Here is a 450,342-nt window from a genome sequence, read left to right on the forward strand (position 1 = left end):
GCCGATGGTCGCGACGGTGCCGTTGACCTCGACTTCGCCGGCCTGGATGCGTTGCTCGAGCATCCGGCGCGAGCCGAGTCCGGCGTTGGCGAGGACCTTGTGCAGGCGCTCCTCGAGTTGTTGCGTGGTGTCGGCGGCGTCGTTGCCGCCGCGCTTCAGGGTAAGCAGGGATCGCTGTGGCGCATTCATGCGCGTGACTCCTCGGTGTCTTTCTCGGCGTCGCCGTTGTCGGCGTCGCTTAAGGGGTTCTCTGCCTCGTCGGCAGTGGGGGAAGCCGCGGCGACGTCGTCGTCGCCGTCAGGCAGGTGGTTCGCGGTCTCGGCCGCATCGCCTTCGGCGGGCGCGGTCTCGGCGGCGGTGTCTTCGACCGTCGAGGCTTCAGCCACGACATCGTCGGTGTTCGGGGTGTCCTGGTCCGGCATCGCGGCACGGGCCGGCGCCGGTACCGCATCGGCGTCGAAGCGCATCTGCGGGTTGAGCTCCTCGAGGTCGCGGATTTCCGACAACGGAGGCAGGGCGTCGAGCGACTTCAGGTTGAAATAGTCGAGGAAGGCGCGGGTGGTGCCGAACAAGGCCGGCTTGCCCGGTACGTCGCGGTGGCCCACGACGCGGATCCACTCGCGTTCTTCCAGGGTCTTGATGATGTTGGACGAGACGACCACGCCGCGGATCTGTTCGATTTCAGGGCGCGTGATCGGCTGGCGGTAGGCGATAAGGGCCAGGGTCTCCAGCAGCGCGCGCGAGTAGCGGCTCGGCTTTTCCGCCCAGAGACGGGACACCCACCCATGCACCTCGCGCCGCACCTGGTAGCGCCAGCCGGAGGCGACCTCCACCAGCTCCACGCCGCGGCCCTCGCAATCGGCGCCGAGCGCGGCCAGGGCTTGCGTGAGTTCCTCGGTGCCGATCTCTTCGTCCTCGCCGAAGATCGCCTTCAACTGGGCGATGGTCATCGGCTGGGTCGACGCCAGCAGCGCCGCTTCCACGATGGATTTCAGTTGTTCGGGTTGCATAGGTCCTTGCGGATCGGTTTGGTGGCCCCTGGCGGGACCGTCAGGCGAGCGCTTCTTCCGGCTCGGCTTCCGTGTGTACCTTCGTCTTCAGGTAGATCGGCCCGAGGGCTTCTTCCTGCACGATTTCGATGAGCATTTCCTTGGCCAGCTCGAGCATGGCAAGGAAGGTGACCACCACGCCGAGGCGGCCCTCGTTCACGTCGAACAGCGTTTCGAAGCGGTGGAACCCGCCGCCCTCGCTGAGCGTGCCGAGCAGGTCGCCCATGCGCTGGCGCACGCTGAGCGGTTCGCGCTGGATCGCATGGTGCGTGAACAGGTCGGCGCGGTTGAGCACGTCCTTGAGCGCGAGCAGGAGCTCCCTGAGGTCCAGCGGAGGCGGCACGCGAACCACGTTGTGCTCGCCCACGAAGGCGTGGACCACGGTGGTATCGCGTTCCAGGCGCGGCAGCTCGTCGATATCCGCCGCGGCCTTCTTGAAGCGTTCGTACTCTTGCAGGCGACGGACGAGTTCGGCGCGGGGATCGTCCTCCACCCCTTCCTCGACCGGCGGCCGCGGCAGCAACAGCCTGGACTTGATCTCCGCCAGGATCGCGGCCATCAGCAGGTATTCCGCCGCGAGCTCCAGGCGCATCACCTCGCGCATCATCTCGATGTAGTCCATGTACTGCCGGGTGATCTCGGCGACGGGGATATCGAGGATGTCGAGGTTTTGCCGGCGGATCAGGTACAGCAGCAGGTCCAACGGCCCTTCGAACGATTCGAGGATGACTTCGAGCGCGTCTGGCGGGATGTACAGGTCCTGCGGCATGTGCAGCACAGGCTGCCCACGCACCAGCGCGAGGGGCATTTCCTGCTGCTGCGGGATGCCCGCAAAGGCATCCTGGGTTTTTTCGACCACCTGGACTGCGGTTGTCTCGTTAGTCATCGGCACACGTCAGAAGGGTCGCGAGTGCGACCGGTAGCGCAACAATCGATGCCGTCCGGCGGCCGTACCGCCACCTCGCCCGGCATGCCACGCGTCGTCGCCGACGAGCGATAGGCATAGCCGCTGGACACCCCAGGAGGGTCACCGTCTGTGAAGGAACGTCGGGAGCAGAGCGCGGCCGGTCCCAGGAACGGACCGGTGAAGGCGCGACGCCCGAATAAGTTCACCCGATTGGCATACAGGGTATCGCCTGTGCCGGGGCAAGTCCAGCGGTGGCCCCGCCGGCGCCCGGGGCCTTGCGGCACAATAGGCGGATGCAGCCCACCCAGCGCGCCATCATCCACGTCGACATGGACGCATTCTATGCGTCCGTGGAGGAGCTGGACGAGCCGTCGTTGGTGGGCAAGCCGGTCATCGTCGCCGGCCTGGGCCGTCGCGGAGTCGTCTCCACGGCGAATTACGAGGCACGGAAATACGGGGTTCGCTCCGCCATGGCCACGTCAGAGGCGCGCCGACGCTGCCCGGACGGGGTGTATATCGTCCCGCGCCATGCGCGCTACCAGGAAATCTCCAGCATCGTCTTCGGCGTCTTCGCCGAGTTCACGCCCATGATCGAGGGGCTCTCCCTGGACGAGGCCTTCCTCGACGTGACCGCCAGCTTGCGATTGTTCTCATCCATCGAGGCGATCGGCCGCCGGGTAAAGGACGAAATTCGGGCGCGCACCGGGCTGAACGCTTCCGTCGGCATGGCCCATAACAAGCTCCTGGCCAAGCTGGCCAGCGAACTGTCCAAGCCCGACGGGTTCCTGCGTATCGCCCCCGAGGAGGTCCGCGGCTACCTGGACCCCCTCCCGATCGGTCGCATGTGGACCGTGGGCAAGGTGGCCGAGGAAGCGTTGCACAAGGTGGGCATCCGTACGATCGGCGATCTCATGCGGGCCGACGCATGGCGCCTGAACAAGGCCGTGGGCGAGCGCCACGCGGCGCAGCTGCGTGAGCTGTGCCGGGGCGAGGACCGGCGGCCCGTGGTCACGGACGCCCCCGAGGTGTCCATCGGCGCGGAGTGGACGTTCGAATACGACCTGGAGGAACTGGCGATCGCGGAGGCCTGGATGCTTCGCCAGTGCGAGAAGGTCGGGGCCCGAGCGAGGGCGCGAGGGCTGAATGCCCGCACGGTCTCGGTAAAACTGCGCGAGCCGCCCTTCCTTACCCATAGCCGGCAAGCCCAGTTGCCCGTTCCCGGCAACGCGACCCCGGACATCTACGCGGTGGCACGGCGCTTGCTTCAGGTCTGGTGGAGCCAGCACCCCCGGCCGAGACTGCGTTTGCTCGGGGTGACCCTGTCGGGCTTCGATGCGAGGCATGGCGACGAACAACAGGACATGTTCGCCGTGCAGGTATCGGACAAGCAATCCGACGGCGTACAGGATCTCATCAACGGGCGCTTCGGCGCCGGGGCCTTGGTTCGGGCAGGTGTGCTGAAGACGCGCGGAAACGAGTGAACGCAGGTATGTAAGCGTCATCCAGGCTGCGCTAATGTGTCCGTTTGTGACACGGAACGTAAGTGGACGAGGTGCGTCATGCCGATTACGACAGGCAAGGACGAGGTGTCGGGATGGGTGGAGAAGCTGATGTCGAACGATAGGGACGATCCAAACCAGCGCTACCGCCACGCGCGGATGCGCGTGCAGACCGCGGTCCTCATGAGCCGCGGCGGCGAAGCGCACCCAACCGACCTGGTCGACATCTCGGCCACGGGCGCGCTGCTGCGCCGTCCGCTGGGTTGGCGGGGCGAGCCCGGGCAGACATGGATCCTCGACATGATCTTCGGCCACGACCTGCACATCCACCTCGAGGCTTCGGTGGCGCGCGTGTCCGCGCGGCAGATCGGCATGGAATACACCCTCATTCCCGAGGACAAGCAGGCCTCACTGTGGGAACTGCTCGGCGGCTACGCCGATACGCTGGAGGCCTGGCAGGACGAGTGAGCCTGGTGTCGGCAAGGCCTTGCTCCCACCAGGCGACGCCGCGTCAGCTCTTGTGCTTCTTCCGCTCCTCGTCCCGCAACTCGCGGCGGAGGATCTTGCCTACGTTGGTCTTCGGCAGGCTGTCGCGGAATTCGATCTGCTTGGGGCGCTTATAGCCGGTGAGGTTTTCCCGGCAGTACTCCTTCAGCGCTTCGACCGTCAGCGACGGATCCTTGCGGACCACGAACAGCTTCACGACCTCGCCCGAATGCTCGTCGTCGATACCCACGGCGGCGACTTCGGACACCCCGGGGTGGTGCATGACGATGTCCTCGATCTCGTTCGGGTACACGTTGAAGCCCGAGACCAGGATCATGTCTTTCTTTCTGTCGACGATGAAGGCCTGGCCGGTCTCGTCCATGCGGGCGATGTCGCCGGTGCGCAGCCAGCCGTCGGCGTCCAGCACCTTGGACGTCTCTTCCGGCTGGCTCCAGTACCCCTTCATGACCTGCGGACCGCGAATGCAGAGCTCACCCACTTCGCCGATCGGCAGCACCTGGCCGTCCTCGCCGCGGATCTGCGCGTCGGTGGCGGGAATGGGGAAGCCGATGGAGCCGGTGTAGTCGGTGATATCGACACGGTTGGCGAATGCGACCGGTGACGTCTCGGTAAGACCGTAGCCCTCGATGATCGGGTGACCGGTGACCTTCTTCCAGCGCTCGGCCACGCTCCGTTGCAGGGCCATGCCCCCGGCCATCGTCAGGTGCAACTGGGAGAAGTCGACCTGGTCGAACCCGGGCGTGTTCAACAAGCCGTTGAAGAGCGTGTTGACGCCGGTGATCGCGGTGAACTTCGTCTTCTGCAGTTCCTTGACGAAGCCGCGCATGTCGCGTGGGTTGGTGATCAGGTGGTTCAACCCGCCCAGGCTCGCGAAGATGAGGCAGTTCACCGTCAGCGAAAAGATGTGGTACAGCGGCAACGCCGTGATGATGGTTTCTTCGCCCGGCGTGGCGTGGCCCGCGACCCACGGGCGGGTCTGCAGCATGTTGGCGATCATGTTGCGGTGGGTGAGCATGGCTCCCTTGGCCACGCCCGTGGTGCCGCCGGTGTACTGCAGGAAGGCGATGTCTTCGTGGCCGATCTCGACCGACGGCACCGGATGCGCCTTGCCTCGCTCGAGTGCGGTACGGAAGCGCACGGCCTGGGGCAGGCGGAAGGAGGGCACTTCCTTACGGATGTGCTTCACCACGAAGTTGATGATGTTGCCCTTCGGGAAGCCGACCATGTCGCCGACGGCGGTCGTGATGACGTGCTGGACCTTCGTACCGTCCAGCGCCTGCTGGGCGGTGGCCGCAAAATTGTCCAGGACCAGGAGCGCCTTTGCGCCCGAATCTTCCAGTTGGTGATGCAGTTCGCGCGTGGTGTACAGCGGATTCGTGTTCACTACGGTCAGGCCGAGGCGCAGCGCGCCGAACAGCGCGATGGGATACTGCAGCAGGTTCGGCAGCATGATCGCGAGGCGGTCGCCTTTCTTCAGGCCGAGTTCGCCGGAAAGGTAACCGGCGAAGGCCTGGGATAGTTCGTCGATCTGCCCGTAGGTGAGGACTTTGCCGAAATTCGCGAACGCCGGGCGATTGCGAAATTTCTGAAAGGATTCTTCGAGGACGGCCGCTATGGAGCGGAATGCGTTGACGTCGATGTCGGCGGGGATGCCGGCCGGGTAGTGGTCAAGCCACGGACGCTCGATGCTCATGAATCGGACGGACTCCAGGAAGTGACGCTCGCACGGTTATCGTGCGGTCGCGAGGCATTGGAGCATACGCGCGCGTACAGCGGCAAGCCGCGTTGCAGCGGCATCCAGGCAAGAGGAACAGCAATGTCGGCACGACGAATGATGTGGGTTTGCCTGCTGCTGGCGAGCGTCGCCGGGTGCCATCGCGCTCCGGACGAAGAACAGGTGCGCACGGCCATCGCGGCGTCCGCGGAAGCGGCCGAGGCGGGCAAGGCGGGAGACACCGTGGCGGCGCTGACGGAGGACTTCGACGGAAACGCCGGGGCGCTGGATCGTCGCGCGCTGGCCAACCTCGTGCGCGTGTACGCGCTACGCGGGCAGAAGGTGCACGTGCTGATGGGGCCGACCGAGGTGACGTCGCGAGGCGACCGGATGGTCGCCACCTTCACGGTCACCCTCACGGCAGGCGTGGGTGTGCTGCCCGATAACGCGGGGGCCTATCTGGTGGAGACGGGTTGGCGAAGAGAGGGCGGCGAATGGCGCTGCTTCACCGCGAGCTGGAAACGCGCGTTGTAGGACGAAAAAAAACGCCCCGGTTTCCCGGGGCGTTCCTCTGAGCCTTATCAGGCCGCCTTCGCCAGCTGGCGAAGGACGTACTGCAGGATGCCGCCGTGGCGGAAGAACTCGCGCTCCTTCGGGGTCAGCAGCAGCACCTTGACGGTGAACTCCTTGACCGAACCGTCCGGACGCGTGGCCTTGACCGTGGCGCGCTTCGACTCGCCGCCTTCCAGGCCGGTGATGTCGAACACCTCGTCGCCCTTCAGGCCGAGCGTCTGCGCGTTCTCGCCATCCATGAACTGGCAGGGCAGCACGCCCATGCCGACCAGGTTGGAGCGGTGGATGCGCTCGAAGCTCTCCGCGATCACGGCCTTCACGCCCAGCAGCAGCGTGCCCTTGGCTGCCCAGTCACGCGACGAGCCGGTGCCGTATTCCTTGCCGGCGAGGACCACCAGCGGCGTACCGTCGGCCTTGTACTTCATGGCCGCATCGTAGATGGCCATCTGTTCGCCGGTCGGGATGTACTTCGTGTAGCCGCCCTCCACGCCGTCCAGCATCAGGTTCTTGATGCGGATGTTGGCGAAGGTGCCGCGCACCATCACGTCATCGTTGCCGCGACGCGAACCGTAGGAGTTGAAGTCCTTCGGCTCCACGCCCTTCGAGATCAGGAAGCGGCCCGCCGGGCTGTCCTTCTTGATCGAACCGGCCGGGGAGATGTGGTCGGTCGTGATCGAGTCGCCGAAGATGCCCATGGCGCGCGCGCCGTGGATGTCCTCGATGGTGCCGGCCTCGGCCGTCATGCCTTCGAAGTACGGCGGGTTCTTGATGTAGGTCGAGTCGTCCCACGCATAGGTCTTGCCGTCCGGCGAAGCGATCGCGTTCCAGCGGCTGTCGCCCTTGAACACGTCGGCGTAGCTGTCCTTGAACATCTGCGGGCTGATCGCGCCGGCGATGGCGTCGGAAACTTCCTGGTTGCTCGGCCAGATGTCCTTGAGGTACACCGGCTTGCCGTCGCTGCCCGTGGCGATCGGATCCTTCGTCAGGTCGATGTTGAGCGTGCCGGCCAGCGCGTAGGCGACCACCAGCGGCGGCGAGGCCAGGTAGTTCATCTTCACTTCCGGATGCACGCGGCCTTCGAAGTTGCGGTTGCCGGACAGCACGGAGGCCACGGCGAGGTCGCCTTCGGCGATGCCCTTGCTGATCTCGGCCGGCAGCGGACCGGAGTTGCCGATGCAGGTGGTGCAACCGTAGCCGACCACGTAGAAGTTCACCTTCTCGAGCTCCTCGAGCAGGCCGGTCTTCTTCAGGTACTCCGTGACGACGAGCGAGCCCGGCCCGAGCGAGGGCTTGACCCACGGCTTCGAGGTAAGGCCACGCGCGGCGGCCTTCTTCGCCACCAGGCCGGCGGCGAGCATCACGGCCGGGTTGGAGGTGTTGGTGCACGAGGTGATCGCGGCGATCACGACCGAGCCGTCGTTGAGGCGGAACGACTTGCCGTCCTTCTCCACCAGCACGCCGTCCTCGTCGACATGGTTGCCTTCGTTGCCGACCGCGGTGCCGCCACCTTCATTGTTGAAGCGCGACACGTCGCCGTTCTTCGGCTTGCGGTTGGCAGTCAGCGGGCCGACGGCGTCGAGGAAGCTCTCCCGGACGCCTTCGAGCAGCACGCGGTCCTGCGGACGCTTCGGGCCGGCGAGCGACGGCTTGACGTCGGCCAGGTCGAGCTCGAGCACGGTGGTGAATTCCGGCTCCGGCGTGTTGGCGTCGTGCCACAGGCCCTGGGCCTTCGCATACGTTTCCACGAGGGCGATCTGCCCCTCGTCGCGACCGGACAGGCGCATGTAGTTCAGTGCTTCCTGGTCGATCGGGAAGATGCCGCAGGTGGCGCCGTATTCCGGGGCCATGTTGGCGATCGTCGCGCGGTCGGCCAGCGGCAGGTTCTGCAGGCCGTTGCCGAAGAACTCGACGAACTTGCCGACGACGCCGAGCTTGCGCAGCATCTGGGTGACGGTGAGCACCAGGTCGGTCGCGGTGACGCCTTCGGACAGCTTGCCGGTGAGGCGGAAGCCGACGACCTGCGGAATGAGCATCGACGACGGCTGGCCGAGCATCGCGGCCTCGGCCTCGATACCGCCCACGCCCCAGCCCAGCACGCCGATGCCGTTGATCATCGTGGTGTGCGAGTCGGTACCGAAAACGGTATCCGGGTAGGCGAAGGACTCGCCGTCCACCTCGTTGGTGAAGACGACACGAGCGAGGTTTTCCAGGTTCACCTGGTGGACGATACCGGTGCGCGGGGGCACCACCTTGAAGTTGTTGAAGGCCTTCTGGCCCCAGCGCAGGAACGAGTAGCGCTCCTGGTTACGCTCGAACTCGATGGCGACGTTCTGCTCCAGCGAGCTTTCCGAGCCGAACACGTCAACCTGCACCGAGTGGTCGATGACCAGTTCGGCGGGCGCCAGCGGGTTGATCTTGTTCGGGTCGCCACCGAGCTTGGCCACGGCGTCGCGCATGGCGGCGAGATCCACCACGCAGGGCACGCCGGTGAAGTCCTGCAGGACCACGCGGGCGGGCATGAACGAGATCTCGGTGTCCGGCTCGGCCTTGGCGTCCCACTTGGCGACGGCCTCGATTTCCTTGGCGGTGACGTTCACGCCGTCTTCCTGGCGGAGCAGGTTCTCCAGCAGGATCTTCATCGAGTAGGGAAGGCGCTTGATGTCGAACGTGTCGCCGAACTTCGCCAGGCTTGCGATGGTGTGGCGCTTGCCGTTGACTTCGATACTGTCTCGGACCGAGAACGAGTCTTTCATGCTGTACTCCTGGCGTGGTTCTTGAGCTGGGGAGGCCGGGCGACCCTTGCGGGCTGCCAAAGGCGTCGATTATCGCGCAGTCTGCCGTTCCAGTGCGACCGCCACGCGGCCGGCTATGGCTAGAATGGCGGGTCGCGGGCGTACGCCACGCGAAATTCTTGGCGCGAAAAGGATGAGGGCGGGGCACCGTGGGCGCAAACGCATTTGATGGCACGCAGCGTTCGATGATTTCGATGGCGCTGTCGTCCGTGTCCCTGCGCGACCTCGCCCTCGTCCAGGCAGTCGCCCGCGAGGGCAGCTTCAACAGCGCCGCCCGGGCCATGTACATCAGCCCGTCCGGGCTGTCGCACCAGGTGCAGAAGGTCGAACAGGCCCTCGGTGTGCCGCTTTTCGAGCGGGGCGGCCGGCGCGTCGTGCCCACGGCCAGCGGCCAGCGCCTCCTCGGCTACATCGACGAGGTCCTGGCCTCGGCCGAGCACCTCGAGGTGGCCGCGCGAGCGGGCGACGTGGCCTTCGGCGGCGAGCTGCGGCTGGGCGTGCCATCGACCCTCGGCCCGTACCTGCTGCCGCACTTCATCGAACCGTTTCCGCAGCGCTTCCCCGGTGCACGGCTGACCATCTCCGAGGGGAAACCTCGCGGCCTCCTGCGCCGCTTGCAGGAAGGAGAGCTCGACGCCGTGCTGGCGCCGCCGACCGCGACGGTCACGGGCCTGGACGCGACCGCGCTGTTTTTCGAACCCTACGAGCTGATGTTGCATGCTGCGCACCCGCTGGCGGGGCGGGCGTCCGTGGCCCTGGGTGAACTGGACGCGGCCGAGGCGACGCTGATGGCGGAGAGCCATGGGAACGGGGTGTCCGAACTGGGCATGACGGGGTCGGCCAGACCGGAGCGCATCCAGGACCTCAGCATCGAGAGCCTCGCCACGCTGGTGGCGTTGCGCGGCGGCTACACGCTGGTGCCGATCCTCGCCCACGAGCGCCTGGGCTCGATACCCAACGTGGTGCTGGCAACGGTGGCGGATGCGCGGCCCGGGCGGCACATCTCCCTTTACTGGCGCAGCGCCACGCCGTGGATCGACGACCTCACCGGATTCGGCGAGTTATTGCGTGCCCTGGCGGAGAAAATCCCCGGGCTGGACGCGGCGCGCGTTTAACCGCGTCGTACCTGGAAGCCCGCCATCAGCCGCCGTCGTCGAGTGTCGATCCGGTGAGCAGGCCGCGCGCGAGCATCGCGCATTGCTTGCGGTAGATCAGCAAGTGCCACTGGCGGCCGCCCAGCTGGTGCCAGAGCACCGCCGAACGCACCGACGCCAGCAGCGCGGCACGCACCTTGTCCACGTTGCCTTTCTGTTGAAGGTACGTCGGCGTGCCCGTGACCATGACGCGCGGCTTCAGCGTCGAAAGTGTCGACGCATAAAGCTCCGCCATGCGCGCGGCGACATTCGGATGCGTGAGGCCGAAATGTTCCACCTGCCGTTGCGCGGACACGATGCCTTCGCGCAAGCGGTCGAGCAGCGCACGGTTGCGCGACAGCGAGCGCTCCAGGCGAAGCACGGTGATCGCCATGCGCATCACGGCGACGTCGCGGGTCTCGTCCTCGAACTGCGCCACCAGCGTACGCAAGCCGCGGCGTACGCCGGAGACGCCGCCGTAGACGGATGCCACGGAGTCGGCATCGATGCGGAACACGCTGGCGAGGCTGGTCTCGAACGCCACCTCGTCGCAACGACCATCGGTGGCCAGCTGCTGGGCAAGGGCGGCACCCTGGAATACACCGGCCAGGGCGAGGACGCGTTCTTCGTTCATGCGGGGAACTCGAAGGAATAGATGCTTGGTGGGAGCCGACCCTGTCGGCGATGGGGAGTCGCGAGTCTCACATGTTCGCTTCGCGGGAATCGCGGACAGCGTCCGCTCCCACCAAGCGCGGCGTCGTTGACGCGCTTCACGAAAGCCCGCCATAAGGCGCATCGGTCGCCGCGATCACCGCGCCCCCCAGGCAAGCCTCGCCGTCGTACAGCACGACCGACTGGCCAGGGGTCACCGCGCGCTGCGGCTCGTCGAAGGAGACATGCAGCCGATCGCCACGAACCTCGACCGTGCAGCCCTGATCGGCCTGCCGGTAACGTGTCTTGGCGGTACAGCGGAAGGCGAGGGCGGGCGGCTCGCCCGCCACCCAGGTCAGGTCCGTCGCTTCAAGCCGGGTCGACTGCAACCATCGATTCTCGCCGCCCTGGGCCACGACCAACGTGTTCGTGCCGACGTCCTTGCCCACGACGTACCACGGCTCGCCCGCCGCGTCCGCGCGGCCGCCGATGCCGAGGCCGTTGCGCTGGCCCAACGTGTAATACATCACGCCCTGGTGCTCACCGATGCGGCGGCCGTCCGGATCGACCATTGCGCCCGGCTTCGCCGGCAGGTATTGGGCGAGGAACGAGCGGAAGTCGCGTTCGCCGATGAAGCAGATGCCCGTGGAGTCCTTCTTCGCGTGCGTGGGCAGCGCCGCCTCACGGGCCATGTCGCGCACGCGCGGCTTCTCGATTTCCCCCACGGGGAAGAGCGTGGCAGCCAGTTGCTCCTGGCCCAGCGCATGCAGGAAATAGCTCTGGTCCTTCGCCGCGTCGACCGCGCGCAGGAGGCGGTAGCGGCCATCGCGGAAGTCGACCCGCGCGTAGTGACCCGTCGCGATCTTTTCCGCGCCGAGCGCCCGGGCGTGTTCCAGGAAGGTCTTGAACTTGATCTCGCGATTGCAGAGCACGTCGGGGTTCGGCGTGCGGCCGGCGGCGTATTCGGCAAGGAAGTAGGCGAAGACGCCGTCCCAATACTCGCCCGCAAAATTTCGCGAATGGAAGGGGATGTCGAGGCGGCCGCAGACGGCCACGGCGTCCTTGCGGTCGTCGTCGGTCGTGCAGGGGCCGGAGCGGTCGTCTTCCTCCCAGTTCTGCATGAACATGCCCTCGACGTCGTGGCCCGCCTGCTGGAGCAGGAGGGCGGCGACCGAGGAGTCGACGCCGCCGGAGACACCGAGGATCACCTTCACGCGCTGGCGCCCGGAAGCAGGCTGGATACCGTGTCCAGCGGCAGCCGGCGCCCGTCCAGCCACGCGTCGATGGCGTGCAGGACCAGCGGCGTGCGCAGGCGCGTGCCGAGGGCCTCGATCTCGTCGCGGCGCAGCCATAGGGCGCGGTGAATGCCCTCGTCGAGGGCGCGCGAGGCGTCGTGTGACAGCACGTGGCCGGAAAAGGCGAATCGGAGCACCTGTTCGCCGTGCTCCGAACTCATCCATTGCCAGACGCCCAGGAAGGCGTCGAGGGCCACGTGGTGTCCCGTTTCCTCGAGGGTCTCGCGGACCGCGGCGGCCTGCAGCGTCTCGCCCGGGTCGAGATGTCCTGCGGGTTGGTTGTAGGCAAGCCTGCCCTGGGCTTCTTCCTCGACGATCAGGAAGCGGTCGCCACGCGCGATGACACAGGCCACCGTCACCCGGGGGCACCACACGCTTTCGCTGGAGAGGGGTGTCTGTGGCATCGGCTTAAGGAAATAGCGCTCTGGAAAAAGGCCTATTGTGCCATCACTTGTGGTTGCGACCCGAAAGCGCGCCGGAATCCGGTGTATAAACGAACCGCGTATCGAAGGCTCCGAATTAATGTCCCAAGAACACGAACACGATCAGGAAAGTGACCGCGGGCACGGCCTCGCCATAGAGACCGCCCGGCCGGAAACGGCAAGGCCACCCCTGTTCCAGGTCGTCCTGCTGAACGACGACTTCACGCCGATGGATTTCGTGATCGAGGTGCTGCGTAGTTTCTTCGGCATGGATCAGGAAAGGGCGGTGCAGGTCATGCTCCATGTCCACACACGAGGAAAGGGCGTCTGCGGCGTATTCACCCGGGAGGTGGCAGAAACCAAGGTGACTCAGGTCAACGAGTACTCACGGTCTCATCAGCACCCGCTGTTGTGCACTATGGAAAAGATGTAGCCGATCCCCCATCTGGAGTTCATGCGGCATTGACACGGGGCTGGTCCCCGCCGCCCACAGCTATCGGAGACGGTCCGTATGTTCAGCAAGGATCTAGAAGTCACCATCGGGCACTGCTACAAGCAGGCCCGTGAGCAGCGCCACGAATTCATGACCGTGGAGCACCTGTTGCTCGCCCTCACGGAGAACACCTCCGCCCTTGCGGCCCTGCGGGCTTGCGGGGTGGACCTGCCGCGCCTGGCGGCCGACCTGCAGCGGATCGTCGCGGAGACGGTGCCGGTGCTCCCGGCCGGCGACGAGCGCGACACCCAGCCCACCCTGGGCTTCCAGCGCGTGCTCCAGCGCGCTGTGTACCACGTGCAGTCGTCGGGCCGGAAGGAAGTCACCGGCGCCAACGTCCTCGTGGCCATTTTCGGCGAGAAGGACTCCCACGCGGTGTATTTCCTGCACCAGCAGGAGATCACTCGTCTCGACGTCGTCAACTACATCTCGCACGGTATCGCCAAGATCGGCGACGAGTCCGCCGCCGCGGCCCCGAATGCCGAGCGTGATGGCGAGGAAGGCGGGGAAGGCAAGGGCAATCCGCTCAGCGAATACGCCTCGAACCTGAACGATCTCGCCATCCAGGGCAAGATCGATCCCCTGATCGGTCGCCAGGACGAGGTGGAGCGCACCATCCAGGTGCTCTGCCGCCGCCGCAAGAACAATCCCCTGTACGTGGGCGAGGCGGGCGTGGGCAAGACCGCGCTGGCCGAGGGCCTTGCCAAGCGCATCGTCGAAGGCCAGGTGCCGGAGGTGCTCGAAGACTGCACGATCTGGTCGCTCGATCTGGGCGCGCTGGTTGCCGGCACCAAGTACCGCGGCGACTTCGAGAAGCGCCTGAAGGCGGTCATCGCCCAGCTCAAGAAGCAGCCGAACGCCATCCTGTTCATCGACGAGATCCACACCATCATCGGTGCCGGTTCGGCGTCGGGCGGCACCATGGACGCGTCGAACCTGATCAAGCCCATGCTGGCCTCGGGCGAGCTGCGCTGCATCGGTTCCACCACGTTCCAGGAGTTCCGGGGCGTGTTCGAGAAGGATCGCGCGCTGGCCCGCCGCTTCCAGAAGATCGACGTGGTCGAGCCCACCGTGGCCGATTCGATCGAGATCCTGCGCGGCCTGAAGAGCCGGTTCGAGGAGCACCACTCGGTGGAATACACCGGCGAGGCGCTGCGTGCCGCCGTGGACCTCTCGGTCAAGCACATCCCCGACCGCCTGCTGCCGGACAAGGCCATCGACGTGATCGACGAGGCCGGTGCCCGCCAGCGCCTGCTGCCGGAAGACGAACGTACCGGCAAGGTGGACGTCCCCGAGATCGAGTACATCGTCGCGAAGATGGCCCGCATCCCCGCCAAGCAGGTGTCGGCGTCGGATCGCGATGTCCTGCGCAACCTCGAGCGCAACCTGAAGATGGTGGTGTTCGGTCAGGACGCGGCGATCGAGGCCCTGGCCTCGTCGATCAAGATGGCGCGCTCCGGCCTGGGCGATCCGTCCAAGCCGATCGGCAGCTTCCTGCTGGCCGGCCCGACCGGTGTCGGCAAGACGGAAGTCACCCGCCAGCTCGCCATGCAGCTGGGCATCGAGATGGTTCGCTTCGACATGTCCGAGTACATGGAAGCGCACTCGGTCTCGCGCCTGGTCGGCGCGCCTCCGGGCTACGTCGGCTTCGACCAGGGTGGCCTGCTCACTGAGCAGATCACCAAGCATCCGCACTGCGTGCTGCTGCTGGACGAAATCGAGAAGGCCCATCCGGACGTGTACAACATCCTGCTCCAGGTCATGGACCGGGGCGTGCTGACGGACACGAACGGTCGCGAGGCGAACTTCAAGAACGTGATCATCGTGATGACCACGAATGCCGGTGCACAGCTGGCGTCGCGTCGCGGGATCGGCTTCGTGAAGCAGAACCACTCGCTGGATGCGATGGAGACCATTCGCCGCATGTTCACGCCGGAGTTCCGCAACCGCCTCGACGCGGTCATCCAGTTCAACGCGCTGGACTTCGACCACATCCTGCGCGTGGTCGACAAGTTCCTGATCGAGCTGGAAACGCAGCTGTCGGAGAAGAAGGTGAGCGTGGACGTCTCGCCGGAGGCCCGTCGCTGGTTGGCGGAGCACGGCTTCGACCCGCAGATGGGCGCCCGTCCGATGGCCCGCGTGATCCAGGACAAGGTGAAGCGCGCGCTGGCCGACGAACTGCTGTTCGGCAAGCTGGCCGAGGGCGGCAAGGTGACCCTTTCGGTCGCGGACGACGAGCTGCACGTGGAAACCGAGTCGGCGGAGCCGGCGACCGCGGAGGCGTAATCCTCTCGACGGAAGCAAAAAAAGCCGCGGCGTGAGCCGCGGCTTTTTCTATGTCGCCGAAGCGGCGCGGGGCGCCTTACTTCATGCGGTAGGTGATGCGTCCCTTGGTCAGGTCGTAAGGGGTCATTTCGACCTTCACCTTATCGCCCGTGAGGATGCGGATGTAATGCTTGCGCATACGGCCGGAGATATGGGCGGTAATGACGTGCCCGTTCTCGAGCTGCACGCGGAACATGGTGTTGGGCAGGGTCTCAAGGACCGTACCTTCCATTTCGATGACGTCGTCTTTTGCCATGTGTCCCGGGTCGGCATGAACGGCCGGAATGGCCGCATAAGTCCCTTAGTATGCCATAGAGGCTCGGCCCAGGCCACCAAGCAGGGGCGGCACGGGCCCAGGATCAGCCGAACTGCTCGTCCAGCTTCTTCCGGATCTCTTCCTCGATCGTGCCGCGCAGGGGCGAGAGGAGCATGCCGAGCTCCGCGGTGACGTGCACGTCGTTGGCCGAGACGGCGATCGCGCCCTTCACGCCGGAGCGGGCGAAGGTCAGCGTGTCACCCTGCCAAGTGCCTTCCGTCCCGAATTTCTCGCGCATGCGGGCGGCCACCTTGTCGACGACGACGCGGGCGTTCTCCACCGTCGTGCCGTGGGGGCGGCGGATGTCGATCTTCGCCATGGATGCAGTCCTCTCAGCCGGAAAGGGGCGGAGTCTATCAGGGCACCCATGGCGTGAACGTGGACACCTTTGCGTTCAAACAGATACCGCACTCTGCTAAAGTCGCGTCGTCAACGCCCCGGTTCCTCCATGCGCATCGAATTCGTCAGCTCGGCTCGCGGTGATTTCCATTGGTCACGGCCCATGCTCACGATCGGCCGCGCCGAGGACAACGACCTCGTCGTGTCCGAAACCCAGGTAGCCGCCCGCCATGTCGCGATCCACCGCGACCGGCGCGGGCTGGTCCTCGAGGTCGTGCCCGGGTCCGGACGTGTCTACGTCAACGCCCGTCCGGTGCGCGAGCGCGCCCTGTTGCGACCGGGTGACAGCCTGTCGTTGGGCGATTGCCGCATGCTCGTCCGGGACGATGCCGACCTGGACGCACGCGACGCCCTGAGCCCCACCGAATCGCGCTGCACGGTTGCCCTGCGGCCGGTGGCGGGGCCCTTGTCGGGGCGGGTTGTCGCCGTGGGCGACCGCCTGGAACTGGGCTCCACCCATGGTGCGCTGCCGCTCGAGCTTCCCGGTAACGATGCCGCCTTGCTGACCCTCGCATGGGATGACGTCGATCTCGTGCTCGACGCCTCGCGCGTGCCGCCGCGGCACGCCGTGCGCGTCAACGGCGTGAAGGTGGTCCGGGCCACGTTGCAGCCGGGGGACCAGATCGGCATCGCCGCGCACCGCTTCGTCCTCGAGGGGCCAGGTTGGGCGGCCGAGCCGGTGTTGCCTGTCGCCGAGCCCGAGCCGGAACCGGTGGCGCGCGAGGTCGATGCACCGCGCGGCGATGTCTGGTGGCTCATCCTCACCGCCGCGCTGCTCGCGCTCGGTATCGCGGCGGTGCTGTTCGTCCAGTTCTGACGACACGTCTGCGGAACCGCCTGCGAACAGCCATGGACAAAGCCCACTTGCCGCCGCCAGGCTGCGGGCATAATGCATCGTCCTTTCGTGGAGCGAGAACGAAGTGAGCAGAGCGTGGAATTTCAGCGCCGGTCCGGCGGCGCTTCCCGAAGCAGTCCTGAAGCGTGCGCAAGCGGACATGCTCGACTGGCATGGTGCCGGCGCCTCGGTCATGGAGCTCTCTCACCGGGGGAAGCGTTTCATGGAACTGGCCGCGGCCACGGAGCAGCGACTGCGCAAGCTGCTCGCGATTCCCGCGAATTACAGGGTGTTGTTCCTGCAAGGCGGCGCGACCCAGCACTTCGCGCAGATCCCGATGAACCTCGCGCCGGAGGGTGGGGCGGCCGACTATATCGTCACCGGCGTCTTCAGCAGGAAGGCGGCGAGCGAGGCGGCATTCCATGTCGATGCGCGTGTCGCGGCGAGCTCCGAAGCCGCCGACTTCCTCGCGCTGCCGCCGCGCGACACGTGGCAATTGAACCCGCACGCGTCTTACGTCCACTACACGCCGAACGAAACCATACGCGGGCTGGAATTCCATGAGATTCCGGACGTGGGCGACGTACCGCTCGTGGCGGACATGTCCTCCAATATCCTCGGGGCACCGCTGGACGTGTCGCGCTTCGGCCTGATCTATGCGGGCGCGCAGAAGAACATCGGTCCGTCGGGCCTCGTCCTCATGATCATTCGCGACGACCTGCTGGCGCGTCCCCCGCGCCCCATCGCGAAGATCCTCCGCTATGCGGAGCAGGCGGCCAACAATTCGATGCTCAATACACCGAACACCTGGGGCTGGTACCTCGCCGGCCTCACCTTCGAGTGGATCGAGCAACAGGGCGGGCTGGCGGCGATGGGTGAGCGCAATGCCCGCAAATCCGCCATAGTGTACGACACGATCGACGGCTCGAACGGTTTCTATCGAAACGATGTCGAGCGCGCCGCGCGTTCGCGCATGAATGCGTCGTTCGTCTTGCACGATAACGCTTTGGATAGCGCCTTCCTCGCCGAATCCGAGGCTGCCGGCTTCATCGGGCTCAAGGGGCACAAGGCCGTGGGAGGCATGCGTGCTTCGCTGTACAACGCCGTGTCGCAAGACGCGGTGGAAGCGCTGGTGCAATTCATGCGGGACTTTGCGGCGCGGCACGGTTAAAGTCGGAAGTCGCCGCGCTGCAGCATGCGCGCGCGGCCCAACCGTTTCACCTGCAACCACTTAGCCGCCTGGACGTCCATGAGCAAGACCCCCGCCGATAAACAAGCCACGCTTGCCGAGGCGCGAACGCGCATCGACAGCATCGACCAGCAACTGCAATCGCTCATCAGCGAGCGCGCCCGTTGGGCACAGCAGGTCGGCCGGGCCAAGGGCCCGTTGAAGGCGGCGGTGGAATATTACCGACCCGAACGCGAGGCCCAGGTACTTCGTGGCGTCATCGACCGCAACGACGGTCCGCTGCCGAATGGGGAGCTGGTACGCCTGTTCCGCGAGATCATGTCGTCCTGCCTGTCGCAACAGCAGCCGCTGAAGATCGGCTTCCTCGGCCCGGAGGGCACTTTCAGCGAGCAGGCCGTGCGCAAGCATTTCGGTCATGCCGCCTATGGCCTGCCGCTGGGAAGCATCGAGGAAGTGTTCCAGGAGGTCGCCGCCGGCAACGCCGACTTCGGCGTCGTGCCGGTCGAGAACTCGGGGCAGGGCATGATCCAGATGACGCTGGACATGTTCCTCGTGTCCAAGGCCACCATCTGCGGCGAGGTGGAGCTGCGCGTCCACCAGAACCTGCTGTCGCTGAGCGGTGAGCTGAAGGACGTGAAACGCGTCTATTCGCATCCGCAGTCGCTGCAGCAATGCCAGGGCTGGCTGCGCGTCAATCTGCCGCACGCGGAACGCGTGCCGGTGTCGAGCAACGCCGAGGCGGCGCGCACCGCGCGTCTCTCGCCGGAATCCGCCGCGATCGCAGGCGAGACAGCGGGCCGCGTGTACGGCCTGAAGACCGTCGCGGGCCCCATCGAGGATCGCTCCGACAACACGACACGCTTCCTCGTGATCGGCCGTTCGATCTTTCCGCCGTCGGGAAACGATCGCACCTCGTTGCTCGTTTCGGTGCGCGACAAGCCCGGCGCGCTGTACGACGTGCTCAGCCCCCTCGCGAAGCACGACATCAGCATGAACCGTATCGAGTCTCGCCCGGCACATACGGGGAAGTGGCAGTACGCGTTCTTCATCGACGTGTCCGGCCATGTGGACGATCCGGCCCTCCAGGCCGCGCTCGATGAAATGAAACCCGCCGCCGCCGATGTACGCGTGCTCGGCTCATACCCAGTCGCCTTGCCATGACCCTTCCTTTCGATGCAGCCGCGCTCGCCAATCGCGCGACGTCGGCCCTTCGCGCCTACGATCCCGGACACGACCTTCCCGCACTGCGCCTGCGTTTCGGCGCCGTTATCTCCGAATTGGGCTCGAACGAGAACCCGCTCGGCCCAAGTCCCTTCGCGATGCGCGCCGCGACGCGTGCGCTCGATGAGATCTGGCGTTATCCGGACCCGCTCGGCAAGTCGCTGAAACGCCGGCTGTCGGACGAGCAGGGCGTTCCCGTCGCCGGCATCACGCTCGGCAATGGGTCACACGAACTGCTGATGCTCCTGGCGCAGTGCTTCGCGGATGCGGAGCATCCCGTGGTGCATTCACAGTTCGGGTTTGCCGTGTTTCCCATCGCGGCCGCCGCGGCGGGCGCGCCCTCGGTAGCGGTGCCGGCGCTCCCGGCCGACCATCCCGAGGCACCTTACGGTCATGACCTGGACGCGATCGCCAATGCGGTCACGGCGCAGACGCGACTCGTCTATCTGGCCAATCCGAACAATCCGACCGGCACATGGTTCGGCGACGCGGCGCTCGGAGCCTTCCTCGACAAGGTACCGGCGCACACGCTGGTGGTCGTGGACGAGGCATACCACGAGTACGTCCAGGCCGAGGGCCTGAGCACGGCGGCGCACCTGCTCGACCGCTTCCCCAACCTGATCGTCACGCGCACCTTCTCCAAGGCGTACGCCTTGGCGGGTTTGCGTATCGGATACATGTTGAGCCATCCCTCGGTGGCTGCGGTCTGCGAGCGCCTGCGCGAATCGTTCAACGTCAACGGCGTGGCGCTGGCGGCGGCGGAAGCCGCCCTGGACGACCACGAGCATCGCGCCCGCGTGCGCGAGACGAACCATCGCGATCGTGCGTGGCTCACGGAGGAGCTGACCGCGCGCGGGTTTCGCGTCTTGCCGTCGCAGACCAATTTCCTGCTCATCGACCTCGGCCGTGACGCGACGTCGTTCGAGACGCACCTGTTCGAACGCGGCGTCATCGTTCGTCCCATGGGCGGCTACCGGCTGCCGCATACGCTGCGGGTGAGCATCGGCAGCCGCGATGAACTGCAGCGCTTGCTGGAGAACCTGCCATGAGCGGTGTGACCTGGCTCAGCCATCGCGCGACAGGTCCGCTGGGCGGCGAGATCGTCGTTCCCGGCGACAAGTCCGTGTCGCACCGCGCCCTGATGTTCGGTGCCATCGCCGAGGGCGTGACGCACATTCGTGGATTCCTCGAAGGCGAGGACACGCGGGCCACGGCGGCGATCCTCGGCAAGCTCGGCGTGCGTTTCGAAACGCCTTCGCCGGGTGAGCGGGTGGTCCATGGCGTCGGCCTGCATGGCCTGCGCGGCAGCACGGAAGCGCTCGACTGCGGCAACGCCGGTACGGGCATGCGTCTGCTGGCTGGATTGTTGGCCGGGCAGGCGTTCGATGCCACGCTGGTCGGCGACGAGTCGCTTTCGCGCCGCCCCATGCGCCGGGTGACCGATCCGTTGGCGGCCATGGGTGCCTCGATCGATACGGACGACGGCAAGCTGCCACTTCGTATCCATGGCGGCGCCCGATTGCGCGGCATGACGTACCGTCCGCCTGTCGCCAGCGCGCAGATCAAGTCGGCGCTGCTGCTGGCGGGCCTCTACGCGGACGGTGCCACCGAAGTGATCGAGCCGCATCCGACCCGCGACTACACCGAGAGCATGCTGAAGGCCTTTGGCTGGCCCATCGAGTTCTCGCCCGGCCGCGCGCGGCTGGAGGGCGGGCATACCCTGCGCGCGGTCGACGTTGACGTGCCTGCGGACTTTTCCTCGGCTGCCTTCTTCATCGTCGCGGCTTGCGTCGTACCGGGTTCGGCAGTGCGCCTCGTGGGCGTGGGCCTGAATCCGAGGCGCACCGGGTTGCTCGCGGCGCTACGCCTGATGGGCGCCGACATCACCGTGGAGCGCGAGCGCACCAGCGGAGGCGAAACGATCGGCGATCTCGTCGTTCGCCACGCGCCGTTGCATGGCGTCGAGCTGCCGCTGGACGTCGTGCCCGACATGATCGACGAGTTTCCGGCGCTCTTCGTGGCCACGGCCGTGGCCGAGGGCACGACGACGATCCGGGGCGCGGCGGAGCTTCGCGTGAAGGAATCCGACCGTATCGCCAGCATGGCGCATGGCTTGCAGGCCTGCGGCGTCTCGATCGAGGAGCTTTCCGACGGAGCGATCATCCACGGCGGCGGTATCGCCGGCGGCAGCATCGACAGCCACGGCGACCATCGCATCGCGATGAGCTTCGCCATCGCGGGCCTGGTGGCCTCGGGCCCGATCACGATAGGCGACTGCGCCAACGTGGCGACCTCGTTCCCTGGCTTCATGGAACTGGCGAACGGAGCGGGCTTCCAGCTCGAATCGCAGAACTGACGTCCCCGTGGGAATCGGGCCGGCCGCTTCCCACATTACACGCCGATCCGGAAGAGGCTACGCTTCCCGTCCCTACTGGCCGGATGCCCCCCATGGCTGCAAAGATCCCCCCGTTCGTCGTCGTGGTGCCCGCGCGCTTCGGCTCCACGCGGCTACCGGGCAAGCCGCTGCTGAAGATCGGCGGCGAATCGATGATCCGTCGGGTGGCGGGCAGGGCGGGGCAGGCGGGGGCGGCGCAGGTCGTCGTCGCCACGGACGACGAGCGGGTCGCCCATGAACTGCGTGGCTGTGGCGACATCCTGGTCTGCATGACGCGGGCGGACCACGCCTCGGGCAGCGACCGCATTGCCGAGACGGCCGGCTACTTCGGCTGGCCGGACGATACCGTGGTCGTGAACCTCCAGGGCGACGAGCCCTTCGCCCCGGCCGCCGGCATTCGCGCCGTGGTAGCGCCCCTGGCAGGGGACGACGCTCCCATGGCGACGCTGGCCACCCCGATCGAGCATGCCGACGAGCTTTTCGATCCGAACGTCGTCAAGGTCGTCGTTGGCGCCCACGGGCGCGCGCTCTATTTCACCCGCGCCCCCGCGCCCTGGGCACGGGATGCCTTCGCCCGGGATCGCAGCGCCCTCCCGCCGGACGTGCCTTTCCTCCGCCACATCGGTATCTACGCGTATCGCGCGGGCTTCCTGCGCCGTCTGGCGGCCCTGCCGCGAACGCCGCTGGAACAGGCCGAGTCGCTGGAGCAACTGCGGGCGCTGGAGCACGGCCACGCGATCGCCGTGCGCGCCACGCCCGAGCCGTTCCCGCCCGGGATCGATACGGCGGACGACCTGGCCCGGGCCGAGCGCTGGTTGGCCGCACAGGGCGCGGCGCGGCCGTAGGGTTTCGCCTGCAGACGGCCGAGGACCCCGCCGTCATGCCACGCAGGACTGCGCCGGGGGCGCGATCCAGGGCCGCCACGTAATCTAACCCCGTCGCCACACTCACCCCTAGTAGGACGGCGACGCTCCCAAGGAAGGTCCTCGCCGGCATGGCCTCATCCCCATGCCGGCGTTTTCGCGTCCGTGATCCGCCAACGCGGTAAAATGACGGCATGGAGCACACCGAGTCGCATCCGTTCGACGGCAAGGCCTTCGTCCGCCATCTCACCACCTCCCCCGGCGTCTACCGCTACTTCGATGCGGAAGACGAGCTTCTCTATGTCGGCAAGGCGGCCAACCTCAAGAAGCGGGTGGGCAACTACTTCCTGAAGCCGCCCATGGATCCGCGCATCGCTTCCATGGTGTCGCAGATCGCCCGCGCCGAGGTCACGCTCACGCGCACGGCAGGCGAGGCGCTGCTGCTCGAATCCCAGCTGATCAAATCGCTCAAGCCGCGATACAACATCGTGCTGCGCGACGACAAGAGCTATCCCTATATCTACCTCTCCGGTGGCGAGGACTACCCGCGGTTGGCCTTCCATCGTGGCGCCAAGACGGGGCCGGGGCGGTATTTCGGTCCGTATCCGAGCACCTTCGCGGTGCGCGAGAGCCTCGGCCTCATGCAGAAGCTGTTCAAGGTGCGCCAGTGCGAGGACAGCTACTTCAAGAACCGGTCGCGTCCCTGCCTCCAGCACCAGATCGGACGCTGCAGCGCACCCTGTGTGCGCCTGATCGAGGTGGACGACTACAAGAGCGACGTGCGCCACGCCGAGATGTTCCTCGAAGGGCGAAGCAGCGCGGTGATCGATGAACTGGCCTCGTCCATGGAGAAGGCCTCGCGGGACCTGAACTTCGAGCGGGCGGCGAACCTGCGCGACCAGGTGGCCGCGTTGCGGAAGCTCCAGGCCCAGCACTTCGTGCAGGGCGCCAGTGCCGACATGGACGTGATCGCCTGCTGCATGGAAGGCGGCATGGCCTGCGTGAGCGTGATGTTCTTCCGCAACGGCGTAAGCCTCGGGTCGCGCGACTTCTTCCCACGCCTGCCGACGGACGCCTCGATCTCGGACGTGCTGTCGCAGTTCATCGCCCAGTACTACCTGGAGCGCCAGGTGCCGCGCGAGCTGGTGCTGAGCGATCCGGTGGAAGACATGGACGTGCTGGCGTCGGTGCTGTCCGACCACGCCGGCCACGTCGTGTCGCTCAAGCCCAGCGTCCGCGGCGAGCGCGCGCGCTTCCTGGAGATGGCCCAGCGCAACGCCAGCGCCGCGCTCACCTCGCGTCTCGCGAGCCGACACACCTTGCTGGCGCGATTCGACGACTTGCAGAAGGTGCTCGAACTCGAGGGCACGCCACGGCGCATCGAGTGCTTCGACATCAGTCACACGCGTGGCGAGCTCACCGTTGCCTCGTGCGTGGTCTTCGGGCCGGAAGGTCCCGAAAAGTCGCACTACCGCCGCTTCAATATCGCCGGCATCACGCCGGGTGACGACTACGCGGCCATGCACCAGGCACTGACCCGGCGCTTCAAGAAGGTGGTCGAGGGCGGCGTCAAGCCGGACATCCTGCTCATTGACGGTGGCACGGGACAGGTGGCCCAGGCCGTGGACGTGCTGCGCGAACTCGGGGTGGAGGGTATCCGCGTCGTCGGCGTGGCCAAGGGCCCGGGCCGCCGCGCGGGCGAAGAAACCCTGGTGCTTGCCGACAGCGGCAAGACCCTGCATCCGGGCACCTCCTCGCCGGCCCTGCACCTCGTGGCGGCGGTGCGTGACGAAGCGCACCGTTTCGCGATCAGCGGCCACCGCCGCCGTCGCGAGGCGGCACGGGAGCGGAGTACGCTCGAGGACGTGGCAGGCGTTGGCGCGCGGCGCCGCGCGGCCCTGCTGAAGGCGTTCGGTGGCCTCGCGGGTGTCGAAGCCGCGGGTGTCGAAGAACTGATGAGTGTGAAGGGTATTGATCGCGGCCTCGCGGAACGCATCTATGCCATGCTCCATCCCTGATCGAACGGACGCACGCCCTACGGGCGCTGCTTCCCGCACCGGCTGACTTATGCGAATCAACCTACCCACGTGGCTGACCCTGTTCCGAGTGCTCCTGCTGCCGGTCATGGTCATCGTCTTCTACCTGCCGTTCCGCGGCGCGAACCTCACGGCGGCCCTGGTCTTCGTACTGGCCGCGGTGACCGACTGGCTCGACGGCTACCTGGCCCGCAGGCTGCAACTCACCTCGGCCTTCGGCGCCTTCCTCGACCCGGTAGCCGACAAGCTCATGATCGCCGTGACGCTGTTCCTCCTGGTGCAATCGCACCGAGGCGGCTGGCAGGGGATCCTGATGGCCGTGACGGCCTCGATCATCGTGGGTCGAGAGATCAGCGTGTCGGCGCTACGCGAGTGGATGGCCCAGATCGGAGCGCGCTCGAAAGTAAAGGTGGCCTTCCTCGGCAAGCTCAAGACCGCCATGCAGATGGTCGCCCTGGTGGTGCTGTTGCTACAGCACGACGCCGAGACGCTGCGCCTGTACCACATCGGCGAGGCCCTGCTGGTCGTCGCGGGCGTGTTGACCATCTGGTCTGGCCTCGATTACCTGCGGGCCGCCTGGCCCAGCCTGCGCGGGGATCCAGTCGAACTGAAAGAAAGTGAAAAAAAACCGGTGCAGGGTGGTTGACACATTTCCCATCTGATCTAAAATAGCCGGACAACGACGCGGGAATAGCTCAGTTGGTAGAGCACGACCTTGCCAAGGTCGGGGTCGCGAGTTCGAGTCTCGTTTCCCGCTCCAAGTAATTCCACAAAGCCTCGGTCCGCCGAGGTTTTGTTTTTTAAGCGCTTCGCGGATACTCTTCGCGCTGCGCAAGCGATGGCCGGGTGGCAGAGTGGTCATGCAGCGGACTGCAAATCCGCGTACGCCGGTTCGATTCCGACCTCGGCCTCCATCGCATTCCAAGGCGCATCCGCCCCAGGGCGGTTGCGCCTTTTTTCTTTCCGCCCGGATGGCGAAACCGGTAGACGCAAGGGACTTAAAATCCCTCATCCGAAAGGGTATGTGGGTTCGAGTCCCACTCCGGGCACCATTCCATTCAACGGGTTACGCGAGCAATTCGCGCGGCGCCATCCCTACCCGTAAAAATCGCCGTAAAATTCAGTGCTTTTCGGACGTTCCCACGACCGGAACTTCGAGGTCGTAAACGTCCATCATCTGTCGTGACTTGTGGCCGCTGGCCTGTTGTTTCACGTCGCGCGTGCCCTTCGTATCCGTGATGCCTTTGCGCTTGAGGTCGTGCGGTCCGAACCTCTGTTCTTCTGTGATAGCGCCTTCTGCAATCGCGAGCTTCATGAGTCGCTGGAACGCGCTGTCGAAGCTGCTCTTTGCGAGCGGTCCGCCCGTCTGATTCACGAAGATGATCCGATCCTTGGCGTGCATCGGAATGGGGATGCGCTTCGCCACCCAAATGGTGTCGCGACGTAGTTTGATGGCATCCCATGCCTTGCGCAGCCGCGGCGTCCAGGCAACGATGTTGTCGAGCGAACCCTTCACGCGGTTGGTCATCAGCCCTTCGGGAAGCTCGGCGTCTTCCATCAGCGTGATCACCTCGATGCCGCGTAAGCGGCATAGGTACATGATCTCGACCGATGGCCATAGGTAGGGCGCTAGCGCGCCCTTGCGGTGGGCTGTGATCTTTCCTCGCTCCAGTGCGAAGTCTGCGAGTTTCCGAAGTGCGTCATCAGTGGGTAGCCGCCGGCGCTTTCGCTCGGTTGCCTGCTCAAGTCCGGCGCATGGGTTCGTCTCGCAGAAGCCGCGGTTCTTCGCCCAGCGGAACATGCGGCGAAGGTAGCGGAGCAGGGAGTTTGCCTTCGTCGGCGTGCCCTGACTCGCGATCTTGTCGATGATCTTCTGCATCAGGGGCGCGGTCAGCCCGCGCACGGCTAGCGTGCCGAGAGGGCCTGCCGCGGTAGGGAACTTGCTGGCCACCTTGCGGTACTTCTTGTATCCAGCTTGTGTAGCTGGTGCGAGACCCTTGAATTTTTCGCTCGCTTCGAACTGCTCCATCACGAAGTCGAGGGACCGCCTGTCGATGCCGGCCAGTTGCTCCATCACCCGGTGCAGGTCCGACATCAGCGCCGAGGCGTCGGCCACCTTACGGCGTGATGCCTTGGCACCGGCCAGAATGGTGTACCAGACGCGATCGCGCTTGTCCCAGTAGCAGCCCTTCGGCAGCTTGGCCTGGTCGATGTGGTCGGGGATGGAGGCGTCCGGCCTCCGTGGGCGTCCTCGGGGCATTTACACGATGTCCGGTGAATAGGCGTGGTCGTTCGAGGCCGAGGATACCCCCAATGCCTTGTTGATCGCCTCGATGGTCGTCCACGGGCCGTCAGCCCCGTCGCTGACCTGTATACCCCGGGCGCTGGCCCACCGCTTCACCGCCGCTGGCTGCTGGAGCCCGGAGAGTCTGCGAAGTTCGGCCGCGTCGATGATGTGCGGGTTCGCGCTCACGCATCACCTCCCACCCGCTCGATCAGGGCGCGCGAGCCAAGCTCCGCAGCAACTCCAGCAGGCTTACTTGCCATTGTGCCCCGCTCGTGCTGGCGCATTGCAGCGTTCCGCAGTGACCACAACCACGGGCGTGCCATAGGGCCCCATGGTTCCGACCTGCTCAGTTTTGTGGCCGCGCACGCAGGCCGCGGAGGACTATGTCAGCGTCGACACCTTGAGGTCGGGCCTGGGCTCGAACCTGCCGCACGCGGCGAGGCCAAAGAAGCCCATACCCACCAGTAGGACCATGAACCAGCCGCTCCGCTCGAACCAGTGCTGCAGTCTGGTCAGGCGGAAAAGTCGAGAGAGGGATCGGCTGGCCCGGTGCGTCGCCACGCGAATTCGATGCTCGGCACGCACTTCCCGGTCATCGGCATGCTTGATGGAGGCGTAGCGCATGGCCGCGCGCCGACGGAGGGTATGGGCGCTCATGCCTCGTTCCTGGCCACGCGCTCGTCGAACCATTGGAAGATGACGGTCACCTCGTCGGCGCCGTAGTTGCCGGTGACCTTGCTGTGGCACCGCCGCTCCCACTCCTGTCCATCGTGCTTGATGACCGTAGTGGTCTTGCACGGCGTCCATGGCCCCACCTGTTCCGGCCTCGGAAGAGTGTCGAACTCCGCTTTGGTAGCGAAACCCGCGTAGACGATCCGACCGGAGTCCAGGGGCGAGCCGCACCAGGAGTTGCGCCGCGCTTCGGTGCTCGTGCTGGCGCTCATGCCGCACCCGCCTTCGCGCGCAGTTGCGCGTTCTCGCCGGCCAGGAAGGCGCAACGTTCACGGAGTCGATCGATTTCACGATCTTCCACCGCCTGCATTTCGTTCAATGTCACGTGCATCCGGCGGTAGATCGCTTCGACCGAACAGATCTCTTCGATATTCCGGAGTGTCTGCAGGATGTTCCGGTCGGCCTGGACCGAGGGACGGCCGGCAATGACCGAGGCGCGGAACGACGCCTCACTGCAGCGCGTCCAAAGGTCCACAAATAGCTCGCGTAGCGCCTTCGATGACGGTGCATCTGCGTGACCGATGTCATCGATGGCCTTCAGGCATCCCTGCTGGACGGGCGCAATCGTTGCGAGCGCGTTCATGTCGCACGCTCCTTAATCTCCCACTTTGCGTTCGACTTTAGCTCGCGAAGCTCGATGGCGTATTCCCCGATTGAGCTGAGGAAGTACGTAAAGTCGGCAATTTCCGACATGTTGGCCCAGTTCGACTGGATGGCCGACCAGATCATCTTATTGCCAGCGGCGATGCCTCGCTCGATGGAATACATCAAGTTTTCGGCACCGTTCGCTATCGCCCCAAGCGTGTCGGTGTCTGCCTTAGCGAGTACCGGCTCCGACCAGCATGTCAACGCTACGCTTCCCCACCACGGAGCGTGCTCTTTCTTCCCAAAGAGAGTGGCTAAGACGTCGCGAACGGCTGCATCGGTGTTGTCGGGCGTCGCGCTGGATACTGCTTGGAAGCGATTTCGGATCGCAGCTTCGGCAAGCGCGGGATCGTCTCGCTCGATCGATGCCGCATAAGCGATCGGATAGCTGGCGCCATCACGAAACCAGAGGAGGTCGTCCCGAAGCTCCTCGCAAGGGATTCCCGAGGCTTTTTCCACCTCCGCGCAGAGATGAGGCGGGAGAATTTCGTTCCCTTGCAGAAGGGCGAGAACGAACTCCTCGGCCATGCTGGTCCTGCGCACCATGGCGGCAAACGCCGCCGACCGTTTCAACGGCTTTTACGAACGAATCGTCGCCGATCCAGTCGGATCGGTCGGCCGAGCCCGCCTGCGCGATAGCTGCCTGTCCCATCGTATGTCCTCCCGGACGTGGTCGATGGGCAGAATTTAGCTGACAGCTAAACTCCCTGTCAATAGCTGGCAGCTAATTTTCTTTAGCCGGAGGCTGGTGGACTGAGAGGCATGGGCCTCGCCTGCGCGTTGGCTTGGAACCGAGCAGCACGAGGACGCCGGGGAGTACGGCGATCCCGTGGTGCTGGCTATGGTGGGGCAGGTGCCGGAGCTGGCCTGACCTCGCGCGTAACGGCATTTGACGAAGCTGTCAATTATTTATGCATATCCGTATCATGGCGTGGTACGAGGCTGGCGCGACCCGAGGGTCCCCACTAGGTCTCGACGTAGACGACGCCAGCCCCTGCCCCGAGGGGGCTATGTGTGGGCGCAAGGGGAGTTGCAGCGCATGAGTGCGCGACTTTAGGAGGTCCATTCTCATGGCCACCGCTATGGACGTTGCGAAATACGTCATCCGCACCTTTCAGGCGCGGGAAGATTTGATCACTAATTTGAAGCTGCAAAAGCTTCTTTACTACGTCCAGGGTTGGCACCTTGGGCTTTACGGTGCTCGCGCCTTCGATGGCCAATTCAAGGCCTGGGTTCATGGCCCCGTCAATCTCGACGTGTACCACGCATTCAAGCACAACCGCTGGAATCCAATTCTTGATGAGATGCCCGATGTCAAGCTGTCGGCAGAGTTGGAGAAACACGTGGACGACGTACTCGAAGTGTACGGCGGCGATACCGCGTGGTCGCTGGAACAGAGGACACACAGGGAACGTCCATGGCTTGAGGCGCGTGGGACGCTTCAGCCGGATGAGGAATGCCAGACGGTGATTAGCGATCGGACGATGCAGGCGTTTTTTGAAGAACAAGGACGTGACGCTGATGGCGAAGATTCAAAAGGGAAGTGAAGGCGTTGTCCAAGGCTCGATTCACAAGCAGAAGAGTCTGCCTGACGACCTAATCAGATTTTCCTTTCGGTACTTTTCTGTGAGCGCAAAGTTCGGTTACCCCGCAACTGCCGCTGACGCGCAGAACTATCTACCTCAGCTGATGAACCGCCTTAAGGCCGTTAGTGACATGACGGTTGGCGAATTCCGGTCGAACAAAGACAAGTCGCTACGTGCGCATACGCATGATTGGGCACGGACGTCTGAGCCAGACGGCTACACACACTTAAATAAGCAGCTACGGAGTTGCGAACCGTGGCAGTTTTGCCTCTCGGTCAATCAGCATGGTCGAGTTCATGGCCTTTTGATCGACTCTGTATTTTACGCCATATGGGTCGACCCATCGCATGCCCTGTACCCATAAGTATCCCCGCCTAGGCGGGGTTTTTTTGTGCTTAGTCTCTGGTTCCTAGCCTCTTCTCGATCCGCTTTAGTGACTCGCGCGTGCTGCCGTACCACGGGGAGTCGTAACCTCGCTTGATCAGCTCTTCTAGCTGGGTCATGCGCTCCATGGTCCATGCGTGCTGAGCCTCCAGCGCGCTTGCTTTCGCCGATATCTCGATCAGCTTGTAGATCGCATACGCGCCTGCCATATATGGCAGCAGGTTAACCTTCTGATTCCAGGACTCAGGAACGAAGGCATTAAACAGCGCGAAGGCTCCCCAAATAAGCCCTGCTCCCAGCGCTAGGAGTACAAGCTCATAGGCGGTCATGAGGATGAGGATGCCAGCGCCAGCGGCCGCTATCCAGGCTATAAGCCGCCCATCTTTCCCTGCGTCGAAAAGCCAGAAAAAGAGAACGATTCCAGCAATGGCTGAAAAGATCGCTATGGGATAGCGGAGCTTCCACGGCCACGAGCTAACGTGTCCAATTTGGCCTGCGGCATCTATCGGCACGCCATTCCTACCAAGCCACCCCTTGAATCGATTCATGCTGCCCCCGTCTATCCGTGAATTCTTTTATGACTGTCGCCCGCTCGGCGGCAAGATCCCGCCAACATGGTGGATGGCTTCAATGTCGTCCTCAGCGATCACCAGGCGCTCGCCGGTCGAGATCGCATTGAGCACGTACTCGCCATCCCGGTGCCACAGGAACTCCTTCACGGTGCTCCTGCCGTCCACCAGTTTGACCATGACGAACTCGCCCATCTGCGGGCTCTTGTTAGGCTCGATGACCACGTACCAGCCCGACCGGATGGCCGGATGCATGGAGCCTCCGCGGACCTGTAGGACGTAGGCGTCCTTGTCCGTGGTCGGAAACTCGAAGTAGCCGTCCCCCTGGCCCTTCGGATATTCAAGATCGGTCCAGTACCCATCCATCCCCAAGCTCGCCGTACCCACCACGGGCACCCTCCGCAAAGACGAGCGAGGAACGTAACGGGCAGTCTCGTCAAATTCTAAGACTCGCTCGTCGGCTGGGATGTCGTGCCTGGAATCCATCCAGCCATGGGGCTTCTGCACGGCTTGCTCGATCTTGCGAGCCACGTCACCGCCCATGTTCTTGCCTCCCTTCAGCTGGCTCAGAAACGAGGGGTTCATCCCGCCAAGCCGTTGTGCCTGATCCACGGCCCGCCGCGTGCCCGCCCGCTCCAATTTCAGGAGCAGGGCCATGAGGTTGCTGTGTCTGATCTGGAATACGTCCATGGGGTCTATCTTAGCTCCCGGCTAAGTGATTGTGATTAGCTCGGGGCTTGACGGGAGATTTAGCGCGTGGCTAAATCAAGCTATGACCACGCCCCTCGACCGCGTCATCGAAATCCTCGGCAGCCAAGAAGAACTGGCCGCTCGCCTTGGCATCAAGTCGCCGTCTATCACCGGCTGGCGTAACCGAAAACGCATTCCTTCTGAGCGATGCATCGCCCTGGAAGAGGTCACCGGCGGGCAGGTGACGCGCTACGAGATGCGGCCGGATGTCTTCGGTGCTGGCGCTCCGCACGCGCCTGCGGAGCAGGGAACTGAAGAATCGCCGCGCAGTGTCCTGCGGGTGGAAGAAAGCTCCTTCGATCGACGCGATGTCCGAAACGTCGGCGAGCGCGGAGCAGTGAGATGACGTTCGATTCCATGACCTTCCCCTGTTTCGATGGCGCCAAGGTATCGGGACGCTCACTCGAAAACACGTTCGCCCGGAGCGCTCAATGAACGTAATCGATGCCGCCAAACGCCTCGTGCTGGCGTTCCCAGGCAGCTATGCCGGCATGGCCGCGGCGATGGGAACAAGCCCCAACGTCCTTCGGAACCGTGTGTCTCGCACGAACGACACGCACCACCTCGGCGTGATGGACCTGATCGAAATCACCGAGCAGGCTGAATCCGCCAACGTGCCCGATCCGCATGTCGCGATCCGCGCCATGGCTGCGCACTTCGGATTCCAGCTCGTTCGCGACGGCCACGGTGCTGGCGCGAGCGACCTTTCCCTGGCCGAACAGCTACTGCAGGCCCAACGCACGAGCAGCGAGTTGATCGCCGCAGTGATTCAGGCGCTTCAAGACGGCGTCATCGACGCTGATGAGCTGGCGCACATTGTAGCCAAGCGGCGCGCGGCAGGGCAGGCCAACGCCGAGGTTGAGGCCACCGTCCGCAACTTCACCACCCCTGTCGGAGCTGCCGCATGAGTCGATTCAGTGGAATCCGATTCCACCCGCCGTGCTGGCGCCGCGCCATCAAGCGCGCCGCGATGTGGGCGTTCTGCCACGGGCTGGCACCTGCACGCGTGATCACCTTTGCGTTCTACCACATCGACCTGCGCGAGGCGTAGCGCCGCGTCCGAAACATCGGGTGCGGCGGTTGGGGTAACCGTCGGCGTCGCACCTCACAGCCAGCTACCGATGGGATGAGTCTGAAACAGCTGGGTGCCCCGTAGCACGCATAGGGCACGACTCGAACATAGATGCGCGCCGGACAGTCTGCCTGCTGCGAAGGGCACCTTCCGAAGCTCCCTCGGCAACGGCCGTAGGGATGCTTTCGGAACCCCCAAAAGCAAAGCCCAGCGGCAGGACAGAGCGAATAAGTGACTTACCTACAGGGTATAGGGCGCGCGTGAGCAAGAACTCGAAAAGGCCGTTTCGGCGGGCGTTGAAGAAATTCCGCGCAGGCATGCGCGAGCTGAGTGCCGAGCGCGCCGCGAAGGCTACGCCGCGTGAATCAGAGTCGCCGCCGGCGACAGCGCGCTTTCTCACCGTCCCGTTCGACGAGCGCTTCAAGGTCAAGCGGGTCGGCGCCCGCTGGGATGCGCTCAGCAAACGCTGGTGGTTCGACCCGAGCCGCCAAAGCGAAACCGAATTTCTCCCCTGGCTTTGCCCTGTCGATGGTGACGGGCGCTCTGCCACCCGCGAATGGCACCGCGCGAAGCGCAACCGATCGAAGAACCGATAATCACGATGAACCGACAGACCCTTCCCCTCGAAAAAATTCAGATCGGAGGCGGTACGCAGTCGCGGGCCGCGCTCAATGAAGACGTGGTCGCCGAATACGCAGAGACCATCAAGGCGGCCACCGACCTGCCGCCGGTGACGGTGTTCCAGGACGGCAAGAAGTTTTGGTTGGCCGACGGCTTCCACCGCTTTCACGCGCACCGCAGGGCGGGCGCGATCCAGATTGAGGCGGACGTTCGGGTGGGCACGAAGCGCGACGCCATCCTGCACTCTGTGGGCGCGAACGCCGCGCATGGGCTTCGCCGGTCGAACGCTGACAAGCGCTGCGCGGTCCGCACGTTGCTCGCCGACAAGGAGTGGGGCCAGTGGAGCGACCGCCAGATCGCGGACGCCTGCGGCGTATCCCACCCGTTCGTGGCCGCGCTTCGGAATCCCCAGCGAGCCGAGCAGCAGCAGGCACACAGGGACGCTTCGAGCGCGCGAAAGGTGGAATCCGATTCCACTCTGGCAACTGCCGCGGCGCCCGCCCAGCCTGCATCCACGCCGCCCGTACTGGAGTCTTCGCCCGCAGCCGTGACGCAGGCAGGTGAGGCCGAACAGGTGCCCGAGCTCGACGGGGTCATCGCCTACGTGCCAGCGGATATCGCCCCCGACCTCGTTCAAGTGGAGGGGCAGGACGAAGCGCTGGTCACCGACGACGCCGAGCTTCTCCACGAACTTCAGGAGGAGAACGCGCGCCTGGTCGAGCTGCTCCGTGTCGCCGAGGCGAACGACCTCGCCGCGGAAGCGATCAAGTGGAAGCGCATCGCCGAAAACGCCGAACGGCAACAGGCCCAGGCGATGGATTCGGCGGCCGCCAGCCAGAAGCGCGAGCGGTGGACGAAGAACCAGCTGATGCGGTGCGGCGCGGCAGTCGGCGAGGAAGACCCGGCGAAGATCGCACGCGCCGTGGAATTGGCGGTCAAGCAGGCGAGGGCTGCCGCGTGAAGGTAGACCTGCGCCCTTATCAGGCCGCCGCCTTCGATAAGGCGCGGGAGGCCATCCGTCAGGGTGCGAAGCGCATCCTGGTCGTCGCGCCCACCGGCAGCGGCAAGACCGTCTTGGGCTCCGCGCTCATGGAGATGGTGCGCGAGAAGCACAATCGGGCCAGCTTCGTCGTGGACCGGCTCAGCCTCATCGAGCAGACGAGCGATACGTTCGACAGGTACGGCCTTGACCACGGCGTCATCCAGGGCGGACACCCGCGCTGGGCGCCGGCATACCCGCTCCAGCTGTGCAGCATCCAGACGCTCTCCCGCCGCGGTCGATGGCCTGAGACGAACGTCGATATCTTCGATGAGGCGCATGTCCTCCACACGGCCCACAAGAAGCGCCTGGACGCAGGGGAATCGATCGTCGTCGGCCTGACCGCGACCCCGTTCACACGTGGCCTTGGCAAGTGGTTCGACGCGGTGATTAACGTCATCACGACGCGAGAGCTCATCGCCGCTGGCTGACTGGCGCCCTACCGCATGTTCAGCTGCGCGGCGCCGGACATGTCCTGCGTCACCGTGAAGAAGACCGGCGAGTGGGACGAGGCAGAGACAAGCAAGAAAGCCCTGGAGGTAGTGGGTGACGTCGTCGCGGAGTACTTGAAGCACGGCGAGGGTAGGAAGTTCATCTGCTCGGCGGTCGACACGAAGCACGTGGACGCACTCGCCAAGCAATTCCGCGAGGCGGGCATCAACGTCGCCACCTACACCTTCAAGGACCGCGAGGAGGACCGCGCCGACACCACGCGTGAATTCCGCAAGCCGAACAGCGAACTGCGTGGCCTCATCACGGTGACCGCCGCCTCGCGTGGGTTCGACGTTCCGGACGTGTCGTGCGTGATCATGGCGCGCCCCCTGCGCAAGTCACTGGCCGAGCACATCCAGTTGCTGGGCCGCGGCCTGCGCATCGCGGAGGGCAAGACGGACTGCATCGTGCTGGACCACAGCGGGAACTGCGCGCGGTTTTTCCAGGACTGCGAGGCCTTCTTCGACGAGGGAATCCACGAACTCGACACCGGGAAGAAGGCCGCGCGCAAGGCGCCCAAGAAGAAGATGGCGGACGCAGTTAAATGCCCGCAATGCCGTGCGCTGCATTTCCCTGCCGCTGAATGCCCGCACTGCGGCCATGCCTACCCTCGCCGGCAAGCCGTGAAGCATGTGCCCGGAACGCTGAAGGAGATGATCGCTGGCGGCCACAAGAAGGAACTCACCAACACGCTCTGGCCGATGGTCTGCGGGTACGCCCTGAAGCGCCGCGGCGAACGCGAGATCGCGAGAAAGATGGCGTTGGCAATCTACAAGGACATCACTGGCGCATGGCCCACGCAGGACTTCTCGCGTACGCAGCCGGCGGAACCGAGCCGGGAGGTGATGAACCGTATCCAGGCCGCGCAGATCAGGCATAAGCATCGGAGGAAGGCCGCTTGAGCACGGTCACACCCGAAAACATCTCGCCCCTGGCGCTTCTGATGGTCATTGGCTCGCTGGGCTCAAGGATCAGCGCTGTCGACGGGAAGCTATTCGTGACGCGTCGGCGCGAGCTACCGCCGGCAGTTATCGAGGCGATCGCCCGCCACAAGGCTGAACTGATCAGCATGGCCGAGGTGCGCGCATGAAGGCTCGCGACCTGGCGCAAGGCAAATGGCCGGCGATCCTGGCCTCCCTCGGCGTTGACGGGAAGGTGCTCGATGGGAAGCACCACCCGTGCCCGAATGGAGGGGAGGGCACGGACCGGTTCCGGTTCGCTGACCGGAACGGCAGTGGGAACTTCTTCTGCACCTGCAGCGAAGGCGACAAAGGTGGGCTGGCGCTTCTGATGTGCTGCAAGGGCTGGAGCTACGCGGAGGCATGCAGGGAAGTCGAGCGCGTTGCGGGCCACGCGCAGCCGGCACCCGCAAAGGAGCGCCAAGATCCCCGCGGCCGGCTCAACCGGATCCGCGAAAAGGCCAGAGCCGCGGGTCCGGCAGTGCGGGAGTATCTCGCCGCCCGGGGCCTCGAATGCCCGCCGACGTTGAAGCAGGTCCGGGAGAAGTACTACCAGGACAGGGGGGACTGTCGAGGCGAGTTCGACGTGATGGTGGCGCTCGTGGTCGGTCCTGACGGGAAGCCGGAAACCTATCACCGGACCTTCCTTGACGGAGCACGGAAGGCGGCGGTCCCCTCGCCGCGGAAGGTTCTCACCCCTGTGCGCACGATCAACGGTGGCGCCGTGCGCCTTTACCGCGCCGGGCCCCATCTCGGCGTCGCCGAAGGCATCGAAACGGCGATCGCGGCGCACATGATAAGTGGCCTGCCTGTGTGGAGTGTTCTCAACGCGAACGGGCTGGAGACTTTCGTCCCGCCGACGGGCACGGAGCGCGTCACGATCTTCGCCGACAACGACAGCAGCTACGTTGGGCAGGCGGCGGCCTACGAGTGCGCGCGGCGCCTGGCCGCACCACCGTTCCGTCTCCAGTGCGACGTGCGCATCCCCGACCATCCTGACACCGACTGGAACGACGAGTTGCTCGGCCGGGAACGTGCGGCATGAAGCGCGGAAAACCTCTCACGCGCCGCACGTGCCTCGTCGCACGCGCTGGCCTTGCCCGAGGCAGGTGGTTCAGGAGCGGCCGCAGCACCGGCAAGCCGACCAAGGCGCAGGCCGAGCGCATCGACCGGCTGAAGCACGGCGAATGCATCTGCTGCTGGATCAACCGCCAGCAGGGCAGGGCGACAGCCTACTTCGGCGGCTGTGATGCGCACCACGTGCTGAGGGGCGGCCGCCGCATCGGCCACGACGCCACGCTGGCCGCCTGTGCTTGGCATCACAGGGGTGTGAAGCCGTACGAAGCCATGACCGACGCCCAGGCGACGGAGATTTTCGGCCCCAGCCTCGCGCACGGCTCGAAGCCTTTCCACGCGATGTACGGCTCCGACCAAGAGCTCCTCGAACTGCAAGAGACCCTTCTCACCATGGAGACGCCATGAACGCGCGCCACATCCTGGAGCCCATCGGCACATTGGCGATCGGTGCCATGAACGCAAGCCACATCGCGCAGCTTGCGCGCCTCGTCGTTACCCGTGAGGGCCGCACGCTCGTGTCGATGGACCTCGATAGGCAGGTGTATGCGACGCCTGCGGAACACCTGTTCAGCAAGGCAATGCTGCGCCAGTACTCCGACCGTTGCGTCGGCACCTACGCGCCTGATTCGACGGCAGGAGACATCGCCGAGGACTTGGTCCAGCAATGGAAAACCGACTGTGGGGCGGCCGCGTGAGCATCGGCTCCTTCATCTGCCTGAGCCTGGTCGTGCTCCAACTCGCGGCGCAGATCCGGGCCGTGTTCTACGAAGGTCGACGTCGCACGAAGCCTCCGGACGCCCCTGTGGACCCCCGACGCGCGTATCTCGACCGACGGTCCGAGATCGAGCGCGATGCCCGCCGCCGCCTCTAACGCCATGTGCCAGGAATCACCATGCTGACCTTCGAACCTACTGAAATCCTCGCCCGCCGAATGGCGCGGCTCAACGCGGCGAACGTGCGATTCGACATCGGCGCCGGCGGCGGCGTACCAGCATTGACCGCGCAGGACATCGCCGCAGCGCTCGGCATGGTTCCGGCGGGCCTCGGGCTCGAACTGTTGCTGGCGGTGAACTGGCCAGATGCCGCCAAGCGCAATCGAAAGCGCCTGCTTGAACTCCTCACGGTTGTCCAACTGCGAGAGCACAACGATCGCGAGCAGGGCATGTTTCGCGCTCTCTGCCAGGTCGCAACGGCTGAGCCCCGCGACAAGCAGCGCGCCACGGCGGCCTACAGCGCGGCCCACATGGCGCGATGGCCGCAAATCGTCGTGAAGAACGAGCCGCTCACGTTCGCGGGACCCTACGAGGCGATCAGGCTGGCCGTGATCGAGGAACTGGTTCACCCGAGGCAGTGCCCCGAGTGTCGCGGCCGCGAGTTACGCGACCGCGTCGGCCAGCCGAAGACGTGCGATAGGTGCCTTGGCAGCGGCGTGGTTCAGTACGGTTCTACCTGGCGCGCGAAGAGGCTCGGCAAGACTCGTGCGACTTTCATCCAGAGCTGGAAGCCTGCCTACGACTGGCTCATGGATGTATGCCGTGCGCATCTCGCCGAGGCGGAGTCGGAACTTTTCCGGAGACTTCGTTGATGGACGTCTATACCTCGAAGTGATCGCCCGTCAGTAAGCCGATGAAGCCGTTCGTCAGCGATTCGCCGTTATCGGCTTTACGGGCTGCCTCCGCTTTTATGGCAGGCCAGTGCTTCTCGGCATAGTCGTAATATCTCTTGCGATGCGTATCGCCGTCGTCGCCTTTGTGGTCAGCATCGCATGCCAAGTTCCATTCGTACGATTCGTTGACCAACTGCATTGCGGCCGCCTCTTCAAACGAAAGAAGCGAGGGAGCGTAAAGGTACAGGGTGAGAAGGCGCTTGAATTCATCTCGGCCAGCTAGGTCATCGAGCAACTCGCCGAGGAACATGTACTTGTCGTTTGGCGGCAGGCGCTGCGTATTCAGCCCGACTTTAATAGCCCATTCGACGGCCTGGCTGAGCGATCGCCCTTGCACCTTTGCGAGCATCTCAAGGCCGAGCTTAAGCCGAGGGGTCAACCGGATGCTGAACTGCTCAAGCTGCTCGCTCGTCGACTTCTTCGGCCGACCTGGTGGCTTTTTGATTGTGGTCATCGTTACCTCCCGAGAGCGCAGTTTACAAAAACTATTGACACCGCGTATTCCAGTCCATACAGTTCCGATAGGTTTCGCAGTGTGAAAAAACTGGAGAGCGCAATGGATGGTGTCACCCGAGTGGCATACACGGTGGTGGAGGCAGCCGAGGCCCTTGGAATATCCCGGACCCGCGCCTTCGCAGCAGTGAAGGCCGGAACCTTGAAGAGCTACAAGGACGGTCGGCGACGCATGGTTCCGGTCGCCGCAGTGTCGGAATACGTGCGGCATAAGGAGGGCAATGCTTCAGATGCCACCTATAAGCGAAAGCCCCAGCGTTTGCGGCGCCGGGGCTTTCAATGGAAATCACCCTTGTCAGGAAATTTCATGAAGAATCATATGGCTGGCGCTGTCAATGCGCAAGAGCACCTTGTCCGGGCCTACGACCCTGACATCGACCGCTACGTCATGCTCGCCGAGTCGGAGGCGGCGGAGGTCAAGGCCATCACCGGCGTGAAGACGACCGCCAACGGCTGGCTCATGACGCCGGCGCTGGTGCGTCAGCTTGGCTTCGGCCGCTCACCGTTCCGGGACTACCCAGAGCCCGAAGACCCGCGTGTGGTGCACCTCGTCGAAATGGTTCCGCCGGGCACGCTGGTCGGCCAGGTCGCGACGGTGCACTGGCAGGCGACCATTCTGCGCGCGGACGGGGTAAGGCAAAGCATCGTGATCACCGATCTTGCCGACGCCCGCGACGAGCTCTTCTCGCTGTTGCCGGAAGACGAGCGCCTGGACATCGCCGCGCCGTTCCTTGGGCGGAGGGCCGTGGCATGAGCGCTCTCATCCCGTTCCAGTTCGGCGTCGCGCCTATTCGCGTGGTCGAGATCGACGGCGAGCCATGGTTCGTCGGCAGAGACGTAGCTACTGCGCTGGGCTACGCAGATACCACGAACGCAATCAAGCAGCACTGCCGTGGGGTGGCGAAACACCACCCCATCCTCGATAGCCTCGGCCGGACACAGGAGGCGAGGGTGCTGAACGAGGCGAACGTCCTGCGCCTGATCGTCAACAGCAATCTGCCAGCCGCTGAGAAGTTCGAGGCCTGGGTGTTCGAGGAGGTGCTGCCGACCATCCGCCGCACGGGAACCTATTCTGTGGGTCAGGCTCGCTTGGCGCCGGTGGCCGACGATTTCCGCGCCCTGCACGACATCGCCCAGGTTGCTGGCCTCACCGGCTCCGCAGCAGTGATTGCAGCGGCGAACGCAACGGCGCGGCGCACGGGTGAGAACCCGCTCGCGCTCATCGGGATGACGAGCATCGCTTCTACTATCCAGGAGCGGCTGCTGACCGCAACGGACATCGCGAGCGAGATTGGCCTTGCCAGCGCCCAGCGTGCGAATGCTCTTCTGGAGCAGATAGGCCTGCATACTTCGGAGCGATCGGGACGAGGCAAGAAGTCGTGGCATCCCACGGCTGCCGGCCAGCCATTCGGCCGATGGGAAGACACTGGCAAGCGCCACAACGACGGCACGCCGGTGCATCAGTGGAAGTGGATTGAAAGCGTCCTTGACGAGATTCTCCGCAGGCAGCCCCGCGCTGCGTAATTGTATGATTCCCGGCCATACAGTTCGATCTCTACAATGCTCCTGCCTCTTCGGCCGCCCTGAGCAAATACGCGGTCGAAACCACATAAGAAGCCGCCGCCGAAACGCGGGGGCTTCGTCGTTATAGCGTCCGAAGTGGAATCCGATTCCATGTGACGCACCGTTTGTGCCCGACCTCCCGCGGGCGCAACGGTCGCCGCGCCGCTACCCCTCGGCGCGGCGACCACCTTCTTCGGAGAAACGATGGAACCGCAGACGCTGAGCAAGGTGGCAGGTATCTCGCTGCCGCGCGCCAGGGTGTGGGCTGAGCCGCTCTCCACGGCTATGCACTTGTACGACATCGAATTCGACTGGCGCATGGCGATGTTCATCGCCCAGGTCGGGCACGAGTCGCTCAGCTTCTCGCGCACGCGCGAGATCTGGGGCCCGACGCCGGCCCAGGCCCGCTACGAAGGCCGCGCTGACCTGGAAACACCCAGCGTGGTGATGGCGAGCGCTTCCGGGGTCGCGGGCTGATCATGATCACCGGCCGCGCGAACTACGCCGCCACGTCGAAGGAGTTCGGCGTCGATTTCGTGCATAGCCCCGCCCTGCTCGAGCGCGAGGACTACGCGGCCCTCACTGCTGGCTGGTGGTGGAAGGCCCACGGGTGCAACGAGATCGCCGACGAGCGCGATTTCGTGGCGCTAACGCGCCGTATCAACGGCGGCCTGACCGGCCTGGAGGACCGCACCCTTCGCTGGGAGCGGGCCAAGTTCGAGCTAGGTGTCAAGTGATCGTACCGGAAGACGAAGTTGCCATGGCACACGAGCGCGTTGAAGCCACTGAGGCGTATGCCACCGAGGTTGCGCTCCAGCACATCAGCGCATACGCCCCATTCCTTGGCGCCATGGAATCGGTCGAAGACCGCGGCATTACCTCGTTCGAGCGTATCGCCTCGACGCGTGCCGTGAGCAAGGCCGAAATGACCAACCTGTTAGGGCATGACATCCGCCGTTTCGTTCGCTCGCTGCGCCCGCGCACGGCGATCTATCCGCAACTCGGCTCGGTTCGCCTAGCCGTGCTGGCGCACGTTGCCATGGTCATCGGGACGCCGGCGCTGATGCAGTGCCGGGAATTGTGGGATGCCATCAGTCTGTCTCGCTGGGATGACGCCCAGGATGTTTTGCTTATGACCAGGTGGCCGGAGCGCGCGACCGCAAATGACGAGCGCCGCCGCATGCTCGAGTTGGCGAGGATGATGCGCACGGGTCTCGTGCCGATCGCCTGGACGCACTGATGGTAACCGGCACCGGCCGCACCCGGATACGCGAAGCCAAGACCCTTCAGGGTGGCGTCGCGCTCATCCTTCTCCTGATGTTGTTCATTTGCATCTGGGCGTTGATCTACGTGCCTATCCCGCCGGCGAACAAAGACACGTTCAACCTCATCATCGGTGGACTGCTCAACGCCATCGGCATGCTGACCGCCTACTTCTTCGGGACGAACCAGAGCACCGACTTCCGGCTCACCCGCCCGAAGTCGAGCGAGGGCGGTGGATCATGAGCACCTGGGTGAAGGCGGCGATCGCGCTGGTGCTGTTCGGTGCCGGTTTCGGCGCTGGCACCTACGTCCGCAGCCAGTCGGCGCGCGCTGACGTGAACGAGGTGAAGCTCGACCGAGCCGCGGACCAGACGGGCCTTGCCCTGGCGTCGGCCCAGGCCGAAGCCGCACAACGCGCCCACGAACAGAATCAGGCTGCTGGTATTCATTCCGCAGCCGAGAGCTACCAGAAGGGCAAGGCCGATGCCGAGAGCGCCAGCAAGAGGACTGTGGATGATCTCGTTGCTGGCAATCGCCGGCTGCGCGACCAGTGGGCAACCTGCCAAGTCACCACCGCTGCTGCAGTGTCGGCTTCCGCCGGTGGACAGCGCCCTGATGGAGGAGACCGACTACGTGCAGATGGTGTCGGACGAATTCTTCGAGCCGTCGGCCAGTGCCAAGCCCAGCGTGACGCGCTCCAGCAAGCCCTGATCAACGAACGTGCCGCGACTGAAGACCATCGGTAGCCGAGTGGCGATGGCGCCCAGCAGGCAGCCTGCACCTCAGCGCACGGCAGATCGGCGCATGACGGGCAGGGCGCTGCAGGAACGTCGCCTGCGTATATGGTCCCAGGACCCACGCTGCGCTGACTGCGGTCGCCTGGTCGCGATGCACGAGTTCGAGCTCGACCACAAGGTGGCCCTGCTCAATGGCGGGGCAGACGTGGACGAGAACTGCCAGGTGCTGTGCAGCGGGCCGGATGGGTGCCACCACCGAAAGACGCAGGTCGACCTCAGTCGATCGGCATGAACGCGAATGAGTCGCATCGAGGCAGCCCGACGACCGGGCGAGGCTGAACGCGAATGATTCTTGTCGCCGAGCGTGGGGGCGGGTCGAAAGTCTGGGCCGATTCGGCCCGGAAACCGACTGTCCACTCACGCACGGAAAATTTCCCCTGTTTGATTAATTGCAGCAGGGGTCGGAAATCAAACAACCCGCGCCGCGCAAGGCTTCGAGCCCGATCCGGCGCACCGAGGTGATGCATGCCGCGAGGTGGCTCCCGCCCGGGTGCTGGCCGACCGAAGGGCAGCACGAAGCCGGGTAAGAAAGCGTCCGCACCGAAGGCGGACACGAAGAAGACGAAGAGCGCAAGGACGACCGGTCGAAAGGTCGCCGCGATACCGCCGGGACCGCGCCCGGACGATCCGGTGTTCGACGGCGAAGTCCTTCCGGCCAAACTCTCACCCCTGGACTACATGCTCGACGTGATGAACAACCGAAACGCGGAGGCTGACCGTCGCGATCGCATGGCCGTCGCCGCCGCTCCGTATGTCCATGGAAAGATGGGCGAGAAAGGGAAGAAGGACGCGAAGCGAGACGCCGCGGCGAACGCGGGTGGATCGTTTGCCTCGACGCCCCCGCCGCCACGCACCTCGCGGGTGAACTGAGCGTATGGAGTGGAGCACCGCGTGCGTCGACTGGGCGGACCGGTTGCGCGCAGGCAAGTCGATCATTCCGCCGCCGATCTTCCCGGCGGAAGCAGAGCGCGGCCTCGCGGTGTTCCGGCAGCTTCGGCTGGTGGACGTACCCGGATCGCCGACGATCGAAGAGTCTTGCGCCCCGTGGGTGTTCGACCTTGCGGCATCGATTTTCGGCGCTTACGACGTCGAAACGGGGCGCCGGCTGATCACGGAATGGTTCGTCTGCGTCCCGAAGAAGAATTCGAAGTCCAGCATCGCGGCGGCCATCATGATGGCGTCGCTGGTGCTGAACTGGCGGCACTCCGCCGAATTTACGATTCTCGCGCCGACCATCGAGATCGCTGGCAACAGCTTCTCGCCGGCGCGCGACATGGTGCAGTACGACGAGCGCCTGGAAGACCTGATGCACGTGCAGACGCACGTGAAGACCATCACGCACCGCGGTAATGGTGCCACCCTCAAGGTGGTGGCGGCGGACAACAACACCGTCGGCGGAAAGAAGTCCGTCGGCACGCTTGTGGACGAGATATGGCTGCTGGGTAAGCAGCACAACGCGGAGAACATGCTTCGAGAGGCGACGGGCGGCCTGGCTTCCCGTCCCGAAGGCTTCATCATCTACCTGACCACGCAAGCGGACGACCCGCCTGCCGGTGTGTTCAGGCAGAAGCTGCAGTACGCGCGCGACGTGCGCGACGGGAAAGTCGTGGATCCACGCTTCGTGCCGATCATCTACGAGTTCCCGCCGGACATGATCAAGCGCGGAGAGCACCGGAAGCCCGAGAACTTCCACATGGTGAACCCCAACATGGGGTATTCCGTGGACAAGGAGTTCCTCGAGCGCGAGTTTCGCAAGGCCGAAAACGACGGCGAAGAGTCGATGCGCGGCTTTCTCGCCAAGCACCTCAACGTCGAGATCGGCTTGGCGCTCCGTTCGGATCGCTGGGCGGGCGCTGACTTCTGGGAGCGGCGTTCGGCACCGGTCGGCTTGGCTGACTTGCTTCGCGATTGCGAGGTGATCGACGTCGGCATCGACGGCGGTGGCCTGGACGACCTTCTGGGCCTGTCGGCCATCGGACGTCACCGCGACACGAAGCAGTGGATGGTGTGGACGCGGGCGTGGGCCCATCCGTCTGTGCTGGAGCGGCGTAAGGAGGTGGCTCCAGCGCTTCGCGACTTCGAGAAGCAGGGCCACCTTGTCCTGGTTGACCAGATCGGCGACGACGTCGACCAAGTCGCTGGCTTCGTGGCTCAGATCGAAGAGGCGGGCCTCCTCGACATGGTCGGGGTCGACCCCGCCGGACTCGGCGGCATCCTCGACGCGCTGGAATATGCCGGCGTTCCGAAGGAGAAAGTCGTCGGCGTCAGCCAAGGCTGGAAGCTGGGCGGCGCGATCAAGACCGTTGAGCGGAAGCTCGCGGAGGGAACGATCACCCACGGCGGTCAGCCGATGATGAACTGGTGCGTCGGCAACGCGCGCATCGTCGTCACCAGCAACGCGATCAACATCACGAAGCAGGCCAGCGGCTCGGCGAAGATCGACCCGCTGATGGCTCTGTTCAATGCGGCGTCCCTGATGTCGCTCAATCCCGAAGGCCGCGGCGACATTGACGGCTTCGTAAGCAACCCGATCATGGTGGGCGTCTGATGGCCGAAAAGAAGCCCGGTCTGGTCAAATCGGCCCTGATCAACTGGCTCGGGATCCCGATTCAGCTGACGTCGACAGAGTTCTGGCAGGAGTGGTTCGGCAGCTCGAAGAGCGGAAAGAGCGTGTCTGCGCAGAGCGCTATGCAGCTTTCGACAGTCTGGGCATGCGTGCGCCTCGTATCTGAAACGGTGCCTTCGTTGCCGTTGAAGCTCTACCGTCGCCTGCCCGACGGATCGCGAGAGCTGGCGCGGAATCACGAGCTGTTCCGCATCCTGTGTCAGTCCCCGAACAAGGAAATGACGCCGTTTCGCTTCATGCTGATGTTGGTCGCGTCCCTGTGCCTTCGCCACAACGCATTCGTGGAGAAGGTTCGGGTGGGCCGCAAGATTGTTTCGCTGGTCCCGCTCTTGCCCCAGTGTGTGACCGTCAAACGCCTCGATAGCGGTGCCCTCGAGTACACGTTCAGTGAGCCGGGCAAGCAGCCGAGGAAGATCGCCGAAGACGACATGATGCACATCCGGGGCTTCGGCCTCGATGGTGTGTGTGGTTCGGATCCGCTGAAGTATGGGCGTGACGTTTTGGGATCGGCGATGGCCGCCGATGAGGCGGCGGGTGCGGTCTTCGCGAACGGCATGCAGACCTCGGGCGTGCTCACCCACGAGGCCGGAACGCTAAAGCCGGGCCAGCGTGAAGAGCTGCGCAAGAGCCTGAACACCTTCGCTGGCAGCAAGAACGCCGGCAAGCTGATGGTGCTCGAGGCAGGCCTCAAGTATCAGGGCATCAGCATGGACCCCGAGGCCGCGCAGATGCTGGAGACGCGGCGGTTCAACGTTGAGGAAATCTGCCGCTGGTTCAAGGTGCCGCCGTACATGGTCGGGCACACGGACAAGCAGAGCTCGTGGGCATCGAGCGTCGAAGGCATGAACCTTCTGTTTCTCGTCCACTCCCTGGCCCCGATGCTGGAAAACATCGAACAGGAGATCCAGCGCTGCCTGCTCGGTGCCGCGAACGACGAGTACTACGCCGAATTCAGCGTGGAAGGCCTCCTGCGGGCCGACAGCGCTGGTCGAGCCCAGTTTTATATTCATGCCCTCCAGAACGGCTGGATGAGCCGCAACGACGTGCGCCGACTGGAGAACCTACCGCCCGTTCCTGGTGGCGACGTGCTGACGGTGCAGTCGAACCTTATTCCTCTAGACCAGCTGGGCAAGGTGCCGGCCGACGGCGCCCGCGCCCGCGCTGCGCTGATGTCCTGGCTTGGCCAGGACGACAACCACGAAAAGGCCGCTAAGGCCGCATAGCCGAGGACCATTGGATGAAGCAGAACCGACTTCCGGGCATTCCGGAGGCCCGCGCACGCTCGGGCATCCAGTGCGACTTGTCGCCCCTCGCGCTGGAGCGATGGAACCCGTCCATCCGCGCCGCCGCTGACGACGAGGAAAGCTCGATCTCGATCCTCGACGTGATCGGTGCGGATTACTGGGGCGACGGCGTCACATCCAACCGCATAGCCGCCGCTCTGCGTTCGATCGGCGCCAACAATCCCGTGACGGTGAACATCAACTCGCCCGGCGGGGACATGTTCGAAGGTATCGCCATCTACAACATGCTCCGTGCCCACAAAGGCGAGGTGACGGTGAAGATCCTCGGCATGGCAGCGTCGGCGGCCTCGATCATCGCCATGGCAGGCGACACCATTCAGATCGGTCGCCCATCGTTCTTCATGATCCACAACGCGTGGATCGTCGCCATAGGCAACCGAAACGACCTCCGTGAAGCCGCCGACTACCTCGAGCCATTCGATGCGGCCATGGCCGACGTGTACGTGGCCCGTACCGGGCAGGACACGAAGGCCGTGCAGACGATGATGGACAAGGAAACGTGGATCGGCGGCAGCGATGCCGTGGCGAAGGGTTTCGCGGACAGTCTCCTCGACGCCGAGGACGTGGCGGAATCGTCCTCGACCGCTTCCGCTACGCGCGCCGCAGCGCATCGTCTCGACCTCGCGCTGGCGAAGACCGGCATGCCGCGTAGCGAACGCCGGAAGCTCCTCAACGAAATCAAGTCTGGCATGCCTGGCGCTGCTGGACCGGGCACGCGTGACGCTGCCGACTCACCGGCCGATGAGGCCAACACCCACGCCGGTCTCGGTGTCGCCCTCGCGCGACTCCGCCTGGCAGCCGCCATTTAATCGGAGATACGAACATGGCAGATGGTAGCAACGAGATCGTTCAGCTCCTGAACGACGTGACCAAGAAGCTCAACGCCTCCAGCGAGGAATTCAGCCGCAAGGCCGAGGACGCGATCAAGGAGGCCAAGAACGCTGGCAGCCTGTCGGCGGCGACGAAGGACGTCGTCGACAAGATCGCGAGCGAGTTCAATGGCCTCCGCGAAACGCAGGAAAAGCTTCGTGCGGAACTGGGCGAAGTCGAGCAGACCATCGCGCGCATCCCCGAACAGGCCAGTGGCGCCGCGAAGCCGAAGAGCTGGGGCCAGCAGCTGGTCGAGAGCGAGCAGGGCCTCAAGGACGTGCAGGCTCGCATCAACTCGAAGGAAAACTTCCGGGCCAGCTTCCCGGTGAACGCGGCGCTCCTGAGCTCGGGCGTCGCCGAGGGCGTGGTGGAGCCGCAGCGCCTGCCCGGCATCGACGCGATGCCGAAGCAGCGTCTCTTCATTCGCGACCTGATCGCGCCGGGCCGCACGACCTCGCCGGCGATCTTCTGGGTCCAGATGACCGGCTTCACGAACAACGCCGCCGTGCAGGTCGAGGGGGCGAAGAAGGCCGAGTCGTCGATCCAGTTCGCGACGAAGATCACCCCCGTCGCCACGATCGCCCACCTGTTCAAGGCGTCGAAGCAGATCATGGACGACTTCCAGCAGCTGCAGAGCACGGTCGATGTGGAAATGCGTTTCGGCCTGAAGTACGCCGAAGAAGGTGAGATCCTGTTCGGTGATGGCACGGGCGCCCACCTGCACGGTATCGTGCCGCAGGCCTCGGCCTTCGATCCGGCGTTCGAGCTGGACAACCACACGGCGATCGACGACCTCCGCCTGGCGATGCTCCAGGCGCAGCTGGCCCGCATCCCGGCGACCGGCCACGTCCTGCACTTCATCGACTGGGCGCGCATCGAGCTTCAGAAGGACTCGCTGGGCCGCTACATCATCGGCAATCCCCAGAGCTCGACCACGCCGCGCCTGTGGAACCTGCCGGTCGTCGAAACCGAGATCGCCTCGTTCCAGGGCAAGTTCCTCACGGGCTCGTTCGCCTACGGCGCGCAGCTGTTCGACCGCGAAGACGCCAACGTCGTGATCTCGACCGAGAACAACGACGACTTCGAGAAGAACATGATCACCATCCGCTGCGAAGAGCGCGTGGCGCTGGCCGTCAAGCGCCCCGAGGCGTTCATCTACGGCTCGCTCACCGCCGCCGTGGCGGGCGGTGGTGGCTGATCTCTCACCCTGAGGGAGGGGCCACCCGGCCCCTCCAACGGAGAAGCGCATGAACGACAAAGTGAAGGTGAAGACCCTGCGTCCTGTTCTGTTCGAGGGCAGGCCGCAGACGGAGTTCGAGACAACCGAGCTGCACCGGCGTGAGCTGCAGACGCGCAGACTTCTCGACGGCTCGCACGTGGCTGCGAAGGCTTCCAAGCCCGTCGCGAGCACGTCCGGTGCCGAGTTCATCGACCGGAAGGCTGCGGAGGTGATTGCCGCGATCGAGGGTGCCGATCAGACGCTGCTGGCCGACGCACTCGAGGCCGAGCAGGCAAAGGGCGAAAAGGCCCGCTCTACGGTCGTCGAAGCCCTTCAGGCAGCAATCTATGGCTGATACACCGCTGGTCACCATGGACCAGGCGAGGGCGCACATTCGCGCCGACGCCGATGAGGACATCAGCGTCTACGTTGGCGCTGCCGTCATCGACGCGCTCGAGTTCCTCAACCGCGGCGTCTTCGCAACCCCGGAGGACTTGGCGGCCGCGGTGCTGGCGGGTACGGCGGGCGATGATCCTATGGTCGTGAACGACGCCATTCGTGCCGCGATCCTGCTGCGAGTCGGCCAGCTGTTTAAGGACCGCGAGTCCGGCGCGCTTCCACTCGGATCGCGCACGCTGTTGCAGCCTTATCGCGTAGGCCTAGGGGTCTAAGCGTGGCGATCCCTGCCGGCGAAATGAGGCACCGCCTCCGGATTGACGTGTTGGTCCAGGCGACCGATCCCGAATACGGCGGTCCGGTCGGCGGACCCCAGTGGACGCCGACAGCGACGGTCTGGGCCCGCCGAAAGAACACTCTGCGTGCGACGGCCGAAGCCGTTGCGAGCGGCATGACCGTCGCGCCCGTGCAGGTCCAGTGGGACATGCGACCACGCGCACTCGATGCGTCGATGCGTCTGGTAGGCGTCGGCGGCGATCACGACGGCGTCATCTACGACATCAAGAACGTCGGCATCAGCAACGACCGTAGCGAAATGGCGGTGATCTGCACGTCTGGGGCCAGCAGTGGCTGACCTCGAACTGGAGATCGCGGGGCTGGCGGACCTTGAGCGCCGGCTCACCGATCTCGGCGGTGCCGGCGCGCGCCGCTCGCTGTCGAAGGGCCTGCGTGCGGGCACCAACGTCGTCTTGGCCGAAGCCCGCCGCCGCGTGCGGAAGAAAACCGGTGCTACGGCCAAGGCCACGAAGACGAAGAGCGGCGGCCAGCAGGGGCAGGACATCACCTACTCAGTGACGACGAACTACGTGGGCCGATTCCTCGAGCTGGGCACCTCGAAGATGCCAGCATACCCGTTCCTGCGCCCGGCAACAGAGGCGAAGGCACGGGAGGCAGTCGAGATCATGCGGCAGATCACGCTAGCCGCAATCGAGGCGGAGGCCGCGAAGCGATGAGCGTCGAAACTGCTCTCCACGGCGCATTGAAGGACCTCGCGCCGACGTTCCCAACGATTACGCCACAAGGTGTAACGACCCTGCCGCGCATCACCTATCAGCGCGTTTCGGGCAGCGATGAGCCGACCTATGACGGTGACGGCCTGGGTGCAACGCGTGTGCGCGTGCAGGTCGACGTCTGGGCGCTCGACTACCCGACGGCGCGGCGCCTTGCCGACCAGGCGCGCGCAGCGCTGTACGCCGGGCTGACAGTCGGGCAGATCACGGACAACCCGTCCGACTACGAGTCGGACACGAAATTGCACCGGGCTTCGTTCGACGTCGAAGCCTGGGAATAACCACCGCGACCGCGGGACCACGCCGGCCATGCCGGTACTTCGAAGCCGCCATTTCGGCGGCTTCCTTTTTTGGAGACCACCATGGCAGTCAACAAGGCCAAGAGCACCCAGTTCCGCAAGGTCGAGGTGAGCGAGACGGGCGGCACGAGCGGCCCGTGGACGAAGATCGGCCAGACCAGTGACGTGCCGCTGTCGACGGGCTCGGCGCAGTTCCTCGACGCCACGAACTACGACAGCAACACGAAGGAGTACATCGCCGGTCTCGACGACGTGGGCGACCTCAACATCCCGTTCCAGCGCGTGGTCGACGATGAAGGCCAGAACATGGCGCGCGACGCCTCGTTCGAGCGCCCGCGCCCGACGCTTTTCTTCCGCATGACGACGGGGCAGGGCGAGGTGATGACCTTCGAGAGCGAGGTCGGCGGCTGGCAGGTCGGCGGGGCGGCGAACACCGTCGAGACCGGCCAGTTCACGGTCCGCCCGCGCAACATCGTCTGGACCGCGCCGGAGACGCCGTGATGGGAAGCTGCTCACGAAGGACCAGATCCTCGCCAACGACCGGAAGAAGTTCGAAGACGTCGAGGTGAAGGAGTGGGGCGGCTCGGTCCGCTTGCAGGAGCTGTCGGCGAGCGACCGCGACCAGTGGGAAGCCGAGCAGATCATCGTGCTTGCCGATGGCGCCGGCGCGAAGTTCAACCCGAAGCATGCGCGCGCCCGCCTGGTCGTGCGCTCGCTGGTCGACGAGACCGGCCGCCGCCTCTTCAAGGATGACGAGGTTGCCGCGCTCGGCAGCCTCGCGGCCTCGACGATGCAGAAGCTCTTCAACAAGGCGCGCAAGCTCAACGCCATCAGCGCCGACGACATGAAGGAGCTGGAGGGAAACTCCGACGCCGCCCCGAGCGCCGGCGGCTCTTCGACCTCTGCGAGCGCTTCGGCGTAGCTCACCCGTCGATCCTGCTCCGGCAGCTCACTTCGAGCGAGCTGTCGGAGCTGATCGCGTACAGCGAGCTTCACCCCATTTCACCCGGCCTCGAAAAGATGCTGGCCCGCATTGTCCACATGTCGGCGATCGCCGGCAGCGTGAAGGTGGACGACGAGCCTATCCCTTTCGCCGGCTGCCTCATCCGTAAGTACCCCGACGAGATCTGACCTTGGCGACCATCGCGCAAATCCGGGCCGATCTCGTCGGTTCGAGTGCCAGCTTCCGCGCCGAAATGGTCGCGGGCCAGCGGCAGGCCAATCAGTCGCTGGCCGCCATCCGTGGCGACGTGATAGCCACGGCTGACAGCCTGGTCACGCTCAACAAGGCCGCCGCGGGCTTCATCGGCTTCGAAGCGGTCAAGGCGGGCGTGTCGAACCTGCTGGACGCCCAGAAGGCGGCCCAGCAGATCCACTACTCGCTGCTCAGCGCGACGGGCTCGGGAACCGCCGCCGATGCCGCCTACAAGGCTGTCGCCGCCACCGCCGAGCAGCTGGGCCTTGATCTTCAGTCTTCGGCGCTCGGCTTCTCATCGATGTCGGCCGCCGCGAGCGCGAACGGCGTGACCATGCGCGAGCAAACGGCGCTGTTCGACGCGCTCGCGCGCTCTTCGACCGTGCTGCACCTGTCGTCCGAGCAGACCGGCCGCGCGATCACGGCGCTGAGCCAGATCTTCGGCAAGGGGAAGATTCAGGCTGAAGAGCTTCGGCAGCAACTCGGCGATGCCGTTCCCGGGGTCGTGCCGCGGTTCCAGGCGGCCGTCATGGAAATGGTCAAGGGCACGGATCTCGCCGGGAAGTCGTTCGACCAGCTGCTCCAGTCGGGCGACATCACCGTCCAGCGATTTCTGCCCGCGCTGGTGCAGGCGCTGAACGACACGGGTCGCGGTGCCGAACAGGCTGCGGGCGGCCTCAATGCCTCGATCAACCGGCTGTCGACCGAGTGGTTCAAGCTCAAGACCGACCTGTCTGGTGGGCTTTTTAGCGACGCCGCAATCGGCAGCATCGACCTGGTCGCGCACAACCTCGAAAACCTTGCGAACATCGCCGGAATCACCGGCGGCATCGTGCTTTCGCGCCTTGCCGGCGGTGGTCTCAGCCAGGCGGCGGGTGGCGCATCGAGCCTCATCGACCAGCAGCGTGCCGCGCGCGCAGCCGCCGTTGCCGCCGTGGAACTCGCGCAGGCGAACAGCACGGCCGCGGCTGCCGAGATCCGCCAGAACGAGGCGGCCCTTGCCGGCGTGACGACGGCGAAGCAGCAGGCCGTCGCGCAGCGTGAGGCGGCTCAGGCAGCGTTTCAGAAGGCCGTGGCCGAGAACGAGGCGGCGCAGGCCACGCTGAACCACCAGCGCACCGCGGCGACCCTTTCGGCAAACATCCGCGCCGAGCGCGACGCGCTCGCGCAGGCCACGGTCGCGCAGACCAACCTGACGCGCGCGCAGGCCCAGTACAACGCCACGTCGGCGGGCGCGGCTGCCCTTACCGAGCAGAAGATCGCGCTGGAGGGCGCGCTATTCCGCGCGCGTGGCGCGGCAACGGTGGCCACGGAGGCGCAGGTCGCCGCCGAGCGTCAGCTTGCGGCCACGGGTGCACTCGGCATCGCGCAGCGCGGTGGCGCGGCACTCGGTAACTTCGCGCTCGGGCTGGTCGGTGGGCCGTGGGGTGCTGCGGTGGCCGCCATCGGCGCCGTGGGCTACGCCATCTACGACACGCAGAAGCGCTCGGAGGATTATCGCAAGGAAACTGACGAGCTCGCCAAGTCGATCCAGCAGGTTCGCGAAGAGGCCGAGCTGGCCGCCAAGGCCTTCGTCGCCGTCGATGGTTCGATGACCTTCAAGCAGGGCATCGAGCTGTACAAGCAGGAATCCGCTGCCATCGCCGATCAGCGGTCGGCACTCGCCGAGCTGCAGGCGCAGGCGGAAGCGATCCGCGCGCGCATCGCCAGCCGTAGCGGCGGCACGGCCGGCGGCGCCTTCGCGAACCTCTTCGACCAGCGCGAGCTGGACGGCGTCAACGACCGCATCCAGAAGCTGCAGTCCCAGCTAGGTCCGGCATCCGCCGCGGTCGACGCGCTCGGCAACAAGATGTCGGGCGTGCTGGCGCCGTCCATCGGTGACGTCAAGAACGCTCTCGCCGAGCTGGCTAACGGCAAATCGCTGCTGGATGTCGTGTTCGACCTCTCGTCGGGCGCCGATAAGGGCATCGCATCCGCCGACGCCGCGTTGGCGAGCCTGCGCGCGGGCCTGCAGACGTTCCAGACCGGGGCGAAGGAGCTGACGGACAAGGCCGCCACGGACGGGATGAACAACGCCCAGAAGGCCGCGTACCAGTACCAGCAGCGCCTGAAGGACGTGGCGAAGCTACCCGCGGGCCAGCAGGCCGGCGCACGTTCCACACTCGACCAGGACTATGCGCCGTACCTGGAGGCTGCGAAGCGGCTCGACGCGGCTGATGCGGCGAAGAAGGCCGCGACCGAGGCAACGAACCAGGCGCGGCAGTGGAAGCAGCAAGCCGACTCGCTCAACCAGTCGCTGCTGCAGACCCACAACGAGCTGCAGGCCCAGCTCGGCGTTACGCGTCAGCTCACGCCCGCCGAGAAGACCCTTCAGGACATCCTCGGCGGCACGAACGACGCCTACAACCATGCCAGTGCCGCGCTGAAGGCGCGCATGCTCGCCCAGGCGCAGGCGAACGCCGAAGACGCTAAGTCGATCGAACTGGAGAAGCAGAAGGCCGCGGCGCTTGCGCGCAGCACCGCGCTTCAGGATCAGCTCGCCGCGCGTATCCAGCGGCAGAACGAGGCGAATGCCATCGCCACGGCCAGCGTCGGCCATGGCCGCGAGCTCACCCAGCAGCTGCAGGACGAGCTGCGCATCCGTCAGGAGTACGACCGGCAGCGGCAGCAGTACGACAAGGAGGCCGGGCGGCTGGCCCCCGGCACGGCCGGTTCGGTCGGCTCCGATGCGTACAACAGCGACATCGCGCGCATGCAGGCGAGCCAGCTGCAGGAGCTGGCGATCTACCGCGCGGGGGTGCAGCAGCGGCTTGAGGCCGAGGGCGACTGGCGCAACGGCGCGATCGCGGCGCTGGAGGACTATGCGTCCTCGGCGAACGACATTGCGGGCCAGACACAGCAGGCGTTCTCGAACGCCTTCAGCGGGCTGGAGGATGCGCTGACCACATTCGTCCAGACCGGTAAGCTCAGTTTCACAGACCTCGCGAACTCGATCATTGCCGACCTGGCGCGCATGCAGGCGAAGGCCGCGACCAACACGTTGCTGCAGTATGCGTCGCAGGCCATCGGTGCCTATTTCGGTGGCTCCGGCGGCTCGGTCCAGTCCCTCGGCGGCGACACGTCGTACCTCGGCAACACCTACAACACCGGGCAGTACAGCGGCGGCTTCAGCTTTGGCGGCGGCCGCGCAGCTGGCGGCCCGACCTCGGGCGGCACGCTCTACGAAGTCGCAGAGCGCGGCCCAGAGCTCTATCACTCCGGTGGGCGAACCTACCTTCTGTCGGGTCAGGACGGCCATGTCACGCCCGCAGGAAGCGGCAGCGCGGGCGGCGCCGGGGTCGCTGCCGGTGGCGGCCTCGTGGTGAACGTCATCAACAATCAAGGCGACAAGGTGCAGGCGACAGCGCGCGAAAGTAAGGGGCCGGGAGGGGGCCGCCAGCTCGACATCCTGATCGACTCGATTGAGCAGAAGATCGCCGGCAACGTGGCTCGGGGGCAGGGACCGATGTCCGCCGCTCTCGGCAGTCGCTACGGCCTGAATAAGGGGCAGAACCTTGGCTGATCCGATCTATCCGGCCTCCCTGCCAGCCGCGCGCGTCGGCGATGGGTACGGCTACCAGCCTATCGACCCATTCGCCCGAACGAAGATGGACAGCGGCTCGGCACGTCAACGGCGCCGCTTCGTCAGTGTGCCAACTAACGTCACGGCACGCATTCGGCTGTCCACGGCGCAGCTTGCTACGTGGGAGTCGTTCTTCTGGAACGATCTCAACGCCGGCGTCTCGTGGTTCATGATGCCGCTCAACAACGGGCAGGGTAAAAACGCGGTGCGCGTGCGCATCACGGAAGCGCCGTCGACGGCTGGCACGGAGTCGCCCGACGTCTGGGACGTTTCGCTGAAGCTGGAAACGATGAGCTTCCGGAGCCTGACCTGATGGCGAACTATTCGCAGGCGCTGAAGGAGGCCTACGCATCGGCGCCGGTGGAACAGGTGATCCTCGACACGCTTGAGATCTACCACCCAGCCTTCATCGACGATGAGGGCCATCCTGCGCCGGCCCGCGTCGTGCGGGCCTACGAGGACCTCTTCGCGGTGCTCGAAGTGACGGCGCCGATGAATCCTGGGCAGCAGGTCAGGTTTCAGGCCATGGCTTTCGACTTCGTGCTACCCGGGTTCGAAGAGGGCAAGACGCCCGAGTTGAAGATCACGCTGGACAACGTCGGGAGGGAGCTGGTGGGCTACCTCGAGGCCGCGGCAAGCGACCCCACCCAGGTCACGGTGATCTATAGGCCCTACCTGATATCGGACCTGACGGGCCCGCAGATGGATCCGCCGATCACCATGCTCGTGACGGGCGTGAGTCTCGACGTGTTCCAGGTGCAGATCAGCGCCTCGCTGGATGATGTGAACAACTGGGCGTTCCCCCACAGGCTCTACCAGCCGGCGGACTTCCCGGGCCTCGTGCGATGACGCCGGACCAGGTCACGGCATTGATCGGCAAGCGGTACGAGCTAGGCGGCGACGGCCCGGATACCTACGACTGCCGCGGTTTTCTCCTGCACTGTCAGCGACAGTACTTCGGCAAGCCTCTTCCCGACCTGCCGATGGGCCACGCGATGCGCGATCTCTTCGGTGCCCAGCTGGCCTCGGGGATGTGGGAGCAGGTGTCCACCCCTCGCCACGGCGACGCCGCACTTCTCCGAGGCGGTGATCACCCGCACGTGGGCATTTATCTCGAACTGGACGAACCGGGGGTGCTTCACGCGCTGGACGGGGTCGGAGTCATCTGGTCGCCGAACCAGACCCTGCGTCTGATGGGTTTCTCGCGGACGACCTACGTTCGCTTTCACGAGCGCCAAGACGCGGCATAGCCCGCGATCGCCCACGCATTTCACGCGCCCCCTTGCGGGGCATTTTTTTGCTTGAAGGACGTCCATGCAAGCCACCGTCGTTGAGATCACCGACTGGGCACGCCCGCACGTTGGCCGCAAGGTGCACACGGTGGACGGCCGTCGTCGGATCGAGACGCAACTGCGCCGGCAGGGCCTGATTGTCGGCCGCGGGCGGCACATGCGGCGAGTGAAGCCCTTCGTCGTCACCACCAACGGCCGTGACTTCCTCCTGGCAAAGGACTGGAAGCGCTGCCTTGCCGATGGCGAGGTGCTTCTCGTCATCGCTGCGCCGCCGACGGGAGGTGGCGGCGGCTCGAAGATCCTGGCCATCATCGCCATCATCGCCCTCTCGGTCTTCACGGCGGGCATCGCCGCCGGCCTCCTTGCGACCACGGGAGGCCTTTTCGCGGCCGGATCGGTCAGTGCGGCCGTGCTCGCTGGCGCAGTGAGCATCGCCGGTACCGCGCTGATTAACGCACTGACGCCACAGCCCAAGCCGCCGGCCGGGCAGAACCGAGGAACGACCAGCCCGAACTATGCCATCGGCGCCCAAGGCAACACGGCGCGCCTCATGGAATCCATGCCGGTGCTGTATGGGCGCTTCCGGATCTACCCGGACTATGCCGCGCAGCCGTACACCGACTATCGCAGCAACGACCAATACCTGTACCAGCTGTTCGTCATCACGCAGGGGAAGATGCAGATCGAGTCGATCCGCATCGATGAGACCGACGTCGCCCAGTACAGCGATGTGCAGTACGAGGTCATCCAGCCGGGCGGCCAAGTCACGCTCTTTCCGGACAACATCGTCACGTCGGAGGCTGTGGCGGGCATCCAGCTCGAGAAGCCCAGTGACGGCGGCGACTGGTCGGGCCCCTTCGTTACCAATCCGCCCGAGACGACCGCGACCCGCATCGGCATTGACGTCGGCTGGCCAGGCGGGCTCTATCGGTACAACGACAGTGGCAAGAAGCGCACGACGAACAGTCCGTGGACCGCACAGGCCCAGCGCATCGACGACCAGGGAAATGCGATCGGCGATTGGTTCACGCTGATCACCGAGAACAAGAGTTCGGACAGCGAAAAGCCCATCTACACGTCGTACACCTTCGACGTGGCGGCAGGGCGGTACCAGGTCCGCCTGCGGCGGGACCAACCCGCCGACCTTGATGGCCAGATCGTCGACACAATGTCGTGGCAGGCCTTGAAGGCCTATCTGCCTGGGCATTTCGCCTACGGCGACTGCACGATGATCGCCATGGTCATCAAGGCCGGCCCGCAGGTTAACGGGCAAACGTCGCGAAAGATCAACGTCATCGGCACGCGCATCTTGCCCGTATGGAACGGCAATGCGTGGGTGGAGCAGCCGACTCGGAGCCCCGCTTGGGCCATCGCGGACGCGTTCCGCAACCAGACCTATGGGCGTGGCTGGCCGGACAACCGGATCAACCTGGCGGGGCTGCTTGCCCACGCACAGACCTGGGCTGCCCGCGGGGACACGTACGATGGCGTGTTCGACACGAAGATGGCGCTGTGGGATGCGGTCAGCCAGATTGCTCGCGCCGGGCGCGCCGTGCCGATGTATTTCGCCGGCGTGGTGGAGATCATTCGCGACGCGCCGCGAAGCGTGCCGACCCTGATGCTGACGCCGGACAGCATCGTGCAGGGAAGCCTGAAGATCGATTACAGCTTCCCGACGTACGACAGCCCCGACCACGTCATCGTCGAGTACACCAACCCGAACACCTGGCAGCCGCAGACTGTCCCCTGCGCCTTGACTGGGTCGCCGATGTTGCGGCCGAAGAATGTCCAGCTGCCGGGCGTGATCTCTCGCGACCAAGCCTTCCGTGAAGGCATGTATATGGCCGCCAGCAACCGCGACCAGCGCAAATTCGTCACGGTCACGGTCGAGATGGAGGGGTACATCCCGCGGTACGGCGATCGCATCGATATCGCCCACGACATGCCGCAGTGGGGCATTTCTGGCCGGATCGTCGCGTACAACCCAGCCAACGGCGTATTGACGACCAGCGAGCCGCTTGCGTGGTTCAACGGCCAGAGCCATTTCGTTGCGCTCCGTGCGCTCGACGGTAGCTCGCAAGGGCCGTACAAGGTGGTCCAGGGTACGGACCTGTACCACATGGTGCTGACTGGTCTCACGCAGGCCCAGAAGGATGCGCTGTGGATCTCGGACGGCAGCCAAGCCGAGCCGACGGCGTTCGCCTTCGGACCGGGTAGCCAGCAGTTTCAAAGCTGCCTCCTGCTTCGGGCCACGCCACAGGGCGACGACCATGTCGAGCTCTACATGGTCAATTACGCCCCGGGCGTGTATCTGGCCGAGGTGGACGCGTCGGTGCCGCCACCGGGCTCGCCCTCGCTGCTCACGCCGGCCAGCGGCGCCCCGGACGTCGGAGACATCGGGCTCAACCAGAACGAGGGGTCACAGACGGTCCATCTGTGGGTCGTTCCTGTGCCAGGCGCGGTCGCCTACGAGTTCGAGATCAGTTACGACGGCGGCGTGACGTGGGTTCCGGTGGGCGTGAGCGTCTACAACTACATTGACGCGGTCATCCCGGCTGGTTCCTGGATCGTTCGCGCCCGCGCGATCAGTGCGAGCGGTATCCCTGGTGGTTGGACGCAGACACCGGTGACGGTGGACGGAAAGCCGTGGCCGCTCGGCGCGCTTCAGTCGATGACCACGTTTGAACTGGTCATGGCTATTCGGCTGGTCTGGGCGCTGCCGACCGGTTTCGACGTCCTCGACGCAGCGGCCACGGAGATTCGCATCGGGACATCGAATAACTTCGCGCTCTCGTCGTTTCTTTGCCAAGTCAGCTATCCCACGGCCACCTTTACGTACAACACCAACACTGCCGGCGAGCAATATTTCTTCTGGGCACGTCTGGTGAGCAAATCGAATGCCGAGCCTGGCCCATGGATCGGACCTGTCGTAGGCACGACCAGCACCGACGCCACCGCGATCCTGGCCGTGCTGACCGGGAAGATCGAGGCAAGCCAGCTCGCGCAGGAGCTTCGCTCGAAAATTGACTCCATCGACGACCTGCAGTCGTTCATCCAGCCACCCACGCCGTGGGAGGCGGATGAGGCATACGCCGAAGCTGCCTTCGTCAGCCACGATGACCGCCTGTGGCTGGCGCTCGAGGCTGTTCCTGTCGGTGGCGCTGAGCCGGGATCGGACCCCGAAGTGTGGCGAGATGTCGGCGCGGTGGAGCAAACGTCCGCCGGGCTTGCTCTGCAGATGTCCAACGTGAACCTCACGGTGGAGGAACTGGATGGACAGGTCCAGGCCACGGCTGAGAAGACGGAGTCCGTCTACGCGCAGCTGAACCCGAAGAAGATTGGCGCCGAGACCGAGGGCACGATCGGCGGAGACAACGACCTGCCGCCAACCGCTGGGTTCTTTGCCCAGACGCTGGCGCAGGTAAGCGACAACCACGCGCTCGGCAAGCGGGTTGAAACCGTCCAAGCCTCGATTGGCGCAGTCAGCGCGGCCGTTACGACCGAGATTCAGGCGCGCGTGGACGGCGATCTAGCCCTCGCGTCTCAGGTAACCACTGTGCAGGCGGTAGCCGATGAAGCGAATGCTGCGGCTCAGATAGCCATCGAGGCGGCTGCGGACGTGGACGGCAAGGTTTCCTCGGCCATCGTCGCGAAGGTTGGGGTAACGACCGACGGTAAGTACTACCAGGCCGGGTGGGCACTCGGCATCGACAACAGCGGCGGAACAGTGCAGTCGGCCTACTACGTCACGGTCGATACCTTCGCCATCCTTCCCACTACCGCAGGTGGCACTGCCATCGCGCCTTTCATCGTGCAGGGCGGGCAGGTATTCCTCAACCAGGCATTCATCGGCACCGGCTGGATCACGAACGCGATGATCGGAAACCAGATCGCATCGACGGCGACCGTATCCAGCGGGCAGCCTGTGTGGGAGATCAATAAGAATGGCACGCGATATGTGCGCGGCGAAGCCTTCACGTTGGCAGAGGACACAAACAGTTGGCGAATGATCGCGAATGCAAACGGCGTCGTGGTTGTTGAGCTAGGGAACCTGACCTGATGGCTGTCGGCCTACGCATCCGCGATCCAGCGACCGGCGCGGTCCTTATCACGCTTGATACGCATCTAACCAAGGTGCTTGGCACCTTCAGCACTGGAATGGTGGATGGTTCGATCATCGACGGGAATCTTGCAAATGGAACTCCGTTCTTTGCCGCAGGTCCGTCGGGTGACGCGTCGAGCGGATCTATTCCTCCTACCATCGTCGCCACGTCGAGCGGCATAAGTTGGTCCTGGCCAACCAATCCGGCAGTCGGCTTTAGACGTGCCGTCGACGTCACTTACGGGTTCTGGACCTGATGACCATCGGATTTCGCGCACGCAACTCCGGTGGTGCGATCCAAATCGATCAGACCTACCGAAACCTCGCGCTACGTTCAAAAGGCGCGGTCGCGGCTAATACACCGTGGCTGACGACTTGGCGCACGGCTAGCATCACGGTCGCAGCCAATTCTCCGGTGCTCGCCTGGCGCTGCAACAACCCGTGCGCCATGGTTTCTGCGGCACGGTCCGGGTCGTCGATCACCTACACTTTCATGGTGGCGGCGACATCGGGAACGATCGAATGGTGGTTGTTCGACGAGCCGATTTACGGCGGCGTCACTGGGTCGATCGGCCTTCGCATTCGAAATCCTGCGAGCGGGGTGGTCGTTTTCGACTCACGGCAAAAGTACATGCGCATCGTCGGTAGCCTCAACGGTTCACTTGCGAATGACTTTCCATCCGGCGCATTCCAGTATCCCGGCTCGCCTGCGATTGTGTCTGGTAATTCCGCCTACGTGTACACCTCTCAGGTCATCGGCGCGCCCGGCGGTCCACCCCCCTACCCATGGCTCGACTTCGTCACCTATCCGATGGCGACCGTCTTCGGACAGCAGGTGACATGGGGAAGCCAGTTGAGCCCAGCAACGGATCATCCGGCAAGCCAGACGTTCAATAACCCTTCTCGGCAGGATGCCTACAACTACCTCGTCATCGACGTGGCAAATTTCTGAGGGAACCATGGCACTGAACATCCAGCGTCTCAATTTCGACCCCGTAACGGGAGATAACGCGAGCGAAGCGTTCATGAAGCTCGACCTCGATATCGCGGAAATTGCGGAGGCGATCGACGGCGACGGCACCCCAGGCACCGGGATCGGCACTCGGCTGTCTGCCGTTGAGACCATCGTCGATGGCCTGGGCGACGCAGCCACCAAGAACGTGGGAACAGCGGCTGGCACTGTGGCAGCCGGAAATGATTCCCGGCTGCGTGATGTCGGAACGACCGCCGGCACGGTAGCTGCTGGTGATGACTCGCGCTCCGGAGATTTGGATACCAAAGTCACGGCGGCACAGGGCACGGCCAATGCGGCACAGACAGCCGCTGGAACCGCAAATACAGCGCTCACAGCCACCGGGTGGTCCACCGCGGTCACTCCTTCTATCGCAAGTCTGGACGGAGTAAATAGGTCTGCGATTTATCACTTTATTGACACGACACCTGGAACGCATCCGACCAATCAAGCCTATGGCACGCTGCTGACACTCTCGTACAGCGCATCGGATTTCACCCAGCTGGCCACGAGCGTCACGAGCAACGAGATTGCATTCCGCTTCTACCGCGGTGCCGGCGGTGGCTGGAATGCATGGAATCGGGTGTGGCACACGGGAAACACTACCGTGGATGCCAATCTCTTCATCAAGAAGGCGAATTAACATGCACGTGCAAGGCTCGATAGCGTTCAATTTCCTGCCGGACGGCACGATCGTGGAAGAGGGTGACCATTCTCCCGCGGTAAGCGACGGGATCAACATTCCATTCGGGGCCCTTGGTGTGCACGTGTCTCACGCCGGCACCGGCGACTATCGGATCGATGGCCCTGGGTTGAGCTGGCCCGCAGGGTGGAAGATCACCATCTTCAAGGACGAGAACGACGAAAACACGGTCAGGGTCTCATTGTCGGTGGAAGCGGGCGCCCTGCGCATCCAGTGCGTTGACCCTGGTTCGCACGAGGCGACGGACATCGTCTACATGATGACGGTCCGCGTTGGCATCCATGCCGATATCGACTACGTTCCTCCGACGCCGCCGCCGATGCCCGAAGGAGTTGCCCCGCCTATTGGCGAACCCGCCGAGTTTGCTCCCGTCGCCATAGCCTGACGTGCCCGTCACGCCGTGACGGTATGCTGCGGCAATGTGCGGCCGCTACGCCACCTTCGGACCCGTCTCTGTCTCCCGCCAGGCGCGGGAGGTGCGCTTCGGGCACTCCGCCGTCCGTGCTTAGTGACCTAGCGCGTCTGAACGGGCGCCCTGGCGCGCGCCACCTGAACGACATCGTTCACTCGACCAACGAGGGCCCGCACTGTTTCGCAAAGCAGTTTCGTATCTTCGATACGACCGAGGAACTCAATCCTTTCGCTGCTGAAATGCACGTCCGTCAAGCGGAAGGTTCCTTTAAACGCATCTACATAGCGTAGGAAAGCCCGCTCCCACTGGTCGTCAGGGACACAACTCAAAAGTGCGGCGACGCGGTCGTCATAGTCGTGTCGTGTTGCTCGCTCGGTGCTCGGGACGTCGAAGCCAACGACAGAGGGGTAATTATTACCGGTATGCATGGTTTTGAAGATAGGCTAGCCGGGGACGCATTGGCGGGGACGCAACGTCAATGAATTGTGAAGATGAGTGGGCGGCGGGGCGCTCCGAGTTCGGCAGTCGCCGGCGGTGCCTCAGCGCTCGGCGCTCGTCGACGTGCCGACTGATCCCACCGACCTCGCCTTAGCGCAAGGGACACGTGGCCGTCACAGCACCGCGCTCAGGGTTATCGTGGTAGGGGCGGAGATCGCAAGACGGCGAGTTCACATTCTTAGAGCCAGGAGGTCAGCATGCCCCAGTCATGTATAGAGCGAAGTGCGACCCGGCGTGCGGAGGCGGCGCGAGCCCGCACTGAGGCCCGGCTTTCGATGACGGCGCTGCTGGCGGAGGTCGCCTCTCTGAGGAGCGCCGTAGCTGCAGCGCGTCTAGAAGCGGATATGGCTGTTGAGAGTTCATTCCGGACGATTACGGAGGCGCGGAAAATGAGAACACCTAGCTGCCTATCCGCCATTCAGGTGCGTGAATCCATCGTTATGTGACCTTTTGGCCACCCTACGCTTTCCACTATATCTTTCGGACAGTCGATAACCAATGGGCGAGGCTCGAAATGGCGACCGAGCGGGTGGAAGGGAGCGTGTACAGTTGGCGGCGCTTTCTCGACCGTATCCAAGAGTCGGTGGCGTCGACGCAGAGGGTGGTGGAACGCCAGCGTCGCCAGGTGATCGAGGCCCACGAGGCCTTGCGGCGGATTCCACCGCCGACGGCGGTGATGGGTCCGACACGTAGGCGCGTGCCTATTTGGACGCTGGGCTAGCGCGGTCGAGTCCGACATTTATGGCATTGGCCACGTTTAGGATGGCCCTACCGTAACCCGATCTGGGCATACCGCCCACGGGCCCCAACAGTTGCACTGCCCGTTTCGCAGCGGAAAAGACCTTGGCCAATCCGGCTGCCTTTGCCTTGTCCGCGACCAAGCTCGCCCGGAACCTCGCTTCGTCGAAGTCCTCAGCGAGAGCTGCACGGGTCATCGCCTGGCAGTCCAGCACGATCTCTGCAACCCTCAGGGCGCTCTCTTCGCGCAGGTCCATGGGCTGAGTCTAGCGATGGAGGGCCCTTGCGATACAAACTTCCGGCAATACCGTCGCGCTGCCCACATTTCTGAGAATTGGTGGCGCCACCGGCCGCTCGGCGTGCATGTCAGCGAAATGCGTCGGAAGGGGAATCCATGCCGCATTTTCGGTGCCTCCCGTCTCGTCATCTATGACTCTCGGCATGATTAACACCTTTGTCTCGGAGAAAACCCCGGGGTCTTCGAAAGTCCTTGGCAGGCCATTTCGCTTCAGGTTAGGGTCCGCTTCTGGAGACTAGGAAACAGACCATGTCCAAGCGACAGATCATTACTTACAGCACGCAGGCAGGCGACCGCGGTCCGTCCCACGCCTATTATCTGGCGACTACCCACGACGTGGTGGGGTTCTATTGCTTCGACGAGCCGAGCGAAGAGGGCGGTACGCCGTACGTGGTGATCGACCGGCTTGACAGGGGACGTTTGCTTGGTGCCGGGAACAAGGAGACGGCGAAGCTTTGGGCGTCGAGGCTAGGCTTGTCGAATTACATTTACGTTCGAGTCTGACTCGGATCGCGCTATCCCTGGCCATGTAGCGGATAGACCACATCGCGCTCCGGGATTTCCGGCTAGCCAGGAATTTACCAGTACGGACCGTCGCCTTTACATCTGCGCGCTTAATTATACCCGGATAATATAGAGCGATTTGCGTCTCGGCCGTTAGCATCAACTCATTTTGTGTCTCACTTTCTACGATTTATGAGACACAAGTGGATTTGGTGTGCATGGACGAGTCTCAACGTCTGCCGCTTAGAATGCGTTTTTCCCCTCGGCCAAGTTGAGCAATCTCCCGCAGCCGAGGACGGCGGGCCGGCGGCCACTAGCAGCCCGCATCTCAACTAGGAACCCCTCGTCTCTCAGCACGCGTAAGATTCTGCTGGCTGTAGGTTTAGGGATGTCGGACCCCGCTATGAAGTCGGGACTCCTGAAAATTGGACGAGCAAAAATCCAGTCCAGCGCGCGAACAGCGTGTTGAGATCTAGTCGTATCGGTAATCCATTGTTTGCATTCGCGATAAAGTTCTAGGATGGAAAGGGCTTTATCTGATAGAAGTCGGGAGTCAACACCGAGGCAATGGGAAGGGCGGCAGTCGCGGCATTGCCACGAAGTGCGGCGACTGCATTCGAAAGGGCAGGGTGTGCTGCGCCAGCTTGGTCGTCGAGGCCAGCGTCGCCGTTCGGCTCATCGACGATATATATGGAGTTGACTGTGCTTCGCTCTGGCTCACCAGGTATGAGCAGGCCACGGTCCAACATCTTTTGCACGAATGCATTCCAATGCGCTGCAGCCGCGGGGTCGAAGTGATATGCGCTCTCTCCCAGTGCGTGCTGGAATACGAAAGGCCACGCGGGAACCATAGCGTGCACGTGAAATTGGTGAGCACGTTCCAGCTCACCTAGTATGTAGTTTTCAGAAGCGGCGATGTCGTCGCTCGTTCCAGACCAAAATTGAATTGAGTACAAGTTCGCGTGGTCCTGAAACTCATGCAAGTCTGGTTTGTTCGGGATGGACGCATAGTCGCCGCCGAAGTAGCCAAAATACTTTTCTGTCGGATCCGCATGAGATGTAAGCGGCAGCGACAGAAGTGCAAGAAGTGAGAGGCGCTTGAATGACATTGGCCGGATTCCGTTAATTGCGAACGACTATGATGTTCACGTCTTCGCTGTTCACCCAGCGGGTACAGGCGCCAGTGCCATATACATCGACTGACACATTGGACGCCTTCGCCATCAATAGGGCCGCATATTGCCGTTTTGATGTCTCCGAGTTTTCGTTCGGAAGGACCCAAAGGGCATTTGACGTGGCACACGCAGCTCGACCGGAAACAGTGCCGTCTGTTTCGAAGTACACAAGTCCATCGCTATGGCGAACGTAGATCGCTTGAATGTGACCATTCACTACGCCTGCATGGGATGGAAGCGCTACGAGGGCAGCGGCCACGAATGCGGCCATTGCTACGAGCTTCATATGGCCCCCTGGTGCCCTACCGTGGAATTAACGGTAGGGGGAGCATGCGATTGCGGAATGCGGAGTGTATGTAGGTGCGGACTGATATAGCGGTAGGAAAAGGACTACACGCCATCTTGAAACTTCGTACAGTGTCATGTTTTGCGCGGGGATCGCGAAAGCGGCGGCGCTAAAATGGGCAGTTATCCGCAAGCCACCATTCTCAGGCAGTAACGCGATCTGGAACCACTTGGGCGGGGGTGGGCTGTACAGCCACCCCCGCCGTTCACATTATTGGGAGGCGACGAGATTCGCCGTGCAAATACCACTTGCGTCCATGTCGTACGTGACGGTGACTGGCGCTCGGCGAGCTTGGGCCGAGAGAAGCACGGCCATCATCGCCTTAGCGTTCGGCTGGCTGAGATCAGGCAGGTAGACCAGGCTGTACTTGCAGGGCTGAGAGAATCCCTCAGCGACCTGGACGTAGCCAGTGTTGGTGGCGCCCAGGTTCACGATGGTCCGGTTCGTGTCGGACGCAGCGAAGGCTTGGGTCGAGCAGGCCGCAAGGGCGACGATGGCGATAGCGGAAATTTTCATATCGAGTTCCTTGAAAAGGTGGATCAGTCGTTGAGGAGAAGGTCGATCGCGGCGCTCACATCTATGGGGATCGCCGTGATCGTCACGTTTGGCGAACTGGACGAGTGTGAGTTGGTGTCGCCGGTAAATCGGGCTCCAAAAACGTGCTGTCCTGGCGTATTGCTCAGGGTCACGGGGTATCCGAATTCAGTGTGATCGCTGTAATACCGATCTGCTACGCAGACACCGCCGACTACGACCACACAAGGATCCACCTTCGTCACATTGGAGTTATGTCCGTCGATCTGAACGTGAGCGATTACGTTTCCATCTACGTAGAGGTCCACCGTGCCGCCAGAAACCGTTCCTCGGCCAAGGAAGACGATATGGCTTCCCGTCAGCGTTACGTGCATCGTAACCTGGCTACCGACTCTGGGCGTCCCATCGACAGTCAACGTCGTCCCTGTGGTGCTTTCGGCCAATGCAGCGGTGGGTAGCGAGAGAATACCCATCACCGCCGCCGCAATTAGTTGTTTTCTCATTGTCCTTCCTCAGGAATGAGTGGAGGATTACTGCACGTCGATACCAAAGGTACGGACAATGCATTGAGCGCCGGATACGTCGTAGTCGACGGTGATCTTCGCCGACATCGCTTTCGCCGAGAGAACGGTCGCATAGAACTGTTTGATGCGATCGGTTGATTCATTGGTATCCGTTGTGAGGAGACCGTTTGCGCACGGAGAGCCCGTGAAGTACGCCACGATTCCAGACGGATAGTTTTGAACCTTCCACGCGTTAGCGGACGTACTCAAGGTTTGCACGGCGTTCGCTGTCCCGCATATGGTCATGCCTGCGGCGAGGCAGGCGACTCCGATCATGCGCATTTGATTCCCCTTCGTTGCTCGGCCATGGATGTGGCGAGGAAATCATGTCGCTCAGACGTAGGGGCGTATGTAGGCGTTCACCGAATGACGGTGTAAGGGAAGGACTACGGCAAAAGCAGTGATGGCTGGAGCGCGCTTCGGTGCCCTTGAGGAGGGCTACCCCGATTTCGCCAAAAAAGCTGAGCGATGACCCCAGGCTAAGCGCTTTGATCGAATAGCCGAGACGAATCAGTTCCTCTGCCTCACGTAAGACAGAAGCGTCCAAGCCGCAGCGGCTGACGCCAGCACCGCGCTCCCAAGCAGGCTACGGGCTTGCCATCGATCGAACACGATCGTTCCCAGGGTGGCGCCGAAGACGAAGCTGACAATGACGACGATGCATATGGCAACACGTCGATAATCCACTACACCAGACCGGGCTCGTTGCCCGAGGGCGATGCCGAGATCGGTGAACATCCCGGTAAGGTGCGACGTCCGCAGGACGGCCCCGGAAACGACGGATGTCGTGCCATTTTGCACGCCCATCGCGGCGGCGCAGATCATGATGCCGAGCCACGGGGTTGTATCGAGCGTCGGACTCGCCAGCACCAGTAGCCCCGAGACGAGGAGAAGCAACAGCGTTGCGGAGAGCGACGGCATCCACCGCGGCCCTCGTGCCACCCATGCGCTCACGGCACACCCGCCAGTGAATAAGGCGACCACGCCGGCGGCATGTGCCAGCAGGGCGACGTTGGTGGAGCCGAGGCCGATACCGGCTTCGGTGGATATCCCCGTGAGATGGGTCACACCCCCATGGCTCAGGGATAACAGGGCAGCAGCGTTGACGCTGCCGGCGACGGCGGGCAGCAGGATCGCCCACCACCAGATCCATCGCGGGAAGGGTGGAATCATCGTGTAATAGGTGACGAGGTATGGTTCGAGCAGGATAAACCAGCGCCTGGCGGGGAAGGCGCTTTTTCCAAGCCTGGCCCGTACTGCCGGGGAAATAATCCCGTTTCCAAGGCCGACATCCACGGAGACTGCCATGAACCGTCGCGAGTTCTCGACCAGCTTCCTTCTCGGGCTGTCCGCCGTCGCCATTTCGGCAAACGCGGTGGCTCAAGCGAGCCGCGGCAGTGCGGGGGCGGCCAGCAAACTTCCCACGGTGAAGGCGCGCAACATCGTGCTGGTCCACGGCCTGTTCGCTGACGGGTCCTCCTGGTCCGAGGTCATCCCCAGACTCCAGGCCAAAGGGCTGAATGTCACTTCCGTCCAGAACCCACTGACGACCCTTCCCGAAGCAGTCGACGCCTGCCGCCGGGTGCTGGACCGCCAGGATGGTCCAACGGTGCTGGTCGGCCACTCCTTCTCCGGAATGATCGTCACCGAAGCCGGCGTGCATCCCAACGTTTCGGCGCTGGTCTATGTCGCCGCGAGAGCGCCGGATGCTGGAGAGGATTACACCGCTCTTGCGAAGAAGTACCCAACGCCGCCAGCATCGAAAGGGGTCGTCTTCGATGGCGACGAGGGACGGCTCACGGAGGAGGCTTTCGTTCGTGACTTCGCCGGCGACTTGCCGCGGGAACGGGCACTGGCTCTCTATGCCGTGCAGGAGCCTTTCAAGAAAGCGCTGCTCACCGGCAAGACGACGAACGCGGCATGGCGGCAGAAGCCGAGCTTCTATGCGGTGTCGACCGAGGACAGGACGATCGATCCCGATCTGGAACGCTTCATGGCCAAGCGCATGAACGCGCAGACCATCGAGCTGCGGTCAAGCCACGTTTCGCTGATTTCCCATCCCGTGGAAATCACTGACTTGATCCTACGGGCTGCCGGCTGACGGCAGGACGAAGACTATCTCTCAGAATATCCCCGGCACGAGTGCCGCCGTCCTGCGTTTATAGGCGCCGTAGGCGTCGCCGAACGTCTCGCCGAGCATGCGTTCTTCCATGCGCAGCTTCCGCCAGAACGACGCGAAGACGATCAGCACCGCGAAGATGCCGCGCACATCGCCCACTTGGAGCGCCGTGCCGGTGAATGCCAAGAGCAGGCCGGTATAGATGGGGTGGCGGACGTAGCGGTAGGGCCCTGTGTCGATCAACTCGTGGTCCTTTTTGATCTGCACGACACTGCTCCAGTTGCGTCCGAGCAGGTAGCGTGACCAGCAGGCGAGGGCGACGCCGGCCATCACGATCAGCAGGGCTGCGGCCAGGACCGGGACCGTGTGAGGCACGATCCCTTCGCGCAGCCAGTTACGTCCATACCACTCACCGGGGCCCAGCAAGACGAACGCCAGGCCAAGGGGCAGCCAATACAGGAGGACACGCGTCAGCCATGGCTCGCCGCGTGTCGCTGCCTTATTGCCGTGGGCGCTCCACAGCCACCATGCGAGCAGGACATACCAGGACACACTGATACCAAGCTTCAGCAGGTCGTCCGTCTTCATCATTCCCCCTATTCGACGGCAACCGTTCCCCGTCAGCGCTCGGGAATATTGCAGTTCGGATGGCTTTTGCCTAGTGGCCCTGACTCCGCGGCCTCGGGCCCGCGGGTCGTTGCCGATCTTCGTCGAGTGAGTTAGCGTTCGGCCTGCTTGCTCGCCGTCAAATTCCACGAAATCGGCAGTCCGTCACCTGCGAGGCACCTCATGCGTCTACTTCTCATCCCGGCAACCGTGGTAGCCATTTCGGGCTGTGTCTCCGCCGGCGGTAGCTACCCCGATGATCGTCCGACCATCGGTGTGCAGCCGCCCAAGCCCCTGTGCTCATCCGGCCCTAACGGAAAGACTGCCGCATGTGCGACGGCCGTGGTGGAGAACGCGATCATCCACGGTTCGAAGTGATATCGATCAGTCGCGCCTGACCAACCACGCATTCGGCAAATGCAGCCCCTCGCAGCCTCGCTGGCAAACGAGGGCGCTGCGCCGACCGGCGAACTCGAGCCGCGTGCCGTCCGCCAGTTGGAGAGTCAACTCTGCATCTTTGGAAGTCGCCGCCGCGCCGGCCAGTCCGTTCTTCACCACGGTGACTTGCACCGTGAAATTGTCCGGACCCCAGGACCAGCTCGCCTCGCCTTCGTCGCCATCGATGCGGATCTCCGCGGCGTCGCCTTTCTCCCCGCTGACGAGGTGCCAGGTCTCCTGGGAGCAGGCGGAGGTCATGGTCATCAGTCCTGCCAATGCCGCTACTGCAACGTTCCTCATCCGCCCGCTCCGCCGTGGTATAGCCACGTTATCGGCGGGAGCGGGCGTCCCTTGAGGCTCAGTAACCGGCGACCGTGCCGTCCTTGCGCATCTCCGTGGCACCCCAGTAAACCTGCTGCTTCGCGTCGAACATGATCGCCTCGTAGCCGCCGAAGTTCCCGCTGCCCGGCACGACCTTGTAGCCTCGGTTCGACAGCGCCGCTTTCACCGCCGGGTCGAAGCCCGATTCCATCTCCACCGTGCCGATGCCGGTCGATGCTTCGCCCGTGGGTTCGGCATTGCCGTAGTGCCGCCAGCGTGCGGCGTCGCCCGCATCCTGGACGTTCATGCCGAAGTCGATGATGTTGGAGAGCACCTGCACATGGCCTTGCGGCTGCATGTCGCCGCCCATGAGCCCGAAGGACATGAACGGCTTGCCGTCCTTCATCACGAAGCCGGGGATGATCGTGTGGAAAGGGCGCTTGCCCGCGGCATACACATTCGCGTCGCCGTCGTGCAGCGAGAAGAGTTCGCCCCTGTCCTGGAACATGAAGCCGAGGCCGTCGGCGACGAGCCCGGAGCCCATGCCGCGATAGTTCGACTGGATGATGGAAACCATCATGCCGTCCTTGTCCGCGGTCGTGAAATACGTCGTGTCGCCGTCAAACAGCTTCGGGTCGCCCGGGTCGACGTCCGCGGTCGCGCGGTCGGGTCGGATGGACGCGGCACGCTTCGCCCCGTAAGCCTCCGAGATCAACGCGGTCATGGGTGCCTTCGCGAAGCGGGGATCGGCGTAGTACCGGGCCAGGTCTTCGTACGCCATGCGCTTGGCTTCCAGCATCACGGTCAGTGCGTCGGCACTTCCCTGGCCCATCGTCCGGATGTCGAAATGCTTCAGGATCTGCAGCATCTCGAGCACGGCGAAGCCCTGTCCATTGGGCGGCAGCTCGTAGATGTCGTAGCCGCGGTAGTTGACCGATCGCGGCGTCACCCATTCGCCATGGTAATCGGCGAAGTCCGAGTAGCGAAGGTCACCGCCAACGCGCTTGAAATAGGCGTCGATCGTGCGGGCGATGGTTCCCTTGTAGAACGCGTCGCGGCCTCCTTCGGCAAGGAGGGACAACGTATGCGCGAGGTCGGGGTTGCGGAAGACCTCGCCTTCGCTGGGCGTATGTCCGTCGATGAGGTAGGTCGCCCGCGCATTGGCGAGATCGCCGACGAGCTTTTCCCGTTTTTCGAAGGAGGCGAAGTTACCTTTCCAGTAGGCCGCCACGAGTTGCGTCACCGGGAAGCCGTCCTTCGCATAGGCAATGGCCGGTGCCAGATCGTCCGCCATGGAAAGTTTGCCGAACCGGTCATGCAAGGCGAACCAGGTATCCACCGTCCCGGGCACGGTGACGGAGAGGGATCCGACCGGCGGAATGTGGTCCTTGTATGGCAGGCCCGCTTTGGCGTAAGTGGCCTTCACTTCCTCGCGCATTCGCTTGAGGTCGCGGGACTTCGCGGAGGGGCCCGAACCGTTGTAGCCATAGAGCTTGCCCGTCTTCGGATCCCAGACGATCGCGAAGCAATCGCCTCCGATGCCGTTGAGCACGGGCTCCATCAGTCCGAGCGCGGCGTTGGCCGCGATCGCGGCATCCACCGCGCTTCCTCCCTTCTTGAGGATGTCGACGGCTATCTGTGACGCGAGCGGCTGCTCGGTGGCGGCCATGCCATGTTGTGCAAGCACGGGCGAGCGGGAGGCCCACGTGTTCCCCGAGTATCGATCGCCGCGTCCGACACCTTCGGCTGCCAACGTGACGGGGGAGAGCAGGGCGAGCAGCGTGGCCAGCAGTAGCGGCCGCGGGTGCAGGCATGGCCATCGGGCGGTGCGCTTCGTCGGAACGTTCATGCATCCTCCTCGTCGATGTGCAGCCAAGCGTAGGGCATTGTCGGATTGACGCCCAGGGACGCGGCTGTGTAGCGTTGCCGCGCGAGATCGCGCATCGCATGACCTAGGGAGCGACAACATCGTGAAGCCTGTGACCACGCGTAACCTGCATGGCCAAGTGGTCCGGGAGCTGGGTCAGCTCATCGTCAGCGGCCAACTGGCGCCGGGCGAGGGCCTGCCGCGCGAGGAAGTACTCGCTGAGCGGATGAAGGTGAGCCGCACGGCCTTGCGCGAGGCCATGAAGGTGCTCGTGGCAAAAGGCCTCATCGAGTCGCGTCAGCGCACGGGGGCGCGCGTGCGCGAAGCCATGCACTGGAACCAACTCGATGCCGACGTCCTCGCCTGGCGTTGCGCACTGATGCCGACGGACAGCTTCGTCGAGAAACTCGTGGAAATGCGCGAGCTTATCGAGCCGGCGGCGGCCGCGGCGGCGGCCAAGCGGCGTACTCCCGAACAGCTGGACGACCTCAGGAAGGCGTACGACGCCATGGCCGCGTCGGAGGACCTGGACGCCTGGGCCGAGGCCGACCTCGCGTTCCACGAGACCCTCCTGCGTGCCACCAACAACGAACTCATGGTGTCGCTGTTCTCGGTGATCGAGACCGCGCTGGGAACGTTCTTCCTGCTCTCCGCGCGCAACGCGGCGAACTTCAAACTGGCGCTTCCGCACCACGAAAAGGTCTACGAGGCGGTGCGCAAGCGCCAGCCCGAAGTCGCGCGGCAGGCCATGTTGCGCATGGTGGACGTGTCCCGCAAGAACATCCAGGGACGAGGTCGCTCCGCCAAACCCGCCTGACGCGGCGCTCCCGTGCCGTTTCCGCGCATGCTGCGCCGCAGCTTGCAGTGGGATAATAATAAAATACTACAATTCGACCCATGGACGGTCGGGCGGCATGGTATGGCCCGGGCGTCGCGGGGACATGGTTCGGGATAGACGAAGCCACAAAAAACGCGAGGGCGAGCGATCGCTCCCGACGGCGAGTTGCGGCCCCTCGTCTGGCCCCGGTCGACATGCAGGCGGTCCATCCACATGAGGGGAGTCGGAATGCAGCGGAAGGTATTGGCGTTGTCGGTGCGCAACGCGTTGGCGGGCATGATCGGTATCGGTCTTATCGGAGCCTCGCTCCAGACCTACGCGCAGGATGCGGCCCCGGGAGCGGCGACCACGCCGGCAGCCCCGGCGCAGGACACCACGGACGCGACCCCGGCGAACGCCAAGAAGGGGGACAAGAAGACCGTGACCGACCTCAACGGCGTGCAGGTGACGGGCCAGCTCCAGTCCCTGTTCCTCGCGCAGGCGACCAAGCGCGACTCGATCAGCGTGGTGGACTCCGTATCGGCCGAAGAGGCCGGCAAGTTTCCGGACCAGAACGTGGCGGACGCGCTGCAACGCGTACCCGGCGTGTCGGTGAACCGCGGTGGCGGCGAATCGAACCAGATCACGGTGCGAGGGTTCGGTCCCAACTTCGTCAACGTCCTGGTGAACGGCCGCACGATGGCGACCGCCGCGACCGACCGCGCCTTCGACTTCGACGTGCTGCCGTCGGAGATCATCCAGCAGGCGGTCGTGCAGAAGACCGCCACGCCGGACACGGAAGAGGGCGGTATCGGCGGCACGGTGAATGTGATCACCGCACGCCCCTTCGACTTTAACGGCTGGCACGCGGCGGGCAGCGCCGCGGCGGTCAACGATCACACCGGTGGCGGGTTCGGCGGCAAGACCACGCCGAAGGTCTCGGGCATGATCGGCAACACCAACCGCGACCACACCTTCGGCTGGCTCGCTTCGGTGGTGTATTACAAGCGCGACCACGTCCAGCAGACGATGGATACCGGCGGCTGGCTCAGCGGCCAGGACTTCTCCCGGATCAACCCTGCCTATACCGATATTTCGCTGCCGCAGACCCTGCAGGGTCAGTCGACGCAGGAAACGCGTACCCGCCGCTCCTTCAACGGCGCGATCGACTGGAAACCGGCCGACGACTTCACGGTGAAGGTCGACGGTCTGTTCTCGGAATACCAGGTCGACTCCGATGTGCGCGGCTTCGGTCTTTACACCAACACCGGCATCATCAATTCGCTCACGCCGGATGCCAATGGTACCGCGCAGCATTTCGGCGTCGATGCGTCGGGCGGCATGGCGAACGATTACATCGTGAGCTCGGTGCCGCGCGATGCCTTCAATACCCAGGTCGGCGCGAACTTCAACTGGCAGATCGACCCGTCCATGCAGGTGGATTTCGACAGCGCGGTGTCGCGTGCCTGGAACAAGAAGTCCGCGGACAGCAACTTCACCGTGCTGGGCACGCGAAACATCGGTGCGACGCCCGAATGGCAGAACGGCGGCAGCAATCATCTACCGAGCTGGAGCGGCTTCCTGCCGACCGATGACATCGACTCGCTGCACGCCCACGTGCCCAACCAGGGCACGCAGAGCGCAAACGTCACGGACGCCATCTTCGAGAACAAGCTGCACTTCTCGAAGAGCTTCGTCGACGGCACGCTGTCTCGCCTCGATTTCGGCGTGTCCAGCACGCAGCGCAAGAAGACCAAGGTCACCTATAAAACACCCGACGACGTGGCATGCGCCGTCTACTGCGGCTATGCGGTGAACGTTCCCGCGGACGCCGTCGATGCACATGTCTTCAACGGTGGCAGCCTCGTGGACGGTGTGTCGTCGACGTTCCCGCGCCAGTGGGTCACCTACGACGTCAACAAACTCTTCCAGTACCTGGCCTCGCCCGCGGCGTACAACCAGCTGGCCAACCCGCAAGCGTTCCAGGCCGCGCTCGCCGCCAACGGCGGCAGCTTCGCCGCACGCATCGACCCGAGCTCCTACGCGCAGATCAAGGAGCACACGACCTCGGCGTACGGTTCGGCCACGCTTGAACAGGACGCCGCGATGCCGTGGACCCTGAACCTCGGCATGCGCTATACGAAGACCGACACGACGTCCCGCGCCTTCTCGATCCCGATCCTGGGCATCGCAGTGAATCCCGCCGACCCGACGAACGCGATCCCCACCTATGGTTCGCTGACGCCGATCTCGCAGAAGGGCGACTACCATTACTGGTTGCCTTCCGCGAACTTCAAGCTCAACCTTCGTGACGACCTGGTGTTCCGCGCGGCGGCGTCGAAGACGCTGACGCGTCCCGACCTGGGCGACCTGGCCTTGAACGTCAGGTACAACTTCCGTCCGCAAGACCAGACCATCGACCAGGGCAATGCAAGCCTGCTTCCCTACGTGTCGAAAAACTACGACGCCGGCCTGGAGTGGTACTTCAACGATACGAGCTACACGGCCATCGACGTGTTCTACAAGAAGGTCAGCAACTTCACGACGAAGATCACGTCGAACACGACACTGCTGGGGTTCCCGTTCCAGCTGACGGAGCCGGTGAACCTCAACGACGCCACCATCAAGGGCGCGGAACTGACCTTCAACTACCAGTTCACGAAGCTGCCGGCCCCGTTCGACGGACTGGGCGTGGCGACGAACTACACGTATGTCACCAGCGATACGTCGATCAGCACCGACCGCCTCGCCAGCGCCGGCAGGTTCGCGGTCCCGGGTATCGGCAACTCGTCGAACTTCAGTCTTTATTACCAGAAGGGCCCGGTGGAACTGCGCGCCGCATACAACTGGCGACAGAGCTACCTGACGCTGCTTGCCGGCAACCAGGGGCAGCCCACTTCCGTGAAGTCGTATGGCCAGGTCGACCTGAGCGCGAGCTATAACCTCAACAAGCACGCGTCGATCTTCCTCTACGCCACGAACCTGACGAACGAGAACATCTACCAGTACCAGGTCTACAACGATCGCCTGAACTATGCCGAGGCCAACGGCCGCACGTTCTTCGTCGGCGTGCGCGGATCGTTCTGACGGCATGACCCAACCCGTTCCACTCTCGTTGCGCAACGAGTACCTGTGCTTACGCGTGCTGCCGTCGATGGGCGGCGGTATCGCGGGGTTCGACTGGATGGGACGGGGTGCGGGCGTGCCGCTGATGAGGCCCTGGCGCGAGGGTGACGCCCAAGATCCGAACCGCCTCGCGTGTTACCCCCTGCTGCCGTGGAGCAACCGGATTGCCCACGGCGGCTTTTTTTATCGCGGACGCCGCATCGACCTGGCGCGCAACCGCGATGACGATGCCTGGCCCATCCATGGCCACGGGTGGCAGCGCGAGTGGACAGTGGCCCATCATGAAGAACGGGCCCTCGTACTGACGCTGGAGCAGTCCGCGCACGACGCGTATGGTTACCACGCGCTCTTGGGTTATCGTCTCGACGGCGACGCACTGCGCGTGCGTCTTCGCGTCACGAACACCGGGGAGTTCGCGTTGCCATTCGGTCTGGGCCTACATCCATTCTTCCCGCTACATGGCGGGGCAAGATTGCGCGCACCCGCAAGCGCGGTGTGGCACAACGATGGCCATGGCCCTCTCCCTGTGCGATGTGGCGCGGTGCCGGACGAATGGAATTTCAGCAAGGAACGCACGTTGCCCGCAGGCGGTCTCAACCATGCCTTCGAGGGATGGGCGGGTGACGCGGCGATCGAATGGCCCAACCAATCCCTCCGCCTCACCATCGCATCCGATGCGGACAATTACGTGCTTTATGTGCCGGCTGGCGAATCTTTCTTTTGTTTCGAGCCGGTGGACCACCCGATCAATGCCGTCCACCTCCCGGGCGGCCCACTCGCGAATGGCATGACTGACCTTGCGCCCGGTGCAAGCCTGGAACGATGCTTCGCCTTCCGGGTGGAGGCCATCGATGGCTGACTATGGCGTAGCGATGAAGAGGAAGAAACGCGCAGTGAACCGACCGTCCCGCACGACCCAGATCCTCGCCGCCGTCATGGCCTGCCTCCTTGCCGCGACGGCGGTAGCCGCGGCGCCCGCCGCCAGGCCGAAGGACGTGTCGCCGAGCTACGACGCGGCCCATCGCATCTTTCGGCTCGACGCCGGCAAGGTCACCTATGCGATCGGCGTGGACGCCGATGGCGCGCTCCAGACACTGTACTGGGGCGCACGCCTGTCGGCCGACGATCCGCTCGGTCCCGCGCGCCCGGCGCCGGGGCGATCCTCGTTCGATCCGGTCGGCGGCCTCAGCCCGCAGGAATATGCCGGGTGGGGCGGCACGATGACCGCCACGCCCGCGCTGAAGGTACGCCTGGACGACGGCAACCGCGACCTCGTGTTGCGCTACGACAGTTACCGCATCGAGAAGAACGCACTGTCGATTCGCTTGCGCGACGTGCAGGCCGGCGTCACCGTCGACCTGCGCTACACCGCGGACGCGGCGACCGGCATCGTCGGACGCTCGGCGCATATCGAGAACGCAGGGAAACAGCCGCTGACCATCGACAGCGCCGCGGCCGCCACGTGGAACTTGCCGCGCGGCGACTATTCGCTCCGCTACCTGACCGGCACCTGGGCGGGAGAATGGCACCTGCAGACGCGGGCGGTAACGCCGGGTGCTACCGTGCTCGAAAGTCGGCGCGGCAGCACGGGCGACGAGAACAATCCGTGGTTCGCCATCGGTCGCGGTGACGCTTGGAACGAGGAACACGGCGACGTCTGGTTCGGTGCGCTGGCATGGAGCGGCTCCTGGCGCATCCAGGTAGACGAGGACATCCTCGGGCAAGTTCGCGTCACGGGCGGCTATAACCCGTTCGATTTCGCTTATCGCCTCACGCCGGGGCAGGGGCTCGACACACCGGTGTTCTATGCGGGCTACACGAATGACGGTGTCGGTGCGGCGTCGCGCCTGTTTCATCGCTTCCAGCGCGAACGCATCTTGCCCGGTGGCGATGACGCCGCGTTGCGCCCGGTGCTTTACAACTCGTGGGAGGCCACCGAGTTCAAGGTGGATGAGGCGGGGCAGGAGCGCCTTGCGGAGAAGGCCGCCGCTCTCGGTGTGGAACGTTTCGTCGTCGACGATGGCTGGTTCGGCGCGCGCGACAACGACCACGCCGGCCTGGGCGATTGGGTCGTCAACCGTCGCAAGTTCCCGAACGGGCTGAAGCCCTTGATCGACAAGGTGCACGGGTTGGGCATGAGCTTCGGCTTATGGGTGGAGCCGGAGATGGTGAATCCGGACAGCGATCTTTACCGCGCGCATCCCGATTGGGTCCTGAACTTCCCGGGGCGCCAGCGCAGCGAAGGTCGTAACCAGCTGGTGCTGAACCTGGCTCGCGAGGACGTCAAGGCGCACGTGCTCGAGGTGCTCGACGAATTGCTGCGCGACAACGACATCCAGTTCCTGAAGTGGGACTACAACCGCAACTGGTCGGAACCGGGCTGGCCGCAACTGCCGCCGGACGAGCAGCAGAAGGTGTATGTCGCCTACGTAAACAATCTTTACGACATCCTGCGTGAGCTCCGTGCGCGCCATCCGAACGTGGAGATCGAGTCCTGCTCCGGCGGAGGCGCCCGCGTCGACCTCGGCATCATGGCGCTCACCGACGAAGTGTGGCCGTCCGACAATACCGATCCGTCGGACCGGCTCTCGATCCAGGACGGCTTCAGCTACGCCTATGCGCCGGCGACGATGATGGCGTGGGTCACAGGCTCGCCAAACTGGGTGAATGCGCGCAGCAGTTCCCTCGATTTCCGCTTCCTCTCCGCCATGCAGGGCGGCCTGGGCATCGGCGCGAACCTCCTCGAGTGGACGCCGGAGGAAGATGCAACGGCGCGTGCCTATGTCGCCGAGTACAAAAAGATCCGTCGCACCGTGCAGCGGGGGGCCTTGTATCGGCTGCTTTCGCCACAGGACCGCGCGCCGTGGTCCGCTACAGAAACGGTGGCAACCGATGGGCGCCAGGCCGTGCTGTTCGCATTCCAGCGGCAGGGCGAAGAGGCCCGGCCGTTCCCGACCCTGCGCCTGCGTGGCTTGGATCCGGCGGCGCGCTATCGCGTTCGCTCGTTCCACGGGCAAGTGTCTGCAGGAACTCCCGAGACCGCAAGCGGTGCGTACTGGATGCAGCGCGGAGTCGATGTCGTGATGAAAGGTGATTTGCAGGCGGCGGGGCTGGTTTTCGATCGCGAAGGAAAGTGATGATCGTGCAGGCGGCTTAGCTGTCGGCTTCACGCCGCCCCAATGCGCGGACAGCGACGCTGTCCACCTCGTCGGGGCGATCTGCTGGGAGTACGGTCATGGCTACGGTTGCATCGGGTTCGCACACCAGCACCATTGGTGCGCTCGCAGCGGGCAAGTTGCTCGCCAAGGCCACGGGAGGACGCTGGGGGCCGGCTATCCTCATACTCGCCGGTATCATCCTTATGCGGAAACGCGCCGCCGCGAGGGCGGCGCGCCGGGTACGTGCCGATGTCACCGACGCGGACCGCCTGGACGCGCCGAGGCTGTAATCACTTCTTCTGGTGGTTGTCCTCGCCCGTGTCGTCCACCGGATCGCCGGAGGCGTCGGTCGGCGGTTGTTCTGTAGGGCCGCGCCGGTCTTTCGGCGGCACATCCTGGCCCGGCTGCTGGGGAGGGCGATTTTTCTCATTGGCCATCGGGCGTTCTCCGTCTCTTGGGGAGTCCACCTTGGCGTGCCGTGGCTGACGACGACGTGCGTAGTTCGTGAGTGTTGTGTCGTGTCAGTGAGGCGAACTCTTACGCGTGGGTGCGATGGGCGAATGCAGTGGCAGACCCACACGGACAGGCGTCTCGGCGTCGCTGGCCTGCTCTGTCAATAGCGGCGTCACGACGGCCATCCATCCCTCGGCAAAAGAACGCACGTCGCTCGGGCACGTTTCCGGCTTGTAGTCCGACATGGCGCGGGAAAGCGCCGCTATAAGGGCATCGGGCTCGGGATGCGTGGAAATAGCCGCTTCCAGGGCCGATTCCAGCGCGGCAAGCTTTCCTAGCAGATAGGTATGGTCATCCATGAACGGGGTGTCCTTGCGTAGTCCTTGGGTCGACGGCGCCCATGGCGGCCGTGGTTCCGGGGTGACGTGATTCGCTGTGCGCTGCGCGAGTTGTCGGGCGTCTGGCCCTGGCGAAACCCTACGCATAGCTGCGGCAAACGATGACACGATCATCAGGTCGTGTCACGTCACGTGGCACGGGGATACCGCTACATAAAGCGGCCGCAGGTCACGATCATACCCTCACGCTGGTTGTCTCGCCTGCACATCTGGCATTGTATGCATTCGCAGGCGGCGCCCGGTCAGAACCGCGCGCCTAGAACAGTCGGCCCAGGGAGGGCACAAGATGATTAACGTTGTATTGGTCGACGACCATGAACTGGTCAGGACCGGTTTTCGGATGATCCTGCAACAGCAGGCCGATCTCCGCATCCGGGGGGAGGCGAGTTCGGCCGAGGAGGGTCTGCGCCTCATTCGGTCGCATTCACCGGATATCGCGCTGGTGGACGTCCACATGCCGGGCATGAGCGGCGTGGAGCTGACGGAGCGCATCATCCGCGCGAAGTTGCGCACCAACGTCGTCATTCTCACGGTAGTGGACGACGCGCGGTTTCCCAAGCGCCTGCTGGACGCGGGCGCACTCGGCTATCTCACCAAGGGCTGCTCGTCCGACGAACTGCTGAGCGCCGTGCGCCAGGTCGCTTCCGGACGCCGTTACCTGGCGCCCACGGTGGCGCAGCAGCTTGCCTTGGCGACGCTCGACGGCTCCGGCTCGCCGTTCGATACGCTCTCCACCCGCGAGATGGAAGTCTCGATGATGCTCGTCCGCGGCATGCCGCTCACATCGATCGGCGAGCGGTTGAACCTGAGCCCGAAGACCGTATCGACCTACAAGCAGCGCCTGATGGAGAAGTTGCACGTCGACCATGTCGTGGGCTTGGCGCACCTGATGACCGTGCATGGATTACTCGATACGCATAATCATCAGGTCGGAAGTTGAAGTCCTTCTGATGCAAACAAAAAAACGCCAGGCTAAGCCCGGCGTTTTTTTTGCAGCGCTACGGGTGCATCACTGCTCGCCGTGCGGTTCCTGCCTCGGACGGGTGAGCAGGTCACCCTGGGCCGGCGGCGTCCAGCCAGGCTTCGGCGCCGGCGCCGGGTGCGAGACCGGGGACACGTTGGAAGCCTCCGGCGACTTCGGTGTGGCCGGAGCGGTGTCCTCCGCCGACGCAGGGTTTGCCGCGTCTGCCTCGTCTGCCGCGGTCGTATCCGGTGCGGCGTCCGAGGCGTGCACCGGGGTCGGAACGGGAGCCGGAACGTGGGCCGCAACCGGGGCCGGAGCCGGAGCTGCCACCGCCACCGGGGCTGCCACCGGCGCGACCGAACGCTCTTCTGCCGGGGCCGATTCGTCACCCAGGGCCGTCGGCGCGGAAGCTTCCTGCGAAGCGACCGTCTCACGCGCCATCGAACCGGCCGCGGGCGTCTCCGCTACGTCAGGTACGAAGCCACGAGCGGGAGCATCGAGGCCCACGCCGGCCGCGGACGGTGCCGCGGGCACGATGTTTTCGATCGCGGGTGGCTCGATCGTCGCCGCCGCGGCGGGGACCGGTGCCGAGCCCGAAACCGGCGCCGTCCTGAGTGGCGCATCCGATTCGGTCTGGCGACGCTCGGTGGTGCGCGTCTGTGCCGAATCCGCCGGCGTGGCAGCGTCAGCCGCGTGTGCGACAGGTGCCGGCGCCGGCCCGCTGCCCGGGATGGGCGGCAGCTTGGGAAGGGTGGGGAGCGTCAGTGCGGAGGGAACGGCTTCGTCGTCGGCGGGTTCCGCGGGCTGCGTCGCCATGCTGGCTGGCGCCTCCACGGCAAAGGCGTTCTCGGCCGCTGCCGCGGTCGCGAGCACCGGCGGAACGCTCGGGCTGGGACGCCCGGTCGCGACCTGTGCTTCGTCTTCGCCATCCTCGTCGTCGAGGTCGTCGCCACCGTTGGCGCCGTCGACGGCACCGGCCTGCGTGCCATCGTCCTGACGACGACGGCGACGGCCACCGCGGCGACCGCGGCGACGACGCTGGCCACCTTCGGTGTCCTTGCCGGCTTCGTTTGTCGGCGACGCACCGCCCTCCACGGCGATGGTGGCCTCGATGTCGGTGTCAGGGGCATCGGCCGCGACCTGGACCGGCTTTTCGTCGGCCTTGGTCATCGGAGGCGCGGCCTTCTCGGCCTGCGCGCGGGGAGCAGGCGCTTGCACGGCCGGCTGGGCGGCGTTCGCCGCGACAGCGGTCGCTACCTTCTCGACCTTCTCGACCTTCTCGCCCTGAGGCTGCCGTTCGCCGCGCGGCTGGCGACGGTTCTCGCCTTGCGCGGCCTGGTCCTGACGACCCTGGCGTCCCTGCTGTTGGGTGTCCTTCTGACGGCCCTGCTGCTTGTCTTCGCCCTGGCGCGACGGCTGCTGCTGCTCGCCACGACCCTGCTTGTTGCCCTTGGCCTGCTGCTGGCCACGGGCCTGCGGAGCGTTTTCCTTGCGCTGGCCCTGCTGGCCACGCTGCTCGTTGCCCTTGCCGCGGCCCTCGTTGCCGCGACGCTCGTCGCGACGGCCGGTGCGTTCGCTACGGCCACCCTGGCGGGCATCGTCGCGACGGGTGGGTGCGGCCGGCTGGGCCGCCGGTGCGGCAGGCGCGCCGCCGCCGAACAGCCTGCCGAACAGCCGGGAGAAGAAACCGCCGCTCGCCGCGACCGGCGCGGCCGGGCGTGCGACCGGGGCCGGTGCGGCGACCACGTCAGTCTCGTCTTCGCGCACGGGCGCCGGGGTGGACGGGACGACGCCGGTGACCAGCGGCTGTTCTCCGCTGCCGAGCGCCTGGCCCATTTTCGGGAGCGCGGTGGCGACCGTGGGCGTGGTGCGTTCGTAGCTCGGCTTGCTGTGCTCGCCCATGTCCGCCTCGCGGATACGGGTGATCTCGAGGTGCGGGGTTTCCAGCTTTTCGTCAGCTACCACGACCACGTGCACGCTATGGCGCAGCTCGATCTCGACGATGCTGGCGCGCTTCTCGTTGAGCATGAAATTGGCGACTGTCGGCGGCGCCTGCACCAGGACCTGCCCGGTGTTTTCCTTCATGGCGTGCTCTTCGATCAGGCGCAGGGTCGACAGTGCCAGCGATTCGACGCTGCGGATGTGGCCATGGCCTTCGCAACGCGGGCAGACGATCTGGGTGGCCTCACCGAGGCTGGGACGCAGGCGCTGGCGCGACATCTCGAGCAGGCCGAAGCGCGAGATCCGGCCGATCTGGACGCGTGCGCGGTCGGCCTTGAGGGCCTCCTTCAGGCGCTCTTCCACCTCGCGCTGGTGGCGCGGGCTGTCCATGTCGATGAAGTCGATCACGATGAGGCCGCCGGCGTCGCGGATGCGCAGCTGGCGGGCAATCTCCGTGGCGGCCTCGAGGTTGGTGTTGAACGCCGTTTCCTCGATGTCGCTGCCCTTGGTGGCCTTCGACGAGTTGATGTCGATGGCGGTGAGGGCTTCGGTCTGGTCGATGACGATCGAACCGCCGGAGGGCAGGCGCACGTTGCGCTCGAAGATGCTCTCGATCTGGGTTTCGATCTGGTAGCGCGAGAACAGCGGCGTCGGATCCTGGTACAGCTTCAGCTTGCGCAGGTTGTTGGGCATCACCTGCTGGACGAAGTCGCGGGCGTCGTTGAACAGCGATTCCTCATCGATGAGGATCTCGCCGATATCGTTGCGCAGGTAGTCGCGCAGCGCGCGGATGAACAGCTTGGACTCCTGGTAGATCAGGAACGGCGCCTTCTGCGAATTCGCGGCGGCCGAGATCGATTTCCACAGCTGCAGGAGGTAGTCCAGGTCCCACTGGAGCTCCTCGGCGTCGCGGCCCATGCCGGCGGTGCGCACGATGAGACCCATCTCGTCGGGCACCGAGAGGTGCTCCATGGCTTCCTTCAGCGCCTGCCGGTCTTCGCCCTCGATGCGACGGGAAACGCCGCCGGCGCGGGGGTTGTTCGGCATCAGCACCATGTATCGGCCGGCGAGGCTGATGAAGGTGGTGAGGGCGGCACCCTTGTTGCCACGCTCCTCCTTCTCGACCTGGACGATGATTTCCTGGCCTTCCTTCAGGAGCTCGCGGATGTTGGACTTACTTTCCGCGTTCGGATTGAAGTAGTCGCGGGAGACTTCCTTCAGCGGAAGGAAGCCGTGGCGCTCGGCGCCGTAGTCGACGAAGCAGGCTTCGAGGGAGGGTTCGACCCGAGTGATGCGGCCCTTGTAAATATTGGCCTTTTTCTGTTCCCGGGACGGGATTTCGATGTCTAGATCGTAAAGGTTCTGGCCATCGACGATGGCCACACGCAACTCTTCGCGCTGAGTCGCGTTAATCAACATACGCTTCATTGTAGGTTCCTCGGCCTTGCCGCGCGGCCGCGCGCCGCGGTGGCGCCATGTGGCGGCCTGGCCGGGGATCGCGCCGCAGCGGTGAGGCTTCAAGCGGCATGGGATCCGGGACCGATACCTGGACCCGGCGTGATTCGTGAATAAGCGCCTTGCAACCGGTCCGCATCCCTACGGATTAGCCGGACAACCGCAACCCGAACCGCTACGATGTAGGGCGTCCACACCTTCCAGCCCCTCGGGCGGAACGACGCGACACTCGCCTTACGCGGCGGCACTGGCACCCCGCGAGAGATGAGTCTTCAGCGGAGCCTGGCGCTGGCCGAGTATCCTATCAATTTCGAGTTTTATCAATGCAGACGGCAACTTCCCTCGACGGCGGCCAAGGTGTGCGCCAGGTCGAAATCGGTCCCGAGAGGGACGGTCAGCGCGTGGACAACGCCCTGATCACCCTGCTCAAGGGGGTGCCGCGCAGCCTGGTCTACCGCCTGCTGAGAACGGGGCAGGTGCGCATCAACGGCAAGCGCGCCAAGCCCGAAACCCGCCTGGCGCTGGGCGACATGCTGCGCATCCCGCCGGTGCGCGTGGCCGAGCGGGAGGAGGGCGTGGCGCCGACGGGCATGGTGCGAGCCGTGGCCGATTCCGTCATTTTCGAGGACAAGCACTTCCTGGTCATCGACAAGCCGGTGGGCATCGCCGCCCACGGTGGCAGCGGCGTGAGCCACGGAGCCATCGAGCTGCTCCGGGCGGCACGGCCCAACGAGCACCTCGAACTGGTCCACCGGCTCGACCGCGACACGAGCGGGGTGCTGGTCCTCGCCCGTTCGCGCCCGGGCCTCACCGGGCTCCAGGCGCTCATTCGCGACAACGAGGTGACCAAGCAATACCTCTGCCTGATGACCGGGACGCCGCGGAAGGCCAAGTTCGACGTCAACGCCCCCTTGCTCAAATCGGTGCTCCACGGTGGGGAGCGCATGGTGCGGGTGGACGACGCGGGCAAGCCCTCCCTCACGTTCTTCCAGGAACTGGAGCAATATCCGGCCTCGCGTCTCATGCAGGCCACGCTGGGGACGGGTCGCACGCACCAGATCCGCGTGCACGCCCAGTACATCGGCCATCCCTTGGCCGGCGACCCGAAGTACGGCGACGAGGAGGCGAACAAACGCTTCCGCGCCAAGGGCTTGAAGCGCATGTTCCTGCATGCGTCGAGGATGAGTTTCGACCTCGGCGGCAAGACCTACGACTTCTCCGTCCCGCTACCGGACGACCTGAAGGCGTTCCTCGACAACCTCCGCGGCTGACGCGGGGAACGCCTCAGCCGAGGAATCGCGCGCTGACTTCCAGTGACCTCAACAGGCCGCCGGCGAGGCCGGCCTGGAGCAGCACCGCGCTCGCGGCGTGCGCCAGTGCCACGGGGAGCAGGGCGCGTCGGTGGAAATACCACCCCGCCCAGCCCAGTTCGGCGACGAAGCACAGTTGCATCAGCAGGCCGTTCGGCGTGTGCAGCAGGGCGAAGGCGAGCGCCGTGAGCAACACGGCCCATGGCCGCGGCAGGGCTCGCGCGAGTAAGGCGCCCACGATGGCGAGCAGCAACCACTGCTGGAAAAGTGCCCAGCCGAGATAGAGCAAGACGCGGCTGATGGGCGGCCACGTGGGCGCATGTCCGGCCGTCAGCACGAGGGCCAGCGCGACAGGGATCGCCAGCATCGGCCAGGCGGCGTCACGCCATGCCCCCAGCCAGTGCCAGCGGGGCACGATCCGTCGGGCGCCGAGCAGGAGGGCGTAAGCGACGCCCGCCCCGAGCAGGGCTACTCCCTCGGGAGAGGGGTGAGTCGAGAGGCCGAGGCCAGCGATGAACCACAGCGGGCCGATGAGGACGAGTGCGGCATCGGCGAGGTCGCCCTTGCGTACGGGCGATCGGGCGGCCGACGGGTCTCGCCCTTGTCGCAACACCTGCCAGGCGCGCGCCCCGAGGAGCAGCAGGTAGCCGACCAACGGAAGCCACGGGGCCCACGCCGGCCCCGCATGGGGGACAGGAGCGTGGCCGAAGGTCACCAGCGGATCGCGTTCCCGTTGCGTGTCGCGCCATGCCAGCAGGGTCTCGGCCGAAAGGCCCGTCGGGAGGTCGAGCGCCCGCGGCGCGACGGCGCCAGCGGCCGGGACGAGCGCCGCCTGATCGAGCGTGAAGGTAGAACCGGCAGGGAGGATCACCCGCAGACGCAACATCGCCGCCCGCGTCGGACGCGCGGCCGGGCGCCCTGCGGCATCGGTCCAGGCCAGGCCCGCCAGGTGAATGGGCTGGCCCAACGCGTCGGGCGAAAGCGTCCCGAGGGTCGCCTGAACGAGCGGGCCCTCCAGCGTTTCACGTAGTGAAAGTGCGTAAATGCCCGACGTGGAGGCCTCGCCATGCCAGGTCAGCACATCGAGACGCGTCAGATCGGCCGGACGCGACAAGGGCAGGCCGATTTCCATTCCGCTCCCGTCGACGGCGCGAAGCGTCAGTCCCGCCTTGCCGGGTGTGAGTGCGCCACCGCCAAAGGCGCGCCCGGCCACCACGTCCCCCGGTTCGCGGAAACGCCACGACCACGGCGAGCCCCCTGCGGCGAAGGCCGCTCGTTCCACCGCACCCTGGGCCAGGATGGCGCCGCGGACCACCGCCGCCGCCACATAGGGCAAGGCGCAAAAGAGCGCGATGCCCAGGAGGACGATCCCGAGCAGCGTCCAGCGGGAGCTCCCCTGGTGCACGTCAACGGTCCAGCAGGGCCTCCACGCGTGCCGCGCAGATGAAGTCGTTCAGGGAGAGGCCGCCGACGTCGTGCGTCGACCACAGCACCTGGCAATGGCCATAGCCGGCTTCGAGGTCGGGATGGTGGTCTTCCTGGTTGGCCATGAAGCCCACGGCGTTGATGAAGCCGAGCGTGTGGTGGAAATCCGGGAAACGGAAATCCTTCACGATCGCCTTGCCGTCCGTGCTGAGCGTCCAGCCCGGCAGGCCGGCGAGGTGGCCGTCGATGGCGGCACGGTCGAGCGCGTGCTCCGCGCCCTTGCGCGGCTGGCAATGCTGGGTGGCGAGCGGGGAGAGGGTCATGGGGCGCGTCCATCCGGGAAAGCGCGAAGGGTGGCGCGTGGCCGGTTGAATTGTCAAAAGGCGGCGTCCACCTCGAAAGCGTACTAAAATGGTGCTGTTTCCGGCGTCCCCGGCCGGACCTTTCTTCGGAGCCGTCATGATCGATATTTCGGAACGCGCGCAGGCGCATTTCCTGCGCCTGCTGGCGCAGCAAGGCGAAGACGGCCTCGGCATCCGCCTGCGCGTCGTCGCCGCGGGCACGCCGTCCGCCCAGTGCGAACTCGAGTTCTGCGCCGCGTCGGACCTGCAGGGCGACGAATGGACGGTCGAGTGCGAGGGCTTCAACCTCTACGTCGACGCGGAAAGCATGCGTTGGCTCGATCCCGCCAACATCGATTACGAGACCACGCCCACCGGCAGCCAGCTCAACATTCGCGCGCCCAGGATCAAGGGTGAGGCGCCGGGCGAAGGTGCCGGCCTCGTCGAACGCGTGCAGTTCGTCCTCGAATCCGAGATCGCGCCCCAGATCGCCTCGCACGGCGGCCGCATTTCGCTGGTCGAAGTCACCGCCGACGGCGTCGTCGTACTGCGTTTCGGCGGCGGCTGCCATGGTTGCGGCATGGTCGATGTCACCTTGAAGAACGGCGTCGAGAAGACGCTGCGCGAGCGTATCCCGGAGATCACCGAAGTGCGCGACGCCACGGACCACGAGACGGGAGAGAAGCCGTACTTCGCGCGTGCCGGCTGATCCCTTCGCAAAAAAAGCCCGCTTCGAGCGGGCTTTCGTAACGGCCGAACGCGCAAAGGCGCTTAGTCGCCCTGGATGTGGTTCTCCAGCCCCTGCAGCTTCGTCGGCATCGTGGCGAAGTAGGCCGAGATGTCGTCGATGTCCTGATCGGACAGCGTCGCGGCAAAACCCTTCATGATCGGATTGCTCCGGCGGCCGTCCTTGTACTCGTGCAGGGCCTGCGCGAGGTAATCGGCGTACTGGCCGGCAAGGCGCGGGTACTGCGGATCGACGGAGTTGCCGTCGTTGCCGTGGCAGGCCACGCAGGTGGCGATCTTCGTCTTGCCGCTCGCCGGATCACCGGCGGCGAAAGTGGAGGTGGCGGTCAGCGCGAGGAGCGCGCCGATGGCAATCAGGGAAAACCCACGGGTCATCGTTCGTCCTCGGCGACTTACTTGGCGATGCTGGAAAGATAGGCGGCGATATCCGAGATGTCCTTGTCGGACAGGCTCTCCGCCTGGGCCGTCATCGTCGGATGCTTGCGTTCGCCGCTCTTGTAGGACTTCAGCGCGTTGACGATGTACAGCTCGTTCTGCCCCGCGATGTGCGGTACGTGGTAGTCGGGATACACGTTGGAGTAGCCCGGCACGCCATGGCAGCCGTTGCAGGTGTAGACGAGTTCCCGCCCCCTCGATTTGTCCCCTTCGGCATGCGCGGCGGACGCGGCGCACAGGGCTACAGCAATCAGACCAACCAGTTGCAGACGCTTCATTAAGAGTTCCCTGGGTGCCGGGCGGGGCCGGGGTTGAACAGCCCCGGAAGTATAGAGGCCTGTTGCGATGAGGGACAACTCGGCGTTGATCCGAGCGTGCCAGGGGGACTCAGAAAAGGCTGCGGATGATGTGGATGCCCGCGATGTATTCGCCCGCGATGGTGCCGATGCTCACCAGGAAGAAATTGAGCAGGGTGCGTGCCACGCGGTTCTTCCACCAGCCGGTCCAGTGGGTGATGTCGTCGCGCAGCCGCTCGAAATCGAGCACGCGCGGCTTGCGCACCCAGGCTTCAGCCATGGCGCTGATGGCGCCGGAAGGGATGCCGGGACGAAAGGGCTTCAACGGTGCGGCGACGAACGCGGCCACGATCGACAGGGGGTGGGCGCCGGCGATGAGGGCGCCCAACGCCGACAGTCCGCCCGTGAGGAGGATCCAGTTCTTGAGAGCATCGGCGCCGAGGCTCGGGTTGCGATAGAACGCGAAGCCGATGGCCGCGAAGATCGCCAGCACCACGCCCACCGCAAGAAATTTCGGCCATTTGGGTGCGGGCGGCGTCACCGCGAGATCGTCGGCGACAGCGCGGGGATCGCCGTGCTGCTCCGCGAGTTGCGCGCTCATGCCCTTAAGGTGCCCGGCACCGATGACCACGAGCACCTTGCGACTCGGGGCCGCGGCGTCCATCGACGCGCCGTTCTCGCGCAGCTTCGCCGCCATGAACGTGTCACGCTCGGCGATCAGCGCGTGGTAGAGCGGGGCGGAGCCCGCCGCGAACTCGCTGAAGGCGCTCTCGAGCAGGTCGGACTGCTTCAGCTTCTCGATGTCTTCCTCGGCGATGTCCTCGCGCTCGAAAACGCTACCGAGCATGCCCGCCATCAGCCCGAAGCGCTGGAAGAAGCCCACGCTGCGCCACGCGCGCTTGAGCGTCGTGCCCACTTCGCGATCCACCAGCCAAACCGGAATCCCGCGGGCATCCGCGCCGTCCATCGCCGCCTTCATCTCCGCGCCGGGCTCAATCCCGTACTGCGCGGCGAGGCGTTTCTGGAACGAGCCGAGCACGAGGCTCGCCGCGACCATGCCTGCCTTGCCCTGGCGGATGACCTGGAAGAGGTCCATCTGCTTGAACGCCTCGGGATCGCGGATGCCCTGGGCCCGGCTGGGACACAGCTCCACCGCGACCGCGTCGAAATGTTCGCTTCCCAGCAAGGCGTCCACCGCCTGCACGCTCGCGCGTGACACATGCGCGGTGCCGAGGATGACGTACTCGACGCCGTCGCGCGTCATGCGCTCGATGGGCTGGCCTTCCAGGGCGGCGGGTGGCGCGACGTTCTCGGCGGGAATCATGCGATGGTTAATCCTTGGGGTCAGTCGCGAAAGCGCTTGGTCAGGTCGCCGTACGCGTCGATGCGACGATCGCGCAGGAACGGCCAGATGCGCCTCACGTGTTCGCTGCGTTCCATGTCCACCTCGCAGACCAGCAGTTCACGGCCTTCGGTCCCCGCCTGGGCAAGGAACTCGCCCTGCGGGCCGGCGACGAAACTCGACCCCCAGAACTGGATGCCGCTGCCGACGCTCGATGGATCCGCTTCGTAGCCCGTGCGATTGCAGGCGAGCAATGGCAGCCCGTTGGCAACGGCGTGGCCGCGCTGCACGGTGATCCATGCCTCGCGCTGGCGTGCCTTTTCCTCGTCGGAGTCGTTCGGATCCCAGCCGATCGCGGTGGGATAGAACAGCAGGTCGGCCCCGGCCAGCGCCATGAGCCGCGCGGCTTCCGGATACCACTGGTCCCAGCACACGAGCACGCCGAGCTTGCCGACGGAGGTGGGGATCGGGTCGAAGCCGAGGTCGCCGGGGGTGAAGTAAAACTTCTCGTAGAAGGCCGGGTCGTCGGGAATGTGCATCTTGCGATACTTGCCCGCGATCTCGCGCGAGCGATCGAAGACGACCGCCGTGTTGTGGTACAGGCCGGTGGCGCGCTTTTCGAAGATCGACGCGACGATGACGAGCTTCAGCTCCTCGGCCAGCTTGCCGATGCGCTCGGTGCCCGGCCCGGGGATGGTTTCGGCGAGGTCGAAGACGTCGACGCTCTCACGCTGGCAGAAGTACGGGCCGTTGTGCAGTTCCTGCAGCAGCACGAGTTCGACACCGGCCTTGGCGGCTTCGCGCAGGCCGGTCTCGATGGCGTCGAGGTTGGCGTCGCGGCTGCCGCGGTCGGTTTCCTGGAGGAGGGCGACCTTGAGGGTCTTGCGGGTCATGGAGGGTTTCCTCGATGTCAGGCGGCGATCGCCGCCGGCAGTTGCATCGTGATGCAATGCAGGCTGCCGTTCTGCCAGATCAGTGGACGGCACGGTACCTGGACGACGTCACGGCCCGGGTGGGCCATGCCGATGATTCGCGCCGCCTCCGCGTCGACCGGGTCGCCATAGGCCGGCACCAGCACGGCACCGTTGACGATCAGGTAGTTCGCGTAGGACGCCGCGAGGCGCCGACCTTCATCGAGGATCGGCTGCGCCCAGGGCAACGGATGCAGCGCATACGGCAGGCCTTCCGTCGAACGCAGTTCGGCGAGTTCCGATGCCATCCGGCCGAGTTCCTCGAAATGCGGGTCGCTCTCGTCGTCGCAGGCCTGGTACACGATGCCGCCGTCCTCGGAGAAGCGCGCCAGCGTATCGATATGGGCGTCGGTGTCGTCGCCTTCAAGATAGCCGTGCTCCAGCCACAGCACGCGCTTCGCGTGCAGCGTGGTGGCCAGGGTATCGGTCATTGTCTCGCGCGAGAGGTCGGGGTGGCGCTGGCTCAGGCATTTCCACGTGGTGAGGATGGTGCCCCGGCCGTCGCTCTCGATGCCGCCACCCTCGAGCGCCCAGTCGATGCGACGGTGCGGCAGCCCGGACAGCACGCCGCGCCCGAGCAGGCCCGCGATCAGTGCGTCGTCCTGCTCCGCGCCGAACTTGCCGCCCCAACCGGTGAAGCGGTAGTCGTTGAGCAACACCCCGTCCGGGCCGATCAGGGTGATCGGGCCCGAGTCGCGCAGCCAGGTGTCGTCGTAGGGCAGTTCGATGAAATGCACGCGCGACATATCGGCGCCTGCCTGCTCGATCGCCAGCCGCGCATGCTCGCGCAGCGCCGCGTCGGCAACGACGATGTGCAGGGGTTCGAAGCGGGTCACGGCGGCGGCGAGCGCCACGTACGTGGTCTCGACCTCGGCCAGCCGGTCGGCCCAGTCGGTATCCGCGTGCGGCCAGGCGATCAGCACGCCGGCCTGCGGCTCCCATTCGGCGGGCAGGCGGTAGGAAGAACGGTCGGTCATGGCAGGCGAGGGCGGCAAAGGGGAAGCCGACTATTGTAAGGCTTCCCGGCTACCCCTGCCCGGACAGGCGGCTGGGAAGGCGATCGACCCCTTACCGGGGATTCGCGGGGTTGGTGTTATTCCCCGCCGGCGTGTTCAGCACCGTGTGGATCACGTGGCTGCGCTCGAAATAGACGATGTAGCCGGGGTACATCCAGCGGTTGATGACCGGCTGCTTGCGGCTGCCGCCGCCGCGGGAGTCCAGCTTGGACGTGGGCGTGCCGAAGCGCCGCTCGACCTCGGCCATGCTCATGCCTTTCTTCGGCAGGTTCATGGACTGCTCCTGCCGCACCCGCTGCATCAGCAGGGTGTCGCCGGCGTGGGCGGACGGGGCCACGGAGGCCGACACGATGGCCACGGCGATCGCGGTCAAAAAAGGCTTGATGGTGTTCATGATGGCTCCGTCGCGCTCCCCATGCGGCGCAGGACGCCGTTGTAACAGATCGCCCCCGGGCACGCCATGGGCGGCGCGTGGAGGATCGCGCGCCTGTGTGCTGCGTCGCGTTTCGCGTACGGCGCCGGCCCGTGCGGCTATCATGCGCAGTCGTCTTCCGTCCGCGTGCCAGCCATGATCTCGTTCCGCAATCTCGCCCTGCGCCGGGGCAGCCGTACCCTCCTGTCGCGGATGGACCTCACCATCCAGACCGGCTGGAGCCTTGGCGTCATCGGTCGCAACGGTTGCGGCAAGTCCACGCTGTTCGCCGCCCTGAAGGGTGAGTTGGAACCGGAAGTGGGCGACCTGGACATGCCTTCCAAGATCCGCCAGGCCTCCGTGGCGCAGGAAACCCCCGCGTTGCCCGATCCGGCGATCGAATACGTCCTCGGCGGCGATGCCGAGGTCGCCGCCGCCCTGAAAGTCGAGGCGGACGCGCTGGCGGCCGGCGACCTCGAGGCGGTCGCCGCCGCGCACCTGCGCATCGAGGAAGTGAACGGTTACGACGCCCGCGCCCGCGCGGGTCGCCTGATGCACGGCCTGGGTTTCGCTCCGGAGACGCACGAGCAGCCCGTGGCGTCGTTCTCCGGCGGCTGGCGCGTGCGCCTGAACCTGGCCCGCGCGCTGATGGCGCCGTCGGACCTCCTGCTGCTCGATGAGCCCACCAACCATCTCGACCTCGACGCGGTGCTCTGGTTGGAAGAGTGGCTGCGCCGCTACCAGGGCACGCTGCTCATCATCTCGCACGATCGCGAATTCCTTGATGGCGTGATCTCGCACACGCTGCATCTGCACGATGGCACGGCGAAGCTCTACACGGGCAACTACACGGCCTTCGAGCGTCAGCGCTCCGAACACCTGCGCCAGCAGCAGATCGCGCACGAGCGCGAGCAAACCGAGCGCGCCCACCTGCAATCATTCATCGACCGCTTCAAGGCGAAGGCCAGCAAGGCCAAGCAGGCGCAGTCGCGCATGAAGCGCCTGGAAAAGATGGCGGGCACGGAAGCGGTGCGTGCGGAACGTTCCTTCAGCTTCTCGTTCCCGGCGCCGGATCGGCTGCCCACGTCGATGTTGCAGCTCGATCACATCGATGCGGGCTACGGCGAGCACGTTGTGCTGCGCGACGTCGCCTTCGGTCTCGAGTCCGGCGACCGCATCGGCTTGCTCGGGCCGAACGGCGCGGGTAAATCGACCATGGTGAAGTCGCTGGTCGGCGAACTGCTGCCGCTGCGCGGCGAGCGCGGCATCCATAAGGACACCCGCATCGGCTATTTCGCGCAGCACACCGTCGAGAGCCTGCGTGAAGGCGCCAGCCCCTTCGACCACTTGCAGGAGAAGGCACCGAATGTCGGCGCTCAGGTGCTGCGCGATTACCTCGGTACCTGGAACTTCCCCGCCGACCGCGCCTTCGAGCCGGTCGATGCATTCTCGGGCGGTGAGCGCGCGAGACTCGCGCTGGCGCTGATCGCGTGGGACAAGCCCAACCTCCTGCTGCTCGACGAGCCGACCAACCACCTCGATCTCGACATGCGCGAGGCACTCGCCGATGCGCTGGCCGCCTTCGACGGCGCGCTGGTCCTCGTCTCCCACGACCGCCACCTGCTCGGCATGGTCTGCGACGAATTCTGGCGCGTGGCCGACGGCAAGGTGGAGCCGTTCGACGGCGATCTCGACGACTATGCGAAATGGCTGCGCAGCCGCGCCACCACGCGCAAGACGGCGGCCGTCGCCTCCGCGCCGGCCGCCGCGCCGGTGCAAGAGTCGGCGAAGGAGCGGCGCAAGCAGAGCGCCGAAGAGCGCGAAAAGGAAAAGCCGCTGCGCGCGCGGGTGAAGAAGATCGAGACCCTCATCGAGTCCATGGACAAGGAACTCGTGGCGATCGAAGTCAAGCTCGCCGATCCCGTGGTGTACGAGGGATCGACGTCCGAGCTGATGAAGCTCGGCCAGCGCCAGGCCGAACTGCGCGGCGAAAAGGAAAACCTCGAGCTGGAATGGCTCGGCATCCTCGAGCAGATCGAGGCCTGAGCGTGGCTCCCATCCTCCACGTCCTGTTGCCGGCACGCGAGAAGCTGTCCGCCGCGGCTTCCTTCACCGAATGGCTGGCGCGAGGCACGACGTTGTCCGCCGCCATGCCGGGTTACCTCGTTGCGCTCGCCGAGCACTTCCGCTGGCCGCACGGGCCTTTGCCCGCCGCGGCGTTGATTCGCCAGTCCGTGGCCGGCGATGCCGGCGACGCGCTCTGGCTGTCCGCCGATCCGTCCTGGGTCCAGCCGGAACTCAACGGCGCGCGCCTGCTCGCGTGTGGCAACCTGGGCCTGAGCCTCGAGGATGCCAAGCGTCTCGTGGCCGCGCTTGCCGAGACGTTCGAGGCCGAAGGCATGGAACTGCGTGTCGGCGACGCGCAACACTGGCAGTTGCGCCTGCCGCCATACATCGAGATCCCCACGTTTCCCGAGCCCGAGGAAGCCCTCGGCGCCGATCTCTTCGAGCAGCTGCCGAAGGGGGGCGATGGCCGGCGGTGGCGCGCGCTGATCAACGAAGCGCAAGTCGTGCTGCACAACCACCCCGTGAATCGCGCACGCGTGACACAGGGATTGCCACCGGTGAACAGTGTCTGGTTGTGGGGCCCCGGCGCGTTGCCCGAATGGGTCGAGAGCGGTTTGACGCGCGTGTACAGCGACGATCTGCTCGCTTGGGCGTTGGCCCATCGCGCCGGCGTGGACATCGAGCCTCGCGCCACGATCGTAAGAAGGTCCACAGGTAGCGACGTTCCCCTCGCGTCCGACCCGGTCGGCCTGCTCGATCTGCAGGACGTGCAACCGGCCGACTTCGGACGCGACTGGTGGCCGGCGATCGAGGCGCGCTTGCTGGCGGGCAGCGAGATCCGCCTTGCCTTCGCCGACGGCATCCGGATGGTGCTACGCAAGCGCCATCGCCTGCGCTTCTGGCGGAAAGCGTGACCCTTAAAGCGTGGCGCCAGCGGGTGGTGCCGGTCGCGCCAAGCGGTTGGCCACCGCACGTGCACCCTGTGATCCAGCGTGTGTATGCCGCGCGAGGTGTCTGTACGCCGGAGGGTGCCGAACATCGCCTCGCCCGCATGTTGTCGCCGACCCTGCTCGGCGGCATGGACCGCGCCGTGGCGTTGCTCCTGCAGGCGATCGATGAAGACCGTCGCATCGTCATCGCGGGCGATTACGATTGCGACGGTGCCACGGGCACGGCCGTCGCGGAGCGTGGCCTGCGCCTGCTGGGTGCACGGCGGGTGAGCCACGTCGTACCCAATCGTTTCGTCCATGGCTACGGCCTCAGCGAGGCCCTGGTCGCCTCGCTCGATCCGGCACCCGACCTCATCGTGACCGTCGATAACGGCGTGGCGAGCGTCGCCGGCGTCGCTGCGGCGAAGGCGCGCGGCATCGCGGTGCTGATCACCGATCACCACTTGCCGGGCGATGTGCTGCCCGACGCCGATGCGATCGTGAATCCCAATCTCGCGGATGACGGTTTCCCGAGCAAGGCTCTGGCGGGCGTCGGCGTGATGTTCTACCTGCTGCTCGGCCTGCGCGCGACGATGCGCGAAGCCGGACGCTTTCCGGACGGCGAACCGGACCTGGCGTCGTTGCTCGACCTCGTGGCCCTTGGTACCGTCGCCGACCTCGTTCCGTTGGACTTCAATAACCGCGTGCTCGTCGACGCCGGCCTGAAGCGCATGCGCGCTGGCAAGGCCTGCGCGGGAGTGACGGCGCTCGTCGAAGCCAGCGGTCGCTCGCTGTCCACGGTCGGCGCCACCGACCTCGCCTTCGCCATCGGCCCGCGCCTCAACGCGGCAGGGCGCCTCGAGGACATGACACTCGGCGTGGCCTGCCTGCTAACCGACGATCCCGGCATCGCGCGCCGCTACGCCGAGCAGCTCTCCGCGATCAACCAAGAGCGCCGCGAGATGCAGGCGGGCATGGTGGAAGAGGCCGAGACGATGGTCGCGCGCGCGGCGCACATCGACGCCATCGGCGTGACGTTGTTCGATCCCGGTTGGCACGCCGGCATCGTCGGCCTGGTCGCGTCGAAGCTGAAGGAAAAGCTCCACCGTCCGGTGTTGGCCTTCGCTCCCGCGGGTGACGATAGCGACGAGCTGCGTGGCTCGGCGAGATCGATTCCCGGCTTCCACATTCGCGACGCCCTTGCCGCGATCGATGCCAGGCACCCGGGCCTCATCCTGCGTTTTGGCGGCCATGCCATGGCTGCCGGACTCAGTCTTCGTGCCGCTGACTTCGATCGCTTCGCCGCCCTGTTCGATGCGACGGCGCGCGCGCATCTCGACGATGAGCGTCTGCAGGCACTCGTCCAGACCGACGGCGAACTCGATTATCGCGACCACACGCTCGACCTCGCACGGCAGCTCCGTCACGCGGGGCCGTGGGGCCAGGGATTCCCGCCGCCGATGTTCGAGGCGCGCTTCGAGTGCGCGTCGTGGAAGCCGATGGGGAGTCGCCACCTGCGCCTGCAATTGCGCCATACGCAAGGCGGCGCGCCGCTCGATGCGGTGATGTTCAACTGCTATGACGGCACGCCGCCGCCATCACGGATGCGCGTCGCGTATGAGCTTTCAGTCAATGACTGGCAGGGCAGGGAGAGCCTGCGTCTCCTGCTCACCCACATGGAAGCGGTCATCTGAACGCCGGTGGCGCCATGCGTTCCAACGCCCTGAAGGCGGTGGCGATCGCACTGCTTTCCGCGCTCTTCTTCACACTGACTTACGTCTTGAATCGTGCGGTGGTGAGTGGCGGCGGTCGCTGGGAGTGGGCGGTGATCCTGCGCTACCTCATCACCTTGCCGCTGCTTGCCGTCGTGCTGCCGTTCCAGGGCGGCCTGGGCGCACTGCCAAGGGAGATGCGCGCGCATCCTCGCCAATGGTTCGTCTGGAGCAGCGTCGGCTTCGTGCTGTTCGGGGTGCCGCTCACCTGGGCTGCCAGCAGCGGACCGTCGTGGCTCGTGGCTGGCAGCTTCCAGATGACGGTACTCGCGGGGCCGCTGATGGCGCCCTTCATTTACCGCGACGCCCGGGCGCGCTGGCACGGCGGTGCCCTTGCCATCGGTGCGTTGATCGTCGTCGGCGTCATGCTCCTGCAATTCGGTCATGCGCACGGTGCGCTGGATACCGGCGCGTGGCTTGCCGTGGGTGCGGTTGTGATCGCTGCTTTTGCCTACCCTCTCGGCAACCGAAAGATCCTCCTGCACCTGGAGCGTAGCGGCACGCGACTGGGTGCCGTGCAGCGGGTCTTCGGCATGACGCTGGCAAGCTGGCCGCTGTGGTGGGTACTGGCCATCGCCGCCTGTATTACGGTCGGCGCCCCGACGCTTCGCGAAGCCATGCTGGCCGGCGGCGTGGCCTTGTCGTCGGGCGTCGTTGCGACGGTGCTTTTCTTCCACGCGACCGAGCGGGTGGGGCGCCAACCGACTGCGCTGGCGGCGGTCGAGGCGATGCAGGCCGCCGAACTCTTGTTCGCCACGGCGATCGGTGCCGCCTTCCTCCACGAGGCGCTCCCCGGCGCGCTCGCCGGTGTGGGCGCCATCGCCATCATCGTGGGCATCGCGCTCTTCGCATGGGTCAGCAGCCGGGAGACACTGTCGGACGTAGAGACCGGCGGAAACGATCCGGACTGAGCCTTCCCGGCACAGATGGCGGCACTGCCTGCGCGTTCGCCTACGTCTTCTGGCCGATGGTTTCCACCAGCGAGCGGCCTAGAATTGCTCGTGTCCGCATGAAGCGGAATCCCCGAAGGGGACGACGTCAGGGAGACGACGATGGGAAGGATGTCCCGCCTTGTCAGGCAGCTTGCGCTCGCTGCGCTGCTTGCGCTATCGGTCGCCTGCACCGCGCACCTCGGTGGCGTGGGTGGCGGCAAGACACAAGACGCGCCGCTCGCCGACGACCTGGAGGGTGCCGAGGTCGCCAGGCACCTGAACAAGCGCTATGCGGAAAGCGTATCCAATTGCAGCGGCGGCCCGAGAATGCCCGCCTTCCTGTGTTCCGGGATCATCCTTCGGGCCGCGAAATACTCCCCGAATTACCATGCCTGGGTACCTAACCCGAACGATCCGAATGGCGACGGTGTGTCATTCTCTTTCCTGCGCCATGACGCGAAATTCAAGGCCTTGGCGTACGGCTACCAGCAGGGCTTCATCGCTTATCCTGTGGCCTATACGCCGCCGTCGCTGATTCATCTGCAGGTCCTTTGCGGGTTTCCTCTAGATGCCGCGACCGACATCAGGAGCGATTCGGGCTGCGGTCCGAGCGACAGGTATCCGAACCAGAGCGGGCCTTGCCAGGCGCAAGCCATATTCACGGCTCCGCAATGGATAACCCACTACCGCACTGCCGTCGAGGAGCCGCATCGCTTCCAATGCGGATTCACACTCGCAGCCGGCACGGCCAATTCCGCAGCGATCTTCATGGAGATGCTGGAGTCGATGCATGAGCTCGGCGAGGAGTCCTTCAACGTGCAGAACGAGCTCATCATCCGCAGCTGGGCGGCCACGCCGAACCATGTTCCCATCGAAGCCTTCTTCTACGTGGGAGGGACGCAGGGACTGGGTGCCGCGCAGAACATTCAGCGGGACTTCTCCCAGACCGTCGACGCGTGGCGCCCTGTCATCCGGATGAACCTTCCGGCGACCTCGACCGGATCCGTCACCTTCGAGTACGTGCCGGGGGAGCAGGCGGTGCGTTGACCAGTGGCTGCTTGACACCACCGTGACGCCGGCCAGGTAGGCTGTGAAGAACCCTCGGAGCCGTCGCCATGAAAACCGTCCTTCTCGCCCTGCTCATGGGTCTTCCGGTGCCGCCGCAGGCGACGCTGCCGGAAGGCGTCCAGCGCGCCGACGCTCCCGAGCGAGAACCGATGAGGCGCTTCTCCTGGCGTGACGAGGCGGCCGGCTACACCTTCGTCGCCCCGCCGCGCTGGGCGGGGAAGGTCAGGGCGGAACCGCTGACGTCCAAGGAGCTCGCCAAGTCCGGCGCGACCAGCGGTGTGCGTTTCATGGACGGTTCCAAAAGCTTGCTCACCCTGTTGTCGTCGGACGAGACGCGGCTGCAGGCGCTGACCGGTGCCGGCGCCTCCGAGTTGTCGCGCCACGGCGACCATGTCGTCGCGGTGAAGACCGCGGTCGATGGCGGCGAACTCGCGCTGACCAATGAAGAGCTGGCGTCCGCGGTGCAGTGGGACGGCGGCGTCACGGGAACGCAGGCCCGCTGACGGTCGGGCGGACCGCCGCTCCTTACCGCCGGGCCCATACGCCCGTTATCCTTGGTGGATGCCCCGCCAGCCCACTCGTCCGCCGGTATCGCGCCTGCGCCGCCCGACCACGCCCGTCCACGGTCTTGCGCGCGTGCTGTCCAAGCGAGGCATCTGTTCGCGTAGCCAGGGCGAAAGGCTGGTGCGCGAGGGGCGGGTGAGAGTGGATGGCCTCGTGGTCCGCGATCCCGAATCCCCGATCGCCGGGCACGAGCGGATCGATGTCGATGGCGAAGCCACGCAGGCCGCGGCGTCCGTTTACATCGTCATGAACAAACCGCGCGGCATCGTCGTCTCGGCCGCGGACGAGCGAGGCCGCGACACGGTGTATTCGTTGCTCGATGGCAGCGGGCTGCCATGGCTTGGTCCCGTGGGGCGACTCGACAAGGCCAGCGAGGGCCTCTTGCTGCTGAGCAACGATACGGTCTGGGCGGCCGGCATCACCGATCCGGTGACGCATGTGCCGAAGACGTACCACGTGCAGGTCGTCGGCACCCCGGGCGAAGCGATCCTCGCCGCCATGCGGGAAGGCGTGGTCGATGCGGGAGAGACGTTGCGCGCCAGCGCCGCCTCGCTGCTGCGGCAAGGCGAGCGCAACGCGTGGCTCGAGGTGACGCTGGACGAAGGGCGCAACCGGCACATCCGCCGCCTGCTCGCGGCCCTCGGCTTCGACGTGCAGCGTCTGGTGCGCGTCGCCATCGGCGACCTGGCCCTCGGCGAGTTGCCGAAGGGCCAGTGGAGGCACCTGGGCGCCGACGAGGTGTCGGCGCTGCGTCGACGCTAGGCTTTCAGCACGCCCAGCGTCTTGCCCACCTTCGTGAATGCCGCAATGGCCCGATCCAGGTGCTCGCGCGTATGCGCCGCGCTCATCTGCGTGCGGATGCGTGCCTTGCCTTGCGGTACCACGGGGAAGAAGAAGCCCGTGACGTAGATGCCTTCCTCCAGCAACGCGGAGGCCATGGCCTGCGCCTGCTTGGCGTCGTAGATCATGACCGGCACGATCGGGTGCTGACCCGGGCGGATATCGAAGCCGGCGTCCGTCATCTTCTCCCGGAAGTACCGGGTGTTTTCCTTCACCTTCTCACGCAACTCGCCAGCCGCGGCGAGCATGTCGAACACCTTGATCCCTGCCGCCACCACGTGGGGCGGCAACGAGTTCGAGAACAGGTACGGCCGCGAACGCTGGCGCAGCATCTCGATGACCTCGCGGCGTCCGGTGGTGAAGCCGCCCAACGCGCCGCCAAGTGCCTTGCCCAGCGTACCGGTGAAGATGTCGATCTTGTCCATGACACCGTGGAGTTCGGCGGAGCCGCGCCCCGTGTCGCCGAGGAAGCCGGTGCAATGGCATTCGTCGATGTGCACCAGGGCGCCGTACTTGCGGGCCAGCGCGGTGATCTGGTCGAGCGGCGCGACGAAGCCGTCCATCGAGAACGCGCCGTCGGTGGTGATCAGCTTCGTACGCGCGCCGGCGGCGTCGGCGGCTTGCAGCTGCGCCTCGAGATCGGCCATGTCGCAATTGGCATAACGGAAGCGCTTGGCCTTGCACAGGCGGATGCCGTCGATGATGGACGCATGGTTCAACGCGTCCGAGATCACCGCGTCCTCTTCGCCCAGCAACGGTTCGAAGAGCCCGCCGTTGGCGTCGAAGCAGGCGGCGTAGAGGATGGTGTCCTCGGTACCGAAGAAGTCCGCGATCTTCTGTTCCAGCGCCTTGTGCAGGTCTTGCGTGCCGCAGATGAAGCGCACGCTGGCCATGCCGAAACCATGCGTGTCCAGGGCGTCTTTCGCGGCCTGGATCACATCCGGGTGATCGGCAAGGCCGAGGTAGTTGTTCGCACAGAAGTTGAGGACCTTGCGGCCTCCTTCCAGTTCGATCTCGGCCGACTGCGGCGAGACGATGACCCGTTCGTTCTTGAACAGGCCCTGCTCGCGGATGGATTCGAGTTCGCTGGCGAAACGGTTCTGGCCGGGGTAGGACATGGTCGGGGGTTCCGGGCATAGGAGAACTCCGATTGTGAGGCCTTTGCCCGGATGAGAAAACCTCGATGCCAGTCTCAGTGCAGCCCGAAATCGACTCGTGTCGTCTTTCCGCCGTCGTCGATGCCCTTGGCGTCCGCCTTCGGCGCCACTACAAACACCCGCTTATCGTCCACTTTCCCCTGGAACCATTGCCGCACGGCGTTGGCGCGGCGCTCCGCGAGATGGCGCAGGGCATCCGCGTCGACCGGCATGTTGGTTTCCATGAGGGCCCGCATCTCGTCCGGGGGCAGCGACTTGGACAAGCCGATCATGTTCTTCGGCTTGGGAAAGGAAGCGTGGCGATAGGCCCGTTCAAGATACTTCTCACGCTCCTTGTCGGTCGGCGGGGTGTCGTCGTCGTCACCGGCGTTCACTTCTTCCTGGTGGATGAGATCGTCCACCATCACGGTTCGCAGCCCGGTTTCGTCCTTGGCCGGGTCGACGCGGCCGACGATATCGAGGCTGATGGAGGGCTTCTCGGCCAGGACCTTGGCGATGTCCGCCAACTTGGCCTGTCCCGTGCCGTCCAGCACCGCGGACCCCGGCGCGAATTCGACGTAGCCGAGGTCCGCGCGCCCGCCACCACCGCCGATGGACGCAAGCAGGCGGAAGGGTGACGTCACCGCCTTCACAATCAGGTTGCCGATGGCGCGCCAGACCAGCCCACCGACGCTGAACTGCGGATCGTCCAGCGAACCGGACACCGGGATACGCACGTCGATGCGGCCTTCGCTGTCCTTCAGCAGGGCCACGGCGAGTTTCACCGGCAGGTGGCTTACGCCCGGGCCTTCGATGCGGTCGCCGAAGGTGAGCTGGTCGATGAAGATGTGGTTGTCGGCGGTCAGCTTGCGCTGGTCGAGGAGATAGTGGACATCGACGTTGAGCCTGCCTTTCGTGATCGGGTAACCGGCGTACTTGCCGGAATAGGGCGACAGGTTCGCGAGCTGGATGCCCTCGGCTTTCGCCGTGACGTCGAGGAAGGCGACGGGCGTCAGTGGGTTGATCGTTCCGCGGATGTCGACGGGGGCGTTGTCGTCGAGCTGGCCCTCGAGCGTGAGCTCCGCCGGCGGGGCGCCGCCCGTCGTGCCGAAGGCACCGATCTTGCCCGTCAACTGCGTGACGTCCGCCGTGTAATTGGGCTTGATGAAGTTGTCGGTGTAATTGAGGTGTCCCTTGGTCAGTGTCACCTGGCCGATGCGGATGTCCGCCGCGGGACCCTCGGCCACTGGCGGCGTGGTCGCCGTGTCGGCGGCAGAGGCAGAGGCAGGGGTAGGCGTGGCCGCTGGCGCTGCACGCGCCTCGGTCACGGACACCGCGCCCGGTGCTTCCGGGTTGGCGACGACGTCCTGCAGGTTCAGGCGGCCATTCGCGTTTACGATGACGCGCGCATAGAAATCGTCCATGGCGATGCCGCCGATGGCGACGTGGGGCGCATCTTCGCCGAGGCGGATGGCCATGTCCGTGGCGCTCAACGCGTTCCAGCGCAGGAAGTCGGCGTCGGTCACCTTGTCCAATACGCGCACGCGCCCGAACGTCGCCTGGCTCCGGTAGGCGAGTCGCGCCGGGGCGTTGCCGCGATCGATATAGCGCACGCGCCCGTCGAGGCTCAGCAGTCCGCTGGCGATTCGCACATTCAGCGGTACCGTCACCAGCGACTGCAATGGCGCCACGTTGAGCTGCCGGGCCTTCACCACCAGCTGCGCGTCGAGGGGCTGGGGTTTCACCTTTCCGGTGACCGCGAACGTTCCTTTCCCGAGCGAGCCCTTCAGGTCGACGGCGACGGGTTGCTTCATGTCGCTGGACAACCCGTCCACGGCGAACGCCCCGGCCTTCAACTCGATGGCGTTGCGACGTCCCTGCGCCTTCGCGTCACGAAGCGTGACCGCGCCGTCGCCCAGGCCGACGTGCGCGATGCTCCAGCGCCATCCTGGCGACGTCGAGGAGGATGTCGCCGGACCCGGCGTCGTCTTCAGCATGCCGGCGATGTCGAGGCTGCCGTCCGTGAGTCGCCGCAGGTCCAGCGCGAGTCCGTCGAGGGTCAGGCTGTCGAGACGTGCCTCGCTGGTCGCGAGGTCGACCAGGGCGATCGATGCCTTCATCGACTTCCACGTGACCGGGGCGGCACGCTCGTGTCGCGGAACGAGGCGGAAGGCGTCCACGTTCGCCTTCGTCCTGGCGATCCGCACCACCGCCGCCTCGTGCCAGTCGAGCGACAGTTCGCCGTCTGCACCGAGCGTCCCGCCCGCGATGTCCGCATCGAGCGGGAGTGGGGCGAGCGCCACGAGCGTGGCGAGCGATACGTTCGCGAGCGAGAGGTGGCCGGTGTAGCGGCTGGCCGCCAGGTCGAGCGTGCCTTTCGTGGCGACATGGCCACCGGCCATGCTCGCCGCGAGATCGAGTGTCGCTGCCGGCGCGGCAACCGTGCTCACGCCACGCATGGTTCCTCGCACGCCGTCGAGCAGCAGATGCGCGGGCGATGGCGCGGCAAGGTCTGCGTAGTCGATGGTCGCATCCCGCAGGACCAACGCATCGATGCGCACGTCCGTCGGCTTCGCGTCCGCCGGCGCGGGGTCCGATGGGCCGGAACTCAGCGCGTCGAAGTTGCTGCGGCCGCCCGGTAACCGCGCGTAGCGCAAGCCGAAGCGGTCCAGCGCCACGGTGCCGAGGCGATAGCGCGAGGTCAGTGGCTCGATAGCGGTCAAGGCCGCATCGCCGTGGGCCAGCGCGAGGAGAGGACTACCGTTCTTTTCGGTGACCTTGAGGTCGTCGACGATGAGCCGGCCGCTCAGGACGACGCGTGGCTGCGCGTCCGTCATCGTGAAACGAAGGTCGAGCAAGCCAGACAATTTGCCGCTCGGGACCGATACCGGTAGCGGCGTCGGCACGAAACCGAGGTAGCGGGGCAGGTCGAGGTGGTCGAGGTGGAAGCTGACGAGTGATTCGCGGCTGTTGGCGAAGGGTTTGGTCTGTCCCTCGACGCGCAACGGGCTTCCGTCCACGTTCATCGCCAACAGCGGCCGCACGTAGATATCGGTCGCGCTGGGCAGGCTCGCGACGAAAGGAATGCCGAGTTCGATGTGATCCAGGCGATGCGTCGCGTCGAGCACGCGATCGTCGAAGTCCACCTGTCCGCCGTGGATGGCGATGTTAGAGATGGCGAACCTCGCCGGGCCCTCGTCGGGCTCCGACGGCACGGAGGCGAATCGATCGACGATATCGGAAACGTTGAACCGTTGCGGTGCCGTGCGTTGCAGGCGGACCTTCGGGCCCTCGACGTCGAGCGCGTCCAGGATCGGCGCGGCACGGAAAAGCGATGCCCAGGAGGCGTTCGCGGTGATCCGGTCGACATCCAGGAATGGTGTCTTGCCGTCTGCCTCGCCCACGTGCAAGTGCTCGACGACGAGGTTCAGCGTGAAGGGATTGAGCGACAGGCTGCCGATCGTCACCGGGCGACCCAACGCCGCACTGGCGCGGGATTCCGCCTGCGCGCGAATCAAGGGCGGCGCGGCGAGGAACCCGAGCAGGCCGAAAACGACCAGTGCAATCGCGACACCGGCGACGATGCGCCGCGCGCGTCGCGATCGGTAGGCGACGAGGGCGCGCTCGCGGCCCTTGTCCAGGTAAAGCTTCCCCTTGGTCCTGCGTGTTTCCATACCGCCACTCCTCGCTCGACCCTGGTTCCCCCGGCGGAGTGTACTCGCCGGGGAACCGGTCGGAAGGGCGGATCAGGCAATACGGATCAGGTCCAGGAGCAGACGACCTTGCCGCACTGGCCGGCGTCCATGAGGTCGAAGCCCCGTTGGAAGTCGTCGATGGCGATCTGGTGCGTCAACACCTTCTGCAACGGGAAGCCCGTGAGGACCATCTGGGTCATCTTGTACCAGGTCTCGTACATCCGCCGACCGTAGATGCCTTGCAGCGTCAGGCCCTTGAAGATCACCTTGTCCCAGTCGATGCCGGCGCCGCGCGGCATGATGCCGAGCATGGCGATCTTGCCACCGTGGTACATGCACTCGATCATGTCGCCGAAGGCACGCGGATTGCCGCTCATCTCGAGGCCGACATCGAAGCCCTCGATGTGCAGGTCCTTCACCACATCCTTCAACGACTGGTTGGCGACGTTCACCACGCGGGTCGCGCCCATGTCGGCGGCCAACTTGAGACGGTAGTCGTTCACGTCGGTGACCACGACGTTGCGCGCACCCACGTGCTTCGCGATGCCAGCCGCGATGATGCCGATGGGGCCCGCGCCGGTGATGAGCACGTCCTCGCCGATGAGTTCGAACTCCAGCGCGCAGTGCGCGGCGTTGCCATAAGGATCGAAGAAGGCAGCCAGCTCCGACGGGATCTGGTCGGGGATCGGCCACAGGTTCGAGGCCGGCATCGTCATGTATTCGGCGAAGGCGCCGTTGCGATTCACGCCGATGCCGATCGTGTTCGGGCACAGGTGCTGGCGACCGGCGCGGCAGTTACGACAATGGCCGCAGACGATGTGACCCTCGGCGGACACGCGGTCGCCGATCTTGTAGCCGGTGACGCCCGGGCCGATCTCCGCGATGCGGCCGACGAATTCGTGGCCGATGGTGAGGCCGGGCTGGATGGTGCGCTGGGACCACTCGTCCCACTTGTAGATATGCAGGTCCGTGCCGCAGATGGCGGTTTTCTCGACCTTGATCAGGACTTCGTTCGGGCCGACCTGCGGGACCGGCACTTCTTCCATCCAGATGCCTTGCTCTGGCTTGCGCTTGACCAGCGCCTTCATCGTCTGCTGCATGGGATTTAGGGATTCCGGGGCGGGGAAGGTCCGCGGCGCGGACCGAAACCGTGATTATAAGTGGGCGCGCTTCCCACGGCCATTGCCAGCCATGGCGGGGCCCTCTATGGTCGGAACGGTCATTTCTTGCGACCGTTTTACCGACCACAGGGGCCGAACAACGATGCGAATCCGCTCAATGATGCTGGGAGCCGCCATGGCGCTGGCGCTGGACGCCAAAGCCGACGAGGGCATGTGGCTGCCTTCGCAGCTGCCGGGGCTTGCGAAGAATCTCAAGGAGGCCGGTTTCCGCGGCGACCCGAAGGACCTCGCCGACCTGACCCGGGCGCCATTGAACGCCGTGGTCCGGATCGGCGGCGGTACAGGGTCGTTCGTCTCGGCCGATGGCCTGGTCATCACGAACCACCACGTGGCTTTCGGCGTCATCCAGTACAACTCCCGGCCGGACCGCGACCTGATCGCCAACGGCTACGTCGCCCCCGACCGGGCGGGCGAATTGCCGGCCAACCCCGATTACCGCCTGCGCGTGACCGTCGGCTTCGACAAGGTCACCGACCGTGTGCTGGCCGGGGCCAGGGGTAAGACCGGGAGGGCGTACTACGACGCGGTCGACGCTGCCAGCAAGGCGCTGGTCGCCGAGTGCGAACAAGGCGAGGGCTTCAAATGCAGCGTCGCCAACATGTTCTACGGGCGCGACTTCTATCTGGTGAAGCAACTCGAGCTGCGCGACCTGCGTCTCGTCTACGCGCCGCCCCGTGCCATCGGCAATTACGGCGACGAGATCGACAACTTCGTCTGGCCGCGTCACGCGGGCGATTTCACCATCCTCCGCGCATACGTCGGTCCGGACGGCAAGCCGGCCGACTATTCGCCGGAGAACAAGCCCTACCGCCCGCCGTCACACCTGAAACTGGCGACCGGGGGCGTGGCCCAGGGCGATTTCGTCATGCTGGCCGGGTATCCAGGCATCACCTACCGTCACCGGACGGCGGCCGAGTTCGCGGACCAGGTGGAATGGCGCCTCCCGACCTCGGTGGACGTGCTCAAGGCTTTGCAGGACGTGATCGAGGCAAAGGGCAAGGACGACAAGGAAGCCGGCATCCGTTATGCCTCTCAACTGCAGTCGCTGAAGAACGGCATCAAGCGCTTCAGCGGCGAGTTGGAAGGCCTGCGGCGGAGCGACGCCGTCGCCGTTCGGCGCGACGACGAGGCGGCGATGCTCGCCTGGCTCGCCACGCAACCGGACGGAAAGACGCTCACGCCGGACATCGATCGTGCGATGGCGCTCATCGCCGAAGGCAAGGGCGTGCGCGAGCGCGACCTGCTCGTCGGCCTGCTGTCGTCGCAGACCCAGCTCATGAAGGGCGCGCTCGCGGTGGATCGGCTGTCCGTGGAACGGCCCAAGGCCGACGCGCAACGCGAGACGGGATACCAGAAGCGCGACGAGGAACTGATCCGCAGCCAGCTGAAGCAGATCCAGCGCCGCTACGACCCGGCGGTCGAGAAGGCCCTGGTCACCTCGATGATGCTGCGTTACCAGAAGCTTCCGGATGCCGCGCGCCTCCCGGAGGTCGACGCGGTGTTCGGCCGCACGCCAGCCGACCTGGCGAAGGCGCTCGATCGGATGTACGCCGGCACGAGCTTCGGCAGCGAGGCCGAGCGCACGCGCCTGTTCGATGCGCCACCCGCCGCGGTCGCGGCCAGCAAGGACCCCTTGCTGGTGGCCGCACGCACCCTGCGTCCGGCACTGCTCCGCATCGAGGACGAGCGCAAGTCACGGGAGGGCGACCTGCTTCGGCTGCGTCCCGCCTACATGCAGGCATTGATCGCCTATCGCGAAAAGCAGGGCAAGGCGGTCTATCCCGATGCGAATTCGACACTGCGCGTGAGCTACGGCAAGGTCACGCCGCTCGTGGCGCGCGACGCCGTCACCTATGCACCCGTGACGACCGTTGCCGGCATCGTCGAGAAGAACACGGGCAAGGAGCCCTTCGACGCACCGAAACCGTTGCTCGACGCGATCCACAAGGGAGATTTCGCCGGCTATGCCGATCCCGTCACCGGCGCCATGCCCGTCGACTTCCTGAGCAACCTCGATACGACCGGCGGCAACTCCGGATCGCCGGTGCTCAACGCGAAGGGCGAACTCGTCGGCTTGAACTTCGATAGCAACTGGGAAGCGGTGAGTGCCAGCTGGATGTACGACCCGCGCTACAAGCGGGCGATCCACGTGGACATGCGCTACATCCGCTGGTTGATCGACAAGGTGTACCCGTCACCGGCCCTGCTCCGCGAACTGGGCGTGCCCAACGACTGATTATCCACAGGGAATGTGGATACGCACTGCATAAGCTTGTGGACAACTCGGATCCACCGTTATGTGGCAGGTGCTTGCGTTGCGCTGGTCAAAAATCCGCCAGCGCGTTCGCGATATCCACAGCCTGTGTGGATACCCGCTGCATAAGCATGTGGACAACTCGGCTTCGACCTTGCGCGACATGGACTTGCGTTGCGCTGGTCAATACGTGGCCACTGACTCGCGCCACGTGCGCTAACCTTGCGGTCGCCCGACGACACGCGCCCGCATGACCATCGACGACCGCCCCCTCGCCATCTTCCTGATGGGTCCCACCGCCTCGGGGAAGACGGCGCTCGCCTGTGCGTTGGCCGATCGGTTTCCCGTGGGCCTGGTCAGTGTCGACTCGGCGCTCGTTTATCGACAGCTCGACATCGGTTCGGCCAAACCGGATGCCGCCACGCTCGCGCGTTATCCGCATGCGCTGGTCGATATCCGCGATCCCTCCCAGCCGTATTCCGCGGCCGAGTTCCGCGAGGATGCCGTGGCGGCGATGGATCGAATCACGGCCGAAGGCAAGGTGCCGTTGTTGGTGGGCGGCACGGGCCTGTACTTCCACGCGCTGCAGCGCGGGTTGTCCGATCTTCCCGAGGCGGATCCCGCGTTGCGCGAACGCCTCTTCGCCGAGGCGTCGGTCATCGGCTGGGATGCCATGCACGCGCGGATGGCCGCGCTCGACCCGGCAGCCGGCAAGCGCATCCGGCCGGCGGACGCCCAGAGGATCCAGCGCGCGCTCGAAGTGATGGAACTGACGGGGCGTCCGCTCAGCGAACTCCAGCAGGGCGGGAGCGCCGTCCGTTTTCCCTGGCGGGTGCTGAAGCTCGCGTTGGTCCCGGAGGACCGTCGCGCGCTCCACGAACGGATCGCCCAGCGCTTCGACGCCATGCTTGCCGCGGGCTTCCTGGACGAGGTGCGCGCCCTGCGTGCCCGGGGTGACCTCCATGCCGACCTGCCCGCCATTCGCGCGGTCGGGTATCGCCAGGCCTGGGAATATCTCGAAAGTGAAGGCGGCGATGCCACGGAATTCCGCAACCGTGGTATCTATGCCACTCGTCAGCTCGCGAAGCGTCAGGTCACCTGGCTCCGTAGCGAGTTCGACGCCCGCACGTTCGACCCGGACCGGGGGGATCCGTTGCCCGAGGCGGAACGTGCGGTGGAGCAGTTCGTCGGAATGCCGAGGCCATCACGGTCGCGGCTTCCAGCGGGCATTTAAAAGCAGTTAAGATTCAGGGCACTTGGGCCGGGGCGTCTTCAGGCGTTTTTTACCCGGACCCGTACGAGTAGCGTAGGGGAGAAGAAGAATGTCCAAAGGGCAATCGTTGCAGGATCCATTTCTGAACGCACTGCGCCGCGAGCGCGTACCGGTCGCCATCTACCTGGTGAACGGGATCAAGTTACAAGGCACCATCGAGTCGTTCGACCAGTTCGTGGTGCTGCTGCGCAACCAGGTGAGCCAGATGGTTTACAAGCACGCCATCTCCACGGTCGTTCCCAGCCGGAACGTCCGGGTCGGCGGTCACGAGAACCACGGGGATGCCGCTTCCGGCGACGGCGAGGGTTGAGGGGCCCTCGGCGGAATCCCGTATAGGGACGATCGGTGCGCGTGTGCCCCAGGGCTGCGCGCATCCTTACTCCACATGAGGTCATTCCCCTAAGTGTTCGATAGACAAAAGAAAGGCGACCGCGCCGTGCTGGTCCTGCCGCATTCCCGCGGCGATGGCGATGCGACGCGTCGCGGCGAGGAATTCGCCGAACTCGTGTCCTCGGCCGGTGCCGAGATCCTTGCCAGCATCCCGGCACGCGTCGTCGTGCCAAACCCCCGGTATTACATCGGCACCGGCAAGGCCGACGAAGTGGCGGAGGCCGTTAGTGCCCTCGACGCCGATCTGGTCCTGGTCGACCACGTGCTCAGTCCGGTGCAGGAGCGCAACCTCGAGAAGCACCTGAAGGCGCGCGTCGTCGATCGCGCGGGCCTGATCCTGGACATCTTCGCGCAGCGTGCCCGTTCCCACGAGGGCAAGCTCGAGGTGGAGCTGGCCCAGCTCAAACACCTGGCCACTCGCCTCGTCCGCGGCTGGACCCACCTGGACGCCCAGCGCGGCGGTGCCATCGGCAACCGTGGCCCGGGCGAAACCCAGCTGGAAACCGACCGCCGCCTGCTCGCCGAGCGCGTGAAGATGCTGACCAAGCGCCTCGAAAAGGTCGGCGTGCAGCGGGACCAGCAGCGCCGCGCGCGCTTGCGCAATACCGTGCCGCGCGTGGCCCTCGTGGGCTATACGAACGCCGGCAAGTCCACGCTCTTCAACGCCCTCACCACCGGCGGCGTCTATGCCGCCGACCAGCTGTTCGCCACGCTCGATCCCACGGTGCGCAAGATCGACGGGCTCGCCTGTGGTCCAACGGTGGTGGCCGATACGGTGGGCTTCATCCGCGAACTCCCGCACGACCTCGTCGCGGCGTTCCGGGCGACCCTGGCCGAAGCGCGCGACGCGGACCTCCTGATCCACGTCAGCGATGCCGCGGACGAGGAACGCGAACTGCTCGGTCGGGTGGTGAACTCGGTACTCGAGGAGATCGGCGCGGGCGACGTGCCCCAGCTCTCCGTGATGAACAAGATCGACCTCGTGGAAGCCGCGCCCCGCGTCGATCGCGGAGACGACGGCAAGCCGCGGCAGGTGTGGCTCTCCGCCGCCACGGGCGAAGGACTGGATGGCCTGCGCGAGGCGCTGGGAGAGCTGCTCGGCGGCGACCGCGTCCGCGCTGGGCTTGAGCTTCCTCTCAGTGCGGGTCGGCTGCACGCCCGGCTGAAGGCGGCGGGCGCGATCGCGGGCGAAGCCGTCGACGAGCACGGCTGGCACCTCGACATCGACGCGCCGCGCTCGGTCCTGGCGCCATTGCTGGGCGACGATGCGCACGGCGGCGCGCTCCGCGAACTGATCGATCCGCCGCAAGCCGAGTTCTGAGCGAGCACTCTCGCGCAGCCATCTGGTAGAATTCGGGGTGTTTGCGTGCCTTCCCGGCGCGGCGACGGGTGCTCGCGCGCCCGGCGTCCATGCCCGCCGTCACGCTTCCATCCCGAGGCTTTGAAGCCACCCACCCTCCGGTCCCCGAAGGAGACTGCCGCCCATGGCTTGGAACGAACCCGGCAACGGCCAGAAGGACCCCTGGAATCGCAACCGGCCCGGGGGGCGCAAACCCGACCTCGACGGCGCGATCAAAAGCCTCAAGGCCCGCCTTGGCCGCTTCGGCGCGGGCAGCGGCGGCATCCTCGCCGTCGTGCTCGTCTTCATCGTGGCGTGGCTTCTGGTGTCGAGCTACACGGTGATCGACGCCCGGCAGGTGGGCGTGGTGCTGCGCTTCGGCCAGTTCTCGCGCATCCTCCCGCCTGGCTTCCACCTCAAGGCGCCCAGCCCCGTCGAGACGGTGACCAAGGTCGAGACGACCCAGGTACGCTCGGTGTCGGACAACGTGTCCATGCTCACCCGCGACGAGAACATCATCGCGATCGACTTCAACGTGCAGTACCAGGTGTCCGACGCCCGGAAGTTCCTGTATTCGAACGCCGACCGTGAAGAAGACACCATCCATAACGCGGCCGAGGCCGCCGTGCGTTCGGTGGTCGGCGCCAACATCATGGACAACATCCTGACCACGCCGGGCACCGACACGCCCGCGCCGGCCCAGGCCCCGGCCACCGGTGTCGCGCCCGCCGCGAAGGAAACCCTCCAGCAGCAGACCCGGGACATCCTCCAGGCCACGCTCGACAAGTACGACGCCGGCATCCTCGTCACGGGCGTCAGCTTCCAGAACGTCTCGCCGCCGAAGGAAGTGAAGGACGCCTTCGACGACGTCAACGCCGCCCGCGAAGACAAGCAGAGCGAGGAGAACAAGGCCCGCGCCTACGAGAGCCAGGTCGTCCCGGTCGCACGTGGCGAAGCCGCGCGCATCGCCGCCGAGGCGGATGCCGAGCGCGTCGAGCGCGTCGCCCGCGCCAATGGCGACGTCGAGCGCTTCAACCTGCTGCTCAAGGAATACCGTGCCGCTCCGGAGGTGACCCGCCGTCGCCTGTGGCTTGAGACGGTCGAGGACGTGATGGCAGGCAATCCCAAGGTGATCGACGGCAGCAACGGCAAGAACATCATCCAGTTGCCGGTGGAAGCGAACAACGCCGCCGTGCGCAACGTGCCGGGCGTCGGCACGGTCATCCAGTCCGCGACGACGGACGCCAATCCGAACCCGCCGCAGGGGAACGTCCAGTGAAGTTCGTTACCGGCATCATCGTCGTCGTCCTCGTCCTCCTCGGGTTCAACAGCATGTTCGTGGTCAAGGAGGGCGAGAACGCGCTGCTCCTCCAGTTCGGCCGCATCGTGCGAGCCGATTACCAGCCCGGCCTGCACTTCAAGATCCCCGTCGTGCAGCAGGTCATGCGCTTCGACAACCGCATCCTCGGCCTCGACGCGGAGCCCGAGCGTTACTTCACGCTGGAAAAGAAGAGCGTCAACGTCGACTTCTACGTGAAGTGGCGCATTGCGGACAACGCTGCCTTTTACCGCGCCACCTCGGGCGAGCAGGTGCAGGCGATCCAGCGCCTCACGCCGATCGTTAAGGACGCCCTGCGCTATGAATTCAACGCGCGTCCCCTCGAGGACCTGATCGCCGGCGGCCGCAAGGACATCACCGAGCGCGTGCGCTTGCAGACGGATGCCGTGGCCCGCAAGAACCTCGGCATCGCGGTGGTCGACGTACGGATCAAGCGCATCGACCTGCCCGACGAAGTCAGCGGCTCGGTGTACAAGCGCATGCGCGCCGAACGCCTGCAGCTCGCGAACGAACTGCGCTACACCGGCCAGGAGAGCGCCGAGACCATCCGCGCCGACGCCGATCGCCAGAAGCTCGTGCTGCTGGCCGACGCCAATCGCGAGGCCACCAAGGTCAAGGGCGACGGCGACGCGCAGGCGGCCGCCATCTACGCGCAGGCCTACAGCCAGGACCCGGAGTTCTTCGCGTTCTATCGCAGCCTCTCGGCATACCGGAAGGCCTTTGCGGATGGCAAGGGCACCTTCGTGCTGAAGCCCGATTCCGAATTCCTGCGCTACCTCAACGACGGCCCCGGCCGCCAGCGCTAACCACCGAATCCTTATCGCCCGCCAGGGCAACGAAACGAAGAGAACCGTCAAATGGGCAAGTCAGTCGTCATTCTCGGCGCGCAATGGGGCGACGAGGGCAAGGGCAAGATCGTCGACCTCCTCACCGAACGCGTGGGCGCCGTCGCGCGCTTCCAGGGTGGCCACAACGCCGGCCATACACTGGTGATCAAGGGCAAGAAGACCGTCCTTCACCTCATTCCCTCGGGCATCCTGCGCGACGACGCGCTGTGCCTGATCGGCAACGGCGTCGTGCTGTCGCCGGCCGCGCTCATGAGTGAAATCGCGGAACTGGAAGAGCAGGGCGTGGACGTGCGTCCTCGCCTCAAGATCTCGCCCGCCACGCCGCTGATCATGCCGTACCACATCGCCGTCGATAAGGCGCGCGAGGCCGCCTCCGGCGCCAAGGCCATCGGCACGACCGGCCGCGGCATCGGCCCGGCTTACGAGGACAAGGTGGCTCGCCGTTCGATTCGGGTGGCCGACCTCATGTACCCGCACGAGCTGCCGGAGAAGGTGAAGGCCGCCGTCGACTACTACAACTTCGTGCTCACGCAGTGGCTGAAGGCCGATCCGGTCGACTACCAGACCGTGCTCGACGAGGCGCTGACCTGGGGCGAATACCTGCGGCCGATGGTCGACGACGTCGCCACCATCCTGCACGACGTCCGCCGCGACGGCGGCAACATCCTCTACGAAGGCGCGCAGGGCGCGCTCCTCGACATCGACCACGGCACCTATCCGTACGTCACCTCGTCCAATACCACCGTCGGCGGCGCGCTGGCCGGTACCGGCGTGGGCGCGCGCGATATCGACTACGTGCTGGGCATCTGCAAGGCCTACGCGACCCGCGTCGGCAGCGGCCCGTTCCCCACCGAACTCAACGACGAGATGGGCGAACTGCTGCGCAAGAAGGGCAACGAATTCGGTGCCAGCACCGGTCGCCCGCGTCGCTGCGGCTGGATCGACCTGGTGGCGCTGAAGCGCGCGGTCCAGATCAACGGCATCGACGGCCTCGCGATCACCAAGCTCGACGTGCTCGACGGGCTGGAAAGCATCAAGGTCTGCATCGCCTACGAATACCGCGGCAAGCGTCGCGAGCTCGCACCGCTGGACGCGGACGGCTGGGACGAGTGCAAGCCGGTCTACCTCGAGTTCCCCGGTTGGGAAGAATCCACTGCGGGCATCCGCGACTGGAACAAGCTGCCGCCAGCGGCACGCGCCTACCTGCGCGCCGTCGAGGAACTCTCCGGCTGCAAGCTGGCACTCGTGGCCACCGGCGCCGATCGTGACGACACGATCGTCCTCGACGATCCGTTCGGTAGCGACGGCAACTGCTGATCGCATGACGCGAACGCTGGGCGAGTGGCTGTCGTACCAGGAGCGCACGCACCCGCGCGAGATCGAACTCGGTCTCGCGCGGGTACGCACGGTCTGGGAAGCGATGGGCGCGCCACGCCCGGCGCCGATCGTGATCACGGTCGGCGGTACCAATGGCAAGGGCTCCACGGTCGCCTTGCTTGAAGGCATGCTACGAGCCGCTGGCTATCGCACCGGCTGTTACACCTCGCCGCACCTGCTCCGCTATAACGAGAGGATCAGGATCGACGGCGTCGACGCGAGCGACGACGCGCTCGTCGCGTCGTTCGAGCGCATCGAGGCCGCGCGCGGCGCGATTCCCCAGACCTACTTCGAATTCGGCACCCTGGCGGCGTTGGACCTCATGGCGCGGGCGTCCCTGGACGTCGCGATCCTCGAGGTCGGCCTCGGCGGGCGCTTGGACGCGGTGAACATCGTCGACGCGGACGTCGCCGTCGTGACCACGGTCGACCTCGACCACCAGGATTGGCTCGGCAACGATCGCGACAGCATCGGGCGCGAGAAGGCCGGCATCGCACGGGCAGGGCGGCCCGCCATCATCGGCGAACCCGACCCGCCGCGGGGCTTGCTGGATGCGTTGCGCGCCATTGGCGCGACCATCATCCGAGCCGACGAAACCTACACCGCCGATGTGCCGAATGGCGCGGGCGCGTGGCGATGGGAACACCAGGACGGAACATCGTTCGCGCTTCCCCTTCCCGCACTCGATGCCCCGGTGCAGATCGCCAACGCCGCGACGGCGATCGCCGCCATCCATGCGCTCGGCTCGCGCGTCGACGTGTCCCCGGAAGCGATCCGTCATGCCCTGGCCGCCGTTCGCGTCGCCGGCCGCCTGCAGTGCATCGCCGACCATCCGCGCACCCTGGTCGACGTAGGTCACAACCCGCAGGCGGCGCGCGCCCTGGCGGCCTGGCTGGACGCGCAACCGGCGAGCGGCCGCGTCTTTGCGGTCTACGGCGCCCTGGCGGATAAAGACATCGCGGGCGTCGTCACGGCCATCGGCGCCCGGATCGACCGGTGGTTCCTGGCGGGCCTGGACCGCGACACGCCGCGCGGCCTGGCGGCGGGAGCGCTGGCGGCGACGGTGGCCGCCGCGCTGCCCGATGCAGCGAGCGCCGCGTACGCGACCGTGGCGGACGCCTGGGCGGCAGCCCGCGCCTGCGCAGGTGAAGACGACACGGTGCTCCTGTTCGGCTCGTTCTTCGTGGCGGCCGCGGCGCTGACCGGCTAGCTGCGGCAGGTTTCCCCTGTAGGAGCCGCTCCCACACCCATTGCCGGTTATAATCGCGTCGATTCGCATTGCACCGGTCGTATGGAGCCTTCCTTGAAAACACGCCTGCTGGGTGCCGCTGTCCTGATCGCTCTGTTGGTCCTGTTCGTGCCGATGTTCTTCTCCAGCACGCCGCCCAAGACAGACACGGACCAGACCGTGAGCCTGGCCATCCCGCCGGCGCCCGACCGCGAGCTGCAGTCGCGCACCCTCGACGTCGCACCGGCCGGCACGCCCGTCGCGCCCGGGGCCAACGCACCCGCGACGCAGCCGGCGACCCCCGCTTCGACCCCCGCCACGCCGGCCGCCACGGTGACGCCGGGCAATGGCAACCAGCTGGCCTCCGTGAACATCGCCTCGCGCAAGCCTGCCGACGCGCTGCCGGAAGATTTCGCCAACGCCCCGACCCCGGCCCCGGCCAAGCCCACCGCGGCGACACCTCCGAAGCCGGCCGCACCGGCGCCGGCGCCGGTCGCGCCCCCTGCCGCGCAGGCTTTGCCAGCGGGCACGGCCGCCCGCGGCAGCTACAGCATCAATCTCAGCGCCTACGCCGATCGCGCCAAGGCCGATGCCCTGGTCCAGAAGGTGAAGGCCTTGGGCTACCCCGTGAGTACCGCCGCCACGACCCAGGCCGGCAAGTCGTTGACCCGTGTTACCGCCGGGCCGTTCGAGACCCGCGCAGCCGCCGAGGCGGCCCGCCTGAAGATCGTCGCCGCGGCCCCAGGGGCCCCCGCGACGCTCTCGACCCGTGCCGAGACGCAGACGGCGGATGCGCCCGCGCCCGCGCGCCCGGCAGCTGCCAAGGCACCCGCGGCGGCGACGCCCGTCGTGCCGGCCGCCGCTCCGCGGGCTGGCGGCTTCGCGGTCCAGGTCGCCGCGGTCAGCAGCGAGGCCGACGCCACCCGCCTGCGCGACAAGCTGCGCGGCGCCGGCATCCCGGGTTACGTCGACAGCATCGCTTCCAGCAGCGGCGCGAAGCTCTGGCGCGTCCGCGCCGGGCCGCAGACGCAGCGCGACGACGCCGTGCGCCTCAAGGACCAGATCAAGGCGAAAGTGGGCCTCGACGGTGTCGTCGTGTCGGCCCCCTGACGGGTCCGACCAGCCAACTGTCGCCAAGCCGCGGAGTACCGAGTGAACTGGGCCGATTACGTCATCCTCGCCGTGCTGTTCATCTCGGTCTTGATCGGCCTGGCGCGCGGCCTCATCTCCGAAGTGCTTTCACTGGTGATCTGGGTGGCGGCTTTTTGGGTGGCCTGGCTGTTCGGGCCGGCGGTCGCGCGGTATTTCGAAGGCAGCGTCACGTTGCCGACGGCGCGGATCGCGATCGGTTACGGGCTCTGCTTCATCACGGTGCTGCTGGTGGGCGCCGTGTTCCGGTTCCTGATTTCGCGTCTGGTCTCGGGAACGGGCTTGGGCGGCGTGGATCGCCTCCTCGGGATGCTCTTCGGTCTCGCGCGCGGCGTGCTCATCGTCAGTGGTGTCGTGTTCCTGTTGAGCTTCACGCCGTTACCGAACGAGCCGATGTGGCGAGAGTCGGCGATGCTGCCGCAGTTCGCCGCGCCGGCGGCCTGGCTGGGCCAGCAGGTCCCGGCGAACGTGCGCGAGTACATGCATCCGCCCGCGGCGCTGAAGGACATGAAGCTGCCTGATGTGAAACTCCCGAGCCGGGAAGAATTGATGAAACTGCGCGACCTCACGACGCCCGCGCGGCCCTCGCAAGAACAGAACGCTCACCCTGCCGCCGCGACCACGGCGGCCTCTTCGTAGAAGGCAAGACCATGTGCGGAATCATCGGCATCGTCGGTACCACGGAAGTGGCATCGGCCCTGTATGACGGCCTGACCGTCCTGCAACATCGCGGGCAGGATGCCGCCGGCATCGCCACCGTGGATGGCGCCCGCCTGCGCCTGCACAAGGGCAACGGCCTGGTTCGCGACGTCTTCAACTCGGCGGGCGTGAGCAAGCTGCGCGGTCGCATCGGCATCGGCCATTGCCGCTACCCCACCGCGGGTTCGGAGGGCACCGAGGAGGCGCAGCCGTTCTACGTCAACTCGCCCTATGGCATCGCCTTCGCGCACAACGGCAACCTCGTGAATACCGAGACGCTGCGCAAGGAAATGTTCGAGGACGATCGTCGCCACATCGACACCGATTCCGATTCCGAAGTACTGCTCAACGTGCTTGCGCACGAGTTGCAGGTGGAAGATCGCGGCAACCTCACGCACGAGCACGTGTTCAAGGCGGTGTCGCGCGTGCACGCGCGGGCGCGCGGCGGCTATGCGTGCATCGCCCTGGTACTGGGCTATGGCCTCATCGCCTTCCGCGATCCGAACGGCATCCGTCCGCTGGTACTCGGCGAGCGGATCTCCGCCGAAGGTCGCGAGTACGCGGTCGCTTCCGAGTCCGTGGCGCTCGACGTCCTGGGCTTCAAGCGCGTGCGTGACGTCGCGCCGGGCGAGGCGGTGATCATTACCGAGGGTGGCGAACTGCTCGCGCAGCATTGCGCCGAGGGCGCGGTCCACGCGCCCTGCATTTTCGAATACGTCTACCTCGCGCGTCCCGACTCGATGATCGAGGACGTCTCGGTCTACAAGGCGCGGCTGCGCATGGGCGAGAAGCTCGCCGAGAAGATCCTGCGCGAGCGCGGCCCGGATCACGGCATCGACGCGGTCATTCCGATTCCCGATACCTCGCGCACCGCGGCAAGCTCGCTGGCGCAGGCGCTGGGCGTGCCGATGCGCGAAGGCCTGGTGAAGAATCGCTACATCGGCCGCACCTTCATCATGCCGGGGCAGGGTGAGCGCGTGAAATCGGTACGCCGCAAACTCAACGCGATCGACCTCGAGTTCCGCAAGAAGAACGTACTGCTGGTGGACGACTCCATCGTCCGCGGCACGACATCGCGGCAGATCATCCAGATGGCCCGCGACGCAGGCGCGAAGAACGTCTATTTCGCCTCGGCCGCGCCGCCGGTGCGCTATCCGAACATCTACGGCATCGACATGCCCGCGGCCTCGGAACTGATCGCCGCGGGACGTACGGTGGAGGAAGTGGAGAAGGCGCTCGGGGCCGACTGGTTGATCTACCAGGACCTCGAGGACCTGATCTGGGCTGTCGCCGATGGCAACGAGGAGCTGCGCCGGTTCGACACCTCGTGCTTCTCCGGCGAGTACGTCACCGGCGTCGACGCGCGCTTCCTCGAACAGCAGGAGTCCCTGCGGTCCGACGCGGCGAAGAACGAACGCCGCAGCGCGTGAAACTGCCTCCCTGATCCATGAGCGATCTGCACGCCGCCGCACGACGCTGCCTCGATGCAAGCGATCCCGTTGAGAAGGTGCGGCTGAGCTTCGAAACTTTCTCGGCGCTGCAAACCGGGAGCGTCGCAGCGGACCCTGCCTCGCCGCCACCGTTGCCGATCGGCCTGCCGGGGCGCCCCGAGAGGCCGCGCCTCGTACCGGCGCGTGAACTCGCACAGCGTGGCCTCGGCACGGAAGCCGGACGCGCCGCCCTCGTGCACGCCATCGCGCATATCGAATTCAATGCCATCGACCTTGCGTGGGATGCGGTCTATCGCTTTCGCGGCAAGCCGGCGGATTTCTATCGCGATTGGGCCGCCTGCGCGAACGACGAGGCGCGTCACTTCACCATGCTCTCCGCACGCCTGGCCGAACTCGGTGCCGCCTATGGCGACTTCGACGCGCATAACGGTTTATGGGAAATGGCGGAGAAGACAGCACATAGCGATACGGCGCGCATGGCGCTCGTGCCGCGCGTGCTCGAGGCACGCGGCCTGGACGTCACGCCGGGGATGATGGAGCGCCTGCGCCGGCAGGGCGACGAGAGGACGGTGGCCATCCTCGAGGTCATCCTGCGCGAAGAAGTAGCGCACGTGGCGGCCGGGACGCGCTGGTTCCACTGGTGCTGCGACCGTGACGGCATCGAGCCGGAAGCGACGTTCGCGCAACTCCTAACGGATTATATGAATGGCTCGCTGCGCGGACCGTTCAACCTCGATGCACGCCGCGCTGCCGGCTTCTCCGAATCCGAATTGGCGTGGCTGGGCACGCTCAGCGGACCGCGTCGTTGACATAAGGCACCGGTACCCAGACGAAGTGGGCGCCATCGCGGCGTACTCGTCCCATGCCGGGAAAATGTATGTGTGGCATTGCGACGAGATAGCCGTGTTCGGCGGCGTCGGAGAAGGCTTTGACTCGTTGTGTGCCCGCGCGCTTCTGGTCTTCGTCGTATTTGATGGTCTGGGAGGGGTCGTCAAACTGCACTTCCTCGACATGCACCGTGTCGCCCCAGAACTCCATTTTTTTTGCCCGCGTCTTCAAGTACAAAGTACGATTGACCGGGCGTATGCCCGTACCCAGGGAGCGTGCGAATGCCGGGGAATAGCTGCTCCCCGCTTTCGAATGTTTTTACCTTGCCGGTTGCCAGATAGGGACCCAAGGTTTGATCGACGCCCTTGAAGAAGGTCCTGGTGGGCTCCTCCGCTTTATCCGCGGCGGCTTTGTCCATCCAAAAGGCGAGTTCCTTCTTGCTGACATGGATTACCGCATTAGCGAAGACCTTCTGTCCGCCAACCGCAAGACCGCCGGTATGGTCAGGATGAATGTGCGTGACCAGGATATCGGTGACTTGATCGGGTTCCATGCCCGCGGCCCTCAAACTCGACGTGAGCTTGTTCAATGTAGGGCCGAAGAGTTCTCCGGCTCCCGCATCGACAAGAATGACCTTCTTGTCCAAGAGAATCAGGAATGCGTTAACGGAGACGTCGAGTGGCAATTTGACGCCCTTTCTGGTCATCACCCGCGCGGCTTCCGTGGGATTCGACAGCTCCTTGGTCAAGTCGAGCGTGACGGTTCCGTCGGAAAGGGCGATCACGTCGACTTTTCCAAGCTTGAACCGGAAGTAGCCGGCCTGTTCTCGATCGAGCTTCGCCTGAGGCACACCCGCGCATGCGGTATGCGGCACGATAGGCGCGGTGCCGAGCAGAAGCAGGCAGACCGCATTGCGCAGCTGTCGTGAAGGACGCATTGTTCTAAGCATTGAGATTTCCAGTGATCCAGTAATTGCCCGAGTACCCGGCTGTTGGTCAGAGTTTCGATCCGCCATCCACGGCGAGCACCTGACCGGTGATCCACCGCGCCGCCGGTGACGCGGCGAACGCAATCGCATCCGCGATGTCCGCGGCTTCGGCGATGGTTTTCAGCGCTTGCATGCGCAACGCCGCATCGCGCCCTTCCTCGGTCTTCGTGAAGTTCGACATATCGGTATCGACAACGCCCGGCGCCACGGCATTCACGCGGATCCCGCGCTCGCCAAGGAAGCGGCGAGGTGCCGAACAAGCGTCTCGACGGCGCCCTTCGATGCCGCATAGGCTGAGATCCTCGGCAACGCCGTACGCGCGGCAAGCGACGAGACGAAAACGATCGAGCTGCCTTCTCCGAGAACGTCCAGCAGCTGCTGGACGAGGAAGTAGGGAGCGCGGACATTCACGGCGAACAAGTGGTCGAAATCGGCGACGGTGAAGTCTTCCAGCGGGGTCGCATTGGTGACACCCGCATTCGCGACGAGAATGTCCAGACGACCACCGACGATCGCCCTGGCGCGGTCGGCGAGGATCAGCGGACCATCTGCGATCCCAAGGTCGGCGCCGATCGCCACTGCGCGACCACCGCCGGCGACGATTTCCGCGACAAGGGTTGCCGCCTCTGCGGAAGAATGCCCGTAATGGACGAGCACCTCCGCACCCATGCTGGCAAGGGCCAACGCGGTGGCCCGGCCGATACCGCGGGATGCGCCCGTGACGAGCGCCGTCTTCCCGGCAAGACTATTCATCGACCCTACCTCGAGAGAACTGAGCTCATCGGCTCAACTGGGTCATAGGATGAGGGCCGCTACCGCAGCGCACCAAGACTTTGTAGGATGGGTGTCATGCCTCGGAGGCATGACTACGGCACTCCACCTCGCATGGAACTCAGACATCTCCGCTACTTCATCGCCGTCGTCGAGGCAGGTAGCTTCACGCTAGCCGCGGGCCGGCTGCACACTTCGCAGCCTTCGCTCAGCCGGCAGATCCGCGACCTCGAAGAAGAGGTCGGAGAGTCATTGCTGCTCCGCAACCCCCGAGGCGTGCAAACCACGGCCGCGGGGCAGGCGTTCCTCGCACATGCCCGTACGGCGGTGGTCCAGGTCGAGGCGGCTCGTGAAGCGGCTCGGCGGGCCGCCCACCCCAGCAAGCCAGTCCTCGCCATGGGTTTTCTCACGGGTCAGGAACTGCGCTGGCTCCCGCGGATCACCCGCCTGCTGGCGGATCGACTGTCGGCGATCGAGTTATCCCTCTCCAGCAATCATTCGCCACTGCTCGCCGAGGAACTGCGTCGCGGCCGGCTGGACGTCGCCTTCATGCGCGCCGAGAGCGACATGCCCGAGCTGGCCTATCGTTCGATCGCGAGGGAGCCCCTGATCGTCGTGATGCCGAGCGATCATCCGCTCGCCGCCGACTCCGCCGTCGAGCCCTCGAGTCTGGCCGCACACACCTTCATCAACGTGTCGGGCACGGCTCCCGCGGTGCGCCGCGTGATCGATGCTTATCTCGAAGCGAACGGCCTCCATGTCGCACCGGCGCACGATGTCGACAACCTGGCCATGGCGATGTCGCTGATCTCATCCACGCGAGGGATATCGCTATTGCCCGAGTACGCGACGGACTTCCTTCCGCGATCGGTCACCAGCCGCCCGCTCCGTGGCGACCCGCCCATGATCGACTTTGTCGCGGCATGGGACCCGTCCAACAGGTCGACGACACTGAAGTCGCTCCTGGAGCGACTCGACGATCTCTCGGCGCCCGGCGCATAGACTCTGCTCCGGTTCGCGCCAGTGTCACCCCGCGGGCAAGGCGAGTCCGCGCAGGTCCGCCTGTCCGCCGTCGATTACCAGCACTGACCCGTGGTCGTACCAGTCCCCCAGCACGATACGTTGCGCCGCCACGCCATCTAGCGTGAAGTCGTGGACGGCTGGCCGATGCGTATGCCCGTGCACCAGGCGGCGCACGCCGGCCTGCCGCATGGCGTCTTCGACCGCACCCTGATTGACGTCCATGATCGTCTCGTCGATGCGCCCGGTGCGCGACTTGCTGTCACTGCGCGCCTTCGCGGCGAACGCGCGGCGGGCTTCGAGGGGCATGGAAAGGATCTGCGTCTTCCACGCCTCGGTACGGACCTGTGCGCGAACCGCCTGGTATTCGACATCGTCGGTGCAGAGCACGTCACCGTGCATCAGCAGGGTAGGCACGCCTTCGATGGCGTGCACGGTGCCGTCGTCGAGCAGCGTCATGCCCGCGCGCTCGGCGAAAGCGGGCCCGAGCAGGAAATCGCGGTTGCCGACCATGAAGTACACCGACACCCCCGCATCGCGCAGGCCGCGCGTCGCGACAGCGATGCGCTCCGGCAGTTCGGCATCGTCGTCGTCGCCGATCCAGGCTTCGACGAGGTCGCCCAGGATGTAGAACGCCGTCGCGGAACGCGCTTCATCGGAGGCGAGGAAGCGTTCGAACAAGGTTGTGATATCGGGCCGCGCATCGTCCAGATGTAGGTCGGCGATGAACAGCGTGCTCATGCCGGCGTCGAGGCCGTGGCGGGCTTCTTCTCGGTTTTCTTCGGCGTCGCGGTCTTGGCAGCCGGTTTCGCGGGACCTGCCGGGGCAGCCGTCTTCGCCGGCGCTTTCGTCGCGCCCGCCGGAGTCGAGGTCGTCGTCGCGGGAGCGGGCGTGGCCCGTTCCTCGCCGACGACGTTGGCCGATTCGATGATCACCAAGGGATTCGGCACATCGCCGACGAACGGGCCTTGGGCGCGGGTAGGCAGTTTCGCGATCTTGTCGATCGTGTCCATCCCGGAGGCGACCTTGCCGAAGACCGCAAAGCCCCAGGTCAGGCTGCTCTGGTTGCCGACGTAATCGAGGCGCCGGTTGTCGACCAGGTTGACGAAGAACTGCGACGTGCCCGAGTTCGGGTCGGTGCCTCGGGCCACGGCCACCGTGCCCCGCAGGTTCGACAGGCCGTTGTCGGCTTCGCTTGGAATGGCCGCGCGCGTGCGCCGCTGGGTGAGGTCGCGGCTGTAAAGCCCACCCTGGACCATGTAGCCGTCCACCACGCGATGGAAAACGGTGCCGTCGTAGAAGCCGTCGCGGACGTACTGCAAGAAGTTGGCGACGCTCTTGGGCGCCTTCTCCGGATACAGCTCGAGGGTGAATTCGCCCTGGCTCGTATGTATCACGACGCGCGGATGTTCCACGGCCGCAGGGGACGGGGTCGCCGGCTTGGCCGCCTGCGCGAGCGTGACGGCAGGCAGGAGGAAGAGGGCGCTGGCGAGTACGGCTCTGAACATGGGCAACCGGTGGTGACGGTGGAACATTCCCGCGATGATACGCCCCTTTGCCGGGCGACTCCCGCTCATTCGGTGACGATCTCGAGCTCCAGGCCCAGCTCGGCCAGGGGCTCGCGCTCCTGCTCAAGGTCGGCTTCGGTCAGCGGATGCTGGTCGAGCCAGTCGGCGGGCAGGGACAGGCGCAGGCGCTGGCGGGTCGCCACCACGCGGATGCGCGGCAGGGCTTCGGCACGGCGCGCACGGCGGAACAGGACGCCCAGGCGCAGGATGGCCGTGATGTAGCGGGCGAGAATGCGGTAGCGCACCGGCAGTGCGGAGATCACCGATTTCTCCGGCTTGCGACGATGCAGCTCCACGATAGCCGCAAGCAATTGCTGCTCCTGCCGGGAGAAGCCGGCGAGGTCGGCGTTGCGCAGGATGTAGCCGCCGTGTCGCTGGTGCTGGCTATGCGCGATGGCCAGGCCGAGCTCGTGCACGCGCGCCGCCCAGGACAGCCACTCGCGCGCATCGTCGTCGAGTTTCCATGGTTTGGCGAGCTGGTCGAAGAGGCCGAGGGCGGTGGTTTCCACACGGCGTGCCTGCGCGCGGTCGACGCCGTAGCGAGCCGCCAGCGAGTCGATGCTCGCCATGCGCGGGTCGGTACCGGCCGAGCGGCCGATCAGGTCCCAGAGCAGGCCTTCGCGCATGGCGCTTTCCGACACGCGCAGCCGCTCGATTCCCAGTGCTTCGAAGGCGGCTTCGAAGATGGCGACACCGCCGGCGAAGACCGAGGCGCGGTCCTCGGCGAGGCCGGGCAACTTCAGCACGTCCGACGAGCCCTGCTCGATCAGTGCTTCTCGCACAGCGACAAGCGACTCGGGCGTGATCCCGTCGTCGGAGAGTTTCATAGCCCTCACGACGGCACCGATCGCTTTCGCCGTGCCGGAGGATCCGAAGGCATCGGCCCAGCCGGCCTCGCGGTAGTCCTCGGAAAACTGCTGGAGCAACACGCCGATCTCGCGGCGCGCGCGCAGCCAGCGCTTGCGGGTGATCTTCCCGCCGGGGAAGAAGCGCATGGTGCTGGCAATGCACCCCACCTGCACGCTTTCGGTGAGGATCGGCGCCGTGCCGCGGCCGATGATGAACTCGGTGCTGCCACCGCCGATGTCGATCACCAGCCGGTGGTCGCGCGAGGCGGGGAGGTCGTGCGCGGCACCGAGGAAGATGAGGCGGCCTTCTTCGCGCCCGGAGACGATTTCCACCGGATGCCCGAGCGCGGCCTCCGCGGCGGAAAGGAAGGCGTGCGGCGCGGCCAGCCGGCGTACCGTATTGGTGGCGACGGCTCGCACGTGCAGGGCGGGAATGCCGGCGATGCGCTGGCCGAAGCGGGCGAGGCTTGCCAAGGCCGCCGCCCGGTGCCCCGCATCCAGCGTGCCGTCGGGACGCAGGCCGACGGCCATGCGCACGGAATCGCGCAGGCGATCGATGACGCGGGGTTCGCCGTGCTCGTAGCGGGCCACGACCATATGGAAGCTGTTGGAGCCGAGATCCACGGCCGCGAGCAATTCGCCTTCGTTGATCTGCGATTTAGCTGTCGGTGCCATCGGGGAATTCTGTCACGGCTGGTTCTCGACGGCGAGGCTTCGGTAGGGCCGAGAGCAAGAACAACACGATGCAAAGGAAACCGAACACCCAATAATCGGCAGGCGCCGGTCCCCACCAATGCCGGTGCCAGGGCACGTCGACGGGATTGAAGCGCGCGAGCCCGAAGGCCGGATTGAGCAGGAACCAAAGCCCGTCCTCGGCCACCCAGAACAGCATCACGCAGGCGATCGCACGTACCTGCGCACGCCAACTCCAGAATCCGCGGAACACCATCGGGAAATGGAAGAACAGCGCGATGAACGGAAAGACCCACGCGTGGTAGCCGGTCATGGGCCTGCCGCCCCAGAGGAGGTCCAGGAGCCAATGGTTCTCGATGCGCCACGTAGGCAGGCTCGTGGCCCAACCGTGCGGGCCTTCGATTTCGATTTCCACGTGGGCGAAGAAGAAGGCGAGGAGCAGGGTGAAGAGCGCTGTCGCCACGGCGGCGGCGACGCGGCGGCGCGGGGAGTGGCTCATGCGCCGTCCAGTTGCTTCAGCACGGTGTCGATGACCTCGCGTGCCGCGTGCGGGCGGCCGATGGCGCGCGCGGCGTCCGCCATGGACGAGAGGCGCGCGGGTTGCGCCTGTAGCTCGGCGATCCGCCAGGCGAGCGACACGGCGTCGATCGCCTTCCAGGCGGCGCCCTGTTCCATCAGGTAATCGGCATTGCGCTCTTCCTGGCCGGGGATGGGCGTATTGACGATCATGGGCAGACCCATCGCCAGGCATTCGGACGTGGTGAGGCCGCCCGGTTTCGTGATGGCGAGGTCGCAGCAGGCCATCAGGCGGTCCACATGCGGGGTGTAGCCCTGCGGGAACAGACGGCCCGGATAGCGTGAGGCGGCGAGCGCGCGCAGGCGCTCGAGCATCGCCGCGTTACGGCCGGCGAGGACCACGAGCTGGAACGTGTCGCCGGCCGACAACAGCGCGTCGGCCAATTCGTCCAGCGCGCCGACGCCGGCGCCGCCGCCCATGACGAGATAAGCGGGGCGCTCGGGGTCGAGGCCAAGCTCCGCCGCCAAGGCGCGCCGGTCATGCGGACCGGCGAAAGCCGGCATCACCGGGATGCCCGTGGTGTGCACTCGCTCGGGGGGCAACCCGACCGCGCGCATGCGCTGCGCGATTTCCGGGCTCGCCGCGAAGTAGCCCGCCATTTCCGGGATCACCCACATGCGGTGCAGGTCGAAGTCGGTGACTTGCAACCACACGGGTACCTGCACGCGCCCCTTGCGAATCTGCCGCGCGAGCAATTCCGCCGGAAGGAAATGGGTGCAGACGATGGCATCGGGGGCGAACTGCGTGATGGCGGCTCGCAGCCGGCGGGTATGCAGGCGCTCGATCGTACGGCGCATGCGTTCGGTGAGCGCGTCGGGGCGCGTGTCGTCGGTGATGCGATAAAGCATGCCCCACAGTTGCGGGTGTCGGGTGATGAGGCGCAGGTAGAAATCGGCATAGATGCGCCGGAAGCTCGCCGGCACGTAATCCATCACGTCCAGGTGGCGGGCCGCCACCGAGTGTCCATCCTCCGCCAACGCGACCACCGCCGCTTCCAGCGCCTGCGCGGCCCGCACGTGCCCCGCGCCGGCGGACACGGAAAGGAAGAGGATGCGTCGCGTCACCCGCTGTAGGCCGCAAGCAGGGCCTGCTGCGCCGAATGCGGCGCCTCGCCCCTGGCTGGGTGGCTGCGTGTGTAGCGGCCGTCGCTGCCGAGGATCCAGGCCTGCGTGTTGTCGCGCAGGTAGTTGTCCAGAGTCTCGTCGTAGACGCGGCGGGCGAGTTCCGGTTGCAGGATGGGAACACCCACTTCGATGCGGCGCATGAGGTTGCGCTCCATCCAGTCCGCGCTGGCGCAGTACAACTCGGGAGCGCCGTCGTTAGCGAACCAGTAGACACGACTGTGCTCGAGGAAGCGCCCGACGATGGAGCGCACGCGGATGTTGTCCGACACCCCCGGGATTCCCGGTCGCAGGGTGCAGGCCCCGCGGATGATGAGGTCGATCTGCACGCCCGCGATCGACGCACGATAGAGCGCCTCCACGACGTGCGCCTCGTTCAGCGCGTTGAGCTTGGCGACGATCCGGCCGGGGCGACCGTTGCGCGCATGTTCCGTCTCGCGCTCGATCTTGCCCATCACGCTGGTGTACAGGGTGAACGGCGAATGCAGCAGGCGCTTCAGCTGGATCATCGGGCCGAGGCCCGACAGCTGCTGGAAAACCTTGTGGATGTCCTCTCCGATTTCCGGATCGGCCGTCATCAGGCCGATGTCGGTATAGCCGCGACTATTGCCCTGGTGGTAGTTGCCCGTGGACAGGTGGACGTAGCGCCGCAGCCCGCCGCCTTCACGGCGCACGATCAGCAACATCTTGGCATGTGTCTTGTAGCCCACCACGCCATAGACCACCTGCACGCCCGCTTCCTGCAGGCGGTTGGCCAGGCCGATGTTGGCCTCCTCGTCGAAGCGTGCGCGCAGTTCGATCACCACGGTGACGTCCTTGCCGTTGCGCGCGGCTTCCACGAGGAGGTCGACCAGCGGGGAGTCCTTGCCGGCGCGATACAGCGTCTGCTTGATCGCAAGGACGCCCGGGTCGTCCGTCGCACGGCGCAGCAGCTCGACCACGGAGGCGAAGGATTCGTACGGGTGGTGGAGCAGGACGTCGCGCGTGCCGAGCACGTCGAATTCGTTCGCGCCCTTCTCGAAAGCGGGCGAGAGCCGCGGGGTGAAGCGTGGGAATTTCAGTTCGGGACGGTCGATCTGGTCATAGATCATCCCGGCGCGAATGATGTTCACCGGCCCATCGCAACGATAGACGTCCGTCTCGTCGAGCTCGAAGTTGGCAACGAGCATCTCGGTGATCGCGCGCGGACAGTCGGTGCCAATCTCGAGGCGTACGGGCCGCGCGTAGCCGCGACCCGCGAGTTCCTCGCTGAGCGCACGGGCGAGGTTCTCCACCTCGGCTTCCTCGACCACCAGCTCGCTGTTCCGCGTGACCCGGAACTGGTACGCGGCGCAAACCTGGAAACCAGGAAATATCTCGTCGGCGAAGGCTTGCAGAACTTCGGCCAGGAACACGAAGTCCTCGGCACCATCGGAGACTTCGGCCGGCAAGCGGATGATCCGGGGCAGGGACCGCGGCGCGCGTACCAGGGCCATGTGTCCTTCGCGTCCGAAGGCGTCACGGCCTTTCAGGACCACCGCGAGGTTGAGCGTCTTGTTGAGGATGCGCGGGAAAGGATGCGCCGGATCGAGGCCTAGCGGCGACAGCACGGGCATGATCTCGTTCTGGAAGTAGCCCTGCAGCCATCGGCGTTGCTTGTCGCTCCAGCGGTCGCGGGTGAGGAAGCGGATGCCCTCGGCCTCGAGCGCGGGGAGCAATTGCTCGCGCCAGGTGGCGAAGGCTTCGGCGACCAGTTCCAGCGTGCGCTCGCGGATACGCGCCAGGATCTCGCTGGAGGACAGGCCATCGGCGCCCGGCACCGCCGCGCCGAGGGCGTGCTTGTGCTTGAGCACCGCCACGCGCACCTCGAAGTATTCGTCGAGGTTGTTGCTCACGATCGTGAGGTAGCGCAGCCGCTCCAGCACGGGCACGTCGGGATCGCGCGCCTGTGCCAGGACGCGGAAGTTGAACTCCAGCGCCGACAATTCGCGGTTGATGTACAGCTCGGGGTTACCGAGGTCCACGGTCTTTCTCATGTGTTCCACTGTTCCGCTCACGACGCCCGATGGTGGCTCATCGGAGAGCATGCCGGAAAGCGGCGACGCAGCAACCCATCAGGCCGTCCTCACTGGTGCAGGCCGGCGGCATCCTGCAGACGGGCGCTGTCGAGCAGGCGCTCGCTGCCGAAAACACAGGCGAAGGTGGATCCCTTGCCCGGCTCGCTTTCGATCGACAGCCGGGCGTGGTGCAGGTTGAGTACGTGCTTCACGATCGACAGCCCGAGTCCCGTGCCACCCGAATCGCGTGAGCGGCTGGAGGAAACGCGATAGAAGCGCTCGGTGAGTCGGGCGATGTGCGTGGCGGGGATGCCGAAGCCGGAGTCCTGCACCGAGAAACGCGCCCCGCCGTCGATTTCCGCCCAGCGGATCGCGATGCGCCCACCCGTGGGCGTGTAGCGCACGGCATTGCTCACCAGGTTGGAAAACGCGCTGTGCAGGTCCTTCGGCGAGCCGAGCAGATCGAACGACGTGGCGATATCCAGCGACACCGTATGCCGACCCTGGCTCAGCGCCTCGGCTTCCTTGCGCAGGCTGGCGAGCAGCGGGGCCATCTGCACGTGCTCGTCGGCTACATGGTCCTGTGTCTCGAGGCGCGACAGCGTCAGCAGGTCTTCCACGATCTGGCCCATGCGCTTCGACTGCGCGCGCATCTCGTCCAGGACGGGCGCGAGCTCCGGAACATCTTCAGGGTCGAGCAACTCGAGGTAACCGTGGATCACGGTCAGCGGCGTACGCAGTTCATGCGAAACGTTGGCCACGAAATCGCGGCGGATCTGCTCCAGCCGGGTAAGGTGGCTGGTGTCGCGCGCCAACAGGAGGCGTTGCCGGCTGCCGAAGGGCAGCAGGGTGGCCGTCACATGGCGATTCGGATGCCCGGGAGCGGTGACGTCGTTGAGGGGTTCGCGCCCTCCGTCGGCGAGCCAGTCGGCCAGTTCGGAATTACGCAGCAGTTCGCCGACGGAGCGGCCGCGGTCACGCGGGCCCCTCAGTCCCAGCAGGTCTTCCGCCGCGGGGTTGAACCAGCGCACGTGCAGGCCGTGGTCGAGGAGGACCACGGCGTCGGGCAGGGTTCCGGCCGCGCTGCGCAGGTCGCGCAGGCGGGAGGCGATACGGCGGGTGCGGGTCATCAGACGGTCATGCTCGGGATGGCGCGTGGCGGGCGATTGCAACATTGGCCGCGCCGTGTGACGGAACAAAGACAGCAGGACGACGGTTTCCGCCACGGCGACGATGGCGATGCCGGCCAGTGGGGAGCCCGCGAGCATACCGAGTGCACCGCCTGCGACGAGCAGGACGGCGCACGCCGCGGGAAGGCGCCAGGTGGTGATGAAACGGTCGGACATGTGCTCGGCCGAAGACGGTCTGGTGTGACCCACCATAGCGCGGCCCGCGAAGGAAAACCTAGGTATTCGACGAGAACCGGTAACCCGCGCCGCGCACGGTCTGGACCATGTCGTCCAGCTTCCACGGCTCCAGCGTCTTGCGCAGGCGGCGGATGTGCACGTCCACCGTGCGTTCCTCCACATACACGCTGCCGCCCCACACGTGGTCGAGCAACTGGGCACGCGAGTACACCCGTTCCGGGTGCGTCATGAAGAAGAAGAGCAGCCGGTACTCGGTGGGACCGATCGGCACCGCGTCGTCGCCGGCGAACACGCGATGCGCGGGGCCGTCGATGCGCAGCCCGCCCAGTTCCACCACTCCGGAGCCATCGTCGCCCTGGCTGCGGCGGAGGACGGCCTTGATCCGCGCGATGAGTTCGCGGGTGGAGAAGGGCTTGATGACATAGTCGTCGACCCCCGCCTCCAGGCCGTTGACGCGGTCCATCTCCTCGCCGCGTGCGGTGAGCATGATGATGGGGATCTCCCGCGAGAGCTCTTCCCGGCGCAGGCGCCGGGCGAGCTCCAGGCCGCTGGTGCCAGGCAGCATCCAGTCGAGCAGGATCAGGTCCGGGACCCGCTCCGAGATGGCCATCTGGGCGGCGCGGGCATCGGCGGCGTGTGCCGCGTCCATGCCCGCCTTGCGAAGCGCGAACGCGACCATGTCGCGAATCGAAGTTTCGTCTTCCACGATAAGGATGCGCTTATGCACGCTGTGACCGCTTGTTGGCTATGACGGTCATATTGCAGCCGTGCTGTGTTACACGGCAATGACAATCGTCACAATTGCCGGAAACGCGGAGCGGCGAGGCGCCTCTACTGGCTCCTGCCGTCGGGATTGTCGTCCGTGGCCACCCGTCGTTTACGCAGTTCCAGGAGGAGCGGCGTCAGGTCGCTGATCCGGGCCTGGATACGGGAGCGCTGGTAATAATCGAGGTCGTCCCGCTTCAGCAGGCGGCGCAGCTGTTCCATGGCATCGAAGGGGCGGCCGGAGAGATAGGCGCTGTCGGCATAGGCTTCGGCGGCACGAACGGTGTCGCCCGAGCGCTCGCTGGCGCGGGCGAAGGTACGGAAGATCTCCGGGTCGTCGCTGTCGTCGAGCATCGGCCGGAGCATGGTCGTGGCCGTCCGGGCATCGTCGGTACGACCGCTGTTCGCCAAGGCCCGGGCGAAGCCCAATGCCACCGCGCGGTTCCGCGGGGAGTTGTCGTGCAAGGCCTTGTAGATCGCCATGGCGTCGCCATGCCGGCCGGCATCCTCATACGCGTCCGCCATGGCCAGGCGGATCACCACGCTGCCCGGCTGGCTGGCCAGGAGCGGCTGGAGCTGGTCCACGGCCTGGGCGCCCTGGTTCGTGCGGATCAGGGCCAGCGCATAGCCGTAACGGTTGGCCGCGGTATCGAAGTCCCGTCGCTTGAGGTTAGTGGCGTAGTAGCTCGTGAGCCGCCGGGCATCGCCCGAAAGCACACGGACGCGCTCGCGCATGAGCGCGTACGTGTCGCCGACGCTGTCTTTCGGTGCCTTCGTCGCATTCCCGACGAGGGTCGTGGGGTCCTTCACGAAAAGGACTGGGGCCGTGCTCTTCTCCCAGGATGCCTTGTCGATGGTGGGCAGGCGGGGCTTGTTCGCCTGGCGCTCCTCGAGCACGCGGGCCCGCGCCTTCGCGTCGCTGATGCGCGCCAGGGTCACGGGATGGGTCTGAAGGAGCGCGGGGAGGGCCTCCTCGCCTTCACCGACGCGCAGGGTGTCTTGCATGCGGCCGAAGAAGCCTGCCATGGCGTTCGGGTCGTAGCCGGCGTTGGCGAGGGTCTGGATACCTACCCGGTCAGCCTCGACCTCGTCCTTGCGCGTGAAATTGATCTGGCGCTGGAGCAGCAGTCCCTGTCCGCCCATGAGCACCGCCGGCGCGGCGTCGCCGGCACCGCCGCCCGCGCCCGCGGCGATGGCGCCCAGCAGCACGAGCGCCATCAGCGGCGCGTTCTTCTTGGAGTCCTCGAACGCGCGGAACAGGTGGTTCTGGGTGATGTGGCCGATTTCGTGGGCGATGACGCCCGCCAGCTCGCTTTCGCTGCTGGTGATGTCGATCAGGCCGGCGTTCACGCCGATGTAGCCACCGGGGGCGGCGAAGGCGTTGATCTGCTCGTCCTTCACGATGAAGAAGGAGAAATGGTCCTTCGGCCGGTCGCTGGCGGCGACGAGGCGGTAGCCCAGGTCGTTGATGTACTGGTCGAGCAGCGCGTCGTCGACGGTCATGTCGAGCGCGTGCATCTGGCGCAGCATCATCGCGCCGTACTGGTCGGCTTCCCGTGGGCTGATCAGGGCGCTGGCGGAACTGCCCAGGTCGGGCAGGCGGACGGCGTCCTGGGCGCCCGCGACGAAGGTCGCGAGGGTGGCGGCGGCGATGACGGCGAGGCGGGGAAAGGACGGGCGCATAAGTCGAACGACGATACCATCACGAACACGACGAGTATCTTGTGGGAAGCGCGCTGGCGCGCGAAAGGCCTTGCCGCGAGCACCCTTCGCGCGCCAGCGCGCTTCCCACATCCTTGGTCTTGGACCGCGGAGCGCGGCGCGGGTTCTCGCGTCTTGCAAATTCAGCTCCCGATCCTCATCTTGCGCCCATTCCGGTTCGGAGAAGCCCTCCATGTCCACCCCTGACATCACCATCTATTCCACGGCGGTCTGCCCCTACTGCGTCGCGGCCAAGAACCTGTTGAAGGCCAAGGGCCTGTCCTGGAACGAGGTGCGCATCGACATCGACCACGCCCAGCGCGACGTCATGCTCGAGAAGAGTGGCGGGCGCCGTACCGTGCCGCAGATCTTCATCAACGGCACGCACGTCGGGGGTTTCGACGACCTTGCCGCCGCCGACCGTAGCGGCCGCCTGGCCGAGATCCTCGAGGCGGCGCACTGATGGCCGACGATCGCGTGGAGGAGTTCACCGCGTTCCGCAAGCGCATGAACGAACGGATCCTGGCCGAAGACAACCAGGTGGTGCGCCGGTTCTTCGCCCTGGACACCCAGACGTACAGGGAGGGCGCCCTGGACGTGAAGACCAAGGAGATGCTCGGCCTGGTCGCCTCGATGGTCCTTCGCTGTGACGACTGCATCAGCTACCACGTCGCCCAGTGCAAGGAAGCGGGCGTGAATCGCGACGAGTTTTTCGAGGTGTTCAGCGTGGGCCTCGTCGTCGGCGGATCGATCGTGATCCCCCATCTGCGCCGTGCCGTCGACTTCCTGGACTCCCTGGAGGGCGAGACGCCCTCCGCCAGCGCCTGCGTGGATCACACGACGGCCTGAACAGCCGCCCGTCACGGTCATCCCCGGGCGTCATCCTTGAAGGAAACAGGGAAAATCGCCGATAATTAGGCGATTTTCCTCCCCGTGCGCCACCCGTTCGCGCGCTTCGCTTCCCTTCAGGAGTTTCCCCATGAGCAAGACCATTGCCGTGATTCCCGGCGACGGTATCGGCCCCGAGATCATGGACGCGACCATCCGCGTCCTCGATGCGCTCGACTGCGGCCTCACCTACGACTACGTGGACGCCGGCGTGGTGGCCCTCGAGAAGCATGGCGACCTCCTCCCCCAGGCGACGCTGGACGCGATCGAGAAGCACAAGGTGGCCCTGAAGGGTCCGCTGACCACGCCCATCGGTGGCGGCTTCACCTCGATCAACGTCACCCTGCGCCGCAAGTTCGACCTGTACGCCAACGTGCGTCCGGCGATCAGCTTCCCGGGCACCAAGGCGCGCTACGAGAACATCGACATCATCACGGTGCGCGAGAACACCATGGGCGCATACATGGCCGAGGGTCAGACGCGCGAAGGCGAGGGCGAGAACGAGGTGGCCGTGTCGGTCATCCGCAACACCCGCCCCGGCATGGAGCGCATCTGCCGCTACGGTTTCGAGATGGCGCGCAAGAAGGGCCGCAAGAAGGTCACGGCCGTGCACAAGGCCAACATCATGAAGACCTCGTCGGGCCTGTTCCTCGACGTGGCGCGTGAAGTCGCGAAGGATTACACCGATCTCGAGTTCACCGAGATGATCGTCGACAACGCCTGCATGCAGCTGGTGATGAACCCGTACCAGTTCGACGTGATCGTCACGACCAACCTCTTCGGCGACATCCTCTCCGACCTCTGCGCCGGCCTCGTCGGCGGCCTGGGCCTGGCGCCTGGCGCGAACATCGGCAAGGACGCGGCGATCTTCGAGGCCGTGCACGGTTCGGCGCCGGACATCGCGGGTCAGAAGAAGGCCAACCCCTGCGCGCTGCTGCTCGCGGCGGCCGACATGCTCGACCACCTCGACATGGTCGCCAAGGCGACGCGCCTGCGCAGCGCCATCCGCGACGTCATGGACGCACGCGACCGCACCACGCCGGACGTTGGCGGCACGGGCACGACCGACACCTTCGGCGACGCGATCGTCGAGCGGATCCGCGCCACGGCGTAAGTCGCCTCCACCGCGTCACGAAAAAGGCCCCGCGATGATTCGCGGGGCCTTTTTTTTGCCTATCGCGCCATCCCAGAGCGGCAGATATCGGCCTGCGCGGGATAGCGACCGACGCACCACGCTACCCACTTGCGCGTGTTCTGCTCCCGCTGTCCCTTCAACAGGTGGCCGTTCTGCGGACCCACGGTGAAGCCCGTGAGCTCCTTCAGGACGAACTCGAGGCCGTCGTGCACGTACCAGGGCGTGTACTGGCGGTCGGCGAAGCCGGGTCGACGGACCCACATCGATTGCTCGGGGAGGCGGCGGCCGTCACCGAGATGCGCGATGAGGTAGGGAACACCGGCGCGGCCGAGGTTGAGCATCCGGTCGAAGGCCCGCGCTTCGCTGGCGGCGTCGACCGTCGTGTCGTCGACGAGACGCTGGACCATGGTTTTCATGTCGGCAGCAGGCTGTGCTGCCGAGGCGGCGTATGTGGTGACGACGATACCCAGGAGGAACGCGACGCGCTTCATGGACGACTCCTTGCCGAGAGCCTGAATCGCTGCCCTACATGTCAGCGAAAGAAGGGATACGGCGCGAGGAAGATGAGCCAGATCATCACCACGATGCCGATGTACTTCAGCACGCGGAACAGCTTCGGATTCGACTTCTTGAAGCGGCGCGTGCGCTCGCGGCCGCGCTGGTTGAGCGCGAACATGCGATTGACGAAGCCCACCTGTTCCTTGCCGTCGTCGCTGTTCGGCGAGGCGGTGATGGAGCCCATGAACGCGCCCACGCGCTTGTTGATCGCCGTCATCAGGCCGCTCTTCAGCGGACGCTCCACGTCGGCGAACAGGATGACGCGCGTCTGGTCCGTGCGGTTCTCGGCCCAGTGCACGTAAGTCTCGTCGAAGACGACGTCCTTGCCGTCGCGCCAGGCGTGCATCTCGCCGTCGACGAAGATCCTGCACTCGTCGGAGTTCGGCGTGATCAGGCCCAGGTGGTAGCGCAGCGAGCCCGCGAACGGGTCGCGGTGGGGATTGAGCTTGCTGCCCGGCGGGAGCAGCGCGAACATCGCGGCCTTCACGCTGGGGATGGCGTTGAGCAACTTCACCGTTTCCGGGCAGAGCGCCTCGGCGGAGGCGAGCGGCTCGCCGTACCACTTCAGGTAAAAGCGCTTCCAGCCTTGCTTGAAGAAGGAATTGAACGACGCGTCATTGTGTTTTTCGGCCGAGCGGATGAATCCCTCGTCGAAAAGGTGAAGCGCTTCCTCACGAATCGCCTGCCAGTTCGCTTGCAGGAGATCGAGCTGGGGAAATCCACCTCGGTCGAGGATCGGCCGGGCGGGTACGGCCGAGAAGGCGTACATCAGGAGGTTGTACGGCGCGAAGAGGGCCGAATGGTCGACCAGCTGGCGGTCGAAGCGCAGGCGCGAGCGGCCACGCAGGTGCACCAGCAGCACGCAAAGCGTGAACAGGATCAGCACGTACAGGACGATGAAGCGGGGCCCGAGGAAATTCATGCGGTGGACTCGAGGGGGACGGACGATACCTGCGGCCGCGAGCGGCCTGTATCAACGCGCATAGGATACTCCGGGCCCACCGGCCGGGCACCTGGGCAGTCGACGAGGGCGCGGGCATCGTGCCCGCGCCCTGCTTCCGACTACAACGCTTCCGAAGCGAAGTCCGCCAACCTGGACCGTTCGCCGCGCTTCAGCGTGATGTGGCCCGAGTGCGCCCACATCTTGAACCGGTCCACCGCGTAGGTGAGGCCGGACGTCGTTTCCGTCAGGTACGGCGTGTCGATCTGCTCCACGTTACCCAGGCAGACGATCTTCGTGCCGGGGCCGGCGCGGGTGATCAGGGTCTTCATCTGCTTGGGAGTGAGGTTCTGCGCTTCGTCGATGATGAGGTAGCGGCTCAGGAACGTGCGCCCTCGCATGAAGTTGAGGGAGCGGATCTTCACGCGCGACGCGAGCAGGTCGTTCGTGGCCTGGCGACCCCATGACCCGCCTTCCTCCGGATTGGCCAGCACTTCGAGGTTATCGGTCAATGCGCCCATCCAGGGCGTCATCTTCTCTTCCTCCGTGCCGGGCAGGAAGCCGATGTCCTCGCCCACGGACACAGTGGCGCGGGTCATGATGATTTCGCGGTAGCGCTGCTGGTCCATCACCTGCGCCAGGCCCGCTGCCAGCGCCAGCAGGGTCTTGCCCGTGCCGGCGGTACCCAGGAGGGTGACGAAATCCACCTCGGGGTCCATCAGCAGGTTCAGGGCGAAGTTCTGTTCGCGGTTGCGGGCGGCGATACCCCAGACACCGTGCGCCGCGTGGCTATGGTCGTCGAGCAGCACGAGCTTCGCCTTACGCGCGTCCTCGTCGCCGTGGATCTCGAGCACGCGCAGTTCGACATCGTTCTCGCCCGGCATGTACAGGCATTCATTCGCATACCAGAGCTCGTCGTCGCGCATGTCCACTTCGTAGAACGTGCGGCCTCGCTCGTTCCACGAACGCAGCTCCGGATGCCTGCTCCAGAAATCCTCCGGCAGTTCGTCGGAACCCGTGAAGAGCAGGGCGAAATCGTCGAGGGCGCGATCGTTCTCGTAATCTTCCGCGGTGATGCCGTAGATCGACGCCTTGATCCGGAGGTTGATGTCCTTGGTGACGAGGATGACCGGGCGGTCAGGGAACTGGTCGCGAAGGTCGACGACCGACGCGAGGATCTGGTTGTCCGCCTTGCCGTTGCCGTTCGTCGTGCGCTGCTGGAAGAAGAGCCGACCCACCGCGCCCCGCTTCAGGTTGACGCCCTGCGGGTTGATGAGCTCGAGCCCGTCGCGGATGCCGTGCCCGTTGCCGCGTTCGATCAGTTCGTTGAGGAACCGGCTGACCTGCCGGCCGTTGCGTGAAACTTCCGACCCGCCTTTCTTCTTTTCGTCCAGTTCCTCCAGCACCGTCATCGGGATGAAGACGTCGTGTTCCTCGAAGCGGAACAGGGCCGTCGGGTCGTGCAGGAGCACGTTGGTGTCGAGGGCGTAGATGCGCTTGCTTCCGGTCATGCGGAAGTGACCTCATGCGGAGGTTGCGGATGCCGGCCGCACGGCGACGGCCGGGGGAGTAAACCGCGTGATGCGGTAAGCGTCACGCGGAGGGGACACTCTCTAGGACGGCCTGCGCGTGGCCGGCGATCTTGATGCCGCGCCATTCCGCGGCCAGGCGGCCGCTGGGATCGATCAGGAAGGTGCTACGGACGACGCCCATGTAGCGCTTGCCGTAGAGCACCTTCTCGTGGATGACGTCGAAGGCCTTGCACCAGGCTTCGTCGGCGTCGGAGACGAGGGGAAAGGGCAGTTCGTGCTTCGTCGCGAAGTTCGCGTGCGAGCGCACCGAATCGCGGGATACGCCGACGACTTCGGCGTTGCGGGCGCGGAAGGCCTTGTAGAGGTCGCGAAAATCCTTCGCCTCGTTCGTGCAACCCGGCGTGTTGTCCTTGGGATAGAAGAACACGACGACCCACTGGCCCTGGAGCGAAGACAGGGACAGCGTGGTGCCGTCGCCGAGCGTGCCTTCGAGTTTCGGTAGCTTCTTGCCCTTGCCGGTCATGCGTACGTCTGTCGCTCCTCGTGGTTCAGAATTTCACGGGATCCATGATGGCGTCGAGGTTGAGGCCATCGCACAGTTCGAGGAAATCGTCGCGCAGCGCCGCGATGTGGGTCTCGGCGGGTATGCCGATCGTGATCTGCGCCTGGAACATTTCCGCGCCGGTCTGCATCGCCTGGTAACGCATGGACGAAAGCTGCTCCACGCTGATGTCCCGGCGGGAGAAGAATTCAATGATCTTCACCAGGATGCCGGGGCGGTCGGCGGCGATCACCTCAACCAGGTACGGCAACAGGTGCGCCGTGGGTTCGCGCGGCGTCGTGCGGTAATGGACGATCTGGAGTTCTTCGTCGCGGCCCAGCTTGCCTAGTGAAGTCTCCAGCTTGGCGACGGCGTCCCAGGCGCCGACGGCGAGGAGCATGACCGAGGTGTCGTTGCCGATCGTCGAGACACGGGCGTCGGCAAGGTTGCAGCCGGAGTCGGCGATCCGCTTGGCCAGCGCCAGGATCGGCGCGCGGTGCGCCGGCGACAGCGTCGAAATGAGGAGCTGGTTATCGGTGGCGCCGTTGCGTGCTGCGGAACGATTCAAGGCCTAAATTACCCATGGCGCGTCCCGCGGGGCGCGGAACCAACGCTTTGGGGCCAGCTTACTTGGCCGCGTCGCACGCTAGCAAGACGCGGAGGCTTCCGGTCGGCCGCTGCCGCCGAATGGACGCGCCCGAACGGCCCCGGTAACATGCGAAGGGCTGATGACACAACGGGTTTCACCTTGGATATCTCAGGAAGCATCACCGCGCTGGCGACTCCTTTCGCCGCCGACGGTTCCCTCGATCTGGCCTCTTTCGGGCGGTTGCTCGGCCAGCAGCTGGCAGGCGGCACGCAGGCGGTGGTCGTGGCCGGCTCGACGGGTGAATCGCACTTCCTGGAACACGACGAGTACGATCGCCTGCTCGCCTTCGCGGTGAAGTACGTGGACGGTCGTATTCCCGTCATCGCCGGCACGGGCGAGGCGGGCACGGCGAAGACCATCGCCGCCACGCGTCGCGCGAAGGCCCTCGGCGCCGATGCGGCGCTGGTCGTCGCGCCTTTCTACGTGCGCCCCACCCAGGAGGGCCTGCGCCGCCATTTCCTCGCGGTCGCGGACGAGGGTGGCCTCCCGGTGATCCTTTACAACGTGCCGCCGCGTACGGGTTGCGACATCGCCCCGGAAACCGTGGCGGCGCTTCGCGACCACCCAGCCATCATTGGCATCAAGGAGGCTCGCGGCGATGCCGAGCGCATTCGCGCCATCGCGGAACTTATCCGCGCCGATTTCGTCTACCTGAGCGGCGACGACGGCTCGGCCCACGAGGCGATGCTGGCTGGCGCCGCGGGGACCATCTCCGTCGTGGCCAATCTCGTGCCCGAGGCCTTCCGCGCCCTCTGCGACACCGCCCGTACGGGCGATGCCGGGCGGACCGCGCAGGCCGCGGCGCAGCTGGCCCCGCTGGTCGAGGCCCTGAACTGCGCCCCGAACCCGATTCCCGTCAAGGCCGGCCTGGCCGCCCTGGGACTCGGTTCGGCCGCACCGCGGCTGCCGCTGGTGGAACTGGAGCCCGGTCCGGCGCTGGCACGACTGCGCGAAACACTCGCGGCTCTGGCACCATTGGCGTCTGCCGCCTGAAGCAACTCCCAACGGAACCCAAAGTTCATGAAGAAAACCTCGTACGCGCTGGTCGTCCCGGCACTGCTCCTCTCCGTCCTGGTCGTCTCCGGTTGCGGCGCGTTCCGCTCCAAGAAGGATTGGCAAAGGGCCCAGCAGGAAGCTCCGCTTGAGATTCCGCCCGGCCTCGATACGCCATCGACCAGTGCTGCCCTCGTGATCCCGGACGTCGGTTCCGGCGCTCCCGGTGCCGCCTCCGGTCAGTCCGCCGCACCGGTCTCGGACGGCTTCATCCTCACCGACGACGCGGATGCCGCTTACCGCCGCATCGGCGAACTACTGAGCGTCGGCGACGTGGGCAAGGTCACGTCGCATGACGACGCGTCGCACACCTACCAGATCGCCGTGAACCGCGGTAAGCCGGAAGGCCGCCCAGGATTCTTCCGCCGCATGTTCGGTGGCGGCAAGGACGCCGGTCAGGATTCCCAGGACGCTCCGGCCTCGGCAGCGGGCACTACGCACAGCGTGGTACTCGCCGTTACGTCCAGCGGCACCGGCAGCGAAGTGCGTGCCCAGGGCGATGCCGATGGCGTCCGCCGCGTCATCGACGCGTTGAAGTCACGCATGGGTAGCAAGTAAGCCGCCCGGACGTCCAAGAGCGCCGCCTTCGGGCGGCGTTTTTTTTTGCGTCGGGTGAGGATGGTTTTACCGCCGGCCACGCGCGGCGGGGAAACGTCAGCGCTGGAGCAGGTCCAGCTTGCCCGGCTTGCCTTCCCATTCCTTGGCGTCGGGGAGGCCGTCCTTGCGCTCGGTGATCACCGGCCACTCTTTCGAGAGGTCGGCATTGAGCGCGACGAATGCCTCCTGCCCGGCGGGGACGTCGTCCTCGGGGTAGATGGCGTTGATCGGGCACTCCGGCTCGCAGAGGGTGCAGTCGATGCACTCGTCCGGATTGATCACCAGGAAGTTCGGGCCTTCATGGAAGGCATCGACCGGGCAGACCTCGACACAGTCCGTGTACTTGCACTTGATGCAGTTGTCGGTAACGACAAAGGTCATGCGAACGCTTCGATGCCGGAAGGAAAGTGGCGCTCCCTACGAGGTTCGAACTCGTGTTCCCGCCTTGAGAGGGCGGTGTCCTGGACCACTAGACGAAGGGAGCGGGTCGTACCGGAAGTACGAAGCGCGCTAGTATAGCCTAATTGGACAAAGCGGCAATGGTTTTCCCGCCGCTCGTCGAACCGGGCCGAATTCGTTACATTTGGCTCATTCATCCCAACCGGCAGACGGTGGGGGCAGCCACGTGTATGGGCGCTGGGGCGCCCGCCAGGACTTCGACCGCTTGAATCCCGATACCAGGAGTGACGTTCCGCCGGTACTGCGCATTATCCCGCGCGATCAGCACTCCATCTCCCGCAAGAACATCAGCAAGGCCGCATTGCGTGTGCTGTATCGCCTGCACGACGCAGGCTTTGCCGCGTACCTCGTCGGCGGAGCCGTGCGCGACCTGTTGCTGGGCGGGCACCCGAAGGACTTCGACGTCGCGACCGACGCCACGCCGGACGAAGTGAAGGGCCTTTTCCGCAACTGCCGCCTGATCGGCCGCCGCTTCCGTCTGGCCCATGTGGTCTTCGGTCCGGAGATCATCGAGGTGGCCACCTTCCGTGGCACCGGCGAAGAGGGCGGGGAGGGCGACCGCCATATCGTCGACGGCCGGATCGTCCGCGACAACATCTGGGGCACCATCGAGGAAGACGCGATACGCCGCGACTTCCGGGTCAATGCGCTTTACTACGATATCGCCGACTTCAGCGTCCGCGACTACGTGGGTGGCATGCGCGACCTCGAAGACCGCAGCATGCGACTCATCGGCGATCCCGAGCAGCGCTACCGCGAGGACCCGGTGCGCATGCTGCGCGCCGCACGGCTCGCCGCCAAGCTCGACTTCACCATCGACCCGGCAGCCGGCGCACCGTTCGCCACGCTGGGCCATCTGCTGGGCGAAGCCGCACCCGCCCGCCTGTTCGACGAGTCGCTGAAGCTGTTCCTTGCCGGCCACGGCCTCAAGAGCTTCAAGATGCTCGAGGCCTGCGGCCTGCTCAAATTCCTGTTCCCGGCAACGGCTCGCGCTCTCGAGCGCGGCGACCATGCGCTGAGGGCGCTGGTCGAGCAGGGCCTGGCCAACACCGATGCGCGCATCGCGGAAGGCAAATCGGTGACGCCGGCCTTCCTCTATGCCGTCCTCCTCTGGGGTGAGGTGCGCGACCAGGCGCAGGGCTGGATCGCCCAGGGACATGACGACAACGAGGCCTGGCAGCGCGCGGCCGTCCACGTGGTGGGCGAGCAGTGCCAGCGCGTGGCCATACCGCGCCGCTTCACCTTCACCATGGAAGAGATCTGGGCATTGCAGCCGCGTTTCGAGCAGATCCATCGGAAGCGCGTGTTCCGGCTGATGTCGCATCCGCGGTTCCGCGCGGCGTTCGATTTCCTGCTGCTGCGCGCACACGAGTCGCCGCGCATGCGCGAACTGGGCGAATGGTGGGCCCACGCGCAACAGTTGCCCCCCGAGATGCTGGCGGCTGCCTTGGGCGGCGGCGGGGTGCCGCCGCACGAGCCGTCGGCAGCCGCGGGCGCACCGTTGCGCAAGCGTCGCCGCCGACGCAAGCCCGTGGGACGTGGCAAGGGCGATTCGGGCGGCGCGTGATCGCGCGCGCCTTCATCGGGCTGGGTGGCAACCTCGGTAACGTGCGGCAGACCCTGGGGGCCGCCATCGATCGACTCGCCGGCCATCCGGGCGTTGCCCTGGTGGGGCGCTCGCGCTTGTACCGCACCCCGCCCTGGGGTCCGGTCGCGCAGCCGGATTTCCTCAACGCCGTGATCGCCGTCGACACCACGCTCGATCCCCATGCCTTGCTCGATGTGCTCCTCGATACCGAACGCGCCTTCGGGCGCGTGCGCGATGGTGAGCGCTGGGGGCCGCGAACGCTGGACCTGGATTTGCTCGTGCACGGCGATGCGGTGATCCATGACGAGCGGTTGGACCTCCCGCACCCGCGCATCGCGGAACGTGCCTTTGTCTTGCTGCCGCTCGCCGATCTGGACCCCGGCTATGTCATTCGGGGGCGGGGCACGGTGGCGAACTTGCTGGAAACGCTTGGCGCGCAGGGCTGCGAAGTCCTTTCCTAGCGCTCCGACCCGGGGGTAGCATCGACATAGCGCCAGGACGGCGCATCAGGAACAGCTCATGGACGAGTCGGCAAAGACGATCTTCGTGCAGATTCCGGCGTACCGGGATCCCGAACTCATACCCACCCTCGTGGACCTGGTGGACCAGGCCGGGCATCCCGAATGCCTGCATGTGAGCGTGTGCTGGCAGCACGACGAAGGCGAAACGCCTGACGCGTTCGCCGCCGCTGGCTTCACCGTCACAAGCAGCGTCTCCAGTGGCCGCCTGATCCACAGTCTTTCCCGTTGCGGCGCTCGCGTCGAGGTCTTCGACTACGCCATGGGCGAGTCCCGTGGGTGCGGCTGGGCAAGGGCGATGGCCCAGCGTGCATTCAGGGGTGAGGACTACACGCTGCAACTGGATTCGCACCATCGCTTCGTTCGTTATTGGGACGTGCGGCTGATCGCGATGCTCGAGGGCCTTCGCTCGATTCGCCACCCACGCCCCGTGCTCGTCGCGCATCCGCCCGCTTATGAGCCGGGCCGGCCCGTGCCGGCGGAATGCAACGATGGCTACCAGATCGATTTCGCGAGTTACGGCGGACTTGGCGTCGTGCGCACGTGTTCCACGCCCATCAACGCTCCTCCGGGTCGCGCGAGGCCGGTCCGTGCCCGGTTCTTCAGTGGCGGCTTCGCCTTTGCCGACGGACGCTTCGTCCGCGACGTGCCCGCCGATCCCGACCACTATTTCAACACCGAGGAAATCACGCTCACCATCAGGGCTTACACGCACGGTTACGACCTGTTCCATCCGCATCGCCATGTCCTGTGGCATCACTACGGCCGGAAAGGCATGCCAAAGGTCTGGGAAGACCAGTCGAATGCGCTAGCCCGTGGCGAAACCGCCCTCGACGGGGCGCAACTTGGGCGGCGTGCGGTCGCCGCGGCGGAAGCCGCCTTGGGCATGCATGGGCCACCGCATCCAGTGGCCTGGCTCGGCAAACGGCGCACGCTCGAGGAGTATGAACGCTACGCGGGCCTCTGTTTCGCCCTGCGAGCCGCCACGCCGGAGGTGTTTGCACGCATCGCACCGTCGGAAGCGGACATGAGCCTCGACAAGACCGATTGGGAGGCCAGGTTGCGCCCCGCACCGTGGGTTCCTTGAGATACCGCCGCCGTAGGCGGACAATTCCCGTTTCTACCCATGAGGCGACAGAGCGTGTACGTCGAAAATACGAGTGCGCCGGCGCGTAAGCCGGTGACCGTGCCGGGCCTGAAGGCGATGAAAGCCGAAGGTCGGAAGATCGTGATGCTCACCGCCTACGACGCGAGTTTCGCCGCGCAACTGGAAGCCGCCGGGGTCGATGTGGCCTTGGTCGGCGATTCCCTGGGCATGGTGGTGCAAGGCCGCGCGAGCACGCTGCCGGTCACGGTCGACGACATGGTCTACCACACGGCGGCGGTGTCCCGAGGGCTGTCGGCGACCTTGCTGGTGGCCGATCTTCCGTTCATGAGCGATCGTGACGTGCCTTCGGCGATGGAGGCCGCGATGCGGCTCGTTGCCCAAGGCGGAGCGGCCATGGTGAAGATCGAGGGCGCGGGTCGCATCTGCGAGGTGATCGCGGCGCTCGCGGAGCGGGACATTCCCGTGTGTGCCCATCTTGGCCTTACCCCACAGTCGGTGAACCGCTTCGGTGGTTACAAGGTGCAGGGGAAGACCGAGGAGGCCGCCGCGCGCCTGCTCGCCGATGCCAAAGCCGTCGAAGCGGCGGGCGCCGACCTGCTCGTGCTCGAATGCGTCCCGGCAGCCCTGGCGGCTCGCATCACCGCCGAGCTTTCCATCCCCACGATCGGCATTGGCGCCGGCATCGATTGCGACGGACAGGTGCTGGTGGTCTACGACCTCCTCGGCCTGACGCCGGGCAAGCGGCCGCGCTTCTCCAAGGACTTCCTCGCCGGTCGCGATTCCATCCAGGCCGCCATCGCCGCCTATGCCGGAGACGTGCGCGAGAAGCGCTTCCCCGGTACCGAGCACAGCTTTACCTGAGGACACCACCATGCAGACCGTCACCGACGCCGCCGCACTTCGTGCCGCGATCCGGGGTTGGCGCACCGCCGGCCAGACTGTCGGCTTCGTGCCGACCATGGGCAACCTGCACGCCGGGCACCATTCGCTGCTGAAGCTGGCGCGGGCACGGGCCGATCGGGTGGTCGCCAGCGTTTTCGTCAATCCGACCCAATTCGGCCCCGGCGAGGACTTCGAACGTTATCCGCGGACCCTCGCCCAGGACCAGGCCGGCCTGGCCGAGGCCGGCTGCGACATCCTTTTCGCTCCAGACGTGTCCACGATGTATCCGTTCGGCCCTGCCGCCAGCGTGAGCATCCACGTCCCCGTGATCACGGACACGCTGGAAGGGGCGCACCGTCCCGGCCACTTCGATGGCGTCGCCACCGTCGTCGCAAAGCTGTTCAGCCTGGTCCAGCCGGACCTGGCCGTGTTCGGCCAGAAGGATTTCCAGCAGCTCAAGGTGATCGAGCGCATGGTCCGCGACCTGTCGCTGCCGTTGAAGGTCATGGCCGCACCCACCCTGCGCGACGAGGACGGCCTGGCCATGAGTTCACGGAACCAGTACCTGTCCGCGCAGGAACGGGCGAGGGCGCCCATGATCCACGCCACTCTCCAGCAGATGCGCGATCTCTTCCGCCAGGGCCACGCGTGGCAGGCCTTGGAGACGGCGGCCCGGGCGCGCCTGGAGCGGGGCGGTTTCCTCCCTGACTATGTCGCCATCCGCCGGGCGGAAGACCTCGGCGAACCCGGCGCGGACGAGCGGGAGGGCCTGGTCGCCCTGGTGGCGGCTCGCCTGGGCAGCACCCGCCTGATCGACAACCTGCCGTTCGACTGAATCCCTTCACGAACGGGGACTTGCGTTTCCACGCGTCGTCCCCCATAAACCGCACCGACAGAGGAAGCCCACGCGACGGAAGGGCAACCCTCCGTTAGAATGGGCGTTTTGCAATAACCCCATCCCCAGAGACCGCCATGCACCTCAACATGCTCAAGTGCAAGATCCACCGGGCCACGGTGACTCACGCCGAGCTGAACTACGAAGGGTCGATCGCCATCGACGGCAACCTGCTCGACGCCGCCGGCATTCGCGAGTACGAACAGATCCACGCCTGGAACATCAGCAACGGCGAACGCTTCGTGACCTACGCGCTGCGCGCGGAAGAGGGCTCGGGCATCATCTCGGTGAACGGCAGCGCGGCTCGTCGCGTCTCCACCGGCGACCTCGTGATCATCGCGGCCTTCGTGGGCCTCTCCGAGGCGGAACTGGCGAAGTACCAGCCGGACCTCGTCTACGTGGACGCGGACAACCGCATCACGCACACCAACCACTCGATCCCGAAGCAGGCGGCCTGATCCGCCTGCCGCCGCGCGCGGCATCCATACAATCCACTTACGCTGCACTGCGGTAAGATCGTCGCTTCCTCTCCGTTGCAGCCAAGTGGAAGCCATGGAATCAAAGCACGCACCGTTGCCCTCGTTCGAGGAGCACGCCTCCCGCCTTGCCGGGACCCATCTGCGCCAACTCGTGCAGGACGACGCCCGCGGCGAACGCCTGCGCAAGCGCATGGGTCCCATCCTCCTCGACGTATCCCGGCAGAAACTCGACGTCGCGGCGCTGGACGCCGTCGGTGCCTACATCGAGGGCACCGGCTGGAAGGCCGCGCGCGATGCGATGTTCGAGGGCAAGCACATCAACACGTCCGAGGACCGCGCCGTCCTGCATACCGCCCTTCGCGGTGGTGCGTCGCGACATCCGGCGGCGCCGGCCGAGGTTCGCAAGGACGTCGCCGATGCGCTGGACCAGATGGAGACCATCGTCAATGCCGTGCACAAGGGTGAGGGCGAATCGGTCGGCCTGATCGGCAGGGTCACCGACGTCGTCAACATCGGCATCGGCGGTTCGGACCTCGGTCCTCGCCTCGCCGTGCATGCGCTGGAACAGTTCCACGTGAAGGGCATCACCAGCCACTTCCTCACGAACGTCGACGGCCAGGCCGCGACGGACCTGATGAACAACCTGGACCCGGCGCATACGCTGGTCATCCTGGTGTCGAAGAGCTTCAACACGCAGGAAACGCTGCTCAACGGCGGTGTTTTCCGCAACTGGATCCTGAAAGCCAACGGCGGCGACGAGAAGAAGACCGCGAAGCATTTCATCGCCGTGAGCTCCAACGTCGAGGCGGTGCAGAAGTGGGGCGCGTCGCAGGTGCTCCCGATGTGGGATTACGTGGGCGGCCGCTTCTCTCTCTGGTCGGCGGTGGGCGCGTCGATCGCGTTTTCCATCGGCATGAAGGGCTTCCGCGAACTGCTCGCCGGCGCCGCCGAGGCCGACGATCATTTCCGTACCGCGGAGTGGCAGGACAACCTGCCGGTGCTCCTCGCCATCGCCGAACTCTGGAACCGCAACGTGCTCGGCCGCAGCAGCCGGGCGGTGGTGCCGTACGTGGACTCCCTCGCCGACCTGCCGTCGTACTTGCAGCAGTTGGAAATGGAGAGCCTGGGCAAGCACGTGCATCCGGACGATGGCAGCGAAGTGCGGCAGCCGACGGTGCCCGTGGTGTGGGGCAGCATCGGCACGAACGCGCAGCACGCCTACTTCCAGGCGCTGCACCAGGGCACCGACACCGTGCCGCTGGAGTTCATCGGCCTGGTGAAACCGGCGCACCCGCTGCGCGAGAACCACGACGTGCTGCTGTCGAACCTGCTCGCGCAGGCGGCGGCGCTCTCGCTGGGCAAGACCTTCGACGAAGCACTGGCCGAAGCGAAGACCGGTAGCGAGGCCGAGCGTCGTGCGCTCGCCGCGCAGCGCACCTTCAAGGGCGACCGACCGAGCACGGTGTTCATGCTCGACTCGCTCACGCCGCACTCGTTGGGCGCGCTCATCGCACTGTACGAGCACAAGGTGTTCCTGCTCGGCCACCTCTGGGGCATCAACGCGTTCGACCAGTGGGGCGTGGAACTCGGCAAGGTCATCGCCAAGCAGATCTACCCGTCGCTCGCCAACGACAGAAGTGCTGGTGACCTTGACCAATTTGACGGCGCCACGCGCAGTCTCATCACGGCAATTCGCGACCGCCGCTGAGCCGTAGCGGGGATAGAAGAAAGGTCCGGTTTGTGAACTTGCCGGACTTTTTTTTGTTTCTCTTGCCGGATTTTCAGTACCACTCCTACGACAGATGGATGATTGACGGCCGGCGACTGTAGAGGGACGCTGACGGTGGCATACACGATCCAAGGATGGAGGTGGCGCTATGGATGGCCGTCCCACGCGAGTAATGCTCGCCTTGCTGCTCGTCATGATTCTCGTGGCCGGCGGTGCCATTGTCCCGGCGGTTCAAGCATCTCCTTTCGAGAGCGGTGAAACTGTGGCGCGCCATCTTCAGAAACGTTTTGACGAGACGATGAGCGACTGCGGCTCGCCGACGCGGCCCGCGTTTCTCTGCTCGGGGATTCTGATGAGGTCGACGAAGTACTCAGCGGGATACCATTCGTGGATTCCCAACCCTGCCTCGGCCCCTTGGGGCGTTTCGTTCTCTTGGCTTCGGCAGGATTCAAACTTCAATGTCAACTATCCAAGTGGCAACGGCTTCGTCATTTATCCCCACTTTTATGCCGACGACGGCAATTATGAACTGCTGAAAGTGCGCTGCGCGTACGCTAATGACGCTGGCACGGGGGCCCCGGATCGTTGTAATTCCACGGGTATCCCACCGGTTTGCCGGAAGCTCGGCGTCACGACGGCGGAGCAATGGGTGGCCCGGTTCGCCGGTGGCCGCGATCAATGCGCCTTTGAAGTAACTCAGGGGATTCCGTCGACCGCGTTCGCGTGGATGCAGATGGTTAAAGTGCGTCAAATCAAGACCTTCATTACGCACAATGAAATCATCCTCGCGGCATGGCCGCAGACGACTTATGCACGGATGCCGATTGAGGCCTTCTTCTATCGTACTAACGCGAATGGATTGGCCAGCGCACGTCTGGATCAGCAGGATTTCAAGAAAATGGCGGGACGATGGGTGCCAATCATTCGCTGGACGCCTACCATCGGGTCGGCTCGGGCGACATTCACTTATAACGTGGCTGACCAAGCGATCTGGCAATGAAGCACCTCTGAAGCGGCGAGCGTACCCCTCGCCGCTATGGCGGCTCCTACATCAGACCTCCAGCGTAGCCAGGTCGCCCTTGTCCTCGAGCCACTGCTTGCGGTCGCCCGCGCGCTTCTTCGCCAGCAGCATGTCCATGAGCTTCTGCGTGCCGTCGTCGGCCTCTACCGTGAGCTGTACGAGGCGGCGCGTGTCCGGATGGATCGTGGATTCGCGCAGCTGCGCCGGGTTCATCTCGCCCAGGCCCTTGAAGCGGGTGACGCTCACGGCGCCCTTCATCTTTTCGCGCTCGACCTTCTCGAGCATGAGGCGCTTCTCTTCCTCGTCGAGGCAGTAGAACACCTGCTTGCCCACGTCCACGCGGAACAGCGGCGGCATGGCCACGAAGACGTGGCCCTCGCGCACCAGCGCGGGGAAGTGGCGAAGGAAGAGGGCGGAGAGCAGGGTGGCGATATGCAGGCCGTCGGAATCGGCGTCGGCGAGGATCACGACCTTGCCGTAGCGCAGCCCGGAGAGGTCATCCTTGCCCGGGTCGCACCCGATCGCCACCGCGAGGTCGTGCACTTCCTGCGAGGCGAGCACCGCGCCGGACTCCACTTCCCACGTGTTGAGGATCTTGCCGCGCAGTGGAAGGATCGCCTGGAAGTCCTTGTCGCGGGCCTGCTTGGCCGAGCCGCCCGCGGAGTCGCCTTCGACGAGGAACAGTTCGGTACGCGTGAGGTCGGTGGCTGCGCAGTCGGCCAGCTTGCCGGGGAGCGCGGGGCCTTGGGTGATCTTCTTGCGCACGACCTGCTTCGCCGCCTTGAGGCGCGCGCTGGCGCGCTCGATGGCGAGCTGGGCGATCTTCTCGCCGATGTCCACGTGCTGGTTGAGCCACAGGCTGAAAGCATCGTGCACCACGCCCTCGACGACACCGGCGGCGTTGCGCGAAGACAGGCGCTCCTTCGTCTGGCCGGCGAACTGTGCATCCTGCAGCTTCACGCTGAGGACGAAGGCGAGCCGTTCCCACACGTCCTCCGGCGCCAGCTTCACGCCACGGGGAAGCAGGTTGCGCAGGTCGCAGAACTCGCGGATGGCATTGGTGAGGCCGGAACGCAGGCCGTTCACGTGCGTGCCGCCCTGCGCGGTCGGGATCAGGTTGACGTAGCTTTCCTGGACCAGATCGCCTTCCGGCAACCAGGCGAGGGCGACGTCCAGCGCGTCGGTGTCGCGTGCGAAGTGCTTCACGAACAATTCGGCGGGGAGGGCCTCGGCACCCTGTAGTTCGCCGCGCAGGTAGTCGGGCAGGCCGTCCTCGAAGTACCACTCGGTGGTTTCGCCGCCTTCTTCCATGAGGCGCACGGTGAGCCCGGCGCAAAGCACGGCCTTGGCCCGGAGCAGGTGCTTGAGCTTCGAGACGAGGATCTTGGGCGTGTCGAAGTATGTCGGGTCAGGCCAGAAGCGCAGCGTGGTGCCGGTCTTCTTCTTCGGCACGCTGCCGATCACTTCCAGTTCGCTCGCACGGTCGCCGTTGGCGAAGCCCATGCGGTATTCCTGGCCGTCGCGGCGGATGGTGACATCCACGCGCGTGGACAGCGCATTGACCACCGACACGCCCACGCCGTGCAGGCCGCCGGAGAACGCGTAATTCTTGTTCGAGAACTTGCCGCCCGCGTGCAGCCGGGTGAGGATCAGTTCGACGCCCGGCACCTTCTCTTCCGGATGGATATCCACCGGCATCCCGCGGCCGTCATCGGTGACTTCCACCGAGCCGTCGTTGAAGACGGTGACTTCGATGGTCTTCGCGTGTCCCGCCAGGGCCTCGTCGACGGAGTTGTCGATGACTTCCTGCGCCAGGTGGTTCGGCCGCGAGGTATCCGTGTACATGCCGGGGCGGCGCTTGACCGGGTCAAGGCCGCTGAGGACTTCGATGTCTGAGGCGTTGTAGCGAGTATTCATCGGATGTGTTGCTCGTTCGTAGCCGGGCAGGATGGAGTGAGGCGTGAGGAGCGGTCAAGTCTCGCCCGGAACGATGTCACGCGCTGAGACGAGCGGTATGGCGTAGGAGCCGCTACAGCGGCGAGGTCATGCTCTCGCCGCCATGGCGGCTCCTACAGGGCGGAGTCCTCACAACGGAGCGCAGTGCGATTCGAGCCACGCGCGGTCCGCCCCTTCCAGTAATGGCGAGAGGGCGGCGCGCACCGTGGCGTGGTAATCGTCCAGCCAGGCGCGCTCCGAGGGCTCGAGCAGGCGCGGCTCGAGGCCCCGGCGGTCGAACGGACAGAGCGTGAGGGTCTCGAAGGCGAAGAATTCGCCGAACTCCGTGCTGTCGGCCTGGGTCACCACCGCCAGGTTCTCGTGGCGGATGCCGTAGCGGCCCGGCTTGTACAAACCAGGCTCGATCGACGTGATCATTCCCGTCTCGAGCGGCACCAGCGCGCCGCCGGCTACCGGGGGCCGAATGCCATGCGGGCCTTCGTGCACATTGAGGAAATAACCCACGCCGTGGCCGGTGCCATGGCCGAAGTCCATGCCCGCGGCCCAGAGGGGCGCCCGGGCCAGCGCGTCGAGCTGCGGGCCACTGGCTCCCTTGGGGAAGCGGGCACGGGACAGCGCGATCATGCCTTTCAGCACGAGGGTGGAGTCCCGGCGCTGCTCGTCGGTCACCGGCCCGAGGGCCAGTACGCGGGTGATGTCGGTGGTGCCGCCGAGGTATTGGCCGCCGGAGTCCACCAGCAGCAGCCCCTTTGCCGCCAAGGGGCTGAAGCCGGCTTCGGTGGCGCGGTAGTGGGGCAGGGCGCCGTTGGCCTCGTAGCCGGCGATGGTGGAGAAGCTTTCGCCGACGAAGCCGGACTGCGCGGCTCGCGCGTCGCGCACGATCGTGTCCACATCCAGTTCGGTCAACGGCTCGCCGGCGGCCAGTCCCGTTTCTATACGGCGGAACGCCCGGACCAGCGCGGCGCCATCGCGGCGCATGACGTCCCGCACGTGGTCCAGTTCCTCCGGCGTCTTGCGCGCCTTGAGCGCGGTGGAAGGATTCGGTGCCCGGACTTGCCGCACCGGCGCTGGGAGCCCTTCGAGCAGGGCCACGACGACCCGGCCCGCGTCGTACATCAGCACGGCGTCGTCCGGGAGGGCGGCAATGGCCGCGCCCGCGGTGGCGTAGTCGGCCAGGGAGATGCCGTCGGCTGCCAGCGCGGCCTTCACGTCGGCGGGCACCTTGGCGCCGTCGACGAAAAGGGTGGCCGACGCCTCGGCCACCAGCATGTGCGCCAGGAAGACGGGGTTGTAGTCGACATCCGCACCCCGAAGGTTGGTCAGCCACGCGATGTCGTCGAGGCTGGAGAGCACGTGATGCGAGGCGCCGGCGCGGCGCATCGCGTTGCGCACGTGGCGAAGCTTGTCGGCGCGCTCGACGGGGGCGAACGGTGCCTGGTGGGGAAACAGGGGCGAAGCCGGACGCGCCGGGCGGTCGGCCCAGGCCATGGCCGGCACATCGACGTCCGTGCGCAAGGTCGCGCCAGCCTCCTGGAGGCGCCGGGCGAGCCCTTCCGCTCCCGCGACAGAGAGGCTGTCGCCCGCGACAGCCACCACGTCGCCGTCGGCAAGTTGGTCGGCCAGCCACGCGACATGCTCGGGCGTGTGCGCCACGTTCAGCTTCATCAGGGGGAGTCCGGTGCCCGCCAGTTCGGCCTCGGCCTGCGAGAAATACCGCGAATCGGTCCATAGGCCGCCTCCCGTGGCGGTCACCACGAGGGTGCCGGCGGAGCCGGTGAAGCCGGAAAACCATTCCCGGGCCTGCCAGCGCGGCGGCAGGTACTCGGAGAGGTGCGGATCGGCCGAAGGCACGACGACGGCGGCGACGCCTTCACGGGCCATGGCGGCGCGAAGCGCCTGGAGACGGGCGGGGATGGGGGATGTGCTCATGCCTCCATGGTACCGAAAGGCGCCGTAGGAGCCGCTATGGCGGCTCCCATAGAAGCCCCGGACGCTGCCGGGAGCGGATCCATTCAGGTGCCAATAGCTAGCGGGCCTTCGCTTAGGTAAAATACAAATTTCCAGCACTGGCTGCTCGCATGACTCCCCTGATTTTCGTCACCGGCGGTGTGGTGTCTTCCCTCGGGAAAGGCATCGCGGCGGCGTCGCTTGCCTCCATCCTCGAGGCGCGTGGTCTCTCCGTGACCATGATGAAGCTCGATCCGTACATCAATGTGGATCCGGGCACCATGAGTCCCTTCCAGCATGGCGAGGTGTACGTCACGGATGATGGCGCCGAGACCGACCTGGACCTGGGCCACTACGAGCGCTTCGTGCGCACCCGGCTCACCGGCAAGAATTCGATCACCGCCGGCAAGATCTACGAGTCGGTCATCCGCAAGGAGCGCCGCGGCGATTACCTCGGCGCCACCGTCCAGGTGATCCCGCACATCACCGACGAGATCAAGCATTCCATCCACGAGGCCACCCGTGGTTTCGACGTGGCCCTGGTGGAGATCGGCGGTACCGTCGGCGATATCGAGTCGCTGCCCTTCCTCGAGGCCATCCGCCAGCTGCGCATAGAGCACGGTCCCGAGAAGTGCATGTTCGTGCACCTCACCCTGGTCCCGTTCATTAAGGCGGCCGGCGAGATCAAGACCAAGCCGACCCAGCATTCGGTGAAGGAACTGCGCTCCATCGGTATCCAACCCGATGTCCTGCTGTGCCGCTGCGAGGAACCGCTGCCCGACGGCGAGCGCCACAAGATCGCGCTGTTCACCAACGTGCCGAAGAACGCGGTCATCAGCACCATCGACGTCGACGTCATCTACAAGCTTCCGATGTGGCTGCACGAGCAAGGACTCGACGACCTGGTGATCCGTCGCCTCGGCCTCGATGCCGGTCCGGCCGACCTGTCGAGCTGGGTGCGCACGGTCGAGGCCGTGGAGCATCCGCGCGACGAGGTCACCGTGGCCATCGTCGGCAAGTACGTGGAACACAAGGACGCCTACAAGTCGCTGGGCGAGGCGCTGCGCCATGGCGGCATCAAACAGTCCACGCGCGTGAACCTCGTCTGGGTGGATTCCGAAGACGTGGAGGCCCGCGGCCCGCGCGCGGTGCTCGGTGACGCCGATGCCATCCTGGTGCCCGGCGGCTTCGGCAAGCGCGGCTTCGAGGGCAAGATCCTCGCGGCCCAGTTCGCCCGCGAGACCGGCGTTCCGTACTTCGGCATCTGTTACGGCATGCATGCCGCGGTGGTCGAGTTCGCGCGCAATATCGCCGGCCTTCCGCAGGCCGACTCGAGCGAAAACGATCGCAACACGCCGGACCCGGTGATCGCGCTGATCACCGAATGGACCACCGCCACCGGCGAGACCGAGGTGCGCACCGAGCGCTCCGATCTCGGTGGCACCATGCGCCTTGGCGCGCAGGAATGCCGCCTGAAGGCGGGCACGCTGGCGCGCGAGCTCTACGGTGAAGACGTGGTGCGCGAGCGCCATCGTCATCGTTACGAGTTCAACAACCGATACCGCCAGTCGTTCGAGGATCTCGGGCTCGTCATCTCCGGAAAGTCGATGGACGACCTGCTGGTCGAAATCGTCGAACTCCCGCAGCAGGTGCACCCGTGGTTCCTCGGATGCCAGGCGCATCCGGAATTCACCTCCACGCCGCGCGAAGGCCATCCGCTGTTCATCGGTTTCGTCCGTGCCGCGCGCGAGTACAAGGCCGTTCGCGAAGGCGAGCGCCTCGCCGTTCGTTCCGAGGAGTCCGCTGCATGAAGCTTTGTGGTTTCGAGGCCGGTCTCGACCAGCCGTTGTTCCTGATCGCCGGCCCCTGCGTCATCGAATCGATGCAGTTGCAGCTGGACGTCGCGGGCAAGCTCAAGGAGATCACCTCCCGGCTCGGCATCAACTTCATCTTCAAGTCCAGCTTCGACAAGGCCAATCGCTCCTCCGGCGCCAGCTTCCGTGGCCCCGGCTTGGAAGAAGGCTTGAAGGTGCTCGATGCGGTGAAGAAGCAGATCGGCGTGCCGGTCATCACCGACGTGCACGAATACACGCCGATGAACGAGGTCGCGGCCGTCGTGGACGTGTTGCAGACCCCGGCGTTCCTCGCCCGCCAGACGGACTTCATCCAGAACGTGGCGCGCGCCGGCAAACCGGTGAATATCAAGAAAGGCCAGTTCCTCGCCCCCTGGGACATGAAGAACGTGGTGCAGAAGGCCTTCGACGTCGGTAACCACGACATCATGGTTTGCGAGCGCGGCGCCAGCTTCGGCTACAACAACCTCGTCTCCGACATGCGTTCGCTCGCGGTGATGCGCGAGACGGGCTGCCCCGTCGTGTTCGACGCCACCCATTCCGTGCAGTTGCCGGGCGGCCAGGGCACTAGCTCGGGCGGCCAGCGCGAGTTCGTGCCGGTGCTGGCGCGCGCGGCCGTGGCCGTGGGCGTCGCGGGCCTCTTCGCGGAGACCCACCCCGAGCCGGCCAAGGCGTTGAGCGATGGTCCGAACGCCTGGCCCCTCGACCAGATGGAAGAACTGCTCGAAACCCTGATGGAGTTGGACCAGGCGGTAAAGCGCCGCGGGTTCGCGAAGCACGCCTGATCGTTCCTCGGGAACGGTATGATTGACGGGATCCGGCGCCACGCGCGCCGGTGTGCCAAAGGTGGGTCGCCATGGCCCCGGGGAGACTGGCTGGATGACTGACGACAACGGGACCCACGACGCCGGCGCGCCTCGCCAGCATGCGGCACGCATGCCGCAATCGGGTCACGGCATCGCCTCGTTCGTCATCGCCATGGTTTCCGGCCTCGTCATCCTGGCCTCCATCACGTTTTCCGCGCTTATCGTCGCCTCCGGCGACGCGGAGCAGCACCTGCCCGTGTTCGGGCTCATCGGCATCGTCATGTGCGTCTTCCTCGCGCTGTCGCTCGCCGGCCTCGTGCTCGGCTTCATCGCCCTGCGCCGCCAGGATCGCCGCCGCACGTTCGGCGCGGTCGGGCTCGGCCTGAACGCACTCATCCTCGTCGGTACCGTGGGCCTCGTGCTCGTCGGCACCTTCTTCAGTCATTCCAACTCGTAACGGGAAGCGCATGACCACGTCCATCACCACCATCCACGCCCGCGAAATCCTCGACTCCCGCGGTAACCCGACCCTCGAAGCCGAGGTCACCCTCGCCGACGGTTCGTTCGGCCGCGCCGCGGTCCCGAGCGGCGCGTCCACCGGCACGCGCGAGGCCGTGGAATTGCGCGACGGCGACAAGGGCCGCTACGGCGGCAAGGGCGTGAAGACCGCGGTGGCGAACGTCAACACCACCATCGCGAAGGCGCTGGCCGGTTTCGACGCGGTCGACCAGAAAGGCCTGGACGCCAAGCTCATCGCGCTCGACGGCTCCGACAACAAGGGCAAGCTTGGCGCCAACGCGCTGCTGGGCGTGTCGATGGCGGCCGCCCACGCCGCGGCGGCGTCCCGCAAGCAGGCGTTGTGGCAGTACCTGATGGTCGAGGGCGGCGGGTCGCTGCCGGTGCCGATGATGAACATCATCAACGGCGGCGCGCATGCCGACAACAACGTCGACGTGCAGGAGTTCATGGTGCTGCCCGTGGGCGCGCCGACCTTCGCCGAGGCCCTGCGCCACGGCGCGGAGATCTTCCACGCGCTGAAGTCCGTGCTGAAGGGTCGTGGCATGAACACGGCGGTCGGCGACGAAGGCGGCTTCGCGCCGAACCTCAAGTCGAACGTCGAGGCGCTCGACACGATCCTCGAAGCCGTGGAGAAGGCCGGCTACAAGATCGGCAGCGATATCCTGCTCGGCCTTGACGTGGCGAGCTCCGAGTTCTTCAAGGACGGCAAGTACGACCTCGAAGGCGAGGGCAAGGTCTTCACGCCGGAACAGTGGGTCGACACGCTGGCATCGTGGGCGAAGCAGTACCCGATCGTCACGATCGAAGACGGCATGGCCGAAGGCGACTGGACCGGCTGGGCCCACCTCACCAAGGCCGTCGGCGAGCGCATCCAGCTGGTCGGCGACGACCTCTTCGTGACGAACCCCAAGATCTTCCAGGAAGGCATCGACAAGCAGATCGCCAACGCCATCCTGATCAAGGTCAACCAGATCGGCACGCTGACCGAGACGCTGGAAGCCATCGCGATGGCCGATCGCGCGAAGTACGCGGCCATCGTCTCGCATCGTTCGGGCGAAACCGAAGACACGACGATCTCCGACATCGCCGTGGCCACGACGGCGACGCAGATCAAGACGGGTTCGCTCTGCCGCACCGACCGCGTGGCCAAGTACAACCAGCTGCTGCGCATCGAGGAAGCCCTCGGCGCGAACGCCAGCTACGCCGGCCGTTCCGCGTTCCCGAACCTGTCGAAGCTGCCTGGCTGAGTGCTGTCTTGAGCAACGCGGCAATCCTGCGCTGGATCGGCCTGATCCTCGTCATCGTCCTCATCGCCCTGCAGCTGAAACTGTGGGTCGGCGGTGGGGGCATGGCCGAGGTCGATTCGCTGCGCGAGTCGGTCAGGAAGCAGACCGAGGAGAACGCGGGGTTGCAGAAGCGTAACCAGGCCCTCGCTGCCGACGTCGAAGACCTCAAGCACGGCGAACAGGCCACCGAGGCACGGGCCCGGCAGGAGCTGGGCCTGGTCAAGCCGGGCGAGACGTTCTACCAGGTCGTCGAGCCGGGAGCGGCCACCAGCGCGCCGCCACCCCCGCCGCCCGTCGCGCCCGGCGGCCAGTGATGGACGCGCTCTGGTGTGTCCTGCCGGCCGCCGGAAAAGGCGTCCGCGCCGGCGGCGACCGGCCGAAGCAATACCAGCCGATCGGCGGCCGGCCCCTGATCGAGCACACGCTCGAACGCCTGGCCGCGCATCCGCGCATCGCGGGGTTCGTCGTCGCGGTCGCGGCGGGCGATCGCCACTTCAGTGCGGTCGAAGCCATCGCGGGGAAGCCGCTGTTGCTCGCCACCGGCGGCGGCGAGCGTAGCGATTCCGTACTGGCCGGCCTGATGGCCTTGCCCCCGTCCGTCGCCGACGACGACTTCGTGCTTGTCCACGACGCCGCGCGTCCCTGCGTGCGCGCGGACGACATCAGCCGCCTGATCGAACAGGCGGGACGCGTGGAAGGTGGCCTTCTCGGGGCACCGCTGCGCGATACCCTGAAACGCGCGGATGCCCGCTGTCACAGCATCGACACCGAACCGCGCGAGGGTCGCTGGCGGGCCTTCACGCCACAGATGTTCCGGCGCGGCGCGCTGGTCCGTGCACTCCGCCTTGCCGGAGAAGCGGGTATCGTGCCGAGCGACGAGGCGATGGCGATGGAACGGATGGGCGTATCGCCCCTGCTCGTCGAAGGTTCGGAAGACAACATCAAGGTGACCACGCCGGCGGATTTCGCGCTGGCGGAGTTCCTGCTAGGGAGAATACGGTGATGCGCATCGGCCAGGGATTCGACGTCCACGCGTTCGGCGAAGGCGACCATGTGATGCTGGGTGGCGTGCGCGTGCCGCATACGCACGGCGTGCTGGCGCATTCCGACGGGGACGTGCTGCTGCACGCGCTGTGCGACGCGATGCTCGGGGCACTGGCGCTGGGGGATATCGGCAAGCACTTCCCGCCGTCCGACGAGCAGTGGCGCGGCGCGGACAGCCGCAGCTTCGTTCGCGCGGTGGCAGCGATGCTGAAGGAGCGCGGCTACGTACTCGGTAACGCCGACATGACGGTCGTCTGCGAATCGCCGAAGGTCGGTCCGCACGCGACCGCCATGCGCGAGACCATCGCCGCGGACCTGGGCGTGGATGTGGATCGCATCAGCATCAAGGCGACGACGACCGAAACGCTCGGCTTCACCGGCCGCCGCGAAGGTATCGCGGCGCTCGCCACCGTCCTGGTGCTGCGCGCATGAGCGAGATCGAGCCGCGCGCCTCCACGCCCCGCCTGCACGACAGGCTGGAGGCGATCACCGATCTGCTGCGTCGCCGGGAAGACCTGCTCGCCTTCGCGGGTGCGGCGCCGGACGGCGACGAGGTCGCGCTGGAAGCCACCGATGCGGAACTGCAGGCGAGGCTGGACGAACTCCACCCGGCCGACCTGGCCGACGTGCTCGAATCGCTGCCGCTGGAAGACCGTCTCGCCGTCTGGCAGCGCGTGCGTTCGGACCGCGACGGCGACATCCTGCTCGAGGTCTCCGACTCGGTACGCGAATCGCTGATCGCGGACATGGACGACCGCGAGATCCTCGCGGCCGTCGAGCCCCTGGACGCCGACGAGCTCGCCGACCTCGTCGACGACCTGCCGACCGAGGTGCTGCCGGAGCTGATGGCCAGCCTCGACGCGCAGGAACGCGAACGCGTCCAGGCGGCGATGTCGTACGAGGACGACCAGGTCGGTGCATTGATGGACTTCGACATGGTGACCATCCGCGAAGACATCAGTCTCGAGGTGGTGCTGCGCTACCTGCGACGCTTCGACGAACTCCCGGCGCAGACCGACAAGCTGTTCGTCGTCAATGCCGACAATGTCCTCACAGGCGTACTGCCGCTGCACTGGCTGCTCGTGAACCCGCCCGAGAAAATGGTCCACGACATCATGGCGCCGGACGTCAACACGTTTCGTCCGGAAGACGATGCCTATGACGTCGCCCAGGCGTTCGAACGCTACGACCTCGTCACCGCGCCCGTCGTGGACGCACACCAGCGCCTGATCGGCCGTATCGCCGTCGACGCCATGCTGGATTTCATCCGCGAGGAGAGCGAGACCGAAGCGCTGTCGCGCGGCGGCCTGCGCGAGGAAGAAGACATCTTCGCTTCCGTGTGGAAGTCGGTGCAGAACCGTTGGGCGTGGCTGGCGATCAACCTCGTCACCGCCTTCATCGCGTCGCGAGTCATCGGCCTGTTCGAGCATTCCATCGAGAAGCTCGTGGCGCTCGCGACGCTCATGCCCATCGTCGCCGGCATCGGCGGCAACTCCGGCAACCAGACCATCACGATGATCGTGCGCGCGATGGCCTTGGAGCAGATCGGCGTTTCGCAGGCGAGGCGCCTGTGGCGCAAGGAACTGGCGGTCTCGCTGGTCAACGGCCTGGTCTGGGGCGGAGCCATCGGCATCGTCGCATGGCTCCTTTACGGCAGCATTCCCCTGGGCCTGGTGATGACGGCCGCCATGACGCTCAATCTCCTCCTCGCGGCCTTCATGGGCGTGGCCATTCCCATGCTGATGACGAAGCTCGGCCGCGATCCAGCGCTGGGCTCCAGCGTGCTCATCACGGCGATGACCGATAGCGGGGGCTTTTTCATCTTCCTCGGCCTCGCCACCGTGTTCCTTCTGTAAGGCCTTCCATGAGCGAGACCGAACTTCCCTTCGCCTTTGGCGCACCGCCGCTGCGTGCCCGCATCCGTGCATTGCCGGAGGACTTCTTCGTCGAGGAGGTGCTCGGTTACGAGCCCGACGGCAACGGCGAGCATGCGTTCCTCCTCGTCGAGAAACGCGGGACGAACACGGATTGGCTGGCGCGCGAGCTGGCGAAGTTCGCTGGCACGGCACCCATGAACGTCGGCTACGCCGGCATGAAGGATCGTCACGCGGTGACACGCCAGGCGTTCACCGTGCAGTTGCCGGGGAAGGCCGATCCCGATTGGACGGCGTTCCCGCATGCGGACGTGACGATCCAGTCCCTGGGCCGGCATTCGCGCAAGCTCAAACGCGGCGCGCTGCGCGGCAACCGGTTCGTGCTCGCGTTACGCGAGGTCGAAGGCGATCGTGCCGCGGCGGAAGCGCGGCTGGCGGCGATCGCGGCGCGGGGCGTGCCGAACTACTTCGGTGAGCAGCGCTTCGGCCTCGGTGGCGGCAACGTCGCGCAGGCGCGAGCGATGTTCGGCGGACGACGGGTGGATCGCGACAAGCGGTCGATCCTGCTGTCCGCGGCGCGCTCGCACATCTTCAATGGGGTGCTGGCGGAGCGTGTATCGGCAAACGCCTGGGATGCGCCGATGGAGGGCGAAATCTGGGCGCTGGAAGGCTCGCGCTCGTGGTTCGGGCCGGAACCGTTCAACGACACGCTGGCGGAGCGGCTCGGCCGTTTCGACATCCATCCGTCCGGACCCTTGTGGGGTCGTGGCGAGACGCCCGCCGCCGATGCCGCGGGGGCGCTCGAGCGTGAGGTCGCCCTTCGCGACGAGGATCTCGCGAAGGGGCTCGCCGATGCGCGCATGGATCAGGAGCGCCGCGCACTGCGGCTGCAGCCGCGCGACTTCGCGTGGCGTTGGCGCGACGACGGGGCGCTCGAAGTGTCCTTCGGCCTTCCGGCGGGTGCCTACGCCACGACGGTGATCCGCGAACTGGCGGCGACCCAGTAACCATCGCCGACCCTGTCGGCGATTCATGTCGCCTCAGGCTTTCAGGAGGACAACGACCGCACCGGTACCGCCCTGCATCGGGCGCGCGGAAGCGAACGCCACCACATCGTCGCGCCGCCGCAGCAGGCGGTTGGTCAGCCCCTTCAACACCGGGCCACCGGCTTTCGAACGCAAGCCCTTCCCATGAATGATCCGCACACAGCGGAGGCCGTCGTGCCGGCACTCGGCAAGAAACTCGGCGATGGTGAGTTGCGCGGCCGCGGCGTTCATCTGGTGCAAGTCCACTTCGGCCTGGATGCTGAACTGACCGCGCTTGAGCTGCTTGAGGAGGCGGGGAGGGTAGCCGTCGCGCAGATACGACAATTCCTCGCCCACTTCCAGGTCGGCAGGGTCGTACTCGAACAGCAGGGACTCCGCGGGCACGGCGGCCTCGTCGGCGTCGCGCATGTGCGGATGCGGGGCGGGCCGCGGTCGCTCGGGCACGGCCTCGGCTTCGGGAAGAGGGCGAACCTCGCCGATGGCCTCACGAAACAGGCGGCTGTCGTCGTCGTGCACTTCCGGGGGACGTCGCTTCATGGGGCCATCCTAGGGACACTCCGATCATCCTCGCAAACACCACGCCTTCACGGCGGGCCGCATGGCGTTGTGGGAAGCCGTTCGTGAATCCCGCAGCCCGGTCCGGTAGACTTGGACGGTCGGGCGGCTCCCTCGAGATGGGGTCGCCCCGCCCGTTTTTCGATCTGGATCAGCATGCAAGTTCTGGTTAGCAACGACGACGGCGTGGAGGCCCCTGGCATCCAGGTGCTGGCCGAGCGTCTGGTCGAGTTCGGCACGGTGACGGTCGTCGCTCCCGATCGCGACCGTTCCGGTGCGAGCAACTCGCTCACCCTCGACGCGCCCATCCGCGTGCAGCGTCTCGCCAGCGGCGCGTATCGCGTCGCGGGCACGCCGACGGACTGCGTGCACCTGGCGCTTTCCGGCCTGCTCGAGCACGAGACGGACATCGTCGTCTCCGGCATCAACAATTCCGCCAACCTCGGTGACGATGTCATCTATTCCGGCACCGTGTCCGCCGCGATGGAGGGGCGCTTCCTGGGGCTGCCCGCGATCGCCGTGTCGCTGGTGACTCGCGAAGGTTCGGGCCGCCATTTCGACACGGCGGCCAGCGCGGTGCTGATGCTGATGCGCCGCCTCATCGTCGACCCGCTGCCGGCCGACACGATCCTCAACGTGAACGTGCCCGACCTGCCCTGGGAGCAGGTGCGCGGTTTCGAAGTCACGCGTCTTGGCAAGCGCCATCGTTCGGCACCGGCGATCCGTACGGCCGATCCGCGTGGACGTCCCATGTGGTGGATCGGGCCGCCGGGTGATGTCGAAGACGACGGCCCCGGTACGGATTTCGACGCGGTCCGCCGCGGCTACGTCTCGGTCACGCCGATCCATACCGATCTCACGCGCGTGCAGGCGCTCGAGAAAGTGAGCAGCTGGATGCTCTCGCTGTCGACGGCGATGGACGACGAGGAGGCGGCCTGACGTGGTGAACATGCATGCCCTTCCGCCATCGGCCCTGCGCGGCGAAGGAATGACGTCGCAGCGCGCGCGGGACCGCCTTGTCGCCAAGCTCGCGGAAGAGGGCATCCGCGACGAGCGCGTGTTGGAGGTGATTCGCCAGCTGCCACGTCACCATTTCATCGACCAGGCGCTGCACTCGCGCGCTTACGAAAACACGGCACTGCCGATCGGCCACGGCCAGACGATTTCGCAGCCCTGGATCGTCGCGCGCATGACCGAGGCGCTGATCGAACAGGGCATCCCCGAGCGCGTACTCGAAATCGGCACGGGCTCGGGCTACCAGGCCGCGGTGCTGGCCGGCATCGTCCCGACCGTCTATACCGTGGAGCGCATCGAGGAGCTGCTGCGCCAGGCACGCCGACGGTTCCGCCAGCTTGGCATCACGAACCTGCGCTCCCGCCACGACGACGGCAAGCTCGGCTGGGAATCCGACGCACCCTTCGACGCCATCATCCTCACGGCCGCGGGAGATCGTGTCCCGGTCGCCCTGTTCGAACAGCTGAAGCCGGGCGGCGTGCTGGTCGCGCCGGTGGGCAGCCCCAGCCAACAAGTGCTGGTACGCATGCGCAAGGACGACAGCGGCGAGATACATCGCGAAGACCTCGGCGCCGTCAGTTTCGTTCCGCTCCTCGGCGGCATCGGTTGATGTCGGTCGACCCCCGGGCCAACCACAAGGAAACCCGCTGAATGCGGATGTTCGCTTCGCTGTACGAGCGCGCCATCGTCTGGGCACGCCATCGCCACGCGGTCCGTTACCTCGCGGGACTCTCTTTCGTCGAAGCCTTCATCTTTCCGGTGATGCCGGAAGTGATGCTGGCACCGATGATGCTGGCCCAGCCACAGAAAGCGTTCCGTTTCGCGAACTGGAGCCTGCTGTTCTCGCTGCTTGGATCGCTCGTCGGTTATGGCCTCGGACACTACGCCTTTGAGGCGCTGAAGCCGATGCTCGAATCCATGCACCTCCTCGCCCCCATCCAGAAGGGCGTGGAGAACTTGCAGGCCGACATGCAGAGGCACTCGCTGGGCCTGTACATCGTGCTGGCGATGGCCGCGCTGCAGCCCGTGGTCCCGATGAAGTTCGTGACGTGGGCGTCGGGTATCGTGGGCGTACCGGTGCTGCCGTTCCTGGTCTGCATGCTGATCGGCCGCGGCAAGCGGGTCTGGCTGCTGGCGCTCCTGATCCGCATCTTCGGCGAGCGTGCGGAGCAGATGCTGCGCAAACACATCGAGTGGATAGGATGGGCTGTTATCGTAGCGGTCATCCTGCTTGCCGCCTGGTGGTTCCTGTTGCGATGAGTGACCGTGAAGGGAGATCCGCGATGCTCGTGACCCGTCCGCTCGCACTGATGGCCGTCCTGGCCGCGAGCCTCGTGCTCGCCGGCTGCGACCTCGCCCCACGCAGTTCGGTGGTCGTCACGCGCAGCGCCGGCAGCTACCAGCCCGGGCGCGTGGCTGCGCCGTCGCCTCCGCCCGGTGGCAGCTACCGGGTCGTCAAGGGCGACACCCTGTACAGCATCGCGTTCCGCAACAAGGTCGATTTCCGCGACCTCGCTGGCTGGAACGGCATCGCCTCGCCTTACACGATCTGGCCGGGACAAGACCTGCGGCTGTCGCCGCCGGGTCGCGAGACCCGGCCCGCCGCTGTGCCGGCGCATCCTGCGCCCTCGGTTGCCGCGGCACCGACGCCGACTCCCGCCACGCATCCCACGCAAACGGGTGTCCCGTTGCCGAACCCCGCGACCCAACCGGGCTTCGCTCCCGTGCCCGAGGCCGAGGCGGCGCCTCCTGCCGTGCCCGCGCCGGCCACCACGACGAATACCCCGGTGGTCGTCGCCGGCAAACCGGCGGAATCGCTCGTTCCGCCCGCGCCGGCGCCGAGCGCTCCCGCCAATCAGCCACCGGCGCCCGTTGAAAATCCGCCGGCCTCCACGCCCATCGTCACGAAAGGCGCCACGCGCAGCGTGGGCGGCATCGCGTGGCGCTGGCCGGCCGATGGCGCGCTGTTGAAGAAGTTTTCGTCCGCCGATGCGATCCCTGGTATCGAAGTCGGCGGCAAGGCCGGTGATCCGGTCCGCGCCGCCGCCGACGGCGTCGTGGTCTACAGCGGCAATGGCCTGGTCGGCTACGGCGAACTCGTGATCATCAAGCACAGCGACAGCTTCCTGTCGGCGTATGGCCACAACCGGAAGCGACTGGTGAAGGAAGGCGAGAAGGTCAAGGCGGGGCAGAGCGTAGCCGAGATGGGTTCCACCGGTGCGGCACGGGACGAACTGCAGTTCCAGATCCGTCGTGACGGCAATCCGGTCGATCCGTTGCAGTACCTGCCGCCGCGGTAAGGGGGGTTCCTACAGTTCGCGCTTTTGCCGTGCTTCGAACGCCTGCAGGTGCGCGTACGCCACCTCCAGCATGGTCGCTGCCACGCCCGCATCGCGCGCGCGGCGAAGCATGTCGCCCACGATGTGGTCGGACTCGATGCGCTGCCCCGCTTCGAGGTCGCGCAGCATCGACGCGGTGAGCGGCGACCCTTCTTGCGTCAGTGTCTTCCACGCGAAGGCGCGCGCGTTGTCGGGCACGGCGTGATGCGAAGCTCGAGCCACGGCCAGGCATTCCTCGTACATGCGCTCGATGAGATGGCGCCCATCGCCCGTGGCGACGATGTCGCCGACGCTGGCGCGGAACAGGCACGTGCTACCCGCCAAGGTGGCGAGGAAGGCGAACTTCGCCCAGAGGTCGCGCTGGATGTCGTCGGAGTGTTTGTGGTCGACGTTCGCCGTGGCGAAGGCCTGGGCGATGGCGGCGCAGCGCCCGCCATGTTCCTGCCCGTCGCGCTCGCCAAAGGTGACCGAGGCACCGTTGCCGAAGTGGAGGATCTCGCCATCGGGCCCCTTGGCCGCGCTGATCACGCAAAGTCCGCCGAGCACGCGGTCCGGCCCGAAGCGGTTATCGAGAGTCGGGTAGTGCGCCAGGCCGTTGAGGACCGGCAGCACGGCGGTGGTCTCGCCCACCGCGGGATCGATCGCTTCGATGGCGGAATGGAGGTCGTAGGCCTTGCACGACAGGAGGACGAGGTCGAAGGGGCCGGCGTCCGAGACGGTGTCGGCGACAACATGCCTCACCCGCACCGTCGCATCGCCGAACGGGCTGCGGATCACCAACCCTTTCGCATCCAGTACCTTGGCGCGCTCCGGGCGAACCAGGAACGTGACGTCGAGCCCCGCCTGGGCGAGCCGACCGCCGAAATATCCGCCGGTGCCGCCGGCACCAAGGACGAGGATGCGCATGGGCTATGCCCTCAGGGGAGGATGAATGCGGCCAGGACCTTCCGGCCTTCGCCGGCGAGGAGGCTGTAGGTGCGGGCGGCGGACCCATTGGACATGGCTTCCACGCCGATCCCCCGCTTCAGGAACCCGGCCATGACCTCGGCCGGCGGGAATACCTGGCGTTGCCCCGTGCCCAGCAGGACCAGTTCCGGCCCGAGGGCGGCGATTTTCTCGACGTCGGCCAGGGTGAGGTGCCGGGCATCGGTGATGCCCCAGTCCTCGACCACCTGTTCCGGTGTCAAAAGGATGCTCTTGTGGAAGTCGCGGTCGACCACCGTGACCGTGTCGGCGCCCACGCGGCGCACGAAGAGGTATTCGCCGGGATGTTCGAACGACAGGTCCATGGGGTCACCGGGGCAGGGCGAGCTTCGGATCCTGCTCGTTGCGACGGAACAGGACCACGACGTGGCCGATCTCCTGGACTGTTTCCGCACCGGTCTGGCCGGTGAGGAAGGCGATCTGCTCCTGACGCTCGTCCTTGTCGCCCCCGGAAAGCTTCACCTTGACCAGCTCGTGGATGTCCAGGGCCTGGCCGAGCTCCTTGGCGACGGCCTCGGTGGCCCCCTTGTTGCCCAGGAGGATGACGGGGCGGAGGTCGTGGGCGAGGCTGCGCAGGTAGCGGCGCTGTGTTGGGGAGAGCATGCGTTCAGTTTGGGTTCGCGGCGGATAGGCGGCAAAGGGTATCATGCGTGGCTCGCCCACTTCTTCCCGCGGGTCCACCCGATGTCACGCAGCAAGAGCAGTTCCCGCTGGCTTCGGGAGCATTTCGACGACGTTTACGTGAAGCGCGCCCAGGCCGAGGGCCTGCGTTCGCGCGCCGTATTCAAGCTCGAGGAGCTCATCGACCGCGACCGCCTGATCAAGCACGGCATGACCGTCGTCGACCTGGGCGCCGCCCCCGGCGGGTGGTCGCAGCTGGCCCGCCAGCGCCTCGGGGACACGGGCAAGGTCATCGCCCTGGACATCCTCCCCATGGCGGGACTGGCGGGCGTGGACTTCATGCAGGGCGATTTCCGCGAGGAGTCGGTCCTGCGGGAATTGGAAAGCAAGCTGGAAGGTCAGAAGGTCGATCTTGTCCTGTCGGACATGGCCCCCAATATGTCCGGTGTGGCACTCGCCGACCAGATCCGCGCCATGGACCTCTGTGACCTGGCCCGCCAGTTCAGCCTGGACTGGCTGAAGCCGGGGGGGTCATTCCTCGTGAAACTGTTCCAGGGGGCGGGATTCGATGAGTACCTTAAGAACTTGCGCGCGGACTTCAGTCGCGTGACGATGCGTAAACCGAAGGCCTCCCGCGCACGTTCGCGAGAGGTCTATGCGCTGGCGACCGGACTGAAGTCCGCGTCCCGGCAACCTGGCGAGAACCGCGCATGAATGAGATGGCAAAAAACCTGTTGCTCTGGCTGATCATCGCGGTGGTCCTCCTGACCGTGTTCCAGACCTTCAACCCGCATGGCGGCTCGTCGCAGGACATGTCCTACACGACCTTCGCCCAGCAGGTGGATAACGGGAATGTCGCCAGCGGCACCATTACCTCCACCGCTCCGCCGACGATCACCGGCAAGCTGAAGGACGGCGGCGCCTACCGAACCGTGGTGCCGGTGGTGGGCCTCTCCACCAGCGACCTCGTCAAGACGATGCGCGACAAGGGCGTCGAATTGCGGCAGGAGCCGGCCGACAACGGCTTCTCCCTGATCGGCCTGCTGTTCAACTGGCTGCCCATCATCATTTTCGTGGCCGTGCTTATCTGGTTCATGCGCCAGATGCAGGCGGGCTCGGGTGGCCGTGGCGCCATGAGCTTCGGCCGCTCGCGCGCCAAGTTGCAGGGTGAAGACCAGGTCAAGGTGAACTTCAGTGACGTCGCCGGCTGCGACGAGGCGAAAGAGGAAGTGGGCGAGCTCGTCGAATTCCTCCGCGATCCCGGTAAGTTCCAGAAGCTCGGCGGCAAGATCCCGCGCGGCGTGCTGATGGTCGGTCCGCCCGGTACCGGCAAGACGTTGCTTGCCAAGGCCATCGCCGGCGAGGCCAAGGTGCCGTTCTTCTCGATCTCCGGCTCCGACTTCGTCGAGATGTTCGTCGGCGTCGGCGCCAGCCGCGTGCGCGACATGTTCGAGCAGGCGAAGAAGCACGCCCCCTGCATCATCTTCATCGACGAGATCGACGCCGTCGGCCGCCATCGCGGCGCCGGCATGGGCGGCGGTCACGACGAGCGCGAACAGACCCTCAACCAGCTGCTGGTCGAGATGGATGGTTTCGAAGGCACCGAGGGCATCATCGTCATCGCGGCCACCAACCGTCCGGACGTGCTCGATCCGGCACTGCTGCGTCCCGGCCGCTTCGACCGGCAGGTCGTGGTGGGCCTCCCGGACGTGAAGGGCCGCGAGCAGATCCTCAAGGTCCACATGCGCAAGGTGCCCACCGCGACCGACGTCGACGCGATGACCATCGCGCGCGGCACGCCCGGTTTCTCGGGCGCCGACCTCGCCAACCTCGTGAACGAGGCCGCACTGTTCGCCGCTCGCGAGAACGCCCGCGAAGTGCGCATGAGCCACATGGATCGCGCGCGCGACAAGATCCTCATGGGTGCGGAACGTCGCTCCATGGCGATGAACGACGAAGAGAAGCGTCTCACGGCGTACCACGAGGCCGGCCACGCGATCATCGGCCGCCTCGTGCCCGAGCATGATCCGGTCTACAAGGTCACCATCATTCCGCGCGGCCGTGCGCTGGGCGTGACGATGTACCTGCCGGAAGGCGACCGCTACAGCCTCAACAAGGTGGCGATCGAATCGCAGCTTTGCTCGCTGTACGGCGGCCGTGTCGCGGAGGAGATCATCTTCGGCCACGACCGGATTACGACCGGTGCCTCCAACGACATCGAGCGCGCGACCAAGATGGCGCGCAACATGGCGACGAAATGGGGCCTGTCCGACGAACTCGGTCCGGTGACCTACGGCGAGGAAGAAGACGAGGTCTTCATCGGCCGGTCGGTCACGCAGCACAAGAGCGTGTCCAACGAGACGGCGCGGAAGATCGACGAAGTCGTGCGCACCATCCTCGACCGCGCGTATGCGCGCAGCAAGGACCTGCTGACGACCAACATCGACAAGCTCCACGTCATGGCCGAGGCGCTGCTGCAGTACGAGACGATCGACGCGCGTCAGATCGACGACATCATGAACGGGCGAGAGCCTGGCCCGCCGGCCGACTGGCAGAAGCCCGGTTCCACGCCGCCGCCGCCTCCGCGCGGTGACGCCGGTCCGGCACCGGACAAGGTCGGCAAGCCGGCGACGCAGTTGTAAAAGGGAAGGGCGGCCATCGTGCCGCCCTTTTCGTTGGAAGGAGGCATAACTGGCGCTGCGTTTTGGACTGCCGTTTGCCGCGTTGTTACCGATTCGCGAAAAAAAAGATGCAAAAAGTGTTGACGCCCACGCCGGATATCTGAATAATTCCGCTTCTCGGCACGGCGCTAACGCCTCACGGCGATAGTCACCGGGTCAACGGTTTAAAGTGTGCGCCCGTAGCTCAGTTGGATAGAGTACCAGGCTACGAACTTGGTGGTCGGGAGTTCGAATCTCTCCGGGCGCACCATCTTTAAGCAAGACCATCGCGCTTGCGCGGCGGTCGCGGTAGTTGAAAGTGTGGTGTGTTCATACGGATTGACGGGCTTGGCTTTGACCCGTAACATTTGAAGGCTTCACCCCAGTAGTATCGGGATGGTGCTTGAAGTTTCGGGGTATAGCTCAGTCTGGTAGAGCGCCAGCTTTGGGAGCTGGATGTCGGGGGTTCGAATCCCTCTGCCCCGACCAGTTGGCGTTCTACGTACAGTGCCTGCGCCTGTAGCTCAACCGGATAGAGCATCGGCCTTCTAAGCCGACGGTTGCAGGTTCGATTCCTGTCGGGCGCGCCAAATGGTGTTTTATGGTGGGCGTAGCTCAGCTGGTTAGAGTACCGGATTGTGATTCCGGATGTCGTGGGTTCGAGTCCCATCGTCCACCCCACTTACAACGCAAGTTTCAAACGGGCCGTTAGCTCAGTTGGTAGAGCAGTTGACTCTTAATCAATTGGTCGTAAGTTCGAATCTTACACGGCCCACCAATTCGAAGGCGCTCAGGGGAACCTGAGCGCCTTTTCCTTATCGGTCCTGGGGAGGGCCGACGGACAGGCCGTTGAAAGTCGACGCGACGACGATGGCGGCACTGTCGATCTCACGTCTTCACGCGCTCGCGATCGTGCCGGGCCAACAGGGAACCCGGAATGATCGTTCAAGACCAAGTGGCAGACGGCCACGCGAAGCGGGCGCTGCCAGCCTTGCTGCTGGGCGCCATCGTCGCCGTGTATATCCTCGCCGTGCTCAATCGCAGCCTTTGGTCGGAGCTGCAGGCGGCACTGTCCGCATCGCGGCACATGGACGGATTCTGGGCCCTGAGTGTGACAGTCTGTTGTCGGCTGGTCGGCAACCTCGTCATGATCCTCGCCCTGGTGACATGGCCGCGCATCGGCAAGGTGCTTCTCGCCGTGCTGGTCCTGGTATCGGCCGCGAGCGCCTATTACGCCCAGACCTTCGGCGTGCGGCTCAACGAAGAGATCGTCCAGAGCATCTTCGAGACGCAACGCGCCGAAGCGGCGGCGATGATCACCACCGGCTCCGTCGGCTGGATCGTGCTGTTCGGCGTGGTGCCCGCGGTGCTCGTGCTGCTGGTGCCGCTGCGATTCATGCCGACGTGGCGAAGCCTCGGTTGGCGCGCCGTCATCATCCTGGGTGCCGCGGGCCTGATGTTCCTGCCGCCGCTCTTCGCCGGGCGCAACTACGTCTACTTCGAGCGCAATCATCGCGGCATGTACGACGTCTTCAATCCGTACGCGGCCCTGAGCGGTACCTTCCACTATTTGCAGCGCGACGTCTTCCGCCGGAAGCACGCGATGGTACCCATCGGTACCGATGCCGCGCTCGCACCGGGTGCCGCGGCGGCCGGTCGTAAACGCGTGGTCGTGCTCGTGGTGGGCGAGACCGCGCGGGCGGAGAACCAGTCGCTCCAGGGCTACGCGCGCGAAACGAATCCGGAAATGAAGCGCGCCGGTGCGATTTACTTCAGCGATGCCTGGTCGTGCGGAACGGCGACCACCGTCTCGGTTCCCTGCATGTTCTCGAACATGACCCGGGCAAAGTTCGACAAGCCCGTGGCAAAGGCGCATTGGAATGCCCTCGATGTCTTGCAGCACGCCGGCGTCGACGTGTATTGGCGCGACAATGACGAAGGCTGCAAGGACGTCTGCCTGCGCGTCCCCAATGACGACCTTACCGATGCGAAGGTCGACGGCTTGTGCGACGCGGACGGCTGCCTGGACGAGGTACTGGTGACCGACCTGCCGCAGCGCCTGGCAAGGATGCGCTCGCCGGCGTTACTCGTGTTGCACATCAAGGGGAGTCATGGCCCGGCGTACTTCCAGCGCTACCCGAAGACGTTCGCCGTTTTCGGGCCCGGTTGCGATACGGCGGAGGTGCAGACGTGCAGCTACGCGCAAACCGTGGCGAGCTATGACAACACGATCCTTTATACCGACCACATCCTCGGCAAGGTCGTGGATGCGTTGAAGGCGGCACCCGAGATCGACAGCGCGATGATGTACCTGTCCGACCATGGCGAATCGCTCGGCGAGAACGACATCTACCTGCACGGCGCGGACTGGGCGACGGGGCCGACCCAGCAGAAGCACATCCCGATGCTGATGTGGCTGTCGCCATCGTGGGTGCGCGACCGTGGCGTGAACCTCGACTGCATGAACCGCCGGCGCGTGCAGCCCGCAAGCCAGGACAACCTCTTCCACACGTTGCTGGGATTCTTCGGCACGCAGACGACGGTCTACGACCCGAATCTGGACCTGCTCGCCGGCTGCCGGGCCTGAGTCGAGTCTCCATGGCCTCTGCGAGCCCTTTGCCCTCGGCGCAGGGAAGGGCGCCGCGCCTAGGTTCTCAAAGCCCTTTGTGGACCCGCGCCCGCCAGCCGCCTAGAATGGCGCGGCGCGCGAGAGTGGCGGAATTGGTAGACGCACCAGATTTAGGTTCTGACGCCGCAAGGCGTGCGGGTTCGAGTCCCGCCTCTCGCACCAGCGCATTTTTCCGCCGGTCGGATTTTTCCGGGCGTTGCGATGGGAAACAACAAACCCGCTGGAGACGAGCGCGTTTTCGACATGCTCGGGAATTGCTGAGCGCTACATGGCGCTCATCAGCTTGAACAGAGCGAAGGCAGCGGCAAAGACGCCACCAGCGGCAACGAAGGGATACCAGCGCGCCTCGGCGTTGATTTTCGCGGTTTCGGCCATGAGCTTGCCGATTTCTGCGCGGATTTTTTCTCGGTCGTCTGCGTTCATCGGTCTACTGGGCGGCTTGCGGTACATCCGTGCTCCTAGCGTATCACTGCGGTTCGTCGGCGGCATTCCTGATGCCTTTTCCCGTGAACTTTACAGCGCGATACGATGCGAGTCCGTCGGCGACGGCCGCGACTAGCGCAGATAAGTCGCTCGGCACGCTGCGGCTACACACGCGGCTCGACGCGCCGCGCCACAACCGTTCCCACGACGGCCAGCGTCACGGTGATGGCAAAGTTAGCCGCGAACGCCGCGGTGTCCGAAAGATCGAGCAACGCGGCGAACAACGAACCGCCGATCGCCAGCGTCGTCGCGACCATCAACGATTCGCATAGCTGCAGCGCGGAACTGTTCGTGCCCTGCTCATGCTCGCCCGACATCGATAGCGCGAGCACCGCGACGGTGCCGTAGAGCATGCCCATGCCGAGGCCGGTGAGCAGCCAGCCGGCGACGGATGCCGCGACGGGCATCCATGCGAACGTGCTCAGTGCGGCGGTCAACGACCCGATCACCATCAACGCCGTGCCACGCCGGAGCAGCGTCTGCCGCGACACCTTCGCGTAGTGGCCCTGGTACCACGAACCCGAAAACCAGCCGATGGCGCCCACGCTGATGCCGATGCCGGACCACATCGGCGACAGGCCGTGCTCGCGCGAGAACGCGAGGGGCAGGAACGCCTCGGTGCCGAAGAACGCGGATGCCGCCACACCGCGCAACGCGATGACCGCGGGAAGCCCGCGGGCGGCGCGCAGCGTGCCCGGCGGGAGCAGGCGCTTGCCGCAAACCACCAGGAGCGCGATGGCGGGAAGGAAGATCGATGTCGCCAGCCACCCCCGTTCCTGCCCGGCGACGAACAGGAGGCAGACGCCCAGCGACGCGCCGACGGCGTTCGCCATGGTGCGCGTCGTCTCCGCGCCGGCCACGCCGCGTGGCTCGCCCAGGGAGCGCAAGGCACCCCGAAGAAGCGCCGCGGCGGGAATGGCCAGGAGGGGCACCGCGAGGAAGACCCAGCGCCAGCCGACGTGCTCGACGATGGCGCCGCTGACTGCAGGACCGATGAGTGCCGGGACGACCCATCCGGCCGAGAAGGAGGCGAAGACCTTTGGTCTCAGCGATTCGGGATACAGCCGGCCGACGATGACGTACAAGGCCGGAGAAAGACAGCCCGCCCCCAAGCCCTGGACCAGTCGCCCGATGAGCAGGGTTGGCATGTCGTGGGCGAACCCCGCTACCAGCAGCCCGGCGACAAACCCGCTCAGCCCTGTCCACATGGCCGGAGCAGGCCCTTTCCTGTCGCTCCAGCGACCGGACAAGGTCATGCCGATAACGCTCGTGGCGAGGACGCCGCCGAAGGCGAGCGCGTAGGCCTTGAGGCCATTGAGCTCCCGTGCCACCGTCGGCATGGCCGTCGTGACGGCCAGGGCCTCGAACGCGATCAGCGAAATCAGCGCCACCATGCCGACGGTGGCCGCCCGGTAGGGCGGGGCGAGGATGCTGTCCGTCGGGCGTGCCGGGTTGGCCAGGAGGTCGGGTTCGGACGTTCCCACGTTCATCGGGTTCCTTGTGAAGCAGGCGAGTTTCGCATGCTTGCGCGTGTCGGGAGGAAGGCGCAGGATGCGACCTCAACTATTGTTGAGGTCAAGTGGATGCGTGAGCTGAGCGTGGGCGAGGCGGCGAAGCGGGCGGGAGTGGCCGTGTCGGCCCTGCATTTCTACGAGCGGAAGGGCTTGATCCGGAGCTTGCGTACGGCCGGCAACCAGCGACGCTACGGCGCGGACGTCCTGCGCCGGATCGCGGTGATCCGGGTCGCCCAGCGCGTGGGCATCCCGCTGGAGGCCGTCCGCCGGGCGTTTGGCAGTCTTCCGGACGAACGGACACCCACGCGTGAGGAATGGGCCCGGATGTCCGCGGCCTGGCATGGCGAGCTGGAGGAACGCATCGCCCAGCTGGTGAACCTGAAGGATCGGCTGACGGACTGCATTGGTTGCGGCTGCCTGTCCCTGACGGCCTGCACCCTGGCTAATCCGGGCGATTCGCTGGCAGCGGAGGGGGGCGGTCCAAGGCGGTGGGAGTCCCTCTGAGGCAGGTTGCGGCGGTAGGAGGGCAAAACGTAGAATGGGCAGTCATTTGCGGGGTTTTTCGCCGCTGGGGAGCAGGTCGCGGCGGCCAGCCCGGCATGCGCGGTGAATTCCATTGTTTCGGTTACGGCGACGGATGGTCGCCATCGCGCCACGTCCGTGGTGGTTTCAGGAGAGGTCATGCAGGTTTCGGTTGAGAATGTCGGCAAGCTCGGGCGCAAGCTCACGGTGAAGTTCCCGGCAGAGCGTCTCGAGACGCAGGTGAGCGAGCGCATCGCTGAAATGGGCCGCACGGTGCGCCTCAAGGGCTTCCGTCCCGGCAAGGTGCCGACCAACGTGATCAAGCAGCGCTTCGGCGCGCAGGTCCGTGGCGAGGCCCTCTCGGACCTCATCGGCAGCACGCTGCGCGAGGCGTTCCAGCAGGAGAAGCTGCAGCCGATCGCCAATCCGTCCGTCGACACCACCGGCAATGCCGAAGGCGGCGAGATTGCCTACACGGCCACCTTCGAGGTGATGCCGGAGTTCCCGGCCATCGACGTGTCGACCATCGAGATCGCTCGTCCGAAGGCCGAGGTCACGGACGCCGATATCGACAAGATGATCGAGACCCTGCGCACCCAGCGTCGCAGCTTCGACGAAGTCACGCGCGCCTCGAAGGAAGGCGACTTCGTGATGTTCGAGTACGCCGCCGCCGCGGGCGACTACCGCTTCCCGGCCGAGGGCCTGGAGCGCGCCGGCAGCGTGCTCGGTTCGGGCACCCTGTTCAAGGCCCTGGACGAGGCCCTGACCGGTCGTAGCGCCGGCGAGGAGCTGGTCCAGGACGTCGCCTTCCCGGAAGACTTCCGCAACCCGGACCTGGCCGGCAAGACCGCCAGCGTCACGTTCAAGATCGTGAAGGTGCAGGAGCCGAACCTGCCGGCCGTGGACGCCGAGTTCGTGAAGATGTTCGGCGTGGTCGACGGCGACATCGAGACCTTCCGCAAGGAGGTCCGCGCCAACCTCGAGCGCGAGCTCAAGGCCACCCTGATGGCTCGCCTGAAGTCGGAAGTGGCCGAAAAGCTGGCCGGTGCCCATCCTGACCTGGACGTGCCGGACCTGATGGCCAACGCCGAGGCCCGCAGCCTGGCCGCCGGCAACCTGCCGCGAGGCCAGGAGCCGAGCGCCGAGATGGTCGCCGAGGCCCTGCCGTTCGCCCGTAAGCGCGTCATCGCGGCTCTCCTGATGGGTGAGATCGCGCGCAAGAACGAACTGCGCCTTGACCGCAAGCGTCTCAACGAGATGCTGGCCGCCATCGCCTCCACCTACGAGGAGCCGGAAAAGGTCATTGAACTGTACAACGGCGACCCCCAACTGATGTCGGGACTGCAGAACCGCGTCATGGAAGACCAGGTGGCCGAGTGGGTGGCGGACAACGCCAAGACCACCGACCAGGCACTGAGCTTCGACGAGGTAATGCGGCCGATCGGCGCCTGAGGCGCCGTTCGTTGTCACTACCGGGCCCCACACGAAGGAGAGACCCCATGTCCATGGCTCCGATCCAGAACCTCAACCTGGTGCCCATCGTCGTCGAACAGACCTCGCGCGGCGAGCGTTCGTACGATATCTACTCGCGCCTGCTCAAGGAGCGCGTGATCTTCGCGGTCGGTCCGGTCGACGACTACATGGCGAACGTCATCGTCGCCCAGCTGCTGTTCCTCGAGTCCGAAAACCCGGACAAGGACATCAGCCTGTACATCAACAGCCCCGGCGGCTCCGTCACCGCGGGCATGGCGATTTACGACACGATGCAGTTCGTGAAGCCGGATGTCAGCACGATGTGCATCGGCCAGGCGGCTTCCATGGGCGCCTTGCTTCTGGCGGCCGGCGCGGCCGGCAAGCGTTATTCGCTGCCGCATTCGCGCATCATGATCCACCAGCCGTGGGCCGGCGGCATTTCCGGCCAGGCGACCGACATCGAGATCCACGCCCGTGAGATTTTGACGATGCGCGAGCGCCTCAACGCGATCCTCGCCAACCACAGCGGCAAGACGGTGGAAGAGATCGCCCGCGATACCGAGCGCGACCGCTTCATGAGCGGGGCGGAAGCCCAGGCTTACGGGCTGATCGACTCGGTGCTCGACAAGCGTACGGTCGATACTGTCCGTTCAGCTTGATTGTACTTTTTCGCTTGTGAAAACCGGCACTTCGCCCCTCCTTCCGGGGGCGGAGTGCTGTGCTATTCTCAAAGCGCACCTGGATTCTCAGTAGGGCCCATAGCATGAGCGACGAGCGGCAGAGCCGTTCCAACGACGGCGGCAAGATTCTTTACTGCTCTTTCTGCGGCAAGAGCCAGCACGAAGTTCGCAAGCTGATCGCTGGTCCCAGCGTGTTCATCTGCGACGAATGCGTCGAGCTGTGCAACGACATCATCCGCGAGGAACTGGAAGAGAAGGCGGCCTCCGGCCGTACCCATCTCCCGAAGCCGCGCGAGATCATGGAGGCGCTCGACCAGTACGTGGTCGGTCAGACGCGCGCCAAGAAGGCGCTGTCGGTCGCCGTGTACAACCACTACAAGCGCATGGAATCGCGCCAGAAGAACGACGACGTCGAGCTTGGCAAGTCCAACATCCTCCTGATCGGTCCCACCGGTTCGGGCAAGACGCTGCTGGCCGAGACGCTGGCGCGGCTGCTCAATGTGCCGTTCACCATCGCGGACGCGACCACGCTGACCGAAGCGGGTTACGTGGGCGAGGACGTCGAGAACATCATCCAGAAGCTCCTGCAGAAGTGCGACTACGACGTCGAGAAGGCGCAGAGCGGTATCGTCTACATCGATGAGATCGACAAGATTTCGCGCAAGAGCGAAAACCCGTCGATCACCCGCGACGTGTCCGGCGAAGGCGTGCAGCAGGCCCTGCTCAAGCTCATCGAGGGCACGCTCGCCTCGGTGCCGCCGCAGGGTGGCCGTAAGCACCCGCAGCAGGAATTCCTGCAGGTCGACACGCGGAACATCCTCTTCATCTGCGGCGGCGCGTTCGCTGGCTTGGAGAAGGTGATCCAGCAGCGTTCCGAGACCACCGGCATCGGCTTCGGGGCTGAAGTGCGTTCGAAGGAGCGCACCGAGAACCTCGGCAAGATGCTGTCGGAAGTCGAGCCGGCGGACCTGGTTCGTTTCGGCCTGATCCCGGAATTCGTCGGCCGCCTGCCGGTCGTGGCGACGCTCGACGAGCTCGACGAGGAAGCACTCGTGCAAATCCTCACCGAGCCGAAGAACGCGGTCACCAAGCAGTTCCGCAAGCTGTTCGACATGGAAGGCGCCGAACTGGAGTTCCGTCCGGAGGCACTGGCCGCCATCGCCCGTCGCGCGCTGAAGCGCAAGACCGGCGCACGCGGACTGCGCACCATCCTGGAGCAGGTCCTGCTCGACACGATGTTCGAACTACCCTCGCTGGAGCACGTCAGCAAGGTCGTGGTCGACGACGCAGTGATCGACGGACAGGCGGAGCCTTACCTCATCTACCGCGGCAACCTGCAGCAGCAGCGTATCGCGGGCGAGGGCGGCGACGCGGCCTGATCCACCGCAAGGGCATCACCGGCGGCCCTGGCGTCCACGACGCCAGGGCCGTTTTTCGTTGCGTGGCGCGCTCTTGATCGATCCTTCGCGAACCACCACTTGACGTGTATGGCGGCTCCGGCGCAGTGTCGAGGCGCGCCCCCACTCACCCGAGGGAAACCCCAACCACATGGCGAAGAATCGCAGCCAAACCACGAGCGGATCCGAGCTGGACCTGTTGCCGGTCCTGCCCCTGCGCGACGTCGTCGTTTACCCGCACATGGTCATTCCGCTGTTCGTGGGTCGCGACAAATCCATGCGCGCGCTGGAGCGGGCGATGGAAGGTGAGCGGCAAATCCTGCTCGTCGCGCAGAAGAGCCCCGACATCGACGATCCAGCCATCGGCGACCTGCACTCGGTCGGCACCCTCGCGGGCGTCCTGCAGTTGCTGAAGCTGCCCGACGGCACCGTCAAGGTGCTCGTCGAAGGCCAGTCGCGCGTGCAGATCGATGCGTTCGAGGACGAAGCCGGCATGATGAGCGGGCGGGCCCGCGTCATCGAGCCCATCTACAGCAATAACGAACGCGAACTCGACGTCGTGTCGCGCTCGCTCGTCTCGTTGTTCGAGCAACTGGTCAAACAGAGCCGCAAGCTCCCGCCGGAAATCCTCGCGACGCTGTCGGGCATCGACGATCCGTCGCGCCTCGCCGATTCCATCGCCGCGCACCTTTCCGTGCGCATGGCGGACAAGCAGCGCGTGCTCGAGACGGCCGACGTCGGCCAGCGCCTGGAACTCCTCATCGGCCTCGTCGATGGTGAAATGGACCTGCAGCAGGTCGAGAAGCGCATCCGCGGCCGCGTGAAGTCGCAGATGGAGAAGAGCCAGCGCGAGTACTACCTCAACGAGCAGATGAAGGCCATCCAGAAGGAACTGGGTGAGGGCGAGGAGGGCGCGAACGAGATCGAGGAACTGCAGAAGAAGATCGACTCTGCCGGCATGCCGACCGCCGTGCTCGCGAAGGCGCGCCAGGAATTCAACAAGCTCAAGCAGATGTCGCCGATGTCCGCCGAGGCCACGGTGGTGCGCAACTACCTCGACTGGGTGGTGGGTGTGCCGTGGAAGAAGCGCAGCAAGGTCCGCAAGGACCTCGCGCTGGCGCAGGAGACCCTCGACGCCGATCACTTCGGGCTCGAGAAGGTGAAGGAGCGCATCCTCGAATACCTCGCCGTGCAGCAGCGCGTGAACACGATGAAGGGCCCGATCCTCTGCCTCGTCGGTCCGCCCGGCGTCGGCAAGACGTCGCTCGGCCAGTCGATTGCGAAGGCGACCAATCGCAAGTTTGTGCGCATGAGCCTCGGTGGCGTGCGCGACGAGGCCGAGATCCGCGGCCATCGCCGTACCTACATCGGCTCCATGCCGGGCCGTATCGTGCAGAACCTCAACAAGGTCGGCACGAAGAACCCGCTGTTCGTGCTCGACGAGATCGACAAGATGTCGATGGACTTCCGTGGCGATCCGTCATCGGCGCTGCTCGAAGTGCTCGATCCGGAACAGAACAACGCATTCAACGACCATTACCTGGAGGTCGATCTCGACCTGTCCGAGGTGATGTGGATCGCCACGGCGAACTCGCTGAACATTCCCGGTCCGCTGCTCGACCGCATGGAAGTGATCCGCATCCCGGGTTACACCGAGGACGAGAAGCTCAATATCGCGCAGAAGTACCTCCTGCCGAAGCAGCTCAAGGCGAACGGCCTGAAGGCCGACGAGCTTGACGTGGGCGAGGATGCGCTGCGCGACATCGTGCGTTACTACACGCGTGAGTCCGGCGTGCGCAACCTGGAGCGCGAGATTTCCAAGATCTGCCGCAAGGTGGTGAAGGAACTGGCGCTGGGTACCGTGCCGGAGAAGGCCAAGGCCAAGCCGGTCAAGGCGAAGGCCGGCAAGAGCAAGGGCAAGGTCGCGGCACCGGGCCATGTCAGCGTTCACGGCGAAAACCTCGACCATTACCTCGGCGTGCGCCGCTTCGATTTCGGTCGGGCGGAACAGCAGAACGAGGTGGGCCTGGTCACCGGTCTCGCCTGGACCCAGGTGGGCGGCGACCTCCTCAGCATCGAGGCCTCGGTGGTCCCGGGCAAGGGTCGGCTGATCCACACCGGCCAGCTCGGCGACGTGATGAAGGAATCGATCCAGGCGGCGCTCAGCGTCGTGCGCGCGAGGGCGGCGGGCCTGGGTATCGAGTCGGACTTCCACGAGAAGCTCGACATCCACATCCACGTGCCGGAGGGCGCCACGCCCAAGGACGGTCCGAGTGCGGGCATCGCCATGTGCACGGCGCTCGTCTCGGCGCTGACGAAGGTGCCGGTGCGCTCCGAGGTGGCCATGACGGGCGAGATCACCCTGCGCGGCCGTGTGTTGCCGATCGGGGGTCTCAAGGAAAAGCTGCTCGCGGCGCATCGCGGCGGCATCACCACGGTGATCATCCCCGAGGAGAACAAGAAGGACCTGGCCGACATTCCGGAGAACATCACCGGCTCGCTCGACATCCATCCGGTGAAGTGGATCGACGAAGTGCTGGACCTCGTCCTCGAACGGCCGATCGGCGTGAAGAAGGCAGGGGACAACGGCAACGCCGTCGAGGTGCCGCGTGCGCAAGGGAAGCGTGGCAAGGGCAAGTCGTCGCCGTCGCTCACGCACTGACCGCTCCATCGTTCCGTGTCACGAACAAGGGCGCACGTAAGTGCGCCCTTTTCGTTTTCGTCGTCCTGTCATCGACACTTCGCGATAATCGTTTTTTGCCTTCCGCGCAAGCCTCCCCGAACGATGCACATGTGCTGAAAGCCTTGGTATTGCTTGTCTTGCGATGGTGGGGGGGCGCTGGTATAAAGGCCACACCGCCATCGCCCGCGCCGCAAGGGCGCACTGGATCGCGGGGTTGTCGAGCTGTCGCCGAAGGTGGCGTTCGCAACCTGACGTCTTCTCGTGAAGGATCGCCGTCCGGCGGTTCGAATTACCTTTGAAGGGAGTTACGTAATGAATAAATCCGAGCTTATCGACGCCATCGCCGAAAAGGCCGAACTGTCGAAGGCCGATGCCGGCCGCGCGCTCCAGGGCCTCATCGAAGCCGTCAAGGACGCCCTGAAGAAGGGTGACGATGTCGCCGTCGTTGGCTTCGGCACCTTCAAGGTGCGCAGCCGTGCCGCCCGCACCGGCCGCAACCCGCGCACCAACGAAGAGATCAAGATCCCCGCCTCGAAGGTCCCGGCCTTCACGGCTGGCAAGGCGCTCAAGGATCACGTAAACTAAACGGTCTTACCGTCGAGGGTGCTTAGCTCAGCGGTAGAGCGTCGCCTTTACACGGCGCTGGTCGGGGGTTCGATCCCCTCAGCACCCACCAGACGGAAGTGGAGTGGTAGTTCAGTCGGTTAGAATGCTGGCCTGTCACGCCGGAGGTCGCGGGTTCGAGTCCCGTCCACTCCGCCATTGGTCCGCAAAGGCGCCCGCGTGGCGCCTTTGTTTTATCTACCTTTCGCGAGTCGCATCATGCTGCAAGCCCTGCGTAACAAGATCCATGGCTGGCCCGCCGCCATCGTCCTCGGAATCTCCGTTTTCGCCGTTGCGTTCTTCGGTATCGAGTCGTACTTCGTCTCGCACGTCGATACCTATGTAGCCAAGGTCGGCGATCACGAGATCTCGCAACAGGACTGGCAGCAGCGACTCAACGAACTCCGCCAGCAGGCCGCGCAGGACCCGCGCTCGCCGTTCACGGCGGCCGACCTCGAAAAGCCCGAACTCAAGCAGCGCGTGCTCGACGGCATGATCAGCCAGGCGCTCCTGCAGAAGGCCAACACGGACCTCGGCCTTGCCGTTTCCGATGTCAGCGTGCGCGACGCGATCGGCAGCGACCCCGGCTTCCAGGTCAACGGCCAGTTCAGCCCCGAGACCTACCGTGCCGTCCTCGCCATGCAGGGCATGAGCCCGGGCATGTACGAGGCGCGGGTGCGCAATTCGCTCGCCACCCAGCTCATTCCGCAGGCCATTTCGAACACCACCCTGGTCAGCGAGGCGGACGTCGATGGCTTCTTCCGGCTGCGCATGCAGCAGCGCGACCTTCGCTTCGTCGAACTGCCGCGTCCTTCGCTCACCGATGCCAACGTGCCGGACAGCGAGATCGAGGCGTTCTACAAGTCGCACATCGCCGACTACACCACGCCGGAACAGGTATCGGTGCAGTACCTGGAAGTGAAGCAGGCCGACCTCAAGCTGGGCGAGCCCACCGACGCGCAGCTGCACGAGTACTACGACAAGTTCAAGCAGCGTTACGCCCAGCCGGAGCAGCGCGAGGCGTCGCACATCCTGGTGAACGTGCCGAAGAACGCCACGCCGGAGCAGCAGAAGGCCGCGCTCGAGAAGGCGAAAAAAATCGCCGCGGAAGCCACGCCTGAAAACTTCGCCAAGCTGGCTGCCGAGAACTCCGACGACCTCGGTTCGAAGCGTGCGGGCGGCGATCTCGGCTGGCTGGAAAAGGGCGTGGCCAACGCCGCCTTCGACACCGCTCTCTTCGGCATGAAGAAGGGCGAGGTCACGAAGGAGCCGGTGCTGTCGCCTGAAGAGGGCTACCACATCATCTGGTTGCGCGACGCTCGCGACGGCGATGCGAAGCCGTTCGCCGAAGTGCGCGCGCAGCTTGCTTCCGACTGGGCGAAGAACGAAGGCGAGCGCCTCTACAACGAGCGCGCCGGCCAGTTGGCCGACCTCGCCGAGCGCAACCCGGGTTCGCTCGAGCCGGCGGCGAAGGAGCTGGGCCTCGAGATCAAGACATCGCCGCTGTTCGGCCGCGAAGGTGGCCCGGGCATTCCGGCCGACCCGAAGTTCGTCGCCGCGGCTTTTGCGGACGACGTCCTGGCGCAGGGCAACAACTCGTCGCTGGTCCAGGTGGACAAGGGCGACGCGGTGGTCATGCACCTCGCCAAGCACAACGCCGCGGCACCGAAGGCGCTTGCCGAGGTCACCGACGCCATCCGCCAGCGCATCCTCGACGAGCGCGTCGACGTCCTGGCGAAGAAGCGCGCGGACGAACTGGCCACTGCACTGACCAAGGGCGGCGACGTGGCCACGCTGGCGAAGGCGCCTGTGCGCACGCTTGCCGGCGTCGACCGCAGCAAGCTCGGCAGCATGACCGATGTGCCGGCCGCGATCCTGCAGCAGGCCTTCACCTTGCCGCACCCGGTGGACGGCAAGCCGAACTGGACCACGGTGAAGACGGACAATGGCGCCTATGCGCTCGTCGCCGTGGACAAGGTCGTGGATGGCGACCCGTCCAAGGTAGAGAAGGCCCAGCGCGATGCGCTGCGCGGGCAGATGATGGACGCGATGGCCCAGGCCGCCACGATGGAATACATCGAGGCGCTGAAGTCCCGCGGCGAGATCAAGATCGCCCAGGACCGCATGTAACAACGAGCGTCCGATCGAAAACCCCTCTCCGGAGGGGTTTTTTTTGCCGTCCGTCCATGCGGAGGCGCATGGCCCGCCGCCGCGTTTACAATGCGCGTCTCACTGCGTCAAAGGGACACCCCGTGATTATCCAGCCCAAGGTCCGCGGCTTTATCTGCACCACCGCACACCCGGTCGGTTGCGCGACGAACGTCGAAGAACAGATTGCCATCACCAAGGCCAGCGGCACGTTTGCCGACGGCCCCAAGAACGTGCTCGTGATCGGCGCCTCCACCGGTTATGGCCTGGCATCGCGTATCACGGCCGCTTTCGGCCACGGCGCGGCAACGCTTGGCGTCTTCTTCGAGAAGCCGTCGAGCGAGACGAAGACGGGTACGGCGGGCTGGTACAACTCCGCGGCGTTCGACAGGCTGGCGCGGGAGGCTGGCCTGTTCAGCCGTTCGATCAATGGCGACGCTTTCGCCGACGAAACGCGCGCCCGCGCTATCGACATCATCAAGAACGAGATGGGCGGCAAGGTCGACCTCGTCGTCTATTCGCTGGCTTCGCCCGTGCGCAAGCTGCCGAAGACGGGCGAAGTCGTGCGTTCCGCGCTCAAGACCATCGGCGAGACGTTCACCGCCTCGTCGGTCGACACGAACAAGGATGCCGTGGTGCAGGCAACGGTCGAGCCGGCGACGGAGCAGGAGATCCAGGACACCGTCACCGTCATGGGTGGCGAGGACTGGGCGCTTTGGATCGACGCGTTGAGCGACGCCGGCGTGCTCGCCAACGACGCCACGACGATCGCGTACAGCTATGTCGGCACCGAGATCACCTGGCCCATTTATTGGCACGGCACGCTCGGCCAGGCAAAACAGCACCTCGACCGCACGGCCAAGGCACTGCGTGAGCGCCATGCCGACAAGGGCCTGCGCTCGTATGTCGGCGTGATGAAGTCGGTAGTGACCCAGGCCAGCTCGGCCATCCCGGTCATTCCGCTTTACGTCTCGATGGTGTTCAAGATCATGAAGGCGAAGGGCATCCACGAGGGCACCATCGAACAGATCAATCGCCTGTTCCATGACCGCCTGTACCGTACGGATGGCGTGGCGCCCGAGACGGACGCCGAAGGCCGTCTGCGCCTCGACGACTGGGAACTGCGCGACGACGTGCAGGGCGAGTGCAAGGCGCTGTGGCCGACCGTCACCACGGAGAACCTCTGGCAGGTCACCGACTATGCCGGCTACAAGCACGACTTCATCAAGCTGTTCGGCTTCGAGGCCAAGGGCGTCGACTACGGCGCCGACGTGAGCCCGGACGTGCAGTGGGACGTCGTGCAGCTTTAACTCAGCGCGACGCCGTCAGCTTCAAGACCTGCCCAGGCTTTACCGCCTGGGTCTGGAGATCGTTCCACTTCATCAACTGGTCGACGCTCACCTGGTGACGGCGGGCGATCGACCAGAGCGATTCGCCACTGTTGACCTTGTAGAACACGATCTGCGGCTCGTCTTTCGCAGCGGCCTTCGTCGACGCCTTCTTCGACGCCTTGGCGACGGAGGCCTTCGTCTTCCCCTTGCCGTGTGGCTTCGTGGCTGCCGGCAACGAGGCGGCGGCCGCATCGGTGGCGCCCGCCACGACGTCCGGTGCGTTCGCCACGGGAGCCACCGGCCCCAGCTTGTACTGGTCGGCCGCGGACTTGGGCAGGAGGAGGCTGGCGCTGATGGTGCCCTTGCTGGTGCGGTAGGCGGGATTGAAGTCACGCAGGTCGTCCATCGACAGACCCGACTGTTTCGCCGCCTGGGCGAGCGACTGCGGGCTCGACACCTGCACGACCTGCAGGGCGTCCTCGGTGTCCCTGCGGGGCAGGGAGACATTGAAGCGTGCGGGATCGCGCACGATGCAGGCGATCGCCATGAGCTTCACGAGGTGCTCCTTGGTGACGGCCTTCATCGGCACATCGGGCAGTCCTCCGTCGTTGCCGACATCGCCCTGCTTGTCGAGCTTCTTCTTCAGGCCGAACTCGCCGGCGTTGTAAGCGACGTCCACCAGGCGCCAGTCGCCAAGGTCGTCGTAATAGCGGCGCATCATGCGCATCACCGATTCCGTGGACTTGGCGATGTCGAGGCGCTCGTCGTAGTTCTTCTCCACGCGGAGGCCAAGCGTGCGTGCCGTCTGCGGCATGATCTGCCACATGCCCGCCGGCCGGTTCTTCGCGCCCGGAACGTGGCGGTACTGGCTTTCCACCCAGGGAAGCAGCGCGAACTCGCCGGCCACGCTGTGGTTCATCGCTGCCTTGTGCGCATAGACGATCAGCGGGAGCACTTCGTTGACGTTCTGTTCGAAGCGGTTCGGTTGCTTCGTGTACGTGCGTGCCCAGGCCAGCACCTTCGGGTCGGCCTCGCAGCCGGGCAGGGCGAAGCTCTCGCGCATGTCGGACCAGAAATCCGCCGGACGCGCCGGGCGCAGCAGCTTCGGTGCCATGGCGACGTCTTCCACCGGTGCGACCGGGGCGACGGTTGCCGCCGGCTGCTGCGGCACCGGCTTCGACACGCCACCGGCGCAAGCGGTAAGGAAGAGCGGAATGAGCGTGGGCAGGAGACGGCGATGAAGTACGTTCATGCGGTAAAGGTGTCCTTGGCCCGGCGCAGCGCGCCGAAGCGCTCCGTCCGCGTGGCGTGGTCCTGGCCCTGGGCGTTCACCCAGCGGGCGATGGCCTTGCTGTCGACGCGCAGGAACGGATTGCTGGCGCACTCGTCCGCGAGGCGGCTCGGCACACTGGGCTTGCCCTCGGCGCGAAGGCGCGCCACCTCGTCGGAACGACGACGTAGCTCGGCGTTGTCAGGATCGACGGTGAGCGCGAACCGGATGTTCGCCGCGGTGTATTCGTGGGCGCAGCAGACCAGGGTCTCAGGCGGCAGGTCGGCGAAGCGGTCGAGCGAGGCGAGCATCTGCTCCGGCGTACCCTCGAACAACCGGCCGCAGCCGACGCTGAACAGCGTGTCGCCACAGAACAGGAAGCCCTCGCCGGTATAGGCGATGTGCGTCAGCGTGTGTCCGGGAACGGCCATGACCTTGAACGTCGCCTTCGGCGCATCCAGGGTAATGACGTCCCCGTCGCCGACGATCTGGTTCTTGGGCTGGATGCGCGGATCGCCCGAGGCATAGACCTCGACGTCGTGGTTGCGCACGAGGTCGGACACACCACCGATGTGATCGTTGTGGTGGTGCGTAAGAAGGATGGCCCGCAGCGTCCATCCGCGCTCGGCCAGCGCGGCTTCGACGGGCGCGGCTTCACCGGGATCCACGACGAAGGCGTTGCCTTCGTCGTCGGCGACCAGCCAGATGTAGTTGTCGCTCAAGGCCGCGACGGGTACCCAATGCATCGGGCGTGCTCCGTTACGTCGATAGGGCGCGAACACCCAAGGAATGGCCGCCGGGACAGGTACGGACCGGGCGGGGCCGCCGGACTATATCAGCCGGGTATATCTCACTCGTTAGAAACTCATTAACCGCTCTAGCCACGTCCAACCCGTTAGACTCGAAGCGCATGGTCCAGTTCACCCCCGACATCTACGCGACGCCGCAGATCGGCAAGCTCCTCGCCGATGAGACGCGCGTGCTCACGCCCCTGCTCGCGCGGTGCACCGGCGAGCACGGCCTGCACCTCACGGCGGCGGCCCAGGCTGAGCCGCCGGCGATTCCGCTCCTGGGCCACTGGGTGGCGCTCCGCGTGTCGGGAGGGGCCCTGGGAGGCGACGTGCGCGCCAGCGGCCTGGAAGCCCTGCCGTTCGTGGACGAGGCGTTCGGGGTGGTACTGCTGCGGCACGCCCTCGAAACGACCGCCCGCCAGGACAACCTCCTCGACGAAGCGATCCGCGTGCTCGCGCCGGGCGGCATGCTCGCCATCACCGGTGTGCATCCGGTGGGCCTCTGGTCTCCCTGGGTGGCGAGACAGAGTCGCGGCATCCGGCCGCGCCTCACCTGGCCCTGGTGGTGGAGCCAGCGCCTCGTGCGCGACGAATTCGAGCTGTCGATGCCGCGCCGGTTGGGCAGCGCATGGCCGCGCGCGGGCGGTGCCGCCGTCGGCGAATCGCTCGTGGGCGGTGGATACCTGCTGGTAGCGCGCAAAAAGCGCCCGGCAGCGGTACCCTTGCGGCCCCGCGCCGCGGCCGTGCCCTCCCCGATACCCGGCACGCTGGCCTCCGGCGCACGACGCAATGCCCGCGAATCGATAACCTGACGTACCCCATGACCGAAACCGTTGAAGCATTTACCGATGGCGCTTGCCTGGGCAATCCTGGCCCGGGCGGTTGGGCCGCGCTGCTGCGCGCGAAGGGCATCGAAAAGATGATCTCCGGCGGCGAAGCGGAAACGACGAACAACCGCATGGAAATGATGGCGGCCATTTCGGCCCTCGAGGCGCTCACCCGGCGCTGCAACGTGCACCTCATGACCGATTCGAAGTACGTCATGCAAGGCGTGCAGGAATGGGTGCCGAAGTGGCGTCGCAATGGCTGGAAGACGGCCGACAAGAAACCGGTGAAGAACCAGGACCTGTGGATTCGCCTCGACGAAGCCGCCGCCGCGCACACCGTCACCTGGGAGTGGGTGAAGGGCCATAACGGGCACGTGGAGAACGAACGCGTCGACGTCGCCGCGCGCGACCAGGCCATCATCTACAAGGCGAAGGGGAAAGTGGCGTGAGACAGATCGTCCTCGATACGGAAACCACCGGCCTCGAAGCGCACCTCGGTCACCGCCTCATTGAAATCGGCGCCGTCGAGATGATCGGCCGCCGTCCCACCGGACGGACGTTCCACACGTACCTCAATCCCGAGCGCGCCATCGACGAGGGCGCGCGCGAAGTCACCGGCATCCAGGATGAATTCCTGCTCGACAAGCCGTTCTTTCGCGACAAGGTGGAAGAGTTCCTCGAGTTCATTCGCGGCGCCGAGCTCATCATCCACAACGCCGCGTTCGACGTGGGCTTCATCAACGCGGAATTGAAGCTGGCGGGCGCGCACTACGGCCAGGTCACCGACCACGCGACCGTGCTCGACACGCTGCTGATGGCGCGCGCGATGTATCCCGGCCAGCGCAACAGCCTGGACGCGCTATGCAGGCGCCTCGGCGTGGACAACGCGCACCGCGACCTGCACGGCGGCCTGCTCGATGCGCAGTTGCTCGCGGATGTCTATATCGCGATGACCTCGGGCCAGGTGGCCCTCGACTTCGCCTTCGACAGCTCGGCCGACGACCGCGGCGCGAACGTGCTCGGCGAGATCGTCATCACCCGCCGGCCGATCGTGCTGCGCGCCACCGAGGAAGAACTCGCGCTGCACGCGCAACGTCTGGACGCCCTCGACAAGGCCGCCGGCGGGCAAAGCATCTGGCGCAAGCTGGAAGGCGAACGGGAAGCAGAAACCGTGCACTAGCCTGCGACGCGCAAGAGGATGGCGGTGATGTTGTCGCGTCCGTTGCCGCCAAGCGCTTCCAGCAACAGATGGTCGACGCATTCCTGCGCCGCGATGTCGGTGCGCGACACGATCTCGCCGATGCGCCGGTCCTCGACTTCGTCGGTCAACCCGTCGGTGCATAACAGCAGGCGCATGCCGGCAGTCAGTTCGCCGCGCGCCAGGCCGATGTGCAACTGGTCCGGCGACGTAATGCCGAGCGCCTGGGTCAGGACGCTTCGCTGCGGATGGATGCGGGCCTGTTGTTCGGTCAGTTCGCCGGCTTCGACCAATGCCTCCACGATGGAGTGGTCGTGAGAAAGGCGCTGGAGCGCTCCGTCCCAGCGGTAGATCCGGCTGTCGCCCACCCAGGCGGCTTCGTAGTGTTGTCCAACGACGCGCACGGCGGCGATCGTCGTGCCCATGGGGCGGGACTCGGCAAGGCCGCTCGAGCGGGCGATCAGCGCCTCGTTAACTCGTTGGATGGCGTCCACGAGCGACTGCCCAGCGGCGACCTGCGCCACGACGCCATCGCGCGCCGTGGCGGAAGCGACCTCGCCATGCCGGTGGCCACCCATGCCGTCCACGACCAGGAAAAGCCCGAGCCCGGCATCGGCGTAGTAGGTGTCCTCGTTGCGCGTGCGGCGGAGCCCCGTGTGCGTGCCGTGTCCGAACTCGATCATGTGGGCCTTGGAGAGCGTGGGGAAGGGCGCCATACGCGCCCGGATGTCCCCGCAGGATGCCGCATCGAAATCCTGTTGTCACGACACGGGAGACCCACTATCATTGCGGGCCCGGCAGGGCTCAAACCCTGCCGTCGACCGTTCCCGGAGAGGTGGCAGAGTGGTCGAATGTACCTGACTCGAAATCAGGCGTACGTGTAAGCGTACCGAGGGTTCGAATCCCTCCCTCTCCGCCAGTTAGCAAAAGGCCCTGCATTTATTTGCAGGGCCTTTTTGTTGGGCGGCACTAGCGACTGACGTAACGATCGACACCCGCATTGGCCACTGATGCGGGACTGCGCGCAGGTATTCCTGTGCCATCTATCACCCCGGCCGACGTGCGCCTCACCCCCCGCGCTCGCGCCCGATGGAGTCCACCTGCCGGGCGATCTCCTCCACCGATTGCGCATAGGCCGAGGGAGGTGCGTCGACTTCAGAGCGCAGTTGGCCCACCAGGGATGCGGCCTTGTGCGACAGGCTATGGAAGCCGTGCCGCTTCGCCCTCACGGCGATCGAGTGCGCGCCAAGACGGACGGCCTCGATGTCGCCGTGCCTTGCAGCCTCGCGCAGGGCAGTCGAATCGAGGATCAGATCCATCCAGGCCATTACCCACTCCGCCGACGCATCCATGACAGCTCCCGTCGCTGTTGTGCAAGTAACGAATGATGGGCGGGCGAGGTGAAGGTGCCGAAAACGTGCCTTCGCCAGAAGACACGCGCGTTCAGCAAGAAAAGCCTTGGGGCGGCTGCCCGTCGAAGGAACGTAAGCGCCGCGTGCAGGGGAAGCGGCTACGGCCTCACGCTTCCAGCGGATCGTCCTCGTGCAGGTCGTCCATCCAGCCGCGGCGACGATTCAGGGCCCACTCGACGTGTTCGGCGAATAGAACGTCGATCGGCGCCCCTTGGTCCATGCTGGCGAGCCGTTGGGCGGTGACATTGCCGAGGTGGTGGGCCTGGTCTTCATAGCCGGAAATGCCCTCGCGCTCCAGTTGGGCGAGGACGGCGCGAAGGTTGATGTGGCGAGCGTGTTGTACGGGCATGAGGCTATCCCTACCTTGGGTGCTCCGCTAATCGGCAGCGCTCGAAAGAACTTGAGCCGGTCGGCGCAGGACGCGGCAGATGTGATCGTCGCCGTGACGCGCAGACGACGGTACGCCGAGCCGTTCCGGGCCACGCTGCTCCGTCGCCGGCACCCCCGGCACGATGTACTCGCACACCGGAGGCAGCCATGAACGACAAGCCACGTGACCATCGTCCGCAGTCGGGCGATCGGAACAACAACTATGTTGCCGAGGGCGACCAGCCGGTCCATAAGGATCGGGACAAGAAAATCGAGAAGGGCGAAGAGAAAATGGAGAAGCTGCGGAAGCGCGACGAGGGCATCCGCTGAGCGTCCGTCTCGCGTCTCCTTCACGGGGCCTGCGCCCGGTTTTTATCTCCTCCCCGCGAAGGTGGCGGAAACAGGAGGAATGAAACGATGAAGGCCCTGCGTGGCATCAGGCACACGATCATGTCGGCGGTGGATGGATTCAGCGACGACGAGCTCATGACGCGCGCGGCGGCGTTGTCCTTCTACGCGGCGCTGTCGTTCGCGCCGTTGCTCCTCCTCCTCGTGTGGGTGGTCTCGATGTTGCACCCCGCGTGGCAGGGAGAGTTGTCGCAGGCCCTGGCCGGCGTGGTCGGTGACCGTGCGGCGGAAGCGCTCAACGGCGTCATCGCGAGTGCGAAATCTCACCCCAAGCTGGGTGACTTGGCCGGCATCATCGGTATCGGCGTGACGCTATTCGGTGCTTCGGCGGTGTTCGCGCAGCTGCAGGCGACGCTCGACCGCGTCTGGCGGGTGAAGGCGAAGCCGGGGGAGGCGGTGGGAGCCTGGCTGCGCGCGCGTGCGCGGGCCTTCGCTCTCCTGGGCGGCATCACCTTCATGCTCATCATTTCCTTCCTCGTCAGTGCGCTCATCCAGGCCGTCGTGCGGGGCGATGGGACCGTGTGGAAGATCGTGGAGTACGCGATCTCCGTGATTGTCTTCGTCAGTGCGTTCGGGGCGATGTACAAGGTGCTGCCCGACGCCGTCATCGACTGGGACGAAGCGCTCATCGGCGCGGTACTGACGACGGTCCTCTTCCTGGCGGGCAAGTACGCCATCGGCCTCTATATCCAGTATTCGAACGTGGGAGGCGCGTATGGCCCGGCGGGTGCCTTCATCGTGCTGCTGACCTGGACCTATTACTCGTCGATCATCGTGCTCATGGGCGCGGAGCTAACCCGAGGCGTGGCCGACGCGCGGGGCAAGCCCATCAAGCCGAGCGAGCATGCGGTCCGGATCGAAGCCGCGCCGGCGGAAGTGCCGGAAAACACGCCGGCCGAACCCGCGGGGCGGCTGTAGTATGGTGGCCGCAAGTGGCGCCACCGTCGCCGCCACGGGATCTTGAGCATGCTCCAGAAAGTGTCCCCGGAGCGGCACGAAGAACCGGCCATGCGCGAGGTGCTCGATGGGCAGCGCCGGGGCCTGTCCGCCTTGTTGCCCTTCGCAGGGCCCGCCGTCGTCGTGTCGGTGGCGTATATCGACCCTGGCAACTTCGCCACCAACATCCAGGCCGGCGCGCGCTATGGCTACGCGCTGCTTTGGGTCGTCGTGCTCGCCAACCTCGTCGCTATGCTGTTCCAGAGCCTGTCGGCTCGGCTCGGCATCGTCACCGGCCGGAACCTGGCCCAACTCTGCCGCGAGCATCTGCCCCGACCCCTCGTTTACCTGATGTGGGTCGTGAGCGAGCTCGCCGCCATGGCCACCGACCTTGCCGAGTTCCTTGGGGGTGCGATCGGCCTCGCCTTGCTGTTCCACTTGCCACTGCTGGTCGGCATGGGTATCACGGCGATCGTCACCTACGGTCTGCTGCTCCTGGAGGGCAGGGGTTACCGGCGACTGGAACTCGTGATCGGCGCCCTGGTGGGTGTGGTGGGGCTGTCTTACCTCGCGGAACTGTTCATCGCGCCCATAGGCTGGCAGTCGCTGGGGCAACAGATCTTCGTGCCCAACCTGCCCGACAGTGCCGCGATCGCCATCGCGGTCGGCATCATCGGCGCGACCGTCATGCCGCATGCGTTGTTCTTGCACTCGGGCCTCACCGAGCGCCGGGCCCGGCCGAAGACGAAGGACGAGCGCCGGCGGATCATCCGCTTGTCCAACCTTGAAGTCGTGCTGGCGCTATCCGTCGCGGGACTCATCAACCTCGCCATGGTGGTCATGGCGGCGGGAGCGTTCCATGGCAGCCATCCCGACGTGGCCAAGATCGAAACCGCCTACCAGACGCTCGTGCCGCTGCTCGGCGGCGCGGCCGCGACGATCTTCCTCGTTTCCCTGATCGCCTCGGGCTTTTCCAGTTCGGTCGTGGGCACGATGGCGGGACAGATGATCATGCAGGGCTTCGTGGCCTTCCACATTCCTCTGTGGTTGCGCCGTGCGATCACGATGCTGCCGAGCTTCGCGGTGGTCCTGGCGGGCGTCGATGCCACCCACGCCTTGGTCATGAGCCAGGTCGCCTTGAGCATCGCACTCCCGTTCCCGATGATCGCGCTCGTCTGGTTCACCAGCCGCAGCGACCTGATGGGCACCTTCCGTAACCGCCTGCCCGTGACGATCGCCGCCATCGTCGCCGCCCTCGTCGTACTGGGGCTGAATATCGTGCTGCTGTTGGACAGCTTTGGCCTCGTGTCGCTCTAGGTCGCAAAACTGCTACGCTCCCGCGCCTGACCGACCGGAGATTGCCATGAGCCTCATCCAGACCCCCGTTTCCTACGGCGAGTTGATCGACAAGATGACGATCCTGCAGATCAAGCTGCAGGAGATCAAGGACGAGGCGAAGCTGGCCAACGTGCGCAACGAACTCGAGTTGCTGGATGCCACCTGGAAGAACGACAAGGTATCGGAGATCGACATCGCCGACGAGACGGCGCGTCTCCTCGCGGTGAACCAACGCCTGTGGAAGATCGAGGACGACATCCGCATGAAGGAGCGCGCGCAGGCGTTCGATGAGGAGTTCATCACGCTGGCGCGCTCGGTATATATCGAGAACGACGAACGCGCGGCGATCAAGCGCGAGATCAACCTGAAGCTGGGTTCGACGCTGGTGGAAGAGAAGTCGTACCAGGATTATCGCGCGCCCCAAGGCTGAGCTTTTCGCGCCGCTTCTGTGGTCAGCCGTGCAGGGGGATCTGCAGGTGTGCGGCGCAGGCTTCGAACCGGTCGATCATGTCGTCGACCTCGACCAGGTCCATGACACCCGGTTTCTCGATCTTCGTTCCCCAGGGAATCTCGGCGGCTGGCTTTCCGAGGTACTTGCGCGAGGCCTCGTCGTATTTGTCCACGCACCAGCGGCGGTCGGAGTACGGTCCGGAGCGATGCGGGTTGCTCGCGGCATGGAGGCCGAGGACTTTCACGCCCGCTGCGTTGGCCATGTGCATGGGGCCGGAGTCGGGCGTGAGGATCATGGCGCTGCGTGAAAGCAGCGCCATGAAACGCTTCAGGGTGTCCTTGCCGGTCAGGTCGAGGGGCGGCTGTCGCACCGCTGCCAGGATCGCGTCCGCCAAGGCTCGCTCGCCCTCGGAAGGGCCGCCTACCAGCGCCACGCGCATGCCGCGCGCCGTGGCGTGGTCAACGAGGGCGGCGTAGCGCTCGACGCGCCAGTTGCGCAGCGCATGGCTGGACATGGGGCTGACCAGCAACGTCGGCGCGTCGCCCGGCAACTGCGCCGCCGCCCAGTCGGTCGCCTCGTCGGGAACGGGAATGTCCCAGCGCACCTCCGTCTGCTTCAGGCCCAGCGGCTCGATGAAGCTCGCCAGGGCGTCCAGCACGTGTTCGCCGCTGCGGGCAGGGATTCGCTCATTGACGAACAGACCGTGCAAGTCCTTTGATCGGGCGCGGTCGTAGCCTATCTTCCGGTCCGCCTTCACGGCGAGACTGAGCAGGTTCGAGCGCAGGGCCACCTGCATGTGCAGTAGCGCGTCGAAACGCCGTCCTGCCAGGGCCTCCCTTACCGCTTTCGCGCCGGCACGTCCGGCACCCTTGTCGAAGGTGACGAACTCGACGCCGGGAAGGTCGCCGACAAGACGCCGCTCGAGCTTGCCCACGATCCAGGTGAGCCGTGTCCGAGGCGCCTTCGCCTGCAGGGTACGGACCAGCGGTACCACGTGGGTCACGTCGCCGATGGCCGACGTACGCAGGATGCAGAGGCTGGAGTCTCCCGGCGGGAGGGGGCGGCTTGGTAGACTTGGCACGATTGGATTACCGGATGGGTGGGGCCGCGCAGGCGGCCGTCAAATGACAGAGCAACGAGTGGAGGAGGGCGCGGGCGGCACGATTCTGTTCGACACGGCCCGTGTACCTCAAGTCGACGCCGACTGGTTCTCGCCCCACCGCTGGCGCGAGCGCGGCGGATTGCGCTCCCAGCCGGGCGGCCGGGGCGGTGTGGCGATCATCGACACGCCTGCTGGCGAGGCCGTCCTCCGCCATTATCGCCGCGGCGGCATGGTCGCGCGGCTCTTCGGGGACCGCTACCTGTTCACGGGCGGACAGCGGACGCGCAGCGCCCGGGAATTTCGTCTCCTGGTCGAGCTCTCGGAACGCGGATTGCCCGTGCCGGCGCCGATCGCCGCGCGCTATGTGCGGCACGGCCTTCGTTACTCGGCCGACCTCATCACGGCCTTCATCCCGGATGCCGCCACGCTGGCCGAGCGGCTGGCCGACGGTGCGTTCAATGCGGCGCTGGCCGGTCGCGTGGGCGCCATGATCGCCCGTTTCCACCGCGTCGGCGCCTGGCATGCGGATCTCAATGCGCACAACATCCTCGTGCACGGAGACGACGTCTACCTCATCGATTTCGACCGCGGTCGCCTGCGCCCGCCCGCCGCCGGATGGCGCAAATCGAATCTGTCGCGGCTGAAGCGCTCGCTCGTGAAGATCGGCGCGCGTGACGCGGCCGGCGACACCTTCGACGCCGAGTGGTGGCCGGCGCTGGTCGATCACTATGAACGGAGCCTCCGCGAATGAGCTGGAACCTGCATTTCCTCGGTGCCGGCGCATCGCAGGCGGTCGAGCTGGGTTCGTCGGCCGTCGTCCTCGAGCGCGACGGGCAACCGGTGCTGCTGGTGGATTGCGGACCCGACACACTTCATCGCTATGTCGCGGCCTATGGCGGCCTGCCTCCGGCACTCTACGTCACCCACGCCCACATGGATCACGTGGCCGGCATGGAAGGCCTCTTCCTGCGCTCCTGGTTCGACGAAGCGCGGCGCGGACGCACGAAGGTGTTCCTGCACGCGGCGCTCCTGCCGTGGCTGCAGGCGAGGGTGGCCGACTATCCCGGCGCCCTGGCCGAAGGCGGCGTGAATTACTGGGAAGCCTTCCACCTGATCCCATGCACGCGGGGGTTCTGGCACGAAGGCCAGTGGTTCGACCTGTTCCCGACCCGTCATCACGTCCACGGTACGTCGTACGGGCTGGCCTTGCACGGGAGCTTCGTCTTCACCGGCGACACGCGCCCGATCCCCGAGGTCCTGGCGATCCATGGCGCGAGCGGTGAGCTCATCGCGCACGATTGCGGCGTGGTCGGCAATCCGTCGCACACTGGCGTGGACGACCTCGAGCGGGAATACGACGAGGACTTCCGCCTGCGGATGGCCCTCTACCACTACGGCAGCGTCGCGGACGGCGAAACCCTCGTCGCGCGCGGTTACCGCATCGCAAGGCCCGGCGAGCGCCTGGCCCTGCCGAAACCGCGACCACCACGCGCCACGGCCGGCTGACCCGCCCGGCGAAACCCTTGTCTCCCTAGTCCCATCCCGTTATTCTTCCGCTTCTTTGCCGGACAGGAAGCCGGGGAAGAGGTTGTACCAGTGCGGAGAGGTGTCCGAGTGGTTTAAGGAGCACGCCTGGAAAGTGTGTATACGTTAATAGCGTATCGCGGGTTCGAATCCCGCCCTCTCCGCCACAACACTGTCTTTATGGTGGCCCTGTCGGTCCCCCCGCGACGATAGACCGTAAATCCCGCCAGGTCCGGAAGGAAGCAACGGTAGCGGTCGATTCGGGTGCCGGGGTGTGGCTGGCAGGGTCATCGCCTTTTCGGGGTGAGCTTTCACGACCCCCCGGTCCTTGGCACAATCCACTGTCGTCCCAAGGTACTACCCATGTCCTATCAGGTCCTCGCACGCAAGTGGCGCCCCCGCAAGTTCGCCGAACTGGTGGGCCAGGAGCACGTGGTCCGCGCGCTCACCAACGCGCTCGACTCCGGGCGCATGCACCATGCCTACCTGTTCACGGGTACCCGCGGCGTCGGCAAGACCACCATCGCGCGCATTTTCGCCAAGTCGCTCAACTGCGAGCGCGGTGAATCCGCCGATCCCTGTGGCGAGTGCGCGGTCTGCACCGCGGTGGACGCCGGTCGTTTCGTCGACTTGTTGGAAATCGACGCGGCCAGCAACACTGGCGTGGACGACGTGCGCGAGGTGATCGAGAACGCGCAGTACGCGCCATCGCGCGGTCGCTTCAAGGTCTACCTCGTCGACGAGGTCCACATGCTCTCGAAGCCGGCGTTCAACGCCTTGCTGAAGACGCTGGAAGAGCCGCCGCCGCACGTCAAGTTCCTGCTTGCGACCACCGACCCGCAGAAGTTGCCGGTGACGGTGCTGTCGCGCTGCCTCAAGTTCAACCTGAAACGCCTGCTGCCGGAGCAGATCTCCGGGCAGATGCGGCACATCCTCGCTGCCGAGGCGATCGAGTACGAAGACGAGGCCATCGGCGAGCTCGCCCACGGCGCCGACGGTTCGTTGCGCGACGGCCTCTCGCTGCTAGACCAAGCCATCGCCTACGGCGGTGGCTCCCTGCGCGCGGCCGACGTGCGCGCCATGCTCGGCAGCGTCGAGCGTGGTCAGGTGCTGGGCGTGCTCGAGGCCCTGGCAGCCGGCGACGGCGCCGCGCTCATGGCGGAGTCCGATCGCATCGCTTCGTTCTCGCCGGACTTCGCTGGCGTGCTGGACGACCTGGCCACGGTGCTGCATCGGATCCAGCTGATCCAGCTGGTACCGGGCTACCGCGGCGAGGAGAGCGACGCGGGCCTCGCGGAGCTGGCGGGCCGGCTCGCGCCGGAAGACGTCCAGCTCTATTACCAGATCGCCACCAATGGGCGGCGCGAGTTGCCGATGGCGCCCGACGCGCGCATCGGTTTCGAGATGGTGCTGTTGCGCATGCATGCGTTCCGGCCGGCGGAAGCTGGGCAGGGCGTGCCCGCATCGCGTGCGGCTGCCCCGCAGCAGCAAGCCGCGCCTTCGCGCCCCACACCGGCCGCGCAAGCACCCCGTCCCGCGCCTGCCGCGCCTGCGCCGGCGACACGTCCCGTCGCCGCCCAGGCGGCGCCGCCAACCCCCGCTCCCGCGCCGGCACCTGCGGCCCCGCCACGTCCCATCGCGGTCGGTGCGAACGGCCTGCCGGATTGGCACGACGTCATCGAGCGCGCGAACCTGCGCGGTCCCATTGGCCAGCTGGCGCAGAACTGCTCGCTCCGCGAGATAGACGGCGAGAGCATGGTGCTGGCGCTGACGCCGTCGCACATGCACCTGGCGGTGGAACCGCTCACCAGCCAGATGGAAGAAAAAGTCTCGCACGCGCTCGGCCGCCGCATCCGTTTCCGCTTCGTCGCGGACCGGGGCAACCTCGGTACGCCGGCGGAACGCAGGGCGCAGGCAGCGAGCGACGCCCAGGCCAACGCGGAGGCTTCCCTCGAAGCCGATCCGCTCGTACAGACGCTCAAGCGTGACTTCGACGCGCGCGTCATCCCGCAATCGATCAAACCCGTGGAGCCAGGAACGTGAAAGGTCAAATCGGTCAGCTGATGCAGCAGGCCCAGCGCATGCAGGACGAGATGAAGCGTGCGCAGGACGAACTCGCCAAGACGGAAATCACCGGCAGTGCCGGCGGTGGCCTCGTCACCGTGACCATGAGCGGTGGCCACGAAGTACGCTCCGTGCACATCGACCGTCAGGCTTTCGCCGACGATCCCGAGATGGCCGAGGACCTCGTTGCCGCCGCCGTCAATGACGCGGTCAACAAGATCGCTGAACTGAGCCGCAGCCGCCTCGGCGGTGTCACCGCGGGGCTCAACCTGCCCCCCGGCTTCAAGATGCCGTTCTGACGGCCCGACCATCACTGACGATGAGCAATGGCTCCCGCCTCCTCGGCGAACTGATAGACGCGCTGCGCTGCTTGCCCGGCGTGGGCGCGAAGAGCGCGCAGCGCATGGCCTTCCATCTGCTGGAGCGTGAGCGGCAGGGTGGCCTCCGTCTCGCCTCCGCGCTGGAATCCGCCATGCGCGACGTCGGCAATTGCACGCGCTGCCGCAACTTCAGCGAGACGCCCGTGTGCTCCCTGTGCGCGAGCGCCAGCCGCGATCGCCAGGTGCTGTGCGTGGTGGAATCGCCGTCGGACCTGGCAGCGATCGAGCAGGCCACGGGCTATCGCGGTCATTACTTCGTGCTGCTCGGACGTCTCTCGCCACTCGATGGCCTCGGCCCCGACGAATTGGGCCTGCCCCAGCTGGTCGAGCGCCTCGGCGAAGGCGAGGTGGAGGAGATGATCATCGCGACCAATCCCACCGTCGAAGGCGAGGCCACCGCGCATTACATCGGCCAGTTGGCCAAGGCCGCCGGCATCCGTGCCTCGCGTCTTGCCCACGGCGTGCCGCTGGGTGGCGAGCTCGAGTTCGTCGATCGCGGCACGCTGGCCCACGCATTCGGCAGCCGCCAATCGCTCGGCTGATACGCCCAAGGAACCAGGATGACCGACACCATTTTCGCCAAGATCGTGCGCCGCGAGATCCCGGCCGACATCGTTTATGAAGACGATGACGTGCTCGGTTTCCGCGACCTCAACCCGCAGGCGCCGGTGCACGTGCTCTTCATTCCGAAGCGGGCCATCGCCACGTTGGACGATGCCGCTCCCGGCGACGCCGAACTCCTCGGCAAGCTCCTGCTCGCGGCGGCCACCCATGCGCGCGAGCAGGGACTGGCGAAGGACGGCTACCGCACGGTCATCAACACGAACGGCCACGGCGGGCAAACCGTCTTCCACATCCACGTACACCTGCTGGCCGGCCGGCAGATGACGTGGCCGCCGGGCTGAGGGTGCGACACGGCGAGGTCGGTATATCGCGGAACGAAGAAGCCGGCTTTCGCCGGCTTCTTGATTCACATCACTTGTGCGGTCGCGGCGGCGGCGGTGCGCGATAGACCGGCCGCGGCACGATGATCGTGCGCGGGCGGTACCAGAACGGATCGCCCCACGGACCGTAACCGTACGGACCCCAGCCCGGACCCCAGAACGGATCGTAGAAGCCGGACGGGTAACGGGTGACCGGTACGCGCTTCGGCCACAGGTAAACCACATCCGCCTCGACCCGCGGGTAGGCGTAATCGAAGTCGCCGACCTTCTGCGTGACGGCGCCGCGCAATGTGCCGGTCACCGTGATCTCGCGACCGCGGACGAAGACTTCCGGGTCGTAGAAGCCATCGCGACAGGCGACGAAGCGACCCTGGCTCTCGGTCTTGCCGGCGGTAGGCCGCGCCTGGTCGTCGAGCGGTTCGGACAGCACGAAGAAGCAGGTCTGCTGCGGGCCGGGCTCGGTCTTGATGATCTCGCCGCCCCAACGCACCTTGGCGCCGGGCGCGCCGCCCTGTTGGGCACCGGCCGTGGATACGTCGTTGAACTGACCCTGCAGCGGCTGGGGCACCGTGGCGCAGGCGCCGAGTGCGAGAGTCGCCGCGGCGATGGCCAGCGGTTTGTACATGGACATGTCACGTCTCCTGAGTACCGGGCACGGCCGACACCATGCCCTTATTTGACCACGCGGCGCGCCTTTAATTCCTTCACCTCCCGACGGAATCGGATAACCGATTCAGGCGGCGGTTCGTCATGCCCGTAGCGCGACCGCAAGTAGAGCTCGCTCAACCTTTCCAGCGCATTTCTATGCCCGGGCAACGCGCGCGCGGCGCGTGCAAGGAAATGCCTGGGTCCTTCACCCGGCCTTCGCGACACGCCCACCCGGGCGAGCTTTCGCTGGAGCCGGTGCATCGACGCGTCGAGGGCATCGCCTTCGCGGCGCTGGAAGAGGGCCCAACCCAGCGCCACGGCGACCAGCAAGGCGCACCCGAGGGCGAAGATCATGGCCAGTTCCGACACTTCGGCGCGGGCGATGCCGAACGGCTGCAGCAGTCCCTGCTGACGTAGCGCGTCGAAACCGATAACGCCCCGGTTCCACCATTGGTTGACGACGTCCCACCGGTCGCGGAAGTCGCGAAGCCAGGGCATGTCGAACAGGCCCCCGTCGCCACCGTGCCCGGCGTTCGCCGCGGCGGCGCCCAGCTGTACGCGTTCGGGACGGACCGCCGCGGTCGGGTCGAAGCGGACCCAGCCCCGGCCCGCCAACCAGACCTCCGACCAGGCGTGTGCATCGGACCGGCGGACCAGCAGGTAATTGGCGGTGCGGTTCCAGTATCCACCCTGGTACCCGGTGACCACCCGCGCGGGAAGGCCGGCCGCGCGCATGAGGAAGGTGAAGGCGGAGGCGTAGTGTTCGCAGTAGCCCTCGCGGGTAGCGAAGAGGAAATCGTCGATACGGTCGCGGCCGAGCGGCGCGGGTGCGAGGGTATAGGAGAAATCCGTGTGGAACAGCGCCAGCGCGGCACGGGCAATCGCAGCGCGGTCATCGCCATAGCGCTGCGCCCAGGATGCCGCCAGCGCCCGAGCACGAGGTCCTACACCCGCGGGCAATTGGAGGTTCTCCTCGCGGACGGCTTCGTCCAGCGTTGCCTCCAGGCGATAGCTGGTCGCCGCGAGTCCCGCGAACGTCGTCACTTCGTCGATCCGCTTCGTCGCCAGGACGGTGTGGTCGGCCCGCATGACGGTATCGGCGGGCGCCTCGATCGGCAGGTCGAGCATGGGGACGACGCGGTCGTGCGTCGGCTCGAGCGACAGTTGGTACGCGGTGCGGCTCGCGTACTCCGCGTTCGATGGCGGGCGATTCGCGTGGCGGAAGCCGGGCATCCACGCCCGGCCGTCGAACCACTGCATGGTGAACGCACGGAAATAGCGCGCCGTGTTCGGCGGCGGCGCGCCGACGAAACTCACGCGGAGCGCGGGCGTGTCGTCCGTCATCAGGTCGATCATGTCGCCGGGCGCGAGGCGATTGGACAGCCCGGTCGTTGCTTCGGCGTTCTGCGGCGTGCCCCACAAGGGCGTGCTGAGGCGTGGGACGAAAAGGAAGGCGAAGAGCGACAGCGGGACGGCGGCGAGCAGCGCCAGCAACACGGGCGTGAACTCGCGCTTCCACGGCGTCGCCTCCGGCTCCACTTCTTCGAGCGATCGCAGCGTCGCCAGTGCCGGCACGATGCCCAGGCATACGAAGAAGCTGGCGACCAGGCCCTGGTCGAAGAGGAGGGCGCTCATGAGAGCGAAGCAGGCGAACGCGACGCCGACACGGGCATCGCGGCGGTGCTCGCTCTCCAGCAGCTTGAGCACGAGCAGGCCGACGGCGAACGCGCTGCCCGGTTCGCGCCCGAAAAGCGTGCCGTTCTGCACGATGATGGCGCCGAGCAGCAGGCCGATGAGCGGCAGCTTGATCCAGATCGGGGCATTGCGACCGCCGCTGCGTCGCTGCTGCCAGCGCGCGACGAGGATGATCGCCAGCGTCGGCGTGAGCCACCATGGCAGGTGTGCCGCATGGACCAGCAGCACGAAGCCCATGGTGAGGCAAAGCAGGTCGAACGAGCGCTTGCCCAGTACTGGCTCGCTCGTCGGCCCGCGGCGCAGGGACGGACGGAAACCGGTCATGGCCGCAGCGCCAGGGCGGTCATGCAGCGGTGGTAGTGCTCGTCGCCCTGGGCGACGTCGAAATAGGCATCGGGAAGCCGCAGGCTCCAGCGCCGGCCCGACTCCCTTGCCTCGTCGATCCACCGTGCGAGCCGCGCGATGCGGGATTCATCGTCGAGCCCGTGCATGCCATCCCAGTCCAGTCGCCAGTCTTCCTGGGGCGCTGGCTGTTCGAGGTCCTTCACCAGGAGTCCGTGGTGGCGCGCGCTGAGCTTCCATGCGATCTGCCGGCGTGGGTCGCCGGGGCGATACTCACGCAGCGCGGCCGGCTCGTCGCCGGGGCGCGGACGACCGCGGTCGGTGTCGCCGCGCGGCTCGAACGGTTTCGGACCCAGGGGCTCCGGCCGCGGATAAACGAGCACCGCGCGATCGGGATGCAGCCAGCTCCAGACACGGAACAGGCCCAGCGGCCACCGGCTATGCACGCGCATGCGCGGCAAGGCGAGCCAGCCGCGGAACTCGGTGGGCAGTTCGAATTCCACGGTGCTCGCGCCACCGGCGGGCACCACGAACGCGAATTCGCGGCCCGCCACGTCCAGGCGCACGGCCATGCGCTCGCGCTGGCTGGCACCCACGTCGAGTGATACGTGGATGGCCTCGCCCGCCCGCGCCGTACCCGCGCGGACACCCCCGATGACGAGGCCGTTGAGTACGCGGAAGGCGACGAGCATGCTGCCGGAAGCAGCGGCTCCCAACAGGCAGGTGAGCATCAGCGCCGCGTTGTTCGCATAATTCAGGGCGCCGACCAGCATCACCGCGAGCAGGATGGAAAAGCCCACGCCGAAGCCCGTGGGCACGATGTAGATGCGCCGGCGATGCAACTGGATTGGCAACGGTTCTGGCCGTCGCAACCGGGTGAGCGAGGGCAGGCGGCGTTCCGCCCAGGCCACCACCCGCTGGGCCTGCGGCAGCATCAGGGCACCGGCGTCTCGGCGAGGATGGCGCGGGCGATGGCTTCGCGGTGGCTGCCGCGCGCGGGCACGAGGCGATGGGCCGCGGTCGGTACGAAGACCGTCTGCAGGTCTTCCGGAATGACATAGTCGCGGCCGCTGATCAGTGCCCACGCGCGCGCCGCGGCCAGCAGTGCAAGACCTGCCCGCGGCGACAGGCCGACGCGCACCTCATTGTGCTTGCGGCTTGCGCTGAGCAGGGCCTGCAGGTAATCGAGCAGCGTGCCGCTGGCCTTCACCGCGAGGGCCGCCGCGTGCAACTGACCGATGGAGGCGATGTCGAGGCGTGGTGTAAGGCCCGCCATCATGTCGCGACGATCCTCGCCGACCAGCAGTGCGCGCTCGGCGATGGGATCCGGATAGTCCAGGCTCAGGCGCAACATGAACCGGTCGAGCTGCGAGTCCGGTAGCGGGAACGTGCCCGCGAGGTCGAGCGGATTCTGCGTGGCGACCACGAAGAAGGGTTTCGGCAATTCGCGCGTGACGCCGTCGACCGTCGTCTGGCCTTCCGCCATCGCCTCGAGGAGGGCGCTCTGCGATTTGGGCGTCGCGCGGTTGATTTCATCGGCAAGCAGGAGGCTGGTGAAGATGGGTCCGGGATGGAAGCGGAATTCCCCCCTCTCGCGCTCGTAGACGCTGACACCGATAATGTCGGAAGGCAGGAGGTCACTGGTGAACTGGATGCGCTGGAATTCGAGATCGAACGTGGCCGCCAGCGCATGCGCCAGCGTGGTCTTGCCCACGCCGGGGACGTCTTCGAGCAGGAGGTGGCCACCGGCGATCAGGCAGGCGAAAGCCAGCTTGACCTGGCGCGGCTTGCCGAGCAGCACACCATTGACCTGGGCCAGCGCGGCGTCCAGTCGATGCCGGAGCATTTCATCGTGGAGTGGATTCGTCGCTGACATGATCGATGCGTATGCCCCCCGTCCTGGCCATGTCGATGAGTGAGCGTTCGAGTGTAGCCGTGCCTGCGCGATCCTGGCGAGGCATCTTTCTCGCCGTCTTCGCCGCCTCATGCGTCGCGAAGCTGGTGATAGCGTGCACCTTGTCGCCTTTCGGTGACGAGGCGTTCTATTGGCAGGAAAGCCTCGTGCCCGCATGGGGCTATAGCGACCTCCCACCGCTGACCGCGTGGCTGATCGCACTTTCGGAAAGCGCCCTCGGACATGGCCTCCTGCCCATGCGCCTGCCGTTCCTCATCCTCGGTGCGATCCTGCCCTGGCAGGTCGGTGCGCTCGCCGCGCGCCATGGAGACGAGGCGGTGCGCTGGCAGGCTGCGAGCTTCGCGGCGCTCCTCCCGCTGGCAGGCAGTCTCGGCGTGCTCGCCTTGCCCGATGTGCCTTTGACCTTCGCCATACTCCTCGCGCTGCAAGGCCTGTTGGTCGCGCTCGAGCGGGATCGCGTGCGCGACTGGGCTCTGTTGGGCGTCGGCCTTGCTATGGCATGGATGACGCACTACCGGGCGGCCATGCCGATGCTCGGTGGCCTGTTGTTCCTGTTGCTCACCCCGCGCGGGCGGGCACAGTGGCGGCGCCCCGGACTGTGGCTGGCGATGGGCATCGCCGCGTTGGGACTGCTGCCCATCGTGCTTTACAACCTGCGCGCACACGGCGCCGGCCTCGCTTTCCAACTGGTCGAAAGGAATCCCTGGACGTTCCACGCCGATGCGCTGGTGCAACCGCTCGAACAGGCGCTCGCCTGCACGCCGCTGGCCTGGGCGGCGATGCTGTGGGCTGTCTGGCAGTCGTGGCGCCGCCGGACCGAGGCGTCGTTCGACGTCGTAGCCGTTGTCGCGGGGACTTTCATCGTGGCGTACTTCGTCCTCGGCTTGTTCGCCGATGACCTCCGCTTCCGGGCGCACTGGCCTCTGCCGGGTTACCTCGTCGCCTGCGTGGCGCTGCCGCCGCTTTTGCGGGGGTCGGGAAAGACCTGGCGGCGCATCGTGTACGTCGGATTCGTGCTGGCGGGCGTCGGTCTCGCATCGGGCCTTGCTTACCTCGGTCTTGCCGCTTCCGCGCACGGCGCCACCGCGCTCGCCGGTGTGAAGGCGTTTCCCACGAATTTCACGGGGTGGCGCGAAAGTGCCGCGGCCGCAGAAGCACGCCTGGCGGTGACGCCGGACGCCATCCTCGTCGCGGACAACTTCATGCTCGCCGCCGAACTGCGCTTCGCGCTCGGTGGATCACGGACGGTGTTTTCCCTGGACAGCCCGTTGAACGTGAAGCACGGCCGCGCGCCGCAGCTGGCGGCGTGGCGTTGGGACGAGGCTGGCCTCGCGAAGCAGGCGGGAAAGCGCATCCTGTTGGTGGTGGATGAGTCGAAGCTGCACGACGTCGAAGCGCGGGACTGGCTCGGGTCGGTTTGTGCGCGCGTCGATGTCGAGAAACCGGTGGGGCGCGTGGACGCGTTCGGCGGGCGCCGCCGCTTCGCCTTGTACGAGGGCAGGGCGAAGGCGTCTCGCGGTCCCGCCGGCAACCCGGACGACTGCATCGTCTGGATGGCAGCGTACCGGGCATCCCTGGCGCGGTAAGTCCTAAGCGAGTCCCGCTATGGCAGAACGACGCCCGCTGCGCGCAGCAGGCGCGATGTCGCGATCAGCGGCAGGCCGACCAGTGCGGTCGGATCCTCGTTGTCGATCCGCTCGAACAGCGCGATGCCGAGGCCTTCGCATTTGAAGCTCCCCGCGCAGTCCAGCGGCCGCTCTCGCTCGACGTAACGCGCGATGTCCTCGGTGGAGAGGTCGCGGAAGCGGACGCGCGTCTCGTCGACGTGCGTGGTCGCGTCGCCTTCCAGGTCGATGACGCAGACGGCCGTGTGGAAGACCACGTCCCGGCCGGAGCTGGCGGCCAGCTGGTCGTGTGCCGTGTGCACGGTGCCGGGCTTGTCGAGCACCCGGCCGTCGAGATCGGTCACTTGGTCCGAGCCGATGACGATAGCGCCGGGATGCGTCGCCGCGACGTCCCTTGCCTTGGCTTCGGCCAGTCGGGCGGCGCGTGCCGCGGGTCGCTCACCCACGAGTGGCGCTTCGTCCGTACCGGGCGCCGCCTGCTCGAAGTGGTCGAGGAGGCGGCGCAGGAGGGCGGCGCGGTAGCGCGAGGTCGAGGCCAGGACGACGGTAGGCTGGGGCGACACGCTCAGAATTCCTTGTGGATGTGCTCGCGGACGGCGGTGTCCAGGGCGGTTTGCGCGTCGTCCAGCGCGCGCAGGCGCGGCTCGAGCTGGTGCCGGGCGCGGACGAGGGCATCGACGGCTTCGTCCAGCTCGCGCTGGCTCGCACCGGGCGCCCGATCGCGGATCCAGAGGCGCTGCTGAAGGAGTGCGCGGAGACCCGAATCCACCGCTTGCTGCGCTTCGACCTCGCCGGAGGCGGGGATGTCCGGGCTTACCGACATGACCGCGTGCGCACGCTGGAGCCGGTCGCGGCAGTCCTTGAGATCGGATTCGAGCCGGTCGGCGTTGTCCATCAGGTCCTGCAGGGCGCCGTGCCGACGTCGTGACCGTTGGTGGCGCAGCGTCCACGCGCACAGGCCGACGGCGAGGGCGATCGTCGCGGCAAGTGCATAATAGGCATAGGAAAACACGCGGACTCTTCCCCTCGATGGGCCTGCGGCGGCAAACTGGCCCCAGGGACGGGAGTCTGCCCGAAAGTCGTCGCGCCGCGCAAAAGTGCCGGGTCGCCCTGTCATTTCTCCTAACCGGTTGACTTCAGGCATGTTGATGCCTACCATTTCCCGATTATGTCCGTGACATTGCCATCGTCCGTGGACGCTTGGCGCGAGGTTCGTGCGCGGCGTTCGTTCCAGGGTCAACTCCCCGTGTCGGCGTTTTCGCGCCTGGGCGAGGTGGTCGCGTCCACCGAAGGTGACGTAACCTATGCGCTGGATTTCGGCCGCGACGAGTTCGGTATCGCCTATGTGGCCGTACGCGCGAAGGCAGCATTGACCGTCATCTGTCAGCGTTCGCTGGAACCGTTCCAGCTGCCGGTGGATGTCGATGCCCGTCTCGGACTGATCGTCGAGGAAAGCGAGGAGGCGTCACTGCCCCCCGGCTACGAGGCGTTGCTGGTCGAACAGGACGGCAAGCTCGATCCGGTCGCGACGATCGAGGATGAATTGCTGTTGGCGCTTCCGCTGGTGCCGGTGAACCCGGACTACGTGTTGCCCGACGATGTAACAGGACCCGGCGAGGAAGACACTCCCTCGCCGGAAAAATCTGAAAACCCGTTCGCGGCACTCCGCGGACTCATAAAGTAATTTCGCTGGAGATTTGTCATGGCAGTTGCCAAGAGCCGCAAGACCCCGTCCACCCGCGGCATGCGTCGTTCGCACGATGCGCTGAAGACCGTGCAGCTGTCGACCGATCCGACCAGCGGTGAAGTCCACCTGCGTCACCACGTGACCAAGGACGGCTTCTACCGTGGCAAGAAGGTCATCGACACCCGCGGCGCGGTCGAAGTCGAGGACTGATCTCCCTCATAGGGACGATCACAACGCAGGCGGCGCGGCAACGCGCCGTTTTGCGTTTGTGGCATATGGTTTATCCGGTCCCGGGCAAGCCACGCAGCCCGGGTGAATCCTCCGTCTCATGGGGATACGGTTCTGAAATACGCCCGCATCATCGGTACCGGCAGCGCGCTTCCCGAAAAAGTGCTGACCAATGCCGATCTCGAAAAGATCGTCGACACGAGCGACGAGTGGATCCGCACGCGCACCGGCATCACCCAGCGGCACATCGCGGCCGACGGTGAAACGACTGGCGACCTCGCCTTCCTCGCCGCGCAACGCGCGCTCGAGGCGGCCGGCGTCAAGGCGTCGGAGATCGACCTCATCGTGCTGGGCACGACCACGCCCGACATCGTCTTCCCGTCCACCGCCTGCCTCGTCCAGCACCGCCTGGGCGCGAACGGCTGCGCCGCGTTCGACGTCAACGCCGCCTGTTCCGGCTTCGTCTATGCGCTCGGCGTCGCCAACGCCTTCATGCGCAGCGGCCAGTCGAAGAAGGCCCTGGTGATCGGTGCCGAGACGCTGACCCGCATGGTCGACTGGACCGAGCGCGAAACCTGCGTGCTGTTCGGCGACGGCGCCGGCGCCGTGGTGCTGGAAGCCTCGGACGAGCCCGGCATCTTCACCACGCGCATGCGCGCGGACGGCGGCTTCAAGCACCTGCTCTTCAACCCGGTCGGCGTGTCCGCCGGCTTCAGGGACGAGCCGAACCATGGCGTGCGCATCAGCATGCTCGGTCGCGAAGTCTTCAAGGTCGCGGTCAAGACGCTCGATTCCCTCGTGGGCGAGACGCTCGAAGACGCGGGCATGAAGGAGGAAGAGATCGACTGGCTGATTCCGCACCAGGCGAACCTCCGCATCATCGAGGCGACGGCCAAGCGCCTGAACATGTCGATGGACCGCGTCATCGTCACGGTCGACAAGCACGCCAACACGTCGTCCGGTTCCGTGCCGCTGGCGCTCGACTACGCGGTGCGTTCGGGCAAGGTGCAGCGCGGCCAGAACCTGCTGCTCGAGGCGTTCGGCGGCGGCTTCACGTGGGCCTCGGCGCTGCTGCGTTATTGAGGAGTCTTCCAAACTCCCGCGAATGGTGCATTGGCTCCAGGCTTCCGGCACCATTCGCGGTTTGATGTTCCGGAATCGTCTCGCATGACCTCATCCAGCGCCTCGCTCGCCTTCGTCTTTCCCGGCCAGGGATCGCAGTCCGTCGGTATGCTCGCCGAACTGGCGGCGGTCCATCCGGAAGTCCGCGCCACCTTCGACGAAGCGTCCGAAGGTGCCGGCGTGGACCTCTGGTCGATCAGCCAGGACGGCCCGAAGGAGCTCCTGGACAGCACCGAGAACACCCAGCCCGCGCTGCTGGCCGCCAGCATCGCGGTGTGGCGCGTCTGGGTGAAGCGGGGCGGCCGCATGCCGGCACTGTTGTCGGGCCATAGCCTCGGCGAATACAGCGCCCTGGTCGCCGCTTCCGCCCTCACCCTGAAGGACGCCGCCGGCCTCGTGGCCGAGCGCGGCCGCCTGATGCAGGCGGCTGTGCCGCCGGGCGTCGGCGCGATGGCCGCCATCCTTGGCGGCGACGACGCCCAGATCGCCCAGGTATGCGAGGAAGTGGCGCAGGGGCAGGTCGTCGCGGCGGCGAACTTCAATTCGCCGGGCCAGCTGGTCATCGCCGGCCATGCCGAGGCGGTGGATCGCGTCGTGGTCCGACTCGCCGAATTGGGCGTGAAGAAGGCCATCAAGCTTGCCGTTTCCGTGCCTTCGCACTGCATGCTCATGCGCGACGCGGCAGACCGCTTGGGTGAGCGCATGGCCGCGCTCGCCTGGTCGATGCCGTCCATCCCCGTCGTGCAGAACGCCGACGCGAAGGTGCATGGTTCGGTCGACGACATCCGTGGCGCCCTGATGCGCCAGCTCTACCTGCCGGTTCGCTGGACGGAATGCGTGCAGGCGCTCGCCGCGGCAGGAATCGTCCAGACGCTGGAGTGCGGCCCGGGCAAGGTGCTCACCGGCCTGGTCAAGCGCATCGACAAATCGATCGACGGCAAGGCCATCGGTACGCCGGACGAGCTCGAAGCGGCCCTGGCGCCGGCTGCCGCCTGATCCCCACCACAGGACATTCCCCATGACTTCTACCCTGCAGGGCGAGATCGCCCTCGTCACCGGTGCCAGCCGCGGTATCGGTGCCGCCATCGCCGACCGTCTCGCCTCACTCGGCGCCACCGTCTATGGCACGGCCACCAGTGAATCCGGCGCCAAGGCGATCGGCGAGCGGCTGGCTCCCCACGGCGGCCACGGCCGCGTCCTCGACGTGACGGACGCGCCGTCGATCGACGCCTTGGTCGACGCCATCGCGAAGGAGGCGGGGGCCGTTTCGATCCTCGTGAACAACGCGGGCATCACGCGCGACCAGCTCCTCATGCGCATGAAGGAGGAGGATTGGAGCGCCATCATGGAAACCAACCTCACGTCCGTGTTCAGGACGTCGAAGGCCGTGATGCGAGGCATGATGAAGGCGCGCAAGGGCCGCATCGTCAGCATCGCTTCCGTGGTCGGCGTCACCGGCAATCCCGGCCAGGCCAATTATGCGGCGGCCAAGGCGGGCATCATCGCCTTCTCAAAATCGCTGGCCCGTGAGATTGGGTCGCGCGGCATCACCGTGAACGTGGTCGCGCCGGGCTTCATCGATACCGACATGACGCGCGCGCTCCCCGAAGAGCAGCGGACGGCCTTGCTGGCGGGTATCGCCCTGGGCCACCTGGGTGACGCCGTGGACATCGCCGAGGCGGTCGCCTTCCTGGCCTCGCCGGCGGCCCGCTACATCACCGGCGAGACGCTGCATGTGAACGGCGGCATGTACATGCCCTGATCGACGGGCATCCCGGGCGGGTGGCAGTCGCCACCGGCCCGGATTTGAGAGACAATCGTCATTTCGCGCCTTGCCGGCATCGGCGGGCGTCATCAACGTGATGGCGGCATGCTGGCGGGTACGGTCCTTAGCCACTACAATGCCGCCGGATTTTCCCTCGGGAGGTAAAGGCAACATGAGCACCATCGAAGAACGCGTCAAGAAGATCGTCGTCGAGCAGCTGGGCGTCAAGGAAGATGAAGTCACCACCAACGCGTCGTTCGTTGACGATCTGGGCGCCGATTCCCTGGATACGGTCGAGCTCGTGATGGCCCTCGAAGAAGAGTTCGAGTGCGAGATCCCGGACGAGGAAGCTGAGAAGATTACGACGGTCCAGCAGGCGGTCGACTACATCAAGGCCCACGTCAAGGCCTGATCGATTGCCCTGGTTGTCGATCGGAGGCGTCGCCTCCCGTCGATCTCCGAGCGACACGGAAGCTGCGCCGTCATGGCGCAGTTTTCGTTTGCGTCTAACGCAACCTGCGCCCGCGTATGGTTTGCGCGGAACAAGTGAAGGATGAGAACGCATGAGTAAGCGACGTGTGGTAGTGACCGGCATGGGCATCATCTCGCCGGTCGGCAATGACCTCGCCACCGCGTGGAAGAATGTCGTTGAGGGCAATAGCGGCATCGGCCCCGTCAGCGAATTCGACGCCACCGCGTACGCGACGAAGATCGCGGGCGAAGTGCACGACTTCGATCCGGTCGAGGCGTACTTCGTCGGCTCCGACGCGGGCGACGACGAGAAGCGCGCCATCGCGAAGGACTTCAAGCGGATGGACCCGTTCATCCACTACGGCATCGTCGCCGGCACGCACGCGTTCCGGCAGTCGGGCCTGAAGGTCACCGACGAGAACGCGGGGCGCATCGGCGTCGCGGCGGGCGCCGGTATCGGCGGCCTGCACACGATCGAGGCCACCGCGATCGAACTGCGCGACAAGGGTCCGCGCAAGGTGTCGCCGTTCTACGTGCCCAGCTCCATCATCAACATGGTGGCCGGCAACCTGTCGATCTACCACGGCATGAAGGGCCCGAACATTGCGTTGGTGTCGGCTTGCACGACGGCCGCCCACAACATCGGCATGGCCATGCGCCTCATCCAGTACGGCGACGCCGACGCGATGCTGGCGGGCGGTTCCGAGTTCGCGACCACCCCAACCGCCATGGCGGGCTTCTGCTCGGCCAAGGCGATGTCCACGCGCAACGACGATCCGACGCACGCCAGCCGTCCGTGGGATACCGGTCGCGATGGCTTCCTGCTGTCCAATGGCGCGGGCATGCTCATGCTCGAGGAGTACGAGTTCGCCAAGGCCCGCGGCGCGACCATCCTGGCCGAGTTGATCGGCTTCGGCATGAGCGGCGACGCGTACCACATCACCGCTCCCAGCGGCGACGGTGCGGAACTGGCCATGCGCAACGCGCTGCACGATGCCGGCCTGAAGCCGGAAGAGGTGCAGTACGTGAACGCGCACGGCACGTCGACGCCGGTGGGTGACCTGGGCGAAGCCAAGGCCATCCGCAACGTGTTCGGCGAGCACGCCACGAAGAAGGGCCAGTTCGCCGTCAGCTCCACGAAGTCGGTCACCGGGCACCTGCTCGGCGCGGCAGGCGGCGTGGAGGCGATCTTCTCCATCCTGGCGCTGCGCGACGGCGTCATGCCGCCGACGATGAACCTCGAGCATGTCGATCCCGAGGTCGAAGCCCTCGGCATGGACCTCGTGCCGAACAAGGCCGAGAAGGCGGACCTTCATGTCGTCATGTCGAATTCGTTCGGCTTCGGCGGCACCAACGGCACGCTCGTTTTCCGTCGCGTCTGACGCGTTGGCATTCGTCACGCGAACCCTGAGCGGCCGGCGCGATCTCCTCGCGCCGGCCGCGTCGTATCCGCGGCGCTACGCCGCGCTGCTCGCCAGCGCCGTCACAGGTACGCCGCAGGCGCGCTTCGACATGCTCTTTGTCGCGGGAAGCGAATCGCTGACGCTGTCGGCCGACGGCACGACGCGCAACGAAGACGGTGACGTCCAGTCCGGCACATTCCTCGACGCCCTCGACGCCGCATGGGACACGCATCGCCGTCCGCGTGTCGACGACGGCCTGCCATTCCATGGCGGCTGGGTTGTGTACCTCGCGTACGAACTCGTCGGTCAGATCGAACCGAGCCTGCATCTGCCGACCTCGGGTGGCGCGACCCCCGTCGCCTTCGCACTGCGCGCACCCGCCGCCGCCATCGTCGACCATGTCGAGCAGCGCACCGTGCTCGTGGCGGAAGAGGGGGCCGAAGCGTGGCTGGACATCCTTGCCGCCGACCTCGATGCCGCGACGCCCGACGAGGTGCTTGCGATGCCGCTGGGTGTCGACGAGGACGACCCCTCGCGCTTCCTCGACGGCGTGCGGCGCGTGCACGAACACCTGCATGCGGGCGACGTGTTCCAGGTGAATCTTTCGCGCCGCTGGACGGCGCGCTTTGCCGATGCGCCGTCACCGGCCAGCTTGATGCGCGCCCTCCGTGCGGCGAACCCGGCGCCTTTCGCCGGCTTGCTGCAACAGGCGGATTGGGCCGTCGTCAGTTCGTCGCCGGAACGCCTGGTGGCGTCGCGCGACGGTGTGCTGCAGACCCGGCCGATCGCGGGGACGCGCCCGCGCGTCGCCGGCGACGACGACGCCGCGCGCGTGCGCGAACTCGTCACGCACCCGAAGGAGCGCGCGGAACACGTCATGCTGATCGACCTCGAACGCAATGACCTCGGCCGCGTATGCGTACCGGGCAGTGTGTCGGTGGACGAGTTCATGGTGGTGGAGAGTTATGCGCACGTGCACCACATCGTTTCGAATGTGCGCGGGCGCGCGCGTGACGGCGTGACGCCGGGGCAAGTGATCGCCGCCACGTTCCCGGGCGGCACGATCACCGGCTGCCCGAAGGTGCGTTGCATGGGGATCATCGGGGCGCTCGAACAGGAGCCGCGCGGAGCGTATACCGGCGCGCTTGGCTACCTCGATGACAATGGCGACATGGACCTCAATATCCTCATCCGCACCTTGTCGGTCGACGGCGCGACTGTCTCGCTGCGCGCCGGCGCGGGCATCGTCACCGATTCGATACCCGAGCGCGAGCTGGAAGAGACCCGGGCGAAGGCGCGCGGGTTGCTCCGCGTGTTCGGCCTGGCATGACGACGCGCGTCTCCGTCGATTTCATCGCGTCGGACCGCGTGTCCATCACGGATCGCGGTTTCACTTACGGCGACGGCCTTTTCGAGACGCTGCGCATCGTCGGCGGGCGGGCGCCACTCTGGCCGCGTCACGAAGCGCGCCTCGCGCTCGGTTGTGAGCGCCTGCGCCTGCCGCTGCCCGACATGTCGGCCATCCGGGACGAAGCGATCCGCCTGGCGGAAGGTCTCGACGATGCCGCGGCGAGGATCACGCTGACCCGTGGCACCGGCACGCGTGGCTACGCACCCCCGCCGGCGCCGCGCCCGACGCTCGCGGTGTCCGTTGCGCCATTGGCGCCATTGGTCCTGGATACGTCCGCGAGCGTCGATGGCGTGGCGGTGCGCCTCTGCGCCACCCGGCTGGCGATCCAGCCCCTTTTCGCCGGATTGAAGCATCTCAATCGCCTCGAGCAGGTCATGGCGCGCGCGGAGTGGGACGATCCCGCCATTGGCGAAGGCCTCATGCTGGACACCGCTGGCGACCTGGTCTGCGCCACCGCCGCCAACCTCTTCGCCGTTTTTTCGGGCACGCTGGTGACGCCGCTGGTGGACCGCTGCGGCGTTGCCGGTGTCGCGCGCGCGGAAGTGCTCGCGGTGCGCGACGTGGCGGAGGTCCGGCTGAACCCGGCTCGACTCGCGGAAGCCGACGAGGTCTTCCTCACGTCGGCGGTTCGCGGCATCCTCCCTGTCCGGGTTTTCGCGACCCGCACGTGGCAGCCCGGACCCGTCACCCGCGCCTTGCAGGCGCACTGGCGCGGTATCGGCCTGTCGTCGCCAACAGGTTTCGAGGGTCCGGATCGATGAAAATGCGCGGCATCGCCTTGGGGCGGGCCATCCTGCTGGTGGTACTGATCGCGGCGATCGCCGCGGGCTCCTGGCTGTGGTTTGACTGGGCCCGTTTCGCCGGCACGCCTTTGGCCGTTCCTTCGACCGGGCAAAGCATCGACGTCGTACGCGGTGCTTCGTTCAAGGACATCGTGCGCGACTTGCGCGCGCGCAAGGTGACGCGGGGCTCGCCGCTTTACTGGCGCCTGCTGGCGATGCAGATGCGGGCATCCGGCCGCCTGCACGCGGGCGAATATGCGTTGCGACCCGGCATGACACCGCGCGACCTGCTTGCCGACATGGCGACGGGTAAGGTCATGCAACGCAACTTCACGATCGTCGATGGCTGGACCTTCAGCGACCTGCGCCGTGCGCTGGCGGCGGTAGACACGCTGACGCACGACACGGCGGGCGTCGACGGTGCCGAACTGATGAAGCGCCTGGGCGCCGAAGGCGACGATCCGGAAGGCCGGTTCCTTCCTGAAACGTATGCCTACGTGAAAGGCGACACCGATTCGAGCATCCTGAAGCGCGCTTACGTGGCAATGACGAAGACGCTGGACGCCGCCTGGACCGGCCGCGCCCAGGACCTTCCACTCGCCACGCCCTACGAGGCACTGATCCTCGCTTCCATCGTCGAGAAGGAGACGGGCAGGGCGGACGAGCGGCCGCGTATCGCCGGCGTGTTCGTGCGGCGCCTCCAGTTGCGCATGCTCCTGCAGACGGATCCGACCGTCATTTACGGCATGGGCTCGGCGTACGCGGGCAATATCCACCGCAGCGATCTCACGACCGACAGTCCCTACAATACGTACACCCGGGTCGGCCTACCGCCGACGCCGATCGCCCTGCCGGGTCGCGCGGCGATCCAGGCGGCGCTGCATCCGGCGGAAGGGAAAGAGCTGTACTTCGTCGCGCGCGGCGATGGCAGCCACGTCTTCTCGTCGACCCTGGAACAACACAACCGGGCCGTGGCCTGCTACCAGTTGAAGCGATGCCAGTGACCAACCACCAGCGCGGACGATTCATCACCCTCGAGGGCGGCGAAGGCGCCGGCAAGAGCACGTTGCTGCGCGGCCTGGAAGCGCACCTGCGCGAGCAGGGTATCGACCTCGTCGTGACCCGCGAACCGGGCGGCACCGATGTCGGCGAGGCCGTGCGCGCCGTCGTGCTCGACGCCGGCAACAACGAACTCTGCGCCGAGGCCGAGCTGCTGCTCATGTTCGCCTCGCGCGCGCAGCTGGTGCGCCAGGTGATCGAGCCTGCGCTGGCCGGTGGGCGCTGGGTGCTTTGTGACCGATTCACCGATGCGAGCTATGCCTACCAAGGTGGCGGACGCGGCCAACCCATCGCACGCATCGCCGACCTGGAACGATGGGCCGCCGAAGGGTTGAAGCCGGACGTCACCCTGCTGCTCGACCTTCCCGTGAGCGACGGCCGCGCGCGCGCGGCGGGTCGGGGTGAGATCGACCGCATCGAGGTGGAGGGCGACGCGTTCTTCGAGCGGGTGCGCGACGCGTATCGTGCACGTGCCGCGGCGGAGCCGGCGCGCTTCCGCCTGCTGGACGCCAGCGCGTCGAAGGACGATGTCCTCGCGCAAGCCATTGCGGGCGTCGCCGGGCTCCTTCCCGAGGCGACTTCGTGAGCCCCTGGCCCTGGCACGACGATGCCTGGTCGCGCCTGCAAGCGCGGCGCGAGCGCGGTGCGCTTCCGCATGCGCTGCTGCTGGCAGGGCCGGCGGGCCTGGGCAAGCGCGACTTCCTCGCCGCCTTCGTCAGGGGACTGCTCTGCCAGCGTCCGGTGCAGGGCGTCGCCTGCGGCACCTGCCGCGCCTGCCAGTTGCTCGATGCCGGCAGCCATCCCGATCTGGTGGCGCTGTCCTTCGGGCTGCGCAAGGACGGCGTCACACGCAGCGAGATCGTCGTGGACCAGGTTCGCGACCTGTCGCAGCGACTGTCGATGGCCAGCCAGTTCGGCGGGTGGCAGGTGGTGACCATCGATCCGGCCGACGCCATGAACGCCGCGGGGGCCAACGCGCTGCTGAAGACGCTCGAAGAACCGACGCCGTCGACCTTGCTGGTCCTTGTCGCCGACGAACCCGCCCGGTTGCCTACGACGATCCGCAGCCGTTGCCAGCGCATCGATTTCCTGGTTCCGCCGCGCGAGGTCGCCCTGGACTGGCTGCGCTCCCAAGGCGTGGCCGACGCCGTCGCGGCACTGGATGCCGCCGGGGGCAATCCCGGCATGGCACGTGCGTGGGCGGCCGACGGCGCGTTGAAACAGCGCGCCGAGGTACGACACGACCTCAAGGCGTTGGCCGCCGGACGAGGCGACCCCATGGAAGTCGTCAAGCGCTGGCAGGCCGCGGATCCGTCGCGCTACCTGTGGTTCGCCGCGCAGGCGGCGACCGACGAATTGCGGGCGAGGGCCTCAGGAGCGCCGCTACCGCTGGAGAGCCAGCTCGATGATGAAGCGCTCGATGGCTGGTACGGCCGGGCGAACCGCGCGCGTGACGCGCTGCGTGGCCCGCTGAGGGCCGACCTGCTGCTGCTGGAAGTGCTCGCCGCCTGGCGTTGACGCGCTTTTATCGCGGTTTCGGTCTTAATCGAGCCGACGTTTCGATCCACCAGGAGCTTCCCTTGTCACGCAATCCCGTCATCGACGGTGGCACCCGCCTCCTCGTCGTCGCTCCGCACCCGGACGACGAGTCGCTGGCCGCGGGCATGCTGATCCAGCGAACGCTGGCGGCGGGCGGGCGGGCCGATGTGCTCCTGCTGACCGATGGCGACGACAATCCGTGGCCGCAGCGTTGGCTCGAGCATCGTCTCGTGGTCGGGGCCGCGGATCGCGCGCGCTGGGGCGCGAGGCGCCGCGGCGAAGTCGCGGCCGCGCTCGGACGGCTTGGCGTGGGTGCCGACCACCTCCATGCGCTGGGCTGGCACGACATGCAGGTCACGGAAGAACTTCGCCTGCGCCATGCTGCCGCCGTAGGCGCCGTACGGCGCGTACTCGAGCGGGTAAGGCCGACCCTGGTGGTCATTCCCGACCTCGGCGACAGCCACCCCGACCATGGTTCCGCCCACGTGCTGGCGCGGCTCGCGCTCGCGGCGGCCGGATCCATGGCCGACGTACTCACCTACATGGTGCACGGCACCGAGCGGTCCGCCCCGGAAGACCTGCTGGTGCCGGACCGGGACCCGGAGCGCCAGGCGGCGAAACTCGCCGCCGTGCTCGAGCACGAAACCCAGATGGCCCTGAGCCGGAAGCGGATGCTCCGCATCGCCTCCCGGCCGGAACGTTTCGACCGACCGCCTCCGGCACCGGGTGCCGGAGCCCTGCGCCTACCCTGGCGACCGGGACCGCTTTCCCGTGCGCGCCTCCGGCTGGTCCTGGCGGATGGGCAGGGCGTCGTGGCATGGCCTTGGCGCAAGGCGCCCCTCGAACAGGTAGGCGGCGATTGGATATTGTCCCTGCGCGACGCACCGGGCCCTGCCTTCGTCAAGCTCACCGCGGACCTCTCCACGCCATGGATCTACGACCGCTATGGCTGGGCCGGCCAGGATCCCGAGCCGGTCGGGCTTGTGGCCCGGCCGGTGGGCTAGCTAGCATGGTCGCGAATCCAGGGAATCCAACGTCCATGAATGCCACCAGCTCCTCGCCGCGACAGGGCATCCTCTCGCTGAAGATCAAGGACGTGAACTCCCTGTACATCTCGTACATGCCCTACCTGAAGACCGGCGGCCTGTTCGCGCCGACGGCTCAGCGCTACAGCCTGGGCGACGAGGTGGCGCTCCTGGTTACCCTCATCGACGAGAACGAGCGCATCTCGGTGGCCGGCAAGGTCGTCTGGATCACCCCGGTCGGCGCGCAGGGCAATCGCACGGCCGGCGTGGGCGTCCAGTTCAACGAATCGCCGGAAAGCGAGGCCGCCCGGCAGCGGATCGAGGGCTTGCTCGCGGGAACCCTCTCCTCGGAACGTCCGACCCAGACCATGTGACCACCGGCGCGACACCGCGCCGCACTGTCCAGCAGGGGTGAAAAGCTTGCGAATGCACCATCGCAAGGCATTTCCCCGTCATTAAGGCTTGTCGGCATACCTGCACGCACTGGTACAATAGATCGGTTCCCCAACCTGAGATTGTGGATATCCGGAGTCGTTGGCGCGCCCGTCGTGCCGGCACGGATCGGACCGTTTGGATCGATTCGAAAAAAGCTCCGGCGTCACTAGCCGGACCGCTCGTCCCCGTCGACGGTCACTGATGCGCCCAGCGAGGCGCGGAGGTACGCAGCATCGTGCTTGCCCAATACTGGCCCGTCCTGTTGTTCATCGCCGTCGCCGTCGGCCTTGGCATCGCCCTCCTGGTGATCGGCATGCTTGCCGGTCCGCAGCGTCCGGACGCGGAGAAGCTCGCGCCCTACGAGTGCGGCTTCGAGGCCTTCGAGGATGCGCGCATGAAATTCGACGTGCGCTACTACCTCATCGCCATCCTCTTCATCATCTTCGACCTCGAGATCGCCTTCCTTTTCCCCTGGGCGGTGGTCTTCGCCAAGATCGGCATCATCGCCCTGGTTGAAATGGCGCTGTTCCTCGCGCTGCTCGTGGTCGGTTTCGCTTACGTCTGGAAGAAGGGAGCGCTCGAATGGGAGTGATGACCAGCATCGACCGGGTGATGCACAACCCGGAGCCGCTCAACCTCGTCGACGACATCATTCGTCCGAACGGCGACGCGCCGGCGGTCAACCGTGGCTTCGGCGTCACCAGCGTCGACGCGCTGATGAACTGGGCGCGCACGGGTTCCATGTGGCCGATGACCTTCGGCCTCGCCTGTTGCGCCGTCGAGATGATGCACGCGGGCGCCGCGCGCCTCGACCTCGACCGCTACGGCGTGATCTTCCGCCCCAGCCCCCGCCAGTCCGACGTGATGATCGTGGCCGGCACGCTGGTCAACAAGATGGCTCCCGCGCTGCGCAAGGTCTACGACCAGATGCCCGACCCGAAGTGGGTCATTTCGATGGGCTCCTGCGCCAACGGCGGTGGCTACTACCACTATTCCTATTCGGTCGTGCGTGGCTGCGATCGCATCGTGCCGGTCGACATCTACGTGCCGGGTTGCCCGCCGACGGCCGAAGCGCTGATCCACGGCATCCTGCAGTTGCAGAAGAAGATCCGCCGCACCCACACGATCGCGCGCTAAGGGCCAGGGCATCATGAGCGTTATCAACGAGACCTCGCTGGTCGAACGGCTCGCCGCACGCTTCGGCGACATGCTGAGCGTGAAGGTCGAGCGCAACGAAGTCACCGCCGAGGTGGCTCCGCGCGACCTCATCTCCGTCGCCACGGCGTTGCGCGACGAAGCGGGCTTCCGCTTCGGCACCATCATCGACGTATGCGGCATCGATTACCTCGGTTACGGCAAGTCCGAGTGGGACACCGACACGGCGCAGGGCGAGAGCTTCTCGCGCGGCGTCGAAGGTCAGGCCGTCGGCCGCTTCACCTGGGACGAGCGTCCGCGCCAGGTCGAACAGCAGCGCCGCTTCGCCGCCGTCATCCACCTGCTGTCGATCGAGTTCAACCAGCGCATTCGCCTGCGCGTGTCCTGCGAGGACGACGCGTTCCCCGTGGTGCCGTCGATCACGCCGATCTGGCCGGGCGCCGACTGGTTCGAGCGCGAGGCGTTCGATCTCTACGGCATCATCTTCGAGGGCCATCCGGACCTCCGCCGCATCCTCACGGATTACGGCTTCGTCGGTCACCCGTTCCGCAAGGACTTCCCGCTGATCGGCAACGTCGAGGTGCGCTACGACCCCGAGCAGAAGCGCGTGGTGTACGAACCGGTTTCGATCGAGCCGCGCGTGCTGGTGCCGCGCACGATCCGCAACGACGCCGACCTCGATCAGGCCAGGGCGGAATCCGCCGACCACTGGCGGGAGAATTAAGCCGTGGAAGAAATTCGCAACTACACGATGAACTTCGGTCCGCAGCATCCCGCTGCGCACGGCGTGCTGCGCCTCGTGCTGGAAATGGACGGCGAGACGATCGTCCGCGCCGATCCGCACGTGGGCCTGCTGCACCGTGGCACCGAAAAGCTCGCCGAATCCAAGCCGTTCAACCAGTCGATCGGCTACATGGATCGTCTCGACTACGTCTCGATGATGTGCAACGAGCACGCCTACGTGCGCGCCATCGAGAACCTGCTCGGCATCGAGGCGCCCATCCGTGCGCAGTACATCCGCACGATGTTCGACGAGATCACCCGCATCCTGAACCACCTCATGTGGATCGGTTCGAACGCGCTCGACCTCGGTGCGATGGCGGTGTTCCTCTACGCGTTCCGTGAGCGCGAGGAACTGATGGACGTCTACGAGGCGGTGTCGGGCGCGCGCATGCACGCGGCCTACTATCGTCCCGGTGGCGTGTACCGCGACCTGCCGGAGCAGATGTCGAAGTACCGCGAGTCGCCGTGGCACAAGGGCAGCGACCTCAAGCGCCTGAACGCCTGGCGCGAAGGCTCGATGTTGGACTACCTCACGGAGTTCACCAACGACTTCCCCGCGCGCGTCGACGAATACGAGGCGCTCCTCACCAATAACCGTATCTGGAAGCAGCGCACGGTCGGCATCGGCGTCATCACGCCCGAACAGGCGCAGGCCTGGGGCATGACGGGCGCGATGCTGCGCGGCTCGGGCGTCGCCTGGGACCTGCGCAAGAAGCAGCCGTATGCCGCCTATGCCGACATGGACTTCGACATCCCGGTCGGCGTCAGCGGCGACTGCTACGACCGCTACCTGGTGCGCGTCGAGGAAATGCGCCAGTCCAACCGCATCGTCCAGCAGTGCATCGCATGGCTGAAGGCCAACCCTGGCCCGGTGATGGTGCAGAACTACAAGGTCGCACCGCCCAGTCGCGAAGAAATGAAGAACGACATGGAAGCGCTGATCCACCACTTCAAGCTCTTCACCGAAGGCTACGGCGTGCCCGCGGGCGAGACGTATGCCGCGGTCGAAGCGCCGAAGGGGGAGTTCGGCTGCTACCTCGTGTCCGACGGTGCCAACAAGCCGTTCCGCGTGCACCTGCGCGCGCCCGGCTTCGCGCACCTGTCCTCGATCGACGCCATCGTGAGGGGCCACATGCTCGCCGACGTCGTCGCGATGATCGGCACCTACGATCTCGTCTTCGGCGAAGTCGACCGCTAAGTCGACGGAGTGAACTGAACCATGAAAGCCACCGGTCATTTCGAGCAGGTCAAGGACGTCGATCCCCTCGTCGTGCTCAACGATCACACCCGTGCCCACATCGACCACTGGGTGTCCAAGTTCCCGCCGGATCGCAAGCGCTCGGCGCTGATCCAGTCGCTCATGGGCGCCCAGGAACAGAATCAGGGCTATCTCACCGACGCCCTTATCACCGCGGTCGCGAAATACCTCGAGCTGCCGGCGATCTGGGCGTACGAGGTCGCGAGCTTCTACTCGATGTTCGAGACCTCGCCCGTCGGACGCAACAACGTCGCCATCTGCACCAACATTTCCTGCTGGCTCAACGGCGCCGAAGGCATCGTGCGCCATTGCGAGAAGAAGCTCGGCATCCGGACCGGCGAGAGCACGGCCGACGGCCGCATCTACCTCAAGCAGGAAGAGGAGTGCCTGGCCGCATGCGCCGGCGCGCCGATGATGGTCGTCAACGGTCACTACCACGAGAAGCTGACGACCGAAGCGGTCGACGCGATCCTCGACGGTCTGAAGTGAGGTAAGGGCAATGGCTAGCACCACCGGTCCGGTCGGACCCGCACCGCAGGAACACCAGGTCGTCTACACGACCCTGCATTTCGAGAAGCCGTGGGCGCTCGAAAGCTACGAAAAGGTCGACGGCTACAAGGCTTGGCGCAAGATCCTCGCCGAGAAGCCCGATCCCGCGGCCCTGATCGAAGAGATCAAGAAGAGCTCGCTGCGCGGTCGCGGCGGCGCCGGCTTCCCGACGGGCCTGAAGTGGTCCTTCATGCCGCGCAACGCGCCCGGTCAGAAGTACATCCTGTGCAACTCGGACGAGTCCGAGCCGGGCACCTGCAAGGATCGCGACATCCTGCGTTTCAACCCGCATTCGGTCATCGAAGGGCTGGCGATCGCCTGCTACTGCACGGGCTCGACCGTCGCCTACAACTACTTGCGCGGCGAGTTCCACCACGAGCCGTTCGAGCACATCGAGGAAGCCCTGAAGGAAGCCTATGCGGCCGGCCTGCTCGGCAAGGACATCGGCGGCTCGGGCATCGACGTCGACATCTACAACGCGCTCGGCGCCGGCGCATACATCTGCGGCGAAGAGACCGCGCTGATGGAATCGCTGGAAGGCAAGAAGGGCCAGCCGCGTTTCAAGCCGCCGTTCCCGGCCGGCTTCGGCCTCTATGGCCGTCCGACCACGATCAACAACACCGAGACCTACGCGTCGGTGCCGGCGATCCTGCGCAATGGCGCGGAGTGGTTCCTCAACATCGGCAAGCCGAACAATGGCGGTCCGAAGATCTTCTCGGTGTCGGGCCACGTGAACAATCCCGGCAACTTCGAGATCAAGCTGGGCACCTCGTTCGCCGACCTGCTCGCCATGGCCGGCGGCGTGCGCAAGGGTAACAAGCTGAAGGCGGTCATCCCTGGCGGTTCCTCGATGAAGGTGCTGCCGGCCGAGAAGATCATGGAATGCACCATGGACTACGACTCGCTGCAGAAGGCGGGATCGGGCCTGGGTTCCGGCGCGGTGATCGTCATGGACGACACCACCTGCATGGTGCGTGCGTGCCACCGCATCTCCCGCTTCTACATGGCGGAGTCGTGCGGCCAGTGCACCCCGTGCCGCGAAGGCACCGGCTGGATGTACCGCGTGCTGTCGCGCATCGTCGAGGGCAACGGCACGCAGGACGACCTGCACCGCCTGAAGGCCGTCGCCGGCCAGATCGAAGGCCACACCATCTGCGCCTTCGGCGAAGCGGCCGCGTGGCCGGTGCAGGGCTTCCTGTACCACTTCTGGCACGAATTCGAATACTTCGTGGAGCATGGCCGTTCGATCGTCGACGGCCCGGCTGACACGGTCACCACTGGAGTCGCTGCATGAGTGCGCAGCCCGTAGCCAATGCCGCGCCGGACGTCGTCAACATCGAGATCGACGGCGTACCGGTGCAGGTAGCCAAGGGGTCGATGATCATCCAGGCGGCCGATGCCGTCGGTATTCCCATCCCGCGCTTCTGCTACCACCGCAAGCTCCCGATCGCCGCCAACTGCCGCATGTGCCTGGTGGAAATCGAGAAGATGCCGAAGCCCGCGCCGGCCTGCGCCACGCCGGTGGGCGAGGGCATGAAGGTCTTCACGCGTTCGGACAAGGCGCTCAAGTCGCAGCGCAACGTGATGGAGTTCCTGCTCATCAACCATCCGCTCGACTGCCCGATCTGCGACCAGGGCGGCGAGTGCGAACTGCAGGACGTCTCGCTCGGTTACGGCCGGTCGGTGTCGCGCTACAACGAGCGCAAGCGCACGGTGGCGGACGAAAACCTCGGGCCGCTGATCGCGACCGAGATGACCCGCTGCATCCAGTGCACCCGCTGCGTCCGCTTCACCAGCGAGATCGCGGGCACGTACGAGCTCGGCGGCATGAGCCGCGGCGAGAACCTGGAGATCGGCACCTACATCGGCAAGACGATCGAGAGCGAACTGTCGGGCAACATCATCGACGTCTGCCCGGTCGGCGCGCTGACCAACAAGCCGTTCCAGTTCCAGGCACGCGCCTGGGAACTGATCGCGCGTCCGTCCATCGGTTACCACGATGCGCTGGGCTCCAACCTGTGGATGCACACGCGTCGCGGCGAAGTGCTGCGCAACGTGCCGCGCGACAACGAGACCATCAACGAGTGCTGGCTCTCGGACCGTGACCGTTACAGCCACCAGGGCCTGTACGCCGCCGATCGCGTGAAGTCGCCCATGGTCAAGCGCAACGGCCAGTGGTCGGCCACCACGTGGGACGACGCGCTCTCGGTCGCCCGCGAGGCGCTGAAGAGCGTCGCCGGTTCCGATCTCGGCGTGCTCGTGCACGGCGCCACGTCGAACGAGGAGGGCGAGCTCCTGGTCCGCCTCGCACGCGGTCTCGGCAGCGCACATATCGACCACCGCCTGCGCCAGCTCGATTTCGCCGACAATGCGTTCGCGAAGCCGTTCGCCTCGACCATCGCGTCGTTCCAGTCGGTCAGCTCCGCGCTGCTGGTCGGTTCCGACCTGCGCCACGAAGTGCCGCTCCTCAATCATCGCCTCCGCCAGGCGGTGAAGAAGGGCGCGAAGGTCTACGCGGTCAATCCGGCGCACTTCAACTTCAACTACCCGCTGGCCGGAGAGTCCGTCGCCGCGCCGCACGTGCTGGTGAACGAGTTGCTGGTACTGGCCAAGGCCGCCGGCGAGAACGGCGCGACCGTGCCGGAGCCGCTGGCCCCGGCGCTGCAGGGCGTGGAAACCACCGACGCCCACCGCGACGCCTTCAAGGCGCTTTCGACGGACGGCGCGGTGGTCGTCTTCGGACATGCCGCGGCGACCCATCCTGAAGCGTCCTGGCTGCGTGCCATCGCGCGTTTCATCGCGCAGGCGGCCGGTGCCGCATTCAACGAGCTTCCGCTTTCGGCCAACGCGCTGGGCCTGGCCGCGGTCGGCGTCCTGCCGAGCGCGGGCGGTCTCGACGCACGCGCCATGCTGGCGCAGCCGCGCAAGGGTTACGTGCTCTACAACGTCGAGCCGCCGCATGACTTCGCCGACGGCACGCTCGCCCTGCAGGCGATGCATTCCGCGCAGACCGTGGTGGCTTTCGCCGCGTTCGCCGGCGAAGCGCTGAAGGACTCGGCGGACGTGATCCTGCCGATCGGCCTTACGCCGGAGATCGACGCCACCCTCGTCAATGTCGAGGGTAATGCGCAGGTCGCGCTGGCGGGCGCCAAGGCCCCTGGCGACGCACGTCCGGGCTGGAAGGTACTGCGTGCCCTTGGCGGTGCGCTCGGCCTGCCGGGCTTCGAGTTCGACGACCTCGCGGGCCTGCGCGACGGCCTTACCGAACGTACTTCTGAAACCCGTCAGCAACTCGCACAGCGCGGCACGGGCGTGGCGTTCTCGCGCCTTGCCACGACGCCGATCTACCGCGGCGACGCGGTGCTCCGTCGTGCCGGCGCGCTCAACGCGCATCCGCTCAATCGCGCGCCCGCCATCCGCATCAATGCGGACGACGCCGGCAACCTCGGTCTCGCCGACGGCGGTAACGCCCGCATCGGCGATGCCGTCCTGCCGGTGGCGATCGATGCCGCGGTGCCCGCGGGCGCCGTGTGGATCGAAGCCGCGCATTCCGAAACCGCCATGCTGCCTCCGTACGGCGCGGCCATCACCCTGAGCAAGGCGTAACCATGGGCGCACAACTCTTCGACCACCTGTTGATGCCCGTGCTGTTCATCGTGGCGATCGTGCTGCCGCTGATCATCGCGGTGGCCATGTTCGTCTACTGGGAACGCAAGGTCATCGGTTGGATGCACGTCCGCATGGGGCCGAACAAGATCGGTCCCCTCGGCCTCCTGCAGGCCTTCGCGGACGTGGTCAAGCTCCTGCTGAAGGAAGTGATCCTTCCGACCAACGCGAACAAGTTCCTGTACTACCTCGCGCCGATGCTGGCGCTTGTCCCCGCGCTGGCCGCCTGGGCGGTCGTACCGTTCGGTCCCGAGACCGTGCTCGCCAACGTCAATGCCGGCGTGCTCTACCTGCTCGCGATGACCTCGATGGGCGTGTACGGCATCATCCTGGCCGGCTGGTCCTCGAACTCGCGCTACGCGATGCTGGGCGCCATGCGCGCGGCCGCACAGGTCATCTCCTACGAGCTGGCCATGGGCATGTCGATCGTGTGCGTGCTGGTGCTGACGGGTAGCCTCAACCTCACCGCGATCGTCAACGCGCAGAGCGGCAACTTCTTCGACTGGTTCTGGCTGCCGCTGCTGCCGGTCTTCGTCATCTACTTCGTCTCGGGCGTGGCGGAAACCAACCGCGCGCCGTTCGACGTGGCGGAAGGCGAGTCCGAAATCGTGGCCGGTTTCCACGTGGAATATTCCGGCTCCGCCTTCGCGATCTTCTTCCTGGCCGAGTACGCCAACATGATCCTGGTGAGCTTCCTCGCCTCGATCCTGTTCATGGGCGGCTGGCTGTCGCCGTTCCCTGAGTCCTGGGGTTTCATCGGCCACGGCGGTTTCCACTGGCTGTTCATCAAGGCCTTCTTCTTCGCCTTCCTGTTCCTGTGGTTCCGCGCCAGCTTCCCGCGCTATCGCTATGACCAGATCATGCGCCTCGGCTGGAAGGTCTTCATCCCCATCACCATCGTCTGGGTCCTCGTCGCCGGCTGCATGAAGTATTTCGGCTGGGTCCACCTCGGCACGGGAGCCTGAAAACCATGACCCGCGTTACCCATTACTTCAAGAGCCTGCTGCTCATCGAGCTGTTCCAGGGCATGGCGCTGACCATTCGCTACATGTTCAAGCCGAAGTACACGATGCGCTACCCGATGGAGCACATCCCGAAGTCGAACCGCTTCCGCGGCCTGCACGCCCTGCGCCGTTATGCCAACGGCGAGGAACGCTGCATCGCGTGCAAGCTGTGCGAAGCGGTGTGCCCGGCCCTGGCGATCACGATCGATTCGGCGCCGCGCGCGGATGACGGCCAGCGCCGTACCACGCGCTACGACATCGACCTGTTCAAGTGCATCTTCTGCGGCTTCTGCGAAGAGAGCTGCCCGGTCGATTCGATCGTGGAGACGCATGTGCACGAGTACCACTTCGAACATCGTGGCGAGAACGTGGTGACGAAGGCCCAGCTGCTGGCCATCGGCGACCGCTTCGAGCAGGACATCGCTGCCGCCCGCGCTCAGGACGCGGCGTACCGCTGAGCGCCCGGAGACCATGCGATGAATAACGACCTGCTCCAACTCATCTGTTTCTACTTCTTCGGCGCCGTGGCCGTCCTCGGCGGCCTGATGGTCATCACCGTGAAGAACTCGGTCCATGCCGTGCTCTCGCTGGTGCTGACCTTCTTCAGCATGGCCTGCGTCTGGCTGCTGGCCGAAGCCGAATTCCTCGCCATCGCCCTCGTGGTCGTCTACGTGGGCGCGGTGATGGTGCTCTTCCTCTTCGTGGTGATGATGCTCGACATCAAGCAGGAGGCGGTCCGTGAGGGATTCATCCGCTACCTGCCGGTCGGCATCATCGTCGCCTTGGTCATGCTGGCGGAAATGCTGGCGATGATCGGGGTGAAGGCGATGCATGCGCACACCCTCGGTCCGAACCCGGCAGGCGACTCCAACGTCGCGTGGCTGGGCCAGGCGCTCTACACGGAGTTCCTGCTGCCGTTCGAAATCGCCGCCCTGATCCTCACCGTGGGCATCGTGGCGGCAGTGGCGCTCACCCTGCGCCAGCGCCCTGGCGTGCGTCACCAGACCGCTGCGCAGCAGGTGGCCGTGAATGCCGCCGACCGCGTGCGCATCGTGAAGGTCGCCGTCGAGCAGCCAGCGTCGGTGAACCCGGCGCCGGTCGTCGTGCCCCCGCAGGAGAACGCCCCGTGATCACGCTTTCCCATTTCATCGTCCTCGGCGCGATCCTGTTCTGCATCGCCGTCGCCGGCCTGTTCATCAACCGCAAGAACGTGATCGTGCTGCTCATGGCGATCGAGCTGATGCTCCTGGCGGTGAACACCAACTTCGTGGCTTTCTCGCGCTTCTTCGGCGACGTGGGCGGCCAGGTATTCGTGTTCTTCATCCTCACCGTGGCCGCGGCGGAGTCCGCCATCGGCCTGGCGATCCTGGTCCTGCTGTTCCGCAACCGCAGCACGATCAACGTCGCCGAAATCGACAGCATGAAGGGTTGATCCGATGAGTCTCTCGCTTTCAATCCTGCTGACGATCGCCCTCGCGCCGCTGGTGGGTTCGATCCTGGCCGGTCTTTTCGGCAAGGTGATCGGCCGGGCAGGGGCGCACACCGCGACCCTCCTCGGCGTCGCGATCGCTTGCGGCCTGTCCTTCTACGTCCTCTACCAGCTCGTCTGGGGCGGGGCACAGAACTTCAACCAGGACGTCTACACCTGGTTCGAGATCGGCCGCTTCCATGCTTCCGTCGGCTTCATGGTCGACCGCCTGACCGCCATGATGATGGTGGTCGTCACCTTCGTGTCGTTGCTGGTGCACCTGTACACCATCGGCTACATGGCGGACGATCCGGGCTACCAGCGCTTCTTCAGCTACATCTCGCTGTTCACCTTCTCGATGTTGATGCTCGTCATGAGCAACAACTTCATGCAGCTGTTCTTCGGCTGGGAAGCGGTGGGCCTGGTGTCGTACCTGTTGATCGGCTTCTGGTACAAGCGCCCCACGGCGATCTTCGCCAACCTCAAGGCCTTCCTGGTCAACCGCGTGGGTGACTTCGGTTTCCTCCTGGGCATTTCCGCGATCCTGTACTTCCTGGGCACGCTGGACTACCAGACCGCCTTCGACCATGCCCCGACGCTGGTGGGCAAGACCCTGCAGATCACCCAGAACCATGCCTGGGATGCGGCGACGGTGATCGGCATCCTGCTGTTCATCGGTGCCATGGGCAAGTCGGCCCAGGTGCCGCTGCACGTGTGGCTGCCCGATTCGATGGAAGGCCCGACGCCCATCTCGGCGCTGATCCATGCGGCCACGATGGTGACCGCGGGCATCTTCATGGTCGCCCGCATGTCGCCGCTGTTCGAGCTGACGGACGCCGCACTGTCGTTCATCCTCGTGATCGGCTCGACCACGGCGCTGTTCACCGGCCTGATCGGCATCGTCCAGAACGACATCAAGCGCGTGATCGCGTACTCGACGCTTTCGCAGCTCGGCTACATGACGGTCGCGCTCGGCGTGTCCGCTTATAGCGGCGCCGTGTTCCACCTGATGACCCATGCGTTCTTCAAGGCGCTGCTGTTTCTCGGCGCGGGCTCGGTCATCATCGGCATGCACCACGAGCAGGACATGCGCTACATGGGCGGCCTGCGCAAGTACATGCCGGTCACCTGGATCACGATGTGGATCGGCTCGCTGGCCCTCGCCGGCACGCCGTTCTTCGCGGGCTTCTATTCGAAGGACGCCATCATCGAGGCGGTCGGCGAGTCGCATCGCTGGGGCGCCGGTTACGCGTACTTCTGCGTGCTGGGCGGCGTGTTCGTCACGTCGCTGTACAGCTTCCGCCTGCTCTACATGACCTTCCACGGGAAGGAGCGCTTCACGGTGTCGCATGGCCACGGCCATGGCCATCACGACGCGCATGCGGCGCACGACGACGCGCATGGCGACACGCACAAGGAAGACCCGCACCACGAGCCGGGCGTGCTGGAGCATGCGCCGCACGAATCGCCCTGGGTGGTGACCGTGCCGCTGGTCCTGCTGGCGATCCCGTCGCTCCTCATCGGCTTCTTCACCATCGGGCCGATGCTCTACGGCGACTGGTTCGGCAAGGCGATCCACGTCGACGAAGCGAACAACGTGCTCGGCGAACTGGCCCACGAGTTCCACGGTGCCTTCGCGATGGGCCTGCACGGCTTCACCGCCGCCCCGTTCTGGCTGGCCTTCGCGGGCTTCGCCGTGGCCACGTACGTGTACCTGTTCAACCCGTCGGTCGCCACCAAGGCGAAGAACGCGCTGAAGCCGGTGTACACGCTGCTCGACCGCAAGTACTGGATCGATGAAGTCTATTTCGCGGTGTTCGCGAAGGGTGGCGTAAAGCTGGGCGAAGGCCTGTCGAAGGTGGGCGATGCCGCGATCATCGACGGCGCCGTCGTCAATGGCTCGGCCAACCTCGTGCAGCGCATCGCCAGCGGCACCCGCCGCCTGCAATCCGGATTCCTCTTCCACTACGCGTTCGCCATGATCCTCGGTCTGATCCTGCTCCTCGGCGGGTACTGGCTGATCGGGCAATAAGGGAAACGAGCTCTATGTCGAATCACTTGCTCAGCCTGCTGATCTGGCTCCCGGTCGTCGGTGCCGTCCCGGTACTGCTCGCCGGCGCCGGCCGGCCCGGCCTCGCCCGATGGATCTCGCTGCTGGTGGCGGTCGCCACCTTCGCCGCCAGCCTGGCCCTCCTGCCTGCTTACGATGCCGCCACGGGCACGCTCCAGCTCAACGAATCGATGAGCTGGATCCCGACCCTGGGCATCAATTATTCGCTGGCCGTCGATGGCATCTCCGTCGCCCTGATCATCCTCACGACCTTCGTCCAGATCCTGGTGATCGTCGGCGCGTGGGAAATCATCCAGAACAAGCCGCACCAGTACATGGCCGCGATGCTCGTGCTGGAAGGCCTGATGATCGGCGTCTTCTGCGCCACGGACGCGTTGCTGTTCTACGTGTTCTTCGAGGCCATGCTGATCCCGATGTTCATCCTCATCGGTATCTGGGGCGGCCCGCGCCGCGTCTACGCCACGCTGAAGTTCTTCATCTACACGTTCTTCGGCTCGATCTTCATGCTGGTCGGCCTGATCTACCTGTACCACAAGACCGGCGGCAGCTTCGCCATCGCCGACATGGCCAACGTCCACCTCACGCTGACCGAGCAGGCCTGGCTGTTCTTCGCCTTCCTGCTGGGCTTCGCGATCAAGGTGCCGATGGTGCCGGTGCATACGTGGCTACCGGATGCGCACGTCGAGGCGCCCACCGGCGGCTCGGTGGTGCTGGCGGCGGTGATGCTGAAGATCGGCGGTTACGGCTTCCTGCGTTTCAGCCTGCCGATCACGCCGGATGCCTCGCACCAGTTCGCCTGGCTGGTCATCGTGCTCAGCCTGATCGCGGTCTGCTACATCGGCTATATCGCGCTGGTGCAGCAGGACATGAAGAAGCTGGTCGCCTATTCGTCGATCGCCCACATGGGCTTCGTGACGATGGGCATCTTCATCGGCTTCCTGCTGGTCCGCGAGTCGAACAATCCCGATGCCGCGCGCCTGGGCATGCAGGGTGCGATGGTGCAGATGATTTCGCACGGCTTCATCTCCGGCGCGATGTTCACCTGCATCGGCGTGCTCTATGACCGCATGCATACGCGCCAGATCAAGGACTACGGCGGCGTCATCAACGTCATGCCGATCTTCGCGCCGTTCTACGTGCTGTTCGCCATGGCCAACAGCGGCCTGCCGGGCACCAGCGGATTCGTGGGCGAGTTCATGGTCATCCTGGCCTCGTTCAGCGCCAATCCGTGGATCGCGCTGTTCGGCGCCTTCACCCTGATCATCGGTGCCGCCTACACGCTGTGGATGGTGAAGCGCGTCCTCTGGGGCGACATCAAGAACAAGCACGTGGCGGAACTGAAGGACATCAACGGTCGCGAGATCTTCGTCCTGAGCGCCTTCGCGGCCGGCGTGCTGGTCCTCGGCATCTGGCCGGAGCCGCTGGTCCACCTGATGGATGCGTCCGTTGCTCGTATCGTCGAGCAGCTGGCCATCACCAAAGTCTGAGCGGGAACTATCCATGCCGAGTATCAACGACATCCTGATCCTGCTCCCCGAGGCCTACCTCGTGGTGGCGGCTTGCGTGCTGCTCCTTCTGGATGCGTACCTGAAGCCGGCCCAGAAGGGCATCGTCCACTGGCTTTCCATCCTCGTGATGCTGGTCGCCGCCTGGCTCGTCGTCGACGGCCAGCCCGCCAGCCCCGTGACCGCCTTCAGTGGCATGTTCGTCCGCGACGGCGTGTCCGAGGTGCTGAAGTTGTTCTCGCTGCTGATCATGGCGGTGATCTTCGTCTACGCGCGTCCGTACCTTAGGGAGCGGGCGATCCCGTTCGGCGAGTTCTACACGCTGTCGATCTTCGCCACCGTCGGCGTCATGTTCCTGGTCGCCGCCGGCAGCCTGGTCACGGTGTACCTGGGCCTCGAACTGCTCACCTTGTCCTCGTACGCGCTGGTCGCATTGAACCGCGATTCGCGCCTGTCCTCGGAAGCGGCGATCAAGTACTTCGTGCTGGGCGCGCTGGCTTCGGGCATGCTCCTGTACGGCATGTCGATGGTCTATGGCGCCACGCACAGCCTCGACCTGCACGCGATCCACGCCGCCATCGTCGGCACCGAGTGGAAGACCCTGCTGCTGTTCGGGCTGGTCTTCATGATCGTGGGCATCGGCTTCAAGCTGGGCGCCGCACCGTTCCACATGTGGATCCCGGACGTCTACCAAGGCTCGCCGACGGCGGTCACCGTGTTCATCGGCTCGGCGCAGAAGCTTGCCGCCTTCGGCATGGCCTACCGCCTGCTGTCCACTGGCATGGGTGACATCGCCGGTGGCGCGACGGGGCTCGCCCCGCAGTGGCAGATGATGCTGGCCGTGCTGGCGGTGCTCTCGCTGGCCATCGGCAACCTGGTGGCGATCGTGCAGACGAACCTGAAGCGCCTGCTGGCCTATTCGACCATCTCGCACATGGGTTACCTGCTGGTCGGTCTGGTGAACGCCGGTCCGGAGGGCTACTCGGCCTCGATGTTCTACGCGGTCAGCTACGCGCTCACCAGCGCCGCGGCGTTCGGCGTGATCCTCGTGCTCTCTCGCTCGGGCTTCGAGTGCGAAGAGATCGACGACCTGCGCGGCCTGAACCAGCGGTCGCCGTGGTTCGCCTTCATGATGCTGCTGGTGATGTTCTCGCTGGCCGGCGTGCCGCCGCTGTTCGGCTTCTTCGGCAAGCTGCTGGTGCTGAAGGCGGCGATCGACGCGGGCATGATGTGGCTCGCCATCGTCGGCGCCGTGTTCGCGATCATCGGCCTGTACTACTACCTGCGCGTGGTGAAGGTGATGTACTTCGACGCGCCGGTGGAAGGCAAGGACGTGCGCGCCACCGCCGACGCCCCGGCTCGCTGGGTGTTGTCGATCAACGCTGTCGCGCTCCTGGTCCTGGGCTTCACCTGGGCACCGCTGCTGGCGTGGTGCCAGAGGGCGTTCGCGGGCTGAGTGCACGCGCGACGCCCATGAAGAAGCGCCGGTCCGCCGGCGCTTTTTTTTTGCTTTTTTTTTCATACGTCCGTAAGAAAAGGGCTTGCAAGAATCCGGCCACCTCCATATACTTGCTGACTCTGATGCGGGGTGGAGCAGTCTGGCAGCTCGTCGGGCTCATAACCCGAAGGTCGTAGGTTCGAATCCTACCCCCGCTACCAGTTTTTCAAAGGCGCAAACCTCGGTTTGCGCCTTTTTCTTTTGTGGGGAATCCATGCCTCTTTCATCGCGCCTGGGCCGGGAGTGGTTCGGCAACATCCGTGGCGACATCCTGTCCGGTCTCGTCGTTGCGCTCGCACTGATTCCCGAGGCGATCGCTTTCTCGATCATCGCGGGCGTGGATCCGAAAGTGGGCCTTTACGCGTCGTTCTCGATGGCGGTCACCATCGCTTTCTTCGGCGGCAGGCCCGCGATGATCTCGGCGGCCACCGGTGCCATGGCCTTGCTTATGGTCGGCATGGTGAAGGAACACGGGCTGCAATACCTGTTCCTGACGACGATCGCGACGGGTGTGTTCCAACTGCTCATCGGTGCGTTGAAGCTGGGTTCGCTGATGCGCTTCGTGTCGCGGTCCGTGGTCACGGGCTTCGTCAACGCGCTGGCGATCCTGATCTTCATGGCGCAGTTGCCCGAGCTGATCGGGGTTTCCTGGCTGGTCTATCCGATGACGGCCGCGGGACTGGCGATCATTTACCTCTTTCCCCGCCTGACGCGAGCGATTCCGTCGCCGCTGGTGGCGATCATCGTCCTGACGATCGTCGCGGTGGTGTTCCATATGGACATCCATCGCGTCGGCGACATGGGTGCGTTGCCGGACTCGCTGCCGCACTTCCTCGTGCCGGATGTGCCGTGGACGTGGGAAACGGCGAAGATCGTGCTACCGACGGCAGCCGCGGAGCTCTTCGACTTCGCCGACGAGGACATCGGGACGATCCACCTGGATGTGAGTGGTGCGCACTTCTGGGACCTCACGGCAGTGGGGGCTCTGGACAAGGTCGTGCTGAAGTTCCGCCGCGCCGGCAAGACGGTGGCCGTGATCGGCCTCAACTCGGCGAGCGCGGAGCTCGTGGGCCGGCTGGGCACGCACCACCGGGAAGGTGCCGAGGTGGCGACCCACGCCCATTGAGCGGGAGGCCGACCGGCACATGCGATGCCGGCATGACCGCGTTACGTTTTCTTCGAACCCACAAGGAGTAGCGGCATGCGCATGATCGGAAACATCATCTGGTTCGTCTTCGGTGGCCTGGTGATGGGCCTCGGCTGGTGGCTCGCGGGGCTGCTCGCCCTGGTCACCATCGTCGGTATCCCCTGGGCGCGCTCCTGCTTCGTCATCGGCACGTTTGCCTTCTTCCCGTTCGGAAAGGAAGCCGTGGACCGCGAGCAGCTGTCCGGCCGGGGCGACATCGGCACCAGCGTCTTCGGCACGCTCGGCAACATCGTGTGGTTCGTCTTCGCCGGCCTCTGGCTGGCCATCGGCCACCTTTGCTCGGCCGTCGCGTGTTGCCTGACGATCATCGGCATCCCCTTCGGCATCCAGCACCTCAAGCTCGCCGGCATCGCGCTTGCACCGATCGGCAAGACCGTCGTCAGCAGCGACGTGGCCGACGCATCGCGCCGGTTCAACGCCGACGCGACGCTGCGCAGGATGCGCGGCGCCGCCTGATTCCCTCTCGAAGAGCGACCGGGTGCGTGGCCGGCGGCCCGTCACCCGGCTCCGCTTGCGGCGTTCCTACTTTCCGGCCATGGAGAACACGGGGTCCTTCAATCCGGCGACGGCGTGCGAGCCACCCCCCTGCATCTCGAGGATCACGACGTCGTTGGCGCCCTTGCGCAGCCACGACGGCGGTACGTAGAGCGTCTGCTGCGGGCCGATGCTCCAGAACCTGCCCAGATGGTGGCCGTTGATCCAGACGTTGCCTTTCTTCCACCCGCGCATGTCGAAGAAGCTGCCCCCCGCGACCTTCGCGAGGTCGAACGAGCCGTGCCAGAACGCCGGGCCTTGCGGCGTGTCGTTTTTCTTGAAGGAGAGACCGGATAGATCGTCCAACGGTAGCGGGTAGACGGACCAGTTCGTGAGGTCGAGGCCGTCGACCTGCACCGAGCTCGTGATGCCCTTGTTTTCGTCCGCCATGCCCGGATCGATGTTGACGCGGCCCATGTTTTCGACGAGCAGGTCCAGGGTGCTGCCCGCCTTCAGGTCCACGGGCAGTTCGTGTTCCTGCTTGCGGCGGTCGAGCGTGCCGAGTGGCTTTCCGTCGGACAGAACCGTGGCGTAGTCGTGCACGTCATTGACGTCCAGCTTGCCCTTGGCCGCCGCATCCAGCGTCTTCCGGTAAAGGATGAGGCCGTAGTTCTGGCCGAAGGACTCCATGCCGTGTGGCGTGACCGCCGTCTGCGCCTTGGAAAGACCCGGCAACGCATCGAGCAGGCTGACCGATTCGTGCAGCTCGAAACGGGGGATGGTCACCGTGGGCGACGAGGCCGGAACCGGGGGTAACGTTTCTCCCTTGGGCAGGTGCGCCGCGATCACCTTCCGGAATGCCGCGTACTTCGGCGTGAGGCGTCCCGCTTCGTCGATGGGCGAGTCGTAGTCGTAGCTGGTCGTCACGGGCAGGTAATGGCCGTCCTCGTTGTTCGCGCCATTCATCCAGCCGAAGTTTGTGCCGCCGTCGACCATGTAGAGGTTGAAGGAGACGTCGTGGTCGAGCATCCACGCCACGGCACCGGTGACTTCCGCCGTCGAGCGCGTGTTGTGCGCCTCGCTCCAACGGTCGTACCAGCCTGTCCAGTACTCGCCGGCCATGCGCGGCATGCCCTTCATCATGGATGCCGAGCGCTGGAACGCACGCTCCGTTTTCGTGGCATCACCCGTGAAGTTGATGACCGAGACCATGCCGGGCAGGGTGCCGCGACTCATCCAGGTCGGGCCGGGTCCATTGGACATGAAGAGCGGGAGGTCGAACCCGGCGTCGACCATCTGCTTGCGGATCGCTTCCATGTAGTCGCGATCGTTACCGACGTACCCGTATTCGTTCTCCACCTGCGCCATGAGGATGGGTCCGCCGCGGGTGCTCATCAGCGGTGCCAGTTCCTGCCCGAGGCGCTTGAACCACGCCGCGCTCGCCTTCAGGAAGCGCGGATCGTACGAGCGCACCCGGAGTCCGGGCGTGCGCAGCAGCCACGCAGGGAAACCGCCGAACTCCCACTCGGCACAGACGAAGGGGCCGGGACGAACGATGACGTTGAGGCCTTCTTCCTGCGCCGCGCGCACGAACGCCGCAATGTCGTTATTCCCGCTGAAGTCGAACTTGCCCGGCTCGGGCTCGCTGGCGTTCCAGAAGGCGTAGGTGGTGATGGTGTTGAGTCCCATCGCCCTGGCCTTGCGCAGGCGATCGTGCCAGTCCTCACGCGGGATCCGCGGATAGTGCATCTCGCCGGAGCGGATGACGTAGGGCTTACCGTCGAGGAGGAAGTGCCCGTCCTTTACCGCGAAGTGCGGCGGCGTGGACGCGAGGGCGGAGGTAGACAAGGCCGCCGAAGCGACGATGCAGGTGGACAGGAGCAGGCTCAGGCTCAGGCGCTTCACGACAGCCTCCACGTTGGGAAGCTTCCGAAGGTACATAGGCCGTGGCCCGCATCGCAAGGAGGCGCAACAACCTGCGACTTGGCCCTGCGTCGCGGATCCGTCTTTCTTCTCGACAAACGATGCTGCCGAATCTGCGTCCTCTTATTTTGCGTGGCGCGTCACGGACTTTCGTTCTTTCGTTCGTCGTTCACATCTTCCGAAAGCCCAGCGAAAGCTTGCGGCGCCATTGCTCGATGGACAGGGGGAGTAAGTGGCGGGAAGGGTGGGGCAGCGCAATTTCCTGCGAATCATGAAGCGACCGGCGCTTTCGTCGGTCGTTGGGGGACGGTGCCGCTCGACCAGAACGCCTGCAGTGTCAGGGCTTCCGCCTTGGCGGAAGCAATCTACGGGCTAATGGAAGGATCACTCATGAAGATCGATGCTTTTGCTTCTGGGATCTCTCGCAAGACGGTGTTGACGATGGCGATCGCGCTGGCGATGTCGTCCCTTTCCGCGCACGCGGAAGACGCCTGGGTATCCACGCGAACGCAAGCCGCCATGCTTCCCGTCGCGGGAACACCGTCGCTCGCCGCCGCGTCCACCACCGGATCGCCGGTGGCAACCGGGTACGCGCTTAACATGACCGGCTCCCCGCATATCGACGGCACGGCCGTCACCGCGCTGGCTGCCGACCATCCGCTGCACGTCGCGGTGAGCCTGAAGCTACGCAATCCTGACGAACTCCAGTCGTTCCTCGCCGCCGTCACGACGCCGGGCAACAAGCTATACGGCAAGTTCCTCACGCCGGAGCAGTTCAAGGCACGCTTTGCGCCCACGCAGGCGCAGGTCGACGCGGTGGTGGCACACCTGCAGCGTGCCGGTTTCGGAAATATCGAGGTGGCGGCAAACAACCTCCTGGTGTCGGCGGACGGCAACGTCGGCGCCGCGGCCAACGGCTTCCATACCTCGATCAAGCGCTTCAACGCCAACGGTCGCGAGTACTTCGCGAACGACACGCCAGCGTTGGTGCCCGCCGCACTGGGCGACGCCGTGCAATCGGTGCTCGGCCTGCAGAACGTATCGGTGAAGCATCCGCTGAACCACGTGTACAAGCCCGAGGACGTCACCGTGCCGGGCTCGAGCATGAGCACCCAGGCCGCCGCAGCCGTGGCGGCCCATCATCCGCAGGACTTCGCCGCGATCTACGGCGGCAGCAGCGTGCCCACGGCGAGCGGCACGACGGTCGGCATCATCACCTGGGGGTCGATCACGCAGACGGTGACCGACCTCAACAGCTTCACCTCCAGCGCCGGCCTGCCGACGGTGAACTCGACGATCACCAAGGTCGGTAGCGGCACTTTCGCCAACGACCCGGACTCGAATGGGGAATGGTCGCTCGACAGCCAGGACATCGTGGGTATCGCGGGTGCCGTACAACACCTGATTTTCTACACCTCGGCGAATGGCGATTCGAACTCCAGCGGGATCACGAACGCGGGCATCACCGCCACCTTCAACCGTGCGGTCACGGACAACCAGGCGAAGCTGATCAACGTCTCGCTGGGTGAAGACGAAATGGCCGCCGAGCAGTCCGGTACCCAGGCGGCCGACGACGCGATCTTCCAACAGGCCGTCGCGCAGGGACAGACGTTCTCCGTGGCCGCGGGCGATGCCGGTGTCTACCAGTGGTCCGCTGATCCGCAGACCGGTTCGCCCGGTTACGTCGCCAATTCGGCTGGCACGGTGAAAATCGACCTCACCCATTATTCGGTGAGCGAGCCGGCGAGTTCGCCGTACGTGATCCAGGTGGGCGGCACGACGCTTTCCACCAGCGGCACGGCGTGGACCGGCGAGACCGTGTGGAACGAGGGCCTCGCGGCCATCTCGCCGCCCACGTACAACAACCAGCGCCTGTGGGCCACCGGCGGCGGCACCAGCCTGTACGAGGTCGCGCCGTCGTGGCAGTCGTCGGTGAGCAGTTCGACGAAGCGCGTCGGACCCGACGTTTCCTTCGACGCTGCCTCGTCGTCCGGTGCGCTCATCGTCGTGAACGGGCAAACGGAGCAAGTCGGCGGTACCAGCCTGGCCTCGCCGCTGTTCGTGGGCGCCTTTGCGCGCATCGAATCGGCGGCGAACAACGCCATCGGCTTCCCGGCGTCGAAGTTCTACCAGGCGTTCCCGACGCAGGCCTCGCTGTTGCACGACGTCACGTCGGGCAACAACGGTTACCAGGGCCACGGTTACACCGCGTCCAGCGGGTACGATGAAGCAACCGGTTTCGGCAGCTTCAATATCGGCGCCCTGAACACCTACGCGCAGGCCAACTGGGTCAGCGGCGGTGGCGGTGGCAACGCCGCCCCGGTCGCCAACTTCAGCGCGGTGACCAGTGGGCTCACCGCGACCTTCACCGACAGCTCGTCGGATAGCGACGGAACCATTGCCTCGCGCGCGTGGACCTTCGGCGACGGCGCGACGTCCACCGCCACGAATCCGAGCCACACTTACGCGTCCGCCGGTACCTATACGGTGAGCGAGAAGGTGACCGACAACGGCGGCTCGAGCAACACCAAGACGTCGTCCGTCACGGTGAGTTCGGGAGGCGGTGGCGGTGGCAACGTGCTGCAGAACGGCGTGGCCGTGACGGGGTTGTCGGCGGCGAGGAACGCGCAGCTGACCTACACGGTGACGGTCCCGTCCGGGGCGCAGAACCTGAAGATCGCGATCTCCGGTGGCACCGGTGACGCGGACCTGTACGTGCGGGCCGGTGCCGCCCCGACGCTGTGGACCTACGATTGCCGGCCTTATGTCACCGGCAATACGGAGAGCTGCACGGCCACGGCACCGACGCCGGGCACGTATTACGTGATGCTCAATGCGTATGCGGCGTTCTCAGGCGTGACGTTGAAGGCGACCTGGACCAACTGATCCAGGTTGGGTGGAGAGGGGGCGTCGGTTCGCGAGGACCGGCGCCTTTTCATTCGTTGAGGTGGCGATGGAATGCTCCCGGTCCGCGCATGGCGTGAATTGTCCGCTCGACGTCCCGCCCCGGCCTGTCGCACTTGCCTTGTCGGGAGGAAACTGTGCTCAATACCTAGCGAGGAGCCCGCCATGTCCCATGCCGATACCGTCCTGATCGTCATCGATGCCCAGGAATCCTTTCGCCGTCGCCCGTACTGGCGCGACGAGGGCGCGGCAGCTTACATCGACCGCCAGCACGCGCTCGTCGATGGCGCCGGGAAAGCGGGCATCCCCGTCGTGCAGGTCTTCCACGTGGAAGACGAGGGGGTTTTCTCCGAAGCCTCCGGTTTCGTCACCGCGCTGGCCCCGCTGCGCATCGAGGCCAACGCCGTCTTCCGCAAGCGTCGCCATAGCGCCCTCGTGGGTTCCGGCCTCGATGTCTGGCTGACCGAACGCGGCGTTCGCCGGCTGATCGTCTCGGGTATCCGCACGGAGCAATGCTGCGAGACGACCACGCGACATGCCTCGGACCTCGGTTACACGGTCGACTTCGTTAGCGAGGCCACGTTGACCTTCCCGATGACCGACGCGGCCGGACGCGAATGGAGCGCCGGCGACATCCGCGCCCGCACCGAACTCGTGCTGGCCGATCGCTTCGCCCGTATCGCCACGGTCGAACAAGCCTTGTCGGCCAGTCTGCGCGCCGCGGCCTGATGCCTGCGACCGCACCACGCCGGATCCCGGTGTACGTGGTGCTGCCACCGCGTGTGCTCCTGCTCGATGTCGCCGGTCCGATGGAGGTGCTGCGCAAGGCCAACCTGGAACAGCGTGAGGTGCACTTCGAGGTCGCTTATGTGGGCCCCTTCCGTAAGGTGGGCAGTTCCATCGGCCTCGGCATCTCGTCCATTGCGCCGCTGCCGGCGCGTCTGCCCGACGGCGCGATGGTCGTCGTACCCGGCCATGCCGATGTGCCGGAGGGTGAACCTGTCACCTCCCCGGAGCAAGACGAAAACGGGCAGACGGCGATCGTCGCCTGGCTGCGCAAGGCGGTGCGCCCGGGTATCCGTGTCCTCTCGATTTGCTCGGGCGCGTTGCTCGTTGGCCGGGCAGGGCTGCTCGACGGTCACGAGTGCACGACGCACCACGGCTGCGTCGACGAGCTCGCACGCGAGGCACCGGCGGCACGTGTCCGCGAGAATCGCCTCTACGTCGAGGACGGCGAACGCCTGACGAGCGCGGGCATCACGGCCGGCATCGACCTGATGCTCCACGTGGTGGCCGGGCTCGCAGGACCGGCGATCGCACTGGCCGTCGCGCGGTACCTCGTGATCTACCTGCGCCGTGCCGGGGGCGACCCACAGATATCCCCGTGGCTGGAAGGCCGAAACCACCTGCATGCCGCCATCCACCGGGCTCAGGACGCCGTTACGGCCGATCCGGCGCACGACTGGACGGTGACGTCGCTGGCGCGGGTCGCGGCGTCCAGCCCGCGCAACCTCTCGCGGCTGTTCAACGAGCACGCCGGCATGAGCGTCACCGATTACGTGAATCGCATGCGCGTGGCCCTGGCGCGGGAGCTGCTGACGGGGTCCCGGCTGGACGTGGAAGCGGTGGCCGAGCGGGCGGGTTTCGGCTCCGCTCGTCAGTGGCGCCGTGCCTGGTCCCGATGGAACGAATTTCCTCCTAGCAGGATGCGCACATCGGTATAAGCTCGGCAGCATGAGCCGCACGCTGCTGGCACTCATGGTCCCCGAGGCCGAACCTCTGGTCGGCGACCTGCGTGCGCGCCTCGATCCGGCCGCCAAGCTGGGCCTCGGCGCCCATATCACCCTGGTTTATCCGTTCCTCGACAGCGAGCGCATCACGCCCGCCGTGGCGGACCGCCTGCGGACCGTGGTGGCGGCCCGCCAGCCCTTGGCCTTCCGGCTGGATGCGGTACGTATGTTCCCATCCACCGTGTGGCTCGCACCGTCGCCCACCGCGGCGATCGGATTGCTCGCCGCGGCGTTGCAGCTGGCCTTTCCGGAGCGGCCGCGGAGGGATCGCGAATTCCCGGACTACGTCCCCCATGTGTCGGTGGCGAGGGACGTGCGGCGAGATCGCGAAGCCATCGCGGGTGCCCTGGAGGAGCGGCTGCACGCCAACGGTCCCGTGGCCTGCGTGGCGCGGCACGTTCACGTGATGGAGCGCGCTGCGGAAGGTTGGCGGACGCTGCTGATCGCCGGGTTGGGTGGTGCGGACGGAGGGGCGGATCCGCTCCTACAGCGAGCCTGACGCGTCGAAGAGCCGGCGGTGCTCGCCGTGCTCGTACCAGTGCGCCACGGACGCCGGTACCAGCGCATGCACGTCGATGCCCGCAGCCTCGAACATCGCCCATGTATCGAGCAGGGCGCGTCGCAGGCGGTCCGTACCCGGATCGTCAGGTGCGTTGTTCCTGGCCCAGTCGAGCGTGTCCACGATACGCAGCGACCAGTCGTGGAGCAGATCGGCTCTCGCCATCAGGTGCTCATGGAGCCAGGGGCGCAGTCCGTCGTGCAGGCGCAGGGCTTCGTCCTGCGCGATGCGTCTCAACGCGGCTGCGATCCCGACGTGAGCGCCCCGATACCACTCGGTGTGCCCGCCGGCGGTGGCGGGGACGACCAGGGGCGCCGTGGCGTGGTAGTCGGGGAAAGCCTCGATCAGCCGCCGCTCGATGCGGCGGGCGGCCGCGACGCGTTCGGCGTCGACCAGCAAGCCGCGATCGAGGTCGAAAAACTCGTAAAAGCGCCGGTGCAGGGTGCTGAACCGGGTGAAAGGGTCGCGGGAAAAGCCCAGCTTCAAAAGGTCCTCGTCGCGGCAGGGCACGACGTAGACGAAGGCGCGGCCTCGGGTGGCGAAACGGGGGTAGGGGACTTCTTCCGTCATCGGGGCAGTATCGTTAGGCCGCGTCTCAACAACGTGGACGCTAAGGAAGCCTTGCTCCCCACCGGCCCACCTCGCCGAACTTGCGCGAAGCCACGAAAATACGATAGAATCCGTGAATCTTAAGCGGCGTTCGTGGCAGGCTGAGGCCTGCGGCAAGTGCCACTTCAGGAACTTTCTTTTTACAAGAAAGCCTCCTCGTGAGGCTTTTTTGTTGGGCGCACGGAGGCGTCCTGCGACACACTGTGAGCGCCGTCAAGGCATCGCGTAAGGCGCTGGAAGAGAGTGTCGGGATACATCGGCGACGAAAGGAATGGGCCGTTCGCGCCCTTTTTTTGTTTCTGGCGACTGGAAAAACCGCAGGCAACGTGGATACCAACGCACTTTCACAGCGATTCTCCGACATCGTGGCCGAACTCGGCCTCGAGGTCCTGGGCATGGATTTCGCCCCGTCCGACGGGCAGCAGACCCTGCGCGTCTACCTGGACGTGCTCGGTCCCGAGCGCGAGCGTCGCGAAGCGGCAGAACTGCCGGTCGACGTGACGGTGGAGGACTGCGAGGCCGCGAGCCGCGAGTTCTCGGCCTTCCTGGACGTTGAAGATCCGATCCCCGGCAACTATGTACTGGAAGTCTCCTCTCCCGGCATCGACCGCCCCCTGTTCACGGCGGCGCAGTTCGCGCGCGTGCACGGCCAGGAAGTCAAGGTGCTGCTGAAGGCCCCCATCGAGGGTCGCAGGCGCCTCAAGGGCAACGTCGTTGAAGTAAACGGCGAGCACATTGTGGTCGAGGGCGAGGCTGGCAGATTCGAATTCGAGCATGCGGACGTCGAAAGCGCCCGCGTGGTTCCCGACTGGGTGGCTCTTGGCTATGCGCCGCGGCCGAAGCCCACGCCGGGCGGCAAGAAACCCAAATAACGAAACGACGGGGTGCCGCGGGGCATCCTTACGGGAGTAGCGGCAATGAGCAAAGAACTTTTGCTGGTAGTCGACGCGGTCGCCAACGAGAAGGGCGTACCGCGCGAAGTCATTTTCGAAGCCATGGAAGCGGCGCTGGCCTCGGCCGCCAAGAAGCGCTACCCCGATGAGGATCCGGACATCCGGGTCGAGATCGACCGCAACACGGGCGATTACGAAACCTTCCGTCGCTGGGAAATCATCGCGGACGACGGCGAGATGGAAGATCCCTCCTTCCAGATCCGCCTGATGGACGCGCAGGACGAAGCGGGTGAGGACGAAGTCGCCGAAGTCGGCGGCTGGATCGAGCACCAGATCGAAAACGCGGAGTTCGGTCGCATCGCCGCGCAGGCCGCGAAGCAGGTGATCGTGCAGCGCGTTCGCGAGGCCGAGCGCCAGCAGGTGGTCGATGCCTTCCGCGATCGCGTGGGCGAACTGGTCACCGGCATCGTCAAGCGCGTCGAGCGCGGCAACGTCTACCTCGACCTGGGCAGCAATGCCGAGGCCTTCATTCCGCGCGACAAGACGATTCCCCGTGAGTCGGCCCGCGTGGGCGACCGCGTGCGCGGTTACCTCTACGAGGTGAAGTCGGAAATTCGTGGCCCGCAGCTGTTCGTGTCGCGCAGCGCGCCGGAATTCATGATCGAGCTGTTCAAGCTCGAGGTGCCGGAAGTCGGCCAGGGCCTCGTCGAGATCAAGGGCTGCGCCCGCGATCCGGGCGATCGCGCCAAGATCGCCGTCGTGGCCCACGACAGCCGCACCGATCCCATCGGCGCGTGTATCGGTATGCGCGGTTCGCGCGTGCAGGCGGTGTCGAACGAGCTCAATGGCGAGCGCGTCGACATCATCCTGTGGCACGAGAACCAGGCCCAGTACGTCATCAATGCGATGGCGCCGGCCGAAGTGCAGTCGATCATCATGGATGAAGAGAAGCACTCGATGGACATCGCGGTCGCCGAGGACAAACTGTCCCAGGCCATCGGCCGCGGCGGCCAGAACGTGCGCCTCGCCAGCAAGCTCACCGGCTGGCAGCTCAACGTGATGACGCAGGACCAGGTCACCGCGAAGTCCGAAGCCGAGCAGCAGGCGGCGCTCAACCTGTTCATGGAACGCCTGGAAGTCGACCAGGAAATCGCAGGCATCCTCGTCCAGGAGGGTTTCTCCTCCGTCGAGGAAATCGCGTACGTGCCCAGCGCCGAGCTGCTGGCGATCGAAGGCTTCGACGAGGACATCGTCGAGGAGCTTCGCGCCCGCGCCCGCGACGCACTGCTGACCGAGGCCCTCGCGGTCGAGGAAGGCATCGACGAAAACGGCCCTTCCGCCGAACTGCTCGAGCTGGAAGGCATGGACGAATCCACCGCCTTCGCGCTCGCGGAGCGCAACGTGAAGACGCTCGACGACCTGGGTGACCTCGCCGTCGACGAGCTGATCGATATCGAAGGCATGACCGAGGAACGCGCATCGCAGCTGATCATGGCCGCGCGCGCTCCGATGATCGCCCGGATGGAGAATGGCGGCTAAGCGCGGGTCCGGAAGCGCCCTGGAGGGGCGCCCCGAGGGAAGCCGCAAGGTTTCCCCCCAAGGATGGAGGCAGCCGTACGGGTCATCGACGGCACGTAAGGTTACGCGCGGGAACGGCGGAGAATAAAGAACGATGTCGGACGTCACTATCAAACAACTGGCCCAGGTCCTGGAGATGCCAGTCGAGAAGCTCCTCGGGCAACTCGACCAGGCCGGGATGAAATTCAACAACGCGGACCAGGTCATCAGCAGCACCGAAAAGGTGAAACTGCTCGGTTTCCTGCGCCGCACGCACGGCAAGAACGAACCCGCTGCCGAAGCGGATGACTCGGCTCCGCGCCAGATCACCCTGAAGCGCCGCACCGTCGGCGAGCTGAAGGTGAACTCGGGCAGCGGCCGTGGCGCCGGTCCGGCCAAGACGGTAAACGTCGAGGTCCGTGCGAAGCGCACCTACGTGAAGCGCAGTGCGATCGCCGAAGACGCCTCGCACGACGCCGAGCGCGAGGACGCCGCACGCAAGCTGGCTGAATCGCAGGCGCAGCGCGAGCATGAGGAAGCGCAGCGTCGCGAGGAAGCCGAGCGTCGCCGCGAGGCCGAAGAGGCCCGCCAGCACGCCGAGGCCGAAGCCCGTCGCCAGGAAGAGGCCGCCGCGGAGGCCCGCCGCCAGGCAGAAGAGGCGGCCGAACGCGCTCGCGCCGAGGAAACCCGGACGGACGCCCCCGTGGCTGCCGCCGCGCCCGAACCGGAGGCGCCGGCCCAGGCCGCCGCTGCCGACGACGGCATCGGTCACCAAACGGCGAAGCTGGATACCCGTTCGCTCGGCATGATCCTGCCGCGCATCCACGAGCCGCGTAAGCGCGAGCGCGTGGTGTCCAAGCCTGCTCCGCCCCCGCCGCCCGCCCCGGCGCCGGCTCCCGCCCCGGTGGCTTCCACGCCGGCGGCGCGTCCGGCTGCCCCGTCCGCCGCGCGTCCGGCACCGGCGTCCTCGCCGTCGTCGAACGATGCCCGCGGCGCGGCGCGTCCGAAGCATGGCGGCGGTGCAGGCGGCGGTCGCGGTAACGATCGCGAGCCGGGCGGCAAGCGTTTCGCCGCTGGCGAACTGCACCTGTCCGATGCCGATCGCGCGCGCCGCTCCAGCGGCAATCGTCGCGGCGGCAAGGTCAAGGGCCGTTCCGAAGCGCCACGCGGCGCGTCGTCCTCGGGTCCGCACGGCTTCACGCGTCCCACCGCCGCGGTGGTGCGCGATGTCGTGATCGGCGACAACAACCTCGTCACCGAACTCGCCCAGAAGATGGCCGTGAAGGGCGCCGAGGTGGTGAAGGCCCTGTTCAAGATGGGCGTCATGGCCACGATCAACCAGACGATCGACCACGACACCGCCGCCCTCGTGGTGGAGGAACTGGGCCACAACCCGGTGCGCGCCACCGACAACGACGCGGAGGCCGCGCTGGCTTCGCACACCCAGAATGTGGAACTGGAAGGCGAGAAGGTACAGCGCCCGCCGGTCGTCACGATCATGGGCCACGTCGACCACGGCAAGACCTCGCTGCTCGACTACATCCGTCGCACCAAGGTCGCTTCGGGCGAAGCGGGCGGCATCACGCAGCACATCGGCGCTTACCACGTCGAAACCAGCCGCGGCGTGGTGACCTTCCTCGACACCCCGGGCCATGCGGCGTTTACGTCGATGCGTGCCCGTGGCGCGCAGTCGACCGATATCGTGGTGCTGGTGGTTGCCGCCGACGACGGTGTCATGCCGCAGACGGCGGAAGCGGTGAAGCATGCGCGCGCCGCCAAGGTGCCGCTGATCGTCGCGATCAACAAGATGGACAAGTCCGACGCCAACCCGGACCACGTGAAGCAGGGCCTCGCGAACCTCGAAGTCATCCCGGAAGACTGGGGCGGCGACACGCAGTTCGTACCCGTGTCGGCCAAGACCGGCGACGGCATCGAGACGCTGCTCGACGCGATCTCGATCCAGGCGGAAGTCATGGAGCTCAAGGCGGTGGCCGACGGCCGCGCCTCGGGTGTGGTGATCGAGTCCAGCCTCGACCGCGGCCGTGGCCCGGTGGCGACGGTGCTGGTCCAGCAAGGCACCCTCAAGAAGGGCGACTTCGTGGTCTGCGGCATCGAGTACGGCCGCATGCGCGCCCTGGTCGACGAGACGGGCAAGCAGGTGAACGAAGCCGGCCCGTCCATTCCGGTGCAGGTGCTGGGTCTGTCCGGCGTGCCGGAATCGGGTGACGACTTCGTGGCGGTCGAGGACGAGCGTCTCGCTCGCCAGGTCGCCGCCGAGCGCCAGCAGAAGCGTCGCGAGAACCGCCTGGTCAGCAAGTCGAACCGCCTGGAAGACATCATGGCCCAGATGGGCCAGGGCGAAGGCCAGCAGACCCTCAACATCCTGGTCAAGGCCGATGTGCAGGGTTCGGTGGAAGCCTTGCGCGATTCGCTCACGCAGATCGGCAACGACCTGGTGAAGGTGAACGTGATCTCGTCCGGCGTGGGCGGCATCACCGAGTCGGAAGCGACGCTGGCGGCGGCCTCCAAGGCGCTGATCATCGGCTTCAACGTCCGTGCCGACGCGTCGGCGCGCAAGGTGATCGACACCAACGGCCTCGATGTCCGTTACTTCTCGATCATCTACGACGTCATCGACCAGGTGAAGCAGGCTGCTTCGGGCCTCCTCGGCATGGAAATCCGCGAGGAGATCATCGGTATCGCCCAGGTGCGCGACGTGTTCCGTTCGTCGAAGTTCGGCGCCGTGGCGGGTTGCATGGTCACCGAAGGCATCGTCAAGCGCTCCAAGCCGATCCGCGTGCTGCGCGACAACGTCGTGGTGTTCCAGGGCGAACTCGAATCGCTGCGCCGGTTCAAGGAGCTCGTCGACGAGGTCCGCAACGGCATGGAATGCGGTATCGCCGTGAAGCAGTACAACGACGTGAAGGTCGGCGACCAGATCGAGTGCTTCGAGCGCATCGAAGTCGCCCGTACGCTGTAACAGGAAGCACCGAGCCTCCCCGGTTGACGCCGGGGAGGCTTTGTTCGTTAGAGCATGGCTCTCTCATAAAGCTGGAGGCGGATATGCCGTCACGTGATTTCAAGCGCACCGACCGGGTGTCCGCCGAACTGCGCCGCGAGATCGGACTCCTCGTGCATGCCGCCGTGCGCGACCACGCGTTGCCGTCGGTCAGCGTGTCCGACGTGGAGACGACCAGGGACCTCGACTGGGCCACGGTGTGGGTGACCGCGCTGATGCCCGAGCAGGCCGCCACCGCGATGAAGGCGCTGAAGGAACTGGCGCCCGAGTTCCGCCGCAGCCTGTCGCGCTCGATGCGCCTGCGCCGCGTGCCGGAACTGAAGTTCAAGTACGACGAGTCGGTGGACGAAGGCGAGCGCATCGAGCGCCTGCTACGCGAAAACCCCGTCCCGCCGGCGGATGATTCCGCCGACAAGTAAGCCTGCCCATCTTCGGCAACAGAGTTCGTTTTGCCACTCATGACCCGCCGAACCTTCCGCGACATCCACGGCATCCTCCTCCTCGACAAGCCGCTGGGCCTGAGTTCGAACCAGGCCCTGCAGACGGCGCGTCGGCTGGTGGGCGCGGCGAAGGGCGGCCATACGGGCAGCCTCGATCCGCTGGCGACCGGGTTGCTGCCGCTTTGCTTCGGCGAGGCGACCAAGATCGCCGGCTGGCTGCTCGGTTCGCGCAAGGCCTACGAGGCGGAGGTGCGACTGGGGGCGACCACCACCACGGCCGACCTCGAGGGGGACGTGGTCGAGACGCGACCGGTACCCACACTGGACGAAGCGACGCTCGAAGCGGCCCTGGCGCCCCTGCGCGGGCATATCGTGCAGGTTCCCCCCGCGTATTCGGCCATCAAGCAGGACGGCGTCCCGCTCTACGTGAAGGCGCGTCGGGGCGACGTCGTGGACGTGCCCTCCCGTGAGGTGGATGTCTATCGCCTCGAAATCATCGAGCGTCGCGGCGACACCGTCCGGCTCCACGTCGAGTGCGGCTCGGGGACCTACGTACGTAGCCTGGCGGTCGACCTCGGCGAGAACCTTGGCTGCGGCGCCCATCTGACCGGGCTGCGACGGCTCTGGGTGGAGCCGTTCCTGGCGCCCGCCATGGTGACCCTGGACCAGCTGCGCGACGCGGCCGAGACCGGCCCCGATCCGCTCGACGCCTGCCTCCTGCCGGTCGAAGCGGGCCTGGCGCATATTCCCCGGGTGGATCTCGATCCGGAGCAGACCCGCGTGCTGGGCTTCGGCCAGCCGGTGCCGCTGGGGGAGGGGACGGCCCCCTGGCCCGTGGGGGCCGGCGATCCCGCCGCAGCCGGCCACGGCCCCGCCAGCCTCGACCGCCGCTGCGCCGCCTACGGTAGCGATGGACGGCTGATGGCCCTGGCCGAGGTGGACGAGGAGGGCGTCCTCCGGGTCGTTCGTGGGTTCAACCTGCCCCCCGGTGACGCCCTGGCCTGACCGGGCTTGTTGCCGCTACGCGCAGGACGTTACAATTACGTGCTCGTTTAACGGCTTTCATCAAAAGCGAGGCTTGCGCAACTTCATCGGGGGCCGTTGAGGTTGCGCAAGTCTCGCATCCGCTTTTTAAGGAATCGATACACATGTCGCTTACCGTCGAACAGACCAGCCAGATCATCAAAGACTACGGCCGCGCGCCCAACGACACGGGTTCCACCGAAGTCCAGGTCGCCCTGCTGTCCGCCAACATCACCGCGCTGCAGGACCATTTCCAGGCGCACAAGCAGGATCATCATTCGCGTCGCGGCCTGCTGAAGATGGTCAACAAGCGCAAGACGCTTCTGGCCTACCTCAAGAAGAGCGATCTCGCTCGCTACCAGACCCTGATCGAACGCCTCGGCCTGCGCCGCTAAACCACCGGAACAGGACGAGGAGAGATCGAAGTGGCGAAAGTAACCAAGTCATTCCAGTACGGTAGTCACGAAGTCACACTGGAGACGGGCGAAATCGCCCGGCAGGCCTCCGGTGCGGTCATGGTCAGCATGGGCGGCACCGTCGTCCTGGTCACGGTCGTCGCAGCCCCCAAGGCGCGCGAAGGCCAGGACTTCTTCCCGCTCACGGTCGACTACATGGAGAAGTTCTACTCCGCGGGTCGCATCCCCGGTGGCTTCTTCAAGCGCGAAGGCCGTCCGACCGAGAAGGAGACGCTCACCTCGCGCCTCATTGATCGCCCGCTCCGTCCGCTGTTCCCGGAAGAGTTCCGCAACGAGATCCAGGTCATCGCACAGGTCGTGTCGCTGAACCCGGAAGTCGACGGTGACATCCCGGCGCTGATCGGCGCCTCGGCCGCGATGACGCTCGCTGGCGTGCCCTTCAAGGGTCCCATCGGCGCCGCCCGCGTCGGTTACGCCAACGGCCAGTACATCCTGAACCCGACGGCGACCCAGCTGAAGACCTCCGATCTCGATCTCGTCGTCGCCGGCACGTCCAGCGCCGTGATGATGGTCGAGTCGGAAGCAAAGCTGCTCAGCGAAGACGTCATGCTCGGCGCGGTGGTCTTCGGCCACCAGCAGATGCAGGCCGCCATCGACACGATCAACGCCTTCGTCGCCGAAGCCGGCGCCAAGACGTTCAAGTGGGAAGCCCCGGTCGCCAAGACGGCGCTGTACGAGGCCGTCAAGGCCGCCGTCGGCACGCGCTTCGCCGAAGCCTTCCAGATCCGCGACAAGCTGGCCCGCCGCGACGTCATCGCCACGCTCAAGTCCGAAGTGAAGGCCGCGCTCGCCGCGCAGGCCGAAGCCAACGGCTGGACCGACGGCGATATCGGCGTCGCCTTCGGCGAGGTCGAGTACCGCACGCTGCGCGATGGCGTGCTGTCCACCAAGGTGCGCATCGACGGCCGCCAGCTCGACGACGTCCGCCCGATCTCGGTGCGCGTCGGCGTCCTGCCGCGCACGCACGGCTCCGCGCTGTTTACCCGCGGCGAGACGCAGGCCCTGGTCGTCGCCACCCTCGGTACCACCCGCGATTCGCAGATCATCGACGCGCCGGAAGGCGAGTGGAAGGACACGTTCCTGTTCCACTACAACTTCCCTCCGTTCTCGGTCGGCGAAACCGGTCGCGTCGGCAGCCCGAAGCGTCGCGAGATCGGCCACGGCCGTCTCGCCAAGCGCGGCGTGCAGGCCGTCAAGCCGACGATCGAAGAGTTCCCGTACGTGGTGCGCGTCGTCTCGGAAATCACCGAGTCGAACGGTTCGTCCTCGATGGCGTCGGTCTGCGGTTCGTCGCTCGCGATGATGGACGCCGGCGTGCCGCTGAAGGCAGCCGTTGCCGGTATCGCCATGGGCCTGGTCAAGGAAGGCAACGACTTCGTCGTGCTCTCCGACATCCTGGGTGACGAAGACCACCTCGGCGACATGGACTTCAAGGTCGCCGGTACCGCCGACGGCGTGTCCGCGCTGCAGATGGACATCAAGGTCGACGGCATCACCGAAGAGATCATGCGCACGGCGCTGGCCCAGGCCAAGCGCGGTCGTCTGCATATCCTCGGCGAAATGGCCAAGTGCATCACGGAAGCCCGCTCGGAAATGAGCGAGTTCGCGCCGCGCCTGCTGACGATCAAGATCCACCCGGACAAGATCCGCGAAGTGATCGGCAAGGGTGGCGCCACCATCCGCTCGATCACGGAAGAGACCGGCACCACGATCGACATCACCGACGACGGCAACGTCGTGATCGCCTCGGTGAACCGCGAAGCCGCCGAAGCCGCGCGCAAGCGCATCGAGCAGATCGTCTCGGACGTCGAGCCGGGTCGCATCTACGAAGGCAAGGTCGCCAAGCTGATGGACTTCGGCGCGTTCGTCACGATCATGCCGGGCAAGGACGGCCTCGTGCACGTCTCGCAGATTTCCAGCGAGCGCGTCGAGAAGGTCTCCGACAAGCTGAAGGAAGGCGACATCGTCAAGGTCAAGGTCCTGGAAGTCGACAAGCAGGGCCGCATCCGCCTGTCGATGAAGGCCGTCACCGAAGAAGAAAGCGCCGCGAGCTGATTCATCCGCTCACGCGTTGAGAGAAGACCCGGCGTCCAGGACGCCGGGTTTTTTTTCGCCCGCCTGGCGAAAGGCACGGGTTTACCTGCGCCTCTGTAAACGTTTACATTTCGTTTTCGTTCACGTCCCGGATATCGCATGCGTTCCTCGTTCCGTCGTCTGTCGTGCCCTCGCGCACTGTGCCTTGCCGTATCCCTGGTCCTTTCCGGCGTCGCCAGCGGCGCGCTCGCCGGTACGGCGCCCATGGTCCCCGCCGCGAACGCGCAGCTCGCGTCGCCGCAGATCGAGCAGAAGGTGGATGCGCTGCTGGCGCGTATGACCCTGGCGGAGAAGATCGGCCAGTTGGTCCAGTACGGCTCCGACGGCGCGCCCGGCGGCGATGGCGGTGAGACGGTCGGCGCCAACCCGGAAACGCGCACGCACGTCGACCCACTCGCCCTCGCACGCAAAGGCGAGTTGGGCTCGATGCTCAATGTGGTGGGGGCCGACAGGACGCGTCGTTTCCAGGAAGCCGCGTTGCGGAGCCGGCTGGGGATTCCGCTGCTGTTCGGCGCGGACATCATCCATGGATACCGCACCATCTACCCCGTACCGCTGGGCCTGTCGGCCACGTGGGATCCCGCGCTGGTGGAAGACGTGTCGCGCATGTCCGCGTCCGAGGCGACCACGGGCGGCGTGAAGTGGTTCTACTCGCCCATGGTCGACATCTCGCGCGATGCGCGTTGGGGCCGTTCCACGGAAGGCGCGGGCGAAGATGCGTACCTCGGCGCCGCGATGGCGCGTGCGTACATCCGCGGGTACCAGGGCAAGGACCTTGCCGACCCGGAAAGCGTGGCGGCATCGGTCAAGCATTTCGCGGCCTATGGTGCGGCCGAAGCGGGACGCGAATACAACACGACCGACATGTCGGACATTCGTCTGCGCCAGGTCTACCTGCCGCCGTACCGCGCGGCCGTGGAAGCCGGTGCCGCGACGATGATGAGCGCCTTCAACGCGCTCAATGGCGTGCCAGCCACGGCCAACACGTACCTCATGACGGACATCCTGCGTAAGGAATGGGGCTTCAACGGCTTCGTCGTGAGCGACTACACGGCCGTGATGGAACTGACCAACCACGGCGTCGCACTGGATCCCGCGACCGCGACTCGCAAGGCCCTGCAAGCCGGCGTGGAGGTGGACATGATGAGCCACTACTACGACACGCAGATTCCGCGGCTCCTTGCCGAGGGCCAGCTGTCCATGGCGACCGTGGATGAGGCCGTGCGCCGCGTGTTGCGCGTCAAGTTCGCGCTCGGACTTTTCGAGAACCCGTACGCCCGTGGCACCGAGGTGAACGACGCGGTGGAGGCCCATCGTCCCCTCGTCCGGCGCGCCGCGGAAGAGTCGTTCGTTCTGCTGAAGAACGGCGGGAACGGTTCACCGCCGGTCCTGCCGCTCGATGCGCGCGTGAAGAAACTGGCACTGATCGGCCCCCTGGCCGATGCTCCCGGCGAGATGCAGGGCGCATGGGGCGGCGCGCAGCACTTTCCCGATGTGGTCACCTTGCGCCGGAGCCTCGATGCTCGCATGAAGGCGCGAGGTGGGGAACTGGTCTATGCCGAGGGCACTGACGTCGAAACGACGTCGGAAGCGGGCTTTGACGAAGCGAAAAGGGCCGCTGCCGGGGCCGACGTCGTCGTCATGGCACTGGGCGAATCGTCGCGCATGAGCGGCGAAGCCGGATCGCGCGCGCACCTGGACCTTCCAGGGAACCAGCAGAAGCTGCTCGAAGACATCGTCGCCACCGGCAAGCCCGTGGTGCTCCTGGTGTTCTCGGGGAGGCCGCTGGTGCTCGACTGGGCCGACCGTCACGTGCCGTCGATCATGGCCGTGTGGTTTCCCGGCACCGAAGCAGGCAACGCGGTCGCCAATGTCTTGTTCGGCGATGTGGCGCCGAGCGGCAAGCTGACCATGAGCTTCCCGCGCGCGGTAGGTCAGGAGCCGCTTTACTACAACCAGTTCCCGACCGGCCGTCCGCCCGGCGACGCGGACCTCGGCACGCCGCCGGGCCGCGACACGACGTTCATTTCCCGCTACATCGACGCACCCAACGACGCGCTGTATCCGTTCGGCCATGGCCTCTCGTACACGACCTTCGGCTATTCGGACGTCCAGGTGTCGCGTACGCGCGTGCCGCTGGCGGAAGCGAACGACGCACGCGCGAAGAACGTGGTGACCGTGACCGCCACGGTGAGGAACACGGGCAAGCGCGCCGGTACGGAGGTAGTGCAGCTTTACGTGCGCAACCTTGGGGCCAGCGTGGAACAGCCAGTCCGCAGCCTCCAGGGTTTCCAGCGCATCGCGTTGAAGGCCGGCGAATCCCGCCGCGTGACCTTCCAGCTCGGCTTCCCGGAACTGTCGTTCTGGAATGCGAAGAGCGAGGAAGTGGTCGAGCCGACGCGGTACACGGTTTGGGTCGGCGGCAGTTCGAAGGCGGACCAGGCGGCGGACTTCGAAATCGCCCGATAGCGCGCCAGGAGCGACCGGAATGCGAGAGCTGCGGTGGCAAGCTGTTGTGGGAGGTGCGCTGGCGCGCGAACGGGACTTGCCGTGAACCCCTTCGCGCGCCAGCGCGCTTCCCACGAGGTACGATTGCGGTATGTCCGACAAGCCTCACGATTTCGTCGACCACTACCAGTCCTGGGTTCGCGAAGGACTGGAAGCATGGTCGCGCCAGTTCGATCCGAAGAAGCCTTCCGCGGAAGGCGCGCCGTCGGCCGACGTTGCGGGACGGCTGTTCGCCGGTCTCAGCGGCTACGGTGACTGGATGCGTTCGGTGCTCGGCGGCGAAGCCCCGGGCCCGGTCTTCGCCAAGGGCCTGCCTCCGTTCGGGCAGGGCCCGGGGGCCCAGCCGGACTTCGAGGAATGGACCCGGGTGGCCAATGACATGCTCTCGATGCCGGCCTTCGGCATCACCCGCGAGCAGCAGGAAGAACAGCAAGCCCTGTTGCGCGCCTGGATCGACTACCTGGGGCATTACCAGCGCTACCAAGCGCTCCTGCACGGCGTGCACGAGCGGGCGAACGAGGCGCTGCGGGAGCAGGGGCCTGCGACGGACGAGGAGTCCATGCGGTCGATCTACGACCGTTGGGTGAACCTCGCCGAGGAAAGCTACGCGGAGGCGGCGCTGTCGGAGGAGTTCCGGGAAGTGTATGCGTCGCTGGTGAACGCCCAGATGCGCGTGAAGCTGTTGCAGCAGCGGCAGGTCGAGCGCGTGGCCGTGCAGGCAGGCATGCCGACGCGGAAAGAGGTCGACAGCCTCGGCGAGCGGCTGCAAGCGGTTCGTCGCGAACTTCGCCAGACGCAGGGGCTCGCGGCCGAGGTCGCGGCGTTGAAGGCCGAGGTCGCCGCGTTGCGAGGGGAGAAGAAGGCGCCCGCGCGGCGCACGACGAAGCCGAAGAGCGGGCCATGAATCCGCTTCCCTTCATGATCGATCCGGAGCGTGCGCGTGCCGAGGTCGAGGCGTTTCGGCGGAAGCTGGAAGCCGGGCTGGAGACGCTGAAGCAGGTCGGCCCGATCGAACTCGGCGCGACGCCGCGCGAGGCGGTCTACAGCGAAGACAAGCTGACCCTCTGGCACTTCAAGGGTGAAAAGGCCCCGACCGCGAAGACGCCGCTCCTGATCTGCTACGCCCTGGTCAACACGCCGTGGATGATCGACCTGCAGGACGACCGCTCGATGGTGCGCAACCTGCTGGAGCAGGGCGAAGACGTCTACCTCGTCGACTGGGGCTATCCCGACGGTGCCGACCGCTGGTTGACGCTCGAGGACTATATCGACGGCTATCTGGATCGCTGCGTGGACGTGGTGCGGGAACGGCACGGCGTCGACACGCTCAATCTTCTCGGCATCTGCCAGGGCGGCGTTTTCTCGCTGTGCTATGCCGCGCTGCATCCGGCGAAGGTGCGCAACCTCGTCACCATGGTCACGCCGGTGGATTTCCACACGCCCGACAACATGCTGTCGCACTGGGCGCGCAACGTGGACATCGACCTGTTCGTCGATACCGTCGGCAACGTGCCTGCCGACGTGATGAACTTCGCCTACCTCACGCTCAAGCCGCTGCGGCTCAACCAGCAGAAGTACATCGGTCTCGTCGATATCCTCGACAACCCGAAGGAAGTCGAGAACTTCCTGCGCATGGAGAAGTGGATCTTCGACTCGCCGGACCAGGCGGGCGAAACGTTCCGCGAATTCGCGCGCGACTTCTTCCAGAAGAACCTGTTGATGAAGGGCGAAGCACGCATCGGCGGTAAACCGGTCGACCTTCGCAAGATCACCCAGCCCGTGCTCAACATCTACGCGGAGCAGGACCATCTCGTGCCGCCTGCCGCATCCGCGCCGTTGGCAGGCTTGGTCGGCAGCAAGGACTACACCGCCTTGGCCTTCAAAGGCGGACACATCGGCATCTACGTGTCCGGGCGGGCGCAGAAACAGGTGCCCCCGGCCATCCATGCCTGGCTCGCGGAGCGGTGACGGCGCGCCTCGCCAAGATCGCGATGACGCTGGCGCTTGCCGCGTTCGCGCTCGTGGTGACCTATGACAACCTCGTGGATTACGGATCGAACTTCGTATTCGTGCGGCACGTGCTGTCGATGGACACGACCTTTCCCGGTAACGCGCTCATGGGACGCGCCGTCACCCACCCCGTCATGTGGCATGTGGCCTATGTGTCGATCATCGCGGCCGAGGGTGTCACCGGTGTATTGCTGCTGACGGGCGCGATCGCCTTGTGGCGCATGCGCCGTGCGAGTGGGGCTGCATTCGATGCCGCGAAACGCTGGGCCGTCGCCGGTTGCACGCTGGGTTTCCTCCTGTGGTTCGTGGGCTTCATGGTGATCGGCGGCGAGTGGTTCGCCATGTGGCAGTCGACCGCGTGGAACGGGCAGGAAGGCGCGTTCAGGTTCTATATGCCGCTGCTGGGCGTCCTGGTCTTCGTCAACCAGCGCGACTCCGATCTCACCTGACCGGCCCGCATGCGATAATTCGCTGATGAACGCGAACGCTTCCCACGATTCCATTCGCGCCGTGCAGTGGCATGGCGATTGCCTCCGCCTGCTCGACCAGCGCCGCCTTCCGGCGGAGGAAACCTGGATCGATTGCCGCACCTCGGACGACGTCACCCGGGCCATTCGCGACCTCGCCGTGCGTGGCGCGCCGGCCATCGGCATCGCCGCCGCCTGGGGCGTGGTGCTGGCGGCGAAGCAGGGAGAAGACCTCCCCACCGCGATGGCTACCCTACGTGCCGCGCGGCCGACCGCGGTGAACCTGATGTGGGCCCTCGACCGCATGAACGGGCGGATCGTCGAAGGAGCCGACGCCGGCGCCCTCGAGCGCGAAGCGCAGGCCATCCAGGATGAGGACCTCGCCGCCAATCGGCATATGGGCGAACTGGGCGCGGCCCTTATCGGAGCCGGATCGCATGTGCTCACCCATTGCAACACCGGCTCGCTCGCCACCGCCGGCTACGGTACCGCGCTCGGCGTGATCCGCGCGGGCGTGGCGTCCGGGCAGATCGAACAGGTCTACGCCGGCGAGACGCGCCCCTGGCAGCAGGGCGCACGCCTGACGATGTGGGAACTCGTCCGCGACGGCATCCCGGCGCGACTGATCGCCGATTCGGCCGCGTCGCACCTGATGAAGGACGGCAAGGTCACCTGGGTGATCGTCGGGGCGGATCGTATCGCCGCGAACGGCGACACCGCGAACAAGATCGGTACGTACCAGCTTGCGATCGCCGCGCGCCACCACGGCGTGAAGTTCATGGTCGTCGCCCCCTCCACGACGGTGGACATGGCCACGGCCACGGGCGCCGATATCGAGATCGAATTGCGCGACGCCACCGAATTGCTGTCGGTGGGCGGCAGCCGCACCGTGGTCGAGGGCGCCGACGCCTGGAACCCCGTGTTCGACGTCACCCCGGCCGGACTGATCGACGCGATCGTCACCGAGCGGGGCGTGATCCTGAACCCCGACGAAGAGCAGATGCGGATCCTCTTTCCGTGACACGGCTGCGCCGGGAGATCGCGCTGTTCGCGATCGGGGGAATCATCGGCCTCTTCGTCGATGCCGGCATCGCCCAGGGATTGGTGGGTTTGGTCGGGTGGAACGTGTACACCGCTCGCGTCGTGTCGTTCCTGAGCGCGGCGACGGTAACCTGGTGGTGGAACCGCACGCACACTTTCGCCCATCGCGACTCCGGTCGCGGGCGCCATGCGGAATGGCTGCATTGGATGGGCTTGATGGCACTCGGCGCGGTCGTGAACAACGGCGTTTACGTGCTTGCCTTCAAGCTGTTTCCGGGCTTGCACGCGTGGCCTGCCGTGGCGGTGGCGGCCGGCTCGGCGGCCGGTTCGGTGGCCAATTTCCTGCTGGCTCGCACGATGCTTTTCCGTCGCGCCGGGAGCCCCGTGTAAGTCATTGAATTTACGCCGATTTTAGCTGTCTTTTCCACATCCGCTGTGCTATCATCGACGGGTTGAGCCGGCGGTGCGTCGCGATCGCGACATGCACGGCCGGCGGGGGTATTTCATGGACATCCAGGAAGCCGATTGATGGCAGAACTCGCCAAAGAAGTCATCCGCGTCAACATCGAAGACGAGATGCGCCAGAGCTATCTCGACTACGCGATGAGCGTGATCGTGGGCCGCGCACTGCCCGATGTACGCGACGGCCTCAAGCCCGTGCATCGACGCGTGCTGTTCGCCATGAACGAGCTGGGCAACGCCTGGAACAAACCGTACAAGAAGTCGGCCCGCGTGGTCGGTGACGTGATCGGTAAATACCATCCGCACGGCGATGCCTCCGTCTACGACACCATCGTCCGCATGGCACAGCCGTTCTCGCTGCGTTACATGCTGGTCGACGGCCAAGGCAACTTCGGTTCGGTGGACGGCGATAACGCGGCGGCGATGCGTTACACCGAGGTGCGCATGGCGCGCCTTACCCACGAACTGATGGCCGATATCGATAAGGAAACCGTCGACTTCGGGCCGAACTACGACGAAAGCGAGCACGAGCCGCTCGTCCTTCCGACCCGCGTGCCGAACCTGCTCGTCAACGGTTCCGCCGGCATCGCGGTCGGCATGGCGACGAACATCCCGCCGCACAACATGACCGAGGTCATCAACGCCACGCTGGCCTTGATGGAAGACCCGTCGCTCGGCGTCGACGACCTCATGACCCACATTCCGGGTCCCGATTTCCCGACCGCCGGCATCATCAACGGGTCGTCGGGCATCGTGGAGGCCTATCGCACGGGTCGCGGCCGCATTCTCGTGCGCGCGCGCACCGAGATCGAGACCGAAGCCAACGGCCGCGAGACCATCCTGGTCCACGAGCTGCCTTACCAGGTGAACAAGGCGCGTCTGATCGAGAAGATCGCCGAGCTGGTCAAGGAAAAGAAGATCGAGGGCATCAGCGAGCTGCGCGACGAGTCCGACAAGGACGGCATGCGCGTGGTCATCGAGATTCGTCGCGACGCCATGGCCGATGTGGTGCTGAACAACCTGTTCCAGCAGACGCAGCTGCAGGTGACCTTCGGCATCAACATGGTGGCCCTGCTCGACGGCCAGCCGAAGCTGCTGAACCTCAAGGACATCCTCGAGGCGTTCATCCGCCATCGTCGCGAGGTCGTTACCCGTCGCACCATCTTCGAACTGCGCAAGGCGCGTCAGCGTGCGCACATCCTCGAGGGCCTCACGGTCGCGCTCGCCAATATCGACGAGATGATCGAGCTGATCCGCACCTCCGCGTCGTCGGCCGAGGCGCGCGAGCGCATGGTCGCCCGTCGCTGGGAGCCGGGCCTGGTCAGCGCGCTGCTTGCCGCCACGGGCGCGGCGGCATCGCGCCCCGAGGACATGGATCCGCGCGACGGCCTGCGCGAGGTCGGCTACCAGCTGTCCGAAGCCCAGGCCACCGAAATCCTGCAGATGCGCCTGCATCGCCTCACGGGCCTGGAGCAGGAAAAACTCTCCGACGAGTATCGGGAAATCCTCGAGACGATCCGCGGCCTCATCGAAATCCTCGAGAACCCGACCCGCCTGCTCGAAGTCATCCGCGAGGAACTGGAACAGATCCGTAGCGACTACGGCGATGCCCGTCGCACCGAGATCCAGCATTCGCAGGAAGACCTCAACGTCCTCGACCTGATCGCGCCGGAAGACGTCGTGGTCACGCTCTCGCACACCGGTTACATCAAGCGTCAGCCGGCCAGCCTCTACCGCGCGCAGCGGCGCGGCGGCAAGGGCCGTTCGGCGTCGGCTCTGAAGGACGAGGACGTCGTGCAGCAGCTGTGGGTGGTGAACACCCATGACACGCTGCTCACCTTCACCAGCACCGGTCGCGTGTACTGGCTCAAGGTGTACCAGATGCCTGAAGCGGGCCCGGGTGCGCGCGGCAAGCCCATCGTGAACCTGCTGCCGCTGGCCGAGGGCGAGAAGGTCCAGGCGCTGCTGCCGGTACGCGAATACGATCCGAATTGCTTCGTGTTCTTCGCCACCCGCAAGGGCACGGTGAAGAAGACGCCGCTCACGGAATTCGCCTTCCAACTGCAGAAGGGCAAGGCCGCCATCAACCTCGACGAGGGCGACGCGCTGGTCGACGTGGCCATGACCGACGGCGAGAGCGACGTGCTGCTGTTCGCCTCGAACGGCAAGTCGGTGCGTTTCGACGAAGGTAGCGTCCGCTCGATGGGCCGTACGGCCACGGGTGTCCGTGGCATGCGCCTGGCCGACGAAGCGGAGGTGGTCTCGTTGATCGTCGCCGCGGGCGAGGGTGACATCCTCACGGCGACGGCGCGCGGTTACGGCAAGCGCACGGCGCTCGAAGAGTTCCCGAAGAAGGGCCGCGGCACGCAGGGCGTCATCGCCATCCAGTGTTCCGAGCGCAACGGCAACCTCGTCGCCGCCACCCAGGTCACGGAAGCGCAGCAGCTCATGCTGATCTCCGACCAGGGCACGCTGGTGCGCACGCGCGTCTCCGAGGTGTCGCAGCTGAGCCGCAACACGCAGGGCGTCACGCTGATCAAGCTGCCGAAGGACGAGAAACTCATCGGTGTGGTGCGTCTCGCCGCCGAGGAAGAGCTCGAAGGCGAGGGCGAAACCCCCGAAGGCGAAGCCGCCGCGGACATGCCGCCGATCGAAAGCGGGCCGACCGAAGAGTGACAAACAAAAACCCCGCGGAGACGCGGGGTTTTTTTTGCCGAGGGGATCGACGAGTTCAGCCGTCGATCGCTTCCAGGATCGACTCGGCTGTCGACACGCGGAACTCGCCGGGTGCCTCGACGTGCAGGATCTTCACCACGCCGTCTTCCGCGTAGAGCGCGAAGCGCTTCGCACGGATACCCATGCCGTTCTTCGTGCCGTCGAGTTCGAGGCCGAGCGCCTGCGAGAACGTGGCATTGCCGTCGGCCAGCATCAGCAGGTCGTCCGGCACGCCTTGCGAATCGCCCCAGGCGTGCATCACGAAGGCGTCGTTTACGGACAGGCAGGCCACCTTGATTCCGCGCTCGCGAAAATCCTCCATGTGCTGCATGAATCCCGGCAGGTGCTTGTTGGAGCATGTGGGCGTGAACGCGCCCGGCACGGCGAACAGCACGACCTTCCCCTGACCGAGTACGTCGGTACTGGTCACGGTCTTGATACCGTCCTCGAAGACGGCAAGGGTCGCTTCCGGAAGGCGGTCGCCAACGGCGATGGTCATGGGGGTACCTCGTGGGGAGGGAAAAGGCGAGTGTACGTGAAGGCCCCGACCTGAAGCCAAGGCAACCCCGGCCGGTTTCCTCTTGAATCGCGCGCGCGCGTTCATATGTTTGTTCCCAGACGGCCATGGGGCCGAAAAAATTCTTCGGAGTCAAACAGATGAACCAGCTTCGTCAGGTTACGTTTCGCCGCGCGCCGCTGTTCGGCGGCGACGTCAGCCGTGTATTCGACCACTTCTTCGGCAGCGACATCGCCGCGCCGACGACCAGCGCGGAGAGCGCCTGGGCGCCGCGCGTGGATATCCGCGAGGAGGCCGGACGCTTCCTGATCCTGGCTGACGTGCCGGGCGTGGACCTGGCCGATATCGAGATCCAGATGGACAAGAACGTCCTCAGCATCAAGGGCGAGCGCAAGGCGTTCACCAGTGAGGCCGAGGGCAAGTTCAGCCGCGTCGAGCGCGTGGCCGGAGCCTTCAAGCGCAGCTTCACGCTGCCTGAGAGTGCCGACGCCGACGGCATCACCGCTTCGGGCCGCCATGGCGTGCTGGAAATCGCCATCCCGAAGAAGGCCGAGAGCGCGCCGCGTCGCATTGCGATTAACGCTGCGGGCTAAAACGGCCTAAGCTTGGCGGTCTGGCCCGTGGTGGATGTGTCCACCGCGGGCGTTTCGTTTGCATTTCGACACAAGCGCGGGAGAGCCTGTGGAGTTCAAGGATTACTACGAGACACTCGGGGTCAAGCCCGATGCGAGCGACGCCGAGATCAAGGCGGCGTACCGCAAGCTTGCCCGCAAGTACCATCCCGACAAGAACAAGGAGGCGGGCGCCGAGGAGAAGTTCAAGGCGGTCAACGAGGCCAACGAGGCCTTGAAGGATCCCGAGAAGCGCCGCGCCTACGACCAGTTCCGCGCCGGCGGCTACCGCCAGGGCGAGCAGTTCCGTCCGCCACCGGGCTGGGGGCAGGGCGGCGGCTTCGACTTCGGCGACATGGGCGGCCGCGGTGGCGGCGACTTCAGCGACTTCTTCGAAAGCCTGTTTGGCGGTGGCGGTCGGGCGCGCGGCCAACAGCAGGCGCGGCGTGGCCGCGACATCCAGGCGAAGATCGAAACCGACCTGCAGACGGCATACAACGGCGGCAAGACCCGCGTGGTGCTCAATGATTCGTCGGGTGGCGAGCGCGTGCTCGAGGTGAAGATCCCTGCCGGCATCACGTCCGGCCAGACGATCCGCCTGGGCGGTCAGGGCCATCCGGGAGCGGGTGGCGGACCGTCGGGCGACCTGTTGCTCGAGATCGCCATCCGGGATGACGCGCGATTCCGGCTGGACGGGCGCACGGTGACCCACGTGTTGCCGATTACGCCCTGGGAGGCGGCGCTGGGCGCCACGGTGCCGGTGCCTACCCTTGGGGGCCACGTGGACCTGCGCATTCCCGCGGGCTCGCAGTCCGGCCGCAAGCTGCGTCTGAAGGGGCGGGGCTTGCCGGGTGCCGAGCCCGGCGACCAGATCGTGGTGCTGGAGATCCGCGTGCCCGTGCCGGAAACGCACGAGGAACAGGCGGCCTACGGCGAGTTCAAGGATGCGTTCGCGGGGTTCGATCCGCGGCGGGGATGAGGCAATCGCATCCGTACGGGCGAGGGCTCGGTGGGAGCCGACCCTGTCGGTGATGGGCCGCGACGCGGCCCTCCGGGCCCCTCAACCCGGCAGGTGTTCCTTCAACGCCGCGACCAGTTCCTCTTCCTTGATCGGCTTCACGACGTAGGCCTTGGCGCCCTGGCGCAGTCCCCACACCTTGTCGGTGTCCTGGTCCTTCGTGGTCACCAGGATGATGGGGATGTGCTTCGTCGATTCTTCCTTGCTGATCGTGCGCGTGGCCTGGAAGCCGTTGAGGTTCGGCATCACGACGTCCATCAGGATCAGGTCGGGGATCTCTCGCTTGGCCACCTCGACACCCTGGGCGCCGTCCTCGGCCGTGATGGCCTCGTGGCCCAGCTTTTCGACGATGCGCTTGATTCCCAGCAACTGCGACGGCGAATCGTCGACGATCAGGATGCGAGCCATTCACTTTCCCCCGGGTCGATGCCCGATGTGTCTTTCAATGCGAACCGCGGTGACGAAAAAACGTCGCGCGTGGCGCCTTTTGGCGAAGCGCCATTCTACCGGGCACGGCGCACGGTTCAATGGTGACACGACAAGTACCTGCCAGCGCAAGCACTTGAGCGCGGTCAGCCGCCTATGCGGACGATCGTGCGGCCGAAGGAACCGCCCTCCAGCATGGTCCCGAACACGCTCGCCACGCCCTCCAGCGCCACTTCCGTGGTGCAGGTCGTATCGAGGTGGCGCGGCTTCCAGTCGCTGGACAAGCGGCGCCAGACTTCGTCGCGCACGTCGCGCGCCGTGCCTGCCGAAGCGATGCCCAGCACGCTGACCCCGCGGATGATGAAGGGCATGACCGTCGTGGCGAGCTCCGGGCTGCCGGCGAGGCCGCAGATGGCGGCATTGCCATAGGGCGCGATCAGCGGCAGGAAACCAGCCAGCGTCTTTCCGCCGACGTTGTCGAGCAGGCCGCCGTACCGGGCGGAATCCATCGGCCGCCCGCTGAAGGCGAGGTGGTGCCGATCGACGCATTCGCTGGCCCCGATGCCGCGCAGGAAGTCGAAGCGGTCGGGCTTGCCGCTGATCGCATGGACCTCGTAGCCGGCGCCGCTGAAGATGTCGATGCCCAGCATGCCTACGCCGCCGGTGGCACCGGTGATGGCGACGGGACCGAGCGACGGGACCTGGCGGTTTTCGGTCATGCGGAGCAGGGCGAGGGCGGCCGTGAAGCCGGCCGTGCCGATGATCATCGCCTCGCGCGTCGTGAGCGTCGGGGGCAGGGGGATGGTCCATGCGGCAGGCAGCCGCGCGTACTCACCGTAGCCGCCATCACGCGTTTCCGAAAGGCCGCTGCCGGTGGCAAGCACCTTGTCGCCTTCCCTGAAGGCCGGGTCCGTGGACGCGACCACGGTGCCCGCGACGTCGATGCCGCCGTTCAAGGGGAAGCTCCGCAGGATCTTGCCCTTGCCGGTGCCGGCAAGGGCGTCCTTGTAGTTCACCGACGACCATTCGACGCGCACCAGCAGCTCGCCTTGCGACAAGTCCCCCGTGTCCATGGTCTCGATGCCGGCGCGGTAGCCGGTGTCGTCCTGGCGGATGCGCAAGGCGCGAAAGGAAGTCATGGGGAAGTCCTTTGAGCGGAGATCAACCGTTGCTGTCGACGGTGGCGGGCGTGATCCACTTCGGCGTGAAGGTGGATTCGAAATGCCTCATCCAGTCGAACAGCGTGTCGACGTTCTCGCCCACCCACACGTGCTCACGCTGTTCCGGCTTCACGAAGCCTTCGGCCACCATGTGGTCCATCGACGCCGCGAGGTGACCGTAGAACCCACGCACGTCGAGGAACGCGCAGGGGTAGCTGTGCAGTCCGAGCTGCGCCCAGGTGAGCATTTCGAACATCTCGTCCATGGTGCCGAACCCACCGGGCAGCGCGACGAAGGCATCGGACAATTCGTACATCCGCGTCTTGCGCTGGTGCATCGTCTCGACGACCTGCAACTCGCTCAAGCCGGTATGGGCTACTTCTTTCTCGACGAGCTGGCGCGGGATGACGCCGATGGCGCGGCCGCCGGCGGCGATGACGGCATCCGCGACGGTACCCATGAGTCCCACCTTGCCGCCGCCGTAGACGAGCGTGATGCCTTCCTGCGCCATTCGCGTGCCGAAGGCCCTGGCGGCCTCGGTGTAGGCGGGGTGCGAACCGCTGCTCGAACCGCAGTAGACGCAGAGGGATTGGATTTCACGCATGGTGCGGTCTTCCGTCTGGTATATCGCGCGATTGTAGGAGCCGCTATAGCGGCGAGGGGAACATGCCTCGCCGCATCACTGTTTCATCGGCTTCTCGCCGCTATAGCGGCTCCCACATAGTCGGCGCGATCAGTTGCCCTTGTGGATGGCGCGCTTGTCGACCGATAGCGCCGCCTCATGCACCACTTCCGACAGCGCCGGGTGGGCGTGGACGATGCGGGCGAGGTCTTCCGAGGAGCCCTTGAACTCCATCGCCACCACGCACTCGTGGATCAGCTCGGACACGACCGGGCCGACCATGTGCACGCCGAGGATACGATCGGTCTCGGCGTGGGCGATCATCTTCACAAGGCCGATGCCCTCGTTCATGGCGACGGCGCGACCGTTGGCGGCGAAGGGGAAGGCGCCCGTCTTATAGGGAATGCCTTCTTCCTTGAGCTGCTCTTCGGTCTTGCCGACCCAGGCGATTTCCGGCTCGGTGTAGATGACCCACGGCACGGTGTCGAGGTTGACGTGGCCCGGCTTGCCGGCGATCAGCTCGGCCACCATCACGCCTTCCTCGGAACCCTTGTGCGCGAGCATCGGGCCGCGCACGGCGTCGCCGATCGCCCAGACGCCGTCGACGCCGGTGTGGTTGTGCTCGTCGACGACGATGCGGCCGCGCTCGTCGAGCTTCACGCCGGTGTCGTCGGCCAGCAGGCCGGCGGTGTAGGCGCGACGGCCCACGGCCACGAGCAGCTTGTCGACCACGAGGGACTGCGCGGCGCCGTCCTTGTCGGTATAGCCGACGTGGACTTCATCGCCCTTGACCTCGGCCGACGTGACCTTGGCGTTGACCTTGATGTCCAGGCCCTGCTTGGCGAACTCGCGCGCGGCCATCTTGGCGATGTCCTGGTCCGCGACCTGCAGGAACTTCGGCAGGGCTTCCAGCACCGTGACCTCGGCGCCGAGGCGCTTCCACACACTGCCCAGCTCGAGGCCGATGACGCCGGCGCCGATCACGCCCATGCGCTTCGGGACCTCGGTGAGGTCCAGGGCGCCGGTGTTGTCGATGATGTGCTTGCCGTCGAACTTCGCGAACGGCAGCTCGATGGGCACCGAGCCCGAGGCGAGGATGACGTTGGTGGCCGAGATGGTCTGGACGTTGCCGTCGTTGCCGGTGACCTCGACCTGGTTGTCCTTGAGCAGCTTGCCCTTGCCGAAGAACGAGGTGACCTTGTTCGCCTTGAACAGCATCGTCACGCCGCCGGTGAACTGCTTGACGATCTTGTCCTTGCGGCCGATGAAGGTGCCGATGTCGATCTTCGGGTTCTCGGCGGTGATGCCGTGATCCTTGAAGTTGTGCGTGAGGTTGTGGAACTGCTTGGAGGAATCCAGCAGCGCCTTGGACGGAATGCAGCCCACGTTGAGGCAGGTGCCGCCGAGGGCGGCCTTGCCGTCCTTGCCGACGAAGGCGTCGACCACGGCGGTCTTCAGGCCCAGCTGCGCGGCGCGGATCGCGGCCACATAGCCCGCGGGGCCGGCACCGATGACGATGACGTCGAACTTGTCGCTCATTGCTTAGCTCCGGATGTCACTGCGGTATCTGCTACCGCCAATATGGGGGCGGAACATGAAAACGGGAGTCTTTCGACTCCCGCCTTCACGTTTCGGCTCAACCGGCCATCACAGGCCGAGCAGCATCCGCTGCGGGTTTTCCAGCTGGTTCTTGATGTCGACCAGGAACAGCACCGCGTCGCGGCCGTCGATGATCCGGTGGTCGTACGACAGGGCGATGTACATCATCGGCGCGGCCACGACCTGGCCGTTCTCGACGACCGGGCGCTCCTTGATCGTGTGCATGCCCAGGATGGCGCTCTGCGGCGGGTTCACGATCGGGGTGGAGAGCAGCGAGCCGAAGGTGCCGCCATTGGTGATGGTGAAGGTGCCGCCCTGGAGGTCGTCCAGGCCGAGCTTGCCGTCACGCGCCTTCTTGGCGTAACCGATGATGCCCTTCTCGACATCGGCGAAGGACATGTCCTGGACGTCGCGCAGCACCGGCGTGACCAGGCCCTTGTCGGTCGACACGGCGATCGAGATGTCCTGGTACCCGTGATAGATGATGTCGTTGCCGTCGACCGAGGCGTTGACCACCGGGTAGCGCTTCAGCGCTTCCGTGGCGGCCTTCACGAAGAAGCTCATGAAGCCGAGCTTGACGCCGTTGGCCTTCTCGAACTGCTCGCCCAGCGACTTGCGCAGCTTCACCACCTCGGCGAGGTTCACCTCGTTGAAGGAGGTGAGCATGGCGATGGAGTTCTTCGACTGCATCAGGCGCTCGGCGATGCGGGCGCGGATGCGGGTCATCGGCACGCGCTCTTCCGGACGGCTGCCCGGGGTGGGCTTCGCGGCGGGCGTCGCCGGAGCGGCGGCCGGCGTGGCGCCGCCCTTGCCGGCGTTGAGCAGGTCTTCCTTGGTCACGCGGCCATCGCGGCCGGTGCCGGCGACCTTGGACGGGTCGATGTTCTCTTCCACCGCCACGCGGCGGCCGGCGGGGGAGAGCTCGTCCACGCCCTGCGGCGCGGCCGGCGCCTCAGCCTTGGCGGCCTTCGGTGCTTCGGCGGCGGCGGCGGGTGCGGCGGCCGGGGCCGGCGCGGCAGCGGCGGCACCTTCCTCGATCACGGCGATGACCTGGGCGCTGGTCACCGTGGAGCCTTCCTCGAACTTGATTTCCTTCAGCACGCCGTCGACCGGCGCCGGGACTTCGAGGACGACCTTGTCGGTCTCGAGGTCGAGCAGGTTCTCGTCGCGCTTGACCGCGTCACCGGCCTTCTTGTGCCAGGTGGCGATGAGCGCGTCGGAGACCGACTCGGGCAGGACCGGGACTTTGACTTCGATGGACATGCTTGTCTTACTCCGCTGCGTGATCGGTGCCGACCGGCGCGACCAGCGCCTGTTCGACGAGCGCCGTCTGTTCGGCGACATGGGTGTTGAGGTGACCCGCGGCCGGTGCCGGCGAACGAGCGCGTCCCGCATAGGACAGGCTCTGCTTCGGACCCGCGCAGGCCTGCAGGTGGTGACGGATCTGGAACCAGGCGCCCTGGTTCATCGGCTCTTCCTGGCACCACACCACTTCCTTGGCGGAAGGGTATTTCTGCAGTTCGGCCGAGACTTCCGGGCGCGGGAACGGATAAAGCTGCTCGACGCGCACGATCGCCACGTCGTCGATGCCGCGCTTCTCGGCATCCTCGAGCAGGTCGTAGTACACCTTGCCCGAGCACAGCACGACGCGCTTCACCTTCTTCGCCGGGAGGTCGCGATGCTCGCCGATCACCAGCTGGAAGCGGCCGCTGGCCAGTTCGTCCAGCGTGGACACGGCCAGCTTGTGGCGCAGCAGCGACTTCGGCGTCATCACGATCAGCGGCTTGCGCACCGGACGCACCTGCTGGCGGCGGATCATGTGGAAGGCCTGGGCCGGGGTGGTCGGCACGCACACCTGCATGTTGTCCAGCGCGCACAGCTGCAGGAAACGCTCCAGGCGGGCGGAGGAGTGCTCCGGGCCTTGGCCTTCGTAGCCGTGCGGAAGGAACAGCGCGAGGCCGCAGAGACGGTCCCACTTGGCTTCGCCGGAGCTGATGAACTGGTCGATCACGACCTGGGCGCCGTTGGCGAAGTCGCCGAACTGGCCTTCCCAGATGGTGAGCTGGTCGGGCGACGTCGTGGCTTCGCCGTACTCGAAGGCCATGACGGCTTCTTCGGAGAGCAGGGAGTCGATCACCTCGACGCGCGCGGTGTCGCGGACCTTGGAGAGCGGCAGCAGGGTGTTGCCGGTCTTCTGGTCGTGCAGTACCGCATGACGATGGAAGAACGTGCCGCGGCCGGCATCCTGGCCGACGACGCGGAGGTCGCTGCCGTCGGCGATCAGCGTGCCGTAGGCGAGGTTCTCGGCGAAGCCCCAGTCGGCCGGCACTTCGCCCGCCGCCATCTTGCGGCGGTCGTCGTAGATCTTGGCGACGCGCGAGTGCAGGGTGATGTCCGCGGGAACGTCGAGGATGACGTCGAGCACCTTGGCCATCTGCTCGCGGGGCACGCCGGTGTCGACTTCCATCGACAGGCTGTTCTTGAGGAAGCGCGTCCAGTCGACCGAGATGTCGCGGTCCGGGTTCGGGTCGATCGCGATCAGCGGCTCGCCCTTCTCCAGGCGCGCGCGGTAGTCGTCGAGCATCTTCTGCCCGTCGTCGGCACCGATGGCCGATTCCTTCACCAGCTGCTGCGCATACAGGTCGCGCGTGGTGGGGCGCTTGCGGATGATCTGGTACATGAGCGGCTGCGTCGCTGCCGGCTCGTCGGCCTCGTTGTGACCGTGGCGGCGGTAGCAGACGAGGTCGATCACCACGTCCTTCTTGAACCGCTTGCGGAACTCGTAGGCCAGGCGGGTGACCTGGATCACGGCTTCCGGATCATCGCCATTCACGTGGAACACCGGCGCGTTGACCATCTTCGCCAGGTCGGTGCAGTACAGCGTGGAGCGGGCGTCTTCACGCTTGGAGGTGGTGAAGCCCACCTGGTTGTTGACCACGAGGTGCAGGGTGCCGCCGATGGCGAAGCCACGGGCCTGCGACATCTGCATCAGCTCCATGTTGACGCCCTGGCCGGCGAAAGCCGCGTCGCCATGGATCAGCACGGCGAGCGACTTGTCGCGGGCCGTGTCGCGGCGAAGCGCCTGGCGCGCGTGCACCGAGCCGGCCACGACCGGATTCACGATTTCGAGGTGCGACGGATTGAAGGCCAGCGCCACATGCACGCCGCCCTTCGGCGTCTTGACGTCGGCGGAGAAGCCCATGTGGTACTTCACGTCGCCCGAATGGATGGGGCTGTCGTCGTGCTCGAACTTGCCTTCGAACTCGTTGAAGAGCTGCGAGGGCGCCTTGCCGAGGATGTTCACCAGGACGTTGAGGCGGCCGCGGTGGGCCATGCCGATCACGACTTCCTTGACGCCGTTGTCGCCGGCGGCACGGACGATGTCGTCCATCATCGGGATCAGGCTGTCGCCGCCCTCGAGCGAGAAGCGCTTCTGGCCCACGTACTTGGTGTGCAGGTAGCGCTCCAGGCCCTCGGCGGCGGTGAGCGCCTCGAGCACGCGGACCTTCTCGGCCTTCTGCAGGCCCGGCGAGCCGCCGGCCTGTTCCAGGCGCGAATGGATCCAGGCGCGCTGGTCGTGGTCGGAGATGTACATGAACTCGGCGCCGACGGTGCCGGTGTAGATCTGCTTCAGCTTCGCGAGCAGGTCGCGCAGCTTCATCCGGTGGCCGCCGCCGGCGAAGGTGCCCGCGTCGAACTCGGTATCGAGGTCGGCCTCGGAGAGACCGTGGAAGGCGAGGCCGAGGTCGGGCGTATCGATGTCCGGGACGCTCAGGCCGAGCGGGTCGAGCTTGGCGGCGATATGGCCACGCGAGCGGTAGGCCGTGAGCAGGCGGAGGACGCCGGCCTGTTTCTGCGCGTAGGCGTTGTCGACCGGACCCGCGGCCGCCGCGGGCGCGCTACGGCGCTGCTTCTGCGCCGCCTCGATGCGGGCGATGACGCTGGAATGGGGTACGTCGCCAGCCTCGCGGCCCTTGAAGCCCTTGAAATACCCGTCCCATTCGGCCGGGACGGAGCCGGGATCGGCCAGCCAGGCTTCGTAGATTTGCTCTACGTAATCGGCGTTGCCGCCGGCGAGTTGGGAGGATTCGGAAAACTCGCGGATCAGGTTTGCGCTCACGTCACCACCGGCACACACGAAAAGGACGGGCCGCCGCGAGGCACGTGGGGACGGCCTGCGGCATAAGAATCCGTTAATTATAGCCCCGTGCTGCTGCGCTGCGCCAACCCGGAACGCAGTTTCTGAAATGACTCAGATGCCGAGTGGTCTTATCTGCCACGCGGGCTCCGCCCGCTCCCAGACTTCCTCGAAATAAGCCGTCAGGCGAGAGGTCTCACCGGGGGCGTCGAGCGACCCGCGGGCTTCGTGACGAGCCGCGACGGGCCTGAACAGAAAGCCACCGACGAGATCGGTGGTGAAGGCCGAGCCGTAGCGCAGGTGCGCTTCTTCCGTGGGCACGCGGACGGTGACCGCCGTCGGGAGGCGCTGCGCGAGGGCCAGCAGGCGGTGTCCCTCGCGATGGGCGCGTTCCGCGTCATGGGTCAGGATGCGAACCTGGGCCTGGCGGCCGCTGGTGGCGATCCGGCGCAGCTCCGCCAGCGTCGCTTCCCCGTCCAGCACTCCTGCTTCGAGCAGGGGCAGATAGATGCAGACGCGGTGGCGCGCCGCGGCCAGGAGGCGGACATGGGCTGCCTCGAGACCGGCACGGTCCTCGGCAAGCAACAGCATGTCCGCCATGCCCGTCACCGGCGCCGGCCTTTGCACACGCCCAGGTGGCCTTCGTTGACCAGGGCCAGGAGGAGGTTTTTCTCAGCCGGGGTCGGAGCGCGTTCCAGCGTGAGCTCGCGCTCACCGGCCAGCCGCTCGGCCAGGTCCGGCGGGCAGGTGTAGGCCTGGCCGCTCACGTAGAGCGTGGCGTCCTTCCGGCCCTTGACCCAGGCCATTCGCGCGTACGGGTGACGCACCAGGGCCGCACCGGCGGCGAGCGCCTTGTCGAGCGCTGCCTCGGTCGTGGCTTTCGGCGGAGCGGCCGCCATCTGGGCGTTGCGATAGCGGGTGATGAAACGGCCGAACCAGTCCGCCAGCAGGTCACGGTCCAGCGACGCGGCGAAGGGGAGGGCCTGGCGCAGGCGGTTGAGCGCGGCGTTGTCGATCTCGCCGGCGCGCTTCGCGGGCGCGAGGTCGGGATCGGTGTAGCGCAGTTCCTCGGGCATCCGCTCGGCGAGGAAGTCGGCGAGGTCGCCGGTCAGCTCGGCTTGGGAAGGCGCGCGCATTCCGATGGAAATCGTCATGCAGTTGCCGATGGCGACGCCGTCGTGCGGCACGCCGGGCGGCAGGTAGAGCATGTCGCCGGGCTCGAGCAGCCACTCGTGGGTGGGCTCGAAGACCTTGAGCTGCTTCAGTTCCACGTCGTCGCGGAAGTCCAGCGGAGCGTCCGGATCGTCGCTGATCGCCCAATGGCGCTCGCCCACGCCTTGCAGGAGGAACACGTCGTATTGGTCGACATGCGCACCCACGCCGCCGCCATCCTCGGCATAGGACACCATGATGTCGTCGAGGCGCCAGCTCGGCAGGAAGGCGAAGTGGTCGAGCAGGGCGGCGACGTCGGCATCCCATTTGTCCACGTCCTGCACGAGCAGGGTCCAGTCGCGCTTGGGCGTCTTGCCGAACTCGGCTTCTTCGAGCGGCCCGTTCTTCACCGTCCAACGGTCGCGCTTTTCGTCGTGCACGATCAGCCGCGCGAGCACGCCTTCCTCGCACGCGAGGCCGGCGAGGTCGTCGGGCTGGATCGGCGGCTGGAAATCCGGAAAGGCGTTGCGGATGAGCAGCGGACGCTTCTGCCAGCAATCGCGCAGGAACTGTGTGGCGCTCATGCCCAACGGCTGGCTGGCGCTGCCGCGCACTTCGATGGGGAGGGGCTTGCGGGTGGGGGTCTGGATGGGCATGTCGGGCATTGTAGCGAGCGGACGTCGATCATGGCATTTCCGGACTGTTCAACGGCTTCCGCAACGAGGTTCCGAAATCACGCCTCGAATTCGGGCGGCGGCGTCACGTTCGCGACCGCGTTCGTGGGATAACACAGGTGCAGCAGCATGCCCAGGGAGGGCGCAGTCATGGCCGAGTTAGAGAGCGTTACCGACGCAACTTTTCAGGAGAAAGTCCTGAATAGTGAGTTGCCAGTTCTTGTCGCCATCGGAGCCGCATGGGCCGAGCCTTGGAACAAGCTGAAGCCGGTAATCAAAGAGATCGCTGTGGAGCGAGCCGGCACGTTGACCGTGTTGGCACTGGATATCGACACTAATCCAGACATCGCAGGCACATTACAGGTGCGCGGCGTTCCAACTCTTTTCTTCTTCAAGCAGGGGAAGCAGGTAGGCACGTTGGTCGGCAGCATTGAGAAATCCAAGATCAACGTCCTAATCAGCCGGCACCTTCCATAGGCCCGAAGAGTTCGGAACCTCCTCGGGGACATGCGTCGCCGGCGATCTTTGGCGACGACCGGGTCGAACATTCCTCCGGTTGTCATCGAAGGCTGACAGCGATGTGCTTGGCGCCGATGTCTGAGCTTGCCCAGCCGTTCATTAGCAACTCGTACGCGGTGTCTGCCCGCCGGCAAGGAGGGCTGGCGATGAGGAACGCAATGCGGGGCACTGACGCGAATTTTGCGCTAGAAGTGCTCGATAGCGATGTACCAGTGCTTGTGGCGTTCGCTGCTCCGTGGATCGGGCCTTGGAAACTCCTCGAAGAAGTGATCGAGGAGGTGGCCCATGAGTGGATGGGCACACTCAAGGTCGTCGTCGTGAACACGGACGAGAACCCGAACGTGCGGGCGCACTTCAGGATCACGTTAACGCCGACGGTGTGCGTGTTCAAGTACGGGACTATTCGTGGCAAGCAGGTCGGCGATGTGAGCGAGCGTGCGATCGACACCTTGATTCAGTCCGCACTTGCCTGACACTGGACGTGCCTGGAACGAGTGCCAGGCACGCTTCCAGTGCTTTCCTCGGCCGGCCCGATGCTAGATCGTCCGGGCCAGTTTCCCCGCAAGGCCGATGTACGAGGCCGGCGTCAGTTCGCTCAGCGCCTGCTTCGCTTCGGCCGGCAGATCGAGGCCGGCGATGAACGCGCGCATGGAATCCTTCGTGATGCCCTGGCCGCGGGTCAGTGCCTTGAGCTGTTCGTACGGTTCCGGCAGGCCGTAGCGGCGCATGACCGTCTGCACGGCTTCCGCGAGGACTTCCCAGCTGGCGTCGAGGTCGGCGGCGATGCGGTCGGCGTTGACGTTGAGCTTGCCGAGCCCCTTCATGAGCGACTCCAGCGCCACCAGGGAGTGGCCGAAGGCGGTGCCGAGGGCGCGCAGGACGGTGGAGTCGGTGAGGTCGCGCTGCCAGCGGCTGATCGGCAGCTTTTCCGCGAAGTGGCCGAGGAGGGCGTTGGCGAGGCCGAAGTTGCCTTCGGCGTTTTCGAAATCGATCGGATTGACCTTGTGCGGCATCGTCGACGAGCCGACTTCACCGGCCTTGAGCGCCTGGCGGAAGTAGCCCAACGAGATGTAGCCCCAGATGTCGCGGGCGAGGTCGATCAGGATGATGTTGATCCGGCGCAGCACGTCGGCGAACTCGGCGATGCCGTCGTGCGGTTCGATCTGCGTGGTGTACGCGTTGAAGGTGAGTCCGAGGCCGTCCACGAAGCTGGCCGCGAGCGCCGGCCAATCCACTTCGGGATAGGCGATGACGTGTGCGTTGTAGTTGCCGACGGCGCCGTTGATCTTGCCCGGGATCTCGATGGCGACGAGCTGGCGCCGCTGCCTTTCGAGACGCGCGACGACATTGGCGATCTCCTTGCCCATCGTGCTCGGTGATGCTGTCTGGCCGTGCGTGCGCGACAGCAGCGAGAGGTCCGCATGGTCGTGGGCGAGACGGCGCAGCGTCGCAATGACGTTGTCGAGCGCGGGGAGCAGCACGTCCTGGCGCGCATCGCGCAGCATCAGCGAATAGGCGAGGTTGTTGATGTCCTCGCTGGTGCAGGCGAAGTGGACGAATTCCTTGGCCTGGGCCAGCGCCGGGTCGCTGCCGATCTTTTCCTTGATGAAGTACTCCACCGCCTTGACATCGTGGTTGGTGGTGGCTTCGATCGCCTTGATCCGCTCGCCGTCCTCGGCGGAGAAGTCGTTGCTGATCGCGAGCAGGCGTGTCACCGCGTCGGCGGAGAATGCCGGCAACTCCACGATGCCCGGCTGCGCGCCAAGGGCCAGCAGCCAGTGGATCTCCACGTGCACGCGGCGGTGCATGAGGCCGAATTCGCTGAAGATCGGGCGCAGCGACTCGACCTTGGTGGCATAGCGACCGTCCAGGGGCGAGAGGGCGGTCAGCGTGGCGTGGGACATGGGCGGTTCCTGAGGCAAGGCGATCAATCCCTAATTATAGCGGCCCTCGCCGCCGTGGCGGCTCCTACAAAACCGCCGGTTCCGGCCTTACTGTATGGGGCATCCCCCACCGGAGTTCCCGCGATGAGCAAGTTCCGCACCGAACGCGACAGCATGGGCGAGTTGAAAGTACCCGCCAAGGCACTTTACGGCGCCCAGACCCAGCGGGCGGTGGACAATTTCCCGGTGTCGGGGCTGACCATGCCGCGCGAGTTCATTCGCGCCTTGGGCCTGATCAAGTCGGCCGCGGCCGAGGCCAACGTGAAGCTGGGCCACCTGGACAAGGCGTCCGCCAAGGTCATCCGTGATGCCGCCGCCAGGGTCGCCGCGGGGGAGGTGGACGATCATTTTCCCATCGACGTGTTCCAGACCGGATCCGGTACCAGCTCCAACATGAATGCCAACGAGGTAATCGCGCACCTCGCCGCCACCTCGGGCCGCACGGTCCATCCCAACGACCATGTCAACGCGGGCCAGAGCTCGAACGACGTCATTCCCACCGCCATACTGGTCAGCGCCACGCTCGCCACGAGCGAGCGGCTGCTGCCGGCGCTGAAGCACCTGCGCAAGACCATCGACGTCCGCGCGCGCGAGCTGAAAAAGGTCGTGAAGACGGGCCGCACCCACCTGATGGACGCCATGCCCATCACGTTCGGACAGGAACTGTCGGGCTGGTCAGCGCAGATCGGCGAGGCGGCAGAACGCATCGGCGACACGTTGAAGCGCACGCGGCGTCTGCCCCAGGGCGGCAGTGCCGTCGGCACGGGGATCAATGCCGATCCGAAATTCGGTCCGACCGTGGCCGCCGAGCTGTCGAAGCTGACCGGCGTGAAATTCGAATCGGCGGAGAACTATTTCGCGGGCATGGCCGCACAGGATGCGCCAGTGGAGCTGTCCGGGCAGCTGCGCGCGCTCGCCGTCGCCGTGATGAAGATCGCCAATGACTTGCGCTGGATGAATTCCGGCCCACTCGCGGGCCTCGGCGAAATCGAGCTGCCGGCCTTGCAGCCCGGCTCGTCGATCATGCCGGGCAAGGTCAATCCCGTGATCCCGGAAGCCGCCGCGATGGTGGCGGCGCAGGTGATCGGCAACGACGCGACGATCGCCATCGCCGGCCAGTCCGGTAACTTCCAGCTCAACGTGATGCTTCCGGTCATCGCATACAACCTGCTGCAGTCGATCGACATCCTCGCGAACGTCACGACGCTGCTGGCCGACAAGGCGATCGCCGGCTTCAAGGTGAACGAGGAGCACATCCGCGAGGCGCTGGACAAGAACCCGATCCTCGTGACCGCGCTCAACCCCGTCATCGGCTACGAGAAGGGCGCGGCGACGGCGAAGCAAGCCTATAAGGAGAAGCGCCCCATCATGGAGGTGGCCCTGGAAACCACCGGACTATCGAAGGCCGAACTGGCGAAGCTGCTCGATCCCGCCGCGTTGACCAAGGGTGGCATCCACGGCGGTGGCGGCGGTGGCGGCGGCTGACCGTCATCGACGTCTCAGAGCTTGCACGCCGGATGCCGGTCGGGAACGACCGGCTCCGAACGCAGGGCCGCCCGGTCGTAGGGAATGTAACTGCTCCAGTACCACGGGAAGCAGGTCTTCCCCAGGATGTCGTCGAGCAGGTAAGCAAAGATCGACTCGCCGTTCGAGCTGTTGCTCATCATCAGCACGCAGGTCTTCGACCGCTCGAGGCACACGAAGAGGTTGTTGGTACCGTCGTCGTGGCCTTCCTTGAAGAACGCTGGGCCACGCGGTGACTCGAACGTCCCCACGCCCATGGCGTAACCCAGCGAAATCGAATCGTTGTCCTTGGAGTCGGCAAGACCGATGGTCGGGAACTGCCGCACGGAGCGGATCCTCACCACGGGCTTCAGCCAGGTGGCGTAGGTCGCGGGCTGCAGGCCTTCGCCGCGGGACATCGCCGCCAGCAGGCGGGCGTAATCCGCGATCGTCGTATCCATCGATCCCGCGGCCCGCACGGACTCGCGTCGCTTGTGCCCCAGCGGCTTGCCATCCTCGTCATAGCCGATGGCCACGTTGTCGGCGAAGTCGTCGCGCCAGGTCATGGCACTACGCTTCATGCCGTAGCGCTCGAACAGGCGCGCCTTCATGAGATCGCCCACATCGATGCCTTTGCCGTTCTCCAGGACGAACTGCAACAGGTTGATGCCTTCGCCCGAGTAACCGAAACGCGTGCCGGGGTCGAAGTAGAAGGAAAGCTTGCCGTCCGGATCGTAGTCCTTGCCCGGTTGCCAAAAGCGGAAGTTGGGGAAGCCCGATCGGTGGCTGAGCAGGATGGACGGCGTCAACTTCCTCCAGCGTTCATCGCCGGTAAGGTCGGCGTATTTCGAATATGACGGGAGGGGCTTCGGCAGATCCTTCGCGATGCTGCTGTCGAGGTCCAGCTTTCCCGCGTCGACCAGCGACATCGTCGCGTAGCCGAAGGCGGCCTTGGTGAGGGAGGCGGCATACATCACGGTGTCTGTGGTCAGCGGCAGGCCTTTCTCCACGTCGCGCTGCCCATAGGCCTTGACCGATACGACCTTGCCGTCCTCCACGATCGCAACGGCGAACCCGGGCACCTTCGCTTCCTTCATGAGGAAGGCGACCCGCGTATCCAGGGCCTCACCGCGCAATGGCGTGGCGTCGGCCGCGAAGACGGAGGCGACGGGAAGGCCGCAGAGCAGGAGCGAACCGAACAGTATCGAACGAAGCATCGCGCGTACTCCTCGAAAGAAGACGGCTCCCGAAGGAGCCGTCCGATGTTGTCGAAGGTCAGCTGTCGTCGCGCCAGCGGCGGAACCAGATGGCACCGGCGATCATCGCCACGCCCGCCACCGCGCCGATCCAGAGCGAGGGACTGGCCAGGGCGCTGTAGTGGTAGGCCAGGCCCATGCTGTTCACCAGTGCTGCCGGATCGTCATGGCCCACGCCGCTCAGCGACGAGGCGTTGGTGATCCAGCCGCCCGGCATCAGGCTGCCCAGCAAGCGACCCACCACGTTCGTCCAGAACCACTCCGTCCTGAGGCCCGCGAAGCCCATCAGGCCGAACCAGGACACGATCACGCCGGCGGCGACAGGCAGGGCGATGGCCCAGAGGAACGGCTTGCTGCGAGCCCAGGCGGAGCAGAGCAGGAGCCAGCCGATGGTCGGTAGCGCCCAAACGGCGTACAGCGGGATCAGCAGCACCATGTTGAACACGACGCGGAGCGGATGGGCGGCCATCAGCAGGCCCCAGAGACCCACGCCATGCATCGAGGCGACCAGAGCGAAGAGGATGCTCAGTGTCAGACCGACGATCACGCCAATCACCACCGCGATCACCGGGGCCAGCACGATGGCGCTGGCGACCTTCGAGAGCACCGTCGACGTGTCCGACAGCGGCAGCGACTTCCAGAACAGGACGCTGCGATCGCGACGGTCGTCGTACAGGGCGCCGAGGCAGTAGAAGAACACCACGATGGCGGTGACGCAGAGGACGATGCCGGCGATGGCGTAGAGCGAGATGTCCATGACGGCGCCGGCATTGTTCATGTCGGACGGGCTCATTGAGCCGTGGAGGTTCATCTCGCCGTACCGGAAAACACCCCAGTTGTTCCGGCGACCGAAGACCTCGCCTAGGATGATGCCCATGAAATTGAGCGCCAGGAAGACGATGCCGGTCACCACGGGCGCCCAGAGGAAGCCGCCCTTGTGTTCCCAGAATTCGCGCTTGACCAGCCAGTAGAAGGTTTTCATGCGTAGGTGCCCTTCATGGTGGCGACGAAGAGGTCGCTGATCGATGGCCGCCTTACCTCGCCCAGTCGTTCGAGTTGCGGCCGGCTCACGTTATCGAAGAGGAAGATGCTCTTGCCGAACACCTGGCGCTCGTCCAGAGGCTTCAGCTCCCGCGCCGCGGCAGCCTGGTCCGATCCGACCAGCACCTCGGCGAATCGCTCGCCCAGGCTGTCCATGTCGGTGTCCAGCACGATCTTCCCGTCGCGGATGAACATCAGGTCGGTGAGGATGTGTTCGATCTCCTCGACCTGGTGGGTGGTGACCAGGATGGTCTTCTCCTCGTCGAAGTAGTCCTCCAGCAGGCTCTGGTAGAACTGCTTGCGGTAGAGGATGTCCAGGCCGAGGGTCGGCTCGTCCAGGATCAGCAGCCTCGCGTCGATCGACATCACCAGCGCGAGGTGCAGCTGGACGATCATGCCCTTGGAGAGCTGCTTTACCTTCTGCCCCCGCTGCAGCTTCGTGCGGGCCAGGAAGGCGTCGCACTTGGCGCGGTCGAAGCGGGGATGGGTATGAGCCACGAAGTCGACGGCATCGCCCACTTTGAGCCAGCGCGGCAGGACCGCCACGTCGGCGATGAAGCAAACTTGTTCCATCAGCTTGTCGCGGTCCTTGCGCGGGTCCAGGCCCAGGACGTTGAGCTGTCCGTCGAAGGTCGTGAGGCCGAGGATGGCCTTCAGCGCCGTGGTCTTGCCGGCCCCGTTGGGGCCGATCAGGCCGACGATGCGACCCGCACCGATCTGGAAGTTGGCGGCATCCAGCGCGAGCGACGACTTGTAGCGCTTGGTCAGGCCGGTGGCGGTGACGACCGCTGTCATGACGGGTCCTCCGCGGAGCCATTGGCTTCACGCATCAGGGTTTTGAGATCGAGGCCCATGCGCTGCAGGCGGGCAAACAAGGCCGGCCATTCTTCGCGCAGGAAGCGCTCCCTTTCACTTTTCAGCAGCGCTTCGCGCGCCCCATCGATCACGAACATGCCAAGACCCCTCCGTTTCTCAACCAGTTGTTCGTCGACCAGCTCCTGGTACGCCTTGGAAACGGTCAGCGGGTTGATCTGAAAATCCCCCGCGACCTGGCGTACCGACGGCAGCGGATCGCCTTCGTTCAAGGCGCCGTCCAGGATCATGGCCACCACGCGTTCGCGGAGCTGGCGATAGATCGGGACGCTGTCGTTCCAGGTGATGGACATGTATGTCATTCCTTCGCCGTCTGGCGCAGTACGTTACCGAACGAATAGTAGGGCATGGCCAGCTGCGCACGGATCAGCGCTGCGGCTCGGTCTTCGGCGCTGCGCTTGAGCGCATCGGCGGCCGAATCGAAAGTGGCCTCGCTCAGGAGAACGGCCTCGCGCACATCGGCGTCGGTGGGTCGGACTTCGAGCGGGGGGAGGTCGACGACACGCGTGCCGTTGACGAAGTGCGGTGCGGCGAGCATCGCGGCGGCGCGGTCATCGAAGGAGCGCATGGCGGACACGGCGGTACCGGCGATCAGTACGGAAGCGGTCAGGGCGATCAGATTCGGCGCTTTCATGGGACGACTCCGATGACGTGCTGCGTGGGGCTTGGGTTAAAGGGAAGCGACACTCGGGGAGGCGTCGGCGTAGACGACGATCGGGGCGAGGTCGGTGACCTTGGTGCCGTTGATTTCGGTCAGCGGAGCCGCCGTGGTCGAGGTGCTGCTGAACGCGAACAGGGTGGAAGCGGCGATGGCGAAGGAGGCGGCAAGGGCGATGTAGTTCGGGCTTTTCATGGTGTTTGCTCCAGTGGTGCTGTGGGGGACCGGTGTTGTAGTGAACTATAACACCATATTTTGAGTCGTCAACCGGAATTTCGTGAAATTCCATATGACTTATGGCCTATGCCGTGCCGGAGTGTGCTGGTGCGGCGTGCCGGCGGGGCACCTGTTCTGATGCCGGTTTCCGCCGAAAGGTTTAGGCCCCCAAACGAAAACGGCCGGCTCCCGAAGGAGCCGGCCGTCTCTGCCGACCGATGTTCCGGTGGGCCTTACAGTTCCGCGCGGAATTCCACGCCGATGATGCGCGGGTCGTTCACGAAGGCCGTGCGGTTATTGAAGTCGATGCCGCCCGTGATGACTTTCTTATTGGTGATGTTGCGGCCGTACAGGGCCACTTCCCGCTTGCCGAAGTCCCAGTTGTAGCCGACACGGATGCCGCCTTCGAGGAACGGCTTGCTGCGGAACTCTTCGGAGTCGTACAGGAAGAAGTTGACCTCGCTGCGGTAGTTCCAGTCCGTATAGACGAAGAACTCGCCGCTTTCGCCGTACGGGATGCCGTAGCGCGCGGTCCAGGTGCCGATCCACTTCGGCGCGTTGGGCAGCGTGTTGCCGTCGATGAGCGCATTGCCGACCGCGTTCAGCGGATCGATCACCGTGCAGCCGCCGCCGCAGGGAGCGACAGCCAGGTTGCGGTCCTTCAGCTCGGTGTGGTTGTAGCTGCCACCGGCCGTCATGTAGAAGTTCGGCGTGAGGTAGGCCTCGAGGTCGAACTCGGCGCCGTAGCCTTCCGTCTTCTTCGCGTTGATCAGCTGGGTGACGTTGGTCGCACCGCCCACGGCCGTCAGCTGCTGGTTGTGCATGTTGTACTTGTACACGTCCGCGTTGAAGCGAAGCTTGTTGTCGTCGGACGTGGACTTGTAGCCGATCTCGTACGACGTGATCGTCTCCGGCTTCGCCGTGGAGATGCTGTTGGCGAAGTTGATACGGCCCTGCACGCTGGGCGCGCGGAAGCCATTCGCGATGCGGGCGTACACGTTGGAGTTCTTCGACAGCTGCCAAGTGCCAGTCAGGTCGCCGCTCCAGCGCGCGTCCGTCGGTTCGGACGTGAGCGGACCCACCGGGCCGGTGAAGCCGAGGAAGCGCTCCGCCTTGAAGTCGCGCTTGTCGTGCGACCAGCGCGCGCCGGCACGGACGTCGAAGTCATCGGTGAAGTTGTAGTCGGCCGAACCGAATACCGCCCATGCCTTCGTGCGCTGGCTCTGGTCCACCCAGCCATTGAGGGCGTGATTGTTGAGCGTGTCGTAGGAGAAGTTGGTGATCGCGATGTCTTCGTCGAAGTAGTACGTGCCCACTTGCCACTTCAGGCGTTCGGCGCTGTCGTTGGACAGGCGGAATTCCTGGGTGATCTGGCGATCCTTCGGCAGCGCATCGGCGGTTTCGGAATAGAACGGCGTCACGCGATTCGTCAAGCTGAGTTTCGCGGGCGTGCCGGAGGCGTCGTAGCCGCCGTCGACGTCGCCGAGGCTGTACGTCGTGGCGCGCTCGAGGCCCGTGATGGAGGCGAAGTTGAGGTCGCCGAAGTGCCAGTTCAGGTGCAGGTTGCTGCCCCAGGTGAACAGGTGCTGCTTGTTGCGGCCGTCCTGTGAGACGGAGTCACGATCGAAGCCCGGCACGAACTGGTCGCCGCCCAAAGTGATCGAGTTCGCGCGGTTGACCATGGCGCTGCCGTCGAGCCAACGGCCGTGCACGTTGATCAGGGCGTCGAAATCCTCGGACGCCTTATAGAGCGCCTGGAGGCGGACGGCGCGGTCGTTGTAGCCGCCGAGGTCGTCCTTCTTGCCGGTGTAGTCATTGTCGATCCAGCCGTCGCGGTGCTGGGCGAGGGCGGAGACGCGGCCCGACCAGCTCGAGCTGAGCTTGCCGCCGATCGCGGCTTCGGCGTTGGCCGTGCCGTACGAGCCGTAGGAGACGCGGGCGTAGCCTTCGGTTTCCTGCGTCGGCTTGCGCGATTCGAACTTGATCACGCCCGCCGGGGAGTTGCGGCCGAACAGCGTGCCCTGCGGGCCGCGCAGCACCTCGACCTGCTCGAGGTCGAACAGCGGGAAGCCCTTGAGGATCGGGTTCTCCTGGACGATGTCGTCATAGACCATCGAGACCGGCTGGGACGCGTTGAGGTCGAAGTCGCTGTTGCCGAGGCCGCGGATGTAGAAGCGCGGGAATTCGCGGCCGTAAGACGTTTCGGCGTACACGCTGGGTGCTCGCGAGGCGAGCTGCAGCACGCCGTCGCCGGCCTGGCCGAACGATTCCAGCTTCTCGGCCGTGACCACGGTCATCGAGATGGGCACCTTCTGCAGGTCTTCCGTGCGCTTTTCGGCGGTCACGTTGATGGTCTGCAGTGTGGCGGTCCGCGGCGTCGCGTTGGACGACTGGGCGTCCTGTGGCGCGTCCTGGGCGGAAGCCACGCCGGCGGCGAGCGCGGTGGCGATGGACAAGGCAATGACGAGACGTCGCGGCGTGCGGCGCGGGCTTGCGAAGGACATGGGTTTTATTCCGCCTGGGATGCGTGGGTAGGAGAGGTGCCTCGCCAACTGCGGTGGAGCCGGTCCCCTGGCGAGGCGCGTCTGGCGCGAATTATCCACTGTGACGCGGTGATGACGGAAGTGTTGCCCATCCGCGCCCGCGGTACTGGCCGGAGTGGCCGGCTGTCACGGAAGTGCAATGACCCGCCGCTACCGTTCCGACCGTCGGCATGTTAGAGCGAAAAGGCAACCATTTGCCGCCATATCGCCGACGTTTGAGTATTTTCTCAACCCTCCGGAGCAATCAACCGATGAAGAAATTCCCCTTGGCCGCCGCCTTCTGGACGATGTGCGGTACCGCGGCCGCCGAAGGCGCGCCGCAGGTGGCCGTGGAGCTGTACGTGGACGCGGCCACGCGGCAGATATTCGCGGAGCCCGGTCCGGGCAGGCAGCGGCTGGGCAAGTTCGTGCCAGCGGCCGATGAGGCGACGACCGCGAGTCCCGTGCGAGCCGCAGGCGCAACCACCGTCGCGGCAGCCCCTTCGGCATCCGCAGCCACGGCGACGGCCCCGCGCGTCCCGCCGTCCTCAAGCAAAGCCTGGTACGAGAAGATCGGCATCCGTGGCTACGTGCAGATGCGCTACAACCAGGAGCTGGGCGAGGATGCGAAGGACCTGAAATCACCCGGCGACCGCTTCATCGGTCGCGAGCAGGGCTTCGGCATCCGCCGGGCTCGCGTGGTGATCAGCGGCGACGTGACCGACAACATGTCGATCTACATCCAGCCGGACCTCGCCAGCACACCCTCGGGCTCGAGCACCACGCACTTCGCCCAGTTGCGCGACGCCTACGCGGACCTGTGGCTCAACAAGGAGAAGACCTGGCGCATCCGCGCTGGCCAGTCGAAGATCCCCTATGGCTGGGAAGACCTGCAGTCGAGCCAGAACCGCCTCGCGCTCGATCGCGCCGATGCCATGAACTCCGGCGTGCGCGACGAGCGCGACCTCGGCGTCATTGCGTACTGGTCGCCGACGGTCGCGAAGGAGCGATTCGCGTACCTGCAGAAGTCAGGTCTGAAAGGCTCGGGCGATTACGGCGTGGTGGGCTTCGGCGTCTACAACGGGCAGGGCGCCAACCGGCCGGATCGTAATGACCAGCTGCATTCGGTGGTCCACTTCTCCTATCCGTTCAAGTTCGCCAACGGCCAGTTCCTCGAGGTGGGCGCGGACGCCTATACGGGGCGTTACAAGGTGTCCACTGCATCCGCGACGATCGACGGCAGCACGTTCACCCCCACGGTCGACGCACCCGTCGCGGGGTCGACGGATCGGCGCGTAGCCGCCCATGTCATCTACTATCCGCAGCCGTTCGGTTTCCAGGCCGAGTGGACGGTGGGCAAGGGGCCGGAACTCGACATCGCGCGGCGGACGATCCGTACCAAATCGCTGCGCGGCGGTTATGCGCAGGTGATGTACAAGTTCGACGGCGGGTACGGCTCGCTCATGCCGTATGCGAAGTGGCAGACGTATCGCGGGGCGGCGAAATTCGACACCAATGCGCCGCGCATGGAGGTCGACGAGGTCGAAGCCGGCGTGGAATGGCAGCCGTCGAGCGCCATCGAACTCGCCGTGGCGTGGGCGAACATGCGACGGACGGATGTCAGCGCGGCACCGTACCGGCGCATTGACGGGCAGTTGCTGCGAGTGCAGTTGCAGGTGAATTACTGAGAGCGTGTAGCGGTGTGGGAGCCGCCGCCGAAGCGGCTCCCACACACGGCGTCTATTATTTCTTCTTCTTGGCACCGTCGGCCAACGACTTCTCGCGCACAGCCTTGAACTCGCTGCCTTCCTTCCACGCTGGCCAAACGTCGCTGTCCGCGAGCTTTTCGCCGAGCGCGTAGAACGCCTTCACGTTCTGCATCACGCCGTCGAAGTTCCAGCGCATGTCGTAAACATCGGTCGGCTGGTGGTAGCGGTTCTTGCCGTAGTCCTCGCCGGCCGCCATGCCGGCAGCCTTTCCCCCGTTCACCATGTCGATGCCGCCGCCGGCCGCCAGCGCCGGCACGCCCGCCTTGGCGAAGTTGAAGTGATCGGAGCGGAAGTAATACCCCTTCTCGGGCGCCGAATCGCCGCTGACGACGCGCCCATCCGCTTTCAGCACCTCGGCGAGCATGTCTTCGAGATCGTTCTGCCCATGGCCCTCGACCGTCATGTCACGGGTGGCGCCGCCGATGGGCAGGGCATCCATGTTGATGTCGGCCACGGTCTTCGCGAGGGGGAAGGGCGGGTGCGCCACGTAGTATTTCGAACCGAGCAGCCCGGATTCCTCCATCGTCACGGCAGCGAAGACCACCGAGCGCTTCGGCTTGTCCTGGGCGAACTTGCCGGCGATCTCCAGCAGTGCGGCAATGCCGGTGCCGTTGTCGATGGCGCCGTTGTAGATCTGGTGTCCCTTGAGCGCGGGATCGTGGCCGAGGTGGTCCCAGTGCGCCGTGTAGACGACGGCCTCGTCGGGTTTGTCGGTGCCCTTCACCATGCCGATCACGTTGTTGCTCAGGGAGTGCGTGATGGTGCTCTGCAGGTGGATGGACGCCTTCGCGTCGAGCGGTATGGGCTTGAAGCCACGCACGTCGGCCTGTTTAGCCAGTTCGTCGAAGTTCTTGCCGGCCTTCGCGAACAAGCGCACCGCGGCATCCCGGGTCAGCCACCCGGCTACCGGCAGGCGTGGCGCGGGGTCTTCGCTTTCCGGCAGGTCGAGACGAGGCGTGGTCCAACCGCTGCGCACCACGTTCCAGCCATAGCCGGCGGGCTCCGTCTGGTGGACGATGAAGGCCGCGGCGGCGCCCTTGCGGGCGGCCTCCTCGAACTTATAGGTCCAGCGGCCGTAGTAGGTCATCTCGCGACCCTTGAAGAGGTTCGCGTCGTTGCCGTTCCAGCCCGGGTCGTTCACGAGGATCACGACGGTTTTGCCCTTGACGTCGACGCCGTCGAAGTCGTTCCACTGGGCCTCGGGCGCGTCCACCCCGTAGCCGACGAACACGATGTCCGAATCCTTCACGTCGACATCGGCCTTGGCCTGTAGCGTGCCGGCGACCATGTCCGTGCCGAAGGCGAAGCGCTCGTTGGCGCCACCTTCGGCGACGTCCAGCGCGAGCGTGTCCTGGCCATTCAACGCCGTGGACACGGAGGGCACGGTCTGGATCCATTCGCCCTTGTTGCCGGGTTCCAGCCCCGCCCGCTTGAACTGCTCGATGATGTAGTTCGTCGTGAGCCGCTCGCCGAGCGTGCCGGGCTTCCGACCGTCGTATTCGTCGGAGGAGATCACCCGCAGGTGCGCCGCGAAGTCGGCCCCGGTGATGTCCGGCGAGAAATCGTGGTGTTCATTGGCTACCGCCGGCAGGGGCGGGGGCGGTGCCGTCGAGGGGCGGGCCGGCGCGGCAGGCGGCGTGGTGGCGGCCTTGTCCTCGTCGTGGGACTGGCAGGCCGCCAGGGTGAGAACGGTCAGGCAGGCGAGAGCGAGGCGTCGCATCGGCGGAGCTTTCCCTTCGTGGCTGGTAACGGAGGGAGTGTAGCCTCAGTCGCGGCCGCGGAGTCGAGCCACGGGGAAAGCACGATCGTCGCCAAAAACGCCGGCTGGGAGATGGCATGAGTAAGCAAATTCGGCAAATTCACAAAGTGCTGGCATTTAATCCCATACATCGTTAGTTATAGGCATCCGTCGGCGGTTGCAGCAGCGCTCGTCGGTGGAAGGGGTTAGGGAGCGGGGGAGGTCCTGCGGAATGGCGCGACGTTGCCAATGGCATTCGGCCCGTCCGGGGAAGTGAGCACTGGGAGGTAATCGCATGAGCCGCCTTGCCGATACACAGGGACTTGAGGACTACGACCTCGTGAAGCTGGGCGCCGTACTGGGCGCCTGCGAGGTCGACCTGCTGACGCTCAGCCCCGCGCGACCACGCGCAGCCATCGCATCCCTGGCGCACGAAGGGATCACCTATCTCACGGCGCACATCGATTTCGACGTGCGTGGGTCGCTGACGGTTCCCGAAGACGCGTGCATGCTCGTCTACCTGCACGAGACGGGGGAACGCAGCTGGTGCCAAGGCATCGGCGTCGAGTCGGACATGGCCGTGACCTTGCTGCGTGGCACGCCAAGCGATTTCATGTTCGAACGCGGCACACGATTCACCCTCGTGGTGGCGCCGTACGCGCGCTTTCGTTCGCGCTTCCTCGCGTCCGACCATGCCGACGTGGACATGGCCGCGCAGCGCCTGCGGCTGTTCTCGGTGCGCTCGGAACACCTGAAGCGGGCTTACCGACAGATCGCCGCGACCGTGCACGACACGGGCGAGCACACCATGGGGCCGATCGAGGACCTCCTGGACGAACACATTCGTGTGGCCCTGGCTTCCTCGCCGGAGGAGCGCCCTGTCGCGTCCCGAGGGAGGCGCGCGCATTACCAGGTCGTTCGGCGCGCCGAGCGTTTCATGCGGGCGAACCTTCGCCGCGATATCTATTCCCATGAGCTTTGCCAGGCAGCGGGGGCCAGCGAACGCGGCCTGCGCTACGCCTTCGACGACCTGCTGGGGATCCCACCGAACCGTTACCTCGCCATGCTTCGCCTGTGCACGGCGCACCGCAGCCTGGTCACGGCGGAGGCCGGGAGGCGCTCCGTCAAGTCGGTGGCGCTCAGCTGCGGCATGTGGGACCTTTCGCGCTTCGCGGAGAAGTACCGCAGCGTCTTCGGCGAGCAACCTCGCGAGACGCTCACGCGTCACGCGCCGGCCGAGGACCTGACGCCCGCCGACGAGTACTACGATTGGTGAGCCACCGACCTTCGGTTGCCTTGGTGCCGCGGTGGAGGTATTGGTAAGGACCACCACGCCTTGCCCGACATGCCGAAACGACTCGATATACGGCTCATCGCCCCCTCCGGCTACGCGGACGACCGCGCCGCTTGCCACAGGGGCATCGAACGACTGCAGGCTGCCGGGCACCGGGTCCACGGCACGGACGTCGTCGACCGAGTGTTCCTCCGTTTCGCGGGCAGCGACGCCGAGCGTGCGGCCGACATCAACCAGTTGGCCGATCCATCCGTGCCGTTACCGGACCTGGTCATGGCCGTGTGCGGCGGTTACGGCGCCATCGCCGTGCTCGATCGCCTCGATTTCAGCGGCCTGGCCGCACGCTTCCGCGACAGCGCCTGCGCGTTGGTCGGCCATGGCGACTTCACGGCGATCCAGTGCGCGCTTTACGCGCGCAGCGCCATCGGCTCGTTGCACGGGCCCATGCTGGCACCCGACTTCGGTGCGGCTTACCTGCGCGAGAGCACATGGCGGCATTTCTGGCAGACGGTGACGTCGCCACGCACCGCGATCCACTGGACGAGCGCGGACGAGCAGCAAGACCTGCAGGTGGAAGGCACCTTATGGGGAGGGAACCTGTCGTCCTTGTGCAGCCTGGTCGGCACGCCTTATTTGCCGACGATCGATGACGGCATCCTCTACGTCGAGGAATCGGGCGAGCAGGCGTGGCGCATCGAACGCATGCTGTTCGAACTGAAGCTCGCGGGTGTGCTGGATGGCCAGCGGGCCATCCTGATCGGCGGCCTCGGTGGCCAGCGCGTCAGCGAATACGACAATGGCTACGACATCGAGCATGCGCTGCAGCGGTTCGCTCATGCATCGGGGCTGCCCGTCGTACGCGGACTGACCTTCGGCAACGGTCCGGACAAAGGGACGATGCCGTTCGGGGCGCGCGCCGAGCTCGAGTTGGTGGATGGAGCAGGGACCTTGTCCGTGTCCGGCTATCGCTACGCGGGTGCTGCGGACAACGGCGTCGCCACCCTCTAATCAGCCGTTCATCTGCCAGCCAGCTACGCCGCTCATATCCCGGTAGCCTTGCGCCGCAATCACCACCTTCGGCGTCCCCATGATCGATCCCTTGCATCCACCGCACGACCGTGCGGCGATTCCGCTTGCGCCTTCGCTGGACCAGTCGCTCGCCGACGCGCACATAACGACGCGCCTCCCGCTGCTCAGCATGCGCGTGGTGCGCATCGGTGTGCTCGCCATCGGGCTCGGGCTGATCGTCGGTTGCGTGGCGCGCCTGCTCACCATGCTGATCGGCGTGGTGACCAATCTCACGTTCCATCACCGGTGGAGCACCGAACTGACGTCGCCCGCGGGGCACGGGCTCGGCGCCTGGGTCATCGTCGTTCCGGCCATCGGCGGCATCGTCGTGGGCATGATGGCGCGCTGGGGATCGCGTGCGATCCGTGGTCACGGCATTCCGGAGGCGATGGAGCAGGTACTCACCAACGAGAGCAGGATTCCCGCGCGCATGACCTGGCTCAAGCCGGTGTCGTCGGCGATCGCGATCGGCACCGGTGGCCCCTTCGGCGCCGAGGGGCCCATCATCGCGACCGGCGGTGCGCTGGGTTCGCTGCTCGGACAGTTCCTTCCCGTGAACGAGAACGAGCGCAAGACCTTGCTCGCCGCCGGCGCGGCGGCGGGCATGGCCGCCGTGTTCAGCGCACCGGTGGCCGCCGTGTTGCTGAGCATCGAGCTCTTGCTCTTCGAGCGCCGCGCTCGTTCGCTGTTGCCCGTGGCGCTCGCTGCGGTGACCGGGACGGGCGTGCGCTTCCTGCTGGATGGCCCGGGCCCGGTGTTTCCTATGCCCGAGCTGCCCGCGGTGGCCCCACAGGCGCTGGTGGTCTACGCCTTGCTCGGAATCGTGATGGGCGTCGCCGGCGTACTGATCACGCGTCTGACGTACGCCATCGAGGACGGCTTCGAGAAGTTGCCGATCCACTGGATGTGGTGGCCGGCGCTCGGCGGCCTTGTCGTGGGCGCGGTGGGTTACGTCATGCCCGCCACGCTGGGCGTGGGTTACGAGAACATCACAGACATCATCTCCGGACGCTTGGGCCTCGCCGCGATGGCCTTGCTCGCCGTGGCCAAGCTCGTCTCATGGTCGGTGGCGCTCGGCAGCGGCACGTCGGGCGGCACGCTGGCGCCACTCTTCACCGTCGGAGGCGCGCTGGGTGGCGTCTGCGGCGTCCTGCTTGCCGCATGGCCGCCGTTGCACGTCGACGCGCACATGGCTGCCCTGATTGGCATGGCCGCGCTGTTCGCCGGGGCGTCGCGCGCCCTGATGACCTCCGCGGTCTTCGTGTTCGAGACCACGATGCAGCCGCACGCACTCCTGCCCCTGCTGGCTGCCTGCACGACGGCGTACATCGTGTCGGGACTGATGATGCGGCACACGATCATGACCGAGAAGATCGCGCGCCGTGGCGTGCACGTTCCCACCGATTTCGTGGCCGATCACGAACCGCATCGCCCCGGTCTGCCCGGGGCGTGAGCAAGGGTGCTCAGGTCAGGGCGGTGACCTGGGTGGCGCCGATCACGCCGATGAAGACGATCGACAGCATCCAGAAGCGTGCCGGGTCGCGCCAGACGCAGATGCCGAGGCAGACGATGCCAAGCACGCAGGACACGATGCCGGCGGCCGTCAGGCCGAGTGCGATGAGCGAGGGATCGCTGCCGCCGGAGGCGATCAGCATGGGACGGAAGATCGCGTACCAGGCCAGGACCAGGCAGGCACCGCCGACGATGCCGAGCAGCCAGTTGGCGGGATGGTGCTTCGGCAGCATGTTGATGCCGAGGTAAATAGAAAGTACGACGACTGCGAAAACGACGAGCAACAACGCCATGCATTGACCCCTTTGTCGTGGCCTGCGGTCCCCACCGCGAAAGCCGTCACCCGAGGATGGCCCATCACGACGCTTAGGTCATGCTGCGCCGCGCAAGCAGAGGGTTTCGTCGCCGAATATGGCGTTTCGTCGGAATGGCCGCCTGACCTGCTCGCACGCGTCGTATGCTCCACGGCGTTTCCAGGGTGGAGTACGCGAGATGGCAAGCCTGATGTTCCTCGGACGTGTCGTGGCGGCGTGGGTAGCGGCTTGGTGCGTGCTGCTGGTTGTATGGGCCGCGATCGGATTCAACCGTGGCGAACTGCCGTGGATCTTCACACTCGCGTGGTTCGTCGGGCTCCTGGTGGCGCTCGGGCGCGGCGTCACCCATCTCTATCGGGTGCGCGTCATCGCCGGCCGCATCGACGGCGAAACCGTGTCCAATCGCCAGCGCCGTCGCGTGGAAGTGCCATACCCGGCCGACGAGGCCTTCGCGATCGCGGAGGAGGTGGTCCGCGAGCTTCCGAACGTGCACGAAGTGGCCGGCGCGCGTGGCGGCCTGCAATTGCGTGCCTTGATCCGGGTCCCGGCGAGCGAACAACCCCAACGCCGCGCCCGTTTCCAGCGGCTGAACACCTTCGATCGCCCCACCAAGCTCTCCGCGACCGTCACGCCGGGCGACGGCTCGAGCAGCGTCATGTTCGTGTGCGAGCCGGACAGCGGCGCGTGGACCGACTGGTTCAACCCCGATGGCGGCACCTCGCTCGAATACGTCGAGACGCTGGTTCGTGCGATGACGCAGCGGCTTGCCGAGCGGCGCAACCGCGAGCGTGCCGATGCGCGCCAGACGAAGATGGAAAAGGAACTGACCGCCGCGCAGCTGGGCCTCCTGCAGGCCCAGGTGGAACCCCACTTCCTCTACAACACGCTGGCGAGCGCACAGGAGCTGGTGCGTACGGACCCTTCCCGTGCCGACCGCATGCTCGGCCACCTCATCGATTACCTGCGTCGCTCGCTGCCAAGGACGGACGGTTCGCTGTCGACGCTCGGCGAGGAGCTGGAGCGTTCCACGGCGTGGCTGGAAATCATGCGCCTGCGCATGGGCGACAGGCTCGCCGTACACACGGACGTGCCGGAGAACGCGCTGAAAGTGCCCATGCCCTCGATGATGCTGCAGACCCTCGTCGAGAACGCCATCAAGCATGGCCTCGAACCAAAGCCGGGCGGTGGCGGCATCTGGATACGCGCGGGCGTCGACGGGTCGGGGCTGTCGCTAACGGTGGCCGACGACGGCCTGGGCTTTCGCAGTGACGGCGCGGGCACCGGCATCGGGCTGAAGAACCTGCGCGAGCGGCTCCGCCTGATGTATGGCAGCACCGCCACGTTCTCCATCGGCAATAACTTTCCCCATGGTGTCGCCGCGACGATCACGCTGCCGGTGACGGGAGTGGTCGACCATGCGTAACACGCCATGCTGCATCGTGGCCGAGGACGAGAAGCTGCTCGCCGCGGCGCTGCAACGCGAACTCGCCATCGCCTGGCCGGAACTGGACGTCGTGGAAGTGGCCGAGGACGGCGGCGCCGCGCTCGACGCCATCGCCACGCATCGGCCCGACGTCGCGTTCCTCGACATCCGCATGCCCGGCCTGACCGGCCTGGAAGTCGCCGCGGCGGCGGCCGACGTGAGCCCGCACACGCTGGTGGTGTTCATCACCGCGTACGACCAGTACGCGATCGACGCCTTCGAGCGCGGCGCGGTGGATTACCTGCTGAAACCCGTGACGGCGGACCGGCTTGCGCAGACGGTCGCGCGGCTGCGTGGCCGGCTCGCCGACGCGGCACGCCATGCGAGCCGCACGGCCCAGGTCGCGCGTGACCTGGGCGAGCGGCTCGACGACTCGCCGGACGAACCGCTCACCTGGATCACCGCGAGCACGGGCAGGGCGACGCGGCTGATCCTTGTCGAAGACGTGATCTATTTCCGCGCCGACAACAAGTACACGCAGGTGGCGACGGCCGAAGGTGATGCGTTGCTGAGCCGGCCCATCCGCGAACTGCTTCGCCAGCTCGACCCGAAGATATTCCGCCAGATCCACCGCGCGACCATCGTGAACCTGCGTCAGGTGGCGTCGGTGGAACGCGACGACAGCGGCAAGGGCTGCCTGCGCCTGCGCGGTCGACCCGAAACCCTGGCCGTGAGCCAGCCCTTCATGAACTTGTTTCGGGCCATGTGATCGAGGAGACACCTATGCGCATCTTCCTGGCCATCATCTATTGCTTCATGAACCTCGCCGGCTGCACGGACGCGCAGAACCGGACGCTCGTCGCCACCTCTAAAGAGAACGGCGTCACCACGCTGGAAAGCCTCACCGAGGTGCGCATGAGACGCGCTCGCTTCGCCTGCGAAGCCAGTACGTCCGGGCAGTGCCACTACACGGCCTTTGACGGAGGGAAAGAAGTGCGCGCATTCGCGCTGGCGGTGTCGGAAGAGCGACTGGTCGACGGCCTGCCGCCGGGATTCACGCTTTGCGTCACAGTGACGGCCACGCGGGTTTCGCCTGACTGCAGACCAACCTAAAAGCGTTGTGGGAAGCGCGCTGGCGCGCGAAGGGAACTTGCCGCAACCCCTTCGCGCGCGAGCGCGCTTCCCACTTACTCCCGTACCAACCGGGGACTCTTACCTCGGTACCACCGTGAACGTGATCTTCGAGGGATGTTCCGCGTCGTGGTGCACGACGTTATGTGCGACCACGCCCTTGCTCTCGTCGTAGTTGTTGCCGCCCGTGTTCAGGTTGCGGTCGAAGCGGGGGAAGTTGCTGCTCGACACCGCCACCCGCAGCTTGTGGCCGGGGAAGAAGAAATTGCTGGTATCGATCGGTTGGAAGGTCACCTTGTACACCTCGCCGTCCTTCATCCACACGGGCGGCTTGTCGTAGCCCTCGCGGTAACGCATGCGCTGGATGTTCTCGGTCAGGTTCCAGGCACTGCCATCCGGGCGGACGTCCATGACCTTGAAGGTGAAGTCGGTGTCCTTCGCGTCCGAGGAGACATAGAGCGTGACGGTGATCGGGCCGCTGACTTCGGTGCCTTCCTTGAAGGGCTCCGAGTCGTAAACCAGGATGTCGTTACGCGCGAGTTGCGGGTTCTGGTCGAATGAACCGAACTTCACCGCCGTGCCCTGGCAGCAGCCACCACCGCCCAGCGTCGTGACGGGGTTCGCCGGGTCGTACAGGAAGCTGTCGGGATGGTCGGTGCCCCCTGCCGTCGCGACAAGCTTGCCGTCGCCGTACATCGTGTTGGCCTTGCCGCCGCTGGTGAAGTAGAGGTCGCGCGTAGTGGCGCCGGCCGGCGGCCAGGTGGGCGAGTCACGCCACTTGTTCTCGCCCATGACGTAGTACATGACCTTGGGCTGCTTATCGACGACGGGGCTGTCGACGCCCTTGAGGAATTTGTCGAACCACCCGTAGACGAGGTCGTCGTAATTGAAGCGCGCATCGCCGACATCGAGGTCGCCGATCATCGTGTGCTCGGTGGCTCGCGTGTATGCGCAGTGAAGCGCCGGCGCGATCACCGCGTACTGTTCGTCGGCAACCTTTTTCGGCGCCGTCGCACGCACGTGGTTGTAGGCCGCGAGGTTCGGCGAGACCGACACGTCGAACCAGCTCATGAACCACAGGCCCGGCTTGCTGACCTTCATGTCGTCGTGCCACAGGCCGCCCTTGTACCAGGCGGCGCTGTTTGGCGTGCGTGCGATCATGTTGCCGCCCGTGGGTACGTCCATCGCGTCCGCGAAGATGCCCTTCGGACCGCCGACGGCCTTCATGATGTCCCGCTCGGGCAGGGTCCAGAACGCCTTGTCCCAGTCCGGCTGGGGCGGCTGCGAGTCCAGGTCGAACATCTTCGACGCCTGGATGAGGTCCGCCTGCGACAGGTTCGACGGAAACATCGGGCGCAGCTGGTTCTGTTCCTTGTACAGCCAGTCGATGAAGAGCATCTGCACCGCACCGCCGCGATACCAGTTGCCCTGCTCGTAGTAAGGACCGACACGGCCTACGCCGGCGCCGAAACCTTGCACGTTGAACGTCGCCAGGCCGGGCTCGTCCTGCGCCACGACAGCCATCTGCCATTCGGCGGTGGACGAGCAGCCCGTGGTGCCGACCTTGCCGCTGGACCAGGGCTGGGACGTGATGTAGCGGACGGCATCCACGCCATCGGACAACGGCGCGCCGAGGATCTCGTAGTTGCCTTCGGAGAAGTAATGGCCTCGCTCGTTCATCTCGACGAAGGCATAGCCGCGCTTCACGGCCTCGAGCTCGTGCGTCATGTCGCGTGGCGCACCAAGCTTCACATCCCAGAAATTGAAGTTGTACGGCGTGCGGACGAAGATCGTGGGCACTTTGCCAGCTGCGTTCTTCGGCCGGTAGATGTCGGCGGCCATGCGCTTGCCGTCGCGCATCTTCACCATCACCTTCCGGTCGACGACGGCGATGTCCTGGAGCTGCTTCTCGACGTCGTTCCGCTTGGCGATCGTGGCCAGCTGCTCGCGCGTGAGCGCCGTCTGCTGTGCGGCGACAGGGGCGGCGACGAAGGCCAGGCAAAAGGACGAGACGCCAACCGACAATGCGGTCCTGACGTGGCGGAGGGCAGGGCGCATGGGTCGCATCGGTCATGCCTGTTTTCAGGGACGGTTCATCGAGTGTGGCAAAGTGTCTCTGTCAGGTAAATGCATGACTTCTGGCAGGGTAGACGTCCAAACACGTCCAAGAGCGGGACAGCTCCAGCGGCTAAGATGCGTGGCATTGCACCGAGGGGGCACGCATGGCGTCGACCGAGCTTTTCAAATTCATCCTTGTCTTGCTCGTCGCGATCCTCGCGCTCGAGTTGATCGCCCACCGTCTGCGCCTGCCTTCCGCCGCCGCGCTGCTCGCCGGTGGCATCGGCATCGCCTTTCTGCCGGGCGTGCCCGACGTCACCTTCGATCCGGAGCTGGTACTCACCGTCTTCCTGCCGCCCCTGCTGATGGACGGGGCGTACTACACGGTGTGGTCGGAATTCCGGAAGTACCTGGGGGGCATCCTCTGGTTGGCGGTCGGTGCCGTGGTGTTCACCACCTTCATCGTCGGCGTGACCGTCCATTGGGTGCTGCCGTCACTGCCGTGGGCGGCATGCTTCGCACTGGGCGCCGTGGTGTCGCCGCCGGACGCGGTGGCCGCCAAGGCGGTGCTCGACAAGGTACGGCTCCCGCGCCGGCTGACCGTGTTGCTCGAAGGCGAGAGCCTGCTCAACGATGCGACGGGACTGGTCTTGTTCCGCTTCGCCGTGGCGGCGGCGCTGACCGGTGCCTTCAGCATGCAAGGCGCGCTGCTGAGTTTCGTCGGCCTCACGGTGGGAGGCATCGCCGTGGGCCTCGTTGTCGGCGGCGTCCTGGTCTTCGCACTGCGCCGCATCGACCATGTGTTCCTCACCATCACCGCGGCCTGCCTGTCCCCCTGGGCTGCCTACATCGGGGGCGAATCCGTGCATGTCTCCGGCGTCATCGCCGTCGTGACCTGCGGCATCATCTTCGGCTGGTACCAGCACGACATCTTTACCGGCAGCGTCCGCGTGCGCAGCGCGGCGTTCTGGCAGGTGCTGATTTTCCTCCTCGAGGCGCTCGTCTTCATCCTCATCGGATTCTCCCTGCGTGGTGTCGTGGAGAGGCTCGGCGGCGTGGGCGAAGCGATCGCAACACTCGGCATGCCGATCCTCGCCGTGCTGGGGGCAGTCATCGTCTCGCGATTCGTATGGATCTACGCCACCGATTACCTGCGCCCGCCATTGGCCCGCCTCGTCGGCAGGAAGCCGTTGCCAGCATCACCCAAAGCCTCATTCGTGCTCAGTTGGGCGGGCATGCGCGGCGTGGTGACGCTGGCCATCGCCCTGTCGCTTCCGGAGGCGATGCCAGGTCGCGACCTCACGCTCGCCGCGGCATTCGCCGTGATCCTGGTGACCGTGGTGATCCAGGGGGGCACGGTGGGCATGGTCATTCGCTGGCTGGGGCTGGATGGTGAGCTGCAGCATGCCGATACCGGATACCTGACGGAAGGCCAGGCCTCGCTATTGATCGACGGCGCGCAGTTGGAGGCCGTGAAGGCGCGGGCATACGACGAAGAAGGCAAGCTGGTCCATCCCCGCCTGCTGGAGCAATACACCTATCGCGTGTCGATCGCGGAGCGTTACAGCAAGGCCCCGCAGGACTTCACGGGCGGCCGTGCGGCGCACTACGACGTGGTCCTGGCAGCGATCGCCGCCGGTCGTGTGGAACTGTTGCGCCTGCATCGCTCCGGACAGATCCACGACGAACTGCTGCATTACATCGAACGCGACCTCGACCTGCAGCAGATCGAGGCGGAGAACGATCGGGAAAGCCCGTGATGCACGAAAAAAATGCGCCACCGTGTGGCACGGCGGCGAGGGGATATCGCAGTGCGGACCCTTCCCTGAATAGGTTTCCTTGACTCGGTATGGGATAGCGCGATTCCTGAGCCGCCGGTTAAGTACCATGCCGATTTTGTGTAAGCAAACGCGGACATTAAAATAGGAATCGTCTTACACGTGAAGGCGTGCATCTCCTACAGAACAAAAGCCCTCTCCTCACTATGTTCTTTTCGCAAACCGAAGTTGGTTCGTCGCGATACCTTGTGTCTAGTAAGGGGGGCATCATGAAACTGTTTGTGCCGGGGATGACAGCAATACTTGTCGTTGTTGCTGCGCTTGCATCAAGCGATGCGAGCGCGGTTGTGACACAGGGCCGGACCTACGTCTTCTACAACGGAACGCAAGTGATTGGGCAGTCCCTCATGTACTGCAACAACGCAGAGAAACATTGGGGTGAGGCTTCACAACACAACTTGGCCAATGCTGTTTCAGTCAGCTACTCGTGTAGCGACGGGTTCGCGATCCACGTGGGCTATCCGGCCAACATTGACCCGTGGGTCAAGACAAACTTTTGTTCTCAGACACAATCGTGTGACACCGGCCCCTGGCCGGTCGCGGGTGCTCCAGCCTTAGAAAACTTGCTTTGGTCAGATTGAACGACTGAGCTAATTGGCATTCAATGCGCCGTCGAAAGCCGGCGAAACTTGTCAGATGGGAATCCGGGGTCGCGTGTGGACCGTTCCTGCGGTCACGCCCGGGGTACCGGTCGCACTGCTCGCGGCGGGAATGGTGACGTCCGTCGCGTCTTGCGAAGCGCGCGTAGACGGCGGTGTCCCGTTGACGACACTGGCTACGAAACGCACCGCCTTGTTCAACGCCGTACCGATGAAGGGCAGCCGGCCGACCGGCACCGAGATTACGGCCACCTCCTCCCTGACGAGATGGATGTTCGGCTCCGCATGCGCCCAGGCCAGTTCCACCTCGTTTGGGCCGCTGGAACGGCTGGGCACGTCGTCGTGTGGAGGATACGTGAAGGCGGGCCGTCTCGGGCGTGGTCTGTGACGCACATCTGGGGACGGGAGGGTGAAGCTGCCCGCACGAAAAGAACGCTCAGGTTTGCCTTCCCGCTGTTGGCGCGGTTTCGACGCCTTGTTCACTCATCGGGCGGGCACGCTTTACGGCAATACAGGAGGCGCAAGCGATGAGCGACGACAAGACCAAACGCGGACCGGCAGACGCGGACCGCATCAACGTCAACGAGGATTACGAGGTGTGTTATTGGACGAAGGAGTTCGGGGTATCCGAGAGCGCGCTGCGAGAGGCGGTGAAGCGCGTCGGCCCTATGAAAAAGGACGTGAGTGAAGAGCTTCGACGCAAGAAGTCCTGATCGTCACGGGGGCGGCGCATAACTCGCCACGAGTAAACGCGTGGCGAGATCGCCGATCTCCATGTGGTCGTAATTCGTATTGTTCATCACGATGACGGTGTGTCCGTCGGCGATTACCCGCCACGCGAGTACGCGATAGGCGCCGTCGGACCCGTATTCCCAAGCGACGGTGCGTGCTTCTCCGGCGATATCCAGGACCTTGGTCCGCCCACCGAGCGCGTAACTTTGCTGTGGCCTTACCACGGTCATCAGCACCCGGACGCTCTCCGGCTTCAGCACGCGTGCCGCGAACACGCCATCGAGCAGTTTGAGGAGATCGGGCGCGCTGGTGTAATAGCCCCCGGCCAATGCCATGAATGACGGGTTGGGCTTATCCAGGCGGTTGCTTTCCCGAGGTGTCCCCTTGAAACCCGTCGCCATGCCACGAATGTCGCTGGGCATTCCCGCGAACACACCGCTGTCTTCGAGTCCAAGGGGCGCTACGAGGATGCCCTTGACCAGCTCGGCATAGCTCGAGCCCGTTGCGCGTTCCACGATGCCCTTCATCACGATCCAGTTGGCGTGGGAGTAGTCCCACTGGGTGCCTGGCACGAAGGCGAGCGGACCGGATGCAAAGCGGTGGATCGCGGAGGCGTCGTCCAGAACAAGTTTCCGCGTGTTTGGGTCTTCCTTGATGGCCTTGTCGATGTCGTTCGGAATCCCGCTCGAGTGCGTGAGCAGGTCGCGGACGCGAACCTTGTCACCCGCTGCCTTCGGGTAGTCCGGTAGGTAACGGGATATCGGCTGGTCCAGGGAGATCAAACCCTGCTCGGCAAGGCGCATGGTCACGATGGACGCGATCCATTTGGCGAGCGATCCTGTCGGAAACCGGGTGGCCGTCGTCATCGGGACATCGGGAGCCATCCGGGCGTCACCATAAGCAGCGGAGAAGACCGTGGTATGACCATCGGACACGAGGATCACGCCATTGAATCCCTCCGCGGCGGCTCTGGCAGCGATGGGGCCACAGGGGGCGCAGTCGGCGAAGGCATTCCCGCAGACAACCAGGAGGAGGAAGGCGAGGGGACGGCGCATGGTGCTTCCTGCGGCTGGAGTCCCACTTGGACGCGCCAGCCTCGCGAAAGGTTTAAAGCGAAGGCCAGACACCACCTCGGACCGGTGTCTGGACGGCTAAACCGTCGATGAATCCGGGCTCTTGAAATTCTATTCCGGCTGCATAAATTACTGCTCGCCGGTCGCTACGGGGCCGGCTGACACCGTATTGCTGCTAAAGAGGATATGGCTATGCGAACCCTTCTCGACTATTCACCGCTGCACCGTTCCAGTGTCGGTTTCGATCGGGTTTTCGACCTGCTCGAATCCGCCGCGCGTAACCAGGCGTCCGACAACTATCCGCCGTTCGACTCGATCAAGCTCGACGAAGACAGCTATCGCGTGACGATGGCCGTGGCGGGCTTCCGCGAAAGCGACCTCGCGATCACCACTCAGGGCAACCTGTTGCTGGTCAGTGGCGAGCGCAAGGGCGAGCCGGAAGGCGAGTACCTGCACCGTGGCATTGCCACGCGCCCCTTCCAGCGGCGCTTCGAACTGGCCGACCATGTGCACGTGACGGGTGCCCGTCTGGCCGACGGCCTGCTGTCGATCGAGCTCAAGCGCGAGGTGCCGGAGGCCATGAAGCCACGCCAGATTCGCATCGACGCGGGCGAAGGATCGGATACCTCGGTGCGCCAGTTGAGGGACCAGGCGGCCGCGTGACGGCGACGGCCCGGGCGCCATGGAGGCGCCCGGGCTCCGCCTCGGGCATCATCGGGCTCCCTCCCGAGTGAGTGCGCGACATGCCGAAGGTCTCGTTGCCCCGTCTCGCTTTCCTGATCGTCCTTTTTCCCATCGCGGTATACGCCGCCGACGTCGCGCCGACGCATCGCCCCGGTGAGGCAGTCATCGAACACGGGGTCGCGACCGCGTCAGACGGTTCGAGCATGCCGTACGAGATCGGAACCTTGTACGTGCCCGAGAACCGGGACAAGCCCGGCTCGCGCCTCATCGCCGTGGGCTTCGCGCGGGTCAAGGCCGCGCACGCGAACAAGGCGCCCCCCATCGTGCTGCTGGCAGGCGGTCCGGGTGTCACGATGCTGGACATCATCCTCGACCACGATGCGACCGCGAAGCGACGCGTGAAGGTGTGGCAGGGGTATGCGCAGCTCGCCGACCTGGTTGTCATCGAACAGCGCGGTTACACGCTCCGTGGCGACATGATGACGATGAAGGTGCCGGCCGCGCCGTTGGACAAGGCGTCCACCATCGCGGCGGACGTCGAGACCATGCGCAACATGGCGCGCGGCGCCAAAGCCACGTACCCGGATGCCGACCTGTCGGGTTATTCGATCGAACAGATGGCCGACGACGTCGACGACCTTCGCAAGGCGCTCGGTTATCGCCAGGTGTCGCTGCTCGCCGCCAGCTTCGGCTCCCAATGGGCCTTCGCCGTCATGAAGCGCCATCCGGGTGCGATAGCGCGCACCGTGATCTCCTCGGCCGAACCACTCGACTACGGCTACGACATCCCGTCGCACGTGTTCACCGTCATGCAACGCATCGCCGTGGAAGCCGAGCAGGATCCGGCACTGAAGCCGTACCTGCCGCAGGGCGGCTTGATCGCGGCGATCCACGCCACGTTGCAACGGTTCGAAAAGGCGGATGTCACCGTCGATGTCCCGAACGAGAACGGGCCGTCGCGGACGGTCGTGCTGGGCGTGGGCGATTACCAGCAGGCGCTCGTCAGCTATGCGGGCAATGCGCGCACGTTTCCGAGCTTCGTGCTTTCCGCCTACCACGGTCACTACGCGGACTGGGCGCGCGACAGCATCGACTGGCGCGCCGCCGAGGACCGCTCCTTGATCAATCCGCTGGTCAATATCGGGCTGGACATGAGTTCCGGTCGCAAGCGTCTCCTCTGGACCGATCCCGCCCTGCCGATCATCGGTGCGTGGAATTTCGCCAGCTACCTCGCCACCAAGGGCGAATGGGCAACGCCCGATGCCGGCGATGCCTTCCGGCACGCCGTGCAGGACCCGACGCCCGTCCTGTTCGTGCAGGGAGATTGGGATCCATCGACCCCCATCGAGAATGCCGAGGCGATGATGCCGTACTTCCCCAACAGCCGAACGATGGTCGTACACCGCGGGCAGCATGGCGGAATCGCCGCGGTGCGCAGCCGTCCGGAGGCGATGGCGGCGCTCGAGGCATTCCTGCGCAGCGGCGAAACGCGGAACCTGCCGTCAGAGGTGTCCCTGGATCCTGTGGCGTTCGATAAGCCCACGTTCGATCCGCCGGGAACCTGACCGTGCGGGATCGCCTCCCGAACGGGCGCTCAATGGCCGGGAAGCACACCGATGCTCCGCATCCAGACCTCGGCCAACGCCGGCCAGCGCGTGATGGGCTCGGACGTTTCCCGCAATCCGAAGGCGTGGCCACCGTGGGCATACAGGTGCATTTCCGCGGGCACCCCCGCCTTCTTCAGTGCGGTGTAATACACCAATGCCTGGTTCACCCCGTCCACTTCGTCGTCTTCGGCCTGGAGGACAAAGGTGGGTGGCGTGTCGCCGGAAACGGTGATTGCCGAATTGAGCTTCCGATAATCCGTCGTGAGGTGGCCGGGATAAAGGGCCAGGGCGAAATCCGGCCGAGCGCTTTGCTTGTCGACGGCGTCGAGGGGCGCATAGATGCGGCGCTTGAAGTTCGTGCTCGCCTCCGCCACGAGGAAACCGCCGGCCGAGAAGCCAAGTATGCCCACTCTTTTCGGGTCGATGCGCCACTCCGCCGACCGCGACCGGATTGTCCTCAGCGCCCGCTGCGTGTCCGCCAGCGAGGGCATGGACAGCGCCAGGTTGTGCGGTCGACAGTCGCATCGCCAGTCGTAAGGAGCGCTGGGCACGCGGTACTTCAGGAGCACGCAGGTCACACCTCTCGGTGCGAGCCAATCGCAGACGTCCGTGCCCTCGAGATCCATCGCCAGCCCTTCGAAACCGCCGCCGGGGATAACGAGGACCGCCGCTCCCGTGTTCGGTCCCGTGGGGGCATAGACCGTCATCGTGGGTCGCGACACGTTGGACACCCAGGTCACCGGCTTTCCGCCGATGAGGTCGGTGCCTGTCTTCACATACTCGGCCGCCGGCACCGGCGCCGGGTTGGGTGGCGTTCCGGGCCATAGTGGAACCTGCACACGCCCCCCTGCGGGCTGCCAGACCGCCGGCTCGGCCTGTACACCGCAGCAAAGGACCAGCAAGGCCATGGCCAACACGATCAGCTTCATCGACGTTCTCCCCAACCGGAACGATCCGGACGGCCATCGTCCGACCGCCTCCGGGCTGCAGGGAGTTCGGTTGCTGCGTTTCTTCGGGCAAACACGTGAGGATCGATGCAGGCGCGCGACAGGGCCCCTTTCCCTCGGGCGCTCGTTTCTGCGATAACCCTGGCGATGACCGAACGATCGCTGCATGCCATTGACGCTCGGGCACGGATTGCCCTTCTCGAGGACGATGTCGAGCTCCGCGACGAGATACTCCTGCCGGGGTTGGCGGACTTCGGCTTCGACGTGCAGGGTTTTGGCAGGCCGACGGAACTCTATGTCGCGATGCTGGCCGGCCGGTTCGACATCGTCGTGCTCGATGTTGGACTACCGGATGAAGACGGTTTCTCCGTCACCCGCCGGCTTCGTTCCTTGTCGCCCATCGGGATCGTGATGCTGACCGGTCGGGATGGCGTTCCCGATCGGGTCCGCGGTCTCAGCGAGGGCGCCGATGCCTACCTGTCGAAACCGGTGCAGACGGAACTGCTCGCGGCCACGCTGCGCAGTCTCGAGCGGCGCCTGCGCATGCAGGCAGGCGCGGAAAGCGCGACGGCAGCCGCGGGCCGTTGGGCCCTCGATGCCGGTGGCTGGTGCCTCATCGCCCCCGCGGGGGCGATGGTGGCGCTAACGCAAGCCGAGCGCCGTGTGATCGGGCTCCTTCTCGAAAGACCCGCCGAACCCGTGTCGCGCGAAACGATCATCGCCGCGTTGACGGCCAATGTGCACGACTTCGATCCGCATCGGCTGGAAACGATCGTGCATCGCCTGCGAAAGAAAGTCGCCGACGGCACCGGCGAGGCGTTGCCGGTGCGCGCGGTGCATGGCGTCGGCTACGTCATGATTCCTTGAGCACAGGCGTCCGTCGCAGGGACTTCGGGGCAGCCAGCGTCAGTCGTCGGTGCCACGGGCAAGCGCAGCACGAAGCGACTGCCGATGCCGCGCTCGCTCTCCGCCCGTATGCTTCCACCGGCGGCAGTGACGATGTCGTGCGCCATCGACAGTCCGAGGCCCGTGCCTTCGTCATTCGGTTTCGTCGTGAAGAACGGCTCGAAAATCCGCCGGCGGGTAGACGCATCCATGCCATGGCCGTTGTCGACGATGTCGATCTCGACGTGCGCGACGTCGCGACGCACGCCGATGCGGAGCATTCCGCCCGAATCCATCGCATCGCGCGCATTCGCCGCGATATTGAGCAGGGCGAGTTCCAGTTGGGCGCGGTCGATGTGCAATGGCGCCGGTGCATCGTCCATGTCGATCTCCAGGCGTACGGCCGGTCCCAGCAACTGCCCTAGCATTGGCGCCAGTTCACGCACGGCCCGCGCCGCGTCGAACGTCTCCGGGTGCGGCATGTCGCGACGGCTGAACCCCAAGAGTTTGCGGCAGATGACGGTACCGCGGCTCGCGGCGGCCTCCACGCCTTCCAGGGCGCGGTGGAGCAGACCGGTCGTTGCGTCCGAGCGGTGTCGTTGCCCCGCGTAGCCCACGATCACGTTGAGCACATGGTTGAAGTCGTGCGAGATGCCACCGGCCAATCGCCCGACCGCTTCCATCTTCTGCGCATGCACGAGGTGTTCCTGCGCACGCTCGCGCTCTCCCATCTCGTAACGCAAGCGCGCATTCGAAATGGCCAGTTCCGCGCTGCGGCGCACCGATTCGTCGAGGCTCTCACGCAAGGCGGCGATGCAGCGATCGAGGACGACGATGATGATCAGGTAGCGAATCACCAGCGAGGGCGTATAGCTCACGGCCGAGTGCCACGGCTTGGCGGCATGCAGGGCCCGAAGTACGTCGGTGACGGCACCAACGGCGAACATGCCGAGCAGCACCGCGAACAGCACCCACAGCGTACGGCGACCAAGCAGCAGGCCCCCGAGCACGACGAGGAGCATCGGGACACTGGGATCGCTCATCTGCAGGCGCAGCCCCGTGGCCGCGTATGCCACCGCTTGCGTCGTCACCTGGGCAACGAGGAAACAGAGCACCGCCGCGCGGAAGTGGCCGCGCCGGATCGCCCACACACAAGCCCAGGCCACCGGGACGATGGCGAGCCCCATCCAGCGATCGACATCCAGTCCGTGGGCGTCGGAGAAGCCGACGGTCATGCGCAGGTAAAGCCAGTTGAGCGGAAGGAAGACGCCCATCCAGGCGAGGACGAATTGAAGGAAGACCGCGTTGCGCCTGTCGACGGGATCGCCGACCGGGACGCGACCCAGCCACGCGCGTAAGTGCCTCCACATGGTTACCACCACCCCGATGTCGTGGCCGCCCCCTACGGCACACGTGTTGGCCCGTGCGGGAACACTAAGCCTGCCGTGCCCCCGTGAGCAAGTGTGAGAAGTCGGGAGCAAGTGAGCGTGCATCCCTCAAGCGCTGTTCCTACGGTGTGCACCTTATCGGCGGCGCGCCGCCTCGCGCGCCTATGCCGGCAGCGGTTTCCCGGGGAGACGAACGATGAAGATGACTCACGGCAAGGTGATGCGCGGCACGGTGCTGGCAGTGGCGATCGGCGTGACGTTCTATGGCACGAGAGCCTCGGCTGCCTCGTGTCCCTGGGGCATCATCGATCCCGTGCAGGCAAAGACGGGACAGGCACTCACCTGTACACGGCCCGAGCTGGAACGGCTGCTCAGGGCCGCCGATTACTTCACCGCCAACGGCGCCGACGACGGCAGCGACATCGCTCGGGCGGTCGGTGCGAACGCGATGGCCGCGGGCACCAACGCATCGTCGAACGGCGTGAACGCGACGGCCGTCGGCACGGCGGCGCTCGCCGGCGCGGATTACGCCTCGGCCTTTGGCGGGAATGCGCAGGCGACGGGCGAGTTGAGTACCGCCGGTGGTTACGCGAGCCGTGCGGGTGCATTGTGGAGTACGGCCTACGGTGTCGGCAGCCAGGCGAACGGGCAAAGCGCCACGGCCATCGGCGGCGCGATGACCGTGATCGACGGCACGACGTGGGAAGAGCAGACCTGGGTGACCGAAGCGAATGGACAGGAAAGCACGGCCCTCGGCGTGGCGGCACACGCCAACAATTACGGCAGCGTGGCGGTGGGTGCGGTCGCGGAATCGTCAGGCGATTCGGCCATCGCGGTCGGCTCCGCGAGCACGGCGCGAGGTCACAGGTCCGTCGCCATCGGCAACCAGTCGCGGGCGTACGACGAACTTGGCATCGCACTAGGGGCCGGCGCGGTCAGCCACGGTCCCCGCGCGGTGGCGCTTGGTGAGACATCGAGCGCCTACGGCGACAGTTCCCTTGCCGTCGGCGCGGTTTCCAACGCATTCGGTGCGCAGAGCGCGAGCATCGGCTGGTGGTCGACCGCCCTCGGCGCGCGAAGCGTCGCGCTTGGCGCCTTCTCGACGGCCATGGCCGACGACGTGATATCCGTGGGACATGCGATGGGCGACCCGGACATGTTCGGCAATCCGTACGAGCAAGCGCTCACGCGCCGCATTGCGAACGTCGGCGACGGCGTGAACGACACCGACGCCGCCACCCTGGGCCAGTTGCGGAACAGCGATGCCGGACGTTATTTCGCCGCGCAGGGGTCGGGCGACGACAACGCCATGGCGACCGGCGCGTATGCCATGGCCGCGGGTTCAGGTGCATTCGCCATGGGCGACGAATCGATTGCCCTTGGCGCCGGCGCGAACGCACTCGGCGAACTCGCCACCGCAACGGGTTATGGCAGCCTTGCGGAGGCAAAGTGGAGTACCGCGTACGGTGTCGGCAGCCAGGCGACCGGGCAGAGCGCTACCGCCGTGGGTGGTCAGATGATCGTGATCAACGGCACCACCTGGGAGCACGAAACGTGGTCCACCGAGGCCAGTGGCAAGGAGAGTACGGCGCTGGGCGTGGCGGCGCACGCCACGCAGTACGCGACCGTCGCGGTCGGTGCGGTCTCGGAGGCGGCGGGCGACAGCGCTGTCGCCATCGGCGGTGCGAGCACGGCGAGAGGTAGCCGCTCGATAGCGATCGGCAACCAGGCGCGCGCGTACAGCACGCTGGGTGTCTCGGTCGGCGCGGGCGCGTCGACCAGCGGCGACCGGGCGATGGCCTTGGGTGAGAAGTCCTTCGCATCAGGCGAGAACGCGACGGCCGTGGGCGCCTTGTCCAACGCGGTTGGGAAGGACAGTGCCAGCATCGGGTGGTCGACGACGGCGCTAGGCAAGGGGAGCGTGTCGCTCGGCTCGTACGCTGCCGCGGGGCAGGACAATGTCGTCTCCGTGGGGCACGCCGCGAACGACCTGAATGCGGGCGGGCAGCCCTACGGCAATGTGCTCACTCGCCGGATCGTCAACGTGTCCGCCGGAACCGCCGATACCGACGCGGTGAACATGGCGCAGTTGAAGGCGACGGCGCAGATCGCCAGCGGCCAGCTCGGCGCCTTCGGCGAAGACGTGGCGCGTGCTTTCGGCGGCGGGGCCAGCTTCGGCATCGCGGGCTTCGCAGCGCCTACGTACATGGTGCAGGGTGGGAGCTTCAATAACGTCGGGGACGCCTTCGGAGCGGTCGATGGCGTGCTCTCGGCGTTGGACGGACGTGTCGGTGCGCTCGAGAACGCCGGAGTGATGGACAGGGCGGAGGCGGCAGGTGGCGAAGGCGTCGCCTCTACCACGAAGGCCGCGCGGACGCTGTCGGCGAAGCAGGCGGTGCCGAACGCGCCCGCTGCAGCCGCCGTGGCGATCCGCGCCGCCGCAGCATCGGCGACACCGACGGCAACCACCGATCCCGCCACGGTCGGGCAGGTCGACGAAGCGCTCGTCAACGCCAAGTCGTACGCGGATACCGGCGACCAGCGCACCCTGACCGATGCCAAGGCCTATGCGGATAGCAAGCTGGCGAACATGGTCGGCAGCGGCGAGTTCAATACCTTCCGCGACCAGGTGGACGATCGCTTCCATCGCGTCGACGAGCGCATGGACCGCATCGGCGCGATCGGCGCGGCCAGCACGCAGATGGCCATCAACGCCGCCGGCACCACCTCGTCACGCGGCCGCATCGCCGTCGGCGCGGGTGTGTCCGGAGGGCAGTCGGCGCTGTCGGTCGGTTATGCGGCGCCGATTGGCGAACGCATGCGGGTGAGCATTGGCGGCGCCTTCAGCGGATCGGAAAATTCGGCCGGTGTCGGCTTCGGTGTCGATTTGTAGTTCATGGCGATGTACAGCGGGGTTGGTTCGCCCCGCTGCGCGCCATGACATGCGATGACCTCGCCTCAGGCAGCAAAACCGCCGTCGATCATGAGGCTCGCGCCCGAGATGTAAGCAGCCTCGGGGCCGGCGAGGTAAGCCACGAAGCTGGCGACTTCTTCGGGGCGACCGTAGCGGCCGGTGGCGATGAGCGGCAGCAGGAACTCGGCCTTGGGACCGTTGGCCGGATTCATGTCGGTATCGACGGGACCGGGCTGCACGACGTTCACGGTGATGCCCTTCGGACCGAGGTCGCGCGCGAGTCCCTGGGTCAGGCCTTGCAGCGCGGACTTGCTCATCGCGTATACCGCGCCGCCGGCGAACGGCATGCGCTCGGCATTCGTGCTGCCGATATGGATGATGCGCCCGCCCTGGCCCATGACGCGCGCCGCGGCGCGGCTGGCGATCACGGCGGCTCGCACGTTGACAGCGAGCGTCCGGTCGAGGTCTTCGGTGGTGAATTCCTCGATCGGCGCGACGGCGAGCACGCCCGCGTTGTTGACGAGGATGTCGAAGCTGCCGAACGCCTCTTTCGTTTGGGCGACGGCGTTTTCGATGGCCGCTTCGTTCGCGCTATCAGCCTGGATCGCGATGGCGCGACCGCCCGCCTTGCCGATGTCGTCGACGACGGCTTTCGCGGCCTCGGCACCCTGGACATACGTGATAGCGACCGACGCGCCGCCGGCTGCCAACCGGCGTGCCACGGCGGCACCGATGCCGCGCGACCCGCCGAGGACGAGGGCGGTCTTGCCCTGGATGGAATTGAGGTTGTTCATGAGGATCTCCGCTGGGATTGGCTGTATTCGCTGCCAACGCACTGTAGACCTCGCCGTTACCAACCGGTAGCGCCATAGCGGTAGTTTCATTCAATCCATGAGGTTTAGAATGGCGAGGTGGACACCCTAAACGGCCTTGCATGTTTCCTCCGCAGTGCGGAATCCGGCAGCTTCGCCGCTGCCGCGCGGGTCCTAGGCCTGACCCCGGCGGCCGTTGGCAAGAACGTGGCGCGCCTGGAGGCGGAGCTGGGCGTTCGGCTCTTCCAGCGCACCACGCGGCGCCTTTCGCTGACGGAAGCGGGCGAGGCATTTCGGCAGGACGTACAGGGGAGTCTCGACCAGCTCAACGGCGCCATGGCGAATGCGCGCGCACGCACGGCCGGGCCTGCCGGTGAACTGCGCGTCGCGCTGCCGAACGCCTTCGGACGCGAATACATCGTCCCGATGCTCGAATCATTCTTGAAGACGTTCCCAACCATCTGTCCCGATTGGCGCTTCGACAACCGGCCCGTCGACCTGATCGCCGATGGGTTCGATGTGGCGATCGGCGGTGGGTTCGATCTCCGACCCGGTGTCGTCGCTCGCGCGCTCGCCCCAGCCCACCGCATCCTGGTCGCATCGGCGGCCTTCCTGGACAGCGGCCCACGCATTGCGATACCGGGCGAACTGGCCGGTCGGCCCGGGATCCTGATCCGATCGCCACAAACGGGGCGCGTGAGGGATTGGGTGCTCTCGAATCGCTATGGTGCGGAAGCCGCGGTGGAGCTCGACCGGCGCATCCTGTTCGACGACCCGGATGCCGCCTGCCATGCGGCCGCCCTCGGCATGGGCATCGCGCTCGTGGCGGTGCAATCGGCCTTGCCGTGGTTCGAGCGCGGCCAGGTGAAACGCGTGCTCCCCGACTGGTGGGTGGAGGGAGGCAACCTGTCGCTGTACTACGGCGCGCAGGCCCTTCTGCCGCAGAAGACCCGAGTGTTCATCGACCACATCGTTGAAAGCTTCCGGGCGCAGGACCTGCCCGCGCGATTCAACGCGTTACATCCGGCCGTGATCTAACCGGCGTTCGCACAAGAGCGGTCGGTGAACAGCGTTCCGTTTTGCTCGCAGGATTTTCACGGCGTCCCACCGAAGGTAGGCACCCCAGCCACTGCCAGGACCGATATCGATGGATGCCATCAAACTGCTCAAGACGGACCATAAGCTCGTCAAGGACCTGCTTGCGCAGCTGGAAGAAACCAGCGAGCGCGCCACCAAGAAACGCGCGACCCTGCTCCATGAAATCCAGGTCAACCTGAAAGCGCACACGACGATCGAGGAAGAGATCTTCTACCCCGCGTTCAAGGAAGCGGGACGGAAGGCCGAAGCGAAGATGTACTTCGAGGCGCTGGAGGAGCATCGCGCCGCGGAAGACCTCGTGCTCCCCGACCTCCTGGATACCGATCCCGGCAGCGTCGAGTTCTCCGGCAGGGCCAAGGTGCTCAAGGAACTGATCGAGCATCATGCGGACGAGGAAGAGAAGGAGATGTTCAAGGACGCGAAGCAACTCCTGTCGAAGGAAGAGCTGGCCGAGCTCGGAGCGCAGATGGAGGCGCGCAAGGCCGAGGTGATCGCCTCCTTCGGCTAAGGTGGGGCCGGCATGTCCTGCCGGCCGTTCCGAACCTTTCCCATTGACCGAGTCGCTGCGCAACTCACATAGTCCGCGGACGCACGCCCCCGTGCGTCACCACGGAGAATCAGATGAAGCGAGTCACTGGCATCGGAGGCATTTTCTTCCAGGCGAAGGACCCGGTCGCGTTGCGCTCCTGGTACAAGACCCACCTCGGCATCGACGTCACGGAGTGGGGCGGGGCGGTCTTCCCGTGGGAGGACGACGCCGGCAACCCGACGAAGGGAATGACGATATGGTCGGTGGCCGCTGCGGGCGGCGAGCAGTTTCCGCCCGGCGCCTCGCCCTTCATGATCAATTATCGTGTCGACGATCTGGACGGCCTGCTTCAGGCACTGCGTGACGAAGGGTGCAACGTGCTCGAGAAGGCGGGGCCCTCCGAATTCGGCCAGTTCGGTTGGGTGATCGACCCCGAAGGCAACAAGGTCGAACTTTGGCAGCCCCCTGAAGAGGAGTGAGCCTCGCGCTCGTGACGCCGCCTATGGATAAACAACACGATTCGCCGCCAACCGAAGAGACCGCAAGCGCGGTGGGCACGTCCATCCTCGGACGCGTGGCCATCGCCGCGGCGATCGTACTGGGCATAGGCATCCTCGTCGCCGTCGTTTTGTGGCTTGCATAGCCTGAGGACGCACCCATGGCGAAGCTCGTATTCGCGTTGAACCAGTCCCTGGACGGCTACATCGATCACGATGCGTTCGCGCCGGATCCGGCGTTGTTCCGTCACTTCATCGACGACGTGCGCGGCATGACAGCTCTCATCTACGGTCGTCGCATGTACGACGTCATGCGCTACTGGGACGACCATCGCGCGGAGTGGAACGCGGCGGAACGCGAGTACGCGATCGCCTGGCGGAGCCGTCCGAAATGGGTCGCGTCACGCACGTTGGCGTCCGTCGGTCCCAACGCCACGCTCGTCGCGGACGATCTCGACGACGTAGTGCGGCGGCTGAAGGCCGAGCTGCCCGGCGAGATGGAGGTGGCGGGGCCCGAGCTGGCGAGCCATCTTGGCGACCTCGGCCTCGTCGACGAGTATCGGCTGTACGTGCATCCCGTCGTGCTGGGAAGCGGAAAGCCTTTCTTCGCCGGCCCGCGGCCCCGGCTGCGTCTCGTTGCCACCGATGCGATGGGTGGAGAGGTCGTCAGGCTGACGTACGTTCCTGCTTGAGCGGATGACACCGGGCGCGCCATCGGGCCGATGAATGCTTCATCGGCCCGTGCGCGGTAACCAATCAGACCTGCGCCTGACCGCCGTCCACGAACAGCTCACTGCCGTTCACGAAGCTGGCATCGTCCGATGCGAGGAACACGGCCGCGCGGGCGATTTCCTCCGGCTCACCGACGCGACCCATGGGAATCTGCGACGCCATATGGTTGAGCAATCCCTGCTGTTGGGCGGCATCGGGACCGGCGAGACCGACGAGACCTGGGGTGCGAGTGGCACCGGGGCTCAACACGTTGAACCGAATGCCGCGGTCCGTGACGTCCAGGATCCAGTTGCGCACGAACGAACGGATCGCAGCCTTGGAGGCGGCATAGACGCTGAAAGCCGGGGTGCCCGAACTGCCGGCGGTCGAGCCCGTCAGGATCACCGAGGCGCCCTTGGTCAGCAACGGAAGCGCGGCCTGCACGGTGAACAGCGTGCCTTTGACGTTGCGATCGAAGGTCTCGTCGTACTGCGCTTCCGTGATCGCGCCGAGCGGCAGCATGAAACCGCCACCCGCGTTCACGAACAGCACGTCGATGCGTCCCTTGCTCTCCTTGATGACCGACATCAGGCGCTCGAGATCGCTCAGCTTTGAGGAATCGACCTGGACGCCCGTGGCGTTGCCCACTTCGGCCACCGCTGCGTCAAGTTCCGCCTTTCGGCGACCGGTAATGAACACGTGGGCGCCTTCCGCGGCGAATTGCTTGGCCGTGGCAAGGCCGATACCTGTACTGCCGCCCGTGACGACGGCGATCTTGTTTTCGAGTTTGCGGTTCATGGCATGTCCTTTGAGTGGAGGTGGTTCGGTTGACGCAACAGAACCTAGCGGCGATGCTTGCCGATCTAAACCGCAATAATTGAAAGACATCCTTTCACAGATGAAATGACGCATCTCCCTGACTTCGAGGGTTGGGCCCTATTCGCCAAGGTGGCCGAGGCACGGTCCTATGCCGCTGCTGCGAGGGAACTGGGCATTTCCGTACCAACCGTTTCACGGGCGGTGGCGCGCCTCGAAGCGCGGCTGGGCGGACGCCTGTTCAATCGCTCCTCGCGACAACTGGCGCTCACGGTGTTTGGCGAGGCGCTCCTCGAGCGGGCGACGCGTCTGTATCGGGATGCCGAAGATGCCGAGGCGGAGGCGCGCGAGCAGTCGACCAGCCCGCGGGGGAACATACGCCTCGCCGTACCGATGAGCTTCGGGGTGCGCTGGCTTGCGCCGATCCTGCCCGAGTTCCTGGCGCGCTACCCCGAGGTGTCCATCGACTTGCACCTTTCCGACGCGGTGGTCGACCTGGTAGGGGAGGGGTTCGACGCCGGGTTGCGCATTGCGGCGCTACCGGACTCCTCGCTCGCGGCGCGCCGCCTGTGCGCAGTCGCGCGCTTCACCGTGGCCGCGCCGGATTATCTCGCCCGGCATGGCCGCCCTGCGCATCCTCGCGATCTCGATCCAAGGCACTGCCTCGGTTACGCGTATCGCGCCAACAGCGACATGTGGCGCTTTCGGCAAGGGGACGAGGAGGAAGTCGTGCGCCCCGCGGGCCGACTGCGGGTGACGAATTCCGAGGCCCTGCTGCCGTTGTTGCTGAGTGGGGCGGCGATCGCGGAACTGCCGGAGTTCATGGCGGGGGAATACCTTCAGGATGGTCGACTGGAAGCGATCCTTCGCGATTGGGACCAGGGATCCGGCGGGCTGTACTTCGTGACTCCCACGCTTCGCTCGCGCCCTGCGAAGGTGGATGTGCTGGGCGCTTTCCTGTTCGAGAAGCTGTCGTCGCCGAGTTGGCGCTGGCCTTAGTAAAGCGATAGTCGGGTATCGGCACTACTGTGGCTCGGGCCATCTCGCACGAAGGTCGTGGCGTTGAGTTTGCCGGGCTAGGTCGCCGGCGTGACGCGCAGTAGAACGACACCGTGTCGAGGCACCGACCCGGCATAGCCACTGCCAGGCGCGACGGCCGCGTGACGCCATAGGTCGCGTGCCGTGGCTCCTTGCCGGAAACGATCGCCCAGGCGCCGCCAAGCCAGGTTGACCTCCGCGGTCCGTTCGCCCCGATTGAAAAAGCCCACGACGATCGATCCATCGCTCATGTCGCGTACGAGCACTTCGAGGTCGCCACGCGTCTCCAGGCGTCGGGCCGGTGTTCCGGCGGGGTCCTGATCCACGGCAATCACCTCGCGGTTGAGCAGGATCTCTTTCGTGACAGCGTCCATGGATCGTAGATCGTTGCCAGCCAGGAGCGGTGCGGGAAGGATGGACCACAGGCTCATTTGCGTGCGGTACTCGTCGGCGGTCATGCCACCGTTGCCGATCTCGAGCATGTCCGGATCGTTCCAGTGCCCTGGTCTCGACCAGGCGCCGAGGTCCAGTTGCCGGAAGCCGCGCTTCGACATGGACGCCCAGTCATCGCTGATGTCAGGCGTGGTGCGCCACATGTTCGCCCCCGTCTGCGGCGCCCATCGCCAGATGTCGAAATCGCCCGATTGCGACAGGCTGTACACGATGGGACGTCCGGTCTGTCGCAGGGCATGTCCCATCCGACGGAACAATGCCTCCTGGTTTTCACGCGTGACAGGATATTGATCGCGCGCTCCGCAGTAATCGTATTTGAGGAAATCGACACCCCACGCTGCGTAAGTGCGCGCATCCTGGTCCTCATGACCATGGCTGCCTGCGAATCCGGCACATGTCTTCGCGCCAGGAGACGAATAAAGGCCAAGCTTCAAACCTCGAGCATGGACATAGGCAGCTAGTGCCGACATATCCCCGAATTTCGCATTGGGCCGTATGGCGCCCGTCGCGTCGCGCTCCCCCACCCAGGTGTCGTCGATGTTGACGTATACATAGCCAGCGTCGCGCATGCCCGTGGCGACCATCGCATCGGCCATCGCCCGAACGTCGGATGCGGTGATGCGGCCTGCGAAGTGGTTCCAGCTGTTCCAACCCATCGGGGGCGTTGGCGCCAGCTTGTTTGCGGGTACGGGACTCACCGCGGGGACGTTTGTCGGGGCGCTGGTCGCGGAGAGGGTGCAGCTCGACACCATGGCAAAGAGCGCCGCGGAGAAGCGGACGGTTCGAAGTTGGGTCATGCATCGTCCAAAAACGGTGGGCGGGTTCGCATCGTACCGGACCCGCTGTGCTGCTTGGCTGATGCCTAGACGTTCGCGCAAGGCGTACGGGGTCTCCAGATCATCCGTCCGATCGATCAGAGGCAATTCCGGCGCCCAAAAGCAAAACGGATCAGCATGTCAGTGCTGATCCGTTGCTCGATTGGTGGAGGTGGCGGGAGTCGAACCCGCGTCCGAAGGCGTTTAATCCCCAGATCTACATGCTTAGCTCACCGTTAGATCTCGTCCGCCGACAGCACGGCGTGCTAAGCGCACCGGCGGACATGCCTGATTGATCTAGCGTCAGACCCCCAGACGGAGGGTCTTTCAGCGGTCTCATGATAGTGACCCTACACCGACGAGCATGAGCACAAGATCGGTTCGGGGGTTTGGCCTTTTTTAGGGGCCGGACAGCTTAGGCGGCGAGAGCCACCGAGTTGTCACCGTAGTAGTTGTCATTGGCAACTATATGTTTTGCGGCTGGTTTAACGAGGAAAGCTGCCCCCTCGGCATGCACCAGTAGATCGCACTACCCCCGTCGAAACCAGTACACCCCCGGGGAAAACGTAATGTGACTACACCCAGCAGTATATGGGCGGGGAGGGGCACCCACAATGGGCGCCGCCCGGCCGTTCAGGTCAGCCCATCTTGTTGTGCGAGCGCATCACGCGCTGCTTGTCGATCGCCCACTCGCGTTCCTTGTCGGTGTTGCGCTTGTCGTGCTCCTGCTTGCCCTTGGCCAGGCCGATCTCGCACTTCACCTTGTTGTTTTTCCAGTACATCGCGGTGGGAACCAGCGTATAGCCCTTGCGCTCGACGGCGCCGATCAGGCGGTCGATCTCCTCGCGGTGGAGTAGCAGCTTGCGCGTGCGCCGGTCGTTCGCCACCACGTGGGTGGAGGCGCTGATCAGCGGCGGGATCTGGGCGCCGACGAGGAAGACCTCGCCGTGCTGGATGATCGCGTAGCAGCCCTCGCCGAAGTTGATCCGGCCGGCCCGCAGGGACTTCAGTTCCCAGCCCTGCAGCTCCACGCCGCATTCGAAGCGCTGGTCGATGTGGTATTCGTGGCGCGCGCGCTTGTTCAGCGCGATCGTGCCGCCGCCCTCTTTTTCCGTGTCCTTTGCCTTCGCTTTTGCCATGTCCGTTAAAATCGGTCTATCGGGTCCCTGATACAAGACCGGCGGGTCCTTGCGCCGGCGAATGAGACGAGGTCTTCATGATTGAAATCCGCCGCAGTGCGATCGTGCCGTTCACGCCCGCGCAGATGTTCGACCTGGTCAACGATGTGGAAGCATACCCAAAGCGCTTCGGCTGGTGTGACGCGGCCACGGTGATCGAGCGGACCGACGACAGCCTGGTCGCCCGCCTGGACTTGCGCTTCGCCGGCATGAAGCAGCACTTCACCACCCAGAACACCATGCAGCGACCGGAGCGCCTCACGATGAAGTTCGTGGAAGGCCCGCTCCGCTCACTGGATGGCGTCTTTACCTTCCAGGCCCTCGGCGACGTCGGCTGCAAGATCGCGTTGGAGCTGGACTTCGACTACGCCGGGCTGGGCGGCAGCGTGCTCAAGATGGGCTTCCAGCAGCTGGCAAACCGGATGGTCGACGACTTCTGTGATGAGGCGCGCCGGCAATATGGCTGAGCTTGCGGTCGAGGTTGCCTACGCCGGACCGGAAGGCCAGGTGGTGATCCCTCTGGCCGTACCGCCGGGGACCACGGTGTGGGAGGCCGTGGAACGGGCGAAGGCGGGACTGCCGCCGGGCGTGGTGCCCGATCCGTCCCGCCTGGGCATATTCGCAAAGAAGGTGCCCGCCGACCGGGTGCTGGAGGAGGGCGATCGGGTGGAACTCTACCGCCCGCTGATCCTCGACCCGATGGAAGCCCGGCGGCGCCGCGCGGCGCGCGGCGCCTGAACCGGCTTACTTCTGGTCGCGCTTGCTGGCCGGGCTGTCGTCCGACGAGCCGCCGACGCTGAAGCCGCCGTCGTCGTCGTCCTTCTTGCCGCTGGTGTTCTTGTCGCCCGCGGCGTCGCCGGTCGGGTTGGCCTTGTACTTCTTCGAGTCCTTCAGCAGCTGCTCGGCATCCTGAGCGAAGAAGTCGCCCTCGGTGCGGACCAGCGTGTCGTTATTGAAGGTGAGGGTCAGCGTGCGCTTGGTCATCGCCTTGCCGCGGTGCGAGAAAGTCGAGACGTAGTCCCAGCGATCCTGGTCGAACGGCGAGATGACCGAAGGCGTGCCCAGGAGGACGAGGACCTGGCGCTTGGTCATGCCCGGCTGCAACTGGTCGACGTTCTTCTTGTCGAGCAGGTTGCCCTGCTGCACGTCGGGGGTATAGACGAGGCCACAGCCCGCGATGGCGACTGCCATCATGGCCAAACCCAGCGTGCGGATGAGCTTTTGCATGCGTAGTTACGTCCGGATCGTGAAGCCTGTGATGATACACTAAGCGCCTTCCGGCACCGCGAGGGGTCTGACATGGACCAGGAAACCAAAGAGCTCCGTAAGGCGGGCCTGAAAGTCACGCACCCGCGCATGCGGATCCTGCAGATCTTCGAGGAGACAGAGGAACCCCACCTCACCGCCGAAGACATCTACAAGCGCCTGCTGTCGCACCAGGAGGACATCGGGCTTGCCACCGTGTATCGCGTGCTGACCCAGTTCGAAGCGGCCGGCATCGTGATGAAGCACAACTTCGAGGGCGGGCAGGCCGTCTACGAGTTGGACCGTGGCAAGCATCATGACCACATGATCGACGTGGACAGCGGAAAGGTCATCGAGTTCATCAGCGAGGAGATCGAACGCCTCCAGCATGAGATCGCCGAGCGGCATGGGTACGTCATCGAGGACCACAGCCTGGTCCTGTATGTGCGGCCGAAGAAGAAGCGCTGAGGCGACACGATCGACCGGGAAGCCCCTTCGGGGGCTTTTTTCGTTTCCAGGGGTGGGCAGCAGGCGGCCGAGGATGTTCCGAAGACACAAATAAAAACGCCGCCGGTGGACTCCTGTCCACCGACGGCTTGATCCGGCGTTTTCATGGCTCGAGGAACGCGAGTTGCTCGCTGGTTCCACGGATCACCATGTCGCACCGGCGAGGCTGACATCCTGTCGCCTCATCAGGTCGATCGTCCCCACGACCGACCCGGGCTCGCCGTCTCTCGACGGCGGCTCCCCCACATCGATAATGGGATCGTAACGAAGCGTTCACTGTCCCGGTATTGGAAAATTTCCTATGTCGGATCCGATACTTGTGCTGCGAAGCAGCACGCGGAGGTGGAGTCCGACGGGTTCCGGACGGATACGGAACAGGCCGCCGAGGGCCGTGATGCGGTCGCTCATGCCCTGGAGGCCCCGCCCACCGCCGTCTGTACGGACCGTCCGAGGGTTGGCGGAGAGGCCGCTGCCGTTGTCCCGGATGTCGAGGATGGCGACCGGTCCGCTGTCACGCATGCCGATGCGCAGGCGCAGGGTCATGCGGCTCGCGCCTGAATGGCGGACCACGTTGGTGGCACTTTCCTGAACGACCCGATAGATCGCGGTGAGGGTGTCCTCGTCGAGCAGCCGGGGCTCGCCGCGCAGGTCGGTGACGTAGGTGATGCCGGCCGCGGTGAGCATGTCGCGGATCGGACCCTCGTCCAGCGCGCGCAACAGCCCGAATTCGTCGAGCACCGAAGGTCGCAGGCTGTCCAGCATCCGGTGCAACGCCTTGCGCATGTGGCCGAGGATGCCGTTGATCGCGCTGCCGATGTCCTCCAGGCCGGCCGTGCCGAGGCGGTTCTGCGCCAGCTTCAGGTGGGTCTGGATGGCGGTCAGGTTCTGGCCAAGCTCGTCGTGCAGTTCCGCCGCCATGTGCCGGCGCAGGCTTTCTTCCGCCTGGAGGTTTCCTCGCGCGGCGTCACGCAGCTGCCGGGCGAGCTGGTCCAGGCGCTGGTTGGCGGCCGCCAAGTGGGTGTTCTGCTGGGCGACGCGCTCGCTGCTACGGCGTAAGGCGTCGGTGGCCGCGCCGAGCATCAGCGTGCCGGTGCCGGCCACGGCGAGGAACAGATGGGCGGCGGCCGTGGGTGCGCCGCGGCCGATCATGTCCTCGGTGACGTTCAAGCCCACGCTGGTAATCAGCATCGCCAGACCCGCGCCTCGCCAGCCATGGCGGAAGGCGAAGAACAGCACTGGGGCCAGGGAGAGCACCCGCGCGAACTGCGGCTGCGGGGAGTATTCGGCGAGGGTGATCAGGATGGCCAGCGAAGGCAGCATCACGAGCAGGCCGTCGAGCAGCAATTCCGCCATGGACGCTTGCGTGGGGCGCTCGCGGAAGACCAGGATCATCACGGGCACGACGAGCAGCACGCCGAGGTAGTTGCCCAGCAGGTCGCTGCCGAACGTGGTCCCCAGCATCTCCACGGGGGCGGCCGGGTGCATGGACGCCATCATCGCGGCATTGCCTGCGGTGGCGACGGTGGCCGTGACCATGGCCGAAAGCAGCAGGCGCGCCACGTCCTCGGGCGTGTTGAGGCTGGCGTGCAGGTGGGCCCGGCGCAGCAACCAGAGGCAGGCCGCGACCATCAGGGGTTCGGGTGCGTCCCCCAGCACGAAGCCGGCGCCGCCGATGGGCAGGCCGCTGCGCCACTCGCAGAAGGCGCTCGCGAGGATTTCCGCACCGAGGATCCAGAACCAGTCGCGGCTGCGGGTCAGCAGCAGGGCACCGAAGCGAAGGCCGAACGGGAGGACCCAATAAGGCTGTTCGGTCGGCCACAGCATCACCCAGGCGACAGCGTAGGCCAGGGCGAAGAGGGGGCCGGCGAAGCGGGAGGAACCAGATAGGCGCATGCCGGAATGGTACACGGCAGGTCCCTCGCGTCGGCGGGTTTCATGCACCCATACGCACGCGTCGGGAGAGCCTGCTACATTCCCCCCATGCCTAGAATCGTCCTAGTAGATGACCACGCCATCGTTCGTGAGGGTTTCAAGCGCCTCATCGAACTGGAACCCGACCTGGACGTCGTCGCGGAAGCACGCAACGCCGACGAGGCGGTGGAAGCGGTCACGCAACATCGGCCCGACCTGGTGGCGGTGGACCTTTCATTGCCGGACGGCAGCGGGCTACCACTGATCGAACATCTCGCCAGCATCGCGCCCGGCATGAAGATCGTCGTGCTGAGCATGCACGACGGCGAGCCGTACGTGTCGGAGGCCTTGCGGCGTGGCGCGCGCGGCTACGTGACCAAGGGCGTGGCGCCGGAGGAGCTCGTGGCGGCGGTGCGCTCGGTGCTGGGCGGCGATCAATACCTGAGTTCGGACTTGCGCGAGCGTCGTTCCGGCCGTCCGTCGACGGACCTCGATCCGTTCAATCGCCTGACGGCGCGCGAGCGCGAAGTGTTCCTCCTCCTGGCGATTGGCCGTGCGCCGAAGCAGGTGGCGGCGGAGTTGGGCATCGGACAGAAGACGATCTACATCCACCGCGCCGCGGTGATGAACAAGTTGAATGCGGGGTCGGAACTGGACCTTTACCGCATGGCGCAGGAAAGGGGTTTGATTCGGAGCTGAGGGGGCAGGTGCCCCCCCGTCGGCGATGCCCGCGCAAGCGGGCAACAAGGCCCCTCACCCTTGCGCGCGGTCGAGCATCTTCTTCGCGTGCGCCCGCGTTTCCTTCGTGATTTCGACGCCGCCGAGCATGCGGCTCAGTTCGTCCCGACGGCCTGCGGCGTCGAGTGCATGGATCCGCGTACGCGTGGCTGCGCCGTCGCTTTCCTTCGCGACTTGCAGGTGCGAATGGCCTTGCGCCGCGACCTGCGGGAGGTGGGTGACGCAGAGGACCTGCACGCGTTCGCCCAGGGCGCGCAGCTTCTGGCCCACGACTTCGGCGACGGCGCCGCCGATGCCGGTGTCGACTTCGTCGAAGATCATGCAGCCGATGTTGTCGTTGCCCAGCGTGGCCACTTCGATGGCGAGACTGATGCGCGCGAGTTCGCCGCCCGAGGCCACTTTGCGCAGAGGGCGCGGGGGCTGACCGGGATTGGCGCTGACCAGCAGTTCGCAACGCTCGCGGCCCAGCGGGTCAGGGTCGTCGCCTTCCGCGGGCTCCAGCGAGACGTCGAGCCGTCCGCCCGCCATGCCTAGCTCTGCCATGAGGTCGGCCACCGAACTGCCCAGGCGACCCGCGGCTTCCGCGCGGGCCTTCGAGAGCGCGGCGGCGGCGACGTCGTATTCCTTGCGCAGGCGATCGCGCTCACCGGCGACGCGGTCGAGGGCATCGCCCGCGCCTTCCAGTTCGGCCAGGCGCTCGCGCACCTCGTCCGCCTTCGCGGAAAGCTCTTCGATGGGAAGGCGATAGCGACGCGACAGGTCGTGCAGGTGGGTGAGGTGGGTGTCCACTTCGGCCAGCCGCTCCGGATCCAGTTCCACGTCCTGGGCGTAGCGCCCGAGGCCGTCCACGGCTTCACCCACCTGGATCTGGGCGCTGTCGAGGAGCTCGAGCAGCGGCGCCAGCGTGCCGTCGATTTCGGCCAGGCGCGAGACTTCGGCGTGGGCGCGGAGCAGGGCGCGGCCGATGGCGAATTCGCTTTCCCCGTCGAGCATTTCGACGATGCCGTTGGCGCCTTCGGCCAGCCGTCCCGCGTTGGCGAGCCGGCGGTGCTGTGCCTCCAGGTCCTCCAGCGCGGCGGGCGCGAGGGCCCAACGCTCCAGCTCTTCCAGCTCGTGGGCGAGCAGTTCGATCTGGCGCTCGCGATCGTCGCCGCCGGACAGCACGCGGATGCGCGCCACGGCGTCCCGCCATGCGCGCGCGGTGTCGCGCACGCGCGCCAGCCGCTCCTCGTTGCCTGCATAGGCGTCGAGCAAGGCCATCTGGTGCTGGCGCGACAACAAGGCCTGGTGCTCGTGCTGGCCGTGGATTTCCACGATCAACGCCGCGAGCGCCGACATCTGCGCGAGGCTGGCCGGACGTCCGTTGATCCAGCCGCGCGAGCTGCCTTCCGTGCGGATCACGCGGCGCAGCTGGCAGGTCTCGCCGTCGTCCAGTTCTTCCTGGCGCAGCCACTCCGACGCCTCCGGCAACCCCGTGAGGTCGAACTCGGCGGCCAGTTCGGCGCGATCGCTGCCGGCGCGGACCATGCCGCTGTCGGCACGGGCGCCGGCCAGGAGCATCAGTGCGTCCACCAGCAGGGACTTACCGGCGCCGGTCTCGCCGCTGACCACGGTGAGGCCCGGGCCGAAGGCCACCTCGGCTTCTTCGACGACGGCGAACTGGCGGACGTAGAGCGAGGTGAGCATGGGCACCAGGGTGGCGGAGGGAAACGCGCCGATTGTAGCGGGAGCCGCGTCGCAAGGGCCGAGACTTGCAAGCGGGACGCCCAGACCTTATTGATAGCGCGACGACCCGACCCCTTCCCGACCCAGCCAGCGAATGAATCCGTTTTCCGGTCATGACATCGATGCTCGCGCGCGCCGGCTGCTGCGGACCCTTATTTCCCAATACCTCTCCGACGGCGAGCCGGTGGGTTCGCGCACGCTGGCGCGCTCGTCCGGGCTGGAAGTCAGCCCGGCCACCATCCGCAACATCATGGCGGACCTGGAAGACGCGGGGCTGGTCGCATCGCCCCATACCTCCGCCGGCCGGGTGCCCACGCCGCGTGGCCTGCGCCTGTTCGTCGACAGCCTGCTCGAACTGAAACCCTTGCCGCGCGACGAGATGGCGCGCCTGCAGGGTGGCCTGCCGCCGCACCAGACGACCACGCGCGACCTGCTGGGCAACGTCTCCAACCTGCTGTCGGCCATGACGCATTTCGCGGGCGTGGTCACCGTGCCGCGCCAGGCCGACTTCCCGCTGCGCCACATCGATTTCGTTTCGCTTCCGGACGCCCGCGTGCTGGTGATCCTGGTGTTCTCGGACAACCAGGTGCAGAACCGGGTGGTCCAGCTGGCGCGTCCGCTGGGCGCCGGCGAGCTGGAGCAGGCCGCGAATTACCTCAATGCACAGTTCGCCGGCTTCCGGCTGGCGGACATTCGCGCCCACCTCGCTTCGGAACTGCGCGAGGCAGGCGGCGAGCTCAACCGGTTGCTGGCGAGCGCGGTGGAACTGGCCACGGCCTCCTTCGCCCCCGAGGAGGACGCCGACGACGTCCTGGTCAGCGGCCAGACCAACCTCATGGGGTACTCGGAACTGGCCGACATCGACCGGCTCCGCGACCTTTTCGACGCCTTCCAGCAAAAGCGCGACCTGCTCCAGCTCATGGAGATGTGCGTCAAGGCGCCAGGCGTGCGGCTTTTCATCGGCGAGGAATCCGGTTTCTCGGCGCTGGACGGCTGCAGCATCGTCACCGCCACCTACGGAACCAGCGGCCGAATGCTGGGCGCGATCGGAGTTATTGGACCGACGCGTATGGCATATGAGCGCGTCATTCCCGTGGTGCAGGCCACCGCCGGATTGCTCAGCGACGCCTTGAATCGCGCCGCGGCGACCTCATAAACCGCCCCGGGAGGCGGGTTTACTTTTTCCCGCGAATGTTCGGTCCCTCCCATGAGGGGCCGGTAAGGCTGACATTTGGAGCAAGCATGCAGAACAACGATCCCCATGTGCCGGATCAGGTGCAGGACGGCGGTACGGCGGACGGCGGCGTGAACGCCGACTTCGACGCCCTTACCGCGAAGCTGGCCGCCCTCGAATCCGAACTGGCCGGAGCGCGCGAGACGGTCCTGCGCGAGCGGGCGGAGATCGAGAACCAGCGCCGGCGCCTTCAGCGCGATCTCGAGCAAGCGCGTCGCTTCGCCAACGAGAAGTTGCTGGGCGACCTGCTTCCGGTCTACGACGGCATCGTCCTCGGCCTCACCAACGACGCCGCGGATGCGAAGACCTTGCGCGAAGGCCTCGAGCTGACGCTGAAGCAGTTGGAAAAGGTGACCCAGACCAATGGCCTCACCGTCGTCGATCCGCTGCACCAACCGTTCAATCCGGAACACCACCAGGCGATCAGCTCGGTCGAGTCGAACGAGCATCCGCCGGGCACGGTGGTGGCGGTCGTGCAGAAGGGTTTCGTGCTGAACGATCGTCTGCTGCGCCCGGCGCTGGTGGCCGTGGTGCGCGACAACTGAGTCTCACAAGGCATTGAATCGATGGGGCTCAGCCCCACTTTCAAACACAGTCGCGGCCGCGGGGGCCGCTTTAGAAATACGGAGCAACTTCAATGGCCAAGATCATCGGCATCGACCTCGGTACGACCAACTCCTGCGTGGCAGTGATGGAAGGTTCGACCGCACGCGTCATCGAGAACGCGGAGGGCGATCGCACCACGCCGTCCATCGTCGCGTTCACCAAGGACAACGAAGTCCTGGTCGGCGCGCCGGCCAAGCGCCAGAGCGTCACCAATCCCAAGAACACCTTCTACGCGGTGAAGCGCCTCATCGGCCGCAAGTTCACCGACGCCGAGGTGCAGAAGGACATCAAGCTCGTGCCGTACGGCATCGTGGCGCATGAGAACGGCGACGCCTGGGTGCAGACCGCCGACGGCAAGAAGATGGCCCCGCAGGAAGTCTCCGCGAAGGTCCTCATGAAAATGAAGAAGACCGCCGAGGACTTCCTGGGCGAGCCGGTGACCGAAGCGGTCATCACGGTTCCGGCGTACTTCAACGACAGCCAGCGCCAGGCCACGAAGGACGCGGGTCGCATCGCCGGCCTCGAGGTCAAGCGCATCATCAATGAGCCCACCGCGGCCGCGCTGGCCTACGGCCTCGACAAAACGACCTCGGGCGATCGCAAGATCGCCGTGTACGACCTCGGCGGCGGTACGTTCGACGTGTCGATCATCGAGATCGCCAACGTCGACGGCGAGAAGCAGTTCGAAGTGCTGGCCACCAACGGCAACACCTTCCTCGGTGGCGAGGACTTCGACAATCGCGTCATCGATTACCTCGTCGAGGAATTCAAGAAGGAGCAGGGCATAGACCTGCGCCAGGACCAGCTCGCGCTGCAGCGCCTGAAGGATGCTGCCGAGCGCGCGAAGATCGAGCTCTCGTCCTCGCACCAGACGGATGTGAACCTGCCTTACGTCACCGCCGATGCCTCGGGTCCGAAGCACCTCAACATCAAGCTGACCCGCGCCAAGCTGGAGTCGCTGGTGGAAGACCTCGTCAAGGGCACGATCGAGCCTTGCCGCACCGCGCTCAACGACGCCGGCCTGCGCGTGTCGGACATCCACGAGGTGATCCTCGTTGGTGGCCAGACCCGCATGCCCAAGGTGCAGGAAGCCGTGAAGGACTTCTTCGGCAAGGAAGCGCGCAAGGACGTCAACCCGGATGAAGCCGTGGCCGTCGGTGCCGCGATCCAGGGTGGCGTGCTCGGTGGTTCGGTGAAGGACGTGCTGCTGCTCGACGTCACCCCGCTGTCGCTCGGCATCGAGACGATGGGCGGCGTGATGACCAAGCTCATCGAGAAGAACACCACGGTGCCGACGAAGGCGTCGCAGGTCTTCTCCACCGCCGACGACAACCAGACGGCCGTCACCGTGCACGTGTTGCAGGGTGAGCGCGAGCGCGCTAACGCGAACAAGTCGCTCGGCAAGTTCGACCTGCAGGGCATCCGCCCGGCGCCGCGCGGCACGCCGCAGATCGAGGTCACCTTCGACATCGACGCCAACGGCATCCTGCACGTGTCCGCGAAGGACAAGGACACCGGCAAGGAACAGAAGATCGAGATCAAGGCCGGTTCGGGCCTCTCGGACGAAGAGATCCAGCGCATGGTGGCCGACGCGGAAGCCAACCGCGAGGAAGACAAGAAGTTCCACGAGCTGGTGCAGGTGCGCAATAAGGCCGACCAGCTGGTGCACGCGACGCGCAGCCAGCTGAAGGAGCATGGCGGCAAGGTGCCGGCCGAGCAGCTGGCCAGCATCGACGGCGCGGTGTCCGAACTCGAGAAGGTCAAGGACGGCGACGACAAGGGCGCCATCGAAGCGAAGATCGCCAACCTCGAGCAGGTGGCCCAGTCGCTGTACGCCGCGGCCCAGGCCGGCGGCGCGCAGGACACGTCGCAGCAGTCGGCCCCGGGCGGCGGTTCGGCCCAGCCGGACGACGTGGTCGATGCGGAGTTCACCGAAGTCAAGGACGACAAGAAGTAAGTCGTCCATACGTAACGACGTGCCGCGGACGCGGGGTCCGCGGCACGGATCCAACGGTTGACCGGATCGATCGCGCCGAGGGGAAGCCCGCCGGCGCGTTCGTCCGTCCAGGGAAAGCAAGCGTGACATGAGCAGCGTCAAGCGCGACTACTACGAGATCCTCGGTGTCGAACGCACCGTGAGCGAGGGCGACCTCAAGAAGACTTTTCGTCGCGTGGCGATGAAGTACCACCCTGACCGCAATCCGGACGATCCGGATGCGATCGACAAATTCAAGGAAGCCAAGGAAGCCTACGACGTGCTGTCCGATGCGCAGAAGCGCGCGGCGTACGACCAGTACGGCCACGCCGCCTTCGAGGGCGGTGGCTTCGGTCGCGGGAACGGCGCCGGCTTCGGCGACGTCGGCGACATCTTCGGTGACATTTTTGGCGACATCTTCGGCGGTGGCGGCGGACGGCAACGTGCGCGCCGCGGCGCCGATCTGCGCTACATGATGGATCTCGACCTCGAGGAAGCCGTGTTCGGCATCGAGAAGAAGATCGAGGTGCCGACCCAGGTTAACTGCCACCACTGCAACGGCACGGGCTCGGAAGACGGCAAGGTTTCCAAGTGCTCCACCTGCGCCGGCCACGGCCGCGTGCGCATGCAGAACGGCATCTTCTCGATCCAGCAGGCGTGCCCGACCTGCCACGGCTCGGGCCAGAAGATCGACAAGCCCTGCAAGAAGTGCCATGGCGAAGGGCGCCTCGAGGAAGAGCGCACGCTGTCTGTGCGCATTCCCGCCGGCGTCGACAACGGCGACCGCATCCGCCTCACGGGGCAGGGCGAAGCCGGTCCAGCCGGTGCGCCCGCGGGCGATCTCTATGTGGAAGTGCGCGTGCGCGAGCATGCCATCTTCCAGCGCGACGGCTCCGACCTTTATTGCGAAATGCCGATCCGCTTCGCCCAGGCCGCGCTCGGTACCGAGTTGATGGTGCCGACGCTGGAAGGCGAGGTCCCGGTCAGCGTGCCGCCGGAAACGCAGACGGGCCAGCAGTTCCGCCTGCGCGGGCGTGGCGTGAAGTCGGTGCGCGGCGGTCGCACGGGCGACCTCATCTGCACCGTCGTCGTCGAGACGCCGGTTCGCCTCACGAAGGAACAGCGCGACCTGCTCCAGCAGCTGGAAGCCACCTTCGTCGGTGAGGACGCCGCCAAGCACACGCCGCGTTCCACGTCGTTCATGGACGGGGTGAAGGACTTCTGGTCGCGGGTCACCTCGTGACCCGTCCCGTCCGTCTCGCCATCAGCGGTGCCTCGGGTCGCATGGGGCTCGCCTTGCTGGACCTTGTGCGCGACGACGAGCGGTTCGAACTCGTACGCGCCGTGGTTTCTCCGACGTCGACGCGACTGGGCAAGGCCGTCCATGGCGACCTGTCGCCGGTGCGCTTCGGCGACTGGTCCGGCTCCGGCGAGGTCGACGTGGTCGTCGACTTCAGTGGCCCCGAGGGACTGGTGGCGGCACTGGACCGTTGCGAGGCCAGTGGCGCGGCGTTGGTGACGGGAACCACCGGATTGACGCCCGCGCTCGAGGATCGCCTTGCGAAGGCGGCCGAACGCGTCCCTGTGTTGCGCGCGGCGAACTTCAGCCTCGGCGTGGCGGTGCTGACGCGCTTGCTGCGCGAGGCGGCCGCGGCGCTGCCGGGATGGGACCTCGACATCGTTGAGGCCCATCACAACCGCAAGGAAGATGCTCCCTCCGGCACGGCGCTGGCGCTTGGCCGCGCGGCGGCGGAAGGTCGCGGCGCCACGCTCGACGAACTGGCGGTCTATGCGCGCGAAGGTCGCCCCGGCGCCCGCAAGGCAGGCACGATCGGCTTCGCCGTCGTGCGCGGCGGCGATATCGTTGGCGAGCACCAGGCGTTGTTGATGGGACAGGGCGAACGGATCGAACTCGGTCATCGCGCCACCGACCGCTCGATTTTCGCCCGCGGCGCGCTCGAAGCCGCCGCGTGGATCGCCGGACGGGCGCCGGGCGCCTGGACGATCGAGGACGTGATCGCGGCGAAGGTCTGAGGTTGCGGCAGGGCTCATCCCGAGCGAGATCCCGCTCCCACCGAAGGCTGCCCTGCCTTTGCGAACCTCCAACCCGTGTTAACATTCGCGCCGATGTCATTGGGGAGTAGCCATCCTCGTTCCCCCTGAGGAGTTCGCGTCAACAGACTTGGCGGTCTTACGACCCCATGGCGCGAACGGCACGGCGCAGTAGCATGCGCCGCCCGCCCGGCGAGACCTTTGGCCATCGACATGCTCACCCGGGCCGGGCGAGCCGTGTCGTTGCGCCATCGGTTCCGCGCGCTCGCCCGGCCTTGTGTGAAACATGCTCCTGACCTGCTTCCTGTTCCTGGTTTCCGCCGGGGCCATCTATTTCGCCTGCGAGTACTTCGTCAACGGCGTCGAGTGGTTCGGGCGCAAGCTCAACCTCGGCTCGACGACCACGGGCACGGTGCTGGCGGCCTTCGGCACGGCCTTGCCGGAAAGCGCGGTGACTTTCGTGGCCGTGATCTTCGGCAAGACGCCGGAGGCACGGGATATCGGCGTCGGGGCGGCGCTCGGTGGGCCACTGGTCCTTGCGACGATTGCCTACGCCGTGGTCGGTTTTGCTTTATATGCAGGTCGTAAGCGGTTGAAACGCGGGGATTTACGGGTTCGCGTGGACAACCGTCGCCTCGCCCGCGACCAGTCCTGGTTCCTGGGCATTTTCATCGTGAAGATCGGGCTCGGCCTCGTCGCTTTCGCCTGGAAGCCGTGGCTGGGTGTCCTCTTCCTGCTCGCTTACGCCTTTTATGTCTGGCGCGAAATGCGCGACGACACCAGCGCCCCGGAAGACGAGGCGCTGGAGCCGCTGACCTTCCGTCGCGACGATCCGGATCCGCCCATGGGCTGGGTGTTGTTGCAAACCGGCCTCGCGCTCCTGGTGATCGCGGCGGCGTCGCGGACGTTCGTCTGGCAGCTGGAGTCGCTGGGCGCGTTCCTGCACCTTTCGCCCCACCTGGTCGCCCTGGTGTTGAGCCCTGTCGCCACGGAGCTGCCGGAGACGGTGAATGCCCTGATCTGGGTCAGGCAGGGCAAGGAGCGGCTGGCGCTGGCGAACATCTCGGGCGCGATGATGATCCAGGCGACGATCCCGAGCTCGCTGGCGCTCTTCGCCACCCCATGGCTATTCGACACGCCGCTGATCGTGGCGGGCGCCATCACGGCCGTCGCGGTGATCGCCCTGTGGGCCATGTTCCGTCGGGGCGCGGTCGAAGCCCGCTGGCTGATGCCGATCGGGGCGCTATACGGCGTGTTCGCGCTGTTCGTCGCCTGGTGGTTCCGGGCCGGCTGAAGCCGGCGCCGCCTCAGTCCGGGTGCGACGCGTTGCGGTCGCGGTCGGCGCCCAGCTTCGTGTCCAGTTTGCCGAAGATCTTCTTGAAGGCTCGCGAGAACTTGCCCCGCTTGGTCTTGCGTGCCTTTTCCTCTTCCGAGGTCAGCCAGGCCACTTGGATCACCCGGCGTTCCCCCTCGTAGGGCAGATGGCCGTGGAACGAGTTCTCGGCGCGGCGAAAGACGGCGAATTCGCCGTACAGCGGCTTCAACTCGGGCGCAACCATGTCGTCGATGTCATTGATCGAGCGAAGGAAACGGAGGCAGCCGTCGCTGGTGTCGGGCCACATCGGGTTGAGGTAGATCAACGCCGTGGCGATCTTCGACTTGCTGTCGGTATGGATCGTCCCATGGCGGCGGTTGAGCAGGCGGCAGAGGGTGACCAGGGTGGGGTAGTTCTCCAGCCCCTCGATGCCCAGGTGCCGGCCGATGGCTGCCGAGAACGCCTTCGACGTCATCTGCTCGACCAGCTCGTTGACCGAGGGGCCGCAGTCGCTCGCGTCATAGGGAAAGAACCCTGCGCTGCCGTACTGCGGGAAATCCCGGTCGAGGTCGCCGCGGGCGTCGTCCGGAAGCTGCCCGTGCGCGATCATGAACGAAAACGGCTCGTGCCTGATGTCGGTGTCGGAGCGTTCCAGGCGGGCAGGGTCGAGCAGCATGCGGCGGTTCTCGGCGTGGGTACCTCGGCGCGCATTGTATCGCGCCGGGACGGATTACCCGCAGCATTCCCCTACGTATTCATGCACCGTTTCCGGTGGACAGAATGCTTCCTGTCACCTATCATTCTTACCCGCCCAACGATTCCTTTTTCCCAAGGCCCACGAGCCGCTCAATGCAGGCTTGCGGGCTTTGCTGCACCCGAAGGCGGCCATCCCATGCGTACTCCTGCTCTGCTTGCTCTCGAAGACGGCAGCGTTTTTCACGGCCACGCGGTCGGTGCCCGCGGTGAGACGGTTGGCGAGGTGGTGTTCAACACCGCCATGACCGGTTATCAGGAAATCCTGACCGACCCGTCGTACTCCCGCCAGATCGTCACCCTCACGTACCCCCACATCGGCAATACCGGCACCAACGACGTCGACGTCGAGGCCGACCGCGTCCACGCGGCGGGCCTGATCGTGCGCGACGTGCCGCGCCTGGCCAGCAACTGGCGCAGTACGGAGCCGCTGCCGCACTATCTGCAGCGCCACAGCATCGTGGCCATCGCCGGCATCGACACGCGCCGCCTCACCCGCATCCTTCGCGAGAAGGGCGCGCTGAACGGCTGCATCGTGGCCGGCGACGCCATCGACGCCGACGCGGCGGTGGCGAAGGCGAAGGCCTTCCCCGGCCTCAGCGGCATGGACCTCGCCAAGGTGGTCAGCACCACGAAGACCTACCAGTGGAACGAGGGCGTGTACGACCTGGACAAGCAGGCGTTCTACAACGCGCCGAAGAAGTTCAAGGTCGTCGCCTACGACTACGGCGTGAAGCAGAACATCCTGCGCCTGCTGGCCGGCCGCGGCGTCGACATCACGGTGGTGCCGGCGCAGACGCCCGCCGCCGACGTGCTCGCGATGAACCCGGACGGCATCTTCCTGGCCAACGGCCCGGGCGATCCGGCCGCCTGCGACTACGCCATCGAGGCGACGAAGCAGATCCTCGCCACGAAGATCCCGACCTTCGGCATCTGTCTCGGCCACCAGATCATGGCGCTGGCCGTCGGGGCGAAGACGCTGAAGATGAAGTTCGGCCACCACGGTGCCAACCACCCGGTGAAGGACCACGACACCGGCCGCGTACTGATCAGCTCGCAGAACCACGGTTTCGCGGTGGATCCCGCGACGCTGCCGGCCAACGTGCGCGTCACCCACACCTCGCTGTTCGACGGCTCGCTGCAGGGCTTCGCCCTGACCGACCGCCCGGCGTTCTGCTTCCAGGGCCACCCGGAAGCCAGCCCGGGCCCGGAAGACGTCGGCTACCTGTTCGACACGTTCATTGCCGCGATGGAAGCGCACAAGGCGAACAAGGCGTCCTGACGCCCCGACACCGCCGTCCTTCCACGCCATCGATTTGCGAGAGAAAAGCATGCCAAAGCGCAGCGACATCAAAACCATCCTCGTCATCGGCGCCGGCCCGATCGTCATCGGCCAGGCCTGCGAGTTCGACTACTCCGGCGCCCAGGCCTGCAAGGCGCTGAAGGAAGAGGGTTACCGCGTCGTCCTGGTCAATTCGAACCCGGCGACGATCATGACCGATCCGGAAACGGCCGACGCCGTCTACATCGAGCCGATCAACTGGCAGACCGTCGAGCGCATCATCGCGAAGGAGCGCCCGGATGCGGTGCTGCCGACGATGGGCGGCCAGACGGGCCTCAACTGCGCGCTCGACCTCGCCGACAACGGCGTGCTCGACAAACACGGCGTGGAGCTGATCGGCGCGTCGCGCGAAGCCATCCGCATGGCGGAAGACCGCGACCTGTTCCGCAAGGCCATGGCCGACATCGGCCTGGAATGCCCGAAGGCCGCGGTGGCCCGCTCGATGGAGCAGGCGCTCGAGATCCAGACCACGGTGGGTTTCCCCACCATCATCCGCCCGAGCTTCACCCTCGGCGGCTCCGGTGGCGGCATCGCCTACAACAAGGAAGAGTTCGTCGAGATCGTCGGCCGCGGCCTCGAGCTCTCGCCCGTGCACGAAGTGCTGGTCGAGGAATCGGTGCTCGGCTGGAAGGAATTCGAGATGGAAGTGGTCCGCGACAAGGCGGACAACTGCATCATCGTGTGCTCGATCGAAAACTTCGATCCGATGGGCGTGCACACCGGCGACTCGATCACCGTCGCGCCGGCGCAGACGCTTACCGACAAGGAATACCAGCGCCTGCGCAATGCCTCGATCGCCGTGCTGCGCAAGATCGGCGTCGATACCGGCGGCTCGAACGTGCAGTTCGGCATCAACGCCGAGGACGGTCGCGTCGTCGTCATCGAGATGAACCCGCGCGTGTCGCGTTCCTCGGCGCTGGCGTCCAAGGCCACCGGTTTCCCCATCGCCAAGGTCGCGGCCAAGCTCGCCGTCGGCTACACGCTGGATGAACTGAAGAACGACATCACGGGTGGCCTCACGCCCGCGTCGTTCGAGCCGTCGATCGACTACGTCGTCACCAAGATCCCGCGCTTCGCTTTCGAGAAGTTCCCGGCTGCCGACGCGCGCCTCACCACCCAGATGAAGTCGGTGGGCGAGGTGATGGCGATGGGCCGCACCTTCCACGAATCGATGCAGAAGGCGCTGCGTGGCCTGGAGATCGGCAAGACCGGCCTCAATCCGACCGGCCTGGACATCGGCAGCGAAGAAGGCTTCCTGCTGCTCAAGCGCGAGCTGCGCGAGCCGCGCCCGGACCGCGTGTTCCACGTGGCCGACGCCTTCCGTGCCGGCCTCTCGCTGGAGGAAGTGCACGAGCTGACGCGCATCGATCCCTGGTTCCTCGCCGCGTTCGAGGACATCGTGATGACCGAGGGCGAAGTGCAGCGCCAAGGTATCGCGGCGCTCGACGAGCCGCGCATGCGCGAGCTGAAGCGCATGGGCTTCTCCGACGCGCGCCTGGCCGAGCTGGTCGGCACCGACGAGGCCGCCGTGCGCCACGTGCGCCGCACCCTCGGCGTGCGCCCCGTGTACAAGCGCGTGGACTCCTGCGCCGCTGAGTTCGCCACCACCACCGCGTACATGTATTCCACGTACGAGGAAGAGTGCGAGGCGAATCCCACGGACCGGGACAAGATCATCGTCCTCGGCGGTGGCCCCAACCGCATCGGCCAGGGCATCGAGTTCGACTACTGCTGCGTGCACGCGGCCCTCGCCCTGCGCGAGGACGGGTTCGAGACCATCATGGTCAACTGCAATCCGGAAACCGTGTCCACCGATTACGACACCTCCGATCGCCTGTACTTCGAGCCGGTCACGCTCGAGGACGTGCTGGAAATCGTCGACCTGGAGAAGCCGAAGGGCGTGATCGTGCAGTACGGCGGCCAGACCCCGCTGAAGCTGTCGCGTGCCCTCGAGGCCGCCGGCGTGCCGGTGATCGGCACCAGCGCCGACTCGATCGACCTGGCCGAGGACCGCGAGCGCTTCCAGAAGATGATCGAGAAGCTCGGCCTGAAGCAGCCGCCTAACCGCACCGCGCGCAACGCCGACGAGGCGTTGGCGCTGGCACGCGAGATCGGCTATCCGTTGGTCGTGCGTCCGAGCTACGTCCTCGGCGGCCGCGCCATGGAAATCGTCTACGCCGACGCCGACCTCTCGCGCTACATCCGCGAGGCGGTGCAGGTGTCCAACGAGTCCCCGGTGCTGCTCGACCGCTTCCTCGACCACGCGGTCGAGGTGGACGTGGACATCGTCGCCGACGCCGAGGGCAACGTGCTGGTGGGCGGCATCATGGAGCACATCGAGGAAGCCGGCGTGCACTCCGGCGACTCGTCGTGCTCGCTGCCCCCGTATTCGCTCAGTGCCGAGGTGCAGGACGAAATGCGCCGCCAGGTGAAGGCGATGGCGCGGGAGCTCAAGGTCATCGGCCTGATGAACACGCAGTTCGCCATCCAGGGCGACGACGTGTTCATCCTCGAGGTGAACCCGCGCGCGTCGCGCACGGTGCCGTTCGTCTGCAAGGCCACCGGCATGTCGCTGGCGAAGATCGCCGCGCGCGCCATGGCGGGCCGCACGCTCACCGAGCAGGGCGCGACGAAGGAGATCATCCCGTCCTACTACTCGGTGAAGGAAGCGATCTTCCCGTTCCTGAAGTTCCAGAACGTCGATCCGATCCTCGGTCCGGAGATGCGTTCGACCGGTGAAGTCATGGGCGTGGGCCGCAGCTTCGGCGCCGCCTTCGCGCGTGGCCACGAGGCCGCCGGCATCAAGGCACCGCCGAAGGGCAAGGTGTTCATGTCGGTGCGCGACGCCGACAAGGACCGTCTGCTGCCGATCGCGAAGGACGTGGCCGCGCGCGGCTACGGCGTCGTCGCCACCTCGGGCACGGCGAAGTTCCTGCAGGACAACGGCGTGGCCTGCGAGCGCATCAACAAGGTGCTCGAGGGCCGTCCGCACATCGTCGACCTGATCAAGAACGGCGAGGTCGTCTATATCGTGAACACGACCGAGGGCAAGCAGGCCATCTCCGACTCGTTCTCGATCCGCCGCGAAGCGCTGCAGCAGCGCGTCACGTATTCCACGACCGTCGCCGGCGCGCGTGCCCTCGTGCACTCGCTCGACTTCCACGCGGATGGCGAAGTCAACAGCCTGCAGGACCTGCACAAGGAGTTGAACGCATGAGCGCCAGCCGTCCTCCCCTGACCCAGAAGGGCGCCGATCGCCTGCGCGACGAGCTCGAATACCTCAAGCGCGTGAAGCGCCCCGAGATCGTTGCGGCGGTCGCGGAAGCACGTGCGCATGGCGACCTGAAGGAAAACGCCGAGTACCACGCGGCGCGCGAGATGCACGGCTTCAACGAAGGCCGCATCAATGAACTGGAAGCCGCGTTGTCGAACTCCGAGATCATTGACACGGAGCGCCTCGCCGTGGGCAAGCGCATCGTCTTCGGTGCCATCGTGGACCTGATCGACACGGACACGGACGCGGAAGTGACGTACCAGATCGTCGGCGACCTCGAGGCCGACATCAAGCAGAACCTGATCGCCGTGTCGTCGCCGATCGCTCGCGCGTTGATCGGCAAGAGCGAAGGCGACGAGTTCGAGTTCACCGCGCCTAATGGCGTGAAGAACTACGAAATCGTGGCCGTCCGCTACAGCTGACCCCGCGAGAATCCCTGCAATCCCAGCGCAATCCGGGCCAGTTTGTCCGGGTTGCGCTGCACGTGGATGTTGAGGATCTTCTCCCCATCGGTGACATAGGTCTGCGCCGATTCCAGCTCGCCTTCGATGTAGCGGAGCAGGGACCATTCGCCGTTGATGCGTACGAGGCGCACCCGGACCTCATCGCCGTAGCGCAGATGCGACGCATAGAAGAGCTGGGCGATGCGCTGGCCGCCGAGCATCGGTTTCGGGAACGTGCTGACCTTGCCGCCGCCATCCCCGCTCAGGTCGGCATCGACGGCCAGCAGGGAACGCAGGGCCTGGAAATCGCCGCGGCCCATGGCATCGGCGAAACGGCGCATCAGCGCGTAGTGGGCGTCGTGCGGCACGGTCTGGCGCGGGCGCTCGTCGCGTAACTGGTCTTTCGCCCGGTGCACCAGCTGGCGGCAGGCCGCCTCGCTCTTGCCCAGGGCGCTGGCGATCTCGGGATAATCCGCGTCCAGCACCTCGCGCAGCAGGAAGGCCGCGCGGGCTTCCGGGGACAGGCGCTCCAGGAGGAGGAGGAAGGCGACGGAGACGTCGCTGGCGAGTTCCTGGAGGTCTTCCGGCGACGCCCCCTCGTCCGTGAGGATGGGCTCTGGCAGCCAGATGCCGACGTATTCCTCTCGCCGGGCCTTCGCGGCCCGGAGCCTGTCGATGGCGCGCCTCGTCGTGGCGGCCACCAGCCAGGCCTCGGGGTTGTCGATGCTTTCGCGCTCGACACCGTTCCAGCTCAGCCAGATGTCCTGGACCACATCCTCCGACTCGGCCACGGAGCCGAGCATGCGGTAGGCAATGCCGTGCAGGCGGGGCCGCAAGGCGGAAAAGGTCGCGGTAGGTTCGTTCATACCCATCAAGACGATTCTGCTTGCGTCCCTGTGACGCGTCTTGCCCAATCCTCCTACGCGCAACCTTTGCCTGTCTAACGAATGCTTTCCCTTAGTGGACCGGCGTCAGGATCGGCTTGTTCTGGTCCTTGAGGAAGAACACCACGAACTTGGCCGGCTTGGTCTTGCTCGCGTTGCGGCCGACGGTATGGATGTCGTCGGGGCCTTCGAAGTACGAATCGCCCGGCTTCAGCGTCTTCTCCGGCTGCCCCTTCACCGCCATCACGATGTTGCCCTCGAGCACATAGACGATCGCGTAGGCATCGTGGCGGTGGATCGGGTCGATCGCGCCCGGCGGGTAATCGACGGTGATGAGTTCGACTTCCTTGCCGGGATTTTCCTTCACTGCCTTGGTGAAGAGTTCGGTGACCTTTGCCTGTGGCGCACCCTCGGACGGATCTTTCTGCGCGAGGGCGAGCGCGGGCGTGAGGGCGAGCAGGAGGGCGATGGTCGTGACGATGCGCATGATGGAATCCTCGGTATCGGGTTGCTCAGGAGAGTCCGGCCTTGTCCAGGCCCCACGCCTTGTCGAACGAGCCGGGCACGGGGAGGAAGGCGACATTGGCGCGATTCCAGGCGTTGATGACCATGATCTGGAAGGTCAGGTCGGAGAGCTCTTTCTCGGAGAACTGGCCCCGCACGCGCTCGTAGAGTTCGTCGGGAATGCCGTGGGCAGGGATCTGCGTCAGGGCCTCGGTCCAGGCGAGAGCGGCACGCTCGCGGGGCTCGAACAGCGGGGACTCGCGCCAGACGGCGATGTGGTACAGGCGCAGCTCGCGTTCCCCGTGCAGCGTCGCTTCCTTGTGGTGCATGTCGATGCAGAACGCGCAGCCATTCAACTGCGATGCCCGGATGTTCACTATGTCATGGATGGTGTCCCCCAAGGTCGACTTCTTGTAGAGGGCGCTCAGCTCCATGAACTTCTTGACCATCTCCGGGGACTGCTGCATGTAATCGAGACGCTGGCTCATCGGGGGATCCTCATGGTTGACACCGCAGAGGCTATGGCCGCGCCTTGCCATGGAGAAGATCGGCGGGCGTGACCATGGTGTTGCCTCCGAAGCACCAATCGTCATGTCACAGACGGCGAACCCGGCACGTCTGTTCGATATGGACCCGACAAACGCCACCTACGAAAGTCTGCGCAGGCAGCTATCGACACGACATCCGGTCGACGACGTCGTCGACGGACTCCTGGATGCGCTGGATGGGCTGCCCGCCGATGCGCGCGTAGCCTTCCTGATGAGCGACATCTTCGAAGCGGGCATCGACGAGGTGGCGCTCCTGCTCCGTCGCGATGTCGCCGCTTGCCGCGAACTGCTCAACGACGCACGCACCTACATACAGGCGAACGGCACGCGCCGCGCCCGGCTACAGAACGAGGACCTTGCATGAACGCCTATTCGCCATCGGGTTGCGGAGGCGCGGATGCGCTCGCCACCTCGTTCTCCGCCAGCTACGCGGGCGTCATCGCCTTTATCGCCGTGGTGAACGAGGGCAGCTTCGCGCGAGCGGCCGATCGCCTGGGCATCGGTCGCTCGGCGGTCAGTCGCAGCGTGCAGAAGCTCGAGCAACAAGTGGGCGCGCGCCTCTTCTCTCGCACCACGCGCAGCACGTCGCTCACGCGCGAAGGCGAGATCTTCTTCGAGAACTGCCACCCGGGGGTGGAGCGGATCGCACAGGCCCTTGACGACATGCGCGAGCTTCGCGACGGACCGCCCCGCGGCCAGCTACGCATCGGCGCGCCGATGGGCTTCGGGCGGAAGATCGTGGCCCCGCTCTTGAACCGCTTCCGGGACGCGTATCCCGACATCGCCCTCGACCTTCTCCTCGACGACCGCCCCTTCGACTTCACCGGCGATCGCGTCGACGTGGCATTCCGCAACGGGCGCATGGAAGACAGCCAGATCGTCGCGCGGCAGCTGGTGCCCATGCAGATGTTCGTCTGCGCCACGCCGGACTATCTGCGACAACACGGTGACATCGACAGTGTCGAGGCGCTTGCGGCGCACAACGGCATCCACTACCGCTCGGGCTCCGGCCGCATCGACGAATGGGAGTTCAAGGTCGACGGACGCCTGCGCAAGGCGCTGCCGCCGGCCATGGAAGTATTCAACGACACCGACCTCGTCCTCCAGGCGGTCCTCGACGGGCGGGGCGTCGGCCAGCTCGCCGGCTACCAGGTCTGCGAGTACCTGCGTTCCGGCCGGTTGGTGGCCTGCTTGGCCCGGTATGCGCCCGACGACCGCGGTCACTACATCTGCTACCAGACGCGCCAGCAGCTGCCGTCGCGCATCCGCGTGTTCATCGATTTCATGATCGGTGCCATTCGGGCGCTGGACCTGGAATGCGGCAGTTCCCTGCCCATTGGTGCACCGATGGCAACACCGTGATCCCGCGAACGGCGCTACCGGGGCCATCCGGCCGAACCTAGGATGAGCCAACGTCCAGAAGAGGTCTCCCTCATGAAAATCCTTGTCATCGGCGGCACCGGCCTTATCGGCAGCAAGGTCGTGCAGCGGCTCGGCGCGCTCGGCCACGAGGCCATCGCCGCCTCGCCATCCTCCGGCGTGAACACCCTGACCGGCGAGGGCCTCGACGCGGCCCTGGCCGGCGTCGACACGGTGGTCGACCTCGCCAATTCGCCCGTGTTCGTCGGACCGGAGGTGCTCGCGTTCTTCGAGACGGCGGGCCGCAACCTTTTCGCCGCGGAAAAGCGGGCGGGGATCGACCACCACGTGGCGCTTTCCGTGGTCGGCGCGGACCGCCTTCGCACCAGCGATTACATGGTCGCCAAGGTCGCCCAGGAACGGTTGGTCGCGGAATCCGGCGTGCCGTACACCATCATCCGCTCGACGCAGTTCTTCGAGTTCATGGGCGGCATCGCGCAGTCGGCGGCGCAGGGTGGAAGCATCGCGCTCCCCACGGCCTATATCCAGCCGATCTCTTCCGACGAGGTGGCCGAGGCGGTGGTAGTTGCCGCGACAGGGGCGCCCGTGAACGGGATGATGGAGATCGGAGGCCCCGAGAAATTCCGCATGGCGGAACTGGTGGGCCGCTTCCTCAAGATCATCCAGGATCCGCACGACGTGGTGGGCGATGCGAAAGCGCCGTACTTCGGCGCCTTGCTAGCCGATAACGACCTCGTGGCGGGGCCGGGGGCGCACCTTGGCAAGATCGACTTCCCCGCGTGGCTCAGGACATCCCGGTACGCCCAGTTCGCCTCGGCAGCCTGAGGGCGCCATTGCCATGGCCAAGCCGACGCCGCCTCCGGTGTCCTTGCTCGACCGTTACAGCGGCTCGGAATTCGCGCCGCTGTACACGGGAACCGTTTGCGTCACCGGAGGCGAGGCCGCACACGGCCGCGCCTCCGGTGTCGCCCGCTCCACGGATGGCTGGCTCGACATCGGCCTGCGCCTGCCGCCGGAGCTCGGCGGTCCCGGCGGCGGCAGCAATCCGGAACAGCTCTTCGCCGCCGGATTCGCCGCCTGTTTCCACGGCGCCCTGAGCCTCCTCGCCATGCGCGAGCAGATCGCGATCCCGGATGCCACGGTCACCGCCGCGGTCACCTTCGGACGCGATCCGATGGATGGCCTGTTCACCCTCGTGGCGCACGTGGTGATCGGACTCCCCGGCGTACCGCGTGCGCTGGCCGAGGGACTGGTGCGCAACACGGAGCGACTGTGTCCTTACGCGAAGATGGCGCGGCAGGGGATCGAATGCATCGTGCAGTTGGAGCAATGAGCGAACTAAGACCAAGGTAGGGTGGCGCCTGCCGGAAACCTGCCTAAGATGCGATCAGGGCGAAAGTACCTTTCATTGGCAGGGGATGGCACATGGCTGCAGGCGGCTTGCTGGCGCGGGAACGTACGATCGCGGGTCCGAAGTTCAATCGCTGGCTCGTGCCCCCCGCGGCGCTGGCCATCCACCTTTGCATCGGCATGGCCTATGGGTTCTCCGTGTTCTGGCTGCCGATGACGAAGCTGGTACCGGAAGCCGATGCGGCGGTCTGCGCGAGCCAGGGCTTCCTCGACCAATTGACCACGACCACCTGTAACTGGACCGTGCCGGCGGTCAACCACATCTTCGAGACCTTCATCGCCATGCTCGGCGTGGCCGCGGCGATCTGGGGCGGGTGGCTGGAACATGCCGGCCCGCGCAAGGCGGGTTTCATCGCCGCCTGCTGTTGGGGTGGCGGCCTGGTCATCGGCGGCATCGGCGTCTCGATGCACCAATTGTGGCTCGTCTACCTCGGGTGCGGCGTGCTCGGCGGCATAGGGCAGGGACTGGGATACATCACGCCCGTGTCCACCCTCATCAAATGGTTTCCCGACCGGCGCGGCCTCGCGACCGGCTTCGCCATCATGGGTTACGGCGGTGGCGCGATGATCGGCGCCCCTATCGCCGTGAAGTTGATGGCGGTCTTCGGGAACGGCGTGACGGCGGGCGTCGCCTCCACGCTGGTTTGCATGGGTATCCTGTATTTCGTGGCGATGTCGCTCGGCGCCTTCGGCTTCCGCGTCACGCCCAAAGGGTGGGTACCCGCGGGATTCCAGCCGGAGCTGGCCGGCGCGAAGAAGGCTCCGCTCATCACGAAGCACCACGTGCACCTCAACCGTGCGTGGAAGACGCCGCAGTTCTGGCTGATCTGGGGCGTGCTGTGCCTCAACGTGACGGCGGGCATCGGCGTGATCTCGATGGCGAGCCCCATGCTGCAGGACGTCTTTGGGGGCGGCCTGCTTGGCGTGCATGCCTCGACCGAACTCTCCACCGAGCAGAAAGCGGCGATCGCGGCGGCGGCAGCCGGACTCGTGGGACTCATCAGCCTGTTCAACTCGCTGGGCCGACTGGGCTGGGCGTCCGCGTCGGATTACCTCGGTCGGAAGCTCACGTACATCGTCTTCTTCGTGCTCGGCATCGTGCTCTATTGCCTGCTGCCCACGCTTGGCCACATGGGCATGGCGGCGGCTTTCGTCATCACCGTGTGCGTGATCATCTCCATGTATGGCGGCGGGTTCGCCACTGTGCCGGCCTATCTCGCGGACATCTTCGGCACGCAGATGGTCGGCGCCATCCACGGCCGCTTGCTGACCGCCTGGTCGGTGGCGGGGATCGTCGGCCCGGTCTTGATCGCTGGCGTGCGTGAGGCGCAACTCAATGCCGGGGTACAGAAGACCCTGGTCTACGACCGCACTCTCTACATCCTCGCCGGCCTGCTGCTGGTGGGTCTCGTGTGCAACCTGCTCGTCCGTCCGGTCGATCCGAAGTACCACATGACGGAGGAAGAGCTGGCACGCGAACGTTCGCTCCAGCGGGAATCGTCCACATCGGCCGCCGATGTCGCGGCCGTGGCACGCGGTCCATTCGGCATGGTCGGGGTGCTCGCCTGGCTGGCGGTAGGCATCCCGTTCCTCGTGGGCGTGTGGATCGCACTGCAAAAAGCTGCCGCGCTCCTTTAATCGCAGGCACCACGCGTTTCCGGAACCTGTCACGCCAGGTATCCGGAGACGGTCACAGTCCCTTCGGCCGGGCCGATCGGCCTACTATTCCGGGGGCTCGCGGAGGACTATGATCCGCTCGCGAGCGACCTCGAGGGGAGGAGTGCCGCGAGGGCAGGGGTGGTGCCCCGGCTCAAAGGACGAGACAGATGGGGAAGGTCATCGAATTCCTGGCGCGGGCCGGCAGCGATGCGTCGCTGCGTCACGCCTCCGTGGACACCGTGCGCGCGGCTTTGCTCGAAGCCGGCATCGACGACGACGACATCTGCGACCTTGTGGCCGCCAACGACGGAGACGGCCTTCGCGCCCACCTTGGGCTGCGCGTGTTCTTCGGTTCGCAATTGCCGGTCGGACCCGGGCACGAGGAGGAGGAAGCTCCCCTCGATGGCGAGGACGAGGACGGGGACGGCGAGCCGGACGGCAACATCTCCCGTACACCCGCCGCGGACTCGCTCAGTTGAGGCCGTGAAGAAGGCCTTACCCCACGCGTTCTCCCTGCTGGTCACCGTGTTGCTGGTGGTCGGCACCACCGCGCGGGCAACGCCGAACGAAGCCGGCAATCCATCGTCGAACGAAGCCATCCTCGTACGCGCGGACGACATCAAGATCGCGGACTTCGAGACCTTCGGCCGTCTCATCGACAACCTGGCCACGCGCGATGCGAAGCTCGCGCCTGCCGAGCATTGGAAGCTGCGCTTCCTCCAGGGCTGGCGTTCCACCTGGATCGGCGACTACGAGGCCGGCCGGAAAGCACTCGAGGACGTGGCCGACAATGCTCCCGACAACCTGCTGCGCTTCCGCGCCACGGCGACGCTGATCAACCTGCTCGGCGTCGGCCATCGTTACCAGGACGCCTTCATCCGCTTGAACCAGTTACAGGAAATGATGCCCTCGATTCGTGATCGGCGAGCACGCTTCCAGGGGCTCGGCGAGGCGTCGCAATTGTTGAGTTCCGCCGGCCAGTTCGAGCAGGCGGAAGCCTACGCGCGCGAGATGATGGAAAATCCGCCACCGGGCCAGACCATGTGCGTCGGGGCGCAGCACGTGCTCCGTGCGCAGCGCGAGGCGAACCAGCTGCGGACGCTCGACCCGATGTACCTGCGGGCGGTCGAGATGTGCGATGCGACGGGGAACGATGTTTTCGCGGACACGATGCGTGCGGACATCGCCGCCTTCCACCTGTCCCAGGGGCGGCCGGCGGAAGCGGTGAAAGTGCTGACGGAGAGTCGCGAGGGCCTGCGCGCGTTGAACTACGCGGTGCTGATGACGGAATACGATGCGACGCTTGCGCAGGCGTACCTCAAGCTGGGCGACCTGGCCAATGCGCGGCGCTACGGCCTGTCCGCGGTGGCAGGATCGATCAAGGGCGAGTTCACCGATCCTCGCCGCACGGGTTACGGCGTGCTTTATGAGGTCGAACGCCGCCTGGGCAACGTGCAGGCCGCCCTGGCTTACCACGAGAAATACATGGAGGCCGACAAGGCCTATCTGAACGACCTGAGCGCGCGCAGCCTCGCATTCCAGATCGTCGACCAGCAATTGCTGGCGCGGAAGGCCGAAGTCGACGCGCTGAACAAGCAGAACGAAATCCTCCGGCTCACCGGCGCGCTCGACCGCAAGGAAGTGGAGACGGGTCGCCTGTATATCGTGGTATTGCTTGCGAGCCTTGGCGCGATCGGCTGGCTGTTGCTATGGCTGCGGCGATCGCAACTGCGCTTCATGAAGCTTGCCCGGCGCGACGGACTCACCGGTATCTGCAATCGCGAACATTTCGTCGAGCAGGCGCAGCGCGTGCTGGCGTATGGCGCTCGCTCCGATCGCGGCGCGTGCCTCATCCTGTTCGACCTTGATCATTTCAAGAACGTCAACGACACGCATGGCCACGCGGTTGGCGACGAGGTGCTGAAGCGCGCTGTGGATGTCTGCCGTCGCGCCTTGCATGCCTGCGACGTGTTCGGCCGCCTCGGCGGCGAGGAATTCGCGGTGCTCCTGCCCGATTGCAGTCCGGCGCAAGCGCGTGCCCGCGCCGAACAGCTGCGCCTCTCGATCGCCGCCACGTCCGCCACGCAGGCACGACCGACCCTGGCGGTGACGGCGAGTTTCGGTATCGCCGGCACGACGCAGTGCGGTTTCGAATTGCATCGCTTGCTCGTGGTCGCCGATGCGGCGCTTTATCGGGCGAAGCGCGCAGGGCGCAATTGCGTGTTCATGGGCGATACGGGAGATATCCCCGACTCTCCTTACCTCAGCGAAGCGAGGGGGTAGACGGGCGCCACGTGTCGGCAGGCATGCCGACAGGCATAAAAAAAGGCCGCTTTCGCGGCCTTTTTATCGACACGTCGCAGCTGGATCAGCGCTGACGAGCCTTGAAACGGGGATTGCTCTTGCAGATCACGAACACTTTGCCGCGACGGCGAACGACTTTGCAGTCACGGTGACGCGACTTCGCGGACTTCAAAGAAGAAAGCACCTTCACGGCCAGCTCCTGAAACTTTAAGGACAAGGAAAAACGGGATTGTAACGGCGTTGCCGGGGTTACGCAAGCGCCGGCCACCATTAGGCTTTCAGGCCAGGCCCAGCTTGGCGCGGGCCTCACGGACGGTGCGGAGGAAGCTTTCCAGCACCGGGGACGTATTGTCCACGCGCGAGGCCACGGCGAGCAACAGGTGGGCCTCGGGGTCGTCGATCGGCACGAAGGCGACGCCTTGCAAGTGCACGACCCGGAGCGACGCCGGGACGAGCGCGACACCCAGGCCGGCCGCCACCAGGGGAAGCAGCGACGGGATCTGTTGCGCCTCCTGGCGGATCTGGGGGCGGAAGCCGGCCTTGTTGGCGAGTAGGGCGAGGCGGTCGATGAGGCTGGCGGCCTGCGCGCGCGGCGGGGCCACGAAGCGTTCCCCGGCGAGGTCGCCCATGCGCAGGACCGACTGCTTCGCCAGCCTGTGGCCGGCCGGAAGGGCCATCACCAGGGGCTCGTGGTCGATGACTTCCACGCTGAGCTGGCGCGTGTTCGCCACACCCTCCGGTTGGGCACGCAGCAAGCCCACATCGATCTGCCCGGACAGAATGGCGTCGTACTGCGCGCCGGTGAACATCTCGCCAAGGTGCAGGCTCACCCCCGGCACGGCATGGGAGAAGCGCAGGAGGGTCTCGGGCAGCGCCGGATGGAACGACACCGACACGGCATAGGCGAGCTTGAGCTGCCCGGTGAACCCCGAGGCCGCCTCGGTGACCACCGTCCGGGCGTTCTCGGCGCGCGCCAGGATGGCCTTGGCCTCGGCCAGGAAAAGCCGGCCCGGCTCGGTGAGGGCGACGCGGCGCCGATTGCGGTCGAGGAGGCGCACCCCGAGATCCGCCTCGAGGGACTGGATCTGTTGGGAGAGCGGAGGCTGGGAAATATGCAGGCGTTGGGCGGCCTGCGTGAAGCTCAGGGTCTCGGCGACCTCGACGAAGTAGCGTAGCTGGCGCAGGTCGAACATAGTCGATTTTCGAATAAGTGAGTGCCGAAAGATATATTGGCCGGAATTTCCTAGGAAATCTATGATTCGTCTCGACCTACCACCAACCCCTCCCCCTGGGTCGGTAGGTCCCTCGCCCCGCATCGACGCTAACTACCGGCATCCGGCCTACCTCCCCCCCGAGGCCCATGCTGAGGCGTCCTCTGCGGGGCGACTTCTTTTCTGCGGTCGGAAAACCTGCCGGGCTCCATCGCCGACAGGGTCGGCTCCCACCGAGCCTGGCTCTGGCTGTGGGAGCCGACCCTGTCGGCGATGCTCTCCGACCGTGGGCGCGGAATCAGACCTTCGCGATGAACTCGCAGCCGGTGCCGGCGCGGATCTGTGCCACATCCACTTCCGGCGCGAGCTCCACCAGTTCCAGGCCCTGTGGCGTCACGTCGAAGACGGCCAGGTCGGTGATGATCCGGTTCACGACACCCTTGCCCGTCAGCGGCAGGGTGCACTCGTCGAGGATTTTCGGCGAGCCGTCTTTCGCCATGTGCTCCATGAGCACCACGACGCGCTTCACGCCCGCCACGAGGTCCATGGCGCCACCCATGCCCTTCACCATCTTGCCGGGCACCATCCAGTTGGCGATGTCGCCGCTGGCCGTGACTTGCATGGCACCGAGGATGGAGATGTCGATATGCCCGCCGCGAATCATGGCGAACGAGTCGGCACTCGAGAAATACGACGCGCCGGCACGGGCGGTCACCGTCTGCTTGCCGGCGTTGATGAGGTCGGCGTCCACTTCGTCGTCGGTCGGAAACGGACCGATGCCGAGCAGGCCGTTCTCCGATTGCAGCCACACGTCGACCCCATGGGGCAGGTGGTTTGCCACCATCGTCGGCAAGCCGATGCCGAGGTTCACGTAGTCGCCGTCGGAGAGTTCCAGGGCGGCGCGCTGCGCCATCTGTTCACGGGTCCAGGCCATGGTCGGTCTCCTCAGGCGCGCACGGTGCGCTGTTCGATGCGCTTGGACGGCGCGGGGTTGTGCACGATGCGGTCGACGTAGATGCCCGGCGTGTGGATCTGGTTGGGATCCAGCTCGCCGACCTCGACCATGACCTCCACTTCCGCGATGCAGACCTTGCCGGCCGTCGCGACCATCGGATTGAAGTTGCGCGCGGTCTTGCGATAGACGAGGTTGCCGGAAGGATCGGCCTTCCACGCTTTCACCAGCGCCACGTCGGCCACGATCGACCGTTCCATCACATACATGTGCCCGTCGAACTCACGGGTTTCCTTGCCTTCCGCCACCTGGGTGCCGTAGCCGGTGCGGGTGAAGAAGGCCGGAATGCCGGCGCCGCCGGCGCGCAGTTTCTCGGCGAGCGTCCCCTGCGGCGTGAACTCCACGTCGAGTTCGCCGGCGAGGAACTGACGCTCGAATTCCTTGTTCTCGCCGACATACGAGGAAATCATCTTCCTGATCTGGCGGGTGGCGAGCAGCTGGCCGAGGCCCACGCCATCGATGCCGGCATTGTTGGAGACGGCGGTGAGCCCGGTCACGCCGGAATCGCGCAGCGCCTCGATCAACAGCTCCGGGATGCCGCAAAGGCCGAAGCCTCCGACTGCGACGGTCTGTCCGTCGGCCACGAGACCCGCCAGTGCCTCGCGGGCGCTGGCGACGCGTTTGTCGCGCGAATGCGACTTCACCTGGTTCATGCGCATCGATTCCTTCCGGGCGGTCCGCCGCCGGTTCGCCGCCCATGATAGCCGAGCCCGCCGGAAGCTCTCGCCGCAGTGCGGGAAACTTCCAAGAACCGATGGCGCGATGGCGCTTTGATGGCAATCGTTCCATCCTCGACCTCTCCCTTCCGAGCCGGAGTCCCCCGTGAGCAAACAGAAGATCGGCGTCATTGGCATGGCCGTCATGGGCCGCAACCTTGCCTGGAACATCGAGAGCCGCGGTCACGCGGTGTCCATCTTCAACCGCAGCAAGGAAAAGACGGATGACGTGATGGCGGAAAGCCCGGGTCGCAAGCTGGTGCCGTCGTACACGCTCGAGGACTTCGTGGAATCGTTGGAAAAGCCGCGCCGGATCCTGCTCATGGTGCAGGCGGGCGCCGGCACGGATGCCGTGATCGATCAGCTGCGTCCCTTGCTCGACAAGGGCGACATCCTCATCGATGGCGGCAACACCTATTACAAGGACACCGTCCGTCGCGCCGAACAACTCGCCGCCGATGGCCTGCATTTCATCGGTACCGGCGTCTCGGGTGGCGAGGAGGGCGCATTGAAGGGGCCCTCGATCATGCCGGGCGGGCCCCGCGACGCCTACGACCTCGTGGCGCCGATCCTGACGGAAATCGCGGCTCGGGCGCCCGACGGCGAACCTTGCGTGATGTACATCGGTCCGGGCGGCGCCGGACATTACGTGAAGATGGTGCACAACGGCATTGAATACGGCGACATGCAGCTCATCGCGGAAAGCTACGCCGTGCTCAAGCACGTGGCCGGCTTGTCCAACGAGGAACTGGCCGACGTGTACCGGGAGTGGAACGAGGGCGAGCTCGACAGCTTCCTCATCGAGATCACGTCGAAGATATTCCGCCGGAAGGACGAGAAGAGCGGCAAGATGCTCGTGGACGTGATCCTGGACCGCGCCGCACAGAAAGGGACCGGTAAGTGGACGAGCCAGAGTGCCCTCGACCTCGGCGTGCCCCTTACCCTGATTACGGAGTCCGTGTTCGCCCGCGTGCTCTCCTCGATGAAGGAGGAGCGCGTCGTGGCGAGCCGACAGCTCGCCGGTCCGAAGGCTGAAGGGTTCGGCGGCGACCGCAAGGCGTTCATCGAGTCGGTGCGCCGCGCGCTCTACATGAGCAAGATCATTTCCTACGCGCAGGGGTTCGCCCAGCTGCGCGCGGCGTCGGATGAGAACCAGTGGGACCTCGATTACGGCGGCATCGCCAAGATCTTCCGCGCCGGCTGCATCATCCGCGCCCGCTTCCTGCAAAAGATCACCGACGCCTACCGCAACGACGGGGCCCTGAAGAACCTGCTGCTCGACCCCTATTTCCGCGACGTGGCCCAGTCCTACCAGGCGGCCTTGCGCGAGGTGGTGGGAGAGGCGGTGCGCGTGGGTGTGCCAGTGCCGGGCTTCTCCGCGGCGATCGCGTACTACGACAGCTACCGGGCCGAGACACTTCCGGCGAACCTCATCCAGGCACAGCGCGACTATTTCGGGGCGCATACCTTCGAAAGGGTGGACGAAAAGGGCAGCTTCCACGCGGAATGGGTCGAATGACGGTCCGCGCAGGAACTTTAGGCATGGTGTAGGTTCAATCCCGTGAAGCACGTCAGCCACGGGGAGCTAGCGCTGTAACAACCCTCCCTTTAGAGTTGACGGACCGGCAGCAGGCCAGGGGTCGGCATTCGTGCCGTGTCCAACGAGGGAGTACGTTGTTCCATGCCTAGAAGTTCCTTGATCGCCGCTACGGCGCTCGCGGTCGCGCTTGCCGGCTGCACGACGCTGCCGCAGCCGCGCGACGACGGATCCCTACAGCGCGAGGCGCTGGCCGGCACGGAGAAGCCGGCACCCCGGCCGCAGGTGGTAGGCGACACCAATCCCCCCGTGCCGCCCGTGGCGGCCCCGGACATCACCACGGGTACAGGCGAATTCGTCAGGCCCGTGGGCCTGGCCAAGCCCCGGCCGGTGACGGCGGGGGCGGGTACGGTGACCTTCAATTTCGAGAACCAGCCGGTGGAATCGGTGGTCAAGGCGATCCTGGGCGACCTGCTGCACGAGAATTACTCGATCGTGCCGGGAGTCCAGGGCAACGTCTCCTTCTCCACGTCGCAACCCGTGACCAGCGAGCAGGCCCTGCCGATCCTGGAGACCCTGCTGTCCTGGACCGGCAATTCGCTGGTGCAGACCAACGGGCGCTATGTGGTGATGCCGGCCAAGGACGCGGTGGCGGGTAACCTGGTGCCGAGCATCGGCGCGACGGCGCCGCCGGGTGGCTTGCAAGCGCGGCTGTTCCCGCTGCGCTTCATTTCGGCCACGGAGATGCAAAAACTGATCAAGCCGTTCGCGCGGCCCGACGCGACCTTGCTCGCGGACCCGACGCGCAACGTGCTGGTGATGGCGGGTACGCCGACGGAGTTGGACAACTACGAGCGCACCGTAAAGACCTTCGACGTGGACTGGCTGCGAGGGATGTCGGTGGGCGTGTTCAGCCTGCAACGGGCGGAAGTGAAGGACCTGACGCCGACGCTGGACAAGCTGTTCGGCGACAAGGGCAACACGCCGATGGCGGGCATGCTGCGCTTCATCCCGATCGAGCGGACGAATTCGCTGGTGGTGATCAGTCCGCAGCCCGCGTACCTCGAAGAGGTCAAGGGTTGGATCGACCGCATCGACCGCGGCGGCGGCAACGAGCCGCAGCTATATGTCTACGACGTGCGCAACGTGCAGGCGTCCGACCTCGCCCAGTACCTCTCCGACATTTATGGCGGCGGCTCCAGTGGCGGGCGTTCCGGCGACAGCGGCGGCCGCGTCGGCCCCGGGTTGAGCTCGGGCACGCTCGGTGGTGGCGACAGCGACCTCGGCAACCGCGACGGTTCCGGGCTCGGCAGCACGACGGGCGGTTTCGGGAACAGTTCGTCTTCCGGTTCCGGTCTGCTGAACACGACGAACAACAACGGGCTCAACGGCTCGTATTCCTCGTCGTCCGGTTTCGGCGGCGGCTCGTCGCTCGGTTCCTTCGGGTCGAACGGCAACAGCGGGCTCGGTGACGACTCGTCGTCGCGCCGGCAGCACAGCGGCCCCGTCACGACCGACGACGGGGTCCGCATCACTTCCGTGGATTCGAACAACCAGCTGATGGTGCGCTGCCGGCCTGCGCAGTGGTCCGAGATCGAACAGGCGATCAAGCGCCTCGACGCGGTCCCGCTGCAGGTGCAGATCGAGACGCGCATCCTCGAGGTGGCGTTGACCGGGCAGTTCCAATTCGGCGTGCAGTGGTACCTGGAAGGTCTTGTGGGTGGCGCCAACGGTTCAGTCGGCCAGCCTGGCAACAAACAGCAATGGGCGCTAGGCGACGGTGGCAATGTCTTCCAGCAGGGCAAAGACGCGTTCTTCTACTCCTTCGTCAACAACAATCTCTCCGTCGCACTGCGCGCGCTCGAGACCAGCGGAAACACGAAGACGCTTTCCGCGCCGTCGCTGGTGGTGCTGAATAATCAAAAGGCGCACATCCAGGTCGGCGACCAGATTCCGATCACGCAGACCTTCGTGAACACCAACGCGAATTCGGACAACACGATCGGCCAGGTCGAATACAAGGACACCGGCGTCATCCTCAACGTGCGTCCGCGCGTGAATCCAGGCGGTCTCGTCTACCTCAATATCAACCAGGTAGTGAGCGCGCCGGGCTTGAAGGACACGGCCACCGGCAATTTCCCGATCCAACAGCGCGAGGTCGCGACCCAAGTGGCGGTGCAGAGCGGGCAGACGGTCTTGCTCGGCGGCTTGATCAAACAGCAGGAAGGCGTGACCGATACCGGCATCCCGGGGCTTAACCGCATTCCGGTCGTTGGCCGCCTGTTCGGCTCGACCACCCGTAACCGCGACCGCACCGAACTGATCGTTTTGATCACCCCGCGTGTGATCAGCAACGGCAACGACGCCAAGCAAGTCACGGACGAGTACCAGCAGAAGTTCGAGTCGCTGCGTCCGTTCCGCGCCGAGGCGAAGCTGGGCAGCGGCGAACCCACGGTGACGGTGCCGCTCAAACCCTGACCCGTTATCCTCCTGCCAGCAGGAGGGTTCGTGGATCGACGCTCAGCGGGTCAATGGGGTGGGGTAGGTGACCTTCGGGCGATAAGGCTGGACCGAGCTGCCCAGGTTCGGGCCCATGCGATGGCGTAAGCCGCTGGCGTTGTAGAGGCCGAGCGTGTTGCTGGGCCGCTGTCCCGGCTCGCTCCCGAGTGTCGGCGGTGGTGTCGATGGCGTGACGGCCATCATGCGGTTGAGGCAGTCGTACGACAGCGATGACGACGTGCCGTGGGCGGGCCGTGCGCAGCCCGCCTCTGCCGTGGCCTGGACCCCAGGCAATGTAATCACCGTCTGCGACGACACGCTCGCCGAGAGTGCGAGCAGTGCCGTCCCCAACATGGCGACCCCCGAGCGCATTCGCATCGCTGCTCCTTCGTAGCCTTCGTCTACGCAATATCACGTAACCGGTTGCAGCGGTAAGCGAATCCGGCGGTGTCACGGACTTGTCATTAATCATGTCACCGTCCCGGCGCCGTTCTGTCATTTGGCGCACCTAGCCTTGCCCGGAGACGAGTAACCGTCCTATCCCCCTGCGTGAGGAATGAACGTGGCACGGAGCGTCCTAGCGCTCGTCGCGTGCATGGTCCTGTTCGCGCACCCGGGGGCGGTGGCACAGGTACGGACGTCGTCAGGACAGACACAGGGGGCGGAAGGAACGCATGCGCCAGCGCGCTTCGACATCGACGCACAAGGCCTCGCCGCGGCACTGCGTGCCTTCAGCGAGGCATCGGGGTCGGCCGTGCTTTTCGATGACGCCCTTGTCGCCGACAAGCAGACCGCGGGCATCCATGGCGAAGCCTCGCCGCGCGACGCCTTGCGCATCCTCCTCGTCGGGACCGGCCTGGACGCGCATTTCTCGTCCATGAATGCCTTCACCGTCACATCGTCGGCAACCGCGCCATCCCGTGGCCCGCTTGCGCCGGACGCCGCGGCGGAGGGGACACCGGTGCTCGGCGACGGCGATGCCGCCGAACTGCAATCCGCCATCGAGCAGGTCCTCTGTGCCCGTGCCGCCACCCGACCGGGCGCGTTCCGGCTGGCCATGCAGTTGTGGATCGAGCCATCCGGCCGTGTCGCGAACGTCATCGCGCTCGCACCGTCGGACAATGCGACGAGGGACGAGCAGGTGCGCGTGGCACTGCACACGATGCACCTGCCGGCGGCACTCCATCGCTTCAGTCCCGTGACCGTCCTCCTCGCTCCGGGGCCGGGACGCGCGGACCCCTGTGCATCGCGTGCATGGGCGGGTTGAACATGGAGACCACCTTGCTCGGCACTTTCCTCGATAACTACGAGGACTTTCGCCGTCGCCTGCGACGACGGCTGCGCTCAGACGACCTGGTGGACGACGTGCTCCAGGAGACGTACCTGAAAGTGGAGCGCCTGGCCTCGGATAAGGAGCACGCGAAGCAGAATCCCACGGCCTACCTGTTCCGCATGGCGCTCAACCTGGCGGTGGACCAGCATCGCGGCTCCGCGCGGCTCCTGACCGGCATCGAGGTCGAGGAACTCCTGCACGGCGTCGACGCCGCCGTCGACCCGCCCACCGTCCTGGCCTCGCGCCAGGACCTCGAGGCCCTCGGTGCGGCCCTGGACGCCCTTACGCGTCGCCAGCGCGACATCCTCGTCGCGGCGCGCGTCGACGAACAACCGCACACCGACATCGCGGCCCGCCATGGCATATCCGTACGCATGGTCGGCAAGGAATTGAAGAAGGCACTTGAGACCTGTGCCACAAAAGTGGGACGCCGGTCGATACAACGGTTCGGTCCTGGTGCGGGCGATCCGTCTTGAGCGGTATGGGAACGACCCGCATCGAGGAGAGCGAACGTCAGGCACGAGCGTGGCTCGTCCACCTGACGTCGGGCACGGCTACCCGGGAGGATGGCGAGGCGTTCCGCCGCTGGTGCCTGTCCAGCGAGCAGCATGCCGAAGCGTTCGCGCGCGCGCGTCGCATGTGGGAGGACCTGGGCCCTGCGATCGCCGCGCATACGCGCCCCGAGCGGGGCGACCATGCGCCTCAGCGCCATCGCGTGCGCATGGGGCGACGGGCGTTCGTCACCACCGCCATCGGCGCGTCGGTCGCGGCGGTGCTCCTTGCGCGCATCGACCTGGACCGCGTGTTCCGCAGCGGCGGCGTGGGACGCTTGCGCACCGCCGTGGGAGAACAGCGCCGCGTGGACGTCGTACCGGGCGTGACCGTCGAAATGAACACCGCAACCGATATCGCCCTGCGCGGCACCGGCAAGGCCGTCACGGGGATGCGCCTGCGCAGTGGCGAGGCGGTGGTCCGTATCGACGCGTCGCGGAAGGCAGGGTTCGTCGTCGATATCGGCGACGCGACGGTGGCTTCGACGCCGGGTTCCGCGGTGGCCGTGCGCTGCATCGACAGCGAGTCGGTGGTGACCTGCCTCGACGGCCAGGCGCTGCTCTCGCTGGGTTCGACGGAATCGCTGGTGAAGCCTGCCCAACAGGTGTCGTTCGACGCGCGTGGCATCGCCGCGGCGGTGGCGGTCAATCCCGACACCGCGCTGGCGTGGCGCAACCGCGTGCTGATCTACGACAACCAGCCGCTCGCCCAGGTGGTCGCCGACATCAACCGCTACCGTCCGGGTCGCATCGTGATTACCGATCGCGCGCTAGGCGATCGCCGCGTGCATGCGCGCTTCACGCTCGACCAGATGGCCGACGTCGCCACGTTGATCCAGGACGCCTATGGCGCGCACGCCACCCATCTCCCGGGCGGTTGGGTCCTGCTGAGCTGAGTGCACCGGCGGGCGCTCGTTGCCCGGTGAATTTTTTATGACAACGGTTCAGTGCCACCCGTGTCCACGCGTCTTGTGGGCAGACGGAACAGCAGGGGATCGAGTGTGCAAGCACGAGCAGTACGGGTGAACGCATGAGGCGTCCCGCGAGCCATCGGCGCGCGCACGCGCTGGCGCTGGCCGTGTCCCTTGGCCTCGCTTCCGCCGCGCCGGCCCAGGACGCGCCGACGTCGTTCGACGTCAATGAATACGTCGTCGACGGCAACTCCGCGTTGCAGCCGCTGGATATCGAGACGGCCGTGTACCCGTTCCTCGGGCCCGGCAAGTCGATGAACGACGTGACGGCGGCGCGCGAGGCCCTGCAGAAGGCTTACCAGGCGCACGGTTACCAGTCGGTGGTGGTGGACCTGCCGCCGCAGCAGGTGAAGGGTGGGGTGATCCGCTTCCAGGTGACGGAGAACGTCATCGGCCGCGTGCGCGTGGAAGGGGCGACCTATCGCTCGCCGAAGGATATCCGCGACGCGGTACCGGCGCTGCGCGAGGGCTCGGTGCCGGACTTCACGCAGGCGCAAACGCAGCTCACCGAGGTGAACCGGCGCAGCGGCGCCCAGGTGCTGCCGGTGCTGACACCCGGCAAGCTGCCGCAGACGATGGACGTGACCCTGAAGGTGACAGACGCATCCCCGTTGCATGCGAGCCTGGAGGTCAATAACGACCACAGCGTGAACACGCCGGAGCTGCGCACCGTCGCCAGCGTGCGTGACGACAACCTGTTCCAGGAGGGCCACGCGGCCTCGCTCACCTACATCGTGGCGCCGCAGCACCGCGACGCGGCGGAAGTCTGGGCCGGCTCGTACATGGTTCCCCTCGGGGGCAACTGGAGCATCCTCGCCTCGGGATACAAATCCAACAGCAACGCCAATGCGGTGGGCGGCACGACGGTGCTCGGCAAGGGCAACGCCGTGGGCTTCAACATCATCCGCAACCTCCCGACGCACGGCGACTACTCGCAGTCGTTGTCGATGGGCCTGACGCGCAAGCACTTCGACCAGAACATCAGCCTGGCCGACCAGACCTCCAAGGCACCGATCACCTATATCCCCCTCAACGTGACGTACCAAGGGCAGTCGATCGGCGAGAAATCCTCGAGCACGATTGCCATCGGCGGCACCCTGGGCTTTCGCGCCGGCGGCAGCAGCGCCGCCGAATTCGATAACCAACGCTACAAGGCCCGGGCAAACTTCTTTTACGTGAAGCTGGACGGCGGCCACACGCGCACGTTGGACAACGGCTTCAGCGTCGCCGGTCGCCTCGGCATGCAGCTGTCGAACTCGTCGTTGATCTCCAGCGAGCAGTACGCGGCGGGTGGCGAAAGCACCGTCCGCGGCTACCTCGAAGCCGAGCAGACCGCCGATCACGGCGCCATCGGGTCGCTGGAAGTGCGTTCGCCGTCGATCGCGTCGCACCTCGGCGAGTGGGTGAGCGACCTGCGCCTGCATGCCTTCGTCGACGCCGCGCACCTTGTGTTGATGAATGCGTTGCCGAGCCTCATCGATCCAGCGCATCCGGACGCCGGCAGTACGCGCGTCCGCAGCTACAACCTGTCCAGCGCAGGCATCGGTACCCGCTTCCAGGTCTTCAACATCGCCACCGGTGCCTTGGAGGTCGCTTACCCGTTCAAGGACGGACAGGCGACGCGGGCGCACGACACGCGCATTCATTTTTCTCTCAAGGCGGATCTCTGACCGGCAGGTCGGAGCACAGACTTCCAGGGGTAATACCGTGACTCGATTCTTGCTACTGACCTGCGTGCTGATCCTCGGCTGGATACCCGCGGCGAACGCCGATGCCTCCTGGTGGAACCAGGACTTCGCCTTCCGCAAGGCCATCACTGTCGACACCACCGCCAAGGGTGGCAACGTCGCCACCGCCGTGGGACGCGTGCCGTTGCTGGTTCGCCTCCACTCCGGCAACTTCACCTTCGACGGTGTTTCCGAGAATGGCGCCGACGTGCGCTTCGTCGCCGCCGACGACAAGACCGCCTTGAACTACCAGATCGAGAGCTTCGATCCGGTGCTTGGCGTGGCCCTGGTGTGGGTCGACGTACCGCAGATGGGCGCGGACAGCCAGCAGCAGATCTGGATGTATTACGGCAATCCGAAGGCCCAGGGTGGCGAGAAGGCCGGGGCCGTCTTCGATGCCGACTATGCGGCCGTCTATCATTTCGAGGAAGCCGCAGGCACGCCACCGCGCGACGCCACGGCGTATGCCAATAACGCCGTCGGCAACGACATCCTCACGGCCGATGGCATTATCGGCAAGGCGGCCCGGTTCGACGGCTCGAAGGTGGTGACGCTGCCGGGCAGCGTGTCGATGAACGTGGCCGAGGGTGGGACCTTTACGTTCAGTGCCTGGGTCAAGCCCGACCCACTGCCGAACGGACGCGCGTTGGTCTATGCGCGCCGTCAGGGCGACCAGAAGCTGTTTATCGGGCTCGACAAAGGCGTGCCATTCGTCCAGGTGGACGATGCCGTCAGTCCCGCCGGTGAAGCGATCAAGGCCGGCAGCTGGACGCACCTCGCCGTCACCGCCGCCGGCAACGACATCGAGCTTTATGTCGACGGTCGCCCCTACGCAAAGCTCGACGCGAAGGTGCCGGCGATGACCAGCCAGGCCACGCTCGGTGGCGACGTCGCCGGCCAGTCCGAGACCTTGGCCCCTTTCACCGGCATGCTCGATGAAGTGCGCCTCTCGCGCGTGGCCCGCCCGGCGGCGCTCCTTGCCGTGGATGCGCAGGCACAGGGCGCCGAATCGAAGCTGCTGAGCTACGGTGCCGACGAAAAGCAGTCGGGCGTGGGCTTCGGGTACTTCGGCATCATCGTGAAATCGGTCACTGCCGACGCCTGGGTCGTCATCGGCATCCTGCTCGTGATGGCCGCGATCTCATGGCTGGTGATGTGGCAGCGCGCGGCGTACGTGAACAAAGTGAGCCGCGCCAACGAAGACTTCCTCGACGCGTTCCGCGACCAGGGGCGCAACATTCTTGCGCTGTCGCGCGACCCGACCGCCTCGCGTCTCGGTGATGCCTCCCTCTATCGCCTGTACAAGGTCGGCGCCGCGGAGGTGTGGAATCGACGCGACGAGGACGGCCACGACCATATCGCTTCCGAATCCATCGAAGCCATCCGCGCCACCATGGACTCGGTGCTCGTCCGCGAGAACCAGGCGCTGGCGAAGTCGATGGTGCTGCTCACCATCGCCATCTCCGGCGGTCCGTTCCTGGGCCTGCTCGGTACCGTGGTCGGCGTCATGATCACGTTCGCGGCCATCGCCGCGGCGGGCGACGTCAACGTCAATGCCATCGCACCCGGTATCGCGGCGGCGCTGCTTGCCACCGTGGCGGGCCTGTTCGTCGCGATCCCCGCGCTGTTCGGCTACAACTACCTGTTGATCCGCAACAAGAACGTCACGGCGAACATGCAGGTGTTCGTCGACGAGTTCGTGACGCGCCTGGCGGAGCAACAGCGCGCCATCAAACCTTCCGCCGTCGCGGCCTGAGGAGCGGACGATGCGCGCCCAGGACGACGACAAGCCGTACGACGACATCAACATCACGCCGATGCTCGACCTGGCGTACGTGTTGCTCGTCATCTTCATCATCATGACCACCGCGTCGGTGCAGGGCATCAAGGTGAACCTGCCGAAGGCCAGCGCGGCGGTGAGCATGGCGAAGCCACAGACGAAGGCGATCACCATCGCCGACTCGGGCCAGGTATTCCTCGACGCCTACCCGGTCACGATCGACGAACTCGAGCAGCGCCTGCGGTCGCTCAAGGCGATCAATCCGGATTTCCCGGTGGTGGTGAAGGGCGATGCGACGGTCCAGTACCAGAAGGTCATGGACATCCTCGACCTCCTGCGCCGGGTGGACCTGCCGCAGGTGGGCCTGGTGACTGGCAAGGCACCGAAGGGATGAGCGCGTGAGGACGCAGCCAACCCATCGCCGTCGCCCGCGACGCTGGCTCGGGCCCGCGCTCGGCGTCGCCGCCGTGCTCCTGCTCGCCGCGCTGGTCTGGCATTTCGCCGGCAGCAGCGTCGGCGTGCGTCGCGAGGCGCCGCGCATCGCCACGATCACGCCGTTGCCCCCTCCGCCTCCGCCGCCGAAGGAAAAGCCGCCGGAGCCGAAGAAGGTGGAGGACGAAATGAAGCCTGTCGACAAACCGCAGGACATCCCGCAGAAGCCGGTCGACGCGCCCAGGCCGAGCAACGACGTCGCGAAGAACGTGACCATCAACGGCGACGCGCAGGCCGGCAGCGACAACTTCAATATCGGGGCCGGCGACGGCGGCGGCATGATGGGTGGCGGTGGCGGCAACGGAACCGGCACGGGCAGTTACAACCAGTACCTGGGCTACGCCATCCAGCAGGCCGTGCAGCGCGACGACCGGGTCAACCGCCTCGTTTTCGAGGTGCGCGCCGACGTCTGGCTCGACGCCGAGGGCCGCCTCACACGCGCCGAATTGGTCGGCTCCAGCGGCAATGACAGCACCGATGCGGCGCTGGTCGACGCCTTGCGCGCGATGCCGCGCATCGACGTGGCGCCGCCCGCCTCGCTGCGTTTTCCCTTGCGCGTCGCCATCCGCGGGAAGCGTCCCGCATGAGCGTCGTCAACAAACACCTACCCGGAGAGTTCGCATGACCATCGGAAAGGCCGGCCATCGCCCCGCGCGAGCCATGCTGGCGGCCGCCATCGTCCTGGCACTGTGTGCCGGCGGCGTGCACGCGCAGAGTGCGCCGTCTGACAACGCCACCATCAACCTCGTGCGCCTCCTCGTGAAGCGTGGCGTATTGACCCAGTCTGACGCGGATGGACTCATCGCCCAGGCCAATGCCGACGCCGCACAGGCGCAGAAGCTGGCCGGCACGGCCAATGCCGCGCCGGCCGCCCCGGGCCAGGTACGCGTCACCTATGTGCCCGAGGTGGTCCGCAACCAGATCAAGGACGAGTTGCGCCAGGAAGTCGTGGCGCAGGCAAAGAGCGAGCATTGGGCGGAACCCGGCACGCTGCCTGCGTGGCTCGATCGCATCAGCTGGTCCGGCGACATGCGCGTGCGCGATGAGTTCCACTACTACGACAAAGGCAATGCCTATCCCGTGGTCGATTTTGCGCAGCTGAATCGGACGGGCCCGTACGACCTGAATGGCGTGAACCCGCCACCACTGCTCAATACGCTGGAGAACCGCACGAACTCATTGCGCATCCGTGCGCGGCTGGGCGTGAACGTGGATCTCGGCGAAAACGTGAGCGCCGGCATCCGCATCGGCACGGGTAACGACAACAACCCGGTCTCCACCACCCAGACCCTCGGTGGCGGTCTGGCCAAGAAGGACCTCTGGCTCGACCAGGCATGGCTGGCGTGGAAGCCGACGTCGTGGGCCCAGGTCATCGGCGGCCGCATGCCGAATCCGTTCATGAGCACCGACCTGGTCTATTCCAACGACCTCAATTTCGACGGCATCGTCGGCAAGTTCAACGTGCCGATGACCGACGAGATCGGCGCATTCGCGAACCTGGGCATGTTCCCGATCGAGTACCAGGCCGACGACTTTCCCTCGCAGCAGGGGATCAAGAACGCCAGCCGCGACAAGTGGATGACCGGGGCCCAGGTGGGCGGCAGCTGGAAGTTCAACGAAGACACCGAATGGAAGCTGGCGCTGGCCTACTACCGGTTCGACCACATGCGCGGCGAGCTGTCGTCGCCGTGCTCGATCTACCTCGGCGTGACCTCCTGCGATACCGATGCCACCCGCTCGGCTTTCATGCAGAAGGGCAACTCGCTCTTCCTCATCCGTGACATCGTGCCGGATCCGAACTCGCCCACGAGCTACGCGCAGCCGCAGTACGTGGGCCTGGTGTACGACTACCACGTAGCCGATGCGACCACGCAACTGGATATGAAGGTGGCGGATACGCCACTGCGTCTCGAGGCGGACTACATCCGCAACATGGCATACCACCGTCGCGACGCCTTCCGTGGCGACGTGGGCTTGAGCCGGCTGGTGAACAACTTCGGCGCCGGCGACTTCAGCGAGAACACGTACAAGAGCGGCCCGGTGGGCTGGATGGTCCGCGCCACGCTCGGGGACGTGAACCCGCACGCCGCGGGCGACTGGAACGTCGCCCTGGCCTACAAGTACCTGCAGCCGGACGCGACGCTCGATGGCCTGACCGACACCGACTTCCACCTGGGAGGCACCAACGCCAAGGGCTTCATCCTCGGTGGCAGCTACGGTATCTCGCCGTACGCCTGGCTGAGCGCGCGCTACTTCAATGCGAAGGAAGTGTTCGGCCCGCCGCTCTCGATCGACGTCTTCCAGCTTGAAATGAACGCGCGATTCTAAGGAGGCGACATGAAACGCACCGTCATCGCATTTGCATTGCTCGCGCTGTTGCCGGCGGCACAGGCGCAGACCGCCAGCCTGGAGAGCCGCATTCGCGACCAATTGCGCGAGGCGCGTACCCAGTTGCAGGACCTGCAGGCGCAGCAAGCGCAGTGGGCGTCGGAAAAGGCCGCGCTGGAAAAGGAGCGCGACGAGGCGAGACAGGCGGCAGAAGCGGCGCTTGCCGGTGCGAAGAAAGCCGCCGGCTCCTCTCCCGCGGACAGTCGGGCGCTCGCCACCGAGCGTCAGAAGCGGGAAGCGGCAGAGGCCGAGCTCCAGCGCGGCAAGGCAGACGCCGGCGCCACGGCCATGGCGCTGCGAACCGCGGAAGCGGAGCGTTCACGGCTGGCGAAGGACCTGGAGGCGACGAAGGGGCAGGTGGATGCCTGCACCGCGCGCAACGTCCAGATGTATCGCGTGGGCCAGGACGTGATCTCGGCGTACGAAAACATCGACATGGCCGACGTGGTCGCATCGCGCCAGCCGTTCGCCGCAAAGGCACGGGCGAAGCTGGAGAACGCGGCGCAGTCGTTTGGCGACAGGCTCTACGAGCAACGTTTCGACCCGCGCGCCGGCCAGGTATCGGCGACGCCATGAAGCGGAAGAGGGGCGGCCATGTACCCAGACCATGATCTCGCGTGCCCACCGGCGTACACCGTGCCGCGACCGCGCACGTCACGCGCCCGGGCCGCGGCGGATGCGCGGATCTGCGGGATGACCTGCATGCACGCCCTCGCCGAGATGCTTCGCCAGCTTTTCGCCGCGCGACAGGTACGGGCCGCGGAAGCGTTGATGGACCGTTGCTCGCGCGAGGCGCTGGAGAAGCTGGTGAAGGAGTCCTCCGCCTTCCTGGGCTCGCGTGTGCTCTACGCCGTCGAAGACCGGTTGCGACACCGCAAGCCGCAACTCGACGACACGGCGCTGCCGACGATCCGCGCGATCGCCAGTGTGCTCAACGCGTGGCTCCACGACGGACGCCGCATGGCCATTCGTGCGGTGTTGCGTGAACTCGGCGAGGACGAGCTCAGGGAGCTTGCCGCGCTGCCCGAATTGAACGACGAAGTGGCAACGATGACCGGCGATTTCGCGGGCGGGAACGCGCCCTGATCGTTGCCGAACCACAGCGTGGCACATCGATGCCGCGAACCGCTTTCCGAGGCCAGTCATGATCGTACGCATCCAGGTTCCCGCCACCCACTGTCCGTCGCAGCCCGCGAAACTCCGGCCGACACTGCGTCGCCGGGCGATGTGCCAGTTCATCGCACTGGCGCTGTTCGGCGGTGTCGCCCACGCGGCGGCGCCGCAGGCGGCCTTCAGCCCCGGCTGGCTCGCCGGGAAGCAGGCGGGCGCCGCGCGTCCCGTGACGACCGGAACCGGCACCGGCCAGGGAGGTAACGGCGGCAACGTCTTCACTCCGGGCAACGTGATGCTGCAGCAGCGCGTCCAGCAGTCGATCGCGAACCTCGATGCCGCCGCGCAGGCGGTGGCGGCACAGATAAGCGCGCAGAAGAGCGCCCAGGCGGCGGCACAGGCGCTGGCGTCGAACGTGCCGGATGGGCTTGGCGCTGGCGGGCTGAAGGTCGACAGCCGCGTGGGCACCGATCCGTCGCTGTGGCAGAACGCCAACGCGCCGACGCAGTCGGTGGCGGGCGGGAGGACGACGGTTGAGATCAAACAGACGAAAGCCAAGGCCATCATGACCTGGGAGTCGTTCAACGTGGGGCGGAAGACCACGGTGCACTTCGACCAGACCGGCGGCACACAGACGAACGGTGGCAACCAGTGGATCGCGCTTAATCGCGTCAACGATCCCAGCGGCAAGCCCAGCGAGATCCTGGGCCAGATCAAGGCCGAGGGAACCGTCTATCTGCTCAACCGGAACGGGATGATCTTCGGTGGCGGCGCGCAGGTCGACACGCATTCGTTGATCGCCAGCTCGCTCGACCTGTTCAGCCACGACGTCTCCAGGAGCAATGCCTTCTTCCTCAAGTACGGCGTCGGCAACGCCAGGGATCCGGAAAACCTCCTGGGGCTGGGAGCGGACCAGCCGGTGTATTTCCTGATCGACAACGGCGATGGCGGGCGGGCCGACGCGCAGCGCGGGGCGGTCACGATCGACAAGGGTGCATCGGTCAACGCGTCCAAGGACGGGTTCGCGTTGGTGGCGGCTCCGAGCATCACGCAGGCAGGCGAGATCGTCGCCGACAACGGCCAAGTGATCCTCGCCGCCGTGCAGGCGCTTGCGGTCGCCTCGGATTCGCTCAGTACAGGGCTCAACGTCACCGCGCCGTTCATACCGGCAACGACCCTGCAAGGCACCGTGGAGAACACGGGCCTGATCCAGGCACGCCAAGGCCGCATCCAATGGCTCGGCGAGAACCTGACGCAGGATGGCGTCCTTCTCGCGTCGACGAGCCTCAGTCATCCCGGCAGCATCCGATTCGACTTGGGAAGCAGGCAGAACGTCTCATCCGTACTGGCCCTGGGCCCGGATTCGGTCACGACCATCCTGCCGGAGAAGGATGGCGAAACCACGACGTCCACGCCGGATGCCGACGCGGCGTTCGTGACGAGCAGTGTGGACTTCAACATGAAGGCCGTGTTGCATCCCGGTGCACTCGTCGAAGTGCCGGCGGGTAACGTGACGTTCCATCGTGACGCGTACGTGGACAGGGGGGCGACGATCGACGTGTCGGGCCTGGCCAACGTGATCCTTCCGATGTCCGCGCTGCAGGTCATCATTCCGCGCATCGGCTTGAACGAGCTCGCGAACTCGCCCTTGTTGCGCGACAGTTTCCTGTTTTCCGCCAAGAACGTCGCGATCGACAGTACGCGTTCCGGCACGCGCGCGGACGGCCTGGACTGGGTCGGAAGCCCCGTATTGAACGTCGCAGGCTACGTTAACAACGTGCCGCGCACGGTCGACCAGCTCATGATCCGCGCGGGGAACATTGCGTTCCAGCAAGGCGCCATCGTGCGCACGGGCGCCCAGTTACGCCTGGAAGGTGGATTCCTCAACTATCTGCCGGGGTATATTTCCACGCCACGACTCCAGGCCGCGAATGGCCTCTTGTACGACGCCGGTTCGGCGGATGCCAACGTCGAATATACCGGTTTCGCTGGCGTCTTCGACAAGGATCATGCCCGTTGGGGCGTGACCGAAACTTATACGAATCCCTTGCTCGCGAACGTGGGGCGTTGGGATCCCGGTTTCATCCGGGGCGGTGATGCCGGCACCTTGTCATTCGGGCAGAGCGGTAACACGACCCTCGTCAACGATCTGATCCTCGACGGCGATGTGAGCGCCCATGCCTATGCCGGCCGGGAGCAGGTGCGCAGCGGAAACGAACCGTCGGCGGGATCCCTTGAGATCATCACCGTCGATCTTCCCGGGTTCAACGCGCGCGACGGTGTCTTCCAGGCCGCGTCGGTCAACTTCGTGCTCCAGTCGGAGCGGGTTCCGCTGGAAACCTACGCGCCAGACTTCACGGCCGAGGACGCCTGGCCGCTGAAGGGCGGCGACCCGACGGACCCGAACAATCCGCTCTGGTGGCGCAGCCTTTCCACGGCGATGATCGACAACGCCGGTTTACGCAAGCTGCGGCTTACGACGGCAGGCACGGTCCTGGTCAATGACGGGGCCGATCTCCATCTGGCGGACGGTGGCGAAGTCGACATCACCGCGACGACGGTCGAAATCCAGGGAACGGTGGTCGCGCACGGTGGCGCGATCAACCTCTCGGCGCGTGCCACCGACCCGAATCGGCAGGAGTCCATTCCATCCGCGATCACCATGGGCGATCGATCACGCCTCGACGCGAGCGGCCTTTGGGTGAACGACAGCGGACGCGCATCCGATGCGCTGCAAGGCGATCACTGGATCGATGGCGGCAGCGTATCCCTCACCGGACTCACCAGCGGCCAGTCGGGGGCAGCCGACATCACACCGGACATCCGACTGGCCAAGGGAGCGGTAATCGACGTCTCCGGCGGTGGCTACGTGGGCACGGCAGGCGTGCTGGCAATGAGTGGCGATGTGCCGCGGGGGCGTGGCGGCGACGTGGCACTGCAAACCCACGTCGATGGTCCTGGGCTCGATTACTTCTCCCACGTTGCCCAGCCGGACGACCTCTCGGGAGGCGCGATCGAGCTTGGCGCGACACTGGTTGCCGAAGGGTTCTCCGGTGGCGGCACCCTGACGCTGCACGCACCGGACATCCAGATTGGCGGCGCTGCCACGCCCACGCCCGGTATCTCGCTGCTCTATCTGGACCCTTCGATGTTTTCGTCGATGGGCTTTTCGAGCTACAACCTCGTGGCGGACACGGACGTCACTGTGGCGCCGGGAGCGCAGGTCGCCGTAAAGGCGCGGGCGATGCTGGCGGATCGCACGGCGCTCCTTGGCGTCGCCAGCCAGTCTGGACTGCTCGGCGCGGACGGGCAAGGCGACGTGGCGATGCTCGGGGAACTCAATGCGTATGTTCGCCATGCACAGCAGCAACCCGGTGACGGTCTGACTGTCCAGGCCGGTATCTATCGCGATTGGATCGGCCCCGCGCTTGCGGGAGTCACTGGCTGCGTGGCGATTGGGAACGGGGCCCGCATCGACGTCGACGCGGGTGGCACGATCGCCCTTGGCGCCAGCGGAAGCGTCATCGTGGATGGCGCACTCGTCGCCCGCGGCGGAACGATCGCGCTGCACAGCCTCGACAACCGCGTTGCGCAGAAACCCGACACGCCCAACCGGGGCGTGTGGCTGGGCGACGCGAGTTTGCTGGACGCCAGCGGCATCGCCCTGCGCGATCCGGAAACAGGCTTCGTGCCTGCCGACGGAACGACGGACATCCTGCGGCGCGATGGCGACGTACTCGCTGGAGGAACGATCCAGCTGTATGCGGACCACGATGTCGTGGCCGAGCGCGGGTCGCGCATCCTCTTTTCCGGCACCAGCGATACGTACGATTTGCCGGCGCCGGGCCGTCGCGCGGGCATCTCGGTTGCGTCATATCTGCCGACGCCTGTATGGAGTGCTGGCGGAACGCTCGATATCCAGTCGGGCACGGGGTTGTATTTCGATGGAAGCATGGACGCCCATGGTGGTGCGCCAGAGGCCCCGGGTGGGCAACTTTCCATTTCCGCCCGAGTGGCCGGGTCGCAGTCAAGTGCGGGGAAGGGCGTGTTCGTTCTGACGCAGGGCGAGTGGCGCCTCGCGGGAGGAGACGATCCTTTTGCGACGACTGGGCTGGACAAGGGCGATGGTGGCGACCTGCGCTTCGCCGTGGACCGCCTCATCGGGTCGGGCATCGATGATCTGTACCTGGGGCGTCCGATCGACGGCGGCGATGTCGCGCTACTTCAACCCATGGCGATCGCCTTCGCTGGAGACATGCTCCTTCAGACAGGGCGTAGCATCCAACTGCAGACCATCGGCCTGTCGTCGATGGCGGCCGATCAACGTACACCGGGTGCCGCCGCGAACGAGGCGGGCGGCAAGGTGGTTCTCCAGGCGCCCTATGTCGCTGTCCTTGGCGCGAGGATACCGGCCACCGTTCCCGTGCCTTCGGCTTCGGGTAACGGCACGCTCGATGTCGCCGCCGATTTCATCGATCTCGGCGGCCGCGTCAACCTTGCCGGGTTCGCCCGGACGTCGTTCGACTCGCAAGGCGACATCCGCTTCACGTTGCCGCCCGGCGACGGAGGCATCGCATCGACAGGGTGGCTCTACAGCACCGGCGACCTGGCGTTCACGGCGGCCCGCGTGTATCCGGTGACTCACTACGCATTCCTGATCGATGCCGCCAATGCGTCCGCCGAGACCACGGTCGCGTTCCATCAGGCGACGAGCCACGACGATGTGACGCCGCTGAGTGCGGGCGGCACGCTTGCGGTGACCGCCGATCACATCGAACAGGGCGGCACGCTCTGGGTTCCCGCGGGATCAATCCTGTTGGGAACGGATGATCCGGAGGCGACGAAGAACGCGCTCGGTCTGTCCGCGGCGCTGCCCATGGCATCGGCGCGCGACGTGCACCTTGCCTCCGGAAGCGTCACTTCCGTCTCCCTCGGCGGTGCCGTCATACCTTATGGCACGACCGTCGACGGGAAGGACTGGCACTATGACTACCTGGACGGCACGCCGCAGCAGCCCGTCGATCGGCCGCCGGAAAAATCGGTGTCGATTGCCGGTGGGTCCGTGTCCATGGACGCCGGGGCGACCGTGGATCTTTCCGGCGGTGGCGATCTGCAGGCGGTGGAGTGGGTTCCCGGTACGGGCGGCTCACGCGACGTGCTCGCGCAGAGCTACACCGATTACACGACGACATCCGCCGGTGAATTGAAGACACAGTTCACCGATGGCCGCCCGGTGTACGCCATCGTGCCTGGATACCACGCGCCGGTTTCCGCGCATGACGCCGCGCTCGAACTTGGCATGGGCGCGGGACCGCAGGTGGGGCAGGCGGTTTACCTTTCCGGCGTGCCGGGCCTGCAAGATGGCGTGTACACCTTGCTTCCCGCCCGGTACGCGACGGTGCCCGGGGCGTACCGCGTCGTACAGAACACGAGCGTGAAAGACCCCGTGCCGGGGGCGTCCACGACGGCGCCGGATGGCAGCCAGCTCGTGACGGGCTACTTCACCGACACGCTCACCGGGGCACGGGATGCGCGTGCCAGTTCCTTCGTCGTGCAGTCGGCCGACACGTGGGGCAAGTATTCGGAGTATTCGCTAACCTCCGCCACGGCCTTCTTCACCGACAAGGCCGCCGCGAACAGCGACGTCGTGCCACGCCTGGGTGCGGATGCCGGACGACTGACGATAGCGGCCACGTCGGCCCTGAGCCTTGGCGCGACGCTCGACGCGGCACCGGGCAAAGGCGGGCGCGGCTCGCAGGTCGACATCGCCGGCCATGCCATCCAGATCCTCGGGGGTGACGAAACGGCGCGCGACGGTTACCTGCACGTCTCGGCGGACGAACTCTCCACGCTAGGCGCGGGCAGCCTGCTCATCGGCGGCAAACGGTCGAGCACCGATGGCGGCGACCGCGTCGATGTGCTCGCCGACGACGTGCTGCTGTCCAACGACGCGGCGCATCCGTTGCAGGGCAGCGAGATCATCCTCACGGCCAATGGCAACGGCGGCGTGACGCTCGAGGACGGCAGCGTGCTTCGTGCCACGGCGACGGACGATGCGCCCGGCTCGGCCTTGCTCATTGGCGACAAGGCCGACACGGGCACACCGGCCGTCAGTGGCGACGGTGCCCTGCTGCGTGTATCGGGCTATGACGCCGCACCGATCCTGCGGACGAACATCAGCGGTCTGGATGGCCCCGCCGGCACGCCGGGGGGCAACCTCGCCCTCGGCGCGGGTGCGGTGGTCGACGCCGCGGAGCCGATCAGCATGGATGCCACCGGGCGGACCACGCTGGCAGCCGACGCCACATTGCGCGCGCATGCGATCGATGTCACGGCGGGACGCATCGGCCTGACCGGCATCGATCCGAGCGTGCAGGAGCAGGACGGCACCCTGCTCATCGGTCCCCGGGTCCTCGCGCAGTTCGCCGCCAGCGACGAGACGACCTTGCGCGGACGCCAAGCCATCGACTTCATCGGGAACACGGCATTGGCGGTATCGCATGCGATCGTGCTGAGCGCACCGACGATACGGAGCGATGGCGGGCAAGCATCCCTGTCGGCGGCTTCCCTTACGATCGAGAACGACACCGGCGCGACGCCGTCGGTACCGGCATCCGGCGCGGGACGGCTACGCGTCGACGTCGATGAACTGCATTTAGGCAGCGGTGACACGGCGTTCAGCGGCCTCGGCCAGTTCACGGCGGTCGTCGGCACGGGCGTCGTTGCACAGGGCACCGGTGTGTTCGACCTGGCCGGTGCCGACATGGACATCGCCACGCCGGGCATCGTGCTTTCGGTCGGCGCGGACAACCGCGTGCGAACGACGGGCGCGATGCGTTTGTCCAGCCATGGCACCGCGCCGGCCCCCGGAAGCGACATGGGCGGCAACCTGGACCTGGAGGCGGGCTCGATCGATCTTGACACCGTCATCGTCGCGCCGGGAGGCCATGTTTCGCTGCATGCCACACAAGGCGACCTGCGCCTGGGCGATCACGCGGTCATCGATGCCGGTGGCCTCGCCTTGCCGTTCATCGATACCACGGTTCCCGTACCGGGCGGGGAGGTGGCCTTGCATGCCGATGCCGGCGACGTGGTGACGTCCGCCGGTTCATCGATCGACATCAGCGGCCCTGGCAAGGGAAAGAGCGGCGGCAGCGCGGGCCGCCTCGATGTCGTCGCCTCGAAAGGAAGCGCCGTCCTCGGTGGCGCGCTGGTCGGGCACGCGGCGAACGGCTACCTAGGTGGCGTGCTTTCGCTCGACACGGCTGGGGCCGTCGACCTTGGCGCGCTCGCCGGATTGGCGGACGCCGGTGGCATGGACGGATCGTTGTCCATCCATACGCGCAGCGGCGACTTGTCGCTTGGTAGTGGTCAGACGTTGCGCGCGCACGTGGTGAACCTCACCGCCGACGGTGGCGGCGTCAACGTCGCCGGCGACATCGATGCCTCCGGCACGTTTGGCGGCACGATCAAGTTGTTCGGCGCGCGCGGCGTCGATCTCGACGGACGCCTCGATGCGAGTGCCTCCGCCGGAGGAAAGGACGGCGGCGACATCGTCATCGGGACCAGTGGCACGAGCGACGGGCACCTGAACGACACGTTCGGGTACCAGGACGTACAACGTGCCGACGCCGGGCATATCCGCATCGGCAGCGGCGCCCGGATCGTGCAGGATGGTCCCGCCGCTGACGGCAAGCTTTATCTTCGCGCGCCCCTGCTGAGCGATGGCGATGTGCCGTTCGAAATCGCGCCGGGCGTGGACCTGTCGCATAGCCGCGAGCCATCGCTCGAGGCGTATGCGGTTTGGGACACGCGTGATGCCCTGGCCGACCCCGCGAAACATTTCGATTGCCTCGTCGATGCGGGCGGTTGGTTCAGTGCCGATCCGACGACAGGCAAGCCGGTGCTCGTGAGCGGCACGTTCATCGACGCCGGCGGCACGGTCATCCCGAGCCCGGATCCGACGGACGCGGCGCAGGTGGCCGATTATCTCGCGCGGTATCGCTTCACGCCCGCGACGCTCGACCAGGCGCATGCGTCGTTTTATGGGTACACGAATGGTGACGAGGCTCAGGGTGCCGGCACCTTGATGGGCTTCATCGAGAACCCCGGTTTTGCTTTCGAGTCGAGGCTGAAAGGTTCCGTGCCCGCCTTGGCGGTGCGGCCCGGCGTGGAGCTGCGCAATGGCGATGCCGACTGGAATGGCGGCAATATCGTCGTGCTCACGCCGTGGAACCTCGGCGCGGGCACCCGCGATGCCGACGGTACCCTCCACCTCGCCTACCGGTATGGCACCCAGGCACCCGCATTGGCGCTGCGCGCGGAAGGCGACCTGGACATCAGGGCGAGCATCACCGATGGCTTCTCCCAGCAAGCCAGCGCGGGTGGTGCGGGAGGCAAGGCGCGGGAAGCCGATCAGGCGGAAGCAAAGACCTGGTACGACACCATCGTGAGCCAGGCCAACGGCACCGAGTCGATCGACGGTCTCTTCGCGAAGCCCGAGGAGTTCGCGGACAGCGATTCCGAGGCCGTGAAGCAGTATTACGGACAATATGTCGAGTACGCGAAGTACCTGACCTCGGGCATCGACGAGTTCAGCGATCCCACCGGCGCGACGCCCGTTACGCCCGCCACGGTGATCTCCTTCGCGCTCGGCTTCGGATTGCTCGACCCTTCCGTCCAGGCACCGCCCGCCTTACCGGCACCGACCACGCTGAATGCGTTCCCCAGCTACCTGACGGCATACAAGGATTACCTGGTCACCGCGGGCACCTCGACCGATTTCAAGAACACATTCACGATGCCGTTCGATTTCGTGACGCTGGCCGGTCCGCCAACGACACTGGACGTCATCGCGCCCACCAGCGCACCTGTGGACAACAGCCCGTCGCCCCTGGGGACGCCCAACAATCCGCTGCCGATCCTGAGCGCGACGCTCGCCGGCGGGAACAGTGCGAGCTATCGATTGACGGCCGGCGCGGATCTCGGGTCGGTCGATCCCGGAGCAACGCTGCAAGGTGCCACGGGTTCGGTGCGGCTCGGAGGCCACACGGATGTCGTGGACCCGACGACGAATAGCGTGCTCGCCGCCCCCACGGTCGTGCGTACCGGCACCGGCGATATCGAGATCGCCGCCGCCGGCGACATTCGCTGGACGGACGATAGGGCTCCCGCCGCCGTGTACACGGCGGGCGCGCCGGCGGCAGGCACGACCGCGGACGGTACGGCGGTGCTCCTCCAGCCATCGACGATCATCGGCTTGGGCGAATCCGCGACACCGGAGCTCGTCGTGACCGGTGAGGTCAATCCCGACGGATCGGGTCACCTCGACCTCCGCGCGGGCGGCGACATCGAGGGCATACAGGATGCGGTCGACACGACCGGCGACCTCACCGGCACCGCCGGCACGCGCACCGCCCAGTACTGGTGGCAGTGGATGCAGACGGGCAACAGCGAGACGCGCTCGTCCATCAATTTCGGCGGTTTCGATCAGGGCGTGATGAGCGCCGGTGGCGACGTGAGCGTGCAGGCAGGCGGCGACATTCGCCAACTCGCCGTATCGTTGCCGACGACGTGGACGATCGACGTCGACGCCAACGGAGCGCGGAGCTTGCGGACCATCGGCGGTGGCGACCTCGATGTCCGCGCCGGTGGCGACATCCTCAGCGGCAGCTACTTCGTGGCGCGCGGCGAGGGCGACATCCGGGCAGGCGGCAGGATCGGCAGCGATTTCTTGGTGGCGTATACGACCCCGGCCGGCCTCCAGGCCACCATGCCGGTATCCACGCTCATCGCCATGCAGGACAGCCAGGTGACGGTCCAGGGCAACGGTTCGGTGAGTCTTGGCGGTATCTTCGATCCGTCCTTGCTCGACAGTAATGCGGTGTCGGCCTTGGCTTCGGCAGGACATCCCGACCGCCAGAATTATTCCGCCGCTTCACGTATCGACGTGACGTCGTTAGCGGGAGACATGGTGTACGGCGATCTCGCATCGCCGGTCTCCCTGTTCGCCGCCGGGCTGGCACCGGTGACCAGCCGTTACCCGGATACGGCGGGCGACATGTTGCCAGCGTCCGTCGTTTTCGCCGCCGCCAACGGCAACCTGACGCTGCTGACCAGCGGTGAACTTTTTCCGTCCGACGATGGCGACTTGGGACTGTTCGCGCGCGGGAATGTGACGTTCAACCCAACGAGCCTGGGATTGGCCACGCGCCTTGCCTGGGGCATGATCGACGCGCCCCTGACATCCCTGGTGTCACCGCTGAACCTGACGCCGACGGGCCTCCAGTCCGGCGCGAGTGCGCCTCAGAACGGCTACCTGCTGGGCCAGATGTCGCCCGCCGCCGAAGCGCAGCTGCTGTTCCACGCCGCCGACCCGTGGCATGCGAACGATGACGATCCCGTGCGGATATATGCCTTGGAGGGCGACATCGTGAACGGCACAGGGGGCGGGGCGGATGCGGTTTTCCTGATGCCCAACAAGCTGGCGCATATCGAGGCGGGTCGCGACATCGTCGACCTCGCCTATCTGGGGCAGCAGCTCCATGGCGCCGATATCTCCGTGATCAAGGCAGGCCGGGACATCATCGATACACCGTTGGGAACCGTCCTCGCGACGGATCAGGCAGGAAACACCTTGCCGGTGATCGCGCAGGCGGGTCCGGGATACCTGTCGATCGAGGCCGGGCGTAACCTCGGTCGCCTCGCGTCGCAGACCGAGCTTTACGCGACGCCGCTTGGATTCAAGACACTTCTTGCCCCGGCGGGCGGCGGACAGTACACCGGTATCAACTCCGTGGGGAATATCTACAACGCCGCGCTTCCGGCGCAGGGTGCGTCCATCATTGCCTCCTATGGTGTCGCCCCGGGCACGGATCGAGCCGCCTTCATAGCGCGTTACATCGACCCGTCGGCGACGAAGCCGCCCGGCCTCGACGACGGTTCAGCCGCCTTGGTGGCCTTCGTCGAGAACTACGACGCGGGTCGGGCAGTGGATACGGGGCTCCTCGCCGATCACCACGTGCCGACCTACACCGTCGACCAGGCGTGGACGCGATTCCAGGAACTCCCGGAGGATGCGCAGACGATCTTCGTGCAGCAGACGCTCTTCGGCGTACTGGCACAGGTGGGCCGTGACTACAACGACGCATCGAGCCCGTTCGCGAACCAGTACGTGCGCGGCTACGAGGCGCTGAACACGTTGTTCCCCGCGTCGTTGGGCTACACGGCGAACGGACTTGGAGGCGGTAGCAACGGCGCGGATCAACCTGTCCATACGGGTGACCTCGACATCCGCGGCAGCACGATCCAGACGCAGCGCGGAGGAAACATCTCCGTTGTCGCGCCCGGCGGCGAAGCGTTGCTCGGAAGCGTCTCCGCGCCTCCGGTCATCGTGGACAAGGTCACCGGCGATGTGCTCGCCGGTCCGAACAGCCAGGGCATCCTCACCTTGCAGCAAGGGGACGTGTCGATCGTCACCGACCGCAGCACCTTGCTCGCCCAGAGCCGCATCTTCACCGAGCAGGGCGGCGACGTCACCATCTGGAGTTCGAATGGCGATATCAACGCTGGTAAGGGCGCTAAAACGAACAGCGAAATCCCGCCGGTGCGATACGTCTGTTCCGTCGACGCGTGGTGCACGCAGGATGCGGCGGGACAGGTGAGTGGCGCAGGCATCGCCACGCTGCAGACTGTTCCCGGTGCGCCCGAGGGCTCGGTCTACCTGATGGCACCTCGAGGCACGGTGGACGCAGGCGATGCAGGCATACGCGTTTCCGGCAACCTCGTCGTGGCCGCCGCGCATGTCGCCAATGCGGACAACGTGCAAGTGAAGGGCGACGCGGTGGGCTTGCCAGTCGTGCAGGCGGTGAATGTCGGTGCGCTGAACGCCGCCAGCTCCGCGGCCTCTGCCGCCACCAAGGCCGCTGAAGACGTCGCGCGCCAGCAGCAGGCGGATGCGCGCGATCGTCAGCCTTCGATCATCTCGGTGCAGGTAATCGGCGGCGATCCGAGTGCGAGCATCGACGGCGGGCGCGGCGCGGCTTACGACAACGGTAGTCCCGTGCAGGTCGTACGTCGCGCGGGTTCCGCGGGTGATGGATTGACGCCGGCGGAGCGCGCGCGACTGATGCAGTGATGCACCTCGCCTTGTCACGTTCGTTGTCACTTGAGCGTGTCATCGTACTGGCATGTCGAGGGACATCGCCGCGTCACTGCCAGGACAAGTACGGAGCGAATACTCGTAAGGCCTCCAAGAAGGAGGTCTTACGACTAGGGGTAACACCATGTTCAAGCGTAATGCTATGGGGAACACCCGCGCCAAGCTCCTCGCTGGCGCCGTATTGATGACGCTCGGTTTGACCGCTGCCGGTGCAGCGATGAGCACCAACGTGGGCGGCGGTGGTGCGACGCTGCCGGCCGGCGGCTATGTCGGCTGGGGATTCCTCCCGGGCAGCGTCTTCTCGAGCAACGTGGCAAGCAAGCCGGGCTCGGCGGTCGCCGCGAACTCGTTGCTTGGCAACTGGGCCAGCACCAGCTCGCCGGTGAACAGCGTGTCGTACTGCCAGACCGGCAGCGGCGGCGGCAAGAAGATCTTCGACCACTCCGACGGAACCGCCACGTGGGGCGGCGCCGGTCAGGCTTGCACGGGTGCCGCGTCCGCGACCACCGGCTTCGGCGCCGACGTCTCTGTCGTCAATCCGCACTTCGTGGGCAGTGACGCCCCGATGTCGCAGTCCGAGTTCAACTGGTTCGGCAACGGCACCAACCTCGGCAACAAGGCCACGCAGTATGGCCAGCCTTCCCAGTTCCCGGCTGTCGTCGGCTCCGTCGCCGTCGTGTTCAACAACCCGGACGTGGCGTCCCTCGATCTGGCCGACGCGGGCATCTGCCGCATCTTCTCGGGCCAGGTCACCAACTGGAACCAGCTGACCGCTTCTGACTTCACCGCTGGCGCGGTGCCGACGCTGCCGTTGCCCGCTCGCAACCTTTTCCTCGCTTATCGCAGCGACGGCAGTGGCACGACGTTCTCGCTTGCCAACCACCTGAGCTCGGTTTGCACCTCGCTCCCGAGCAGCAAGTTCTTCCAGACCGACCAGGCCTTCACCACGGTCGCCGCCCAGTTCACGCTGCCTGCCGGTTCCATCGGTGCCAGCGGCAATCCGGCTGTCGTCTCCACGATCAGCAACAACCCGGGTGCCGTCGGTTATGCCGAAGCGGCCAACTTGCAGCACGCCACCGTTTCGGCCACCACCCACGCCGCCAAGGTCAACGGCAAGGACCCTTACGCCAACCTGCCGGACGCCCTCACGTTCACGACGCTCCTGGTCGACAAGGTCATCAACGGTTGGAATTTGGCCGCCAGCGGCCTGGTTCCCGGTACGCCGAACGTCCAGACGCTGACGGGTGCGACGACGGCGGGCTGCATGCTCGTGGCCGATCCGACCACCTATGCCAAGGGCGTCAACGGCAGCTATCCCATCCTCGCCGTCTCAAACCTGATCTTCAACCAGAAGGGCAACGGTGCCGACCTCACCGCCGTGCGCGACCTGATGACGTACACGTACAGCGCCGCCCGCCGTGCCGGTGCCACGACCATCGGTAACCGCACCGCCACCGGTGGCGGCACGGGCTATGCGTTCGTCACCGCGCCGGCCGCGCTTGCCAAGATCAACACCTGCATCACCCTCTGATCGATTCGAGAGCAGAGCATCAGGGATGAGTCAGGGACGAACGGAAAGGGCCCCTCGGGGCCCTTTCTCCAGGCGTCATCCGACAGCAACCGGACGCGCCGTATCCTCGAAGGCAAGGAGGGTGAGTCGATGCGGCAGTGTCGTGTGCAAGGATTCAGCCTGCTGGAAACGTTGGCGGCGATGTTCCTGCTGGCGTTGTGCTTCGGTGCCCTGATGCAAGCCGCCGGGGCGTCGATGGCGCTCAACGCGCGAGCGGCCGATTACACCCAGGCGTCGTTGTGGGCGCGCGGTTTGCTCGACAGGCAGTTCGTGTCGGAGTTTCCTTCGGTCGGCGCGCATGCAGGGCAGTTCGACGATACCTATCGGTGGAACATGACGGTGGCCGAACCGGCCTCCGAGGCCGGCGTGCGGACAAGCATGCCGATGCGGCTCTATCGCATCGAGCTGACGGTGGCATGGCGGGAAAAAGGAAAGGACGCATCAGCGCGCTTCGTGACGCAGCGAACCGTGTCCGACGTCCCGCCACGCGATGTGCCGCGGCAGGGGGACGGATGAAGCGATCGATGGGCTTCAGCCTGATGGAGACGTTGGCCGCGTTGGCGTTGCTTGCGCTGCTTCTCCTTGGCGTGATGGCTTCGCTGGATACCATTGCGCGATCCACGCATGCGAGTCTCGCCGCTACCCAGCGGCTCGACCAGATGCGGGCTGCGCAGAACTATCTGCGGCGGGCGTTATCGGGCGCGCTGGCTTACCCATGGGCACTGGGCGGCGACAAGCAAGCGGTGGTCTTTCGCGGAGACGCGCGGACGATGACCTTCGTCTCTCCCGGTCCTGGATACCTGGCGGCCGAGGGACTGCAGTTGCAAACGCTTACGATCGTCGGCGCGCCGGGTGCGCAGCGCGTGCAGATCGCGTTCTCGTCGCTCGCGACGCGAACGGGTGCCCGGGTCGTACCGGGGGCGGCGGAGACGCTGCTCGATGACGTGGCCACGGGGCGCATCGTTTACAGCGGATTGGACGACAAAGGCCAAGCGGTTGCGTGGCAGTCGTCCTGGCCGTATGAGCAACGCCTGCCGACGATGGTCGGTATCGAACTCCAGCTGCGCTCCGGCCTGCGCTGGCCGACGCTCGCGGTACCGTTGCGAATGGACGCGGGTGCGATCAATACGCGCGAGGCCTACGCCCGCCTGACCGCCGCGGACGGCAAACCATGACCGCCATGCTGCGCGCGCCGAAGCAGCGAGGCGTGGCCCTCCTCGTGGTGCTTTGGGGATGCACGCTAGCGGCGATCACCCTCGGAGCACTGGCAAGCAGCGCAAAGGTCGAAGGCACGCAGGCCCGCGGGCAGTACCTCCAGACGAAAGCGTTCTACGCCGCACAGGGCGGCGTCGAACAAGCGGCGTTCCGCCTTCGCGCCCAGCAGGCTGGGCAGCGGTGGGCGGCCGATAGTCGGCTCTATCGTCTTCGCCAGGGTGACATCGATGTCACGGTCGCGGTGGCTGACGAGGACGGCAAACTCAACCTCAACAAGGCTTCCGCGGAACAAATGGATGCCTTGCTACGCGCGGCGGGCGTCGCTTCGGACCAGGTGCGGCGACTGCGCGACGCGATCGTCCGGTGGGGGAGTGCCGGTGCACGCTTTTCCGACATCCTGCTGGCCAAAGGCGGATTCGCCAGTCTCGAGGAATTGCGTCGTGTCCCTGGCGTGCCAGGGGATGTGGTAGATCGGATCGAACCGGGGCTGACCCTTTGGTCGACCTCCGGCCCGAACATGGCGCACGCGCCGGCCATCGTCGTCGCCGCGATGACGGGAGCCGGACAGGAGGCCGCCGAGGCGTATGTGGCGGACGTCCGTGCCATGGACCTCGAGCATGGAGGCCTTCCTCGCACACCCGGAAACGCGGAAGCGATGCCATCTTCCGTGCCTACGAGCGGGACGGTCACCATCGATTCGACAGCAACGACGAGCGACGGCATCGCCGTGAGGATCCGGGCGACCGTAACGCTCCAGAACGAACCGGGCGACCCGCGTTCCTATCGCGTGCTGCGCTGGCAGGAGTCGGGCGCCGAGGTGGGGACGCTGCGTTGAACGCGGGTCTTCAAACCGTCACGAGCGCGGAAGTGTGGACATCGCCAAACCGTCACTGCCGGGGACTAGCGTCTCTGCGCGCGCTTGGGAATGGACCAGGCGCTTGTCGCGCTACACATCCCTTACCGAGGTACTCCCATGACGAAGCAAAAAACGGCGGCGAATAGTCGCTGGATGGCCTCCGCGGCCCGTTGCGCCCTCCCGCTGCTCGTGGCCGGCGTGGCACTGCCCGCGTCGGCCGGCCACAACAATCACGCCTATGTCGTGAACCAGGCCGGCAACACCGTGTCGGTCATCGACATGGCCACCAACGATGTGACCGCGACGATCTCTGTCGGTTTCACGCCGGTGGCTGCCGCCGTCAGCCCGGACGGCAATCGCGTCTACGTGGCGAACAGCCAGGCGAACACGGTCTCCGTGATCGATGCCCTCACCAACATCGTGGCCGCCGAAGTGCCGGTGGGTTCGACGCCGGCGGCCGTGACCGTCGGTGCCGACGGTCGCAAGGCCTACGTGGCCAACTCCGGCGACGATACGGTCTCGGTCATCGACGCCACCACCAATACCGTTTCGAGCACCATCGCCGTGGGGAGCACGCCGTTGAGCATCGCCGCAGGCCCCCTTGGCGCGCGCGTGTACACCGGCAACATCGGCGACGGCACGGTGTCCGTCATCGACACCCGCGCCGGCCGCACCGTCGCCACCGTCCCGGTGAACGGTGTTCCGTTCGGTCTCGACGTCGGTCCCTTCGGTGCGCGCCTGTACGCGCCGGACATCGGTTCCAATGGTGTGGCCGTGGTGGACACGCTGAAGAATGCCGTGATCGGCACGCTCGCCGCGGGTAACGGTGCCTACGACGTCGCGACCAGCCTCGTCGGTACGCCCGTGTACGTCAGCAACTTCGCCGACAACACGGTTTCGGTGATCGAGCCCCTCAGCCGGAAAACGCTGGCCACGGTGGCCGTGGGCAACTCGCCGGAAGCGGTGGCTGTCAGCCGCTACAGCGGTCGCGTCTACATCACCAATTCGGGCTCCAACAACGTCTCCGTGATCGACCCCTTCAGCAACAAGGTCGTTGCGACGGTCGGCGTGGGCAATTCGCCGGCCGCCGTTGCCACGCAGCCGGAGTAAGCAGGTTCCGGTGACGAGCGGGAAGGGCCCCTCGGGGCCCTTTCTTTCCCGCATACGCCGGCATCACGGAACGCGTCGCAGATTGCCCGGGTGACCTCTAGGGGGAGAGCCCGGTGATCCACGACCTCGGCACCTGGTCAAAAGTGCTGGAACTGATGCCCACGGCGATGTTCGTGCGGGACGCGTCGCATCGGTGGGTGTTCGTGAACAGGATCGGCTGCGAGAACATGGGCGTAGCGGCCACGGATGTCGTCGGGAAGCGCGACGACGAGTTGTTCCCTCCGGACCAGGCCGCTCGCTTCGCCGCCGGCGACGACGCGGTGCTGCGCAGCCATGAAGTCGTGGAGACCGAGGAAACCATCACGGACCTGCACGGGCGCGTGCGCACCTTGCTCACGCGCAAGACCTGCATCGACCTGGACGGCCTGCCCCACGTACTCGCTTCCGTGACCGACATCACCGAACTGCGCGAGTCCGAGGCGCAGGTGCGATGGCTGGCCTGCCATGACGCCCTCACCGGACTGGCCAATCGCACGGCCCTGTTCGGCAAGCTCGATGCGGCCATTGCCCGTGCCGCGGGAGGGGGCGTCCATTCGGCGCTCTTGTACCTGGACCTCGACGGCTTCAAGCGCGTGAACGATACCTACGGCCACCAGGCCGGCGACGAACTGCTCGTGCAGTTCGGTACGCGGCTGCGCGCACTGGTGCGAGCCAGCGACACCGTGGCGCGCATCGGGGGAGACGAGTTCGCGCTGCTCGTGGACGACGATGGCGACCTTGACGTCCGCGACCTCGCGGAACGGATCCTGGTCCTGGCGAACACACCGTTCGATGTGCCCGCGAACACCGCCTTCATCGGCACGTCGGTCGGCATCGTGGCGATCGACGCGGACGCCGTGGCCGCGGGCGAGATGGCCCGCAAGGCCGACAGCGCGCTGTATGAAGCAAAACGCGGCCGTAACCGCTATGTGATCTACACCGATGAACTGGATTCATCGCTGGTCCACCGCCGCGAGGTGGAAGTGGCACTGCGCGAGGCGCTGCGTACCGGCGAGGGCCTGGACTGCCATTACCAGCCACTGGTGAGGGCGAGCGACGGCAAGGTGATCGGCCTGGAGGCGCTGGCCCGCTGGCGGCACCCCCGACTGGGCGCCGTGCCGCCGGTGCAGTTCGTCGCGGTGGCGGAGGAAACCGGGCTCATCGGGCATCTCGGCGAATGGATACTGCGCCGGGCGTGTGCGCGGCTCGCGCCGCTGGCAGACCTTTTCGTGGCCGTGAACGTGAGCGCCGTGCAATTGCGCGACGACCGCTTCGCCGACACCGTGCTCGATGTCCTCGCCTCCGCCGGGATGCCGGCGCACCGGCTCGAACTGGAAATCACCGAGACGGCGATCGTCAACGCCGATGCCTCGACCGTGCGCCTCCTGAGGCGCCTGCGCCGCGCCGGCGTGCGCATCTCGCTCGACGACTTCGGTACGGGCTATTCGAGCTTGACGCTGCTCAAGGACCTGGATGTCGACAAGGTGAAGATCGACCGCTCGTTCGTGCAGATGGCGCCGACGGCGGACGATTCGGCCGCGATCGTCCGCGCCGTGTCGAACCTTGGGGCCGCGCTCGGCCTGTGCGTCGTCGCCGAGGGCGTGGAAACGGAGCAGCAACGCGTCTTCCTGCGTGAGGCCGGGTGCGACGAACTGCAGGGATTCCTGTTTTCGGAAGCCGTGCCGGAGGACCGCATCGAGCGGGTCCTCGGCCAGTTTTCCGCGCCCGACGCCGTTTACTCGGCGGAGTAGGCGCCGACCGGCATGGGCCAGGTCCGACGCAGGTCCGGCATGCCGGGCATGGTGGTTGGCTGCGGCAGCGGCAAGGGCATGCGCAGGCCGGCACCGCCGCCGGTCGCATCGCCGACGATGGCGATGACGCAGCCACCGCTCTCCTGCGACGTGCCGAAGGACAGGCGTCCCCATGGCATCTGCATCACCATGTAGCGGTTGGGCAGCATCGATGGCGCCGCGGGCAGGGAGGTTTCCGACGAGGTCGCGTGGAAAGTCTCGTCCAGTCCGGCGCGCTGGAAGCACGGGCGTTGTTCGAGCTGGATCGACGTGAAGCGAACGATCGGCACGTCGCCGCCTTCTTCGATGCCGCGGGCCTCGAACGCGCTGACGCGGAAGCCGTCACGGGTGACGAAGGGCATGCTGCGCACGATCTGGGGCGGGGCGTCGGCCGTCGGGTGCAACCCGCCTGGTACCTTCGCCGACAATGCGTCCATCGCATTCGGCAGCGTGCCCATCGTCGCGTTGATGATCTCCACCAGCGTCTGCTCACTCCGCGGCACGGCAACGGGCTCGGCTCCCACGGGGAGGGCCGGGATCGCGAGCAGGGCCAGGGAACGGAGGAGGCGCATGGGTTCCGGTACGGGAGGGCGGGGCGCTAGTTTGCCCGACTTCGGGCGGCCTGACGCGGGTGGCGAGGCAGGGCCGGGTTGCAACGGAACGCGAGTGACCGGATATCGGGGGGAAGTTACTGCGGACCGACCATGAACGACCTTCGTTTCGACAACGCCTTCGTCCGTGAACTCCCGGCCGATCCCGAGACGCTGAACGTGCCTCGGCAGGTCACCGGTGCGGCATTCTCGTGGGTGGACCCGACGCCGGTGCCGGCGCCGCGGACCGTGGCGGTCTCGCGCGAGGTGGCGGACATGCTGGGCACCTCCGAAGCCACACCGGACTTTGCCGAGGTGTTTGCAGGCAACGCCCGCTGGCCTGGCATGACCGGGTACGCCATGGCGTATGGTGGCCACCAGTTCGGTCACTGGGCCGGTCAGCTCGGCGACGGTCGGGCCATCGGATTGGGCGAGGCCCTGACAGCACGCCATGGCCGCCAGGAACTGCAACTGAAAGGCGCCGGCCGCACGCCATATTCGCGCGGCGCCGACGGCCGGGCGGTCCTGCGATCGTCGATCCGCGAGTTCCTCTGCAGCGAGGCCATGCACCACCTGGGCATACCGACGACGCGCGCCCTGTCCCTGGTCGCCACGGGCGAAAGCGTCGTGCGCGACGTCATGTACGACGGCCATCCGGCCCCCGAACCCGGCGCCATCGTCTGCCGCGTCGCGCCATCGTTCCTGCGCTTCGGCTCCTACGAGCTGCCGTCGTCGCGCGGGGACGTCGACCTGTTGCGCCGCCTGGTCGACTTCACCATCGGCACGCACTTCCCCATGCTCGCCGGATTGCCGGGCGAAGACAGCTACGCCGCTTTCTTCGCCGAGGTTTGCGAGCGCACCGCCGTGCTCATGGCGCAGTGGATGCGCGTAGGTTTCGTGCATGGCGTGATGAACACGGACAACATGTCGATCCTCGGCCTCACCATCGACTACGGCCCCTATGGCTGGATCGACGACTTCGACCCCGACTGGACGCCGAACACCACCGATCGCGCCCATCGCCGCTATCGCTTTGGGCAGCAGCCGCAGGTGGGCTACTGGAACCTCCAGCGCCTGGCACAGGCGTTGTCGCCACTGTTCGCCGGCGTCGAACCATTACAGGCGGGGTTGGGCCGCTATGTGGAGACGTTCGAGGCGACGGATGCGGCGTTCTCCGCGGCGAAGCTGGGCCTCGCACGGTCGCAACCGGGCGACGAAGCCCTCGTGGCCGACTTGCGCGGTCTCCTCGCGGCGGGCGGCATGGACATGACGATCTTCTTCCGCGACCTCGCCACCCTGGATCATGCCGCGCCGCACGTGGGCAGCGTTGGCGCCGCCTTTTACGACGATGCCGGCCGCCTCGCGGTGGAAGAGCCCTTGCTGGCGTGGTTGCGCCGCTACGCCGAACGCGTGCGCGCCGACGATTCCCCCGATGCCGAACGCCTGGCGCTGATGCACGCGAGCAATCCACGCTACGTCCTGCGCAACTACCTCGCCCAGCAGGCGATCGACCGGGCGGAGCAGGGCGACGAGGCAGGCATCCACGAATTGCTCGACACGTTGCAGCGGCCTTATGACGAGCAGCCGGGCAGGGAACACCTGGCGGGACGGCGGCCGGACTGGGCGCGAGAACGTGTCGGCTGCTCGATGCTCTCCTGCAGCAGCTAGGCCGGCTGGACGGGCGCATGGGCTAGAATCGGCGGTCCACCGTTTCCCTTCCGAGGTCCTTGCGTGTCCGCCGGTTCCGCTTCCGATGCTGCCCTCGACGCGCTGTTCGTGCCGTTCGCATCCGGCGACCTCGCCATGCCCGAGGACGGCAGCCTCCTGCTCCTTCGTGCGCGCGACGGCTTCGCGCTGCGCGAGCGGCGGCGGCCGGGCTGGACGCTGCAGCAGTCGTTCAAGCCCGCGGCCGACGCGTTGGCGCGCTCCGGTTTCACCGTGGTGCCGGAGGTCCCGGACGGCCGCTATCGCGTCGTGATGGTGCTGCCCACGCGTCAGCGGGAAGAATCGCGCGCGCTGTTCGCGCAGGCCATGGCCCATGTCGGCGACGGCGGCATCGTCGTGGCCAGCGTTCCCAATGCGGAGGGCGCGAAGACCGCCGAAGCCGACCTCGCGTTACTTGCCGGTGGCGTTACCTGCCTGTCGAAACATAAGTGCCGCGTGTTCTGGACGCGTCCAGGAGCGGTGCCCGAGCAGGTACTGCTCGACGAGTGGCTCGGTCTCGATGCGACGCTGCGCACCGCCGACGGCCGTTTCGCGACGCGACGGGGTCTGTTCGCCTGGGACCGCGTCGATACCGCGTCGGCGGTGTTATCGAGCGTGCTGCCGGCCGACCTGTCGGGCCGGGTGGCCGACCTTGGTGCCGGCTTCGGCTACCTCGCTTGCGAGGTCGTCGCGCGTTGCGCGGCGGTCACGAGCCTGGACCTGTACGAGGCGGAAGCGCGTGCGCTCGAACCCGCCAGGCAGAACCTGGCCGACGCCGTGGAGCGATCGGGCCGGGCTGTCGCCACGAGCGTGCGTTGGCACGACGTCACCCACGGCATCGACGACGGCTATGACGCGATCGTGGCGAATCCGCCGTTTCACCAGGGTCGCGCCGACGATCCGTCGCTGGGCCGCGCGTTCATCGCCGCCGCCGCCAAGGGGTTGTCGCCGCATGGCGCCTTCTGGATGGTCGCGAACCGCCACCTCGCCTATGAAGCTACCCTCGGCGCCTGTTTCGCCCACGTCCGGACCGTCGTCGAGCGCGACGGGTTCAAGGTCATCGAAGCCACGGAGCCCCGCCGATGAAACTCGTTCGTCTCCTCGCCAACCTCGGCTACGGCAGTCGCAAGCAGGTGGCGGCCATGTTCCGCGAGGGCCTGGTCACCGACGCGGCGGGCGAGGTGTTGTATGCCGACGACAGGGTCGAGCACGGCGACGTGCGTTTCGAGGGCGAGCCGCTGGACCCGCCGCAGGGCCTGCTGCTCATGCTCAACAAGCCGACCGGCTATACCTGCTCGCGCAAGGACGTCGGCCGGCTCGTGTACGACCTGCTTCCCCCGCGTTTTTCGCTGCGCAACCCGGTCCTTTCCACCGTGGGGCGGCTGGACCGCGACACATCGGGCCTGCTGCTGTTCACGGACGACGGCCAACTGCTGCACCGGATCATCTCGCCGAAGGCGTCGGTGGCGAAGGTGTACGAGGCGACCCTGGCATCCGACCTGCGCGGCGACGAGGCGGCGCTGTTCGCGTCCGGCACGCTGCTGCTGGAAGGCGAAACCGATCCCCTCGAGCCCGCCAGGCTGGACGTGCTCGGCCCGCGCCATGCGCGCCTCACCCTCACGGAAGGGCGCTACCACCAGGTACGTCGGATGTTCGCGGCCGCGGGCAACCACGTGGAAACCCTGCAACGCGTGGCCCTTGGCGGGCTGACGCTGGACGGCCTGGCGCCCGGCGAATGGCGTCTGTTGACGCCCGACGATACCGCCCGCATCTTCTGAATCGGCGTCCACGGGGTAGTATCGGGATTCCCTCAGAGCCAAAGGAGCGCACGATGAATCGTATCGCCGTAGCCGTTGCCGGACTCCTGGTTTGCGCCGCCGCGCAGGCCGCCGATAAAAGCGTGACCGTACCGATGACCCTGGTCACCGCCAATGGCGCGGGTGCGTCCGTGGGCAAGGTCACCGTGACCGAAAGCGCGGGCGGACTCGTCTTCACGCCTGACCTCAAGGGCTTGCCGCCAGGCGAGCATGGCTTCCACCTGCACGAGAAGGCGAGCTGCGACCCGGGCGAAAAGGACGGCAAGAAGGGTGCCGCGCTCGCCGCCGGCGGGCATTACGATCCGGCGCACACGGGCATGCACGAAGGCCCCGACGCCGCGTCCGGCCATGAAGGTGACCTTCCGAAGCTCACGGTGGGTGCCGACGGCACGGACACGACCGCGGTCACCGCCCCGCGCCTGAAAAAGCTGGCCACGCTGAAGGGCCACTCGCTCATGATCCACGCCGGCGGTGACAACTACTCGGACAAGCCCGAGGCACTGGGCGGCGGTGGCGCGCGCATCGCTTGCGGTGTCGTCAAATAAGGACGCCATGACGCAGCGCGGCCTTTTCGCTGCGGAACCCCTCGTGCTCGTGGACGACGAGCACGGGCGGTTCGCTTATGAGCCGGGCCTGATCGACCCGGCACGGGCGGCGGCCTGGTTCGAGAGCCTGCTTGCGGAGATTCCCTGGGAGGCGCAGCGTCGCGCCATGTATGGGCGCGAAGTCGCCGTGCCCCGGCTGGTACAGCATTACGCGCTGGACGCCCCCGCCTTGCCGGCCGTGCTCGGCGAGGCTGGCAGGGAGGTCGTCGCACTTACGGGAGTGCCGTTCACTTCCGTGGGCCTCAACCTCTATCGCGATGGCCGCGACAGCGTGGCGCCGCACAACGACCACCTCGAGGAACTCGCCGAAGGCGCGCCGATCGCCTTGCTTTCGCTGGGTGCGACGCGGCGGATGTCCTTGCGCGAGCGCGAGGCGCCGAAGCGCGCCTTCGACATCGACCTGGAGCCGGGCAGCCTGCTCACGATGAGTTATGTCACCCAGTTCCACTACGACCACGGGATTCCCAAGACGCGCGCCGCCGTCGGTCCGCGGATCAGCCTCGCGTTCCGCGTCCGGCCGGACGGGAAGGCGGGCGGCCGGCGCTACGTCACGCGCTCATCCCCGGCCTAGAAGAGGTCGATGCTGCCCAGGGCCACCGATGCCGCGAGTTCCCCGCGCGCGGCGAGCGACTCGTAGCCGTACACGCTGTCGCGTCCGTTCTGCTTGGCGAAGTAGAGCGCCTTGTCCGCGCGGTCGAGCACGATTTCCGGGTAGTCGTTCTCGGTGATGCGCGCATAGCCGATGCTGACCGTGACATGCCCGACCTGCGGATAGGCATGGCCGGCGACGAAACGGCGGAAGCGATCGAGCACGGCCTGTGCGGCTTCTTCGTCGGCGGCCGCGATGAGCATGACGAACTCCTCGCCGCCGAAGCGGAACAGCACGTCGCCCTGGCGGAAGCTGGCGCGCATCTGCTGGGCAAGCATGAGGATCACTTCGTCGCCGTAGACATGCCCGTAGGTGTCGTTGATGCGCTTGAAATGATCGATGTCGAGGATGGCGAGGAAGAGCTGCGAGACATCCGCCGGTACATGGCGCTGCTCCTTTCCTTCGGGCATCACGGTCCGCGCGCGTTGGCGTTGCAACTTGAGCAGCCGCTGCAACCGTTGTTCGAAGCTGCGGCGGTTGTAGAGTCCCGTGAGCTTGTCGCGCTCGCTTTCGTTCAGCAGGGCGATGTAGTTGCCATAGATGCGGGCGAAACCTTCCACCATCGAGCGCACATCGTCCAGCGAATCTTCCGCTTCGAGCATCAGCGCGCCGATGGCCGCGTGCTCGCGCTGGATGGGGATCACGAGCCGGCTGGTACCGTCCTCGGTCACGTCGGTGATTGCTTCGAGTGTTTCCATCGCGCACACGATGGTGTCGATGGGATCGCCGTCCCGACCAGGATCGATGGCCTCGACGACGAAGCCGCCGCCAGGCTTGCGCGTGCAGACGACGATCGAATCCACGGGATGCTGCAGGCTTTCGCCGCGCTTGCACAGCGTGACGCTGCTGACCGCGACGAGCTCGGCCAGCGACAGCACCACGCTATGGTCCAGCGCGTCGATGTCGCGGTGATGGGTGAACTCCGCCACGGAAGCGAGCAGGCGGGACTCCGGCAGCGTGCCGGCGAGGGCGTGCCACGGAGCTTTCATGGCGGCGCTTTCCGCGCCACCGGTTTACGGCGATATGGGCAACTGACTCGCACCGACCACTCCCTCCCCCGAGCGGGACGCGCCACCGCGGCGGGCCCCATGTGTGTCTGTCCGGCTATCCAGGCACGGCGACCCACGTAGGTATGTCGGCTGGAAAGCCCGCGACTTTAGGGCGAAAGCGGCAGAATGTAAAAAAATGTGGATCAGGTCGCATTATCGCGTCTTCACAAACGTGAACGCGTGCGGTAGGGAGTGGCTAGTCCCCCTCGAGCCACCCCCGCCATTTGAAGAACAGCACGGGCAAGACGATGCTCAGCAGGATGGCACCGAGTGCCATCGGATAGCCGAAGGTCCAGTCCAGCTCCGGCATCCGCTTGAAGTTCATGCCCCAGATCCCGGCCAGGATGACCGGCGGGATCGTGGCCACCGACGTCACCGTCAGCACCTTCATGACGTGGTTCTGGTCGGTGCTGATGAAGCCGAGGCTCGCGTCGAGCAGGAACTGCAGCTTGTTGGTGACCTGGTCGTCGAATTCGTCGAGGGTGCGCAGGTCGTGGTCGACCACGCGCAGGCGCACTTCCACGTCGTCGGACATCCATTCGGGTTTCTTGGCGCGGACGAACGAGACGATGCGCTGCACGCCCAGCATCGACGACCGGTTTCGCGCCTGCTCACCCTCGAGCCGCCCCACCTCGAGCATGCAGGCGCGCAGGGCGGGAGTGCCGACGCGGACCGGCGTGAAGATCCGGTCGGAGAGCTTCTTCAGGTCCGCCGACACGTCCTCCATGCGCTTCGCGGCCAGGTTGACGATCGCCTCGATCAGCGTCGCGAGCACGTCGGCGCTGGAATCCCAGCGGTGCGTGTCGCAGCTCTCGCTGGCGAGTTCGAAGGCGGGCGACGACTCGAAGCGCAGCGTCATCAATACGTGGTGCGTCACGACGATGCCGACCGGTGCCGCGTGGTTGTTGCCGGTATCGGCGAAGTAGGGGATCGACAGGTACATCGCGTCGTCCTCCGTGCGAATCCGGCTGGACATCGCGAGGCTGACGATGTCACCGCGCTCCGGCACCCGCAGGCCCGTGATCTCGGCGGCGCAGCGGCGTTCGTCCTCGCTGGGGCTGACGAGGTCGATCCAGATGGGGGCGACGGGTTTACCCATGCCGGCCTTCCACTCGATGGGGCCGCCGTGTTGTCCGTGTTCGTGGATGATCAGCACGTTGCAGGATGTCCTTGGCTTGACGACCGGGCGGGCCGCGCGCGAGCAGTTTACGCTTCCGTCGAACACGCGCATGCTTACGGGCAGTCCCTTCGGAGAGCCATCATGAGCGATGTCGCCAAGCCCCTGGAAATCATTCACGACAGCGGGAAGCACGAATTTTCGGTGGTGGTCGACGGGCACCGCTGCGAGGTGGACTACCAGCTCGACGGCAAGGTCATGACCATCACCCATACCGGCGTGCCCAGCCCCGTGGGCGGACGCGGTATCGCGAACCTCCTGACGCGGTTCGCCGTGCAGGTCGCGGCGGCGCAGGGCTGGAAGGTCAAGCCGGCCTGCTCGTACGCGGCGCTGTGGTTCGAACGGAATCCTGAGTACCGGCACCTGCTCGCGCCGTAGGCGATTCCGCGGCTCCCACCGGCTTTGTGTCCGTGTTAGCTTTCATGCTTCACACACAGTCAGGGGCCCCCATGCGTACACAATGGATCGCCGCAGCCGTCGCGCTCGCTTGCGCGGGCGCCGCCTATGCCGACTCCCCGGCCAAGCGCCCGGAAGACCCGCGGATCGCCGCGATCCTCGACGCGCTGGGCAAGGTCCGCGCCATCGGCTCGGTGTCCATCTCGCCCGATGCGAAGCACCTCGCCTGGACCGTGAAGACGAACGGCAAGCCCGTGCTCGAGGTGGCCGATGTCGATGGCCGTAACGCCCATCGCGTGACCGCCAGCAAGGGTTGCAGCGAGAGCGAGGCGATCTGGGCGCCCGATTCGCGCCACCTGGCCTTCCTGTCCGATTGCGCCGGCAAGGCGGCCGGCGTGGAAGAGGGCAAGCAGAACGACATCAGCGTCGTGGACGTCACGACGAAGGCCGCGGCGAAGCGCCTGACCCACCTCACCGGCTACGTGCAGGGCCTGGAGTGGCGTCCGGACGGCAAGGCCATCGGCTTCCTGTACGTACCCAACGCCACCCGGCGCGCGAGCGCCACCGCGGCCGCGAAACCCCAGCTGGGCGAGATCGGTGTCGAGGGCATCGAAGTGCAGCAGGTCGCGACGGTCGACCTCTCTGGCGGCGCCGTCCGGACGCTCACCCCTGCCGGGCTCCACATCTACGAATTCGCCTTCTCGCCCAATGGCGACCGCATCGCCTACGTCGGCGCGGAGCCCCCGGGCGACAACAACTGGTGGGTGGCGAAGCTTTATGCGCAGCCTGCCAGTGCCGGTGCGAAGGCCGTGACGCTGGTCGACACCGCCAAGCTTTCCGGTCCCCTGAAGGACCTCCAGGTCGCCGTGCCGCGCTTCTCGCCTGACGGTGCGAAGGTCGCCTTCATCGGTGGCCTGATGAGCGACCAGGGGTCCACGGGCGGCGACATCTGGACCGTGCCGGCCGCCGGCGGCGCGGCACCGGTAGACGTCACGCCAGGCATCCGCACGACCCCCGCCTGGCTCACCTGGACGGCTCCCAACCGCCTGCTGGTCGGCGAGCACGCCGCCGGCGCGAGCCGCGTGTCGAGCTACGAGCTCGGTGACGGCGGCTCCAAGGCGACGACGCTGTTCGAGACGCCGATGAGCATCGGCGACGGGCGCCTGTCGATGTCCCTCTCGCTGACTGCCGACGCGCGCACCGCGGTCTTTACGGCGAGTTCGTTCGATAAGGCACCCGAAGTGCAGGTCGCCAGCCTCGACGGAAGCGCCGCGCCGAAGACCGTGACGTCGTTCAACGCAGGATTGAAGCCGTCCTGGGGCAAGGCCGAATCGATCGCCTGGACGAACGAGGGGCATGACGTCCAGGGCTGGCTGCTCTATCCCGCTAACTACGATCCCGCCAAGCGCTACGGCATGATCGTGTCGATCCACGGCGGCCCCGCGGCGGCGGTGACGCCGCGCTGGCCTGGCGTCGGCTATGGCGGTGCGCCGCTCTCGGCCTTGGGCTACTTCGTGTTCATGCCCAACCCGCGCGGCAGCTACGGCCAGGGCGAGGCGTTCGTGCAGGCCAACCGCAAGGACTTCGGCTACGGCGACCTTCGCGATGTATTGGCCGGCGTCGATGCCATCGAAAAGACCCATCCGGTGGACGACAAGCGCCTGGGGCTCACCGGCTGGAGCTACGGCGGTTTCATGACGATGTTCGGCGTGACCCAGACCGGACGCTTCCGCGCCGCGGTGGCGGGAGCGGGCATTTCCAACTGGCAGAGCTACTACGGCCAGAACCTCATCGACCAGTGGATGAAGCCGTTCTTCGGCGCCTCCGTCTATGACGATCCGTCGGTGTACGCCAAGAGCTCGGCCATCAACTTCATCAAGCAGGTGAAGACGCCGACCCTGGTGGTGGTGGGCGAGCGCGACGCCGAGACGCCGGCGCCACAGTCGTTCGAGTTCTGGCATGCGCTGCGCGCGCAGGGCGTGCCGACGTCGCTGGTGGTCTACGCGGGAGAGGGCCATGGCTTTGCCCGCGACGCCAGCCGTCGAGACGTCCTGGCACGCGCCCTCGCCTGGTTCGATCAGTACCTTTCGGGGAAGGGCGACTGACGGCCGTCGGCCGGCGTCGCGCCATTCGGATGGATTGCGTTTTTCCGCCGAGGCAGCATCATGCGGAAAGGGCGGACGCCGGATGGGGTCTTGCGTGGGGCTAAAGTCGGGGACGGTAGTGGCCGATAATCCGGGGGACAAGGGGCGTCACGTCCGATCTTTCCCCGGGCTTCGTGGCGCTGTCCTTGGACATTTCGTTGAATCCGCGGGCCGGCTGCTCTCCATGCCGGCCCGTGACGTGTCCCGGAAGCCGGGCCGGAGCGTGGTGTGCTGACACATCGTAGCGTCGAGAGCGGCATGCACCTCGCCGTATCGAAGTGCGCGCGCTGGTCCTTCGCGGGGCCGGCCGATGGTTCCGGTTGCGCCAGCTTCAGCACCGTCGGCGCCGGCCTCGGCTGGATGCTGTCGCTCGTCGTGGTCTGTGCTTTGGCTGCCGCCGTCATCGCCTGGCTGGTGGGCCAGCGGCGGCACCTGCACGCGAAGCTCAAGGATCCACGGGAGCAGGCCAGCCGGGCGCTGGCGTTCCACGCCTACCACGACACGCTCACCGGATTGCCGAACCGCGCCTACCTCATGCGTGAGTTGAAGGAGGCGCTGGCGGCGCCGCAGGGCGTCTCGCTCGCCGTGATGTTCATCGACCTCGACGGGTTCAAGTCGATCAACGACACCCTGGGCCACGAGGCAGGCGACAGCTTCCTGCGTGCCGTCGCTTCATCGTTGCGCAGCAGCGTGCGCGAGCGCGACACGGTGTCCCGTTTCGGCGGCGACGAATTCGTCGTGATCGTGCAGGCGTACGGCGGCATGGAGAACCTCGTCCGCGTCTGCCGCAAGGTGCTGGACCTCGTTTCCAAGCCGGTGAACGTGGCGGGCCAGTTCGTGGCGGTGAGCCCGAGCATCGGCGTGGCGGTCGCACCGCAGGACGGCATGGTCGCCGAGGCGCTCCTGCGCAATGCCGATGCGGCGATGTATGCGGTGAAGGAAACCGGCAAGGCCGACTTCCGCTTCTACGAGGAAGGCATGCTCGAACAGGCCCGCGAGCGCCTGGCCCTTACCGTGGAACTCCGCGAGGCCCTGCAGGCGGGCCAGCTGACCGTGGAATACCAGCCGAAGCGCAACCTGCGCGACGGCACCCTCGCCGGCGTGGAAGCGCTGGCTCGCTGGCCGCATCCGACCCGTGGCGACGTGCCGCCGTCGGTCTTCGTGGCCATCGCCGAGCGCTCCGGCCTCATCCATGCCCTGGGGGAATATGTGCTGCGCGCCGTGCTCAACCAGTTGCAGAGCTGGGATGCATCGGGCACGGCGGTCGACTACGTTGCGATCAACCTCTCCATGCACGAACTCAGCCGGCCGGCGTTCGTCGATACGCTGCACCGTGCCGTGCGTTCCTACGGGGTCGATCCCACGCGCATTCGCTTCGAATTGACCGAATCCACGGCGATGCGCCAGCCCGAGGCGACGATGCGCCAGCTGGTGAAGCTGCGCTCGCACGGGTTCGACCTGCTCATCGACGATTTCGGGGCCGGGTACTGGAACCTCAGTCACCTGCGCGAGCTGCCGGTGGGCACCATCAAGATCGACCAGTCCTTCGTGCGCGGCAGCAGCTCCAACCTCGCCGACCGGGTGATCACCGAAGCCATCGTGGGTCTCGCAAAGAAACTGAACATGCGCACGATCGCCGAAGGCGTGGAGACCGAGGCGCAGGCGGACTGGCTACGCGACCTTGGGTGCGATATCGGCCAGGGCTACTTCTTCGCCCGCCCGATGAGCGCCGACGCGTTCGCCCGGTACATCGATCCGACACCGGCATATGCGGGCTGACCGCCAACCGCGGACCGCTCGCCTCCCGCGCATCCGAGCACGTCTGTTCGCCCTTGTGGGATGGCTTTGCTGCGTTTTCGTTCCCTTGCTGGCGCATGCCCAGGCCACTCCCGGCAGCAAGGTCGATCCATGGGCCGTTTACGAGTCGGTTTGGTTCGACACAGTCAGTGTCGCCGACGGTCTGCCGCATTCGACCACCACGTCCATCGTCCAGGACACACGCGGCCTCATCTGGATCGGCACCTTCGGCGGCCTCGTGCGATACGACGGCTACCGCATGCAGGTGTTCGGTCAGGAACCGGACTCCTATGCGGGCGCCGTGCTTCCCGATTCCTACGTGCGCACGCTCGTGCCGCTGGACGACGGCGGGCTCCTCATCGGCACCAACGCCGGTGGACTGGTCCGCTTCGATCCCACCTCCATGCGCTTCCACGTTTATCCGATCGGTCCCGGCGGGACGTCGGACGGCAAGATTTTCGCGATTGCGCGCGGTCGCGAGCACGACACGTTCTGGATCGCCACCGAGGGCGGTGTCGACCGGCTGGACCTGGCGAGCGGCACGATCACGCACGAGTCGCCCGCTCCCGGCGACGCCAGGGACATGCTGCCGCGCACGTTCGTGGTGGCCGAGGACAGGGCGGGCCGGGTCTGGGCGGGCACCGACAACGGGTTGTTCGTGCGCCGGCCCGGAGGGCATTTCGAACGCGTGCGCTCCAGTGATCCCGCCGTGGACGAGATCCTCCACGACCAGGTCTGGGCGTTGCTCGAGGACGACCGCGGACGGCTTTGGGTCGGTACCGGCCAGTCCGGTGCCGTCTACATCGACGCCAAGGGACAGGGGCACCTGGTGCCCGGGTTCTCGGGTAAGAACGGCATGGCCCGGCGGCGGACCGTGCGCGCCTTCCACGAGACGCCGCAAGGCGTGCTCTGGGCGGCGACCGACGGCGCGGGAGTGGTTACGTACGACTTGACCACGGGCCGCCTGCGCGCGCTCGCGCACGATGCGGCGATGCCCTCGTCGTTGCCGGGCGACATCACGCGCGACATCTACCAGGACACCGCGGGCAACATCTGGGTTGCCACCGAGCTCGGCGCCGCGCACTACGATCCGCACGGCCGCAAGGTGTTCTCGGTGCTGCCGTCGCCGCTGGAAACGCGCACGTTGTCGAACGCGAACGTGCACGCCGTGTTCGTCGACCCGCGCGGCCGTGTATGGCTGGGCCTGGGCATGGGCCGGATCGACGTCCTCGACCTCGGCAAGGGCACGATGCGCCACCTGCAGCTGGGCGGCGAGCAGGCCGAGCGCGACGTCCAGGCGTTCGTCGTGGCGCCCGACGGGTCCATCTGGGCGGGCGCCCAGGGCATCTCGCGCATCGACCCGGATACCTTCGAGCTCAAGAGCTCGATGATTCCCAAGCTGGACGGACGGCTGATCCTGTCGATGCAGCGCGAGGGCGACGACATCCTCATCGGCGGCTATGACGGCTTGTTCCGTTACGACACGGTGCACGGCACGCTGACGCAGATGCGCCATGACGAGGACGACCCGAAGAGCCTCGTGGGTGACCAGGTGCGTTACATCGTGCGCATGGCTGGGGCCTGGTGGTACGCGACGATCAGCGGCATCAGCATTTCCTACGACGGCGAGCCGGGATTCGTGAACCTGCGCCACGATCCGGCCGTTCCGGACAGCCTGCCGCAGGACTACACCGGTTCCATGGCCTTCGATTCGCATGGCCGGCTTTGGTTGGGCACCTTCGGGGGCATCGCCTACCTCGAGGATTTCAAGCCGCGCGGGCCGTTCCACTTCGGGTTGGTCGGCGCGCGCGAGGGCTTGTCGAATACGAAGATCAATGCCTTGCTGGTCGACCACGACGATCGCGTCTGGGCGTCGATGGCCAACGGCGTCGCCATGGTCGATGCGGCCACCCACCGCGTCGCCGAGCTCGGCATTCGCGACGGCCTGCGCATTCCCAGCTACATCCATCGTGCGGCCGCCGAGGCACCGGGCGGCGAGTTGATGTTCGGTGGCCTGGGTGGTCTTACCGTGATCCGGCCCCAGTGGGTGGCTCCGGCGGTCGGTCCCGCGCGGCTGGCCGTGACCCAGGTTTCGGTCAACGAGCGGCCACTTGCCTTGCGCGAGATTCCCGGCGACGGCGGGCAAGTGGCGCTGGACGGCAACGGGCGCAATCTTCGCCTCGATTTCGCCTTGCTCGATTTCCGCGCGCCGATGGAAACCCATTACGCGTACCGCATGGACGGCACGGACAACGCGTGGAACGAAGTGCCGCGCGGCATCCCGCCGAGCGCGATCTATACCAACCTGCCCAGTGGCACGTATACGTTGCGCCTGCGTGCAACCATGCGGGGGCTGGATGCGCGCACGGTCGAAACCTCGCTGCGCATCGTCGTGACGCCGCGCTGGTACGAGAGCCCATGGACGTTGCTGGCCGGTATCGCCCTCGGCGTGGCCGTGTTCTTCGGACTGGTCTACCTGCGCACGCTGTACCTGCGCCGTCGCGCCGAACTGCTGCAGGCCCAGGTGGACGCGCGCACGCGCGACCTCAAGGCCGCAAACGAGCGGCTCGACCACCTGGCCGGCACCGACGAACTGACCGGATCGCTCAACCGCCGCCGCTTCCTCGAACAGGCGGAGCGTGTGCGCCAGGGCGCGGCGGCGGATGGCATCCCCTTCAGTGTGGTCCTCATAGATATCGACGATTTCAAGTCGGTGAACGACACCTACGGGCACCTGGCCGGCGATACCGTCATCCGGGAGACGATGCGCGTGATCTCGTCGATGTGCCGTGCCGACGACCTCGCCGGGCGGTTCGGCGGCGAGGAATTCATCCTCTGCCTGCCGGGGGCGCTGGCCGAGCATGCCCTGGACATCACCGAACGCGTGCGGCACGCGCTCGGCGCCATGGTCATGGTGCACGGGGACTATCGGATCCGCATCACCGTCAGCGCCGGCGTCGCCATGTGGCGCACGCCGGAATCGCTGAATTCCCTGCTGGGCCGCGCGGACGACGCGCTCTACGAGGCGAAGAACGAAGGTCGTAACCGCAGCCGTATCGCCGGCTTGTAATCAGTCGCGGAAATTCTCGAATTGCAGCGGCACCTCGACGTCCGCCTTGCGGAGCAGGGCGATGGCCGTTTGCAGGTCGTCGCGCTTCTTTCCGGTCACGCGGATCTTCTCACCGTTGATCTGGGCCTCGACCTTCAGCTTGGCCTCCTTGATCTTCGCGATGATCTTCTTCGCGATCGGCTGTTCGATCCCCTGCTTGATGGTGATCTTCTGCCGCGCTTCCGCGAGGTTCGTCTCCACCTTGCCTTCGTCCATGGCGCGGACGTCGATGCCGCGCGCGGAGAGGCGGCCGCGGAGGATGTCGAGCAACTGCTTCAGCTGGAACTCGTTGTCGGCCTTCTGGGTGATGACGTTCTCCTCGAGCTCGTACTTTGCCGAGGTGCCGCGCAGATCGAAGCGGGTGGAGACTTCCCGATTGGCCTGGTCGACGGCATTGGTGAGTTCGTGCGAGTCGACTTCCGAGACGATGTCGAAAGAGGGCATGGTCGTGGTCCTTTCGAAGGGGGGAGCGGAGGACAGTTTAGCGGGGGGAAGCGAGATCCATGCGCCATGGATCCGGGACGGCCGGTATCATGTGCGTTTATCTGGTGGTGGAAGCGGACCATGGAATACGACGTGCTCGTGATCGGGGCCGGCGCGGCCGGCCTGATGACGGCCATCGTCGCGGGCGGTCGCGGACGGCGCGTGCTCGTCGTGGACCACGCCAACCGGGCCGGGAAGAAGATCCTGATGTCGGGCGGCGGCCGCTGCAATTTCACGAACACGGCGACCACGCCGGCGAATTTCCTTTCGGCCAATCCGCATTTCTGCAAGTCGGCCCTGGCGCGGTACACGCCCTGGGACTTCATCGCCATGGTCGACCGGCATCGCATCGCCTGGCACGAGAAATCCCCGGGGCAGCTGTTCTGCGACGAATCGTCGAAGCAGATCGTGCGCATGCTGCTGGATGAATGCGCCGCGGCTGGCGTGCGCGTGGAAACCGGCTGCGCCGTCTCGCACCTGAAGGCGGCGGCCGGCGGGTTCGCCTGCGACACGCCGCTGGGCCACGTCCGCGCGGCATCGCTGGTCGTGGCGACGGGCGGCTTGTCGATTCCCAGCCTCGGCGCCACGGGCTTTGGCTATGCCGTCGCCGAGCAGTTCGGTCACGCCGTGCTGCCCGTGCGCGCCGGCCTGGTGCCGTTGACGCTGAGCGGCAAGCACCAGGAGCGCTTCGACGGCCTTGCCGGCGTCGCCTTGCCGGTGGAGGCCCGGGCGAGCGGCACATCCTTTCGCGACGCCATGCTGTTCACCCATCGCGGGCTCAGTGGTCCCGCCATCCTGCAGATATCGTCGTACTGGGAACCCGGCACCGATCTCCGCATCGACCTGTTGCCTGGCCGAGATGCGGCGGAGGCGCTGCGCGAGGGTCGCGCGGAGCGTCCGGCCGCCGAACTGAAGACGGTGCTGTCGGGCTTGCTGCCGCGCCGGCTCGCCGAGCGCCTGTGCGAGGTCTGGCTGCCGAACAAGCCCATGCGCCAGTACCGTGACGCGGAGTTGAACGGCATCGGCGCACAGTTGTCGGACTGGCCCATGGTGGCCAGTGGTACCGAAGGCTATCGCACCGCTGAGGTCACCCTTGGCGGCGTCGACACCGACGAGGTGTCGTCGTCGACGATGATGTCCCGCCGCCAGCCTGGCTTGTACTTCGTCGGCGAGGTGCTCGATGTGACCGGCCACCTCGGCGGCTACAACTTCCAATGGGCCTGGGCCTCCGGCCATGCCGCCGGCCTCGCCGTTTAACCAGGAGCAAGCGATGCAAAGCGTACGAATCGGCTTCATCGGCCTCGGCAGCATGGGTGCCGGCATGGCGGCGAACCTGTTGAAGGCTGGCCATACGGTGGCGGTATGGAATCGTTCGCCGGAGGCGACGCAGCCCCTGGCGGAGCAGGGCGCGACGGTGGCTGAGCGCGCAAGCGCCGCCGCCGAGGGCGTCGAGGTGCTGCACAGCATGCTGGCGAACGATGCGGCCGTGCGGGAGGTGATCCTCGACGGCGGCGTACTCGACGCCCTGCCGAAGGGCGCCGTACACGTGAACCACGCGACCATCTCGGTCGCGCTGGCGCGGGAGCTGGCCGTCGCGCATGAAGCGCGCGGGCTGGGCTACGTCGCAGCGCCGGTGTTCGGCCGCCCCTCGGTGGCCGCTTCCGGCGAGCTCAACATCGTCGCCGCCGGTAAGCCGGAGGCATTGGCCAGGGTCCTGCCGCTGCTGGAGCCGCTGGCCACCAAGGTGTGGCCGATGGGCGACGACCCCGTGCGCGCCACCATCGTGAAGATCGGGGGCAACTTCCTGATTGGCGCGGCCATCGAGAGCATGGCGGAAGCTTCGGCGCTCACCCGTGCGCACGGCGTATCGGCAAAGGATTTCCTCGAGGTGATGTCCGGCTCGTTGTTCGCCTCGCCGGTGTTCAAGACATACGGCGGCCTGATCGCGCAGGAGAACTACGCCCCGGCCGGGTTCAAGATGAGCCTGGGCTTCAAGGACATCGGTCTTGCCCGGGCCGCGGCGGAAGCGGAACGGGTGCCCATGCCCTTCGCCAGCGTGCTGCACGACACCCTCCTCGCCGCCCTGGCGGCGGGGGAAGGGGACCTCGACTGGTCGGCGATGGCGAAGGTGGCCGCGCAACGGGCCGGACTCGCCTGAGAGCGGGTGAGCAGCCCTTCACAATCGCTAGCCGCAGGCATTCGCCACAATCGGGGCTGCACGCTGTGTGCGACGCGATGGTGGATGACATGTCGGCAAGCTGGAAAACGGTGTACGAAGGGCAGCATGAGGGCCGCTCGATCACGGTGAGGGAGTCGGGCGACGGCACGTTCAAGGTGCTCACGAAGCAGAATGTCCACGACGAGGGCATCGCCTACCAGGACGGCAAGACCTTCGTGCACGTGTCGCCGAGCAGCGTGGGCGAGCAGGTCGAAAGCGAGGTGAACTCGCGCGAATCCCTCAAGGAAGCCTTGAAGGAACTCCACTTCTCCGCGGAAACCGTCAGCAGTATCTGTGACAAGCTGCACTGACGGGTCTCCCCGCGTTTCTGCCATGATGGGGTCTCGTCATCCCATACAGGCGCACGCCGTCCATGGCAGAAACGACGTCCCCGATGATCGAGCGCACCGTGCCCCGGCTGCTGATGTGCGCTCCCACGTTCTTCGAGGTCAGCTACGTCATCAATCCATGGATGACCGACCACGTCCATGACACCACCAGCGAGCGCGCCCGTCGTCAGTGGGATGCGCTGCGCGACACGGTGTCCCGCCACGCGGACGTGGCGCTGCAGCCGCCGGCGGAAGGGCTGCCCGACATGTCGTTCACGGCAAACGCAGGCCTCGTCCTCGGCAATGCCTTCGTACCCAGCCGCTTCCGCTACGCGGAGAGGCAGGGTGAGCAAGCGCACAACCGGGACTGGTTCGCCCGGCACGGTTTCGACATCGTCGACCTTCCGGAGGACGTCTTCTTCGAGGGTGCCGGCGATGCGTTATTCGATCGCGGTGTATCCCGCCGCCTCTGGATGGGCCATGGCCATCGGTCCGACGCGGAGGCCGCTCCCGAACTGGCGCGCCTGCTCGACATCGAGGTGCTGCCACTCAAGCTGTCCGACCCCAGGTTCTATCATCTCGACACCTGTTTCTGTCCGCTGGCGAACGGCTACCTGCTGTATTTCCCTGGCGCCTTCGATCCGCCGGCGCTCGCCCTCATCGAGAAGCACGTGCCGCCCGGCCAACGCATTCCGGTCCGCGAGCACGATGCACTCGACTTCGCCTGCAACGCCGTTAACCTCGGCCGCGTCGTGATCCTGAACCGTGCCAGCGGCGAATTGCGCGAGCGATTGGAAGGCGCCGGCTTCATGGTCGTCGAGGTGGCGCTGGACGAATTCATGAAGTCCGGCGGCGCGGCTAAATGCCTGACCCTGCGCCTGGACGAGATGCCCGGCGCCTAGCCAGCCACTCGTCACGTTCGTCCATGGTCAGAGGTCCTGCCAGTCCACGCAGCCGTCGATGATGGTGTTCGTGCGGCCGCCGACCCAGACGGCGTCGCCGTCGATGCGGATGATGATGCGGGCGTCGTGTCCCACCTCGCGGCCCTGGCTGACGACATAGCCCTTCGCCAGGTCGCCGGTACCGTCGCGCTCGGCGACATAGGCGGCGATGAGGCCGTTCGCCGCCCCGGAGGCGGGATCTTCCACGATGCCGACGCCGGCAGGGAACGCGCGGACGGCGAGGCCCCCAGAGGAGCGTGCGAACACGCATAGGCCGAGGGTGTCGGTGGCGAGTGCGAGTGCGCGGATGGCGGCGTGGTCGGGACGCCAGCCGCGCAGTTCGGCTTCGTCGGCGAACTCGGCGATCCACCAGCGGCGCCCGCCTTCGACGCAGGCCGGCGCAAGCAGGCCGGGCTTCACGCCATAGAGCACGGCCGACAGCGTCTCGCCGCCACACGAGGCGTCACCGACGATGCGTGCCTTGGGCGATTGCACGAACAATTCGCGGCCATGACCGCTGCCTTCGACGCGGATCGGCAGCACGCCGGCACCGCATTCCTGCCAGACGATGCCAGCCGCGTCAGGCGCGACAAGGCCCGCGTCGAGGGCGGCATGGGCGCTGCCGATGGTGGGATGACCGGCGAAGGGGATTTCCTTGGTCGGCGTGAAGATACGCGCCCGGTACCCCGCCCCTGCGGCGCGTGGCGGCATGAGGAAGGTCGTTTCGACCAGGTTCGTCCAGTGGGCGAAGCGCTGCATGCGCGCGTCGGACCAGCCGGCGGCGTCGACGACGACGCCCAGCGGGTTGCCGCCGCCATGACGGGCGGCGAAGACGTCGAGCTGCTTGTAACGGATGGGGGACATCGGCGGGACCGGGGAGTGGGGTCGCGACATGATACCGGCGCGACGGACCGGCGGCATTCGACAACGGTACGCGATAACGCGAAGATGCGTGCTGGCTAGACGCGTAAGGACGCTGTTTCAAGGCATGATCACGCTGCTCATCATCCTCGCGACCTGTGTGGTCTCGATCGTCGCTTTCCGCAACCACCGCCTGATGGACGACCTCATCCTCTGGCCTCCGGCCCTGAGCCGCAGCCGCGAGTACTACCGGCTGGTCACCTATGGGTTGGTGCATGCCGACGGCGGTCACCTGTTCTTCAACATGATCTCGCTGTATTTCGCGGGCCGGATCATGGAACAGTTCTTCACCGCCGCCATGGGCCCGCTCGGGTTCCTGACCTTCTACATCGGCGCGCTGGTGTTCTCGATCCTGCCTTCCTACCTTGCCAACCGGCGCAACGCGGGGTATCGCAGCCTCGGCGCCTCGGGCGCCGTGTCCGCCATCCTGTTCGCCTTCATCCTGCTGGCGCCCTGGGCGAAGATCTACCTGATCGTGGTGCCGATGCCGGCGATCCTCTACGCCGTGTTGTTCGTCGTGTACTCGATCTACATGGACAAGCGCGGCGGCGACAACGTCAACCACAGCGCACATCTCTGGGGGGCGTTGTATGGCGTGCTCTTCACCATCGCGCTGCGCCCCGGCGTGTTGCTGAACTTCATCGCGATGTTGTCGCAACCAAGGCTTTTCTGATAGCCACCTGACTATCCGAACGATTTATATGTGACTTCGGACGACAGCTGTTACATGATGCATACGACCGGAACGAAAGACCTACCTTAGATGTCGTCCGGCATGCACGCGGGTTTCCCCTGGGGGGGGCGGTTCGCGTCGGCTACTACCGCAGGAGGAATGAGCGCATGGCTACGACCCGAAAGTCCGCCGCGAAGAAGTCCGCGGCACGAAAGACGGCAGCAAAGAAGACCGCCACGAAAAAAGCATCGACGAAGAAGGCCGCCACCAGGAAGGTCGCTGCGAAGAAGACCGCTTCCAGGAAGACTGCTTCCAAGAAGACCGCAGCGAAGAAGGCCGTGAGGAAGACGGCCCGCAAGAGCGCCGCGCGTCCGGCTGTAAAAAAGGCCGCCGTCAAAAAGGGCGCGGCAAAGAAGACGGCTGCGAAGAAGGGCGCGGCGACCCGCGGCACGGCGAAAAAGGCCGCTGGCCGGAAGACGGCCAAGACGGCAACCGCGAAACGCGGCACCGCGAAAAAGACATCGACGCGGAAGGCCGCTGCCCGGAAAGCACCCGCGCGCAGTTCTGTTGCAAAGAAATCCCCGGCGCGCAAGACGGCGGCACGCAAGGCGACCGGTACGGCCGAGACGCGCAAGTCGCCGGCGCGCAAGACGACGGCTGGCGGCAGCACGGCAAAGACCGCTGTCCGCAAGGGCGCCGCTACCTCCGCAACGCGGAAGACGCCCGCGCGCAAGCAGGCGGTCGCGAAGGCTCCGTCGCGCGAGCGTGCCGCGCCCGCGAAGAAGCCCGCCGCCGCCCCCGTCGCCGCGAAGCCGAGGCCGAAACCGGCCGCGAAGGCGGCTCCAGCGCCGAATGCCGGTAACGACGCACCGGTACAGCACATCACGCAGGAAGAGGCGGTCGCCCATATCCAGGCACTGCTCGACGCGAAGCGCGAACGCGATCGCCAGCCGCCGGGTTGGCCGACCGGCGAGCAGCACGCTGCCGGTACCCCGGACGTGACGCCGGGCGGATCGAACCCTTCGCCGAAGCTGCCGTCGCCCGAAGCCACGCAGCCCAACGCGGCGCACGAACGCGGCGACCAGCAGAAAAACAAGGGTTGAGTGTGAAAGCTGAATGAAAGGAAAGGGCCGCCTCGTGCGGCCCTTTTTTTTTTAGCGGCCATTCAAACGGGCGAGCGCAGTGTCGAGTCGTCCCCACGGAGATCACCCATGCGTCGAGCGCACTCGCTTCTCCTGGCGGTGGCTGCCTGCCTGCCGCTCGCCGGATGTTATTACGACCCGGACTACGGTTATGTCCGTAACGGCACCGGCGCCGATGCCTACTACGGCGAGGAGACGGTGGTGTCGCCGGGTGTGTATTCGCCGGGGTACCGCTACTACGACTACGGTCCGGCTTGTTGCTATTCGAGCTTTGGCGTCAGCACGGTCTGGTACGACGACTACGGTAACCGGCGCTATCGGCGCGGCGGCGACTGGCACGGTCACCCGCCGCCGCGAGGCGACTGGCATGGCCGCCGCGACAACGACCATCGCCCGGGGAACTGGCACGGCGACAACAGGCCGGGCGGTCCGCGCGGCGACAACCGTCCCGGGCGCGGGGACGATCGCCCTAGGGGTCACTGGCAAGGCGGTGGAAACCGTCCCCAAGGTGGGTGGCAAGGCGGCGGGAACCGGCCGCAGGGCGGCTGGCGCGGTGGTGATCGTGGCGGCGACCACAGGCCCGCGCCTTCCGCCACCCCGCGCTCAGCGCCGGCGGTTCGTCAGGCGGGATCCGGCCGCGATCGCAGCCGTTTCCGCAGCACGACGGACTGAGCCGCAAGAACCCTCGTTCGACGGTCGCCGCGACCGACATGCGGTCGCGGCCCACGGACGTGACATACCCGCATAGGCTGTCCATCGGTTTCGTCATTCCGTGCGGCGTCCTTGCGCGTTTCCTTCTCGCTCGTCTCCATCGCCGTCGCCGCCATCGTCGGCTGCACGGCGGCGCAAGGCCTGTCGTCGCTGCCTTCCTGGAAGCTCTCCGCGCTGGCATGCGCTCCGCTCCTGTTCCTGCTCTGGCGAGTCGACCATGCCGGTGTCCGGCTGCTCGCGACGGGCGCTCTCTTCGTGGTTTGGGCGGCACTCCATGGCAGCCTTGCCATGGAGGCGCGATGGCCGGCATCGCGCAACGGGGACGATATCGTCGTCACGGGACGCATCGTGGCGCTTCCGCGACGTGCCGGCGCCGACACCGCCTTTCTTTTTGACCCGGACGCGGTCGCCGACGCCGCCATGCCGCGAGGGCGCATGCGCATCACGTGGTATCGCACGGCGGTCGCGCCCGCACCATGCGAGCGGTGGCGGCTGACCCTGCGCCTGCGCCGGCCGCACGGCGGCCTCAACCCGGGACCGGCCGATGCCGAACGTGGCGCGCTGCAACGCCGCGTCGTCGCCACGGGTTACGTGCGCACGGCGAGAACCAACGAGAGACTGTCGACGCCGACGTGCGTCGACGGTTGGCGTGCCCGCATGGCGAAGGCGATCGACGCGCGGCTGGGCGAGCACGATGCTCGGATCCTCAAGGCACTTGCCGTGGGCGACACACGTGGACTGGACGCGGCCGACTGGGACACCGCGCGCGCGACGGGTGTCTCCCACCTCATGGCGATATCGGGTTTCCACGTCGGCGTCGCCGCGGGCGGTGGCGTGGCGCTTGCCCGGCTGCTTTACGCGGTGTTTCCCTGGCTTGCGTTGACCTTGCCGCGGCAGGTCGCCCAGGCGGTATTGGGATTGGGCGTGGCAGGGATCTACGGCATGCTCGCCGGGCTCGGCCTTCCCACCGTGCGCAGTCTGCTGATGATCGCCGTCGTCGTCTTCGCGATCGTTGCCAGGCGCAGGGCGAACGGGATGTCGCTCCTGGCGTTCGCGTTGCTCGCCGTCCTCGTCGTCGATCCGCTGTCCGTGCTGTCCGCTGGCTTCTGGCTATCGTTCGCCGGGGTGGGTTTCCTCATGCTTTGCGTCGCGCCTCGTTCGGATGGCTGGCGCGGCTGGCTCGGTGAGCTGCTCCGTGCGCAGGCAGCCATGAGCATCGTGTTGCTTCCCCTTTGCCTCTGGTTCTTCGGCAGCGCATCGCTCATCGGCTTCTTCGCGAACCTCGTCGCCGCGCCCCTCGTCAGTTTCGTCGTCGTGCCGCTGGTCTTGCTCGGGTGCGCGACGCTGGGCTTCCCCACGGTGTCGCACCTGTTCCTGGCGCCGGCGGCATGGCTGCTTGAACGGCTTTGGCTCGTGCTCGAAGCGATGTCACAGTGGCCCTTGGCGAGCCTCGGCGTGGCGGAGGGCGCCCTGGCGATGACGGCGCTCGCGACGTTGGGCGCGGCATGGCTGTTCGTGCCGCGCGGTGTCCCCTTGCGTGGCTACGGTTTCCTGCTGTTGCTGCCGCTGTTCCTGCCCGCGCGCGACGAGCCGCGGCCCGGTGCCTTCCGTGCCTGGGTGCTGGACGTGGGGCAGGGCCTGGCCGTGCTCGTACGGACGCAGTCGCACACCCTCGTATACGACGCCGGTCCAGCCTATGCGGGCAGACGTGACGCGGGCAGCGGCATCGTCTTGCCAGCCATCACCGCGCTCGGGATCGGCCCCGTCGATCGCCTCGTGGTGAGTCATGGCGACAGCGACCACGCCGGCGGCGCCGCCCCTGTCGCTCGCCGTTACCCGCGGGCCGTCCGCTTATCCGGGGAGCCTCGACGGTTGCCTTTCACCTCGTCGCCGTGTGCGGTCGACGCGTCCTGGTCGTGGGATGGCGTGGCGTTCCGCTTCATCGAGGTGCCGGTGGCGCCGGGCGGGCAGACGAAGCCGAACGACCGCTCCTGTGTCCTCGCCGTGGAAGGCAAGGGTGGGCGCCTCCTGCTTACGGGCGACATTGGCAACCGCGCGGAGCGTCGGATCGCCGTGGACGATCTCGCGTCCTCGCTTCCGACCGTGACGACCATGGCCCACCATGGCAGTCGGCATTCGTCCGATCCGTCGTGGCTGGCGGTAGTGCGGCCGACGATGGCGATCGCATCGGCGGGCTGGCGCAACCGTTTCGGGCACCCACACCCGAGCATCGTCGACCGGCATGCGCGATTCGCCACCGACGTTTACGTCACGGCCCGGAGTGGCGCGATCCGCATCGATTTTCCCGCGCTGGGACCGCCCACCGTCGCGCGGGAATGGCGGCGTCCGGCTGATCGATACTGGCGCGAATAGGTCGATCGCAGGCTGGCGTCGTGCTGCGCTGCATTTGACATCTCCAATTTAGAACGATTTAAATGCCGGTTCCGCAAACGAGGGGATGAACGTGACGGGATCGATGCACGTCTGGAAGAGGTCGGGACTCGCGCTGGCGATGTCGTCCATCCTGGTCACTGGCGCGGCCTTCGCGGCTACCCAGCGGTTCGATAGTTCATTCGAGCAAGGCGAGCCTGCGCTGCTCGCGAAGGGGCCGGCGGGTCTGGACGTGCGCGTGGTCGGCGGACCGCCGCCCGAGGCCGTGCTGACCGCCAAGGCGAACGTCGGCTTCACCGGCACGCATTCCCTGCGATATGCCGGAACGGCAACCGGCAGCGCCCTGACGACGACGCTGTTCGACACCGACCTGCGTGTCGCCGAGGGCACGACGCTTTCCTGGCTGGTCTTCCCGCGCTCCAACAAGGACGACCTGGTCAATCCCGCCAACTACGTGAGCGTCGACCTGGTTTTCGACGACGGCTCGCGCCTGTCGACGAGCGGCGCGCGTGACCAGCACCGCGTGCCCGCCACCGCGAAGGGGCAGGGCGCGGGCCGTGTGCTCTATCCGGACCAGTGGAACTACGTGAGCGTGGATCTCGGCGCCGTCGCCAAGGGCCGCCGCATCCGTTCCATCGAGCTCGTCGCGGATGCGCCCGCGGGCAAGTCTTTCGAAGGCTACCTCGACGACGTCCGCATCGGTGTGGTGAAGGACATCGCGAGCAGCCATCCCACCGATTACGTCGACACGCGGCGCGGTTCGAACGCGAACGCCAACTTCTCGCGCGGCAACAATTTCCCCGCGGTGGCGATGCCACACGGCTTCAACTTCTGGACGCCCACCACCAACGCGGGATCGAACTGGATTTACCAGTACCAGGAGCGCAATGGCGACGATAACCGCCCGCGCATCGAGGCTTTCGGCCTTTCCCACGAACCCAGCCCCTGGATGGGCGAGCGCCAGACCTTCCAGGTGATGCCCGCCCAGGCGGCGTCGGGCGCGCCGCCGTTGAAGCGCGAGACGCGCGCCCTGGCCTTCGGCCACGACGCGGAAGTGGCGCATCCGGACTACTACAGCGTGCGCTTCGACAACGGGATCACGACGGAGATCACCCCGACCGACCATGCCGCGATGTTCCGTTTCACCTTCACGGGCAACCGCTCGCAGCTGGTGTTCGACAACCTCGATGCGCGCGCGGCCGTCAGCCTGGATCCCGACCATCGCGCCATCCAGGGCTGGTCCGACGTGCAGAGCCGCTTGTCGACGGGCGCCACGCGCCTGTACTTCTATGCCGAGTTCGACCGGCCCGTGGCCGAGAGCGGTCGTCTGACCGGTGAGAAGCGCGACGCGGCGTCGGCCTGGTTCGGCTTCGATACGTCGAAGAAGGGCGGCCGCACGGTGACGATGCGCATCGCGACGTCGCTGATCGGCGTGGACCAGGCGAAGGCCAACCTCGCGCAGGAAATCGCGGCGAGCGACAGCTTCGACAGCGTGCGTGAGCGCGCGCGCAAGGCCTGGGACGAGCGCCTCGGCATCGTCTCGGTGGAAGGTGCGACGCGTGACGAGCGCACCATCCTCTATTCCAACCTGTATCGGCTGTTCCTGTATCCGAACCGGGCGTACGAGAACACCGGCAGCAAGGACGCACCCGTCTGGCGTTACGCCAGCCCGTTCTCCGCGGCGGTCGGCGAAAGCACGCCGACGCATACCGGTGCGCGCATCGTCGACGGCCAGCCCTACGTCAACAACGGCTTCTGGGACACGTACCGCACCGCGTGGCCGGCCTATGTGCTCCTCACGCCGACGGAAGCCGGCAAGATGATCGACGGTTTCGTGCAGCAGTACCGCGATGGTGGCTGGATCGCGCGCTGGACCTCCCCGGGCTACGCCGACCTCATGGTAGGTACCAGTTCCGATGTCGCCTTCGCCGATGCATGGTTGAAGGGCGTGCGCAATTTCGACGTGGTCTCGTTCTATCAGTCGGCGATCCGCAACGCGTCGAGCGCCAGCGACGTGAAGGGCGCGGGGCGCAAGGGCATCGAGCGTTCGCTGTTCAACGGTTACACCGACGACAAGGTGTCCGAGGGTCTGTCCTGGTCGATGGACGGCTACATCAACGACTTCGCCATCGGCAACCTTGCCAAGGCGCTCGCCAAGGAACCGGTCTCCGGCGACGCGTATCGCAACTATGCGGATGACGCGGCCTGGTACCGCTCGCGTGCCTTGGGATACACCAACGTGTTCGATCCGGACGTGGGGTTCTTCGTCGCCCGCGACCCCGCGGGCAAGTGGCGCTGGACGGCGAAGGAGTTCAGCCCGATCCGTTGGGGCGGCGATTACACCGAAACGAACGCATGGGGCATGGCGTTCCACGCGCCGCAGGACGGCGCGGGCCTGGCCGGACTGTACGGTGGCCGCGATGCGTTGGCGGCGAAGCTCGACAGTTTCTTCTCGGCCCCCGGCACCTTCGAAGTGGGTGACTACGGCGACGTGATCCACGAGATGCTCGAGGCGCGCGACGTCCGCATGGGCCAGTACGGGCATTCCAACCAGCCCGCGCACCACATCATCTGGATGTACGACGTGGCCGGCCAGCCGTGGAAGACGCAGGACAAGTTGCGCGATGCCGTGTCCCGCCTCTACGTGGGCAGCGAGATCGGCCAGGGCTATCCGGGCGACGAAGACAACGGCGAAATGTCGGCGTGGTGGCTGTTCGGCGCCGCGGGCTTCTACCCCTTGCGCATGGGCACGCCGGAATACGTCATCGGCGCGCCGCACTTCCCGCATATGACGATCGCGCTGGAGAACGGCGCGAAGATCGACATCCGCGCGCCGGGCGTCAGCGACACGAATCGCTATGTGCAGTCGTTGAAAGTGAACGGCGAGGCATGGAACACGCTGACCCTGCCGCATGCGCTGCTTGCCAAGGGCGCCACGCTCGACTTCGTCATGGGCCCTGAGCCGTCGAAGTGGGGCACGGGACCCGACGCGTTGCCGGCATCGATCACGGCCGAGGGACAGAAGCCCGCGCCGCTTCGCGACGTGACGCGGGCCGAGGGGACGACACTCGACGGGCATCGCGACGCGAAGCTCGCCGCAGTGTCGGACAACGATTCGTCGACCGAATTCGCCCTGGCGAAGGGGAAGACGGTGGTGGACTATCGCCTGGCCCAGGCGGCCAACGTGGAGGTCTACACCATCACCTCCGGTGCGGCCAAGCCGGCGCCCTCGCACTGGACGCTGCAAGGCTCGGCGGACGGCAAGCAGTGGACGACCCTGGACGAGCGCCACGAAGAGCGGTTCCCGTGGCATCGCCAGACCCGGGCGTTCGCGCTCAAGCAGCCGGCTTCGTACAAGCGCTACCGTCTCGTGCTGGAAAGCGACGCCGCGTCCAGCGTGGCGGAGCTGGAGCTGCTGGCCAGGTAAGACCGGCATCGTTCGCTGCGAGCCACCTGTGGGCGATGGAGTGCGTTTCGCGAGCTCCCATCGCCGACAGGGTCGGCTCCCACCGAGCAGGGTTTCTCCAGGGCGCTGTGGCTAGCCTGCTATCGCCGACAGGGTCGGCTCCCACCGGGTCAGCACTCCGGCCTTGGCCTTCCGCCGACGAGGGCCCCGAGGTGCAGACTGCCAAGGGGGCCTCAGTCCCCCAGGCGGGCCCTGCTATGATGCCCGCCTGACTTTTTCGTAGCTTCCGGGGTTCACGTGCTCGAGATCCTTCTGGCTGGCGGCTGGGCATTGCTGCCGATCCTCATTTGTTCGCTGGCGGCGCTGGCGATCGTGCTGGAACGCTTCTGGGCCCTGCGCCGCGCGGCCGTGCTGCCGCCGGGGCTTGGTGCCGAAGTCCGCGAATGGGCCCGCTCGTCGAAGCTCGATGCCGCCCACCTCGCCGCGTTGGAGAAGGGTTCCCCGCTGGGCGAACTGTTCGCCGGCGCGCTGGCGGTGCGCGATCGTCCGCGCGAGCTCATCAAGGAGCGCATCGAAGACACGGGGCGCCATGTGGTCCACCGCATGGAGCGTTACCTGAACACCCTCGGCACCATCGCGCTCATCGGCCCGTTGCTCGGCCTGCTCGGCACGGTGATCGGCCTGATCCGCATGTTCCTCAACGTGATGGCCGGCGGCATCGGCGATCCGACCAAGATGGCCGGCGGCATCGGCGAGGCGTTGATCTGCACCGCCTTCGGCCTCGTCGTCTCGATTCCCGCGTACGTGCTGCACCGCTATTTCCGCTCGAAGGTCGGCGGCTACGTCGTGCAGATGGAGAAGGAAGCCACCGCGCTGCTGGACGATTTGTCGGCACCGCGCCCGGCGCCACGCCGCCGCACGGCCGCGACGGAAGCCGCCGTTACGCAGGCTGGTTGAACCCATGCGCATCGGTTCCCGTCGCGAGGACGATTTCGAGATCAACGTGATCTCGCTGATCGACGTCCTGCTTACCCTGCTGATGTTCTTCGTGCTCAGCACCACCTTCATCGAGCACTCGCGCCTGAAGGTCGACCTGCCGAAGGCCGACAGCCAGGCGCGCGAGGCCACCGACAACGCGCTCACGCTCGTCGTCGACCGCGACGGGCACTACGCCGTCGGCAGCGACGAAGTCCTGGGCGAGGGCATCGAGCCCCTGAAAACCACGATCGAGCGTGTCGCCGGGCCCGATCGCGGCCGGATCGTCGTGATCCGTGCCGACGCCATGACGCCGCACCAGAACGTGGTGCGCGCCATGGATGCGCTGGGCCAGCTGGGCTTCACCCGGCTCTCCATCGCCACCACCCCGGCGCAGGCGGCGGCCCAGTGAGTTCGCCGAAGGTTTCGGTCTGGGACGTACGGACCTGGCATACCTATAAGCGCCTGCTCGGCTACACGAAGCGCTTCCGCACGGCGGGCATCATCGCGATCGTCGGCATGATCGTCGATCCGGCGTGCCTGTCGCTGTTCACCAACCTCCTGCAGCCGCTGATCGACAACCTGTTCATCGCGCGCGATCCGCACACGATCTTCTGGATGCCCATCTGGATCATCTGCATCTTCGCGGTGCGCGGCGTCGCGTCGTACTGCACCGACTACGGCATCGCCTATGTCGGCCGCAACGTCGTCCAGGCCATCCGCATCGACGTGTTCGCCGCGTACCTGCGCCTGCCGTCCACGTTCTTCGCAAAGGAGCCGTCGGGCCAGCAGATCTCGCGCATCACGTACACCAGCGAGCAGGTGGCGGCGGCCTCGTCGGATTCGCTGAAGGTCGCGGTCACCGAAGGCTTGACCGTCGTCGGCCTGCTCACCGTCATGCTCTACCAGAGCGCGTACCTGGCGATGGCGCTGCTCGTGCTGGTGCCCTGCGTGGTGGTGATCGTCACGGTCATCAGCCGCCGCTACCGCAAGATCAGCAAGCGCATCCAGGGCAACATGGGCACGGTCACCAGCGCCGTCGAAGAGGCCGTGGCGGCCAATCGCGAAGTGCGCATCTACGGCGGCCAGGTGCGCGAAGGCGACCGCTTCCACGACATCGCGGACCGCCAGCGCCGGCTGAACCTCAAGGTGTCGGCCACCAGCGCGGCATCGAGCGCCACGATCCAGACGGTCGGCGCCGTGGCGCTCGCCGTGCTGGTCTTCCTCGGCACACGCCCCGGTGTCATCGAGACGATCACGCCAGGCGTGTTCACGGCGGTGCTGACGGCCATGGGCGGCATGCTGCCGTCGTTGAAGCGCCTTGCCGGGATCCAGTCGAACCTGCAAAAGGGCGTGAGCGCGGCGGAAGACCTGTTCGCGATCATCGACGAACCGCCCGAAGTGGACCACGGCACGGAAGAACTGGTGCGCACCCGCGGCGATATCCATTTCGAGAACGTCCGCCTGGTGTACGAGCGAAACAATCATGCGGCCTTGCGCGGCGTGGACCTGGTCTGCGCTCCCGGCACGGTCACCGCGCTCGTCGGCCGCTCCGGCAGCGGCAAGTCCAGCCTCGTGAGCCTGCTGCCGCGCTTCTATGAGCCGACCGAGGGCCGCATCCTGATCGACGGGCGCGACTATGCCCAGTACACGCTGGCGTCGCTGCGCAGGCAGATCGCGTGGGTGGGCCAGCATGTGGTCCTCTTCGATGACACGGTGGCCGCGAACATCGCGTATGGCGAGATGTCCGGTGCCTCCGAGGCCGACATCGTCGCAGCAGCGCAGGCGGCCAACGCGATGGAGTTCATCGAGCGCCTGCCGGACGGTCTCGACACGCGGATCGGGCAGGGGGGCAATTCGCTCTCCGGCGGTCAGCGGCAGCGCCTCGCGATTGCTCGCGCCATCCTGAAGAATGCGCCGATCCTCGTGCTGGACGAGGCCACGAGCGCGCTCGACACCGAGTCGGAGCGACTGATCCAGGACGCCTTGACCCGCCTGATGCGCGATCGCACCACGCTGGTCATCGCGCACCGCCTGTCCACCATCGAGCACGCGGACCAGATCGCCGTGATGGAGCAGGGAAGGATCATCGAACTGGGCACGCATCGCGAGCTGATCGACAAGGGCGGCCAGTACGCGGCGCTCCACCGCATGCAGTTCCACGAGCAGGAAACGGCGGGCTGAGCGCGTGGGCCTGAGCGCCTCCCTGCAGCGGCGTTGGTACGGCGGTGGCGCGCCTTCATGGTGGACACGCCCGCTGGAATCGCTTTATCGCCACGTCACCGCGAGCCGGGCACGGCGTTTCCGCGAGGATCCCGCGGCCGTGGTCCGTCTTCCCGTACCCGTGGTCGTCGTCGGCAACATCACGGTGGGTGGCACCGGCAAGACGCCGCTGATCATCGCGCTGGCCCGGGCACTGGCCGAACGCGGCTTCGTTCCCGGCGTCGTCAGCCGTGGCTACGGCGGAAGCGAACGCGGGCCGTACCTGCTCACCGGGGACGACGATCCTGCCCGCGTCGGTGACGAGCCCAGCCTCATTCGCCAGAGTGGCGTTCCCGTGGCCATCGGCAGCGAGCGGCCCGAAGCGGCCCGGCTGCTGATCGATGCAGGCTGCGACCTTGTATTGGCCGACGACGGCCTGCAGCACTATCGGCTCGGCCGGGACGTCGAAATCTGCGTGATCGATGGCGAGCGCCGTCTCGGCAACGGTCACCTGCTTCCCGCCGGTCCGCTGCGCGAACCTGCCAGCCGCCTGGACGACGTGGACTTCGTCGTGGTCAACGGCGGTTCGCCCTCATCGGGCGAAATAGCGATGACGCTGGAAGGCGGTACCGCCATAAACATGCATGATCCATCGCTCACGGCGCCGCTGTCCGAGTTCGCCGGGCGTCCGGCGCATGCGGTCGCCGGCATCGGCAATCCGGCGCGATTCTTCGCCAGCCTCGCCGCACATGGCATCGCCGTGCATGGTCACCCGTTCGCGGACCACCACTCGTTCACACGCGACGACTTCGTCTTTGCCGATGGCTGTCCCGTGCTGATGACGGACAAGGACGCGGTGAAGTGCCGCGACTTCGCCCGTCCGAACTGGTGGCGAGTGCCCGTCAGGGCCGTGCTGGCCGAGTCGTTCTACGGCGCCGTGGCGGAACGATTGCAGCAGTTGAAGTCCTGAAGCCTGCAAAGGTTCCCACGGTGATGCTCCCTCAGAACGCCGGCTGCACCGCGCCGCCGTAGGTTTTCTCGATGAACGCCTTGACTTCGGGAGAGGTCAGCGCCGCGGCGAGCTTCTGCACGCGCGGATCGTCCTTGTTGTCGGGACGCGCAACCAGGAAGTTCACATAAGGCGAATCCTTGTCCTCGATCAGCAAGGCGTCCTTCACCGGGTTGAGCTTGGCGGCCAGCGCGTAGTTGGTGTTGATGAGCGCGAGGTCCACCTCGCCCAACACGCGCGGCAACATGGCGGCCTCCAGCTCGCGGAACTTGAGGTGCTTCGGATTGCCGGTGATGTCTTTCAACGTTGCGAGCTTGTCGTCGGGATTCGCCAGCGTGATCAGGTGGTGCTTCGCCAGGAGCAACAGGGCGCGGCTGTTATTGCTCGGATCGTTCGGGATGACGACGTTGGCACCGTCGGGAAGCTGGTCGATGGTCGTGTACTTGCGCGAGTAGGCCCCGAACGGCTCGATGTGGACGCCGACGACCTTGACCAGGTTCGTACCGCGCTCCTTGTTGAAGGCATCGAGGTAGGGGCCGGTCTCGAAGAAGTTCACGTCCAGTTGCTTCTGCGCCACCTGCATGTTCGGCTGCACGTAGTCGGTGAACACACGGATTTCCAGCTTGACGCCTTGTTTCGCGAGAAGCGGCTTGATCTCCTTGAGGATTTCCGTGTGCGGCACCGGCGTGGCGGCGACCGTGAGTGTCGCTTCGGCGCCGGCATCCTTACCCTCGCCCTGGCCGCCGGAACAGCCCGCCATGAGCACGGCAAGAGCGGAGATGAGGGGCAGCAGGGTCTTCTTCATGAGGGCGTCCATCGCGATGTTGCGGTGCGACAGCATAGACGTCCATACCGCCGGATGCAAAGACGCGGAGCGCCGTTCAGCGTCGGCTGTAGCGGGTCACGAGGCGATCACCGATCGACTGCAGGACCTGGACCAGCACCACGAGCAATGCCACGGTCACCAGCATGTAGTCAGGCTTGTAGCCGTTGTAACCGTACTGGTACGCCAGTGCACCCAGTCCACCCGCGCCCACGATGCCGCCCATGGCCGTATAGCCGACGAGCGCTACGGCGGTGACGGTCGTGCTGGCGACGAGGCCGGCGCGCGCCTCGGGGAGCAGGACACGGGTCACGATCTGTGCCGTGGTGGCGCCCATGGCCTGGCTCGCCTCGATGACGCCGCGGTCGACCTCGCGCAAGGCGGTTTCCACGAGCCGGGCGAAGAATGGCGCCGCGCCGATGACCAGCGGCACGATGGCGCCACGGATGCCGATGCTCACGCCGGTGATGGCCTGGGTCACGGGGATCAGCAGGATCATCAGGATGATGAACGGGATGGATCGCAGCACGTTCACGGCAAAAGAAAGCGTGCCGTAGAGTTTCGGCTTCGCGTGCAACTGGCCGCGCGCGGTCAGGAACAGCCACACGCCCAGTGGCAGCCCGATCGCGATCGTGAAGACCAGCGAGCCGCCCAGCATCAACAAGGTGTCGACGCACGCCTGTGCGATCTCCGGCCAGTCGATGTTGGGGAACAGCGTTTGCATCGGGCTCATCGGACCACCTCCTCGATGTCGACGCCCGCGGCGCGGATCTGGGCCAGGGCCTGCTCCAGGTGATCGCCATGCATGGCGAGGGTCAACTGGCCGTAGGGCGTGTCCTTGATCCGGTCGACGCGCCCGGAGAGCAGGTTGTATTCCACGCCCGTGTCGCGCACGACGCGCGACAGCAACGGTGAATACGTGGCGTCGCCACGGAAGGAAAGGCGATAGAGCGTACCGTCCACGCCGGGGAAGTCCGGCCCGCGACCTTCGCGATGGTCCGCTTCGGCGACGAAGCGTCGCGTGGTGGGATGCTGTGGATGCAGGAAGACGTCGGCCACCGTGCCCGATTCCACGACGCGGCCCGCGTCGAGCACGGCCACGCGGTCGCAGACGCGGCGGATGACGTCCATCTCGTGGGTGATGAGGACGATGGTCAGGTTGAGCCGGCGATTGATGTCGGCAAGCAGTTCCAGCACCGACGCCGTCGTCTGCGGATCGAGCGCGCTCGTCGCCTCGTCGCAAAGCAGGATGCCGGGATGGCTGGCGAGGGCACGCGCGATGCCGACGCGCTGCTTCTGCCCACCCGACAACTGCGCGGGATACTTGCGTGCGTGATCGGTCAGGCCGACGAGTTCGAGCAGTTCGTTCACTCGCGCGGCAATGCTGGCCTCATCCATGCTGCCCTGCAGGCGCAAGGGGAAAGCCACGTTCTCGGCCACCGTGCGCGAAGCGAGCAGGTTGAAGTGCTGGAAGATCATGCCGATGCCCGAACGCAGCCGGCGCAGATCGGCGCCTTCCGCGTGCGTGACGTCGTGGCCGTCGATGAACACCTGTCCCGCGGTCGGGCGCTCCAGCAGGTTGACCAGGCGCAACAGGGTGGACTTGCCGGCACCGGAGTGGCCGATGATGCCGAAGACCTCACCGGCTTCGATCGTGAGATCGACCGGGTGCAGGGCGGGAACGAGCGCGCCGTCCACGGAGTAGGACTTGGACGCGGCGGCGAAACGAATCACGGGCGTGGGCCTCGGCCGGAAAGACGTCCATCTTAGCCGAAGCGGCGTAGACTGGCCCCCACCTCGTCAGGAAGGACACCGCGCATGGCCAGCATCTACGACTTCACTGCCCGCGACATCGACGGTAACGAGCGCTCCCTGGCCGAGTTCCGCGGCAAGGCGCTCCTGGTAGTGAACGTGGCTTCGAAGTGCGGGTTCACGCCGCAGTACGAAAGCCTCGAGGCGCTCCATAAGGCCTGGCATGATCGCGGTTTCGAAGTCCTCGGATTCCCCTGCGACCAGTTCGGCCACCAGGAGCCAGGCAACGAGGATGAGATTCGCAATTTCTGTTCGCTCAACTACGGCGTGAGCTTCCCGATGTTCGCGAAGATCGAGGTCAATGGCGAAGGGGCGCATCCGCTGTATCGCTGGCTGAAGGCGGAGAAGAAGGGCCTGCTGGGCACGGGCGGCATCAAGTGGAACTTCACGAAGTTCCTCATCGACAGGGAAGGGCACGTCGTCGACCGTTACGCCCCGACGGATACGCCGGAGAAGATTGGCAAGGACCTGCCGGCCGTGCTGACCTGAGCGACTACAGGCGCTCGTTGGCCTCGGCAAACATCGCCGCGATCGCATCGACCTCGGCGGACACCGGCCTGACCGGCGTTGCGCTGCGCGATGGCGGTTGGTAATTGTTGAGCACGATCGCGAAGGCAAGGCGCTGGCCCGTCTTCGTCGTCGCGTAGCCGGCCAGGGCATTGACGAAACTCATGCTGCCGGTCTTTGCGACCACGCGGCCCTGCGCGGCGGTGTCGCGCATGCGGTTCGCCAATGTCCCGTCGATGCCTGCCACAGGTAGCAGGCCGTGCCACACGTCGGCGAGCGGTGACGCGTCCATGATCGCCAGCAGTCGTGTAAGCGAGGCGGCCGTGGTGAGGTCGTGACGGGATAGGCCGGTACCCTCGACCATGGTCGTCGCCGCCGGTCCGATGCCGCGCGCGGCGAGCCATGTCTCCAACGCGGTCGCCGCGCGATCCTCGGCCGACGCCGTGTCATCTACCTTCGCGGCAGGGGCCCCTTGTCCGGCGAGGAGGAAAACGCTCTGCAGGTAAAGGTTTTGCGAGCGCTTCAGTCCGTCGCGAAGGATGGCTGCCAGGGGCGGTGAATCCCACGACGCGATCATTTCGCCGCGCGGCGATGGCAGTGGCCAACGCACGCTGCGGGCTTCTCCGTCGACACGGATGCCTTGCTGGGCGAGCGCGGACTGCAGCCGCCGCGCAGCGGTGAGTGCGGGATCGGGAATCGATAGCCGCGCTGTGCGTGTCGGCATGCTTTCGCCGTCCGCGCCGAGGACATGTACCGTTGCCGTGCCGGGAGCGCGATAGAACGCGAAGCGCCCTGCCGGTTCGAGCGCGACGGCGACGGCCGCATCTTCGGGTTTTACGACGACGCGGCCGCCCGCGGCGACCGTGGTCGTCATCGTGTTCTCGTCGATGTCGAGGCCGCCCGCCGAGGCCCCGTAATAGGTTTGCAGATCGGCGGCCTCCCAACCGTTGCCGATGGGTGGACCCGCGAAAAGGGTGTCGTCGCCGACGACGGCGCCATCGATTCGCCGGATGCCGTGCTCATGCACCGCGGTGGCAAGCCGGTCGGCCCAGGCGCTGCCGGCGAGCGTGGGGTCACCCCCGCCACGGAGGATGAGGTCGCCGCGGAGGCGCCCCTTGCGTAGTTCGCCCCGGACGAGCACATCGGTATGGGTGCGATAGTCCGCGCCGAGCCGGTCGAGGGCGAACGCCGCGGTGTAGAGCTTGGCTGTCGATGCCGGAAGCAACAGGCGGCCGGCATCGTGACTGTAGACGGTGTGGCCGTCGTCGAGCGATACGACCGAGACACCCCAGGACGCGGCGGCGAAGCGCGGCTGGTCGATGTGCTGGTCGATACGTTTGGCTAGCGTTTCCGCTTCGCATGCGGTGGCGGCGAACAGCAAACAGACCGCGAAGAGGTGTGGAAGCCTCGCCGGTGTCAGGACAGCCATGCAGGCTGGCCCTTTTCGAGGAAAGCGGTGAGCCCCTCCTGTCCTTCCGCGGACACACGAAGTCGCGCGATCAGCGCGGCGTTTTCCGCGTCGATCTGTTCCATGCTGCCGCTATCCATCCCGCCCATGCCCAGCGCGAGGCGCTTCGCTTCGCCTTGCGCGACCGGGCCGCCTTTGGCGAGCAGTCCCACCACGCGCTCGACGGCGCCGTCGAGTCCTTCGGTGGGCGCGATCTCGTGTACCAGGCCCATCCCGAGTGCGGCCGTCGCGCCGAAGGCCTCGCCGGTGAGGAACAGTCGGCGTGCATGGCGCAACCCGATGGCGGCCACGACATAGGGCGAAATCACGGCAGGAACGAGCCCGAGCTTCACCTCGGAAAGGGCGAACTTCGCGCCGTCGGACGCGATCGCGATATCGCAACAGGCCACCAGCCCGACACCGCCACCAAAGGTCGCGCCGTTCACCTTCGCGATCGTCGGCTTCGTAAGAAATTGCAGCCTGCGCATCAGGGCGGCAAGGCGTAGGGAGTCTTCGCGATTTTCTTCTTCCGACGCCTGCACCATCCCTCGCATCCAGCGCAGGTCCGCGCCGGCGGAGAAGCTCGTTCCCGCGCCGGTCAGCACCACGGCACGCACGCCGCCGTCGGCTTCCACCGCCGCGAGAGCCGCGGTCAGCTCGGCGATCAAACCGTCATCGAAGGCGTTGTGCACCTCCGGACGGTTCATGACCAGATGGGCGACGGCGCCCCGGCGGACCACTTCGACGGCTGACATGGCGGAACTCCTGCGGGGAAGGTCGCGATGATAAACGGCGGTCCATGGTTTATGCCCTCGCCAGCCTGTAGTCCCGTAACTCTTTGTGGGGTGCAGGTCCGACCGCAAAGGCATATAATGCGAACAGTTCTTATTTGAGTAACCCCCGTGCGCCTCTCAGACGCGCCGAAAGGTGCCCATGCCGTGGTCCAGTCCGTTACCGATGCCCATCCCGCCGACCCCATCGCGCAGCGCTTGCGCGATCTTGGCTTCGTCTCGGGCGAGCCGGTGCGGCTGGTGGCGCGCGGCCCGCTGGGCGGCGATCCGCTCCTGATCCAGATCGGCAGCACCCGTTTCGCCCTCCGCAAGAGCGAAGCGGCGCGCGTGGACGTTTCCGTGGGAGGGGCCGCGTGAGCGCCGCGGCCTTGCGGATCGCCCTCGTCGGCAATCCGAACTGCGGCAAGACGGCGCTGTTCAACCAGCTCACCGGCGGCCGGCAGAAGGTCGCGAACTACGCGGGCGTGACGGTGGAACGCAAGGAGGGCCGGTTCGTCGGGCCTTCCGGCCGCACGCTTCACATCCTCGATCTGCCGGGGGCCTACAGCTTCGACGCCACCAGTCCGGACGAGGCGATCACCCGGGACGTCTGTCATGGCCGCTACCCAGGCGAGGCGGCGCCGGACCTTATCGTCTGTGTCGCGGACGCGACCAACTTGCGTCTGCACCTGCGCTTCGTGCTCGAAGTGCGTCGCCTGGGTCGCCCGGTGGTGCTCGCGCTCAACATGATGGACGCGGCCCGCCGTCGCGGCATCGTCATCGACGTGGACAGGCTCGCGGAGCGGCTTGGCGTGCCCGTTGTCGAAACGATCGCGGTGAAGCGGGGCGGTGCCAAAGCGCTCATCGAGCGCATCGATGCCAGCGTCCCGGAGGTCATGCCGGCGCCGATCGACGAGGCCGGGATCGAGGCCCTCCACGCCGAGGTGCGCGCGATCCTCGCCGAGACGGTGACGCTGCCGCGCGACACGGCGGCCATCGACGACGCCATCGACCGCTGGGCGCTGCATCCGGTATTCGGCCTCGCCATCCTCGCCACGCTGATGTTCCTCATCTTCCAGGCCGTGTTCTCCTGGGCCCAGCCGGTGATGGATGCCATCGAGGCGGGCATCGCCACGTTCGGCACGCTGGTGACCGGTTTCCTGCCCGAAGGCAGCGCGTTGCACAGCCTGCTCAACGACGGTGTCTTCGCCGGCCTCGGCGCCGTGCTCGTGTTCCTGCCGCAGATCCTCATCCTGTTCCTCTTCATCCTTGTGCTGGAGGAGTCGGGCTACCTGCCGCGTGCGGCGTTCCTGCTCGACCGCATGATGTTCCGCGTCGGCCTGACCGGGCGCGCTTTCATCCCGCTGTTGTCGAGCTTCGCCTGCGCCATCCCGGGCATCATGGCCACGCGCAGCATCCAGGACCCGCGTGACAGGCTGACCACGATCCTCGTCGCTCCTTTGATGACATGCTCGGCGCGCCTGCCGGTCTACACGCTGCTCATCGCCGCGTTCATTCCGAATCGCAGCGTCTGGGGCGTGTTCAACCTGCAGGGCATCGTGCTGTTCACGCTGTACTTCGCCGGTATCTTCAGTGCGCTGGGCGTCGCCTTCGTGATGAAGCGCCTGCGCAAGGACAAGAGCGAGCACGCGCTCATCATGGAACTGCCGTCGTATCGCCTGCCGAACGTGCGCGACATCGCGCTGGGCCTGTGGGAAAGGGCGATGATCTTCCTGAAGCGCGTCGGCGGCATCATCCTCGCGCTCACCGTGCTCCTGTGGTTCCTGTCCAGCTTCCCGGGGCCGCCGCCCGGAGCGACCCAGCCGCCGATCGACTACAGCATCGCGGGGCGACTTGGCCGCATGCTCGAGTACGTCTTTTCGCCGATCGGATTCAACTGGCAGATCTGCGTCGCACTCGTCCCGGGCCTGGCGGCGCGTGAAGTGGCCGTGGCGGCGTTGGGCACCGTCTACGCGATGTCCGGTAGCGACGATGCGCTGGCCTCGCAACTGGGACCGGTGATCGCGAACCAGTGGTCGCTCGCCACCGCCCTCTCCCTCCTGGCCTGGTACGTTTTCGCGCCGCAGTGCATGTCGACGCTGGCAGTGATTCGGCGTGAAACCAATTCGTGGCGGAATGTCGCCGTGGCGGCGGGCTACCTTTTCGGGCTGGCCTACCTGGCGTCCCTGGCGACGTACCAGATCGCGAGGGCGCTCTCATGACCCTGTTCGAGTGGGTGCAGGGCGCGATCATCGCGGTCGTCGTGGCGGCGAGCGCTTTCGTGGCGTTCCGCAAGCTGTTGCCGAAGACCTCCACGCGGCTGTTGGCTCGCGTCTCGGCAAGCCTCAACCGGAGCGGTCGTGCGGGCGCGCTGCGTTTCCTCGGTCGCCGCCTGCAACCCGCCGCCGCCACGGGCAGCTGCGGTGACGGTTGCGGCTCATGCAACAGCTGCGGACCGGCCGCCCCACGGACAGAAGCCCAGCCCTTGCACTTCAAGCCGCGCCAGCCGTTGTAAGAGCGGTTCCTCGCGCTATTCCGAAGACGACGTGTTCTCGAACCCGGCGGTCCGGTGCTTGCGCCGCCGCCTGAGCGTCCACCAGTTCACCGCCAGATTCACCGCGAACCACGCCCCGATGAGCGCGAGGGGCCATGCGATCGCGGCGGGCCACACGACGGCGATGACCGTCAGCACCAGCGCCGTCGCGGCGCCAGCAAGAATGGGGCCGGTTTCCGCCTCGCCCAGCACGCGGTGTTGCGTGATGGCGGCACCGACGGTATTGGCGATGCGCAGCGCCCCGGCTGCGGCGCGGCCCGAACTGCCACCGGTACGCCGCGGCCGCGGTGGCCGTGGCGAACGGCTGCGCATGCGCTCCTTGCCCGAGTGCCGGTGCCGGCCGCGGAGCAGGATCTCCGTGGCGTTCTCCAGGTCCTGTTCGTACTGGTCGGCGAGCTGCCCGGCGAATCCCGCATCCTCGATCGCCACGTCGATCTCGCGGTTGCTGAGCCAGCTGGCGATGTTGAGGTTCGAGGAACCCACGCGCGCCCAGCGGCCGTCCGCGACGGCCGTCTTCGCGTGCAGCATGGACCCGTTCCATTCGAAGACACGGATGCCTGCCTGGAGCAAGGGCCGGTAGCCGGAGCGGGACATGCTCGCCACGACGGGGATGTCGCTGCTGCCGGGCACCAGCAGGCGGACGTCCACGCCATCGCGTGCCGCGGCCGACAAGGCTTGCACGTACGGCGCCACGCCGACGAAATAGGCATCGGTGAGCCAGAGGGTCTGCGTGGCCATGGCGGCGACCATCTGGTCGAGGCGGTACATGCCCGCCGTGCTCGGGTGCGTCGCGATGACCCGCAAGGACACGTTCCCGGCTTCCGGCAGTTCGACGAGCGGCTTCACGCGATCGTCCTCCGGGAGGGGCTCCCCGGTCTCGCGCCAGCTGTCCGCGAAAGCGAGTTCGATCTCGGCCACGGCGGGCCCGCGCAGCATGACGCCGGTGTCGCGCCAGGGCGGCACGTCGCGCCCGGGGTCGCCCAGCCATTTCTCGCTGACGCAGACGCCGGAGAGGAAGCCGGTCTCGCCGTCCACCACCAGGACCTTGCGATGGTCGCGGCTTACCCAGCCGAACGAGCTGCCGAGACTGGGCGGGTTGTAGATCCGCACCTGGCCGCCCGCCTGTCGCAGCGGATTCCAGAACGAGGAGCGGGATTGACCGAGGCAGCCGGCCCAGTCCGCGATGACCGCGACGAAGACGCCGGCCTTGGCGCGTTCCACCAGGGCATCCAGGAAAGCATGGCCGATGGCGTCGTTGCGGACGATGTAATTTTCGAGGAAGACGTGGCGCCGCGCCGAAGCGATGGCGGCCAGCCAGGCGTCGAAGTGCGCGCGGGCATCGATCAGCAGCTCCACGGCGTTGCCGCCGATCAGCGGCGCCCCCGCACTGCGGCTCAGTGCCTGCTCGGCGAAAAGACGGTTAGAAAACCCAGTGGCATGGTGGCGGACGTTCATGGTCCGGCAGTGTATCGTCGTCGACACCGCATAAGGCGGCTGTCATGCCGATGCGGTAAAATCGGCCGTTATGACCGAAGACCTCTCCAGCCGCCCGCGTCCCGCGGAAGCCGGCGCACGCCGCCCCAGCACGGGTGTCCAGATCGACCAGGTACGGGTCGGCGGCGGCGCGCCCATCGTCGTCCAGTCGATGACGAACACCGACACCGAGGACCCGGTCTCGACCGCGAAGCAGGTGGCCGAGTTGGCCCGCGCGGGTTCGGAAATGGTCCGCATCACGGTGAACACACCGGCCGCCGCCGCCGCCGTGCCGCGCATCCGCGAGCGCCTGGAGATGATGGGCGTCTCGGTGCCGTTGATCGGCGATTTCCACTACAACGGGCACCAGCTCCTGGAAGGCGAGCCCGCCTGCGCCGAGGCGCTGGCGAAATACCGCATCAACCCCGGCAACGTCGGCTTCGGCAAGAAGAAGGACGCCCAGTTCGCCTCGATCATCGAGATGGCGATCCGTCACGACAAGCCCGTGCGCATCGGGGCCAACTGGGGCTCCCTCGACCAGTCGATGGTCGCCGCGCTGATGGACGAGAACGCGGGTCGGGCGAATCCCTGGGACGCCAGCCACGTGGCCCGTGAGGCGCTTATCCGCTCGGCCCTCGATTCGGCCGCCCGCGCCGAGGACCTGGGGCTGTCCCGCGACCGCATCATCCTGTCCTGCAAGGTATCCGGCGTACAGGAACTCATCGCCGTCTATCGCGACCTCGCGCGCCGCGGCGATTACGCGCTGCACCTCGGGCTGACTGAGGCGGGCATGGGCTCCAAGGGCATCACCGCGTCGGCCGCGGCGCTGGGCGTGCTGCTGCAGGAAGGCATCGGCGACACCATCCGCATTTCGCTCACGCCGGAGCCGGGCCAGTCGCGCACGACGGAAGTCATCGTCGCGCAGGAGCTGCTGCAGACGATGGGTCTGCGCGCCTTCACGCCACTGGTCACCGCCTGCCCGGGTTGCGGTCGCACGACGAGCGAGTTCTTCCAGGAACTGGCAAAGACCGTCCAGGGCCACGTGCGCGAAAAAATGCCGCTGTGGCGCGTGAAGTACGATGACGTGGAGAACCTGACCCTCGCCGTGATGGGATGCGTGGTGAACGGGCCGGGCGAGTCGCGTCACGCGAACATCGGCATCTCGTTGCCTGGCAACGGTGAGGCGCCGTCCGCGCCCGTGTTCATCGATGGCGAGAAGGCCATGACGCTACGCGGCGACCATATCGCGGAAGAGTTCGTCGCGATCCTCGACAACTACGTGGAAACCCGCTACGCCGCCCGCGGGGACTGACGCTCCGTCACGCCGCGTATGCGCTGCCATCGGTGACCATCGGGGGTGGTCCAGTGCAGGAGACAAGGCATGGCAGTGAACGTACCCTCCCTCACCCTCAACGACGGCCATAGCGCGCCGCAACTCGGCTTCGGAGTCTTCCAGATTCCCGATGCCGAGACCGCCGATGCGGTCGCCACCGCGCTTGCTTCCGGCTATCGCTCCATCGACACGGCGGCGATCTACGGCAACGAGCGTGGCGTGCGCCAAGGCATCGAGCGCTCCGGCGTCGCGCGTGCCGACATCTTCCTCACCAGCAAGCTATGGAACGCCGAGCAAGGGTTCGACGAAACCTTGCGTGCCTTCGACGCCAGCATGGAGCGGCTCGGCGGCGATTACCTGGACATGTACCTCATCCACTGGCCGACACCGAAGCGCGATCGTTACCTGGATACCTGGAAGGCGTTCATTCGCTTGCGCGAGGGAGGCCGGATCCGCTCCATCGGCGTCTCCAATTTCCTCCCCGGCCACCTCGAGCGCCTCATCGGCGAGACGGGCGTCGTTCCGGTGGTGAACCAGATCGAGCTGCACCCGGATTTCGCTCAGCGCGAGTTGGTCGCGGCCCATGCGAAGCACGGCATCGTGACCGAGGCGTGGAGTCCGCTGGGGCAGGGCGGGGACCTGTTGAAGAACCCGGCCCTCGTCCGGATCGGCGAGAAGCACGGCAAGAGCGCCGCGCAGGTCGTGCTGCGCTGGCACGTCCAGTCGGGCTACATGGTGATTCCGAAGTCGGTGACGCCTGAGCGTATCGCCGCGAACATCGATGTCTTCGATTTCGACCTGTCGCCGGACGAGATGCAGGCGATCGATGGACTGGACACGGGCAACCGGATGGGTCCGCATCCGGAGGAGCTGAATTAGCATGCGTCAGACGATTCTCGCCTTCTTGCTCGCAGTGGCTGTGGTGCCTTGTGCCACGGCCCAGGTCACGCCCAGTCGGCCGAGCGCTGCCGATCCCGCGAACAAACCGCCACCGCTCCCGGCGCCTTCCACGTCGATCCACCCGAATCCGGCCGCGGCCCCCGTGCAGCCGGCTTCCGATGCGGGGGCGACGGAGCGTGGCCTTGCTCCTGTCGAACCGGGCAAGCCCGGCGTCACCCACCGCGTGCAGGACGCCAACACCAACGGCCACGACGCGCAGGGCCATGTCCTCGATCCGAACGGCAAACCCGTCGGGCAGAAACCGGCGCAACCGTCGCCCGCCACCAGCCGCTGAGGCCACCGGCTTCCCACAGGACATTCGTAACCCGTGCAGACGCTGATTCGCACGCTTTTGCGCCGGTGCGCTACCATCCGGCGGATGCAGTCCGTTCGGGGGTGACGATGAAACGTGTGATCGCCGTGGCCGTCCTCGTGGCCGGACTCGTCGGATGCCAGGGCATGGCGGCGAAGATCGCCCGGCTCGACGTGGGGACGCCGCGGGACGAGGTGATCGACCGCCTCGGCCGCCCCGACTCCGACCGAAGCATCGTGGGATACGAGGTGCTGAGCTGGCTGGACCGCCGGCCGGGCCGGTTCTCGTTCTCGCACAAGGACTACACGGTCGTCCTGAAGGAAGGCAAGGTCGTCCAGTTCGGCCCCGGCCTGATCCGGCGCGATGGCAAGACGACGCTGCAAATCGAGACCGACGACCCGTAGCGGTGGACCTTCGCTCAGGCCCAACCACGCAAGTGGTAGAACCAAAGGGCTACGCGTTCGCGCAGGCAGCGGGCGGTGAGCGTCAGGGCGTCGCGGCGAGGTAGCCAACGAGGTGCCAGGAGCAGTCGTTGGCTCGTGTCGACCGTGGGTACCGGCCAGACCCGGAGGCCCTCTTTGCGGAACGATGCCGAGGCTCGGCGCATGTGGATCGCCGACGTAACCAGGAGGACGTCCGAGGCACCGTTTGCGGCAAGCATGGCCGACGAGTTGAGTGCGTTCTCATGCGTGTTCCTGCTGGTGTCCTCCACGCGCAGGTCCCGCGCGGGAACGCCAGCGGCGGCGTAACCTTCCGCGAGCGAGCGCGCCTGGTCGCTGCCCGAGACCAGGAGAAGCGGAGCGTACCCGGCGCGCCAGAGGACGAGCCCCTGGCCCGCCCGAGTCGTCGGTCGCGCCCAGTCTGTTCGTGGAAGCATGCCGCCGCCGAGCACGACGATGGCGTCGGCGCGCGCGGGGCGCTCCTGTCCCGGTGTCGCCAGGGTGCTCCTGAGGGCAAGGGCGAACGCCGGCGTCGACGCCACCCATAGCCATGACAGCGCGATCACTCCGACCCACGCCGCCGGCACCGGACGTCGCTTGAACACCAGGCAGAGCGACACGACCCCGAGCAGCAACGCCTGCACGGCCGGGTGGATGAGTCGCGCGGCCATGTCGAAAGTTTCCGTCAACGCGTCGTCACCTTCATTTGCTGCCGCGAAGCATCGCCTAAAGGGCCCGGCGACGCTGTCGGTCGAATGGCATAGGCGGGCTGTTGAATGGACGCCAGACCGCATTGAAATGACGATACCGCTCACGAAGTCACAGGGGCGGGTGCACATCATGAAGGTCTGGAATCGCGTCGGCACACTCGCTGTCGCCCTGCTGTTGGGCGCATGCGCCACAAGCGGAAGCACCTCGCCGCCACCGAAGGCCGCTGCCGAGAGCCAGGCGGTTGCCGCCTACCTCATCGGCGTCGACGACCAGCTCCAGGTCACGGTGTGGCATAACCCGGACCTGAGCGTCAGCGTGCCGGTGCGGCCCGATGGAAAGGTCACGGTGCCGCTGGTCGGCGATGTCGCCGCGGGCGGCAGGACCACCGAACAGGTAGCCGCCGAAATCCAGCAGAAGCTCGCCCAGTACATCCGCGATCCGCAGGTCGCCGTGATCCTCACCGCCCTGCGCAGTCACGAATACCTTTCGCGCATCCGCGTCACCGGTGCCGTGCGCAGCCCGATCTCGATTCCTTATCGGCAGGGCATGACGGTGCTCGACGCGGTGCTAGCCGCCGGCGGTACGACCGAGTTCGCCGCGCCCGACCGCACCGAACTCTATCGTCGAAACCAGGGTGGCGACACGCAGTCGTACGCGGTGCGACTCGAAAAGATCCTCCAGCAGGGCGATCTGGCGAACAACTATCCGGTGCAGCCTGGTGACGTGATCACCGTTCCGCAACGTGCTTTCTGACCGACTCCGCCGCAGGCGGATGCAAGGGGTGATTCGATGAGTGGGGATCTCGTTCCTTTCGCGGGCATGCTGCCCGCACTGATCGGCGAAGCACGCAGGCGCCGCATCGCGATGGGTGTCATGTTCGCCGCCATCGCACTCGCGGCCCTCGCGGTAGGTGCCGTCTGGCCGAAGAAGTACGAGGCATCGACGACGATCCTCGCGCAGGAAGCCAGCATCATCACGCCGCTGATGGAAGGCGCCGCTTCGGCCACGACGAACAAGGACCGCGCGGGTATCGCCCGCGACGTGATCTTCAGTCGCAAGGTGCTCGATGAGGCCCTGAAGACCGGCGGCTGGTTGACCGGCGACCTTTCGCCCCTCGCGCGCGACAAGCTCATCGAAGGCATCAAGTCGCGGACGAAGATCGTCAACAACCGCGACAACCTCATCACGATCAGCTATTTCGACTCCGACCCGCAACGCGCCTTCCAGGTCACCCGTGCCTTCGGCCAGCTCTTCATCAGCGAGAGCCTGGCGTCGAAGCAGCGCGAGAGCCGCGAAGCCTATGAGTTCATCAACAGCCAGGTCGAGGCGTACCGCGCGAAGCTCACCGACGCGGAAGACAAGCTCAAGGCTTACCGCGACAGCAACGCCGACGCGCGTCCCGGCAGCGAAACCGATACCAACTCGCGCATCAGCCAGCTCCGTACGCAGATCGAAAACAATCGCATGGATTACATGCAGAAGCAGTCGCAGGCTTCGGCGCTCAGTGCACAGCTCAATGGCGAGTCCGAGGTCAACGCGGTGCAGACGGTCGGCGGCATCTACCAGACCCAGCTCGCGGACCTGCAGGGCCAGCTCGACAAGCTTCGGCTCAATTACACGGACGAGTACCCGGACGTCGTCCGCCTTCGTCACCAGATCGAGGACCTGCGCAAGCAGGCGCAGACGGCCGATGCGCAGCGCACCCTTGGCGGTGCGATGCCCCTCGACCATGCGGTGACGATGAATCCTGTCTACCAACAGATGCGCCTGCAACTGGCGGCCGTGCGCGGCGACGCCGCGGCGAGTGCCGCTCGCGTGTCGGCCAGCGAAGCGATGCTGCAGTCGGAGTTGGAGCGCAGCAAGCGCATCGCCAATTCCGAGAACGTCACGGCCGAGCTGACCCGCGACTACACGGTCAACCGCGATGTCTACCAGGACCTGTTGAAGCGCCGCGAGAACGCGCGTGTGTCGATGAACCTGGACGCCGAGCAGCGTGGCCTGACTTTCCTCGTGCAGAACCCGGCCGTCATGCCGCTGGTGCCGTCGGGCCTGCGCTTCATGCACTTCAGCCTCGCGGGTCTGGCCCTGTCCCTGGCGATCCCGTTCGGTCTGCTCTTCGCCGTGGCGCGCTTCGACCCACGCGTGCGTTCGGTGCCGCAACTCGAACGGGCGACGGGCTTCCCCGTCCTGGCGACCATTCCGTTCTATCCCACGCCGCGTGACCGTCGTCGCGAACAGCTGCACAACATGATGCTGGCCATGATCGTCGCGGGCGTCGGTGCCGTGTACCTCCTGGTGTTCTGGCTGAGGATAAAGGGTTGACGATGAATAAGATGGCCGCTGACAACATCGAACTCGGCGACGTCGTCGCCGCCCGTCACGGCGAGGCACACGCGACGCCCGGTCACTCCATCGCGCGGATGCGCGAGGAGGGCGGCGCGCTGGCCCCTATCGACTGCGAGCGCAAGCGCCTGATCCACCGCGAGGACTCGGTAAGGCAGCAATCGGACGCTTTTCGCGGCATCCGTACGCGCCTGCTCGAGATGGCGGGGGAGAACAACTTCGTCACCCTCGTCGTCGCAGTCAGCCCGCGCTCGGGTGGCAGCTTCGTCGCACGCAACCTCGCGACCGCCTTCGCGTTCGACGAGTCGAAGACGAGCCTGCTGATCGACTGCAATCCACGCTACCCGAACCAGCACAAGGCGTTCGGCGTGGAGCCGCGAACGGGTGGCCTGGTCGACTTCCTCGAACACCCCTCGCGGGGCATCGCGTCGATCATGTATCCGACCGGGGTGCCGCGCCTTCGCCTGATTCCGTCCGGGCGGCCGCGGGAGAACAGCGGCGAGTATTTCTCGTCGTTCCGCATGCGTGCCGTGCTGGACTCGCTGCGCTGCCGATATTCGGACCGCTACCTGTTCCTCGACGGGCCGCCGGTCAAGGGGTCGCCCGATGCGCGAATCCTCTCCGACCTCGCCGATTTCGTCGTCCTCGTGGCTGGCTACGGGCGCGATACCCCGGCGTCGATCAACCAGGCCGTCGCCAACTTCGACCCCGCGAAACTCGCCGGGGTGGTGTTCAACCAGTCGCCTTGAGCGCAGCCCCCTGGAAACCACGGGGGCATAGGGGAGGGATCATGCCGGCGTTGTCCAGGCTTACTTGCGCCATCGTGGTCGGACTTGCGGCAGCGCCTTCCATGGTGCTGGCGGGGACGCTCAATTACACGCTGTATGGCGGAATCGAGCACAGCAACAATATCGCCCTGTCGTCTGATAACCCGGTCAGCGAGAACGTGCTGACGCCGGGTGGTACGTTCAATTTCACGCAGATGGGTTCGACCTTCCAGGCCAACGTGGCCGGCACCGTCGAATACCGGAAATACCTGCAGAACCATTTCGATTCGCAGCTGCAGACGCAGATCGCGGGGCAGGGCAACTGGACGGTCGTCCAGGACCGCCTCGATTTCTCTGTCGAGGATTATGCGGGCGTACAGCCGGTCGACCAGCTGGCCAGCGACTCGCCGGACAACCAGCAGCAGACCAACGTGCTCGTCGTGGGGCCGACGTTACGCATGCGCTTCGGCGAGGCGGCGCGTGGCCAGTTCGAATTGCGCTACATCAACAGCTATGCGTCCAAGGTCGACGAGTTCGATTCGTCACGCGGCCTGGCCGCCTTCCGTGTTTTCCGCGACCTGAGCCCCACCGACACCCTTTCCGGCAATGTGGAGTTTCAGCGCGTCGATTTCGACAACCAGCCCGAGGACGCGAACTACGATCGCAAGGAAGCGTTCGTTCGCTATACCAGCAACCTCGCGCACTTCGATGCCGACGTCATGGCCGGTGGCAGCCGACTGGAGTTCGACAGCGGACGCAAGGCATCGGCTCCCCTGGTGCGGATGCGCATCGGTTGGGACCCGACGCCACGCAACGCGTTCACTGTGACGGGTGCATACCAGTATGCCGACGCCGCCCAGGACATCATCACCACACCGGGTTCCTTTGGCGCGGGCATCGCCAGCGACCAGGCGGAAGCGATCGATCCCTTCGCCGCGAGCGGCGGTCTTGGCACTGGGATCGGCTCGGGGATCAGTACCGGCAGCAGTGTCATCGGTTCGCAGGTCTACAAGGAGCGTCGACTCGATGCCACGTGGAACTGGCGCGGAGAACGCCTGACGCTGACGGTCTCGCCGTCCTTCAACAAGCTGCGGTACCTCGACGATCCGACCTTCGACCAGAACGACCGGGGCGTCAGCGTCGGTATCGGCTATCGCCTGCGCCCGACCGTGACGCTGAGCGCGTTCGGCACGCTCGACAAACTCACTTATCAAAGCCTCGACCGGAAGGACACGACCGTCCGCCTGGGGCTGAGTCTTACCAAGCAATGGAACCCGCACTGGAGCGGACAGGTCTCGCTGCTCCGCGACAGGCGCAGCAGTAATGCCGCGGGGCAAGACTATCGTGCGACCAGCTTCTTCGTCGGCGTGGTGTACCGGAGATGAGCATGCGACCCGACGCGGAACTTCCCTTTTTCTTCGGGACCGACAGCGACCTCTTCGGGATGTACCACGCCCCCGAGCGTCCGGCGCGACGCGGCGTCCTCATGTGCGCGCCGCTCGGCCAGGACCTGATCCGCTGTCATCGCCTCTATCGCCAACTGGCTCAGGCACTGGCCGCGCAAGGGCTTGCCGTGCTCCGTTTCGACTACCACGGGACCGGCGACTCGGCGGGCGGCAGCGCCGACGTCGACTGGGAGCGTTGCGTTTCGGACACCGTGGTCGCCGCCGCGGAGTTGCGCGCACGCGCGCGCGTCGATCGCGTCGTGGCATTCGGTGCGCGTCTTGGTGGCAGTCTGGCCATGTGCGCCGCCGAGCAGGCCCGCTTCGGCGAGGTGATCGCGTGGGACCCGGTGCTGGAGGGCGACGATTACGTCTCGGCGCTGGATGCCATGCAGGCCGCCTTGCGCGAGGACGCGGGGCGCTTCACGCGTCCGCGCAGCCATGCGGACATCGCCGAACAGTGGTTGGGATTCGACGTAGGCGAGCGGCTTCGTGAACAGCTCTCCGCGCTCTCGGTGGGCGCAGCGGACGTGCCGACCCTGGTGCTCGACTCGACGGCGGACGCGCAGCCCTCGCGCTGGGACCGCATTGCTTCGTCGCACGGCGCGATTGCCGCCATCTCGCCGCCGACACCGTGGAACGATTTGCGCCGCCTGGAAACCGCGATTCTCTCGCAGCCGGTGATCCAGGCCGTCAGCGGCCACTTGAGGGAAGGTGCATGATGCGCGAGGAAGCCCATCGCTTTGGCCGTGGCAGGCACCTCGTCGGCATCGCCGGCGTGCCGGAGGGAGCCGCCGGTGAAACCGGCGTCATCGTGCTCAACGCGGGCCTGGTCCATCGCATCGGCCCGTTCCGCCTGCACGTGGAACTGACCCGTCAGCTCAATGCGGCGGGCTATCCGACGCTGCGTTTCGACCTTTCCACCCTCGGCGACAGCAGCGCCACCGGCGGCGGGCAGACCCGCACGCAACAGGTGTGCGCCGACCTCGGGGACGCCATGGAACTGCTGAAGCAGCGGGCGGGTTGCGAGCGCTTCGTGCTGGTCGGACTCTGCTCCGGTGCGCAGAACGCGCACATCGTCGCCGCCACCGATCCACGCGTCTCCGGCGCGGTGTTCCTCGACGGCTATGCGTATCGCACCCTCGGCTACAAGTTGCGCCACTACCTTCCGCGCCTCGTCGATCCCGGTCGCTGGGCGCGTCTCTTGCGTCGTCCTTCCGGTGGCGCGGCGAGCGGGGCCAAGACCGCGTCGGAGCCGGTCTTCGCCGTGGCGCCGGCGCCCCGAGAAGAGGTCATCGCCGATTTCACCGGCATGGTGTCGCGCGGCATGAAGCTCTACCTCGTCTATTCCGGCGGCATCAGCAACTACTTCAACCACGCGCGGCAGTTCCGCGAGTGCTTCGGCAGGGTGATGGACCATCCGGCGGTCACGACGCGCTACCTGGCGGAAACCGACCACACCTACATCCTCACCGGCGACCGTGCCCGTCTTCTCGATGGCATCGGCGGTTGGCTGACCCGCAATTTCCCGCCGGCCGTCGCCGGGAGGCATGCATGAATTCGGTCCTCGTCACGGGTGGCGCCGGCTACATCGGCAGCCACACGGTCCAGCAACTGGTCGAGCGCGGCGAACGCGTGGTGGTGATAGACAATCTCTCCACCGGCTTCCGCGAGGCGGTGCAGGGGGCGTCCTTCGTCGAAGGCAACGCGGGCGACATGGAGCTGGTGTCACGCGTGCTGGAGGCCCACCGGGTGGACGCGGTGTTGCATTTCGCCGCGCACACGGTCGTGCCGGAATCGGTGAGCGATCCGCTCAAGTACTACGGCAACAACACCGGCAACACACGGAACCTCCTTGCATGCTGCGCCAAGGCTGGCGTCGATAAATTCATCTTCTCGTCCACGGCGGCGGTGTATGGAACGACCGATGCAGGCGAAGCCGACGAGGATACGCCGACACGGCCGATCAATCCGTACGGCACATCGAAGCTGATGTCCGAGACGATGTTGCGCGACTGGTGCGCCACCGGCGCCATGCGCCACGTCATCCTCCGTTACTTCAACGTGGCAGGGTGCGACCCGCACGGCCGGATCGGCCACTCCACGCCGGAGGCCACCCTCCTGGTCAAGGTGGCCTGCGAGCATGCCGTCGGCAAGCGCTCGTCCATTTGCATCTACGGCACGGATTACGACACGCCGGATGGCACCGGTGTGCGTGACTTCATCCATGTGGAGGACCTGGCAGCCGCCCACCTGCGCGCGCTGGACCACCTGCGCGACGGCGGCGACTCCATCACGCTCAACTGCGGCTACGGTCACGGGTACAGCGTCCGCGAGGTGATCGAGGCCGTGGCGCGCGCCGCCGGGCATCGCCTGAACGTGCTGGAGCTGCCCAGGCGCCCTGGCGACATTCCGAAGCTCATCGCCCGTAGCGATCGCTTGCGTGACGTACTGGGCTGGCAACCTTGCTACGACGACCTGGACGTCATCGTGCGCACCGCCTTGTCCTGGGAATACCACCTGGCAGGAAGCAGCATCCGCACCGCGTCGGTGGCATGAACGCACGCGTCTATCCGAGTGCCCGTCGACGCAGGCTCGTCCTGCGTGAGGTCGGACCGTCTCCCTCGCCTGGTTCGCCGATGCTCCTTCGCCACATCCTTATCGTCCTAGGCTGCCTGCTCGCGCTGGCTCTCGCGTCGTTCCCTGGGGAGAGCGGCGCGAAAGGCGCGGCTGCGGAAGCCGCTTCGGCGATCCGGAAGATCGACGTTCGCCGCGTGGCAGGGAAAGGTGACGACCTGCCGATCACCGCAGGCATTCCGTTGCCTCCGGGGCTGCTGCGCGATGCGGCCCGCGTGCGGATCCTCGATGGCCGCGGCAACGAGGTTCCCGCGGCGGTCAAGCCGATGCTTGCCTGGCATTTCCGCGACGGCAGCATCCGTGCCGTTCGCGTGCAGTTCCACGGGCCGCCGGGTACCTACTACTTCGCCTTCGACGCGCCACGCGCGAAAGACGCGGCTGGCTGGCCGTACGACGCAGGGCTGGTCGACGGCAAGCCGGCCGCGGTCGCGTCCCTGACGCCCGAATGGCTCACGGCCTCGCTCATCGCCGGACCGCAGTCGGTGGCGACCCGGGACGAGCCTTATGCCCGCTACGTCGATGCACAGTTTCGCTGGGCGGCGGCGCTGCCGACGAAGGACACGACGGCATGGTTGTTCGACCGCCCCTCGACGCTATTCAAGGCGTACGTCCGGACGGGTCGTGCGGATTACCTGGAGGCGGCGGAGGTCAGCTATCGCTGGTACATGGCCGGGATCAAGCGGGACGGCATCCCCGTGAGTCCCTCCTGCGGCGGCGGCTGGGTGCCGGACGGCAAGCCCTGCGACGTGAAGTACGTCTATATCGAGCCCATCCTCCTTGCCGTGGCGTTGACCGGTGACGACTCGATGCACGATGCGTCGACGGTCGCGAAGATGGCGGACCTGTGGAACAGCGGCGGCTGGAACACCCCGCCGGGGCCGTACCGTCACCCGAACGACTATTTCACCGAGCGGCTCGCCGGACTCGGTCTTGTCGAGACGGTGGCGGCCTATGAACTCACCGGTGAACCGCGGTACCGCGAACGCGTCGACGCGCGGGTCGGCTGGTTGCTCGACCACCAGCGCGCGAATCCCGACGGCCTGGGGGACGACGGCTCCTGGCGCAACAGTTGGAACGTGCATGAGAATGATCCCGGCGGCGCCGACGATGTGCGCGGCGCCTCGCCCTGGATGAGCGAGAACATCGTCGACGGTCTCTGGCACGCCTGGCTCGTCACGGCCGATCCGCGCATCCCCGGGATGATCGTCGACTTCGGTCGCTACCTCGAGCGTCACGGCTGGATCGACAGCGACCTGCTCGTGCCACCGCACGACTGGCGCAACGACTGTTCCGGCTCGCACGGCCAGATCGCGTGGTACTGGTCGTCGTCGCAGGCGAAGACGCCGACGCTGATGAAGATCCAGGAGAGCGAGGGCTGGTACAGCGACGGGCACAACGTGGAGCTGGGCCTGCCGGTCGCCGCGGCCTGGTACTTCGAGAAGGACCCGAAGCAGGCGGCAGCGCTCAAGAAGCGCTTCGCCGCGTTGTCGGCGTCCTATAGCCCCGCGTGCGCCGCCATTTCCGACACCGTCCGGCGTTTCAACTGGAACAACCGCGGTGCCGGTGTGGCGCAGTGGATGATGGCGCAACCGGCGGGTGCGGGACTGGCCTCGCCCACGCGAATCGATGCCGTGGCGGGAGGCTCGCCATGAACAGGCGCCTCGCGGTCCTGCGCAGTGTCGGCATCGTCACGGTGTCCACGTACATCGAGTACGCGCTCGGGCTGTTGATGAGCGTCTGGATCGCTCGCTCCCTCGGACCCTCGGACTTCGGCCGCTATGCGTTCACCGTGTGGTTGTGTGGCTGGTTGATCGTCTGCTCGAACCATGCGCTGACCACCTCGTCGACGAAATTCATCGCCGAGGCGGACGGCATGGGCGATCCCGGCCTCGCCTCGCATCTCGCCGCGCGCTTCTCGCGAATCCAGACCATCAGTTCGGTCGTCGTGATCGGCCTCTTCGTGGCGGTCGGTTGGCTGGTCCGGCCATCCGAATGGGGTGACTCGCTCCTCCCGATCATGGGTCTTGTCGTCGTGGCTGTCGTTGCCAAGGCCAATTACGCGATGCTCGTCGCCATCGGCAAGGGACAGGAGCGCTTCGAACCGGAAGCCGTCGCCACGGTGGCTGGAGGCATCGTCGGCATGCTGCTGGTCCTCGCGGCGATGTTCATGCACGCGGACCTGGTGTCCTTCGTCGCGCTGTTCGCCATCGCGTGCCTGCTCCTGAACCTCATCAACCGCGTGGCCTATCGGCGTTGTTGCCGTCCCTTTGCCAGCGGTCCCATCCCGCCCACCGTGGCGACGCGCGTAAACCGGCACCTGCGGCTGACCGCCGCGCTCGTCTTGATGGGATCGTTCCGCGTGGGCACGATCGAGGTCTTCCTGCTGACGACCTTCACCGGCTCGGTCGCCGTGGGTTACTTCGCCATCGCCGGCACCTTGACCCGCGGTGCCGTGCAGTTGTTCTCGGTCGGGCTCACGTCCACCTTGCTGCCGTACATGGCGAAAACCTATGGCGAGAGCGGCACGTCGCGCGCCGCGCGCTTCCTGTCCGAGGCCACGCGGTTCTATTGGGCCGTCGGTATCGCCATCGCGGGGTTGGGCCTTGTCACGACGCCGGAGATCGTGCGGCTGATGTATGGGACGCGGTACGTGGATGCGATTCCCGCCATCGAGGCAACCCTCGTGCTCGGCGGTCTGCTGCTCATCGGCAACGGCATCGCCGCCTTCCAGACCGTGGTCGACCGGCAGGACGACCGTATCCGTATCGCAGTCGTCGCCCTGGTCGCGAATGCCGTGCTGGGTGTCGCTCTCGTGCCGGTGTTCGGCCTGGCCGGTGCGGTCGTGACCTATGCCGGCACGCGCGTCGTCGAGATGGCCCTGGCCGTCCACTACCTGCGTAAGGCGACGAGTGGCGGTTTGCCCGTGGCCGCCATGTCGCGGCTGTTCGCCGTGGGGCTTGTCGCGACGCTGGCCGCATGGGCCGCCACGGCGGCGACGCCGTCCCGTCTTGGCTTCCTGGTCGGCGCCGCCGTCTTCATGGCGCTCTATGTGCCGGGTAGCATGCTGGCCCGCTACTGGACCGGCGACGACTTCCAGTTGATGACCGGCATCGGGCGACGCCTCGGGCCGCCCGGTCGCGTCCTCGTGCGTATCCTCGAATGCGTGCACCCGCCCGTGGCCAAGGCCAGCCCATGAACTACGTCGGCTCAACGCTCCACACCCTCGATGCGCTTCGCGCGCTGCGTGACGAACTGGCGCAGGTCGCCGAGCTGCCCGGCGCCGCCAGTGGCATCGTGCAGCATCCGGACTGGATCGAATACGAGGTGTCGAGCCGGCACGACGGCACGGTGCCGCATGTCGTGGTCGTCCGCGATGGCGACGGGCGCGTGGCGGGTTACGTGCCGCTGCTCGCCATCGAGCATACGGCGCGGCTGGACGTGGCCGGGCGTCGCGTGAACCTCTACCGGGGCGCGGCGCTGCGCCTCCTCGGCGCCGGTGTGGTGGCTAGTGAGGCGCAACGCGCGACGGTCGAGTTCCTGGCGTCGCGGCAGCTGGCTGGCGACGCGGGTATCCGAGTCGTCCGCATCCAGGAAGCCGACCTGCCCAATCGCTTCGCCTCGGCCCTGTCCGCGCACGGCGGCTTCCGTACGGTCGCGGCCAACCTGCTGGACCAGGTGCACTGGTCGATCGACCCCCAGCCGTCGTCCGAGGCATGGCTCGCGGGGATGGAGAAGAAGCAGCGCACGGACCAGCTGCAGCGCGTCGGCCGCGCCTATCGCAAGCTCGGCGGGGATGCGGCCCTTCGCGTGTTCGACCGCGGCGACGACATGCCGGAATACTGCCGCCTCATGAACGAGGTCTATGCCCGCACCTGGCACCACGACGATTTGCCCATCGACTGGGAGGTACCGGAGCGCGTCGCGTTGTTCCGACGGCTCGCGGATGCCGGTCAGCTCATCGGACACATCGTCGTGCGCGATGGTCGGCCACTCGCTTATGTGCACGGTTACCGCATCGGCGGTACCTACCTCGTCGATGACCTCGGCTATGACGAGGACGTGGCGAAGGCAGGCATCGGCTCGGTGGCCGTGTTCCAGGCCGTGCGCGGGCTGCTCGACCGCTTCCCGGGTGAGCGCGTCAGCTTCGGCTACGGCGACAACCAGTACAAGCGGCTGCTCGCCACGCGTACCGAGCCCTGCGGGTCCCTCTACGTCGTCCGCGCCACGCGGGCGACGGCGGGATTCCATATGTACGCGCCGGTACGCTGGTTTTACCGCGGGTTGCATCGTGTGCGCACGGACCTCAAGGCACGAAACGCCGGCTGACCGCTGGAGGCAGCCACTCGTCGCATCGGTGACGCTGTTTCACGAACGTGTCAGCCAGACGGTCTAGACGCCGGTCCGGTGGGCAGAAACGGGCCGGCGGCGCAAGCTGTCCTCGCGAACACCGTTTCCGGAGACACCCATGAATGCGCAAGTCGGCTCCCGGCCGTACCAGGAGGCGACGGCACGGCTGCCGTTGGTTCGGACCTTTCTCGAGGCACGCTATAGGAAAGCGTTCTTCGCTCATCGTGCCTTGACCCATCACATCTACCGTGGTGTGTTCCGCACCTTCGATGACGCCCAGGCCAGCATCCCGGCCGGCCATGCCAGCGGCTACGACAACACCGAGTCCGCGGATCTTTACCGCGAGCGCACGCGCCGTGTGTTCATCAACGACTACCCGATGATGCACTGGCTCGGCCGATGGTTCGCCGACGGGGCGCGCAGCGTCTTCGACATCGGTGGCCACATCGGCATCGCGTACTACGCCTACCAGAAGTACCTCGCCTATCCGCGGGACCTCCGGTGGACCGTCATGGACGTTCCCGCGGTGAACGCCGCAGGGGAGCGCTGGGCCAGCGAGCACGACCCGCACGCCCGCCTTCGTTTCGCGGACGATGTCGCGCAGGCCTCGGGGACGGATGTCCTGTTCGCCGCCGGCTCGCTGCAATACCTGCGCCACTCGCTGGCGGAAATGCTCGCGAAGATGGACCGGAAACCTCGTTTCCTGCTGCTCAACTCGGTGCCCGTGCATATGCGGGAGTCGTATTTCACGGTGCAGAACATAGGTACGGCGTGTTGTCCCTACAGGGTCACCGCCGAACGCGATTTCCTCGGCGGTATTACCTCGTTGGGCTACGAACTGCAGGACCGCTGGGAAAACCCGCAGCGATACTGCGTCGTGCCGTTCCATCCCGAGTTGTCGCTCGATCGCTACTTTGGTTTTGCGTTCCGTTCGATCCAGGCGTAGACGACGGGCAAGAGCAGAAGTGTCAACAGCGTGGAGGTCACGAGACCGCCGACCACCACGGTCGCCAGCGGCCGCTGCGTTTCCGCGCCGACGCCGGTGGAAAGCAACATGGGAAGGAGCCCGAGGATCGCGACGCTCGCCGTCATCAGTACGGGTCGCAAGCGCAGCACCGAGCCTTCGACGATCGCGTCGCCGAGCGGGAGGCCCGCCGCGCGTCGCGCATTCAGGAAACTTACCAGCACGATCCCGTTCAACATCGCCACACCGAAGACGGTGATGAAGCCGATGGCCGACGGCACCGAGAGGTATTGGCCCGTAACCGCCAAGGCGACGATGCCGCCGATGGCCGCGAACGGAACGTTGGTGAGGATGAGGCCGGCAAGCCGAAGTGAATGGAAGGCCGTGTACAAGAGGATGAAGATAAGGAAGATCGTCGCCGGTACGATCATGGCAAGCCGATGCAGCGCACGCTGCTGGTTTTCGAAGGCGCCGCCCCATTCGGTGTAATAGCCTGGCGGGAGTTTCACGGCGGTGGCGATCTTTGCCTCTGCCTCGCGGACGAAGCTGTCCACGTCGCGACCACGCACATCCATGGCGACGACGGCGTAGCGCTGCAGGGCCTCGCGACGGATGAACGAATACCCTTCGGCGGTACTCACGCGGGCTACTTGGCCCAGGGGCACCAGCGCGCCCGATGACGCGCGGAGTGGGATGCGCTCGATGGCGGCCGGGGACGCCTTGCTGTCGTCGTCCAGCCGTACCGCGATCGAATAACGCCGCACGCCGTCGAGCAGCGTGCCCACGGATTCCCCGCCGATACCGTTACGCACTACCGCGAGCACGTCGTCGGCATTCAGCCCGTGCCGCGCGAGCGCATCTCGGTCGACGTCGATGCGGAGCTGTGGCTTGCCGGCATTGGCCTCCAGCGACAAGTCGGCGACGCCGTCGACGCCCGCGAGGAGCTCCTTCATCGTCTTGCCCAGGCGGTCGAGTTCCGCCAGGTCCTCACCATAGATTTTCAAGGCAAGGGTGGCGCGCACACCGGAGATGAGCTCCTCGATGCGCATCTGGATCGGCTGCGTATAGCTCACAACCGCCGTCGGCAGCAGGTCGGTCAGTTCGTCCTGCATGGCCTCCTGGATGGATTCGAGCGTGTGGCCCCGCCGCCACGCGGACGCCGGTTTCAACGGCGTGTAGACCTCCATGTAGTTGACATCCGCGGTCTCGCCTTTCTCGGCGCGGCCGATCATCGCGAGCGTGGTCTCGACTTCGGGAAAACGCTGCTCGATGCGTTCGGCGACGCGGCGCGAGATGTCGATCGATTCCTGCAGCGATGCGGACGGGATCGAAGTGATCCGCCACATGATCGACCCCTCGCGAAGGTTCGGCATGAACTCCTTGCCGAGGAAGGGGAACAGCGCAAGGGAGCCGAGCAGCGCGCCGCCCGCGATACCCAGCACGACGGCGCGGTGTGCCAGCGACCAGCGCAGGGCGCGCGCATAGTTCCGTTTGAGCCAGCCCACGAGTCGTGTGTCCTTGTCTTCGCCCGGCTTGAGCAACAGGGACGCGAGGACCGGCACGAGGGTCAGCGCGAGTAGCAACGAGCCCGCCATGGCGAAGGCGATGTTGAACGCCATCGGCTTGAACATCTTGCCTTCCAGGCCCTGCAGGCTGAACAGGGGAAGGAAGACGACGATGATGATGAGGATGGCGAAAGACACGGGCGCGGCGACCTCATGCGCCGCGTCGCGCACGGCCGCGACACGGTCCACCGGCTCGCCGAGTGCTTTGCGCTCGGCCATGATCCGGAATGCGTTCTCGACCATCACCACGGCGCCGTCCACGATCATGCCGATCCCGATCGCCAGCCCGGCCAGGGACATGAGGTTGGCCGTCAGCCCCGCCTGGGCCATACAAAGGGCGGCAATCAGCATCGCCAGCGGCAGGGTGGCGATGACGATGAGCGCGCTGCGCAGCTCGCCGAGGAACAGGAACAGCACGAGGGCGACGAGGATGGCGCCTTCGACCAGGGCACGCGTTGCCGTGCCCACGGCGGCATCCACCAGGTCGCTGCGTTCATAGACGGGTCGGACGGCCACTCCGGGCGGTAACGCGCGCTTCAGGGCCTCCAGCTTCGCCTTCACGCCCTCGACGACATCGCGTGCATTCTCGCCGATGCGGGCGAGGGCCATGCCGAGGACGACCTCCTTGCCATCGCGGGTCACGGCGCCTGTGCGCGGCGCGCCGGCCTCCACGACGGACGCGACGTCACGCAGGTAGACCGGCGTTCCGTTCTCGCTCTTCAGAACGATACGACCGATGTCCTGCGTGTCGCGGAGAAGGCCGAGGCCGCGAACGAGGTATTGTTCCCGCCCGACATCGATGGCATGACCGCCGACCTGCGCGTTGTTCGCCTGCACCGCTTGCAACACGTCATGCAGGGAGAGCCGATGCCCCGTAAGTCGAAGGGGATCGATACGCACCTGGTATTGCTTCTCTTGCCCGCCCCAGGAGGTGACGTCGTCGACGCCGGGGGCGGTACGCAGCACGAGTCGCAGCGTCCAGTCCTGCAGCGTGCGCAGGTCCATGCCGGAGGGCGCGTCTGGTGAATTCGGCGCCGTGCGCTCGACGGTGTACCAGAACACCTGGCCGAGCCCGGATGTGTTCGGTCCCATCTCGGGCTTACCGTAACCCGCCGGGAGCCGTTCGCCCACCTGCTGCAGGCGTTCGTTCACGAGTTGCCGCGCGAAGTAGGTGTCCGTGTCGTCGTCGAAATACACGGAGACGAACGAGAGCCCGAACAGACTCACCGAACGGACATCGCTCACGCCGGGCAAGCCGGCGAGGGCCGACTCCACGGGGACCGTGAGCAGGGCTTCCACGTCTTCGGCGGCGAGTCCTGGCGCCTCGGTGTAGACGTTCACCTGCACTGGTGTCACGTCGGGGAACGCATCGATGGGCAGGTCGGCCGCGGCGCGCACGCCAAGCAGGGCGATCAGTGCAGCACCGACCAGCACGAGCAGCTTGTAACGGAGCGAGAGTTCGACGAGTTGTCGCAGCATCAGTGCTCTCCCAACTGGGAGCGCAGCAGGCGGCCCTTCAAGGCGAAGGCACCCTTGCTGACGTACGCGTCGCCTGCGCGTAACCCGCGCACGACGGGCGTCCATTCGCCCACGGTGGCCCCCGTTTCCACGGCGACCGGCTCGAACCGCCCCGGTTCGCGGGCCCGAACGAAGACCGTCGTCTGGCCCTGCAGCAGGAATACCGCGTCGGCAGGCACGGCGAGCCGTTCGATGGAGGCACCGGTCGCTATGCGGGCTTCGACCAGCTCACCGGGATGCAGTAGATCCTCGCGGTTGTCGACACGGATGCGCACGGCGACGGTGCGCGTGGTTTCGTCGCTCCGGTGCGAGCGCTGGACGACCTTGCCAGGGAAGGTCATCCCTTGGGCAAGGATGCTCGTGGCGTCGCCGGGCTTCACGGTCGCGGCAGCGGCAGGTGTCAGCCGCGCTTCGACCCAGACGGTGTCTTCGGTGACGATGGTGAACAGCGTCTGGCCCGGCTCCACGCGCTGGCCGACCAGGAAGTCGTCGCTGGTCACCCGTCCGGCTTGCGGCGCCTGTAGTTCGAAGCGACCGTCGGCCGCCGACGAGCCACGCCGTATCAGGCCCGAAACCTGGCCGTCCGACAGGCCGTATGCGTGCAACTTCGCGCGTGCCTGGTCGCGGGCCACCAGTGCCTCGTTGTAGCGCCGCGCGGAGACGGCCTGCTTGCCGAGCGCCGCGACGCGCTCCCAGTCCTGGCTGGCGACGAGCAGCTGGCCCTGGGCCTCCGCCACTTCCACGGCCGACAGCTCCAGCAGGGGAGTGCCGGCAGCCACGAGGTCGCCGAGCCGGGCCTTGCGCGTGACGACCTGTGCGGCGATTCGCGGCGACACCAGCACCGTCGAATAGGCATCCACTTTCACCTCACCGGGGGCCGCCAGCGTTTCGGCGATGGCGCGGGGCTTCAGGACCTCGACGACGATGCCGGCCTCCCGGATAGCCGCGGCGTCGAGTCGCAGCGGGTCGGGATATTCCTCCGCGAGCGCGTGCCCGGGAGAGGCGGCGATCGCGAAAAGGCCGGCGGCGAAGGGAACGATGGAACGGAGGACGGCATTCATCGGGACGCTTCCTGGGCGGTGCCGTCGATCCAGTCGTCGAGACGACCCGCGGCGGAGAGGTAGTCGAACCAGGCCTCCCAGGCCTGGTTCTCGAGGGTGACGCCGGACAGCGCGGTGTCGAGGCTTTGCTTCAGTTGCACGAGGTAGTCGGAGCTGCCGATTTCGCCGGCTTGCCACAGGCGCTCGAGCAATCCGGCGCGCTCGTCGAGCGCCAACGCCGGAGTGCCCCGGATCGTCGTGGCAGCGAAACGCAGCGCGGCATAGGTGGCGCGTCGCTGTTCCAGCACGGCACCTGAGCGCAACTCGATGGCCTGCCGGCGGGCGACGGCGGCATCCACGCCGGCGTGCGCGGCCGTGACCTCGGCGCGTCCGGTGTTCAGTACGGGCAAGGGGATGGAAACGTTGACCCCGACGACGCGATCGCTGCGCGCGCCGATGCGTACGGACCCGCCGGTGAGACCGACGGTGGGATCCGGCCTGCGTGCGCTGAGCGCTATGGCGACGCCGGCGTCCGCGCGCGCTTGCTCCGCTAGCGCTTCGACGACGTCGGGTCGGTCGGCGACGGCGAGCGGAACCCACCTTTCCGCGGCAGGCGGCAAACTCGAGGGAAGCGGTGGAAGTAGCGCGTCGCCATGGGCATCCACGGCGGCGAGCGCCGCGCGTGCGGCTGCTTCCTGGGCAGCGAGGGAGGCTTGCTGGAGCTCGGCTTCTGCCAGGGCCAGGGCGGCCAGGTCGCGCTCGGTGGTGGCGATGTCACCGACGGCGAGGCGTTGCGCCGCCAGTTCGTCGAAGCGGCGCATCAGGTCGACACGCCGCCGGCCGAGATCGATCTGTCGCGCGGCCAGGAGGCTTGCGCTCCATGCCTTGAGCCATGCCGTCGCGACATCGCGTCGACGCATCGTATAACCGGCTTCGCTCGCACGCATCGCGGCCTCGCCCTCGGCCATGCGCGCACGGCGCTTGCCGCCGAGATCCAGCGTCAGGCTGGCGCCGACCGTGCGGCGATCGACGTCGGCGTTCTCGCCTTCGACGGTGAGTGAAGGGTTGTAGATGGGGTTCGCGGCGGCACGGGCTCGCGCAGTGGCGGCTCGCCGCTCGGCATCCGCTGCCTGCACATCGGGACTGTCCGTCCAGACGCGCCGCACGGCGTCGCGCACGGCCGGCGGGGCCGAAGTTTCGTTCGGCGCGACGGGGAAGGGTGAGGCGATGGCACTGGCGGCCATCCACACGCACGCGGCGCCCCAGGGCGCGGTACGCAGGAAAGACATGGGTGGATCTCCAGGAAGTCGGACACGAATCGACGTGCCGCGGATGCGGCTGACGTCGGGCGGTACGGCTTCAGGCGATCGGTGGGCGGAGCGGCGAGCGGGGGAAGCTCGGTGACACGGTGGCGAGAGCCGGGGCGCCGATGCGCGATAGCAAGACGGCGGTGACGACCACGGCATCGTCTACCGGCAGGGCGACGGCATGCGTGCAGGTGCAGTGGCAGCCGCTCCCCTCGCCGAGGACGCAATAGTCGTCATCGGGTGAGACGGCATCGGCGCGCGCGTCGTTGTCACTCTCCGCTAGCGTGCTGCCCGCCGTTTCGACGACGAAGGAGAGGCGAGGCCCGTCCATGACACAGAAGGTCGACATGGCGACCTTGAACAGCAACACCGCCAGCGCAAGCACCCATACGCCGCGGCAGCGGCGAAGGCGAGTGAAGAGGCGTGGCACGTGACGGGGCATGCGCGGCATCCTAATGGAGGCGCGCGGTGTTAGACAATGTCATCCCGCCGCGATCTGGCTTTCTCCGACAGGATCGGTTCCGACTGAGTCAACGGGTTGAGATTTTCCGGGTTTCGCCAGTTCGAAGTCCCTATACAGCCCCGGATCGCCAGTCATGCCCGCTTCGGCGGCCTTCGCGATGTTGTACATCTCGCGCGCCGTCACGTAATGGAGCACGTGGTTGCGGCCGTCGTTGTAGGCCGATTCCAGATAGGCGTGCATGTCGTCGACGGGCTTGCCGAGCAGGGTGTCCATGTCGCGTTCCTGGGTGCCGTGCGTGTGTACCTTCACGAACACCCACTCGGGCCGGCCTTCGACGTGGATGCCCGTCCGCACCCACTGGTCGACGCGCGTGCGCGACGGCGGACAGCCCTTGCGGACATCGGAGTTCTCGATGCGCGGCACGATGCCGAAGCGGCGGTCCTTCCAGTTCAGGCCCAGCGGGCCCTGGATGATGAGCAGGTCGCCGACAGGCTTGCCGCCCACGCGCATCGGTTCGCCAGTGTCGTGCGACTTGCAGCGATGCGGGTCGTCGGTGGCGTAGTAGATGGCATTCGACATGCGTGTCTGGGTGTCGCTCGGTGCCGAGGGCAGGGTGAAGTCGGCATAGCAGCCCAGTTCGCGCAGGAGGATCAGTTCGTTGTCGATGCCACACCAGCGTCCGTCTGCGCGCGAGTTATCCAGGCACCAGTTCCCGTGGATGAAGGCGAAGCGCAATTGGCCGGTCGCCGGATCGCGGGGCAACGCGCCGTGCTTCTCGTGCAGCAGGCGGTTGAAGCGATCCATGGTGGCGACGAAGTTCTCTGGCGTGTCGTTATCGTGGTGGAGGTGGATTTCGATTTCGCCATAGCCATCGGCGCAGAGGGCGGCGAGCTTGTCCAGGTGTTCCTCGACGTATTCTTCCTCGGGATAAAAGAAGCTGTGCTGCGGCATGCGCCCGTCCGCGTCGCGATGGCGCGACGCCATCGCTCGATAGTCGGTGCACCAGCGATCCACGCGACGTCGCTGGGTTTCCATGTCGACGCGGCCCCAGTTCGGTTCGAAATGGTCCACGAAGCAGAACAGCACGTGGACCGGTCCGTCCGCCTTCGGCGGCTTGGACCGGGTGAGATAGCCCCACAGCCAGTACTGCATGTTGCGGGCGCGGATCGCGATAGTGACCAGGGCGATCGCGGCGAGGAGGATGAACGTAAGGAAGGCGAGGGCGATCACGCGGTTGCTCCGGCGGGCACCAGGGTGAGCAGTTGTTCGGCGTTGTTGCGCCACTGCCGCTCGCTGGCGATGTAATCGCGCGCGGCGTCACCCACACGCCGGCGTTCATCCGCCTTCAGGGCAAGTTCGAGCACCCGCTCGACGCAGGCCGCGGCGTCACCGCGCGGGAAAAGCCAGCCTGTGCGGCCGTCGGCGATCACTTCCGCCACCGGTGCGTAGTCCGGTGCGACCACCGCGACGCCCATGCCCATGAACTCGAACAGCTTCATGGGCGAGCCATAATGATTGGAGTTCGGCAGCACGGCGTAATCCATGCAGGCGATCCAGCTCGCCACCTCGTCGTGTGGCACGCGTCCCGGCAGGAGCACGCGGTCGGAAAGACCACGGGCCGCGATGAGTTCGCGCACGGCAGGAAGCGTCTTTCCATCGCCCACGAAGACCAGGGCGAGGTCGGGTACGCTCTCCAGACGGTGGGCGATGGCTTCGACGAAGCCGTCGACGCCGTGCCAATGGGCAAACACCCCGATGTGGCCGCATACCGTGCGGCCGGTGAGTCCCCGCTCCGCACGCAGGCGATCGCGATCGAACCGCGACGGATCGAATCGGGGCAGGTCCACGGCGTTCGGCGAAACCACGGAGGGGGCGACTGCGCCATAGGCCTCGGCGGCGATGTCGCGGAAATAGGTGGAGATGAAGACGAGCCCAGTGGCGTTGCGGAAACACCAGCCCTCGATGCGACGGGCGAGCTTGCGCATGGCCAGTGGACGGACGCGTTCGACGAGGGCCGAATCGTTGATCTCCAGCACGAGCGGCACGCCACGCTTCCGGGCCAGCCAGATCGTGGCGAACAGGAACAACGAATAGCGCTCGTAGATCAGCTGCGGCGGCGCGTTCCGCCAGGC

The 450,342-nt window shown here is 66.1% G+C and carries 429 protein-coding genes, 15 tRNA genes, 2 other RNA genes, 1 pseudogene and 1 riboswitch (2 of these 448 only partly in view); of the genes and pseudogenes, 306 read left to right on the forward strand and 141 right to left on the reverse strand.

The annotated features are described in order from the left end of the window. The 3 genes in view from ACQKIE_RS00815 to ACQKIE_RS00825 are tightly spaced (at most 40 nt apart) and all read right to left on the reverse strand, a layout consistent with a single transcriptional unit that may run on beyond the window. Nucleotides 1-189 carry the start of a pseudouridine synthase gene (locus tag ACQKIE_RS00815; RefSeq protein WP_427454980.1) on the reverse strand. It extends 1,311 nt beyond the left edge of the window, so 189 of the gene's 1,500 nt are visible here — the first part of the coding sequence; it begins with the start codon at nt 187-189; its stop codon lies beyond the left edge, outside the window. After that, nucleotides 186-1,010: an SMC-Scp complex subunit ScpB gene (gene scpB / locus ACQKIE_RS00820; protein ID WP_427454981.1), complete on the reverse strand. Its 825-nt coding sequence runs from the start codon at nt 1,008-1,010 to the stop codon at nt 186-188. Before scpB ends, ACQKIE_RS00815 begins: the two co-directional genes overlap by 4 nt. Before the next feature lie 40 nt (nt 1,011-1,050). Continuing rightward, nucleotides 1,051-1,857, reverse strand: a complete 807-nt coding sequence (locus tag ACQKIE_RS00825) for a segregation and condensation protein A (RefSeq protein ID WP_427456752.1) — start codon at nt 1,855-1,857, stop codon at nt 1,051-1,053. A gap of 392 nt (nt 1,858-2,249) precedes the next feature. Here ACQKIE_RS00825 and dinB point away from each other — a divergent pair, with 392 nt between their 5' ends. Both dinB and ACQKIE_RS00835 read left to right on the forward strand, forming a co-directional pair. After that, nucleotides 2,250-3,437, forward strand: a complete 1,188-nt coding sequence (gene dinB, locus ACQKIE_RS00830; RefSeq protein ID WP_427454982.1) for a DNA polymerase IV — start codon at nt 2,250-2,252, stop codon at nt 3,435-3,437. Nucleotides 3,438-3,566: 129 nt separating this feature from the next. Beyond that, nucleotides 3,567-3,923, forward strand: a complete 357-nt coding sequence (locus ACQKIE_RS00835; protein WP_427456754.1) for a PilZ domain-containing protein — start codon at nt 3,567-3,569, stop codon at nt 3,921-3,923. Between the two features lie 43 nt (nt 3,924-3,966). Here the strand turns inward: ACQKIE_RS00835 and ACQKIE_RS00840 are convergent, their stop codons facing one another. Then, the gene (locus ACQKIE_RS00840; RefSeq protein WP_427454983.1) at nt 3,967-5,655 is read right to left on the reverse strand and encodes an AMP-binding protein; all 1,689 of its coding nucleotides are present in this window, start codon (nt 5,653-5,655) and stop codon (nt 3,967-3,969) included. A gap of 123 nt (nt 5,656-5,778) precedes the next feature. Between ACQKIE_RS00840 and ACQKIE_RS00845 the strand changes: the two genes are divergently transcribed. Beyond that, on the forward strand, nt 5,779-6,210 hold the full coding sequence (locus tag ACQKIE_RS00845; protein WP_427454984.1) for a hypothetical protein: 432 nt from the start codon (nt 5,779-5,781) through the stop codon (nt 6,208-6,210). 47 nt (nt 6,211-6,257) lie between these two features. On the opposite strand, the gene acnA is transcribed toward ACQKIE_RS00845, so the two are convergent. Further along, entirely contained in the window at nt 6,258-9,002 is a 2,745-nt protein-coding gene (gene acnA / locus ACQKIE_RS00850) for an aconitate hydratase AcnA (protein WP_427454985.1), read from the reverse strand. Nucleotides 9,003-9,226: 224 nt separating this feature from the next. Between acnA and ACQKIE_RS00855 the strand changes: the two genes are divergently transcribed. Further along, on the forward strand, nt 9,227-10,156 hold the full coding sequence (locus tag ACQKIE_RS00855; RefSeq protein ID WP_427454986.1) for a LysR family transcriptional regulator: 930 nt from the start codon (nt 9,227-9,229) through the stop codon (nt 10,154-10,156). 25 nt (nt 10,157-10,181) lie between these two features. On the opposite strand, the gene hflD is transcribed toward ACQKIE_RS00855, so the two are convergent. The 3 genes from hflD to ACQKIE_RS00870 form a co-directional block, all read right to left on the reverse strand. After that, entirely contained in the window at nt 10,182-10,808 is a 627-nt protein-coding gene (gene hflD, locus ACQKIE_RS00860) for a high frequency lysogenization protein HflD (RefSeq protein WP_427454987.1), read from the reverse strand. Between the two features lie 136 nt (nt 10,809-10,944). Further along, nucleotides 10,945-12,039, reverse strand: a complete 1,095-nt coding sequence (gene mnmA, locus ACQKIE_RS00865; protein WP_427454988.1) for a tRNA 2-thiouridine(34) synthase MnmA — start codon at nt 12,037-12,039, stop codon at nt 10,945-10,947. Then, nucleotides 12,036-12,524 carry an NUDIX hydrolase gene (locus ACQKIE_RS00870; RefSeq protein ID WP_427454989.1) on the reverse strand — a complete coding sequence of 163 codons (489 nt, stop codon included), beginning with the start codon at nt 12,522-12,524 and terminating at the stop codon, nt 12,036-12,038. Before ACQKIE_RS00870 ends, mnmA begins: the two co-directional genes overlap by 4 nt. Before the next feature lie 118 nt (nt 12,525-12,642). On the opposite strand from ACQKIE_RS00870, the gene clpS reads away from it, so the two are divergent. Both clpS and clpA read left to right on the forward strand, forming a co-directional pair. Continuing rightward, a complete protein-coding gene (gene clpS, locus ACQKIE_RS00875; protein WP_427454990.1) occupies nt 12,643-12,975 on the forward strand; it encodes an ATP-dependent Clp protease adapter ClpS in 333 nt (110 codons plus the stop codon). Nucleotides 12,976-13,053: 78 nt separating this feature from the next. After that, nucleotides 13,054-15,321: an ATP-dependent Clp protease ATP-binding subunit ClpA gene (clpA, locus tag ACQKIE_RS00880; RefSeq protein ID WP_427454991.1), complete on the forward strand. Its 2,268-nt coding sequence runs from the start codon at nt 13,054-13,056 to the stop codon at nt 15,319-15,321. A 76-nt stretch (nt 15,322-15,397) separates the two neighbouring features. Here the strand turns inward: clpA and infA are convergent, their stop codons facing one another. Next, nucleotides 15,398-15,616 carry a translation initiation factor IF-1 gene (infA, locus tag ACQKIE_RS00885; RefSeq protein WP_072323067.1) on the reverse strand — a complete coding sequence of 73 codons (219 nt, stop codon included), beginning with the start codon at nt 15,614-15,616 and terminating at the stop codon, nt 15,398-15,400. 103 nt (nt 15,617-15,719) lie between these two features. Then, nucleotides 15,720-15,995 (reverse strand): polyhydroxyalkanoic acid system family protein, encoded by a 276-nt coding sequence (locus ACQKIE_RS00890; RefSeq protein WP_427454992.1) that lies wholly within the window; start codon nt 15,993-15,995, stop codon nt 15,720-15,722. A gap of 129 nt (nt 15,996-16,124) precedes the next feature. Here ACQKIE_RS00890 and ACQKIE_RS00895 point away from each other — a divergent pair, with 129 nt between their 5' ends. The 11 genes from ACQKIE_RS00895 to ACQKIE_RS00945 all read left to right on the forward strand — a co-directional run bounded on the left by ACQKIE_RS00895 (nt 16,125) and on the right by ACQKIE_RS00945 (nt 25,666). Further along, a complete protein-coding gene (locus ACQKIE_RS00895) occupies nt 16,125-16,892 on the forward strand; it encodes an FHA domain-containing protein (protein WP_427454993.1) in 768 nt (255 codons plus the stop codon). 103 nt (nt 16,893-16,995) lie between these two features. Beyond that, entirely contained in the window at nt 16,996-18,081 is a 1,086-nt protein-coding gene (gene serC / locus ACQKIE_RS00900) for a 3-phosphoserine/phosphohydroxythreonine transaminase (protein ID WP_427454994.1), read from the forward strand. Between the two features lie 78 nt (nt 18,082-18,159). Beyond that, nucleotides 18,160-19,260: a prephenate dehydratase gene (pheA, locus tag ACQKIE_RS00905; RefSeq protein ID WP_427454995.1), complete on the forward strand. Its 1,101-nt coding sequence runs from the start codon at nt 18,160-18,162 to the stop codon at nt 19,258-19,260. Further along, nucleotides 19,257-20,369 carry a histidinol-phosphate transaminase gene (gene hisC / locus ACQKIE_RS00910; protein WP_427454996.1) on the forward strand — a complete coding sequence of 371 codons (1,113 nt, stop codon included), beginning with the start codon at nt 19,257-19,259 and terminating at the stop codon, nt 20,367-20,369. Before pheA ends, hisC begins: the two co-directional genes overlap by 4 nt. After that, entirely contained in the window at nt 20,366-21,676 is a 1,311-nt protein-coding gene (gene aroA / locus ACQKIE_RS00915) for a 3-phosphoshikimate 1-carboxyvinyltransferase (protein ID WP_427454997.1), read from the forward strand. Before hisC ends, aroA begins: the two co-directional genes overlap by 4 nt. A 92-nt stretch (nt 21,677-21,768) precedes the next feature. Further along, the gene (kdsB, locus tag ACQKIE_RS00920; protein WP_427454998.1) at nt 21,769-22,560 is read left to right on the forward strand and encodes a 3-deoxy-manno-octulosonate cytidylyltransferase; all 792 of its coding nucleotides are present in this window, start codon (nt 21,769-21,771) and stop codon (nt 22,558-22,560) included. Nucleotides 22,561-22,772: 212 nt separating this feature from the next. Next, on the forward strand, nt 22,773-24,596 hold the full coding sequence (uvrC, locus tag ACQKIE_RS00925) for an excinuclease ABC subunit UvrC (protein ID WP_427454999.1): 1,824 nt from the start codon (nt 22,773-22,775) through the stop codon (nt 24,594-24,596). Between the two features lie 49 nt (nt 24,597-24,645). After that, nucleotides 24,646-25,260, forward strand: coding sequence for a CDP-diacylglycerol--glycerol-3-phosphate 3-phosphatidyltransferase (pgsA, locus tag ACQKIE_RS00930; RefSeq protein WP_427455000.1), 615 nt, complete (start codon nt 24,646-24,648; stop codon nt 25,258-25,260). A 38-nt stretch (nt 25,261-25,298) separates the two neighbouring features. Then, a tRNA-Gly gene (locus ACQKIE_RS00935) sits at nt 25,299-25,374 on the forward strand. An 80-nt stretch (nt 25,375-25,454) separates the two neighbouring features. Further along, a tRNA-Cys gene (locus tag ACQKIE_RS00940) sits at nt 25,455-25,528 on the forward strand. Between the two features lie 51 nt (nt 25,529-25,579). After that, a tRNA-Leu gene (locus ACQKIE_RS00945) sits at nt 25,580-25,666 on the forward strand. Nucleotides 25,667-25,734: 68 nt separating this feature from the next. On the opposite strand, the gene ACQKIE_RS00950 is transcribed toward ACQKIE_RS00945, so the two are convergent. From ACQKIE_RS00950 to ACQKIE_RS00975, 6 genes are all read right to left on the reverse strand, one after another. Beyond that, the gene (locus tag ACQKIE_RS00950; RefSeq protein ID WP_427455001.1) at nt 25,735-26,730 is read right to left on the reverse strand and encodes a site-specific integrase; all 996 of its coding nucleotides are present in this window, start codon (nt 26,728-26,730) and stop codon (nt 25,735-25,737) included. Nucleotides 26,731-26,874: 144 nt separating this feature from the next. Beyond that, nucleotides 26,875-27,087: a hypothetical protein gene (locus tag ACQKIE_RS00955; RefSeq protein ID WP_427455002.1), complete on the reverse strand. Its 213-nt coding sequence runs from the start codon at nt 27,085-27,087 to the stop codon at nt 26,875-26,877. A gap of 195 nt (nt 27,088-27,282) precedes the next feature. Beyond that, the gene (locus tag ACQKIE_RS00960; protein WP_427455003.1) at nt 27,283-27,558 is read right to left on the reverse strand and encodes a hypothetical protein; all 276 of its coding nucleotides are present in this window, start codon (nt 27,556-27,558) and stop codon (nt 27,283-27,285) included. Then, nucleotides 27,555-27,845, reverse strand: a complete 291-nt coding sequence (locus tag ACQKIE_RS00965) for a hypothetical protein (protein WP_427455004.1) — start codon at nt 27,843-27,845, stop codon at nt 27,555-27,557. Before ACQKIE_RS00965 ends, ACQKIE_RS00960 begins: the two co-directional genes overlap by 4 nt. Further along, nucleotides 27,842-28,216 (reverse strand): hypothetical protein, encoded by a 375-nt coding sequence (locus ACQKIE_RS00970; protein ID WP_427455005.1) that lies wholly within the window; start codon nt 28,214-28,216, stop codon nt 27,842-27,844. Before ACQKIE_RS00970 ends, ACQKIE_RS00965 begins: the two co-directional genes overlap by 4 nt. Next, complete coding sequence (locus ACQKIE_RS00975) at nt 28,213-28,806, reverse strand: hypothetical protein (protein WP_427455006.1); 594 nt, start codon at nt 28,804-28,806, stop codon at nt 28,213-28,215. Before ACQKIE_RS00975 ends, ACQKIE_RS00970 begins: the two co-directional genes overlap by 4 nt. A 542-nt stretch (nt 28,807-29,348) precedes the next feature. Here ACQKIE_RS00975 and ACQKIE_RS00980 point away from each other — a divergent pair. Continuing rightward, nucleotides 29,349-29,825 carry a Panacea domain-containing protein gene (locus tag ACQKIE_RS00980; protein WP_427455007.1) on the forward strand — a complete coding sequence of 159 codons (477 nt, stop codon included), beginning with the start codon at nt 29,349-29,351 and terminating at the stop codon, nt 29,823-29,825. Between the two features lie 434 nt (nt 29,826-30,259). Here the strand turns inward: ACQKIE_RS00980 and ACQKIE_RS00985 are convergent, their stop codons facing one another. Both ACQKIE_RS00985 and ACQKIE_RS00990 read right to left on the reverse strand, forming a co-directional pair. Continuing rightward, on the reverse strand, nt 30,260-30,796 hold the full coding sequence (locus tag ACQKIE_RS00985) for a hypothetical protein (protein WP_427455008.1): 537 nt from the start codon (nt 30,794-30,796) through the stop codon (nt 30,260-30,262). Nucleotides 30,797-30,823: 27 nt separating this feature from the next. Then, nucleotides 30,824-31,507 carry a S24 family peptidase gene (locus tag ACQKIE_RS00990; RefSeq protein WP_427455009.1) on the reverse strand — a complete coding sequence of 228 codons (684 nt, stop codon included), beginning with the start codon at nt 31,505-31,507 and terminating at the stop codon, nt 30,824-30,826. Nucleotides 31,508-31,589: 82 nt separating this feature from the next. Here ACQKIE_RS00990 and ACQKIE_RS00995 point away from each other — a divergent pair, with 82 nt between their 5' ends. From ACQKIE_RS00995 to ACQKIE_RS01055, 13 genes are all read left to right on the forward strand, one after another. Beyond that, nucleotides 31,590-31,913, forward strand: a complete 324-nt coding sequence (locus ACQKIE_RS00995) for a transcriptional regulator (RefSeq protein WP_427455010.1) — start codon at nt 31,590-31,592, stop codon at nt 31,911-31,913. Between the two features lie 85 nt (nt 31,914-31,998). Beyond that, a complete protein-coding gene (locus ACQKIE_RS01000; RefSeq protein WP_427455011.1) occupies nt 31,999-32,475 on the forward strand; it encodes a phage regulatory CII family protein in 477 nt (158 codons plus the stop codon). Further along, the gene (locus ACQKIE_RS01005) at nt 32,472-32,618 is read left to right on the forward strand and encodes a hypothetical protein (RefSeq protein WP_427455012.1); all 147 of its coding nucleotides are present in this window, start codon (nt 32,472-32,474) and stop codon (nt 32,616-32,618) included. Before ACQKIE_RS01000 ends, ACQKIE_RS01005 begins: the two co-directional genes overlap by 4 nt. A gap of 281 nt (nt 32,619-32,899) precedes the next feature. After that, nucleotides 32,900-33,235 carry a DUF5710 domain-containing protein gene (locus tag ACQKIE_RS01010; RefSeq protein WP_427455013.1) on the forward strand — a complete coding sequence of 112 codons (336 nt, stop codon included), beginning with the start codon at nt 32,900-32,902 and terminating at the stop codon, nt 33,233-33,235. Nucleotides 33,236-33,240: 5 nt separating this feature from the next. After that, complete coding sequence (locus tag ACQKIE_RS01015; protein WP_427455014.1) at nt 33,241-34,221, forward strand: ParB/RepB/Spo0J family partition protein; 981 nt, start codon at nt 33,241-33,243, stop codon at nt 34,219-34,221. Beyond that, a complete protein-coding gene (locus ACQKIE_RS01020) occupies nt 34,218-34,730 on the forward strand; it encodes a DEAD/DEAH box helicase (RefSeq protein WP_427455015.1) in 513 nt (170 codons plus the stop codon). Before ACQKIE_RS01015 ends, ACQKIE_RS01020 begins: the two co-directional genes overlap by 4 nt. A gap of 39 nt (nt 34,731-34,769) precedes the next feature. Next, nucleotides 34,770-35,693 carry a DEAD/DEAH box helicase gene (locus ACQKIE_RS01025; protein ID WP_427455016.1) on the forward strand — a complete coding sequence of 308 codons (924 nt, stop codon included), beginning with the start codon at nt 34,770-34,772 and terminating at the stop codon, nt 35,691-35,693. Further along, nucleotides 35,690-35,881, forward strand: a complete 192-nt coding sequence (locus tag ACQKIE_RS01030; protein WP_427455017.1) for a hypothetical protein — start codon at nt 35,690-35,692, stop codon at nt 35,879-35,881. Before ACQKIE_RS01025 ends, ACQKIE_RS01030 begins: the two co-directional genes overlap by 4 nt. Then, entirely contained in the window at nt 35,878-36,795 is a 918-nt protein-coding gene (locus tag ACQKIE_RS01035; protein WP_427455018.1) for a DUF7146 domain-containing protein, read from the forward strand. The genes ACQKIE_RS01030 and ACQKIE_RS01035 overlap by 4 nt, the downstream gene beginning before the upstream one ends. After that, complete coding sequence (locus ACQKIE_RS01040; RefSeq protein ID WP_427455019.1) at nt 36,792-37,232, forward strand: Ref family recombination enhancement nuclease; 441 nt, start codon at nt 36,792-36,794, stop codon at nt 37,230-37,232. Before ACQKIE_RS01035 ends, ACQKIE_RS01040 begins: the two co-directional genes overlap by 4 nt. Beyond that, nucleotides 37,229-37,522: a hypothetical protein gene (locus ACQKIE_RS01045; protein WP_427455020.1), complete on the forward strand. Its 294-nt coding sequence runs from the start codon at nt 37,229-37,231 to the stop codon at nt 37,520-37,522. Before ACQKIE_RS01040 ends, ACQKIE_RS01045 begins: the two co-directional genes overlap by 4 nt. Beyond that, nucleotides 37,519-37,698: a hypothetical protein gene (locus ACQKIE_RS01050; protein ID WP_427455021.1), complete on the forward strand. Its 180-nt coding sequence runs from the start codon at nt 37,519-37,521 to the stop codon at nt 37,696-37,698. Before ACQKIE_RS01045 ends, ACQKIE_RS01050 begins: the two co-directional genes overlap by 4 nt. 21 nt (nt 37,699-37,719) lie before the next feature. Further along, on the forward strand, nt 37,720-38,412 hold the full coding sequence (locus ACQKIE_RS01055; RefSeq protein WP_427455022.1) for a hypothetical protein: 693 nt from the start codon (nt 37,720-37,722) through the stop codon (nt 38,410-38,412). 7 nt (nt 38,413-38,419) lie between these two features. Here the strand turns inward: ACQKIE_RS01055 and ACQKIE_RS01060 are convergent, their stop codons facing one another. Beyond that, on the reverse strand, nt 38,420-38,947 hold the full coding sequence (locus tag ACQKIE_RS01060) for a hypothetical protein (RefSeq protein WP_427455023.1): 528 nt from the start codon (nt 38,945-38,947) through the stop codon (nt 38,420-38,422). A gap of 81 nt (nt 38,948-39,028) precedes the next feature. On the opposite strand from ACQKIE_RS01060, the gene ACQKIE_RS01065 reads away from it, so the two are divergent. From ACQKIE_RS01065 to ACQKIE_RS01210, 30 genes are all read left to right on the forward strand, one after another. Then, nucleotides 39,029-39,760, forward strand: a complete 732-nt coding sequence (locus ACQKIE_RS01065; protein ID WP_427455024.1) for a helix-turn-helix domain-containing protein — start codon at nt 39,029-39,031, stop codon at nt 39,758-39,760. Continuing rightward, nucleotides 39,757-40,530 (forward strand): BRO-N domain-containing protein, encoded by a 774-nt coding sequence (locus tag ACQKIE_RS01070; RefSeq protein WP_427455025.1) that lies wholly within the window; start codon nt 39,757-39,759, stop codon nt 40,528-40,530. The genes ACQKIE_RS01065 and ACQKIE_RS01070 overlap by 4 nt, the downstream gene beginning before the upstream one ends. Before the next feature lie 243 nt (nt 40,531-40,773). After that, complete coding sequence (locus ACQKIE_RS01075; RefSeq protein WP_427455026.1) at nt 40,774-41,046, forward strand: hypothetical protein; 273 nt, start codon at nt 40,774-40,776, stop codon at nt 41,044-41,046. A gap of 2 nt (nt 41,047-41,048) precedes the next feature. Next, entirely contained in the window at nt 41,049-41,306 is a 258-nt protein-coding gene (locus ACQKIE_RS01080) for a hypothetical protein (protein ID WP_427455027.1), read from the forward strand. A gap of 23 nt (nt 41,307-41,329) precedes the next feature. Then, complete coding sequence (locus ACQKIE_RS01085; protein WP_427455028.1) at nt 41,330-41,809, forward strand: hypothetical protein; 480 nt, start codon at nt 41,330-41,332, stop codon at nt 41,807-41,809. Next, nucleotides 41,809-42,075, forward strand: coding sequence for a hypothetical protein (locus ACQKIE_RS01090; protein ID WP_427455029.1), 267 nt, complete (start codon nt 41,809-41,811; stop codon nt 42,073-42,075). Before ACQKIE_RS01085 ends, ACQKIE_RS01090 begins: the two co-directional genes overlap by 1 nt. Continuing rightward, nucleotides 42,072-42,578, forward strand: a complete 507-nt coding sequence (locus tag ACQKIE_RS01095) for a hypothetical protein (protein WP_427455030.1) — start codon at nt 42,072-42,074, stop codon at nt 42,576-42,578. The genes ACQKIE_RS01090 and ACQKIE_RS01095 overlap by 4 nt, the downstream gene beginning before the upstream one ends. A 58-nt stretch (nt 42,579-42,636) precedes the next feature. After that, nucleotides 42,637-42,861, forward strand: coding sequence for an HNH endonuclease (locus ACQKIE_RS01100; RefSeq protein WP_427455031.1), 225 nt, complete (start codon nt 42,637-42,639; stop codon nt 42,859-42,861). A 233-nt stretch (nt 42,862-43,094) separates the two neighbouring features. Next, complete coding sequence (locus ACQKIE_RS01105; protein WP_427455032.1) at nt 43,095-43,499, forward strand: hypothetical protein; 405 nt, start codon at nt 43,095-43,097, stop codon at nt 43,497-43,499. A 4-nt stretch (nt 43,500-43,503) separates the two neighbouring features. Further along, the gene (locus tag ACQKIE_RS01110; RefSeq protein ID WP_427455033.1) at nt 43,504-45,177 is read left to right on the forward strand and encodes a terminase large subunit; all 1,674 of its coding nucleotides are present in this window, start codon (nt 43,504-43,506) and stop codon (nt 45,175-45,177) included. Beyond that, nucleotides 45,177-46,478, forward strand: coding sequence for a phage portal protein (locus ACQKIE_RS01115; RefSeq protein WP_427455034.1), 1,302 nt, complete (start codon nt 45,177-45,179; stop codon nt 46,476-46,478). The genes ACQKIE_RS01110 and ACQKIE_RS01115 overlap by 1 nt, the downstream gene beginning before the upstream one ends. 14 nt (nt 46,479-46,492) lie before the next feature. Continuing rightward, the gene (locus tag ACQKIE_RS01120) at nt 46,493-47,368 is read left to right on the forward strand and encodes a head maturation protease, ClpP-related (protein ID WP_427455035.1); all 876 of its coding nucleotides are present in this window, start codon (nt 46,493-46,495) and stop codon (nt 47,366-47,368) included. 14 nt (nt 47,369-47,382) lie between these two features. After that, the gene (locus ACQKIE_RS01125) at nt 47,383-48,627 is read left to right on the forward strand and encodes a phage major capsid protein (RefSeq protein ID WP_427455036.1); all 1,245 of its coding nucleotides are present in this window, start codon (nt 47,383-47,385) and stop codon (nt 48,625-48,627) included. A gap of 49 nt (nt 48,628-48,676) precedes the next feature. Then, nucleotides 48,677-49,003 carry a hypothetical protein gene (locus ACQKIE_RS01130; RefSeq protein ID WP_427455037.1) on the forward strand — a complete coding sequence of 109 codons (327 nt, stop codon included), beginning with the start codon at nt 48,677-48,679 and terminating at the stop codon, nt 49,001-49,003. Next, the gene (locus ACQKIE_RS01135; RefSeq protein WP_427455038.1) at nt 48,996-49,319 is read left to right on the forward strand and encodes a head-tail connector protein; all 324 of its coding nucleotides are present in this window, start codon (nt 48,996-48,998) and stop codon (nt 49,317-49,319) included. The genes ACQKIE_RS01130 and ACQKIE_RS01135 overlap by 8 nt, the downstream gene beginning before the upstream one ends. Before the next feature lie 2 nt (nt 49,320-49,321). Continuing rightward, complete coding sequence (locus ACQKIE_RS01140; RefSeq protein WP_427455039.1) at nt 49,322-49,678, forward strand: head-tail adaptor protein; 357 nt, start codon at nt 49,322-49,324, stop codon at nt 49,676-49,678. Continuing rightward, on the forward strand, nt 49,671-50,057 hold the full coding sequence (locus ACQKIE_RS01145; protein WP_427455040.1) for an HK97-gp10 family putative phage morphogenesis protein: 387 nt from the start codon (nt 49,671-49,673) through the stop codon (nt 50,055-50,057). The genes ACQKIE_RS01140 and ACQKIE_RS01145 overlap by 8 nt, the downstream gene beginning before the upstream one ends. Beyond that, nucleotides 50,054-50,395 (forward strand): DUF3168 domain-containing protein, encoded by a 342-nt coding sequence (locus ACQKIE_RS01150; protein WP_427455041.1) that lies wholly within the window; start codon nt 50,054-50,056, stop codon nt 50,393-50,395. Before ACQKIE_RS01145 ends, ACQKIE_RS01150 begins: the two co-directional genes overlap by 4 nt. A gap of 81 nt (nt 50,396-50,476) precedes the next feature. Then, nucleotides 50,477-50,914 carry a hypothetical protein gene (locus ACQKIE_RS01155; protein WP_427455042.1) on the forward strand — a complete coding sequence of 146 codons (438 nt, stop codon included), beginning with the start codon at nt 50,477-50,479 and terminating at the stop codon, nt 50,912-50,914. A 64-nt stretch (nt 50,915-50,978) separates the two neighbouring features. Continuing rightward, entirely contained in the window at nt 50,979-51,335 is a 357-nt protein-coding gene (locus tag ACQKIE_RS01160; protein WP_427455043.1) for a hypothetical protein, read from the forward strand. Between the two features lie 211 nt (nt 51,336-51,546). Beyond that, complete coding sequence (locus ACQKIE_RS01165) at nt 51,547-55,170, forward strand: phage tail tape measure protein (protein ID WP_427455044.1); 3,624 nt, start codon at nt 51,547-51,549, stop codon at nt 55,168-55,170. Further along, complete coding sequence (locus ACQKIE_RS01170; protein ID WP_427455045.1) at nt 55,163-55,543, forward strand: hypothetical protein; 381 nt, start codon at nt 55,163-55,165, stop codon at nt 55,541-55,543. Before ACQKIE_RS01165 ends, ACQKIE_RS01170 begins: the two co-directional genes overlap by 8 nt. Beyond that, nucleotides 55,543-56,079: a DUF1833 family protein gene (locus ACQKIE_RS01175; protein ID WP_427455046.1), complete on the forward strand. Its 537-nt coding sequence runs from the start codon at nt 55,543-55,545 to the stop codon at nt 56,077-56,079. Before ACQKIE_RS01170 ends, ACQKIE_RS01175 begins: the two co-directional genes overlap by 1 nt. Continuing rightward, entirely contained in the window at nt 56,076-56,480 is a 405-nt protein-coding gene (locus ACQKIE_RS01180) for an NlpC/P60 family protein (RefSeq protein WP_427455047.1), read from the forward strand. The genes ACQKIE_RS01175 and ACQKIE_RS01180 overlap by 4 nt, the downstream gene beginning before the upstream one ends. A gap of 64 nt (nt 56,481-56,544) precedes the next feature. Next, the gene (locus ACQKIE_RS01185; RefSeq protein ID WP_427455048.1) at nt 56,545-60,582 is read left to right on the forward strand and encodes a host specificity factor TipJ family phage tail protein; all 4,038 of its coding nucleotides are present in this window, start codon (nt 56,545-56,547) and stop codon (nt 60,580-60,582) included. After that, a complete protein-coding gene (locus ACQKIE_RS01190; protein WP_427455049.1) occupies nt 60,582-60,881 on the forward strand; it encodes a hypothetical protein in 300 nt (99 codons plus the stop codon). Before ACQKIE_RS01185 ends, ACQKIE_RS01190 begins: the two co-directional genes overlap by 1 nt. Next, entirely contained in the window at nt 60,881-61,576 is a 696-nt protein-coding gene (locus tag ACQKIE_RS01195; protein WP_427455050.1) for a hypothetical protein, read from the forward strand. The genes ACQKIE_RS01190 and ACQKIE_RS01195 overlap by 1 nt, the downstream gene beginning before the upstream one ends. A gap of 7 nt (nt 61,577-61,583) precedes the next feature. Beyond that, nucleotides 61,584-62,279, forward strand: a complete 696-nt coding sequence (locus ACQKIE_RS01200) for a pyocin knob domain-containing protein (protein ID WP_427455051.1) — start codon at nt 61,584-61,586, stop codon at nt 62,277-62,279. A 1-nt stretch (nt 62,280) separates the two neighbouring features. Further along, the gene (locus ACQKIE_RS01205; protein WP_427455052.1) at nt 62,281-62,724 is read left to right on the forward strand and encodes a hypothetical protein; all 444 of its coding nucleotides are present in this window, start codon (nt 62,281-62,283) and stop codon (nt 62,722-62,724) included. A 1,810-nt stretch (nt 62,725-64,534) separates the two neighbouring features. Continuing rightward, the gene (locus tag ACQKIE_RS01210) at nt 64,535-64,789 is read left to right on the forward strand and encodes a hypothetical protein (RefSeq protein ID WP_427455053.1); all 255 of its coding nucleotides are present in this window, start codon (nt 64,535-64,537) and stop codon (nt 64,787-64,789) included. A gap of 515 nt (nt 64,790-65,304) precedes the next feature. Here ACQKIE_RS01210 and ACQKIE_RS01215 read toward each other — a convergent pair. The 5 genes from ACQKIE_RS01215 to ACQKIE_RS01235 form a co-directional block, all read right to left on the reverse strand. Next, nucleotides 65,305-65,898, reverse strand: coding sequence for a hypothetical protein (locus tag ACQKIE_RS01215; RefSeq protein ID WP_427455054.1), 594 nt, complete (start codon nt 65,896-65,898; stop codon nt 65,305-65,307). Between the two features lie 622 nt (nt 65,899-66,520). Next, entirely contained in the window at nt 66,521-66,826 is a 306-nt protein-coding gene (locus ACQKIE_RS01220; RefSeq protein WP_427455055.1) for a hypothetical protein, read from the reverse strand. Nucleotides 66,827-66,849: 23 nt separating this feature from the next. After that, on the reverse strand, nt 66,850-67,347 hold the full coding sequence (locus tag ACQKIE_RS01225; protein ID WP_427455056.1) for a hypothetical protein: 498 nt from the start codon (nt 67,345-67,347) through the stop codon (nt 66,850-66,852). Nucleotides 67,348-67,374: 27 nt separating this feature from the next. After that, entirely contained in the window at nt 67,375-67,689 is a 315-nt protein-coding gene (locus tag ACQKIE_RS01230; protein ID WP_427455057.1) for a hypothetical protein, read from the reverse strand. Nucleotides 67,690-67,917: 228 nt separating this feature from the next. Further along, a complete protein-coding gene (locus ACQKIE_RS01235) occupies nt 67,918-68,715 on the reverse strand; it encodes a YoaK family protein (RefSeq protein ID WP_427455058.1) in 798 nt (265 codons plus the stop codon). Between ACQKIE_RS01235 and ACQKIE_RS01240 the strand changes: the two genes are divergently transcribed. Further along, nucleotides 68,714-69,508, forward strand: a complete 795-nt coding sequence (locus ACQKIE_RS01240; RefSeq protein WP_427455059.1) for an alpha/beta fold hydrolase — start codon at nt 68,714-68,716, stop codon at nt 69,506-69,508. The genes ACQKIE_RS01235 and ACQKIE_RS01240 overlap by 2 nt on opposite strands. Before the next feature lie 21 nt (nt 69,509-69,529). Here ACQKIE_RS01240 and ACQKIE_RS01245 read toward each other — a convergent pair whose 3' ends face one another. The 3 genes from ACQKIE_RS01245 to ggt all read right to left on the reverse strand — a co-directional run bounded on the left by ACQKIE_RS01245 (nt 69,530) and on the right by ggt (nt 72,701). Next, nucleotides 69,530-70,114: a methyltransferase family protein gene (locus ACQKIE_RS01245; RefSeq protein WP_427455060.1), complete on the reverse strand. Its 585-nt coding sequence runs from the start codon at nt 70,112-70,114 to the stop codon at nt 69,530-69,532. Between the two features lie 402 nt (nt 70,115-70,516). Then, nucleotides 70,517-70,828, reverse strand: a complete 312-nt coding sequence (locus tag ACQKIE_RS01250; RefSeq protein WP_427455061.1) for a hypothetical protein — start codon at nt 70,826-70,828, stop codon at nt 70,517-70,519. Between the two features lie 100 nt (nt 70,829-70,928). Further along, nucleotides 70,929-72,701, reverse strand: a complete 1,773-nt coding sequence (gene ggt, locus ACQKIE_RS01255; protein WP_427456756.1) for a gamma-glutamyltransferase — start codon at nt 72,699-72,701, stop codon at nt 70,929-70,931. Nucleotides 72,702-72,861: 160 nt separating this feature from the next. Here ggt and ACQKIE_RS01260 point away from each other — a divergent pair, with 160 nt between their 5' ends. The 5 genes from ACQKIE_RS01260 (at nt 72,862) to ACQKIE_RS01280 (ending at nt 80,149) form a co-directional block, all read left to right on the forward strand. After that, nucleotides 72,862-73,575, forward strand: a complete 714-nt coding sequence (locus ACQKIE_RS01260) for a FadR/GntR family transcriptional regulator (protein ID WP_427455062.1) — start codon at nt 72,862-72,864, stop codon at nt 73,573-73,575. Between the two features lie 249 nt (nt 73,576-73,824). Next, complete coding sequence (locus tag ACQKIE_RS01265; RefSeq protein WP_427455063.1) at nt 73,825-76,662, forward strand: TonB-dependent receptor; 2,838 nt, start codon at nt 73,825-73,827, stop codon at nt 76,660-76,662. A gap of 4 nt (nt 76,663-76,666) precedes the next feature. Next, complete coding sequence (locus tag ACQKIE_RS01270; protein WP_427455064.1) at nt 76,667-77,560, forward strand: aldose 1-epimerase; 894 nt, start codon at nt 76,667-76,669, stop codon at nt 77,558-77,560. A 34-nt stretch (nt 77,561-77,594) separates the two neighbouring features. Continuing rightward, nucleotides 77,595-79,838: an alpha-galactosidase gene (locus ACQKIE_RS01275; RefSeq protein WP_427455065.1), complete on the forward strand. Its 2,244-nt coding sequence runs from the start codon at nt 77,595-77,597 to the stop codon at nt 79,836-79,838. 98 nt (nt 79,839-79,936) lie between these two features. Continuing rightward, nucleotides 79,937-80,149 carry a hypothetical protein gene (locus tag ACQKIE_RS01280; RefSeq protein WP_427455066.1) on the forward strand — a complete coding sequence of 71 codons (213 nt, stop codon included), beginning with the start codon at nt 79,937-79,939 and terminating at the stop codon, nt 80,147-80,149. On the opposite strand, the gene ACQKIE_RS01285 is transcribed toward ACQKIE_RS01280, so the two are convergent. Both ACQKIE_RS01285 and ACQKIE_RS01290 read right to left on the reverse strand, forming a co-directional pair. Then, complete coding sequence (locus ACQKIE_RS01285) at nt 80,150-80,296, reverse strand: hypothetical protein (RefSeq protein ID WP_427455067.1); 147 nt, start codon at nt 80,294-80,296, stop codon at nt 80,150-80,152. An 84-nt stretch (nt 80,297-80,380) separates the two neighbouring features. Continuing rightward, nucleotides 80,381-80,671: a hypothetical protein gene (locus ACQKIE_RS01290; protein ID WP_427455068.1), complete on the reverse strand. Its 291-nt coding sequence runs from the start codon at nt 80,669-80,671 to the stop codon at nt 80,381-80,383. Between the two features lie 325 nt (nt 80,672-80,996). On the opposite strand from ACQKIE_RS01290, the gene ACQKIE_RS01295 reads away from it, so the two are divergent. Continuing rightward, complete coding sequence (locus tag ACQKIE_RS01295) at nt 80,997-81,650, forward strand: response regulator (RefSeq protein WP_427455069.1); 654 nt, start codon at nt 80,997-80,999, stop codon at nt 81,648-81,650. A 69-nt stretch (nt 81,651-81,719) separates the two neighbouring features. Here ACQKIE_RS01295 and ACQKIE_RS01300 read toward each other — a convergent pair whose 3' ends face one another. After that, a complete protein-coding gene (locus tag ACQKIE_RS01300; RefSeq protein ID WP_427455070.1) occupies nt 81,720-85,043 on the reverse strand; it encodes an Rne/Rng family ribonuclease in 3,324 nt (1,107 codons plus the stop codon). A 350-nt stretch (nt 85,044-85,393) separates the two neighbouring features. On the opposite strand from ACQKIE_RS01300, the gene ACQKIE_RS01305 reads away from it, so the two are divergent. Further along, nucleotides 85,394-86,341 carry an RluA family pseudouridine synthase gene (locus tag ACQKIE_RS01305; protein WP_427455071.1) on the forward strand — a complete coding sequence of 316 codons (948 nt, stop codon included), beginning with the start codon at nt 85,394-85,396 and terminating at the stop codon, nt 86,339-86,341. Nucleotides 86,342-86,354: 13 nt separating this feature from the next. Here the strand turns inward: ACQKIE_RS01305 and ACQKIE_RS01310 are convergent, their stop codons facing one another. Further along, nucleotides 86,355-87,785, reverse strand: a complete 1,431-nt coding sequence (locus ACQKIE_RS01310; RefSeq protein ID WP_427455072.1) for a CPBP family glutamic-type intramembrane protease — start codon at nt 87,783-87,785, stop codon at nt 86,355-86,357. A gap of 1 nt (nt 87,786) precedes the next feature. Beyond that, nucleotides 87,787-88,128 (reverse strand): 4a-hydroxytetrahydrobiopterin dehydratase, encoded by a 342-nt coding sequence (locus ACQKIE_RS01315; RefSeq protein ID WP_427455073.1) that lies wholly within the window; start codon nt 88,126-88,128, stop codon nt 87,787-87,789. A gap of 136 nt (nt 88,129-88,264) precedes the next feature. On the opposite strand from ACQKIE_RS01315, the gene ACQKIE_RS01320 reads away from it, so the two are divergent. Next, a complete protein-coding gene (locus tag ACQKIE_RS01320; protein WP_427455074.1) occupies nt 88,265-88,855 on the forward strand; it encodes an NfuA family Fe-S biogenesis protein in 591 nt (196 codons plus the stop codon). A gap of 62 nt (nt 88,856-88,917) precedes the next feature. On the opposite strand, the gene ACQKIE_RS01325 is transcribed toward ACQKIE_RS01320, so the two are convergent. From ACQKIE_RS01325 to ACQKIE_RS01350, 6 genes are all read right to left on the reverse strand, one after another. After that, nucleotides 88,918-89,268, reverse strand: a complete 351-nt coding sequence (locus ACQKIE_RS01325; protein ID WP_427455075.1) for a c-type cytochrome — start codon at nt 89,266-89,268, stop codon at nt 88,918-88,920. Between the two features lie 17 nt (nt 89,269-89,285). Then, a complete protein-coding gene (locus ACQKIE_RS01330; protein WP_427455076.1) occupies nt 89,286-89,606 on the reverse strand; it encodes a c-type cytochrome in 321 nt (106 codons plus the stop codon). A gap of 109 nt (nt 89,607-89,715) precedes the next feature. Then, nucleotides 89,716-90,948 (reverse strand): TraB/GumN family protein, encoded by a 1,233-nt coding sequence (locus ACQKIE_RS01335; protein ID WP_427455077.1) that lies wholly within the window; start codon nt 90,946-90,948, stop codon nt 89,716-89,718. A gap of 20 nt (nt 90,949-90,968) precedes the next feature. Further along, nucleotides 90,969-91,859 carry a carbon-nitrogen hydrolase gene (locus ACQKIE_RS01340; RefSeq protein WP_427455078.1) on the reverse strand — a complete coding sequence of 297 codons (891 nt, stop codon included), beginning with the start codon at nt 91,857-91,859 and terminating at the stop codon, nt 90,969-90,971. A gap of 17 nt (nt 91,860-91,876) precedes the next feature. Then, nucleotides 91,877-92,914: an agmatine deiminase family protein gene (locus ACQKIE_RS01345; protein ID WP_427455079.1), complete on the reverse strand. Its 1,038-nt coding sequence runs from the start codon at nt 92,912-92,914 to the stop codon at nt 91,877-91,879. Between the two features lie 91 nt (nt 92,915-93,005). Further along, on the reverse strand, nt 93,006-93,347 hold the full coding sequence (locus ACQKIE_RS01350; protein WP_427455080.1) for a hypothetical protein: 342 nt from the start codon (nt 93,345-93,347) through the stop codon (nt 93,006-93,008). A 174-nt stretch (nt 93,348-93,521) separates the two neighbouring features. Between ACQKIE_RS01350 and ACQKIE_RS01355 the strand changes: the two genes are divergently transcribed. The 7 genes from ACQKIE_RS01355 to ACQKIE_RS01385 all read left to right on the forward strand — a co-directional run bounded on the left by ACQKIE_RS01355 (nt 93,522) and on the right by ACQKIE_RS01385 (nt 101,459). Further along, on the forward strand, nt 93,522-95,411 hold the full coding sequence (locus tag ACQKIE_RS01355) for an ATP-binding cassette domain-containing protein (RefSeq protein WP_427455081.1): 1,890 nt from the start codon (nt 93,522-93,524) through the stop codon (nt 95,409-95,411). A gap of 2 nt (nt 95,412-95,413) precedes the next feature. Beyond that, entirely contained in the window at nt 95,414-96,346 is a 933-nt protein-coding gene (locus ACQKIE_RS01360; protein WP_427455082.1) for a phosphoglycerate mutase, read from the forward strand. Beyond that, nucleotides 96,343-98,055, forward strand: a complete 1,713-nt coding sequence (recJ, locus tag ACQKIE_RS01365) for a single-stranded-DNA-specific exonuclease RecJ (RefSeq protein ID WP_427455083.1) — start codon at nt 96,343-96,345, stop codon at nt 98,053-98,055. Before ACQKIE_RS01360 ends, recJ begins: the two co-directional genes overlap by 4 nt. Before the next feature lie 14 nt (nt 98,056-98,069). Beyond that, complete coding sequence (locus tag ACQKIE_RS01370) at nt 98,070-99,044, forward strand: multidrug resistance efflux transporter family protein (RefSeq protein ID WP_427455084.1); 975 nt, start codon at nt 98,070-98,072, stop codon at nt 99,042-99,044. A gap of 228 nt (nt 99,045-99,272) precedes the next feature. Beyond that, nucleotides 99,273-100,112 carry a hypothetical protein gene (locus ACQKIE_RS01375; protein ID WP_427455085.1) on the forward strand — a complete coding sequence of 280 codons (840 nt, stop codon included), beginning with the start codon at nt 99,273-99,275 and terminating at the stop codon, nt 100,110-100,112. 68 nt (nt 100,113-100,180) lie between these two features. Further along, nucleotides 100,181-100,636, forward strand: coding sequence for a hypothetical protein (locus ACQKIE_RS01380; RefSeq protein ID WP_427455086.1), 456 nt, complete (start codon nt 100,181-100,183; stop codon nt 100,634-100,636). Between the two features lie 58 nt (nt 100,637-100,694). Further along, complete coding sequence (locus ACQKIE_RS01385) at nt 100,695-101,459, forward strand: pseudouridine synthase (RefSeq protein WP_427455087.1); 765 nt, start codon at nt 100,695-100,697, stop codon at nt 101,457-101,459. On the opposite strand, the gene kbl is transcribed toward ACQKIE_RS01385, so the two are convergent. From kbl to tdh, 3 genes are all read right to left on the reverse strand, one after another. Then, a complete protein-coding gene (gene kbl, locus ACQKIE_RS01390) occupies nt 101,456-102,655 on the reverse strand; it encodes a glycine C-acetyltransferase (protein ID WP_427455088.1) in 1,200 nt (399 codons plus the stop codon). The genes ACQKIE_RS01385 and kbl overlap by 4 nt on opposite strands. A gap of 74 nt (nt 102,656-102,729) precedes the next feature. Further along, the gene (locus ACQKIE_RS01395) at nt 102,730-106,347 is read right to left on the reverse strand and encodes a DUF748 domain-containing protein (RefSeq protein ID WP_427455089.1); all 3,618 of its coding nucleotides are present in this window, start codon (nt 106,345-106,347) and stop codon (nt 102,730-102,732) included. A gap of 86 nt (nt 106,348-106,433) precedes the next feature. Continuing rightward, nucleotides 106,434-107,468 (reverse strand): L-threonine 3-dehydrogenase, encoded by a 1,035-nt coding sequence (gene tdh / locus ACQKIE_RS01400; RefSeq protein ID WP_427455090.1) that lies wholly within the window; start codon nt 107,466-107,468, stop codon nt 106,434-106,436. Between the two features lie 163 nt (nt 107,469-107,631). On the opposite strand from tdh, the gene ACQKIE_RS01405 reads away from it, so the two are divergent. The 12 genes from ACQKIE_RS01405 to ACQKIE_RS01460 all read left to right on the forward strand — a co-directional run bounded on the left by ACQKIE_RS01405 (nt 107,632) and on the right by ACQKIE_RS01460 (nt 121,705). Next, a complete protein-coding gene (locus tag ACQKIE_RS01405; protein WP_427455091.1) occupies nt 107,632-109,785 on the forward strand; it encodes a S46 family peptidase in 2,154 nt (717 codons plus the stop codon). A gap of 268 nt (nt 109,786-110,053) precedes the next feature. After that, nucleotides 110,054-111,037, forward strand: a complete 984-nt coding sequence (miaA, locus tag ACQKIE_RS01410) for a tRNA (adenosine(37)-N6)-dimethylallyltransferase MiaA (protein WP_427455092.1) — start codon at nt 110,054-110,056, stop codon at nt 111,035-111,037. An 88-nt stretch (nt 111,038-111,125) separates the two neighbouring features. Next, the gene (gene hfq / locus ACQKIE_RS01415) at nt 111,126-111,386 is read left to right on the forward strand and encodes an RNA chaperone Hfq (RefSeq protein WP_167023080.1); all 261 of its coding nucleotides are present in this window, start codon (nt 111,126-111,128) and stop codon (nt 111,384-111,386) included. A gap of 93 nt (nt 111,387-111,479) precedes the next feature. After that, on the forward strand, nt 111,480-112,787 hold the full coding sequence (gene hflX, locus ACQKIE_RS01420; RefSeq protein WP_427455093.1) for a ribosome rescue GTPase HflX: 1,308 nt from the start codon (nt 111,480-111,482) through the stop codon (nt 112,785-112,787). A 163-nt stretch (nt 112,788-112,950) separates the two neighbouring features. Further along, nucleotides 112,951-114,084: a protease modulator HflK gene (gene hflK / locus ACQKIE_RS01425; protein WP_427455094.1), complete on the forward strand. Its 1,134-nt coding sequence runs from the start codon at nt 112,951-112,953 to the stop codon at nt 114,082-114,084. Between the two features lie 53 nt (nt 114,085-114,137). Continuing rightward, a complete protein-coding gene (gene hflC / locus ACQKIE_RS01430; protein WP_427456758.1) occupies nt 114,138-114,950 on the forward strand; it encodes a protease modulator HflC in 813 nt (270 codons plus the stop codon). A 51-nt stretch (nt 114,951-115,001) separates the two neighbouring features. Further along, a complete protein-coding gene (locus ACQKIE_RS01435; RefSeq protein WP_427455095.1) occupies nt 115,002-116,309 on the forward strand; it encodes an adenylosuccinate synthase in 1,308 nt (435 codons plus the stop codon). A 4-nt stretch (nt 116,310-116,313) separates the two neighbouring features. Continuing rightward, entirely contained in the window at nt 116,314-117,579 is a 1,266-nt protein-coding gene (folC, locus tag ACQKIE_RS01440; RefSeq protein WP_427455096.1) for a bifunctional tetrahydrofolate synthase/dihydrofolate synthase, read from the forward strand. A gap of 93 nt (nt 117,580-117,672) precedes the next feature. Further along, complete coding sequence (locus ACQKIE_RS01445; protein WP_427455097.1) at nt 117,673-118,707, forward strand: SPOR domain-containing protein; 1,035 nt, start codon at nt 117,673-117,675, stop codon at nt 118,705-118,707. A gap of 42 nt (nt 118,708-118,749) precedes the next feature. Then, nucleotides 118,750-119,385: a CvpA family protein gene (locus ACQKIE_RS01450; RefSeq protein ID WP_427455098.1), complete on the forward strand. Its 636-nt coding sequence runs from the start codon at nt 118,750-118,752 to the stop codon at nt 119,383-119,385. An 11-nt stretch (nt 119,386-119,396) separates the two neighbouring features. Further along, nucleotides 119,397-120,875, forward strand: coding sequence for an amidophosphoribosyltransferase (gene purF, locus ACQKIE_RS01455; RefSeq protein ID WP_427455099.1), 1,479 nt, complete (start codon nt 119,397-119,399; stop codon nt 120,873-120,875). Nucleotides 120,876-120,892: 17 nt separating this feature from the next. Beyond that, a complete protein-coding gene (locus tag ACQKIE_RS01460) occupies nt 120,893-121,705 on the forward strand; it encodes a ferritin-like domain-containing protein (protein ID WP_427455100.1) in 813 nt (270 codons plus the stop codon). Here ACQKIE_RS01460 and ACQKIE_RS01465 read toward each other — a convergent pair. The 3 genes and pseudogenes from ACQKIE_RS01465 to ACQKIE_RS01475 all read right to left on the reverse strand — a co-directional run bounded on the left by ACQKIE_RS01465 (nt 121,686) and on the right by ACQKIE_RS01475 (nt 123,465). Further along, the gene (locus tag ACQKIE_RS01465) at nt 121,686-121,934 is read right to left on the reverse strand and encodes a hypothetical protein (protein ID WP_427455101.1); all 249 of its coding nucleotides are present in this window, start codon (nt 121,932-121,934) and stop codon (nt 121,686-121,688) included. The genes ACQKIE_RS01460 and ACQKIE_RS01465 overlap by 20 nt on opposite strands. Continuing rightward, on the reverse strand, nt 121,888-122,661 hold the full coding sequence (locus tag ACQKIE_RS01470) for an MBL fold metallo-hydrolase (RefSeq protein ID WP_427456760.1): 774 nt from the start codon (nt 122,659-122,661) through the stop codon (nt 121,888-121,890). The genes ACQKIE_RS01465 and ACQKIE_RS01470 overlap by 47 nt, the downstream gene beginning before the upstream one ends. 58 nt (nt 122,662-122,719) lie before the next feature. Then, nucleotides 122,720-123,465 (reverse strand): annotated as a pseudogene (locus ACQKIE_RS01475) (SDR family NAD(P)-dependent oxidoreductase). 132 nt (nt 123,466-123,597) lie between these two features. On the opposite strand from ACQKIE_RS01475, the gene ACQKIE_RS01480 reads away from it, so the two are divergent. Further along, on the forward strand, nt 123,598-124,485 hold the full coding sequence (locus tag ACQKIE_RS01480) for a LysR family transcriptional regulator (RefSeq protein ID WP_427455102.1): 888 nt from the start codon (nt 123,598-123,600) through the stop codon (nt 124,483-124,485). Between the two features lie 24 nt (nt 124,486-124,509). Here ACQKIE_RS01480 and ACQKIE_RS01485 read toward each other — a convergent pair whose 3' ends face one another. The 9 genes from ACQKIE_RS01485 to ACQKIE_RS01525 form a co-directional block, all read right to left on the reverse strand. After that, nucleotides 124,510-125,244, reverse strand: coding sequence for a UDP-2,3-diacylglucosamine diphosphatase (locus ACQKIE_RS01485; RefSeq protein ID WP_427455103.1), 735 nt, complete (start codon nt 125,242-125,244; stop codon nt 124,510-124,512). Further along, the gene (locus tag ACQKIE_RS01490; RefSeq protein ID WP_427455104.1) at nt 125,241-126,011 is read right to left on the reverse strand and encodes a peptidylprolyl isomerase; all 771 of its coding nucleotides are present in this window, start codon (nt 126,009-126,011) and stop codon (nt 125,241-125,243) included. The genes ACQKIE_RS01485 and ACQKIE_RS01490 overlap by 4 nt, the downstream gene beginning before the upstream one ends. Before the next feature lie 65 nt (nt 126,012-126,076). Continuing rightward, nucleotides 126,077-127,594: an exopolyphosphatase gene (locus ACQKIE_RS01495; RefSeq protein WP_427455105.1), complete on the reverse strand. Its 1,518-nt coding sequence runs from the start codon at nt 127,592-127,594 to the stop codon at nt 126,077-126,079. Then, entirely contained in the window at nt 127,578-128,111 is a 534-nt protein-coding gene (locus ACQKIE_RS01500; protein WP_427455106.1) for a hypothetical protein, read from the reverse strand. Before ACQKIE_RS01500 ends, ACQKIE_RS01495 begins: the two co-directional genes overlap by 17 nt. Continuing rightward, nucleotides 128,108-129,253, reverse strand: coding sequence for an MGDG synthase family glycosyltransferase (locus ACQKIE_RS01505; RefSeq protein WP_427455107.1), 1,146 nt, complete (start codon nt 129,251-129,253; stop codon nt 128,108-128,110). Before ACQKIE_RS01505 ends, ACQKIE_RS01500 begins: the two co-directional genes overlap by 4 nt. Continuing rightward, nucleotides 129,250-131,325 carry a polyphosphate kinase 1 gene (gene ppk1, locus ACQKIE_RS01510; RefSeq protein WP_427455108.1) on the reverse strand — a complete coding sequence of 692 codons (2,076 nt, stop codon included), beginning with the start codon at nt 131,323-131,325 and terminating at the stop codon, nt 129,250-129,252. The genes ACQKIE_RS01505 and ppk1 overlap by 4 nt, the downstream gene beginning before the upstream one ends. A gap of 89 nt (nt 131,326-131,414) precedes the next feature. Next, on the reverse strand, nt 131,415-132,692 hold the full coding sequence (phoR, locus tag ACQKIE_RS01515; protein ID WP_427455109.1) for a phosphate regulon sensor histidine kinase PhoR: 1,278 nt from the start codon (nt 132,690-132,692) through the stop codon (nt 131,415-131,417). Between the two features lie 58 nt (nt 132,693-132,750). Further along, a complete protein-coding gene (gene phoB / locus ACQKIE_RS01520; protein WP_427455110.1) occupies nt 132,751-133,440 on the reverse strand; it encodes a phosphate regulon transcriptional regulator PhoB in 690 nt (229 codons plus the stop codon). 104 nt (nt 133,441-133,544) lie between these two features. Next, a complete protein-coding gene (locus ACQKIE_RS01525) occupies nt 133,545-135,161 on the reverse strand; it encodes a M48 family metalloprotease (protein WP_427455111.1) in 1,617 nt (538 codons plus the stop codon). Between the two features lie 211 nt (nt 135,162-135,372). On the opposite strand from ACQKIE_RS01525, the gene grxC reads away from it, so the two are divergent. The 3 genes from grxC (at nt 135,373) to ACQKIE_RS01540 (ending at nt 137,181) form a co-directional block, all read left to right on the forward strand. Continuing rightward, nucleotides 135,373-135,642 (forward strand): glutaredoxin 3, encoded by a 270-nt coding sequence (gene grxC / locus ACQKIE_RS01530; RefSeq protein WP_427455112.1) that lies wholly within the window; start codon nt 135,373-135,375, stop codon nt 135,640-135,642. Further along, the gene (locus tag ACQKIE_RS01535) at nt 135,642-136,028 is read left to right on the forward strand and encodes a carboxymuconolactone decarboxylase family protein (protein ID WP_427455113.1); all 387 of its coding nucleotides are present in this window, start codon (nt 135,642-135,644) and stop codon (nt 136,026-136,028) included. Before grxC ends, ACQKIE_RS01535 begins: the two co-directional genes overlap by 1 nt. Before the next feature lie 130 nt (nt 136,029-136,158). Then, entirely contained in the window at nt 136,159-137,181 is a 1,023-nt protein-coding gene (locus ACQKIE_RS01540; RefSeq protein WP_427455114.1) for an isocitrate dehydrogenase, read from the forward strand. A 59-nt stretch (nt 137,182-137,240) separates the two neighbouring features. Here ACQKIE_RS01540 and ACQKIE_RS01545 read toward each other — a convergent pair whose 3' ends face one another. From ACQKIE_RS01545 to ACQKIE_RS01565, 5 genes are all read right to left on the reverse strand, one after another. After that, nucleotides 137,241-137,693, reverse strand: a complete 453-nt coding sequence (locus ACQKIE_RS01545; protein ID WP_427455115.1) for a hypothetical protein — start codon at nt 137,691-137,693, stop codon at nt 137,241-137,243. A gap of 41 nt (nt 137,694-137,734) precedes the next feature. Further along, a complete protein-coding gene (locus tag ACQKIE_RS01550) occupies nt 137,735-138,658 on the reverse strand; it encodes an aspartyl/asparaginyl beta-hydroxylase domain-containing protein (RefSeq protein ID WP_427456762.1) in 924 nt (307 codons plus the stop codon). Nucleotides 138,659-138,822: 164 nt separating this feature from the next. Further along, nucleotides 138,823-140,211 carry a PhoH family protein gene (locus tag ACQKIE_RS01555; RefSeq protein WP_427455116.1) on the reverse strand — a complete coding sequence of 463 codons (1,389 nt, stop codon included), beginning with the start codon at nt 140,209-140,211 and terminating at the stop codon, nt 138,823-138,825. Nucleotides 140,212-140,293: 82 nt separating this feature from the next. Next, nucleotides 140,294-140,755, reverse strand: a complete 462-nt coding sequence (locus ACQKIE_RS01560) for a peroxiredoxin (RefSeq protein WP_427455117.1) — start codon at nt 140,753-140,755, stop codon at nt 140,294-140,296. A 25-nt stretch (nt 140,756-140,780) separates the two neighbouring features. Then, complete coding sequence (locus ACQKIE_RS01565; RefSeq protein WP_427455118.1) at nt 140,781-141,341, reverse strand: glycine cleavage system protein R; 561 nt, start codon at nt 141,339-141,341, stop codon at nt 140,781-140,783. A gap of 180 nt (nt 141,342-141,521) precedes the next feature. Here ACQKIE_RS01565 and dapA point away from each other — a divergent pair, with 180 nt between their 5' ends. Then, entirely contained in the window at nt 141,522-142,415 is an 894-nt protein-coding gene (dapA, locus tag ACQKIE_RS01570; RefSeq protein WP_427455119.1) for a 4-hydroxy-tetrahydrodipicolinate synthase, read from the forward strand. 27 nt (nt 142,416-142,442) lie between these two features. Continuing rightward, nucleotides 142,443-143,033, forward strand: a complete 591-nt coding sequence (locus ACQKIE_RS01575; RefSeq protein ID WP_427455121.1) for a hypothetical protein — start codon at nt 142,443-142,445, stop codon at nt 143,031-143,033. A 96-nt stretch (nt 143,034-143,129) separates the two neighbouring features. On the opposite strand, the gene fdxA is transcribed toward ACQKIE_RS01575, so the two are convergent. Next, nucleotides 143,130-143,453 (reverse strand): ferredoxin FdxA, encoded by a 324-nt coding sequence (gene fdxA / locus ACQKIE_RS01580; RefSeq protein WP_427455123.1) that lies wholly within the window; start codon nt 143,451-143,453, stop codon nt 143,130-143,132. Nucleotides 143,454-143,480: 27 nt separating this feature from the next. Then, nucleotides 143,481-143,556, reverse strand: a tRNA-Glu gene (locus ACQKIE_RS01585). A gap of 180 nt (nt 143,557-143,736) precedes the next feature. On the opposite strand from ACQKIE_RS01585, the gene pcnB reads away from it, so the two are divergent. The 8 genes from pcnB to ACQKIE_RS01625 all read left to right on the forward strand — a co-directional run bounded on the left by pcnB (nt 143,737) and on the right by ACQKIE_RS01625 (nt 151,730). Next, nucleotides 143,737-145,098 (forward strand): polynucleotide adenylyltransferase PcnB, encoded by a 1,362-nt coding sequence (pcnB, locus tag ACQKIE_RS01590; protein ID WP_427455125.1) that lies wholly within the window; start codon nt 143,737-143,739, stop codon nt 145,096-145,098. Beyond that, nucleotides 145,098-145,580: a 2-amino-4-hydroxy-6-hydroxymethyldihydropteridine diphosphokinase gene (gene folK, locus ACQKIE_RS01595; RefSeq protein WP_427456764.1), complete on the forward strand. Its 483-nt coding sequence runs from the start codon at nt 145,098-145,100 to the stop codon at nt 145,578-145,580. The genes pcnB and folK overlap by 1 nt, the downstream gene beginning before the upstream one ends. Before the next feature lie 58 nt (nt 145,581-145,638). After that, complete coding sequence (locus ACQKIE_RS01600) at nt 145,639-146,724, forward strand: GlcNAc-transferase family protein (protein WP_427455127.1); 1,086 nt, start codon at nt 145,639-145,641, stop codon at nt 146,722-146,724. A gap of 39 nt (nt 146,725-146,763) precedes the next feature. Then, nucleotides 146,764-147,606: a 3-methyl-2-oxobutanoate hydroxymethyltransferase gene (panB, locus tag ACQKIE_RS01605; protein ID WP_427455129.1), complete on the forward strand. Its 843-nt coding sequence runs from the start codon at nt 146,764-146,766 to the stop codon at nt 147,604-147,606. A 10-nt stretch (nt 147,607-147,616) separates the two neighbouring features. After that, nucleotides 147,617-148,462 carry a pantoate--beta-alanine ligase gene (gene panC, locus ACQKIE_RS01610; RefSeq protein ID WP_427455131.1) on the forward strand — a complete coding sequence of 282 codons (846 nt, stop codon included), beginning with the start codon at nt 147,617-147,619 and terminating at the stop codon, nt 148,460-148,462. Between the two features lie 137 nt (nt 148,463-148,599). Continuing rightward, entirely contained in the window at nt 148,600-148,980 is a 381-nt protein-coding gene (gene panD / locus ACQKIE_RS01615) for an aspartate 1-decarboxylase (protein ID WP_427455133.1), read from the forward strand. Nucleotides 148,981-149,074: 94 nt separating this feature from the next. Further along, on the forward strand, nt 149,075-150,709 hold the full coding sequence (gene pgi / locus ACQKIE_RS01620; RefSeq protein ID WP_427455135.1) for a glucose-6-phosphate isomerase: 1,635 nt from the start codon (nt 149,075-149,077) through the stop codon (nt 150,707-150,709). Between the two features lie 193 nt (nt 150,710-150,902). Further along, nucleotides 150,903-151,730, forward strand: a complete 828-nt coding sequence (locus ACQKIE_RS01625; RefSeq protein WP_427455137.1) for a hypothetical protein — start codon at nt 150,903-150,905, stop codon at nt 151,728-151,730. A 51-nt stretch (nt 151,731-151,781) separates the two neighbouring features. Here ACQKIE_RS01625 and parE read toward each other — a convergent pair whose 3' ends face one another. Both parE and ACQKIE_RS01635 read right to left on the reverse strand, forming a co-directional pair. Next, complete coding sequence (gene parE, locus ACQKIE_RS01630; RefSeq protein WP_427455139.1) at nt 151,782-153,668, reverse strand: DNA topoisomerase IV subunit B; 1,887 nt, start codon at nt 153,666-153,668, stop codon at nt 151,782-151,784. 168 nt (nt 153,669-153,836) lie between these two features. Continuing rightward, nucleotides 153,837-155,636: an aminopeptidase P family protein gene (locus ACQKIE_RS01635; protein ID WP_427455141.1), complete on the reverse strand. Its 1,800-nt coding sequence runs from the start codon at nt 155,634-155,636 to the stop codon at nt 153,837-153,839. Between the two features lie 149 nt (nt 155,637-155,785). On the opposite strand from ACQKIE_RS01635, the gene ACQKIE_RS01640 reads away from it, so the two are divergent. From ACQKIE_RS01640 to truD, 9 genes are all read left to right on the forward strand, one after another. Continuing rightward, on the forward strand, nt 155,786-157,465 hold the full coding sequence (locus ACQKIE_RS01640; protein ID WP_427455143.1) for a CTP synthase: 1,680 nt from the start codon (nt 155,786-155,788) through the stop codon (nt 157,463-157,465). Continuing rightward, a complete protein-coding gene (gene kdsA / locus ACQKIE_RS01645) occupies nt 157,462-158,292 on the forward strand; it encodes a 3-deoxy-8-phosphooctulonate synthase (protein ID WP_427455145.1) in 831 nt (276 codons plus the stop codon). The genes ACQKIE_RS01640 and kdsA overlap by 4 nt, the downstream gene beginning before the upstream one ends. A 94-nt stretch (nt 158,293-158,386) precedes the next feature. Then, nucleotides 158,387-158,770: a DUF6142 family protein gene (locus ACQKIE_RS01650; RefSeq protein ID WP_427455147.1), complete on the forward strand. Its 384-nt coding sequence runs from the start codon at nt 158,387-158,389 to the stop codon at nt 158,768-158,770. Between the two features lie 10 nt (nt 158,771-158,780). Then, on the forward strand, nt 158,781-160,079 hold the full coding sequence (gene eno, locus ACQKIE_RS01655) for a phosphopyruvate hydratase (protein WP_427455149.1): 1,299 nt from the start codon (nt 158,781-158,783) through the stop codon (nt 160,077-160,079). A 23-nt stretch (nt 160,080-160,102) separates the two neighbouring features. Then, nucleotides 160,103-160,432, forward strand: a complete 330-nt coding sequence (ftsB, locus tag ACQKIE_RS01660; protein ID WP_427456766.1) for a cell division protein FtsB — start codon at nt 160,103-160,105, stop codon at nt 160,430-160,432. Then, entirely contained in the window at nt 160,432-161,121 is a 690-nt protein-coding gene (gene ispD, locus ACQKIE_RS01665) for a 2-C-methyl-D-erythritol 4-phosphate cytidylyltransferase (RefSeq protein ID WP_427455151.1), read from the forward strand. Before ftsB ends, ispD begins: the two co-directional genes overlap by 1 nt. After that, nucleotides 161,121-161,594 (forward strand): 2-C-methyl-D-erythritol 2,4-cyclodiphosphate synthase, encoded by a 474-nt coding sequence (ispF, locus tag ACQKIE_RS01670; protein WP_427455153.1) that lies wholly within the window; start codon nt 161,121-161,123, stop codon nt 161,592-161,594. The genes ispD and ispF overlap by 1 nt, the downstream gene beginning before the upstream one ends. Continuing rightward, nucleotides 161,591-163,018, forward strand: a complete 1,428-nt coding sequence (gene mgtE / locus ACQKIE_RS01675) for a magnesium transporter (protein ID WP_427455155.1) — start codon at nt 161,591-161,593, stop codon at nt 163,016-163,018. Before ispF ends, mgtE begins: the two co-directional genes overlap by 4 nt. A gap of 8 nt (nt 163,019-163,026) precedes the next feature. Further along, complete coding sequence (gene truD, locus ACQKIE_RS01680; protein WP_427455157.1) at nt 163,027-164,043, forward strand: tRNA pseudouridine(13) synthase TruD; 1,017 nt, start codon at nt 163,027-163,029, stop codon at nt 164,041-164,043. A gap of 33 nt (nt 164,044-164,076) precedes the next feature. On the opposite strand, the gene ACQKIE_RS01685 is transcribed toward truD, so the two are convergent. Beyond that, entirely contained in the window at nt 164,077-164,619 is a 543-nt protein-coding gene (locus ACQKIE_RS01685) for a Smr/MutS family protein (RefSeq protein ID WP_427455159.1), read from the reverse strand. Nucleotides 164,620-164,793: 174 nt separating this feature from the next. Here ACQKIE_RS01685 and surE point away from each other — a divergent pair, with 174 nt between their 5' ends. Genes surE through ACQKIE_RS01705 form a run of 4 tightly spaced genes read left to right on the forward strand, consistent with a single transcriptional unit; the run spans nt 164,794 to nt 167,951 of the window. Then, nucleotides 164,794-165,576, forward strand: a complete 783-nt coding sequence (surE, locus tag ACQKIE_RS01690; protein WP_427455161.1) for a 5'/3'-nucleotidase SurE — start codon at nt 164,794-164,796, stop codon at nt 165,574-165,576. A gap of 10 nt (nt 165,577-165,586) precedes the next feature. Then, nucleotides 165,587-166,261 (forward strand): protein-L-isoaspartate(D-aspartate) O-methyltransferase, encoded by a 675-nt coding sequence (locus ACQKIE_RS01695; protein WP_427455163.1) that lies wholly within the window; start codon nt 165,587-165,589, stop codon nt 166,259-166,261. A gap of 41 nt (nt 166,262-166,302) precedes the next feature. After that, on the forward strand, nt 166,303-166,911 hold the full coding sequence (locus ACQKIE_RS01700) for a YqaA family protein (RefSeq protein WP_427455165.1): 609 nt from the start codon (nt 166,303-166,305) through the stop codon (nt 166,909-166,911). A gap of 23 nt (nt 166,912-166,934) precedes the next feature. Beyond that, nucleotides 166,935-167,951, forward strand: coding sequence for a peptidoglycan DD-metalloendopeptidase family protein (locus tag ACQKIE_RS01705; protein WP_427455167.1), 1,017 nt, complete (start codon nt 166,935-166,937; stop codon nt 167,949-167,951). A 9-nt stretch (nt 167,952-167,960) separates the two neighbouring features. Here the strand turns inward: ACQKIE_RS01705 and panE are convergent, their stop codons facing one another. The 3 genes from panE to ACQKIE_RS01720 are packed head-to-tail and all read right to left on the reverse strand — an operon-like array spanning nt 167,961 to nt 169,577. Beyond that, the gene (gene panE, locus ACQKIE_RS01710; protein ID WP_427455169.1) at nt 167,961-168,896 is read right to left on the reverse strand and encodes a 2-dehydropantoate 2-reductase; all 936 of its coding nucleotides are present in this window, start codon (nt 168,894-168,896) and stop codon (nt 167,961-167,963) included. A gap of 11 nt (nt 168,897-168,907) precedes the next feature. Next, nucleotides 168,908-169,279, reverse strand: coding sequence for an Mth938-like domain-containing protein (locus ACQKIE_RS01715; RefSeq protein WP_427455171.1), 372 nt, complete (start codon nt 169,277-169,279; stop codon nt 168,908-168,910). 4 nt (nt 169,280-169,283) lie between these two features. Then, nucleotides 169,284-169,577 (reverse strand): YhbY family RNA-binding protein, encoded by a 294-nt coding sequence (locus tag ACQKIE_RS01720; RefSeq protein ID WP_167023259.1) that lies wholly within the window; start codon nt 169,575-169,577, stop codon nt 169,284-169,286. 81 nt (nt 169,578-169,658) lie between these two features. Here ACQKIE_RS01720 and rlmE point away from each other — a divergent pair, with 81 nt between their 5' ends. The 9 genes from rlmE to ACQKIE_RS01765 all read left to right on the forward strand — a co-directional run bounded on the left by rlmE (nt 169,659) and on the right by ACQKIE_RS01765 (nt 175,046). Further along, nucleotides 169,659-170,309, forward strand: coding sequence for a 23S rRNA (uridine(2552)-2'-O)-methyltransferase RlmE (rlmE, locus tag ACQKIE_RS01725; RefSeq protein ID WP_427455174.1), 651 nt, complete (start codon nt 169,659-169,661; stop codon nt 170,307-170,309). Then, nucleotides 170,306-172,237 (forward strand): ATP-dependent zinc metalloprotease FtsH, encoded by a 1,932-nt coding sequence (gene ftsH, locus ACQKIE_RS01730; RefSeq protein ID WP_427455176.1) that lies wholly within the window; start codon nt 170,306-170,308, stop codon nt 172,235-172,237. Before rlmE ends, ftsH begins: the two co-directional genes overlap by 4 nt. A 212-nt stretch (nt 172,238-172,449) precedes the next feature. Further along, nucleotides 172,450-172,526, forward strand: a tRNA-Arg gene (locus ACQKIE_RS01735). 141 nt (nt 172,527-172,667) lie between these two features. Next, nucleotides 172,668-172,744, forward strand: a tRNA-Pro gene (locus ACQKIE_RS01740). A 24-nt stretch (nt 172,745-172,768) separates the two neighbouring features. After that, nucleotides 172,769-172,845: transfer RNA gene (locus tag ACQKIE_RS01745), tRNA-Arg, on the forward strand. Nucleotides 172,846-172,859: 14 nt separating this feature from the next. Beyond that, a tRNA-His gene (locus ACQKIE_RS01750) sits at nt 172,860-172,936 on the forward strand. A 21-nt stretch (nt 172,937-172,957) separates the two neighbouring features. Further along, a tRNA-Lys gene (locus ACQKIE_RS01755) sits at nt 172,958-173,033 on the forward strand. Between the two features lie 159 nt (nt 173,034-173,192). Next, nucleotides 173,193-174,842: a phosphoethanolamine transferase gene (locus ACQKIE_RS01760; protein WP_427455178.1), complete on the forward strand. Its 1,650-nt coding sequence runs from the start codon at nt 173,193-173,195 to the stop codon at nt 174,840-174,842. Between the two features lie 119 nt (nt 174,843-174,961). After that, nucleotides 174,962-175,046 (forward strand) — tRNA-Leu (locus ACQKIE_RS01765). 102 nt (nt 175,047-175,148) lie between these two features. On the opposite strand, the gene ACQKIE_RS01770 is transcribed toward ACQKIE_RS01765, so the two are convergent. Then, a complete protein-coding gene (locus tag ACQKIE_RS01770; protein ID WP_427455180.1) occupies nt 175,149-175,334 on the reverse strand; it encodes a hypothetical protein in 186 nt (61 codons plus the stop codon). Between the two features lie 137 nt (nt 175,335-175,471). Beyond that, nucleotides 175,472-176,851 (reverse strand): MFS transporter, encoded by a 1,380-nt coding sequence (locus tag ACQKIE_RS01775; RefSeq protein WP_427456768.1) that lies wholly within the window; start codon nt 176,849-176,851, stop codon nt 175,472-175,474. Nucleotides 176,852-176,950: 99 nt separating this feature from the next. Here ACQKIE_RS01775 and soxR point away from each other — a divergent pair, with 99 nt between their 5' ends. The 10 genes from soxR (at nt 176,951) to fabV (ending at nt 187,697) form a co-directional block, all read left to right on the forward strand. After that, complete coding sequence (soxR, locus tag ACQKIE_RS01780) at nt 176,951-177,385, forward strand: redox-sensitive transcriptional activator SoxR (protein ID WP_427455182.1); 435 nt, start codon at nt 176,951-176,953, stop codon at nt 177,383-177,385. Nucleotides 177,386-177,562: 177 nt separating this feature from the next. Continuing rightward, nucleotides 177,563-178,855 carry a trigger factor gene (tig, locus tag ACQKIE_RS01785; protein WP_427455184.1) on the forward strand — a complete coding sequence of 431 codons (1,293 nt, stop codon included), beginning with the start codon at nt 177,563-177,565 and terminating at the stop codon, nt 178,853-178,855. Nucleotides 178,856-178,908: 53 nt separating this feature from the next. Next, on the forward strand, nt 178,909-179,535 hold the full coding sequence (gene clpP, locus ACQKIE_RS01790) for an ATP-dependent Clp endopeptidase proteolytic subunit ClpP (RefSeq protein WP_371024703.1): 627 nt from the start codon (nt 178,909-178,911) through the stop codon (nt 179,533-179,535). A gap of 104 nt (nt 179,536-179,639) precedes the next feature. Beyond that, entirely contained in the window at nt 179,640-180,935 is a 1,296-nt protein-coding gene (gene clpX, locus ACQKIE_RS01795; RefSeq protein ID WP_427455186.1) for an ATP-dependent Clp protease ATP-binding subunit ClpX, read from the forward strand. A gap of 169 nt (nt 180,936-181,104) precedes the next feature. Next, the gene (gene lon, locus ACQKIE_RS01800; RefSeq protein WP_427455188.1) at nt 181,105-183,615 is read left to right on the forward strand and encodes an endopeptidase La; all 2,511 of its coding nucleotides are present in this window, start codon (nt 181,105-181,107) and stop codon (nt 183,613-183,615) included. 333 nt (nt 183,616-183,948) lie between these two features. Continuing rightward, nucleotides 183,949-184,221 carry an HU family DNA-binding protein gene (locus ACQKIE_RS01805; RefSeq protein ID WP_072321387.1) on the forward strand — a complete coding sequence of 91 codons (273 nt, stop codon included), beginning with the start codon at nt 183,949-183,951 and terminating at the stop codon, nt 184,219-184,221. Nucleotides 184,222-184,237: 16 nt separating this feature from the next. Next, nucleotides 184,238-184,312: transfer RNA gene (locus tag ACQKIE_RS01810), tRNA-Val, on the forward strand. Nucleotides 184,313-184,321: 9 nt separating this feature from the next. Next, nucleotides 184,322-184,398: transfer RNA gene (locus tag ACQKIE_RS01815), tRNA-Asp, on the forward strand. 60 nt (nt 184,399-184,458) lie between these two features. After that, on the forward strand, nt 184,459-186,369 hold the full coding sequence (locus ACQKIE_RS01820) for a SurA N-terminal domain-containing protein (protein WP_427455190.1): 1,911 nt from the start codon (nt 184,459-184,461) through the stop codon (nt 186,367-186,369). A 122-nt stretch (nt 186,370-186,491) separates the two neighbouring features. Continuing rightward, entirely contained in the window at nt 186,492-187,697 is a 1,206-nt protein-coding gene (gene fabV, locus ACQKIE_RS01825; protein ID WP_427455192.1) for an enoyl-ACP reductase FabV, read from the forward strand. A gap of 1 nt (nt 187,698) precedes the next feature. On the opposite strand, the gene ACQKIE_RS01830 is transcribed toward fabV, so the two are convergent. Both ACQKIE_RS01830 and gloB read right to left on the reverse strand, forming a co-directional pair. Then, nucleotides 187,699-188,970 (reverse strand): transglycosylase SLT domain-containing protein, encoded by a 1,272-nt coding sequence (locus tag ACQKIE_RS01830; RefSeq protein WP_427455194.1) that lies wholly within the window; start codon nt 188,968-188,970, stop codon nt 187,699-187,701. Next, the gene (gene gloB, locus ACQKIE_RS01835; RefSeq protein ID WP_427455196.1) at nt 188,967-189,734 is read right to left on the reverse strand and encodes a hydroxyacylglutathione hydrolase; all 768 of its coding nucleotides are present in this window, start codon (nt 189,732-189,734) and stop codon (nt 188,967-188,969) included. The genes ACQKIE_RS01830 and gloB overlap by 4 nt, the downstream gene beginning before the upstream one ends. Nucleotides 189,735-189,898: 164 nt before the next feature. On the opposite strand from gloB, the gene ACQKIE_RS01840 reads away from it, so the two are divergent. Genes ACQKIE_RS01840 through dnaQ form a run of 3 tightly spaced genes read left to right on the forward strand, consistent with a single transcriptional unit; the run spans nt 189,899 to nt 191,786 of the window. Continuing rightward, the gene (locus ACQKIE_RS01840) at nt 189,899-190,591 is read left to right on the forward strand and encodes a methyltransferase domain-containing protein (RefSeq protein ID WP_427455198.1); all 693 of its coding nucleotides are present in this window, start codon (nt 189,899-189,901) and stop codon (nt 190,589-190,591) included. 8 nt (nt 190,592-190,599) lie between these two features. Continuing rightward, a complete protein-coding gene (gene rnhA / locus ACQKIE_RS01845; protein WP_427455200.1) occupies nt 190,600-191,055 on the forward strand; it encodes a ribonuclease HI in 456 nt (151 codons plus the stop codon). After that, nucleotides 191,052-191,786: a DNA polymerase III subunit epsilon gene (dnaQ, locus tag ACQKIE_RS01850; RefSeq protein WP_427455202.1), complete on the forward strand. Its 735-nt coding sequence runs from the start codon at nt 191,052-191,054 to the stop codon at nt 191,784-191,786. Before rnhA ends, dnaQ begins: the two co-directional genes overlap by 4 nt. Here dnaQ and ACQKIE_RS01855 read toward each other — a convergent pair. Beyond that, a complete protein-coding gene (locus tag ACQKIE_RS01855; RefSeq protein ID WP_427456771.1) occupies nt 191,783-192,487 on the reverse strand; it encodes a PP2C family protein-serine/threonine phosphatase in 705 nt (234 codons plus the stop codon). The two genes, dnaQ and ACQKIE_RS01855, sit on opposite strands and share 4 nt — an antisense overlap. 146 nt (nt 192,488-192,633) lie before the next feature. On the opposite strand from ACQKIE_RS01855, the gene ACQKIE_RS01860 reads away from it, so the two are divergent. After that, nucleotides 192,634-192,723, forward strand: a tRNA-Ser gene (locus ACQKIE_RS01860). 148 nt (nt 192,724-192,871) lie between these two features. On the opposite strand, the gene ACQKIE_RS01865 is transcribed toward ACQKIE_RS01860, so the two are convergent. Next, a complete protein-coding gene (locus ACQKIE_RS01865; RefSeq protein WP_427455204.1) occupies nt 192,872-193,132 on the reverse strand; it encodes a hypothetical protein in 261 nt (86 codons plus the stop codon). A 190-nt stretch (nt 193,133-193,322) separates the two neighbouring features. Next, nucleotides 193,323-193,565, reverse strand: a complete 243-nt coding sequence (locus tag ACQKIE_RS01870; protein WP_427455206.1) for a hypothetical protein — start codon at nt 193,563-193,565, stop codon at nt 193,323-193,325. 188 nt (nt 193,566-193,753) lie between these two features. Here ACQKIE_RS01870 and ACQKIE_RS01875 point away from each other — a divergent pair, with 188 nt between their 5' ends. The 4 genes from ACQKIE_RS01875 to ACQKIE_RS01890 all read left to right on the forward strand — a co-directional run bounded on the left by ACQKIE_RS01875 (nt 193,754) and on the right by ACQKIE_RS01890 (nt 196,697). Then, the gene (locus ACQKIE_RS01875; RefSeq protein WP_427455208.1) at nt 193,754-193,915 is read left to right on the forward strand and encodes a hypothetical protein; all 162 of its coding nucleotides are present in this window, start codon (nt 193,754-193,756) and stop codon (nt 193,913-193,915) included. An 87-nt stretch (nt 193,916-194,002) separates the two neighbouring features. Beyond that, nucleotides 194,003-194,911 (forward strand): YihY/virulence factor BrkB family protein, encoded by a 909-nt coding sequence (locus ACQKIE_RS01880; RefSeq protein WP_427455210.1) that lies wholly within the window; start codon nt 194,003-194,005, stop codon nt 194,909-194,911. Between the two features lie 48 nt (nt 194,912-194,959). Beyond that, entirely contained in the window at nt 194,960-196,246 is a 1,287-nt protein-coding gene (locus ACQKIE_RS01885; protein WP_427455212.1) for an Nramp family divalent metal transporter, read from the forward strand. Nucleotides 196,247-196,292: 46 nt separating this feature from the next. Continuing rightward, nucleotides 196,293-196,697, forward strand: coding sequence for a DUF6165 family protein (locus ACQKIE_RS01890; protein ID WP_427455214.1), 405 nt, complete (start codon nt 196,293-196,295; stop codon nt 196,695-196,697). Between the two features lie 22 nt (nt 196,698-196,719). Here ACQKIE_RS01890 and ACQKIE_RS01895 read toward each other — a convergent pair whose 3' ends face one another. Beyond that, on the reverse strand, nt 196,720-197,799 hold the full coding sequence (locus ACQKIE_RS01895; protein WP_427455216.1) for a glycosyltransferase family 9 protein: 1,080 nt from the start codon (nt 197,797-197,799) through the stop codon (nt 196,720-196,722). Between the two features lie 43 nt (nt 197,800-197,842). Between ACQKIE_RS01895 and ACQKIE_RS01900 the strand changes: the two genes are divergently transcribed. From ACQKIE_RS01900 to ACQKIE_RS01935, 8 genes are all read left to right on the forward strand, one after another. Next, nucleotides 197,843-198,571: a 3-deoxy-D-manno-octulosonic acid kinase gene (locus tag ACQKIE_RS01900; RefSeq protein WP_427455218.1), complete on the forward strand. Its 729-nt coding sequence runs from the start codon at nt 197,843-197,845 to the stop codon at nt 198,569-198,571. Next, nucleotides 198,568-199,326: an MBL fold metallo-hydrolase gene (locus tag ACQKIE_RS01905; protein ID WP_427455220.1), complete on the forward strand. Its 759-nt coding sequence runs from the start codon at nt 198,568-198,570 to the stop codon at nt 199,324-199,326. The genes ACQKIE_RS01900 and ACQKIE_RS01905 overlap by 4 nt, the downstream gene beginning before the upstream one ends. 94 nt (nt 199,327-199,420) lie before the next feature. Continuing rightward, nucleotides 199,421-199,511 (forward strand) — tRNA-Ser (locus ACQKIE_RS01910). 23 nt (nt 199,512-199,534) lie between these two features. After that, an RNA gene (ffs, locus tag ACQKIE_RS01915) (signal recognition particle sRNA small type) lies at nt 199,535-199,631 on the forward strand. Between the two features lie 76 nt (nt 199,632-199,707). Continuing rightward, entirely contained in the window at nt 199,708-201,387 is a 1,680-nt protein-coding gene (gene dnaX / locus ACQKIE_RS01920) for a DNA polymerase III subunit gamma/tau (protein WP_427455222.1), read from the forward strand. Next, nucleotides 201,384-201,707 carry a YbaB/EbfC family nucleoid-associated protein gene (locus tag ACQKIE_RS01925; RefSeq protein WP_331543957.1) on the forward strand — a complete coding sequence of 108 codons (324 nt, stop codon included), beginning with the start codon at nt 201,384-201,386 and terminating at the stop codon, nt 201,705-201,707. The genes dnaX and ACQKIE_RS01925 overlap by 4 nt, the downstream gene beginning before the upstream one ends. Nucleotides 201,708-201,727: 20 nt before the next feature. Next, on the forward strand, nt 201,728-202,330 hold the full coding sequence (recR, locus tag ACQKIE_RS01930; protein WP_427455224.1) for a recombination mediator RecR: 603 nt from the start codon (nt 201,728-201,730) through the stop codon (nt 202,328-202,330). 18 nt (nt 202,331-202,348) lie between these two features. After that, nucleotides 202,349-202,693: a histidine triad nucleotide-binding protein gene (locus ACQKIE_RS01935; protein ID WP_427455226.1), complete on the forward strand. Its 345-nt coding sequence runs from the start codon at nt 202,349-202,351 to the stop codon at nt 202,691-202,693. A gap of 70 nt (nt 202,694-202,763) precedes the next feature. Here ACQKIE_RS01935 and ACQKIE_RS01940 read toward each other — a convergent pair whose 3' ends face one another. Genes ACQKIE_RS01940 through ACQKIE_RS01955 form a run of 4 tightly spaced genes read right to left on the reverse strand, consistent with a single transcriptional unit; the run spans nt 202,764 to nt 207,293 of the window. After that, nucleotides 202,764-203,363: a Slp family lipoprotein gene (locus ACQKIE_RS01940; RefSeq protein WP_427455228.1), complete on the reverse strand. Its 600-nt coding sequence runs from the start codon at nt 203,361-203,363 to the stop codon at nt 202,764-202,766. Nucleotides 203,364-203,404: 41 nt separating this feature from the next. Beyond that, nucleotides 203,405-205,399, reverse strand: coding sequence for a transglutaminase TgpA family protein (locus ACQKIE_RS01945; protein ID WP_427455231.1), 1,995 nt, complete (start codon nt 205,397-205,399; stop codon nt 203,405-203,407). After that, nucleotides 205,396-206,352, reverse strand: a complete 957-nt coding sequence (locus tag ACQKIE_RS01950) for a DUF58 domain-containing protein (RefSeq protein WP_427455233.1) — start codon at nt 206,350-206,352, stop codon at nt 205,396-205,398. The genes ACQKIE_RS01945 and ACQKIE_RS01950 overlap by 4 nt, the downstream gene beginning before the upstream one ends. After that, nucleotides 206,352-207,293 carry an AAA family ATPase gene (locus ACQKIE_RS01955; protein WP_427455235.1) on the reverse strand — a complete coding sequence of 314 codons (942 nt, stop codon included), beginning with the start codon at nt 207,291-207,293 and terminating at the stop codon, nt 206,352-206,354. The genes ACQKIE_RS01950 and ACQKIE_RS01955 overlap by 1 nt, the downstream gene beginning before the upstream one ends. A gap of 11 nt (nt 207,294-207,304) precedes the next feature. Between ACQKIE_RS01955 and ACQKIE_RS01960 the strand changes: the two genes are divergently transcribed. Then, nucleotides 207,305-208,918 carry an ArnT family glycosyltransferase gene (locus ACQKIE_RS01960; protein ID WP_427455237.1) on the forward strand — a complete coding sequence of 538 codons (1,614 nt, stop codon included), beginning with the start codon at nt 207,305-207,307 and terminating at the stop codon, nt 208,916-208,918. Between the two features lie 17 nt (nt 208,919-208,935). Here the strand turns inward: ACQKIE_RS01960 and ACQKIE_RS01965 are convergent, their stop codons facing one another. Further along, a complete protein-coding gene (locus ACQKIE_RS01965) occupies nt 208,936-209,529 on the reverse strand; it encodes a Maf family protein (RefSeq protein ID WP_427456772.1) in 594 nt (197 codons plus the stop codon). Continuing rightward, nucleotides 209,523-209,969: a hypothetical protein gene (locus ACQKIE_RS01970; protein ID WP_427456773.1), complete on the reverse strand. Its 447-nt coding sequence runs from the start codon at nt 209,967-209,969 to the stop codon at nt 209,523-209,525. Before ACQKIE_RS01970 ends, ACQKIE_RS01965 begins: the two co-directional genes overlap by 7 nt. A gap of 234 nt (nt 209,970-210,203) precedes the next feature. On the opposite strand from ACQKIE_RS01970, the gene ACQKIE_RS01975 reads away from it, so the two are divergent. From ACQKIE_RS01975 to ACQKIE_RS02125, 31 genes are all read left to right on the forward strand, one after another. Continuing rightward, nucleotides 210,204-210,641 (forward strand): YceD family protein, encoded by a 438-nt coding sequence (locus ACQKIE_RS01975; RefSeq protein ID WP_427455239.1) that lies wholly within the window; start codon nt 210,204-210,206, stop codon nt 210,639-210,641. Between the two features lie 18 nt (nt 210,642-210,659). Beyond that, nucleotides 210,660-210,854 carry a 50S ribosomal protein L32 gene (gene rpmF / locus ACQKIE_RS01980; protein WP_072321355.1) on the forward strand — a complete coding sequence of 65 codons (195 nt, stop codon included), beginning with the start codon at nt 210,660-210,662 and terminating at the stop codon, nt 210,852-210,854. Nucleotides 210,855-210,986: 132 nt separating this feature from the next. Further along, the gene (locus ACQKIE_RS01985) at nt 210,987-211,955 is read left to right on the forward strand and encodes a beta-ketoacyl-ACP synthase III (protein WP_427456775.1); all 969 of its coding nucleotides are present in this window, start codon (nt 210,987-210,989) and stop codon (nt 211,953-211,955) included. 84 nt (nt 211,956-212,039) lie between these two features. Further along, nucleotides 212,040-212,990 carry an ACP S-malonyltransferase gene (fabD, locus tag ACQKIE_RS01990; protein WP_427455242.1) on the forward strand — a complete coding sequence of 317 codons (951 nt, stop codon included), beginning with the start codon at nt 212,040-212,042 and terminating at the stop codon, nt 212,988-212,990. A gap of 22 nt (nt 212,991-213,012) precedes the next feature. Further along, a complete protein-coding gene (gene fabG / locus ACQKIE_RS01995; protein ID WP_427455244.1) occupies nt 213,013-213,756 on the forward strand; it encodes a 3-oxoacyl-ACP reductase FabG in 744 nt (247 codons plus the stop codon). Nucleotides 213,757-213,931: 175 nt separating this feature from the next. After that, the gene (acpP, locus tag ACQKIE_RS02000) at nt 213,932-214,171 is read left to right on the forward strand and encodes an acyl carrier protein (RefSeq protein WP_046968734.1); all 240 of its coding nucleotides are present in this window, start codon (nt 213,932-213,934) and stop codon (nt 214,169-214,171) included. Nucleotides 214,172-214,322: 151 nt separating this feature from the next. After that, nucleotides 214,323-215,612: a beta-ketoacyl-ACP synthase II gene (gene fabF, locus ACQKIE_RS02005; protein ID WP_427455247.1), complete on the forward strand. Its 1,290-nt coding sequence runs from the start codon at nt 214,323-214,325 to the stop codon at nt 215,610-215,612. A 4-nt stretch (nt 215,613-215,616) separates the two neighbouring features. Further along, complete coding sequence (locus ACQKIE_RS02010; protein WP_427455249.1) at nt 215,617-216,963, forward strand: aminodeoxychorismate synthase component I; 1,347 nt, start codon at nt 215,617-215,619, stop codon at nt 216,961-216,963. Next, nucleotides 216,960-217,805 carry an aminodeoxychorismate lyase gene (gene pabC, locus ACQKIE_RS02015; protein ID WP_427455251.1) on the forward strand — a complete coding sequence of 282 codons (846 nt, stop codon included), beginning with the start codon at nt 216,960-216,962 and terminating at the stop codon, nt 217,803-217,805. Before ACQKIE_RS02010 ends, pabC begins: the two co-directional genes overlap by 4 nt. A gap of 2 nt (nt 217,806-217,807) precedes the next feature. Further along, nucleotides 217,808-218,830 (forward strand): endolytic transglycosylase MltG, encoded by a 1,023-nt coding sequence (gene mltG, locus ACQKIE_RS02020; protein ID WP_427455253.1) that lies wholly within the window; start codon nt 217,808-217,810, stop codon nt 218,828-218,830. Continuing rightward, nucleotides 218,821-219,471, forward strand: a complete 651-nt coding sequence (tmk, locus tag ACQKIE_RS02025) for a dTMP kinase (RefSeq protein WP_427455255.1) — start codon at nt 218,821-218,823, stop codon at nt 219,469-219,471. Before mltG ends, tmk begins: the two co-directional genes overlap by 10 nt. Next, a complete protein-coding gene (gene holB, locus ACQKIE_RS02030) occupies nt 219,468-220,403 on the forward strand; it encodes a DNA polymerase III subunit delta' (RefSeq protein WP_427455257.1) in 936 nt (311 codons plus the stop codon). The genes tmk and holB overlap by 4 nt, the downstream gene beginning before the upstream one ends. A 62-nt stretch (nt 220,404-220,465) precedes the next feature. Continuing rightward, complete coding sequence (locus ACQKIE_RS02035; RefSeq protein ID WP_427455259.1) at nt 220,466-221,428, forward strand: PIG-L deacetylase family protein; 963 nt, start codon at nt 220,466-220,468, stop codon at nt 221,426-221,428. Nucleotides 221,429-221,463: 35 nt separating this feature from the next. Then, entirely contained in the window at nt 221,464-221,823 is a 360-nt protein-coding gene (locus tag ACQKIE_RS02040; RefSeq protein WP_427455261.1) for a PilZ domain-containing protein, read from the forward strand. Nucleotides 221,824-222,119: 296 nt separating this feature from the next. Further along, nucleotides 222,120-222,476: an NADH-quinone oxidoreductase subunit A gene (locus tag ACQKIE_RS02045; RefSeq protein ID WP_427455263.1), complete on the forward strand. Its 357-nt coding sequence runs from the start codon at nt 222,120-222,122 to the stop codon at nt 222,474-222,476. Then, entirely contained in the window at nt 222,467-223,021 is a 555-nt protein-coding gene (locus ACQKIE_RS02050; protein WP_427455265.1) for a NuoB/complex I 20 kDa subunit family protein, read from the forward strand. The genes ACQKIE_RS02045 and ACQKIE_RS02050 overlap by 10 nt, the downstream gene beginning before the upstream one ends. 13 nt (nt 223,022-223,034) lie before the next feature. Further along, on the forward strand, nt 223,035-223,763 hold the full coding sequence (locus ACQKIE_RS02055; protein ID WP_427455267.1) for an NADH-quinone oxidoreductase subunit C: 729 nt from the start codon (nt 223,035-223,037) through the stop codon (nt 223,761-223,763). 27 nt (nt 223,764-223,790) lie between these two features. Then, nucleotides 223,791-225,020: an NADH-quinone oxidoreductase subunit D gene (locus ACQKIE_RS02060; protein WP_427456777.1), complete on the forward strand. Its 1,230-nt coding sequence runs from the start codon at nt 223,791-223,793 to the stop codon at nt 225,018-225,020. 21 nt (nt 225,021-225,041) lie between these two features. Then, nucleotides 225,042-225,569 (forward strand): NADH-quinone oxidoreductase subunit NuoE, encoded by a 528-nt coding sequence (gene nuoE / locus ACQKIE_RS02065; protein ID WP_427455270.1) that lies wholly within the window; start codon nt 225,042-225,044, stop codon nt 225,567-225,569. A gap of 10 nt (nt 225,570-225,579) precedes the next feature. Beyond that, entirely contained in the window at nt 225,580-226,923 is a 1,344-nt protein-coding gene (gene nuoF / locus ACQKIE_RS02070) for an NADH-quinone oxidoreductase subunit NuoF (protein WP_427455272.1), read from the forward strand. Continuing rightward, nucleotides 226,920-229,235, forward strand: coding sequence for an NADH-quinone oxidoreductase subunit NuoG (gene nuoG / locus ACQKIE_RS02075; protein WP_427455274.1), 2,316 nt, complete (start codon nt 226,920-226,922; stop codon nt 229,233-229,235). Before nuoF ends, nuoG begins: the two co-directional genes overlap by 4 nt. A gap of 2 nt (nt 229,236-229,237) precedes the next feature. Beyond that, a complete protein-coding gene (gene nuoH, locus ACQKIE_RS02080) occupies nt 229,238-230,260 on the forward strand; it encodes an NADH-quinone oxidoreductase subunit NuoH (protein ID WP_427455276.1) in 1,023 nt (340 codons plus the stop codon). A gap of 5 nt (nt 230,261-230,265) precedes the next feature. Then, entirely contained in the window at nt 230,266-230,757 is a 492-nt protein-coding gene (gene nuoI / locus ACQKIE_RS02085; RefSeq protein WP_427455278.1) for an NADH-quinone oxidoreductase subunit NuoI, read from the forward strand. 18 nt (nt 230,758-230,775) lie between these two features. Next, nucleotides 230,776-231,429, forward strand: coding sequence for an NADH-quinone oxidoreductase subunit J (locus tag ACQKIE_RS02090; RefSeq protein WP_427455280.1), 654 nt, complete (start codon nt 230,776-230,778; stop codon nt 231,427-231,429). Beyond that, nucleotides 231,426-231,731 (forward strand): NADH-quinone oxidoreductase subunit NuoK, encoded by a 306-nt coding sequence (gene nuoK, locus ACQKIE_RS02095; protein WP_072321332.1) that lies wholly within the window; start codon nt 231,426-231,428, stop codon nt 231,729-231,731. Before ACQKIE_RS02090 ends, nuoK begins: the two co-directional genes overlap by 4 nt. A 4-nt stretch (nt 231,732-231,735) precedes the next feature. Continuing rightward, nucleotides 231,736-233,799: an NADH-quinone oxidoreductase subunit L gene (gene nuoL, locus ACQKIE_RS02100; protein ID WP_427455282.1), complete on the forward strand. Its 2,064-nt coding sequence runs from the start codon at nt 231,736-231,738 to the stop codon at nt 233,797-233,799. A 14-nt stretch (nt 233,800-233,813) separates the two neighbouring features. Continuing rightward, nucleotides 233,814-235,325 (forward strand): NADH-quinone oxidoreductase subunit M, encoded by a 1,512-nt coding sequence (locus ACQKIE_RS02105; protein WP_427455283.1) that lies wholly within the window; start codon nt 233,814-233,816, stop codon nt 235,323-235,325. Between the two features lie 13 nt (nt 235,326-235,338). After that, a complete protein-coding gene (gene nuoN / locus ACQKIE_RS02110) occupies nt 235,339-236,799 on the forward strand; it encodes an NADH-quinone oxidoreductase subunit NuoN (protein ID WP_427455284.1) in 1,461 nt (486 codons plus the stop codon). A 126-nt stretch (nt 236,800-236,925) separates the two neighbouring features. Continuing rightward, nucleotides 236,926-237,002: transfer RNA gene (locus ACQKIE_RS02115), tRNA-Met, on the forward strand. Between the two features lie 53 nt (nt 237,003-237,055). Beyond that, the gene (locus tag ACQKIE_RS02120) at nt 237,056-237,967 is read left to right on the forward strand and encodes a SulP family inorganic anion transporter (protein WP_427455285.1); all 912 of its coding nucleotides are present in this window, start codon (nt 237,056-237,058) and stop codon (nt 237,965-237,967) included. 75 nt (nt 237,968-238,042) lie between these two features. Continuing rightward, on the forward strand, nt 238,043-238,504 hold the full coding sequence (locus ACQKIE_RS02125) for a YccF domain-containing protein (RefSeq protein ID WP_427455286.1): 462 nt from the start codon (nt 238,043-238,045) through the stop codon (nt 238,502-238,504). Between the two features lie 66 nt (nt 238,505-238,570). Here ACQKIE_RS02125 and ACQKIE_RS02130 read toward each other — a convergent pair whose 3' ends face one another. Continuing rightward, entirely contained in the window at nt 238,571-240,427 is a 1,857-nt protein-coding gene (locus tag ACQKIE_RS02130; protein ID WP_427455287.1) for a glycoside hydrolase family 35 protein, read from the reverse strand. Nucleotides 240,428-240,835: 408 nt separating this feature from the next. Between ACQKIE_RS02130 and ACQKIE_RS02135 the strand changes: the two genes are divergently transcribed. The 4 genes from ACQKIE_RS02135 (at nt 240,836) to ACQKIE_RS02150 (ending at nt 245,638) form a co-directional block, all read left to right on the forward strand. After that, a complete protein-coding gene (locus tag ACQKIE_RS02135) occupies nt 240,836-243,331 on the forward strand; it encodes a protease pro-enzyme activation domain-containing protein (RefSeq protein ID WP_427455288.1) in 2,496 nt (831 codons plus the stop codon). Between the two features lie 183 nt (nt 243,332-243,514). After that, nucleotides 243,515-244,078, forward strand: a complete 564-nt coding sequence (locus ACQKIE_RS02140; RefSeq protein ID WP_427455289.1) for an isochorismatase family protein — start codon at nt 243,515-243,517, stop codon at nt 244,076-244,078. Continuing rightward, nucleotides 244,078-245,073 (forward strand): GlxA family transcriptional regulator, encoded by a 996-nt coding sequence (locus ACQKIE_RS02145; RefSeq protein ID WP_427455290.1) that lies wholly within the window; start codon nt 244,078-244,080, stop codon nt 245,071-245,073. Before ACQKIE_RS02140 ends, ACQKIE_RS02145 begins: the two co-directional genes overlap by 1 nt. A gap of 10 nt (nt 245,074-245,083) precedes the next feature. Continuing rightward, the gene (locus tag ACQKIE_RS02150; RefSeq protein WP_427455291.1) at nt 245,084-245,638 is read left to right on the forward strand and encodes a 2'-5' RNA ligase family protein; all 555 of its coding nucleotides are present in this window, start codon (nt 245,084-245,086) and stop codon (nt 245,636-245,638) included. Here ACQKIE_RS02150 and ACQKIE_RS02155 read toward each other — a convergent pair. Next, the gene (locus ACQKIE_RS02155) at nt 245,624-246,268 is read right to left on the reverse strand and encodes a GIY-YIG nuclease family protein (RefSeq protein ID WP_427455292.1); all 645 of its coding nucleotides are present in this window, start codon (nt 246,266-246,268) and stop codon (nt 245,624-245,626) included. The two genes, ACQKIE_RS02150 and ACQKIE_RS02155, sit on opposite strands and share 15 nt — an antisense overlap. Before the next feature lie 365 nt (nt 246,269-246,633). Here ACQKIE_RS02155 and rimP point away from each other — a divergent pair, with 365 nt between their 5' ends. The 14 genes from rimP to gyrA all read left to right on the forward strand — a co-directional run bounded on the left by rimP (nt 246,634) and on the right by gyrA (nt 264,973). Continuing rightward, a complete protein-coding gene (gene rimP, locus ACQKIE_RS02160; protein WP_427456779.1) occupies nt 246,634-247,179 on the forward strand; it encodes a ribosome maturation factor RimP in 546 nt (181 codons plus the stop codon). Nucleotides 247,180-247,224: 45 nt separating this feature from the next. Next, the gene (nusA, locus tag ACQKIE_RS02165; protein WP_427455294.1) at nt 247,225-248,739 is read left to right on the forward strand and encodes a transcription termination factor NusA; all 1,515 of its coding nucleotides are present in this window, start codon (nt 247,225-247,227) and stop codon (nt 248,737-248,739) included. A gap of 133 nt (nt 248,740-248,872) precedes the next feature. After that, nucleotides 248,873-251,737, forward strand: coding sequence for a translation initiation factor IF-2 (gene infB, locus ACQKIE_RS02170; protein ID WP_427455296.1), 2,865 nt, complete (start codon nt 248,873-248,875; stop codon nt 251,735-251,737). A gap of 83 nt (nt 251,738-251,820) precedes the next feature. Continuing rightward, the gene (rbfA, locus tag ACQKIE_RS02175; protein WP_427455298.1) at nt 251,821-252,195 is read left to right on the forward strand and encodes a 30S ribosome-binding factor RbfA; all 375 of its coding nucleotides are present in this window, start codon (nt 251,821-251,823) and stop codon (nt 252,193-252,195) included. A gap of 39 nt (nt 252,196-252,234) precedes the next feature. Further along, on the forward strand, nt 252,235-253,221 hold the full coding sequence (gene truB, locus ACQKIE_RS02180; protein WP_427455300.1) for a tRNA pseudouridine(55) synthase TruB: 987 nt from the start codon (nt 252,235-252,237) through the stop codon (nt 253,219-253,221). A gap of 143 nt (nt 253,222-253,364) precedes the next feature. Further along, complete coding sequence (gene rpsO, locus ACQKIE_RS02185) at nt 253,365-253,634, forward strand: 30S ribosomal protein S15 (protein ID WP_166698855.1); 270 nt, start codon at nt 253,365-253,367, stop codon at nt 253,632-253,634. Between the two features lie 30 nt (nt 253,635-253,664). Further along, the gene (pnp, locus tag ACQKIE_RS02190; protein ID WP_427455303.1) at nt 253,665-255,770 is read left to right on the forward strand and encodes a polyribonucleotide nucleotidyltransferase; all 2,106 of its coding nucleotides are present in this window, start codon (nt 253,665-253,667) and stop codon (nt 255,768-255,770) included. A gap of 138 nt (nt 255,771-255,908) precedes the next feature. Then, the gene (locus ACQKIE_RS02195) at nt 255,909-258,278 is read left to right on the forward strand and encodes a glycoside hydrolase family 3 N-terminal domain-containing protein (RefSeq protein WP_427455305.1); all 2,370 of its coding nucleotides are present in this window, start codon (nt 255,909-255,911) and stop codon (nt 258,276-258,278) included. 130 nt (nt 258,279-258,408) lie between these two features. Next, on the forward strand, nt 258,409-259,221 hold the full coding sequence (locus ACQKIE_RS02200; RefSeq protein ID WP_427455307.1) for a poly(R)-hydroxyalkanoic acid synthase subunit PhaE: 813 nt from the start codon (nt 258,409-258,411) through the stop codon (nt 259,219-259,221). Next, nucleotides 259,218-260,285, forward strand: coding sequence for a class III poly(R)-hydroxyalkanoic acid synthase subunit PhaC (locus ACQKIE_RS02205; protein ID WP_427455309.1), 1,068 nt, complete (start codon nt 259,218-259,220; stop codon nt 260,283-260,285). Before ACQKIE_RS02200 ends, ACQKIE_RS02205 begins: the two co-directional genes overlap by 4 nt. Then, the gene (locus ACQKIE_RS02210) at nt 260,282-260,776 is read left to right on the forward strand and encodes a DUF2165 family protein (RefSeq protein WP_427455311.1); all 495 of its coding nucleotides are present in this window, start codon (nt 260,282-260,284) and stop codon (nt 260,774-260,776) included. Before ACQKIE_RS02205 ends, ACQKIE_RS02210 begins: the two co-directional genes overlap by 4 nt. Nucleotides 260,777-260,801: 25 nt before the next feature. Then, nucleotides 260,802-261,815, forward strand: a complete 1,014-nt coding sequence (gene mtnA / locus ACQKIE_RS02215) for an S-methyl-5-thioribose-1-phosphate isomerase (RefSeq protein WP_427455313.1) — start codon at nt 260,802-260,804, stop codon at nt 261,813-261,815. After that, the gene (locus ACQKIE_RS02220) at nt 261,812-262,225 is read left to right on the forward strand and encodes a GtrA family protein (RefSeq protein WP_427455315.1); all 414 of its coding nucleotides are present in this window, start codon (nt 261,812-261,814) and stop codon (nt 262,223-262,225) included. Before mtnA ends, ACQKIE_RS02220 begins: the two co-directional genes overlap by 4 nt. A 138-nt stretch (nt 262,226-262,363) precedes the next feature. Further along, nucleotides 262,364-264,973 (forward strand): DNA gyrase subunit A, encoded by a 2,610-nt coding sequence (gyrA, locus tag ACQKIE_RS02225; protein ID WP_427455317.1) that lies wholly within the window; start codon nt 262,364-262,366, stop codon nt 264,971-264,973. 55 nt (nt 264,974-265,028) lie between these two features. On the opposite strand, the gene ACQKIE_RS02230 is transcribed toward gyrA, so the two are convergent. Continuing rightward, the gene (locus ACQKIE_RS02230) at nt 265,029-265,511 is read right to left on the reverse strand and encodes a peroxiredoxin (protein ID WP_427455319.1); all 483 of its coding nucleotides are present in this window, start codon (nt 265,509-265,511) and stop codon (nt 265,029-265,031) included. A 158-nt stretch (nt 265,512-265,669) separates the two neighbouring features. Here ACQKIE_RS02230 and ACQKIE_RS02235 point away from each other — a divergent pair, with 158 nt between their 5' ends. Beyond that, on the forward strand, nt 265,670-266,122 hold the full coding sequence (locus ACQKIE_RS02235; RefSeq protein ID WP_427455321.1) for an Hsp20/alpha crystallin family protein: 453 nt from the start codon (nt 265,670-265,672) through the stop codon (nt 266,120-266,122). Between the two features lie 88 nt (nt 266,123-266,210). Next, complete coding sequence (locus ACQKIE_RS02240; protein WP_427455323.1) at nt 266,211-267,119, forward strand: DnaJ C-terminal domain-containing protein; 909 nt, start codon at nt 266,211-266,213, stop codon at nt 267,117-267,119. 81 nt (nt 267,120-267,200) lie between these two features. Here ACQKIE_RS02240 and pilH read toward each other — a convergent pair whose 3' ends face one another. The 8 genes from pilH to ACQKIE_RS02280 all read right to left on the reverse strand — a co-directional run bounded on the left by pilH (nt 267,201) and on the right by ACQKIE_RS02280 (nt 276,911). Continuing rightward, nucleotides 267,201-267,566: a twitching motility response regulator PilH gene (gene pilH / locus ACQKIE_RS02245; protein ID WP_427455325.1), complete on the reverse strand. Its 366-nt coding sequence runs from the start codon at nt 267,564-267,566 to the stop codon at nt 267,201-267,203. A gap of 164 nt (nt 267,567-267,730) precedes the next feature. After that, nucleotides 267,731-268,723 (reverse strand): acryloyl-CoA reductase, encoded by a 993-nt coding sequence (locus ACQKIE_RS02250; protein WP_427455327.1) that lies wholly within the window; start codon nt 268,721-268,723, stop codon nt 267,731-267,733. A 22-nt stretch (nt 268,724-268,745) separates the two neighbouring features. Then, on the reverse strand, nt 268,746-269,348 hold the full coding sequence (locus ACQKIE_RS02255; protein ID WP_427455329.1) for a TIGR00730 family Rossman fold protein: 603 nt from the start codon (nt 269,346-269,348) through the stop codon (nt 268,746-268,748). A 129-nt stretch (nt 269,349-269,477) separates the two neighbouring features. Beyond that, nucleotides 269,478-270,905 (reverse strand): dihydrolipoyl dehydrogenase, encoded by a 1,428-nt coding sequence (gene lpdA, locus ACQKIE_RS02260; RefSeq protein WP_427455331.1) that lies wholly within the window; start codon nt 270,903-270,905, stop codon nt 269,478-269,480. 108 nt (nt 270,906-271,013) lie between these two features. After that, nucleotides 271,014-272,228, reverse strand: coding sequence for a 2-oxoglutarate dehydrogenase complex dihydrolipoyllysine-residue succinyltransferase (odhB, locus tag ACQKIE_RS02265; protein WP_427455333.1), 1,215 nt, complete (start codon nt 272,226-272,228; stop codon nt 271,014-271,016). A 7-nt stretch (nt 272,229-272,235) separates the two neighbouring features. Continuing rightward, nucleotides 272,236-275,085, reverse strand: a complete 2,850-nt coding sequence (locus ACQKIE_RS02270) for a 2-oxoglutarate dehydrogenase E1 component (RefSeq protein ID WP_427455335.1) — start codon at nt 275,083-275,085, stop codon at nt 272,236-272,238. Between the two features lie 132 nt (nt 275,086-275,217). Then, nucleotides 275,218-275,712: a hypothetical protein gene (locus ACQKIE_RS02275; protein ID WP_427455337.1), complete on the reverse strand. Its 495-nt coding sequence runs from the start codon at nt 275,710-275,712 to the stop codon at nt 275,218-275,220. Then, entirely contained in the window at nt 275,709-276,911 is a 1,203-nt protein-coding gene (locus ACQKIE_RS02280) for a JmjC domain-containing protein (protein WP_427455339.1), read from the reverse strand. Before ACQKIE_RS02280 ends, ACQKIE_RS02275 begins: the two co-directional genes overlap by 4 nt. Nucleotides 276,912-277,079: 168 nt before the next feature. On the opposite strand from ACQKIE_RS02280, the gene ACQKIE_RS02285 reads away from it, so the two are divergent. Beyond that, entirely contained in the window at nt 277,080-277,406 is a 327-nt protein-coding gene (locus ACQKIE_RS02285) for a thioredoxin family protein (RefSeq protein WP_427455342.1), read from the forward strand. Nucleotides 277,407-277,594: 188 nt separating this feature from the next. Then, on the forward strand, nt 277,595-277,921 hold the full coding sequence (locus tag ACQKIE_RS02290) for a thioredoxin family protein (protein ID WP_427455344.1): 327 nt from the start codon (nt 277,595-277,597) through the stop codon (nt 277,919-277,921). Nucleotides 277,922-277,984: 63 nt separating this feature from the next. Here ACQKIE_RS02290 and purB read toward each other — a convergent pair whose 3' ends face one another. Next, complete coding sequence (gene purB / locus ACQKIE_RS02295) at nt 277,985-279,352, reverse strand: adenylosuccinate lyase (protein ID WP_427455345.1); 1,368 nt, start codon at nt 279,350-279,352, stop codon at nt 277,985-277,987. A gap of 123 nt (nt 279,353-279,475) precedes the next feature. Between purB and ACQKIE_RS02300 the strand changes: the two genes are divergently transcribed. Continuing rightward, nucleotides 279,476-280,876, forward strand: coding sequence for a class II fumarate hydratase (locus ACQKIE_RS02300; protein ID WP_427455347.1), 1,401 nt, complete (start codon nt 279,476-279,478; stop codon nt 280,874-280,876). Between the two features lie 14 nt (nt 280,877-280,890). Here ACQKIE_RS02300 and ACQKIE_RS02305 read toward each other — a convergent pair whose 3' ends face one another. The 7 genes from ACQKIE_RS02305 to ACQKIE_RS02335 form a co-directional block, all read right to left on the reverse strand. Continuing rightward, the gene (locus tag ACQKIE_RS02305; RefSeq protein ID WP_427455349.1) at nt 280,891-282,111 is read right to left on the reverse strand and encodes a serine hydrolase domain-containing protein; all 1,221 of its coding nucleotides are present in this window, start codon (nt 282,109-282,111) and stop codon (nt 280,891-280,893) included. A gap of 58 nt (nt 282,112-282,169) precedes the next feature. Then, nucleotides 282,170-283,132: a hypothetical protein gene (locus ACQKIE_RS02310; RefSeq protein WP_427455351.1), complete on the reverse strand. Its 963-nt coding sequence runs from the start codon at nt 283,130-283,132 to the stop codon at nt 282,170-282,172. Then, the gene (locus ACQKIE_RS02315; protein ID WP_427455353.1) at nt 283,129-283,986 is read right to left on the reverse strand and encodes an ABC transporter ATP-binding protein; all 858 of its coding nucleotides are present in this window, start codon (nt 283,984-283,986) and stop codon (nt 283,129-283,131) included. Before ACQKIE_RS02315 ends, ACQKIE_RS02310 begins: the two co-directional genes overlap by 4 nt. After that, nucleotides 283,983-284,357, reverse strand: a complete 375-nt coding sequence (locus ACQKIE_RS02320; RefSeq protein WP_427455355.1) for a GntR family transcriptional regulator — start codon at nt 284,355-284,357, stop codon at nt 283,983-283,985. The genes ACQKIE_RS02315 and ACQKIE_RS02320 overlap by 4 nt, the downstream gene beginning before the upstream one ends. A gap of 5 nt (nt 284,358-284,362) precedes the next feature. Next, nucleotides 284,363-284,698, reverse strand: coding sequence for a hypothetical protein (locus tag ACQKIE_RS02325; protein WP_427455357.1), 336 nt, complete (start codon nt 284,696-284,698; stop codon nt 284,363-284,365). 36 nt (nt 284,699-284,734) lie between these two features. Continuing rightward, complete coding sequence (locus tag ACQKIE_RS02330) at nt 284,735-284,917, reverse strand: hypothetical protein (protein ID WP_427455359.1); 183 nt, start codon at nt 284,915-284,917, stop codon at nt 284,735-284,737. Nucleotides 284,918-285,171: 254 nt separating this feature from the next. Then, entirely contained in the window at nt 285,172-287,442 is a 2,271-nt protein-coding gene (locus ACQKIE_RS02335) for a TonB-dependent receptor (RefSeq protein WP_427455361.1), read from the reverse strand. 290 nt (nt 287,443-287,732) lie between these two features. Between ACQKIE_RS02335 and ACQKIE_RS02340 the strand changes: the two genes are divergently transcribed. Continuing rightward, nucleotides 287,733-289,148 (forward strand): porin, encoded by a 1,416-nt coding sequence (locus ACQKIE_RS02340; RefSeq protein WP_427455363.1) that lies wholly within the window; start codon nt 287,733-287,735, stop codon nt 289,146-289,148. 55 nt (nt 289,149-289,203) lie between these two features. Here the strand turns inward: ACQKIE_RS02340 and ACQKIE_RS02345 are convergent, their stop codons facing one another. Beyond that, nucleotides 289,204-290,949 carry a M28 family metallopeptidase gene (locus ACQKIE_RS02345; protein ID WP_427455365.1) on the reverse strand — a complete coding sequence of 582 codons (1,746 nt, stop codon included), beginning with the start codon at nt 290,947-290,949 and terminating at the stop codon, nt 289,204-289,206. A 313-nt stretch (nt 290,950-291,262) separates the two neighbouring features. Here ACQKIE_RS02345 and ACQKIE_RS02350 point away from each other — a divergent pair, with 313 nt between their 5' ends. The 3 genes from ACQKIE_RS02350 (at nt 291,263) to ACQKIE_RS02360 (ending at nt 294,782) form a co-directional block, all read left to right on the forward strand. After that, complete coding sequence (locus ACQKIE_RS02350; protein ID WP_427455367.1) at nt 291,263-292,243, forward strand: helix-turn-helix domain-containing protein; 981 nt, start codon at nt 291,263-291,265, stop codon at nt 292,241-292,243. A 69-nt stretch (nt 292,244-292,312) separates the two neighbouring features. After that, complete coding sequence (locus tag ACQKIE_RS02355) at nt 292,313-293,269, forward strand: LD-carboxypeptidase (RefSeq protein ID WP_427456781.1); 957 nt, start codon at nt 292,313-292,315, stop codon at nt 293,267-293,269. Between the two features lie 79 nt (nt 293,270-293,348). Further along, entirely contained in the window at nt 293,349-294,782 is a 1,434-nt protein-coding gene (locus ACQKIE_RS02360; RefSeq protein ID WP_427455369.1) for a chloride channel protein, read from the forward strand. 10 nt (nt 294,783-294,792) lie between these two features. On the opposite strand, the gene ACQKIE_RS02365 is transcribed toward ACQKIE_RS02360, so the two are convergent. Then, entirely contained in the window at nt 294,793-295,134 is a 342-nt protein-coding gene (locus tag ACQKIE_RS02365) for a hypothetical protein (RefSeq protein ID WP_427455371.1), read from the reverse strand. A 199-nt stretch (nt 295,135-295,333) separates the two neighbouring features. On the opposite strand from ACQKIE_RS02365, the gene ACQKIE_RS02370 reads away from it, so the two are divergent. The 3 genes from ACQKIE_RS02370 to ACQKIE_RS02380 are packed head-to-tail and all read left to right on the forward strand — an operon-like array spanning nt 295,334 to nt 297,691. Then, complete coding sequence (locus tag ACQKIE_RS02370) at nt 295,334-296,578, forward strand: sensor histidine kinase (protein ID WP_427455373.1); 1,245 nt, start codon at nt 295,334-295,336, stop codon at nt 296,576-296,578. Then, on the forward strand, nt 296,571-297,347 hold the full coding sequence (locus ACQKIE_RS02375) for a LytR/AlgR family response regulator transcription factor (RefSeq protein ID WP_427455375.1): 777 nt from the start codon (nt 296,571-296,573) through the stop codon (nt 297,345-297,347). Before ACQKIE_RS02370 ends, ACQKIE_RS02375 begins: the two co-directional genes overlap by 8 nt. Nucleotides 297,348-297,361: 14 nt before the next feature. After that, nucleotides 297,362-297,691, forward strand: coding sequence for a hypothetical protein (locus ACQKIE_RS02380; protein ID WP_427455377.1), 330 nt, complete (start codon nt 297,362-297,364; stop codon nt 297,689-297,691). A gap of 99 nt (nt 297,692-297,790) precedes the next feature. On the opposite strand, the gene ACQKIE_RS02385 is transcribed toward ACQKIE_RS02380, so the two are convergent. After that, nucleotides 297,791-299,767 (reverse strand): CocE/NonD family hydrolase, encoded by a 1,977-nt coding sequence (locus tag ACQKIE_RS02385; RefSeq protein WP_427455379.1) that lies wholly within the window; start codon nt 299,765-299,767, stop codon nt 297,791-297,793. A 164-nt stretch (nt 299,768-299,931) separates the two neighbouring features. Here ACQKIE_RS02385 and ACQKIE_RS02390 point away from each other — a divergent pair, with 164 nt between their 5' ends. Both ACQKIE_RS02390 and ACQKIE_RS02395 read left to right on the forward strand, forming a co-directional pair. Then, nucleotides 299,932-301,527: a Na+/H+ antiporter gene (locus ACQKIE_RS02390; RefSeq protein WP_427455381.1), complete on the forward strand. Its 1,596-nt coding sequence runs from the start codon at nt 299,932-299,934 to the stop codon at nt 301,525-301,527. A gap of 287 nt (nt 301,528-301,814) precedes the next feature. Further along, nucleotides 301,815-302,186 carry a hypothetical protein gene (locus tag ACQKIE_RS02395; protein WP_427455383.1) on the forward strand — a complete coding sequence of 124 codons (372 nt, stop codon included), beginning with the start codon at nt 301,815-301,817 and terminating at the stop codon, nt 302,184-302,186. 51 nt (nt 302,187-302,237) lie between these two features. Here the strand turns inward: ACQKIE_RS02395 and ACQKIE_RS02400 are convergent, their stop codons facing one another. Continuing rightward, nucleotides 302,238-302,540: a hypothetical protein gene (locus ACQKIE_RS02400; RefSeq protein ID WP_427455385.1), complete on the reverse strand. Its 303-nt coding sequence runs from the start codon at nt 302,538-302,540 to the stop codon at nt 302,238-302,240. A 191-nt stretch (nt 302,541-302,731) separates the two neighbouring features. On the opposite strand from ACQKIE_RS02400, the gene ACQKIE_RS02405 reads away from it, so the two are divergent. Next, on the forward strand, nt 302,732-302,917 hold the full coding sequence (locus ACQKIE_RS02405; RefSeq protein ID WP_427455387.1) for a DUF3606 domain-containing protein: 186 nt from the start codon (nt 302,732-302,734) through the stop codon (nt 302,915-302,917). A gap of 3 nt (nt 302,918-302,920) precedes the next feature. Here ACQKIE_RS02405 and ACQKIE_RS02410 read toward each other — a convergent pair whose 3' ends face one another. After that, nucleotides 302,921-303,991 (reverse strand): serine hydrolase domain-containing protein, encoded by a 1,071-nt coding sequence (locus ACQKIE_RS02410; RefSeq protein WP_427455389.1) that lies wholly within the window; start codon nt 303,989-303,991, stop codon nt 302,921-302,923. A gap of 210 nt (nt 303,992-304,201) precedes the next feature. On the opposite strand from ACQKIE_RS02410, the gene ACQKIE_RS02415 reads away from it, so the two are divergent. Both ACQKIE_RS02415 and ACQKIE_RS02420 read left to right on the forward strand, forming a co-directional pair. Then, the gene (locus ACQKIE_RS02415; protein ID WP_427455391.1) at nt 304,202-304,672 is read left to right on the forward strand and encodes an Hsp20 family protein; all 471 of its coding nucleotides are present in this window, start codon (nt 304,202-304,204) and stop codon (nt 304,670-304,672) included. An 80-nt stretch (nt 304,673-304,752) separates the two neighbouring features. Then, nucleotides 304,753-306,258: an alpha/beta hydrolase gene (locus ACQKIE_RS02420; RefSeq protein WP_427455393.1), complete on the forward strand. Its 1,506-nt coding sequence runs from the start codon at nt 304,753-304,755 to the stop codon at nt 306,256-306,258. A 29-nt stretch (nt 306,259-306,287) separates the two neighbouring features. Here ACQKIE_RS02420 and ACQKIE_RS02425 read toward each other — a convergent pair whose 3' ends face one another. Further along, entirely contained in the window at nt 306,288-307,208 is a 921-nt protein-coding gene (locus ACQKIE_RS02425) for an alpha/beta hydrolase (protein ID WP_427456784.1), read from the reverse strand. Nucleotides 307,209-307,394: 186 nt separating this feature from the next. Between ACQKIE_RS02425 and ACQKIE_RS02430 the strand changes: the two genes are divergently transcribed. Continuing rightward, nucleotides 307,395-308,114, forward strand: a complete 720-nt coding sequence (locus ACQKIE_RS02430; protein WP_427455395.1) for a response regulator transcription factor — start codon at nt 307,395-307,397, stop codon at nt 308,112-308,114. On the opposite strand, the gene ACQKIE_RS02435 is transcribed toward ACQKIE_RS02430, so the two are convergent. Then, nucleotides 308,096-309,502: a sensor histidine kinase gene (locus tag ACQKIE_RS02435; protein ID WP_427455397.1), complete on the reverse strand. Its 1,407-nt coding sequence runs from the start codon at nt 309,500-309,502 to the stop codon at nt 308,096-308,098. The genes ACQKIE_RS02430 and ACQKIE_RS02435 overlap by 19 nt on opposite strands. A gap of 214 nt (nt 309,503-309,716) precedes the next feature. Here ACQKIE_RS02435 and ACQKIE_RS02440 point away from each other — a divergent pair, with 214 nt between their 5' ends. Further along, entirely contained in the window at nt 309,717-312,413 is a 2,697-nt protein-coding gene (locus ACQKIE_RS02440; protein ID WP_427455400.1) for a YadA-like family protein, read from the forward strand. A 65-nt stretch (nt 312,414-312,478) separates the two neighbouring features. Here the strand turns inward: ACQKIE_RS02440 and ACQKIE_RS02445 are convergent, their stop codons facing one another. Further along, nucleotides 312,479-313,228 (reverse strand): 3-oxoacyl-ACP reductase family protein, encoded by a 750-nt coding sequence (locus ACQKIE_RS02445; protein WP_427455402.1) that lies wholly within the window; start codon nt 313,226-313,228, stop codon nt 312,479-312,481. Between the two features lie 117 nt (nt 313,229-313,345). Between ACQKIE_RS02445 and ACQKIE_RS02450 the strand changes: the two genes are divergently transcribed. The 5 genes from ACQKIE_RS02450 to ACQKIE_RS02470 all read left to right on the forward strand — a co-directional run bounded on the left by ACQKIE_RS02450 (nt 313,346) and on the right by ACQKIE_RS02470 (nt 316,062). Next, the gene (locus ACQKIE_RS02450; RefSeq protein WP_427455404.1) at nt 313,346-314,284 is read left to right on the forward strand and encodes a LysR family transcriptional regulator; all 939 of its coding nucleotides are present in this window, start codon (nt 313,346-313,348) and stop codon (nt 314,282-314,284) included. A gap of 109 nt (nt 314,285-314,393) precedes the next feature. After that, nucleotides 314,394-314,852: a hemerythrin domain-containing protein gene (locus ACQKIE_RS02455; protein WP_427455406.1), complete on the forward strand. Its 459-nt coding sequence runs from the start codon at nt 314,394-314,396 to the stop codon at nt 314,850-314,852. Between the two features lie 113 nt (nt 314,853-314,965). Continuing rightward, nucleotides 314,966-315,352, forward strand: coding sequence for a VOC family protein (locus ACQKIE_RS02460; protein ID WP_427455408.1), 387 nt, complete (start codon nt 314,966-314,968; stop codon nt 315,350-315,352). Beyond that, the gene (locus ACQKIE_RS02465; RefSeq protein WP_427455410.1) at nt 315,349-315,516 is read left to right on the forward strand and encodes a hypothetical protein; all 168 of its coding nucleotides are present in this window, start codon (nt 315,349-315,351) and stop codon (nt 315,514-315,516) included. Before ACQKIE_RS02460 ends, ACQKIE_RS02465 begins: the two co-directional genes overlap by 4 nt. A 15-nt stretch (nt 315,517-315,531) precedes the next feature. After that, a complete protein-coding gene (locus ACQKIE_RS02470) occupies nt 315,532-316,062 on the forward strand; it encodes a dihydrofolate reductase family protein (RefSeq protein ID WP_427455412.1) in 531 nt (176 codons plus the stop codon). A gap of 64 nt (nt 316,063-316,126) precedes the next feature. Here the strand turns inward: ACQKIE_RS02470 and ACQKIE_RS02475 are convergent, their stop codons facing one another. After that, nucleotides 316,127-316,879 (reverse strand): SDR family oxidoreductase, encoded by a 753-nt coding sequence (locus tag ACQKIE_RS02475; protein ID WP_427455414.1) that lies wholly within the window; start codon nt 316,877-316,879, stop codon nt 316,127-316,129. A 105-nt stretch (nt 316,880-316,984) separates the two neighbouring features. Between ACQKIE_RS02475 and ACQKIE_RS02480 the strand changes: the two genes are divergently transcribed. Next, complete coding sequence (locus ACQKIE_RS02480; RefSeq protein WP_427455416.1) at nt 316,985-317,896, forward strand: LysR substrate-binding domain-containing protein; 912 nt, start codon at nt 316,985-316,987, stop codon at nt 317,894-317,896. Nucleotides 317,897-317,973: 77 nt separating this feature from the next. On the opposite strand, the gene ACQKIE_RS02485 is transcribed toward ACQKIE_RS02480, so the two are convergent. From ACQKIE_RS02485 to smpB, 3 genes are all read right to left on the reverse strand, one after another. Then, nucleotides 317,974-319,185 carry a glycoside hydrolase family 27 protein gene (locus ACQKIE_RS02485; RefSeq protein WP_427455418.1) on the reverse strand — a complete coding sequence of 404 codons (1,212 nt, stop codon included), beginning with the start codon at nt 319,183-319,185 and terminating at the stop codon, nt 317,974-317,976. Between the two features lie 182 nt (nt 319,186-319,367). Then, nucleotides 319,368-319,760: a transfer-messenger RNA gene (gene ssrA, locus ACQKIE_RS02490) on the reverse strand. An 81-nt stretch (nt 319,761-319,841) separates the two neighbouring features. Further along, on the reverse strand, nt 319,842-320,342 hold the full coding sequence (gene smpB, locus ACQKIE_RS02495; RefSeq protein ID WP_427455420.1) for an SsrA-binding protein SmpB: 501 nt from the start codon (nt 320,340-320,342) through the stop codon (nt 319,842-319,844). 77 nt (nt 320,343-320,419) lie between these two features. On the opposite strand from smpB, the gene ACQKIE_RS02500 reads away from it, so the two are divergent. Both ACQKIE_RS02500 and ACQKIE_RS02505 read left to right on the forward strand, forming a co-directional pair. After that, nucleotides 320,420-320,848 carry a type II toxin-antitoxin system RatA family toxin gene (locus tag ACQKIE_RS02500; RefSeq protein ID WP_427455422.1) on the forward strand — a complete coding sequence of 143 codons (429 nt, stop codon included), beginning with the start codon at nt 320,420-320,422 and terminating at the stop codon, nt 320,846-320,848. After that, nucleotides 320,841-321,119: an RnfH family protein gene (locus tag ACQKIE_RS02505; protein ID WP_427455424.1), complete on the forward strand. Its 279-nt coding sequence runs from the start codon at nt 320,841-320,843 to the stop codon at nt 321,117-321,119. The genes ACQKIE_RS02500 and ACQKIE_RS02505 overlap by 8 nt, the downstream gene beginning before the upstream one ends. Nucleotides 321,120-321,125: 6 nt before the next feature. On the opposite strand, the gene ACQKIE_RS02510 is transcribed toward ACQKIE_RS02505, so the two are convergent. Beyond that, nucleotides 321,126-321,608 carry an outer membrane protein assembly factor BamE gene (locus ACQKIE_RS02510; RefSeq protein ID WP_427455426.1) on the reverse strand — a complete coding sequence of 161 codons (483 nt, stop codon included), beginning with the start codon at nt 321,606-321,608 and terminating at the stop codon, nt 321,126-321,128. Between the two features lie 72 nt (nt 321,609-321,680). On the opposite strand from ACQKIE_RS02510, the gene fur reads away from it, so the two are divergent. Beyond that, nucleotides 321,681-322,094 carry a ferric iron uptake transcriptional regulator gene (gene fur / locus ACQKIE_RS02515; RefSeq protein WP_427455428.1) on the forward strand — a complete coding sequence of 138 codons (414 nt, stop codon included), beginning with the start codon at nt 321,681-321,683 and terminating at the stop codon, nt 322,092-322,094. Nucleotides 322,095-322,406: 312 nt separating this feature from the next. On the opposite strand, the gene ACQKIE_RS02520 is transcribed toward fur, so the two are convergent. Continuing rightward, nucleotides 322,407-324,026, reverse strand: a complete 1,620-nt coding sequence (locus ACQKIE_RS02520; protein ID WP_427455430.1) for an MASE1 domain-containing sensor histidine kinase — start codon at nt 324,024-324,026, stop codon at nt 322,407-322,409. An 87-nt stretch (nt 324,027-324,113) separates the two neighbouring features. Between ACQKIE_RS02520 and ACQKIE_RS02525 the strand changes: the two genes are divergently transcribed. Beyond that, on the forward strand, nt 324,114-324,743 hold the full coding sequence (locus tag ACQKIE_RS02525) for a response regulator (protein WP_427455432.1): 630 nt from the start codon (nt 324,114-324,116) through the stop codon (nt 324,741-324,743). Between the two features lie 54 nt (nt 324,744-324,797). Here the strand turns inward: ACQKIE_RS02525 and recN are convergent, their stop codons facing one another. Beyond that, a complete protein-coding gene (recN, locus tag ACQKIE_RS02530; RefSeq protein ID WP_427455434.1) occupies nt 324,798-326,468 on the reverse strand; it encodes a DNA repair protein RecN in 1,671 nt (556 codons plus the stop codon). Between the two features lie 133 nt (nt 326,469-326,601). Between recN and hrcA the strand changes: the two genes are divergently transcribed. The 6 genes from hrcA to ACQKIE_RS02560 all read left to right on the forward strand — a co-directional run bounded on the left by hrcA (nt 326,602) and on the right by ACQKIE_RS02560 (nt 333,668). Further along, complete coding sequence (gene hrcA / locus ACQKIE_RS02535) at nt 326,602-327,663, forward strand: heat-inducible transcriptional repressor HrcA (RefSeq protein ID WP_427455436.1); 1,062 nt, start codon at nt 326,602-326,604, stop codon at nt 327,661-327,663. 86 nt (nt 327,664-327,749) lie between these two features. Beyond that, on the forward strand, nt 327,750-328,286 hold the full coding sequence (gene grpE / locus ACQKIE_RS02540; protein ID WP_427455438.1) for a nucleotide exchange factor GrpE: 537 nt from the start codon (nt 327,750-327,752) through the stop codon (nt 328,284-328,286). A gap of 92 nt (nt 328,287-328,378) precedes the next feature. Continuing rightward, nucleotides 328,379-330,304 carry a molecular chaperone DnaK gene (dnaK, locus tag ACQKIE_RS02545; RefSeq protein WP_427455440.1) on the forward strand — a complete coding sequence of 642 codons (1,926 nt, stop codon included), beginning with the start codon at nt 328,379-328,381 and terminating at the stop codon, nt 330,302-330,304. Between the two features lie 127 nt (nt 330,305-330,431). After that, on the forward strand, nt 330,432-331,565 hold the full coding sequence (gene dnaJ / locus ACQKIE_RS02550; RefSeq protein WP_427455442.1) for a molecular chaperone DnaJ: 1,134 nt from the start codon (nt 330,432-330,434) through the stop codon (nt 331,563-331,565). Then, nucleotides 331,562-332,356: a 4-hydroxy-tetrahydrodipicolinate reductase gene (gene dapB, locus ACQKIE_RS02555; protein ID WP_427455444.1), complete on the forward strand. Its 795-nt coding sequence runs from the start codon at nt 331,562-331,564 to the stop codon at nt 332,354-332,356. The genes dnaJ and dapB overlap by 4 nt, the downstream gene beginning before the upstream one ends. Before the next feature lie 89 nt (nt 332,357-332,445). After that, nucleotides 332,446-332,616: riboswitch (yybP-ykoY riboswitch) on the forward strand. A gap of 44 nt (nt 332,617-332,660) precedes the next feature. Beyond that, complete coding sequence (locus ACQKIE_RS02560; protein ID WP_427455446.1) at nt 332,661-333,668, forward strand: sodium:calcium antiporter; 1,008 nt, start codon at nt 332,661-332,663, stop codon at nt 333,666-333,668. Between the two features lie 13 nt (nt 333,669-333,681). Here ACQKIE_RS02560 and ACQKIE_RS02565 read toward each other — a convergent pair whose 3' ends face one another. Continuing rightward, nucleotides 333,682-334,365 (reverse strand): 2OG-Fe(II) oxygenase, encoded by a 684-nt coding sequence (locus tag ACQKIE_RS02565; protein WP_427455448.1) that lies wholly within the window; start codon nt 334,363-334,365, stop codon nt 333,682-333,684. A 216-nt stretch (nt 334,366-334,581) separates the two neighbouring features. Between ACQKIE_RS02565 and carA the strand changes: the two genes are divergently transcribed. The 3 genes from carA to greA are packed head-to-tail and all read left to right on the forward strand — an operon-like array spanning nt 334,582 to nt 339,480. Continuing rightward, nucleotides 334,582-335,724 carry a glutamine-hydrolyzing carbamoyl-phosphate synthase small subunit gene (carA, locus tag ACQKIE_RS02570; protein ID WP_427455450.1) on the forward strand — a complete coding sequence of 381 codons (1,143 nt, stop codon included), beginning with the start codon at nt 334,582-334,584 and terminating at the stop codon, nt 335,722-335,724. A gap of 49 nt (nt 335,725-335,773) precedes the next feature. After that, the gene (carB, locus tag ACQKIE_RS02575) at nt 335,774-339,001 is read left to right on the forward strand and encodes a carbamoyl-phosphate synthase large subunit (protein WP_427455453.1); all 3,228 of its coding nucleotides are present in this window, start codon (nt 335,774-335,776) and stop codon (nt 338,999-339,001) included. Then, a complete protein-coding gene (gene greA / locus ACQKIE_RS02580) occupies nt 338,998-339,480 on the forward strand; it encodes a transcription elongation factor GreA (protein WP_427455455.1) in 483 nt (160 codons plus the stop codon). Before carB ends, greA begins: the two co-directional genes overlap by 4 nt. Here greA and ACQKIE_RS02585 read toward each other — a convergent pair. The 3 genes from ACQKIE_RS02585 to ACQKIE_RS02595 all read right to left on the reverse strand — a co-directional run bounded on the left by ACQKIE_RS02585 (nt 339,471) and on the right by ACQKIE_RS02595 (nt 341,377). Continuing rightward, entirely contained in the window at nt 339,471-340,367 is an 897-nt protein-coding gene (locus tag ACQKIE_RS02585) for an RNA polymerase sigma-70 factor (RefSeq protein ID WP_427455457.1), read from the reverse strand. The two genes, greA and ACQKIE_RS02585, sit on opposite strands and share 10 nt — an antisense overlap. 91 nt (nt 340,368-340,458) lie before the next feature. After that, nucleotides 340,459-340,872, reverse strand: a complete 414-nt coding sequence (locus ACQKIE_RS02590; protein WP_427455459.1) for a cupin domain-containing protein — start codon at nt 340,870-340,872, stop codon at nt 340,459-340,461. A 25-nt stretch (nt 340,873-340,897) separates the two neighbouring features. Then, nucleotides 340,898-341,377 (reverse strand): carboxymuconolactone decarboxylase family protein, encoded by a 480-nt coding sequence (locus ACQKIE_RS02595; RefSeq protein ID WP_427455460.1) that lies wholly within the window; start codon nt 341,375-341,377, stop codon nt 340,898-340,900. A 49-nt stretch (nt 341,378-341,426) separates the two neighbouring features. On the opposite strand from ACQKIE_RS02595, the gene ACQKIE_RS02600 reads away from it, so the two are divergent. From ACQKIE_RS02600 to ACQKIE_RS02630, 7 genes are all read left to right on the forward strand, one after another. After that, nucleotides 341,427-341,801, forward strand: a complete 375-nt coding sequence (locus tag ACQKIE_RS02600; RefSeq protein WP_427455462.1) for a sigma factor-like helix-turn-helix DNA-binding protein — start codon at nt 341,427-341,429, stop codon at nt 341,799-341,801. Next, nucleotides 341,798-342,799 (forward strand): LysR family transcriptional regulator, encoded by a 1,002-nt coding sequence (locus tag ACQKIE_RS02605; RefSeq protein ID WP_427455464.1) that lies wholly within the window; start codon nt 341,798-341,800, stop codon nt 342,797-342,799. Before ACQKIE_RS02600 ends, ACQKIE_RS02605 begins: the two co-directional genes overlap by 4 nt. 72 nt (nt 342,800-342,871) lie before the next feature. Next, nucleotides 342,872-343,642, forward strand: a complete 771-nt coding sequence (locus ACQKIE_RS02610; RefSeq protein ID WP_427455466.1) for an SDR family oxidoreductase — start codon at nt 342,872-342,874, stop codon at nt 343,640-343,642. A 13-nt stretch (nt 343,643-343,655) separates the two neighbouring features. Beyond that, on the forward strand, nt 343,656-344,150 hold the full coding sequence (locus tag ACQKIE_RS02615) for an Ohr family peroxiredoxin (protein WP_427455468.1): 495 nt from the start codon (nt 343,656-343,658) through the stop codon (nt 344,148-344,150). A gap of 92 nt (nt 344,151-344,242) precedes the next feature. Next, nucleotides 344,243-345,865 (forward strand): OFA family MFS transporter, encoded by a 1,623-nt coding sequence (locus tag ACQKIE_RS02620; RefSeq protein WP_427455470.1) that lies wholly within the window; start codon nt 344,243-344,245, stop codon nt 345,863-345,865. Between the two features lie 188 nt (nt 345,866-346,053). Then, nucleotides 346,054-346,365, forward strand: coding sequence for a hypothetical protein (locus ACQKIE_RS02625; protein ID WP_427455472.1), 312 nt, complete (start codon nt 346,054-346,056; stop codon nt 346,363-346,365). A 4-nt stretch (nt 346,366-346,369) separates the two neighbouring features. Further along, nucleotides 346,370-348,169 (forward strand): diguanylate cyclase, encoded by a 1,800-nt coding sequence (locus ACQKIE_RS02630; RefSeq protein ID WP_427455474.1) that lies wholly within the window; start codon nt 346,370-346,372, stop codon nt 348,167-348,169. A gap of 85 nt (nt 348,170-348,254) precedes the next feature. On the opposite strand, the gene ykgO is transcribed toward ACQKIE_RS02630, so the two are convergent. The 4 genes from ykgO to ACQKIE_RS02650 all read right to left on the reverse strand — a co-directional run bounded on the left by ykgO (nt 348,255) and on the right by ACQKIE_RS02650 (nt 351,066). Next, nucleotides 348,255-348,380, reverse strand: coding sequence for a type B 50S ribosomal protein L36 (gene ykgO, locus ACQKIE_RS02635; protein ID WP_029213509.1), 126 nt, complete (start codon nt 348,378-348,380; stop codon nt 348,255-348,257). Nucleotides 348,381-348,468: 88 nt separating this feature from the next. Continuing rightward, the gene (locus ACQKIE_RS02640) at nt 348,469-349,383 is read right to left on the reverse strand and encodes a LysR substrate-binding domain-containing protein (RefSeq protein ID WP_427455477.1); all 915 of its coding nucleotides are present in this window, start codon (nt 349,381-349,383) and stop codon (nt 348,469-348,471) included. 316 nt (nt 349,384-349,699) lie between these two features. Next, on the reverse strand, nt 349,700-350,335 hold the full coding sequence (locus ACQKIE_RS02645) for a CoA transferase subunit B (RefSeq protein WP_427455479.1): 636 nt from the start codon (nt 350,333-350,335) through the stop codon (nt 349,700-349,702). Between the two features lie 11 nt (nt 350,336-350,346). After that, nucleotides 350,347-351,066 (reverse strand): CoA transferase subunit A, encoded by a 720-nt coding sequence (locus ACQKIE_RS02650; RefSeq protein WP_427455481.1) that lies wholly within the window; start codon nt 351,064-351,066, stop codon nt 350,347-350,349. Between the two features lie 169 nt (nt 351,067-351,235). On the opposite strand from ACQKIE_RS02650, the gene gndA reads away from it, so the two are divergent. Further along, nucleotides 351,236-352,648 carry an NADP-dependent phosphogluconate dehydrogenase gene (gene gndA / locus ACQKIE_RS02655; protein WP_427455483.1) on the forward strand — a complete coding sequence of 471 codons (1,413 nt, stop codon included), beginning with the start codon at nt 351,236-351,238 and terminating at the stop codon, nt 352,646-352,648. A gap of 162 nt (nt 352,649-352,810) precedes the next feature. Further along, nucleotides 352,811-355,144 carry a type II secretion system secretin GspD gene (gene gspD, locus ACQKIE_RS02660; RefSeq protein ID WP_427455485.1) on the forward strand — a complete coding sequence of 778 codons (2,334 nt, stop codon included), beginning with the start codon at nt 352,811-352,813 and terminating at the stop codon, nt 355,142-355,144. Nucleotides 355,145-355,186: 42 nt separating this feature from the next. Here gspD and ACQKIE_RS02665 read toward each other — a convergent pair whose 3' ends face one another. Next, nucleotides 355,187-355,543: a hypothetical protein gene (locus ACQKIE_RS02665; RefSeq protein ID WP_427455487.1), complete on the reverse strand. Its 357-nt coding sequence runs from the start codon at nt 355,541-355,543 to the stop codon at nt 355,187-355,189. A 184-nt stretch (nt 355,544-355,727) separates the two neighbouring features. On the opposite strand from ACQKIE_RS02665, the gene ACQKIE_RS02670 reads away from it, so the two are divergent. The 17 genes from ACQKIE_RS02670 (at nt 355,728) to ACQKIE_RS02750 (ending at nt 384,218) form a co-directional block, all read left to right on the forward strand. Beyond that, nucleotides 355,728-356,432: an STN domain-containing protein gene (locus ACQKIE_RS02670; protein ID WP_427455489.1), complete on the forward strand. Its 705-nt coding sequence runs from the start codon at nt 355,728-355,730 to the stop codon at nt 356,430-356,432. Nucleotides 356,433-356,434: 2 nt separating this feature from the next. Next, nucleotides 356,435-356,974: an RNA polymerase sigma factor gene (locus ACQKIE_RS02675; RefSeq protein WP_427455491.1), complete on the forward strand. Its 540-nt coding sequence runs from the start codon at nt 356,435-356,437 to the stop codon at nt 356,972-356,974. Between the two features lie 5 nt (nt 356,975-356,979). Continuing rightward, nucleotides 356,980-357,945: a FecR family protein gene (locus tag ACQKIE_RS02680; protein ID WP_427455493.1), complete on the forward strand. Its 966-nt coding sequence runs from the start codon at nt 356,980-356,982 to the stop codon at nt 357,943-357,945. Between the two features lie 134 nt (nt 357,946-358,079). Further along, nucleotides 358,080-359,690 carry a ShlB/FhaC/HecB family hemolysin secretion/activation protein gene (locus ACQKIE_RS02685; RefSeq protein ID WP_427455495.1) on the forward strand — a complete coding sequence of 537 codons (1,611 nt, stop codon included), beginning with the start codon at nt 358,080-358,082 and terminating at the stop codon, nt 359,688-359,690. Between the two features lie 37 nt (nt 359,691-359,727). Beyond that, entirely contained in the window at nt 359,728-361,503 is a 1,776-nt protein-coding gene (locus ACQKIE_RS02690; RefSeq protein ID WP_427455497.1) for a DUF2341 domain-containing protein, read from the forward strand. 10 nt (nt 361,504-361,513) lie between these two features. Then, complete coding sequence (locus ACQKIE_RS02695; protein WP_427455499.1) at nt 361,514-361,921, forward strand: ExbD/TolR family protein; 408 nt, start codon at nt 361,514-361,516, stop codon at nt 361,919-361,921. Between the two features lie 4 nt (nt 361,922-361,925). Then, nucleotides 361,926-362,606, forward strand: coding sequence for an energy transducer TonB family protein (locus tag ACQKIE_RS02700; RefSeq protein ID WP_427455501.1), 681 nt, complete (start codon nt 361,926-361,928; stop codon nt 362,604-362,606). A gap of 34 nt (nt 362,607-362,640) precedes the next feature. Then, nucleotides 362,641-364,347, forward strand: coding sequence for a putative porin (locus ACQKIE_RS02705; RefSeq protein WP_427455503.1), 1,707 nt, complete (start codon nt 362,641-362,643; stop codon nt 364,345-364,347). 9 nt (nt 364,348-364,356) lie between these two features. Then, entirely contained in the window at nt 364,357-364,983 is a 627-nt protein-coding gene (locus ACQKIE_RS02710) for a hypothetical protein (RefSeq protein WP_427455505.1), read from the forward strand. A 126-nt stretch (nt 364,984-365,109) separates the two neighbouring features. After that, nucleotides 365,110-365,493, forward strand: coding sequence for a hypothetical protein (locus ACQKIE_RS02715; RefSeq protein ID WP_427455507.1), 384 nt, complete (start codon nt 365,110-365,112; stop codon nt 365,491-365,493). A 58-nt stretch (nt 365,494-365,551) separates the two neighbouring features. After that, the gene (locus tag ACQKIE_RS02720) at nt 365,552-377,653 is read left to right on the forward strand and encodes a filamentous haemagglutinin family protein (protein ID WP_427455509.1); all 12,102 of its coding nucleotides are present in this window, start codon (nt 365,552-365,554) and stop codon (nt 377,651-377,653) included. Nucleotides 377,654-377,801: 148 nt separating this feature from the next. Further along, on the forward strand, nt 377,802-379,208 hold the full coding sequence (locus ACQKIE_RS02725; RefSeq protein WP_427455511.1) for a substrate-binding domain-containing protein: 1,407 nt from the start codon (nt 377,802-377,804) through the stop codon (nt 379,206-379,208). Between the two features lie 129 nt (nt 379,209-379,337). Next, the gene (locus ACQKIE_RS02730) at nt 379,338-379,763 is read left to right on the forward strand and encodes a type IV pilus modification PilV family protein (RefSeq protein WP_427455513.1); all 426 of its coding nucleotides are present in this window, start codon (nt 379,338-379,340) and stop codon (nt 379,761-379,763) included. Beyond that, nucleotides 379,760-380,422, forward strand: a complete 663-nt coding sequence (locus ACQKIE_RS02735; protein WP_427455515.1) for a hypothetical protein — start codon at nt 379,760-379,762, stop codon at nt 380,420-380,422. The genes ACQKIE_RS02730 and ACQKIE_RS02735 overlap by 4 nt, the downstream gene beginning before the upstream one ends. Next, nucleotides 380,419-381,297 carry a general secretion pathway protein GspK gene (locus ACQKIE_RS02740; RefSeq protein WP_427455517.1) on the forward strand — a complete coding sequence of 293 codons (879 nt, stop codon included), beginning with the start codon at nt 380,419-380,421 and terminating at the stop codon, nt 381,295-381,297. The genes ACQKIE_RS02735 and ACQKIE_RS02740 overlap by 4 nt, the downstream gene beginning before the upstream one ends. A 138-nt stretch (nt 381,298-381,435) precedes the next feature. Continuing rightward, entirely contained in the window at nt 381,436-382,428 is a 993-nt protein-coding gene (locus ACQKIE_RS02745; RefSeq protein ID WP_427455519.1) for a hypothetical protein, read from the forward strand. 113 nt (nt 382,429-382,541) lie between these two features. After that, entirely contained in the window at nt 382,542-384,218 is a 1,677-nt protein-coding gene (locus tag ACQKIE_RS02750) for a putative bifunctional diguanylate cyclase/phosphodiesterase (protein WP_427455521.1), read from the forward strand. On the opposite strand, the gene ACQKIE_RS02755 is transcribed toward ACQKIE_RS02750, so the two are convergent. Further along, a complete protein-coding gene (locus tag ACQKIE_RS02755) occupies nt 384,203-384,829 on the reverse strand; it encodes a hypothetical protein (protein ID WP_427455523.1) in 627 nt (208 codons plus the stop codon). The genes ACQKIE_RS02750 and ACQKIE_RS02755 overlap by 16 nt on opposite strands. 132 nt (nt 384,830-384,961) lie before the next feature. Between ACQKIE_RS02755 and ACQKIE_RS02760 the strand changes: the two genes are divergently transcribed. The 5 genes from ACQKIE_RS02760 to ACQKIE_RS02780 all read left to right on the forward strand — a co-directional run bounded on the left by ACQKIE_RS02760 (nt 384,962) and on the right by ACQKIE_RS02780 (nt 389,544). Further along, nucleotides 384,962-386,515 (forward strand): protein adenylyltransferase SelO, encoded by a 1,554-nt coding sequence (locus ACQKIE_RS02760; protein ID WP_427455525.1) that lies wholly within the window; start codon nt 384,962-384,964, stop codon nt 386,513-386,515. A gap of 63 nt (nt 386,516-386,578) precedes the next feature. Further along, nucleotides 386,579-387,637 carry a class I SAM-dependent methyltransferase gene (locus tag ACQKIE_RS02765; protein WP_427455527.1) on the forward strand — a complete coding sequence of 353 codons (1,059 nt, stop codon included), beginning with the start codon at nt 386,579-386,581 and terminating at the stop codon, nt 387,635-387,637. Continuing rightward, a complete protein-coding gene (locus ACQKIE_RS02770) occupies nt 387,634-388,329 on the forward strand; it encodes a pseudouridine synthase (RefSeq protein WP_427455529.1) in 696 nt (231 codons plus the stop codon). Before ACQKIE_RS02765 ends, ACQKIE_RS02770 begins: the two co-directional genes overlap by 4 nt. Nucleotides 388,330-388,382: 53 nt before the next feature. Continuing rightward, complete coding sequence (sodC, locus tag ACQKIE_RS02775) at nt 388,383-388,913, forward strand: superoxide dismutase [Cu-Zn] SodC (protein ID WP_427455531.1); 531 nt, start codon at nt 388,383-388,385, stop codon at nt 388,911-388,913. Between the two features lie 7 nt (nt 388,914-388,920). Further along, nucleotides 388,921-389,544, forward strand: coding sequence for an alpha-ketoglutarate-dependent dioxygenase AlkB family protein (locus ACQKIE_RS02780; RefSeq protein WP_427455533.1), 624 nt, complete (start codon nt 388,921-388,923; stop codon nt 389,542-389,544). Here ACQKIE_RS02780 and ACQKIE_RS02785 read toward each other — a convergent pair. Both ACQKIE_RS02785 and ACQKIE_RS02790 read right to left on the reverse strand, forming a co-directional pair. After that, nucleotides 389,541-390,611 (reverse strand): GGDEF domain-containing protein, encoded by a 1,071-nt coding sequence (locus tag ACQKIE_RS02785; protein ID WP_427455535.1) that lies wholly within the window; start codon nt 390,609-390,611, stop codon nt 389,541-389,543. The genes ACQKIE_RS02780 and ACQKIE_RS02785 overlap by 4 nt on opposite strands. 256 nt (nt 390,612-390,867) lie before the next feature. After that, on the reverse strand, nt 390,868-391,827 hold the full coding sequence (locus tag ACQKIE_RS02790) for a CorA family divalent cation transporter (protein ID WP_427455537.1): 960 nt from the start codon (nt 391,825-391,827) through the stop codon (nt 390,868-390,870). Nucleotides 391,828-391,932: 105 nt separating this feature from the next. Here ACQKIE_RS02790 and ACQKIE_RS02795 point away from each other — a divergent pair, with 105 nt between their 5' ends. The 4 genes from ACQKIE_RS02795 (at nt 391,933) to ACQKIE_RS02810 (ending at nt 399,255) form a co-directional block, all read left to right on the forward strand. Next, complete coding sequence (locus tag ACQKIE_RS02795; protein ID WP_427455539.1) at nt 391,933-392,226, forward strand: GNAT family N-acetyltransferase; 294 nt, start codon at nt 391,933-391,935, stop codon at nt 392,224-392,226. 71 nt (nt 392,227-392,297) lie between these two features. Further along, a complete protein-coding gene (locus ACQKIE_RS02800; protein ID WP_427455541.1) occupies nt 392,298-394,349 on the forward strand; it encodes a S9 family peptidase in 2,052 nt (683 codons plus the stop codon). A 267-nt stretch (nt 394,350-394,616) separates the two neighbouring features. Continuing rightward, nucleotides 394,617-396,167, forward strand: coding sequence for a putative bifunctional diguanylate cyclase/phosphodiesterase (locus ACQKIE_RS02805; RefSeq protein WP_427455543.1), 1,551 nt, complete (start codon nt 394,617-394,619; stop codon nt 396,165-396,167). A gap of 85 nt (nt 396,168-396,252) precedes the next feature. Next, nucleotides 396,253-399,255, forward strand: coding sequence for a ligand-binding sensor domain-containing protein (locus ACQKIE_RS02810; RefSeq protein ID WP_427455545.1), 3,003 nt, complete (start codon nt 396,253-396,255; stop codon nt 399,253-399,255). Here the strand turns inward: ACQKIE_RS02810 and ACQKIE_RS02815 are convergent, their stop codons facing one another. Beyond that, nucleotides 399,256-399,738: a YajQ family cyclic di-GMP-binding protein gene (locus ACQKIE_RS02815; RefSeq protein WP_427455547.1), complete on the reverse strand. Its 483-nt coding sequence runs from the start codon at nt 399,736-399,738 to the stop codon at nt 399,256-399,258. It abuts the gene before it with no gap. A 120-nt stretch (nt 399,739-399,858) separates the two neighbouring features. Between ACQKIE_RS02815 and ACQKIE_RS02820 the strand changes: the two genes are divergently transcribed. From ACQKIE_RS02820 to ACQKIE_RS02835, 4 genes are all read left to right on the forward strand, one after another. Beyond that, a complete protein-coding gene (locus ACQKIE_RS02820; RefSeq protein ID WP_427455549.1) occupies nt 399,859-401,034 on the forward strand; it encodes an NAD(P)/FAD-dependent oxidoreductase in 1,176 nt (391 codons plus the stop codon). A 13-nt stretch (nt 401,035-401,047) separates the two neighbouring features. Beyond that, a complete protein-coding gene (locus ACQKIE_RS02825; protein WP_427455551.1) occupies nt 401,048-401,935 on the forward strand; it encodes an NAD(P)-dependent oxidoreductase in 888 nt (295 codons plus the stop codon). Nucleotides 401,936-402,024: 89 nt separating this feature from the next. Beyond that, nucleotides 402,025-402,306 carry a hypothetical protein gene (locus tag ACQKIE_RS02830; protein ID WP_427455553.1) on the forward strand — a complete coding sequence of 94 codons (282 nt, stop codon included), beginning with the start codon at nt 402,025-402,027 and terminating at the stop codon, nt 402,304-402,306. A gap of 83 nt (nt 402,307-402,389) precedes the next feature. After that, entirely contained in the window at nt 402,390-403,226 is an 837-nt protein-coding gene (locus ACQKIE_RS02835) for a dimethylarginine dimethylaminohydrolase family protein (protein ID WP_427455555.1), read from the forward strand. Nucleotides 403,227-403,253: 27 nt separating this feature from the next. On the opposite strand, the gene ACQKIE_RS02840 is transcribed toward ACQKIE_RS02835, so the two are convergent. Beyond that, a complete protein-coding gene (locus ACQKIE_RS02840; protein WP_427455557.1) occupies nt 403,254-404,129 on the reverse strand; it encodes a PhzF family phenazine biosynthesis protein in 876 nt (291 codons plus the stop codon). A gap of 124 nt (nt 404,130-404,253) precedes the next feature. Between ACQKIE_RS02840 and ACQKIE_RS02845 the strand changes: the two genes are divergently transcribed. The 9 genes from ACQKIE_RS02845 to lpxK all read left to right on the forward strand — a co-directional run bounded on the left by ACQKIE_RS02845 (nt 404,254) and on the right by lpxK (nt 416,656). Then, nucleotides 404,254-404,859, forward strand: a complete 606-nt coding sequence (locus ACQKIE_RS02845) for a rhomboid family intramembrane serine protease (RefSeq protein WP_427455559.1) — start codon at nt 404,254-404,256, stop codon at nt 404,857-404,859. A 167-nt stretch (nt 404,860-405,026) separates the two neighbouring features. Then, nucleotides 405,027-405,962 (forward strand): histone H1-like repetitive region-containing protein, encoded by a 936-nt coding sequence (locus ACQKIE_RS02850; protein WP_427455561.1) that lies wholly within the window; start codon nt 405,027-405,029, stop codon nt 405,960-405,962. 108 nt (nt 405,963-406,070) lie between these two features. Further along, nucleotides 406,071-406,673: a hypothetical protein gene (locus ACQKIE_RS02855; RefSeq protein ID WP_427455563.1), complete on the forward strand. Its 603-nt coding sequence runs from the start codon at nt 406,071-406,073 to the stop codon at nt 406,671-406,673. A 111-nt stretch (nt 406,674-406,784) separates the two neighbouring features. After that, nucleotides 406,785-409,085: a DNA internalization-related competence protein ComEC/Rec2 gene (locus ACQKIE_RS02860; RefSeq protein WP_427455565.1), complete on the forward strand. Its 2,301-nt coding sequence runs from the start codon at nt 406,785-406,787 to the stop codon at nt 409,083-409,085. Between the two features lie 103 nt (nt 409,086-409,188). Further along, nucleotides 409,189-412,530 carry a GH92 family glycosyl hydrolase gene (locus tag ACQKIE_RS02865; RefSeq protein ID WP_427456786.1) on the forward strand — a complete coding sequence of 1,114 codons (3,342 nt, stop codon included), beginning with the start codon at nt 409,189-409,191 and terminating at the stop codon, nt 412,528-412,530. A 276-nt stretch (nt 412,531-412,806) separates the two neighbouring features. After that, the gene (locus tag ACQKIE_RS02870; RefSeq protein WP_427455567.1) at nt 412,807-413,466 is read left to right on the forward strand and encodes a MotA/TolQ/ExbB proton channel family protein; all 660 of its coding nucleotides are present in this window, start codon (nt 412,807-412,809) and stop codon (nt 413,464-413,466) included. Nucleotides 413,467-413,470: 4 nt separating this feature from the next. Beyond that, nucleotides 413,471-413,896 carry an ExbD/TolR family protein gene (locus ACQKIE_RS02875; protein WP_427455569.1) on the forward strand — a complete coding sequence of 142 codons (426 nt, stop codon included), beginning with the start codon at nt 413,471-413,473 and terminating at the stop codon, nt 413,894-413,896. Then, the gene (gene msbA, locus ACQKIE_RS02880; RefSeq protein ID WP_427455571.1) at nt 413,893-415,668 is read left to right on the forward strand and encodes a lipid A export permease/ATP-binding protein MsbA; all 1,776 of its coding nucleotides are present in this window, start codon (nt 413,893-413,895) and stop codon (nt 415,666-415,668) included. The genes ACQKIE_RS02875 and msbA overlap by 4 nt, the downstream gene beginning before the upstream one ends. Before the next feature lie 4 nt (nt 415,669-415,672). Beyond that, nucleotides 415,673-416,656: a tetraacyldisaccharide 4'-kinase gene (gene lpxK / locus ACQKIE_RS02885; protein ID WP_427455573.1), complete on the forward strand. Its 984-nt coding sequence runs from the start codon at nt 415,673-415,675 to the stop codon at nt 416,654-416,656. Between the two features lie 31 nt (nt 416,657-416,687). Here lpxK and ACQKIE_RS02890 read toward each other — a convergent pair whose 3' ends face one another. The 3 genes from ACQKIE_RS02890 to ACQKIE_RS02900 all read right to left on the reverse strand — a co-directional run bounded on the left by ACQKIE_RS02890 (nt 416,688) and on the right by ACQKIE_RS02900 (nt 419,252). Beyond that, the gene (locus ACQKIE_RS02890) at nt 416,688-417,500 is read right to left on the reverse strand and encodes a MetQ/NlpA family ABC transporter substrate-binding protein (protein WP_427455575.1); all 813 of its coding nucleotides are present in this window, start codon (nt 417,498-417,500) and stop codon (nt 416,688-416,690) included. Nucleotides 417,501-417,576: 76 nt separating this feature from the next. Beyond that, a complete protein-coding gene (locus ACQKIE_RS02895) occupies nt 417,577-418,251 on the reverse strand; it encodes a methionine ABC transporter permease (protein WP_427455577.1) in 675 nt (224 codons plus the stop codon). Further along, the gene (locus tag ACQKIE_RS02900) at nt 418,248-419,252 is read right to left on the reverse strand and encodes a methionine ABC transporter ATP-binding protein (RefSeq protein ID WP_427455579.1); all 1,005 of its coding nucleotides are present in this window, start codon (nt 419,250-419,252) and stop codon (nt 418,248-418,250) included. The genes ACQKIE_RS02895 and ACQKIE_RS02900 overlap by 4 nt, the downstream gene beginning before the upstream one ends. An 84-nt stretch (nt 419,253-419,336) precedes the next feature. Between ACQKIE_RS02900 and ACQKIE_RS02905 the strand changes: the two genes are divergently transcribed. Then, a complete protein-coding gene (locus ACQKIE_RS02905; protein WP_427455581.1) occupies nt 419,337-419,819 on the forward strand; it encodes a glutathione peroxidase in 483 nt (160 codons plus the stop codon). A gap of 4 nt (nt 419,820-419,823) precedes the next feature. Here ACQKIE_RS02905 and dacB read toward each other — a convergent pair whose 3' ends face one another. Both dacB and ACQKIE_RS02915 read right to left on the reverse strand, forming a co-directional pair. After that, nucleotides 419,824-421,266, reverse strand: coding sequence for a D-alanyl-D-alanine carboxypeptidase/D-alanyl-D-alanine endopeptidase (dacB, locus tag ACQKIE_RS02910; protein ID WP_427455583.1), 1,443 nt, complete (start codon nt 421,264-421,266; stop codon nt 419,824-419,826). Further along, nucleotides 421,254-422,039, reverse strand: a complete 786-nt coding sequence (locus tag ACQKIE_RS02915) for an enoyl-CoA hydratase-related protein (RefSeq protein ID WP_427455585.1) — start codon at nt 422,037-422,039, stop codon at nt 421,254-421,256. Before ACQKIE_RS02915 ends, dacB begins: the two co-directional genes overlap by 13 nt. A gap of 147 nt (nt 422,040-422,186) precedes the next feature. On the opposite strand from ACQKIE_RS02915, the gene ACQKIE_RS02920 reads away from it, so the two are divergent. Genes ACQKIE_RS02920 through ACQKIE_RS02930 form a run of 3 tightly spaced genes read left to right on the forward strand, consistent with a single transcriptional unit; the run spans nt 422,187 to nt 424,569 of the window. Further along, the gene (locus ACQKIE_RS02920) at nt 422,187-422,432 is read left to right on the forward strand and encodes a FeoA family protein (protein ID WP_427455587.1); all 246 of its coding nucleotides are present in this window, start codon (nt 422,187-422,189) and stop codon (nt 422,430-422,432) included. Beyond that, nucleotides 422,429-424,276, forward strand: coding sequence for a ferrous iron transporter B (feoB, locus tag ACQKIE_RS02925; RefSeq protein ID WP_427455590.1), 1,848 nt, complete (start codon nt 422,429-422,431; stop codon nt 424,274-424,276). Before ACQKIE_RS02920 ends, feoB begins: the two co-directional genes overlap by 4 nt. Continuing rightward, complete coding sequence (locus ACQKIE_RS02930) at nt 424,273-424,569, forward strand: DUF6587 family protein (RefSeq protein ID WP_427455592.1); 297 nt, start codon at nt 424,273-424,275, stop codon at nt 424,567-424,569. Before feoB ends, ACQKIE_RS02930 begins: the two co-directional genes overlap by 4 nt. Nucleotides 424,570-424,584: 15 nt before the next feature. On the opposite strand, the gene ACQKIE_RS02935 is transcribed toward ACQKIE_RS02930, so the two are convergent. Continuing rightward, nucleotides 424,585-426,063 (reverse strand): phospholipase D-like domain-containing protein, encoded by a 1,479-nt coding sequence (locus ACQKIE_RS02935; protein ID WP_427455594.1) that lies wholly within the window; start codon nt 426,061-426,063, stop codon nt 424,585-424,587. Nucleotides 426,064-426,133: 70 nt separating this feature from the next. Between ACQKIE_RS02935 and ispG the strand changes: the two genes are divergently transcribed. The 4 genes from ispG to ACQKIE_RS02955 all read left to right on the forward strand — a co-directional run bounded on the left by ispG (nt 426,134) and on the right by ACQKIE_RS02955 (nt 429,070). After that, nucleotides 426,134-427,393 (forward strand): flavodoxin-dependent (E)-4-hydroxy-3-methylbut-2-enyl-diphosphate synthase, encoded by a 1,260-nt coding sequence (gene ispG / locus ACQKIE_RS02940; protein ID WP_427455596.1) that lies wholly within the window; start codon nt 426,134-426,136, stop codon nt 427,391-427,393. 69 nt (nt 427,394-427,462) lie between these two features. Beyond that, nucleotides 427,463-428,293 carry an aldo/keto reductase gene (locus tag ACQKIE_RS02945; RefSeq protein ID WP_427455598.1) on the forward strand — a complete coding sequence of 277 codons (831 nt, stop codon included), beginning with the start codon at nt 427,463-427,465 and terminating at the stop codon, nt 428,291-428,293. 1 nt (nt 428,294) lies between these two features. After that, nucleotides 428,295-428,648 carry a hypothetical protein gene (locus tag ACQKIE_RS02950; protein ID WP_427455600.1) on the forward strand — a complete coding sequence of 118 codons (354 nt, stop codon included), beginning with the start codon at nt 428,295-428,297 and terminating at the stop codon, nt 428,646-428,648. A gap of 107 nt (nt 428,649-428,755) precedes the next feature. Further along, a complete protein-coding gene (locus ACQKIE_RS02955) occupies nt 428,756-429,070 on the forward strand; it encodes a hypothetical protein (RefSeq protein WP_427455602.1) in 315 nt (104 codons plus the stop codon). Between the two features lie 14 nt (nt 429,071-429,084). On the opposite strand, the gene ACQKIE_RS02960 is transcribed toward ACQKIE_RS02955, so the two are convergent. Next, a complete protein-coding gene (locus tag ACQKIE_RS02960) occupies nt 429,085-429,777 on the reverse strand; it encodes a YdcF family protein (protein WP_427455604.1) in 693 nt (230 codons plus the stop codon). A gap of 169 nt (nt 429,778-429,946) precedes the next feature. Between ACQKIE_RS02960 and ACQKIE_RS02965 the strand changes: the two genes are divergently transcribed. The 11 genes from ACQKIE_RS02965 (at nt 429,947) to ACQKIE_RS03015 (ending at nt 442,299) form a co-directional block, all read left to right on the forward strand. Beyond that, the gene (locus ACQKIE_RS02965) at nt 429,947-430,570 is read left to right on the forward strand and encodes an XrtA/PEP-CTERM system exopolysaccharide export protein (protein WP_427455606.1); all 624 of its coding nucleotides are present in this window, start codon (nt 429,947-429,949) and stop codon (nt 430,568-430,570) included. Between the two features lie 36 nt (nt 430,571-430,606). After that, nucleotides 430,607-432,139 carry an XrtA system polysaccharide chain length determinant gene (locus ACQKIE_RS02970; RefSeq protein WP_427455608.1) on the forward strand — a complete coding sequence of 511 codons (1,533 nt, stop codon included), beginning with the start codon at nt 430,607-430,609 and terminating at the stop codon, nt 432,137-432,139. A 2-nt stretch (nt 432,140-432,141) separates the two neighbouring features. Further along, nucleotides 432,142-432,909: a CpsD/CapB family tyrosine-protein kinase gene (locus ACQKIE_RS02975; protein WP_427455610.1), complete on the forward strand. Its 768-nt coding sequence runs from the start codon at nt 432,142-432,144 to the stop codon at nt 432,907-432,909. 41 nt (nt 432,910-432,950) lie between these two features. Further along, on the forward strand, nt 432,951-434,312 hold the full coding sequence (locus ACQKIE_RS02980; protein WP_427455612.1) for an outer membrane beta-barrel protein: 1,362 nt from the start codon (nt 432,951-432,953) through the stop codon (nt 434,310-434,312). Nucleotides 434,313-434,314: 2 nt separating this feature from the next. Next, nucleotides 434,315-435,091, forward strand: a complete 777-nt coding sequence (locus ACQKIE_RS02985; protein ID WP_427455614.1) for a serine aminopeptidase domain-containing protein — start codon at nt 434,315-434,317, stop codon at nt 435,089-435,091. Beyond that, nucleotides 435,088-435,927 (forward strand): alpha/beta hydrolase, encoded by an 840-nt coding sequence (locus tag ACQKIE_RS02990; protein ID WP_427455616.1) that lies wholly within the window; start codon nt 435,088-435,090, stop codon nt 435,925-435,927. Before ACQKIE_RS02985 ends, ACQKIE_RS02990 begins: the two co-directional genes overlap by 4 nt. Continuing rightward, nucleotides 435,924-436,928, forward strand: a complete 1,005-nt coding sequence (galE, locus tag ACQKIE_RS02995; RefSeq protein ID WP_427455618.1) for a UDP-glucose 4-epimerase GalE — start codon at nt 435,924-435,926, stop codon at nt 436,926-436,928. Before ACQKIE_RS02990 ends, galE begins: the two co-directional genes overlap by 4 nt. 80 nt (nt 436,929-437,008) lie before the next feature. Next, nucleotides 437,009-438,658 carry a hypothetical protein gene (locus tag ACQKIE_RS03000; RefSeq protein WP_427455620.1) on the forward strand — a complete coding sequence of 550 codons (1,650 nt, stop codon included), beginning with the start codon at nt 437,009-437,011 and terminating at the stop codon, nt 438,656-438,658. Next, nucleotides 438,655-440,202, forward strand: coding sequence for an oligosaccharide flippase family protein (locus tag ACQKIE_RS03005; protein ID WP_427455622.1), 1,548 nt, complete (start codon nt 438,655-438,657; stop codon nt 440,200-440,202). Before ACQKIE_RS03000 ends, ACQKIE_RS03005 begins: the two co-directional genes overlap by 4 nt. Next, nucleotides 440,199-441,332 (forward strand): GNAT family N-acetyltransferase, encoded by a 1,134-nt coding sequence (locus ACQKIE_RS03010; RefSeq protein WP_427455624.1) that lies wholly within the window; start codon nt 440,199-440,201, stop codon nt 441,330-441,332. Before ACQKIE_RS03005 ends, ACQKIE_RS03010 begins: the two co-directional genes overlap by 4 nt. A gap of 139 nt (nt 441,333-441,471) precedes the next feature. Next, nucleotides 441,472-442,299 (forward strand): TIGR04325 family methyltransferase, encoded by an 828-nt coding sequence (locus ACQKIE_RS03015; protein WP_427455626.1) that lies wholly within the window; start codon nt 441,472-441,474, stop codon nt 442,297-442,299. Here ACQKIE_RS03015 and ACQKIE_RS03020 read toward each other — a convergent pair. The 6 genes from ACQKIE_RS03020 to ACQKIE_RS03045 form a co-directional block, all read right to left on the reverse strand. Then, entirely contained in the window at nt 442,263-445,361 is a 3,099-nt protein-coding gene (locus ACQKIE_RS03020) for an efflux RND transporter permease subunit (RefSeq protein ID WP_427455628.1), read from the reverse strand. The two genes, ACQKIE_RS03015 and ACQKIE_RS03020, sit on opposite strands and share 37 nt — an antisense overlap. Beyond that, nucleotides 445,361-446,461, reverse strand: coding sequence for an efflux RND transporter periplasmic adaptor subunit (locus ACQKIE_RS03025; RefSeq protein WP_427455630.1), 1,101 nt, complete (start codon nt 446,459-446,461; stop codon nt 445,361-445,363). The genes ACQKIE_RS03020 and ACQKIE_RS03025 overlap by 1 nt, the downstream gene beginning before the upstream one ends. Then, on the reverse strand, nt 446,458-447,729 hold the full coding sequence (locus ACQKIE_RS03030) for a TolC family protein (protein ID WP_427455632.1): 1,272 nt from the start codon (nt 447,727-447,729) through the stop codon (nt 446,458-446,460). The genes ACQKIE_RS03025 and ACQKIE_RS03030 overlap by 4 nt, the downstream gene beginning before the upstream one ends. 70 nt (nt 447,730-447,799) lie before the next feature. Then, the gene (locus ACQKIE_RS03035) at nt 447,800-448,189 is read right to left on the reverse strand and encodes a hypothetical protein (RefSeq protein WP_427455634.1); all 390 of its coding nucleotides are present in this window, start codon (nt 448,187-448,189) and stop codon (nt 447,800-447,802) included. A gap of 39 nt (nt 448,190-448,228) precedes the next feature. Next, complete coding sequence (locus tag ACQKIE_RS03040) at nt 448,229-449,440, reverse strand: hypothetical protein (protein WP_427455636.1); 1,212 nt, start codon at nt 449,438-449,440, stop codon at nt 448,229-448,231. Then, on the reverse strand, nt 449,437-450,342 hold the 3' portion of the coding sequence (locus tag ACQKIE_RS03045) for a glycosyltransferase family 4 protein (RefSeq protein WP_427455638.1). 261 nt of this gene lie beyond the right edge of the window; 906 of the gene's 1,167 nt are visible here — the last part of the coding sequence; the start codon falls outside the window, past its right edge — the gene reads right to left on this strand; its stop codon occupies nt 449,437-449,439. The genes ACQKIE_RS03040 and ACQKIE_RS03045 overlap by 4 nt, the downstream gene beginning before the upstream one ends.

The sequence above is a fragment of the Luteibacter sp. NPDC031894 genome, from assembly GCF_050273135.1.
Classification (GTDB): domain Bacteria; phylum Pseudomonadota; class Gammaproteobacteria; order Xanthomonadales; family Rhodanobacteraceae; genus Luteibacter.

What these genes read in the sequence shown, in the direction of transcription:
- ACQKIE_RS02895 (WP_427455577.1), bottom strand. Translation starts at nt 418,251, where the DNA reads ATGAGCCCGATGCAAACGCTGTTCCCCAACATCGACTGGCCGGAGATC.
- rnhA (WP_427455200.1), top strand. Translation starts at nt 190,600, where the DNA reads ATGACCGAAACCGTTGAAGCATTTACCGATGGCGCTTGCCTGGGCAAT.
- ACQKIE_RS00990 (WP_427455009.1), bottom strand. Translation starts at nt 31,507, where the DNA reads ATGGACGTATTCCAGATCAGACACAGCAACCTCATGGCCCTGCTCCTG.
- ACQKIE_RS02590 (WP_427455459.1), bottom strand. Translation starts at nt 340,872, where the DNA reads ATGCGCATCGTCACGACCATCGCCCTCCTGCTCGCCCTCACGCCCGCG.
- ACQKIE_RS02505 (WP_427455424.1), top strand. Translation starts at nt 320,841, where the DNA reads ATGGCTGAGCTTGCGGTCGAGGTTGCCTACGCCGGACCGGAAGGCCAG.
- ACQKIE_RS02825 (WP_427455551.1), top strand. Translation starts at nt 401,048, where the DNA reads ATGCAAAGCGTACGAATCGGCTTCATCGGCCTCGGCAGCATGGGTGCC.
- acpP (WP_046968734.1), top strand. Translation starts at nt 213,932, where the DNA reads ATGAGCACCATCGAAGAACGCGTCAAGAAGATCGTCGTCGAGCAGCTG.
- eno (WP_427455149.1), top strand. Translation starts at nt 158,781, where the DNA reads ATGACCACGTCCATCACCACCATCCACGCCCGCGAAATCCTCGACTCC.
- ACQKIE_RS02335 (WP_427455361.1), bottom strand. Translation starts at nt 287,442, where the DNA reads ATGTCCTTCGCAAGCCCGCGCCGCACGCCGCGACGTCTCGTCATTGCC.
- pheA (WP_427454995.1), top strand. Translation starts at nt 18,160, where the DNA reads ATGAGCAAGACCCCCGCCGATAAACAAGCCACGCTTGCCGAGGCGCGA.
- ACQKIE_RS01435 (WP_427455095.1), top strand. Translation starts at nt 115,002, where the DNA reads ATGGGCAAGTCAGTCGTCATTCTCGGCGCGCAATGGGGCGACGAGGGC.
- dnaK (WP_427455440.1), top strand. Translation starts at nt 328,379, where the DNA reads ATGGCCAAGATCATCGGCATCGACCTCGGTACGACCAACTCCTGCGTG.
- ACQKIE_RS02155 (WP_427455292.1), bottom strand. Translation starts at nt 246,268, where the DNA reads ATGACGGAAGAAGTCCCCTACCCCCGTTTCGCCACCCGAGGCCGCGCC.
- ACQKIE_RS02395 (WP_427455383.1), top strand. Translation starts at nt 301,815, where the DNA reads ATGAAACTGTTTGTGCCGGGGATGACAGCAATACTTGTCGTTGTTGCT.
- pgsA (WP_427455000.1), top strand. Translation starts at nt 24,646, where the DNA reads ATGCGAATCAACCTACCCACGTGGCTGACCCTGTTCCGAGTGCTCCTG.
- ACQKIE_RS01695 (WP_427455163.1), top strand. Translation starts at nt 165,587, where the DNA reads ATGCATGCCCTTCCGCCATCGGCCCTGCGCGGCGAAGGAATGACGTCG.
- grxC (WP_427455112.1), top strand. Translation starts at nt 135,373, where the DNA reads ATGTCCACCCCTGACATCACCATCTATTCCACGGCGGTCTGCCCCTAC.
- ACQKIE_RS00980 (WP_427455007.1), top strand. Translation starts at nt 29,349, where the DNA reads ATGGCCACCGCTATGGACGTTGCGAAATACGTCATCCGCACCTTTCAG.
- dnaX (WP_427455222.1), top strand. Translation starts at nt 199,708, where the DNA reads ATGTCCTATCAGGTCCTCGCACGCAAGTGGCGCCCCCGCAAGTTCGCC.
- ACQKIE_RS01955 (WP_427455235.1), bottom strand. Translation starts at nt 207,293, where the DNA reads ATGTCAGCGACGAATCCACTCCACGATGAAATGCTCCGGCATCGACTG.
- ACQKIE_RS03015 (WP_427455626.1), top strand. Translation starts at nt 441,472, where the DNA reads ATGAATGCGCAAGTCGGCTCCCGGCCGTACCAGGAGGCGACGGCACGG.
- ACQKIE_RS02105 (WP_427455283.1), top strand. Translation starts at nt 233,814, where the DNA reads ATGTCGAATCACTTGCTCAGCCTGCTGATCTGGCTCCCGGTCGTCGGT.
- ACQKIE_RS01545 (WP_427455115.1), bottom strand. Translation starts at nt 137,693, where the DNA reads ATGAAGCGCGTCGCGTTCCTCCTGGGTATCGTCGTCACCACATACGCC.
- ACQKIE_RS02905 (WP_427455581.1), top strand. Translation starts at nt 419,337, where the DNA reads ATGGCCAGCATCTACGACTTCACTGCCCGCGACATCGACGGTAACGAG.
- ACQKIE_RS01345 (WP_427455079.1), bottom strand. Translation starts at nt 92,914, where the DNA reads ATGACCGACCGTTCTTCCTACCGCCTGCCCGCCGAATGGGAGCCGCAG.
- ACQKIE_RS01070 (WP_427455025.1), top strand. Translation starts at nt 39,757, where the DNA reads ATGAGCGCTCTCATCCCGTTCCAGTTCGGCGTCGCGCCTATTCGCGTG.
- ispG (WP_427455596.1), top strand. Translation starts at nt 426,134, where the DNA reads ATGACCGAAGACCTCTCCAGCCGCCCGCGTCCCGCGGAAGCCGGCGCA.
- ACQKIE_RS01250 (WP_427455061.1), bottom strand. Translation starts at nt 70,828, where the DNA reads ATGACCTCCGCCTGCTCCCAGGAGACCTGGCACCTCGTCAGCGGGGAG.
- carB (WP_427455453.1), top strand. Translation starts at nt 335,774, where the DNA reads ATGCCAAAGCGCAGCGACATCAAAACCATCCTCGTCATCGGCGCCGGC.
- ACQKIE_RS00835 (WP_427456754.1), top strand. Translation starts at nt 3,567, where the DNA reads ATGTCGAACGATAGGGACGATCCAAACCAGCGCTACCGCCACGCGCGG.
- ACQKIE_RS01885 (WP_427455212.1), top strand. Translation starts at nt 194,960, where the DNA reads ATGCTCCAGAAAGTGTCCCCGGAGCGGCACGAAGAACCGGCCATGCGC.
- ACQKIE_RS01125 (WP_427455036.1), top strand. Translation starts at nt 47,383, where the DNA reads ATGGCAGATGGTAGCAACGAGATCGTTCAGCTCCTGAACGACGTGACC.
- ACQKIE_RS02960 (WP_427455604.1), bottom strand. Translation starts at nt 429,777, where the DNA reads ATGGCCGCGCGACTCATCCACCCGGCCGTGCAGGCGTTGCTGCTCGGG.
- lon (WP_427455188.1), top strand. Translation starts at nt 181,105, where the DNA reads ATGGCGAAGAATCGCAGCCAAACCACGAGCGGATCCGAGCTGGACCTG.
- ACQKIE_RS02835 (WP_427455555.1), top strand. Translation starts at nt 402,390, where the DNA reads ATGATCGAGCGCACCGTGCCCCGGCTGCTGATGTGCGCTCCCACGTTC.
- nuoG (WP_427455274.1), top strand. Translation starts at nt 226,920, where the DNA reads ATGAGTGCGCAGCCCGTAGCCAATGCCGCGCCGGACGTCGTCAACATC.
- ACQKIE_RS02425 (WP_427456784.1), bottom strand. Translation starts at nt 307,208, where the DNA reads ATGGCCTTGCTGGTCCTTTGCTGCGGTGTACAGGCCGAGCCGGCGGTC.
- ACQKIE_RS02565 (WP_427455448.1), bottom strand. Translation starts at nt 334,365, where the DNA reads ATGCTGCTCGACCCTGCCCGCCTGGAACGCTCCGACACCGACATCAGG.
- ispD (WP_427455151.1), top strand. Translation starts at nt 160,432, where the DNA reads ATGGACGCGCTCTGGTGTGTCCTGCCGGCCGCCGGAAAAGGCGTCCGC.
- aroA (WP_427454997.1), top strand. Translation starts at nt 20,366, where the DNA reads ATGAGCGGTGTGACCTGGCTCAGCCATCGCGCGACAGGTCCGCTGGGC.
- ACQKIE_RS01560 (WP_427455117.1), bottom strand. Translation starts at nt 140,755, where the DNA reads ATGACCGGCAAGGGCAAGAAGCTACCGAAACTCGAAGGCACGCTCGGC.
- ACQKIE_RS01720 (WP_167023259.1), bottom strand. Translation starts at nt 169,577, where the DNA reads ATGCTCTCCCCAACACAGCGCCGCTACCTGCGCAGCCTCGCCCACGAC.
- ACQKIE_RS02875 (WP_427455569.1), top strand. Translation starts at nt 413,471, where the DNA reads ATGCGCATCGGTTCCCGTCGCGAGGACGATTTCGAGATCAACGTGATC.
- ACQKIE_RS00965 (WP_427455004.1), bottom strand. Translation starts at nt 27,845, where the DNA reads ATGAGCGCCAGCACGAGCACCGAAGCGCGGCGCAACTCCTGGTGCGGC.
- ACQKIE_RS02365 (WP_427455371.1), bottom strand. Translation starts at nt 295,134, where the DNA reads ATGGCGTTGTTGCTCGTCGTTTTCGCAGTCGTCGTACTTTCTATTTAC.
- ACQKIE_RS02510 (WP_427455426.1), bottom strand. Translation starts at nt 321,608, where the DNA reads ATGCAAAAGCTCATCCGCACGCTGGGTTTGGCCATGATGGCAGTCGCC.
- ACQKIE_RS02305 (WP_427455349.1), bottom strand. Translation starts at nt 282,111, where the DNA reads ATGCTTCGTTCGATACTGTTCGGTTCGCTCCTGCTCTGCGGCCTTCCC.
- ACQKIE_RS01035 (WP_427455018.1), top strand. Translation starts at nt 35,878, where the DNA reads ATGAAGGCTCGCGACCTGGCGCAAGGCAAATGGCCGGCGATCCTGGCC.
- ACQKIE_RS01460 (WP_427455100.1), top strand. Translation starts at nt 120,893, where the DNA reads ATGAGCGATCTGCACGCCGCCGCACGACGCTGCCTCGATGCAAGCGAT.
- ACQKIE_RS01315 (WP_427455073.1), bottom strand. Translation starts at nt 88,128, where the DNA reads ATGACCCTCTCCCCGCTCGCCACCCAGCATTGCCAGCCGCGCAAGGGC.
- hfq (WP_167023080.1), top strand. Translation starts at nt 111,126, where the DNA reads ATGTCCAAAGGGCAATCGTTGCAGGATCCATTTCTGAACGCACTGCGC.
- hflC (WP_427456758.1), top strand. Translation starts at nt 114,138, where the DNA reads ATGTTCGTGGTCAAGGAGGGCGAGAACGCGCTGCTCCTCCAGTTCGGC.
- ACQKIE_RS00995 (WP_427455010.1), top strand. Translation starts at nt 31,590, where the DNA reads ATGACCACGCCCCTCGACCGCGTCATCGAAATCCTCGGCAGCCAAGAA.
- ACQKIE_RS02470 (WP_427455412.1), top strand. Translation starts at nt 315,532, where the DNA reads ATGGCGAAGCTCGTATTCGCGTTGAACCAGTCCCTGGACGGCTACATC.
- ACQKIE_RS02840 (WP_427455557.1), bottom strand. Translation starts at nt 404,129, where the DNA reads ATGTCCCCCATCCGTTACAAGCAGCTCGACGTCTTCGCCGCCCGTCAT.
- odhB (WP_427455333.1), bottom strand. Translation starts at nt 272,228, where the DNA reads ATGTCCATCGAAGTCAAAGTCCCGGTCCTGCCCGAGTCGGTCTCCGAC.
- ACQKIE_RS01090 (WP_427455029.1), top strand. Translation starts at nt 41,809, where the DNA reads ATGGTAACCGGCACCGGCCGCACCCGGATACGCGAAGCCAAGACCCTT.
- panB (WP_427455129.1), top strand. Translation starts at nt 146,764, where the DNA reads ATGAGGCGACAGAGCGTGTACGTCGAAAATACGAGTGCGCCGGCGCGT.
- ACQKIE_RS02855 (WP_427455563.1), top strand. Translation starts at nt 406,071, where the DNA reads ATGCGTCGAGCGCACTCGCTTCTCCTGGCGGTGGCTGCCTGCCTGCCG.
- ACQKIE_RS02935 (WP_427455594.1), bottom strand. Translation starts at nt 426,063, where the DNA reads ATGAACGTCCGCCACCATGCCACTGGGTTTTCTAACCGTCTTTTCGCC.
- ACQKIE_RS00825 (WP_427456752.1), bottom strand. Translation starts at nt 1,857, where the DNA reads ATGCCCCTCGCGCTGGTGCGTGGGCAGCCTGTGCTGCACATGCCGCAG.
- ACQKIE_RS01335 (WP_427455077.1), bottom strand. Translation starts at nt 90,948, where the DNA reads ATGATTCCCGCCGAGAACGTCGCGCCACCCGCCGCCCTGGAAGGCCAG.
- dacB (WP_427455583.1), bottom strand. Translation starts at nt 421,266, where the DNA reads ATGGCTGTCCTGACACCGGCGAGGCTTCCACACCTCTTCGCGGTCTGT.
- ACQKIE_RS02325 (WP_427455357.1), bottom strand. Translation starts at nt 284,698, where the DNA reads ATGAAAGCGCCGAATCTGATCGCCCTGACCGCTTCCGTACTGATCGCC.
- ACQKIE_RS01055 (WP_427455022.1), top strand. Translation starts at nt 37,720, where the DNA reads ATGCTGACCTTCGAACCTACTGAAATCCTCGCCCGCCGAATGGCGCGG.
- nuoF (WP_427455272.1), top strand. Translation starts at nt 225,580, where the DNA reads ATGGCTAGCACCACCGGTCCGGTCGGACCCGCACCGCAGGAACACCAG.
- ACQKIE_RS01230 (WP_427455057.1), bottom strand. Translation starts at nt 67,689, where the DNA reads ATGCGCATGATCGGAGTCGCCTGCCTCGCCGCAGGCATGACCATATGC.
- ACQKIE_RS01945 (WP_427455231.1), bottom strand. Translation starts at nt 205,399, where the DNA reads ATGACCGGTTTCCGTCCGTCCCTGCGCCGCGGGCCGACGAGCGAGCCA.
- ACQKIE_RS01195 (WP_427455050.1), top strand. Translation starts at nt 60,881, where the DNA reads ATGACCATCGGATTTCGCGCACGCAACTCCGGTGGTGCGATCCAAATC.
- nuoI (WP_427455278.1), top strand. Translation starts at nt 230,266, where the DNA reads ATGACCCGCGTTACCCATTACTTCAAGAGCCTGCTGCTCATCGAGCTG.
- ACQKIE_RS01000 (WP_427455011.1), top strand. Translation starts at nt 31,999, where the DNA reads ATGAACGTAATCGATGCCGCCAAACGCCTCGTGCTGGCGTTCCCAGGC.
- truD (WP_427455157.1), top strand. Translation starts at nt 163,027, where the DNA reads ATGAGCGAGACCGAACTTCCCTTCGCCTTTGGCGCACCGCCGCTGCGT.
- ACQKIE_RS02945 (WP_427455598.1), top strand. Translation starts at nt 427,463, where the DNA reads ATGGCAGTGAACGTACCCTCCCTCACCCTCAACGACGGCCATAGCGCG.
- fabF (WP_427455247.1), top strand. Translation starts at nt 214,323, where the DNA reads ATGAGTAAGCGACGTGTGGTAGTGACCGGCATGGGCATCATCTCGCCG.
- panD (WP_427455133.1), top strand. Translation starts at nt 148,600, where the DNA reads ATGCACCTCAACATGCTCAAGTGCAAGATCCACCGGGCCACGGTGACT.
- ACQKIE_RS02675 (WP_427455491.1), top strand. Translation starts at nt 356,435, where the DNA reads ATGGAGACCACCTTGCTCGGCACTTTCCTCGATAACTACGAGGACTTT.
- ACQKIE_RS01715 (WP_427455171.1), bottom strand. Translation starts at nt 169,279, where the DNA reads ATGGACCTGTCGTTCGAACATCCCGGCGAATACCTCTTCGTGCGCCGC.
- surE (WP_427455161.1), top strand. Translation starts at nt 164,794, where the DNA reads ATGCAAGTTCTGGTTAGCAACGACGACGGCGTGGAGGCCCCTGGCATC.
- infA (WP_072323067.1), bottom strand. Translation starts at nt 15,616, where the DNA reads ATGGCAAAAGACGACGTCATCGAAATGGAAGGTACGGTCCTTGAGACC.
- pilH (WP_427455325.1), bottom strand. Translation starts at nt 267,566, where the DNA reads ATGGCTCGCATCCTGATCGTCGACGATTCGCCGTCGCAGTTGCTGGGA.
- ACQKIE_RS01280 (WP_427455066.1), top strand. Translation starts at nt 79,937, where the DNA reads ATGGCTACGGTTGCATCGGGTTCGCACACCAGCACCATTGGTGCGCTC.
- ACQKIE_RS01355 (WP_427455081.1), top strand. Translation starts at nt 93,522, where the DNA reads ATGATCTCGTTCCGCAATCTCGCCCTGCGCCGGGGCAGCCGTACCCTC.
- ACQKIE_RS02320 (WP_427455355.1), bottom strand. Translation starts at nt 284,357, where the DNA reads ATGTCCATCACCTGGAACGACAGCGTCCCGATCTATCGCCAGCTCCGC.
- ACQKIE_RS01830 (WP_427455194.1), bottom strand. Translation starts at nt 188,970, where the DNA reads ATGAACGTACTTCATCGCCGTCTCCTGCCCACGCTCATTCCGCTCTTC.
- ACQKIE_RS03000 (WP_427455620.1), top strand. Translation starts at nt 437,009, where the DNA reads ATGCTCCTTCGCCACATCCTTATCGTCCTAGGCTGCCTGCTCGCGCTG.
- ACQKIE_RS02285 (WP_427455342.1), top strand. Translation starts at nt 277,080, where the DNA reads ATGGCCGAGTTAGAGAGCGTTACCGACGCAACTTTTCAGGAGAAAGTC.
- ACQKIE_RS02140 (WP_427455289.1), top strand. Translation starts at nt 243,515, where the DNA reads ATGTCCCATGCCGATACCGTCCTGATCGTCATCGATGCCCAGGAATCC.
- ACQKIE_RS03030 (WP_427455632.1), bottom strand. Translation starts at nt 447,729, where the DNA reads ATGTCTTTCCTGCGTACCGCGCCCTGGGGCGCCGCGTGCGTGTGGATG.
- ACQKIE_RS01500 (WP_427455106.1), bottom strand. Translation starts at nt 128,111, where the DNA reads ATGAGCCACTCCCCGCGCCGCCGCGTCGCCGCCGCCGTGGCGACAGCG.
- recN (WP_427455434.1), bottom strand. Translation starts at nt 326,468, where the DNA reads ATGCTCACCTCGCTCTACGTCCGCCAGTTCGCCGTCGTCGAAGAAGCC.
- ACQKIE_RS02705 (WP_427455503.1), top strand. Translation starts at nt 362,641, where the DNA reads ATGACCATCGGAAAGGCCGGCCATCGCCCCGCGCGAGCCATGCTGGCG.
- sodC (WP_427455531.1), top strand. Translation starts at nt 388,383, where the DNA reads ATGAATCGTATCGCCGTAGCCGTTGCCGGACTCCTGGTTTGCGCCGCC.
- ACQKIE_RS01110 (WP_427455033.1), top strand. Translation starts at nt 43,504, where the DNA reads ATGGAGTGGAGCACCGCGTGCGTCGACTGGGCGGACCGGTTGCGCGCA.
- ACQKIE_RS01205 (WP_427455052.1), top strand. Translation starts at nt 62,281, where the DNA reads ATGCACGTGCAAGGCTCGATAGCGTTCAATTTCCTGCCGGACGGCACG.
- ACQKIE_RS02375 (WP_427455375.1), top strand. Translation starts at nt 296,571, where the DNA reads ATGCGTAACACGCCATGCTGCATCGTGGCCGAGGACGAGAAGCTGCTC.
- ACQKIE_RS02280 (WP_427455339.1), bottom strand. Translation starts at nt 276,911, where the DNA reads ATGCCCATCCAGACCCCCACCCGCAAGCCCCTCCCCATCGAAGTGCGC.
- grpE (WP_427455438.1), top strand. Translation starts at nt 327,750, where the DNA reads ATGCAGAACAACGATCCCCATGTGCCGGATCAGGTGCAGGACGGCGGT.
- ACQKIE_RS02990 (WP_427455616.1), top strand. Translation starts at nt 435,088, where the DNA reads ATGATGCGCGAGGAAGCCCATCGCTTTGGCCGTGGCAGGCACCTCGTC.
- ACQKIE_RS02850 (WP_427455561.1), top strand. Translation starts at nt 405,027, where the DNA reads ATGGCTACGACCCGAAAGTCCGCCGCGAAGAAGTCCGCGGCACGAAAG.
- ACQKIE_RS02795 (WP_427455539.1), top strand. Translation starts at nt 391,933, where the DNA reads ATGAGCGATGTCGCCAAGCCCCTGGAAATCATTCACGACAGCGGGAAG.
- ppk1 (WP_427455108.1), bottom strand. Translation starts at nt 131,325, where the DNA reads ATGAGAAAGACCGTGGACCTCGGTAACCCCGAGCTGTACATCAACCGC.
- ACQKIE_RS02770 (WP_427455529.1), top strand. Translation starts at nt 387,634, where the DNA reads ATGAAACTCGTTCGTCTCCTCGCCAACCTCGGCTACGGCAGTCGCAAG.
- ACQKIE_RS02200 (WP_427455307.1), top strand. Translation starts at nt 258,409, where the DNA reads ATGTCCGACAAGCCTCACGATTTCGTCGACCACTACCAGTCCTGGGTT.
- ACQKIE_RS01285 (WP_427455067.1), bottom strand. Translation starts at nt 80,296, where the DNA reads ATGGCCAATGAGAAAAATCGCCCTCCCCAGCAGCCGGGCCAGGATGTG.
- rpsO (WP_166698855.1), top strand. Translation starts at nt 253,365, where the DNA reads ATGTCGCTTACCGTCGAACAGACCAGCCAGATCATCAAAGACTACGGC.
- ACQKIE_RS02445 (WP_427455402.1), bottom strand. Translation starts at nt 313,228, where the DNA reads ATGAACAACCTCAATTCCATCCAGGGCAAGACCGCCCTCGTCCTCGGC.
- ACQKIE_RS02135 (WP_427455288.1), top strand. Translation starts at nt 240,836, where the DNA reads ATGAAGATCGATGCTTTTGCTTCTGGGATCTCTCGCAAGACGGTGTTG.
- ACQKIE_RS02300 (WP_427455347.1), top strand. Translation starts at nt 279,476, where the DNA reads ATGAGCAAGTTCCGCACCGAACGCGACAGCATGGGCGAGTTGAAAGTA.
- mtnA (WP_427455313.1), top strand. Translation starts at nt 260,802, where the DNA reads ATGAACGCGAACGCTTCCCACGATTCCATTCGCGCCGTGCAGTGGCAT.
- dnaJ (WP_427455442.1), top strand. Translation starts at nt 330,432, where the DNA reads ATGAGCAGCGTCAAGCGCGACTACTACGAGATCCTCGGTGTCGAACGC.
- ACQKIE_RS02310 (WP_427455351.1), bottom strand. Translation starts at nt 283,132, where the DNA reads ATGAAAACCTTCTACTGGCTGGTCAAGCGCGAATTCTGGGAACACAAG.
- ACQKIE_RS02625 (WP_427455472.1), top strand. Translation starts at nt 346,054, where the DNA reads ATGGGGAAGGTCATCGAATTCCTGGCGCGGGCCGGCAGCGATGCGTCG.
- ACQKIE_RS02420 (WP_427455393.1), top strand. Translation starts at nt 304,753, where the DNA reads ATGCCGAAGGTCTCGTTGCCCCGTCTCGCTTTCCTGATCGTCCTTTTT.
- ACQKIE_RS01870 (WP_427455206.1), bottom strand. Translation starts at nt 193,565, where the DNA reads ATGCCCGTACAACACGCTCGCCACATCAACCTTCGCGCCGTCCTCGCC.
- ACQKIE_RS01300 (WP_427455070.1), bottom strand. Translation starts at nt 85,043, where the DNA reads ATGAAGCGTATGTTGATTAACGCGACTCAGCGCGAAGAGTTGCGTGTG.
- mltG (WP_427455253.1), top strand. Translation starts at nt 217,808, where the DNA reads ATGCGCGGCATCGCCTTGGGGCGGGCCATCCTGCTGGTGGTACTGATC.
- ACQKIE_RS03035 (WP_427455634.1), bottom strand. Translation starts at nt 448,189, where the DNA reads ATGCCCCGTCACGTGCCACGCCTCTTCACTCGCCTTCGCCGCTGCCGC.
- ACQKIE_RS01700 (WP_427455165.1), top strand. Translation starts at nt 166,303, where the DNA reads ATGCGGATGTTCGCTTCGCTGTACGAGCGCGCCATCGTCTGGGCACGC.
- rlmE (WP_427455174.1), top strand. Translation starts at nt 169,659, where the DNA reads ATGTCACGCAGCAAGAGCAGTTCCCGCTGGCTTCGGGAGCATTTCGAC.
- panE (WP_427455169.1), bottom strand. Translation starts at nt 168,896, where the DNA reads ATGCGCATCCTCGTCCTTGGTGCCGGCGGCACCGGCGGATATTTCGGC.
- ACQKIE_RS02780 (WP_427455533.1), top strand. Translation starts at nt 388,921, where the DNA reads ATGACGCAGCGCGGCCTTTTCGCTGCGGAACCCCTCGTGCTCGTGGAC.
- ACQKIE_RS02735 (WP_427455515.1), top strand. Translation starts at nt 379,760, where the DNA reads ATGAAGCGATCGATGGGCTTCAGCCTGATGGAGACGTTGGCCGCGTTG.
- ACQKIE_RS02915 (WP_427455585.1), bottom strand. Translation starts at nt 422,039, where the DNA reads ATGTCAGCCGTCGAAGTGGTCCGCCGGGGCGCCGTCGCCCATCTGGTC.
- ACQKIE_RS02760 (WP_427455525.1), top strand. Translation starts at nt 384,962, where the DNA reads ATGAACGACCTTCGTTTCGACAACGCCTTCGTCCGTGAACTCCCGGCC.
- ACQKIE_RS01625 (WP_427455137.1), top strand. Translation starts at nt 150,903, where the DNA reads ATGCTCGCCTTGCTGCTCGTCATGATTCTCGTGGCCGGCGGTGCCATT.
- ACQKIE_RS03010 (WP_427455624.1), top strand. Translation starts at nt 440,199, where the DNA reads ATGAACTACGTCGGCTCAACGCTCCACACCCTCGATGCGCTTCGCGCG.
- ACQKIE_RS01265 (WP_427455063.1), top strand. Translation starts at nt 73,825, where the DNA reads ATGCAGCGGAAGGTATTGGCGTTGTCGGTGCGCAACGCGTTGGCGGGC.
- ACQKIE_RS00845 (WP_427454984.1), top strand. Translation starts at nt 5,779, where the DNA reads ATGTCGGCACGACGAATGATGTGGGTTTGCCTGCTGCTGGCGAGCGTC.
- ACQKIE_RS01325 (WP_427455075.1), bottom strand. Translation starts at nt 89,268, where the DNA reads ATGACCCGTGGGTTTTCCCTGATTGCCATCGGCGCGCTCCTCGCGCTG.
- ACQKIE_RS01330 (WP_427455076.1), bottom strand. Translation starts at nt 89,606, where the DNA reads ATGAAGCGTCTGCAACTGGTTGGTCTGATTGCTGTAGCCCTGTGCGCC.
- ACQKIE_RS01760 (WP_427455178.1), top strand. Translation starts at nt 173,193, where the DNA reads ATGATCGTTCAAGACCAAGTGGCAGACGGCCACGCGAAGCGGGCGCTG.
- ACQKIE_RS02695 (WP_427455499.1), top strand. Translation starts at nt 361,514, where the DNA reads ATGCGCGCCCAGGACGACGACAAGCCGTACGACGACATCAACATCACG.
- ACQKIE_RS01385 (WP_427455087.1), top strand. Translation starts at nt 100,695, where the DNA reads ATGCCCCGCCAGCCCACTCGTCCGCCGGTATCGCGCCTGCGCCGCCCG.
- pgi (WP_427455135.1), top strand. Translation starts at nt 149,075, where the DNA reads ATGGAATCAAAGCACGCACCGTTGCCCTCGTTCGAGGAGCACGCCTCC.
- ACQKIE_RS02480 (WP_427455416.1), top strand. Translation starts at nt 316,985, where the DNA reads ATGACGCATCTCCCTGACTTCGAGGGTTGGGCCCTATTCGCCAAGGTG.
- fur (WP_427455428.1), top strand. Translation starts at nt 321,681, where the DNA reads ATGGACCAGGAAACCAAAGAGCTCCGTAAGGCGGGCCTGAAAGTCACG.
- ACQKIE_RS02205 (WP_427455309.1), top strand. Translation starts at nt 259,218, where the DNA reads ATGAATCCGCTTCCCTTCATGATCGATCCGGAGCGTGCGCGTGCCGAG.
- fdxA (WP_427455123.1), bottom strand. Translation starts at nt 143,453, where the DNA reads ATGACCTTTGTCGTTACCGACAACTGCATCAAGTGCAAGTACACGGAC.
- ACQKIE_RS02290 (WP_427455344.1), top strand. Translation starts at nt 277,595, where the DNA reads ATGAGGAACGCAATGCGGGGCACTGACGCGAATTTTGCGCTAGAAGTG.
- ACQKIE_RS02500 (WP_427455422.1), top strand. Translation starts at nt 320,420, where the DNA reads ATGATTGAAATCCGCCGCAGTGCGATCGTGCCGTTCACGCCCGCGCAG.
- tdh (WP_427455090.1), bottom strand. Translation starts at nt 107,468, where the DNA reads ATGCAGCAGACGATGAAGGCGCTGGTCAAGCGCAAGCCAGAGCAAGGC.
- ACQKIE_RS02315 (WP_427455353.1), bottom strand. Translation starts at nt 283,986, where the DNA reads ATGACAGCGGTCGTCACCGCCACCGGCCTGACCAAGCGCTACAAGTCG.
- ACQKIE_RS02125 (WP_427455286.1), top strand. Translation starts at nt 238,043, where the DNA reads ATGCGCATGATCGGAAACATCATCTGGTTCGTCTTCGGTGGCCTGGTG.
- ACQKIE_RS01290 (WP_427455068.1), bottom strand. Translation starts at nt 80,671, where the DNA reads ATGGATGACCATACCTATCTGCTAGGAAAGCTTGCCGCGCTGGAATCG.
- ACQKIE_RS02390 (WP_427455381.1), top strand. Translation starts at nt 299,932, where the DNA reads ATGGCGTCGACCGAGCTTTTCAAATTCATCCTTGTCTTGCTCGTCGCG.
- ACQKIE_RS02815 (WP_427455547.1), bottom strand. Translation starts at nt 399,738, where the DNA reads ATGCCCTCTTTCGACATCGTCTCGGAAGTCGACTCGCACGAACTCACC.
- ACQKIE_RS02380 (WP_427455377.1), top strand. Translation starts at nt 297,362, where the DNA reads ATGCGCATCTTCCTGGCCATCATCTATTGCTTCATGAACCTCGCCGGC.
- ACQKIE_RS02605 (WP_427455464.1), top strand. Translation starts at nt 341,798, where the DNA reads ATGAACGCCTATTCGCCATCGGGTTGCGGAGGCGCGGATGCGCTCGCC.
- ACQKIE_RS01940 (WP_427455228.1), bottom strand. Translation starts at nt 203,363, where the DNA reads ATGTCCATGTACAAACCGCTGGCCATCGCCGCGGCGACTCTCGCACTC.
- ACQKIE_RS01105 (WP_427455032.1), top strand. Translation starts at nt 43,095, where the DNA reads ATGCCGCGAGGTGGCTCCCGCCCGGGTGCTGGCCGACCGAAGGGCAGC.
- ACQKIE_RS02640 (WP_427455477.1), bottom strand. Translation starts at nt 349,383, where the DNA reads ATGTTCGACCTGCGCCAGCTACGCTACTTCGTCGAGGTCGCCGAGACC.
- ACQKIE_RS03025 (WP_427455630.1), bottom strand. Translation starts at nt 446,461, where the DNA reads ATGAATGCCGTCCTCCGTTCCATCGTTCCCTTCGCCGCCGGCCTTTTC.
- fabD (WP_427455242.1), top strand. Translation starts at nt 212,040, where the DNA reads ATGACCTCATCCAGCGCCTCGCTCGCCTTCGTCTTTCCCGGCCAGGGA.
- ACQKIE_RS02950 (WP_427455600.1), top strand. Translation starts at nt 428,295, where the DNA reads ATGCGTCAGACGATTCTCGCCTTCTTGCTCGCAGTGGCTGTGGTGCCT.
- clpS (WP_427454990.1), top strand. Translation starts at nt 12,643, where the DNA reads ATGTCCCAAGAACACGAACACGATCAGGAAAGTGACCGCGGGCACGGC.
- ACQKIE_RS01120 (WP_427455035.1), top strand. Translation starts at nt 46,493, where the DNA reads ATGAAGCAGAACCGACTTCCGGGCATTCCGGAGGCCCGCGCACGCTCG.
- ACQKIE_RS03005 (WP_427455622.1), top strand. Translation starts at nt 438,655, where the DNA reads ATGAACAGGCGCCTCGCGGTCCTGCGCAGTGTCGGCATCGTCACGGTG.
- ACQKIE_RS01115 (WP_427455034.1), top strand. Translation starts at nt 45,177, where the DNA reads ATGGCCGAAAAGAAGCCCGGTCTGGTCAAATCGGCCCTGATCAACTGG.
- ACQKIE_RS01155 (WP_427455042.1), top strand. Translation starts at nt 50,477, where the DNA reads ATGGCAGTCAACAAGGCCAAGAGCACCCAGTTCCGCAAGGTCGAGGTG.
- ACQKIE_RS02475 (WP_427455414.1), bottom strand. Translation starts at nt 316,879, where the DNA reads ATGAACCGCAAACTCGAAAACAAGATCGCCGTCGTCACGGGCGGCAGT.
- gyrA (WP_427455317.1), top strand. Translation starts at nt 262,364, where the DNA reads ATGGCAGAACTCGCCAAAGAAGTCATCCGCGTCAACATCGAAGACGAG.
- hflK (WP_427455094.1), top strand. Translation starts at nt 112,951, where the DNA reads ATGGCTTGGAACGAACCCGGCAACGGCCAGAAGGACCCCTGGAATCGC.
- tmk (WP_427455255.1), top strand. Translation starts at nt 218,821, where the DNA reads ATGCCAGTGACCAACCACCAGCGCGGACGATTCATCACCCTCGAGGGC.
- smpB (WP_427455420.1), bottom strand. Translation starts at nt 320,342, where the DNA reads ATGGCAAAAGCGAAGGCAAAGGACACGGAAAAAGAGGGCGGCGGCACG.
- nuoN (WP_427455284.1), top strand. Translation starts at nt 235,339, where the DNA reads ATGCCGAGTATCAACGACATCCTGATCCTGCTCCCCGAGGCCTACCTC.
- ACQKIE_RS02980 (WP_427455612.1), top strand. Translation starts at nt 432,951, where the DNA reads ATGCCGGCGTTGTCCAGGCTTACTTGCGCCATCGTGGTCGGACTTGCG.
- ACQKIE_RS02525 (WP_427455432.1), top strand. Translation starts at nt 324,114, where the DNA reads ATGCCTAGAATCGTCCTAGTAGATGACCACGCCATCGTTCGTGAGGGT.
- ACQKIE_RS02710 (WP_427455505.1), top strand. Translation starts at nt 364,357, where the DNA reads ATGAAACGCACCGTCATCGCATTTGCATTGCTCGCGCTGTTGCCGGCG.
- ACQKIE_RS01150 (WP_427455041.1), top strand. Translation starts at nt 50,054, where the DNA reads ATGAGCGTCGAAACTGCTCTCCACGGCGCATTGAAGGACCTCGCGCCG.
- kbl (WP_427455088.1), bottom strand. Translation starts at nt 102,655, where the DNA reads ATGTCCTACCCCGGCCAGAACCGTTTCGCCAGCGAACTCGAATCCATC.
- ACQKIE_RS01770 (WP_427455180.1), bottom strand. Translation starts at nt 175,334, where the DNA reads ATGTACCGCAAGCCGCCCAGTAGACCGATGAACGCAGACGACCGAGAA.
- ACQKIE_RS01100 (WP_427455031.1), top strand. Translation starts at nt 42,637, where the DNA reads ATGACGGGCAGGGCGCTGCAGGAACGTCGCCTGCGTATATGGTCCCAG.
- ACQKIE_RS01705 (WP_427455167.1), top strand. Translation starts at nt 166,935, where the DNA reads ATGCTCGTGACCCGTCCGCTCGCACTGATGGCCGTCCTGGCCGCGAGC.
- ACQKIE_RS02150 (WP_427455291.1), top strand. Translation starts at nt 245,084, where the DNA reads ATGAGCCGCACGCTGCTGGCACTCATGGTCCCCGAGGCCGAACCTCTG.
- ACQKIE_RS01350 (WP_427455080.1), bottom strand. Translation starts at nt 93,347, where the DNA reads ATGAACACCATCAAGCCTTTTTTGACCGCGATCGCCGTGGCCATCGTG.
- ACQKIE_RS02195 (WP_427455305.1), top strand. Translation starts at nt 255,909, where the DNA reads ATGCGTTCCTCGTTCCGTCGTCTGTCGTGCCCTCGCGCACTGTGCCTT.
- ACQKIE_RS02120 (WP_427455285.1), top strand. Translation starts at nt 237,056, where the DNA reads ATGCCTCTTTCATCGCGCCTGGGCCGGGAGTGGTTCGGCAACATCCGT.
- ACQKIE_RS02370 (WP_427455373.1), top strand. Translation starts at nt 295,334, where the DNA reads ATGGCAAGCCTGATGTTCCTCGGACGTGTCGTGGCGGCGTGGGTAGCG.
- ACQKIE_RS02975 (WP_427455610.1), top strand. Translation starts at nt 432,142, where the DNA reads ATGAATAAGATGGCCGCTGACAACATCGAACTCGGCGACGTCGTCGCC.
- ACQKIE_RS01245 (WP_427455060.1), bottom strand. Translation starts at nt 70,114, where the DNA reads ATGAAGACGGACGACCTGCTGAAGCTTGGTATCAGTGTGTCCTGGTAT.
- ACQKIE_RS00840 (WP_427454983.1), bottom strand. Translation starts at nt 5,655, where the DNA reads ATGAGCATCGAGCGTCCGTGGCTTGACCACTACCCGGCCGGCATCCCC.
- mgtE (WP_427455155.1), top strand. Translation starts at nt 161,591, where the DNA reads ATGAGCGAGATCGAGCCGCGCGCCTCCACGCCCCGCCTGCACGACAGG.
- phoR (WP_427455109.1), bottom strand. Translation starts at nt 132,692, where the DNA reads ATGTCCGACCGTTTCATCACCACCTGGCGCCTTCCCGCGGCGTGCGCC.
- nuoE (WP_427455270.1), top strand. Translation starts at nt 225,042, where the DNA reads ATGAAAGCCACCGGTCATTTCGAGCAGGTCAAGGACGTCGATCCCCTC.
- ACQKIE_RS01240 (WP_427455059.1), top strand. Translation starts at nt 68,714, where the DNA reads ATGAACCGTCGCGAGTTCTCGACCAGCTTCCTTCTCGGGCTGTCCGCC.
- ACQKIE_RS00890 (WP_427454992.1), bottom strand. Translation starts at nt 15,995, where the DNA reads ATGGCGAAGATCGACATCCGCCGCCCCCACGGCACGACGGTGGAGAAC.
- ACQKIE_RS02665 (WP_427455487.1), bottom strand. Translation starts at nt 355,543, where the DNA reads ATGCGAATGCGCTCGGGGGTCGCCATGTTGGGGACGGCACTGCTCGCA.
- ACQKIE_RS02435 (WP_427455397.1), bottom strand. Translation starts at nt 309,502, where the DNA reads ATGTGGAGGCACTTACGCGCGTGGCTGGGTCGCGTCCCGGTCGGCGAT.
- clpX (WP_427455186.1), top strand. Translation starts at nt 179,640, where the DNA reads ATGAGCGACGAGCGGCAGAGCCGTTCCAACGACGGCGGCAAGATTCTT.
- recR (WP_427455224.1), top strand. Translation starts at nt 201,728, where the DNA reads ATGAGCAATGGCTCCCGCCTCCTCGGCGAACTGATAGACGCGCTGCGC.
- ACQKIE_RS01650 (WP_427455147.1), top strand. Translation starts at nt 158,387, where the DNA reads ATGACTGACGACAACGGGACCCACGACGCCGGCGCGCCTCGCCAGCAT.
- ACQKIE_RS02615 (WP_427455468.1), top strand. Translation starts at nt 343,656, where the DNA reads ATGGCCAAGCCGACGCCGCCTCCGGTGTCCTTGCTCGACCGTTACAGC.
- clpP (WP_371024703.1), top strand. Translation starts at nt 178,909, where the DNA reads ATGGCTCCGATCCAGAACCTCAACCTGGTGCCCATCGTCGTCGAACAG.
- ACQKIE_RS02230 (WP_427455319.1), bottom strand. Translation starts at nt 265,511, where the DNA reads ATGACCATCGCCGTTGGCGACCGCCTTCCGGAAGCGACCCTTGCCGTC.
- ACQKIE_RS01635 (WP_427455141.1), bottom strand. Translation starts at nt 155,636, where the DNA reads ATGAGCACATCCCCCATCCCCGCCCGTCTCCAGGCGCTTCGCGCCGCC.
- infB (WP_427455296.1), top strand. Translation starts at nt 248,873, where the DNA reads ATGTCGGACGTCACTATCAAACAACTGGCCCAGGTCCTGGAGATGCCA.
- ACQKIE_RS02455 (WP_427455406.1), top strand. Translation starts at nt 314,394, where the DNA reads ATGGATGCCATCAAACTGCTCAAGACGGACCATAAGCTCGTCAAGGAC.
- galE (WP_427455618.1), top strand. Translation starts at nt 435,924, where the DNA reads ATGAATTCGGTCCTCGTCACGGGTGGCGCCGGCTACATCGGCAGCCAC.
- ACQKIE_RS02970 (WP_427455608.1), top strand. Translation starts at nt 430,607, where the DNA reads ATGAGTGGGGATCTCGTTCCTTTCGCGGGCATGCTGCCCGCACTGATC.
- ACQKIE_RS02725 (WP_427455511.1), top strand. Translation starts at nt 377,802, where the DNA reads ATGTTCAAGCGTAATGCTATGGGGAACACCCGCGCCAAGCTCCTCGCT.
- panC (WP_427455131.1), top strand. Translation starts at nt 147,617, where the DNA reads ATGCAGACCGTCACCGACGCCGCCGCACTTCGTGCCGCGATCCGGGGT.
- ACQKIE_RS02785 (WP_427455535.1), bottom strand. Translation starts at nt 390,611, where the DNA reads ATGAAAGCTCCGTGGCACGCCCTCGCCGGCACGCTGCCGGAGTCCCGC.
- ACQKIE_RS01535 (WP_427455113.1), top strand. Translation starts at nt 135,642, where the DNA reads ATGGCCGACGATCGCGTGGAGGAGTTCACCGCGTTCCGCAAGCGCATG.
- ACQKIE_RS02965 (WP_427455606.1), top strand. Translation starts at nt 429,947, where the DNA reads ATGAAGGTCTGGAATCGCGTCGGCACACTCGCTGTCGCCCTGCTGTTG.
- hflD (WP_427454987.1), bottom strand. Translation starts at nt 10,808, where the DNA reads ATGAACGAAGAACGCGTCCTCGCCCTGGCCGGTGTATTCCAGGGTGCC.
- folC (WP_427455096.1), top strand. Translation starts at nt 116,314, where the DNA reads ATGACGCGAACGCTGGGCGAGTGGCTGTCGTACCAGGAGCGCACGCAC.
- ACQKIE_RS02755 (WP_427455523.1), bottom strand. Translation starts at nt 384,829, where the DNA reads ATGCGCCTCCTCCGTTCCCTGGCCCTGCTCGCGATCCCGGCCCTCCCC.
- ACQKIE_RS02620 (WP_427455470.1), top strand. Translation starts at nt 344,243, where the DNA reads ATGGCTGCAGGCGGCTTGCTGGCGCGGGAACGTACGATCGCGGGTCCG.
- ACQKIE_RS01935 (WP_427455226.1), top strand. Translation starts at nt 202,349, where the DNA reads ATGACCGACACCATTTTCGCCAAGATCGTGCGCCGCGAGATCCCGGCC.
- ACQKIE_RS01525 (WP_427455111.1), bottom strand. Translation starts at nt 135,161, where the DNA reads ATGCGCCCGTCCTTTCCCCGCCTCGCCGTCATCGCCGCCGCCACCCTC.
- ACQKIE_RS01370 (WP_427455084.1), top strand. Translation starts at nt 98,070, where the DNA reads ATGCGTTCCAACGCCCTGAAGGCGGTGGCGATCGCACTGCTTTCCGCG.
- lpdA (WP_427455331.1), bottom strand. Translation starts at nt 270,905, where the DNA reads ATGAGCGACAAGTTCGACGTCATCGTCATCGGTGCCGGCCCCGCGGGC.
- truB (WP_427455300.1), top strand. Translation starts at nt 252,235, where the DNA reads ATGACCCGCCGAACCTTCCGCGACATCCACGGCATCCTCCTCCTCGAC.
- ACQKIE_RS01235 (WP_427455058.1), bottom strand. Translation starts at nt 68,715, where the DNA reads ATGGCAGTCTCCGTGGATGTCGGCCTTGGAAACGGGATTATTTCCCCG.
- ACQKIE_RS02345 (WP_427455365.1), bottom strand. Translation starts at nt 290,949, where the DNA reads ATGCGACGCCTCGCTCTCGCCTGCCTGACCGTTCTCACCCTGGCGGCC.
- ACQKIE_RS01175 (WP_427455046.1), top strand. Translation starts at nt 55,543, where the DNA reads ATGGCGAACTATTCGCAGGCGCTGAAGGAGGCCTACGCATCGGCGCCG.
- ACQKIE_RS01040 (WP_427455019.1), top strand. Translation starts at nt 36,792, where the DNA reads ATGAAGCGCGGAAAACCTCTCACGCGCCGCACGTGCCTCGTCGCACGC.
- ACQKIE_RS01875 (WP_427455208.1), top strand. Translation starts at nt 193,754, where the DNA reads ATGAACGACAAGCCACGTGACCATCGTCCGCAGTCGGGCGATCGGAAC.
- tig (WP_427455184.1), top strand. Translation starts at nt 177,563, where the DNA reads ATGCAGGTTTCGGTTGAGAATGTCGGCAAGCTCGGGCGCAAGCTCACG.
- ACQKIE_RS02430 (WP_427455395.1), top strand. Translation starts at nt 307,395, where the DNA reads ATGACCGAACGATCGCTGCATGCCATTGACGCTCGGGCACGGATTGCC.
- ACQKIE_RS02405 (WP_427455387.1), top strand. Translation starts at nt 302,732, where the DNA reads ATGAGCGACGACAAGACCAAACGCGGACCGGCAGACGCGGACCGCATC.
- ACQKIE_RS01295 (WP_427455069.1), top strand. Translation starts at nt 80,997, where the DNA reads ATGATTAACGTTGTATTGGTCGACGACCATGAACTGGTCAGGACCGGT.
- ACQKIE_RS01135 (WP_427455038.1), top strand. Translation starts at nt 48,996, where the DNA reads ATGGCTGATACACCGCTGGTCACCATGGACCAGGCGAGGGCGCACATT.
- soxR (WP_427455182.1), top strand. Translation starts at nt 176,951, where the DNA reads ATGCGTGAGCTGAGCGTGGGCGAGGCGGCGAAGCGGGCGGGAGTGGCC.
- ACQKIE_RS01805 (WP_072321387.1), top strand. Translation starts at nt 183,949, where the DNA reads ATGAATAAATCCGAGCTTATCGACGCCATCGCCGAAAAGGCCGAACTG.
- uvrC (WP_427454999.1), top strand. Translation starts at nt 22,773, where the DNA reads ATGGAGCACACCGAGTCGCATCCGTTCGACGGCAAGGCCTTCGTCCGC.
- ACQKIE_RS02830 (WP_427455553.1), top strand. Translation starts at nt 402,025, where the DNA reads ATGTCGGCAAGCTGGAAAACGGTGTACGAAGGGCAGCATGAGGGCCGC.
- ACQKIE_RS01130 (WP_427455037.1), top strand. Translation starts at nt 48,677, where the DNA reads ATGAACGACAAAGTGAAGGTGAAGACCCTGCGTCCTGTTCTGTTCGAG.
- ftsH (WP_427455176.1), top strand. Translation starts at nt 170,306, where the DNA reads ATGAATGAGATGGCAAAAAACCTGTTGCTCTGGCTGATCATCGCGGTG.
- scpB (WP_427454981.1), bottom strand. Translation starts at nt 1,010, where the DNA reads ATGCAACCCGAACAACTGAAATCCATCGTGGAAGCGGCGCTGCTGGCG.
- ACQKIE_RS02745 (WP_427455519.1), top strand. Translation starts at nt 381,436, where the DNA reads ATGACGAAGCAAAAAACGGCGGCGAATAGTCGCTGGATGGCCTCCGCG.
- ACQKIE_RS02055 (WP_427455267.1), top strand. Translation starts at nt 223,035, where the DNA reads ATGAGCGTTATCAACGAGACCTCGCTGGTCGAACGGCTCGCCGCACGC.
- ACQKIE_RS01225 (WP_427455056.1), bottom strand. Translation starts at nt 67,347, where the DNA reads ATGAGAAAACAACTAATTGCGGCGGCGGTGATGGGTATTCTCTCGCTA.
- ACQKIE_RS01210 (WP_427455053.1), top strand. Translation starts at nt 64,535, where the DNA reads ATGTCCAAGCGACAGATCATTACTTACAGCACGCAGGCAGGCGACCGC.
- ACQKIE_RS02820 (WP_427455549.1), top strand. Translation starts at nt 399,859, where the DNA reads ATGGAATACGACGTGCTCGTGATCGGGGCCGGCGCGGCCGGCCTGATG.
- ACQKIE_RS02410 (WP_427455389.1), bottom strand. Translation starts at nt 303,991, where the DNA reads ATGCGCCGTCCCCTCGCCTTCCTCCTCCTGGTTGTCTGCGGGAATGCC.
- ACQKIE_RS01270 (WP_427455064.1), top strand. Translation starts at nt 76,667, where the DNA reads ATGACCCAACCCGTTCCACTCTCGTTGCGCAACGAGTACCTGTGCTTA.
- ACQKIE_RS03020 (WP_427455628.1), bottom strand. Translation starts at nt 445,361, where the DNA reads ATGCTGCGACAACTCGTCGAACTCTCGCTCCGTTACAAGCTGCTCGTG.
- ACQKIE_RS02740 (WP_427455517.1), top strand. Translation starts at nt 380,419, where the DNA reads ATGACCGCCATGCTGCGCGCGCCGAAGCAGCGAGGCGTGGCCCTCCTC.
- ACQKIE_RS02485 (WP_427455418.1), bottom strand. Translation starts at nt 319,185, where the DNA reads ATGACCCAACTTCGAACCGTCCGCTTCTCCGCGGCGCTCTTTGCCATG.
- ACQKIE_RS01085 (WP_427455028.1), top strand. Translation starts at nt 41,330, where the DNA reads ATGGCACACGAGCGCGTTGAAGCCACTGAGGCGTATGCCACCGAGGTT.
- ACQKIE_RS02890 (WP_427455575.1), bottom strand. Translation starts at nt 417,500, where the DNA reads ATGAAGAAGACCCTGCTGCCCCTCATCTCCGCTCTTGCCGTGCTCATG.
- ACQKIE_RS01180 (WP_427455047.1), top strand. Translation starts at nt 56,076, where the DNA reads ATGACGCCGGACCAGGTCACGGCATTGATCGGCAAGCGGTACGAGCTA.
- ACQKIE_RS01905 (WP_427455220.1), top strand. Translation starts at nt 198,568, where the DNA reads ATGAGCTGGAACCTGCATTTCCTCGGTGCCGGCGCATCGCAGGCGGTC.
- gloB (WP_427455196.1), bottom strand. Translation starts at nt 189,734, where the DNA reads ATGCATTGGGTACCCGTCGCGGCCTTGAGCGACAACTACATCTGGCTG.
- ACQKIE_RS02355 (WP_427456781.1), top strand. Translation starts at nt 292,313, where the DNA reads ATGCCGAAACGACTCGATATACGGCTCATCGCCCCCTCCGGCTACGCG.
- ACQKIE_RS01865 (WP_427455204.1), bottom strand. Translation starts at nt 193,132, where the DNA reads ATGGCCTGGATGGATCTGATCCTCGATTCGACTGCCCTGCGCGAGGCT.
- kdsB (WP_427454998.1), top strand. Translation starts at nt 21,769, where the DNA reads ATGGCTGCAAAGATCCCCCCGTTCGTCGTCGTGGTGCCCGCGCGCTTC.
- ACQKIE_RS02595 (WP_427455460.1), bottom strand. Translation starts at nt 341,377, where the DNA reads ATGAGCCAGCGTCTCGATTACATGCAGCAGTCCCCGGAGATGGTCAAG.
- ACQKIE_RS02340 (WP_427455363.1), top strand. Translation starts at nt 287,733, where the DNA reads ATGAAGAAATTCCCCTTGGCCGCCGCCTTCTGGACGATGTGCGGTACC.
- gspD (WP_427455485.1), top strand. Translation starts at nt 352,811, where the DNA reads ATGCCTAGAAGTTCCTTGATCGCCGCTACGGCGCTCGCGGTCGCGCTT.
- ACQKIE_RS01075 (WP_427455026.1), top strand. Translation starts at nt 40,774, where the DNA reads ATGGAACCGCAGACGCTGAGCAAGGTGGCAGGTATCTCGCTGCCGCGC.
- ACQKIE_RS02650 (WP_427455481.1), bottom strand. Translation starts at nt 351,066, where the DNA reads ATGAACCAGGTGAAGTCGCATTCGCGCGACAAACGCGTCGCCAGCGCC.
- ACQKIE_RS01320 (WP_427455074.1), top strand. Translation starts at nt 88,265, where the DNA reads ATGATCGATATTTCGGAACGCGCGCAGGCGCATTTCCTGCGCCTGCTG.
- dinB (WP_427454982.1), top strand. Translation starts at nt 2,250, where the DNA reads ATGCAGCCCACCCAGCGCGCCATCATCCACGTCGACATGGACGCATTC.
- ACQKIE_RS01890 (WP_427455214.1), top strand. Translation starts at nt 196,293, where the DNA reads ATGAGCCTCATCCAGACCCCCGTTTCCTACGGCGAGTTGATCGACAAG.
- ACQKIE_RS01480 (WP_427455102.1), top strand. Translation starts at nt 123,598, where the DNA reads ATGGAACTCAGACATCTCCGCTACTTCATCGCCGTCGTCGAGGCAGGT.
- nuoH (WP_427455276.1), top strand. Translation starts at nt 229,238, where the DNA reads ATGGGCGCACAACTCTTCGACCACCTGTTGATGCCCGTGCTGTTCATC.
- ACQKIE_RS01840 (WP_427455198.1), top strand. Translation starts at nt 189,899, where the DNA reads ATGGTCCAGTTCACCCCCGACATCTACGCGACGCCGCAGATCGGCAAG.
- kdsA (WP_427455145.1), top strand. Translation starts at nt 157,462, where the DNA reads ATGAAGCTTTGTGGTTTCGAGGCCGGTCTCGACCAGCCGTTGTTCCTG.
- ACQKIE_RS01095 (WP_427455030.1), top strand. Translation starts at nt 42,072, where the DNA reads ATGAGCACCTGGGTGAAGGCGGCGATCGCGCTGGTGCTGTTCGGTGCC.
- ACQKIE_RS01960 (WP_427455237.1), top strand. Translation starts at nt 207,305, where the DNA reads ATGCCCCCCGTCCTGGCCATGTCGATGAGTGAGCGTTCGAGTGTAGCC.
- rpmF (WP_072321355.1), top strand. Translation starts at nt 210,660, where the DNA reads ATGGCAGTTGCCAAGAGCCGCAAGACCCCGTCCACCCGCGGCATGCGT.
- ACQKIE_RS02560 (WP_427455446.1), top strand. Translation starts at nt 332,661, where the DNA reads ATGCTCCTGACCTGCTTCCTGTTCCTGGTTTCCGCCGGGGCCATCTAT.
- ACQKIE_RS02985 (WP_427455614.1), top strand. Translation starts at nt 434,315, where the DNA reads ATGCGACCCGACGCGGAACTTCCCTTTTTCTTCGGGACCGACAGCGAC.
- ACQKIE_RS02360 (WP_427455369.1), top strand. Translation starts at nt 293,349, where the DNA reads ATGATCGATCCCTTGCATCCACCGCACGACCGTGCGGCGATTCCGCTT.
- ACQKIE_RS01005 (WP_427455012.1), top strand. Translation starts at nt 32,472, where the DNA reads ATGAGTCGATTCAGTGGAATCCGATTCCACCCGCCGTGCTGGCGCCGC.
- ACQKIE_RS01215 (WP_427455054.1), bottom strand. Translation starts at nt 65,898, where the DNA reads ATGTCATTCAAGCGCCTCTCACTTCTTGCACTTCTGTCGCTGCCGCTT.
- ACQKIE_RS01880 (WP_427455210.1), top strand. Translation starts at nt 194,003, where the DNA reads ATGAAGGCCCTGCGTGGCATCAGGCACACGATCATGTCGGCGGTGGAT.
- ACQKIE_RS02610 (WP_427455466.1), top strand. Translation starts at nt 342,872, where the DNA reads ATGAAAATCCTTGTCATCGGCGGCACCGGCCTTATCGGCAGCAAGGTC.
- ACQKIE_RS02040 (WP_427455261.1), top strand. Translation starts at nt 221,464, where the DNA reads ATGAATGCCACCAGCTCCTCGCCGCGACAGGGCATCCTCTCGCTGAAG.
- ACQKIE_RS02930 (WP_427455592.1), top strand. Translation starts at nt 424,273, where the DNA reads ATGACCCTGTTCGAGTGGGTGCAGGGCGCGATCATCGCGGTCGTCGTG.
- ACQKIE_RS00985 (WP_427455008.1), bottom strand. Translation starts at nt 30,796, where the DNA reads ATGAATCGATTCAAGGGGTGGCTTGGTAGGAATGGCGTGCCGATAGAT.
- ACQKIE_RS01470 (WP_427456760.1), bottom strand. Translation starts at nt 122,661, where the DNA reads ATGCGTCCTTCACGACAGCTGCGCAATGCGGTCTGCCTGCTTCTGCTC.
- ACQKIE_RS02520 (WP_427455430.1), bottom strand. Translation starts at nt 324,026, where the DNA reads ATGCGCCTATCTGGTTCCTCCCGCTTCGCCGGCCCCCTCTTCGCCCTG.
- clpA (WP_427454991.1), top strand. Translation starts at nt 13,054, where the DNA reads ATGTTCAGCAAGGATCTAGAAGTCACCATCGGGCACTGCTACAAGCAG.
- ACQKIE_RS01465 (WP_427455101.1), bottom strand. Translation starts at nt 121,934, where the DNA reads ATGGAGTTCTGGGGCGACACGGTGCATGTCGAGGAAGTGCAGTTTGAC.
- ACQKIE_RS02460 (WP_427455408.1), top strand. Translation starts at nt 314,966, where the DNA reads ATGAAGCGAGTCACTGGCATCGGAGGCATTTTCTTCCAGGCGAAGGAC.
- rbfA (WP_427455298.1), top strand. Translation starts at nt 251,821, where the DNA reads ATGCCGTCACGTGATTTCAAGCGCACCGACCGGGTGTCCGCCGAACTG.
- ACQKIE_RS01190 (WP_427455049.1), top strand. Translation starts at nt 60,582, where the DNA reads ATGGCTGTCGGCCTACGCATCCGCGATCCAGCGACCGGCGCGGTCCTT.
- ACQKIE_RS02680 (WP_427455493.1), top strand. Translation starts at nt 356,980, where the DNA reads ATGGGAACGACCCGCATCGAGGAGAGCGAACGTCAGGCACGAGCGTGG.
- ACQKIE_RS01555 (WP_427455116.1), bottom strand. Translation starts at nt 140,211, where the DNA reads ATGACCGGAAGCAAGCGCATCTACGCCCTCGACACCAACGTGCTCCTG.
- ACQKIE_RS01200 (WP_427455051.1), top strand. Translation starts at nt 61,584, where the DNA reads ATGGCACTGAACATCCAGCGTCTCAATTTCGACCCCGTAACGGGAGAT.
- ACQKIE_RS02350 (WP_427455367.1), top strand. Translation starts at nt 291,263, where the DNA reads ATGAGCCGCCTTGCCGATACACAGGGACTTGAGGACTACGACCTCGTG.
- ACQKIE_RS01640 (WP_427455143.1), top strand. Translation starts at nt 155,786, where the DNA reads ATGACTCCCCTGATTTTCGTCACCGGCGGTGTGGTGTCTTCCCTCGGG.
- ACQKIE_RS01015 (WP_427455014.1), top strand. Translation starts at nt 33,241, where the DNA reads ATGAACCGACAGACCCTTCCCCTCGAAAAAATTCAGATCGGAGGCGGT.
- ACQKIE_RS01080 (WP_427455027.1), top strand. Translation starts at nt 41,049, where the DNA reads ATGATCACCGGCCGCGCGAACTACGCCGCCACGTCGAAGGAGTTCGGC.
- ACQKIE_RS01025 (WP_427455016.1), top strand. Translation starts at nt 34,770, where the DNA reads ATGTCCTGCGTCACCGTGAAGAAGACCGGCGAGTGGGACGAGGCAGAG.
- ACQKIE_RS01820 (WP_427455190.1), top strand. Translation starts at nt 184,459, where the DNA reads ATGCTGCAAGCCCTGCGTAACAAGATCCATGGCTGGCCCGCCGCCATC.
- miaA (WP_427455092.1), top strand. Translation starts at nt 110,054, where the DNA reads ATGACCATCGACGACCGCCCCCTCGCCATCTTCCTGATGGGTCCCACC.
- ACQKIE_RS00975 (WP_427455006.1), bottom strand. Translation starts at nt 28,806, where the DNA reads ATGGCCGAGGAGTTCGTTCTCGCCCTTCTGCAAGGGAACGAAATTCTC.
- ACQKIE_RS01045 (WP_427455020.1), top strand. Translation starts at nt 37,229, where the DNA reads ATGAACGCGCGCCACATCCTGGAGCCCATCGGCACATTGGCGATCGGT.
- ACQKIE_RS01600 (WP_427455127.1), top strand. Translation starts at nt 145,639, where the DNA reads ATGGACGAGTCGGCAAAGACGATCTTCGTGCAGATTCCGGCGTACCGG.
- fabG (WP_427455244.1), top strand. Translation starts at nt 213,013, where the DNA reads ATGACTTCTACCCTGCAGGGCGAGATCGCCCTCGTCACCGGTGCCAGC.
- ACQKIE_RS01380 (WP_427455086.1), top strand. Translation starts at nt 100,181, where the DNA reads ATGAAAACCGTCCTTCTCGCCCTGCTCATGGGTCTTCCGGTGCCGCCG.
- ACQKIE_RS02600 (WP_427455462.1), top strand. Translation starts at nt 341,427, where the DNA reads ATGGAGAAGATCGGCGGGCGTGACCATGGTGTTGCCTCCGAAGCACCA.
- ACQKIE_RS01185 (WP_427455048.1), top strand. Translation starts at nt 56,545, where the DNA reads ATGCAAGCCACCGTCGTTGAGATCACCGACTGGGCACGCCCGCACGTT.
- greA (WP_427455455.1), top strand. Translation starts at nt 338,998, where the DNA reads ATGAGCGCCAGCCGTCCTCCCCTGACCCAGAAGGGCGCCGATCGCCTG.
- ACQKIE_RS01305 (WP_427455071.1), top strand. Translation starts at nt 85,394, where the DNA reads ATGCAGACGGCAACTTCCCTCGACGGCGGCCAAGGTGTGCGCCAGGTC.
- ACQKIE_RS01495 (WP_427455105.1), bottom strand. Translation starts at nt 127,594, where the DNA reads ATGGCACCGACAGCTAAATCGCAGATCAACGAAGGCGAATTGCTCGCG.
- ACQKIE_RS02585 (WP_427455457.1), bottom strand. Translation starts at nt 340,367, where the DNA reads ATGAACGAACCTACCGCGACCTTTTCCGCCTTGCGGCCCCGCCTGCAC.
- ACQKIE_RS01900 (WP_427455218.1), top strand. Translation starts at nt 197,843, where the DNA reads ATGACAGAGCAACGAGTGGAGGAGGGCGCGGGCGGCACGATTCTGTTC.
- ACQKIE_RS01855 (WP_427456771.1), bottom strand. Translation starts at nt 192,487, where the DNA reads ATGATCGAGTTCGGACACGGCACGCACACGGGGCTCCGCCGCACGCGC.
- ACQKIE_RS00960 (WP_427455003.1), bottom strand. Translation starts at nt 27,558, where the DNA reads ATGAGCGCCCATACCCTCCGTCGGCGCGCGGCCATGCGCTACGCCTCC.
- ACQKIE_RS02440 (WP_427455400.1), top strand. Translation starts at nt 309,717, where the DNA reads ATGAAGATGACTCACGGCAAGGTGATGCGCGGCACGGTGCTGGCAGTG.
- ACQKIE_RS02060 (WP_427456777.1), top strand. Translation starts at nt 223,791, where the DNA reads ATGAACTTCGGTCCGCAGCATCCCGCTGCGCACGGCGTGCTGCGCCTC.
- ACQKIE_RS02050 (WP_427455265.1), top strand. Translation starts at nt 222,467, where the DNA reads ATGGGAGTGATGACCAGCATCGACCGGGTGATGCACAACCCGGAGCCG.
- ACQKIE_RS02255 (WP_427455329.1), bottom strand. Translation starts at nt 269,348, where the DNA reads ATGCGTGAAATCCAATCCCTCTGCGTCTACTGCGGTTCGAGCAGCGGT.
- ACQKIE_RS01340 (WP_427455078.1), bottom strand. Translation starts at nt 91,859, where the DNA reads ATGACCCGCAAGACCCTCAAGGTCGCCCTCCTCCAGGAAACCGACCGC.
- parE (WP_427455139.1), bottom strand. Translation starts at nt 153,668, where the DNA reads ATGAATACTCGCTACAACGCCTCAGACATCGAAGTCCTCAGCGGCCTT.
- ACQKIE_RS02800 (WP_427455541.1), top strand. Translation starts at nt 392,298, where the DNA reads ATGCGTACACAATGGATCGCCGCAGCCGTCGCGCTCGCTTGCGCGGGC.
- ACQKIE_RS01575 (WP_427455121.1), top strand. Translation starts at nt 142,443, where the DNA reads ATGAAGAAAACCTCGTACGCGCTGGTCGTCCCGGCACTGCTCCTCTCC.
- ACQKIE_RS02250 (WP_427455327.1), bottom strand. Translation starts at nt 268,723, where the DNA reads ATGACTTCCTTTCGCGCCTTGCGCATCCGCCAGGACGACACCGGCTAC.
- ACQKIE_RS00895 (WP_427454993.1), top strand. Translation starts at nt 16,125, where the DNA reads ATGCGCATCGAATTCGTCAGCTCGGCTCGCGGTGATTTCCATTGGTCA.
- ACQKIE_RS02235 (WP_427455321.1), top strand. Translation starts at nt 265,670, where the DNA reads ATGAACCAGCTTCGTCAGGTTACGTTTCGCCGCGCGCCGCTGTTCGGC.
- ACQKIE_RS01540 (WP_427455114.1), top strand. Translation starts at nt 136,159, where the DNA reads ATGAGCAAGACCATTGCCGTGATTCCCGGCGACGGTATCGGCCCCGAG.
- acnA (WP_427454985.1), bottom strand. Translation starts at nt 9,002, where the DNA reads ATGAAAGACTCGTTCTCGGTCCGAGACAGTATCGAAGTCAACGGCAAG.
- ACQKIE_RS01685 (WP_427455159.1), bottom strand. Translation starts at nt 164,619, where the DNA reads ATGAAGCGACGTCCCCCGGAAGTGCACGACGACGACAGCCGCCTGTTT.
- nusA (WP_427455294.1), top strand. Translation starts at nt 247,225, where the DNA reads ATGAGCAAAGAACTTTTGCTGGTAGTCGACGCGGTCGCCAACGAGAAG.
- hisC (WP_427454996.1), top strand. Translation starts at nt 19,257, where the DNA reads ATGACCCTTCCTTTCGATGCAGCCGCGCTCGCCAATCGCGCGACGTCG.
- ACQKIE_RS02385 (WP_427455379.1), bottom strand. Translation starts at nt 299,767, where the DNA reads ATGCGCCCTGCCCTCCGCCACGTCAGGACCGCATTGTCGGTTGGCGTC.
- ACQKIE_RS01395 (WP_427455089.1), bottom strand. Translation starts at nt 106,347, where the DNA reads ATGGAAACACGCAGGACCAAGGGGAAGCTTTACCTGGACAAGGGCCGC.
- ACQKIE_RS01490 (WP_427455104.1), bottom strand. Translation starts at nt 126,011, where the DNA reads ATGTTCAGAGCCGTACTCGCCAGCGCCCTCTTCCTCCTGCCTGCCGTC.
- ACQKIE_RS00855 (WP_427454986.1), top strand. Translation starts at nt 9,227, where the DNA reads ATGATTTCGATGGCGCTGTCGTCCGTGTCCCTGCGCGACCTCGCCCTC.
- ACQKIE_RS00970 (WP_427455005.1), bottom strand. Translation starts at nt 28,216, where the DNA reads ATGAACGCGCTCGCAACGATTGCGCCCGTCCAGCAGGGATGCCTGAAG.
- ACQKIE_RS01060 (WP_427455023.1), bottom strand. Translation starts at nt 38,947, where the DNA reads ATGACCACAATCAAAAAGCCACCAGGTCGGCCGAAGAAGTCGACGAGC.
- ACQKIE_RS02330 (WP_427455359.1), bottom strand. Translation starts at nt 284,917, where the DNA reads ATGAAAAGCCCGAACTACATCGCCCTTGCCGCCTCCTTCGCCATCGCC.
- ACQKIE_RS00870 (WP_427454989.1), bottom strand. Translation starts at nt 12,524, where the DNA reads ATGCCACAGACACCCCTCTCCAGCGAAAGCGTGTGGTGCCCCCGGGTG.
- pabC (WP_427455251.1), top strand. Translation starts at nt 216,960, where the DNA reads ATGACGACGCGCGTCTCCGTCGATTTCATCGCGTCGGACCGCGTGTCC.
- ACQKIE_RS02145 (WP_427455290.1), top strand. Translation starts at nt 244,078, where the DNA reads ATGCCTGCGACCGCACCACGCCGGATCCCGGTGTACGTGGTGCTGCCA.
- carA (WP_427455450.1), top strand. Translation starts at nt 334,582, where the DNA reads ATGCGTACTCCTGCTCTGCTTGCTCTCGAAGACGGCAGCGTTTTTCAC.
- nuoL (WP_427455282.1), top strand. Translation starts at nt 231,736, where the DNA reads ATGAGTCTCTCGCTTTCAATCCTGCTGACGATCGCCCTCGCGCCGCTG.
- ACQKIE_RS02415 (WP_427455391.1), top strand. Translation starts at nt 304,202, where the DNA reads ATGCGAACCCTTCTCGACTATTCACCGCTGCACCGTTCCAGTGTCGGT.
- ACQKIE_RS02685 (WP_427455495.1), top strand. Translation starts at nt 358,080, where the DNA reads ATGAGGCGTCCCGCGAGCCATCGGCGCGCGCACGCGCTGGCGCTGGCC.
- ACQKIE_RS02845 (WP_427455559.1), top strand. Translation starts at nt 404,254, where the DNA reads ATGATCACGCTGCTCATCATCCTCGCGACCTGTGTGGTCTCGATCGTC.
- ACQKIE_RS02730 (WP_427455513.1), top strand. Translation starts at nt 379,338, where the DNA reads ATGCGGCAGTGTCGTGTGCAAGGATTCAGCCTGCTGGAAACGTTGGCG.
- ACQKIE_RS02865 (WP_427456786.1), top strand. Translation starts at nt 409,189, where the DNA reads ATGCACGTCTGGAAGAGGTCGGGACTCGCGCTGGCGATGTCGTCCATC.
- ACQKIE_RS02645 (WP_427455479.1), bottom strand. Translation starts at nt 350,335, where the DNA reads ATGGCCTGGACCCGTGAACAGATGGCGCAGCGCGCCGCCCTGGAACTC.
- ACQKIE_RS01950 (WP_427455233.1), bottom strand. Translation starts at nt 206,352, where the DNA reads ATGCTGCCGCAGGCCCAGCGGGTGGTGGCCTGGGCGGAACGCCGCCTG.
- ACQKIE_RS02715 (WP_427455507.1), top strand. Translation starts at nt 365,110, where the DNA reads ATGCACGCCCTCGCCGAGATGCTTCGCCAGCTTTTCGCCGCGCGACAG.
- ACQKIE_RS02720 (WP_427455509.1), top strand. Translation starts at nt 365,552, where the DNA reads ATGATCGTACGCATCCAGGTTCCCGCCACCCACTGTCCGTCGCAGCCC.
- ACQKIE_RS01220 (WP_427455055.1), bottom strand. Translation starts at nt 66,826, where the DNA reads ATGAAAATTTCCGCTATCGCCATCGTCGCCCTTGCGGCCTGCTCGACC.
- ACQKIE_RS01405 (WP_427455091.1), top strand. Translation starts at nt 107,632, where the DNA reads ATGCGAATCCGCTCAATGATGCTGGGAGCCGCCATGGCGCTGGCGCTG.
- purF (WP_427455099.1), top strand. Translation starts at nt 119,397, where the DNA reads ATGTGCGGAATCATCGGCATCGTCGGTACCACGGAAGTGGCATCGGCC.
- ACQKIE_RS02955 (WP_427455602.1), top strand. Translation starts at nt 428,756, where the DNA reads ATGAAACGTGTGATCGCCGTGGCCGTCCTCGTGGCCGGACTCGTCGGA.
- ACQKIE_RS02090 (WP_427455280.1), top strand. Translation starts at nt 230,776, where the DNA reads ATGAATAACGACCTGCTCCAACTCATCTGTTTCTACTTCTTCGGCGCC.
- purB (WP_427455345.1), bottom strand. Translation starts at nt 279,352, where the DNA reads ATGTCCCACGCCACGCTGACCGCCCTCTCGCCCCTGGACGGTCGCTAT.
- hrcA (WP_427455436.1), top strand. Translation starts at nt 326,602, where the DNA reads ATGAATCCGTTTTCCGGTCATGACATCGATGCTCGCGCGCGCCGGCTG.
- ispF (WP_427455153.1), top strand. Translation starts at nt 161,121, where the DNA reads ATGCGCATCGGCCAGGGATTCGACGTCCACGCGTTCGGCGAAGGCGAC.
- ACQKIE_RS01485 (WP_427455103.1), bottom strand. Translation starts at nt 125,244, where the DNA reads ATGAGCACGCTGTTCATCGCCGACCTACATCTGGACGATGCGCGGCCC.